At 61.0% G+C, this 455101-nt stretch carries 424 protein-coding genes, 3 tRNA genes, 2 other RNA genes and 4 pseudogenes (2 of these 433 only partly in view); 230 read left to right on the forward strand and 203 right to left on the reverse strand.

From position 1 onward, the window contains the following. The 3 genes from ACQY1J_RS09305 to ACQY1J_RS09315 all read right to left on the reverse strand — a co-directional run. Positions 1-847: the 5' portion of a site-specific integrase gene (locus ACQY1J_RS09305; protein ID WP_430251269.1), read on the reverse strand. It extends 116 nt beyond the left edge of the window; the window shows 847 of its 963 coding nt (coding positions 1-847); it begins with the start codon at positions 845-847; the stop codon falls past the left edge of the window. A 91-nt stretch (positions 848-938) separates the two neighbouring features. Continuing rightward, positions 939-1454 carry a hypothetical protein gene (locus tag ACQY1J_RS09310; protein WP_430251270.1) on the reverse strand — a complete coding sequence of 172 codons (516 nt, stop codon included), beginning with the start codon at positions 1452-1454 and terminating at the stop codon, positions 939-941. Continuing rightward, on the reverse strand, positions 1451-1693 hold the full coding sequence (locus ACQY1J_RS09315; protein ID WP_430251271.1) for a helix-turn-helix domain-containing protein: 243 nt from the start codon (positions 1691-1693) through the stop codon (positions 1451-1453). Before ACQY1J_RS09315 ends, ACQY1J_RS09310 begins: the two co-directional genes overlap by 4 nt. A gap of 112 nt (positions 1694-1805) precedes the next feature. On the opposite strand from ACQY1J_RS09315, the gene ACQY1J_RS09320 reads away from it, so the two are divergent. Genes ACQY1J_RS09320 through ACQY1J_RS09350 form a run of 7 tightly spaced genes read left to right on the forward strand, consistent with a single transcriptional unit; the run spans position 1806 to position 3761 of the window. Then, positions 1806-1991, forward strand: coding sequence for a hypothetical protein (locus ACQY1J_RS09320; protein WP_430251272.1), 186 nt, complete (start codon positions 1806-1808; stop codon positions 1989-1991). Positions 1992-2039: 48 nt separating this feature from the next. Further along, a complete protein-coding gene (locus ACQY1J_RS09325) occupies positions 2040-2309 on the forward strand; it encodes a hypothetical protein (protein ID WP_430251273.1) in 270 nt (89 codons plus the stop codon). Beyond that, complete coding sequence (locus ACQY1J_RS09330) at positions 2306-2971, forward strand: hypothetical protein (RefSeq protein WP_430251274.1); 666 nt, start codon at positions 2306-2308, stop codon at positions 2969-2971. Before ACQY1J_RS09325 ends, ACQY1J_RS09330 begins: the two co-directional genes overlap by 4 nt. Further along, on the forward strand, positions 2968-3201 hold the full coding sequence (locus ACQY1J_RS09335) for a hypothetical protein (protein ID WP_430251275.1): 234 nt from the start codon (positions 2968-2970) through the stop codon (positions 3199-3201). The genes ACQY1J_RS09330 and ACQY1J_RS09335 overlap by 4 nt, the downstream gene beginning before the upstream one ends. Continuing rightward, complete coding sequence (locus tag ACQY1J_RS09340) at positions 3198-3422, forward strand: hypothetical protein (RefSeq protein WP_430251276.1); 225 nt, start codon at positions 3198-3200, stop codon at positions 3420-3422. Before ACQY1J_RS09335 ends, ACQY1J_RS09340 begins: the two co-directional genes overlap by 4 nt. Then, complete coding sequence (locus ACQY1J_RS09345; RefSeq protein WP_430251277.1) at positions 3412-3591, forward strand: hypothetical protein; 180 nt, start codon at positions 3412-3414, stop codon at positions 3589-3591. The genes ACQY1J_RS09340 and ACQY1J_RS09345 overlap by 11 nt, the downstream gene beginning before the upstream one ends. Beyond that, positions 3579-3761, forward strand: a complete 183-nt coding sequence (locus tag ACQY1J_RS09350; RefSeq protein ID WP_430252034.1) for a hypothetical protein — start codon at positions 3579-3581, stop codon at positions 3759-3761. The genes ACQY1J_RS09345 and ACQY1J_RS09350 overlap by 13 nt, the downstream gene beginning before the upstream one ends. A 212-nt stretch (positions 3762-3973) precedes the next feature. Here the strand turns inward: ACQY1J_RS09350 and ACQY1J_RS09355 are convergent. After that, positions 3974-4050: transfer RNA gene (locus ACQY1J_RS09355), tRNA-Arg, on the reverse strand. A 234-nt stretch (positions 4051-4284) separates the two neighbouring features. Here ACQY1J_RS09355 and ACQY1J_RS09360 point away from each other — a divergent pair. Beyond that, positions 4285-4572 (forward strand): DUF3329 domain-containing protein, encoded by a 288-nt coding sequence (locus ACQY1J_RS09360; protein WP_430251278.1) that lies wholly within the window; start codon positions 4285-4287, stop codon positions 4570-4572. Between the two features lie 9 nt (positions 4573-4581). On the opposite strand, the gene ACQY1J_RS09365 is transcribed toward ACQY1J_RS09360, so the two are convergent. From ACQY1J_RS09365 to ACQY1J_RS09380, 4 genes and pseudogenes are all read right to left on the reverse strand, one after another. Further along, positions 4582-5139 (reverse strand): hypothetical protein, encoded by a 558-nt coding sequence (locus ACQY1J_RS09365; RefSeq protein WP_430251279.1) that lies wholly within the window; start codon positions 5137-5139, stop codon positions 4582-4584. Between the two features lie 232 nt (positions 5140-5371). Beyond that, positions 5372-6196, reverse strand: a pseudogene (locus ACQY1J_RS09370) (transglutaminase family protein); the annotation flags it as partial. Positions 6197-6232: 36 nt separating this feature from the next. After that, a complete protein-coding gene (locus ACQY1J_RS09375; protein ID WP_062455418.1) occupies positions 6233-7174 on the reverse strand; it encodes an alpha-E domain-containing protein in 942 nt (313 codons plus the stop codon). An 11-nt stretch (positions 7175-7185) separates the two neighbouring features. Beyond that, the gene (locus tag ACQY1J_RS09380) at positions 7186-8595 is read right to left on the reverse strand and encodes a circularly permuted type 2 ATP-grasp protein (RefSeq protein WP_062582734.1); all 1410 of its coding nucleotides are present in this window, start codon (positions 8593-8595) and stop codon (positions 7186-7188) included. Positions 8596-8965: 370 nt separating this feature from the next. Between ACQY1J_RS09380 and ACQY1J_RS09385 the strand changes: the two genes are divergently transcribed. Together ACQY1J_RS09385 and ACQY1J_RS09390 are read left to right on the forward strand one after the other, a co-directional pair. After that, a complete protein-coding gene (locus tag ACQY1J_RS09385; RefSeq protein ID WP_430251280.1) occupies positions 8966-9847 on the forward strand; it encodes a DMT family transporter in 882 nt (293 codons plus the stop codon). 385 nt (positions 9848-10232) lie between these two features. Further along, on the forward strand, positions 10233-10700 hold the full coding sequence (locus tag ACQY1J_RS09390; RefSeq protein WP_430251281.1) for an N-acetyltransferase family protein: 468 nt from the start codon (positions 10233-10235) through the stop codon (positions 10698-10700). Between the two features lie 66 nt (positions 10701-10766). Here ACQY1J_RS09390 and ACQY1J_RS09395 read toward each other — a convergent pair whose 3' ends face one another. The 7 genes and pseudogenes from ACQY1J_RS09395 to ACQY1J_RS09425 all read right to left on the reverse strand — a co-directional run bounded on the left by ACQY1J_RS09395 (position 10767) and on the right by ACQY1J_RS09425 (position 16925). Next, the gene (locus ACQY1J_RS09395) at positions 10767-11195 is read right to left on the reverse strand and encodes a hypothetical protein (protein ID WP_430251282.1); all 429 of its coding nucleotides are present in this window, start codon (positions 11193-11195) and stop codon (positions 10767-10769) included. A gap of 153 nt (positions 11196-11348) precedes the next feature. Continuing rightward, positions 11349-12098 (reverse strand): hypothetical protein, encoded by a 750-nt coding sequence (locus tag ACQY1J_RS09400; protein ID WP_430251283.1) that lies wholly within the window; start codon positions 12096-12098, stop codon positions 11349-11351. A 278-nt stretch (positions 12099-12376) separates the two neighbouring features. After that, entirely contained in the window at positions 12377-12862 is a 486-nt protein-coding gene (locus tag ACQY1J_RS09405) for a hypothetical protein (RefSeq protein ID WP_430251284.1), read from the reverse strand. 113 nt (positions 12863-12975) lie between these two features. After that, a complete protein-coding gene (locus ACQY1J_RS09410) occupies positions 12976-13446 on the reverse strand; it encodes a hypothetical protein (protein WP_092660199.1) in 471 nt (156 codons plus the stop codon). Positions 13447-13695: 249 nt separating this feature from the next. Continuing rightward, positions 13696-15509: pseudogene (locus ACQY1J_RS09415) on the reverse strand (DEAD/DEAH box helicase). A 426-nt stretch (positions 15510-15935) separates the two neighbouring features. Continuing rightward, the gene (locus ACQY1J_RS09420) at positions 15936-16289 is read right to left on the reverse strand and encodes a hypothetical protein (protein ID WP_430251285.1); all 354 of its coding nucleotides are present in this window, start codon (positions 16287-16289) and stop codon (positions 15936-15938) included. 276 nt (positions 16290-16565) lie between these two features. Further along, positions 16566-16925, reverse strand: a complete 360-nt coding sequence (locus ACQY1J_RS09425; RefSeq protein WP_430251286.1) for a hypothetical protein — start codon at positions 16923-16925, stop codon at positions 16566-16568. A gap of 238 nt (positions 16926-17163) precedes the next feature. On the opposite strand from ACQY1J_RS09425, the gene ACQY1J_RS09430 reads away from it, so the two are divergent. After that, a complete protein-coding gene (locus tag ACQY1J_RS09430) occupies positions 17164-20874 on the forward strand; it encodes a response regulator (RefSeq protein ID WP_430251287.1) in 3711 nt (1236 codons plus the stop codon). Between the two features lie 12 nt (positions 20875-20886). On the opposite strand, the gene mnmD is transcribed toward ACQY1J_RS09430, so the two are convergent. Then, the gene (mnmD, locus tag ACQY1J_RS09435) at positions 20887-21627 is read right to left on the reverse strand and encodes a tRNA (5-methylaminomethyl-2-thiouridine)(34)-methyltransferase MnmD (RefSeq protein WP_430251288.1); all 741 of its coding nucleotides are present in this window, start codon (positions 21625-21627) and stop codon (positions 20887-20889) included. On the opposite strand from mnmD, the gene ACQY1J_RS09440 reads away from it, so the two are divergent. From ACQY1J_RS09440 to ACQY1J_RS09485, 10 genes are all read left to right on the forward strand, one after another. Further along, a complete protein-coding gene (locus ACQY1J_RS09440; RefSeq protein ID WP_430251289.1) occupies positions 21626-22828 on the forward strand; it encodes an NAD(P)/FAD-dependent oxidoreductase in 1203 nt (400 codons plus the stop codon). The two genes, mnmD and ACQY1J_RS09440, sit on opposite strands and share 2 nt — an antisense overlap. A 112-nt stretch (positions 22829-22940) precedes the next feature. Continuing rightward, entirely contained in the window at positions 22941-23648 is a 708-nt protein-coding gene (locus ACQY1J_RS09445; RefSeq protein ID WP_430251290.1) for a DUF1045 domain-containing protein, read from the forward strand. 71 nt (positions 23649-23719) lie between these two features. Beyond that, positions 23720-24676 carry an allantoinase PuuE gene (gene puuE / locus ACQY1J_RS09450; RefSeq protein WP_430251291.1) on the forward strand — a complete coding sequence of 319 codons (957 nt, stop codon included), beginning with the start codon at positions 23720-23722 and terminating at the stop codon, positions 24674-24676. Beyond that, the gene (uraD, locus tag ACQY1J_RS09455) at positions 24673-25170 is read left to right on the forward strand and encodes a 2-oxo-4-hydroxy-4-carboxy-5-ureidoimidazoline decarboxylase (RefSeq protein ID WP_430251292.1); all 498 of its coding nucleotides are present in this window, start codon (positions 24673-24675) and stop codon (positions 25168-25170) included. The genes puuE and uraD overlap by 4 nt, the downstream gene beginning before the upstream one ends. 62 nt (positions 25171-25232) lie before the next feature. Continuing rightward, on the forward strand, positions 25233-25523 hold the full coding sequence (locus ACQY1J_RS09460; RefSeq protein ID WP_192086197.1) for a nucleotidyltransferase family protein: 291 nt from the start codon (positions 25233-25235) through the stop codon (positions 25521-25523). Further along, positions 25520-25882, forward strand: coding sequence for a HepT-like ribonuclease domain-containing protein (locus ACQY1J_RS09465; RefSeq protein ID WP_430251293.1), 363 nt, complete (start codon positions 25520-25522; stop codon positions 25880-25882). Before ACQY1J_RS09460 ends, ACQY1J_RS09465 begins: the two co-directional genes overlap by 4 nt. A 1-nt stretch (position 25883) precedes the next feature. Then, a complete protein-coding gene (locus ACQY1J_RS09470; protein WP_245341532.1) occupies positions 25884-26390 on the forward strand; it encodes an ureidoglycolate lyase in 507 nt (168 codons plus the stop codon). Further along, positions 26387-26743, forward strand: coding sequence for a hydroxyisourate hydrolase (gene uraH / locus ACQY1J_RS09475; protein ID WP_430251294.1), 357 nt, complete (start codon positions 26387-26389; stop codon positions 26741-26743). The genes ACQY1J_RS09470 and uraH overlap by 4 nt, the downstream gene beginning before the upstream one ends. Continuing rightward, positions 26743-27489: a metallophosphoesterase family protein gene (locus tag ACQY1J_RS09480; RefSeq protein WP_430251295.1), complete on the forward strand. Its 747-nt coding sequence runs from the start codon at positions 26743-26745 to the stop codon at positions 27487-27489. Before uraH ends, ACQY1J_RS09480 begins: the two co-directional genes overlap by 1 nt. A gap of 120 nt (positions 27490-27609) precedes the next feature. Next, positions 27610-28395: a hypothetical protein gene (locus tag ACQY1J_RS09485; protein WP_430251296.1), complete on the forward strand. Its 786-nt coding sequence runs from the start codon at positions 27610-27612 to the stop codon at positions 28393-28395. A gap of 30 nt (positions 28396-28425) precedes the next feature. On the opposite strand, the gene ACQY1J_RS09490 is transcribed toward ACQY1J_RS09485, so the two are convergent. Beyond that, a complete protein-coding gene (locus tag ACQY1J_RS09490; protein WP_430251297.1) occupies positions 28426-29187 on the reverse strand; it encodes an SDR family NAD(P)-dependent oxidoreductase in 762 nt (253 codons plus the stop codon). 200 nt (positions 29188-29387) lie between these two features. On the opposite strand from ACQY1J_RS09490, the gene ACQY1J_RS09495 reads away from it, so the two are divergent. Beyond that, entirely contained in the window at positions 29388-29804 is a 417-nt protein-coding gene (locus ACQY1J_RS09495) for a response regulator (RefSeq protein WP_062455479.1), read from the forward strand. A 15-nt stretch (positions 29805-29819) separates the two neighbouring features. On the opposite strand, the gene ACQY1J_RS09500 is transcribed toward ACQY1J_RS09495, so the two are convergent. From ACQY1J_RS09500 to puuD, 4 genes are all read right to left on the reverse strand, one after another. Beyond that, the gene (locus ACQY1J_RS09500) at positions 29820-30965 is read right to left on the reverse strand and encodes an alpha-hydroxy acid oxidase (RefSeq protein WP_430251298.1); all 1146 of its coding nucleotides are present in this window, start codon (positions 30963-30965) and stop codon (positions 29820-29822) included. 188 nt (positions 30966-31153) lie between these two features. Continuing rightward, a complete protein-coding gene (locus ACQY1J_RS09505) occupies positions 31154-33124 on the reverse strand; it encodes a methyl-accepting chemotaxis protein (protein WP_430251299.1) in 1971 nt (656 codons plus the stop codon). Positions 33125-33439: 315 nt separating this feature from the next. Next, positions 33440-34783 (reverse strand): guanine deaminase, encoded by a 1344-nt coding sequence (guaD, locus tag ACQY1J_RS09510; RefSeq protein WP_430251300.1) that lies wholly within the window; start codon positions 34781-34783, stop codon positions 33440-33442. Between the two features lie 8 nt (positions 34784-34791). Then, on the reverse strand, positions 34792-36033 hold the full coding sequence (gene puuD, locus ACQY1J_RS09515; protein ID WP_113110798.1) for a urate hydroxylase PuuD: 1242 nt from the start codon (positions 36031-36033) through the stop codon (positions 34792-34794). A gap of 183 nt (positions 36034-36216) precedes the next feature. Here puuD and ACQY1J_RS09520 point away from each other — a divergent pair, with 183 nt between their 5' ends. After that, the gene (locus ACQY1J_RS09520; RefSeq protein WP_113166803.1) at positions 36217-36645 is read left to right on the forward strand and encodes a GFA family protein; all 429 of its coding nucleotides are present in this window, start codon (positions 36217-36219) and stop codon (positions 36643-36645) included. 5 nt (positions 36646-36650) lie between these two features. On the opposite strand, the gene ACQY1J_RS09525 is transcribed toward ACQY1J_RS09520, so the two are convergent. After that, positions 36651-37604: a GGDEF domain-containing protein gene (locus ACQY1J_RS09525; RefSeq protein WP_371816154.1), complete on the reverse strand. Its 954-nt coding sequence runs from the start codon at positions 37602-37604 to the stop codon at positions 36651-36653. Positions 37605-37783: 179 nt separating this feature from the next. On the opposite strand from ACQY1J_RS09525, the gene ACQY1J_RS09530 reads away from it, so the two are divergent. The 3 genes from ACQY1J_RS09530 to ACQY1J_RS09540 all read left to right on the forward strand — a co-directional run bounded on the left by ACQY1J_RS09530 (position 37784) and on the right by ACQY1J_RS09540 (position 40740). Beyond that, entirely contained in the window at positions 37784-39790 is a 2007-nt protein-coding gene (locus tag ACQY1J_RS09530; RefSeq protein WP_430251301.1) for a GAF domain-containing protein, read from the forward strand. Continuing rightward, positions 39791-40174 (forward strand): response regulator, encoded by a 384-nt coding sequence (locus ACQY1J_RS09535; RefSeq protein WP_092660231.1) that lies wholly within the window; start codon positions 39791-39793, stop codon positions 40172-40174. It abuts the gene before it with no gap. 179 nt (positions 40175-40353) lie between these two features. Then, a complete protein-coding gene (locus ACQY1J_RS09540; protein ID WP_244508742.1) occupies positions 40354-40740 on the forward strand; it encodes a hypothetical protein in 387 nt (128 codons plus the stop codon). Between the two features lie 13 nt (positions 40741-40753). Here ACQY1J_RS09540 and ACQY1J_RS09545 read toward each other — a convergent pair whose 3' ends face one another. Beyond that, a complete protein-coding gene (locus ACQY1J_RS09545) occupies positions 40754-41650 on the reverse strand; it encodes a LysR substrate-binding domain-containing protein (protein WP_244476133.1) in 897 nt (298 codons plus the stop codon). A gap of 161 nt (positions 41651-41811) precedes the next feature. On the opposite strand from ACQY1J_RS09545, the gene ACQY1J_RS09550 reads away from it, so the two are divergent. Further along, on the forward strand, positions 41812-41991 hold the full coding sequence (locus ACQY1J_RS09550; RefSeq protein WP_174196375.1) for a hypothetical protein: 180 nt from the start codon (positions 41812-41814) through the stop codon (positions 41989-41991). 8 nt (positions 41992-41999) lie between these two features. Here ACQY1J_RS09550 and xdhC read toward each other — a convergent pair whose 3' ends face one another. From xdhC to ACQY1J_RS09575, 5 genes are all read right to left on the reverse strand, one after another. After that, positions 42000-42854, reverse strand: a complete 855-nt coding sequence (gene xdhC, locus ACQY1J_RS09555) for a xanthine dehydrogenase accessory protein XdhC (protein ID WP_430251302.1) — start codon at positions 42852-42854, stop codon at positions 42000-42002. 32 nt (positions 42855-42886) lie between these two features. Next, positions 42887-45226: a xanthine dehydrogenase molybdopterin binding subunit gene (gene xdhB, locus ACQY1J_RS09560; RefSeq protein ID WP_430251897.1), complete on the reverse strand. Its 2340-nt coding sequence runs from the start codon at positions 45224-45226 to the stop codon at positions 42887-42889. Next, positions 45226-46698 carry a xanthine dehydrogenase small subunit gene (gene xdhA, locus ACQY1J_RS09565; protein WP_430251303.1) on the reverse strand — a complete coding sequence of 491 codons (1473 nt, stop codon included), beginning with the start codon at positions 46696-46698 and terminating at the stop codon, positions 45226-45228. Before xdhA ends, xdhB begins: the two co-directional genes overlap by 1 nt. 662 nt (positions 46699-47360) lie before the next feature. Beyond that, entirely contained in the window at positions 47361-48137 is a 777-nt protein-coding gene (locus tag ACQY1J_RS09570) for a 3-hydroxybutyrate dehydrogenase (protein WP_113167739.1), read from the reverse strand. Between the two features lie 156 nt (positions 48138-48293). Then, on the reverse strand, positions 48294-49244 hold the full coding sequence (locus ACQY1J_RS09575; protein WP_082472015.1) for a GGDEF domain-containing protein: 951 nt from the start codon (positions 49242-49244) through the stop codon (positions 48294-48296). A gap of 247 nt (positions 49245-49491) precedes the next feature. Between ACQY1J_RS09575 and glpK the strand changes: the two are divergent. Next, positions 49492-50984 (forward strand): annotated as a pseudogene (gene glpK, locus ACQY1J_RS09580) (glycerol kinase GlpK). Between the two features lie 42 nt (positions 50985-51026). Here glpK and ACQY1J_RS09585 read toward each other — a convergent pair. Next, positions 51027-52118 carry a hypothetical protein gene (locus ACQY1J_RS09585; RefSeq protein WP_192086213.1) on the reverse strand — a complete coding sequence of 364 codons (1092 nt, stop codon included), beginning with the start codon at positions 52116-52118 and terminating at the stop codon, positions 51027-51029. Between the two features lie 512 nt (positions 52119-52630). Here ACQY1J_RS09585 and ACQY1J_RS09590 point away from each other — a divergent pair. Continuing rightward, a complete protein-coding gene (locus ACQY1J_RS09590) occupies positions 52631-53965 on the forward strand; it encodes a D-alanyl-D-alanine carboxypeptidase (protein WP_062455530.1) in 1335 nt (444 codons plus the stop codon). A gap of 4 nt (positions 53966-53969) precedes the next feature. On the opposite strand, the gene ACQY1J_RS09595 is transcribed toward ACQY1J_RS09590, so the two are convergent. From ACQY1J_RS09595 to mqo, 4 genes are all read right to left on the reverse strand, one after another. Beyond that, positions 53970-54506, reverse strand: coding sequence for an SH3 domain-containing protein (locus ACQY1J_RS09595; protein WP_430251304.1), 537 nt, complete (start codon positions 54504-54506; stop codon positions 53970-53972). Between the two features lie 157 nt (positions 54507-54663). Further along, a complete protein-coding gene (locus ACQY1J_RS09600) occupies positions 54664-55134 on the reverse strand; it encodes a GFA family protein (protein ID WP_430251305.1) in 471 nt (156 codons plus the stop codon). A 44-nt stretch (positions 55135-55178) separates the two neighbouring features. Continuing rightward, positions 55179-55886: a glutathione S-transferase N-terminal domain-containing protein gene (locus ACQY1J_RS09605; RefSeq protein ID WP_430242950.1), complete on the reverse strand. Its 708-nt coding sequence runs from the start codon at positions 55884-55886 to the stop codon at positions 55179-55181. A gap of 159 nt (positions 55887-56045) precedes the next feature. After that, positions 56046-57710, reverse strand: coding sequence for a malate dehydrogenase (quinone) (mqo, locus tag ACQY1J_RS09610; RefSeq protein ID WP_430251899.1), 1665 nt, complete (start codon positions 57708-57710; stop codon positions 56046-56048). A gap of 255 nt (positions 57711-57965) precedes the next feature. Here mqo and ACQY1J_RS09615 point away from each other — a divergent pair, with 255 nt between their 5' ends. The 6 genes from ACQY1J_RS09615 (at position 57966) to map (ending at position 63456) form a co-directional block, all read left to right on the forward strand. Continuing rightward, positions 57966-58991: an ABC transporter substrate-binding protein gene (locus tag ACQY1J_RS09615; RefSeq protein ID WP_062582824.1), complete on the forward strand. Its 1026-nt coding sequence runs from the start codon at positions 57966-57968 to the stop codon at positions 58989-58991. A 44-nt stretch (positions 58992-59035) separates the two neighbouring features. After that, the gene (locus ACQY1J_RS09620; protein ID WP_430251901.1) at positions 59036-60064 is read left to right on the forward strand and encodes a FecCD family ABC transporter permease; all 1029 of its coding nucleotides are present in this window, start codon (positions 59036-59038) and stop codon (positions 60062-60064) included. Next, positions 60061-60822 (forward strand): ABC transporter ATP-binding protein, encoded by a 762-nt coding sequence (locus ACQY1J_RS09625; protein WP_430251306.1) that lies wholly within the window; start codon positions 60061-60063, stop codon positions 60820-60822. Before ACQY1J_RS09620 ends, ACQY1J_RS09625 begins: the two co-directional genes overlap by 4 nt. Positions 60823-60908: 86 nt before the next feature. Further along, complete coding sequence (locus ACQY1J_RS09630; protein WP_430251307.1) at positions 60909-61373, forward strand: SRPBCC family protein; 465 nt, start codon at positions 60909-60911, stop codon at positions 61371-61373. 222 nt (positions 61374-61595) lie between these two features. After that, the gene (locus tag ACQY1J_RS09635) at positions 61596-62639 is read left to right on the forward strand and encodes an LLM class flavin-dependent oxidoreductase (RefSeq protein ID WP_430251308.1); all 1044 of its coding nucleotides are present in this window, start codon (positions 61596-61598) and stop codon (positions 62637-62639) included. A gap of 58 nt (positions 62640-62697) precedes the next feature. Beyond that, positions 62698-63456 carry a type I methionyl aminopeptidase gene (gene map / locus ACQY1J_RS09640; RefSeq protein ID WP_430251309.1) on the forward strand — a complete coding sequence of 253 codons (759 nt, stop codon included), beginning with the start codon at positions 62698-62700 and terminating at the stop codon, positions 63454-63456. Between the two features lie 53 nt (positions 63457-63509). Here map and ACQY1J_RS09645 read toward each other — a convergent pair whose 3' ends face one another. Further along, positions 63510-63725 (reverse strand): hypothetical protein, encoded by a 216-nt coding sequence (locus ACQY1J_RS09645; RefSeq protein ID WP_062455558.1) that lies wholly within the window; start codon positions 63723-63725, stop codon positions 63510-63512. Positions 63726-64031: 306 nt separating this feature from the next. Here ACQY1J_RS09645 and ACQY1J_RS09650 point away from each other — a divergent pair, with 306 nt between their 5' ends. Together ACQY1J_RS09650 and sbmA are read left to right on the forward strand one after the other, a co-directional pair. Further along, positions 64032-65219: a YbfB/YjiJ family MFS transporter gene (locus ACQY1J_RS09650; RefSeq protein ID WP_430251310.1), complete on the forward strand. Its 1188-nt coding sequence runs from the start codon at positions 64032-64034 to the stop codon at positions 65217-65219. Between the two features lie 129 nt (positions 65220-65348). Then, positions 65349-66626: a peptide antibiotic transporter SbmA gene (gene sbmA / locus ACQY1J_RS09655; protein ID WP_430251311.1), complete on the forward strand. Its 1278-nt coding sequence runs from the start codon at positions 65349-65351 to the stop codon at positions 66624-66626. A 352-nt stretch (positions 66627-66978) separates the two neighbouring features. Here sbmA and ACQY1J_RS09660 read toward each other — a convergent pair whose 3' ends face one another. Then, complete coding sequence (locus tag ACQY1J_RS09660; RefSeq protein WP_092660271.1) at positions 66979-67344, reverse strand: VanZ family protein; 366 nt, start codon at positions 67342-67344, stop codon at positions 66979-66981. A gap of 75 nt (positions 67345-67419) precedes the next feature. Next, positions 67420-68406, reverse strand: coding sequence for a polysaccharide deacetylase (locus ACQY1J_RS09665; protein ID WP_430251312.1), 987 nt, complete (start codon positions 68404-68406; stop codon positions 67420-67422). Positions 68407-68621: 215 nt separating this feature from the next. Here ACQY1J_RS09665 and ACQY1J_RS09670 point away from each other — a divergent pair, with 215 nt between their 5' ends. Together ACQY1J_RS09670 and der are read left to right on the forward strand one after the other, a co-directional pair. Continuing rightward, positions 68622-69293, forward strand: a complete 672-nt coding sequence (locus tag ACQY1J_RS09670) for a tetratricopeptide repeat protein (protein ID WP_192077243.1) — start codon at positions 68622-68624, stop codon at positions 69291-69293. 30 nt (positions 69294-69323) lie between these two features. Next, the gene (gene der, locus ACQY1J_RS09675) at positions 69324-70754 is read left to right on the forward strand and encodes a ribosome biogenesis GTPase Der (protein ID WP_062455575.1); all 1431 of its coding nucleotides are present in this window, start codon (positions 69324-69326) and stop codon (positions 70752-70754) included. Positions 70755-71115: 361 nt separating this feature from the next. On the opposite strand, the gene ACQY1J_RS09680 is transcribed toward der, so the two are convergent. After that, positions 71116-72150 carry a glycosyltransferase family 4 protein gene (locus ACQY1J_RS09680; RefSeq protein WP_113167225.1) on the reverse strand — a complete coding sequence of 345 codons (1035 nt, stop codon included), beginning with the start codon at positions 72148-72150 and terminating at the stop codon, positions 71116-71118. Between the two features lie 191 nt (positions 72151-72341). Here ACQY1J_RS09680 and ACQY1J_RS09685 point away from each other — a divergent pair, with 191 nt between their 5' ends. Beyond that, positions 72342-74387 (forward strand): acyltransferase family protein, encoded by a 2046-nt coding sequence (locus tag ACQY1J_RS09685; RefSeq protein ID WP_430251313.1) that lies wholly within the window; start codon positions 72342-72344, stop codon positions 74385-74387. On the opposite strand, the gene ACQY1J_RS09690 is transcribed toward ACQY1J_RS09685, so the two are convergent. After that, complete coding sequence (locus ACQY1J_RS09690) at positions 74348-75259, reverse strand: sugar kinase (RefSeq protein ID WP_430251314.1); 912 nt, start codon at positions 75257-75259, stop codon at positions 74348-74350. The genes ACQY1J_RS09685 and ACQY1J_RS09690 overlap by 40 nt on opposite strands. A 156-nt stretch (positions 75260-75415) precedes the next feature. Here ACQY1J_RS09690 and ACQY1J_RS09695 point away from each other — a divergent pair, with 156 nt between their 5' ends. Beyond that, the gene (locus ACQY1J_RS09695; RefSeq protein WP_430251315.1) at positions 75416-77077 is read left to right on the forward strand and encodes an alpha-glucosidase family protein; all 1662 of its coding nucleotides are present in this window, start codon (positions 75416-75418) and stop codon (positions 77075-77077) included. A 268-nt stretch (positions 77078-77345) separates the two neighbouring features. Here ACQY1J_RS09695 and ACQY1J_RS09700 read toward each other — a convergent pair whose 3' ends face one another. Beyond that, entirely contained in the window at positions 77346-78887 is a 1542-nt protein-coding gene (locus ACQY1J_RS09700; RefSeq protein ID WP_430251316.1) for a cation:proton antiporter, read from the reverse strand. Positions 78888-79112: 225 nt separating this feature from the next. Between ACQY1J_RS09700 and ACQY1J_RS09705 the strand changes: the two genes are divergently transcribed. The 3 genes from ACQY1J_RS09705 to ACQY1J_RS09715 all read left to right on the forward strand — a co-directional run bounded on the left by ACQY1J_RS09705 (position 79113) and on the right by ACQY1J_RS09715 (position 80557). Beyond that, on the forward strand, positions 79113-79523 hold the full coding sequence (locus ACQY1J_RS09705) for an HNH endonuclease (RefSeq protein ID WP_430251317.1): 411 nt from the start codon (positions 79113-79115) through the stop codon (positions 79521-79523). Between the two features lie 154 nt (positions 79524-79677). Further along, complete coding sequence (locus tag ACQY1J_RS09710) at positions 79678-80187, forward strand: DUF3291 domain-containing protein (RefSeq protein WP_430251318.1); 510 nt, start codon at positions 79678-79680, stop codon at positions 80185-80187. Between the two features lie 130 nt (positions 80188-80317). Next, positions 80318-80557 carry a hypothetical protein gene (locus ACQY1J_RS09715; protein WP_113110776.1) on the forward strand — a complete coding sequence of 80 codons (240 nt, stop codon included), beginning with the start codon at positions 80318-80320 and terminating at the stop codon, positions 80555-80557. Between the two features lie 120 nt (positions 80558-80677). On the opposite strand, the gene ACQY1J_RS09720 is transcribed toward ACQY1J_RS09715, so the two are convergent. The 5 genes from ACQY1J_RS09720 to ACQY1J_RS09740 all read right to left on the reverse strand — a co-directional run bounded on the left by ACQY1J_RS09720 (position 80678) and on the right by ACQY1J_RS09740 (position 84693). Further along, on the reverse strand, positions 80678-81919 hold the full coding sequence (locus ACQY1J_RS09720) for a saccharopine dehydrogenase family protein (RefSeq protein WP_113110775.1): 1242 nt from the start codon (positions 81917-81919) through the stop codon (positions 80678-80680). Between the two features lie 53 nt (positions 81920-81972). After that, positions 81973-83070, reverse strand: a complete 1098-nt coding sequence (locus ACQY1J_RS09725; RefSeq protein ID WP_113110774.1) for a carboxynorspermidine decarboxylase — start codon at positions 83068-83070, stop codon at positions 81973-81975. A gap of 155 nt (positions 83071-83225) precedes the next feature. Next, positions 83226-83642 (reverse strand): GFA family protein, encoded by a 417-nt coding sequence (locus ACQY1J_RS09730; protein ID WP_430251319.1) that lies wholly within the window; start codon positions 83640-83642, stop codon positions 83226-83228. A 71-nt stretch (positions 83643-83713) separates the two neighbouring features. Further along, positions 83714-84247: an SRPBCC family protein gene (locus tag ACQY1J_RS09735; RefSeq protein ID WP_430251320.1), complete on the reverse strand. Its 534-nt coding sequence runs from the start codon at positions 84245-84247 to the stop codon at positions 83714-83716. Continuing rightward, the gene (locus ACQY1J_RS09740) at positions 84244-84693 is read right to left on the reverse strand and encodes an ArsR/SmtB family transcription factor (protein WP_430251321.1); all 450 of its coding nucleotides are present in this window, start codon (positions 84691-84693) and stop codon (positions 84244-84246) included. The genes ACQY1J_RS09735 and ACQY1J_RS09740 overlap by 4 nt, the downstream gene beginning before the upstream one ends. 140 nt (positions 84694-84833) lie before the next feature. On the opposite strand from ACQY1J_RS09740, the gene ACQY1J_RS09745 reads away from it, so the two are divergent. Further along, entirely contained in the window at positions 84834-85676 is an 843-nt protein-coding gene (locus tag ACQY1J_RS09745; protein ID WP_430251322.1) for an alpha/beta fold hydrolase, read from the forward strand. 163 nt (positions 85677-85839) lie between these two features. On the opposite strand, the gene ACQY1J_RS09750 is transcribed toward ACQY1J_RS09745, so the two are convergent. The 5 genes from ACQY1J_RS09750 to ACQY1J_RS09770 form a co-directional block, all read right to left on the reverse strand. Next, positions 85840-86160: an ArsR/SmtB family transcription factor gene (locus ACQY1J_RS09750; RefSeq protein ID WP_062457893.1), complete on the reverse strand. Its 321-nt coding sequence runs from the start codon at positions 86158-86160 to the stop codon at positions 85840-85842. A 114-nt stretch (positions 86161-86274) separates the two neighbouring features. Next, positions 86275-87051 (reverse strand): HugZ family protein, encoded by a 777-nt coding sequence (locus tag ACQY1J_RS09755; protein WP_430251903.1) that lies wholly within the window; start codon positions 87049-87051, stop codon positions 86275-86277. 103 nt (positions 87052-87154) lie between these two features. Continuing rightward, entirely contained in the window at positions 87155-88228 is a 1074-nt protein-coding gene (gene choV / locus ACQY1J_RS09760) for a choline ABC transporter ATP-binding protein (RefSeq protein ID WP_062582860.1), read from the reverse strand. Further along, positions 88225-89100, reverse strand: a complete 876-nt coding sequence (gene choW / locus ACQY1J_RS09765; protein WP_062455618.1) for a choline ABC transporter permease subunit — start codon at positions 89098-89100, stop codon at positions 88225-88227. The genes choV and choW overlap by 4 nt, the downstream gene beginning before the upstream one ends. 146 nt (positions 89101-89246) lie before the next feature. Then, on the reverse strand, positions 89247-90194 hold the full coding sequence (locus ACQY1J_RS09770; protein WP_430251904.1) for a choline ABC transporter substrate-binding protein: 948 nt from the start codon (positions 90192-90194) through the stop codon (positions 89247-89249). Positions 90195-90387: 193 nt separating this feature from the next. Between ACQY1J_RS09770 and ACQY1J_RS09775 the strand changes: the two genes are divergently transcribed. The 3 genes from ACQY1J_RS09775 to ACQY1J_RS09785 all read left to right on the forward strand — a co-directional run bounded on the left by ACQY1J_RS09775 (position 90388) and on the right by ACQY1J_RS09785 (position 93339). Continuing rightward, positions 90388-90969, forward strand: coding sequence for a thymidine kinase (locus ACQY1J_RS09775; RefSeq protein WP_062582867.1), 582 nt, complete (start codon positions 90388-90390; stop codon positions 90967-90969). Positions 90970-91098: 129 nt separating this feature from the next. Continuing rightward, positions 91099-92037: a hypothetical protein gene (locus ACQY1J_RS09780; RefSeq protein ID WP_430251323.1), complete on the forward strand. Its 939-nt coding sequence runs from the start codon at positions 91099-91101 to the stop codon at positions 92035-92037. Between the two features lie 111 nt (positions 92038-92148). Continuing rightward, positions 92149-93339 carry a DUF2333 family protein gene (locus tag ACQY1J_RS09785; protein WP_062455628.1) on the forward strand — a complete coding sequence of 397 codons (1191 nt, stop codon included), beginning with the start codon at positions 92149-92151 and terminating at the stop codon, positions 93337-93339. A gap of 21 nt (positions 93340-93360) precedes the next feature. Here ACQY1J_RS09785 and ACQY1J_RS09790 read toward each other — a convergent pair whose 3' ends face one another. The 4 genes from ACQY1J_RS09790 to ACQY1J_RS09805 form a co-directional block, all read right to left on the reverse strand. Next, a complete protein-coding gene (locus ACQY1J_RS09790; protein WP_062455631.1) occupies positions 93361-94080 on the reverse strand; it encodes a helix-turn-helix transcriptional regulator in 720 nt (239 codons plus the stop codon). Positions 94081-94306: 226 nt separating this feature from the next. After that, entirely contained in the window at positions 94307-94828 is a 522-nt protein-coding gene (locus tag ACQY1J_RS09795; protein ID WP_082472017.1) for a TIGR00645 family protein, read from the reverse strand. A gap of 142 nt (positions 94829-94970) precedes the next feature. Continuing rightward, entirely contained in the window at positions 94971-97319 is a 2349-nt protein-coding gene (locus ACQY1J_RS09800) for a TonB-dependent hemoglobin/transferrin/lactoferrin family receptor (RefSeq protein ID WP_430251324.1), read from the reverse strand. A gap of 228 nt (positions 97320-97547) precedes the next feature. Next, positions 97548-99143, reverse strand: coding sequence for a DUF2235 domain-containing protein (locus tag ACQY1J_RS09805; RefSeq protein WP_430251325.1), 1596 nt, complete (start codon positions 99141-99143; stop codon positions 97548-97550). A gap of 186 nt (positions 99144-99329) precedes the next feature. Between ACQY1J_RS09805 and ACQY1J_RS09810 the strand changes: the two genes are divergently transcribed. Further along, positions 99330-101009, forward strand: coding sequence for a formate--tetrahydrofolate ligase (locus tag ACQY1J_RS09810; protein ID WP_430251326.1), 1680 nt, complete (start codon positions 99330-99332; stop codon positions 101007-101009). Positions 101010-101175: 166 nt separating this feature from the next. Then, positions 101176-102324, forward strand: coding sequence for a ceramide glucosyltransferase (locus ACQY1J_RS09815; protein WP_430251327.1), 1149 nt, complete (start codon positions 101176-101178; stop codon positions 102322-102324). 16 nt (positions 102325-102340) lie between these two features. Here the strand turns inward: ACQY1J_RS09815 and ACQY1J_RS09820 are convergent, their stop codons facing one another. Beyond that, positions 102341-103585 carry an extensin family protein gene (locus tag ACQY1J_RS09820; protein WP_430251328.1) on the reverse strand — a complete coding sequence of 415 codons (1245 nt, stop codon included), beginning with the start codon at positions 103583-103585 and terminating at the stop codon, positions 102341-102343. Between the two features lie 334 nt (positions 103586-103919). On the opposite strand from ACQY1J_RS09820, the gene ACQY1J_RS09825 reads away from it, so the two are divergent. The 4 genes from ACQY1J_RS09825 (at position 103920) to queF (ending at position 108292) form a co-directional block, all read left to right on the forward strand. After that, entirely contained in the window at positions 103920-106109 is a 2190-nt protein-coding gene (locus tag ACQY1J_RS09825; protein ID WP_430251329.1) for an anthranilate synthase, read from the forward strand. Next, on the forward strand, positions 106109-106633 hold the full coding sequence (locus ACQY1J_RS09830) for an N-acetyltransferase family protein (protein WP_430251330.1): 525 nt from the start codon (positions 106109-106111) through the stop codon (positions 106631-106633). Before ACQY1J_RS09825 ends, ACQY1J_RS09830 begins: the two co-directional genes overlap by 1 nt. A gap of 257 nt (positions 106634-106890) precedes the next feature. After that, positions 106891-107826: a cation diffusion facilitator family transporter gene (locus tag ACQY1J_RS09835; protein WP_062457901.1), complete on the forward strand. Its 936-nt coding sequence runs from the start codon at positions 106891-106893 to the stop codon at positions 107824-107826. Position 107827: 1 nt separating this feature from the next. After that, positions 107828-108292 carry a preQ(1) synthase gene (gene queF / locus ACQY1J_RS09840; protein ID WP_062455655.1) on the forward strand — a complete coding sequence of 155 codons (465 nt, stop codon included), beginning with the start codon at positions 107828-107830 and terminating at the stop codon, positions 108290-108292. An 88-nt stretch (positions 108293-108380) separates the two neighbouring features. Here queF and ACQY1J_RS09845 read toward each other — a convergent pair whose 3' ends face one another. From ACQY1J_RS09845 to ACQY1J_RS09855, 3 genes are all read right to left on the reverse strand, one after another. Continuing rightward, positions 108381-109130 carry a hypothetical protein gene (locus tag ACQY1J_RS09845; protein ID WP_430251331.1) on the reverse strand — a complete coding sequence of 250 codons (750 nt, stop codon included), beginning with the start codon at positions 109128-109130 and terminating at the stop codon, positions 108381-108383. 148 nt (positions 109131-109278) lie between these two features. After that, complete coding sequence (locus ACQY1J_RS09850; RefSeq protein ID WP_430251332.1) at positions 109279-110136, reverse strand: DUF2076 domain-containing protein; 858 nt, start codon at positions 110134-110136, stop codon at positions 109279-109281. Positions 110137-110296: 160 nt separating this feature from the next. Continuing rightward, entirely contained in the window at positions 110297-110893 is a 597-nt protein-coding gene (locus tag ACQY1J_RS09855; protein WP_430251333.1) for a HupE/UreJ family protein, read from the reverse strand. Positions 110894-111109: 216 nt separating this feature from the next. Between ACQY1J_RS09855 and ACQY1J_RS09860 the strand changes: the two genes are divergently transcribed. Further along, positions 111110-111697: an ATP-dependent Clp protease proteolytic subunit gene (locus ACQY1J_RS09860; protein ID WP_062457904.1), complete on the forward strand. Its 588-nt coding sequence runs from the start codon at positions 111110-111112 to the stop codon at positions 111695-111697. A 142-nt stretch (positions 111698-111839) separates the two neighbouring features. On the opposite strand, the gene ACQY1J_RS09865 is transcribed toward ACQY1J_RS09860, so the two are convergent. Further along, positions 111840-114539, reverse strand: coding sequence for a bifunctional diguanylate cyclase/phosphodiesterase (locus tag ACQY1J_RS09865; RefSeq protein WP_430251334.1), 2700 nt, complete (start codon positions 114537-114539; stop codon positions 111840-111842). 240 nt (positions 114540-114779) lie between these two features. Between ACQY1J_RS09865 and ACQY1J_RS09870 the strand changes: the two genes are divergently transcribed. Together ACQY1J_RS09870 and leuA are read left to right on the forward strand one after the other, a co-directional pair. Then, the gene (locus ACQY1J_RS09870) at positions 114780-115967 is read left to right on the forward strand and encodes a benzoate/H(+) symporter BenE family transporter (protein ID WP_062457907.1); all 1188 of its coding nucleotides are present in this window, start codon (positions 114780-114782) and stop codon (positions 115965-115967) included. Positions 115968-116332: 365 nt separating this feature from the next. After that, entirely contained in the window at positions 116333-118060 is a 1728-nt protein-coding gene (gene leuA / locus ACQY1J_RS09875; RefSeq protein WP_174196808.1) for a 2-isopropylmalate synthase, read from the forward strand. 356 nt (positions 118061-118416) lie between these two features. On the opposite strand, the gene ACQY1J_RS09880 is transcribed toward leuA, so the two are convergent. The 3 genes from ACQY1J_RS09880 to ACQY1J_RS09890 all read right to left on the reverse strand — a co-directional run bounded on the left by ACQY1J_RS09880 (position 118417) and on the right by ACQY1J_RS09890 (position 120811). Continuing rightward, positions 118417-119256 (reverse strand): anti-sigma factor family protein, encoded by an 840-nt coding sequence (locus tag ACQY1J_RS09880; protein WP_430251335.1) that lies wholly within the window; start codon positions 119254-119256, stop codon positions 118417-118419. After that, positions 119253-119753 carry an RNA polymerase sigma factor gene (locus ACQY1J_RS09885; RefSeq protein ID WP_430251336.1) on the reverse strand — a complete coding sequence of 167 codons (501 nt, stop codon included), beginning with the start codon at positions 119751-119753 and terminating at the stop codon, positions 119253-119255. Before ACQY1J_RS09885 ends, ACQY1J_RS09880 begins: the two co-directional genes overlap by 4 nt. Positions 119754-119851: 98 nt before the next feature. Continuing rightward, complete coding sequence (locus tag ACQY1J_RS09890; RefSeq protein ID WP_062583179.1) at positions 119852-120811, reverse strand: metallophosphoesterase family protein; 960 nt, start codon at positions 120809-120811, stop codon at positions 119852-119854. A 78-nt stretch (positions 120812-120889) separates the two neighbouring features. Here ACQY1J_RS09890 and ACQY1J_RS09895 point away from each other — a divergent pair, with 78 nt between their 5' ends. Further along, positions 120890-121378, forward strand: coding sequence for an NUDIX domain-containing protein (locus ACQY1J_RS09895; protein WP_092660318.1), 489 nt, complete (start codon positions 120890-120892; stop codon positions 121376-121378). Between the two features lie 15 nt (positions 121379-121393). On the opposite strand, the gene ACQY1J_RS09900 is transcribed toward ACQY1J_RS09895, so the two are convergent. After that, the gene (locus ACQY1J_RS09900) at positions 121394-122365 is read right to left on the reverse strand and encodes a glutathione S-transferase family protein (protein WP_430251337.1); all 972 of its coding nucleotides are present in this window, start codon (positions 122363-122365) and stop codon (positions 121394-121396) included. A gap of 330 nt (positions 122366-122695) precedes the next feature. On the opposite strand from ACQY1J_RS09900, the gene ACQY1J_RS09905 reads away from it, so the two are divergent. Next, entirely contained in the window at positions 122696-123199 is a 504-nt protein-coding gene (locus ACQY1J_RS09905) for a GNAT family N-acetyltransferase (RefSeq protein ID WP_430251338.1), read from the forward strand. A gap of 30 nt (positions 123200-123229) precedes the next feature. Here the strand turns inward: ACQY1J_RS09905 and ACQY1J_RS09910 are convergent, their stop codons facing one another. Genes ACQY1J_RS09910 through ACQY1J_RS09935 form a run of 6 tightly spaced genes read right to left on the reverse strand, consistent with a single transcriptional unit; the run spans position 123230 to position 131072 of the window. Beyond that, positions 123230-123649, reverse strand: coding sequence for a GNAT family N-acetyltransferase (locus ACQY1J_RS09910; protein WP_430251339.1), 420 nt, complete (start codon positions 123647-123649; stop codon positions 123230-123232). A gap of 28 nt (positions 123650-123677) precedes the next feature. After that, positions 123678-124097: a GNAT family N-acetyltransferase gene (locus tag ACQY1J_RS09915; protein WP_430251340.1), complete on the reverse strand. Its 420-nt coding sequence runs from the start codon at positions 124095-124097 to the stop codon at positions 123678-123680. Continuing rightward, complete coding sequence (locus tag ACQY1J_RS09920) at positions 124097-126163, reverse strand: hypothetical protein (RefSeq protein ID WP_430251341.1); 2067 nt, start codon at positions 126161-126163, stop codon at positions 124097-124099. Before ACQY1J_RS09920 ends, ACQY1J_RS09915 begins: the two co-directional genes overlap by 1 nt. Positions 126164-126166: 3 nt before the next feature. Further along, the gene (locus ACQY1J_RS09925; RefSeq protein WP_430251342.1) at positions 126167-129094 is read right to left on the reverse strand and encodes a DUF4159 domain-containing protein; all 2928 of its coding nucleotides are present in this window, start codon (positions 129092-129094) and stop codon (positions 126167-126169) included. Next, positions 129091-130026, reverse strand: coding sequence for a DUF58 domain-containing protein (locus tag ACQY1J_RS09930; RefSeq protein WP_430251343.1), 936 nt, complete (start codon positions 130024-130026; stop codon positions 129091-129093). The genes ACQY1J_RS09925 and ACQY1J_RS09930 overlap by 4 nt, the downstream gene beginning before the upstream one ends. A gap of 32 nt (positions 130027-130058) precedes the next feature. Continuing rightward, the gene (locus ACQY1J_RS09935) at positions 130059-131072 is read right to left on the reverse strand and encodes an AAA family ATPase (protein ID WP_430251344.1); all 1014 of its coding nucleotides are present in this window, start codon (positions 131070-131072) and stop codon (positions 130059-130061) included. Between the two features lie 205 nt (positions 131073-131277). Between ACQY1J_RS09935 and ACQY1J_RS09940 the strand changes: the two genes are divergently transcribed. Genes ACQY1J_RS09940 through ACQY1J_RS09950 form a run of 3 tightly spaced genes read left to right on the forward strand, consistent with a single transcriptional unit; the run spans position 131278 to position 133819 of the window. Next, positions 131278-131913 carry a DUF1285 domain-containing protein gene (locus ACQY1J_RS09940; RefSeq protein WP_062455701.1) on the forward strand — a complete coding sequence of 212 codons (636 nt, stop codon included), beginning with the start codon at positions 131278-131280 and terminating at the stop codon, positions 131911-131913. Further along, on the forward strand, positions 131910-132545 hold the full coding sequence (locus ACQY1J_RS09945; protein WP_430251345.1) for a CoA pyrophosphatase: 636 nt from the start codon (positions 131910-131912) through the stop codon (positions 132543-132545). The genes ACQY1J_RS09940 and ACQY1J_RS09945 overlap by 4 nt, the downstream gene beginning before the upstream one ends. Then, positions 132542-133819, forward strand: coding sequence for a CCA tRNA nucleotidyltransferase (locus ACQY1J_RS09950; RefSeq protein ID WP_430251346.1), 1278 nt, complete (start codon positions 132542-132544; stop codon positions 133817-133819). The genes ACQY1J_RS09945 and ACQY1J_RS09950 overlap by 4 nt, the downstream gene beginning before the upstream one ends. 9 nt (positions 133820-133828) lie before the next feature. On the opposite strand, the gene ACQY1J_RS09955 is transcribed toward ACQY1J_RS09950, so the two are convergent. Both ACQY1J_RS09955 and hemF read right to left on the reverse strand, forming a co-directional pair. Further along, complete coding sequence (locus ACQY1J_RS09955; protein WP_192086255.1) at positions 133829-134086, reverse strand: hypothetical protein; 258 nt, start codon at positions 134084-134086, stop codon at positions 133829-133831. Positions 134087-134225: 139 nt separating this feature from the next. After that, on the reverse strand, positions 134226-135137 hold the full coding sequence (hemF, locus tag ACQY1J_RS09960) for an oxygen-dependent coproporphyrinogen oxidase (protein WP_430251347.1): 912 nt from the start codon (positions 135135-135137) through the stop codon (positions 134226-134228). A 187-nt stretch (positions 135138-135324) separates the two neighbouring features. Between hemF and ACQY1J_RS09965 the strand changes: the two genes are divergently transcribed. Continuing rightward, entirely contained in the window at positions 135325-135582 is a 258-nt protein-coding gene (locus ACQY1J_RS09965; protein ID WP_062455715.1) for a hypothetical protein, read from the forward strand. A gap of 9 nt (positions 135583-135591) precedes the next feature. Here the strand turns inward: ACQY1J_RS09965 and ACQY1J_RS09970 are convergent, their stop codons facing one another. The 3 genes from ACQY1J_RS09970 to ACQY1J_RS09980 all read right to left on the reverse strand — a co-directional run bounded on the left by ACQY1J_RS09970 (position 135592) and on the right by ACQY1J_RS09980 (position 138375). After that, a complete protein-coding gene (locus tag ACQY1J_RS09970; protein WP_325262234.1) occupies positions 135592-137244 on the reverse strand; it encodes a Na/Pi cotransporter family protein in 1653 nt (550 codons plus the stop codon). A 148-nt stretch (positions 137245-137392) separates the two neighbouring features. Continuing rightward, complete coding sequence (locus ACQY1J_RS09975; RefSeq protein WP_430251348.1) at positions 137393-137704, reverse strand: addiction module antidote protein; 312 nt, start codon at positions 137702-137704, stop codon at positions 137393-137395. Between the two features lie 206 nt (positions 137705-137910). Beyond that, the gene (locus tag ACQY1J_RS09980) at positions 137911-138375 is read right to left on the reverse strand and encodes a tRNA (cytidine(34)-2'-O)-methyltransferase (RefSeq protein ID WP_062582928.1); all 465 of its coding nucleotides are present in this window, start codon (positions 138373-138375) and stop codon (positions 137911-137913) included. Positions 138376-138712: 337 nt separating this feature from the next. Here ACQY1J_RS09980 and ACQY1J_RS09985 point away from each other — a divergent pair, with 337 nt between their 5' ends. The 3 genes from ACQY1J_RS09985 to ACQY1J_RS09995 all read left to right on the forward strand — a co-directional run bounded on the left by ACQY1J_RS09985 (position 138713) and on the right by ACQY1J_RS09995 (position 144849). Beyond that, positions 138713-140563 (forward strand): ABC transporter ATP-binding protein, encoded by a 1851-nt coding sequence (locus ACQY1J_RS09985; RefSeq protein ID WP_430251349.1) that lies wholly within the window; start codon positions 138713-138715, stop codon positions 140561-140563. A gap of 337 nt (positions 140564-140900) precedes the next feature. Beyond that, positions 140901-142814 (forward strand): HAMP domain-containing methyl-accepting chemotaxis protein, encoded by a 1914-nt coding sequence (locus ACQY1J_RS09990; protein ID WP_430251350.1) that lies wholly within the window; start codon positions 140901-140903, stop codon positions 142812-142814. A gap of 154 nt (positions 142815-142968) precedes the next feature. Continuing rightward, positions 142969-144849 (forward strand): ABC transporter ATP-binding protein, encoded by a 1881-nt coding sequence (locus ACQY1J_RS09995; RefSeq protein ID WP_192077212.1) that lies wholly within the window; start codon positions 142969-142971, stop codon positions 144847-144849. Here ACQY1J_RS09995 and ACQY1J_RS10000 read toward each other — a convergent pair. Next, positions 144836-145774 (reverse strand): endonuclease/exonuclease/phosphatase family protein, encoded by a 939-nt coding sequence (locus ACQY1J_RS10000; protein WP_430251351.1) that lies wholly within the window; start codon positions 145772-145774, stop codon positions 144836-144838. The two genes, ACQY1J_RS09995 and ACQY1J_RS10000, sit on opposite strands and share 14 nt — an antisense overlap. 368 nt (positions 145775-146142) lie before the next feature. Here ACQY1J_RS10000 and petA point away from each other — a divergent pair, with 368 nt between their 5' ends. From petA to ACQY1J_RS10015, 3 genes are read left to right on the forward strand one after another with little or no spacing between them, the layout of a single operon-like run. Next, positions 146143-146733, forward strand: a complete 591-nt coding sequence (gene petA, locus ACQY1J_RS10005) for a ubiquinol-cytochrome c reductase iron-sulfur subunit (RefSeq protein WP_062582935.1) — start codon at positions 146143-146145, stop codon at positions 146731-146733. A gap of 13 nt (positions 146734-146746) precedes the next feature. After that, entirely contained in the window at positions 146747-148036 is a 1290-nt protein-coding gene (locus ACQY1J_RS10010; protein WP_430251352.1) for a cytochrome b, read from the forward strand. Between the two features lie 22 nt (positions 148037-148058). After that, positions 148059-148958: a cytochrome c1 gene (locus tag ACQY1J_RS10015; RefSeq protein WP_430251353.1), complete on the forward strand. Its 900-nt coding sequence runs from the start codon at positions 148059-148061 to the stop codon at positions 148956-148958. Between the two features lie 99 nt (positions 148959-149057). Here the strand turns inward: ACQY1J_RS10015 and ACQY1J_RS10020 are convergent, their stop codons facing one another. From ACQY1J_RS10020 to ACQY1J_RS10035, 4 genes are all read right to left on the reverse strand, one after another. Then, a complete protein-coding gene (locus ACQY1J_RS10020) occupies positions 149058-150038 on the reverse strand; it encodes a Csu type fimbrial protein (protein ID WP_430251354.1) in 981 nt (326 codons plus the stop codon). Continuing rightward, positions 150019-152472 carry a fimbria/pilus outer membrane usher protein gene (locus ACQY1J_RS10025; protein WP_430251355.1) on the reverse strand — a complete coding sequence of 818 codons (2454 nt, stop codon included), beginning with the start codon at positions 152470-152472 and terminating at the stop codon, positions 150019-150021. Before ACQY1J_RS10025 ends, ACQY1J_RS10020 begins: the two co-directional genes overlap by 20 nt. Before the next feature lie 8 nt (positions 152473-152480). Then, a complete protein-coding gene (locus ACQY1J_RS10030) occupies positions 152481-152909 on the reverse strand; it encodes a fimbrial biogenesis chaperone (RefSeq protein ID WP_062455754.1) in 429 nt (142 codons plus the stop codon). A gap of 63 nt (positions 152910-152972) precedes the next feature. Beyond that, positions 152973-153470 carry a Csu type fimbrial protein gene (locus ACQY1J_RS10035; protein WP_092660363.1) on the reverse strand — a complete coding sequence of 166 codons (498 nt, stop codon included), beginning with the start codon at positions 153468-153470 and terminating at the stop codon, positions 152973-152975. Between the two features lie 437 nt (positions 153471-153907). On the opposite strand from ACQY1J_RS10035, the gene ACQY1J_RS10040 reads away from it, so the two are divergent. Continuing rightward, positions 153908-154450 carry an adenine phosphoribosyltransferase gene (locus ACQY1J_RS10040; protein ID WP_062455760.1) on the forward strand — a complete coding sequence of 181 codons (543 nt, stop codon included), beginning with the start codon at positions 153908-153910 and terminating at the stop codon, positions 154448-154450. Positions 154451-154551: 101 nt separating this feature from the next. Further along, on the forward strand, positions 154552-155166 hold the full coding sequence (locus tag ACQY1J_RS10045) for a LysE family translocator (RefSeq protein WP_430251356.1): 615 nt from the start codon (positions 154552-154554) through the stop codon (positions 155164-155166). A gap of 5 nt (positions 155167-155171) precedes the next feature. On the opposite strand, the gene ACQY1J_RS10050 is transcribed toward ACQY1J_RS10045, so the two are convergent. Genes ACQY1J_RS10050 through ychF form a run of 3 tightly spaced genes read right to left on the reverse strand, consistent with a single transcriptional unit; the run spans position 155172 to position 157237 of the window. Then, the gene (locus ACQY1J_RS10050) at positions 155172-155639 is read right to left on the reverse strand and encodes a MaoC family dehydratase (RefSeq protein ID WP_430251357.1); all 468 of its coding nucleotides are present in this window, start codon (positions 155637-155639) and stop codon (positions 155172-155174) included. Then, a complete protein-coding gene (locus ACQY1J_RS10055) occupies positions 155636-156106 on the reverse strand; it encodes a MaoC family dehydratase (protein ID WP_430251358.1) in 471 nt (156 codons plus the stop codon). The genes ACQY1J_RS10050 and ACQY1J_RS10055 overlap by 4 nt, the downstream gene beginning before the upstream one ends. A 27-nt stretch (positions 156107-156133) precedes the next feature. After that, complete coding sequence (ychF, locus tag ACQY1J_RS10060) at positions 156134-157237, reverse strand: redox-regulated ATPase YchF (protein WP_430251359.1); 1104 nt, start codon at positions 157235-157237, stop codon at positions 156134-156136. Positions 157238-157521: 284 nt separating this feature from the next. Here ychF and clpS point away from each other — a divergent pair, with 284 nt between their 5' ends. Then, positions 157522-157830: an ATP-dependent Clp protease adapter ClpS gene (gene clpS / locus ACQY1J_RS10065; RefSeq protein WP_062455774.1), complete on the forward strand. Its 309-nt coding sequence runs from the start codon at positions 157522-157524 to the stop codon at positions 157828-157830. Positions 157831-157842: 12 nt separating this feature from the next. Here the strand turns inward: clpS and prmB are convergent, their stop codons facing one another. From prmB to ACQY1J_RS10090, 5 genes are all read right to left on the reverse strand, one after another. Beyond that, positions 157843-158772 carry a 50S ribosomal protein L3 N(5)-glutamine methyltransferase gene (prmB, locus tag ACQY1J_RS10070; protein WP_430251360.1) on the reverse strand — a complete coding sequence of 310 codons (930 nt, stop codon included), beginning with the start codon at positions 158770-158772 and terminating at the stop codon, positions 157843-157845. A 1-nt stretch (position 158773) separates the two neighbouring features. Next, positions 158774-159502, reverse strand: a complete 729-nt coding sequence (gene pth / locus ACQY1J_RS10075; RefSeq protein WP_062455780.1) for an aminoacyl-tRNA hydrolase — start codon at positions 159500-159502, stop codon at positions 158774-158776. 107 nt (positions 159503-159609) lie between these two features. Next, entirely contained in the window at positions 159610-160374 is a 765-nt protein-coding gene (locus ACQY1J_RS10080) for a substrate-binding periplasmic protein (RefSeq protein ID WP_249406393.1), read from the reverse strand. Between the two features lie 28 nt (positions 160375-160402). Beyond that, on the reverse strand, positions 160403-162787 hold the full coding sequence (locus ACQY1J_RS10085; protein ID WP_092660378.1) for a putative bifunctional diguanylate cyclase/phosphodiesterase: 2385 nt from the start codon (positions 162785-162787) through the stop codon (positions 160403-160405). 219 nt (positions 162788-163006) lie between these two features. Then, positions 163007-163624 (reverse strand): 50S ribosomal protein L25/general stress protein Ctc, encoded by a 618-nt coding sequence (locus tag ACQY1J_RS10090; protein ID WP_062455789.1) that lies wholly within the window; start codon positions 163622-163624, stop codon positions 163007-163009. Positions 163625-163993: 369 nt separating this feature from the next. Here ACQY1J_RS10090 and ACQY1J_RS10095 point away from each other — a divergent pair, with 369 nt between their 5' ends. Beyond that, a complete protein-coding gene (locus ACQY1J_RS10095) occupies positions 163994-166804 on the forward strand; it encodes a bifunctional diguanylate cyclase/phosphodiesterase (RefSeq protein WP_430251361.1) in 2811 nt (936 codons plus the stop codon). Positions 166805-166824: 20 nt separating this feature from the next. Here ACQY1J_RS10095 and ACQY1J_RS10100 read toward each other — a convergent pair whose 3' ends face one another. The 8 genes from ACQY1J_RS10100 to lgt all read right to left on the reverse strand — a co-directional run bounded on the left by ACQY1J_RS10100 (position 166825) and on the right by lgt (position 173624). Then, positions 166825-167082: a hypothetical protein gene (locus ACQY1J_RS10100; RefSeq protein WP_062455795.1), complete on the reverse strand. Its 258-nt coding sequence runs from the start codon at positions 167080-167082 to the stop codon at positions 166825-166827. Positions 167083-167192: 110 nt separating this feature from the next. Beyond that, a complete protein-coding gene (locus ACQY1J_RS10105; RefSeq protein WP_430251362.1) occupies positions 167193-167597 on the reverse strand; it encodes a peptidase in 405 nt (134 codons plus the stop codon). 116 nt (positions 167598-167713) lie between these two features. Beyond that, positions 167714-168646 (reverse strand): ribose-phosphate pyrophosphokinase, encoded by a 933-nt coding sequence (locus ACQY1J_RS10110; protein ID WP_062455798.1) that lies wholly within the window; start codon positions 168644-168646, stop codon positions 167714-167716. A 125-nt stretch (positions 168647-168771) separates the two neighbouring features. Further along, positions 168772-169515 carry a hypothetical protein gene (locus tag ACQY1J_RS10115; RefSeq protein ID WP_062582962.1) on the reverse strand — a complete coding sequence of 248 codons (744 nt, stop codon included), beginning with the start codon at positions 169513-169515 and terminating at the stop codon, positions 168772-168774. Between the two features lie 78 nt (positions 169516-169593). Then, positions 169594-170745, reverse strand: coding sequence for a M24 family metallopeptidase (locus ACQY1J_RS10120; protein ID WP_430251363.1), 1152 nt, complete (start codon positions 170743-170745; stop codon positions 169594-169596). Positions 170746-170763: 18 nt separating this feature from the next. Next, entirely contained in the window at positions 170764-171555 is a 792-nt protein-coding gene (gene pgeF, locus ACQY1J_RS10125) for a peptidoglycan editing factor PgeF (protein ID WP_192077198.1), read from the reverse strand. Between the two features lie 127 nt (positions 171556-171682). Continuing rightward, positions 171683-172798: a class I SAM-dependent methyltransferase gene (locus tag ACQY1J_RS10130; RefSeq protein ID WP_113166406.1), complete on the reverse strand. Its 1116-nt coding sequence runs from the start codon at positions 172796-172798 to the stop codon at positions 171683-171685. A gap of 7 nt (positions 172799-172805) precedes the next feature. Then, complete coding sequence (gene lgt / locus ACQY1J_RS10135) at positions 172806-173624, reverse strand: prolipoprotein diacylglyceryl transferase (RefSeq protein WP_062457920.1); 819 nt, start codon at positions 173622-173624, stop codon at positions 172806-172808. 234 nt (positions 173625-173858) lie between these two features. Here lgt and ACQY1J_RS10140 point away from each other — a divergent pair, with 234 nt between their 5' ends. The 4 genes from ACQY1J_RS10140 (at position 173859) to ACQY1J_RS10155 (ending at position 176345) form a co-directional block, all read left to right on the forward strand. Next, positions 173859-174143, forward strand: coding sequence for an accessory factor UbiK family protein (locus ACQY1J_RS10140; protein WP_062455813.1), 285 nt, complete (start codon positions 173859-173861; stop codon positions 174141-174143). Between the two features lie 538 nt (positions 174144-174681). After that, positions 174682-175182 (forward strand): YbjN domain-containing protein, encoded by a 501-nt coding sequence (locus ACQY1J_RS10145; protein WP_062455815.1) that lies wholly within the window; start codon positions 174682-174684, stop codon positions 175180-175182. Then, entirely contained in the window at positions 175182-175997 is an 816-nt protein-coding gene (gene proC / locus ACQY1J_RS10150) for a pyrroline-5-carboxylate reductase (protein ID WP_430251364.1), read from the forward strand. Before ACQY1J_RS10145 ends, proC begins: the two co-directional genes overlap by 1 nt. A gap of 6 nt (positions 175998-176003) precedes the next feature. Continuing rightward, a complete protein-coding gene (locus ACQY1J_RS10155) occupies positions 176004-176345 on the forward strand; it encodes a tRNA-binding protein (protein ID WP_062455821.1) in 342 nt (113 codons plus the stop codon). A gap of 71 nt (positions 176346-176416) precedes the next feature. On the opposite strand, the gene ACQY1J_RS10160 is transcribed toward ACQY1J_RS10155, so the two are convergent. The 3 genes from ACQY1J_RS10160 to ACQY1J_RS10170 are packed head-to-tail and all read right to left on the reverse strand — an operon-like array spanning position 176417 to position 179072. After that, a complete protein-coding gene (locus ACQY1J_RS10160; protein WP_092660390.1) occupies positions 176417-177796 on the reverse strand; it encodes an ATP-binding protein in 1380 nt (459 codons plus the stop codon). A 39-nt stretch (positions 177797-177835) separates the two neighbouring features. Then, positions 177836-178534, reverse strand: a complete 699-nt coding sequence (locus ACQY1J_RS10165; protein WP_062455827.1) for a response regulator — start codon at positions 178532-178534, stop codon at positions 177836-177838. A 13-nt stretch (positions 178535-178547) separates the two neighbouring features. Next, positions 178548-179072, reverse strand: a complete 525-nt coding sequence (locus ACQY1J_RS10170; RefSeq protein WP_062582974.1) for a MarR family winged helix-turn-helix transcriptional regulator — start codon at positions 179070-179072, stop codon at positions 178548-178550. A 216-nt stretch (positions 179073-179288) separates the two neighbouring features. On the opposite strand from ACQY1J_RS10170, the gene ACQY1J_RS10175 reads away from it, so the two are divergent. Together ACQY1J_RS10175 and ACQY1J_RS10180 are read left to right on the forward strand one after the other, a co-directional pair. Continuing rightward, positions 179289-179483, forward strand: a complete 195-nt coding sequence (locus ACQY1J_RS10175; protein WP_062455833.1) for a hypothetical protein — start codon at positions 179289-179291, stop codon at positions 179481-179483. Positions 179484-179551: 68 nt separating this feature from the next. Next, positions 179552-180199 carry an MBL fold metallo-hydrolase gene (locus ACQY1J_RS10180; RefSeq protein ID WP_430251365.1) on the forward strand — a complete coding sequence of 216 codons (648 nt, stop codon included), beginning with the start codon at positions 179552-179554 and terminating at the stop codon, positions 180197-180199. A 78-nt stretch (positions 180200-180277) separates the two neighbouring features. Here the strand turns inward: ACQY1J_RS10180 and ACQY1J_RS10185 are convergent, their stop codons facing one another. Continuing rightward, a complete protein-coding gene (locus ACQY1J_RS10185) occupies positions 180278-180493 on the reverse strand; it encodes a cold-shock protein (protein ID WP_006725577.1) in 216 nt (71 codons plus the stop codon). 478 nt (positions 180494-180971) lie between these two features. After that, positions 180972-181913 carry an EAL domain-containing protein gene (locus ACQY1J_RS10190; RefSeq protein ID WP_430251366.1) on the reverse strand — a complete coding sequence of 314 codons (942 nt, stop codon included), beginning with the start codon at positions 181911-181913 and terminating at the stop codon, positions 180972-180974. 220 nt (positions 181914-182133) lie between these two features. Between ACQY1J_RS10190 and ACQY1J_RS10195 the strand changes: the two genes are divergently transcribed. Further along, positions 182134-183336 carry a pyridoxal phosphate-dependent aminotransferase gene (locus tag ACQY1J_RS10195; RefSeq protein ID WP_062455840.1) on the forward strand — a complete coding sequence of 401 codons (1203 nt, stop codon included), beginning with the start codon at positions 182134-182136 and terminating at the stop codon, positions 183334-183336. Between the two features lie 134 nt (positions 183337-183470). Here the strand turns inward: ACQY1J_RS10195 and ACQY1J_RS10200 are convergent, their stop codons facing one another. Both ACQY1J_RS10200 and ACQY1J_RS10205 read right to left on the reverse strand, forming a co-directional pair. Further along, entirely contained in the window at positions 183471-184691 is a 1221-nt protein-coding gene (locus tag ACQY1J_RS10200; RefSeq protein ID WP_430251367.1) for a PQQ-dependent sugar dehydrogenase, read from the reverse strand. 124 nt (positions 184692-184815) lie between these two features. Further along, complete coding sequence (locus ACQY1J_RS10205; RefSeq protein WP_062455845.1) at positions 184816-185928, reverse strand: calcium:proton antiporter; 1113 nt, start codon at positions 185926-185928, stop codon at positions 184816-184818. A 199-nt stretch (positions 185929-186127) separates the two neighbouring features. Here ACQY1J_RS10205 and ACQY1J_RS10210 point away from each other — a divergent pair, with 199 nt between their 5' ends. Continuing rightward, on the forward strand, positions 186128-186388 hold the full coding sequence (locus ACQY1J_RS10210; RefSeq protein WP_062455848.1) for a DUF2188 domain-containing protein: 261 nt from the start codon (positions 186128-186130) through the stop codon (positions 186386-186388). 79 nt (positions 186389-186467) lie between these two features. Here ACQY1J_RS10210 and ACQY1J_RS10215 read toward each other — a convergent pair whose 3' ends face one another. From ACQY1J_RS10215 to trxB, 4 genes are all read right to left on the reverse strand, one after another. Continuing rightward, positions 186468-187592, reverse strand: coding sequence for an alkene reductase (locus tag ACQY1J_RS10215; protein ID WP_430251368.1), 1125 nt, complete (start codon positions 187590-187592; stop codon positions 186468-186470). Positions 187593-187643: 51 nt separating this feature from the next. Next, positions 187644-187940: an ArsR/SmtB family transcription factor gene (locus tag ACQY1J_RS10220; RefSeq protein WP_062455854.1), complete on the reverse strand. Its 297-nt coding sequence runs from the start codon at positions 187938-187940 to the stop codon at positions 187644-187646. Positions 187941-188530: 590 nt separating this feature from the next. Next, the gene (locus ACQY1J_RS10225; protein ID WP_062455858.1) at positions 188531-189433 is read right to left on the reverse strand and encodes a LysR family transcriptional regulator VtlR; all 903 of its coding nucleotides are present in this window, start codon (positions 189431-189433) and stop codon (positions 188531-188533) included. 2 nt (positions 189434-189435) lie between these two features. Continuing rightward, complete coding sequence (gene trxB, locus ACQY1J_RS10230; protein ID WP_062455861.1) at positions 189436-190410, reverse strand: thioredoxin-disulfide reductase; 975 nt, start codon at positions 190408-190410, stop codon at positions 189436-189438. A gap of 341 nt (positions 190411-190751) precedes the next feature. On the opposite strand from trxB, the gene ACQY1J_RS10235 reads away from it, so the two are divergent. Genes ACQY1J_RS10235 through ACQY1J_RS10245 form a run of 3 tightly spaced genes read left to right on the forward strand, consistent with a single transcriptional unit; the run spans position 190752 to position 193077 of the window. Then, positions 190752-191222, forward strand: coding sequence for an Lrp/AsnC family transcriptional regulator (locus ACQY1J_RS10235; RefSeq protein ID WP_062455864.1), 471 nt, complete (start codon positions 190752-190754; stop codon positions 191220-191222). Between the two features lie 49 nt (positions 191223-191271). Then, complete coding sequence (locus ACQY1J_RS10240) at positions 191272-192285, forward strand: Stealth CR1 domain-containing protein (protein WP_430251369.1); 1014 nt, start codon at positions 191272-191274, stop codon at positions 192283-192285. Positions 192286-192345: 60 nt separating this feature from the next. After that, complete coding sequence (locus tag ACQY1J_RS10245; protein ID WP_430251370.1) at positions 192346-193077, forward strand: hypothetical protein; 732 nt, start codon at positions 192346-192348, stop codon at positions 193075-193077. Between the two features lie 23 nt (positions 193078-193100). Here ACQY1J_RS10245 and ACQY1J_RS10250 read toward each other — a convergent pair whose 3' ends face one another. The 3 genes from ACQY1J_RS10250 to greA all read right to left on the reverse strand — a co-directional run bounded on the left by ACQY1J_RS10250 (position 193101) and on the right by greA (position 195654). Continuing rightward, entirely contained in the window at positions 193101-193991 is an 891-nt protein-coding gene (locus ACQY1J_RS10250; protein WP_430251371.1) for a 3-deoxy-manno-octulosonate cytidylyltransferase, read from the reverse strand. A 70-nt stretch (positions 193992-194061) separates the two neighbouring features. Next, positions 194062-195114 carry a glycosyltransferase family 4 protein gene (locus ACQY1J_RS10255; RefSeq protein WP_430251905.1) on the reverse strand — a complete coding sequence of 351 codons (1053 nt, stop codon included), beginning with the start codon at positions 195112-195114 and terminating at the stop codon, positions 194062-194064. Between the two features lie 63 nt (positions 195115-195177). After that, positions 195178-195654, reverse strand: coding sequence for a transcription elongation factor GreA (gene greA, locus ACQY1J_RS10260; protein ID WP_430251372.1), 477 nt, complete (start codon positions 195652-195654; stop codon positions 195178-195180). Positions 195655-195896: 242 nt separating this feature from the next. Here greA and ACQY1J_RS10265 point away from each other — a divergent pair, with 242 nt between their 5' ends. From ACQY1J_RS10265 to ACQY1J_RS10275, 3 genes are all read left to right on the forward strand, one after another. Next, positions 195897-197129, forward strand: coding sequence for a putative DNA modification/repair radical SAM protein (locus ACQY1J_RS10265; protein WP_062455876.1), 1233 nt, complete (start codon positions 195897-195899; stop codon positions 197127-197129). Continuing rightward, positions 197129-198580, forward strand: coding sequence for a UdgX family uracil-DNA binding protein (locus ACQY1J_RS10270; RefSeq protein ID WP_430251907.1), 1452 nt, complete (start codon positions 197129-197131; stop codon positions 198578-198580). The genes ACQY1J_RS10265 and ACQY1J_RS10270 overlap by 1 nt, the downstream gene beginning before the upstream one ends. A 100-nt stretch (positions 198581-198680) precedes the next feature. Beyond that, a complete protein-coding gene (locus ACQY1J_RS10275) occupies positions 198681-199058 on the forward strand; it encodes a DUF6693 family protein (protein WP_062455881.1) in 378 nt (125 codons plus the stop codon). A gap of 4 nt (positions 199059-199062) precedes the next feature. Here the strand turns inward: ACQY1J_RS10275 and ACQY1J_RS10280 are convergent, their stop codons facing one another. Both ACQY1J_RS10280 and carB read right to left on the reverse strand, forming a co-directional pair. Further along, positions 199063-200631: an MFS transporter gene (locus ACQY1J_RS10280; RefSeq protein ID WP_430251373.1), complete on the reverse strand. Its 1569-nt coding sequence runs from the start codon at positions 200629-200631 to the stop codon at positions 199063-199065. 106 nt (positions 200632-200737) lie between these two features. After that, complete coding sequence (gene carB, locus ACQY1J_RS10285) at positions 200738-204226, reverse strand: carbamoyl-phosphate synthase large subunit (RefSeq protein WP_062576875.1); 3489 nt, start codon at positions 204224-204226, stop codon at positions 200738-200740. A 308-nt stretch (positions 204227-204534) separates the two neighbouring features. Between carB and ACQY1J_RS10290 the strand changes: the two genes are divergently transcribed. The 3 genes from ACQY1J_RS10290 to ACQY1J_RS10300 all read left to right on the forward strand — a co-directional run bounded on the left by ACQY1J_RS10290 (position 204535) and on the right by ACQY1J_RS10300 (position 208560). Further along, positions 204535-205764, forward strand: coding sequence for an MFS transporter (locus ACQY1J_RS10290; RefSeq protein ID WP_430251374.1), 1230 nt, complete (start codon positions 204535-204537; stop codon positions 205762-205764). A gap of 100 nt (positions 205765-205864) precedes the next feature. After that, entirely contained in the window at positions 205865-206761 is an 897-nt protein-coding gene (ypfJ, locus tag ACQY1J_RS10295; RefSeq protein ID WP_430251375.1) for a KPN_02809 family neutral zinc metallopeptidase, read from the forward strand. 383 nt (positions 206762-207144) lie between these two features. Next, positions 207145-208560, forward strand: a complete 1416-nt coding sequence (locus ACQY1J_RS10300) for an MATE family efflux transporter (RefSeq protein WP_082476280.1) — start codon at positions 207145-207147, stop codon at positions 208558-208560. Between the two features lie 42 nt (positions 208561-208602). On the opposite strand, the gene carA is transcribed toward ACQY1J_RS10300, so the two are convergent. Next, positions 208603-209808: a glutamine-hydrolyzing carbamoyl-phosphate synthase small subunit gene (gene carA / locus ACQY1J_RS10305; protein WP_430251376.1), complete on the reverse strand. Its 1206-nt coding sequence runs from the start codon at positions 209806-209808 to the stop codon at positions 208603-208605. Between the two features lie 307 nt (positions 209809-210115). Between carA and ACQY1J_RS10310 the strand changes: the two genes are divergently transcribed. From ACQY1J_RS10310 to ACQY1J_RS10335, 6 genes are all read left to right on the forward strand, one after another. Then, positions 210116-210568 carry a GatB/YqeY domain-containing protein gene (locus ACQY1J_RS10310; RefSeq protein WP_062455897.1) on the forward strand — a complete coding sequence of 151 codons (453 nt, stop codon included), beginning with the start codon at positions 210116-210118 and terminating at the stop codon, positions 210566-210568. Positions 210569-210952: 384 nt separating this feature from the next. Continuing rightward, positions 210953-212968, forward strand: a complete 2016-nt coding sequence (gene dnaG, locus ACQY1J_RS10315; RefSeq protein ID WP_430251377.1) for a DNA primase — start codon at positions 210953-210955, stop codon at positions 212966-212968. A gap of 537 nt (positions 212969-213505) precedes the next feature. After that, the gene (rpoD, locus tag ACQY1J_RS10320) at positions 213506-215557 is read left to right on the forward strand and encodes an RNA polymerase sigma factor RpoD (RefSeq protein ID WP_062455900.1); all 2052 of its coding nucleotides are present in this window, start codon (positions 213506-213508) and stop codon (positions 215555-215557) included. A gap of 113 nt (positions 215558-215670) precedes the next feature. Next, a complete protein-coding gene (locus tag ACQY1J_RS10325; RefSeq protein ID WP_430251378.1) occupies positions 215671-216993 on the forward strand; it encodes a DUF930 domain-containing protein in 1323 nt (440 codons plus the stop codon). Between the two features lie 25 nt (positions 216994-217018). Next, positions 217019-217441 carry a secondary thiamine-phosphate synthase enzyme YjbQ gene (locus tag ACQY1J_RS10330; RefSeq protein ID WP_430251379.1) on the forward strand — a complete coding sequence of 141 codons (423 nt, stop codon included), beginning with the start codon at positions 217019-217021 and terminating at the stop codon, positions 217439-217441. Positions 217442-217596: 155 nt separating this feature from the next. Next, positions 217597-217938, forward strand: coding sequence for a hypothetical protein (locus ACQY1J_RS10335; RefSeq protein WP_092661070.1), 342 nt, complete (start codon positions 217597-217599; stop codon positions 217936-217938). Positions 217939-218016: 78 nt separating this feature from the next. Here the strand turns inward: ACQY1J_RS10335 and ACQY1J_RS10340 are convergent, their stop codons facing one another. After that, on the reverse strand, positions 218017-218784 hold the full coding sequence (locus ACQY1J_RS10340; RefSeq protein WP_062455912.1) for an SIMPL domain-containing protein: 768 nt from the start codon (positions 218782-218784) through the stop codon (positions 218017-218019). A gap of 194 nt (positions 218785-218978) precedes the next feature. On the opposite strand from ACQY1J_RS10340, the gene ACQY1J_RS10345 reads away from it, so the two are divergent. Next, a tRNA-Ile gene (locus ACQY1J_RS10345) sits at positions 218979-219054 on the forward strand. A 12-nt stretch (positions 219055-219066) separates the two neighbouring features. Here ACQY1J_RS10345 and ACQY1J_RS10350 read toward each other — a convergent pair. The 4 genes from ACQY1J_RS10350 to ACQY1J_RS10365 form a co-directional block, all read right to left on the reverse strand. Continuing rightward, complete coding sequence (locus ACQY1J_RS10350) at positions 219067-219435, reverse strand: hypothetical protein (RefSeq protein ID WP_430251380.1); 369 nt, start codon at positions 219433-219435, stop codon at positions 219067-219069. Beyond that, positions 219432-220664 (reverse strand): hypothetical protein, encoded by a 1233-nt coding sequence (locus ACQY1J_RS10355; protein WP_430251381.1) that lies wholly within the window; start codon positions 220662-220664, stop codon positions 219432-219434. The genes ACQY1J_RS10350 and ACQY1J_RS10355 overlap by 4 nt, the downstream gene beginning before the upstream one ends. Before the next feature lie 9 nt (positions 220665-220673). Continuing rightward, positions 220674-221303 (reverse strand): S1/P1 nuclease, encoded by a 630-nt coding sequence (locus ACQY1J_RS10360; protein ID WP_430251382.1) that lies wholly within the window; start codon positions 221301-221303, stop codon positions 220674-220676. Positions 221304-221644: 341 nt separating this feature from the next. Then, on the reverse strand, positions 221645-221962 hold the full coding sequence (locus ACQY1J_RS10365; protein WP_062455952.1) for a hypothetical protein: 318 nt from the start codon (positions 221960-221962) through the stop codon (positions 221645-221647). 372 nt (positions 221963-222334) lie between these two features. On the opposite strand from ACQY1J_RS10365, the gene ACQY1J_RS10370 reads away from it, so the two are divergent. From ACQY1J_RS10370 to ACQY1J_RS10405, 8 genes are all read left to right on the forward strand, one after another. Next, the gene (locus ACQY1J_RS10370) at positions 222335-223198 is read left to right on the forward strand and encodes a branched-chain amino acid ABC transporter permease (protein WP_062581219.1); all 864 of its coding nucleotides are present in this window, start codon (positions 222335-222337) and stop codon (positions 223196-223198) included. Between the two features lies 1 nt (position 223199). After that, the gene (locus ACQY1J_RS10375) at positions 223200-224204 is read left to right on the forward strand and encodes a branched-chain amino acid ABC transporter permease (RefSeq protein WP_430251383.1); all 1005 of its coding nucleotides are present in this window, start codon (positions 223200-223202) and stop codon (positions 224202-224204) included. Continuing rightward, complete coding sequence (locus ACQY1J_RS10380; RefSeq protein ID WP_430251384.1) at positions 224201-224980, forward strand: ABC transporter ATP-binding protein; 780 nt, start codon at positions 224201-224203, stop codon at positions 224978-224980. Before ACQY1J_RS10375 ends, ACQY1J_RS10380 begins: the two co-directional genes overlap by 4 nt. Next, a complete protein-coding gene (locus ACQY1J_RS10385) occupies positions 224961-225677 on the forward strand; it encodes an ABC transporter ATP-binding protein (RefSeq protein WP_430251385.1) in 717 nt (238 codons plus the stop codon). The genes ACQY1J_RS10380 and ACQY1J_RS10385 overlap by 20 nt, the downstream gene beginning before the upstream one ends. Positions 225678-225709: 32 nt before the next feature. Continuing rightward, entirely contained in the window at positions 225710-226498 is a 789-nt protein-coding gene (locus ACQY1J_RS10390; protein ID WP_430251909.1) for a phosphate/phosphite/phosphonate ABC transporter substrate-binding protein, read from the forward strand. A gap of 92 nt (positions 226499-226590) precedes the next feature. After that, positions 226591-228081: an HAL/PAL/TAL family ammonia-lyase gene (locus ACQY1J_RS10395; protein ID WP_430251386.1), complete on the forward strand. Its 1491-nt coding sequence runs from the start codon at positions 226591-226593 to the stop codon at positions 228079-228081. Between the two features lie 81 nt (positions 228082-228162). Beyond that, entirely contained in the window at positions 228163-228960 is a 798-nt protein-coding gene (locus ACQY1J_RS10400; protein ID WP_430251387.1) for an NAD-dependent epimerase/dehydratase family protein, read from the forward strand. Positions 228961-228975: 15 nt separating this feature from the next. Continuing rightward, entirely contained in the window at positions 228976-230409 is a 1434-nt protein-coding gene (locus ACQY1J_RS10405) for an aldehyde dehydrogenase family protein (RefSeq protein WP_430251388.1), read from the forward strand. Between the two features lie 45 nt (positions 230410-230454). Here the strand turns inward: ACQY1J_RS10405 and ACQY1J_RS10410 are convergent, their stop codons facing one another. Next, positions 230455-231228, reverse strand: coding sequence for a siderophore-interacting protein (locus ACQY1J_RS10410; protein WP_062455974.1), 774 nt, complete (start codon positions 231226-231228; stop codon positions 230455-230457). Positions 231229-231360: 132 nt separating this feature from the next. On the opposite strand from ACQY1J_RS10410, the gene ACQY1J_RS10415 reads away from it, so the two are divergent. The 5 genes from ACQY1J_RS10415 to ACQY1J_RS10435 all read left to right on the forward strand — a co-directional run bounded on the left by ACQY1J_RS10415 (position 231361) and on the right by ACQY1J_RS10435 (position 236339). Further along, positions 231361-232248, forward strand: coding sequence for a helix-turn-helix domain-containing protein (locus ACQY1J_RS10415; protein WP_430251389.1), 888 nt, complete (start codon positions 231361-231363; stop codon positions 232246-232248). A 140-nt stretch (positions 232249-232388) separates the two neighbouring features. Continuing rightward, positions 232389-234563, forward strand: a complete 2175-nt coding sequence (locus ACQY1J_RS10420) for a TonB-dependent siderophore receptor (RefSeq protein ID WP_430251390.1) — start codon at positions 232389-232391, stop codon at positions 234561-234563. A gap of 113 nt (positions 234564-234676) precedes the next feature. Continuing rightward, positions 234677-235732, forward strand: a complete 1056-nt coding sequence (locus tag ACQY1J_RS10425; RefSeq protein ID WP_430251391.1) for a DUF2218 domain-containing protein — start codon at positions 234677-234679, stop codon at positions 235730-235732. Positions 235733-235844: 112 nt separating this feature from the next. Next, a tRNA-Ser gene (locus ACQY1J_RS10430) sits at positions 235845-235934 on the forward strand. 126 nt (positions 235935-236060) lie between these two features. After that, complete coding sequence (locus ACQY1J_RS10435) at positions 236061-236339, forward strand: hypothetical protein (protein WP_062581198.1); 279 nt, start codon at positions 236061-236063, stop codon at positions 236337-236339. 65 nt (positions 236340-236404) lie between these two features. On the opposite strand, the gene ACQY1J_RS10440 is transcribed toward ACQY1J_RS10435, so the two are convergent. Both ACQY1J_RS10440 and ACQY1J_RS10445 read right to left on the reverse strand, forming a co-directional pair. Further along, complete coding sequence (locus ACQY1J_RS10440; protein ID WP_092660551.1) at positions 236405-237064, reverse strand: peroxiredoxin; 660 nt, start codon at positions 237062-237064, stop codon at positions 236405-236407. A 281-nt stretch (positions 237065-237345) separates the two neighbouring features. Continuing rightward, complete coding sequence (locus ACQY1J_RS10445) at positions 237346-237744, reverse strand: DUF1236 domain-containing protein (RefSeq protein WP_062455989.1); 399 nt, start codon at positions 237742-237744, stop codon at positions 237346-237348. Between the two features lie 391 nt (positions 237745-238135). On the opposite strand from ACQY1J_RS10445, the gene ACQY1J_RS10450 reads away from it, so the two are divergent. Then, entirely contained in the window at positions 238136-238837 is a 702-nt protein-coding gene (locus ACQY1J_RS10450; protein WP_430251392.1) for a hypothetical protein, read from the forward strand. Positions 238838-238848: 11 nt separating this feature from the next. Here ACQY1J_RS10450 and ACQY1J_RS10455 read toward each other — a convergent pair whose 3' ends face one another. Together ACQY1J_RS10455 and ACQY1J_RS10460 are read right to left on the reverse strand one after the other, a co-directional pair. After that, on the reverse strand, positions 238849-239514 hold the full coding sequence (locus ACQY1J_RS10455) for a response regulator (RefSeq protein ID WP_062455995.1): 666 nt from the start codon (positions 239512-239514) through the stop codon (positions 238849-238851). Beyond that, positions 239511-240893 (reverse strand): sensor histidine kinase, encoded by a 1383-nt coding sequence (locus tag ACQY1J_RS10460; protein WP_325262364.1) that lies wholly within the window; start codon positions 240891-240893, stop codon positions 239511-239513. Before ACQY1J_RS10460 ends, ACQY1J_RS10455 begins: the two co-directional genes overlap by 4 nt. A gap of 271 nt (positions 240894-241164) precedes the next feature. Between ACQY1J_RS10460 and ACQY1J_RS10465 the strand changes: the two genes are divergently transcribed. The 3 genes from ACQY1J_RS10465 to ACQY1J_RS10475 all read left to right on the forward strand — a co-directional run bounded on the left by ACQY1J_RS10465 (position 241165) and on the right by ACQY1J_RS10475 (position 243309). After that, positions 241165-241827 (forward strand): phosphatase PAP2 family protein, encoded by a 663-nt coding sequence (locus tag ACQY1J_RS10465; RefSeq protein WP_062457946.1) that lies wholly within the window; start codon positions 241165-241167, stop codon positions 241825-241827. Positions 241828-241876: 49 nt separating this feature from the next. Next, complete coding sequence (locus tag ACQY1J_RS10470; RefSeq protein WP_430251393.1) at positions 241877-242524, forward strand: nucleoside triphosphate hydrolase; 648 nt, start codon at positions 241877-241879, stop codon at positions 242522-242524. Positions 242525-242604: 80 nt separating this feature from the next. Next, positions 242605-243309, forward strand: coding sequence for a Crp/Fnr family transcriptional regulator (locus ACQY1J_RS10475; protein WP_062455998.1), 705 nt, complete (start codon positions 242605-242607; stop codon positions 243307-243309). Here the strand turns inward: ACQY1J_RS10475 and ACQY1J_RS10480 are convergent. Then, the gene (locus tag ACQY1J_RS10480) at positions 243306-243668 is read right to left on the reverse strand and encodes a response regulator (RefSeq protein WP_092660557.1); all 363 of its coding nucleotides are present in this window, start codon (positions 243666-243668) and stop codon (positions 243306-243308) included. The genes ACQY1J_RS10475 and ACQY1J_RS10480 overlap by 4 nt on opposite strands. A gap of 215 nt (positions 243669-243883) precedes the next feature. Here ACQY1J_RS10480 and ACQY1J_RS10485 point away from each other — a divergent pair, with 215 nt between their 5' ends. Beyond that, on the forward strand, positions 243884-244597 hold the full coding sequence (locus tag ACQY1J_RS10485) for a Crp/Fnr family transcriptional regulator (protein WP_062456004.1): 714 nt from the start codon (positions 243884-243886) through the stop codon (positions 244595-244597). A 9-nt stretch (positions 244598-244606) separates the two neighbouring features. Here ACQY1J_RS10485 and ACQY1J_RS10490 read toward each other — a convergent pair whose 3' ends face one another. From ACQY1J_RS10490 to ACQY1J_RS10530, 9 genes are all read right to left on the reverse strand, one after another. Beyond that, positions 244607-244837: a DUF6894 family protein gene (locus ACQY1J_RS10490; RefSeq protein WP_062456007.1), complete on the reverse strand. Its 231-nt coding sequence runs from the start codon at positions 244835-244837 to the stop codon at positions 244607-244609. Positions 244838-244936: 99 nt separating this feature from the next. Beyond that, the gene (gene pepT, locus ACQY1J_RS10495) at positions 244937-246172 is read right to left on the reverse strand and encodes a peptidase T (protein WP_430251394.1); all 1236 of its coding nucleotides are present in this window, start codon (positions 246170-246172) and stop codon (positions 244937-244939) included. A gap of 125 nt (positions 246173-246297) precedes the next feature. Continuing rightward, the gene (locus ACQY1J_RS10500) at positions 246298-247578 is read right to left on the reverse strand and encodes a TRAP transporter large permease (protein ID WP_062456012.1); all 1281 of its coding nucleotides are present in this window, start codon (positions 247576-247578) and stop codon (positions 246298-246300) included. Continuing rightward, a complete protein-coding gene (locus tag ACQY1J_RS10505; RefSeq protein ID WP_062456015.1) occupies positions 247578-248099 on the reverse strand; it encodes a TRAP transporter small permease in 522 nt (173 codons plus the stop codon). Before ACQY1J_RS10505 ends, ACQY1J_RS10500 begins: the two co-directional genes overlap by 1 nt. Before the next feature lie 87 nt (positions 248100-248186). After that, on the reverse strand, positions 248187-249173 hold the full coding sequence (locus tag ACQY1J_RS10510) for a TRAP transporter substrate-binding protein (RefSeq protein WP_062456018.1): 987 nt from the start codon (positions 249171-249173) through the stop codon (positions 248187-248189). A gap of 51 nt (positions 249174-249224) precedes the next feature. Further along, positions 249225-250106 (reverse strand): amidohydrolase family protein, encoded by an 882-nt coding sequence (locus ACQY1J_RS10515; RefSeq protein WP_430251395.1) that lies wholly within the window; start codon positions 250104-250106, stop codon positions 249225-249227. After that, complete coding sequence (locus tag ACQY1J_RS10520) at positions 250106-251257, reverse strand: mandelate racemase/muconate lactonizing enzyme family protein (RefSeq protein ID WP_430251396.1); 1152 nt, start codon at positions 251255-251257, stop codon at positions 250106-250108. The genes ACQY1J_RS10515 and ACQY1J_RS10520 overlap by 1 nt, the downstream gene beginning before the upstream one ends. Positions 251258-251261: 4 nt before the next feature. Further along, positions 251262-252167, reverse strand: coding sequence for a 5-dehydro-4-deoxyglucarate dehydratase (gene kdgD, locus ACQY1J_RS10525; protein WP_062581182.1), 906 nt, complete (start codon positions 252165-252167; stop codon positions 251262-251264). A gap of 71 nt (positions 252168-252238) precedes the next feature. After that, entirely contained in the window at positions 252239-252991 is a 753-nt protein-coding gene (locus ACQY1J_RS10530) for a FadR/GntR family transcriptional regulator (RefSeq protein WP_092660568.1), read from the reverse strand. A 185-nt stretch (positions 252992-253176) separates the two neighbouring features. Between ACQY1J_RS10530 and ACQY1J_RS10535 the strand changes: the two genes are divergently transcribed. From ACQY1J_RS10535 to ACQY1J_RS10555, 5 genes are all read left to right on the forward strand, one after another. Beyond that, entirely contained in the window at positions 253177-253749 is a 573-nt protein-coding gene (locus tag ACQY1J_RS10535) for a DUF922 domain-containing Zn-dependent protease (RefSeq protein ID WP_430251397.1), read from the forward strand. 31 nt (positions 253750-253780) lie between these two features. Next, positions 253781-254932: a M20 family metallopeptidase gene (locus ACQY1J_RS10540; RefSeq protein WP_209901303.1), complete on the forward strand. Its 1152-nt coding sequence runs from the start codon at positions 253781-253783 to the stop codon at positions 254930-254932. Between the two features lie 113 nt (positions 254933-255045). Then, positions 255046-256602, forward strand: coding sequence for a VOC family protein (locus ACQY1J_RS10545; RefSeq protein WP_430251398.1), 1557 nt, complete (start codon positions 255046-255048; stop codon positions 256600-256602). Next, a complete protein-coding gene (locus ACQY1J_RS10550) occupies positions 256599-257561 on the forward strand; it encodes an ROK family protein (RefSeq protein WP_430251399.1) in 963 nt (320 codons plus the stop codon). The genes ACQY1J_RS10545 and ACQY1J_RS10550 overlap by 4 nt, the downstream gene beginning before the upstream one ends. Before the next feature lie 5 nt (positions 257562-257566). Beyond that, positions 257567-258295 carry a copper homeostasis protein CutC gene (locus tag ACQY1J_RS10555; protein ID WP_430251910.1) on the forward strand — a complete coding sequence of 243 codons (729 nt, stop codon included), beginning with the start codon at positions 257567-257569 and terminating at the stop codon, positions 258293-258295. Positions 258296-258309: 14 nt separating this feature from the next. Here ACQY1J_RS10555 and ACQY1J_RS10560 read toward each other — a convergent pair whose 3' ends face one another. The 4 genes from ACQY1J_RS10560 to ACQY1J_RS10575 form a co-directional block, all read right to left on the reverse strand. Continuing rightward, complete coding sequence (locus tag ACQY1J_RS10560) at positions 258310-258951, reverse strand: helix-turn-helix domain-containing protein (RefSeq protein ID WP_244508750.1); 642 nt, start codon at positions 258949-258951, stop codon at positions 258310-258312. A 78-nt stretch (positions 258952-259029) separates the two neighbouring features. Beyond that, positions 259030-259401: a transcriptional regulator gene (locus tag ACQY1J_RS10565; protein WP_162734909.1), complete on the reverse strand. Its 372-nt coding sequence runs from the start codon at positions 259399-259401 to the stop codon at positions 259030-259032. 140 nt (positions 259402-259541) lie between these two features. Continuing rightward, the gene (fixJ, locus tag ACQY1J_RS10570; protein ID WP_062456050.1) at positions 259542-260162 is read right to left on the reverse strand and encodes a response regulator FixJ; all 621 of its coding nucleotides are present in this window, start codon (positions 260160-260162) and stop codon (positions 259542-259544) included. Continuing rightward, positions 260149-261666 carry a PAS domain S-box protein gene (locus ACQY1J_RS10575; RefSeq protein ID WP_430251400.1) on the reverse strand — a complete coding sequence of 506 codons (1518 nt, stop codon included), beginning with the start codon at positions 261664-261666 and terminating at the stop codon, positions 260149-260151. Before ACQY1J_RS10575 ends, fixJ begins: the two co-directional genes overlap by 14 nt. Before the next feature lie 306 nt (positions 261667-261972). On the opposite strand from ACQY1J_RS10575, the gene ACQY1J_RS10580 reads away from it, so the two are divergent. Then, positions 261973-262368 (forward strand): response regulator, encoded by a 396-nt coding sequence (locus ACQY1J_RS10580; RefSeq protein ID WP_062456056.1) that lies wholly within the window; start codon positions 261973-261975, stop codon positions 262366-262368. Between the two features lie 16 nt (positions 262369-262384). On the opposite strand, the gene ACQY1J_RS10585 is transcribed toward ACQY1J_RS10580, so the two are convergent. Then, on the reverse strand, positions 262385-263641 hold the full coding sequence (locus ACQY1J_RS10585; RefSeq protein WP_430251401.1) for an AGE family epimerase/isomerase: 1257 nt from the start codon (positions 263639-263641) through the stop codon (positions 262385-262387). Between the two features lie 160 nt (positions 263642-263801). Between ACQY1J_RS10585 and metH the strand changes: the two genes are divergently transcribed. Continuing rightward, positions 263802-267572 (forward strand): methionine synthase, encoded by a 3771-nt coding sequence (gene metH, locus ACQY1J_RS10590; protein WP_430251402.1) that lies wholly within the window; start codon positions 263802-263804, stop codon positions 267570-267572. A 124-nt stretch (positions 267573-267696) separates the two neighbouring features. Here the strand turns inward: metH and ACQY1J_RS10595 are convergent, their stop codons facing one another. From ACQY1J_RS10595 to ACQY1J_RS10610, 4 genes are all read right to left on the reverse strand, one after another. Continuing rightward, positions 267697-268758 (reverse strand): ABC transporter ATP-binding protein, encoded by a 1062-nt coding sequence (locus ACQY1J_RS10595; RefSeq protein WP_430251403.1) that lies wholly within the window; start codon positions 268756-268758, stop codon positions 267697-267699. Positions 268759-268785: 27 nt separating this feature from the next. Then, a complete protein-coding gene (locus tag ACQY1J_RS10600; RefSeq protein ID WP_113167065.1) occupies positions 268786-269574 on the reverse strand; it encodes an ABC transporter permease in 789 nt (262 codons plus the stop codon). Between the two features lie 11 nt (positions 269575-269585). Beyond that, entirely contained in the window at positions 269586-270461 is an 876-nt protein-coding gene (locus ACQY1J_RS10605; protein WP_430251404.1) for an ABC transporter permease, read from the reverse strand. A gap of 80 nt (positions 270462-270541) precedes the next feature. Beyond that, positions 270542-271645 (reverse strand): ABC transporter substrate-binding protein, encoded by a 1104-nt coding sequence (locus ACQY1J_RS10610; RefSeq protein ID WP_062581155.1) that lies wholly within the window; start codon positions 271643-271645, stop codon positions 270542-270544. 666 nt (positions 271646-272311) lie between these two features. On the opposite strand from ACQY1J_RS10610, the gene ACQY1J_RS10615 reads away from it, so the two are divergent. Further along, positions 272312-273811, forward strand: coding sequence for an amino acid permease (locus ACQY1J_RS10615; protein WP_430251405.1), 1500 nt, complete (start codon positions 272312-272314; stop codon positions 273809-273811). 215 nt (positions 273812-274026) lie between these two features. Beyond that, positions 274027-274743 carry an AAA family ATPase gene (locus tag ACQY1J_RS10620; protein ID WP_430251406.1) on the forward strand — a complete coding sequence of 239 codons (717 nt, stop codon included), beginning with the start codon at positions 274027-274029 and terminating at the stop codon, positions 274741-274743. A 79-nt stretch (positions 274744-274822) separates the two neighbouring features. On the opposite strand, the gene ACQY1J_RS10625 is transcribed toward ACQY1J_RS10620, so the two are convergent. Next, on the reverse strand, positions 274823-276241 hold the full coding sequence (locus ACQY1J_RS10625) for a L,D-transpeptidase (RefSeq protein WP_430251407.1): 1419 nt from the start codon (positions 276239-276241) through the stop codon (positions 274823-274825). Positions 276242-276423: 182 nt separating this feature from the next. On the opposite strand from ACQY1J_RS10625, the gene ACQY1J_RS10630 reads away from it, so the two are divergent. The 3 genes from ACQY1J_RS10630 (at position 276424) to ACQY1J_RS10640 (ending at position 278091) form a co-directional block, all read left to right on the forward strand. Continuing rightward, a complete protein-coding gene (locus ACQY1J_RS10630) occupies positions 276424-277257 on the forward strand; it encodes a DUF4432 family protein (RefSeq protein ID WP_113167048.1) in 834 nt (277 codons plus the stop codon). Positions 277258-277331: 74 nt separating this feature from the next. Beyond that, complete coding sequence (locus tag ACQY1J_RS10635; RefSeq protein WP_430251408.1) at positions 277332-277670, forward strand: TIGR01244 family sulfur transferase; 339 nt, start codon at positions 277332-277334, stop codon at positions 277668-277670. Between the two features lie 79 nt (positions 277671-277749). Further along, positions 277750-278091 (forward strand): RidA family protein, encoded by a 342-nt coding sequence (locus ACQY1J_RS10640; protein ID WP_062456089.1) that lies wholly within the window; start codon positions 277750-277752, stop codon positions 278089-278091. Between the two features lie 76 nt (positions 278092-278167). Here the strand turns inward: ACQY1J_RS10640 and ACQY1J_RS10645 are convergent, their stop codons facing one another. The 5 genes from ACQY1J_RS10645 to ACQY1J_RS10665 form a co-directional block, all read right to left on the reverse strand. After that, positions 278168-278290, reverse strand: coding sequence for a hypothetical protein (locus ACQY1J_RS10645; RefSeq protein ID WP_256413794.1), 123 nt, complete (start codon positions 278288-278290; stop codon positions 278168-278170). A gap of 61 nt (positions 278291-278351) precedes the next feature. Continuing rightward, positions 278352-280001: a thiamine pyrophosphate-binding protein gene (locus ACQY1J_RS10650; protein ID WP_430251409.1), complete on the reverse strand. Its 1650-nt coding sequence runs from the start codon at positions 279999-280001 to the stop codon at positions 278352-278354. Further along, positions 279998-281197, reverse strand: coding sequence for a CaiB/BaiF CoA transferase family protein (locus ACQY1J_RS10655; protein WP_430251410.1), 1200 nt, complete (start codon positions 281195-281197; stop codon positions 279998-280000). Before ACQY1J_RS10655 ends, ACQY1J_RS10650 begins: the two co-directional genes overlap by 4 nt. A 2-nt stretch (positions 281198-281199) precedes the next feature. Next, positions 281200-282165, reverse strand: a complete 966-nt coding sequence (locus tag ACQY1J_RS10660; protein ID WP_430251411.1) for a DMT family transporter — start codon at positions 282163-282165, stop codon at positions 281200-281202. Positions 282166-282219: 54 nt separating this feature from the next. After that, a complete protein-coding gene (locus ACQY1J_RS10665) occupies positions 282220-283182 on the reverse strand; it encodes an alpha/beta fold hydrolase (protein ID WP_430251412.1) in 963 nt (320 codons plus the stop codon). Between the two features lie 149 nt (positions 283183-283331). Here ACQY1J_RS10665 and ACQY1J_RS10670 point away from each other — a divergent pair, with 149 nt between their 5' ends. The 4 genes from ACQY1J_RS10670 to metF all read left to right on the forward strand — a co-directional run bounded on the left by ACQY1J_RS10670 (position 283332) and on the right by metF (position 288959). After that, complete coding sequence (locus tag ACQY1J_RS10670) at positions 283332-285134, forward strand: hypothetical protein (RefSeq protein WP_430251413.1); 1803 nt, start codon at positions 283332-283334, stop codon at positions 285132-285134. 120 nt (positions 285135-285254) lie between these two features. Beyond that, positions 285255-286904: an energy-dependent translational throttle protein EttA gene (gene ettA / locus ACQY1J_RS10675; protein WP_062456108.1), complete on the forward strand. Its 1650-nt coding sequence runs from the start codon at positions 285255-285257 to the stop codon at positions 286902-286904. Between the two features lie 149 nt (positions 286905-287053). Then, on the forward strand, positions 287054-288052 hold the full coding sequence (locus ACQY1J_RS10680; protein WP_062581130.1) for an ArsR/SmtB family transcription factor: 999 nt from the start codon (positions 287054-287056) through the stop codon (positions 288050-288052). Positions 288053-288062: 10 nt separating this feature from the next. Next, positions 288063-288959, forward strand: coding sequence for a methylenetetrahydrofolate reductase [NAD(P)H] (metF, locus tag ACQY1J_RS10685; RefSeq protein WP_062456114.1), 897 nt, complete (start codon positions 288063-288065; stop codon positions 288957-288959). A 411-nt stretch (positions 288960-289370) separates the two neighbouring features. Here metF and ACQY1J_RS10690 read toward each other — a convergent pair whose 3' ends face one another. The 5 genes from ACQY1J_RS10690 to ACQY1J_RS10710 all read right to left on the reverse strand — a co-directional run bounded on the left by ACQY1J_RS10690 (position 289371) and on the right by ACQY1J_RS10710 (position 294605). Then, positions 289371-290285: a DMT family transporter gene (locus ACQY1J_RS10690; RefSeq protein WP_430251414.1), complete on the reverse strand. Its 915-nt coding sequence runs from the start codon at positions 290283-290285 to the stop codon at positions 289371-289373. A gap of 89 nt (positions 290286-290374) precedes the next feature. Next, a complete protein-coding gene (locus ACQY1J_RS10695) occupies positions 290375-291604 on the reverse strand; it encodes a lytic murein transglycosylase (protein WP_192086331.1) in 1230 nt (409 codons plus the stop codon). 130 nt (positions 291605-291734) lie between these two features. Continuing rightward, complete coding sequence (locus ACQY1J_RS10700; protein ID WP_113167058.1) at positions 291735-292529, reverse strand: glycoside hydrolase family 25 protein; 795 nt, start codon at positions 292527-292529, stop codon at positions 291735-291737. A 133-nt stretch (positions 292530-292662) separates the two neighbouring features. Continuing rightward, positions 292663-293346 (reverse strand): class I SAM-dependent methyltransferase, encoded by a 684-nt coding sequence (locus tag ACQY1J_RS10705; protein WP_430251415.1) that lies wholly within the window; start codon positions 293344-293346, stop codon positions 292663-292665. Further along, positions 293346-294605, reverse strand: a complete 1260-nt coding sequence (locus tag ACQY1J_RS10710; protein ID WP_430251416.1) for a DUF3419 family protein — start codon at positions 294603-294605, stop codon at positions 293346-293348. Before ACQY1J_RS10710 ends, ACQY1J_RS10705 begins: the two co-directional genes overlap by 1 nt. Positions 294606-294713: 108 nt before the next feature. On the opposite strand from ACQY1J_RS10710, the gene ACQY1J_RS10715 reads away from it, so the two are divergent. Beyond that, positions 294714-296072 (forward strand): serine hydrolase domain-containing protein, encoded by a 1359-nt coding sequence (locus ACQY1J_RS10715; protein ID WP_430251417.1) that lies wholly within the window; start codon positions 294714-294716, stop codon positions 296070-296072. Here the strand turns inward: ACQY1J_RS10715 and ACQY1J_RS10720 are convergent. The 3 genes from ACQY1J_RS10720 to ACQY1J_RS10730 form a co-directional block, all read right to left on the reverse strand. Beyond that, positions 296012-297154 carry a transglycosylase SLT domain-containing protein gene (locus ACQY1J_RS10720; RefSeq protein WP_430251418.1) on the reverse strand — a complete coding sequence of 381 codons (1143 nt, stop codon included), beginning with the start codon at positions 297152-297154 and terminating at the stop codon, positions 296012-296014. The genes ACQY1J_RS10715 and ACQY1J_RS10720 overlap by 61 nt on opposite strands. Positions 297155-297266: 112 nt before the next feature. Next, the gene (locus tag ACQY1J_RS10725) at positions 297267-297902 is read right to left on the reverse strand and encodes a hypothetical protein (protein ID WP_062456138.1); all 636 of its coding nucleotides are present in this window, start codon (positions 297900-297902) and stop codon (positions 297267-297269) included. 49 nt (positions 297903-297951) lie between these two features. Next, positions 297952-299163, reverse strand: a complete 1212-nt coding sequence (locus tag ACQY1J_RS10730) for a pyrophosphate--fructose-6-phosphate 1-phosphotransferase (protein ID WP_430251419.1) — start codon at positions 299161-299163, stop codon at positions 297952-297954. Positions 299164-299519: 356 nt separating this feature from the next. Here ACQY1J_RS10730 and ACQY1J_RS10735 point away from each other — a divergent pair, with 356 nt between their 5' ends. The 19 genes from ACQY1J_RS10735 to ACQY1J_RS10825 all read left to right on the forward strand — a co-directional run bounded on the left by ACQY1J_RS10735 (position 299520) and on the right by ACQY1J_RS10825 (position 318349). After that, entirely contained in the window at positions 299520-300263 is a 744-nt protein-coding gene (locus tag ACQY1J_RS10735) for a J domain-containing protein (RefSeq protein WP_062456142.1), read from the forward strand. Then, positions 300260-301030 (forward strand): N-acetylmuramoyl-L-alanine amidase, encoded by a 771-nt coding sequence (locus tag ACQY1J_RS10740; protein ID WP_092660608.1) that lies wholly within the window; start codon positions 300260-300262, stop codon positions 301028-301030. Before ACQY1J_RS10735 ends, ACQY1J_RS10740 begins: the two co-directional genes overlap by 4 nt. Positions 301031-301272: 242 nt before the next feature. After that, complete coding sequence (locus ACQY1J_RS10745) at positions 301273-301899, forward strand: lytic transglycosylase domain-containing protein (protein WP_062581112.1); 627 nt, start codon at positions 301273-301275, stop codon at positions 301897-301899. A gap of 67 nt (positions 301900-301966) precedes the next feature. Then, positions 301967-303157, forward strand: coding sequence for an NAD(P)/FAD-dependent oxidoreductase (locus ACQY1J_RS10750; protein ID WP_430251420.1), 1191 nt, complete (start codon positions 301967-301969; stop codon positions 303155-303157). Between the two features lie 42 nt (positions 303158-303199). Continuing rightward, positions 303200-303646: RNase P RNA component class A (gene rnpB, locus ACQY1J_RS10755), an RNA gene on the forward strand. A gap of 443 nt (positions 303647-304089) precedes the next feature. After that, positions 304090-304524, forward strand: coding sequence for a division/cell wall cluster transcriptional repressor MraZ (gene mraZ / locus ACQY1J_RS10760; protein WP_062457964.1), 435 nt, complete (start codon positions 304090-304092; stop codon positions 304522-304524). A 14-nt stretch (positions 304525-304538) separates the two neighbouring features. Then, complete coding sequence (rsmH, locus tag ACQY1J_RS10765) at positions 304539-305564, forward strand: 16S rRNA (cytosine(1402)-N(4))-methyltransferase RsmH (RefSeq protein WP_062456153.1); 1026 nt, start codon at positions 304539-304541, stop codon at positions 305562-305564. Positions 305565-305567: 3 nt separating this feature from the next. After that, entirely contained in the window at positions 305568-306035 is a 468-nt protein-coding gene (gene ftsL, locus ACQY1J_RS10770) for a cell division protein FtsL (RefSeq protein ID WP_062581108.1), read from the forward strand. Next, positions 306035-307783, forward strand: a complete 1749-nt coding sequence (locus ACQY1J_RS10775; RefSeq protein WP_062456158.1) for a peptidoglycan D,D-transpeptidase FtsI family protein — start codon at positions 306035-306037, stop codon at positions 307781-307783. Before ftsL ends, ACQY1J_RS10775 begins: the two co-directional genes overlap by 1 nt. Before the next feature lie 59 nt (positions 307784-307842). Then, a complete protein-coding gene (locus ACQY1J_RS10780; RefSeq protein ID WP_430251421.1) occupies positions 307843-309315 on the forward strand; it encodes a UDP-N-acetylmuramoyl-L-alanyl-D-glutamate--2,6-diaminopimelate ligase in 1473 nt (490 codons plus the stop codon). Next, positions 309312-310745, forward strand: a complete 1434-nt coding sequence (locus tag ACQY1J_RS10785) for a UDP-N-acetylmuramoylalanyl-D-glutamyl-2,6-diaminopimelate--D-alanyl-D-alanine ligase (protein WP_430251422.1) — start codon at positions 309312-309314, stop codon at positions 310743-310745. The genes ACQY1J_RS10780 and ACQY1J_RS10785 overlap by 4 nt, the downstream gene beginning before the upstream one ends. Positions 310746-310775: 30 nt before the next feature. Then, complete coding sequence (gene mraY, locus ACQY1J_RS10790; RefSeq protein ID WP_062456167.1) at positions 310776-311879, forward strand: phospho-N-acetylmuramoyl-pentapeptide-transferase; 1104 nt, start codon at positions 310776-310778, stop codon at positions 311877-311879. Positions 311880-311883: 4 nt separating this feature from the next. Then, the gene (gene murD / locus ACQY1J_RS10795) at positions 311884-313290 is read left to right on the forward strand and encodes a UDP-N-acetylmuramoyl-L-alanine--D-glutamate ligase (protein WP_092660614.1); all 1407 of its coding nucleotides are present in this window, start codon (positions 311884-311886) and stop codon (positions 313288-313290) included. Between the two features lie 2 nt (positions 313291-313292). After that, positions 313293-314447 carry a putative lipid II flippase FtsW gene (gene ftsW / locus ACQY1J_RS10800; RefSeq protein WP_062456173.1) on the forward strand — a complete coding sequence of 385 codons (1155 nt, stop codon included), beginning with the start codon at positions 313293-313295 and terminating at the stop codon, positions 314445-314447. 4 nt (positions 314448-314451) lie between these two features. Beyond that, the gene (murG, locus tag ACQY1J_RS10805; protein ID WP_192077030.1) at positions 314452-315576 is read left to right on the forward strand and encodes an undecaprenyldiphospho-muramoylpentapeptide beta-N-acetylglucosaminyltransferase; all 1125 of its coding nucleotides are present in this window, start codon (positions 314452-314454) and stop codon (positions 315574-315576) included. After that, a complete protein-coding gene (gene murC / locus ACQY1J_RS10810; protein ID WP_430251423.1) occupies positions 315573-316982 on the forward strand; it encodes a UDP-N-acetylmuramate--L-alanine ligase in 1410 nt (469 codons plus the stop codon). Before murG ends, murC begins: the two co-directional genes overlap by 4 nt. Before the next feature lies 1 nt (position 316983). After that, the gene (murB, locus tag ACQY1J_RS10815; RefSeq protein WP_113110663.1) at positions 316984-317958 is read left to right on the forward strand and encodes a UDP-N-acetylmuramate dehydrogenase; all 975 of its coding nucleotides are present in this window, start codon (positions 316984-316986) and stop codon (positions 317956-317958) included. A 5-nt stretch (positions 317959-317963) separates the two neighbouring features. Next, positions 317964-318230 (forward strand): hypothetical protein, encoded by a 267-nt coding sequence (locus tag ACQY1J_RS10820; RefSeq protein WP_092660619.1) that lies wholly within the window; start codon positions 317964-317966, stop codon positions 318228-318230. Continuing rightward, complete coding sequence (locus ACQY1J_RS10825; RefSeq protein ID WP_280141282.1) at positions 318227-318349, forward strand: hypothetical protein; 123 nt, start codon at positions 318227-318229, stop codon at positions 318347-318349. The genes ACQY1J_RS10820 and ACQY1J_RS10825 overlap by 4 nt, the downstream gene beginning before the upstream one ends. A 79-nt stretch (positions 318350-318428) precedes the next feature. Here ACQY1J_RS10825 and ACQY1J_RS10830 read toward each other — a convergent pair whose 3' ends face one another. Continuing rightward, the gene (locus ACQY1J_RS10830; RefSeq protein WP_062456185.1) at positions 318429-319733 is read right to left on the reverse strand and encodes an MFS transporter; all 1305 of its coding nucleotides are present in this window, start codon (positions 319731-319733) and stop codon (positions 318429-318431) included. A gap of 392 nt (positions 319734-320125) precedes the next feature. Between ACQY1J_RS10830 and ACQY1J_RS10835 the strand changes: the two genes are divergently transcribed. The 8 genes from ACQY1J_RS10835 (at position 320126) to ligA (ending at position 331584) form a co-directional block, all read left to right on the forward strand. Further along, positions 320126-321052, forward strand: coding sequence for a D-alanine--D-alanine ligase (locus tag ACQY1J_RS10835; RefSeq protein ID WP_062456188.1), 927 nt, complete (start codon positions 320126-320128; stop codon positions 321050-321052). Further along, positions 321040-321960 (forward strand): cell division protein FtsQ/DivIB, encoded by a 921-nt coding sequence (locus tag ACQY1J_RS10840; protein ID WP_062456190.1) that lies wholly within the window; start codon positions 321040-321042, stop codon positions 321958-321960. The genes ACQY1J_RS10835 and ACQY1J_RS10840 overlap by 13 nt, the downstream gene beginning before the upstream one ends. Further along, the gene (gene ftsA / locus ACQY1J_RS10845; RefSeq protein WP_062581091.1) at positions 321957-323288 is read left to right on the forward strand and encodes a cell division protein FtsA; all 1332 of its coding nucleotides are present in this window, start codon (positions 321957-321959) and stop codon (positions 323286-323288) included. Before ACQY1J_RS10840 ends, ftsA begins: the two co-directional genes overlap by 4 nt. 82 nt (positions 323289-323370) lie before the next feature. Further along, complete coding sequence (gene ftsZ, locus ACQY1J_RS10850; protein ID WP_113110661.1) at positions 323371-325131, forward strand: cell division protein FtsZ; 1761 nt, start codon at positions 323371-323373, stop codon at positions 325129-325131. A 366-nt stretch (positions 325132-325497) separates the two neighbouring features. Then, a complete protein-coding gene (lpxC, locus tag ACQY1J_RS10855) occupies positions 325498-326454 on the forward strand; it encodes a UDP-3-O-acyl-N-acetylglucosamine deacetylase (RefSeq protein ID WP_092660624.1) in 957 nt (318 codons plus the stop codon). A 192-nt stretch (positions 326455-326646) separates the two neighbouring features. After that, on the forward strand, positions 326647-327513 hold the full coding sequence (locus ACQY1J_RS10860; RefSeq protein WP_062456202.1) for an outer membrane protein assembly factor BamD: 867 nt from the start codon (positions 326647-326649) through the stop codon (positions 327511-327513). 40 nt (positions 327514-327553) lie between these two features. After that, a complete protein-coding gene (gene recN / locus ACQY1J_RS10865; RefSeq protein ID WP_430251424.1) occupies positions 327554-329227 on the forward strand; it encodes a DNA repair protein RecN in 1674 nt (557 codons plus the stop codon). 179 nt (positions 329228-329406) lie between these two features. Next, positions 329407-331584, forward strand: a complete 2178-nt coding sequence (gene ligA, locus ACQY1J_RS10870) for an NAD-dependent DNA ligase LigA (protein ID WP_430251425.1) — start codon at positions 329407-329409, stop codon at positions 331582-331584. 3 nt (positions 331585-331587) lie between these two features. Here ligA and ACQY1J_RS10875 read toward each other — a convergent pair whose 3' ends face one another. Beyond that, positions 331588-332127, reverse strand: a complete 540-nt coding sequence (locus ACQY1J_RS10875) for a GNAT family N-acetyltransferase (RefSeq protein ID WP_430251426.1) — start codon at positions 332125-332127, stop codon at positions 331588-331590. Between the two features lie 275 nt (positions 332128-332402). On the opposite strand from ACQY1J_RS10875, the gene ACQY1J_RS10880 reads away from it, so the two are divergent. After that, positions 332403-332993, forward strand: coding sequence for a 3'-5' exonuclease (locus ACQY1J_RS10880; RefSeq protein ID WP_062456214.1), 591 nt, complete (start codon positions 332403-332405; stop codon positions 332991-332993). 66 nt (positions 332994-333059) lie between these two features. Beyond that, positions 333060-333557: a CreA family protein gene (locus ACQY1J_RS10885; RefSeq protein ID WP_430251427.1), complete on the forward strand. Its 498-nt coding sequence runs from the start codon at positions 333060-333062 to the stop codon at positions 333555-333557. Between the two features lie 79 nt (positions 333558-333636). Here the strand turns inward: ACQY1J_RS10885 and ACQY1J_RS10890 are convergent, their stop codons facing one another. Next, a complete protein-coding gene (locus ACQY1J_RS10890) occupies positions 333637-334104 on the reverse strand; it encodes a chemotaxis protein CheW (RefSeq protein ID WP_062457968.1) in 468 nt (155 codons plus the stop codon). 123 nt (positions 334105-334227) lie between these two features. Here ACQY1J_RS10890 and ACQY1J_RS10895 point away from each other — a divergent pair, with 123 nt between their 5' ends. The 3 genes from ACQY1J_RS10895 (at position 334228) to ACQY1J_RS10905 (ending at position 336030) form a co-directional block, all read left to right on the forward strand. Then, complete coding sequence (locus tag ACQY1J_RS10895) at positions 334228-334383, forward strand: hypothetical protein (RefSeq protein WP_430243192.1); 156 nt, start codon at positions 334228-334230, stop codon at positions 334381-334383. Between the two features lie 99 nt (positions 334384-334482). Next, positions 334483-335082: an SCO family protein gene (locus ACQY1J_RS10900; protein WP_430251428.1), complete on the forward strand. Its 600-nt coding sequence runs from the start codon at positions 334483-334485 to the stop codon at positions 335080-335082. 66 nt (positions 335083-335148) lie between these two features. Then, on the forward strand, positions 335149-336030 hold the full coding sequence (locus tag ACQY1J_RS10905; RefSeq protein WP_062456224.1) for a 50S ribosomal protein L11 methyltransferase: 882 nt from the start codon (positions 335149-335151) through the stop codon (positions 336028-336030). An 80-nt stretch (positions 336031-336110) separates the two neighbouring features. On the opposite strand, the gene ACQY1J_RS10910 is transcribed toward ACQY1J_RS10905, so the two are convergent. Further along, positions 336111-336284: a hypothetical protein gene (locus ACQY1J_RS10910; RefSeq protein WP_062456227.1), complete on the reverse strand. Its 174-nt coding sequence runs from the start codon at positions 336282-336284 to the stop codon at positions 336111-336113. 238 nt (positions 336285-336522) lie between these two features. Here ACQY1J_RS10910 and ACQY1J_RS10915 point away from each other — a divergent pair, with 238 nt between their 5' ends. Further along, complete coding sequence (locus tag ACQY1J_RS10915) at positions 336523-338358, forward strand: aminopeptidase P family protein (protein WP_430251429.1); 1836 nt, start codon at positions 336523-336525, stop codon at positions 338356-338358. 6 nt (positions 338359-338364) lie between these two features. Here the strand turns inward: ACQY1J_RS10915 and ACQY1J_RS10920 are convergent, their stop codons facing one another. From ACQY1J_RS10920 to pncA, 3 genes are all read right to left on the reverse strand, one after another. Continuing rightward, complete coding sequence (locus tag ACQY1J_RS10920) at positions 338365-338688, reverse strand: AzlD family protein (RefSeq protein ID WP_062581458.1); 324 nt, start codon at positions 338686-338688, stop codon at positions 338365-338367. Positions 338689-338699: 11 nt separating this feature from the next. Then, positions 338700-339446, reverse strand: coding sequence for an AzlC family ABC transporter permease (locus tag ACQY1J_RS10925; protein ID WP_062456234.1), 747 nt, complete (start codon positions 339444-339446; stop codon positions 338700-338702). Between the two features lie 117 nt (positions 339447-339563). After that, on the reverse strand, positions 339564-340190 hold the full coding sequence (gene pncA, locus ACQY1J_RS10930) for a bifunctional nicotinamidase/pyrazinamidase (RefSeq protein ID WP_430251430.1): 627 nt from the start codon (positions 340188-340190) through the stop codon (positions 339564-339566). Between the two features lie 304 nt (positions 340191-340494). Between pncA and ACQY1J_RS10935 the strand changes: the two genes are divergently transcribed. Continuing rightward, positions 340495-341718 (forward strand): YeeE/YedE family protein, encoded by a 1224-nt coding sequence (locus ACQY1J_RS10935; RefSeq protein WP_430251431.1) that lies wholly within the window; start codon positions 340495-340497, stop codon positions 341716-341718. A gap of 495 nt (positions 341719-342213) precedes the next feature. Next, entirely contained in the window at positions 342214-343674 is a 1461-nt protein-coding gene (locus tag ACQY1J_RS10940; RefSeq protein WP_430251432.1) for a DUF2778 domain-containing protein, read from the forward strand. Between the two features lie 45 nt (positions 343675-343719). Here ACQY1J_RS10940 and ACQY1J_RS10945 read toward each other — a convergent pair whose 3' ends face one another. Further along, positions 343720-344865, reverse strand: a complete 1146-nt coding sequence (locus ACQY1J_RS10945; RefSeq protein WP_430251912.1) for an amidohydrolase — start codon at positions 344863-344865, stop codon at positions 343720-343722. Positions 344866-344933: 68 nt separating this feature from the next. Then, complete coding sequence (locus tag ACQY1J_RS10950) at positions 344934-347510, reverse strand: ATP-dependent helicase (RefSeq protein ID WP_430251433.1); 2577 nt, start codon at positions 347508-347510, stop codon at positions 344934-344936. Between the two features lie 218 nt (positions 347511-347728). Between ACQY1J_RS10950 and ACQY1J_RS10955 the strand changes: the two genes are divergently transcribed. Both ACQY1J_RS10955 and ACQY1J_RS10960 read left to right on the forward strand, forming a co-directional pair. After that, positions 347729-348907 (forward strand): efflux RND transporter periplasmic adaptor subunit, encoded by a 1179-nt coding sequence (locus ACQY1J_RS10955; RefSeq protein ID WP_430251434.1) that lies wholly within the window; start codon positions 347729-347731, stop codon positions 348905-348907. Beyond that, a complete protein-coding gene (locus tag ACQY1J_RS10960; protein WP_430251435.1) occupies positions 348904-352089 on the forward strand; it encodes an efflux RND transporter permease subunit in 3186 nt (1061 codons plus the stop codon). The genes ACQY1J_RS10955 and ACQY1J_RS10960 overlap by 4 nt, the downstream gene beginning before the upstream one ends. 10 nt (positions 352090-352099) lie before the next feature. On the opposite strand, the gene ACQY1J_RS10965 is transcribed toward ACQY1J_RS10960, so the two are convergent. Continuing rightward, positions 352100-353536, reverse strand: a complete 1437-nt coding sequence (locus ACQY1J_RS10965; protein WP_430251436.1) for a PLP-dependent aminotransferase family protein — start codon at positions 353534-353536, stop codon at positions 352100-352102. 95 nt (positions 353537-353631) lie between these two features. Between ACQY1J_RS10965 and ACQY1J_RS10970 the strand changes: the two genes are divergently transcribed. The 3 genes from ACQY1J_RS10970 to ACQY1J_RS10980 all read left to right on the forward strand — a co-directional run bounded on the left by ACQY1J_RS10970 (position 353632) and on the right by ACQY1J_RS10980 (position 359814). Next, positions 353632-354495, forward strand: coding sequence for a DMT family transporter (locus ACQY1J_RS10970; protein ID WP_113167508.1), 864 nt, complete (start codon positions 353632-353634; stop codon positions 354493-354495). 87 nt (positions 354496-354582) lie between these two features. After that, the gene (locus tag ACQY1J_RS10975; RefSeq protein WP_113110650.1) at positions 354583-355998 is read left to right on the forward strand and encodes an FAD-binding oxidoreductase; all 1416 of its coding nucleotides are present in this window, start codon (positions 354583-354585) and stop codon (positions 355996-355998) included. An 87-nt stretch (positions 355999-356085) separates the two neighbouring features. Then, positions 356086-359814, forward strand: a complete 3729-nt coding sequence (locus ACQY1J_RS10980; protein WP_430251437.1) for an AsmA-like C-terminal region-containing protein — start codon at positions 356086-356088, stop codon at positions 359812-359814. A 53-nt stretch (positions 359815-359867) separates the two neighbouring features. On the opposite strand, the gene ACQY1J_RS10985 is transcribed toward ACQY1J_RS10980, so the two are convergent. From ACQY1J_RS10985 to ssrA, 4 genes are all read right to left on the reverse strand, one after another. Then, entirely contained in the window at positions 359868-360113 is a 246-nt protein-coding gene (locus tag ACQY1J_RS10985; RefSeq protein WP_062456265.1) for a ribbon-helix-helix domain-containing protein, read from the reverse strand. Between the two features lie 98 nt (positions 360114-360211). Beyond that, entirely contained in the window at positions 360212-360418 is a 207-nt protein-coding gene (locus tag ACQY1J_RS10990) for a DUF4169 family protein (protein ID WP_062581052.1), read from the reverse strand. A 9-nt stretch (positions 360419-360427) separates the two neighbouring features. Continuing rightward, positions 360428-360931, reverse strand: coding sequence for an SspB family protein (locus ACQY1J_RS10995; protein ID WP_430251438.1), 504 nt, complete (start codon positions 360929-360931; stop codon positions 360428-360430). Between the two features lie 111 nt (positions 360932-361042). Further along, positions 361043-361411: a transfer-messenger RNA gene (gene ssrA / locus ACQY1J_RS11000) on the reverse strand. Between the two features lie 124 nt (positions 361412-361535). Between ssrA and ACQY1J_RS11005 the strand changes: the two genes are divergently transcribed. The 5 genes from ACQY1J_RS11005 to ACQY1J_RS11025 all read left to right on the forward strand — a co-directional run bounded on the left by ACQY1J_RS11005 (position 361536) and on the right by ACQY1J_RS11025 (position 367106). After that, entirely contained in the window at positions 361536-362330 is a 795-nt protein-coding gene (locus ACQY1J_RS11005) for a thymidylate synthase (protein WP_430251439.1), read from the forward strand. Beyond that, the gene (locus ACQY1J_RS11010) at positions 362330-362857 is read left to right on the forward strand and encodes a dihydrofolate reductase (RefSeq protein ID WP_430251440.1); all 528 of its coding nucleotides are present in this window, start codon (positions 362330-362332) and stop codon (positions 362855-362857) included. The genes ACQY1J_RS11005 and ACQY1J_RS11010 overlap by 1 nt, the downstream gene beginning before the upstream one ends. A gap of 162 nt (positions 362858-363019) precedes the next feature. Next, positions 363020-364132 carry an FtsH protease activity modulator HflK gene (hflK, locus tag ACQY1J_RS11015; protein ID WP_062581043.1) on the forward strand — a complete coding sequence of 371 codons (1113 nt, stop codon included), beginning with the start codon at positions 363020-363022 and terminating at the stop codon, positions 364130-364132. Beyond that, complete coding sequence (gene hflC, locus ACQY1J_RS11020; RefSeq protein ID WP_430251441.1) at positions 364132-365094, forward strand: protease modulator HflC; 963 nt, start codon at positions 364132-364134, stop codon at positions 365092-365094. Before hflK ends, hflC begins: the two co-directional genes overlap by 1 nt. 236 nt (positions 365095-365330) lie before the next feature. Further along, complete coding sequence (locus ACQY1J_RS11025; protein ID WP_430251442.1) at positions 365331-367106, forward strand: Do family serine endopeptidase; 1776 nt, start codon at positions 365331-365333, stop codon at positions 367104-367106. Positions 367107-367115: 9 nt separating this feature from the next. Here the strand turns inward: ACQY1J_RS11025 and ACQY1J_RS11030 are convergent, their stop codons facing one another. Beyond that, positions 367116-367718, reverse strand: a complete 603-nt coding sequence (locus tag ACQY1J_RS11030) for a GNAT family N-acetyltransferase (RefSeq protein WP_430251443.1) — start codon at positions 367716-367718, stop codon at positions 367116-367118. A gap of 26 nt (positions 367719-367744) precedes the next feature. Then, positions 367745-368638, reverse strand: coding sequence for a phosphoserine phosphatase SerB (gene serB / locus ACQY1J_RS11035; RefSeq protein WP_430251444.1), 894 nt, complete (start codon positions 368636-368638; stop codon positions 367745-367747). Between serB and miaA the strand changes: the two genes are divergently transcribed. After that, positions 368639-369532, forward strand: a complete 894-nt coding sequence (gene miaA / locus ACQY1J_RS11040) for a tRNA (adenosine(37)-N6)-dimethylallyltransferase MiaA (RefSeq protein ID WP_430251445.1) — start codon at positions 368639-368641, stop codon at positions 369530-369532. Positions 369533-369548: 16 nt separating this feature from the next. On the opposite strand, the gene ACQY1J_RS11045 is transcribed toward miaA, so the two are convergent. Next, on the reverse strand, positions 369549-371738 hold the full coding sequence (locus ACQY1J_RS11045; protein WP_092660659.1) for a helicase HerA domain-containing protein: 2190 nt from the start codon (positions 371736-371738) through the stop codon (positions 369549-369551). A gap of 382 nt (positions 371739-372120) precedes the next feature. On the opposite strand from ACQY1J_RS11045, the gene ACQY1J_RS11050 reads away from it, so the two are divergent. The 3 genes from ACQY1J_RS11050 to ACQY1J_RS11060 all read left to right on the forward strand — a co-directional run bounded on the left by ACQY1J_RS11050 (position 372121) and on the right by ACQY1J_RS11060 (position 375583). After that, entirely contained in the window at positions 372121-373899 is a 1779-nt protein-coding gene (locus tag ACQY1J_RS11050) for an acetolactate synthase 3 large subunit (protein ID WP_082471955.1), read from the forward strand. A gap of 70 nt (positions 373900-373969) precedes the next feature. Continuing rightward, complete coding sequence (gene ilvN, locus ACQY1J_RS11055; protein ID WP_062456299.1) at positions 373970-374542, forward strand: acetolactate synthase small subunit; 573 nt, start codon at positions 373970-373972, stop codon at positions 374540-374542. A 30-nt stretch (positions 374543-374572) separates the two neighbouring features. Next, entirely contained in the window at positions 374573-375583 is a 1011-nt protein-coding gene (locus tag ACQY1J_RS11060; RefSeq protein ID WP_430251446.1) for a capsular biosynthesis protein, read from the forward strand. Here ACQY1J_RS11060 and ACQY1J_RS11065 read toward each other — a convergent pair. After that, positions 375580-376422 (reverse strand): aldo/keto reductase, encoded by an 843-nt coding sequence (locus tag ACQY1J_RS11065; RefSeq protein WP_430251447.1) that lies wholly within the window; start codon positions 376420-376422, stop codon positions 375580-375582. The genes ACQY1J_RS11060 and ACQY1J_RS11065 overlap by 4 nt on opposite strands. A gap of 196 nt (positions 376423-376618) precedes the next feature. On the opposite strand from ACQY1J_RS11065, the gene nthA reads away from it, so the two are divergent. From nthA to ACQY1J_RS11095, 6 genes are all read left to right on the forward strand, one after another. Continuing rightward, on the forward strand, positions 376619-377254 hold the full coding sequence (gene nthA / locus ACQY1J_RS11070; protein ID WP_430251448.1) for a nitrile hydratase subunit alpha: 636 nt from the start codon (positions 376619-376621) through the stop codon (positions 377252-377254). Beyond that, positions 377251-377910 (forward strand): nitrile hydratase subunit beta, encoded by a 660-nt coding sequence (nthB, locus tag ACQY1J_RS11075; protein WP_430251449.1) that lies wholly within the window; start codon positions 377251-377253, stop codon positions 377908-377910. The genes nthA and nthB overlap by 4 nt, the downstream gene beginning before the upstream one ends. Further along, positions 377897-378286: a nitrile hydratase accessory protein gene (locus ACQY1J_RS11080; protein ID WP_430251450.1), complete on the forward strand. Its 390-nt coding sequence runs from the start codon at positions 377897-377899 to the stop codon at positions 378284-378286. The genes nthB and ACQY1J_RS11080 overlap by 14 nt, the downstream gene beginning before the upstream one ends. A 45-nt stretch (positions 378287-378331) precedes the next feature. Beyond that, positions 378332-378520, forward strand: coding sequence for a type II toxin-antitoxin system HicA family toxin (locus ACQY1J_RS11085; RefSeq protein ID WP_430251451.1), 189 nt, complete (start codon positions 378332-378334; stop codon positions 378518-378520). A gap of 3 nt (positions 378521-378523) precedes the next feature. Next, the gene (locus ACQY1J_RS11090) at positions 378524-378955 is read left to right on the forward strand and encodes a type II toxin-antitoxin system HicB family antitoxin (protein WP_430251452.1); all 432 of its coding nucleotides are present in this window, start codon (positions 378524-378526) and stop codon (positions 378953-378955) included. Positions 378956-379039: 84 nt separating this feature from the next. Next, positions 379040-380164 (forward strand): ATP-dependent DNA helicase, encoded by a 1125-nt coding sequence (locus tag ACQY1J_RS11095; protein ID WP_092660677.1) that lies wholly within the window; start codon positions 379040-379042, stop codon positions 380162-380164. Positions 380165-380170: 6 nt separating this feature from the next. On the opposite strand, the gene ACQY1J_RS11100 is transcribed toward ACQY1J_RS11095, so the two are convergent. Next, positions 380171-380887, reverse strand: a complete 717-nt coding sequence (locus ACQY1J_RS11100; RefSeq protein WP_430251453.1) for a MerR family transcriptional regulator — start codon at positions 380885-380887, stop codon at positions 380171-380173. Between the two features lie 340 nt (positions 380888-381227). Here ACQY1J_RS11100 and ACQY1J_RS11105 point away from each other — a divergent pair, with 340 nt between their 5' ends. Then, positions 381228-381980: a pyridoxine 5'-phosphate synthase gene (locus tag ACQY1J_RS11105; protein WP_430251454.1), complete on the forward strand. Its 753-nt coding sequence runs from the start codon at positions 381228-381230 to the stop codon at positions 381978-381980. Between the two features lie 277 nt (positions 381981-382257). After that, on the forward strand, positions 382258-383523 hold the full coding sequence (locus tag ACQY1J_RS11110; protein ID WP_430251455.1) for an NAD(P)/FAD-dependent oxidoreductase: 1266 nt from the start codon (positions 382258-382260) through the stop codon (positions 383521-383523). A gap of 53 nt (positions 383524-383576) precedes the next feature. Here ACQY1J_RS11110 and ACQY1J_RS11115 read toward each other — a convergent pair whose 3' ends face one another. Both ACQY1J_RS11115 and ACQY1J_RS11120 read right to left on the reverse strand, forming a co-directional pair. Then, positions 383577-384521: a bifunctional helix-turn-helix transcriptional regulator/GNAT family N-acetyltransferase gene (locus ACQY1J_RS11115; protein WP_430251456.1), complete on the reverse strand. Its 945-nt coding sequence runs from the start codon at positions 384519-384521 to the stop codon at positions 383577-383579. An 85-nt stretch (positions 384522-384606) separates the two neighbouring features. After that, entirely contained in the window at positions 384607-385500 is an 894-nt protein-coding gene (locus ACQY1J_RS11120) for an SDR family oxidoreductase (RefSeq protein ID WP_430251457.1), read from the reverse strand. A gap of 117 nt (positions 385501-385617) precedes the next feature. Between ACQY1J_RS11120 and ACQY1J_RS11125 the strand changes: the two genes are divergently transcribed. After that, positions 385618-386025 carry a winged helix-turn-helix transcriptional regulator gene (locus ACQY1J_RS11125; protein WP_430251458.1) on the forward strand — a complete coding sequence of 136 codons (408 nt, stop codon included), beginning with the start codon at positions 385618-385620 and terminating at the stop codon, positions 386023-386025. Between the two features lie 51 nt (positions 386026-386076). Here ACQY1J_RS11125 and ACQY1J_RS11130 read toward each other — a convergent pair whose 3' ends face one another. Next, a complete protein-coding gene (locus ACQY1J_RS11130) occupies positions 386077-387126 on the reverse strand; it encodes an NAD(P)-dependent alcohol dehydrogenase (protein ID WP_430251459.1) in 1050 nt (349 codons plus the stop codon). A 189-nt stretch (positions 387127-387315) separates the two neighbouring features. On the opposite strand from ACQY1J_RS11130, the pseudogene ACQY1J_RS11135 reads away from it, so the two are divergent. The 13 genes and pseudogenes from ACQY1J_RS11135 (at position 387316) to lipA (ending at position 398961) form a co-directional block, all read left to right on the forward strand. Then, a pseudogene (locus tag ACQY1J_RS11135) lies at positions 387316-388222 on the forward strand (AraC family transcriptional regulator N-terminal domain-containing protein). A 175-nt stretch (positions 388223-388397) separates the two neighbouring features. Beyond that, positions 388398-389048 carry a TetR/AcrR family transcriptional regulator gene (locus ACQY1J_RS11140; protein WP_062581008.1) on the forward strand — a complete coding sequence of 217 codons (651 nt, stop codon included), beginning with the start codon at positions 388398-388400 and terminating at the stop codon, positions 389046-389048. 39 nt (positions 389049-389087) lie between these two features. After that, the gene (ilvC, locus tag ACQY1J_RS11145) at positions 389088-390107 is read left to right on the forward strand and encodes a ketol-acid reductoisomerase (protein ID WP_062456348.1); all 1020 of its coding nucleotides are present in this window, start codon (positions 389088-389090) and stop codon (positions 390105-390107) included. Between the two features lie 195 nt (positions 390108-390302). Next, positions 390303-390620 carry an FtsB family cell division protein gene (locus ACQY1J_RS11150; protein ID WP_062581006.1) on the forward strand — a complete coding sequence of 106 codons (318 nt, stop codon included), beginning with the start codon at positions 390303-390305 and terminating at the stop codon, positions 390618-390620. 183 nt (positions 390621-390803) lie between these two features. After that, positions 390804-391862 carry a pyruvate dehydrogenase (acetyl-transferring) E1 component subunit alpha gene (pdhA, locus tag ACQY1J_RS11155; protein ID WP_062456352.1) on the forward strand — a complete coding sequence of 353 codons (1059 nt, stop codon included), beginning with the start codon at positions 390804-390806 and terminating at the stop codon, positions 391860-391862. A 19-nt stretch (positions 391863-391881) separates the two neighbouring features. Continuing rightward, entirely contained in the window at positions 391882-393321 is a 1440-nt protein-coding gene (locus ACQY1J_RS11160) for a pyruvate dehydrogenase complex E1 component subunit beta (RefSeq protein WP_430251460.1), read from the forward strand. A gap of 10 nt (positions 393322-393331) precedes the next feature. Continuing rightward, positions 393332-393625: a hypothetical protein gene (locus ACQY1J_RS11165; protein WP_092660695.1), complete on the forward strand. Its 294-nt coding sequence runs from the start codon at positions 393332-393334 to the stop codon at positions 393623-393625. Between the two features lies 1 nt (position 393626). Continuing rightward, positions 393627-395024: a pyruvate dehydrogenase complex dihydrolipoamide acetyltransferase gene (locus ACQY1J_RS11170; RefSeq protein WP_430251461.1), complete on the forward strand. Its 1398-nt coding sequence runs from the start codon at positions 393627-393629 to the stop codon at positions 395022-395024. 124 nt (positions 395025-395148) lie between these two features. Next, on the forward strand, positions 395149-395337 hold the full coding sequence (locus ACQY1J_RS11175) for a hypothetical protein (RefSeq protein WP_430251462.1): 189 nt from the start codon (positions 395149-395151) through the stop codon (positions 395335-395337). A gap of 101 nt (positions 395338-395438) precedes the next feature. After that, positions 395439-396077: an SGNH/GDSL hydrolase family protein gene (locus tag ACQY1J_RS11180; protein WP_430251914.1), complete on the forward strand. Its 639-nt coding sequence runs from the start codon at positions 395439-395441 to the stop codon at positions 396075-396077. A gap of 77 nt (positions 396078-396154) precedes the next feature. Beyond that, positions 396155-397618 (forward strand): dihydrolipoyl dehydrogenase, encoded by a 1464-nt coding sequence (gene lpdA, locus ACQY1J_RS11185; protein ID WP_430251463.1) that lies wholly within the window; start codon positions 396155-396157, stop codon positions 397616-397618. 70 nt (positions 397619-397688) lie between these two features. Next, positions 397689-397934 carry a GlsB/YeaQ/YmgE family stress response membrane protein gene (locus ACQY1J_RS11190; protein ID WP_062456372.1) on the forward strand — a complete coding sequence of 82 codons (246 nt, stop codon included), beginning with the start codon at positions 397689-397691 and terminating at the stop codon, positions 397932-397934. A 37-nt stretch (positions 397935-397971) separates the two neighbouring features. Then, positions 397972-398961, forward strand: a complete 990-nt coding sequence (gene lipA / locus ACQY1J_RS11195) for a lipoyl synthase (protein WP_062580989.1) — start codon at positions 397972-397974, stop codon at positions 398959-398961. A gap of 27 nt (positions 398962-398988) precedes the next feature. On the opposite strand, the gene ACQY1J_RS11200 is transcribed toward lipA, so the two are convergent. After that, the gene (locus tag ACQY1J_RS11200; RefSeq protein ID WP_249406346.1) at positions 398989-399168 is read right to left on the reverse strand and encodes a hypothetical protein; all 180 of its coding nucleotides are present in this window, start codon (positions 399166-399168) and stop codon (positions 398989-398991) included. Between the two features lie 323 nt (positions 399169-399491). Here ACQY1J_RS11200 and ACQY1J_RS11205 point away from each other — a divergent pair, with 323 nt between their 5' ends. Continuing rightward, a complete protein-coding gene (locus tag ACQY1J_RS11205) occupies positions 399492-399944 on the forward strand; it encodes a type II toxin-antitoxin system RatA family toxin (protein WP_062456381.1) in 453 nt (150 codons plus the stop codon). Between the two features lie 12 nt (positions 399945-399956). Here the strand turns inward: ACQY1J_RS11205 and ACQY1J_RS11210 are convergent, their stop codons facing one another. Further along, a complete protein-coding gene (locus ACQY1J_RS11210) occupies positions 399957-400454 on the reverse strand; it encodes a CinA family protein (protein ID WP_184653352.1) in 498 nt (165 codons plus the stop codon). Next, the gene (locus ACQY1J_RS11215) at positions 400451-401674 is read right to left on the reverse strand and encodes a bifunctional 2-C-methyl-D-erythritol 4-phosphate cytidylyltransferase/2-C-methyl-D-erythritol 2,4-cyclodiphosphate synthase (protein WP_430251464.1); all 1224 of its coding nucleotides are present in this window, start codon (positions 401672-401674) and stop codon (positions 400451-400453) included. The genes ACQY1J_RS11210 and ACQY1J_RS11215 overlap by 4 nt, the downstream gene beginning before the upstream one ends. Positions 401675-401821: 147 nt before the next feature. On the opposite strand from ACQY1J_RS11215, the gene dusB reads away from it, so the two are divergent. The 9 genes from dusB to ACQY1J_RS11260 all read left to right on the forward strand — a co-directional run bounded on the left by dusB (position 401822) and on the right by ACQY1J_RS11260 (position 413483). Next, complete coding sequence (gene dusB / locus ACQY1J_RS11220) at positions 401822-402844, forward strand: tRNA dihydrouridine synthase DusB (RefSeq protein ID WP_430251916.1); 1023 nt, start codon at positions 401822-401824, stop codon at positions 402842-402844. Beyond that, positions 402841-403986: a two-component system sensor histidine kinase NtrB gene (locus tag ACQY1J_RS11225; RefSeq protein WP_430251465.1), complete on the forward strand. Its 1146-nt coding sequence runs from the start codon at positions 402841-402843 to the stop codon at positions 403984-403986. The genes dusB and ACQY1J_RS11225 overlap by 4 nt, the downstream gene beginning before the upstream one ends. Then, positions 403986-405437 carry a nitrogen regulation protein NR(I) gene (gene ntrC, locus ACQY1J_RS11230; protein WP_062456396.1) on the forward strand — a complete coding sequence of 484 codons (1452 nt, stop codon included), beginning with the start codon at positions 403986-403988 and terminating at the stop codon, positions 405435-405437. The genes ACQY1J_RS11225 and ntrC overlap by 1 nt, the downstream gene beginning before the upstream one ends. Positions 405438-405655: 218 nt before the next feature. Then, positions 405656-407932 (forward strand): sensor histidine kinase NtrY-like, encoded by a 2277-nt coding sequence (locus ACQY1J_RS11235; RefSeq protein WP_062580977.1) that lies wholly within the window; start codon positions 405656-405658, stop codon positions 407930-407932. Next, a complete protein-coding gene (locus ACQY1J_RS11240) occupies positions 407922-409286 on the forward strand; it encodes a sigma-54-dependent transcriptional regulator (RefSeq protein ID WP_113110622.1) in 1365 nt (454 codons plus the stop codon). Before ACQY1J_RS11235 ends, ACQY1J_RS11240 begins: the two co-directional genes overlap by 11 nt. 9 nt (positions 409287-409295) lie before the next feature. Next, on the forward strand, positions 409296-410156 hold the full coding sequence (locus ACQY1J_RS11245) for a D-amino-acid transaminase (protein ID WP_430251466.1): 861 nt from the start codon (positions 409296-409298) through the stop codon (positions 410154-410156). 106 nt (positions 410157-410262) lie between these two features. Beyond that, complete coding sequence (gene hfq, locus ACQY1J_RS11250; protein WP_007757453.1) at positions 410263-410505, forward strand: RNA chaperone Hfq; 243 nt, start codon at positions 410263-410265, stop codon at positions 410503-410505. 74 nt (positions 410506-410579) lie between these two features. Next, positions 410580-411938 (forward strand): GTPase HflX, encoded by a 1359-nt coding sequence (hflX, locus tag ACQY1J_RS11255; RefSeq protein WP_430251467.1) that lies wholly within the window; start codon positions 410580-410582, stop codon positions 411936-411938. A gap of 273 nt (positions 411939-412211) precedes the next feature. After that, the gene (locus tag ACQY1J_RS11260) at positions 412212-413483 is read left to right on the forward strand and encodes an MFS transporter (protein WP_430251468.1); all 1272 of its coding nucleotides are present in this window, start codon (positions 412212-412214) and stop codon (positions 413481-413483) included. A gap of 92 nt (positions 413484-413575) precedes the next feature. Here ACQY1J_RS11260 and ACQY1J_RS11265 read toward each other — a convergent pair whose 3' ends face one another. From ACQY1J_RS11265 to cysG, 5 genes are all read right to left on the reverse strand, one after another. After that, entirely contained in the window at positions 413576-414391 is an 816-nt protein-coding gene (locus ACQY1J_RS11265) for a ferredoxin--NADP reductase (protein ID WP_092660723.1), read from the reverse strand. A 128-nt stretch (positions 414392-414519) separates the two neighbouring features. Next, positions 414520-415029, reverse strand: coding sequence for a DUF934 domain-containing protein (locus ACQY1J_RS11270; protein WP_430251469.1), 510 nt, complete (start codon positions 415027-415029; stop codon positions 414520-414522). Continuing rightward, the gene (locus tag ACQY1J_RS11275; RefSeq protein WP_430251470.1) at positions 415029-416702 is read right to left on the reverse strand and encodes a nitrite/sulfite reductase; all 1674 of its coding nucleotides are present in this window, start codon (positions 416700-416702) and stop codon (positions 415029-415031) included. Before ACQY1J_RS11275 ends, ACQY1J_RS11270 begins: the two co-directional genes overlap by 1 nt. 21 nt (positions 416703-416723) lie before the next feature. After that, positions 416724-417038 carry a DUF2849 domain-containing protein gene (locus ACQY1J_RS11280; protein ID WP_209901054.1) on the reverse strand — a complete coding sequence of 105 codons (315 nt, stop codon included), beginning with the start codon at positions 417036-417038 and terminating at the stop codon, positions 416724-416726. After that, positions 417038-418480 (reverse strand): siroheme synthase CysG, encoded by a 1443-nt coding sequence (gene cysG / locus ACQY1J_RS11285; RefSeq protein WP_430251471.1) that lies wholly within the window; start codon positions 418478-418480, stop codon positions 417038-417040. Before cysG ends, ACQY1J_RS11280 begins: the two co-directional genes overlap by 1 nt. A 224-nt stretch (positions 418481-418704) precedes the next feature. On the opposite strand from cysG, the gene ACQY1J_RS11290 reads away from it, so the two are divergent. Next, on the forward strand, positions 418705-419286 hold the full coding sequence (locus ACQY1J_RS11290; RefSeq protein WP_430251472.1) for a nucleoside deaminase: 582 nt from the start codon (positions 418705-418707) through the stop codon (positions 419284-419286). A gap of 17 nt (positions 419287-419303) precedes the next feature. Then, positions 419304-420134, forward strand: a complete 831-nt coding sequence (mazG, locus tag ACQY1J_RS11295) for a nucleoside triphosphate pyrophosphohydrolase (protein ID WP_430251473.1) — start codon at positions 419304-419306, stop codon at positions 420132-420134. A gap of 62 nt (positions 420135-420196) precedes the next feature. On the opposite strand, the gene ACQY1J_RS11300 is transcribed toward mazG, so the two are convergent. The 6 genes from ACQY1J_RS11300 to ACQY1J_RS11325 all read right to left on the reverse strand — a co-directional run bounded on the left by ACQY1J_RS11300 (position 420197) and on the right by ACQY1J_RS11325 (position 424335). After that, the gene (locus ACQY1J_RS11300; RefSeq protein WP_430251474.1) at positions 420197-420583 is read right to left on the reverse strand and encodes a hypothetical protein; all 387 of its coding nucleotides are present in this window, start codon (positions 420581-420583) and stop codon (positions 420197-420199) included. A 639-nt stretch (positions 420584-421222) separates the two neighbouring features. Beyond that, positions 421223-421420: a hypothetical protein gene (locus tag ACQY1J_RS11305; protein ID WP_062456430.1), complete on the reverse strand. Its 198-nt coding sequence runs from the start codon at positions 421418-421420 to the stop codon at positions 421223-421225. 238 nt (positions 421421-421658) lie between these two features. Continuing rightward, positions 421659-422090 carry a hypothetical protein gene (locus tag ACQY1J_RS11310; protein WP_430251475.1) on the reverse strand — a complete coding sequence of 144 codons (432 nt, stop codon included), beginning with the start codon at positions 422088-422090 and terminating at the stop codon, positions 421659-421661. A gap of 1 nt (position 422091) precedes the next feature. Beyond that, positions 422092-422676 (reverse strand): 7-cyano-7-deazaguanine synthase, encoded by a 585-nt coding sequence (locus tag ACQY1J_RS11315; protein ID WP_430251476.1) that lies wholly within the window; start codon positions 422674-422676, stop codon positions 422092-422094. Next, positions 422640-423341 carry a hypothetical protein gene (locus ACQY1J_RS11320; protein ID WP_430251477.1) on the reverse strand — a complete coding sequence of 234 codons (702 nt, stop codon included), beginning with the start codon at positions 423339-423341 and terminating at the stop codon, positions 422640-422642. Before ACQY1J_RS11320 ends, ACQY1J_RS11315 begins: the two co-directional genes overlap by 37 nt. A 4-nt stretch (positions 423342-423345) precedes the next feature. Further along, positions 423346-424335: a hypothetical protein gene (locus ACQY1J_RS11325; protein ID WP_430251478.1), complete on the reverse strand. Its 990-nt coding sequence runs from the start codon at positions 424333-424335 to the stop codon at positions 423346-423348. A gap of 325 nt (positions 424336-424660) precedes the next feature. Here ACQY1J_RS11325 and ACQY1J_RS11330 point away from each other — a divergent pair, with 325 nt between their 5' ends. Beyond that, positions 424661-424825 carry a hypothetical protein gene (locus ACQY1J_RS11330; RefSeq protein WP_430251479.1) on the forward strand — a complete coding sequence of 55 codons (165 nt, stop codon included), beginning with the start codon at positions 424661-424663 and terminating at the stop codon, positions 424823-424825. 139 nt (positions 424826-424964) lie between these two features. Here the strand turns inward: ACQY1J_RS11330 and uvrB are convergent, their stop codons facing one another. Then, positions 424965-427943 carry an excinuclease ABC subunit UvrB gene (gene uvrB, locus ACQY1J_RS11335; protein WP_430251480.1) on the reverse strand — a complete coding sequence of 993 codons (2979 nt, stop codon included), beginning with the start codon at positions 427941-427943 and terminating at the stop codon, positions 424965-424967. Between the two features lie 430 nt (positions 427944-428373). On the opposite strand from uvrB, the gene ACQY1J_RS11340 reads away from it, so the two are divergent. After that, positions 428374-429852 carry a DUF1800 domain-containing protein gene (locus tag ACQY1J_RS11340; protein ID WP_430251481.1) on the forward strand — a complete coding sequence of 493 codons (1479 nt, stop codon included), beginning with the start codon at positions 428374-428376 and terminating at the stop codon, positions 429850-429852. 2 nt (positions 429853-429854) lie between these two features. Beyond that, a complete protein-coding gene (locus ACQY1J_RS11345; protein ID WP_430251482.1) occupies positions 429855-431027 on the forward strand; it encodes a DUF1501 domain-containing protein in 1173 nt (390 codons plus the stop codon). A gap of 65 nt (positions 431028-431092) precedes the next feature. Here the strand turns inward: ACQY1J_RS11345 and ACQY1J_RS11350 are convergent, their stop codons facing one another. Next, entirely contained in the window at positions 431093-431488 is a 396-nt protein-coding gene (locus ACQY1J_RS11350; RefSeq protein ID WP_062456448.1) for an acyl-CoA thioesterase, read from the reverse strand. A 231-nt stretch (positions 431489-431719) separates the two neighbouring features. Between ACQY1J_RS11350 and ACQY1J_RS11355 the strand changes: the two genes are divergently transcribed. From ACQY1J_RS11355 to ACQY1J_RS11375, 5 genes are all read left to right on the forward strand, one after another. Beyond that, complete coding sequence (locus ACQY1J_RS11355) at positions 431720-433549, forward strand: methyl-accepting chemotaxis protein (protein WP_430251483.1); 1830 nt, start codon at positions 431720-431722, stop codon at positions 433547-433549. Between the two features lie 256 nt (positions 433550-433805). After that, positions 433806-435155, forward strand: a complete 1350-nt coding sequence (locus ACQY1J_RS11360; protein WP_430251484.1) for an extensin family protein — start codon at positions 433806-433808, stop codon at positions 435153-435155. Positions 435156-435505: 350 nt separating this feature from the next. Then, positions 435506-436333 (forward strand): sulfite exporter TauE/SafE family protein, encoded by an 828-nt coding sequence (locus ACQY1J_RS11365; protein ID WP_430251918.1) that lies wholly within the window; start codon positions 435506-435508, stop codon positions 436331-436333. A gap of 125 nt (positions 436334-436458) precedes the next feature. After that, positions 436459-437397 carry an ABC transporter ATP-binding protein gene (locus ACQY1J_RS11370; protein ID WP_430251486.1) on the forward strand — a complete coding sequence of 313 codons (939 nt, stop codon included), beginning with the start codon at positions 436459-436461 and terminating at the stop codon, positions 437395-437397. Continuing rightward, positions 437394-438155 carry an ABC transporter permease gene (locus tag ACQY1J_RS11375; RefSeq protein ID WP_113167036.1) on the forward strand — a complete coding sequence of 254 codons (762 nt, stop codon included), beginning with the start codon at positions 437394-437396 and terminating at the stop codon, positions 438153-438155. Before ACQY1J_RS11370 ends, ACQY1J_RS11375 begins: the two co-directional genes overlap by 4 nt. A gap of 109 nt (positions 438156-438264) precedes the next feature. On the opposite strand, the gene ACQY1J_RS11380 is transcribed toward ACQY1J_RS11375, so the two are convergent. Continuing rightward, entirely contained in the window at positions 438265-439467 is a 1203-nt protein-coding gene (locus ACQY1J_RS11380) for an MFS transporter (RefSeq protein WP_092660756.1), read from the reverse strand. 76 nt (positions 439468-439543) lie between these two features. On the opposite strand from ACQY1J_RS11380, the gene ACQY1J_RS11385 reads away from it, so the two are divergent. Further along, the gene (locus ACQY1J_RS11385) at positions 439544-440554 is read left to right on the forward strand and encodes an AraC family transcriptional regulator (RefSeq protein ID WP_430251488.1); all 1011 of its coding nucleotides are present in this window, start codon (positions 439544-439546) and stop codon (positions 440552-440554) included. A gap of 18 nt (positions 440555-440572) precedes the next feature. Here the strand turns inward: ACQY1J_RS11385 and ACQY1J_RS11390 are convergent, their stop codons facing one another. Genes ACQY1J_RS11390 through cobS form a run of 3 tightly spaced genes read right to left on the reverse strand, consistent with a single transcriptional unit; the run spans position 440573 to position 442320 of the window. Next, positions 440573-441277, reverse strand: a complete 705-nt coding sequence (locus ACQY1J_RS11390; RefSeq protein WP_430251490.1) for a TIGR02281 family clan AA aspartic protease — start codon at positions 441275-441277, stop codon at positions 440573-440575. After that, positions 441274-441474 (reverse strand): DUF1289 domain-containing protein, encoded by a 201-nt coding sequence (locus tag ACQY1J_RS11395; RefSeq protein ID WP_430251492.1) that lies wholly within the window; start codon positions 441472-441474, stop codon positions 441274-441276. The genes ACQY1J_RS11390 and ACQY1J_RS11395 overlap by 4 nt, the downstream gene beginning before the upstream one ends. Positions 441475-441528: 54 nt before the next feature. Beyond that, positions 441529-442320 (reverse strand): adenosylcobinamide-GDP ribazoletransferase, encoded by a 792-nt coding sequence (gene cobS / locus ACQY1J_RS11400; RefSeq protein WP_430251920.1) that lies wholly within the window; start codon positions 442318-442320, stop codon positions 441529-441531. Between the two features lie 209 nt (positions 442321-442529). On the opposite strand from cobS, the gene cobT reads away from it, so the two are divergent. Continuing rightward, entirely contained in the window at positions 442530-443546 is a 1017-nt protein-coding gene (gene cobT / locus ACQY1J_RS11405) for a nicotinate-nucleotide--dimethylbenzimidazole phosphoribosyltransferase (protein ID WP_430251494.1), read from the forward strand. 7 nt (positions 443547-443553) lie between these two features. Further along, positions 443554-443946 (forward strand): diacylglycerol kinase, encoded by a 393-nt coding sequence (locus ACQY1J_RS11410; protein ID WP_430251496.1) that lies wholly within the window; start codon positions 443554-443556, stop codon positions 443944-443946. A gap of 19 nt (positions 443947-443965) precedes the next feature. Here ACQY1J_RS11410 and ACQY1J_RS11415 read toward each other — a convergent pair whose 3' ends face one another. Both ACQY1J_RS11415 and ACQY1J_RS11420 read right to left on the reverse strand, forming a co-directional pair. Then, positions 443966-445486 carry an endo alpha-1,4 polygalactosaminidase gene (locus ACQY1J_RS11415; RefSeq protein ID WP_430251498.1) on the reverse strand — a complete coding sequence of 507 codons (1521 nt, stop codon included), beginning with the start codon at positions 445484-445486 and terminating at the stop codon, positions 443966-443968. Positions 445487-445524: 38 nt separating this feature from the next. Continuing rightward, entirely contained in the window at positions 445525-447060 is a 1536-nt protein-coding gene (locus ACQY1J_RS11420; RefSeq protein ID WP_192076976.1) for a sensor histidine kinase, read from the reverse strand. A 136-nt stretch (positions 447061-447196) separates the two neighbouring features. On the opposite strand from ACQY1J_RS11420, the gene ACQY1J_RS11425 reads away from it, so the two are divergent. From ACQY1J_RS11425 to ACQY1J_RS11440, 4 genes are all read left to right on the forward strand, one after another. Beyond that, positions 447197-447781, forward strand: a complete 585-nt coding sequence (locus ACQY1J_RS11425) for a thermonuclease family protein (RefSeq protein WP_082471929.1) — start codon at positions 447197-447199, stop codon at positions 447779-447781. After that, positions 447778-448428: a uracil-DNA glycosylase family protein gene (locus tag ACQY1J_RS11430; RefSeq protein WP_430251922.1), complete on the forward strand. Its 651-nt coding sequence runs from the start codon at positions 447778-447780 to the stop codon at positions 448426-448428. Before ACQY1J_RS11425 ends, ACQY1J_RS11430 begins: the two co-directional genes overlap by 4 nt. Positions 448429-448478: 50 nt before the next feature. Next, a complete protein-coding gene (locus ACQY1J_RS11435) occupies positions 448479-448970 on the forward strand; it encodes an Lrp/AsnC family transcriptional regulator (protein ID WP_062456489.1) in 492 nt (163 codons plus the stop codon). A 116-nt stretch (positions 448971-449086) separates the two neighbouring features. Continuing rightward, positions 449087-450142 (forward strand): alpha/beta fold hydrolase, encoded by a 1056-nt coding sequence (locus tag ACQY1J_RS11440; RefSeq protein WP_192086403.1) that lies wholly within the window; start codon positions 449087-449089, stop codon positions 450140-450142. Between the two features lie 40 nt (positions 450143-450182). Here the strand turns inward: ACQY1J_RS11440 and ACQY1J_RS11445 are convergent, their stop codons facing one another. From ACQY1J_RS11445 to ACQY1J_RS11465, 5 genes are all read right to left on the reverse strand, one after another. Beyond that, entirely contained in the window at positions 450183-451370 is a 1188-nt protein-coding gene (locus ACQY1J_RS11445) for a sensor histidine kinase (protein WP_113110600.1), read from the reverse strand. Positions 451371-451580: 210 nt separating this feature from the next. After that, complete coding sequence (locus tag ACQY1J_RS11450) at positions 451581-452453, reverse strand: NAD(P)-dependent oxidoreductase (protein ID WP_430251501.1); 873 nt, start codon at positions 452451-452453, stop codon at positions 451581-451583. A gap of 176 nt (positions 452454-452629) precedes the next feature. Further along, on the reverse strand, positions 452630-453040 hold the full coding sequence (locus ACQY1J_RS11455; RefSeq protein ID WP_430251503.1) for a CopD family protein: 411 nt from the start codon (positions 453038-453040) through the stop codon (positions 452630-452632). 3 nt (positions 453041-453043) lie between these two features. Then, positions 453044-453607 carry a DinB family protein gene (locus ACQY1J_RS11460; protein WP_430251505.1) on the reverse strand — a complete coding sequence of 188 codons (564 nt, stop codon included), beginning with the start codon at positions 453605-453607 and terminating at the stop codon, positions 453044-453046. Positions 453608-453707: 100 nt separating this feature from the next. Beyond that, positions 453708-455101: the 3' portion of a hypothetical protein gene (locus ACQY1J_RS11465; protein WP_430251507.1), read on the reverse strand. 145 nt of this gene lie beyond the right edge of the window; 1394 of the gene's 1539 nt are visible here — the last part of the coding sequence; its start codon lies beyond the right edge, outside the window; it ends in the stop codon at positions 453708-453710.

Consider the following 455101-nt stretch of genomic DNA (forward strand, 5'->3'; position numbering starts at 1 on the left):
GGTTCTCCGCGGCCGAAGTCACAAAGCCCGCCCGCAGGGAGTGGCCCGATAGCTTATCGAAGTCGAGGCCGGCCGCCTCAGCATACTTCTTCACGAGCAGAGCTACGGACTGGGGAGACAGCGGTTCGTCCGTCAGGTGATCGCCACGGTTGATCCGGCGGAAGACTGGCCCTGAGGTGACGCTGGCAGCCTGAAGCCACTCAGCGAGCCTGTCAGCGGGTTTCAGCGCCTTGCCATTGAAGACGGCCACGGACTGCCCCTTGGCCTCCTGGTCGGTCTTGGACTTCGGCAGGAAGACGTCGACGCCCTCCTGCGAGAACGTCAGATCTTCGACGGTGATCGCGACGAGCTCCGACCGACGGAAGGCGCCCGCAAAGCCGAGCAGCAGCAACGCCCGATCTCGCTTCCCCTGAAGTGTGCCGACATCAATCCGAGCCATGAGCGCATGGATGACGTCCACGGTCGCTGGCGCCTTCTGAAGCGCCTTGGTGCCGACTGTGCGACGAATGCCTTTCAGGATCGCAGCAACGCCCGCGTTGTCGGTCGGATTGTCCACACCGGCGCCGCGGTGGAAGAACCTGATCGCGGCAAGCTTGCGCGAGATCGTCGGTACTTTCTTTCCAGCACAAGCCAGCGCCGAGGCATAGTTCGCCACGGTGGCTGGAAGGGCCGGCAGGTGAGGGCGCTGCCTATCGGCGCACCATACCTGGAACTCGTGCCAGTCGCCCCGGTAGGCCCGCATGGTGTTCTCCGACAGGGCAGCACGGCCATAGTCGAGCGCATCAGCGCTGAGATCAGAAACACCGTCTAAGCCAGGCTGCAGGCTCACCAATGTCAATGCGGACATGCGCGGATCCTCGGTTGGATGTTTTGATTGTTAATCATGGCGTGAAATCAAATCCAGGCGCCACGACTGGTAGCGATAAAGGGTGTTCTCGTTAGGGAAGCCGTAAGGTCTGAATGACTGTCGTTGCACTGGTTAAGAATGCGAAAGCGCTCATCAGGCCGGCTGCTGCAGCGAAAAATAGCGTGGCTGTAATTGGATCCGTCTTCCGATCGTCGTCGCTCGGGAAACTGTCACTCCTGTAAAGCATTGCGGGGTCAGACCATCGATTGTATGTCGCTTCAGCAGCCTGGAAGTTGAGCCATGCGGCGAACCCAGCCACGAGCGTCATGAAGACGCCACCTAGGTTCCAAGCGGCGGCGTCGATTAACCCGTTGATCTGCGCGGGTCTCACCGAATCTTTTAGCGTCGAAATCGCATAGATGGCGCCTCCGTGGACAGCTAGTAGCGATGCGATAAGCCACTTGCCGTATTCGACGTGGCCGGACCAGCTAGCGGCTTGGTAGGCTTTATAGTGGTCATAGATCTCCCGAGAGTGCAGCCTGAAGCGCTCAGCTTCGTCCTTGTCTTCCCATGCATGGTAGAACGGAGACTTTGAAACTTCCCTCATTTCCCCATCCTCACGCCGGGTCCGCCGAGCTTGTCTTCGCCGTCGTCAAGAAAGGCGATGCCAGCTTCTTCCATCGCGCGCCGAATAGCTGCCAGGTTGTTCACTGATGGAACGCGCCGACCCTTCTCGAAATCTCTAATCGTACTCTCACTTAAGTTGGAAGCCTGCGCCAGCTTGGTCTGAGACCAGTCCAGAAGCCCGCGCGCACCGCGGGACTGAGCCGCATCAATCGTCATCATCAATCTCCATTCAACAAATATCGTCTATCATAAACGAAATCCGTTGACAAAGGGAATAATCAACGCAATATGAGGACAGTTAACGAAAACCGTTAATCGTAGGAGAACGCAAATGACCAACGCTATTCGCCTGTCCAGCCTGTTCACTAACCCCGCTCTCAAGGCCGCGTTCGAGCGTGCTGAACGGGACAACGGTGCCGCACTTACGGTTCCAGGCCCACGCGAGCCAAAACTTGTCGGCGGAGCTGCTGCCTCGCTGCAGTGGCGCCGCAACCTCGAAGCTCTCGAACTCGCATAACCCGCGCCCCGGCGCAGACCTTCATTTCCTACAATCTGGAGACCTATCATGCCGAACAAACCAGTTCCGGCCGGCGGCGAAGCCGTGTCTGCACCGCCAGATGTGAGCGATATCCTGGCTGAATACAGCAAGCTCCTGACCTTGATCGACATAGCATTCGAGATGGTTGACCATCTTTCGGTCAACGACCCTTCACCAGCCCAAAGGGGCATGCTGTGCAACGCCCAAAACATGATGCACGTCATCTGGGACGTGGCGCATCGGTTTGACAAAGACCTCGACGCTTGCGCCTCCCAATGCGGGGAGGGCGCGCGATGAACAGGAGAACCATCCTCAAGGGCGCGATCGTCGCCAGCGCCACGCCGGCTGCCGCCTGGGCGCCGCCGCACGCCGATGTGCTTGACGCTCTGCTGCGGGAATACGAGGCCGCAACGCGGCTTGACTACGAGAGCTGGGAAATCGTCTGCGATCTTGAAGACGTCGCTCACGATAGGGGCGCGCGTGACCCTCGCGTTCAGATTTGCAGCACCTGGGATGGCAAGACGGAAGATGGCAAGAACATAACCAAGCCTGTCTATGCCTACTCGGTGGCGGAGATCCGCGATTGGTATGAAAAAAACAACGATACCCAGTTGTTGTTCGTCAGCAACGACGAGGGCCGAGCGCGCGTAAGGGCAGAAACTGACAAGCGGATGACCGAGAAAGTTGCGCGGTTTGAAGCGCTGCAAAGCGAATGTCGCCGGATCGAGGATGCATGCGGATATAGCGCCGCAATGGAACGGGCGAAAGCCTGCTCGGAAGCGGTTCGCTCGATCGAGGGCGCAATCCTTGCCTTGGTTCCTACGACACTCGACGAAGCTGCCAAGAAAGCGCGCTGGATCATTGCTGAGCTCGACAGCGGGCGCGGATATCTCAATGACCGTGAATGGGCAGATCTCATGCTCGATGCGATGGCGCCACTCGGGAGGGCTGCAGCATGAACATGCGAAATCACATCTACGACATCCAAGCGCAAGTTTCGGAAATGCTGTCACTGACTGTCATCACGGATGACATAGCCAGCGAGATCTCATTCGAGCACCTCAGTTCGGCAGAGCAGGCAACTACAACGCATATGCAGAACCTCATGCGGTTGGCGGTACGGCAAGCGCGCGAACTCGAAAAGATGGTCAATGCGCTGTCGGCAGAGGTGCACGGAGACCAGTCGTGATGGTCGGCACAAGCAGCGACATTGATCGGATTGTTTTCCTTGCTGGCGCCGGCATCTTCGCAGTCATCACAATCCAATTTCTGAAGACGCTGCGGCGCGTCATGACGACGGCAAAAAAGCTTGAGGCGGCGGACAAGTTGTCAGTCGCATCAGCGCACGAGCTCGAGGCCGACGAGGCTCATAGCAAAATTAGTGAAATGGAGACGCACAATGAACGATAAGGCACTAATCGTGGCGGCGCAGAAGCTTGTCCAGTCGGTAGAGAAAGACGTCAACGGGATCCACGGCAAGGGCGGTAACGGCGGGCTCACGTCCGACGATACGATCCGCGCGGCCGGCGAGGTCCGGGTACTGCTCTCCAAGTTGGAGGATGGCAGATGCCCTCGATAGCCAGCCCAGCAATCTACCGGTTCCGCCGCGCAGAGCTAGAGCGCTGGATTGAGGAGGCCATCGAGACGCTGAACGCCATAGACGGGGATCCAGACCTGGAAGACGATGAACTTGAGGCGGTCGAAGAGCGCGAAAATGAGCGGGCGACGTGGCCGAGAGCATTCGCATGAGGATTGGCGTGGTCAAGCTTCGAATCGCTCGCGTCATGCTCGGGCTATCTCGCTGGTTGCTTTCCTCGGCCGAGGCGATTTATGAGCAGGAATTTCTCAAGAGTTCAAGCAAGCGCCGATAGCTTCCAAGCTGCATTGGGGGAAAGAGTGGCGGATGCTAATCCCTGTATGGCATTAAAACGCAGCGTTTACATAGGGTTAGAAAGGAAAGGTGGCGCACCCGACAGGATTCGAACCTGTGACCTTTGGAATCGGAATCCAACACTCTATCCAGCTGAGCTACGGGTGCATGCCGACAAGCGATGACTCGCTTCGTCCGATGAGACGGTTCTTAACCCAGGATGCTTGCGGCATCAATTGGCAAAATCGGGAAATCGCAGCCTGTGGGCAAGATAGCGGCCGTGGCGTCCCGCGGGGCTGGGTCGGGGAGAGGGAAATTGGGAGTGATCCCTTGCAATTTTCGCTGGGGACAGGGATATCGTCGGGGAAGGGCCGTATCCGGCCGCGAGGGGAGCAGGCACGCATGATCGATCCGAACCACCCGTTTTATGGGCCGCTCTGGCGGCGGATCCTCATTCCGGCGATCTGCTTCGGCTGGGCTGTGTTCGAGCTTTATGCCGGTTCGGTCACCTGGGCGGTCATTTCCGGGGGGCTGGGCCTTTATGCGGCCTACAAGCTGTTCCTCGAAAAGCGGCCGGCTGCACCGGTTACGATGGCCGACCCTGTACAGGACCAGGATGCGCCGGCCGACGATGCGCAGGTGCGCAATGCGCCTGAACAGCCTGCCGACAGGACGTTCGACAAGACCTGAACTTTAAAATCAGCCGAACATCCGCGCGTGGATTTCCCGCGCCCTGATCGCCTGGTCGATCAGCAGGTTGGCGATCTGCATCCGCGTGGTCGCCGCCGGACGGAACCGCTCGGCCACGCCGTCCGGATGGTTGGTCTTGGCAAACCGTCTTCGCTTGTCGTTAAGCGTGGCTTCCGTGTCGACGTCGACAATAGCAAGTTCGCCGGCAATCTCATCCGTCGTCAACCGGGTCAGGTGTACAGGTATGGACGGTTCTACCGGATCGACCGGCTGCGGCTGCGGGGTTTCGGATGTGAAATCACCTGGCGAAGGCGGAGCTTGCGCCTCCATCTCTTGCTGCGTGCCGGCTCCTGGTTCCAGTTCCGAGATGTCGGCGAGGTCTGCGAAATAGGCGTTGGTGTCGCCAGTCGCACCTGTCTCGGGTTCCTCGTCGGTCGTCGAGACGACGAAACCCGTTCCAAGGCCGCGGACGCGGAAATCCGCTGCCGCCTCGACAGGTTGTTCGTCGTCGCGCTCGCGCTTCAGCCGTGTCAGCACCGACTGGAAGATCGATTGTCCCAGCAGCATTTCCGCTCCCTTGCTATCGGCGCAGACAATCATGCCTGGATGGTGCCGGGCTTGCGGGAGAGTCGGTTAAATTTACGTAAACAACGACGGCTGTCTCAGGCAGCCGATCCCGATGTCACGACTGGCTTTGTCCTTGGGTGGTCTGGCTTTGCCCGCCCTGAACCTGGCTCTGTCCACCTTGGCTTTGGCTCTGTCCACCGCTCTGGCTTTGCGAACCCTGGGTCTGTGAGCCTTGAGCTTGAGTCTGGCCCTCATCCTCCACCGTCAGCGACACCTTGAGGTTTTCGCCGAACGTCTCGGAGACCCGGCCGATGCGCATGCCGGAGATCGGGGCTGCGTCGCGGTAGTCGAGGCCGGTGGCGAGCCGCACATAGCGCTCGTCCGGGCAGACGTCGTTGGCCGCATCGAAGCCCACCCAGCCGAGGCCCGGAATATGCGCCTCCGCCCAGGCGTGCGTCGCCACCTGTTCGGTCGTGCCCTCCATCAGAAGATAGCCGGAAACATAGCGGGCGGGGATATCGCGCAGCCGCGCGGCGGCCAGGAAGATGTGGGTGTGGTCCTGGCAGACGCCGGTCTTTGCGGCAAGCGCCTCTTCGGCGGTGGTCTCCGTCGTCGTGGTGCCCGGCGTATAGGCTACGGTCTCGTGGATCGTTTCCATCAGCGCATGCATGCGGGCAAGTTCGCTGTCGCCGGTCAGGCCTTCTGCCAGCGCCTTTACCAGCGGGCCGGCTGCCGTGCGCGGGGTTTCGCGGAGAAACAGCCAGAGCGGGCAGAACCCCTGATGGGTGCCGAAAACGCCGGCCTTGTCCACGGTTTCCACCTCGCCGGATGCGACGATGCGGATCGTGTTCTCGCCGCCTTCCGACGACACCAGTTCGACGCGGTTGCCGTATTGGTCGGCATAGCCTGCCTCAACCGTGGCGCCGTCCACGCTCACCGTCCAGTTGATGATCTTCTGGGTGGATCCTGCGGTCGGCGTCAGGCGAAGCCGCTGCAGCGAATAGGGCAGCGGTTCGTCATAGGTATATTCCGTCGTATGGGAAATCTTCAGGCGCATTGTTTCAAATCCTCAAGGGACGCCACTCGGCCCGTCCTACTGGTAAAAGCGATAGCCTTGCGAAATCTCGGCGCTCAACTGGTTGTTGCGCGATACGAATTCCTCGAGAAACTCATGCAGGCCGTGATCCATGATCTCGGTGATCGATCCCCGCGTCAGCGTCGCGCGGATCGCGTCGGCCGTGTCGTGGGCCGTGTGCCGCTCTGCGTATTCCCGCTGCAGGTAGCCGAGATTGCTGACGATCTTTTCGTAGCAATAGGCAAGCGAGCGCGGCATCTGAACTTTCAGGATCAGGAAGTCGGCGATATTGCCGGCCTGATAGTCGCCGTCGTAGACCCAGCCATAGGAGCGGTGAGCGGAAACCGAGCGAAGGATCGATTCCCACTGGAAATTATCAAGCGCGCCGCCGACCTGGCTGACGGAGGGCAGAAGCACGTAATATTTCACGTCGAGAATGCGGCTCGTGTTGTCGGCCCGTTCGATAAAGGTGCCGATGCGCGAAAAATTGTAGAGATCGTTGCGCAGCATGGAGCCGTGAAAGGCACCGCGGATGAGGGCGCAGCGGTGCTTGATGACGTCAATCAGTTCCGGCAGTTCGGTGGCCTTGAGGTTGCGCGCAAGCCGTGCCTTGAGATCGAGCCAGGCTTCGTTGGTGGCCTCCCAGGTTTCGCGCGTCAGGGCAGTTCTGACCATGCGGGCATTGTTGCGGCCCGATTCGATGCACGACAGGACGCTCGACGAATTGGCCGTGTCGCGCAGGAGGTAATCCACAGCGTCGGCTGCCGTCAGCTTGGCATGTACCTGCTTATAGGCATCGCGCACGCCCGCACTTTCCAGAACGCCGTGCCAGTCCTCGTCGGAGGATCCGGCTCGCGTCAGCGAGACGCGCAGGCCGGCATCGACGAGGCGGGCGATGTTTTCGGCACGCTCGATGTAGCGGAACATCCAGTAGAGGCCGTTTGCAGTTCTTCCCAGCATGTTTTACGCCCTCAATCTTCCAGTACCCATGTGTCCTTGGTGCCGCCGCCCTGGCTGGAATTGACCACAAGCGAACCCTGTTTCAGGGCCACGCGTGTCAATCCGCCGGGAATGATCTTCACCTTGTCGGACACGAGGACATAAGGGCGCAGATCGACGTGGCGGGGGGCAACGCCCTTGTTGACGAAGATCGGCACGGTGGACAGAGCCAGCGTCGGCTGGGCGATGTAGTTGGTTGGTCGCGCCTTCAGCTTTGCGGCAAACTCGGCGCGCTCGGCTTTCGTCGCGGTCGGGCCGACCAGCATGCCGTAGCCGCCCGATCCATGCACTTCCTTGACTACCAGTTCCTCGAGATGCTCGAGCACGTATTTGAGGCTGTCGGCTTCCGAGCAGCGCCAGGTCGGCACGTTTTCCAGAAGCGCCTTGCGGCCGGTATAGAACTCGACGATCTCAGGCATGTAGGAATAGATCGCCTTGTCGTCGCAGATGCCGGTGCCCGGCGCATTGGCGATGGTGATGTTACCGGAGCGGTAGACGTCCATGATGCCAGGAACGCCAAGCGCCGAATCCGGCCGGAATGTCAGCGGATCGAGGTAATCGTCGTCGACGCGGCGGTAGAGCACGTCGATCGCCTCATAGCCGCGCGTCGTGCGCATCTTCACCTTGCCATCGATGACACGAAGGTCCGATCCCTCGACCAGTTCGACGCCCATCTGGTCGGCCAGGAACGAGTGCTCGTAATAGGCGGAATTGTAGATGCCGGGGGTCAGCACCGCGACACGCGGCCGTCCCTTGCAGCCGGGGGGTGCGAGCGAGGCCAGCGACTGGCGCAGCTGGCGCGGATAATCCTCCACGCGCTGCACCTTGTTCAGGGTGAACAGCTCGGGGAACATCTGCATCATCGTTTCGCGGTTCTCCAGCATGTAGGAGACGCCGGACGGGGTTCGGGCATTATCCTCCAGCACGTAGAACTGGTCCTCGCCGGTGCGCACGATATCGGTGCCGACAATGTGCGTATAGACGCCGCCCGGCGGCTTGAAGCCGATCATTTCGGGCAGGAAGGCCACGTTCTTCTCGATCAGCTCGCGCGGAATGCGGCCGGCCTTGATGATTTCCTGCTTGTGGTAGATGTCGTCGAGAAAGGCATTGAGCGCCACGACGCGCTGCTCGATGCCTTGCGCGAGCTTGCGCCATTCGCGGGCGGCAATGATGCGGGGAATGATGTCGAAGGGGATGAGTTTTTCGGAACTGTCGGCATGACCATAGACCGCGAAGGTGATGCCGGTCTTGCGGAAGATGTTTTCGGCATCCTGCGTCTTGCGGATCAGATGCGCCGTATCCTGGCTGGCATACCAATCGTGGTAGGTCTTATAGGGCAGACGCGGCTGGTCGTCCGCGGTTAACATTTCATCAAATGCCAAAGGTATGTTCCCCATTTTTGGTCATAAGAATACAACGGCATTGGCAATGCAAGAACCATGCTCAGTTGCGTATGACAAATATACGACCCGTCCCGATGCGGTGAGATAGGGCCTGAACGACGATCAAAAAGGGCAACTGCCGATGGAATTAGCGACGGCTCATCTTCGGTCGTAGAAAGACCGCTCGTCAAAGCAGCAACTGCCTCATCGCTGATCACACCGGAGACCGGATCTTAGTCGCACACCGTCAGATGCGCTGATGGGAACGGTGAGTATTTCTACTTTGACCGCGTCGCCGCCACAGCCTAATCAGACGCCGGATCATTTCCCGCCCACCGGCCTTGTCAAAGCCACTCTCCGGAACCTTCTAATGCTCGACCGCCTGGCTCCGGCCGTTTTTGTTTTCCTGTGGTCGACCGGGTGGATCGTCGCCAAATATGCGTCCGCCCATGCGGACCCCGTCACTTTTCTGGCCGCCCGGCATGCACTGGCGGCCGTCGTCTTCCTTTGTCTCGGGCTTGCCCTGCGGGTCACGTGGCCAAAGACCGGACGCGAGATCGGCCATGCGGTGCTTTCAGGCATTTTTCTGCACGGGCTTTATCTCGCCGGCGTCTGGTATGCGATCGGGCAGGGCGTGCCCTCGGGGTTGTCGGGCATCATTGCCGGGCTGCAGCCGCTGATGACGGCGGCGGTCGCGCCGTTCCTGCTTAGCGAAACGCTCAGCCGCCGGCAGAAGCTCGGCCTCGCGCTCGGCTTTGCCGGTATCTTCATCGCCATCTCGCCTCAGCTGTTTGCAAGCCTGTCGGCCGGCATGCCCGGACTCGGCCTGCCGCTTCTCCTCAATCTCATGGCAATGGGGTCGGTCACCTACGGCACGATCTACCAGAAGCGCTACCTGCAGCAGGGCAACCTCGTTGCCATCGGCACGCTGCAATATGTCGGAGCGTTCATCGTGACGCTGCCGGTCGCCTATCTGAACGAGCCCATGCGCTTCGACTGGACCACCCAGGCGATCGCCGCCATGGCCTGGTCCGTCATCGGCATCTCGCTCGGCGCCGTCGCCCTGCTCCTCTACCTCATCCGCCGCGGACAGGTTTCACGCGCAGCCTCGCTGATCTATCTCGTGCCCCCCGTTGTTGCCATCGAAGCGGCAATCCTGTTTGGCGAACCCCTGACCCTCCCCATGGTCACCGGCACCGCGATCGTGGTTCTCGGCGTGTATCTGGTGAACCGCAAGGCGAAGGCGGGGTGAGGGCCATTTGGGGCTGAACCTCTCTCGCTCCGACCTCCTCTGCGTCAACATGGCGGATGTTGTACGCAGCCGTTCTCATGTACTGCTCCGCCACGCCCGTTAATGCACTCAAAAGCCTGGATATCACCGACATGTGGGATTGGTTCCCGATCGTCTTCTTCCCGCTCAAGATCATCGTGCTCGGCACAGGCATGTTCTTCGCCATCAAGTGGCATCGGGATCAAGAGAAGAAGAAGTAGTGGAATAGGAAGCTGGCTTCTGTGCAAGCAGCCCGATCGCTGGCGGGTATGGGGAGTGAGCCCGGGGGCAGCTTTGCGCCAGAGGCGGTCATTGCAATGGTTCGGCAATTCCTTAGTCTTCTGGCGACAAGCGAATGGAGTAGCAATTGATTATCCGCCCCTTCCGAGACGCTGATTCCAAGAACCTCTCTGTCTTGATGACTGAGATGACGGACTTTTATGGGGCCTCGGTCGCGGCGGGTTTGGATATCGAGAGGAGCATCATCGCCAACTCGAAACTCGTTGATATTGTTCTTGCGGAGCAGGAAACGAAGCTTTTAGGCTTCGCAACTTTTGGCACGATGTATCCTGTGGCGGGACTCGTCCCGCTCACTTACATTCAGCAAATCTACGTCTCTGAAAGCGGACGCCGGTTGGGTGTCGCCCGGCGCTTGATGCAACAGATCGCCAAGACCTCCCTAGAGCGGGGGATCATCCGCGTAGAATGGTCGACAAGCCAGGAGAATTTGGCCGCTCAAGCTCTGTATAATGGCCTCGGTGCTGCCGGCGAGAATAAGGTGCACTTTGTCCTGAAAGGCTCCGCATTGCATGCTTTAGCCGCGGCATCAGTTTAAAAAGCCCTTCCCAGAACTGACAGGTTAGTGCCGATACGTTCAATGGCGCAACTGCGCCAGAAACGGTCATGATCGTTTGGACCGAACTCTTCCCATATGATCCAATTCTTTGACCCGCTTGCCGGGAATTCCACGGAATTGGTCGATGGAAGTTCGGCCTTGATTGTCTTCCGTCGTAACGCTGAAGCCGCGCAGATCGCCTTGCCCCGAAAACCGAGCCGAGAGTCTGCGGAAGTCTTGCGCCGTAATCCCATGCCGGTCACGAAGATGCGGTAGTTCTTTTTGGTATTCCTTGACGGCATTTGCAAAGGATTGACTGACCAATCCGCCAGACGTTCCTCCGGATAAGAAGTCTACGTCAATATAACCCTCAGGGGCGGACGCAACTTCGGCGTAAACATCCGTCATATAAACGCCGATCATAAGGCCCATCCCAGACGCCAATGAGTCCGCGATGTTATGACCTACGGCTTTAAGCTTATTGAATTTCGACATCCTTATTTTCCTAATATCACACGCATTGGGTGGCCATGGGCGATCTTACTACCCGCAGTGATGACCGCTATGGGCCAGAAGGAGAGTTAGGGAGCTATGTGCTCGAAGTGGACTGGAGGCGTCGAGCTTGGCCGCTAGAACGACGGCAGCGTTTCAATTTACCCCTGTGAAGAAATAGACGCCGCCGAATGGGTTGTATTTGAAGTCGTCTTCTTCATATTCGTTGATGGCCTTCAACTCCGCGCCGTAGCGCACGACTACTGCTTCTACGCCGTCCGCTGCCATCTCGTCTGCAACGCTGTCGATCATCGCACTGAGTGCCAGCTCATCTAAGGATGAGTTGCTCGGTACGAACACGTCCGGTAGACCTACAAGATGAAAGCCCACGCTAGACAAGTAGTATCCATCGGTAAGCGGCCTCTTTGCAAAGGCTAGACGGCACGCTCTAGTAGCCGCGCCAGGTTCCGCGCCTTCCGCTTCCTGCGCCAGCTGCCGCCACCGGGCGGCTCCATGCGCGACGCCAGCGCTTTCCCCCTTCGCAGCGGTCGCGCCAGCCGCAAGCAATCGCTCCACCAGCCTAAGAGCTGTCAGCGAAACGGCAGGAGCTTCCGCAGCCTCCATGTGCGGACCGACGACATAAACGACGCATCCATGGCTGATAACCGCCTCGACGTCATGTTGATGCCACGCGTCTTCGTGTACCTGGTCCCAAAAAACCGCGAAGCTCTTGCTCATACGGACGTCCGGAGCGTCCTGAGAGAATTCCATGTCGATTTCGAAATCCGTAGCAAAGTCTTTGATGGCGTCTTTTGCAGCCTGCAGTAAATCCTGGAACCCGTCTACGGATCCAAGGAAGCAAAGTACATTCCGCGGCCTGTATTCGGAGAAAGGCGTATGGTGCATTGTATTTTTCGCAAACAATTGAGAATTAGGTAGATGATGCGAAACCCACCGCACCGTTTACGTGCAAATGCGCTCACAATCATGATAGGTCGATGTCAGCTTAGGGCCGGAAGGCGAGCTTGGCAGCTTTGCTCCGTGATGAGACCGTTTCGTTGCAGCAGCTAGGAGAGTGCGTAACAATTTTAATTCCGATCGGCGACTCTGTCGATGCAATAGTTCGAGGAGTAAGCCATCGAAAATGCTAAATACTGATGCTCACTCATGTCTAAAATTATTGCTTACTTTATTCGTATGCGAAGAAATCCCTCAAGCAATGCCCAAGCAAACGCCGCTGCTAAAAACATGATGATACCAACATTGCCGTGTGCGAAACCACCAGGTGAGACAACCGCCTTAAAGCTTTGACCTACGATAAATATTATTGGGAAAATTACAATTGCCCATCTTATTTCTTTAAGCCTGATGTCAGGATCGTTTTTATCTGAAAACGGGGTGTAAGTATAACGTGCGTGCCTTATTCGAAGAGTGACAACAGCTGCTATACTCGCCAATCCACTAAGGTATATGATATTCGTGTACTGCTTGAAAAACGATAATACCATTATCGCTTCTACCAAAACGATAGTGTAAGTGATCGTGTCTTTAACACCAGGTATAAGCATGGTTTCTCGTTCCATTAGCAGTGGTAGATCGCGGCGATGATGCGGTCTGATCAGAAACTTTGTCTCCGGTTTGCGACCCATCGTGCTTGTTTGTAGCGGCATTTGCCTTACCTGCAGCGTGGGTCTTCTCCATACTCTATGGAGAAAGTAAGGAATGCACAAATTTCAGCAACCCCAATGACTGCTTGTGGCCGTCACCGCACCAGCCGACCACATCAATCCGGGACGCCGTTTGGAAACAACGTCCGCACGTCGGAAGAGCGGTACGTTTTGGAGCCGCAGTCATCGGCAAAGGCAAGATATTCCGCAAAGAAGTTGGCTCGTAGCCGCAAGAATTCGCGTGTGTTTTTTGTCAAATCGTTCTGTTCGGCAACCGATTTCTCGATCTCGTCCAGTTGCATGTCCAAACTGTCTTTCGGAGCACTCTTTTGACGCTGCTTGTTGACGACACCGTGTGATTCGTCGACAGCTAGCGCCAAGCGCTTGATGCTCAGCTGGAGCCGCTCCTTTTCGACAGCAGCATATCTGATGATGCAGGCTCGCAGCTCTTCCGGGGCGAGAATCGCTGACCGACCGTCGGCAAACTCAGCAGGAACGCCAAACGGAAGCAAATCTCTCGAAATCGAAAAACGGTCCGAGCTCATGTCCGTTGAAAACAGTGCGAAAATCAAAAGCGGGCCAAGCAAGATTTCATCCCGATTGTCTATGCGGCAGTCATTTGCGGGATACTATTGTACATGAAATCCATTTGAAAGACGCCGTTGCGTCATATCCGCTGGACGAGGATTGAAGTCGATCGGCACCGAAATGCATCTGTCGCTTCGTGGCAGGACGCTGAGAAGAGACGGCTCGCGCCACCCCCAATACCAATACCCCACAAACAAAACGGCCAGGATCTCTCCCGGCCGTCTGAACTCTCTCAACCGCTTCTCGCGTTAAGCGCGCGTGGTGCGCTTGCGGCCCTGATGGCCGGCGGCGCGGTGGTCGGTGGGGGCCTGGCCGCGGTTGTCGTTGCCGAAGCGGACCGGGCCGCGACCGTCGCCCTTGGGGGCTGCGGCCGGTGTGTGGCGGTTTGGCTTGGCTTCGCCGGATGCGGCGGCCGCATTGGCATTGCCCTGATGGGCCTTGCGCTGGCTGCCGGCTTCATGCGCGCCGTGGCTCGCATGATCGCGGTTGCCGGAACCGGCTGGCTTGGCTGAGCCACGGTTGTCAGGACGACCGCCAGGCTTTGCGCCCTGGTTGCCGAACTGCTTCTTGACCGGACGGAAATCCGAAGTCGAGGACAGATCGTTGTCGGGCGCTACGCTTGCCGCTGCCGGCCGTGCAGCCTGCGAACGGGGAGCCTGGCTTCTTGGCGCTTCTGCACCGTCACCAGCGAAGAACGGCTTGCGCGCCGGACGTTCGCGGCGCGGGCCACGGGCTTCGCCGGCAGCACCGGCACCGCGGCCTTCGCCGCCGCCACCATTGCCACGAGGCTGGCCGCCACGGCCACCCTTGTTGCCGCCGCGGGCATTGGCGCCGCCACCCTTGTTGCCGCCGTTGGCGCGTACCGGACGGTTCATCGTCTCAGGGCGCTCGCCGGTCAGCGTCTTGATCTCGATGTTCATCAGCTTTTCGATGTCGCGCAGCAGCATCGTTTCGTCCGGTGCGCAAAAAGCGATCGCGATGCCTTCGCGGCCGGCACGGGCCGTGCGGCCGATGCGGTGAATATAGGCTTCCGCGACATCAGGCAGATCGTAGTTGTAGACGTGGCTGACGGCCGGGATATCGATGCCGCGGGCCGCGACGTCGGTCGCGATCAGCGTCTTGATCTCGCCATCACGGAAACCCTTGAGTGCCCGTTCGCGCTGGCCCTGGCTTTTGTTGCCGTGGATCGAGGCGACCGAGAAACCGATGTTTTCAAAGTGCTTCATCAGCTTTTCAGCGGTGTGCTTGGTGCGCATGAAGACGATCGAGCGGCCATCCGGGTTGTCCATCAGCGACTTGCGAAGAAGGTCGGTCTTGTCGCCCTTGCCGGCAACGAAGTGGACGAACTGGTCCACCTTGTCGGCTGCCTTGCCCGCAGGCGTCACTTCCACCTTGACCGGATCGGTCAGGAAGTCGGCGGCCAGATCGGCGATCGCCTTCGGCATGGTGGCCGAAAACAGCATGGTCTGGCGCTTCTTCGGCACCATTTTGGAGATCTTGCGCAGGTCATGCACAAAGCCGAGGTCGAGCATCTGGTCGGCTTCGTCGAGCACGAGGAAGCGAACCGTCGTCAGACCGATCGCACGGCGCGAGATCAGGTCGAGCAGGCGGCCAGGGGTGGCGACGAGGATGTCGGTGCCCTTTTCCAGCTGCAGCTGCTGCTTGTTGATCGAGACACCGCCGACGACGAGATTGATCTTGAGCGGGCGGCCCTTGATGAAGGTCTTCAGGTTGGCGGCGATCTGGTTGACCAGTTCGCGGGTCGGCGCAAGGATCAGCGCGCGGGTGGTACGGTTGTCGGGGCGGGTCGCGTCGGCCATCAGGCGCTCGATCAGCGGCAGGCCGAAAGCTGCGGTCTTGCCGGTGCCGGTCTGCGCAAGGCCGATCAGGTCGCGGCCTTCGAGGAGAAGCGGAATTGCCTGGGCCTGGATCGGCGTCGGCGTTTCAAAACCAAGCTCGGTGAGCGTGGCGACGATCTGCTTGGACACGCCAAGAGATTCAAAATTCGTCAAGTCGAATACCTTTCGGGGCGCCAAAAGCGGACGCTCCGAAATGGCACCATGCCATCCGGGCTGCTTGTGGCGTCAAGAACCCCGCGTGATTTGGGAACTTGTGTGTTGGAAATTACTTTCCAGCGCTTGAACCCTCATCCCGAGGGCGATCTATCTGTGCGCCTTGTTCCTTCTTCGCGCTGTCAGTATGGACGCGGGGCAGCTCACGCGGCTGCCGGAAGGTGAAAGCTGGCATGCATTTGGTTGATTTGCCGCCGAAAGTCAAGGTTCTTCTGCAAAACGACGCAGGCTGTCCGCTAGCGGCGACCCGGTAGGCACTCACGTCACAGGGATTTTTTCGCGTCGTCAGCCCTCCGAGCGGCAGCCACACGGACGGCGATCCCCAAGGTAATGGTCGCGCAGAGTGGCGGCGCAAAACGAAAAACGGCGGTGCATCGCACCGCCATATCGCAAATCTTGATGGACGCCTGGACGCTCTAGTAGCAGACCCGTGCGCGGTAGGCTTCGCCATACTCGTTTTCCACCCATTCGTGGTGGCACCGCGGTGGTGGTGGCGGTGCGGCATAATAGGCGCGACGATAGACGACCGGCGGCGGTGGCGGCGGAGCATATTCGTATTGCGGCTCCACATAGACCGGACGCTGTGATCCGGACACGATCGCGCCGCCGATCAGGCCGCCGGCAATCCCTGCTGCCGCACCCAGCAGCACATCGTCGCCGTGGTGACGGTAGTGATCGCGGGCCTGCGCTGCCGCTGCCGTCGCAGCAAGTGCGCCGGCGACTGAGAGAGCCGCAATGCCAGCAGTAATGGTCTTCTTCATGATCGACATGCCTGGTTCCTTTCCCCGTGGTGTTTCGAGGTACGATCAAAGCGTCGCTCTCAATCACGGCGGATTGATGGAAGTTTTATCGCCGTAGTCTGAACGCCTATTCAGACTCCACCGTGGAAAAATTGCTTTTCGAAAGGTGTCGGCAACCCAGGGTCTGCCCGGAGATTGAATTGCGGCGAAAACCCGGCAATTTTCGGGAGGAATTGTGGCTTGATCTATCTGGCGGTTTTGGCGGGCAAGAAAAAGCGCCGGGTCTAAACCCGGCGCTGGAGCTGATCAGCAGTTGTTCGTCGTGGTGCCGGAACCGTCGGTCGAACCGCTGGTTGCCGAAGGTGCGCCACCGACACCCGTCGTGTCGCAGCCGCCTTTGCTCGTGCCGTTTCCGGTCGTCATGCTCTTGGAGTCCGTGCTGCCCGTGGTCGTCCCATCGTTGGCGCTATTGGACGGCGTTTTGGACGGTGTGTTGGACGGCGTCTGGCCGGTTGTGCCGCTGCTCGTTCCGGATGCAGCGCCTGCGCCAGACGCGCCAGACGCGCCAGACGCGCCGGAACCTGCGGATCCACCGGATGCACCTTGAGCGAATGCCGATGTTGCAAGGCCAAGCGTCAGCGTGGCAATCGTCACAAGTTTCATCATCGAAGAATTTCCTTTGTTCGCTTCACGTCAGGGTTAACCGGCGTCGGCGTTCAAGGTTGCCTGATGCTGCCGATTTAGTGTCATTGCGTTGATCCTCGATGCGTGAGACGCCCCCGGCCGCACTCCATTCGAACTTGCGAAAACGCAAATATTAAACAACCCTGTGTTCCGGGCAACGTGTTGTTAATACTCGCTATGGTGTTATCGGGTCGGTTTCCGAAAAATGGTGGGATCCCGCATGCGCGGGAGTGAGCGGGGCAGGGTGCACACGAAGAGCGAACGCCTGGAAAGCAAGTTTCTGGAGCGGGCCTGCGCCCGCATCGTGGATCTCCCCGAACCCGCCTATATCAAGAACTGCCGGCTCGCATACGTCGCCGTCAACCCCGCCTATGCGGCCATGGTCGGCGCTCGCCCGGAGGAGCTCGTCGGCCAGACAAGCCGCAGCCTCGGCAGCGATGGCGAAAAGGACGAGCGCAAGGAAAAGGAATGCCGCGCCCTGGTGTTCGGTGCCGAAGAAAAGGCGTTGGCGTTCAACGCCGACGGGATTTTCTCCCATGAGATCCATATCGAACGGTTTCTGACGGAAGACGATCATTCCTACGTCTTCGGCCATTTCCTGCCGGTCGGCGCTGCATCGCGCCCAACGGGTAATGGCGTCCCCGCGCCGCTCGAGACGGCAGCGAAGCCGTTTTCGCTGTTTGAGAACGGTCTTCTCGACGACGCGATCGACATGCTCGAAATGGGCATCGGCATCTACGACCGCGACAATGTGCTCGTTTACTGCAATTCGCAGCTTGTCGACCATTTCGATGCCTGCGGCATCGTCATCAAGCCGGGCATAGCGCTGGAGGACATCATCCACCGCGCCTATGATCAGCGGGAACGTGCGGCAAGCGGCAATGCGTCCGTAACGCTTGCGCCGCGCGAGAACTGGGTGGAACAGCGTCTCCGTGCCTTCCTCGTTCCCTATCACGAGCGGATCGACAAGCTGCCGGATGGGCGCTGGATGCGCAGTCTCAACAAACGGCTGGAAAACGGCCTGCTGATCGCCATCCGCCACGACGTCACCGACTTCAAGGACCAGGAGATGTTGCTGCGCAGCCAGGTGGCGGAAACCGGGCTTTTCCGCGCCATCCTGGAAGACCTGCCGGCCCCCGTGTTCGTTCGCAACGAAAAGCACGAGCTGACCTATGCCAACCACGCCTACGAGCAAATGCTGGGCAGCGAACGGGAAAACTATCTCGGCAAGACGGAAGCCCAGATGTTTCCCTGGGCGGCTGAGCGGTTCTGGAATGAAAACGCCCGCGTGCTGGACGGTGAGGCGATCGACAAGTCGGAGGATATGACCTTCCCCGACGGTTCGGTCATTCCGGTTCTTACACGCCTGCGCTCGATCGAGGTCGACGACGGCAGCCGCTATCTGGTTTGCTCGCGCACGGACGTGTCGCTGATCAAGGAAGCGCAGCAAAAGGCGGAAAAGGTCAGCCAGGATCTGCAGACGATCCTGTCGGCCCAGCCGGTCGGCATCGGTATTCTCGATGCGGATCTGGTGTTCGAATACGCCAACCCCGCCTTCTATACATCCTGGGATACGGACAAGCGCTTCGATCTGGCCGGCCGTTCCTACCGGGATTTCATGAAGGTCAATTACGACAACGGTATCTATGCCGGCTCGGACCTGGATTTCGATGCGATCTACAATGCCCGCATCGCCGCACTGACAGCCAGCAACGATCATCCGCCGATCGAGATCCGCACCCATGGCGGCCATTACCTGCTGATTTCCGGCACGCAGCTGACCGATGGCAAGATCCTCATCAGCCATACCGATATCACTGCTATGCGCCAGCGCGATGCGGACATCCGGCAAGCGCAGGAAGCGCTGCAGAAACACGGCGCGCTGATGCGCGACGCAACCAGCGCAATGTCTCAGGGGCTGCTTATCCTGCATGACGGCGCAATTATCTTTTCGAACGATGCGCTTGCCGCCATGCTGGAGATGCCGGCAGACATGCTGTCGATCGGGAAAAGCTGGCGCAACGTCTTTGGCTATTGCGCAAAACGCGGCGATCTTGGCGATGCGCGCACCTCGACCGCGGCGCTGCGCGAATGGGAAGCAAGCGTTGCCTCTGGAGAGCCGGTATTTACCTCGTTCCGCGTCGAGGACCGCCGCTGGATCCAGCTCGAGGCCCGCCCGACCGGGGACGACCACTGGCTTGCCGTCTTCACGGATGTCACCGAGAGCAAGGAACGCGAGGCGGACCTGACGCGCCTGCTCAACCGGGCGGAAGCGGCCGACCGGGCGAAGTCGGAATTCCTTGCCAACATGAGCCACGAGATCCGCACGCCGATGAACGGCGTGCTCGGCATGGCCGAACTGCTCGCCAAGTCCAGCCTCGATACCCGCCAGAAGACATTCGTCGACATCATCGTCAAATCCGGCAACGCGCTTTTGACGATCATCAACGACATTCTCGATTTCTCCAAGATCGATGCCGGCCAGATGAAGCTGCGCAAGGCGCCGTTCGATCCGGTCGAGGCAATCGAGGACGTGGCGACGCTTCTGTCGTCGGCCGCTGCCGACAAGGATATCGAACTGATCGTCCGCGGCGAGGTGTCTGTGCGCGAAACGGTCCTCGGCGATGCCGGCCGCTTCCGCCAGATCGTCACCAATCTGGTCGGCAATGCCGTCAAGTTTACCGAAAAGGGCCATGTCTTCATCGACTTGAAGTCGCGGCCGATCGATGGTGACCAGCTGATGCTGTCGATCCGCATCGAGGATACCGGCCTTGGCATTCCCGAAGAAAAGCTTCGGTCGGTGTTTGAAAAGTTCAGCCAGGTGGATACGTCGTCCACCCGCCGTCATGAAGGCACCGGGCTTGGTCTTGCGATCACGTCCGGTCTGGTCGAGCTGTTCGGCGGTTCCGTCGAGGTCGAGAGCGAGCTTGGCCGCGGTTCGGTCTTTACCGTCAACCTGCCGTTTGCCGTGGTTGCCGAACGCAAGATGGAAGTGACGCTGCCGGTCAGCACCAGCGGTGCCCGGGTGCTCGTGATCGACGACAACGCTGTGAACCGCCGCATCCTCACCGAGCAGCTGAGCATGTGGGGCTTCGAGACCGTTGCCGCTGAAAACGGGGCGGAGGGTCTTGCTTTCCTGCACGAAGCAACCAGGCTCGGCATCGTCATCGATGTGGTCGTGCTGGATTATCACATGCCGGAGATGAACGGGTTCGACTGCGCCAAGGCGATCCGGCGCGACAGGCGCTTCGATTTCACCGGCATCGTCTTCCTGACGTCGATGGACATGGCAAACGACGAGACGATGTTTGCCGAGCTCAATGTTCAGGCGCATCTGATGAAGCCCGCCCGCGCAGCCCTTTTGCGCAGCACGATCATCGACGTCGTCCGCGTCATCCGCACCCGGCGCCGCGCATCCGGGCAGGCGGTGCCGCTCATTGCGTCGTCTACTCCAGCCGTCGACACAGCTGGCTCAAAGCCTGCAGAACCGGTGGCGCAGGAAAATACCGTCGCTCCTGTGATCAAACCAACGCTCGATGTTCTCGTCGCTGAGGACAACGAGGTCAACCAGATCGTCTTTACCCAGATCCTGCAGATGACCGGCTGGCTGTTCCAGATCGTCAAGAACGGCGCGGAAGCGGTCGAGGCCTGGCAGAAGTATGATCCGGCGGTGATCATCATGGACGTGTCGATGCCGGTGATGAACGGGCACCAGGCGACCCGCAAGATCCGCGAACTCGAAAACGCGACCGGCACGCATGTCCCGATCATCGGCGTCACCGCCCATGCGCTCGAAAGCGACCGCGAACTCTGCTTCCAGGTCGGCATGGACGATTATCTATCCAAGCCGATCAGTCCCGAAGCGCTGGAAAACAAGATCCGCCACTGGCTGGATGGGGCAGTCGTCGTTTCGGCGCTGGATGGCAACTGAGGTCTTAGAGCCTCAGTCCTTGCGTCCGCGCAGCATCTCGCGTTTGCCCGCAAAGCCGGGCTGGCGCTCCACGGTGAAACCCGCGGCCGCCAGATTGCGGCGGACGAAGCCTGCCGCCGCATACGTTCCGAACGTGCCGCCGGTGCGGGTCTTCTTGAACAGCGCCTGCATCAGCTCCGGCGACCACATGTCGGGATTGCGCGACGGCGCGAAGCCATCGAGGAACCAGGCGTCGAAGTCTGCCTCTTCAGCCGTGACGCCGTCGAGCGCTGGACCGCAGACAACCATCAGCGTCGTCTGGTCGTCGAGGTCGATGGTGATCCGTCCGCCTGGTTGATCCGGCCATGCTTGCGTCAGTGCCTGCCGCTGCGGATCGATTTCCGGCCACCGCGCCAGTGCCCGCTCGATCTCGTCGCGCTGCATCGGATAGAGTTCAAACGATGTGAAATGCAGCCGTGTGCCGGGTTTGCGGAAAAGCGCCCACTGGCGCCAGGTCTCGCAGGCATTGAGGCCGGTGCCGAAACCGAGCTCACCGATGCGGAACGTGTCTTCGGTCGGCGACATCTCGTTCCAGCGCTCCGGCAGGCCGTTTCCGGCCAGAAACACATGGCCGCATTCCAGGCGGCCATCGGTGCGGCAATAAAAGTGGTCGCCAAATTCCGTCGAATACGGCATATCGCCGTCATGCCAGTCGAGCGCCGGGGCTTCAGGCGTGGCGTCGTCTTTTACAATTTCGGGATCGTGATTGCTCATGGAAGATGCGGATAATCCTCGAGGTCCCCGGGGTCAATCGCCAGCGATGCCGCATCTCCCCGGCGATCATGTCGATCTCCTGATCATCGGCGGCGGCATCATGGGCCTCTGGGCCGCGGTCAAGGCGGAACGGCTCGGCATCCGAACCCTTTTGGTCGAAGCCGGACGGTTGGGGCAGGGTGCCAGCGGCGGCATTCTGGGCGCGCTGATGTCGCATGTGCCCGACCGCTGGAACGACAAGAAACAGGCGCAATTCGACGCACTCGTCGCCCTCGAAGACGAAGTGGCGAGGCTCGAAGCCGAGGCCGGGCTGTCCTGCGGTTATCGCCGCTCCGGTCGGCTGATCCCGCTGCCGAAGCCGCATCTCAGACCCATCGCCCTACGCCATCAGCAGGAGGCGGAGGTCAACTGGCGGCACGACGGCGATCCGTTCCACTGGCATGTGCTCGATGCGTCGCCTTTCGACGGATGGCCGGACCCGGCCTTTACCGAAGCCGGCATCGTGCACGACACGTTTGCCGCCCGCGTTTCCCCCCGTCATCTGATGGCTGCGCTCGCCGCCTTCCTTGGCAACGCCCGGCATGTGAGCCTGATCGAAGGACTGCCGGCGGAGCGGATCGACCCGGTGGCAAACCGCGTCGAATTTGCCGATGGACGCTCGATCGGTTTTGGCCATTGCATGATTGCGGCCGGCCCGCAGTCGTTTCCGCTGCTTGGTCCCCTGTCTCCATCCATCTCGGTTCCGCTGGGACAGCCGGTGAAGGGGCAGGCGGCGCTGTTGAAGGCCGATATCGATCCGTCGCTGCCGATCCTCTTCCTCAACGGCCTCTATGTCATCGCCCATGACGATGGCCACGTGGCGGTCGGCAGCACCAGCGAGGAGGAGTTCGACGCGCCGTTTGCCACCGATGCCAAGCTCGACGATCTGTTGGTTCGCGCCCGCGCGCTCGTGCCGGCACTTTCCGGTGCGGAAGTGGTGGAGCGCTGGGCCGGCTTGAGGCCCAAGGCGATCGGCCGTGAGCCGATGGTGGGGCCGCATCCCGACCATCCAAGCGTCATCGCTCTCACCGGCGGCTTCAAGGTCAGCTTCGGGCTTGCCCACAGGCTTGCGAATGCCGCGCTCGGTTTCGTCATCGGTCAAGAGCACTCGCTTCCCGAGAGTTTTATACTTTGGGATCATCTTTCGGTTGCTACGCGTTAAACGCGCGTTTCGGCCCTTTCTCGTCGTTAATCTGTCACGCAAATCGCGTAACCCAATTCGTGGGATTGATGAGCATGCGTGAATAAACGAACAGGGGCAGAAAAGGTGACGCATGCGCTACGCACTCTATTTTACGCCACCTGCGCATGATCCGCTGACGCTTGCCGCGGCGCAATGGCTCGGCCGCAGTGCCTATTCCGGCGAGGCGATGGAGCCGCCCGAGATCTGCAACCTTGGTTTGCATGAGATCGCCTATCATACCGCGCTGCCGCGTCGCTGCGGTTTTCACGCCACGCTGAAGGCGCCGTTCCGGCTGGCGCCTGAGATCACCGAACAGATGCTGCTGCGCCATCTGATGCACTTTGCGGGATCGCATGATCCTTTCGAACTGCCGCTTCTCGAAGTGGCGCGTCTCGGCAATTATTTCGGGCTCGTTCCGGCTGTGCCTTGCGAGCGGATGCGGTTTCTCGCCTGCGCCGTCATGCAGGAATTCGACGTGTTCCGGGCGCCGCTTTCGGAAGGCGAGCTGGAACGCGCCGATCCCGGCGATCTTTCAGCGCCGCAGTTTTCCAACCTCCACCGCTGGGGCAACCCTCACGTGATGGAGGAATACCGCTTTCACATGACGTTGACGGGCCCGATGACACCGGCCGAAATGCCGCGTTTCGAAACGGCCTTGCGCGCCCATTTCAATCCGTATCTGCTGCGTCCCCTGGAAATCGCCAACATCGCGCTGTTCGTCGAAAATGAGCCCGGTGCGCCGTTCCATGTCCATTCTCTGCATCCGATGGGGCGCGTTTCCGCCCGCAAGATCGCCTGAGCGATCACGTTCCGTCTCGACATCGGCGGAAAGGCTGGGCTACCTTCCACAAGAGATAATCGAGGTGGACCATGCCCATAACCATAAAAGACTACCCCCGCGATCTCGTCGGCTACGGCCGCCACACGCCTGATCCGAAATGGCCCGGCGGCGCCAATATCGCCGTGCAGTTCGTGATCAACTACGAAGAGGGCGGCGAAAGCTCGATCCTCGACGATGATCCGGCGTCGGAAAACCTGCTGTCCGAAATCGTCGGTGCCGCCGCCTGGCCGGGCCAGCGCAATCTCAACATGGAATCGATCTACGAATACGGTTCGCGCGCGGGCTTCTGGCGGCTGCACCGGCTGTTTACCGAACTCAACGTCCAGACCACCGTCTACGGCGTGACGCTTGCCATGGCCCGCAATCCCGAAGCTGTCTCAGCCATGAAGGAAGCCGGCTGGGAGATCGCCAGCCACGGTTACCGCTGGCTTGAATACAAGGACTTCGACGAAGCGCGGGAACGCGAACACATCCTTGAGGCGGTGCGCCTGCATACGGAGCTTACCGGCGAGCGTCCCTATGGCATGTATCAGGGCAAGCCTTCCGACAACACGCTGAAGCTCGTCATGGAAGAGGGCGGTTTCCTCTATTCGTCCGACAGCTATGCCGACGATCTGCCCTATTGGGTGCCAGGGCTGGATGGCAAGCCGTTCCTGATCATCCCCTATACGCTGGAAACCAACGACATGCGCTTTGCCACGCCGCAGGGTTTCAACACCGGCGACCAGTTCTACACCTATCTCAAGGATGCGTTCGACACGCTTTACCGGGAAGGCGAGGAGGGGGCGGCGAAAATGCTGTCGGTCGGCCTCCATTGCCGCCTCGTCGGGCGTCCGGGTCGCGTGGCGGCGCTGCGGCGGTTCATGGAATACGTGCTCTCGCACGACAAGGTCTGGCTGCCGCAACGCATCGAGATCGCCCGCCACTGGCATGCCCATCACAAGCCGTCAGATGTGTCGGCATCAAGCACGGTGACCGGCCGATGACCGCCCGCAACGATTTCGTCGCGACCTTCGGTGGCGTGTTCGAACATTCGCCCTTTATCGCCGAGCGCGCCTATGACGGCGGCATGATCTTCGTGCCGCTGACCGCCAAGGGCGTGCATGAGGCTATGGTGGCGGTTTTTCGCGCCGCGGACCCGCAGGAGAAGCTCGGCATCCTCAACGCCCATCCGGACCTTGCCGGCAAGCTCGCCATCGCCGGCGGACTGACCGAAGAGAGCAAGAACGAGCAGGCCGGCGCCGGGCTCGATCGTCTGAGCCCAGATGAGCACGCACGTTTCACCGAACTCAACGCCGCCTATGTCGCAAAATTCGGCTTCCCCTTCATCATCGCCGTGAAAGGCCTGACAAGGGACGACATTCTGGCCGCCTTCGAGACCCGCGTCGGCAACGACGCTGATCAGGAATTTGCGACCGCCTGCGCCCAGGTGGAAAGGATCGCGCATCTGCGGTTGCTGGCCCTTTTGCCGGAGACGTGAGGGGGTTGCTTTCTTCGCCGTCGCTTGTGGCCTATATTGGATGGATAACGAGTGGTGGCCACATGAGACCGTCGGAAGCGCTGGAGAAGAACAGGGGAGTGATCCGGGAGATTGTCGCCCGTCGGCAGGTCTTCAACGCGCGCGTCTACGGTTCCGTCCTGCGGGGCGAGGATCATGCCGGAAGCGATCTGGATATTCTGGTCGACCCGTCGCCGGATACATCGCTTTTCACCCTTGGCGGGCTGCAATGGGAGCTCGAAGAAGCACTCGGCGTTCCCGTCGATATCAAGGTGCCCGGAGACTTTCCGCCCAATTTACGCGAGCGGATCGTTTCTGAAGCGCTTGCCATATGACGGGCGGTCGGCTGGAGGTCTACCTAGAGCGGATGTCTGTCGCGGGATCACGCGCTATTGCTTATGTCGACGGTGCGGACCGCGTATCATTCGGAGCGGACCAGCGGACGCAGGATGCGGTAATCGCCAACATCGCGGCGATCGGCGAATGCGTGACGAAAATCATGGACAGGTTTCCCGAATTCGCCGCCGCTCACCCGGAGGTGCCGTGGCAGGATATCAGGGCAATGCGCAATCGGGTAGCGCATCAGTATTTCGATATCGACGTCGATACGGTGTGGCGCACGGTGACGATCGATCTTCCCGACCTTCTCGACCAACTCCAATCTCTGCGCAACTTCCATGCCCAAGGCGAATGATTTGACCGACCATGAAACCCTCCGCATCCTCCCGCTCACCAAAGCCGCTTTCGCAGCCTATGGCGATGTGATCGAGGCCGATCCGGCGACGATGCGGCTGATCAACAACGGCACGACGGAGCGCTATCACGGGCTTGCCTCACCAGTTGTGGTCGGGCCGGCCGAGCGGCTGATCTTCAACATTTTTCGCGGCCAGCCGCGGAGTTTTCCCCACGAAGTGGGGATGATGGAGCGGCATCCGTTCGGCAGCCAGAGTTTCATGCCGCTCTCGGGGCGGCCGTTTCTGGTGGGCGTTTCCGATGACGAGGACGGTCGGCCGGGGCGCCCAAAAATCTTTCTGGCGCAGCCGCATCAGGGCGTGAACTATTTCGCCAACACCTGGCATCATCCGCTGATGGCGCTGGGTGAGATCAGCGATTTTCTCGTCGTCGATCGCGACAACACGGCCGCCAATCTCGAAGAATTCTTCTTCGAAACACCCTATCGCATCACGGAGCCCAGCCTATGACCGGCCTCACCACCCATGTGCTCGATACCGCGAGCGGTGCGCCTGCCTCGGGGCTCGTCATCGACCTCTACCGCATCGACGGCGACGTTCGCGAAAAACTGTTGACGGTCACGACCAATACCGATGGACGCATTGATGGCGGACCGATCCTGTCCGGCGAAACCTTCGTCATCGGCGTATTCGAGCTTGTCTTCCATGCCGGCGATTATCTGCGTGCCCGCGGTGTCTCGCTGACCGAGCCGGCATTTCTCGACGTCATCCCGATCCGCTTCGGCATGTCCGATGTCTCGGCCCATTACCATGTGCCGCTGCTGATCTCCCCCTATGGCTACTCCACCTACAGGGGGAGTTGATGCGGTTTGCCGCGATCGCCGATATCCACGGAAACTGCGCCGCACTCCAGGCGGTGCTCGACGATATCGCAGAGCTCGGCATCCGCGACATCGTCAACCTCGGCGACTGCTTCAGCGGCCCGCTGGAGGCGGACCGGACCGGTGACCTGCTGCTGCTTCTCGATGAAGCCGCAACGCAAACCGTGCGCGGCAACCACGATCGCTACCTCCTGGAAACGCCACCCGACGCCTTGGCGGCCTCGGATCGGCACGCGCACGGGCAGCTGGCATCGCGGCATTTCGAATGGCTGCGCAAACTGCCTTTCACCAAGGTCTGGCGCGACGACGTTTACCTGTGCCATGCGACGCCGGAGAACGACAATCTCTACTGGCTCGAAACGGTGTCCTCGGACGGCCACGTTACGCTACGGCCGCAAGCCGAGATCGAAGCGCTGGCCGAAGGCATCGCGCAATCGCTGATCCTCTGCGGTCACAGCCATGTCGCTCGCGTCGTCCAGCTCTCCGATGGCCGGCTGATCGTCAATCCCGGCAGCGTCGGCCAGCCCGCCTATGACGACGATGCGCCGGTCTATCACAAGGTCGAAACGGCCCATGCTCTCGCCTCCTACGCGGTGATCGAAAAGACCAACAAAGGCTGGGCGCCGACACTGCACACCGTCGCCTACGATCACATGGCAATGTCGCGGCTCGCCGCTAAAAACGACCGTCCCGACTGGGCAAGTGCACTCGCGACCGGCAGGGTGTGAGGGGCGGACGGGCCGCGCCCATGCCCCTTCAATTCTCTATCCACGGCTAAAATTCCGACGGAAACCATTCCGCAAGGCTTCTTCCAGATACTCCCCTGCGACGAGACAGGGGATGATTCGATGGCTCAATCACGCGCAAAACCGGCTGCGAAACGCAAGCGCAGCGCCGGGACCAAACGCTCTTCCTCGCGTTCGGGCGGTTCGCTCTGGCTCTGGGGGGCAGCCCTTGTCGTGGTCGGCGGCTCGATCGCGCTCTATGATCATTCGACTGCCGCGCGCCGGTTCGTGACCGGTCTCACCACTTCAAAGCCCGTTCAGACGGCCTCGAAGCCGGTGCAGCGCGATGACAATCCGGTGCCGCCGAAACCGGTCGTTGCTGCTGCGCCCCTGCCGCGCCCGGTCACGCCGCGGCCGGCCGCTGCGATAGACCAGAGCCAGACGGCCGCGATCATTCCGCCGGCGCCGATCGGCAAGCCGGGGCTCGACGCGGTTGCCGCACAGTCGGCGGCTCAGCCGGGGGCGCCGAGAGTGGGCGAAAAGCTCGCCGGCGCCTATGAGGCAAAATTCTTTCTCTGCGGCACCGCCAAGCAGGACGACTGCGTCGTGTCCGCCGACCGCTTCGTCCTCCATGGTCAGAAGATCCGGCTGGTCGGCGTCGAAGTCCCCAATATCGCCAAACCCCGCTGCGAGGCCGAGCGGATCAAGGCGAGCGATGCCAAGCTCCGGGTCCGCGCGTTCCTCGATTCCGGTCCGTTCGACCTGATGAGCTGGCGCGGCAATGATGCGGCGGTGGACGGTCACCAGTTGCGCGAAGTCACCCGCAACGGCCGCTCGCTTGCCGATATCCTCGTCAAAGAGGGACTGGCGAAGCGCCCGGGCGCCGGCAAGTCCGGCTGGTGCTCCTGAGCCTCAGCCGCTTTTCGCCGGGCCTCCACCTTACTTCGAAGGCTGGCCGTTGGACGCAGAGATCCCGCCATCGACCGGCAGGTTGACGCCCGTCACGAAGCGCGCATCGTCGCTCGCCAGAAACGCGATCACGGCGGCGACATCGGCCGGCTCGCAGGGGCCTTCCAGCGCAAAGCGCGCGTTGAACTGGGCCAGCCGTTTCTGATTGTCCATGATGCTGTCCGTCATGCCGCTGCGGGTCAGGCTCGGGCAGACCGCGTTGACGCGAATGCCGTCCTTGCCGTGATCCAGCGCCATCGCACGTGTGAGATTGACGACACCACCCTTGGCGGCATTGTAGGCCGCCATGCCCCAGTCGCCACCGGTGCCGGAAACAGACGCGACGTTCACGATCGAGCCTCTGGTCGTCTTCAAATGCGGGATTGCCGCCCGGCTGGCAAAGAACACGCCGTCGAGATCGGTCGCCATCACCTTGCGCCAGTCGCTGGTCGAGAGCGATGACACATCGCCCTGCACCGCTACACCTGCATTGTTGACGAGAGTGTCCACGCGACCGAACGTCTTGACCGCGGCCTCGACCAGATCGTTCACTTGGTCCTCGTCCGCCATGTCGCAGGCCTGCACGAGAACGCGGTCCTCGGGGTAGGGCGCGGCAACCGCCTCGAGCTTTTCGGGGGTGCGGCCGGCGATCACGACGAAGGCGCCCTCATCCAGAAACCGTTCTGCGGTCGCCTTGCCGATGCCCGATCCCGCGCCCGTGACGATGACGACTTTTTCGCTGAAGCGCTGCATGAAATTCTCCTTGTAAGCGATGCTGTTAGGTCCATCCTCCAAGGCTTCGAACGGGCAGGAACGGGGCGCGGTTCCACCGGCAGACGCGGCGAATATGCGATTGTTCGCATTTTATTAATATTGTTAGCAAAGACTGACGGACGGGACACATCGAAATCAGATGGCAGGCGTTGAGGGAGCGAACTACATCGGAGGCGAACATGGCTTTGTATCAGCGTACCGTGCTTGTCGTAGAAGATGAGCCCCTAATCCGGCTGCATCTGGCAGACACTTTGGAGGATGCCGGCTATACGGTTCTCGAGGCATCGAACGTGCTCGAGGCGGTGGCCGTCCTTGGGCAGTCCCGAACCGTTGACGCGGTCATTACCGATATCGACATGCCCGGCGCCCTCGACGGTTTCGACCTGATGAAGCTGATCTGCAGCTGCTACCGGGATACCGCCGTCATCGTCACGTCAGGCGGTCATGTCCTGTGCGAAGCCGAGCTTCAACCCGGCTGCGCGTTCATTCCCAAACCCTATGACCTGCCGAAAATGCTCGACATGCTCGCGGCACGGATTGCCCAGGCATCGACCCGGTCGTCCCAGGCCTGGCCCTGCGGCAGACTGTGGGCCTAGGCTCAGAAGAAGAAATCAGAACCTCACGTCGGCAATGATGTCGCGGCCGCAGGTTTCGATATCGCGCTTTCCGCACAAGGCCATCGAGATGTCCATTTCCTTGCGGATGATGTCGAGCGCTGCAGTCACGCCCGGCTTGCCCATTGCGCCGAGGCCATAGAGGAAGGGCCGGCCGATATAGGTGCCCTTGGCTCCGAGCGCCACGGCTTTGAGCACATCCTGACCGGAGCGGATCCCGCCGTCGAAATGCACCTCGATACGGTCGCCGACGGCATCGACAATCTTCGGCAGCATGCTGATCGAAGAGGGGGCGCCATCCAGCTGGCGGCCGCCGTGGTTGGAGACAATGATCGCATCGGCGCCGGTATCGGCTGCGGCGCGTGCGTCTTCCTCGTCGAGAATGCCCTTGATGATCAGCTTGCCGCCCCACAGATCCTTGATCCAGCGGATATCGTCCCAGGACAGGCGCGGGTCGAACTGTTCGGCGGTCCAGGCACCGAGCGACGACAGGTCCGAAACGTTGCTCGCATGCCCCACGATATTGCCAAAACCGCGACGCTTGGTGCGCAGCATTTCCAGGCACCATTGCGGCCTGGTCGCCAGCTGCAGGGCACTGTTCAGCGTCCATTTGGGCGGTGCCGACAGGCCGTTGCGGATGTCCTTGTGGCGCTGGCCGAGGATCTGCAGATCGGCGGTCACGACCAGCGCCGAGCAGCCGGCCTGCTTGGCGCGGCCGATCAGCCGTTCGATAAAGCCACGGTCTTTGAGCACGTAGAGCTGGAACCAGAACGGCTTGGTGGTGACCGAGCGCACATCCTCGATCGAGCAGATGCTCATGGTGGACAGCGTGAAGGGAACGCCAAATTCTTCGGCCGCCTGGGCTGCCAGCATCTCGCCATCGGCATGCTGCATGCCGGTCATTCCGGTCGGCGCGAGCGCCACGGGCATCGCCGCCGCCTGTCCCACCATCGTCGTTGCCAGCGATCGGTTGGTCATGTCGACCAGCACCCGCTGGCGCAGCTTGATCTTGGAAAAGTCATCCTCGTTGGCACGGTAGGTGCCTTCGGTCCAGGCGCCACTATCGGCATAATCGAAGAACATCTTGGGCACACGACGGCGAGCCATGGTCTTCAGATCGGCAATGGTCAGCGGCTTGGACATGCGCAAAACTTCCTCCTCGATGGTTGTCCGACAACTACCATATCCGGGCGACCTTGCCAGCGGAAACGTCGGTTTGGGGGAGCAGTTTTCTCAACCGCACCGCAGGTGCCGCGCCGCAACGGAAAACGGGCGGCCAAGGCCGCCCGTCGTAGTTTACTCAATCTGTGGCCGGGTTTTGTGGCTGAGCCTCAGAATTCTTCCCAGGACTGGGCCTGTGCCGCGGCCGATGACGAACCGCCGCCGAAGGCTGAAGCGATGCGGTTGCCGAGTGCTCGTGCCGGCGATGGTGTCTGGCGCGAGGCCGGCGATACGGCCATCGGAGCCGACGGAGCATGGCCGCGACGACCGTTCGATGCGGAGCGGTTTTCGCCCTGGCCGAGGTTGAAGCGCGACAGGAGGTCGTTCAGCGAGGCTGCTTCCTTGGCAAGGGAGTGGCTGGCCGCTGTCGATTCTTCCACCATGGCGGCGTTCTGCTGGGTGCCCTGGTCCATCGTGTTGACCGCCGTGTTGATCTCCTGCAGCCCGACCGCCTGTTCGCGCGCGGAGTCGACGATCGCGTTGACGTGGCGGTTGATCTCCTGAACTTCGGCGACGATGACTTCCAGCGCCTTGCCGGTCTCGCCGACCAGGTGGACGCCGGAGCGGACATGCTCGCTTGATGCGGTGATCAGTTCCTTGATCTCCTTGGCGGCCTTGGCAGAGCGCTGTGCGAGTTCGCGGACTTCCTGTGCGACGACGGCGAAACCCTTGCCCGCTTCACCGGCGCGCGCGGCTTCGACACCGGCGTTCAGGGCCAAAAGGTTGGTCTGGAAGGCGATTTCGTCGATGACGCCGATGATGCTGGAGATCTCGCCCGAGGACTTTTCGATCCCCTGCATGGCGGTGACCGCATCGCGCACGACTGCGCCGGAACGCTCGGCGCCGGCACGGGCCTTGGTGACGAGGTTGCCGACTTCTTCGGCGCGCTTGCTGGAATCCTTCACCGTTGTGGTGATCTGCTCCAGCGCTGCGGCGGTTTCTTCGACCGAAGCAGCCTGCTGTTCGGTGCGCTTGGACAGATCGTCGGCGGCCGCACGGATCTCATTGGCGCCGCCGTCGATGCCGCGGGCATTGTTGCCGACGGCCTGCAGGGTTTCCTGAAGGTTGGCAACCGAATCGTTGAAGTTGTTGCGCAGTGCATCAAGATGCGCGACGAACGGCGTGTCGAGGCGGTAGGCGACATCACCCTGCGCAAGCTTTGCCAGTCCGCCGGCAAGCTGGTCCACCGCGAACTGTGTGTCAGCTGCGTCCTTTGCCTTCTGCGCGTCGCGTTCGATGCGTTCGCGATCGGACAGGCTGCGGTTGGCATCGGCTTCGCGTTCGAGACGGATGCGCTCCAGCGCGTTGTCGCGGAACACGGCAACGGCTGCCGCCATGGCGCCAAGCTCGTCGCGGCGATCCTGACCTTCGATCGGTGCCTCTGTTTCACCCCGTGCCAATGACGCCATGCGTTCGCGCAGGTTGGCAATCGGCTTGGTGATGCCCTTGGCGGAGACGAGGAGCGCTCCGACGATACCGGCCGAAAACACGACTGCGAGAACGAGCAGTGCGTTGAAGATCGTCGAGTTCGTTTCGTCGGTGATCGCGTTGCTCTTGGTATTCACATCTGCGCTCAACCGCTCGAGGAATGCCGCGAGGTCCTTCGCCAGCGGCAGAACCTGCTGATCGACCTTCACAAGAGCTGCCTTGGCGATTTCGTCCTGGTCGTTTTCACCGAGGGCAACAGCCTCGTCAGTCAGCGTGAGGACTGCCTTGACGCGGGTCACGAGCGGGTCGAGGTCTGCCGCTCTGGTTGGCACGAGTGTACGGATATGCTCGAGACGCACCATCAGGTTGGTTTTGCTTTCCTTGTAGAAAGCAGTGGCAGCCGTCATCCCCTCGCTGCCCTTGGGATAGGCAAGGGTCTGGTAGGCGGCATAGCCCGTCGCCGCAAGATTGCGGTTGGCGCGGGCCATTTCCACAGCCGCAACGGTGTCTGTCGAAATAAAATCGGAGTAGCTGGTATCGGCAGTCTTGTAGCGGCTTGCAACGAAGCTTGTAGCGCCCAGGCCAACGACGCAGAGCGGGATAAGGACAGACAGTATTTTGGTGCGAATACTCGCATTTTTCAAAAACGACATAGAACCCCTCGTGGAGTAGCGGAGAAGCCTCCATTCCATCAGCGTTGCTGGCGCCAGCCGGGATCGCTGGAGCGCATGCAAACTGATCGATTGGTCAGGCAAACTTGTGTGGCATGACAGCTGCGCTCTGCCTTCATGGCTGCCAGGGGATATTCTGTCGCAGACAGGCGTAATAAGTTATAGTTTAAATATAATTAAGCGCTGATATTACAGTGAAAATGCATCACGACTGGATTCTAGACTTGGTGTTTCGTTCGCCGGTTGCGCCCGGAGGGATGGGGTATCCTGTCCCGACAGCCCGGCTACTTCGAGACGTCAGGCCTCCACGGCACCAGTCTGCATTTCATCGCCGCCCAGCCCCGTCTTCATCGCCTTGCCCGCAACATAGGTTTCCACCACCGCGCGGTCGTCGCCCATGGTCTGCAGCAGGAACAGCTCTTCGGGCAGGGTCTTCACCGTCTCCATCCGAAGCCGCATTGCGGGTGTCGATCCGGCGTCGAGGATGACGAGGTCGGCCATCGATCCGATGTCGAGCGTGCCGATGTCGGCCTCCATGCCCAGCGCCTCGGCATTGCCGCGGGTCATCAGGTAGTAGCTTTCGAGCGGATTGAGACGTTCGCCCAGCAGTTGCTGTATCTTGTAGGCCTCGTCCATGGTCTTCAGCATCGAATAGCTGGAACCGCCGCCGATATCGGTCGCGACGGAAACACGGACGGGCTTTTCGCGCCTCCTCAAGGCTTTCAGCGGAAACAGGCCGGAACCGAGGAACAGGTTGGAGGTCGGGCAATGCACGGCAATGCTGCCGGCTTCCGACAGCGCATCTGCCTCACGCTCGGAGAGATGGATGGCGTGGCCGAGCAGCGTCTTTTTCCCCAGCAGGCCGTAACGGGCATAGATGTCGGTATAGTCCGTCGCTTCCGGATAGAGCTCGGCGGTGTATTTGATTTCGTCGTGGTTTTCCGAAAGGTGGGTCTGGATGAACAGGTCGGGGAATTCCTGCGCCAAAGCCTCCGCCGCCTTCATCTGGCCCGGCGTCGAGGTGATCGCAAAGCGCGGCGTGATGGCGACGTGGTTGCGGCCCTTGCCATGCCATTCGGCAATCACGGCTCTGGTTTCGTCATAGCCCATCTCGGCGGTATCGAGCAGGCCCTGCGGCGCATTGCGATCCATCATCACCTTGCCGCCGACCATGCACATGTTGCGCTTCATCGCCTCGGCGAAAAAGGCGTCGGCGGAAGTCTTGTGGACGGAGCAATAGGCAACCGCCGTCGTCGTGCCGTGGCGCAGGAACTCGTCGTAGAAATGCGTGGCGATGCGCGTCGCGTGATCGCTCTCGACGAAGCGGCATTCCTCGGGGAATGTGTAGGTGTTGAGCCATTCCAGAAGGTTGCCGGCATAGGACGCAATCACCTGCATCTGCGGAAAATGCACATGGGTGTCGATCATCCCCGGCAGGATGAGGTGCGGCCGGTGATCGATCTCCTCGATATCGGCTGGCGCCTGCGCCTTGACCTGCGCGTAGTCGCCGGTTGCGGTGATCCGGCCGCCGGACACGAGGAGGGCGCCGTCGTGCTCGTGCGAATAGCTGTCGGTATCGGTCATCGCGAGGGGCGCACGCTTGAATGAAAGAAGGCGGCCGCGGATCAGGGAATTGGTCATCTAAAACTCTATTTCGACGCTATTGCACTTTCATACCACGCAACGAGAAGACGGCGCTCCTCGGGGGTGATGGCGGACACGTTGCCTGGCGGCATGGCGTGGCTCCGGCCGGCCTGGATATAGATCTCGCGGGCGTGGGCAGCAATCTCCGCATCGGTTTCCAGCTTCACCGATTTTGGCGTGAAGGTGATGCCCTCCCAGACCGGCTCTGCTGCATGGCACATCGAACAGCGCCCCTGAACGACGTTGCGCGCCGCGACGAAATGCGTGTCGGATGCGAATGTCTGCTGGATCGGCGTCATGGCCGATGCGCTCGATATCTCGGTCTCGCCGGTCAGCACTTTCGGCACCGTCGAAAGCCACATGATGGTGATGAACAGGAGCACCGTCACCAGCCAGGTCCAGGTCGGCTTGCCCTTGCGCGCATGTGTTGTGTTGAACCAGTGCCGGATCGTCACGCCCATCAGGAAGATCAGCGCCGCGATCACCCAGTTGAAATGGGTGGCAAACGCCAGCGGATAATGGTTCGACAGCATGAAGAAGATGACGGGCAGGGTCAGGTAGTTGTTGTGCAGCGAACGCTGCTTGGCAATCGCGCCGTATTTCGGATCGGGCGTGCGCCCGGCGATCAGGTCGGCGACGACGATGCGCTGGTTGGGCATGATGATCATGAAGACGTTGGCAGACATGATCGTGGCGGTGAAGGCGCCGAGATGCAGGAAGGCCGCCCGGCCGGAAAAGATCTGCGTGTAGCCCCAGGCCATCGCGACCAGAACCACATAGAGAATGCCCATCAGCGCCCAGGTATTCTTGCCGACAGGCGATTTGCACAGCTGGTCATAGATGACCCAGCCGATACCGAGTGACGCCAGCGAAAGGCCGATCGCCTGCAGGGATGACAGGTCCATCACCGTGCGGTCGATCAGGAACAGGTCTGCGCCGCCATAATAGACGATACACAGCATCAGGAAGCCGGAGAGCCAGGTGGCGTAGCTTTCCCACTTGAACCAGGTCAGGTGTTCCGGCATCTGCGCCGGCGCCACCAGATATTTCTGGATGTGATAGAAGCCGCCGCCATGCACCTGCCATTCCTCGCCATAGGCACCGACGGGAAGATGCGCCCGCTTCACCAGCCCGAGATCAAGCGCAATGAAGTAGAAGGACGAGCCGATCCAGGCGATCGCAGTGATGACGTGAAACCAGCGCGCTGCAAAGCTCAGCCATTCCCAGGCGATCGCGTATTCGTACATTCCGTGTGTTCCCGATTCAGTTCCCCTGCAGCGCACTTTGGGCAAAAAAGGATCGCGAGGGAAGAGGGGCGGACGCCGCCGTCATTCCGATACAGATCATATGGCAATGAGGGTAGCGGGCGAGGTTGCCGTGCCCGTCCATCCGGACTAGCTTTCGGGCGTATCAGGATCGAGGAGCTACCCATGAGCGAAACCGCAGAACCCCATCATGCCTCGTGCCACTGCGGCGCGGTGCGCTTGCGGGTCAAGTTGTCGGATGGGTTCAACACGATCCGGCGCTGTGACTGCTCGTTTTGCCGCATGCGGGGAGCCGTCGTTGCCTCTGCGCTGCTGAGCGATCTCACCATCCTTGAGGGCGAGGACAGCCTGACGCTCTATCAGTTCAATACGGGGACTGCGAAACACTATTTCTGCAAGACCTGCGGCATCTATACCCATCACCAGCGACGCTCAAATCCGGAGCAGTTCGGCATCAATGTCGCCTGCATCGAAGGTGTCAGTCCGTTCGATTTCCCCGAAGTGACGGTCATGGACGGCGTCCGTCATCCGGCCGATACGGGTGCCGATCCAAATTCGGGGATTGCAGGTGTCCTCAGATACTCGACATCCTGAGGCTGTCAGACAGCGGCAGTAATCCGTCCCAGGCGTGTTTCCGGATCGAGGCAGACCTGGTTGCGGCCCCGCATCTTGGCGGCATAAAGGGCCAAGTCGGCGCGCCGGTAGAGGTCTGCGGCGCTATCGCCGCTGTCGCCGGACGCGATGCCTGCAGAAAACGTGTAGCGGAAGCTCTGCTGTTCCGCGACGGGCCGCGAGTGACGCACCGCCTCCAGCATCTTGCCGACGATCGTCAGCGCGTTTTCCGGTGATGCATTGGGCAGGATCAGCACGAATTCCTCGCCGCCGACACGGCCGAGTACGTCGGTCTTTCGCACATGGCTGTGCAGTGTCTTGGCAAAGTCCTTCAGCACCGCATCGCCGACCGAATGGCCGAAACGGTCGTTGATATATTTGAAATTGTCGATGTCGAGCACGGCCAGGCATCCGGCCGGCTGCGATGGCGCCCCACCTTGCGAGCGCAACAGATCGTCGATCTTTGCCATCGCGAACCGCCGGCTTGGAATGCCGGTCAGTTCGTCGATCTGGGAGACCCTGATCGCGTCGTCGCGGTCCTGCCGGAGCGTTCTTTCGTCGGGGCGCATCGAGGTGATGTCACTTGCAACGCACAGCATCCAGCCGTTCGGCTGCATGGTTTCCGTCATCCAGAGCCAGCGGCCGTCGTGAAGGTCGGTTTCGTAGGCGCGAAAGCCGGTCTTGCCGCGCCGCGAAAGGGTGGAGCGCAGCCATGTCTCGAAATCCGTCGCCTTGATGACCGTGCCGCGCGCTGACAGGAAATTGCGGCGCATCATCTCCGACCAGAGCGGATTTTCGGTCTCGTCGAGGCACCAGGCGTCCCGGAACGCACGATTGGCGAAACGTAGCCTGTCGTCCTGATCGAACACTGCGATCAGGACGCCTGCAACTTCCATCAGCCCGGCCATCTGCCGCAGCGTCGCGTCGTCGTTCAAGGCCATGATGTCCCAGAATGTGAGTCTCTGTCTGCGTATTTCTTAGCTGTTACTTATGAATGATCAGTTAGGCAATTTGTTTCAACCCGCGGTATACGCGGTTGAGCAGCAGCAGTGACCGTGCAGTGGTGACAAATCATTTTTGCGCCCTATCTTAGCGTCAATTGCAATTTTCAGAGTTTCCCTTGCTCATCGCCGATCTCGACGAACACGCCGCCCTTCTCGATCGTCTCGAGGCCCTCGAAGCCTACGACATCATGGATTCTCCGTCTGAACCGGAGTTCGACGGGATCGTCCAGATCGCCACCGCGCTTTGCAAGGCGCCGGTGGCGCTGATCAGTCTTGTCGATGCGGAACGCCAGTGGTTCAAGGCGCGTGTCGGGTTCAGCCCGTCTGAAACGCCGCTCTCCCAGTCGGTCTGCCGCCATGCGCTCGCCAGTTCCGATCTTCTGATCATTCCCGATCTCAAGGACGATCCGCGCACGTGCTACAACACGCTGGTGACCGGCGAGCCATTCATCCGCTTTTACGCGGGCGCACCGCTGATCACACCCGACAATATCACCATCGGCAGCCTCTGCGTCATCGACAGTGTGCCGCGGCCGCACGGTCTCGACAACGAACAACGCGAAGGACTGCGCGCGCTTGCAGGCCAGGTGATTGCGCTGTTTGAAGCGCGCCGGCTGTCGCAGCGCAAGGACGATCTGTTTCGCCGGCAGAAGAGCCTGACATCGCATATGCGGGCCGCTGCAAACGAGACGCTGGCTGCCCAGGAGGCTGGCGGCGTCGGCACGTTCGAAGTGGATATCGAGACCGGTCAGGCCAAGACGTCGCCGGCCTTTTGCCGCATCTTCCATCTGCCCGTCGCACCGATCTATCCGTCCTCCCTGTTTGAGGGAATGGTCGTGGAGAGCGACCGGGGCTTGCAGTCGAGTGACCTCGGCCGGCGGGAGGCCACGGATTCGCTCGACGTCGAGTATCGCATCAACACGGATGTCGGAATCCGCTGGATTTCGCGCACCGCCAGTTTCGTTCACGACGAGAGCGGACGGCCGATCAAGATGATCGGTGCGGTGAAGGACGTCACAGTCATCAAGCGGGCGGCCGCCCGCGTCCAGGCTCTGCTCGATCTCGGCGACCGTCTCAATCATCTGACCGACACAGAGTCCATGGCGATGGCGGCGGCCGACCTGATGGCCAAGGCACTGGATGCCACCCGCGCCGGTTTCGGCATCGTCAACCTTGCTGACGAGACGGTGCTGATGCAGCCGGAATGGACGGCGCCCGGTGTCGTGTCTCTTTCCGGCCGGCATCACTTCCGTGATTACGGCTCGTTCATCAACGATCTGAGGCTTGGCAACCCCGTCGTCATCCCCGATGTCACGCAGGACCCGAGAACCCGCGACAATGCGCAGGCACTGCTGGATCTCGATATCCGCGTCCTCGTCAATGTGCCGATCATGGATCAGGGGCGTTTCAATCTGGTCGTGTTCGCCCATCACACGCATCCCTATGCGTGGAGCACCGAAGAACTGGCCTTCCTGCGCAGCTTTGGCGATCGCATCCAGGCAGCGATTGCCCGCGTGCATGCCGAGGCCGAACAGATGGTCCTGCAGCGTGAGCTCGGGCACCGTCTGAAAAACACGCTTGCCATGGTGCAGGCCATCGCCTCCCAGACCCTGCGTCCGGTTAAGGAACGCAACCACGTGGACGCTTTCGAGCGTCGCCTGCATGCGCTGAGCACCGCACACGAAATCCTTCTCGAGCGCAACTGGAGCAGTGCCCCGGTTTCCAACGTCGTTGAAAAGACGCTCGACCGTCTCTCCGTGCGCGAGCGGATCGACATTGTCGGCGACCCTATCATGCTTGGACCCAAGGGTACGCTGTCGCTGTCGCTCGTGCTGCACGAGCTTGCCACCAACGCGATCAAGTATGGCAGTCTCTCCAACACGACAGGCCGCGTTGCCATCAACTGGCACGTGGAAGGCGAGGACGATCTCTCTTCGTTCAACTTCAGCTGGCAGGAAAGCGGCGGGCCCCAGGTTGCCGAACCGCAGGCCAATGGGTTTGGATCGAAACTTATTCGTATGGGACTGGCCGGAACAGGCGGCGTTAACGTTCGTTATGAACCATCGGGCTTCGTCGCCCAGATGCACGCGTCTCTCCCTCAGCTCCAGCAGGCAGATATCTGAATGGGATCACATACCCCGCCTTCCAGGCACGTCGTACTCGTAGTTGAGGACGAACCGCTGCTCTTGATGATGGCGACGGACCTCGTAGAAGAAGCCGGTTTCGAAGCCGTCGAGGCTCGAAGTGCCGATCAGGCAGTCGAAATTCTCCAGGAACGTAAGGATATCCGCATCGTCTTTACCGACATCGATATGCCGGGCAGCATGAACGGAATGCGGCTGGCCGCCATGGTGCGCGACCGCTGGCCGCCGATCGAGATCATCATCGTGTCCGGCCATGTGAAGCTCGGCAAGGACGATATGCCGGCCCGCAGCGTGTTCTACAGCAAGCCCTACGATGCCGCCAAGATCGCCGCCCAGCTGCACCGGATGGTCTCGCACCTCTGAATACCGGCCTGAGTGTCGTTTCCTTGAGAAAAATCTAATACGCAAGTTGTGCGCCGCACTATTTAGTTTAGCGGCACCAGCCGACTCGCGTATTGTAAGCTTTGCAAGTCCTCCGGCGGTGCCGGGTATTGCGTTGAGCACGTCGCCGGAGATGACATTCATCAACGGAGAACAGGCTTATGCGTAGCGACATGACGCCGAGCAGGCGGTGCCTTCCAACGGGCGCGGTGATTGCGTTTGTATCCGGTGTATCCACGTTCGGCATTCCCATCCCACAGGGGCGGGCGCACGAGGCCGTGAGCGGCTTCGAATACGAGTCCTACTGCTGCAACGGCAACAATCATACCGGCGACTGCCAGAGGATCCCGACCAGGAATGTCAGGATCACAAGCGGCGGTTACGAAATCATCCTGAAGCCCGGTGACCACCGTCTGGTCACCCGCACCCATGATTTCCAGCTGCCGCAGAGCGAGGCCCGTCGCAGCACCGATTCCGAATATCACATCTGTCTCTATCCGACGGAAGACACGCTGCGCTGTTTCTACGCGCCCGACATGGGCTTTTGAACGAGCAGCATGATCAGTCTCTGAAACTCGGCATCATAAGGCGCATGAAATCACGGAAGGCGCGGATCTTCTTCGAATGCCGCCGCGTCTCCTGATAGGCGAACCAATAGTCGTTGCCGTCCGAGGCCCTCAGTTCGAACGGCTGGATCAGTCGTCCGAGTGCAACGTCGTCGGCGTAGAATTCAGGCTTCAGAATCGCTACGCCCTGTCCGGCGATCGCGGCCGCCGCCTCGAAAGCCTGTGCCCCGAAACGGCTGTTCGGTCGTCCCCCGAGATCCGCATCGGGAATGCCGGCCGCGGCAAGCCACAGCCGCCACCAGACATCGCCCGCGTCGATGATCCGCAGCTTCAGGATGTCGGCCGGCTCGCGAACGCCGCCGATCGTTTCGGCCAGCACCGGGCTCAGCATCGGCGTAAAATCGCTCTTCATCAGGAAATGCGAGGTCAGTCCCGGCCAATGGCCGGTGCCGCTGCGGATCGCCACGTCGGCTTCGGTCCGGGTGAAGTCCACCACGGTCTGGGAGGTTTCGAGCCGCACCGCGATGTCGGGGTTCTGCATCTGGAATGTGCCGAGATGAGGGGCGAGCCACCGGTATGCGAATGTCGCGGTCGTGTGGATGACCAGCGTGCTCTCTGACAGTTCCTTCGTTCCCGCCACAGCCTCGTCCATGATGCCGAACGCTTCCGATATTTTTGGTGCCAGCCGCTCGCCTGCCGCCGTCAATGTCACCTGTCGCGGCCGGCGGAGGAACAGCTGGTCGCCCAAAGTCTCCTCAAGAAGCTTGATCTGATAGCTCACCGCCGTCTGCGTCATGCCCAGCTCTTCGCCGGCCCTGGTGAAACTCAGGTGCCGCGCTGCCGCTTCGAAGACGCGAAGAGCGTTCAGCGGAAAGTTCGTCGACATTTTCATGGATAAGCCCTCTTCATCCATACAGACGGATGTTCCATTGGAAACGGAGCATTTTTGCGCGCATCTTCCAAGCACAAACATCAAATCAGTGATGACTCAACAAGGGAGAAGCGGCCATGTTCAGTGGTTTGCGCGCTGCATTTCTGCGCCTGAAAACAAGCGTGGGTTTTTTGACATCGATGATCTCGGGCTCCCGCCAGCGGTGCGACGTGGAGAATGTCAGCGAGGACGAACTGCGGGCCTTCGGTCTGCTCGACGAGAGGATCACGCCCAGCACCGTCAAGCGTCGCTTCCGTTCGGAGGCGTGGGCCGAGGTGGATCGCTACCAGCGCTTTCCGTGAGGCGCGTGTCAGACCGAAGAACGCGCCGAGACACTTTCGACCGGATGCCGGGCCGGGACGCGGTGCAACAGTTCGGCGGCCACGAGCGCTGCGATCACGGCCGGGCGCTTGTCCTTGACGCTGCCATCAGCCGACACACTGCCCACCGGCAGCGTCAGCCTGGACATCATCGCCGAACTCATGTCGCGGTTCTCCGTCTGCCGCTGCAGCCAGTTCGAGAATGTGGCGCGCTTGGTGGCCGAGCCGATCATGCCGACATAGGCGAGGTCTGCCCGCAAAAGCGCCCGTTCGGCGATGAGGAAATCCAGCGCATGGTCGTGGGTGAGGATGACAGCCGCGCCACCCGGCCCAATCTCTGCCACATGCGCTTCCGGCATGGCGGTCAGCTTTGTGGAAACTTCTGGCGGCAAACCCTCCAGCGCCTCGGCCCGGGTCTCGATGACGGTCACGGCAAAGGGCAGGGGCACGAGGGCGCGTGCCAGCGCCAGACCCACATGGCCGCAGCCGAACAGGTAGATTTCGGGACGCGCGCCCTCTTCGTGGCGGATGCGGGTTTGCAGATCTGAGGCGACTTCAGGCGTCACGACAGTAAACACGAGTTTTGTGCGCCCGCCGCAGCACTGGCCGATCTCGGGCCCGAGCGGAATATCCATCACCACCGCCCCTGAGCCTGCAAGGATAGAGCGGGCATTGTCGATCGCCATATATTCGAACTGGCCGCCACCGATCGTGCCCCAGATCGCAGTGCTGCTGACCAGCATGAACGCACCTCGCTCACGCGGAGTCGAGCCCTTCGCCTCAGCGATCGCGACGAGGACCGATGCGGGGTTGGCGGCGAGAAACGCGGCAAGCGGCAGGGTCATGGTTGGGGCTCATGCGGCTGCAGCATCGCTCTTCACCCCAAAGCCTTCATCCGCTCGACCGCCATCAGCACCCTTTCCGGCGTCGCGGGCGCATCGAGCCTCGGGCAGGCGGTGTAGTCGGCAACGCTTGCCACCGCCATCGAGATCGCTTCGAGAACCGAGATCGCCAGCATGAAAGGCGGTTCGCCGACGGCTTTCGAGCGGCCGATGGTCGGTTCGGCATTTTCCGACCATTCCGCCAGCTGCACGTTGAAGATCTTCGGCCGGTCGGAGGCGAGCGGGATCTTGTAGGTGGAGGGCGCGTGCGTTCTGAGGCGACCCTTGGCGTCCCACCACAGTTCTTCGGTTGTCAGCCACCCCATGCCCTGCACGAAGGCGCCTTCGATCTGGCCGATATCGATCGCTGGATTGAGCGATTTGCCGACATCGTGGAGAATGTCGGTGCGATCCATCATGTATTCGCCGGTCAGCGTGTCGATCGAGACTTCCGACACGCAGGCGCCATAAGCGAAATAATAGAACGGATGGCCTTTTCCGGCCGCTCTGTCCCAATGGATCTTCGGTGTCTTGTAGAAACCTGCGGCGGAAAGCTGCACACGGTCGTAATAGGCGGCCTTCACGAATGTATCGAAGGGCACGGTGTCGCCGCCGATGCGGATGCGGTTGGGCAGGAATTCCACTTCCGACTGGTCCACCTTCCACTGCCGGCAGGCGAAATCCACCAGCCGCTCCTTGATCTGGCGGCAGGCATCGTAAGCGGCCATGCCGTTGAGATCGGAGCCGGACGAGGCGGCCGTTGCGGATGTGTTGGGCACCTTGCCGGTGGTGGTCGCGGTAATCTTCACCCGGTCGATATCGACCTGGAAAGCATCGGCCACCACCTGCGCCACCTTGGTATAGAGACCCTGGCCCATCTCGGTGCCGCCGTGGTTCAGGTGGATCGAACCATCGTTATAGACATGCACCAGCGCGCCGGCCTGATTGTAGGCGGTGAGCGTGAACGAGATGCCGAACTTGACCGGCGTCAGCGCGATGCCCTTGCGAATGACGGGGCTTTGCTCGTTGAACTCAAGGATCGCCTGGCGCCGCGCCTGATAGTCGCTCGACTGTTCCAGTTCCTCGACAATGCGGGCGATGACGCAGTCCTCGACCTCCTGATGATAGGGTGTCGTGGTGCGGCCGGAGCCGGGCTTTCCGTAGAAATTGAGTTTCCTTACCTCGAGCGGATCTTTGCCGACCGCGTAGGCGATTTCCTCGATCATCCGTTCGGCGCCGAGCATGCCCTGTGGCCCGCCGAACCCGCGAAAGGCGGTGTTGGAAACCGTGTGGGTCTTTAGCGGTTGCGAGGTCAGGTGCACATGCGGATAGAAATAGCTCGAATCCGCATGAAACAGCGCCCGGTCGGTGACGGGACCGGAGAGATCCGCGGAAAAGCCGCAACGCGCCGCGTAGGTCGCGTCGACCGCATGGATGCGGCCGTCCTCGTCGAAGGCGATATCGTAATCGACGCGGAAATCATGACGCTTTCCGGTCATCGACATGTCCTCGTCGCGGTCCGGCCGGAATTTGACCGCCCGGTTGAGCTTCTTTGCCGCGACGGCCGCAAGGGCTGCGAACTGGTTGCCCTGGGTCTCCTTGCCCCCGAAACCGCCGCCCATGCGTCGTGTGCGGACCTCAATCGCATGGTTCGGCACGCCCAGCACATGCGCCACCATATGCTGCACCTCGCTCGGATGCTGGGTGGAGGACCAGACGATCACGTCGTCATCCTCGCCCGGAATGGCAAAGGCGATGTGGCTTTCGAGGTAGAAATGCTCCTGGCCGCCGATCTCCATCGAGGCCTGGACCCGAAGCGGCGGCTTGCCGATCTCTGCCTCCGGCTCACCGCGTTTCAGCGTCATCGGCTCGGTCACGAACGGCGCGCCGTTGTCGCGGGCGCCTGCGATGTCGCTCCAGTGCGGAAGGTCGCGGTACTCGATCTTCGCCAGAAGTGCTGCCCGCCGCGCATGGTCGCGCGTTTCCGCAAACACCGCAAAGATCGGCTGGCCATGGAACTGCACGAGATCGGTCGCCAGCAGCGGCTCGTCATGGCGGCCGGTGGAGCCGACGTCGTTGGCACCCGGAATATCGTCCGCCGTCATCACCCAGACGACACCGGGGGCTGCTTTGACAGCGTCGAGGTCGATCGAGACGATCTGCGCATGGGCGCGATCGGCAAGGCCAAGACCGCCATGCAGCGTGCCTGCGGGTTCTGGAATGTCGTCGATATACTCGGCCTGTCCGGTCACATGCTTGTGTGCCGAATCATGCTTCAGCGACACATGCATCGGGCCGTCGATCACGGGCTTCATCGGAAAGCTTGTGTTGTCCATCATGCTTCCTCCAGCTCGAACCGGTGCAGCTCGCTCGGTGCTCCGGCGGTCTCCAGGAAGAACCGCGTCAGCAGGTTCTTGGCGGTCAGGCTGCGGTATTCAGCGGTCGCCCGCCAGTCGGTCAGGGGCTGGAAATCCGCATCGAACGCGTCGCGCACGGCCGAGACCACGCCCCAGCTCCAGGGCTGTCCTATCAGCATATCTTCCACATGGGTCGCCCGTTTCGGGATTGCCGCCATGCCGCCGAAGGCGATGCGGATCTCCTCGACCAGCCCTTCCGCATCGAGCATCAGGTAAAACGCGCCGCACAGCGCCGAAATATCCTCGTCACGACGCTTGGAAATCTTGTAGACGGCGAAATGGCTGTCTTCTGCCGGGCGCGGCACGACGATCTTTTCGACGAACTCGCCGGGCTGCCGGTCCTGCTTGCCATAGGCGATGAAGTAATTGTCGAGCGGCATCGTGCGGCGACCGGAATGGGAACGCAGCGTCAGTTCGGCACCCAGCGCGATCAGGGGCGGCGGCGTGTCGCCGATCGGCGATCCGTTGGCGATATTGCCGCCGATCGTGCCCATGTTGCGCACCTGGCTGCCGCCGATCCGGTCGATCAGCCGGCCGAAGGCGGGAACCACCGCATCCATCACGCCTTGCGCATCCGCATAACTGACGCCGGCGCCGATCGAGACGCCTCCATCCTCGATGGTGATCGATTTCAACTCGCTGAGGTGGTTGATGAAAATGACAGGGTCGAGCAGCCGCAGCTGCTTCGTCACCCACAGCCCGACGTCAGTGGCGCCGGCCACGACGGTTGCATCAGGGTTTTGGGAAAAGACTTCGGCAAAGGCCTCGACCGAGGCCGGTACGATGGAGCGTGCGCCGTCTTTCTCCACGACGATCGTGTCGGTCGCCGACTGCATGGAGAAAAGCTTGCCCATGATTTCGGTGCGGTCGCGTTCCAGCGGATCAAACAGCGCGCTCGGGCGGCTTTCCGCCACCTGTTCGGCCGCCTTGACGATCGGCTCGTAACCGGTGCAGCGACAGAGATTGCCCTGCAAGGCGCTTTCGATGTCCTGGCGCGACGGCTGTTCGTTGGAAAGCCAGAGCCCATAAAGCGACATCACGAAGCCCGGCGTGCAGAAGCCGCATTGCGAGCCATGACAGTCGACCATCGCCTGCTGCACCGGATGCAGAATGCCATCCTTTGCGGCCAGATGTTCCACCGTGACGATATGGGTTCCGTGCAGCGATCCGAGCAGACGGATACAGGCATTGACGCTTTCATAGATCAGGCCGCGTTCGCTCAACCTCCCCACCAGCACCGTGCAGGCACCACAATCGCCCTCGGCGCACCCTTCCTTCGTCCCCGTCAGCCGCCGCTTCAGGCGCAGATAATCGAGAAGCGTTTCCGTGGGGCCGAAATCTCCAAGGCTCAACTCTTCCGTGTTGAGAATGAAGCGGATCGCTGAACTCATCTGTCTCCTTCGTCCGCCGTTCCCGGCTTCTGCTGTCAATTTCATTGCGGCGGATGCCGAGGCATCCGCTCAAAGTCTCTGCCGCGACGCGACGCCCCGACGTCTCCGCCGCGACACCCACCCAACTCTCCTCATTCCTGTGCTCGTCACAGGAATCCAGCAGCGTCGCGTCCGCGACGCGGAAGGGCTTTTCCACGCGAAAGACTTCGCGTGACTGGATTCCTGTGACGAGCACAGGAATGAGGGAAACGGGGGTGGCGCCGTCACCACATCGCTTGCTTCGTGCAAGTCTACTGCGCAGTGCGGTCGACGTCGATGGAGATATTTTTGGCTGGGACGCGGAAGGCAACCTTTCAGCCGAGAGCGTTGTCCGGATCTTTCCGCCGCAGCGACCACCTAGCGTCTCCGTCGCAACACACGCCCAACTCTCCTCATTCCTGTGCTTGTCACAGGAACCCAGCAGCGTCGTGTCCGCGACGCGGAAGAGCCTCTCCACGCGAAAGACTTCGCGTGACTGGATCCCTGTGACAAGCACAGGGATGAGGGTCGTGGGGAGGACAACGCGCGGCCACGGAGAGCACGCGCAGGGAGACGGAATGAGGGAAGCGGAGACGTGCCGTTTCCTCAGTTGCACTCGCTCCCAATCGCCTCCCACGCCCAAACTACTGCGCCGTCCATCCGCCATCGATGGAGAGATGCGTCCCCGTGATACTTCTTGCCGCATCGCTCGCGAGGTACAGCGCCGCGGCGGCCACGTCCTCGACCGCGACAAATTCCTTCGTGGCCTGCAGCCGCAGCAGCACTTCGTCTCGCACCTGCGCTTCGCTGATGCCCTTTTCGCGGGCCTGGGCGGGGATCTGTTTTTCGACCAGCGGCGTCAGCACGAAGCCGGGGCAGATGGCATTGACGGTGATGCCGGATTGCGCCACTTCGAGCGCCACGCTTTTGGTGAGGCCCATGATGCCGTGCTTGGCGGCCACATAGGCGGATTTGAACGGCGAGGCGACGAGGCCGTGGGCGGAGGCGACGTTGATGATGCGGCCCTTGCCTTGCGTTTTCATCAGCGGGATCGCGTGGCGCATCGTGTGGAAGGCGGATGACAGGAGGATGGCGATCAGCTGGTCCCATTTTTCCGGCGGAAAATCCTCGATCTTTGCCACATGCTGGATGCCGGCATTGTTGACGAGGACGTCGACCGTTCCGAATGTCTTCGCCGTGCTCCGGATCAGATCCTCGATCTCGCCGGGCCTGGTCATGTCGGCCGGGTGGTAGAGGACGGTTGCGGCACCCGCCTCGTCGAGCATCCGGCAGGCGGCCTCGATTGCGTCCTTTTCTCCAAAGCCGTTGATCACGACCGTATCGCCCGCGGCTGCAAAACCCTTTGCGATGCCGAGACCGATGCCGGACGTTGAGCCGGTGACGACGACGGTTCTTGCCATTTTTATAAAACCCTCCCTAGGCCAAAGCGCCCGCGCTTGAGCGGTGCCTCGACCGGAAAGGTACGCTCAAACCTTGCGCCCTGGCAATTGCCAAGGAGTGCCGAAAGAAGGGGAGCGAGCAAGGGCCAGGCGCCAGCCTTGCCCGTGCAGCAAGCTTCAGTTTGCCGGCTTGCCCGCACCGGTTGCGGCATGGGTCGCCTGCGCGTGAGACGGGGATCGCGCCGGGTTGCCGGCCGTGTTTCTGGCGGCCTGACGCACGCGGTTGCGCCCGCCTTGCTTGGCGTCGTAGAGCAGCGTATCGGCCACCCGCAGCATCTGTGCGAAGCTCTCGCCGGCCTCCCCCTGGTAGACGCCGAAGCTTGCGGTGAGACGTCCTTGCGCGAGCGGCGTGACGGTGGTCTTTGCGAGTGCTGCGCGCAACCGCTCGGCGATATCGGCGGCCTCCGTCTCGGTTGTCTTCGGCAAGACGATGCAGAATTCCTCGCCGCCGATCCGCGCCGCGAGATCGTAGGGGCGGACATAATTGGTGGCGATTTCGCCGGCTGCCACCAGAACCTGGTCGCCGACATCGTGTCCGTGACTGTCGTTGATGGTCTTGAACTTGTCGAGGTCGAACAGGATGACCGAGATCGGTTCCGCCTGGCGCTCGGCGCGTGCCAGTTCCTGCGCAACGCGTTCGCTCAGCCAGCGGCGGTTGCCAAGCCCGGTCAAAGGGTCGGTCATCGCCTGGTGGCGCAGCTTCTGCATCAGCGTTTCGACTTCGGCGACCATCGAGGTCACAGCCGTCGCGAGCACGCCGATCTCATCATCGGCTTTGGAAAACATCCGCACCGGCTGACCTTCGTCGCGATAGGTTTTGACCGCGCGCGTCAGGCTGCGGAGCGGCCGCAGCAGCAGCCAAAGGCCCGAAAGGCAGGCCACGGTGCCGATCAGCGTGGCGCCGAGCAGCAACAGAAGAAGCGTGAGCGGCTGGGTTTCGAAACCGATCGCGAGATAGGCGATCACGGCGATCAAGGGCACGTGGATGGACAAAAAGCAGATCATGAAGATCTTGGCCGTCAGTGATTTCCTGAAAGGCTGCAGCGCCATCGGGGGGGTCGGATTCATCCCGGCTCCTTTTGAAGATACAAGTCCCCTGCGGGGTCCAAAGACCGCATAAAGCTATGGGTGCGTCCAAAAGAGGGCGCTCGCTCAAAAAGGCAAATGCGAAATTTAGCAGTTTCGCCGCTGATCCTGTGGATAACGGTGCGGCACCCGCTCGATTCCAGCCTCCATGGCGGGGAGTTGCTGTTTGACGGCGACGGCGGCATCTGCTCAAACCGTGATCAACGCGCAAATGGTGAGGGAGGGCAGCATGGCGGGTTACATCCTGGCGATCGATCAGGGAACCACGTCGACACGGTCAATCGTGTTTGACGAAACAATGCAGATCGCCGGTGTCGGCCAGACCGAGTTTCCGCAGATCTTTCCGAAATCGGGCTGGGTGGAGCACGATCCGGAGGCGATCTGGGAGAGCGTTCTCGTGACGGTCAAGCAGGCGCTAAGGGCCGCAGGCCTTGAGGCATCGCAGATCGCCGCAATCGGCATCACCAACCAGCGCGAGACCGTCGTCGTGTGGGACCGCCAGACCGGCAAGCCGATCCACAACGCCATCGTCTGGCAGGATCGCCGCACCGCATCCTATTGCGAAAAGCTCAAACGCGAGGGTCTCGAAAAGACATTCTCGAAGCGCACCGGCCTGCTGCTCGACCCGTATTTTTCCGGCACCAAGCTTTCCTGGCTGCTGTCCAATGTGAAGGGGGCGAGGGCGCGCGCCGCAAAGGGCGAACTCTGCTTCGGCACGATCGATACGTTTCTGATCTGGCGGCTGACGGGGGAAAAAGCTTCGTCACCGACGCCACCAATGCCTCGCGCACATTGATCTACAATATCGCCGACAATGCCTGGGACCAGTCGCTGCTTGATATCCTCAAGATCCCGGCCGCCATGCTGCCCGAGGTGAAGGACTGCGCCGACGATTTCGGCGTGACGGAAAAATCCCTGTTCGGCGCCGAGATCCCGATCCTCGGCGTTGCGGGCGATCAGCAGGCGGCAACGATCGGCCAGGCCTGTTTCGAACCCGGCATGATGAAATCCACCTATGGCACCGGTTGTTTTGCCGTTCTCAACACGGGACGCGACATGGTGCCTTCGAAGAACCGGCTGCTCACCACCATCGCCTACCGGCTGGACGGCGAGACGACCTATGCGCTGGAAGGCTCGATCTTTATCGCGGGCGCTGCCGTGCAATGGCTGCGCGACGGAATCGGCGTCATCGACAAGGCGTCAAAATCGGGAGATCTCGCCGCAAAGGCGGATCCGCAGCAGGACGTCTATCTGGTGCCCGCCTTTACCGGCATGGGCGCGCCGCACTGGGATGCGGAGGCGCGCGGCGCCATGTTCGGCCTCACACGAGCGACGGGACCGGCGGAAATTGCCCGCGCGGCGCTCGAAGCCGTCTGCTACCAGACCCGCGACCTCTTGGATGCCATGTGCCGCGACTGGAAGAACCGCAGCGGCGACACGGTGCTGAGGGTCGATGGCGGCATGGTTGCTTCCGACTGGACGATGCAGCGCCTCTCCGACCTCCTTGACGCGCCGGTCGATCGCCCCAAGATCCTCGAAACCACCGCCCTTGGCGCCGCCTGGCTCGCCGGCTCCAAGGCCGGCGTCTGGCCAGACCGCAAGGCTTTTGCCAAAAGCTGGGCGCGAGAACGCCGGTTTGAGCCGGAGATGGACCCGAAGACACGGGTTGCCAAGATCAAGGGCTGGAAGGACGCGGTAAGGCGGACGTTGACGAAGGGGTGAGGGGGAATTTTGGCCTCAGCCCTCTTGCTTATCTAGCACCAGTCAATTTGTCGCTTGTTGACCGACCGCTCCCAGGTCGGGCTTGTAGCCGGGTTGACTGAATGGAGCCGGCTGTTTCCGCATCGATCGTGCTTTCAACTTGGAACGAACTGCGCCGACCGATGCTGCTCCGAGCATGATTCCCAAAAGTGCGGACGTCTTGATCGAGAGAAACGCGCCGCCGAACAGCGCCGTCGTGGTGATGTAGATCGATGCCATCAGTGGCAGGATCGGCGGCGTCAGGCGGGTCGAACTCAGGACGCCTGAAAAGAGGTAGAGGCAGAGCAACATGCCTGGCAGTGTGGCACCGTAGACGAGATAGAGGATGCCGCTGTCGCCGAACCGGCTCACGTTCAAGGCGCCCGAGAACAACTCGAAGATGTTGGTACTGGTGACGACATCGAATGTGATGGCGATGCGTCGAGGGGTTTCGGACTCGGCAAGCCGGCCATCACTCATCATGTAGAAGAAAAATGCCGCGACCAGCACGATGGCCGGACCCCAAGCCGACCATGCCATTCTGATATGCGACTGAAGACATGACAGACCGAAAAAGAGGATGATCATGGCGGACGGCACACGCGAGTCGGCCAGCAGTGCCAGGACCAGGCAGGCGGCAAATGCGCCCGCGCGTTGCCAGGGGTAGTGCCGGAACCAGACGGCGAAGAACATGCAGGCGACGACTGCGAAATATCCGAGCGACAGAGGTTCCAGAAACGGTCCACCGATCCGGTGATCGGTCAGGAAGCCGAAGAAACTTCCGCCGCCGCGGTTGGCGCCGAGATAAAGCCCCATCTCGTCCGAGCCGCTGGCGAGCTGGTCGGAGACCCAGACGCGGGTGTTGCGGAAGAACGAGAGGGGATTGAACAGCGTGGTATAGAGGCCGACCAGGAACGCATCCAGAAAGCAGATGACACCGACCGCAGCGATGATCAGCTTGAAGGCCTTGAACGGAAATTGCCTGATGACACTTCCGAAGATGATGAAGATCGGGATGACCATCAGGTCGTAGTAATGTTTCGAATTGAGCTCGTTCCAGATCGACGCCAAGAGTGCAAAAACAGCAAGGCAGGCGCAGGCGATCCAGAAGCTCAACGGAAGCTGCGGCCGCCGCAGGACAGCAAAAGCAATCGCTGCTGCAGTAATCGCTAATTGAGCGACGGACGCGATAGTCGAATTGACCGGAAACAGTAGGCTGTTGGAGAAAGCAAGGGCCGTATTCAAAAGCGTTGCGGCAAACAAGACTATGCTTGCCGGCCTGTCGGCGTCGTTGTTTTTTCTATAGGTCTGCAATGGCTGCCCCAATTCCGTCAACCGCCTCCGGTTTGTGTAACTGTTCTTAGCAGATCGATGTATTCATCGACAATCGCTCAGGATTTATTTCTCGCGCTTTCGTCTGCCCGCAGTTTGAGCCGTATCTTACGGAGAGGTTGCTTATTTATCATCTTGGCACGACGATCCGTTCCGATTGGATCAGCGCAGGCCGCGGTCGCCGTCCGACCGGTGTCCCATAAAAAGACACATCATACCGGGTAAAATTCGGCAGCGCCATTTTCATGCCGGTATCGCTCGCCTATGGTCGCACCGCAAATTCGAGAAGGTGTAGAATGGTTCGGCTGCTGCGTGTTCTGTCGTTTTTTCTGGTGTCATGCTTGGCGGTCGCTGCCGGCCGGACCGAGGCGCAGGCAGGTTACGCGCATTTCATCTATGATGTGAGCGCGGGCAAGATTCTTGCGTCCGAAAATGGCGACGTGCTCAACCACCCGGCGTCGCTCACCAAGATGATGACGCTTTATCTCACCTTCGAGGCGATCAAGAGCGGCCGGATGACCTGGGACGAGCAGATCGTCATGACGCCGAACGCGGCGTCGAAGATCCCGTTCAAGCTGGGGCTGAAGCCCGGCGAGACGCTGTCCGTGCGCGAGGCGGTGCTTGCCACCGGCATCCGATCCGCCAACGACTCGGCGGCGGCGCTCGGCGATCGTCTTGGCGGTTCGGAAGAACGGTTCGCGACGATGATGACGGCAAAAGCCCGGGCGCTCGGCATGTCGAAGACGGTGTTCCGCAATGCGTCGGGCCTGCCGGATCCGGCCCAGATCACCACCGCCCGCGACATGGCGATCCTGGCTTTGTCGCTGATCCGCGACTATCCGAGCGAGTACCAGCTGTTTTCGATGCGGTCGTTCGTGTTCCGCGGCCGGACCATCCGCGGCCACAACAATCTCATGTACCGCTATCCCGGCATGGACGGGATCAAGACCGGTTTCGTCAACGCCTCCGGCTACAATCTGGCAAGCGCCGTTGTCGTCAACGGCAAGCGCTATATCGGCGTGGTGATGGGCGGCAAGTCCGCCCGCAAGCGCGATGACCAGATGGCGGCGCTGCTCGATCAGTATACCAACCCGATGCGGCCGGCAGGCGGTGCGCTTGTGGCGACGGCGGAGCCGCAAAAGCGTCCCGGCGTCCAGCCTGGGGGCCAGGCGGGAGCTCCGGCGGCGGGCCAGGTCCTCTCCTACGCCGAACAGCCGCGCCGTCAGATTTCTCCCGGCATGGCATCGTCGAGCCAGAGGACTGTCGCTGCCAGTGCTGGCGGCAGAACCCAGTCGCGCACCGGCATCGAACCGCCGGTTCCCTTGCCCTCCGCGCGGGTCGCCGATGCGTCGAGCGCTGCATCGCAGGTGGATGCCGCGTCGAACGCCGCAGGCTGGAGCATCCAGGTTGCCGCCGCCGGCAGCCGCAGGGCCGCGACCGCGATGCTGGAGCGGGCACTGCCGGTTCTCGCAGGCGGGTTCGGCCCGGCGGCACCAAGCGTCGAGGGTTACAAGGATGGCGCCCGCGAGTATTTTCGCGCACGTTTTGTTGGATTTGCCAGCCGGGAGGTTGCCGCCAGCGCCTGCGCCTCGCTGCAGGCGAAATCGATGACCTGTTTCGTGGTGCGCTGAGGCCTTACTCGATCGTTTCGCCGGGATAGACGCCCCACAGATCCGCCTGTCTGACGAAGCCGGCAAGCCGCCGGTTCTGCAATTGCGCGCGGCACCAGCGGCCGTCGCACCTGACGATATCGAGTTTCACCTCCGCTTGCAGCTGCGCCACCGGCCGCCCGTCGGATGCGGGCGCGATGCGCAACGGCACCGTCTCCTTGATCCAGGGGCCGACCACGGCGGTGCGGTTGCCGGAGAGAAGCGCTGCAAACATCCAGCCGCTCGCGCCTTGCTGGTCACGCACGCGCCGCCAGTTTCCGTATTCCTCGATGATTTCAAGCGGCAGGCCACGGGCGGAATAGACAAAGGATGTCGGGTGATCCAGCGAGGGCCCGACCCGCATATGCGCCGTTCGTGATTTCAGCGACACAAAGCGGGGGATCGGAAACCCGGTCGAGCGGCCTTTCTTCCAGCCGTCGTTGAACGCGGCTTGCGCCTGCGGCACGCTGCCCCCCGTTTCGACCGGTGACAGGATGGCGATCAGGACCAGGAGAGCGGGCAAGGCTCCTCTGGCGCGCGTTCCGATTTTTCCGTTTGTTTTCATTAACCCGCCATCGTTGCTGCAGCCAGCTAAGGCCGGCTGCGGCATTCAAGTCGGTCGTGGTTAGCAGGGCGTTAATCAACGCCGGCTCCGGGGACACGATGCACTCACGATGGGGTTATCGGTCGTCGCTCCCGGCCTGCGCCCGGTAGTCCCTGACGAGCCCTTCGTAAGCGTCCATCGGCGGAAATTCCGCGAAGCTGTGGGTGGCGCCCGTGTTTGCCCAGGGGAATTTCGTCGAGGTGAAGGTTTCGATGAACGGCGCAAACCAGTCGGCATCGTCCAGCATGGTCGGCCGGATGTTGACGAACCCGTCCATCCCTGTCGCCTTCGTGTAGAGCCAGCTCTTGCAGCGCGAGCAGTGGTAGTGATGGACATCGTCGCCATGCATGCCGCCGATGACAGGCTTTCCCGCTGTGACCTCGAAACCATCGGCAGGAATGGCGGCCGAGCAGGAGAAGGCGCTGGCGCTCATCTTCTGGCAACCCTTGCAGTGGCAGGCCATCGTGACCAGCGGCGCTGCGCTGATCCGGAAGCGGATTTCGCCGCAGCGGCAGGACCCATCGAGCGGCAGTTTCGGCATCGGCATCTCCTCAGGTGACCCCGAGGAGATAGCGCATCATGCTGACAATGTCAGGCGGGGCGTTTCGGGATGTCCAGTCCGCGCTGCACGGCGGGACGGGCTAGGCCGCGTTCCAGCCATTCCGGCACATGGACAAGCTCTTCATATCCAACGAGGTCGCCGGCACCGTAAAAGCCGATCAGGTTGCGAACCCATCCGAGCATGGAAATGTCGGCGATCGTGTATTCATCGCCCATCACCCAGTCGCGACCGGCGAGCCTTGTTTCCAGCACTCGGATCAGCCGTGCGCTCTCCTTGGCGTAGCGGTCGCGCGGGCGCTTGTCCTCGAAATCCTTGCCGGCGAATTTGTGGAAGAATCCGAGCTGGCCGAACATCGGACCGAGCCCGCCCATCTGGAACATCACCCATTGGATCGCCTCGTAACGGCCGGCCGGGTCGGCGGGCAGAAACTGTCCCGTCTTTTCGGCAAGATAGATCAGGATCGCACCCGATTCGAACAGCGCCAGAGGCTTGCCGCCGGGACCATCCGGATCGAGGATTGCCGGGATCTTGCCGTTCGGGTTGAGCGACAGGTACTCCGGCTCCCAGGTCTCGTTCGCGCCGATATTGATGAAATGCGGCTCGTAAGCCAGGCCCGTCTCCTCCAGCATGATCGAAACCTTCACGCCATTCGGCGTGGGCGTCGAATAGAGCTGAAGGACTTGAGGGTTTTGGGCGGGCCAGCGGGTGGTGATCGGATAAGCGGAAAGATCGGCCATGGGGGATCCTCGGGTTGAACTATCCAGAACACCCTAGTTCGGTGACTGTCCGTGGAAAAGAGGAAACGTTTCCGTGGCTGTCAGCCCGAATTGCACCACAAAAAAGCCGGGCGTCCTTGCGGACACCCGGCTCCATTCATTCCGTCCAGGCCGCCGCGATTACAAAGCGATGTCCGGGACTTTCTTGACGTCGCCAGCGGGAGTTACCGTTGCGCTGGCGGCGGCTGCTGCGTTGACCGCCGGGGAGGCGATGGCCAGCTGCAGACGGGCTTCCGTGGCGGCCCATGCCTTGGCAAGCATGTCCGGGTTCTCGTTCAGCTTCTGGCCGTAGCTCGGAACGATCGTGTGGACGCGTTCCTGCCATTCCGGTGTCTTCAGCTTTTCGGCGAACACCTTCTTCAGAACGTCGAGCATGATCGGGGCTGCGGTCGAGGCGCCAGGCGAAGCGCCGAGAAGGGCTGCGATCGAGCCGTCCTTGGCTGCGACGATCTCGGTGCCGAGCTTCAGCACGCCGCCCTTGACGGGATCGCGCTTGATGATCTGCACGCGCTGGCCGGCCTGCCACAGGCGCCAGTCCTCGGCCTTGGCATTGGGGAAGTAGACCTTGAGCGCTTCGAAGCGGTCGTTGTCGGACATGATCAGCTGGCCGGCGAGATACTGGACGAGCGCGAACTCGTCGGTGCCGACCTTGACCATCGGCCAGATGTTGTCGAGCGTGACCGAAGCCGGCAGATCGAACAGCGAGCCTTCCTTCAGGTACTTCGTCGAGAAGGTGGCGAAGGGGCCGAACAGGATGTGGCGCTTGCCTTCGAGCACGCGCGTGTCGAGATGCGGGACCGACATGGGCGGAGCGCCGGTCTCGGCCTGGCCATAGGCCTTGGCGAGGTGACGTTCGACGATCTCAGGCTTGTCGCAGACGAGGAACGAACCACCGACCGGGAAGCCGGCATAGTCGTCGCCTTCCGGAATGCCGGACATCTGCAGAAGCGGCAATGCACCGCCGCCGGCACCGATAAAGACGAATTTCGCGCGGACCGTTTCGGATGCGCCGGTGTCACGGTTGGAATAGCTGACCGTCCAGGTGCCGTCGTCGTTCTTCTGCATGTCGTCGACTTCCGACGAGGTGCGCAGGGTGAACGTCTGCTGGGCCTTCAGGTGCGCCACGTACTGGCGGGTGATTTCGCCCCACTCGACGTCGGTGCCGAGCGGGCTCCAGGTGACGGCGAGCTTCTGGTTCGCGTCACGGCCTTCCATCATCAGCGGAACCCATTCGGCGATCTTGGCGTGATCGTTGGAGAATTCCATGCCGGAGAAGAGCGGGCTCGCCTTCAGCGCTTCGAAGCGCTTGGCCAGGAACGCGGTGTTGTCTTCGCCCCAGACGAAGCTCATGTGCGGCGTCGAGTTGATGAACGAGCGCGGATCCTTCAGAACGCCGACATCGACCTGGTGTGCCAGGAACTGACGGGTGACCTGGAACGCTTCGTTGATTTCGATGGCGCGGTTGATCTGGACATTGCCGTTGCTGTCCATCGGCGAATAATTGAGTTCGGCGAGCGCCGAGTGGCCGGTGCCGGCGTTGTTCCAGCCGTTGGAGCTTTCCATCGCGACCTTGTCGAGGCGCTCGATCATTTCGATCGTCCAGGTCGGCTCGAGCTGCGAGATGAGAACGCCGAGCGTGGCGCTCATGATGCCGCCGCCGACGAGGAGAACGTCGACCGTCTTTTCGGGAGAGGTGGTTTGCGCCCAGCTCGGAAGCGTCGTTGCGCCAAGTGCAGCAGCGCCGCCCGCAGCGGAGCCGAGAAGCTGGCGACGGCTGACCGCCATGCCGCTTGTGGAGGACGAAATGTTATTGTTCTTGGAAGGCATCGCCACCTCGGAATTGTTGGTGTTTCGCTCCTCCCGCGGCGGTCTCTAAGGGATTTATCATAGACCGACAAGCCCCCGTTGCGGCATTTTGTCGGTAGGACAGCGTGACGCGGCGGCTGTTCTTCAAAAGATGATTGAATTCATCTTGTTTTGATCCGGCGGCGTGGATATAGGGCCCGTGCGCCCATCGTCCTTCAATAGGGAACCACTCTCGTGACAGCGATTAAGTCTCTTCTGGCCGTCTCCGGCCTTTGCGCCGCTCTTGGTCTCGCGACTGCCGATCTTGCCGAGGCGGCAACCCAGTACCCGCTGACGATCGACAATTGCGGCGCTTCCGTCACCTTCCATAAGGCCCCGGAACGGGCCGTCGGACTTGGCCAGAACAGCGCGGAAATCCTGCTGATGCTCGGGCTCGAGGACAGGATGGTCGGAACCGCTTTCTGGCCGAGCAAGGTTCTGCCGCAACTGGAAGAAGCCAATGCCAAGGTGAAGCTGCTGACTGTCGAATTCCCGACATTCGAGAGCATTCTGGCGCAGAACCCGGATTTTGCCGCCGCCGCGCTGCCGAGCCTGATCGGCCCGACCAGCAAGGTTGCCAAGCGCGAGGATTTCGAGAAAGTCGGCGTCCCCACCTATATCTCGCCCAGCACCTGCCTTTCCACCGAAAAGGTGAAGAACGAATACGGCAGCCGCGACCAGCTTTGGAATATGGACCTGCTCTATAAGGAGATCGCCGAGCTTTCGCAGATCTTCGACGTTTCCGAGCGTGGCGAAGCGGTCATCGCCGATTTCAAGGCGCGTGAGGCAGCCCTTCGTTCGAGCGTTGCCAAGGACGGCAAGACACTCTCCTACCTGTTCTGGTTCTCCAGCCAGTCGCCGACCGCCGATGCCTATCTCGGCGGCAAGAACGCGGCCTCCGGCTTTATCGCCGATCTCTTGGGCGGCAAGAATGCTGTGACTGCGGAAGCCGAATGGCCGACGCTTGGATGGGAAAGCATCATCGCTGCCAATCCCGATGTGATCGTGGTCGCCAATCTCGACCGCAACCGTTGGGAGCTCGACAAGCCGGACGCCAAGATCAAGTTCCTGACCACCGATCCGGCCGTCAGCCAGATCGCGGCCGTCAAGAACAAGGCGATGGTGGTGATGGACGGTCAGGCGATGAACCCGACGATCCGCACGATCTACGGCGCCGAACAGGTGGCCTCGCAGCTCAAGGCGCTTGGTCTCCTGAAGTGAGCGAAACGCAGCGACCGATCCCGCAGCAGAGCCGGCAGCCGGGGCTGCAGACTGGGCGGCAGCTTGCCGTCCTGTTCGGCCTACTGCTGGCGTCACTGGCCGCCATCGGTCTCGTGGTCGGAGTGAGCGTCGGGATCGGCGATCTGCCGATCCCGCTTTCGACGACCTATGCCGCGATCACCAACCGGCTGGGCTGGACGGCGATCGCGCTCAACCGCATCCACGAGACTGTGATCTGGGACTACCGCCTTAGCCGGGCGCTGGTCGCGTCGTTTTGCGGTGCGGGTCTCGCGCTGTCGGGCGCCATCATGCAGTCGCTGCTGCGCAATCCCCTGGCCGAACCCTATGTGCTGGGCATTTCCGCCGGCGCCTCCACCGGGGCTGTGGCAATCGTCATTCTCGGCCTCGGTGCCGGAACGGTGTCGCTTTCGGCCGGTGCCTTTGCCGGCGCATTCGCGGCCTTCTTCTTCGTGGCGCTTTTGTCGAACGGCGCGCGCGGCGGGGCGGACCGCACCATTCTTGCAGGCGTTGCGGCATCGCAGCTGTTCAACGCGGCAACCTCCTATATCGTCACCACATCCGGCAACGCGCAGCAGGCGCGCGACGTGATGTTCTGGCTGCTCGGCAGTTTCGGCGGCGTGCGCTGGCCGGAATTCATGCTCGTCTCGGTCATCGTCGGCGTGTGCCTGATCGTCTGCCTGTTCTATGCGCGGGTGCTCGACGCGTTTGCCTTCGGAGACGAGGCGGCCGCCTCGCTCGGCGTCAATGTCGGTCGGGCCCGCATCGTGCTGTTTGCGCTGACGGCGATCATGACGGCGACGATCGTCTCGATGGTTGGAACGATCGGCTTTGTCGGTCTCGTCGTGCCGCATGCGGCGAGGTTCATCGTCGGGCCTTTGCATATCCGGCTGCTGCCGGCCTGCGCCATCGTCGGTGCAATCTTCATGGTGCTGGCCGATATCGCCTCGCGGGCGCTGATCCCGCAGCAGGTTCTGCCGATCGGCGTCGTCACGGCTTTGGTCGGCGTGCCGTTCTTCTCCGTCATTCTCTACCGGTTCCAGAAGTCGTCATGAGCATCGAAGCGGAAAATCTCAGCTGGAAGATCGGCCGCAAGACCATTCTCGATGGCGTGTCCTTCGCGGCCGAACCGGGTAAGATCGTTGGGCTGCTCGGGCCGAACGGATCGGGCAAGACCTCGCTTTTGCGCCTGATCGCGGGATTGAAGACCCCGCATGCGGGCAAAGTGACGCTTGATGGCCGGGATATCGGCACGATCGGGCGCCGCGCGATCGCGCAGAGGGTGGCGTTCGTGGAGCAGCATGCGACGACCAATTCCAGTCTGCGCGTGATCGATGTGGTCAAGCTCGGGCGGTTTCCGCACCGGTCGATGTTTTCGGGCTGGTCGCTGGACGACGACGAGGCGGTGAGTGAGGCGCTGGAACGCTCCGGCATGGTGGAAAAGCGCAACGACCGCTGGCAGAGCCTGTCGGGCGGCGAGCGGCAGCGCGTGCATATAGCCAGGGCGCTCGCGCAATCGCCGAAGGAACTGATCCTCGACGAGCCGACCAACCATCTCGACGTCCAGCACCAGATCAGCCTCATGCGGCTGGTTGCCGGTCTGCCGGTCACAAGCGTGATCGCGCTGCACGATCTCAACCACGCCGCGATGTTCTGCGACAGCCTGATCATCCTGCAGCAGGGCAAGATCGTTGCATCAGGGACACCGGAGGAGATCATCACGCAGGAACTTCTGAGGGACGTGTTTTCGGTCGATGCGCGGGTGGAAACCTCGTCGCATCACGGGCGGCCGCATATCCACTATCTGCGATAGAAAATCCTGGATTCACACTTCCCTCGCGACGCATTCGTTGTAGGCTCATGTCCTCAGCACGTTGAACACGCACGGGAGAGAGACGGATGACACACGCCGCTTACGCACTGCAGATCGTCCGCGAGTTCGATGTGCCGGCCGAGAAACTCTACAAGGTCTGGACGACGCCTGAGCGGTTCGGCGAGTGGTTCTGCCCGCTGCCCTGGAAGGTGACGCAGGCGCGCGCCGACCTTCGCCCCGGCGGCGAGAGTTTTGTGCTGATGCAGGGGCCGGAAGGCGAAACGGTGCCGAATGCCGGAGTCTATCTGGAAGTGGTGCCGAACAAGAAGATCGTCTTCACCGACGCCTATACCGCCGGGTGGGTGCCCTCGGCCAAGCCGTTCATGACCGGCATTATCGAGTTCGAGGATATCGGCGGCGGACGCTCCCGCTACACGGCAACTGCCGTCCACTGGGCCGAGGAAGACATGATCGCCCACCGGGACATGGGGTTCGAGCAAGGCTGGGGCGTGGTTGCGGACCAGATGGCCGAGATTGCCAAGAAGATGTAGGTTTCACCGAGTCCTTTCAAGCTGTTGGGTCCTATTGCTCGTGTCCTTAATCCGCCAACGGTGCGGCTGACGACGTGAATCCGGGTTTGCCTTCAACTGTCTGAAAACGGATTCCTTTTTGCCTATCCACTCAATCGAACGAACCGTTCGAGAAAATCCGGTTTGCGGGATGTCTGTCCGGTGACTATGTAACTGGCATCAGCAACCGGATATCTTCTGACGATGGAACTCGGCCTTTACACTTTCGGTGATCTCGACCCGACCACGCTCAACAAGGGTGGGGAGGCGGCACGGCGGGTGACGAACCTTCTGGAGGAGATCGAGCTTGCCGACCAGGTGGGACTCGACGTGTTCGGGCTCGGCGAACATCACCGGGCCGACTATGTGATATCGTCGCCGGCGACGGTGCTTGCGGCGGCGGCTGTGCGGACGAAAAACATCCGGCTGACGAGCGCCGTCACGGTTCTGTCGTCGGAAGACCCGGTGCGGGTGTTTCAGGAATTCGCGACGGTCGACCTCATCTCCGGCGGCCGGGCCGAGATCATGGCCGGGCGAGGCTCGTTCATCGAATCCTTCCCGCTGTTCGGCTACGACCTTGGCGATTACGACGACCTGTTTTCGGAAAAGCTCGATCTGCTGCTCGCGCTGCGCGACAACGAGATCGTGACCTGGCAGGGCGAGAAGCGTGCGCCGATCAATGGCCGTGGCGTCTATCCGCGGCCGTTGCAGAACCAGATGCCGGTGTGGATCGCGGTCGGCGGTACGCCGCAGTCTGTGGCGCGGGCAGGGGCCATGGGCCTGCCGCTTGCGGTCGCCATCATCGGCGGGGAATATCCGCGCTTTGCGCCGTTCTTCAAGCTTTACCGCGAGGCGGCGACGCGGGCCGGGCACGATGCCGCCGCTCTGCCAACCAGCATCGCTGTCCATGGTTTCATCGCCGACACGACCGATATGGCTGCCCAGCAGTTCTACGGGCCGCAGGCTTCTGTGATGGACCGGATCGGTCGCGAGCGCGGCTGGGGGCCGACCAACCGGGCGCATTTCGACCAGGCCCGTGGTCCGATCGGCAATCTCTTTGTCGGCGAGCCGGAGCTGGTGGCGGAAAAGATCATCGCTGCCCACACGGTGTTCGGCATGAGCCGTTTCATGCTGCAGATGGCGATCGGCCTGATGCCGCATGATCAGATCATGCGCGGCATTGAACTCTACGGCACGAAAGTGGCGCCGATCGTCAGAAAAGAGATCGGGAGCCCAAAAAGCATTTGACGGGCCGGGTCGTTGGCGCGAAACCGGCGACCTTACAGAGAGTGGACGTGCGGGACGGATGATCATTTCGAACGAAGACGAGCTTGCAAAGCTCAAGGAGATCGGCAGGCTCTGCGCCCGTGCGGTGGATCTGATGGGCAAGGCGCTCGAGCCCGGGATCACCACCCGCGAACTGGATGCGATCGGCCGCAAGCTTCTGGAAGACAGTGGCGCGCAGTCGGCCCCGGAGCATGACTACCAGTTTCCCGGCGCGACCTGCATTTCCGTCAACGAGGAAGTGGCGCACGGTATTCCCGGCGACCGGGCGATTGCGGCTGGCGATCTCGTCAATATCGACGTTTCGGCGCTCAAGGATGGATTTTACGGCGATACCGGCGCGTCATTCTGCGTGCCGCCGGTCAAGCGCGAGGTCGAAAAGCTGTGCCGCGACGGCAAGCGGGCGCTGTGGACCGGGTTGCAGCAGGTGAAGACGGGAAAGCCGATTGCCGGCATCGGCAACGCGATCGGGGCGTTTGCCAAGAAGAACCGCTATACGCTGATCACCAATCTTTCCAGCCACGGCATCGGCCGCTCGCTGCACGAGGAGCCGGGTGAAGTGCCGACATGGCCGGATCCGCAGGAAAGCCGTATCATGGAGGAGGGGCTGGTGTTTACCATCGAGCCGTTCCTGTCTCTCGGCGGCGAATGGGCCGAAGACGGCGACGACAAGAGCGATCCGTGGACGCTCTACAGTCAACCCAAGGCGCCGACCGTGCAGTTCGAACACACGATCGTGGTGACGCGCAACGGGCCGCTGATCCTGACGCTGGCAGACTAGGCTATCCTAGCTCTGTCAGCAGACCGGCCGAAGAGTCGGCCGGGTCGATCCGATCAGCTTTTCTTGTGTTTGCTGCAGACGATATCCAGCCTGCGATAGAAAGCGTCGGCGCGCTCCTGATTGAGCTTGTCCATCATCAGGCTGGTCTGGCGACGGGCAGCGCTTTCGAGCAACTGGGCAAACGCCGCGTTGCCGATCTGGTCGGCCTCGCGCAGCTGCGAGATCAAAGGGTCGGACATCACGTCCGAACGGGTAAGATCCTGGTTCATCAATATAAACTCCATCATCCCTACAAAATCGATCCGAACACCTGAAACGGCATTCGAAGGGTACGATGCGTAGATTTCCTAAAATGAACGCCGGCCGGGACATCCGAATCACCGGAGCCCCTGTCGACCTTCATATAATGCCCGTCATTCGTGTCAGCAAAGCGACAGAAGTCGTGATTTGTGGTGTCGGGAATGGGATTGCAGGTGACCCGAATTTGCGGCTGCTCGACCACCCATCAGCGCTCGTCATCGCAGCGATGACAATTTCTGCATTGTGCAGCGCAACCGCCGCTGGGATAAGGCGGCATGTTGCAGATCTCTACGCCTCAGGTTCGAAACCCCCTTATGATCGGCGTGTCCGGCGGCGTTGCGATGGCGGCGGCGATGGGGTTCGGGCGGTTCTTCTATACACCGGTGCTGCCGGGGATGATTGCGGGCATTCCGATCTCGGCTGCCGATGCGGGCACGATTGCAGCCGGTAACTTTGCGGGTTATCTGGCCGGTGCCGTGCTTTCGGCCTATGGCTGGGCGTCAGGTCGCGAGCGGCAGGTGGCGCTCGGAGGATTGCTGGCGACTGCAGTTCTTCTGGCGGCCATGGGTCTTTCGACATCGGTCCCGGTGTTTGTGGTGATCCGCTTTCTCGCCGGGCTCGCCAGTGCGTTTTCGATGATCTTTACCTCCGCCGTCGTGCTGCCGCATGCGGTGGGGCGACCGGCAGTGGGCATGCTGCATTACGGCGGCGTCGGCGCCGGCATCGCGCTGTCGTCGGCGCTCGCATTCATAGTCAACACGGTGGCGGGTGATGCGGCGCACGGGTGGCGGATCAACTGGTTTGCGGGTGCGGCGATCGCGCTCCTTGTCTTCCTTCTCGTGTCGCGCGGATTGCCGCGGCCGGCCGGAGAGACGCGGGCACCCGTCGAGCCCAAGCTCGTGTGGAACCGGCCGCTGGTGCTGATAACGCTGTCCTATGGCCTGTTTGGCTTCGGTTACGTGATAACAGCCACCTTTCTTGTCGCGATTGCGCGGATGGGCAATGCCGGGTCGGTGGTCGAGTTTCTGGCATGGTTCGTCACCGGCTGTGCGGCCGCGGTTTCGCTGTTTGCCTGGCAGCCCTTCGTCAGGCGGCTCGGGCTCGGGGCGGCCTATTGCGCCGCCATCGCGCTGCTGTGGCTCGGCGTGCTCGGCTCTGTGATGCTGCCGGCGGTTTCCGGTGCGCTGTTCGGCGGGTTGCTGCTCGGGGCGACGTTCATGGTCGTTACCGCTTACGGGCTGCAGCTCGGGCGCCAGCTTGCGCCGCAAAGTCCACGCCGCGCCTTTGCCTTCATGACCGCCGCCTTCGGCACAGGGCAGATCGTCGGGCCGCTCGTGGCGGGGTTTATAGCGGAGCGGAGCGGCAGTTTCACGCTACCGTCGCTGATTGCAGCCGGCGCCCTTGTCGTGTGCGTCGGGCTGGCATTGCCGCTGATCCGGTATGTGCCTCGACGGGACGCCTGAGGGCTGATGCTTACATTTATGTAACAATGGTGGGGAGCCATTGCCGCTCCCTTGGAACTGCCTTAGTTTCCGGCCACATCGTCCACCCCGACATCATCCTAGAATCGAACTCAGGAAAGCGCGCGCTCCGTGTTCCACTCCTTCTTTCCCCGACCAAAACTGTTTTTCCTTTCGGCGATCGCATTTGCGTTTGTCGCTGTCCTCGCCTGGTATTTTGTTTTTGCCGGTATCGGCGACAGTCTTGGCTTCGGCGCGCCGGAGGGGGCGGTGGAACCATATGACCTCACCTTCTTCCTGATGCCGTCCAATGTCTTTTTCTATGCCTATTTTGCAATCTGCATGCTGTCGTTCGGCGCCGCATGGAGTTTCATCGATCGCTACAATCCGTGGATCGGCTGGTCGGTGTGGGGATCCCTGTTGATCGTCGCCGTCACCTATTTCGGCGTGCAGGTGACCGTCGTCATCAACAACTGGCGCCGTCCTTTCGGTGATACGCTGATGAACGCCCTGCAGGGCAAGCCGGGGACGACGGCATGGGACTTCTACAGTCTGATGCTGATCTTCGCGCAGGTGGCTTTCCTCAGCATGGCCGTATCGATCCTCACGGACTTCTTCACCAGCCACTACATCTTTCGCTGGCGCACGGCGATGAACGACTTCTACATGTCGAAATGGGAGCAGTTGCGCCATATCGAAGGCGCATCGCAGCGTGTCCAGGAAGATACGATGCGGTTCTCCGCGACGCTGGAAGGCCTTGGCATCACGCTGATCAATTCCGTGATGACCCTGATCGTCTTCCTGCCGATCCTGTTCGGACTGTCGAGCTACGTGACGGAACTGCCGATTATCGGGCAGATACCGCATGCGCTGTTCTGGTTGGCGATCTTCTGGGCAACCTTTGGTACCGTTCTTCTGGCAACTGTCGGCGTCAAGCTTCCGGGGTTGAATTTCCGCAATCAGCGCGTTGAAGCCGCCTACCGCAAGGAACTTGTCTACGGCGAGGACCATGCCGATCGCGCCCAGCCTGCGACGGTCAGAGAACTCTACGGGAATGTGCGGAAGAACTATTTCCGCATGTACTGGCATTACCTCTATTTCAACGTCGCCCGCTATTTCTACATCCAGGCGGACGGGCTTTTCCTGCTGTTCATGCTGGTTCCAACCATCGTCGCCGGCAAGATTACCTATGGTATCTACCAGCAGATCGCCACGGCCTTCGGGCAGGTGTCGAACTCGTTCCAGTATCTGGTCAATTCCTGGACCACGATCATCGAGCTTCTATCGATCCATAAGCGCCTGAAGGCCTTCGAGGCGGCGATCGATGGCGAGCCGCTGCCGGAGATCGACCGGAATTACTTGGTGCGTGAAGCGGAAGGCGGGGAGATGGCGGCGAACAAGCCGACCTGATCGTCGTTTCCAGATAGCAGACAGCAGTTTTGGCCGCGCCGGGTGACTAGTCCGGCGCGGTTTCTCGTTCAGGGGAAGGGCAGGCGGCGCAATAAGGGTATTTTGGAGTTCAGGCTTTCCGCCTGCCGGGACCGTTTCTGATGATTTTCGGGATGCCGAAAACCGTCACGGCCATCATCGGAACCGGTTCTTTCGAACCTGTTGGTGATGCCGGTTCGCGAACCCGGTTCCCCGCCGATGACGCAAGCATTATCGCCCGGCACGATTGCGTGAGGACGAGCGGTTCTCAGAAAAATGATAATCCGTTGGTTTCAAACGGAGATAACGTGCATTAGCGAATTTTTCGGACGCCTCAGGCGACAGCTTTGCGGCGGAACCGCATCTGGTTCAGCGCCCAGCCGGCAAGGCAGCCGATGGCGGCGCCTGCGGCCTTGACCAGTGCATCATCCATATGGGCATGGCGCGAGGGCGACAGGAGCTGCAGCATCTCGATGCCGCCAGCCCCGATCAAGAGGAGAACTGCGCAAAAAATCCACTGGCGCGGATAGGCGGCGACGAAGAGGAAGGCCATCACGGCGAAGGCCGCCGCCCGGTCGACATCCACGGGCAGGAGGTCGTGCGGCCGCAGGTCGATCGGCGAGATCGTCACGAAGACGATCGCGGCGAGCGCCAGCCAGGCCAGGGTCCTGGCCGGATTTGCGAGAAGGCGGTTTGTCATCAGGGTGTCATACCGAACTATGCTGCATTGCGAAAATCGAATCGTCGCCCGCGGTTAACGGCGTCCAGCAGACGGCTACAGGCCGGACGTTGCCTTGGCCTTGCGACGTTCTCCGATCATGGGGATGGCCTGCTTGTAGCTGACGCAGGCGACATCGTCCCTATTGCAGACTTCCGAGACCAGCCGTTCCATCGCCCGCCAATAGGCGCCGCCGTTCATCTCGACGAAATGAAAGCCGAGCTGAACAGGAATGCGGTCGCCGTCGTATTCGCGGTCGAAGGCGGCGCGGAATGCGGAATAGGCGCGCTCCTCGAACGTGGACGACTGGCTGGGATTGTCGATGCCGCCGGAATGGCGGATGAACAGGTTGTAGTCCATGGCGATGATCGGTCGCTGCGACGGGCCTTCGGGAATGAGCGGCAGGCCGAAGCGGATCAGCCCGTCCTCCTCTTCCGGCATCATCGGCCCCTTGGTGACAAGGCTTGCATCATAGGTAAAGCCCGCTTTTTTCTCGGCGACAGTCATGCCGGCACTGGTGGCGAAATAGGGGGCGCGGAAACCATGGATGTCGTTCGCCACGAAATCCTTCCAGCCACCGGGTTCGCTGTCGCCAGCACCGATCGCCGTCCAGGCATTGCCGAGCACGCGCGAGAAGGTCGTCATCTCGGCGCTCCAGTCTGCCGCGGACCAGTCCTTGCCGTCGAAGTGGCCGCAGGTGTGGCTGGAAATGTCGTGGCCTTCCTGATGCGCCTGCCAGATATGGGAAAGCCGTTCGCGCGCTTCGTCTTTCGTCTGGGCAAAGCCGATATTGGAGCGGCCGGGCTTGTGGCCCGGTCCCTGATAGGTCGACCGCTCGGCGCGGGGGATCAGCAGCGTGCAGGACAGGAAGTAGGTGAAGTGGGCGTTGTTGGCCCTCGCGAAATCGCGGCTGCGCTGCCACAGGTGGTTGGGACCGGCGCCATCGAAGGAGACGATCAGCAACTGTTTCGGCCGCTCGTCTGCGCTCAGCGCCGGGGAGGCGAGGCAGAGGCAAAGGGCGATGGAGGAAAAGAGCAAACGCATGGCAACCCGGTACTGTGTCCAAAGGGGAGAATCGAGGCGAATTTCCCTGCGCCCGGATTAAGGCGAAGCTTTGAATTGGGATATGATAGAAGGGACCAAGGCTCCTTGCATCAACAAGCTTGTTTGAGAATTGCGTGAGGGGCCTTACATCCTTAGCAAAATAAGCTATTAGGCGCTCTTTAGATGGATGGGGCCCCAGCAAGGCCGGAGTGATCATGGCGCAGAACGACGACAGCTTTTTCCGTGAGGTCAACGAAGAACTTCGTTCCGACCAGTTGCAGTATGTGTGGAAGCGCTACAGCCGTATCCTGATCGGCATTGCCGTTCTCGTCGTCGTCGGCACGGCCGCCTGGCGCGGGTACGAATACTGGGAAAACCACGGTTCGTCGCAGTCGGGTGACCGGTTCATCGCGGCGCTTGATCTTGCCTCGAAGGGCAAGAACGACGAAGCGCTGGCGGCACTCTCCGCGATCGAAAAGGATGGCTCCGGCGCCTATCCGGTTCTCGCCAAGATGCGTGCAGGCTCGGTTCAGGCCGCCAAGGGCGATACCGGGGCAGCCATCTCCACCTTTACAGCGATCGGCGGCGACACTTCAGCGCCGGCCGCAATCCGCGATCTCGCAAAACTGCGCGCCGCATGGCTGCTGATCGACGCCGGCACCTACGATCAGGTGTCTGCACAGGCGCAGGCCATGGCCAACCAGGGCCAGACGCTTGCCAATTCCGCCCGCGAAGCATTGGGTCTTGCCGCCTACAAGGCCGGCAACATGGCGGAAGCCAAGACCTGGTTCCAGCGGATCGCCGAGGATGCCAGTGCGCCGCGCAACGTTGCCAACCGCGCCCAGATCATGCTCGACAACATCGCCGCATCCGGCAAGGCGCCCTGATTTTTCGCCACAGGGCAGCAAGGAACGACTATGAGCTTCACCGTCGCCATCGTAGGACGCCCGAATGTCGGCAAGTCCACGCTCTTCAACCGGCTGGTCGGCAAGAAGCTCGCGCTCGTCGACGATACGCCGGGCGTTACCCGTGACCGCCGCCCGGGCGATGCCAAGCTGATCGACCTCAGGTTCATCATCATCGATACGGCCGGTCTCGAAGAGGTCGGTCCCGATACGCTCGAGGGCCGCATGCGGGCCCAGACCGAGCTCGCCATCGAGGATGCCGACCTGACGCTGTTCGTGGTCGATGCGAAATTCGGCCTGACGCCGCTCGACAAGACGTTCGGCGAGCTTTTGCGCCGCAGCGGCAAGCCGGTCGTGCTGGTGGCCAACAAATCCGAAGCCAAGGGTTCCGACGGCGGCTTCTACGATGCCTATACGCTGGGTCTCGGCGAGCCGGTGCCGATTTCTGCCGAACACGGCCAGGGCATGATCGACCTGCGCGACGCGATCGTCGAGGCGATCGGCGAAGACCGGGCGTTTCCGGAAGGCGACGACGACGAGGCCGAGACGGATATCGACGTGCGCGACAGCGTGCTGGGCGAAGAGGCCGACGACGAGTTCGAGCCGGCCTATGACGATACCAAGCCGCTGCGGGTTGCCATTATCGGCCGTCCGAATGCCGGCAAGTCGACGCTGATCAATCGCTTTCTGGGTGAAGACAGGCTGCTGACCGGCCCGGAAGCGGGCATTACCCGCGACAGCATTTCCGTCGACTGGGAGTGGCGCGGCCGCACGATCAAGATGTTCGACACGGCCGGCATGCGCAAAAAGGCCCGCGTCCAGGAGAAGCTCGAAAAGCTGTCCGTCGCCGACGCGCTGCGGTCGATCCGCTTTGCCGAGACGGTCGTGATCGTTTTCGATGCGACCATTCCGTTTGAAAAGCAGGACCTGCAGCTGGTCGATCTGGTGCTGCGCGAAGGACGCGCCGCCGTGCTCGCCTTCAACAAGTGGGACCTCGTCGAAGAACCGCAGGCGGTGCTGGCCGAGCTGCGCGAAAAGACCGAGCGGCTGCTGCCGCAGGCGCGCGGCATCCGCGCCGTGCCGATTTCCGGCCAGACCGGTTATTCGCTCGACAAGCTGATGCAGAGCATCATCGACACCGACATGGTGTGGAACAAGCGCATCTCGACCGCCAAGCTCAATCGCTGGCTGGAAGGCACGCAGGTTCAGCATCCGCCACCGGCCGTTTCGGGCCGTCGCCTGAAGCTCAAGTACATGACGCAGGTCAAGGCTCGCCCGCCGGCCTTCATGATTTCCTGCACGCGTCCCGATGCCCTGCCGGAAAGCTACATCCGCTATCTGACCAACGGCCTGCGCGCCGATTTCCAGATCCCGGGCGTGCCGATCCGCATTCACTTCAAGGCGGGCGAGAACCCGTTCGAAAACCGCCGCAAGAAGCGATAAACCTGCTCGATGATCGCGTTTAGTGCAGAACGTCGATCATCAGCAGCACGAGCGATTTCGCCAAATGGTTGAAATATAAGCCTGAACGTGGGCTGAACGCAGCAACCGCTCGGGTGTTTCGCGCTTTGCTTGCATTCGGTTCGTCTTTATGATCCACTCCTTCTTGTCGACCCGGTGCTGTGGAGGGCGTTGGGCGGCCTTTTGGGAGGTTTTTCATGATCGTACTCGGTCTGCTGACTGCCGTGGGTCTTGGTGCTGGTGGTATCGGCTATTTCATCTGGCGCGGATAGGCATCAGCGGGACGTGCCGGTTCGACACGCAGGCTAGTGCATAGAACCCCGGCCACAGCAGCAATATTCGGTTATCGCGCAGTCAGCGCCTTGACACCCTGTACCTTGAGCACGTTGCCGAGAAACTGTTTCGAGGCCGCTTCCCAGGTGTAGCGGCGGGCAAGGCGACTTGCGTCCTCGCGGCGACACGTCAGTGCTTCCAGGCAGGCAAGACGCAGGTCTTCGTTGAGGGCACCGGCGCCTGAGCCCTGTTCGATGATATCGATCGGACCCATGACCGGATAGGCCGCGACCGGGACGCCGCTTGCCAGCGCCTCGAGAATGGTGTTGCCGAACGTATCGGTTCTGGACGGGAAGACGAACACGTCGGCCTGGGCGTAGGCGCGTGCCAGGTCTTCTCCCGTTTTCATTCCCGTGAAAAGCACATGTGGGTAGCGCCGTTGAAGGTCGGCGCGGGCGGGGCCGTCGCCGATCACCACCTTGGAGCCCGGCAGATCGAGATCGAGAAAGGCGGGCAGGTTTTTCTCCACGGCGACTCGGCCGACCGTCATGAAGATCGGGCGCGGCAGGTCGAAGGGCTTGGCCTCGAGTGCCACCGGGTGAAACACCGTCTGATCGATTCCGCGGCTCCAGCGCAGAAGATTTTTCACGCCGAGCTTGTGCAGTTCCCGCTCAAGGCTCGCGGTTGCCACCATGCAGCCGTTGCCGGCATTGTGGAACCAGCGGACGAAGCCGTTGAGCAGCCGGATCGGCACCGGAAAGCGGGCGGCCACATATTCCGGAAAACGCGTGTGATAACTGGTGGAGAACGGCATGCCGTTCTTCAGGCACCAGCGGCGGGCAGCAAGTCCGAGCGGTCCTTCCGTTGCAATATGCACGGCGGATGGCTGAGTTCCTTCGATGGTCGCGGCGACGCTGCGGAAGCTTGCGACCGAAAGGCGGATTTCCGGATAGGTCGGGCAGGGGATGCTCGAAAAATCCAGCGGCGTCACCATCGAGACATTGATGCCCATGCCTGCCAGTTCGCGGTTGGTATTTTCGATCGAACGTACGACGCCATTGACCTGCGGATACCAGGCGTCGGTTACAATGGTAATCCTTGTCATGGTTTGACCCGGCCCCGTTGCCATGCCGGAACCGACTCGCGGCTGCCGACCATGTTTTCCGTTCCTTCATCGGAAAATATTGTAACAGGGCGATGAAGACGCGCTCTCAACGTTTGATTGTCAAAGCCGAACGCTGCTCGCAGCATCCCTCAGCAATGGACTTCCGCGGCCGGGATTGGTAGAGCCCCGGCATGCAGTACAGACCAGAAATCGATGGGCTGCGCGCGATCGCCGTCGTTCCCGTCATCCTCTTCCACACCGGTCTCGGGTTAATGCCGGGTGGCTTTGTCGGCGTCGACGTGTTCTTCGTCATCAGCGGCTACCTGATCACCGCGATCATTCTCAACGACCTGGCGAGAGACCGTTTCAGCATCGTCAATTTCTACGAGCGGCGGGTGCGGCGCATCGCGCCGGCGCTGCTTGTGGTGTGCATTGCCTGTCTGCCCTTTGCGGCACTGTGGATGCTGCCATCGGAACTGGACGATTTCGGCAAGGACCTGTTCCACTCGCTGCTGATGGTTTCCAACTTCGAGCTCTGGGACAATACGGGATATTTTTCGCCCAGTACCGAACTGAAGCCGCTGCTGCATACGTGGTCTCTATCGGTGGAAGAGCAGTTCTATCTGGTGTTTCCGGTGCTTCTGTGGATGGTGCGCAAGCAGACGCGGCGGGTGATCTTCCGCATCGTGGCGATTTTGGCGCTGATCAGCCTGTTTCTGGCATGGCCGGTTTCAAGGGTCGATCCGGTCGCGAATTTCTATCTCCCCTTTACCCGTTTCTGGGAACTTGCCGCAGGCGCGCTTTTGGCGATCGGCGGCATACCGACACGTTACTCTGAGCGGACCCGATCGGCCCTGGGGCTTGCTGGCCTTATCCTGATCGTCGGCAGTTGCCTGTTCCTGACATCCGAGCTGAAATGGCCGGGACCGGTGACGCTGGCGCCGGTCGTCGGCACGCTTCTGGTGATCGCCTTTGCCGGTCCGGGCAATCTTGCCGGACGGCTGCTTTCGCTTCGGCCGCTGGTGGCGATCGGGCTGATCAGCTACAGCCTCTATCTCTGGCATCAGCCGGTGTTCGCCTTTGCCCGTCTGCGCTCTATGGACATGCTGCCGGGCTGGTCGTACGGGCTGCTGATCGCGCTCGTGTTTGCGCTGGCGATCGCAAGCTATTTTCTGGTGGAACAGCCGTTCCGGAAGCCGCAGGTCGGCCGTCGCTTGTTGTTTTCCATCAGCGGGTCCTTGGCGGCGGTGCTGGTGATGCTCGGCATCGTGACCACCAACGCGCAGGGCTTTCCGGGCCGCGATCCTGTGCTCACAGCCATGGGAGAGCCGAGCCTCGGCATCGGCAAGATCTGCAACGGCGAAGTGCGGCCGGATGTCTGCACGATCGGTCAGGGCCCGGAAATGGCGGTCTGGGGCGATTCGCTGGCGATGCATCTGGTCGACGGGCTGGCGGCGTCCATGCACGATACGCCGTCCGATCAGGGCGAGGGACTGGTGCAGCTTCACAAGAACAGCTGCGCGTTTCCAACCGGAATCGCGCCCATTCCGCTCAACGATTCCGCGTCATGGCCGCTCGACTGCATTCGTCACAACGAGGCGGTAAAGACTTATCTTGCAAAGACGCCCTCGCTGCGCACCGTCGTGCTCGGATCGCAGTACCTGACCTATCTCAGATCTGACCGCCGGGTGATGACGGCGCAAGGCCAGGCGATGCGGACGGATTACGGCCGGATGCTTGCCGAGGTCGAGGCGACTGCCGACTGGCTGCGCTCGATCGGTCTGCGGCCAGTGTTCATGGCGCCGCCGCCGCGCGATGGTCGCGATATCGGCCGCTGTGTCGTGCGAAGCGCCATGCTGGATGTTGCAGACACGCCCTGCATGATGGAGCGGGACGAACAGCGCGCCCATGATGCCCTCGTGGAGCGGCTGATGGCGGACGTTTCGAAGCGGTTCCCGGTCGTGTCGCTCGAAGATTATCTCTGCGACGAGAAAAGCTGCCGGGTTGTGGATGACGGCGTTTCGCTGTTCCTCGACGACGAGCATTTTTCGCATCTGGGGTCGATCCATCTCGGTAAGACGCTCGATCTCTACGACGCGCTGACGGATGCCGCGCAACACGGTTGCGAGGCTGGCGTGAAGGTGGGCGAGCCGAAAGGGATCTGCCAGCTCAAGCCGACACATCCGGTCGCGGTGGTTCAGCCCGGCAGAAGCTCCGGACTGATCAGCGCGCCGTGATGGCCGATGACGGTGGCGGCGACTGCGGCGCCGTAGGCTGCGGCTTCGTGCGGTGTGGCGCCGCTTAAGTACTTCGACAGGAAGCCGGCGTTGAAACTGTCGCCGGCGCTGGTCGTGTCGACCACCTTGCCGGTGGTGACGGCCGGTGCATGACCGGTCACGCCCGACAGGCTGAAGGTTGCGCCTTCTGCGCCGTTCTTGACCACGACATCCGTGACGCCGAGACCATGGTAGCGGGCGATCGTATCGGCCACCGTGGCATCGCCGAAATAGGTCGCTTCATCGTCGAAGCTTGGGAGAACGATGGTGGCGGCTCTTGCGCCATCCTCGATCGTCTTCAGCATGATGTCCCGGCTCACCCACAGGCGCGGGCGAAGGTTCGGATCGAAGGCGACCGTCTTGCCGGCGGCCTTGGCGCGGCGCAGTTCCGACAGAAGCGTCTCGACCGCTTCCGGTGCCAGGATGCCGAGCGTGATGCCGGAGAAATAGATGATGTCGGCGGTTTCGATGGCCGAGCGCAGGTGCTCGGCGTCGTCTGCGAGCTTGCGCGCGGCAGCGCTGTCGCGCCAGTAGCTGAAGGTGCGCTCGCCATTCTTGAGGGTGATCAGGTAGAGGCCGGGCGTCTTGCCGGGGATGCGGCGGATGAGGCTGGTGCCGATGCCGGCTTTCTCCATCATCCCAAGCATATCCGACGACATGGGATCGTCGCCGACTGCGGTCAGATAGTCCACCGACCAGTCTTTGGAGAGGCAGGCGCGGGCATACCAGGCCGTATTGAACGTATCGCCGGCAAAGCCCTTGCGCAGCAGGCCTTCACCCGCCTGCGACAGTTCCACCATGCATTCGCCGATCGAAAGAAGCTTTCCGCCCAAGTGTCATCCCTCCCATGGGTTTGACGCTCGAATAAGCTGAAGCGTCCGCCATGACAAGAGCGTGTCGCGCTTCGTTTCCGCGTTGTCTTTTGGTGGCATGGCTCTAGTTTGGGACCAAGGTTGGGATGAGCGATTTTCAAGAAGGAGCATTGTGGAATGGTATTGGAGACCACGAGGGACACCACTCGCAAGGTTGACGGCAACTGGTGGCGCGGTGCGGTGATCTACCAGATCTATCCGCGATCCTTCCAGGACACGACCGGCGACGGACTGGGCGATATCAAGGGGATTACCCAGCGCCTGCCGCATGTGGCTTCGCTCGGCGTCGATGCGATCTGGCTGTCGCCGTTTTTCACCTCGCCGATGGCCGACATGGGCTATGACGTTTCCGATTACTGCAATGTCGACCCGATGTTCGGAACGCTTGCCGATTTCGACGAGATGATGACAGAGGCGCATCGCCTCGGCCTCAAGGTGATCATCGACCAGGTCATCTCGCATACATCCGACCGGCATCCGTGGTTTATCGAAAGCCGCTCCAGCCGCACCAATCCCAAGGCCGACTGGTATGTCTGGGCCGACCCCAAGCCCGACGGCACGGCTCCGACCAACTGGCTGTCGATCTTCGGCGGACCGGGCTGGGAATGGGACGGTGTGCGCAAGCAGTACTACATGCACAACTTCCTGATCTCGCAGCCGGACCTCAACTTCCACAATCCCGATGTGCAGGATGCGATGCTGGATACGGTGCGCTTCTGGCTCGACCGCGGCGTCGACGGCTTCAGGCTCGATACCGTCAACTACTATTTCCACGACAAGCAACTGCGCAGCAACCCGCCGATGGTCTACGACACCGACGGCGCCGGCATGGAGACGGATACCAATCCGTATTCGATGCAGAACCATCTCTACGACAAGACGCAGCCGGAAAATATCGGCTTTCTGAAGCGGTTGCGGGCGCTGCTCGACAGCTACGACAACCGCGCCTCGGTGGGCGAAGTGGGCGACGGGCCGCGTTCGCTGAACACGTTGGCGCTCTATACGACCGGCGACGACAAGCTGCATATGTGCTACACGTTCGACCTGCTGGGCCCGGCGTTTTCTGCCGCCTATATCCGCAAGGTGATGCAGACCGTGCTTGATACGGTGGTGAACGGCTGGGTGTGCTGGGCGTTTTCCAACCACGACGTGGTGCGTCACGTGACCCGCTTTACCGAGGATCCGTCCGAGCAGGACCGCGTCGCCAAATTGTCGGCAACGCTGATCTCTGTCTTGCGCGGTTCGATCTGCCTCTACCAGGGCGAGGAGCTGGGCCTGAGCGAAGCGGAACTGACATACGAGGATCTGCGCGACCCCTACGGCATCCGCTTCTGGCCGGCCTTCAAGGGCCGCGACGGATGCCGCACGCCGATGGTGTGGGAAGCGGACGAGACCCATGCGGGCTTCAGCGAGGGCGCCAAGACCTGGCTGCCCATTCCGGCCGATCACGCCAACCGTTCGGTGGATGCGCAGGAGGCAATGCCGGATTCGGTGCTGCAGCACTACCGCGAAACCTTCGCCTTCCGCAAAAACCACCATGCGCTCATCGACGGCGACATGACGTTTATCGAGACCAACCAGGACCTGCTCGCCTTCGTCCGCGAAAAGGGCGGTGAGAAGCTGCTGTTCGTGTTCAACCTGACCCGCGAGGCGCAAAACTTCGTGCTGCCCAAGCGGATGGGCGACGTGATGCCGGTCGATCTTCCGGGGTTTGTGTCGAAGCTGGAAGCGGGTGCCGTGAAGCTCGATGCGCTGGATGTGTTCTGCGCGCGGGTGTGATGGCGTAGGTGTGAGTGGGATGGGAGGGGGAGGCAATCTTCCCCTCTTTCCTGGATTGCCACAGGAATTTTGCCGACGCGTCGGTAGGGCGACGACGGTTCTTTCAGCCCAAGGACTTGGGCTGACTGAGTTCCTGTGACGAGCACAGGAAGGCGGGAGTGTGGGGGAATGCGGGCGCCAAACTATCGGCGCCGGTGCCTGTGGATTGGTGCGGGAGCAAGACATTGTGGTGGTTCAACGCCCGTTGATCCCGCACCGCTTTCCCTGATCAGATCTCCTCGATCCGTCGGTCGTCTTCGGGGAGGATCGAGAGTTCGCGCCAGTCGATTTCCTCGAGCAGGAGATTGTATTCGTCGACGTTCAACTCGTAGGAAGCGCGGAGGTTTTCGAGTTCGGTGCGTTGTCCGGCGATGAAGAGAAGCACCAGCCGGCGGTAGGTGTCCATCGAGGCAGCACGGTCCGGGTCGTCGAAGGCCTGGTGTTCCATCGTGAGCTTTGCGCGCAGTTTTTCGGCTTCTGTTCCCGTCTCGCCGTCGAGGCGGCCGATGCCTGCCTTGACGACGCGGCGGCGCATCTCAGACAGTTCCTGCGCGCTGGTATGGCGCCGGTCGAGGCCGAGCCAGCGGATGAGCGGTGACAGCGTCAGGCCCTGCAGGACGAGCGTGGCGATGACGACGGCGAAGGCGGTCAGCACGACCATGTCGCGTTCCGGGAAATCGGCGGGAAGCGCGTAGGCCGTGGCAAGCGAGAGGAGGCCGCGCATGCCGCACCAGGAGGCGAGAATCGCCTGCCTGGTCGATGCCGGTTCCTCGCGTCCGTCGCGACGGGCTCGCCAGGCTTCGATGCGGTTATAGGCAAGGCAGAGCGCGAAGCGGGTGGCGATGACGATGGCGACGATCACGGCGGAAAACAACAGAGCTTCGGCGAAATGGCCGACCTCCATGTCCGCATAGATGTCGCGCACCTGCATGCCCATCAGCAGAAAGGCGACGACGTTGAGGACGAACACGACGACCGTCCAGACCGCATAGGACTGCACCCGCATGCGCGCCGACGACAGGCTTTCGCTGGTGCTGGCGATCGTCATGGCGAAGGTGACGATGGCGAGCACCGCAGACAGTTCCAGATGTTCGGCGAGGATCCACAGAAGGAAGGTCTGGACGAATTGCAGGAGATTGCCGCCAAGCGTGCCTGCGACGAAGGCCGACAGGCGGCGGATTACCAGCGCCGCGACCCAGCCGAGCAGGATGCCGCCGGGAACGGCAAGAACGAGATGGGTCGTTACCTCGCGATCAAGCCCGCCGGCCGACTGGACCGCAAGGGCTGCCCCGAAGATCAGAAGTGCTGCCGCATCGTTGAACAGGCTTTCGCCGCGCAGGATGGCATCGGTGGTGCGCGGCACCGACATGGTGGAGAGGACGGCGGTGGAGGCGGCGGCATCCGGCGGCGCGACGATGGCGCCGAGCACGATGGCAGCCGCAATCGGCAGGCCGGCCATCACATAGCCGGCGACCGCGACCGTCGCCGTGGTGACGACGACGCCGCCCAGCGCAAAGACCACAAGCGGCAACCAGAAGCGCCTGGCGGTATTCAACGGAAAATCGAAGGCGGCATCGAGCAAAGCCGGCGCGATGAACAGCGCCAGCGCGATCTCCGGATCGAGCGCGAAGTAAGGCGCGCCCGGAACCAGCGCCACCGCGACGCCCGCCAGAGCCAGCATCGACGGATAGGGCACGGAGAGCCGCCGCGACACCTGCAACAGCACGATCGCGACCAGCATCAGGATGAGCAGGCTTTCGAAAAAGGTCATGGGGGTGGCGTCATTCGCTGCAGGGGTGATCAACCGGGTGCGTCACAGCGCATCCGTCGAGCATCATGTAGGGCGGGAGGTTGAAAGGGAAAACGGTTTTCGGGCGGGGTGAGGATGATGGCGGGTCCGCGTGGGAAGCGTGATTTGGGCGATGCCAGGTCCAAGGTCTGTTTCGAACGGCATTGCTCGCGGTTGCGGGACGCGATATCTGCTGGAGGCAGGGCTTTGCATCGATCCAGCCAGATGGAGATGCAGGGCTGGCAGCGCTCAACAGGTGATGGACCGATGGCCCGCAAGAACAGAGACGAACCGGCTTCATGGGACGAGGCTGCGCCGGAGCCCGTGTATTGTCCGATGTGCGAGCGGGTGATCCCGGAGGATCAGCAGGAAAAGCATTATCTTGTCCCCAAGAGCAAAGGCGGCAAGGAAACGGTTTGCCTGCACCGGATCTGTCACGACCAGATCCATGTGAATTTGACGGATGCCCAGCTCGCCAAGAAGTTCTCGACGATCGAGGCGATCCTTGAAGACCCGGCGATACGGACATTCGTTGCCTGGGTGAAAACAAAACCTCCGGGGTATGCGGCTCCGCCGAAGGAGCCGCGACAGGGCCGGGGACGCGGGCCGAAAGCATAGAGACGCACGACCGCCTCGCGGTGGCTCTGACCGTTGTCTTGGCTGAGGCCTCTGATGTCTCGAGAACTGCGATTTCAGGCCACTTGTTGCCTGGCGATGGCTCCCGTAGCTTGAAAAGAGACAAGCCATCAAAGGGGAAGCAGACGAGGATCGCATGCATCACCTGGCCGTCTACAATTTCAACAATTTTCGGGTTCGCGCGGACGAGCCGATAAACCAGGGTTTTCACGACAGGAACGACCTCAATTTTCGTGCGGCGGAAACGAGCGAGGGGTTTGTCGCTCGGTCGGGTTACGAGGGCGAGGAGAGGCCTGAGAGTTGGGGCCCTCAAGTGTTTCCGCGTTTCCATATAGACAATGGAGACGGCTGGGCTCCGGCGACCCTCTCCCTGTGGCGCGACCTGACAGCGCTCTACGCGTTTACCTACTCGGCCATCCATATCGAGGCGATGCGGAATGCGCGGCAGTGGTTCGACCGGCATACATGGCCACCTTACGTTTTGTGGTGGGTCTCTGAAGGTCATGTTCCCACCTGGCAGGACGGCTGCGAACGTCTGGAGTACCTGCACGACCACGGGTCCTCTGCCGTCGCCTTCGACTTCAAGGCGCCGTTCGATCCGGATGGCCATCGCACCGCATTCGACCGGGCCGCGGTTCAGCGCTGAGCAGGAACCACTGAAGCCACCCTTCGCTTTTCCCGCCGCTGGTCACACTTTCCTTAGAAAAGACAAGCGCTTACCCTTGCGGTGGCAGGCCTGACTATTTACGGAGGGGGTTCAAAAGTAAGGGATTTTCATGAGCAGAATTATTTTGGTTGTTTTGGTTGTTCTCATCGCAGCGACCGGGTTTATCGGGCAGCGCTGGTATAGCTACGTGTCGAACACGAGTTCGGCGTATGACGAGGTCGGTATCGAGATCAACAGCCGTCTGCCGGGACCGTTGAACAAATGGGGCTGCGACAAGCTGCATGCGACGTTCGGCGAGGTGCCGCCGCCCTATGGCTGCGCGAGCGCCGACGGGACGTCCTGGCGCTGAGTGGACGGGCCTGACTTTGCCTGGATGGTGAGGGCAGCCTCGTTTTCACATCGTTACAAAGAAAAAAGCCCGCGATTGCTCGCGGGCTTTTTTGATGCTTGAAGGGCTGATGTTTCGATCTCAGTCGAAATGCAGCTCGCGTTCGCCGTTTTCGTCGCGGATGCAGGTCTGCAGGCCGATCTTGTTGAGGATGTTGAGGAAAGGCTTTGGCGCCAGTTCTTCGACGTTTGCCATCTTCTTCACATCCCATTCACCTGATGCCACCAGCATGGCGGCGGCGACCGGGGGAACGCCCGCGGTATAGCTGATGCCCTGGGAGCCCACTTCGTTATAGGCTTCCTTGTGGTCGGCGACGTTGTAGATGAACACCGTGCGTTCCTTGCCGTCCTTGATGCCCTTCACGAAATCGCCGATGCAGGTCTTGCCTTCGTATTCCGGCGCGAGCGACGACGGGTCGGGCAGGCAGGCCTTGACGACCTTGAGCGGCACGACTTCGGAACCGTCGGCAAGCTTGACCGGCTGCTCCGAGAGAAGGCCGATCGACTTCAGGACGGTGAAGACGTTGATGTAGTGATCGCCAAAGCCCATCCAGAAGCGCACGTCGGCGCCATCCATGTTCTTTGCCAGCGAATGCACTTCGTCATGGCCGCAGAGATAGGCGCGGCGGGTGCCGACGACCGGCAGGTCGTAGTCCTTGCCGATTTCGAACATCTTGTTGACGGTCCATTCGCCGCCCTGCCAGGCGTAGACGACACCGGTGAATTCGCGGAAGTTGATTTCCGGATCGAAGTTGGTGGCGAAATACTTGCCGTGGCTGCCGGCATTGATGTCGACGATGTCGACGTCGGTGACCTTGTCGAGATAGTCGTCCTTGGCAAGGCGGGCATAGGCGTTGACGACGCCCGGATCAAAGCCGGCGCCGAGGATGGCGGTGATGCCCTTTTCCTCGCATTCCTGCGCACGCTTCCACTCGTAGTTTCCGTACCACGGCGGGGTTTCGCAGATCTTGTTCGGCTCTTCGTGGATGGCGGTGTCGATATAGGCGACGCCGGTATCCATGCAGGCGCGCAGCACCGACATGTTGAGGAAGGCGGTGCCGACGTTGATGACGATCTGGCTGCCGGTCGCCTTGATGAGGGCTTTGGTGGCTTCGATGTCGAGGGCGTCGAGCGCGTGGGCTTCGAGCTTGCCTTCTACCTTCATCGCCTTCTTGTCGTGGACCGAGGCGATGATGGCGTCACATTTCGACTTGGTGCGGGAGGCGATATGGATATCGCCGAGCACGTCGTTGTTCTGGGCGCATTTGTGCGCCACGACCTGGGCGACGCCACCGGCGCCGATGATGAGTACGTTCTTTTTCATGGTGGGGACGAGTTCCTTCAAGTCCAATCGTCAGAAGCCGCTGAGCTTTGTGCTCAGGATAGGCTTTGTTCGTAGTCCGCGTAGCCGAACTCGCGGACCGTCCTGAGGCTGCCATCCAGTTCACGGATGGCGATTGCCGGCATTTGCACGCCGTTAAACCAGTTTTTCTTGACCATCGTGTAGCCGGCGGCATCCTGGAAGGAAATGCGGTCGCCAACTTTCAGTTCATTCGGAAAATCGAACTCGCCGAAAATATCCCCGGCAAGACAGGACTTGCCGCAGACCATGGCACGATACGGTCCCTGGTTTGGATGAACCTTTGCGTTTTCACGGTAGATCAGAAGATCCAGCAGGTGCGCTTCGATGGAGCTATCCACCACGACAAGGTTCTTGCCGTTGTAAAGTGTATCGAGGACGGTGGTTTCCAGCGTCGTCGAGCGGGTGATCGAGGCTTCGCCGGGTTCGAGATAGACCTGGACACCGTATTCGCCCGAAAAGCGCTTGAGGCGCTCGGCAAACAGGTCGACCGGGTAGTCGTCGCCGGTGAAATGGATGCCGCCGCCGAGGCTGACCCATTCGGCCTTCTTCAGGAGGGGGCCGAACTTCTGCTCGATTTCGCCGAGCATGCGATCAAACAGCGAGAAGTCGCCGTTTTCGCAGTTGTTGTGGATCATGAAGCCGGAGATCAGGTCCATGACCGGCTCGACCTGCTTCTGGTCCCATTCGCCCAGTCGCGAGAAGGGGCGGGCGGGATCGGCGAGATCGAAGGTGGACGAGGAGACGCCGGGGTTGAGGCGCAGGCCGCGGGTGATGCCCGACGACTGGTTTTCGAAACGCTGCAACTGGCCGATCGAGTTGAAGATGATCTTGTCGGCGTGCGAAACGACCTCGTCGATCTCGTAATCGGCGTACGCCACGGAATAGGCGTGGGTTTCCTTGCCGAAGCGCTCATGGCCGAGGCGGACTTCGTTGAGCGACGAGGAGGTGGTGCCGTCCATATAGTCGCGCATGAAATCGAACACCGACCATGTGGCAAAGCATTTCAGCGCCAGCAATGCTTTGGCGCCCGACGTCTCGCGAACAGCGGCGATCCTCTCCATGTTGCGGAGAAGTTTCGACTTGTCGATGAGGTAGTAGGGTGTCTGGAGCATATCGTGCGGTCGGCCTCGTGACGGTCTAGGGAAAGCGTATGGCGCCTATTGCCTCAGGCGGCTGTCATCTTCAAGACCCGAGGGCCAAGATTGTCGAAAGGGCCGCGGTTTGGCAGCCCTTTGACAGAGACAGAGACGGTTCCGTTTGCCTCGCGTCAGGCTGCAGGCGGCATCTTCGCAAAGCGCGCGAGGGCCGGGTCGAGGTGGTCCCACGGCTGGGCCGCGTCGGTCCACGTGATCATCTGCGGCCGATATTGGTCCGGTGCGTCGAGGCTTGCTGCGCGGATGACAAACATGTCCGGCATGGCCGGAAAGGTCATGGAGACGGGCGCGCCGCAGGTTGGGCAAAAGGCGCGTCTTTTCACGGCGCCGCCATCGCCTGTTGCTTCCCAGTGACTCGGCTGGCCCTCGATCGTCACCGTCGCTCCGGCAAAGACGAGATTGGACGTGTGGCCGGTGCCGCTTTCGCGCTGGCACTGACGGCACTGACAATCGACCATGGCGACGGGTTCGCCGGTGACGGTGTAACGGACGGCGCCGCAGGTGCAGCCGCCGGTAAAGGGTTCATGCATGGACGCTGCTCCATTTCTGGTTGCCGGTGCCTGAGGCTCGCGCCGGGGCGGGGTGTGGTCGCTAGAGGATCTCAGGCGGGAACGATGGCTTCGTATTCCTCGCGCAGGCGAAGCCATGCGGGCCAGAAGGCGGCAGGATTTTTGCCCGCTGCCTTGACCTCGAGGATGTCGAGGTGGGCATGCCAGCCGGCGCCGACCATGACCATGTTACGACGGTCGGAAATGCGGCGGTGGGTGAGGGTCAGAAGAACATCCTTGCCGACGGCCTGCAGTTCGATCGAGACCTCGCCTGAAGGTGGCCAGGAGAAGACCACCCGGTGGGGCGCTTCAAAGGCGATCATCTCGCTCTGCATGCGCTGTTCTTCGGGAAAGCCTTCCGGGCGGCCGGCGGAATCATCGCTGAGTTCATCATTGCGCCAGACGAGCTCGAACGTGCTGCCCGGCTGGCTCGGCATCGTGCCGGACGCAAGCCACTGGCGGCGCAGATCGCTGTCGGTGACATAGTCCCAGATGCGTTCGATCGGCCCTGGTAGCTTGCGCTGGATCGTCAGGGCGAGGGGTTCTGTCATGAAGGCGTGCCTGCTCAACGATGTCATGTCGGTCATTGATCGTCTCCCGGTTTGCTGTGCGGTTTTCCTTCGGCTTTGGTGGTGGCCTCGCCTTGCGGGCCGGTGGTCTTGATCGCATCGTCCTCGCGCAACAGCCGGTCGAGCGTGTCGAGGCGGGCGGTCCAGAAGCGTTCGTAGAAGGCCAGCCATTCGTGGGCGGCGGCGAGCGGGCCTGGCGATAGGCGGCAGAGATGCGTACGGCCTTGAATTTCCCGACGGACCAGCCCGGCTGCCTCCAAGACCTTGATGTGTTTCGACGCGGCTGCCAGCGACATGTCGTAGGGGGCTGCCAGTTGTCCGACAGTCTGCCCACCGCTTCCAAGAGCCGTCAGCATCTGCCGGCGCGTGGTGTCGCTCAGAGCCTGAAAAACCGCATCGATCTGATGTTCCGTTAATTCAACCATAAGGTTTAATTTAGAGCCTTCGCCGCAATTGTCAACCATATTGTTGAATGTCCGGTTCTGGCTTTTATCAAGAGTTGCAAAAGCGAGAGGGAATCATAATCTGCAGGCGCTGCCCGATGTACCGGTCAGCCAAATGCAGACGTTCACCTCTCACCTGTCAGATCAATCGAGGGTAAGCCATGAGCAGCAGCTACATCACCACCAGCGACGGCACGCAGATCTACTTCAAGGACTGGGGCAGCAAGGACGCCCAGCCGATTGTCTTCCATCATGGATGGCCGCTTTCGTCCGATGATTGGGACGCCCAGATGCTGTTCTTCCTCGACCAGGGTTACCGCGTGATCGCGCATGACCGTCGCGGGCACGGCCGTTCCAGCCAGACCGATACCGGCAACGAGATGGACACATACGCGGCAGACGTTGCCGAACTGGCGGCGCATCTGGACCTCAAGGAAGCCATCCATGTCGGTCACTCGACGGGTGGCGGCGAGGTCACGCGCTATGTCGCGAAATTCGGCCAGCCGCAGGGCCGCGTTGCCAAGGCCGTGCTGATCGGTGCGGTGCCGCCTGTCATGGTACAGAGCGACAGCAATCCCGGCGGCCTGCCGCTGTCTGTGTTCGACGGTTTCCGTACCGCACAGGCGGCCAACCGGGCGCAGTTCTTCCTCGATATCCCGACCGGACCGTTCTACGGCTACAACCGCGACGATGCGAAGGTTTCCGAGGGCGTCATCCGCAACTGGTGGCGTCAGGGCATGATGGGCGGCACCAAGGCCCACTATGACTGCATCAAGGCATTTTCGGAAACCGACTTCACGGAAGACCTCAAGGCGATCGACCTGCCGGTTCTCGTCATGCATGGCGACGACGACCAGATCGTGCCGATCGCCGATTCGGCGATGCTGTCATCCAAGCTTTTGAAGAACGGCACGCTCAAGGTCTACGAAGGTCTGCCGCATGGCATGGCGACGACGCATGCCGATCTCATCAACGCGGATCTGCTGGCGTTCTTCAAGGCATAGTCAAAACAGAAATGGCTCGTCGCGAGACGAGCCATTTCCAGAGATTTCATCGGTTTCAAAAAATCTTACAAAGCAAATTTCAAAAAGAAAAAATGCTACCAGCCATGCCGGCAACGCTGTGTGGATGCGTTCTGACCCGCCGCGTCATGCAGCGGACAAGATTTCAGGCGGCTGCAGATTTCGTCTCAGCCGGGATGCAGTAGATGTTTTCAAGCGTCGACAGGACCTTGAGAACCGAGTCCGCGGAACTCGAATAATAGATCGTCTGCGCATCGCGGCGCGTCTTCACCAGTTTCTGCGCGCGCAGCTTGGACAAGTGCTGTGACAGTGCAGACTGGCTCAGGCCAACTTGAGTAGCCAGTGCCCCCACAGCTACTTCGCCCTTGACCAGGCAGCACAAAATCATCAGCCGCTTTGGATTTGCCATCGCAGACAGCAAATTCGCTGCTGCATTCGAGTGGTCTGAAAGTGGCATCGTTTCCATCATATCTCTATCCCCTCTTCCTGAGCATGCCGTGCTCCGGTAATGCCGTAGTCCCTGGAACTGACTAAACCAGCAGACATCAAAGTTGTATATCCCTAGATTTTGGGTAGTCGACTACACTGTTTTAGACATATTGAAAATATACTGGGACGCGTGCTCGGGGGACGATTGCAACGTCCTGAACTCATGTCTCAGCAATGTGTCGCCGGCGATCAGATCTAGCCCAGCGCTATCTGCACCGACGAACCGCCATTGACCAGCATTCTTTGCGCCGAGCCGTGCGGCAAGGCTGTTCGCTTCGTCCGTCAACTCCCTGATATCGCGCGAGAAATTACTCCATTCCTCGCCGCTTCCAGGGTTCGCGATGACAAGGTCGCTGCCATTCAAGGCATAGGCCCTGCCAAAGCCGCCGTTGAGCGAGGCCGACTGCGGAACAAGGCGAAAAAAGTAGAAATCCGGAAAGTCGATATAGAGTTTTGCTTTCGGATGACGGTCCAGGAACCGCTGGCGGATGCGCAGATGGACGGGACTATCCCTTTCCACTTTTTCCGCAATGCACTGAACGGTGATTCGCGGATGGGCGAGCGGATCGCCCTTGCCGGTCTCGCCGGCGAGTAGAGAACAGCGGGGATCGCCTGCCAATCCCTTCGTATGACCCGACAGCGCCGATACGAGAATCACCGGCACGCCATCGAGATCGGTTCCGGTCAGCACGCGGCTCGCGGAGGGAAAACCGCTTGCGGGATCAAGCACCGCAAGCGCCATGTGACGGGCGCCGCGCACCAGCATCCGCGCAAGGTTGCGTGCTTCCTCATCCGTGTCGCGCAACACGCTTTTATCTTTCGAAGGTTCCTGCGCAGAGGTCGGTGGAAGAGCCTGTCTCACCGTCATTGCGCCCTGCAGCTCGTCGGTCAAAATATTCACCAGTTCTAAATTTCAAATCTCTATAACAGCAGATCATTAACAAACGAGTGTCAGTCCGCCTTGATTTGCATCAAGTCCGGCGTCGGTGGCGTGTCAGACCTGCAATCACGTCGTCAGCCGTAATCGCGCCGACGACGGCGCCGTTATCGACGACCGCGATCGATCCCCTCTGGCGGGCCAGCGCATCCATGATGTCGACCAGCGGCGTGGTGCTCTTCGCTGTTGCCGACACCGGCGGCGCCCCGGCATCGGCGGTTACGCCTTGCCGCATCACGTCGCCGGCGGTCAGCAGGCTGATCGGGTTCATGTGCTGGACGAAATCGGCGACATACTGGTTTGCAGGTGCCTGGACGATCTGCTGCGGGGTGCCGCACTGGACGATACGGCCGCCTTCCATGATGGCGATGCGGTTGCCGATGCGGAAAGCCTCGTCGAGATCGTGGCTGACGAACAGGATGGTCTTTTTCAGGCGGCGCTGGAATTCCAGCAGCTCGTCCTGAAGGCGTGTGCGGATCAACGGATCGAGCGCCGAAAACGGTTCGTCCATCAGCAGAATCGGCGCGCCGGTGGCAAAGGCGCGGGCAAGGCCGACACGCTGCTGCATGCCGCCGGAGAGTTCACCCACCTTGCGATCCGCCCACTGGCTGAGGTTGACGAGTTCCAGCTGTTCGTCGACGCGCTTGCGCCGCTCCGGTTCGGCGACGCCGGCGAGTTCAAGCCCGAAGCCGACATTGTCGGCGACGGTACGCCACGGCAGCAGCGCGAACTGCTGGAAGACCATCGAAACCGTGTGCATCCGAAGATCGCGCAGGGTGCGGGTGCCGGCTTTGTAGGGATCGACCGGTCCGGACGGGGTGGCAACGCTGACCGCGCCGCGCACGACCGGCGCCAGACCGTTGACGGCGCGCAGGAGCGTCGACTTGCCCGAGCCGGACAGGCCCATCAGCACCAGGATTTCGCCTTCGCGAACCGACAGCGTGGCATCGGCGACACCGAGCACGATCCCGGTTTCTTCCGAGATCTGGTCGCGCGTCATGCCCTGGTCGAGCAGTTTGACAGCCCGTTCCGGGTTGTTGCCGAAGATGATATCGACATTCGAGAAGGTGACGGCGGCAGGCGCTGTCCGGTTCATCGCGTCGGTCATGACTTGCCTCCCGGTTCTGCCGTTCTGAACATGCGGTCGAGAATGATCGCCAGGATGACGATGCAGAAGCCGGCATCGAAGCCGCGGGCGATGTTGACGGTGTTGAGCGCGCGCACGACCGGTACGCCGAGACCGGGGGCACCGACAAGCGCTGCGATTACCACCATCGACAAAGACAGCATGATTGTCTGGGTAAGGCCTGCCATGATCTGCGGCATTGCGTAAGGGAGCTCGATCTTGCGCAGGACCTGCGACGGCGTCGCGCCGAAGGCGACGGCTGCTTCGGTCAGAGATCCGGGCGTCGAGATGATGCCGAGGCGGGTGAGGCGGACCGGGGCGGGGATGGCGAAGATGACGGTTGCGATAAGGCCCGGCACCATGCCGAGGCCGAACAGAATGAGCGCCGGGATGAGATAGACGAAGGTGGGAATGGTCTGCATCAGGTCGAGGATCGGCCGCAGGATTTCGTAGAGCCAGGGGCGACGGGCGGCAGCGATTCCGATCGGAATGCCGACCGCCATGCAGACGGCGGTGGCTGCAAGCACTAGCGCCAGCGTCTCCGTCGTCTCCTTCCAGTAGCCCTGGTTATAGATCAGCAACAGACCGATTGCGGTGAAGGCTGATATCGAGACGGATCGTCTCAGCCAGAAGGCGAGCGCCGTGACGATGGCGATCAGCACGAAGGGGTTCGGCCCCTGCAGCACGTACAGGATCGCATCGATGACCGCCGACAGCACGGTGGCGAGCCAGTTGAAGAACCAGTCGGCATTGGTGGTCAGCCAGTCGACCGCATCTTTCGCCCAGTTTCCAAGGCGGATCTTGCCGGTGGAATCCACAAGCCAGTTCGGGAGCGAGTTGGTTAGCCAGTTCACGTCGCGTGCCTGCCTCGTCTGGAAGGGTGATTCAAGGAGCGAAAGCGTTACCCTCGAGGGCGCCCCCAATGGTCTACCAACGTCAGCGGATCCTCGGGACGGGCCCGAGGATCACACCGCCGGCATTCGCCGGTTTGCGACGCGTCTTACAGGCCGAGTTCGGCCTTGACCGCGGCCTCGGCTGGCTTGCCGTCCTTGGTGGTGACGCCGGCAAGCCACGGGGTGATCGCAGCGCCATTGGCCTTCAGCCACGTGGTCGCCGCTGCTTCCGGCTCTTCACCGTCGTTGAGGATGCCGCCCATGATCTGGTTTTCCATCGGCAGCGAGAACTTCAGGTTCTTGATGAAGGTGCCGACATTGGGGCATTCCTGCGTGTAGCCGGCGCGGACGTTGGTATAGACTTCGGCGCCGCCGAAATTCGCGCCGAACACGTCATCACCGCCGGTGAGGTAGGTCAGCTTGAAGTTGGCGTTCATCGGATGCGGTTCCCAGCCGAGGAAGACGACGGGTTCGCCGGCCTTGTCGGCGCGGGCGACCTGGGCCAGCATGCCCTGTTCAGAAGATTCCACCACTTCCAGCTTCTTGAGGCCGAATGTGTCCTTCTCGATCATGCCGAGGATCAGGCGGTTGCCGTCATTGCCGGGTTCGATGCCATAGATCTTGCCGCCCAAAGCATCGGCCTTGGCTGCGATATCCTTGAAGTCCTTGATTCCGAGTTCGGCGCCTTTGGCATTGGTTGCCAGCGTGTACTTGGCGCCGACGAGGTTGGGGCCGATGGATTCGACCGACTTGTCGGTGAGGAAGGGCCGGACGTCGGCTTCCTGGGTCGGCATCCAGTTGCCGAGAAAGACGTCAATATCCTTGTTTTTCAGCGACGAATAGGTGACCGGCACCGAAAGCACCTTCACATCCGTCTCATAGCCGAGCGCCTTCAAAAGGACGGAGGCGGTGGCGGTCGTGGCGGTGATGTCGGTCCAGCCGACATCGGAGAAACGGACGGTGCCGCAGCTTGCCGGCTCGGCGGCCGAAGCAGCTCCGCTCAGCGCCATCATGGAGACGGCGGCGGCCAGAATGGTCTTGGTCGAAACGGTCATGGTCATTTTTATGCTCCCCATTAAAATCATGCCCAACCTTATCAATATCTCTCCGAAACAGGCAAGCTTGTGCATCACGGCGTCTGAAGCCACCATTTGCGACAAGGCGCCGATTGATGGGTCGTTCGCGTATTTTTTGTGGGTTTTGCGTGGCGGCGCTTTTCTTCGATGCCGATCGGCATCACAAAGCCGCATGGCCAAGCTTTACTTCCATTACGCGACGATGAATGCCGGCAAATCGACCATGCTGCTGCAGGCATCCTACAACTACCGCGAACGCGGCATGCGCACGGCAATCTTCATCGCCGACTTCGACCACCGGGGCGGCCAGGGGCGCGTTGCATCGCGAATCGGCCTGTCATCCGATGCGATCCCGTTCAGCCCAGAGGACGATCTCTATGCGGAGATCTCAAAGCTGCATGGGCAAGAGCCGCTGACCTGCGTCTTTATCGACGAGGCGCAGTTCCTGACCTCCGAGCAGGTGTGGCAGCTTGCCCGCATCACCGACCGCGTCGGCATTCCGGTCATGGCCTATGGTCTGCGGACCGATTTCCGCGGAAAGCTGTTTCCGGGGTCGCAGGAGTTGCTGGCGATTGCCGACGAACTGCGTGAAGTCCGCACGATCTGCCATTGCGGGCGCAAGGCAACGATGGTCGTGCGTGTGGATGCCGATGGCGAGGCGCTTCGCGAAGGCGCACAGGTTGAGGTGGGCGGTAACGACCGCTACGTCTCGCTTTGCCGTCGGCACTGGGAAGAAAAGATGCGCTGCTGGTAAGCGGCGACGCGAAGACTGTCACTGTTCCCGTTTGCGTTGAAACGCCGTAGCGATTTTTCCAGCCTGTGATACCTTGAAATTCTCCCGGACGGTGGCATGGCCCCGGGAGTGCTTTGGGGAGGGCAGGACATGGGAGATTACCGGCGATTTCACGAGGAAATATCCCGGATCGCGACGGCGTTTCAGGCAATGTGGGACGAGCTCGCCACATCCGAAGCGATGCTTTCGCGAGGGGTGAAGGACAGACACGTTCCAGATGTCGCAGACCTCGAAGCCGAGGCCGAGCGGCAGGCACGGGTGGCGATGATGGGCGACGGCCTGCAGGCGGATCTCGCCAAAGCGGTCGGCGCGTTCGGCGATGCGGTGACGAGGCTGCGGCAGACCTTCGACGATCCTGTCGAGCCCACCAGTTTGAAGCGCATACTCGGCTGGACCACGAAATGGTCCGGTCAACGTTCGGGGCAAAACAGGACGGGCATCGAGCCCGTGAAGCAGCTCCTCGATGTCGGAAATGCTTTCTACACGCTGCTCGACAAGGAACGTGTCGCGCTGATGATGGGACGCTACCGGTTCGAGAGGGGGCTTCTCGACCTTGCCGACCACCGCAGGGAGCTGGTGCGCGGGTTGATGGGCGAGGATCTGTCCAAACCCGACGCGGTGGGCCGGACGGAAGGCCTTTTCCGGCTGATGAACGGTATAACCGACCGGATGAACGCCAGCGTGATGACGCTCAATATCTTGCGCCACAAGGTGCTTTTCGACACCGGCGACCTGCTGGCGGTTCATCAGGCGCTCTGGCAGCGCGATCCACCGCTGCAGGGTCTTCTCCCCTACAGTGTTCCGGTAGCAGGGGTATTTGCCGAGAGTGCCTGGCGGGCCTCCGGTGCCGGGCAAGCAAAGCGGGCGGCGCAACAGGCCTTTGCCGACCGGTTCCTGCCGAAGGCGGAGACCGATCCGGTGTCCGTGACCGATGGGAGCGAGCCTGGAGAGGTGACGGCTGTGAAGAGCGCCAGGGACGGGCGTTGGAGGATGCCGCACTGGCCGTTTGGCGGCTATCTGCGATCGTAAACCCGTGCTCCGCTGCCGATTTTTGTGCAGCGCGGTTGTTTGCCTGCTTGCGGAACCATATCTGTTGGAACAACCGGGCGGACCTATCGGCCCCACAGACAGGAGAACAGGATGCTCGATCGGCTCAAGGCCTCACTTCAGACCCTGGGCAAGGCGATCGCAAGGGGCATCGGACTGCTCGTCGCCGGGATCGTCTGGCCGTTTCGCGCCGCTCACGGCTGGTATGGCGAGCGGCACCTGATGGTGAAGGCGCCGATCCTGGCATTCCTCGTTATCCTGTTTGGTCTTTACGGCTATTTCTTCGTGCAGACCCAGATCTGGACCGGGTTCAACCCGAGCTTTGTCGATGCCTATCGCTGGAATGAGCGCACCGTGCCGGCCGGCCAGGACCTTCCTGCGACGGCGCCCGTGGCGGCTGCTGCTGCCGAAACTTCGAACGGGACGGCCGCGTCTTCTCCGGTGCCCGCCGCGCCTGTTGTGGCTGCCCGCCAGTGCCAGTCGTCGGCGATCGTCGATGCGGCGGCGGATCTGACCGACGCCAACGTGAACCAGAATGCGTGGATCTCGTCCATGCTGCTCTACCGGCTCGGCTTCTTCGGCATCAGCTGGGACAACACGCCATTTCTCGACAACAAGGCTTCGTTCCAGCGCGGCGTGAACCAGGCGGTGCGACGCACGTCCAGCGAACTTGTCGATACGCTCGGCCGCGTGCGTGGCACGTCGGGTGTCAACACCAACCTACAGGATGCCCGCGGCAACCTGCAGTTTGATGAGTATTCCTGGTATTTCGGTGTCGATCCGTTTGGCTTCAAAACGCCGACGCCGAGCTACTATCGCACCGCGATCGAAAAGCTGCGCGCCTTCAACGCCGATCTCACCGCCTGCAACGCGACCTTCGACAGCCGCTCCGACAATCTCGTGCAGTTCGTCGACCGGATCGCCAATGATCTTGGTGCTACAGCGGCGATCCTGCGCGACCGGTCGGAAAACCATGCGGCCGGCTGGTTCGATACCCGTGCCGACGACCGTTTCTGGTTCGCCTATGGCCAGCTCTATGGCTATTACGCGGTGCTTTCCGCCGCCGGTGCCGACTTCTCGCAGGTCATCCGCGAGCGCAACCTGACGCAGCTTTGGAACGAGACGCTGTCGCGTTTCCGCGCAGCACTTCGCATCCAGCCGTCGATCGTGTCCAATGGGGCGGAAGACGGGATGATCATGCCGAGCCATCTGTCGGTGATGGGCTTCCATACGCTGATGGTGCGCTCCAACCTCGTTGAAGTGCGCGGCGTACTGGATCGGTAAGACGGTGCGGCTGCAGCAGCGCTAGCTGATGAGCCGCAGTCTCAGCGCTTTTGCCACAAGCTGGGTGCGGTTGACGCAATCGAGCTTCTTGATGGCGTTGGTCATGTAGGCGTTGACCGTGTGATCGGAGAGGGAGAGGATCTTGCCGATTTCGGACGAGGTCTTGCCCTGTGCCGTCCAGCGTACGACTTCAAGTTCCCGCGTGGTCAGCGGCCCGAAGGTCGATGCCTGCTCCGATCGGCGGATGCGATCGAACACCGCGAAGGCGTGCAAAATAACCATGCCGATTTCGTTCAGTTCCGCCTGGGTCAGGCGCGGACGATCTCCCGACATGCGGATGCGGAAGCCGGTACCATCGACCGAATGAAGCGCCATGGCCACGCTGGTGATCATGCCGTACTGACGGCGCAGGGCGATCAGGTCCGGCGGGAGCTGGCCAGGCGAGTTGCGATCATCGAGACAGCAACAGTCCGGGAGCGACCAGCCGCTCGTGGCATCCGCCATCCGGGTGCGTGGCAGCAGCCGCAGTCGATCGAATTCGCGGATATAGTCCTTGGGAAGATTGGTCTCGACGATGATGCGGGACAGAAGCGTCTCGCTTGCAGGCGGAAGCTTGACCAGAGCGAAATGGCGCAAGCCAAATTCGCGTGTGGCCCGTTCAAAGACCGTCGAAATCTCCGCACGGGAGTAGGCTGCAGAAATTTCGCCGTTGAGGATCGATTGCCGCTCCAGCGTGATCATATTAGCTTCGAAAAAAGTGAATGGTTATTATGTTAAGCGCAACAAATATACTAATCGCTTTGTAAATCCAGCGGAAAAGTGAGCAAAAGCCCCCGTGTGGAGTAATTTTCCGAGATACTGTTATATTTGTCTCATGTATCGCCGAGATGGGCTCATTCGCAAGCACTTTTGCGGTTCGTCAATCACCGGTCCGGCCTGATCCGGGGTGATTTAGACGCTGAGTCGGTCAAAGCTTGGTTTCGTGTTTGTGGGCCTTTGTCGTCGCCATGATCTTCTCCAGCCAGCCGAGCATGACGGCCGAGACCACAAAGGTGAGGTGGATGATCGTGTACCACATCAGCGTGGTATCCGAGTACTGGTTGGCGTTGAGGAAGATCTGCAGGAGATGGATCGACGAGATGGCAACGATGGAGGAGGCGACCTTGATCTTGAGGCTTCCGGCATCCAGTTTGCCGAGGAACGAAACGTCGGCTTCCGTTTCGTCGAAGCGGCTAACGAAGTTCTCGTAACCAGAGATCATCACCATCACGATCAGGCTCGCAACGAGTGCCGCATCAATGAGACCCAGCATGGCGAGGATCATTTCGGCTTCACTCAGCGTGAAGACTTCCTTGGCGACTTTCCAGAACTTGAACATGAAAGACAGCGCGTAGACGGCGAGTGCGGCAACCAGGCCCAGATAGAAGACGACGAGGAGCCAGCGACTGGAGAGGATGATCTTCTCGACAAGCAGTTCCAGCGATTTCATGGGGGCCGTTCTCCGTTGCAGGCGCTGGAGATTCCCATAAGCTGGGCCGAAAACCGGTGCAAGATGCCTATCCTGACGAAAACGCCGCACCCCCTACGGGGAATGCGGCGTCCAGGATCAAAGGGCGATCGTCGGGGAGGGATCAGAACTTCTTGGTCACCGACAGTTTGAAGCTGCGGCCGGGCTCGCTGTAGAAGTCCTGCGCCGAAGCCGAAACGCCGTCCGGGACGCTGACCGCGTCAAAGTACTTCTTGTCGAACACGTTGAAGACGCCGGCCTGAACCTTGAGGCCGGTCAGATCAATGCTTCCGACCTTTTCGGGTGCCCACCAGACGGTTGTGTCGACGAGGCCGTAACCGGGTGCCTCGAAGCCGGTGCCGCTGACCTTGTGGCGGGAGGCGGCAAGCGTCAGCGAGACGTCCGAGCCCCAGGTCTCGGATGAATAGCCAAGGCCGATGATGGCGCGCAGCGGCGCGACCGAGTTCAGGTAGTCGCCGGTATCGGTATCCTTGCCGTGCGAATAGGCAAACGAGCCCCAAGTGCGCCAGCGTGGATCGAAGCGCCATTCGCCACCCAGCTCGATGCCGTAGATGCGGACGTGGTTGAGGTTTTCGTAGCCGGTGATGCCGCCGACCGGGTACTCACCGCCTGGAGGCGCGATGGTGACCGTGTCGATGAAGTTCTTGTAGTAGTTGTTGAAGGCGGTCGCCTTGAACGAATAGTCGGCCGCGTCGTATTTGGCGCCGATTTCAAAGCCGTTGCTGGTTTCGGTTTCGAGATCAGGATTGCCGATGCGGGCATAGGAGCCCGGAGCCCCGTAATTCTGGTAAAGCTCGGTCGCGGTCGGCGCGCGGAAGCCGCGGGCATACTGGGCAAACAGTTCCAGTTCCTGGGTCGCCTTCCAGCCGAAACGGAGTTTTGGCGAGATGCCGAAATCATTGTTGCTTTCGAGATAGGCCGGATCGTAGTTCGGGCTGTCCTCGAAGCTTGCGGTCGATTTCGGATCGTAATCGTACCAGTCGAAGCGCACACCGGGCGTCACCGTCAGGCGGTCCTCGAAGAACTTGATGTCGTCTTCGGCATACATGCCGAGGATCATCCCGTCGACGTCAGGCATATCGGACGAATTGGAATGGAGCATGCGGCAGGACTGGGGACCGAAGGGTTGCGGGATGGTCGTCCAGTCGACATCAGGGCAATTGTCGACGCCGGAGGAGTATTGATAGGTCTTCTGCCAGGAGAGCTCGCCGCCGAACCGGAATTCGTGGCTGACGCCGCCGATGGTCAGTTCCTTCGAGGCGCTGCCGGAGATGCCGTAGCTATCCTGTGTCAGCTGGTTGTCGCGGCTGTAGATACCGCTTGGGGAGCCGTAGAAGAAGGGGTCGCCGGGAATGATTGAGCCGCGTGGGTCGGTAAGGCGGAACCCGTCCGTCGTGTTGTTCAGTCGCTGCTTTTGCCAGTAGGTGATGATGCTCGCCTGATCGACGATGTCGCCGCCGCTGGGGGAGGTAAAGTCGTAGGATGCCGACAGCCGCTTGCGATCGACCTCTTCGCCGCTCTTCAGCGTGCCCTGCTGGTAGCTCGTTGTCGTGCCGCGCATGTTGTCGCTGTCGATCTCCTTGTTGAAGAGTTCGCCGGTCAGGCCGAAACGATGGCCGCCCTCGATATACTGGTGGAACTTGGCGAGCAGGTTGCGCTGCCAGTAATCGCCTGGATTGGCCTCCGTGCGGGTGGTGCCGTAACCACCGATGTCGCCCTCGTTATCGGTCTCGTTGCCGCGCTTGTAGCCGCCCTGGAGCATGAACCAGCTGTCATTGTGTCGTGCGGCGATGGCGGCATTGTTGCCAAGGCTGCGGTCGGCGCTGTCATAGGTGCTCTTGGTCAGGGCGCCGAAATTACGGCCGTCCTCGATCAGGTCTTCCGGATTGATCGTGTAGAGCTGGACTGCGCCGCCGAGGGCGCCGGATCCGACGCGGCTCGAATCGGCACCCTTGGTGATATCGATCGTCGAAAGCGTGTCGAAATCGAAGGCGTTGTTGCCGCCACGGGCGCTATCGCGCGGGTCGCTCAGCCAGGGCTGGCGGATCCCGTCGATCGTCGTCAGGACGCGCTCGTTTTGCAGACCGCGAATGTTGATGCTCTGGCTCTGCCGGTTGAAGGTGACGCCGGCATCGACGCGACGGGAGAAATCCTTGAAATCGGTGACCATCCGGTCCTGGATGACCTGACGATCTGTCGTTTCGGTCAGCGGCGAGTCGGACTTGCCGACGTAAGTCCCGTCGCGCAACACGATCGGCTTCAGGGCGGTCGTATCCTGGCCATCGGCAACCTGGGTCGCGGCGGTCGCTCCAGCGGCGGTCGTTCCAGCGGCGGTCGTTCCAGCGGCGGTCTGGGCAGTCTCTTGCGCCCATGCCGGCGGCGCGGCCGTGATCAGCAGAAGTGCGGCAGTTCCGGCGTAGAGATGGCGATGCCGCGACGAACGGGTAGGCATGGTGGTTCCCCTCAAAAAGACATGCAGAGACATCGGGCGCGGCGATAGCCTGCGTCCGGGTAACGTTCGGATTGTTTGATTTCCGCCGAAGCAGAAGCCCCGCAAAAAGCCTTAGAAATCTAAACTAAATGAGTCAAGTTTGAATCTGAGTGTAATACTCATGTTTCTGCGCGGCGTGTGGTGAGAGCACGCCGTGACGAGTGTTGGTCGTCGTCACGGCGTGGTTGGTCAGTGGCTCGGTGGTGGGTTTGCGGAAGACGGGGAAGGGGCGACTGTCAGCCTGACGCTGCCGCGGTTGTTGCCGTAGGCGCCCCAGGCATCGTTGGCGAAGCAGTAAAGATAGCCGTCGCCCTTCGGTGTGAATTTCGCCTTGCTGCGGATGAGAAACACCTCGTGGGGCAGTTTGAGAATGCCGTTCTTGGGCGTCTGCTGCTGAGCGGGCGGCGGCACGTCGTTGGCGATCACGCCGATCAGGCTGAACCAGGGGAGCTCCTCCTCGCGACGGGTCCACCAGAAATCCACCTGCTGGTTTCCGGTCGACCATTTCCACGCCTTCTCGAGCTGACCAAGGCCGCTTGAGGCAATATGGGCAATCTCACCGGCCTGGAAGTTTCCTCCATCTTTCGGGCCATCGGCGTTGCACAGGACCGTGCCATCGGTCCACTCGCCTTTCGCGACGAACGTGTAGGTGATGCCCTTTTGCAGAAAGATGCCGGTGTCGTTCCAGTGGTCGCGTGCGAAGACATCGACCTCTGCGGGCAGGTTTGCGTTGGCGTGCCGGTAGCGCCCCTGCGACAAGGGCGGGGTGCGGTGCCGCTCAGAAGCGGAGCTGTGCAAATCTTCCGAGGGCGTTGCGGTCACGTGCGGTACGGCGCGCGGTCTCGTTTTCAGCTTGGCGAAGATGCCACTGGCGGAATCATGCAGCACGCCGCGCGGATCCGGCCTCAGCTGGTTTTCAGCCCCTTCGCGGAATACGAGGCCGCAGCTTTTTGCCTCGTTCATCATCCACAGGAGAGCGCCGTCCGAAAGGCCCGTTGCGGCATAGCCACCGCCGACATCACCATGCACGCCTGGGAACCAGACCTGTTTCAGCGTTCCGGTCCAGCCATCCGGCTTGACCCAGAGCGTCGGCATGAAGCTTTGGCGGAACTCGTCGAGCGCGACCGCATGGCGGGCGTTGAGGACGGCGGAACCGAGTGTCGTATCGTGAAACTCATGGTTCTCCGGATTGTCGAGAAGGTTGAGAAAGCCCATGTCATCGGGAATGCCGAGCGCGCCGACCGTATCCCAGACGCCGATGAACTGGATGAGTGTCGAGACATTGCGGATGCCGCCCTCGGTGACGTTGTGGAAGTGGATCTTGCCGGACTGTTTGCGCTTGGCGCCGGTGTCGCTCTTGGCGCGGTACTCCGTGAAGATCGCCTCGATCGCCTTCCAGGTTCCCTCTTCGTCGAGCTTAGAGGCTTTGATATCCAGAAGGCCGCATTTGGAGATCATGCCGCCGAGGCTGCGGACCGTGTAGGCGCCACGGCTGAAGCCGAACAGATAGATTTGATCTCCGGATTTGTAGGTGCTGGCAAGCCATTTGTAAGCGCCCTTGATGTTGTCAGCGAGACCCTTGCCGGTACCGCCTTCCACCGCGCGTCGCCACCACGTTCCGTCCGTGCCGACACCGGGATGATAGTAGGGTTTTTGTTTGATGCCATCGGCATCCTTGTCGGCGACCGCATTGTAAATCTTGCGAACATTGGTCGGGCTGGGCTGGCCGCCATCCATATCGTCGGGCGTGTTCCAGGTGCCGTCGCAGCAGAGAATAAGGTTCATTGGTCGTTCCCCCTCGATCCGTCATGGATCAGGGATATATAAGATTGTATCAAATTAATTTGCAACTTTGGTGTGTGGATGATGTTGTTGCTTTGTGCATAATCGGACTTCGGTTCCCGATGCGGGCTTGTCGCGGCGGGGCGGCTGTGGCCATGGTTCAGGCAAACCAACAAGCGAGAGACAAGCATGGCCCCCGTTCCATCCGATATCGAGATCGCCCGCGCGGCAGTGAAGAAACCGATCGCGGAAATTGGCGCGGCGCTCGGCATTTCGGCGGAAGCTCTGGTGCCCTACGGCCATGACAAGGCGAAGATCGGGGCCGACTTCATTGCCTCGCTTGACGGCCGCAGCGATGGCAAGCTGATCCTTGTGACGGCGATCAATCCGACGCCGGCGGGCGAGGGCAAGACGACGACCACGGTCGGTCTCGGCGACGGGCTGAACCGGATCGGCAAGAAGGCGGTGATCTGCGTGCGCGAGCCTTCGCTAGGGCCCTGCTTTGGCGTCAAAGGAGGGGCTGCCGGCGGCGGTTATGCGCAGGTCGTGCCGATGGAAGACATCAACCTCCATTTCACCGGCGACTTCCACGCCATTACCTCTGCGCACAATCTCCTGTCGGCGATGATCGACAACCATGTCTATTGGGGCAATGCGCTCGACATCGATACGCGCCGCATCACCTGGCGGCGGGTGATGGACATGAACGACCGGGCGCTGCGCCAGACCGTGACCTCGCTCGGCGGCGTGTCGAATGGCTTCGCCCGCGAAAGCGGCTTCGATATTACCGTCGCATCCGAAGTGATGGCGATCCTGTGTCTGGCGCAGGATCTGGCAGACCTCGAGAAGCGGCTCGGCGATATCGTCATCGGCTACCGGTTCGACCGCTCGCCGGTCTATGCCCGCGACATCAAGGCCGACAAAGCGATGGCGGTGCTTTTGAAAGACGCGATGCAGCCGAACCTGGTGCAGACGCTGGAAAACAATCCGGCGCTGGTGCATGGCGGGCCGTTCGCCAATATCGCCCATGGCTGCAATTCCGTCATCGCCACCAAGACGGCGCTGAAGCTTGGCGACTATGTGGTGACCGAAGCGGGTTTCGGGGCGGATCTGGGTGCCGAAAAGTTCTTCGACATCAAGTGCCGCAAGGCAGGGCTAAAGCCCGATGCAGCCGTGATCGTTGCGACCATCCGGGCGCTGAAGATGAATGGCGGCGTGAAGAAGGATGATCTCGGGAGCGAAAATGTCGAGGCGCTGACGCGCGGCTGCTCGAACCTTGGGCGTCACATCGCAAACGTGCGCAAGTTCGGCGTGCCGGTCGTGGTCGCGATCAACCACTTCATCTCGGATACGGATGCGGAAGTGGCGGCGATCAAGGAATACGTCTCGCATCACGGCGCCGAGGCGATCCTCTGCCGTCACTGGGCGGAAGGTTCCGCCGGCATCGAGGAACTGTCCTACAAGGTGGTGGAACTGGCGACAAGCGGTGCCGCCAACTTCAAGCCGATCTATCCTGACGACATGCCGCTGATGGAAAAGATCGAGGCGGTCGCCACCAAGATCTATCATGCCGGCGAGGTGACGGCGGAAAAGCCGGTGCGCGATCAGCTGAAGGCCTGGGAAACTGCCGGTTACGGCCATCTGCCGGTCTGCATCGCCAAGACGCAATATTCCTTCTCCACCGATCCGAACCTGCGCGGTGCTCCGGAAGGGCATGTGGTGCATGTGCGTGAAGTGCGGCTGTCGGCCGGCGCCGGTTTTATCGTGGCGATCACCGGCGAGATCATGACCATGCCGGGTCTTCCGAGCGCGCCGTCGGCCGAGCGGATCCATCTGAACGCGGATGGGCTGATCGAGGGGTTGTTCTAAGCATAGAGGCTGCCCAGCGGGTTTTCTCCGGATCGTCCTCGCCTCTCGCCTTCGTGGGTGAGGGGCAACGTCATGCGTCTGTCACACCGAAATGGTCTGCTTGCCCTTACTCTTGCGGCACTGGCGGTGACCCGACGATTCGGGGCCGGCCATCGGGAACATCAGGATGGATCTTGTTCTTGCGACACTCGCCATGGCCCTTCTGGCGATCAATCTCTTCAGCATCGCCGTTGCCGGCCTGCGGCTTTCGCATCGGGACAAGGCGAGCGACAAGCCGGCGGTGATCAAGCCGGACGGCGTCTCGATCGTCATTCCGGTGCGGGGCATCGAGGCCTATTCCAGCCTGACGCTTGCGCATGCATTCAAGCTTGAGTGGCCGGATTACGAGCTGATCTTCTGTGTGCAGGACGAGGGTGATCCGATCATCGCCGAGATCCGCTCGGCGATTGCCGCGCATCCGGCGGTGCCGGCACGGCTGCTGATCGGCGATGACCGGATCAGCGCCAATCCGAAACTCAACAACTGCGCCAAGGGCTGGCATGCGGCGCGCCACGAATGGGTGGTGCTTGCCGATTCCAACGTGCTGATGCCCAAGGACTATATCCAGAACCTCGTCTCCGGATGGCGGGCCGATACCGGGCTTGTCTGTTCGACGCCGATCGGATCTCGGCCGGACGGGTTCTGGGCGGAAGTGGAATGCGCTTTCCTGAATACGCTACAGGCGCGCTGGCAATATGTGGGCGAGGCACTGGGGCTGGGGTTTGCGCAGGGCAAGAGCATGCTCTGGCACAAGCCGTTTCTGGACGCTGCCGGCGGCATCCAGGCGCTGGCGGCCGAGATTGCCGAGGATGCGGCCTCGACCAAGCTCGTCAACCGACATGGCAAGAAAGTGCATCTGGTGTCTGCGCCGTTCGAGCAGCCGCTCGGGCGCCGGGGGCTGGAGGAAATCTGGTCGCGGCAGACGCGCTGGGCTCGGCTGCGGCGGGTGACATTTCCGCTGTTCTTCACGCCGGAGATCCTGCTCGGAGCTCTGCCGCCTCTGGCGCTTGGGCTGATCGCAGCCGTCCTGCTGGATCTCAATTCGGCGCTCGTCGCCGCAACCGTGTTCGCCGCAACCTACCTGCCGGAACTCGCCCTTGCGCGGGCGAAGGGCTGGCGGCTGTCGATCCTGTCGCTGCCGGCGATGATGGTGCGCGACGTGATGCTGCCGGCCATCTGGATCAGAAGCTGGCTTTCCGGATCGTTCGAATGGCGCGGCAATGCCATGACGATCGGCACCCAGGAAAGCCGGCTGACCGGCTCCTCGCCGGCCTGACCCTGGCCCTCAACGGCTACTCGCAAATGCGGTAGCCGCCATCCCTGTCGATGATGTCGAGATGAAGGTGATCCTCGTGGGCGGCATCGCTGCCCGGTGCGAGGACCGTGGTGAAATGCAGGCAGGCGCCGGCAGTTGCGGTCTTCTGGAACGCACCCTCCAGCGTGTGATCGTCCTCGCGGCGCTTCATCACGACCTTTTCGCCATTGTCGAGCTTGAAGGCGGCGACATCGAATGCGTTGCCGCGACCGTGCTCGGAGATCTTGCCGGTCGAGGCGCTGTTTCTGAGGCGGCACTGGTAGGTGGAGCCGGGGACAAGGCCGGTGATCTTGCGGCCCGGCATGGCGATGTTGAGCGCTGGCTGCACCGTATCCTTCAGCCAGTGGGCCATGGTCAGCGCCGTCTTGCAGCGCATGGTGGCGCCGCCGAGATCGACGCCAGGCAGAACCTGCGCCACCTCGATCGGCTGCTTGATGCCGCAGCCATTGCCTTCGTCGATCGGTTTGATGGACTCGAACTTGGCGCCGATGGCACCGAGGTCTGCAAGGCAGGCTTTCAGTTCTGCGGCGTCTTCCTCGACGAGAGGCGGAGGAGGCGGCGGGGTCTCGGCCTCTTCCTGCTTTTCGTCCGCAGGCTTGTCGGCCGGAGTTTTGTCATCAGCAGCCTTGTCCTGCGGTGCCTTGTCATCGGGCTTGGCGGCGTCCGGTTTGGCAGAATCAGCTTTGCCGTCGTTGCTCGCTGCAGCGGGCTTTTGTTCTGCGGGTTCTTCCGGCTTGGGAGTGGGCGTGGGTATGGTTTCTTCCGGCGCTTTACCGGTCTGTTCCGGGCTCTGGGTCTGTTCGGGAGCCGGGGCTGGCGGCTCTGCGGGGCGCTCTGCCGGCTTCTCCGCAGGGGTTTCGGGCGGGTTCTCGGGCTTTGCTTCGGCGGGCTTTGCGGCGACCTCAGGTGTGGCTGCGGCTGCGGCCGTTGCCGCCGTTGCCTCGGGCACGGGTTCACCACCCGGCTTTGCCATGGGAAGCGGAACGATAGCGAGGGCGGGGGCGGCGGGGATCGCGGCTCGGCTCTGGTTCTGGGCACCCTGTGCGGGGCGGGTCGACTGGTTTTTGCCGGACGAGGATTTGCGCGTCGACTGTTTGCGGGTGCGCCCGGCATCGCGCATGAACTGGTCGATGATGTTGATTTCGACAACGTTCGGCGTCGAGCCTTGCGGTGCTGGGCGGGCGGGCAGAGGCGCTGCACCCAGTGTCAGCGGTGCGCTCATTGCCAGCGAAGTGCTTAAAGCGAGAAGGCATAGAGTATGCTTCATCCTTCGGTCGTCCTTTCCCATGTTTCGGAGACGCAACGCGGATGACCCTGTTTTGGTCGCATTGTGGCCAAATAAATCCACTTGCGCGTTTGCCGGAGCCGCGCTAACAATTCGCTCCATGATGATTTCGATGAACAACAACGGTAACTGGTGGTGGGCACGCTGACGCGGCCTTGACCAGTCATGTCCATCGACAAGACTATGACCAAGCCGCCCGATTACCGAGGCGGCTTTTTTATTGGCCGCTTCTGAGACCCGGGCAGATCAACAGGGATTTCAAGAGGCAGACATGGCGACGATCATTCACGACGACGGGTCCGAGACCTACGAGACCAAGGGCGGAATCAGCGTCAGCCGCGCCCGCAGGCCGGCCGAATATGCAACCGCGATCTCGTCTTATGTCGACCGGCTCGACGAGCGCCGCGGCGCGGTGTTTTCGTCGAACTACGAATATCCCGGACGCTATACCCGCTGGGATACGGCGATCGCCGATCCGCCGCTCGGCATTACCTGCAACGGCCGGGCGATGTGGATCGAGGCCTATAACGGTCGCGGCGAAGTGCTTTTGTCGTTTATCGCCGACAAGCTTGCGACGATTTCCGACCTGACGCTCGGCGAACGCACCGACCGCCGTCTGGATCTGACCGTCAACCAGCCGTCCCGCGTCTTTACAGAGGAAGAGCGCTCGAAGATGCCGACGGTGTTTACCGCGCTTCGGGCCATTGTCGATCTCTTCCATTCGGATGCGGATTCGGCGATCGGTCTGTTCGGGGCTTTCGGCTACGATCTTGCGTTCCAGTTCGATGCGATCAAGCTTTCCATGCAGCGGCCGGAAGACCAGCGCGACATGGTTCTCTACCTGCCCGACGAAATTCTGGTCGTCGATCACCATGCTGCAAAGGCCTGGGTCGATCGCTACGACTTTGCCAAGGACGGCGTGACGACGGAAGGCAAGGCGCAGGATATCGCGCCCGAGCCGTTCCTGCGCACCACGGTGACGCCGCCGAAGGGCGACCACAAGCCGGGGGAATACGCGAGCCTCGTTACCCGCGCCAAGGAAAGCTTTCGCCGCGGCGATCTGTTCGAAGTGGTTCCGGGCCAGAAGTTCATGGAGCGCTGCGACAGCAATCCGTCGCAGATTTCCAACCGTCTGAAGGCGATCAACCCGTCGCCCTATTCGTTCTTCATCAATCTCGGCAACCAGGAATACCTGATCGGCGCATCACCGGAAATGTTTGTGCGGGTGTCTGGCCGTCGTATCGAGACCTGCCCGATTTCGGGCACGATCAAGCGTGGCGAGGATGCGATTTCCGACTCCGAACAGATCCTGAAGCTGCTCAATTCCAAGAAGGACGAGTCGGAGCTTACCATGTGCTCCGACGTCGACCGCAACGACAAATCTCGCGTTTGCGAGCCGGGTTCGGTCAAGGTGATCGGCCGCCGGCAGATCGAGATGTATTCGCGTCTTATCCACACGGTCGACCATATCGAGGGACGGCTGCGTCCGGATATGGATGCGTTCGACGGCTTCCTGAGCCACGCCTGGGCAGTGACCGTGACCGGTGCGCCAAAGCTGTGGGCGATGCGGTTTGTCGAGGCCAACGAAAAGAGCCCGCGCGCCTGGTATGGCGGCGCGATCGGCATGGTCGGCTTCAACGGCGACATGAACACGGGGCTGACGCTGCGCACCATCCGCGTCAAGGACGGCATTGCCGAAGTGCGTGCCGGTGCGACGCTGCTCAACGATTCGGATCCGCATGAGGAAGAGGCCGAGACCGAGCTGAAGGCATCGGCGATGATTTCGGCGATCCGCGATGCGCGCGCCGGCAACACGGCCAAGGCTTCGCGTGACGTCGCCAAGGTGGGCCAGGGGGTGAAGATCCTGCTGGTCGACCACGAAGACAGTTTCGTCCACACGCTTGCCAACTACTTCCGCCAGACGGGAGCGACGGTCTCGACCGTTCGCTCACCGGTGCCGGAAGAGGTGTTTACCCGGATCGATCCGGATCTCGTCGTCCTGTCGCCGGGGCCGGGCAATCCGAAGGATTTCGACTGCAAGGCGACGATCAAGGCGGCGCGGGCAAAGGACCTGCCGATCTTCGGCGTGTGCCTTGGCCTGCAGGCGCTGGCCGAAGCCTATGGCGGCGAGTTGCGGCAGCTGGCGCTGCCGATGCACGGCAAGCCGTCGCGCATCCGGGTTCTGGAGCCCGGCATCGTGTTCTCGGGGCTGGCGAAGGATGTCACCGTCGGGCGCTATCACTCGATCTTTGCCGATCCGTCGACGCTGCCCTCCGATTTCATCATCACCGCCGAAAGTGAGGATGGCACGATCATGGGGATCGAACACGCCAGCGAGCCGATCGCCGCGGTGCAGTTCCACCCGGAATTGATCATGACGCTGGGCGGCGATGCCGGCATGCGGATGATCGAGAACGTGGTGGCAAACCTTTCGAGAAAGCGCGCGACAAAGGCGGCCTGATGGATGATGCCGACGCGATAGGTGGCGCTGACGGCGTCACCATCGAACCGCTCCGGGACGAGCATATCGAGGGCTTTCACAAGGCGCTCGATATCGTCTGCCGGGAGCGGCGCTACATGGTGTTTCTGCGTGCCCCGCCGATCGACGAAATGCGGGATTTCGTGCGCGAGAGCGTGGCTGCTGGCAATCCGCACATCGTCGCGGTCGCTGACGGTGAGGTCGTCGGCTGGTGCGATATCCGAAGGCTGGAGCGCGATGTGCATGCTCATCGCGGCCTGCTCGGCATGGGCATCATTCCCGGGTTTCGCGATAGAGGCCTAGGCCGTCGGCTGATCGTTAACGCGGTCGAGGCCGCCAACCGGTCCGGCATTCACCGCGTCGAACTCGACGTGCATGCGGACAATCACCGGGCGATCGCGCTTTACCGGAAGGTGGGATTTCAGGTGGAGGGCGTGGCGCGCGATGCGTTGAAGATCGACGGATGCTACCTGGACAGCGTGCGGATGGCGCTGATCTTTACCTGACGCCTGGTCTCTGACGCCCGATGCCCGCCTGCGACGATGCCCCGTTGTTGATAACGTCTGACGACGAGCATACCCGGCGACTGGACGCGCAAGACCGGCTTTGACAAACCGCGAGGCTTGCGCCATACAGCCGGCCATTATTCGAAACCGCCGCTGCGAGACGCTCTCGCCGCGGCGGTTTCGTCGTTTTGGGCATAGCTTCCTGCAAATCGCTTGCAGATGCAGGAGGACGATTAGTGAAGACGGGTATGGGCGATATGGACAGAGTGGCAAAGGACGACAAAAAGGTCGAGAGACTGGCGATGTGGGGCATCCCGATCTCGATCGGCGTGCTGTTCCTCAAACTTGCTGCGTGGTGGGTAACCGGCTCGGTGGCGCTGCTGTCGGACGGTCTGGAATCACTGGTCAACGTGGCGGCGGCATTTATTGCCTATTTCGTCATCCGCTATGCGCAACGGCCGGCAGACGATGACCACCACTTCGGCCATCACAAGGCGGAATACATATCCGCCGTGGCGGAAGGCGCGCTGATCGTGCTGGCGGCGATCCTGATCATTCAGGAAGCCTGGGGCGCTCTGGGCGCCCCGAGCATGCCGGAAACGCCATGGCTCGGGCTTGCCATCAACGCTACGGCAGGCGGAATCAATGCGGTCTGGGCGACCGTGCTGATCAGGGTCGGACGGTCGCACCGGTCTCCGGCGCTTCTGGCAGACGGCCAGCACATCATGTCGGATGTGGTGACGTCGGCCGGCGTATTCGTCGGTCTGGTGCTCGCGGTTCTGACGGGTTACCTCATCCTTGATCCGCTGCTTGCGATCTTCGTCGCCTTCAACATTCTCTGGCAGGGCTACAAGGTCATCACCCACTCGCTGGGCGGGCTGATGGACAAGGCGCTGCAGCCGGAGGAGGAAGCGGCGGTGCGTGCGGCGATCACCGCCCATTGCGACGGGGTTCTCGATGTGCACGATCTGAAGACGCGACGGGCGGGATCGGCTGCGTTTATCGATTTCCACCTGGTGGTGCCATCGCGAATGTCGGTCGGCGAAGCTCACGAAATCTGCGACCGCTTGGAAGATGCGATCAAGGAGGCTATTCCCGGTGCCACCCTGGCCATCCATGTGGAGCCGGAAAGCGAACACGCGCATGGCAAGCGTGTTGCCATTGAAAGCCATGCGAATCTGAAGGGAATTTAAAATGACGATGACGGATGTCAGCGGACTGTCGCAGCTCGGCAATCAGGTCGAGGCCCCAACGAGCCCCGAGACGGCGGTTCTGGAAAAGGTGCCGAACGGCAACCAGGGCACGGATTACGTGGTGCGCTTTACCGCACCCGAATTCACCTCACTTTGCCCGATGACCGGCCAGCCGGATTTTGCCCATATCGTGATCGACTATATTCCCGACGGGTTTCTGGTCGAATCAAAGTCGCTGAAGCTGTTCCTGCATGCGTTCCGCAACCACGGCGCCTTTCATGAGGACTGCTCGGTCTATATCGGCAAGCGGATCGTCGACCTGCTCAATCCGAAATGGTTGCGGATCGGCGCTTATTGGTATCCGCGCGGCGGCATTCCGATCGACGTGTTCTGGCAGACCGGCGAAGCGCCAAAGGGTGTGTGGTTGCCGGACCAGGGCGTGGCGACCTATCGGGGACGTGGGTAACATCGGCTGTGTTGGTTTATTCTGATGAGGGTGCGCCAAGGCGTGCGCCCTAGCGCTCTGCTAGGAACTGGCTGGAAAATGGTTTGATTCACGGCGGTGGGGGAAGCTCCCACCCCAGTCGAGTGACATAGTTGAAAGCCACAAGGGTGAGTACGCAGCACATGATGAGCTTCAGCCGCCAGACAAAAGCCTTTGGCGGCGCTATCGCTACCACCAGTAGCCCGCAAGCGACAGCGCTGAGAAGTGATATAGAAGCTGAAACGGCGGCTGATACGTTCGGCTCATTGGCGCGGTGTAACGGGCTGTTCCCAAACAAATAGCTCAGAGCCACCATACAGACAGCCACAAAAAGCGCTGAAGATGCGGGCCATTTCCTCAACCCTACGACGATAGCGGTGACATAGAGGAAATGCCCTATTGCAATCGTTGATGTTGGGTACTCCAAAACAAGCCAGCTTAACCACGAGATCCTCGTCCCAACCACGATGATCGCTGGATAAACCAGGTAGAGCGCAACAGCACCAAGAAGCCTCAAGTTGAGAATGTTCGATATCCGGGGAGGCCAAGCTTCCTCCGACGAGATGCGATTTTGAAGCCATGCTCCGATCGCGATCGCTGAAACGAAGATGGCCATTGCTACCATCATTCCGGCGAAGTTCTCAATCCTGAGGCCGAAACTGTCCAAAATCTTTACGACGGTCGCATCAACTGCTTCCGCCCAGACCTGCGCTATCCAAGCGCCCCACTTTGCGAAGCCGATCAAGTCTTCGAGGTTCGAAAAGACTGTAAATGCGCCTCCAACGATACCAACCCAGGTAAATACTGCTCCCTTGTGCATCGGTAACGCGCCCAGCCCCAGCTAGGTCTATCAACGCCACCCGAACAAGGTCGTCAAGGGATGATCACGGCCAACCAAGTGACGGACAGTCCTCATTTCAAGGAGCGTCCGTCTGATCGTTAGACGAGGCGAGGGGACTGGGTCGCACTCAGACATTCATGTTGTCGTCGCCGCCGAAGTCGCCGCCGCCGAAGTCGGACTGATCGTCGTTGCCGAAATCGGCCTGTTGCCAGCCGCCGTCATTGCCACCGGGATTGGGTGTTGCGTCGTTGCCGTTATCTGCGTCCGTATTGGAGGCCTCACGGATTGCGTCGTCGCCGATATAGGTGTTGTTGATGACGGTTTCCTCGGTTGGGCCGCCTGTGAACGGATTGGCTTCGGCTGCGGGATTGCCCAAGCCGAGGCCTGACATGTGGTTGCCGAACAGGCCCGAAAGCGAGTTGGCAAGCAGCATGCCGCCCGCCACGCCGGCGGCCGTGCCAAGTGCGCCGCGCAGAAAACCGCCGCCAGCAGATGGTGCCTGGCCCTGCTGATAGCCTTGTGCCCCCTGCATCTGTGATGACCAGGGACCTGATGGGGCCGGTGCAGCGCGATAACCGTCGTCGTTGCCGCGGTATGGCTGCTGATATCCCGGTCGCGCACCCCAGGGGCCGGATGGCTGCTGGCCGGCCTGTTGGGACGGCATTTGCGGTGCCGGAGGGCGAGGCGCCTGGCCGGAGCCGAAGATCGAGCTCAGGAAACCGCCGCCCTGTTCGTCGCGCCTGATGTCGCTTTCGCCGGCCTGAAGCTGCTTGACCTGTTCTTCGAGCTCGCGGATGCGGGCGGATGCGGCCTCAAGGCCCTTCTCCTGAACGATCACCGCCTGGGCGAGGTAATAGGCGGAATAGGGCTGCTGGCGGGTCGCGTCATCGATCAATGCCTCCGCATCACGGTCGCGCGGGGTGGTCGAGGCTGTTTTCACGCGATCGAACAATGCGGTCAGAAGCTGGCGTTCTTCCGGTGACATGGTCTCACTCCTTGTGGACGTCCCAAGCGGCCGTCATCTGACAAGGAGTTAGTCGGCATTTTCGGGATTTCAAACCCGCTGCCGGGTTAAATCTTGTTCATGTAGAACATGCGCCGCCTGACACTATGATTCAGGCGGCGCAGCCTATCTTGTTGTAATATCAGCCGAATGCGAGCGTCAGGCCGAGCACTGCGGTTGCTGCGCCGAGGATGCGGGTTACAGCTGGCGCAAAGCGCGCGATACCGAGGCCGAGCGCGATGCCGGCTGCGTGAAGAAGAGCTGTCGCGATGACAAAGCCGAGGCCGAACTGAAGCGCACCGGCACTGCCGAGTTCGCCGCCATGGGCATGGCCGTGGAACAGCGCAAAAACGCCGACGATTCCAGCGCTGGCGGCTGTCGGAAGCTTGGCGGCGGTGGCGACCAGAAGACCGAGTGCGATGACCGAGGCGAGGATCGCCGGTTCAACGAAAGGCAGATCGAGACCGGAGACCGCGAGCACGAAGCCGAGCGCCATGGTGCCGACGAATGCGGCAGGCACGGACCAGATGGCCTTGCCGCCGATCTGTGCTGCCCAGAGGCCGACGGCGAGCATGGCAAGCACGTGGTCGAGGCCGAAGATCGGATGCGAAATGCCGGCCATGAACGAGCCATGCGCTTCAGGATCGAGATGGGCAAAGGCGGGAGCGGCAGCAACGACGACTGCGCCCGTTGCGAGCGAAATATGCTTCAGGGTGGTTTGGAAAGGTCTGGTCAACATTTTGATCCCCGATGAAATACATGATGCGTGAAGCGTAAAACGATAGGCAAGAGCAGTCACCGCGTCCATTGCCAATTGTAACGATCCGGCGATGCGGACTACGTCATTCACCTTAGTCGCTGGAAGCTTGCCATGTTCAGGCCGGGGTGCATTGTTTTGTGACCGCGAACACATTATGTCCCGTATATGAATTTCATGCAGGAGACTTTGACCGTGCTGAACGACGAAGACGACACAGAAGACAAGACGAAGGAACTGCCGCTCGGTAAGGAAACGGAGGCGAATCTTTTCAAGTCGCGTTCGATCTTCATCTACGGAGCGATCACCCAGGAACTGGCGCAGAAGGTCAACACGCAGCTCGTGGCACTTGCCGCAGCCAGCGACGAAGACATCCGCATCTACGTGAATTCCCCGGGCGGCCATGTCGAGTCGGGCGATTCGATTCATGATATGGTCAAGTTCATCAAGCCGAAGGTCTGGATGATCGGCACGGGCTGGGTCGCTTCTGCAGGCGCCCTAATCTACGTGTCGGTTCCGAAGGAACGCCGCATCGCGCTGCCGAACACCCGCTTCCTGCTTCACCAACCATCTGGCGGTACGCGCGGCATGGTCTCCGACATCGAGATCCAGGCCCGTGAAATCATCAAGATGAACGAACGCCTGAACAAGATCATGGCAGAAGCAACCGGCCAGCCGATCGAAAAGATCGCAGCCGATACGGACCGCGACTACTGGCTGTCGGCACAGGAAGCCGTCGCCTATGGTCTCGCATCCAAGATCGTGACGTCGCAGAGCGAAATCTGATCCAGACGTCGTTCTTACAAATCAAAATCCCTCGTCGGCTGCAGGCCGGCGGGGGATTTTTGCGTTTGAGGGCAACCGTTTCAGGCGCGGGTAGGGGCCGACAGGTCCGGATGACCGGAACCCTTTCGACCACCGCGCGATATCAGGCGAGCTTGCGGGTGGGTACGGCGGTTGCCGGGACGCGGCCCTGCTGCCAGTGGGCGGCAAAATCCATGAACGCGTCGGGCGACATCGGCTCCGCGAAGGCATAACCCTGCAGCACCTGGCAACCGAGGCCACGCAGGATATCCATATGGGCTTCCGTTTCGACGCCCTCGGCGACGATTTCGATCCCTTGCGAACGGCCGATCTCGATGATCGAAGCCACAAGCCGGTGCTGGGGACCCGACGCCTGAAGCGGCGAAATCAGCTGCCGGTCGATCTTCAGCCGCTTGGGGCCGAGTTCCAGCAGACTGACGATAGAAGCGTGTCCGGAGCCGAAATCATCCAGCTCGATATCGATACCCAAATCCTTCAGCGTGCCGATGATCTTGCGCAGGCCGCGGTCGTTTCCTTCAAACGAGATCGATTCCAGAAGTTCGAATGCAATGCTGCCCGGCGCAAACGACAGGTGCGACAGCTGCTCCAAGAGGTTTTCGTCCTTCAGGCGCTGGGCTGAGACATTGACAGAGACCCTTGGGACGGCAAGCCCGCGGGCACGCCAGCGGGTGGCCTGGAACAGCGCTTTTTCGAGGATGAGCGCGTCGATTTCACCGGAGCGATGAAGACCTTCGGCGATATCGAGAAACGCTTCGGGCGCGAGCAGGCCGCGGGTCGGGTGGACCCAGCGGGCCAGCGCCTCGACACCGACGATATCGAGGGTGACGGCATCGAACTGCGGCTGGAAGAAGGGAACGATCTGGTCGTTCTCGATTGCCGCGAGAAGCTCGTCGGACGTGCGTTTTACCTGGATCGCCGTCAGAAGCAGGGACTCGGAAAACACCTCGGCGCGGTTACGGCCGCGCTTCTTGGCCTCGTACAGTGCGACGTCGGCATTGATCAGCAACTGGCGCGGTTCTTCGCACGCAAGCGTCTGCATGGCGATGCCGGCGCTGCAGCCGACATGGCATTCCTGGCCGTCGATCGTCATCGGTTTGGCGATCGCCTTGACGATCGAGCGGCCGAGATGTTTTGCGCGCTCTTCCGGGGCTGGGCCGCTGGTGACGACCACGAATTCGTCGCCGCCGATCCGCGAGACGAATTCGTCATGGCCGATCAGTTCCAGGAGCCGGGCCGTCGTCTGGCGCAGGACCTCGTCGCCGGCCGCGTGGCCGAGCGTGTCGTTGACTTCCTTGAAGCGGTCGAGATCGAAATGGATAAAAGCCAGGCGGTGACTGTGCGTCGTCGCGTTCGAGGCTTCCATGAACTGGTCGAGAAAGCGCCGGTTGGGAAGGCCGGTCAGGGCGTCGTGCAAAGACTGGTGCTGCAACGTGCGGCGTGTTGCGCGCAACCGCTCGTTCTGTTCTTCCGCGCGGGCGCGCTCTTCCCGCAGTTCGATCTGCAGATTGACGTCATCAGTGACATCCCAATTGGCGCCAACGACGCGTTCGACGCCTCCCGATGTTTTGTAGGCCTTCCCGTGCGCGCGGATGTGACGGATCTCGCCCGAAGGTCGGACAATCCGGAACTGGGTAATATAGGGCTCGGTGGCACCGATGACCTCGTTCAGCCGATTTTCAGCCGTCTCGATATCGTCGGGATGGACGGTCGAACGCCAGTCCTCGTAGGTGAAGATGTCCTTGCCCGGAGGCGCAGAATACAGGTCCTTGAGCCGCTCGTCCCAGAAAAGGCGGTCTGTGGCGCCCTCGTATTCCCAGACGCCTATCTGCGACGCTTCGAGCGCCAGCGTCAACCGGTGGTGAATGGTCTCGAACTGCTCCTCCCGGTGTTGCAGATCGACGATGTGGCGATTGCGCTGCCTCATCAAGATCCCCACCCAGATCATGGGGGCGACGATGCAGAGTGCGATCAGCGTCGCGTAGGCATAAAGCCAACCGATATCCGGCGGGGTCGTCTTCCAGCCGGCTTTCGGGACCGCTGCGAGATACCAGGTGTCGTATCCGAGCTCGATGCGGGCACGAACCGCATCGGCGGAGAAGATCGCCGGGTCACCGGTAAAGACGTCCTTCGCAACCGGTGCCGGCCGCCTGGAGATCGCGATGCTGAGGGGTTGCCGTTCGGTATCGAGGTCGATGTCGCGGAACAGGCGCTCCACGTCGATCACGCTCGAGACGATGCCCCAGAAATGTCCGTTGGCTTGCGAAAAAACCGGGTAGCGGGCCAGCAGTCCCAGTCCGCCCTGAGCGAGTTCGACAGGTCCGGCGATCGTGGTGGACCGGCGCTTGATCGCCTCCATGACGGACACTGACCGTTTGGGGTCGGCCGTGTAGTCTCGTCCAACAAGCTGCTTGTTCTGGTCGTAAGGGTAGACGTACCGGATCACAAGATCGGGCGCCACGGCGACGTTCTTCAGCTGCGAGGGAACAGCGAAAACTCGCTCGGAGAGCGCCGCAAATTGCGTTTGCGTGATGGATGGGTTTGAAGCGATCGCGGCAACGAGACCCTGGACCAGATTGACGTTGCCGCGAATATTGGTTTCGAGGCTTGAGGACACGCGCGCCAGTTGTTCCGACGCGACGAGCCGCTGCTGCGCCATGTATTGGGCGCGCTCTTCCAGATCGGCCCGGACAATTCCGAAAATGACCGCAGTGACCATAATGAAGGCGGGCAAATACCAGCCGAACCGGTAGAATCGCCGTTCCCGGCTTCGGCCGGGCTTTATCATGGAGGAAGAGAAGAGCATGCAATGTTCCAACAGGTCTCCCGCCAACATTTCAGACAAGGCTTAATTTAGTCTGAGATGGAACGGCGCCGGACGGGTCGTCGAGCCGAAATACTGGTCTCCACTCCAATATTTTTGAGAAATCCGGCCCTTTATACATGACTGAAAATCGGAAAAATCAGTCGGCCTGGTCATCTCTTGGGCTTGTCTCGCGGCGGCGGGTCGTGCTCCATGCACCCTTCACCGCGTCGGGTTCTCATCATGTTCAAAGACTTCTCTTTTTCCGCCCTGACGATGGGGATGCTGACCGCGTTTGTCGGTTTCGTCAGTTCGTTTGCCGTGATCATCCAGGGTTTGCAGGCAATGGGCGCCAATAGCGATCAGGTCGCCTCCGCGCTCCTGGCGCTTTCCCTGGCGCTCGGCATTCTTGCCGTGAGTTTCTCGGCCGCTCTCAAGATGCCGATCAGCATTGCATGGTCGACGCCTGGTGCCGCTCTTCTCTCGGGGATCGGGATGATCGAGGGCGGATTTCCCGCAGCCGTCGGCGCCTTCGTCATCTGTGGCGGGCTGATCATGCTGTCGGGCCTGTTCCAGCCGCTCGGGCGCGCGATCCGGATGATCCCGGGGCCGCTTGCCAATGCGATGCTGGCCGGTATCCTGCTCGGCCTGTGTCTTGCTCCCGTGAAGGCGGTGGCGTTCGACCCGATGCTGGGACTGCCGATCGTGCTGACCTGGGCGGTCGTCGTGTCGCGCTGGCGGCTTCTGGCCGTGCCGGCCTCGCTTGCGGCGATGATGCTGGTGCTGATCTTCGGCGTCGACCTGCCGGCAGATACGCTGAGCCAGATCGGCGCTGCGATCCATCCGCAATTCGTGTTCGTCGAGCCGGTCTTCACCTGGCACGGCGCGATTTCCGTGGCGGTGCCACTGTTTATCGTCACCATGGCGTCGCAGAACATTCCCGGCATCGCGATCCTTAAGGCGCACGGATACGAGCCGCATCCCGGTCCGATGTTCGTGGCAACCGGCGCCCTGTCCTCGCTTGTCGGCGTTTTTGGCGGCGTGCCGGTCAACATGGCGGCGATCACGGCGGCGATGTGTGCCAGTACCGACGCTCATCCGGATCCCGCCCGGCGTTACGTAGCGGCGATCATCGGCGGCTTCAGCTACGCGGCGCTGGGGCTGGTGGCCGGCGGCATTATCGCCTTCGTATCGCTCGCGCCGCCGATCCTGTTGCAGGCCGTCGCCGGGCTCGGGCTGATCGGCGCGTTCTCGAACGCGGCATACGCCGCCTACCACAATCCCGCTACCCGCGAGGCTGCGGCCATCACCTTTATGGTCACCGCTTCCGGAATCGCCTTCGCCGGGATCTCGGGGGCGTTCTGGGGTCTGCTGGCCGGTGGCGTCATGATGGGTTTGCAGAAGGCTCTCAGACGCGAAAGATTGCCTTGAGAGGGAACCGCGGCCGTCGTTGCAACATCAAATGCCGTTCGAAAGTGCACTTGCACGTTCTCTGCCCGCCCGCTATAGATTCTTCCATGACCATGACAGGTGCGATCATGTCCGACCGTTTGCCGACCCGCAGCTTCGCTGCCGGGGCGACGGTTTTCGCGCCTCTCTCGCTTCTTAGCCTCGACCTTACACTCGGTTGCCGGGTCCGTTGAGGAGCGCCCGGCGGCCGAAAGCCCGCCGGCGTAAGAGCTCCTCGCAAGATTTACCGATATAGCTGAGACAGACCTTAAGAGGTCGCCATCCTCACCAAGCAGGCCCCAAAAGTGCGGCGCGCGGCGGATGGATAGGACGAGGACTTGAAGACCATGGACGCCAAGAATTCCAACGTGACTACTGCAAACAAGGCTAAGGGTATGGCCGACGCGGCGGTGAAATACCGTGCCTATCCCGCCATCAACATTCCCGACCGGACCTGGCCGTCGAAGGTGATCGACAAGGCGCCGATCTGGTGCTCGGTGGACCTGCGTGACGGCAACCAGTCGCTGGTCAACCCGATGGGCCACGACCGCAAGGCCCGCATGTTCAAGCTGCTCTTGGATATGGGCTTCAAGGAAATCGAGATCGGTTTCCCGTCGGCTTCGCAGACCGATTTCGACTTTGCCCGCTGGTGCATCGAAGAGGGTGGCGTTCCCGACGATGTGTCGATGCAGGTGCTGGTTCAGTGCCGGCCGGAACTGATCACCCGCACGTTCGAATCGCTGGAAGGCGCCAAGCATCCGATCATCCACTTCTACAACTCGACATCGGAACTGCAGCGCCGCGTGGTGTTCGGCAAGGATGTCCGCGGTATCAAGCAGATCGCCGTCGACGCGGCGAAGATGATCACCGACATGGCCGCCAAGGCCGGCGGCGATTACCGGTTCGAATATTCGCCGGAAAGCTTCACCGGCACCGAGCTGGAAGTGGCGTTGGAGATCTGCAACGCTGTCATCGAGGTGGTGAAGCCGACCGCTGACAACAAGCTGATCCTGAACCTGCCGTCGACCGTCGAGATGGCGACGCCGAACATCTATGCCGACCAGATCGAATGGATGTGCCGCAATATCGACAATCGCGAGAACGTCATCATCTCGCTGCACCCGCACAACGACCGTGGCACCGGGATTGCCGCGACCGAGCTGGCGCTGATGGCTGGCGCCGACCGCGTCGAAGGCACGCTGTTTGGCAATGGCGAGCGCACCGGCAATGTCGACGTGGTGACGCTGGCGCTCAACATGTACACGCAAGGGGTCGATCCGGGGCTGGACTGCACGGATATCGAGCGCATCAAGGACGTCTACGAATATTCGAACGAAATGGTCATTCCCGAGCGCCATCCTTACGTCGGCGAACTGGTCTATACGGCGTTTTCCGGCTCGCACCAGGATGCGATCAACAAGGGCATGAAGGCGATCAAGACGGCCAACCATCCGGTGTGGGAAGTGCCTTACCTGCCGATCGACCCGCGCGACGTCGGCCGGTCCTACGAGGCTATCATCCGCATCAACTCGCAATCGGGCAAGGGCGGCATCGCCTATATCCTGCAGCAGGATTACGGCATCAACCTGCCGCGCAATCTGCAGGTGGAGTTCCGCGAGGACATCCAGCGGATTACCGACGAGGAAGGCAAGGAAGTCGCTTCCAAGCGCATCCATGAGCGCTTTATCGAGCGATATGTCGACCAGCCTTCAGCACGGCTGAAATTCGTCGATCACCAGACCTTCCCGGCCGGGATGGAGCACAAGGGCATCCGCGTCGTTTCCGCCGAGATCACCGATGGTGGTGAGACGAAGACGATCGAAGGTCGCGGCACGGGCCCGATCGACGGGTTCATCAACGCGCTGTCGGCCTATCTCGGGATCGAGTTGTCGGTGAACGAGTATTCGGAACACTCGCTGCAGCATGGCTCGAACGCCTCGGCGATCGCCTATGTCGAGGTTGAGCATCCCGGTGGAAAGCTGTTCGGCGCCGGCATCAACAACAACATCGTGACGGCCTCGCTCGACGCGATCGTATCGGCGGCGAACCGGGTGTTGGAAGAACGCGGCCGGTAGCCGGTTTAGTAGTACGTGAGAAATTAAAGCCGCATCGCTAGCCGATGCGGCTTAGGCTGCTGACAAGGGGGTTATCTAACAACTCTGCAGGTCCTTCGGGAACTTGAGCCGTTCGGCAAACTCCCCTCATCCTCGCCCTTGTGGCGAGGATCCAGTCAGCTCAAGTCCTTGAGCTGAGAGAGTCTTTTGACCCGGCAGACGTCGGGTCGCTGGATCCCCGCCACAAGGGCTAGGATGACGGAGGGTGGGTTATCGCTCTCGCCAAACAAGCTTCTTCAGTTTCTGTCAGCACCCTGAGCCGCATCGCAGCCGATGCGGCTTTTTGCTGGGATCAGGTGGGCTTGATCGCTCGTCGCTCAGATGAGCCCCGCGGCCTTGGCGGCGATCTCGTCGAGATCGGCGGCGGAGGAGGGGCCGACGACGACATAGGTCGCGAGCGGCGTGCTCCAGGACACAAGGCCCGTATCGGTGCGGATGTCCTCGACCGGTTTGTTGGTGTCCGGGCGCGTCTTGGAGAAGGTGATCGCGATGATCTCTCCCTCATCGCCGCGGCGATAGAGGAGGAGGCCCGAGGGGCGGTTGTCGGCGGTGAAAAGCCGTGCGCCGGCAAAGGTCAGCCCGCTTTGCGACAGGTCCGGAATGCGAAAGGCGATGCCGGTGCCTGTTGTCAGCCAGGCGAGAATATCGCCCGGCCTGTCGGCACCGATTTCCACCAGGCGATCGGGCAAGCGGGTATAGAGCCGGTAATGGGCGACGACGTCGTCAAGCCAGTCCCGCGAATCGAGCTGCACTTCCGAGCCGCCGAGACGGGTCGATCCCGGCTGCGTGCCGAGCGCATAGCCGATGCCGCCGCCGAGGCAGAGACTGAGAATGCATGCGACAAGCGCCTGCGTTCTGCTTGGCTTGAACGAGAGTGACTGGCGTTTTTTGTCATCAGGCAGCCTGATCGCGCGGCGCGGCAGCGGTGCGTTCTTGATGGTGCGGACGAGTTCGAGCGGCAATGGTTCCTTCATGGCATCGTCGAAGACGCGCCGACCGAAATCCGTGCCGCGCTTCAGACTGTCATGCAGGGCCCGCGCCTGAGGCTCGTTGACCAGAAGAGCTTCGATCTCCTGCCGTTCGTGTTCGTTGGCTTCGCCATCCAGGAAGGCGGAAATGCGCCGTTCGAGCGCGGGCGAGGAAGCACTGGCGTTCATGCGCGGCGCTCCGATGCTTCCGGCGCGATTTCCGACAGTCTGAGCCGTGCAGAACACAGGCGTTCGGCGAAGGCCTGTTCCGGAATGCCGAGGATCGCCGCCGCTTCGCCATAGGCAAACGATTCGACATCGACGAGAAGGAAGACACTGGCGAGGCCTGAGGGCAGGGACAGAAGGATCTGGTCCGATGTGGCCATCGTGGAAATTTCGGTAGCCGATACGACGCCCTGTGCCTTCGGGGTGGAGTACGGCTGGGTCTTGCGGCGCTTCTTGATCTCGTCGGACCAGGCGGTGCGCATCAGGCTGAACAGCCAGCTTTCGATGCGGCCTTCGCCCTTCCAGTGATGGCTTTTCTGGATCGCACGCGAACAGACTTCGCGCACCAGCCTGTCGGCATCCTCGGCGGTGCCTGCAAGCGTCAACGCGAAACGACGAAGCCTCGGCAGCAAGGCTACGAGGTCACGGCGAATGTCCATGGTCTGGGTCGGATTGTTCATGCGGAAACAAGCTTAACGGGGCTATGCGTTATGATTACGGCCATCTCGTTAAGCTATGAATCGAATGTGATGCATTTGCAACAGGCGACGCAATTAATCTACAAGATTTCGACGGTCTCGGGCTGGATCGCCGGCATAGGCAGTGGTTGATCGCCATAAAAGACGTGGCTGCTGTCCAGCGCAATGCCGTCACCTGCCTGCGTCAGCCCGTAGCGTTCACAAACCAGGTTCCAGTTGCCGGGTTCGCCCGACAGCGAAAACAGGTTGTAGGAAGCAGGTGGCTTGTGGCCGCCCGGACCCTGCGAAGCGGACGCTATACCGACGACCGGCACGGGCCGGTTATGGGTCTTGAGTTCGTAGACGGTGTTAAGGTGCGTATGGCCGTGCAACACCAGTTCGGCGCCGCCGGTCGAGATGGCCGCAGCAAATCGACGGATGCCGATCATACGCTTGTGCGATGACGCCGCGCCGTGGATCGGCGGGTGGTGAATCATTACCACGCGGAACAGGCCACGTTCGCCGGCTTTCTTCAGCAGGTTCACGGTTTCGCGCGCCTGGCGCGGGCTGAAATAGCCGGATGCGGAAAACGGCGGCGTGGCATTGGATGTGGAGCAGCCGATGATGGCGATCGGGCCACGCTCCCGGTAGGTCGGGAAGATGTGATCGTCCTTCGGCCATTCGCCCGGATCGTCGTCGCTTTTCACGAAGGGATACCAAGCGGCAACCGACTTGTCGTGAGCGCCCGGCACATAGGCATCGTGATTGCCCGGCACGACGGTCGTATCGGCGGGTTCGCCGATCGTATCGAGCCATTCGCGGGCCAGCCGGGTTTCGATCTTGGTCGCCAAATTGACCAGATCGCCTGTGATGAGCAACTGGTCCGGCTCTCGGTCCTTCATGTCGCTCAACAGCAGATCCAGCGTGTTGACGAGAAGATGCTTTCGGCGGGTGCGGTGCCAGTTGACGAAACCGGTGATGCGTTTTGACAGAAGCTCGCGCATCGTCAGCCGCGGAAGGGGCCCCAGGTGGATATCGGAAATATGCGCGAACTTGAACATGGCGAAGACATAACGCATGAGAGAGCAATTGGTACCGAATTTATCGCCGCTCCCGAAGTTATGAAGTGGAACGCCTGAATGGTTGAGCAGGGCATTCCCGAAGTTACCGGCGGCCGGGCCCGCATTCTCGTCTGGCTGATGCACAAGGCGTTCATCGTCACACGAGGCATGACGATGGGTGTGCGGGCCGCCTGTTTCGACGAGGAGGGCCGGATTTTCCTGGTGCGCCACACCTATGTGCCGGGATGGTATATGCCCGGCGGCGGCATGGAACGCGGCGAAACCGCGCTTCAGGCGCTGCACAAGGAACTGCGGGAAGAGGGCAATCTGGAAGTCCTGGGAGTGCCGGAGCTGTTCCACGTCTACCTGAACCGCAACGCCTCGAAGCGCGACCACGTGCTGTTCTACAAGGTCAACGTCAACCAGACGGCGCCGCGCGCCGCGGATTACGAAATTGCGGAAAGCGGCTTCTTTGCCCTCGACGCGCTACCGCCTGAGGTCACCCAGGCAACAGCGCGCCGATTGCAGGAGCTTTCGGGAAAGATCGAGAAGGGGGAGTACTGGTGAGAGTTACCCGCTTTCCTACCCCCGCCCATGCGGTGCGTCGAGATCGAGCTCTGGTCCTGTCGGGACGATGCCGGTCGGGTTTATGGTTTTGTGGCTCTCGTAGTAGTGGTGCTTGATGTGGAGGAGATTGCAGGTCTTGGCCACGCCCTCGTGCTGGTAGAGATCGCGCAGATAGGCTGACAGGTTCGGGTAGTCGGCGATGCGGCGGATGTTGCATTTGAAGTGGCCGACATAGACCGGATCGAAGCGGATAAGTGTCGTGAACAGCCGCCAGTCGGCTTCGGTCAGCTTGTCTCCGAGCAGGTAGCGGCTTTTCGAGAGACGGATCTCGAGACTGTCGAGCGTTTCGAACAGCTTTGAGACGGCCTCTTCATAGGCGTCTTGCGTGGTGGCGAAGCCGGCCTTGTAGACGCCGTTGTTGACGGTGTCGTAGATGACCGCGTTGATCGCGTCGATCTCAGTGCGCAGATCTTCCGGGTAGAAATCGACATCGGAGCCGGTGATGCCGTCGAAGGCGCTGTTCATCATGCGGATGATTTCAGCGCTTTCGTTCGAGACAATCGTGTTCTGCTGCTTGTCCCAAAGGACCGGAACCGTGACGCGGCCGGAATAGGCGGGATCGGCTTTGAGATAGACCTGGTAGAGATAGTCGGAGCCGAACAGGGCGTCGCCGGTTGCGCCGTCGCGTTTGCGGAATTCCCAGCCGTTTTCCAGCATCAGGTAGTCGACGACGGAGACCGAGATCAGATCCTGCAGTTTCTTGAGGTTGCGGAAGATCAGGGTGCGGTGCGCCCAGGGGCAGGCGAGCGACACATAGAGATGGTAGCGTCCGGCCTCGGCCTTGAAGCCGGATTCGCCCGACGGTCCGGGGGACCCGTCAGCTGTCACCCAATTGCGGAACTGTGATTCGGAGCGCTTGAAATGACCCTTGCTGGCCTTGGTGTCGTACCAGACGTCGTGCCACTTGCCGTCTACCAACATGCCCATTGCAATCTCCTTGTTTGTCTCAGCAGTTAGATACGGCAAAGCCAGACAATGACGAGGTGCGATTTTGTAAACGCTGCGTATTTGGATTGGACGGGCGGAAAAAATTCTGATAGCTCGCTTGTCACGATTGTTCGAAAACCATCAGGGAATGACCGAAGTGCGGATACTGCGACGACGCTGAAGATCGACCACGACGCCAGTTGAGCGTCGCCGATATCGCTCGTCCTGTCTGCTCTCTCCTTACGGCTTCGGTTCTCCATGTCCCTGCATCTTGTCGCCTCGCAATCCTCCGCATCCCAGAATTCTGCTTCCAAAAACACCGCCAGGTCCATGGCGAAACACGACCTCGTCTATCTGACCGAGGATTCGTCTCACGACGACATCATAGAGGTGATCAACGAGGAAGCGTTCGGTCCTGGACGGCATGTGCGCGCCGCATCGCGCATTCGCGAGCAGGGGCCGCATGACCGCTCGATATCTTTTGTCTGCGCCGACGATGGCGAGACGATCGCTTCGGTGCGGATGACCCCGGTTCTGGCCGGGAGCGTGAAGGGTCATATGCTGGGCCCGCTGGCAGTGCGGCCGTCGCACAAGAACCTCGGCATCGGCCGAGAACTGGTGCGGATCGCCATCGATGCTGCGCGCCGGCATGGGTCGGAAGCCGTGATCCTGATCGGTGACCCGCCTTACTACATGCCACTCGGCTTCGAGAAGGTGGCCTATGATGCGCTCGATTTTCCGGGACCGGTCGATCCGGGCCGGGTGCTGGTCGTGCCGCTGAAGGACGATGTGCATGACGGGCTGAAGGGCGTGATCGGCTGGCGGGAGCTGTGATCCGTCAGGACTTCGCTCCAAGCGTCTGATCTAGAATCGTTTTTCCAGCCACGTTACATCATGTCCGCCGGCTAGGCCTTCGAGCTTGCCGATCGGGCGATAGCCGAGCTTCAGATAGAGCGCGAGCGCTGCCGGGTTCATCGTATCGATATAGGCGCCGATACAGCCGCGCTTCGCCGCCTCCGCTTCCGCCATGGTGAGCAGGCGGGTGGCGAGGCCCTTGGCGCGCATCCATTCGGGGATGAACAGCATCGAGACGTAAAGCCAGCCGCGGCCGGTATAACCGACAAGGCCGCCGGCGATATCGCCGGCCGTATCATGCAACGGGATTGCCAGTTCGCGACGGTCGCTCTCGCCGAAGCATTCGATATTGAAGGCTTTCAGTCTGTCGAGAATGACCTCTTCATCCTGCTGCGGCATTCCTTCGACGATTTTCAGACCCATATCCATGCTCCCAAATTGCGCCAGGATGGATAGACTAAAGCGCTTTTTGAAGGAAGGTGCGGGTTCTGGTTTCGACGAAATTCGGAATCTCGCCAAACACTTGGTAGCCGTGACTCTTGTAGGCCTTGAGGGCGAGTGGGTTGAACGTATCGATCCAGGCGCCCTTGCAGCCGCGGGTGCGGGCTTCATTTTCGGCCTCGGTCAGGAGCTTTGCGGCCATGCCCCTGCCGCGAAGGGTTTCCGGAATGAACAGCAACTGGGTGAAGAGCCAGCCCCAGGACGTGTAGCCCGAGAGGCCGCCGATGACCGTGCCGCTCTCGTCGCGGATCAGCACGGCGAGCGGTTTTCTGTCGGAAAGTCCGACTTCGCCTTCGTTGAAGACGGTGAGGCCGCTGCTGACGATTGCTAGATCGTCTGAGGTCGGCGCGTCGGTTAGATAAAGCTCGTGGCCCATCAGCGACCCTCGCGCCACCACATCGCAGCCATTGCGAACAACAGCACCGACAGGCCGGCAAAACCGGCAAACAGCGGCAGCGTGTTGATGCCGCGCAGCACCGTCTCGTCGGTCATGCGGATGACCATGCGGTTGGGATCGCTAACGCGCACCTCGCCGCGAACGGGCAGAATGTCGGGGATGGTGATGCTATCGCCCGATGCGACGCGGGTGACGAGGCCGCGAGTCTTGTCGGCATAGGGCTGCAAGGTCGCCTCGGTGGAGATCATCGCCTTGAACTCGGGCGAGTCGACGGCGCCGACATGGACGAGCGTCTGGAAGTCGCCGTTCCTCACTTCGAACAGGCCGGTTTCGTCCATGCGGCTCTCATACCGGTATTCGCCGGGGCCGGCGGGCGTCATTTGCACGGTCTCTGAGCGGCCGGACGGATAGCGGATCGTCGCGGGGCCGGGGTCGTTGCCGATCGTCTGGCGGGTGGCGGCGAGCGTACGGCCGACGGAGCGGGCGGTCAGCGCCTCTTCCTCGAGTTCCGGCTCCTTCATCAACCAGTGAGCGATGCGGCGATAGAGCGCCACATGCGGGCCGCCGCCTTCGAAGCCACGGGCCCAGAGCCAGCCCTGATCCGACAGGAGCATGGCGACGCGGCCTTCGCCCTGACGGTTGAGGACGAGGAGAGGGCGGTCGCCATCGCCTTCCATCACCGTCTGGCCCTGCGGCGGATCGACATCGATGGTGCGGAACCAGCGTCCCCAGGCGGGCGGCGTCTGGTTGGAGCCTTCGAGACCGCGGGTGACCGGGTGCTTGGTGCCGACTTCCGATAGATGCGGGAAGAAGCCGGCATTGTGGACTTCGCCCGTCGGTGCGGCCGGCAGGACCTGTTCGAGCGGTGTCGCGGCGATCGAATCTTCGCCAGCGTGTTCGGGGCCTGCCGCGATCAGCAGCGCGCCGCCGTTTTGCACATATTGGGAGATGTAGTCGTAATAGAGGATCGGCAGCACGCCGCGATGCTTGTAGCGATCGAAGATGATCAGATCGAAATCCTTGATCTTCTCGACGAACAGCTCGCGGGTGGGGAAGGCGATCAGCGACAACTCGTTGATCGGCGTGCCATCCTGCTTTTCCGGCGGACGCAGGATGGTGAAATGCACGAGGTCGACGGAGGCGTCGGACTTTAGAAGGTTACGCCAAGCGCGCTCACCGGCATGGGGTTCGCCGGACACCAGCAGCACGCGCAGGTTCTGCCTGATGCCATCGATGACATGGACGGCGCGGTTGTTGGCGGTGGTCACTTCGCCAGGGAGCTCGGCAACCGAGAACTCCATGACATTGTTGCCGCCGCGCTGGACGTTGAACGAGAACGGGGTGGTGACGCCGGGCGTTGCCTGCAGCGTGGCGATCTGCTGGCCGTTCATGCGCACGATGACTTCGGCGGGGCCGCCGCCCTGGCGACCGTCGTCGAACACGCGCAGTGTCAGTTCCTGCTCTTCGCCGACAATGCCGAAGCGGGGCGCGCGCAGCACTTCGATGCGGCGGTCGAATTCGTTTGGCTGGCCGGTGATCAGCCCGTGGACGGGTGCGTTGAAGCCGAGATCCTGATTGATGCCGGGGAGATCATGGATCTGGCCGTCTGTGAGGAACACGGCGCCGCCGACACGGGCCGGCGGAACGTCCGACATCGCGGAGCGCAGCGCAGTGAACAGCTTCGTCGAAGGTGTGTCGCTGTCTACATCGTCTCCGGCCTCGACGATGCGCGTCTCGATGCGGGGATAGCGGGAGAAGCGGTCGCGCAGTTCCGCCAGCGCCTGATCGGTCTGCTGCTCGCGGCCGGCCGTCTCCTGGCTCTGAGAGCGGTCTACGACGATTGGCACGATGGTGGAGAGCTGTTCGCGATCTTCCTGGTTGAGCGTCGGGTTGGCGAGCGCCATCAGCAGGGCGGCAAGCGCCAGCGTCCGAAGGACCGCACCACGGACGCCGCGCAATAGGGCGGTCACAGCAAGGACGAGGGCCAGTGCACCGAGGGCTGCAAGGATCGGCCACGAGAAGAAGGGGGCGAATTCGATGGTCATCGGTTACTGCCCCAGCCGTTCGAGGAGCGCGGGGACGTGGACCTGATCGGCTTTGTAGTTGCCGGTCAGCATGTACATCATGATGTTGACGCCGGCGCGGTAGGCGTATTCGCGCTGCATGTCGTCAGGCGGTACGGTCGGGAGCATGGAATTCCCCTGTTGATCGACTGCCCAGGCGCCGGCAAAATCATTGCCCGTGATCAGAAGCGGCGTCACGCCGTCGCCGCCCGAGGAGAGCTGCGAGGTGGAGTTGCGCGCATCCTGACGGGCTTCGACCCAGAGCGGACCGCCGCGATAGCGACCGGGAAAATCCTTCAGCAGATAGAACGTGCGGGTGAGGACGTGGTTTTCCGGTGTCGGCTCAAGCGGCGGGATATCGATGCTGGCGAGAATTTCCTGCAGCCGCAGGCCGTTGGGGCTGGAGCTGCCATCGAGTGCTGAGACCTGGTCGCGGGTGTCGAACAGAACCGTGCCGCCGTTGCGCATATAGGCGTCAATGCGCGAGATCGAGACCTGCGACGGCATCGGCGCGGTCGCGGAAATCGGCCAGTAGATGATCGGGTAGAAGGAGAGATCGTCCTTGGCGATGTCGAGGCCGACAGGGGCGCCGGGTTCCAGCGTCGTGCGGTAGCTCATGTATTGGGTGAGACCGTCGAGCCCGCGCTCGGAGATGCTGTCGACATCGCTTTCGCCGGTCTGGACGTAGGCAAGGTGGGTCGTGTCGAGGCGGTCAAGGATCTGGTCGTCGCCAGGCTTTACGCCTTCGCCGGGCTGCATTTCGCGAAACGGCTGCGGCTGGGCCGATTGCTGTTGTGCCGCGGCAGGCGGTTGGGCCGGTGGCTGCTGGGCGAGCGACGGGTTCGGGTTGAGCAGCGCCAAAGCCAGCGCGAAGCCGAGGATCAAGGAGGCGGCTGTACCGGAGGATCGGGTCGAGGTCGGCTTGGAACGCCCGGGGCGGCGGGAAAAGGCACCGTTCATGAAGAGCATTACCAGGCTATCGAGGACGAGGAGCGCGAAGGCGAGAGCAAACAGGGTCGGACGCAGGGAGAGAGCCTCGCCGCCAGCCAGTTGCTCGCGCGCCACCTGCGTTCCGCCGACCGATGGATCGAAGGGGGCAAGCACGGTCGCTGGCGCAAGGAGATTGACGGCCGAGTAGCCGTCCTCGGTGCCGTAGAGGCCCGGCGGGTGATCGAAGCTTGCGACAGGCCTTGCGTTGGCCGGGATGATGATCGGACGGGCAGCGCCGGTCTCGGTCGTCATCACGCCGTCGGCGGTGAGAAGGCGGTAGGGCGGCAGGGCTGCGGCAGCACCTTCGGTTCCCGGTGCGCCGGACGCGCTGCCACCGGCAGCACCGCCGACCCGGGCCATCTGCACCAGACGGCGCAGCATCTCGACGAAATTGCCCGATAGCGGCAGGTTCGACCAGGTCGCCTCGGCGCTGGTGTGGAACAGCACGATGCGGCCGGCCTCGACTTCCTTTTCGGTCACCAGCGGCGTGCCATCGGCAAGGCTTGCCCAGGTGCGCTCGGCAAGGTCCGGCGTCGGTTCGGCGAGAACCTGGCGGGTCACGGTGATATCCGCTGCGCGCGGCAGGCCGGCGAAGGGGCCGAAATTCGGGAAATCGGCGAGTGCCTGCGGCTCAGACCAGGACATGGCGCCGCCGAGCGCGCGTTCGCCCTGGCGCAGGGTGACCGGCACCAGCGGATCGTCGGCAGGTGCCGCGGCAAGCCGCGGGCCGGCGAAGCGGACCAGGGTGCCGCCGCGCGCGATCCAGCGTTGCAGCGGCTGCGAGATTTCCGGCGGCAGGCGGCCGACATCGGCCATGATGATCGCCGAGGGATTGTCTTCGAGGATCTGCGGGATCGACACCGAGAGATCGGCGGTGTTGGGCTGGATCACATCGGCATAGGGCTGGAGCGCCCGGCTGATATAGTAGAGCGGCTGCAGCAGCGGCTGGAAATCGCTGCCGCTCTCGCCGGCGATGAGCGCCACGCGGCGGCGGCGGAAACCGTCGTCTAGAAGGTGGGCGGCCCCGGCGGTTGCGATGCCTTCGACGGAGAGGCGGGCAAAATCGTTGCGCAGTTCGAACGGTGCGGAAATTTCCGTCGTTGCCGTGTTGGCGCCGTCGGCAAATTCCAGCGTGCCGGCAGCAAGCGAGCGACCCTGCGGATCAAGCGCGTTGACGGTGAACTGCTGGGTGCCAGCCGTGGAAAGGCGTGTGGCGCTGACATTCATCGCCGTGGAATTGTTGGTGGCACCGGTGATCGCGACGGCCGATTGTCCATCGCCTTCGAGGACGCGCATGTCGCCTGCCGAGAGGCCGGCAAGGGCGGTCATCGTTTCGGCGTCGGTCGTGGCGGCGATGCCGTCGGAGACGAGCGCCAGCGTGCCGGGGCGGGTGCCGTTAAGGGCTTCCCGGAGTGCGGTGACGGCGCGCGTGCGGTCGGGCACCAGCGGCCTCGGGCTTGCGGCGGCGAGCTTGTCGCGCGCTGCGGCGGCACTGCCGGGTGTTGCTTCCTGGTTTTGATCGGCGGTGAAGGCGATCGCGACCGGGAGATCTGCGCTTTCGGCATCGTCGATCAGGAGATTGGCGGTCTCGACGCGGCGTTCCCAGTCGGTCGATGTTGCCCAGCCGTTGTCGATGACCAGCACCAGCGGGCCATCTGTGTTGAGCGAACTCGTGCGCGGGTTGATGACCGGATCGGCGATGGCGAGAATGATCGCGGCGGCGAGAAGCATCCGCAGCAGCGTCAGCCACCACGGGCTCTGAGACGGCGTTTCCTCGCGCTTCAGCACGCTTGCAAGAATGCGCAGAGGCGGAAAAACTTCCGACTTCGGCCGTGGCGGGGTCAGCCGCAGCAGCCACCAGATGGCGGGCAAGGCGATCAGGCCGAACAGGATGGCGGGATAGGCAAAGGCGAGCGCGCTCATGACCTCTCCTCCATGCGTCCGGTCTCAACACGTCGAGGTGCCGGTATGCCGGACAGGTAGCCGTGGACCGCAACCAGAGCTTCGGAGGCGAGACGGTCGGTGCGGTGGAACACGAAACTCCAGCCGAGACGGCGAAGGCCTTCTCCGAGCGCATCGCGGCGGGCGAGATAGGCGCGCTGATAGTCCTCGCGGATATTTTCGGCACGGCCGGAGACGAGCTTTTCGCCGGTTTCGGGATCGGTGAATTCGGTGCGGCCGGTATAGGGGAAGGTCTCTTCGGCGGGATCGGCAACCTCGATCACATGGCCGCGCAGGCCGCGGCGTCCGAGTGGCGTGATGCGGTCCATGACCTTGTCGGCATCATCGAGGAAATCGCCGATCAGGACGATATCGCTCTGGCCGCGGATCATGCCCGTGTCCGGCAGGCCGGTCGCCTGCGGGGCGTGCATGATGGCGGTCGCCAGTCGTTCGGCGGCGTTGCGGGCAGAGACGGGTTCCATGATGCCGGGGCATCCGATCCGCTCGCCGGAGCGGGCAAGGATTTCGGCGAGCGCCAGCATGATGACCAGCGCACGGCTTTCCTTCGATACCGAGCCGAATGTCGACTTGTACATCATCGACGGCGACATGTCGGCCCAGAGCCAGATCGTGTGGGCGGCTTCCCATTCGCGGTCGCGGACATAGGTATGGTCGTCGCGGGCCGAGCGGCGCCAGTCGATGCGCGACAGGCTTTCGCCCTCGGCATAGGGCCGGAACTGCCAGAAATTCTCGCCCATGCCGCGCTTGCGGCGGCCGTGCCAGCCGGCAATCACCGTATTGGCGATGCGCTTGGCCTCGACCATGCAATCGGGCACCAGCATGGCGCGCTGCTGGGCGCGATGAAGCACATCGCTGCTGGCGGTTTGATCGACGATCTGGCCGATGGATGCCACTGAGGTTCCTTTCTAGCCTGAACCGGCGATCTTCAGCCGCGGGCCTGTTTGATCAGGCCGGCAATGACATCGCGCACCGACATGCCTTCGGCGCGGGCGGCGAATGTCAGCGCCATGCGATGCTGCAGGACCGGTTCGGCAAGCGCGTGGATATCGTCCAGCGAGGGAGCGAGGCGGCCTTCGTAAAGTGCGCGGGCGCGGGCCGTCAGCATCAGCGACTGGCCGGCACGTGGGCCTGGACCCCAGGCGACATGCTTGTCGGTCGAAGCGTTGCCGTGGCCCGGGCGGGCCGAGCGGACGAGCGACAGGATCGCATCGACCACCTTGTCGGAGACCGGCATCTGGCGGATCAGCGCCTGGATATCCTTCAGCCGCGTCGCGTCGATGACGCTGCGCGCCTTGGCTTCGGTGCTGCCTGTCGTGTCGAGCAGGATCTGGCGCTCGGCGGCAAGCTCCGGGTAGAGAACGTCCACCTGCAGCAGGAAACGGTCGAGCTGCGCTTCGGGAAGCGGATAGGTGCCTTCCTGTTCCAGCGGGTTCTGGGTGGCAAGGACGTGGAATGGTGCCGGCAGGTCATAGCGCTGGCCGGCGACGGTGATGTGATATTCCTGCATGGCCTGCAGCAGCGCCGACTGGGTGCGCGGCGAGGCGCGGTTGATTTCGTCGGCCATCAGCAGCTGTCCGAACACCGGTCCCTTGACGAAGCGGAAGGAGCGGCGGCCGGTCTCATCGGTATCCATCACTTCGGAGCCGAGAATATCCGACGGCATCAGGTCGGGTGTGAACTGGATGCGGTTGGAATCCAGACCGAGGACGGTGCCGAGCGTCGAGACGAGTTTGGTCTTGGCTAGACCGGGAACACCGACCAGCAGCGCATGACCGCCGGAGAGGACCGCGAGCATGGTGTTTTCGACGACACGTTCCTGGCCGAAGATGACCTTGGCGACTTCCTCGCGGATGGCGGCGATATCGGAAAGCGCCTTTTCGGCCGAGTCGATGATGGCTTTCTCGTCGAGGACTGTTTGCGTAGAATTCATCATGCCCATGTCGTTCACCATCACCCTTGATTGGTATCCAGATCCAGCAGGCTTCGCCGAACCTATCCGTCCGACCGTGAATCGCTGCGTCGCAGCAGTCACCTTAGACGTTGAAACTTATTCCGCCAAATAAGGCTGACAAGCACGCGATGAATGACTATCTCGTGAGAACATTCACCTTGGCTGATGCTTAAGGTCGAACCGGGACTGAAAAATGGCAGTAGAACCAATTAATAAGGCGGCCGATGCCGCTGGTCTCGCGGCGATGATTGCCCATGCGTCCGAGCAGGCAAGTGGTGGCCCGAGAGGCGAAATTCCCGGCCTGCCGCCGGTCGAGAGGTGGAACCCGCCGTTCTGCGGCGATCTCGACATGGAAATTCGTGCCGACGGGACATGGTTCTATCTGGGCACGCCGATCGGCCGGGCGCCGCTGGTCAGGCTGTTTTCGACCGTGTTGCGCAAGGACGAGGACGGCCGAACCTATCTCGTCACGCCTGTGGAAAAGGTTGCGATCCGTGTCGTCGATGCGCCGTTTGTGGCGGTGGAGATGCAAACGAGCCTCCGCGACGGCCAGCAGGTGCTGACGTTTCGTACCGGTGTCGGCGATGTGGTGGAGGCAGGGAGCGATCATGCGATACGTTTTGCGATCGCTGGCGAAGGGCAGGAGCTGAAGCCCTACCTGCATGTCCGCGGGCGGCTCGAGGCACTGGTATCGCGGGCGGTGATGTATGATCTCGTCGCGCTTGGCGAGACGGTAGAGATCGATGGCGTCGCGATGTTTGCGGTCCGCTCCGGCGATGCGGTGTTCCCGGTGATGCCGGTGGCCGAGCTGGAAGTGTTGTCTCGATGAGCGGTCTTGGTTTTTATTCCGCTGATGAGTTTCGCCGCCGTGCGCGGTCCCAGAAGGGCGGGCCGATCGAGGAAGCGTGGCGCGATCACGGCGATCATCTGCTCAACCCGGCCTGGGTGAACGCGACCGTTCAATCCAAGCTGAAGGATGCGGCCGTGCTGGTGCCCGTCATCGACGATGCCGATGGCGCCAAGGTTATCCTGACGCAGCGGACGGTAAAGCTGCGCAAGCATTCCGGACAGATCGCCTTTCCGGGCGGTGCGATCGATCCTGAAGACGGATCGCCTGAAGTGGCGGCGCTGCGCGAGGCCGAGGAAGAGATCGGTCTCGACCGACGCTTCGTCGAGCCGCTGGCCAGGCTTCCCGATTATTACGCGGCTACCGGCTTTCGCATCACGCCGGTGCTGGCTGTTGTGAGCCGCGGTTTCGAGCTGACGCTCAATCCGGACGAGGTGGATGTGGCTTTCGAAGTGCCGCTGTCCTTTCTGATGGACGAGGCGAACCACCAGCGCGGCACCCGCGACTGGAATGGCGCGACCCGGCACTTCTACGTCATGCCCTATGAGGACCGGGAAATCTGGGGCATTACCGCCGGAATTTTACGCACGCTGTATGAAAGGCTTTACGCATGACCTCCATTGCTACCCCCTCGGTTGCCGATGAGGCATGGTTCAACGATGCCGCTCTGCAGCGGCTTCTTCTCCTTCTGAACGCCGATGGCGGCGAGGCGCGGGTGGCTGGTGGCGCGGTGCGCAACGCGCTGATGGGGCTTGCCGTCGCCGATATCGACGTGGCGACGACGCTTCTGCCGCAGGACGTGGTGGAGCGGGCAGAAGCTGCCGGCATGAAGGCCGTGCCGACCGGGATCGAGCATGGGACGGTAACGCTGGTGATCGACGGCACGCCGTTTGAGGTGACGACGCTTCGGCGCGATATCGAGACCGATGGCCGCCATGCCAAGGTTTCGTTTGGCACCGACTGGCAGGCTGACGCGGAACGGCGCGACCTCACCATCAATGCACTCTATGCGGATGCATCGGGCGCCGTGGTCGATCTGGTCGGAGGTCTGCCCGACATCGAGAGCCGGACGATCCGGTTTATCGGCGACGCTTCGCAGCGGATTGCCGAGGATCATCTGCGCATTCTCAGGTTCTTCCGGTTTTTCGCCTATTACGGATCCGGCCGGCCGGATGCCGACGGATTGCGGGCATCGGCACGCGCCAAGGACAGGCTTTCGACGCTGTCTGGCGAGCGGGTCTGGGGCGAGACTAAGAAACTGCTCGCCGCCCCCGATCCGTCTCGCGCACTTTTGTGGATGCGGCAGGCTGGCGTGCTGACGGAAATCCTGCCGGAAACCGAAAAATGGGGCATCGACGGCATTCATCCGCTGGTCGCTGCGGAAGCAGCACTCGGCTGGGCGCCGGATCCGCTGCTGCGGCTTGCGGCGATCGTGCCGCCCGATGCGGAACGGCTGACGGCGATGGCAAAGCGGCTGCGGTTTTCGAATGCCGATGCGGCGAAGCTGGCCGTCTGGGCGTCCGCACCCGCCATTCCCGACGAGGTGACGGATGTCGGCTTCGATCGTCTGCTCTACCGAAATGGCGTGGCCGGCATGGTTGCACGCGTCAAGCTGGCGCTGTCGTCGGCCAGAGCAGCGGCCGAGGGCGATCCAATGGCGATGCGCAAGTCGGCAAGGCTGTCGGTTCTTCTGAAGCGGGCCGAGGGCTACGTCAAGCCGGTCTTTCCGATCGCGGGCGCCGACGTTCTCTCGGCAGGTGTGCCTGCCGGCAAGAGGGTCGGTGAGATCCTGAAGCAGATCGAGGACTTCTGGGTGGAGCGTAACTTCAACCCCGACCGGGCAGCGCTGGCCGCCCGGCTGGACGAGATCGTGAAGCAGAGCTCCTGATCAATCCTCCTATTCGGAGATCGCCCAGGAGTGGAATACGGATGCCCGCTCCGTGGGAATCATCATGTGAGCGGCATTGGCCGCGCCGGATTCCGCCGACTTACCGGCAAGCTGCCGCTTCACTTGCTCGACACAGAAAGCGTGGGGCAGTTCGCCACCGCTTCTGGCTCGCATTTCGACGGCCAGACGCTCGACCAATTCGGGCGTCTTCATCAACTTCGAAACGGGGTATGGACTTGGTTTTGTCAGGCTGTTTGATGGGGTCATGGCTGTTCTCCCGTGCAACCAGACCGCACGCTAGCACCGAACACACCGATTCGAACATCGAATTTTTCGCAGATGACAACTACCAGTGGCCTTACAGTCATCAATTTCTTGAGAGCAGACTGCCTGGGCGTGCCAATGATCAGGGCCAGCGGACTGCCGGTGGCATCGAGGACAAGATCGATTCCACATTGCCGCCAGTCTTCAGGCCGAAAATGGTACCGCGGTCGTAGAGAAGGTTGAACTCCACGTAGCGGCCGCGACGGATCAGTTGCTCGTCGCGGTTCTCTTCGGTCCAGGGCCGGTTGAAATTGCCGCGGACGATCTTCGGGTAGAGGAGGTTGAAGGCGCGGCCGACATCCTGCGTGAAGGCGAAATCGGCATCCCAGCCGCCTTTTTCCGCGTCCGAATGGAGCCAGTCGAAAAAGATGCCGCCGACGCCGCGGGGCTCGTTGCGGTGCTTCAGGAAGAAATAGTCTTCGCACCATGCCTTGTAGCGGGGGTAATCGGCGACCGCGTGCCGATTACATGTGATTTCCATGACCCGGTGGAAAAGCTGGGTATCGGGGTCTTCCTGGCTGCGGCGGATGTCGAGGACCGGCGTCAGGTCGGCGCCGCCACCGAACCACTGGCTGGTGGTGACGACCATGCGGGTGTTCATGTGCACTGCCGGCACATTGGGATTGACCGGATGGGCGATGAGCGAAATGCCCGACGCCCAGAATGCGGGGTCTTCGTCGGCGCCGGGGATCTGCTTGCGGAATTCTTCGGAAAACTCGCCGTGGACGGTGGACGTGTGGACGCCGACCTTCTCGAAGACGCGGCCTTCCATCATCGACATCGTACCGCCGCCGCCTTCGCCCTCGTTGCGAAGCCAGTTCTTCCGGGTAAAGCGGCCGGGCGGCTGATCGGAGAGCGGGCCGGTCAGCTCGTCTTCCAAAGCCTCGAAGGAAGCACAGATCGTGTCGCGGAGGCTCTCGAACCAGGCTCTCGCGGCTGCCTTCTTCTCTTCGAGATTTTCGGGCAGTTCCTTGAGCAATGCCGGCCGTTCCATGGTCTTTTCCTTTTCCGCTATGCCTTTGATCTGATTCCGTATCCTCGCCGGCGGCACTTAGCATCTCAGACTTGCGCCGGCCATTCCCAAGCGCGTGAGACCGCCCGTTTTAAGACAGGAAAACAGACTCGCAATGCGTGTGAGACCATATTATCTTGATGTCACCAGGTGCCGATAAGAGGGTTTGATGGCGAAATTCACACCCCCGCCACTCGACGGGCTGAAGCGCAGAATTCACCGCCACCGGCAGGAACAGGCCGGCGGACCGGGCAGTATGTTCGTGCGCGAGACATTTCTGATGACCCGCGAGGATGCCCGCGAAAAAGCGCGGCAATGGTTCGACGAATTTCCGAAGGCTGCCTACTGGACCGAAGTGGAAAGCTGGCGCCAGCTGGAGGGCGACCGCATCGAGTTCACCATGCGGAGACTTCCGACGGCGGACTAAGGAAGTCCCTCAGGCGCCGGGTTCGGCGAGGCGAAGGCGGCTTTCGATCAGTGCGCCGCTGTCATCGAGGATCGGATGCGCAACCGACACGATGTGCGCGTTGATGCGTTTGAGGTCACGCAGCATGTCGAGATGCAGCGAGCTGGTCTGCAGGCTTTCCAGTCGTCCGTCACGCAACCGCTCCAGATGCTTTTCGGCGGACCGCTTTTCGAGCCGACGGACTTCCACCTTGATTTCCATCAACTGCCGCGCCAGCGCCAGATCGCCGGTCTGGAAGATCGTCTGGGCGGTTCTCAGGTTGTCGACGGTCAGGCTGAGCAGCACCTGCAATTCATCGAAGCCGTCGTCCGAGAACTTGAGGCCGTGCGCGATCTTCTTGCGAACCTGTTCGGCGATGCCCTTTTCGATGATGTCGCCGATATGTTCGAGGTTGATCGCGTAATCGATGATGGCGATGGAGCGGCGGGCGTTCTCCGCATCGAGACCGGTGCGGCCCAGTTCCGACAGGTAGAGCTTCACATCCTGATGAAGGTGATCGACCCGTGACTCGAGCCCGGCGATGTCTGCAAGTGGGGCGATATCGTTACGTTTGAAGGCATTTTCGGTGCGGATCAGCATGCGCTCGATGGTGTCGCCGACGCCCAGCACTTCGCGCGTCGCGTTGGCGAGCGCCATCACCGGGTTGTCGAGCGCGTCCTGATCGAGGAAGCGGGGGCCGTCGTCTCGCTGCGGATCATCAGGGACGAGGCGAGCTGCAAGGCGGGAGACTTGGGCTGAGAACGGGAATACGACCAGCGCAAGCAGGATATTGAAGGCGAGGTGCGCATCGACCGGGAGCTTTTCCGGCGACAGCGGCAGGGCTTGAACGGCATCGGCGACAGGGCCCGCGAGCGGCAACGCGATGGCGCAACCGATGCCGCGGGTGACAAGGTTGCCGAGCGTGATGCGTCTTGCGGCAGCGGGCGCAGAGAGAGTGGCGACGACGGGCGGAATGGCGCCACCGAGATTGGCGCCGAGGATCAGCACAATTACCAGGCCGGCGGAGACATTTCCGGTCGAGGCGAGCGAGAGGATCAGCACCACGACCGCCAGGCTGGACGACGAAACGAAAGCCAGAACCGCCGACAGGATCAGCGCCACCGGCCACGCGTCATCGAGCAGGCCGATAAAGGCCGCGAGCGCCGGCGACTGGCGCATCGGTTCGGTGGCGAGCCCAAGCAGATGCAGCGACAGCAGCATCAGGCCGACGCCTATCATGGCCGTGCCGCCGCCTTTGCGGGCTGGCGATGCACCGCGAAGCATGACCAGACCGATGAGGATGAGAAGCGGCGACAGCCACTCGATGCCGGTCGCGACCAGCCAGGCGGTAACGGCGGTGCCGACATTGGCGCCGAGGAGCACGATCTGCGCCATGCGTGGACGCACCATGCCGCGTTCGGCAAACGAGGCGAGCGTCAGTGCGGTCGCGGTCGAACTTTGCAAGGCGATCGTGGCGACAAGGCCGGAGACGAAGGAGCGCAGGGTGCTGCTGGTGCCGCGGGCTAGACCCGTCTTGAGGCGTGTCCCGAAGGCGCGGGTGACGCCATCCTTGACCTGCGCAAGGCCAAACAGAAGCAGGGCCACGGCGCCGAAAAGATTGATGATCACGATGGTGGATTGCATATCGGATTGTCTTCGCCCGGGGACGGTTCCTATCGAATGAAGTGCGATAATGAATTGCCGGCTAACGAATATAGGCCGATTACGCCGATGTGCAAATCACTGTTCGCGACAGTTTTTTACGCGTTTTGGCGCGGGGTCGGAGCGCGGATCAGGCGGCGTCTTCGATGGCTTGCTCTTTCACCATGACCGGCATGAGTTTGAGACCCAAAGCCTTCATCACCTTCAGGATGGTGGTAAATTCCGGGTTGCCTTCGCCCCTCAAGGCCTTGTAGAGCGCCGCGCGGCTCATGCCTGTCTTGCGGGCAAGCTTGCTCATGTTGCGGGCCTTGGCAACCGTGCCAAGGCATTTGGCGATGAAGGCCGGATCGCCTTCCTCGAAGGCTGCGACCATGAATTCGTGGATTCCTTCTTCGGTATCCAGATATTCAGAAGGATCGAATAGACGGGTCTCGAGGGGCATCGCTAATCTCTCCACGCACTTGCCAGTCGCTTTGCCTCGGCGATATCGCGCTGCTGACTGCTTCTGTCGCCACCGCACAGAAGGACGACAACGGTGTCTCAGCGCTTTATGAAATAGAGTCGGTAGCCAGGGGCATGATCGACACGCATTTCTCCGCATCATAGAGTAAACTCAGGCGTGTAAAATATGCGAAATGCGCGTGAGGTTTATGCGGTGAAACCCGTCTGCCGCAGCGCTTCTCCTGATATCATTGCGGCCGACATGGCGACGTTGATGGAGCGCTGTCCTTCGCGCATCGGGATCAGTATGCGGGCATCCGCCGTTTCGTGGACGAGGTCCGGAACGCCGGCGCTCTCGCGGCCGAACAGCAGGATGTCGCCGGGCTGAAACTGGAAGTCCACGTAGGGTTGGGCGGCCTTTGTGGAGGCGAGGACCAGCCGCCGGTTTTCGGATCTCCGCCAATCGTCGAACTGCTGCCAGTTGACGTGGCGGGTAAGTTCGACGTTTGCCAGGTAATCCATTCCTGAGCGTTTCAGGTTGCGATCGGAAATATCGAAGCCCGCCGGTTCGATGATATCGACGCCGAGGCCGAGGCAGGCGGCGAGCCTCAGGATCGTGCCGGTATTGCCGGGAATGTCAGGCTGGTAGAGGGCGATGCGCAGCTTTGTCATGGTTTTCCTTAAGCCGAGCCGGCCTGTGAGCTCAAGCGTTTGAGGGCGGTTTCGATCGGATTGCCGCAGATTTGGGACTTTTCAAAATGGCAATGAACGGGTAAAAGGGCATCGATCTTTAACGCCAGCCTATGGAGGCCTTCATGGATATGACCGTGCTTATGCGCCTCCGCCCCCCGGTATTTGTCCGACAGGCTTAGGCGTCCGCGGTTTCACGCAGTCTTTTCACCATTGTATTTTGCACGGCCGATATCCGGCAGCGCTCACCACATAACTGACCGGTTCGCCGTCGGCGCGTTTGCGTTGCGTGAAGCGGGTCCGATTGACGGAGCTATCAATGTTTTCCTGGTTCGAACGGCGGGTTCACCCTTATCCCGAGGAGACCCCAGGCCTGCCGCCTGCCGGCCTGATCGCCTTCCTCTGGCACTATACCAAGCCGGTCTGGCCCTGGGTGCTGATCATGTCGGTCTGCACGATGTTCATCGCGCTCGGCGAAGTGATGCTGTTCCAGTTTCTGGGCAATATCGTCGACTGGCTGACGCATGCGGAGCGTTCGACTTTCCTTGCGAACGAGGGAATGACGCTGGTTGCCATGGCGTTGATGGTGCTGGTCGGGCTGCCGCTGGTCGCCGGCCTCAATTCTCTCATCATGCACCAGATCCTGATGGGCAATTTTCCGATGATCGCCCGCTGGCAGATGCACCGGTTCCTGCTCAACCACTCGATGACCTTCTTTGCCAACGAGTTTGCGGGTCGCGTCTCGACCAAGGTCATGCAGACGTCGCTGGCGATCCGCGAAGTGGTGATGAAGGTGCTCGACGTCTTCGTCTATGTGGCAACCTACTTCATCTCGATGGTGGCGGTGGTTGCGGTCGCGGATATCCGTCTGGCGGTCCCGTTGGTGGTATGGATCGCCTTCTATTCGTCGACGGTTGCCTACTACGTGCCGAAGCTCCGGAAGATTTCGGCGGCGCAGGCGGATGCGCGCTCGATGATGACCGGGCGTGTCGTCGACAGCTACACCAACATCGCGACGGTGAAGCTGTTTTCGCATTCCGGCCGTGAGGAAGACTACGCCAAGGATGCGATGGACGTGTTCCTGAAGACCGTGCATGGGCAGATGCGCAAGGTGACCGCGTTCCAGGTGCTGGTCTATTTCTACAACTGTGCAGCCCTGTTTGCCGTCGCGACGCTGTCGATCTGGTTCTGGCTGGACAGCGCGATCTCGATCGGCGCCATTGCCATCGCGATCGGCCTTGCAATGCGCATCAACGGCATGTCGCAGTGGATCATGTGGGAAGTCTCGGCGCTGTTTGAGAATATCGGCACGGTCTATGACGGCATGTCGATGATGACCAAGCCGCATGACGTCACCGACGTCGAGGACGCGTCGAAGCTTTCGGCAGCAAAGGGCCATATCGTCTATGACGACGTGCGCTTCCATTACGGCAAGGCAGCGGGTGTCATCGACGGGCTGACGCTGGATATCAAGGCCGGCGAGAAGGTTGGTCTGGTCGGGCGCTCCGGGGCCGGGAAGACGACTCTGATGAACCTGCTCTTGCGGTTCTACGATCTGGAAAGCGGGCGGATCACCATCGACGGGCAGGACATTGCCGGTGTGACGCAGGACAGTTTGCGGTCCTTGGTCGGCGTGGTGACGCAGGACACGTCGCTGCTGCATCGCTCGATCCGCGACAATATCGCCTATGGCCGGCCGGACGCGACCGATGCCGAGATCATCGAGGCGACCAAGCGGGCCAATGCCTGGGACTTCGTGGAAAGCCTCGTCGATCTTCAGGGGCGCAAGGGGCTCGACGCGCATGTGGGCGAGCGCGGCGTCAAGCTTTCGGGTGGCCAGCGTCAGCGGATCGCGATCGCCCGCGTGTTCCTGAAAGATGCGCCGATCCTGGTGCTGGACGAGGCGACCTCTGCGCTGGATTCGGAAGTCGAAGCGGCAATCCAGGAAAACCTGTTTGCCCTGATGCAGGGCAAGACGGTCATCGCCATCGCGCATCGGCTGTCGACGCTCACGGAGATGGACCGGGTGATCGTGCTCGACCGGGGCGCCATCGTCGAGACCGGCACGCATCGCGAACTGGCGGATCAGGGCGGCATCTATGCGGACCTCTGGAACCGTCAGTCCGGCGGCTTCATCGGGCATGAGGACGAGGGCCAGGCTGCCGAGTAAACCGTTGACGGAAGAGGCTTGCGGTCGCCGGGGAAACCGGCGGCCGACAACGGTCGTCACGCGTCCGATGGGCGCTGGACGCTTCCGATCGGCGGGATGGCGCGACGGCAACGATTTATCACTTGTTGCGCATGTTCCGAGCCACCCCGGGATGGTCGCTCACGCTCTCGGCGGCTCCCTAGGGAGCGACGCCGCGGTTAGCGAAACATTCAACGATGTCAGGTATTTGCGACGACGCTAATATTTTTTTATGGCCGAGACGCAGTAAGTTTTTCTTTATCTAAAGCTGTCAAGTCTCGAGGGATTAAACTCCCTCTCATTTCGGCTCCGGTCCCAGATGTTCAGCAAGATAAAGATCAAGTTTCTTCTGCCCGCTCTCTTCGGCATCACCGTTCTGCTGGTGATCCTTCAGGGCGCACTCGCCATGCGCTCCGTCAACCAGCTCGATGCTCAGACGTCCAATATCAGCCGTCGCATGGAACGCTCGGTGATGACCTCCAATATGGACAGGATCCTGTCCGATATCCGGCGTCTTTATTTGATGGCGCTTTCGGCCAGCAATGCCGCTGACCAGAAGCAGTGGCTCGATCAGATCCGCGCCAAGACGCAAGAGCGTGCCGAGGCTTTCAAGACATTCGCCGACACGGCCAGCCTCGATGTGACCAAGGACAAGATCGAAAAGCTCGAGGCGATCGTTGCCGATTACGACAAGCTGGGAGCTCAGTTCGTCAGCCTGCTGGGGGCCTCGCGGGTCTATGAGGCCAAGGCCGTCATCGCGCAGATGGTGCCCAAAGGCGGCGAGGCCGGCGATGTGATGCTGGACATGATCAACGACAACCGGCTGCACAGCCTCGAATACGGCAAGGTCGCAGATAGCGCCGCACGGTTTGCAGCCATCTCGACGATTGTCGTCGTCGTCTTCGCAACACTTCTCGCGCTTGCTGCAGGGCTTTTGTCCTACTTCCGCGTTGCGCGCCCGATTGCCGACATTACCGGTTCGATGAACACGCTTGCCTCCGGTAATGCGCAGGTTGCGATCCCTTACGCGGGGCGGAAGGATGAAATCGGCGAGATGGCAGCAGCCGTTTCCGTGTTTCGCAACAACGCCCTGGAGCGCGAGCGCCTGGAGCGGGAAACCGAAGCCAGCCGTTCGATGAGCGAGAGCGAGCGGATTGCTCGCGAGGAGCAGAAGGCGCATGAGGCTGCCGAGGTTTCGTTTGCCGTCGATAGTCTTGCCAACGGTCTGAACAGCCTGTCGCACGGCGATATGACCTTCCGCATCGGTCAGCCGTTCGCCGGACAGCTCGATCAGCTGCGCGTCAACTTCAACGCCTCGATGGACAATCTGCAGACTGTCCTTCGGTCGGTCGGCGACAATGCCCGGATGATCGATGCCGGTGCCAACGAGATCCGCTCTGCCGCAGACGATCTGTCGAAGCGTACCGAGCAGCAGGCGGCATCGGTCGAAGAGACCGCTGCGGCGCTCGAGGAAGTAACGACGGCCGTGAAGGATTCGGCAGCCCGTGCCGGAGAAGCCGGCAAGCTCGTCGAGCACACCCGCAACGGTGCCGAAAAGTCCGGCGATATCGTTCGCCAGGCCGTCGTTGCGATGGAAGCGATCGAAAAGTCGTCCGGCGAGATCGGCAACATCATCGGTGTGATTGACGACATCGCTTTCCAGACCAATCTTCTGGCGCTGAACGCCGGTGTCGAGGCAGCCAGGGCCGGCGAGGCCGGCAAAGGCTTTGCGGTCGTTGCCCAGGAAGTCCGCGAACTTGCCCAGCGGTCCGCGAAAGCGGCGCGTGAGATCAAGGTTCTGATCGGTGCTTCGGGCGAAAAGGTGCGTGACGGCGTTGCGCTGGTCGGCCAGACAGGGGCTGCCTTGCAATCGATCGTGACCGAAGTGCAGCAGATTAACACGAACGTCGCCTCGATCGTCGTGTCTTCGCGTGAGCAGTCGACGGGTCTGTCGGAGATCAGCACCTCGGTCAATCATATGGACCAGGGCACCCAGCAGAACGCGGCCATGGTAGAGCAGACGACGGCTGCCAGCCACAGCCTTGCCGCGCAGGCCGCATCGCTGATCGAGCTTTTGGCACAGTTCAAGCTGGAAGAGGGACGTAGTGCCGTCCGCTCGGCCACGCCTGCATCGCGACCGGCACAGTCACCCGTGCGTGCAATGGGCAACCGGATTGCCTCGGCATTCGGCGGCGGTCAGGCTGCGGCCAAGCAGGAATGGTCGGAGTTCTGATCCTCTGCCAAAATGATGAGTTCTGGAAACGGCTGCTTCGGCGGCCGTTTTCGTTTTGAAGCCCGCCTTATGAAAAGCGGGCGATTGCGGAATTATCCGGCGACAGCCGCATCCCAGCCTTTGCCCCTTTCGAAATCCGCCTATATCCTGCGGCATGATCATTCGTCTCTTCCGCGCCTTCGAAAATTATGTTCAGCCGTTTGCGCGCAAGGACGATCTGCGTCCGCCCGAAGACGTGTTCGCCTTTATCTGGTTCTACATCTCGCAGGCCAAGGCGCCGTTCTTCGGGATGCTCATTCTGGGTGGTCTGACGGCGGCGATCGAGGCGGCGCTGTTCTGGTTCGTCGGGCGGCTCGTGGATATCCTGTCGACGATCAAGCCGGGTGACGGCTGGACGGTGCTGCTCGACCAGCATGGCGGCGAGCTGTTGGGCATGCTGGTGCTGATCGGTGTCGTGCGCTTCCTGGTGACGATGTCGACCGCGCTGATCGACCAGCAGATCATTACGCCCGGGTTCTACAACCTGATGCGCTGGCAGTCCTACATGCATGTTGCGCGCCAATCGCTGTCGTTTTTCCAGAACGACTTTTCCGGCCGGATCGTCACCAAGGTCTGGTCGGGCGGGCAGGCGGCGGGCGATCTCGTGACCTCGCTGATGGAAAGCGTCTGGTTCGTCACGATCTATTCCGTCTCCATGCTGGTCCTGGTCGGCGGGCTCGACTTGCGGCTCGGCGTACTGGTTTGCGTCTGGGTGCTGGTGTTCGGATTTCTGGCCCGTTATTTCGTGCCGCGCATTCGGTACCACTCGCGCGAGACGGCGGAGGCTGCCTCCATGCTCAACGGCCGCATGGTCGACGCCTACAGCAATATCCAGACGCTGAAACTGTTCGGGCGCGACGAGGCCAATGACCGCTACATGCGGCAGGGCTTTGAGACCTATCAGACCACGCTCATCCACTTTACCCGTTTCATCACCGGCGTCCGGGCGTCGATGGCGCTTCTGTCGGGCATCATGATCAGCAGCATGGCGGCGCTGTCGATCCATCTGTGGCTGTCCGGGCTGATCAGTTCCGGCGCGGTCGCCTTTACCTTGGCGCTGGTGCTGCGGCTCAATTTCCTGCTCGGCCGTCTGATGACCCAGTTCAACGGCATCATGCGCAATTTCGGCACCGTCCAGAATGCGGCCGAGCTGATCTCAAAGCCGATCGGGTTGGTGGATGTGCCCGGCGCGACGGAGCTGAAGGTGGAGCAGCCGGAGATTCGGTTTGAGAACATCCGGTTTCACTACGGCAAGGGCGAGGGCGTGATCGACAACCTGTCGCTCTCCATCCGGGCGGGAGAGAAGATCGGGATCGTCGGACGATCCGGTGCGGGCAAGTCGACGCTCGTCAACCTGCTGCTGCGCTTCTACGATCTGGAGGGCGGGCGCATCCTGATCGACGGGCAGGACATTGCGACGGTGAGCCAGGAGTCGCTGCGTGCCAATCTCGGCATGGTGACGCAGGACACGTCGCTGCTGCATCGCTCGCTTCGCGACAACATCCTGTTCGGGAGACCCGATGCGACCGACGCACAGCTTCTCGATGCGGCCAAGAAGGCCGAGGCAGACGGGTTTATCCAGACGCTGACCGACCAGCGCGGCCGGCGCGGCTTCGATGCGCATGTGGGCGAGCGCGGCGTGAAACTGTCGGGCGGACAGCGACAGCGGGTGGCGATTGCCCGGGTGATGCTGAAGGACGCGCCAATCCTGGTGCTGGACGAGGCAACATCGGCGCTCGATTCGGAAGTGGAAGCTGCGATCCAGTCCAATCTGGAGCGGCTGATGCAGGGCAAGACTGTGCTTGCCATCGCGCACCGGCTTTCGACGATCGCGACGCTCGACCGGCTGATCGTGATGGACAAGGGCGCCATCATCGAGCAGGGGACCCATAACGAGCTGATTGCGGCGGGCGGTCTCTACGCGGATCTCTGGTCGCGCCAGTCTGGCGGGTTTCTGGGGATCGAAGACGAAGGCGACGTGGTCAAGGTCCGGTAATCGCGATGTCGGCGATCAGCCCGGCGTGGTTGGAGCCGTAGGTGTTCGGCATGCGGGTGAGCGACTTTATCTTGAGCGGGGCACGCACATAGACGTGGTCGATCGCCAGACCCAGCATCCGCGCCCGGACTGGCCAGGTGGGCGGCTCGAAGGCGGCGGTCTTCAGACCCGTCGAGTTCAGAAACATCCGCATGTTGGGTGGCAGGCTTGAGGCGTTGAAATCGCCTGACAGAACCAGCGGGCCATCGGTGGCGGTGATGGCGAGCGCTGCATTCATGAGTTCCATCGTGTGGAAGTTGTCGAAATACGGCTTCGTCGTATGGATGCCGACGACATGGACCTTGCGCCCGGAAACCGTGACCTCGCCCATGATAAAGCGATTGTCGAAGATATTGCTCAGGCTTCGAACCGAAGCGTTTTCGATCGGGTTTTTTGAAAACATGATCTGGTCGCACTCTTCCATAAGCACGCCGCAACCGACGCGGTAGGGATAGACCGTGGCGATCTGCGTCAGGTGTTCGTAAAGCGATTCGCCTTCCATGATGTTCACCACATCGGCGCCCGACGACAGGATGGCGCGGGTGATGCCCTCGGCATTTTCGTAGTTTTCGGAGAGGATGTTGAAGGACATCAGCCGGAAGGTCGGTGCGCTCTGATCGGCAGCCGTGACTTCCGCCGAAATTTCGCGCGCCATCCACAGCGGGTGCGCGGTCAAAAGCAGCGCGACGAGAAGCAGGGCATAGCTGGCGAGGTTGCGGTGGATGAGAAGCGCGACCGCCATGGCGACGACGCAGGCCGCGGCCGCATGAAATTGCAGGCTGTGGAGCGTTGCGAGGATCCAGTGAGGCCGCAGATAGCGTGTCAAGATCGCGAGAAGGACCAGCGACACGATGACGCAGATGGCGACCGATAACGTCTTTCTCATTCAGGATTTCCGAGCCGGCTGCCATGAAGCTTTCTGCCGCCTAGCATGCCGTTCCGCCACTGGCAACGCAACAGGCCCGGCCGGGGGCAAGGAAGGGCAGGCGATCTGGGGTTGTGGCCGCTTCGCCACGCCCGCGCGTCCCGGGGTGGGGCAGTTCGATCCAATGCGGCGCATATCCGGCAATACAGGGGGACGGTCCGCATCCTGGCCAGAATGTGGCGGGCAGGCACTTGCCAAGTTGGGACTTTATCTGCGATCAAGCACATGAGGCGCTATTTGCTGGGATTCCCAAGGCATGAGTGTGTCGGGGGAGCCGCGCGGAGGAGCGATGCGGATTTATCCGCTGGAGCGTGAGAGGATGACTGACCGTGAGCGAGCACGATACGCATAGTGCACGCGTGGAGCCCCATTCGGGTGAACCCACGCGGCGCGATTTCCTATATTTGACTACCGGCATGGCTGGCGCCGTGGGCGTCGCGGCCGTTGCCTGGCCGTTCATCGACCAGATGCGGCCTGATGCATCGACGCTTGCGCTCGCATCGATCGAAGTGAATGTCGCAGCTCTTGAGCCGGGTATGTCGCTCACCGTCAAATGGCGGGGCAAGCCGGTGTTCATCCGCAACCGGACGCCGAAGGAACTCGAAGAGGCCAACAAGGTCGAGCTTGCCGCGCTCAAGGATCCGGTGGCACGCAATGCCAACCTGCCGGCCGATGCGGAAGCGTCGGGCGTCGATCGTTCTGCCGGCGCCGGCAAGGAAAACTGGATCGTGATGATCGGCTCCTGCACCCATCTGGGTTGCGTGCCGCTCGGTCAGTCCGGGGACTTCGGCGGGTGGTTCTGTCCGTGTCATGGGTCGCACTACGATACGGCAGGCCGTATCCGTAAGGGACCTGCTCCGCAAAACCTGGCCATCCCGACGTTCGCATTTGCGTCGGATACCGTGATCCGGATCGGGTGAGGGGAGCATTCTCATGAGCGATCATTCGTCCTACCAGCCATCCACCGGCATTGAAAAATGGGTCGACCAGCGGCTGCCGCTGCCGCGTCTGATCCATGACAGTTTCATCTCGTTTCCGGTGCCGAGAAACCTCAACTACGCCTATACGTTCGGCGCCATGCTTGCGGTCATGCTGATCGTACAGATCCTGACCGGCGTCGTGCTGGCCATGCATTACACCGCATCGACAGTCGACGCGTTCGACTCGGTCGAGAAGATCATGCGCGACGTCAACCATGGTTGGCTGCTGCGCTACATGCACGCCAACGGCGCGTCGTTCTTCTTTATCGCCGTCTACCTGCATATCGGACGCGGTCTCTACTACGGTTCCTACAAGGCGCCGCGCGAAATCCTTTGGATCCTCGGCGTCGTCGTCTATCTCCTGATGATGGCGACCGGCTTCATGGGCTACGTTCTGCCCTGGGGACAGATGTCGTTCTGGGGTGCCACCGTCATCACCGGCTTCTTCTCGGCCTTCCCGCTGGTGGGTGAATGGATACAGCAGTTCCTGCTCGGCGGCTTTGCCGTCGACCAGCCGACGCTCAACCGCTTCTTCTCGCTGCATTACCTGCTGCCGTTCATGATAACGGGCGTCGTCATCCTGCACATCTGGGCACTGCATGTGACCGGCCAGACCAATCCGACCGGCGTCGAGATCAAGACGAAGACCGATACGGTGCCGTTTACGCCTTATGCGACGCTCAAGGATGCGCTCGGCGTTTCGGTGTTCCTGATCGTCTACGCCTGGTTCATCTTCTACATGCCGAACTATCTCGGCCATCCTGATAACTACATCCCGGCCGATGCATTGAAGACCCCGGCACATATCGTGCCCGAATGGTACTACCTGCCATTCTACGCGATGCTGCGGGCGATCACCTTCAACTTCCTGTTTATCGACTCGAAGCTCGGCGGCGTGCTGGTGATGTTCGGTGCGATCATCATCCTGTTCTTCGTGCCATGGCTCGATACGTCGAAGGTGCGCTCGGCCGTGTACCGGCCCTGGTACAAGACGTTCTACTGGATCTTCGTCGTCAACGCGATCCTGCTCGGCTGGCTCGGATCACAGCCGGCGGAAGGCATTTTCGTCGTGCTGTCGCAGATCGGGACGGCCTACTATTTCGGCTTCTTCCTCGTGATCATGCCGCTGCTCGGCCTGTTCGAGACACCACGCCGCATTCCGAATTCGATCACGGAAGCGGTGCTGGAGAAACAGGGCAGAACAGCCAATGCCGGCGTCGCGGCCGCTCAGGCAAATGCCTGAGCGCAGGCGGGAGGAGACATACATGAAGAAGATCACACTCGGCCTCGCTTCGCTCACACTGGCACTTGGCCTCACCATGGGATCGTTGAGCGCGCAGGAAAAGCATGACGTCGGCGCCGGCACAGCCGGTGGCGGCGGCGGTGACCATGCGGAAGGCGGCACGCCGCATTATCCGCTGCGTCATCCGGAACCTGTGGACTGGACCTTTGCCGGTCCCTTCGGCCACTACGACAAGGGCCAGCTGCAGCGCGGCCTCAAGGTCTATACGGAAGTCTGTTCCGCCTGCCATTCGATGCGGCTCGTGTCGTTCCGCACGCTCGAGGATCTCGGCTATTCGGACGGTCAGGTGAAGGCGCTTGCGGCCAATTACGAGGTGCAGGACGGTCCAAACGACGACGGCGAGATGTTTACCCGCAAGGCGGTACCATCGGACCACTTTCCGTCGCCCTATCCGAACGCCCAGGCGGCGGCGGCGGCCAACAACGGTGCTGCACCGCCGGATATGTCGTTGCTTGCCAAGGCGCGCGGCATCACCCGCGGCTTCCCGCAGTTCGTGTTCGACATCTTTACCCAGTACCAGGAAGGCGGCCCGGACTATATCCACGCGCTGCTGACCGGCTACCAGGATCCGCCTCCGGGCGTGGAAGTCGCACCGGGGACGCACTACAATCCGTACTTTGCCAATGCCTCAGCGCTCGCCATGGCCCCGCCGATCAGCAACGATCAGGTGAGCTATGACGACGGTACGCCGCAGACGGTGGATCAGTATTCGAAGGACGTCGCCGCGTTCCTGATGTTTACTGCCGAGCCGCATCTGGAAGAGCGCAAGCGCACCGGTTTCATGGTGATGATCTTCCTGGTGATCTTTACCGGGCTGATCTATCTGACCAAGAAATCGGTCTATGCCCGCAAGCCGGACTGAGCTTCAAAGTTTTGACCAAAAAGGCGGCTTCGGCCGCCTTTTTTCATGTCTTGCGATTAGCCGATCAGAGGTCCGGGCAGCCCCGTCCTTCGGCAGAGGTCAAAAATAGGTAACGGTGACGATCACCGTGTCGGTGTAGTTGCCGGCGGCAGCCGGTTGCGGAGCGACGCGGCCAAAGACAGGTATCGACTGCACGGCGCCGGCCCCTGTGCCGGAGACCAGTGCGCTACCTGTCGCACCCCAGGGTCGAGAATGGGCCTGATCGGCGTAAAGGCCGTAAGCGATCGTGTTGGTACCGGAGCGCATCAACCGTTGTTCCGGGTTGGTGGCCGCAGCCAGGCCGCCATCCATGGCGATGCTATAGGTCGAGTTCGGCGTGCAGGTGACGTCGACCCCACCGCTCGCAGTCACTTCGGAATCGATCAGGCCGTGAAGACCGAAATCGAGGTTCGAAACGGCGATCAGGCAGTTTGCCTGAACGGTTGCCTGGACGGTAAAGCTTGCCTGCGCCAGTGTCGCCGAGGTCGGTGCCGCGCAGTCGAGGGTACTTCCCTCTTCGTAGTAGAACCGCACCTCGCCGGTGGTGAACGAGGAGAGGTAGGTGCCGGTGCTAGCGCTCGTCTGGCCAGCAGACAACGCGCCGTATAGCGTCACGACGCCATTGGCCTCGCCATCAGATGCGGCGATGCGGATCGTCCGTGGCTGGCCGAGTGTCGTATCGTCATACGAACCCCAGCGGGTCGCGCGTCCGGCGTCGGCGTAGAGCTGGTAGCCGAGCTCGTTCGTGCCCGATCGCATGGTGCGGCTTCCGCCGGATGTGCCACCGCTACCGCTGCCGAGATTGCCGCAGAGCGTGACCGCCGTTGCATTGTCGCTGACGCCGCTGCAACTGATCGAAACCTGCGCCGTCGCATCGGCGGATGCGCCCGAGAGCGTATCGACATTGCCGAAATTGGCGGAGTCGATGTCGACGGTGCAGCTTGCGGCCGCGGCGTCGCCGGCGCCGGCTCCATAGAGCAGCAGGCCGATCGCGGCCTGGAGAAGAAGCGTTCTGAGGCGCTTAAGGCTGGCATATCGCATCGGTAATACTCACCTGTTTGCCCCGCTGGGGCTTGTATTGGAAGGTTGCAACGCAGGTGGTCTCATCCGGCAGCGTCAGGGTGAGGCGGTTGCTGGCTTTCAGATTTTCCACGAGCGTCTGGCCGTCATAGCCGACGACGAAAGGCTCCGATCCGGTCTTCGTCGTGCCACTGGCGCCGACTGCGATGGGTTTTCCGTCCGGTCCGGAGAAGGTCACCAGTGCGGCGTTCGCATCGACGTCCACCTCGAAGTTGACGACGATCCCCGACCGGTCGGCCGGCACCACGACGGTGCGGGTGGTGTTGACGACGGCGTCGAGCGGCAGATCCTCGGGGTCGATCGCAATGTGGTTTTCCTGATAGGAGCGCAGGTTCGGAAGGAGCAGCTTGCCGCCGCTGTTGGTGCGGCCGGCTGGTCTGTTCTCATGCTGGACCTCGACGCCGGGCGCGCCCGCATCGACGATGGCGAACGCGTCGTTGATGCGGTTCGAGGCGAAGACGCCGCCGCCGGCCGCGACCAGTGCTCCGTCAACGGTCAAACTCGCCCTTGTCTTGCTGCCCCGTTGGTCGACACGCGCCGCCACTTTCGCCGCCGAAGCGCGATAGCTGACCGCTGCCGAGTTGATCGCGTCATCCGACTGCGTCCGGCCAACGCTCCAGCCGTAGTCGCCGATCTGCTGACCCATCGTGCGGCTGACCGTCTGCGTCACGCTGGTTTCGTCTGACTGCGATGCTACCGACGTGCTGGCCGAGATGCGCTTGCCGATCGGGACGAAGAGGCTCGCATAGATGCCGATATTGCCGTCGGTCAGGCTTTTGATGGCGGAGACGGAAAAGGTGCTGTCGGTGAACACCGGGCGGCTGTAGGAAACGCCGAGGATACGCTGCCGGTCACCTTCTGCGGTCTCGGAATTGGTAAAGCTGAAGTTCAGGTTCGATCGGTCGAAAGGCATTGGGACCGAGACGGATACCTGGTCGAGCGCCTTGGGCGGCGCCGCCGATCCCAGCAAGATCCCGTCGGTTGAGCTGCGCTTGTCGGCTGTGACCGAGGCAATGTCCTGAAAACTGCCGAAGCTGCGCTGCATGCGGGCTCTGAGGTGAAAGCCCCGCATCTGTCTCTCCCAGGTCATGCCAACCTGCTCGCCTATTGCACCGTCGTGATAGCTGCCAGCGCCCGAGAGCGAGATGACGCCACTCCAAGGCGCGGCGAACACGGCGCCGACGCCGCCGTGGACGAGATCCTCGCCGCCCTCGGCATGGCTTTCCATCGTCAGCCAGTTGGTCACGCCGGTGCGCAGGGTCAGCGATCCGTAAGGGCGGGAATCGTAGTCGTTCGAGTCGATCCCGTAGCCGTGTCGCGCAAAGCCCAGCTCGGCGGAGAAATCGTAAAGCCCGCGGGCGAGCATCTGACTGGAGGCGATGAAGCTGCTTTCGGTCGACACCTGCTGCCCTTGAGCGTCGGTGACGACGACCCGGGCATTGCCGCTGCCGTCGACGAAGGGCAGGTTGGTGATGTCGAACGGACCTGCTCCGACCGAACTGGAAAAGCGCTTGGCATCATTGAGATAGACATCGACGGTGGAAGGCACGGCAGCGCTTGCCGACAGTTCCGGCACGGGAAAGGTGACCAGGTCGGATCGCAGCGAGAAGCTGCGCTGCACCTGCAGGCCTCCAAGACGGGTCGGGCGCGTCCAGTTCAGGCCGCCGGTGATGACGTCACCGGCGCTGTAGGTGATCATCGAGTCCTGGTCCGAATAGCGCCAGGTCGTGTCCAGGCGCGTCGAGCCGTAGTAGGTATCGTCAGAGGTGCTGGCGATAAATGTATTGCTGAGGACGCCCAGCGGGCTGAAATACAGGGCTTCGAAAGCGCCGCTCACGCCGGTGAAGCCGAACCGCGAATCCTTTTCGGAATTGTCGGAAGACGCGACGATATTGTAGTTGAGGAGTGCACCGGACGAGGATTGCGCCTTCAGTCTCGGTCTCTTCGGCGCACCGCCGCGCGGCGCCTTGGCGTCGATGATTTTTGCAGCGCGTTCGCTGTTCGATGCGGTAAAATCGATCGTTTGCTGCAGATCGTCGTAGACGAAAGTGACTGATGGTAGCTGATCGATGGTTACGCGGCCATCTTCGCCGATTGCCGTCTTGGCGGGCTTGATGCCGATATTGCGCAGCTGCTCGATCTCGATCGAGAGGGATCCGTCCGGTGCCTGCCGGAAGGCGGCAACGAGATCGGTCTTTACGCCGTTGATCGATACGTACAGATAGAGGTCGCTCGGCCCGCCCGTATCGGTGGCCGCAGGGACGTCAAAAGGATCCGCGTCGGCCGCCAGATCGGCATCCGGAGACGTATCCCCGGATGCCGCATGACCTGCGGTCGGCAGGACGAGGACGGCGAGGCACAAGTGCGCCAGGAGCAGGGCTGTCTGACGCGCCATGCGATCCCCTAATCGGTAAACCGAACGGGGATCGAATGCCGGATCATCACGCTGACCTGACCGGGGGTCTTTCGCCCGGCCTCGGGCAGCTGATCGATCAGAAGCCGGTAGGACTCTGTTCCGACAATCGGCTTCTTGCTGACACGGACAACTCTGATCGAGTTCTCAGTACCAGGCTTCAGCGTGGTGACCGGGGGGCTGGCAACCACGTCCGTGGTGGGATCGAGGCGATCCTTCCCATTGACTTTCGTCCAGCGAAAAACCCGCACCTGCACCTTGACCGGCCGCAACCCGTCTTCCCACACCCGAACCGTTCCCGTGGGGGAAGAGGCTTTCAGATCCAAAGTGATCGGAGAAACCCTCAACGCAGCTGCTCCGGCACCGCCGGCTATCAGGCACGCGAATAGGCTCGCTGCCATGAAGCGCATGGAGATCATCTTGTCATCCTTATTTTAGGTTAGCGACACGCCGCGCCGCCGAGCTTGCCGAAAGGTTCGTGCTTAGTAGTTGATCGTTGCGATCAAGACGTCGGCGTAGGTATCAGCCTGGACGCTCTGGTTCGCTGCAAGCACTGCCGTGAACGGAATGACGTCTGCTGCGCCAGTCGCGGTGCCGTCAAGCGTGTTCGTACCGAGGGTGGCGCCCCAGATCGGGCCGGTCGCCAAGCCCTGGTGAACCGTATAGGTCGCCAGACCACCGTTGGCTACGCCTGTCATAAAGCGGGTTTCAACGGTTGCCAGGGCGCCATTGCCGACACCAAGCTGTATCTGATAGGGCGCATTCGCCGTGCATTGCACGGTCATGTTTCCGGGGACCTCGACGGCTACATCGATCAGGGCCTGATTGCCGAAGGCTACCGGATCAGTGGCCAGCGTGCATTCGGCAGCCACGGTCATGGAGACATCCATGTTGGCATCCAGTGTCTGGGCAAATGCGGCGCTGGACGTCAGGGAAAGGGCTGTAGCGGCGAAAATCGTCGCGAGTATTGTCTTCGTCATGAAGGACCTCAATGGGCGCGATCATTCGCGCTTTGATAGAAATTGGCAATGTTGCCAACCCTAGACTGCGGTCCAATTTGTTAACGAAACATTAATGCCGTTTCTTTCACAAGTAACTAATTTACTCTAAATCAAATAAAGTGATGATGAATCGGAAAATCGATCTTCCGCATTCAAACGAGCCAGCGCGTTATGCGAGGGCCAGGCGACAGTTTGCTTATTCGTGATTTCTAATGGATGGCGGAATGTCGAGAGTGCAGGTATCAATTGCGGTTAATACTCAGATCGGTTTTGGTTGAAGAGACGGCGGACGAGAATGCGTCGCTGGGGGGCACTGTTGGGTCGGCGGGTAGTGCGCGGTTTGATCTGGACAATGTCGACCGCAGCTGCCTATTGCTTTCCTTTAGCAACGAACAACAAACAAGGCTCCCGCCCCAATGTCCTCCCGTGACGACACACTCGCCGCCTCCATCCGTGCCATCCGTGATTACCCGAAACCAGGTATCATCTTTCGCGACATCACGACGCTGCTTGGCGATGCCAAGGCGTTCCGTCAGGCGGTGGACGATCTGGTGAAACCTTATGCCGACATGTCCATCGCCCAAGTGGCCGGTATCGAGGCGCGTGGCTTTATTCTCGGTGGTGCACTGGCGCACCAGCTCTCGGCAGGGTTCGTGCCGATCCGCAAGAAGGGCAAGCTGCCGCACGAGACCGTTCGCGTGGCCTACAGCCTCGAATACGGCGTCGACGAGATGGAAATGCATGTCGATGCGGTCAAGCCCGGTGAGAAAGTCATCCTGACCGACGACCTGATCGCGACCGGCGGCACGGCCGAAGGAGCGGTAAAGCTGCTGCGCCAGATGGGTGCGGAGATCGTATCGGCCTGTTTCGTCATCGACCTGCCGGAACTCGGCGGCCGCAAGAAGCTCGAAGCCCTTGGCGTCGAAGTGCGTACGCTGATCGAGTTCGAAGGGCACTGAAGAAAATTCCCAAATGCCGCCGGTTTTGAGGATTGCTACCGGCGGCGGAGGCGATATCGTTCACCCGTTCCGGACTTGACCGGAGCCTCGGGGAGACGGACATGGATATCGCAAGCCTTTCTGCCTTTGCCGCCGCGTTTCTGGTTTTCGCGGCAAGCCCCGGACCCGACAATGTGACGATCATGGCCCGTACGGTGTCGCACGGTGCGGCCGCCGGTATCGCCTACGGAGCCGGAACGGTCACCGGCATCCTGATCTTTCTGTTCCTCGCCGTGTTCGGCCTGTCGCTGGTGGCGGAGGAGCTGGGCATGGCAATGACGGTGCTGCGCTATGCCGGGGCTGCCTATCTGGTCTGGATGGGCGTGCGGTTGTGGTTTGCCGAGCCGGTTCCGGCCGATCATGCCGTGGTAACGGGCCGGTCGGGGCTGGTGGCGACATTTGCGACCGGTGTCCTTCTCAATCTCGGCAATCCGAAAATGCCGCTCTTTTACATAGCGCTCCTGCCCAACGTCGTTGGACCCAATCTCACGATGGAGCAGGCCGGCGTTTTGGCGCTTGTCATCGTCGCCGTCGAGGTTCTGGTGATCGGCGGCCACGTGGTTCTTGCCGGGCGGGCGAGGGCAGCACTGAAGCGCCCAGCGGTTCTGCGGCGCGTCAACCGGGGCTGCGGAGCGGTGATGGTGGGGGCGGGCGTTGCTGCTGTTGCCGTGCGATAGTGGTGTCAGGTGAATTCGAGAACGGTGCCTTCGTAGCGCATCACCGTCTCGCCGTGTTGGTTGACGCCGTCATTTTCCGTCAGGTTGATGAAGGTGCCGGGGCGGCTTCCGAGCGGGCGCGATTCGATCAGGGTCACGGAATAGGTGATGCTGTCGCCGGCATAGACGGGTTTCAGCCACTGCAGCGACTTGAAGCCGGCGGAAGGGCCGAGTTTCGGGGCGGCGAGGCCGGCGGCTTCGAGGCGTGCGACTTCCGCTGTCCAATAAGCCATGAACGTCTTCATCCAGCCCGCGCATGTGTGCCAGCCGGAGGCGCAGAGCCCGCCGAAGACGTAGTGTTTTGCGGCTTCCGCATCCACATGGAAGGGTTGCGGATCGAATTTCCGGGCGAACCGGATGATGTCTTCAGGGGTGAAGAGCAGCGTGCCGGTTTCGATCCGCGTGCCGGGGGGAGAGAGTTCGATCAGCCTCATGGCGTGACCTCGGCCGCGTTTCGGAGCCGGATCATGATCGGGTTTTCACCGCGCATGACGATCTGGCCTCGCTGATTGGTGACTTCGTGCAGGAAGTTGACGAGGCCGATGCCCGGGCGGGAGCGGAGCAGGCGGGTCGAGGCCACGGTGGAGCGGCCGGACAGCGTGTCGCCGGCGAGGACCGGCTTTTTCCATTCCATCAGCTCGATGCCGGGCGAGCCTTCCGACGCTGCGCGCGACAGCCAGCCGTCATACATCATCCGCATGAACATCGACGATGTATGCCAGCCGGACGCCGAGAGACCGCCGAGAATGCTGGCACGTCCGGCGGCTTCATCGAGATGCATGGGCTGAGGGTCGAATTCGGTGGCGAACTCGACGATTTCCTCGGCCGTCACCTGCTTATCCGCAAGCGGGAAGGTGCGATCCGGGGTGAAGTCCTCGAAGTGATATTCGATTTCCGTCATCGCGTTCGCGCCTCCGCGGTGTCCCGATCAGGTGTTGAAGCGGAAGTGGATCACGTCGCCGTCGTTTACGACATAATCCTTGCCTTCGTCGCGGCCCTTGCCGGCTTCCTTGGCGCCGACTTCGCCCTTGAAGGCGACGTAGTCATCAAAGCCGATGGTGAAGGCGCGGATGAAGCCGCGTTCGAAATCCGTGTGGATGACGCCGGCAGCGGCCGGGGCCTTGGTGCCGCGGACGATCGTCCAGGCGCGGGTTTCCTTGGGGCCGACCGTGAAATAGGTGATCAGGTGAAGGAGGTTGTAACCGGCGCGGATGAGGCGATCGAGACCTGCTTCTTCAAGGCCGAGCGCCGAGAGGAATTCCTTGGCTTCGTCTTCCGGCAGCTGCGCGACTTCAGATTCGATGGCGGCCGAGATGATGACGCATTCGGCACCCTGTTCCTTGGCCATCTCTGCCACGGCCTTGGTGTGCTCGTTGCCGTCGACGGCATCGCTTTCGGCGACGTTGCAGACGTAGAGGACGGGATGCGAGGTCAGGAGGTTTAGAGCCTTCAAGATCTCGATGTCGTCGGCTGCCAGCGTCTTCAGAAGAATGCGGGCAGGCTTTCCGTCGTTGAGAAGCTTGATGACGGCTTCCATGACCGGCAGCTGGGCGACGGATTCCTTGTCGTTGGTCTTGGCGCGCTTGCGGGTCTGCTCGACGCGGCGTTCCAGGCTTTCGAGGTCGGCAAGCATCAGCTCGGTCTCGATCGTCTCGGCATCGCCGACCGGATTGATACGGCCTTCGACATGGGTAATGTCGTCGTCTTCGAAGCAGCGCAGCACGTGCACGACAGCATCGACTTCGCGGATATTGGCGAGGAACTTGTTGCCGAGACCTTCACCCTTCGAGGCGCCGCGCACGAGGCCGGCGATATCGACGAAGGAGATACGGGTCGGAATGATTTCCTTGGAGCCGGCGATGGTGGCCAGCTGCTGCATGCGCGGATCCGGAACCGCGACTTCGCCGGTGTTCGGCTCGATCGTGCAGAACGGATAGTTGGCAGCCTGCGCCGCCGCAGTCTTGGTGAGAGCGTTAAAGAGCGTGGACTTGCCGACATTCGGCAGGCCGACGATACCGCATTTGAAACCCATGGGACGGACCCCGTCTGACTAGAATTGTTCGTTGCCGTGGCTATGGGGGAAACAGGCCGGGCGGTCAAGGGTTGGCGGGGTGAGGGAGGTCGTCGGAACGCTGGTAACGACGCAAAACAGAATTCGGAAACGAGACGTCGGCTTGCGATGCAAACACAAATCAGACCCACCGGTCCCAATCGGGCAAATCACCGCAGTTGCTTGAATTTCGGACCCGTCGGTGCGATATAGCCAGCATACAATCATTGCTGTTTGAGCATGGCGAACGTCATCAGGAGATGCGGATGGCCGGAGACACCACCCTCACGCCGAAGACGACGACAAAGCCCAAGCTGGAGCGGCCGAAGCTCTACAAGGTTATGCTCGTCAACGACGATTATACGCCGCGCGAATTCGTGACCATGGTTCTGAAAGCCGTGTTCCGGATGAGCGAGGATACGGGCCGGCGGGTGATGATGACCGCCCACCAGATGGGTGTGGCGGTCGTGGTTGTCTGCACCAAGGATATTGCCGAGACCAAGGCCACCGAGGCGATCGATCTCGCCAAGGAAGCCGGTTTCCCGCTGATGTTCACGACCGAGCCGGAAGAATAGGCGGTCGTCGGCTCAGTCCGCGGTGACGCCGAGCGCTTCGGCGGAGATCCAGAACACCGCGTCCTGCGATTCCTCGGTTTCCAGCCAGACGAAGTCGAGACCCGGAAATTCCTCCTCGAGGATTTCGCGCCCGGAGCCGATCTCGCAGATCATCCCGCCTTCTGGATTGAGGTGGTTTGCGGCGTCTGCCAGCAATGTCCGCACCAGATCGAGACCATCAACACCGCCATCGAACGCCATCGAAGGCTCGGCACGGAATTCCGCCGGGAAACCATCCATCGCGTCGTGATCGACATAGGGCGGGTTGGTGATGATGAGGTCGTATTTCCGGCCTGCGAGCGGCTGGAAGAGATCGCCCTGATGCAGGCTCACCTGCTGTTCGACCTCGTGTTCCCTAAGGTTCAGCTTTGCCACTTCCAGCGCGTCGGCCGACAGATCGACCGCATCGACGGCGGCGTTGGGGAAGAATTTGGCGGCGAGCACCGCGAGGCAGCCGGAGCCCGTGCAGATGTCCACGGCGCTCTCGACCATCATCTGGTCGGGCAGGAAGGACGATCCGTTCGGACCGAGATATTCGCGAAACAGGATCTCGCCGATATGCGAGCGTGGCACGATGACCCGCTCGTCAACCAGAAACCGGACGCCCTGGATATAGGCGCGGCCGGTGAGATATGCGGAGGGTTTGCGGGTCGTGACGCGGGCCTCGATACGCTCTGCCAGAAGCCTGCGCTCGGCCGGCAGGAGGCGGGCGTCGAGGAAGGGATCGAGCGCGTCGATCGGCAGGTCGAGCGTATCGAGCAGCAGAAAGGCCGCGTCGTCGCCGGCAGTCGTGGTGCCGTGGCCAAAGGAAAGATTGGCGGCGTTGAAGCGCGAGATTGCATAGCGCCAGTAATCGCGCAGCGTGACGAGTTCGGTCGTGAGAGCGGTCATATCTGGTGTCATCTTACTTGTCCTTGTCGCCGAACAGTTTCTTCAGCATGTCGGCCATCGGGCCGGTGGCCGGGATGTTCGGTTTCATGCCGCCGCGCGCCTGATGGATATGGCTCTTGCCCGCAGGTTTCGGCGCCTTCGGGGTGGGCTTCGGCTTTTCGTCCTCGTCCGGCTGGCTGCCGACGGCAAGGGCGAGCTTGTTCATCAGCTGCGAATCCTCGCCCTTCACCAGCATTTCGGCATTGTCGGCGAGCGCATCGAGAAGCTGCGGCAACCAGGCCTGATCCAGTTTGTCGAAATCTCCGAGCACGTGGTTGTTGACGAATTCCTTAGCGCCGGGATGGCCGATGCCGAGCCGCAAGCGGCGGTAATCCTTGCCACAATGGGCGTCGAGCGACTTGATGCCGTTGTGGCCGCCATGTCCACCGGCCGTCTTGATGCGCGCCTTGCCGGGCGCCAGATCAAGTTCATCATAGATCGCGATGATGTTTTCGGGGCCGAGCTTGTAGAAGCGCATGGCCTCGCCGACCGCTTCGCCCGACAGGTTCATGTAGGTCTGCGGCTTGATCAGCAGAACCTTGTCGCCAGCGAGCTCGCCTTCGGAAATGAGGGCCTTGAACTTCTTTGCCCATGGCGAAAAGCCCGGCCGCCGCTGGATGGCGTCGAGCGCCATGAAGCCGATATTGTGGCGATTGCCGGAGTACTTGCTGCCGGGATTGCCGAGACCCGCAATGATCAACATGAAGTGCGTCCGAATTTTCGTACAGGATGTGGTCTCACCACCCCGAAACGGAACGGAAGTCAACCCGGTTTCGTCCCTGCCGACTGATTGCACCGCTGATCACTTGCTCAGTGTTCGGCCTTGAGGCCGTAGCGCCGGTAGATCGTGTCCTGGCGGCCATCACGGATCATGCTGTCGAGTGCGGCCTGCATTTTTGCGATCAAGGCGTCCGGGACTGTTTTCTGACAGGCAATGCCGAGCTTCTCCTCGGAGAGGGGAACCACCCTCTCGACGTCTGTGCCATTGTTCTTCAGCCTTTGGTAGACGCCTTCCGACATGGGCATCATGTCGATCCGGCCCCGGACGAGCTTGCGCAGCGACGTGTCGAAATCGGCGCTGAGATCGAGGTTCGCAAATCCCATCGATTTCAGAAGGTCTTCGGTGAAATCGAGCCGATGGGTTCCGATCAGAAAGCTCTTCGCCTCATCGAGCGTCGTGGCGTGGATCGACGAGCCCGCCCGCTTGACCAGGATCGTATGGTTTACTGAGATCGTCATGACCCATTTGAACCGCGGCTTGCGGTCCGCTGTCTGCGCTGCCGAGAAGGCGCAGGTCATTGGCTCGGTCTCGGCGAGCGCGATGGCGCGGGCCCAAGGGATCATTTCAACGTCATAGGGTATCTGCGCTTGCCGCATGATGACATCGATCTGGTCTATGCCCGCGCCGCCATAGCGCCCGTTCTGATCACGGTAGCTGAAGGGTGCATAGGGCTCTGTCTTGAGCTGGAGCCTGTCTGCGGCGTGCGCCTGCAGGCAAGACCACGGTCCGATTGTTGCAGCGAGAGCAAGCACGACGAGTGCTGCGCTTGTCATGCCACACCTGATCGAGGACATCTGCTGCTCCACATCGAGGGCCGGGATTTCAGCTTGCAATAGAATCAATTCGGTCGCCGCTTCGGTCGGCGTTCAACATCGTAAGGACATCGCCGATCGCTTGCGGTCGTGCGAAGTAGTAACCCTGAGCGTATTCGATGCCCATGTCGATGAGTGTCGAACGCTGATATTCGGTTTCGACGCCTTCGGCGACGACATGGCAGTTCATCTTGTGCGAGATCGCGGCAATGCCTTCGATCAGCATCTTGTTTCGACGATCGATATCATCGTCGCCATTGTTGAGAGACCGGATAAAGGATTGGTCGATCTTAACGATATCGACCGGGAAACGGCTGAGATAGCTGAGCGAGGAATAGCCGGTTCCGAAGTCGTCAAGCGCGATGCGGCAACCGATGTTGCGGATCTCGTCGAGCAGCCTGCGGATTTCCGGATTGTCATGCATCAGCACGGCCTCCGTGATCTCGATGACCAGTCGGGACGGGCGGATTGCGTAGCGGCCGAGCAAGGTTGACAGCTTGACGGGAAGGCTGGCATCGAATTGCAGCGGCGATACGTTGACGGCGACATAGGTGTCAGACATGCCCGGTATCCGGGAGATGCGGGCAAGATTGGCGACGGCGTCCTCAAGGATGAGATTGCCGATCTGGCCAATCGTACCGGTTTCCTCGGCGACGCTGACGATTGCGCCCGGAGGAACAAGCCCCTTGCGCGGATGGCGCATGCGCATGAGCGCTTCAAAGCCGTTGCAGGCGCCGGTCCTGATATCCACGATCGGCTGGAGATGCGCCTCGAACCAGTTGGCGGCAAGTGCTGCTTCGATGTCGGTCTCGATTTCGGCACGTTCCCGCGTCTTGTCGAGGATGGCCGAATTATAGACCTGCGCACCGTTCTTGCCGTCGCGCTTGCGGGCATACATGGCCAGATCCGACTTCTGCAAAAGCTCGGCGCCGCTTGCGGCATGGGCAGGGTAGAAGGCAAGGCCGATACTGGCGCTAAGGCGCACACTGTTGGTCTCGATGCGGAATGGAACGTCAAAAAACTCGACGATTCTCTGGCACAGCTCGGTGCCGCGCCGTTCCGACCCCTCGCCACAGAGAAGAATGGCAAACTCGTCGCCGCCCAGGCGCGATGCCGCGTCGTGGTCGCCCAAAAGCGGCAGCATCCGCTCGACGAATTGGCCGAGCACGAGATCGCCGGCCGCATGACCGAGATTGTCGTTGATCGATTTGAACCGATCGAGATCGACGAACAGACAGGCGATGTCGGTTCCGTTGCGATCCGCCTCGATGATTTTCTGCTCAAGCGCCGCCTCGAACCCCTGACGGTTGAGAAGACCGGTCAGGTGATCGGAAATGGCCTGCTGATAGTTGCGGATTTCTGACTGCTTGAGCTCGGTGACGTCGGTCATCACGCTCAGCGAGCCGGTCTCGCCGTCGCCCGCGGAACCGAGTTCGGTCTCGGCGATAAGGACGTTCATCGTCTTGCCGGACTGACAGATGAAGCGCACGGTGACTTCGAACGCCGGTCCGCGCGATCGCACCTGCGATTTCCTGTTGTGGTAGAGGCTGCGGTCTTCCGGCATCACCAGTTCGCAGAAGGGCAGGTTCAATATGTCAGATCGGCTGTACCCGGTCGCAACGAGCCAGTAGTCGCTGACGGCGGCGATCCTGTCGTCGGCGTCGAGCGAAAACAGCATGGCCGGCGTGAGATTGTAGGTCTGCGTCGTCTTGCGATGTGCCAGTTTCAGCTCGCGCTCCTCGTGTTCGAGAAGGGTCTGCATCTCGTTGAAGCTCTTGGCCAGGCGTCCCATTTCATCGGTGGAGCGCCAGTCGACATGGTGACGAGAACCGAGGCGACGGGTCGCTTCGATTGCGGCGGTCAAACGCAGAAGAGGTTTGATCACCATCACGCGGTTGCCGAGAATGGCGGCGCCGAACACGGTCAGGATGGCGATGATGAAGATCGAGATGAAGGCGAACTCGAATTCGTGAAGCTTCGAGAACCAGCCGATTGTCGGGATGCTGACGCTGACCTTACCGACAACGCGAGCGCCGTAGTTCGACATGTAGGTGATGGGCTGCGAGCGGATCGTCAGGTCGCTCAGGGATATCTCTTGCGGCGTGACTTCCGATATATTCAGTTTGCCCGTCGTGTCGGTGACGCGAACCGCGTAGATGGTCGGATCTTTCACCATGGCGACGGCGATCTGGTGAACGCTTTCGGTATCGAGATCCCAGAGGGGCTTGGCAAGCGCTTGCGAGTTCGTCGCCAGAACGATGTCGACATGCTCTTCGAGCGCCCGAACCGCCTGCTGCGATGACAACGCCAAAAGCAGCGTGAACAACGGCACGACGACGGCCAGAAGCGCGCCCGAAATAATGGCTATGAACCGACTCTCAACGGAATGAGCCACCCGTATTCCCCGCCTGCTTGTAGTCGGTGTTAGCCGCCGACTGCGTGTTCCCCAACACAGTAATTGGCCGGATAATTCCAGCCATTGATTAAGCTTTACTGAAGCCGGGAAGAGTAAAGCGAAGCGGATCTTAAAGAGGGTTACGTAATCCTGACCGGAAAACGTAAAAGCCCGCCTTCGGTGGAAGGCGGGCTCTCAGAAAGACAAGACGAAAATGTCTTATTCGGCTTCAGGAGCCGCAGTCTCAGTCGCTTCTTCTTCTTCGACGCCTGCAGCAGGTGCAACGATCGTCGCGATGGTGAAGTCGCGGTCGGTGATGACAGGTGTCACGCCCTTCGGCAGCTTAACGGCCGAGATGTGGAGGCTGTCGCCGATCTTGGCGTCGGTCAGATCAACCGTGATGAATTCCGGGATCTGGTCGGCCGGGCAATGGAACTCGACCGTGTGACGGACGATGTTCAGAACGGCGCCCTGCTTGATGGCCGACTTGTCTTCGTTTTCGAAGTGTACCGGTACTTCGACGTTGACTTCAGTCTTGGCCGAAACGCGCAGGAAGTCGACATGCATGGTGAAGTCGCGGACCGGATCCAGCTGGTAGTCTTTCGGGAGGACCTGGATCTTCTTGCCGTCGAATTCGATCGTCGCGATGGTGGTCATGAAACCGCCAGCGTGAATGCGCTTCGTGACTTCGTTCGTGTTGAGCACGATCGACAGAGGAGCCTGCTTGTCACCATAGATGACTGCAGGGATAAAACCGTTGCGGCGAAGTTCACGGGAGGACCCCTTACCGACCCGTTCGCGCGCCTCGGCCTTGAGCACGTAAGTTTCCTTGCTCATGGCAATTCCTTTCGAGGTTGTTTGGAGAGTTCTTCGCGGACAGTGCCGCGTCAAACCGGAGGGCATCGTCCGACGCTCTCCATCCGCGTTGCCTCCAAGGGTGTCTACGCGGACGGGGTCCCTATAGTCCATCAGGGCAGGAGACGCAAGGGATCTGCGGCGTGGTTGGCTCTGCAAACCGGTCGTCGTCGTTACCTACCGCCAGATACCTGCGTGGCCAATATGAAACTTCCGGTATGTGCCGTTTTGCCATCCATTAATGACGTTCATTCGAAATTAGCGAGATTCGATAAATGCGAGGTCCGGGCGACCGAATTTGTTAAATTGTGAGGGTCAAGACGGTGTTAACTCCGGAGACCAAGATCTAACATGTACGCCGTTCTGTCCTGTCTGGCCTATGAGCACAATCTCTTCCTCGTCGTCGTGGCGGGGGCGCTCTGCTTCATTGCGAATGCGGGAACCGTGGTTTTTGCCGCCCGGGCACGACAGGCAAACGACCGCAGCCGCTACGGCTGGGTGATCGTCTCCGGCGGAGCAGGGGGCTTCGGGATCTGGGCAACACATTTCGTGGCCATGCTCGCCTACGATCCGGGCCAGCTCATCACATTCAATCTGTCGCTGACGCTGCTGTCGCTTGGTATTGCATTTCTCGCGACATTTGCGGCGGGACTGCTTGCCGTGCTGTTTACCGGCAAATCCGGCGCTGTGGCCGCTGGCCTGGTATTCGGTACCGGCGTTTCCTGCATGCATTTTACCGGCATGGCGGCGATCGAGTTCGGCGGCCTGATCGTCTGGTCGCAGCCGCTGGTCATCGCTGCCATCGTCACCGCGATCGTCATGTCGACGACAGCCTTCCTCATGATCCTGAAGGGAGGCCTTGCAAACAACATTCTTGCTGCAGGTCTCCTGTCGCTCGGTATCGTCTTTATGCATTTCATCGCGATGGGCGCGGCAACGCTTGTTCCGGGTTTCGGGATCCTGCCTGAAGACGGGATGCTGTCGAAGCCGCTGATGCTGGCAACGATCATTGCCGTCTCGCTGTCGCTGATCGGGTCGGGCCTGGCCGTTGCCACCATCACCGGGCGTGCGGCGCGGTCCTCGAAGGCCAGCGAAGCCAATTTCCAGATGCTCGTGCGCGGGGTGACCGACTACGCGATCTACATGCTTTCACCCGAGGGCGCCGTCTCCAGCTGGAATGCAGGGGCAGAGCGTGCCAAGGGGTACAGGGCCGACGAGATCATTGGCCAGCATTTTGCACGTTTCTATTCGGATGAAGAACAAGCCCGGGGTCTGCCGGAACAGGCGCTCGCAACAGCGCGCACAACCGGTCTGTTCGAGGCGGAAGGCCGGCGCTACCGCAAGGATGGGAGCTGGTTCTGGGCACATGTGGTGATCCAGCCCGTCCTCGACGACGATGGCGTGCTTGCCGGCTACGCCAAGATCACGCGCGACATCACCCGTCAGAGACAGGACACCGACCGGATCGCCTCCGTGACGCAGAACCTGGATCTGGCGCTTGAGAACATGGCGCAGGGGATCTGCCTGTTCGATCGCGAGCAGCGGTTGGTGCTGACGAACCGGCGCTATGGCCAGATTTTTCGGTTTGAGGAAGGCGCTCTGAAGCCGGGTATGACATACCGCGAGATCGTGGCTCTTGGCTACAGGACCTCGTTTGCCGACGCGGCGGAGGCGGAAGCACGGGCAGAACAGCATTACCAGCGCAACATCGCAGCCATCAATTCCAGGCAGGAAGCCCTTCTACACCGACTGAGCGACGATCGGACGATCCGGATCGATTTCAGCTATCTCGATCAGGGCGGCTGGGTCTCGACATTCGAGGATATCAGCGAGCGGATACGGTCGGAGGAAAAGATCGCCTTCATGGCGAAGCATGACAGCCTGACACAGCTTCCGAACCGTCCGGCCCTGATGGAATATCTCGAAGCCGAGGTGCGTAACGCCGAGAGCGAGGGCGGGCATGTTGCGGTCGTCGGTATCGATCTCAACAAGTTCAAACAGATCAACGATCAGTTCGGGCACGCGGCCGGCGATGCCGTGCTCAAGGAAATTGCCGAGCGGATGAATTCGATCGTGCGGCCGCACGAGATGTTTGCCCGGTTCGGCGGCGACGAATTCGTGGCCGTGAAGCGCTACGGGGATTTGGCCGAAGTGTCCGAGTTCCTCGACCGATTGTCGGATGCGTTCGGGCAGCCGATCCAGATCGAGGTGCATCGTCTCAGTCCCGGCGCAAGCATGGGTGTTGCGCTCTACCCGCATGACGGTGCATCCCCCGATGCGCTGATCGCGAACGCGGACCTGGCCATGTACCGCGCCAAGGGATCGCTCTCGCGCGACATCTGCTTCTACGACATCGAGATGGACGAGGCCGCCCGCGACCGCACCAAGATGGCCGAGGATCTGTGGACGGCGATCGAGCAGGATCAGCTCAGGCTGCACTACCAGGTGCAGAAATCGGTCGCGACCGATGAGATCACCGGTTACGAGGTCCTGCTGCGCTGGAGCCATCCGGAGCGGGGCAATGTCTCGCCGGCCGATTTCATCGGGGTTGCCGAGGAGTGTGGCGCCATCCTGCCGATCGGCGCGTGGGTTCTGCGCGAAGCATGCCGGGAGGCGGCGAACTGGCCGAATGACTACAAGGTTGCGGTCAATCTGTCGCCGGTGCAGATCGCCCATGCCGACATGCCGGCGCTGGTTCATACCGTGCTTCTGGAAACCGGTCTGAAACCAAGCCGTCTCGAGCTTGAAATCACCGAAAGCTCGATCATCAGCGACAAGCAGCGGGCGATGAATGCGCTTCGCTCCATCAAGGCGCTGGGCGTATCGATTGCGATCGACGATTTCGGGACCGGCTATTCGTCGCTGGAGACGCTGCGCTCCTTCCCGTTCGACAAGATCAAGCTCGACCGGAGCTTCCTGACCGAAGTGGACCGCAGCGAGCAGGCAACGGCCATGGTGCGAGCAATTCTGGCTTTGGGGCAGGGCCTGCAGATCCCGGTTCTCGCGGAGGGTGTCGAGACGGTGAACCAGCTCGACATTCTGCGGCGGGAAGGATGCCACGAAGTGCAGGGCTATCTTCTCGGTCGGCCGATGCCGATGGAAGATCAGCCGAACCCGCAGTCTGGGTCAGAAATGGGCTCGGCCAACCAGAACGCTGCCTGAAGATCGCGGAAACGTTTGACCTAGCGTCGAGGTTCGCCGCCGGGGGCGTAGGCCGTTTTCTGCTCGAACCGGAATTTGTGGCCGCAGTCGCTACAGCGCAGCATGTATTTGCGCGGATCTTTCGAGGCGAACTCGGTCTGAAAACCTTTCGGGAGTTCGTCGATGCGAAAATCGCGATTGCTGGCGCGCTTGTCGTCGGACTCGGAGACTTCGGCATAACCGGCATGTCCGCACTGCGAGCATTCGAGTTTTCGGGAATAGCGGTCGCGGGCGGCCATGCGGAACTCCTTGGGTACCGCGCCTACATAGTCAACAGACGCCGCGAATGCAAAACGCCGGGATGAAAAATCCCGGCGTTTATATTCTTGGCGTTCAACTCACGTCGCGATCAGCGGCGGCATTCGCCCGGAGAGACCGCGCCGAAGCCGGCATTGCGGGCTTCGCAGGCATTCGGGAATGTCTGGAGCCGACCGCCACGCTGGCCGCAGACCGGGCGATATTCGCGGGTGCACATGCCGCCGCCATTTTCAGGACGGTCAGGTCTACCGGGACGATCCGGCCTCGAGGGGCGATCCCAATCCGGGCGGTCAGGCCGTGATGGACGATCCGGGCGATCGGGTCTGGATGGGCGATCCCAATCTGGACGGGGATCGGGGCGATCGGGCAGGCTCCAGCCGGGGGCGGGACGTTCCGGCGGATAGCCGGGGCCCGGACCTGCGTCGACGCAGGCGGAAAGCATTGGAGCCAGGATGAAAAGTGCAAGCCATTTCGGCTTGTTTCGTAGGATCGACATCGCGATAGGTCCTCCCTCTGCAGATGGATGGCAGACCTCTATCAGACTTACATAGCCGTGGGACAGGGGCCGCAGCATTTTTGCTGCCGAGCCCGTCCCACGGTCATGCGTCAATCCTAGTCGAACAGGCTCGAGACGGACTCTTCCATGGCGGTACGGTTGATCGCCTCGCCGAGAAGGTTTGCCGTGGTGATGACGCGGATATTGTGCGCCGACTGAACGGATGTCGTCGGCTGGATCGAATCCGTGATCACCAGTTCCTTGAGCTTGGACGCCGCGATGCGGGCAACGGCACCGCCCGACAGCACGCCGTGGGTGATGTAGGCGGTCACGCTGGTGGCGCCATTCTTCAAGAGCGCTTCGGCCGCGTTGCAGAGTGTGCCGCCGGAATCAACGATATCGTCGATCAGCAGACAGTCCTTGCCGGTCACGTCACCGATGACGTTCATGACTTCCGACTCGCCTGCGCGTTCACGCCGCTTGTCGACGATGGCGAGCTGGCAGCCGAGGCGCTTGGCAAGCGCACGGGCGCGAACCACGCCGCCGACATCCGGCGAGACCACCATGACGTTGTTGAGGTCGTAGTGTTCCTTCACGTCGCGCGCAAGAATCGGCACGGCGTAGAGGTTGTCGGTCGGGATATCGAAGAAGCCCTGGATCTGGTCTGCGTGCAGATCGAGCGTCATGACACGGTTGGCGCCGGCCTCGGTGATGAGGTTGGCGACGAGCTTGGCCGAGATCGGCGTGCGCGGCCCGGCCTTGCGGTCCTGACGGGCATAGCCGAAATAGGGAAGCACAGCCGTGATGCGCTTGGCGGAAGACCGCCGGAACGCATCGATCATGATCAGCAGTTCCATCAGGTGATCGTTGGTCGGAAACGACGTGGACTGGATGACGAACACGTCTTCCCCACGGACATTCTCCTGTATTTCAACGAAGATTTCCTGGTCTGCAAATCGCCTTACCGAGGCTTTTCCGACTGGTACATTAAGATAGCTGCAGATCGCGTCGGCCAGATGCCGGTTCGAATTGCCTGCGAAAACCTTCATTGCGGTCCGCCTGTATTGAAGCTGGATGGCGGCCTTTTACCGGCGCCACCTTCGAATGCAATAGCGTTTTCCCTCAGGCCACCGTTTTTTGCGAAGAAACAGTGACCGTGTCACATCATGGTTACCTAACCGCCATGCGATTGCCGCCAGCTCATATAGTCCTGGATCGTCTTTGCGGCGATGAGTTCCATGGTTGAGGAGGGCACTGCGGCCCATGGATCCTGGCCGCTGCCGGGCACATTTTCCTGCCCCTGCATGCGGTGAAGTCTGGAGCCGGTATTGTCGAGAACATCCCAGACGTAGACGATGGTGATCTTTTCGCCATCGCTGAAGGCCGAGAAATAGCCCTTGAGGATCTGCTCGGTACCCGTATCGCTGGACGGACGGATCGTCAGCCCGGCGGCGCGCGCCTCGGCGCCAAGCCGTCGCGACAGCGGCGTCACGGCCTGTACGGGGGCACCGATGATCGGCAGGAAGCGGATGGTGTTGCCTGCGGCGGCGGGCAGGGAAGCCTCCTGCTGGGGCGCTGCAGCGGTAGACTGGGCTTCAGCCTGGCTTTGGCCCTGCCAGTCGGGCGGTGGGCCTGAAGAGGCGGGCGAGGTCTGGTTGCCAGACTGCATCGCCTGGGCCTGCGCCTCGAGCGTATTTTGCGGGCGCGGCTGGTAGGTGTCGTTTCTGTAGGTCTGGTTCTGGTAGGTCTCGGGCCTTGGGGATCGTGCCATGCGTTCCGTATCGGCCTGGGTGACCGGTGTCGATGCGCGACTGCCGCCGCCGATCTCGGCGCGCGGCGTCAGCGCCTCGCTGGTGTTGCAGCCGGAGACGGACAGCGCAACGATGCAGGCGGAAAGCAGTTTTCCGATAAGCCGCATGCGTTCGCCCCTTTGCCGGTTCCCATCCCGCGACAAGCTAAGGTCGGATTTTCCGGCCTGTCAATGATCGCGGGCTTCTCAGTCCTGGATAAGGTCGAGACCATGGCGTGAAAGCGGCCGGGGAGCGCCTTCCGTCGTCAGATAGGTCTGGCCGAGCGTCATGGCCGCGCCGCTGTCGCTGTCCATGATGATCATGTGCACGAACAGCGTCATGCCGGGCAGGATCTCCTGCGGATTGCCGAAGTGGAACATCTGGTGCTCCATCCACGACGGCGAGAAGCGGGCGCCCAGCGAATAGCCGCAGGCATTCAGCCGGTGACGGGAGAGGCCGCGTTCGTCGAGGATCCTGGCATGGGTATCGAACACGTCCCCGAATGTATGACCTGGAGACAGAACCTCCTCGATCGCCCGGATCGTCTCGAGGCAGGCCTTGTAGAGTTCCTTGTGGCGCGGCGATGGCTCGCCGACGAGCGCGGTGCGCATCATCGCGACGTGATAGTGGGCGGCGGTGCCGGCCCATTCGAGCGTCAGCTGGTCGGTGGCATCGAGCTTGCGGCGACCGGCCTTGTAACGGCACAGAAGCGCATCCTCGCCGGAACCGATGATGAATTCGTTGGCGGGGTAATCGCCGCCGCCGGAAAATACGGCACCCTGCATCGCCGCAAGGATATCGGCCTCGTCGCCGCCGGCCTTGATCAGCGGCAGAGCGGCGTCGAGCGCATCATCGGCCAGTTCGGCGGCGCGTTGCACATGAGCGATCTCGGCCGCGCTTTTGACGAGGCGCAGCCGGCTGACCAGATAGGATGCGTCACTGAGCTGGCCGAAATTGGTGAGCTGGTTGTCGAGCAGGCGCGCGATGCGGCCGGTCATGCCATGCGTGTCGTATTCGACGCCGATCTTTGCGCCGAGAAGATCGAGTTCGCTCAAGAGGTTCTTGAGATCCAGCGTCGGATCGGCATTCACCCGGTCGACCCAGACGACGATGTTTTCGATAATCGAGGTCTGGCGGGCCTGGCGAAGGTCGGCAGAGCGCGTGAGCAGCGTCATCGAGCCATCCGCCTTCACGACGAGCGTCTGGAAGAAGCAGTAGCCGAACGTGTCGTAGCCGGTCAGCCAGTACATGCTTTCCTGCGCAAACAGCAGGATGGCATCGAGCTTTTCCTCGGCCATCTTCGTCGTCAGGCGGGCGAGGCGATCGGCATATTCCGATCTGTCGAAGTGCAGAGCCATGGTAGTCCTCCCGAACTTTTATTGCTGAAGCGCGATGGCTGAAATCTGGCGGCCGTAATCCGGCTCTTGGTCATGCGTCGTGCGGCGATAGGAAAAGAAGCGTTCCCGATCCGGGTAGGTGTCGAGGCCGAGGTTCTCAGCGGTGACGCCTGCCGCCTTCAGCCGCGACATGGTGAGAGCGGGCAGATCGAACATGGAATGCTGCGGCTTTGGAGACGGTGTGAAGAAGGCTGCGTATTCGGGGTTCACGCCGAGGAAGCGTTCCACGAATTCCGGGCCGACCTCGTAGCTGTCAGGCCCGATCGAGGGTCCGAGAACGGCCACGATCTTTTCCCTTTCAGCGCCGAGCGACACCATCGCGTCGATCGTGTTTTCGAGCACGCCTGTCAGCGCGCCCTTCCAGCCGGCGTGAGCCGCGCCGATCACGCCATTGTCGCCATCGGCAAACAGGATGGGGCCGCAATCGGCAGACAGGACGCCGATCACGACGCCCGGCGTGGCCGCGACCATCGCATCGACCTGCGGGCGCTCGCCGGAATAGGCAGCATCGACCACGACCACATCAGGCGAATGGACCTGATGGACGGTTGCGAGCTTTTCGAGCGGCAGATCGAACCAGGCCGCAACCCGCCGGCGGTTTTCGAGAACGAGCGTCTGATCGTCTTTCGACCCGACACCGACATTGAGGCCGGCGTAGATTCCGTCCGACACGCCGCCCTTTCGCGTGAAGAAGCCGTGGCGGATTTTGGCGCCGGCTGTCGCGTTCAATAGGGCGCTTTCGATCGGCGTCGGCGAGGCGTTCTCCGGCATCGGCTTATCCACCCTGCTGATTTTGTTGATTTTTGCATGATGCCTCAGAAGGCACTCGCTGCTTCGATTGCGCGGGAGATTGGCGCAAGCCGATAGCGCATGTCAATCCGCTCCGAGCGGTCCTCTCTCAATCAACCGGACGGAAGGGCATCAGATTGACCGCGGAGCCCGAGACGGCGATGACCTTGAAGAGTTCGCCCATCTTGCCCGCACCTTCGCCGGCAAGGCGATCGACGGCAGCTGCTATCAGCCGCTGTTCGGACGGTTCCTTGTCGCGCGCAAGGGCTGAAGCCCGTTCGGCAAGGCCGAGGCCGTAGAGGAATTCGCCCTGATGGAGGCCGCCGTTCAGATGAATGCCGGACGCCAAGGCGACCTTGGCGAGATCTTCGAAATCGACGTGGCTGGTGAGATCCGCCTCGCCGGGGCTGGCAAGCGGCGGGTCGTAGTCGTGGTTCTTCACGGCCTGCAGCGTATCGCCGAAACTGGTGACCATATGGCCGTAGTCGATGACGAGCGCACTGCCGCCGAAATGCCGGAGCCTTTCGCAAAGCGTCTGCATGACGGCCTGGCGGGCAGGGGCAAATTCGAAGATTGTGCCTTCCGGGATGGAGGCGACGGGGGCGGGCAGGATGACCGGATCGAGCGTGGCGATGCCGGCGACGAAGGACAGCTCGTCCTCCGGGCCAAGGCCCACCAGCCTTTCGCGAAAACCGGTCGGGGTCCGCACGAACTGGCGGATTGGGATCGCGTCGAACAGTTCGTTGGCGGCGATCAGGGTGAACCCTTCCGGCACGTCTTCGAAACTGTCGTGCCAGGAAATTTTTGTCGAATAGGCCTCGAGCGTCACGCGTTGAACGCCGCGAAGGCGTTCGCTGGTTTCCACCAGATGGACACGCAGGCCGTCCATCAGGGATGGTGCGATGCGCTGGATGACGCGCAGCATGTCGGACATCATCGTGCCGCGGCCGGGACCGATCTCGACCAGGCGCACATCGCCCGGGCTACCCTGGCGCTGCCAGGCGTGGACCATGAAAATGCCGACCATTTCGCCGAACAGCTGGCTGATCTCCGGCGCGGTGACGAAATCGCCATGCCGGCCGAAAGGTTCGCGGGTGCGGTAGTAGCCGAATTCCGGATCGGCGAGGCAGAGCGCGAAATAGTCGGTGACGCTGATCGGTCCGCTGGCGCGGATCAGCGTCTTGATCTTTTCGGCAAGGGGCGTGGTTACTTCTGGGCTGTTCACGGGTGCCTCACACTTTCGCCGCGGAGGCGACGCGAGCCCGCGTGATCGCCCAGATGCCAACAGCAACCATCGGTAGTGATAGCACCATGCCCATCGTTAGCCAATTGGTGCCGAGCAAATAGCCGAGCTGCACATCCGGTTCGCGGAAGAACTCGACAAAAATTCGGCAGAGCCCGTAGCCGAGGACGAACGCGCCGCAGATGGTGCCGGGTACACGAAGGGCTTTGAAACGATAGATCAGGAGTGCCAGCACCAGAAGCAGGATGATGCCTTCCAGGCCTGCTTCATAGAGTTGGCTCGGATGGCGAGCGAACGGGCCACCGGTCGGGAAGACGACAGCCCATGGTGCATCGCTCAACCGTCCCCAGAGTTCGCCGTTGACGAAGTTCGCAATGCGGCCGAACAGCAGGCCGAACGGCACGACGGCGGCGACGATGTCGAACATGCTCCAGACGGGAATGGCATGGCGGCGGGCAAACACGATCATCGCGATCGTCGCGCCGAGGAAACCGCCGTGGAAGGACATGCCGCCGTTCCAGATCTCGATCGCGCGGATCGGGTTTTCCAGGATTGGGCCGAGATCGTAAAACAGGATGTAGCCGATGCGGCCGCCGAGCACGACGCCTGCCGCGATCCAGACGAGGAAGTCGTCGAGATGGACCGCGGTCATCGGGGCCTGACCGTTGGGCCATAGTGACGCGTTTGCGGTCAGCTTGCGGGCATAAAGCCAGCCCAGCATGATACCGGCAACATAGGCAAGGCCATACCAGTGTACCGCAAGCGGCCCCAAGGAGAACGCGACCGGATTTATCTCGGGAAATGGCATGAGAGCAAAAAAATGAAGCGCTTCGTACAAATTACAGGTGTCTCGCTTACTCACAGTCGTGTGAAAAGATGGACTTGGGGACATCGCCGGTCAAGATGAATCTCATTCCGGGACGCGCGCAACAGTGGATGACGCTTGCAACGCGGCGACCCAAGCCCTACTTCATCTCTCATCGTGCAAACACAGGCCGATATCGGGCCGATATCGCTGCCGCTGGCAAGGAGACGGAACCTTATGTCGACCGGAACGAACCGCATATTCGACGATTTCGCACGGCTGATGACGGACGCTGCCGGCGCTGCACAGGGTGTGCGCAAGGAAGTGGAGACGGCTTTCCATGCCCAGGCGGAACGGTTCCTTAACAACATGGATCTGGTCAAGCGGGAAGAATTCGAAGCCGTTCGCGAGATGGCTGCCCGCGCTCGCGACGAGAATGTTGCGCTAAAGGCCCGTCTCGATGCGCTTGAGGCAAAATTCGGCCAGAGCCAGAGCCACGACCAGGGCCAGTCAGGTCAGTAAGCCACTTCAGATCCGGCCATAAACTGTGGCCCCTCAGGGGATTCGCAATCCCCGTTTGAGATCGCCGTCAAAGTCCAGCGCCAAAAGCCTGCGCGGCGATCTTTCCCAGCCTATTCGCGATTGAGCGTCATCGCGTCTAATCGGCATAGTCAGGCGTCTGTTTTGCCTCGCCAAATCCCCAAGAATTTACAAAAAATTAAGCCCTGTGGACACTCTTAAAAAAGCCAGCGTCCAGAGTCATTTAACCATCCGTTCTGATCTCATGCGCGAACCGGTTTCGGGGTTCAATCCACGGAAATCGGCATTCAGGGGATGGCAGCCGGACTCCGTCTAGCTACACTGATTTTACACGATGATTCGAAACGAGCCGGTGAGCTTCCGGTGGTGACCGATAGGTTACCGACGAGGCTGAAGGTAAGCTCCAGACAGGGTAACTCAGTTATTCTGGCGGCGACGAGCGATCATCGAAATGTAGTTCCGGTTAAGTGTTGGCGCGTTCCGCTCGAATTCGCAATCATTCCGGTCAAAAAGGTGCCGCATGAGCCTCATGGAATTAAACGTTGAGCGTCAGTCGAACCCGGTGGACATGATCGAGTTCGTCGCAGCTTCCAACGATTGGACATTCGAACGGTCCGGCGAAGACGAGATCGCCATGACCGTGGAGGGTCGGTGGACGGACTACCACGTATCCTTCTCCTGGATGGAGGAGTTCGAGGCGCTGCATCTCGCCTGCGCCTTCGATCTGAAGATCCCCGATATCCGCGTGAACGAGGTCATCCGGCTTCTGTCCTACGTGAACGGCCAGACGCTGATGGGACATTTCGACCTGTGGCGTCAGGAAGACGTGGTGATTTTCCGCCAGTCGCTTCTGCTGGCCGGCGGTGCCGAACCCACGAACCAGCAGGTCGAGGTTCTGTTTTCCAGCGCGCTTGATGCCTGCGAGGCCTATTATCAGGCGTTCCAGTTCGTCGTCTGGTCCGGCATGGAAGCCAAGGCTGCCATGGATTGCGTCCTGTTCGAGACGGTCGGCGAGGCTTGATGGCGTTGCAGCTGGGTTCGATCGTTCTCGTCGGTGCCGGCAATATGGGCGGCGCCATGCTTTCCGGCTGGTTGAAGAATGGCGTTCCCGGCGCTTCCGTCACCGTCGTTGACCCATCGCCGTCCGAGGCGATGAGAGCGATGATGTCCGACGCCGGCGCGACGCATGTTACGGCACTTCCAAACGGTGCGTCGGCAGATATCCTGTTTCTCGCGGTCAAGCCGCAGCTGATGGATGCCGTTCTGCCGCCGCTGAAGCCTGTGGTCGGCGCTTCGACAGTCGTCGTCTCGGTCGCAGCCGGCAAGACGCTGTCCTCCATGCAGATCCATCTCGGGGACGGTGCAATGGTGCGCGCCATGCCGAACACGCCGGCCATGATCGGCCGTGGCGTGACCGGTGCCTATGCCAACGACAAGGTGTCGGCCGCCCAGCGCGATGCGGTGCATGCGCTCTTGAAGGTCAGCGGCCCGGTCGAGTGGGTTTCGAGCGAGGCGGATATCGATGCCGTCACCGCCGTTTCCGGTAGCGGGCCGGCCTATGTCTTCTATCTGGTCGAATGCATGGCGGAGGCCGGGCGCAAAGCCGGTCTTCCTGCCGATCTTGCGATGCGGCTTGCGCGCGAAACCGTGTCGGGTGCGGGAGAACTTCTGCATCAATCGACGGAGGATGCCTCGCGGCTTCGCCAGAACGTGACGTCTCCGGGCGGCACCACGGCTGCTGCCCTCTCCGTGCTAGTGGCAGACGATGGGATGCAGCCGCTGTTCGACAAGGCAATCGAGGCAGCGCGGAGCCGCGCGGAAGAACTGGGACGCTGAGCAGCCATGTCTGACGAGATAAGCTTTGCCGACTTCGAGAAGGTCGATATCCGGGTTGGCACGATCGTCGAGGTCGAGCCGTTTCCGGAAGCCCGCAAGCCGGCCTTCAAGCTGAAGATCGATTTCGGGCCTGAGATCGGCGTCAAGAAATCGTCGGCGCAGATTACCGTCCACTATACGCCTGAAACGCTGCTCGGACGCCAGGTGCTGGGCGTCGTCAATTTTCCGCCGCGCCAGATCGGGCCGGTCCGTTCCGAAGTGCTGACGCTTGGCTTTGAAGACGAGAACGGCGCGATCGTTCTGGCTGCCGTCGAGCAGGGCGTTCCAAACGGCAAGAAGATGATGTGATCAGGCAACCCCGTCTTCACTAAACGTCTTAGTTTTCTCCCCAGTCCAGCATGTTGCCGATAGCGGTCCGCTCAGGCCGGAACGCGAACGATTGCCCTCAAGCCACCGCTCGGACTGTCGTCCAGCGTGACATTGCCGCCATGCGAGCGGGCGATGTCGCGGGCGATCGCGAGGCCGAGGCCGGTTCCGGATGCATCGAGATTGCGGGCCTCGTCGAGCCTGTGGAATGGCTTGAACACGTCCTCGCGGGATTGCGCAGGAACGCCCGGGCCGTCGTCATCGAGGGTCAATGTCAGCCACTTGGCGCTGTGGCGCGCATCGATATGCAGGTTGTCTGCGTAGCGCTGGCTGTTCGAGACGAGGTTTCCAAGCAGGCGGTTGAAGGCGTTGGGCCTCACAGCGATCTCGTCGTCGCCCTCGATGTGGTAGGTGAGGATCTGCCCGTGCAGGCTGAAGCTCGCGCGGAATTTCTCGAGAAGCTCGCTCAGATACAGCGTACCGAAATCCTCCTCGGCCTCGCCCTTGGCAAACGCCAGGTAGCCTTCCAGCATGGACTGCATGTCTTCGACATCCTGTTCCATGCCGGCGAGTTCCGGCTTGTTGCCGGCAAGCGCCAGCTGCAGTTTGAAGCGGGTGAGGATGGTGCGAAGGTCGTGGCTGATGCCCGCCAGCATCGCGGTGCGCTGCTCCATCTGCCGTTCGAGCCGTTCGCGCATCTGGATGAAGGCAAGGCCTGCGCGCCTTACCTCGTCTGCGCCGCGCGGCGAAAAGCCTTCGGTCTTTTGTCCCTTGCCGAAACTTTCCGCCGCCTGGGCAAGTCTCAGGATCGGGCGGATCTGGCCGCGCAGGAACAGGATCGAAATCACCACCAGCACGAAGGCGGTGCCGATCATCCAGATCAGGAAGATGTGGGTGTTGGACGCGTAGGTAGAGCCGCGTCTGGCAAACACCCGCAGCACCCGTTCGTCCATTTTTACGCGGATCTCGACGAGCCGACTGTCGCCTACCGTATCGATCCAGAACGGCATGCGGATCTGACTGCTCAACTGTTCGGCAAGAATGTTGTCGAGGATCGCGAAGAAGGGGCGCTGGCGGGGCGGCGGCAGCTGGCCGTTCTCCTCGATTGCAATCGTCAGGCCGAGAGAGCTGTCGGCGATACGGCTGACTTCGTTGTAGTTGCTGTCCTGCGGATAACTGCGGATGATCTCGATAATGGCGGCGATGTCGCGAACGGTGCCTTCAGACAGGCGCTCCGTCACCATGCGCCAGTGGCGTTCCATGAACACCGCGGCGACGACTGTCTGCAGCAGGAGCATGGGGAGAATGACGATCAGCAGCGAACGGGTGTAGAGGCCCGTCGGCAGCCAGCGACGCAGCCAGCGCGTGAACGGACGCCAACCGGGGAGGGTCAACCGGCTGGTCTCTCGCTTCAGCGTGTTGAAAATTGCCATTCGCTGCCCGTTATCGTCCTGTCGTCAGTCTCTTATTCATCAGTCGATACTCAGCCTGTACCCGATGCCACGCACGGTCTGGAGATAGACCGGGTTGGCGGGGTCTTCTTCGATCTTACGACGCAGCCGGTTGATCTGCACGTCGATTGTGCGCTCGCCGACATCCGTATCGTCCCCGATCAGTTCGTGGCGGGGGATCGTTTCGCCGGCGCGCAAGGCAAACAGCATCATGATTTCCTGTTCGCGGTCGGTCAGGCGGATCGTCTCGGCAGCCTTGCGCAGTTCCTTGCGCGGGATCGAGAAGGTGAACGGACCAAACATGATCTGCTCGATCTTGGGTGCATCGGCCGAGCTGCTGCGGCGCAGGATGTTGTTGATGCGCAGGACCAGTTCGCGCGGATCGAAGGGTTTGGATAGGTAATCGTCGGCACCTGCCTCGAGACCGGCGATGCGCGATTCTGCCTCGACCCGTGCCGTCAGCAGGATGACCGGGGTGGTCTTCTTTTCATAAAGCGACTGGGTGAGCGACAGGCCCGTTTCGCCCGGCATCATCACGTCGAGAATGATGAGGTCGAAATGCAGTCCTTCCAGCTTGCGCCGCGCTTCGGCGGCATCTCCCGCCACGGTAATGCGGAAACCCTGCTCCACCAGATAGCGGTTGAGGAGATCGCGGATGCGGGTGTCGTCGTCGACAACGAGAAGGTGAGGGGCGTCGTCCAAAAGCGGTGTATTGGTCATCTGTCTGTCCCGGTCAGATATCCTGACTGATGTCGATATCAGAAATCACGAGGTTCGGGTCACGTCCACGCATCCGTTGAAGGAAAAGGGTTACGCTTTCCCGCATCCCGGGGGTGAAGTCTTCCATGGCGCGTGCGATACGCTTGGATTGCGGCTCGCACAGGGCCAGCGCCAGTTCGCGGCCGGCAAGGGTCGGATAGAGGCGGCGCTGTCTGCGATCCTTGGCCCCGGCCATCTGCCGGATATAGCCAGTCTCGATCAACTGCTTCAGGACGCGGGCGAGGCTCTGCTTGGTAATCTGCAACAGATCGAGAAGATCGGTCACCATCATCCCCGGCTGGCGGCAGACGAAATAGACAACCCGATGGTGGGCGCGCCCCATGCCGATCTTCGCCAGGATAGCGTCCGGATCGGACACGAAGTCGCGATAGGCAAAGAAGAACAGCTCGATCGCTTCGAAATCGATCTGGCCCTCGTCGACCACGGGCATCTGTGGCGGGACTTTCTTGACGGCTTTTCCCGTCGCTGCAGGCGGCACGCCGTTTCCTTTCGCTCGCTACGTCTTCATCGTGTGAAGCTGTTTAACGTAATCCTTTTGCGCTGTCGCCCGTGATAAATCGCTCTGGCGGTCAAAATTCGACCGGTTGTGTTGCTTTCAGGGAGAACACGCACTTTCTTTTGCGCGCATGACTTGTCCGGCGGAACCTTTATCCCCAAGCGCCATTATTCCCAGCGAACGACTGGAGATTATTCAATGAACGCGCACACTTATTCCGCAATGCCGCCGATCGAGCTGAACCAGACCAAGGCCGAAGCTCATCCGCTGCGCCCGGTCTTTATCACGGTGATTGCGCTGAAAGTCGTCGTCTCGGCATTTCTGCTGGCGACTGTTTCGCTGGCCCCGCCGGTTGCTGCCGAAGGCACGTATCTGGCTGCCGCTATCAACTGATTTTGAGGCTGTCATCGGCAAGCCTTCCGGCTATGAAGAACGACAACGTTCAGGGCAGGACAGGCATAATGGGTCGATTGCAGGCAAGCGTCATTCCGGTGACGCCATTTCAACAAAACTGTACCGTCTTCTTTGACGACAATACAAAAACAGGCGTCATTGTCGACCCAGGCGGTGACATCGGGGTTATTCTAGACCTCGTGCGCAAAAGTGGCATTACCCTTTCCGAGATCTGGCTGACCCACGGGCATATCGATCATGCCGGAGGCGCCGACGAACTTCGCGAGGTGCTCGGCATTCCTGTCGTCGGACCCCACCGCGACGATCTTCCCCTTCTCGAAAATCTTGAAAAGCAGGCTCAGATGTTCGGTGTCGACGGCGACGTCCGCAACGTCGTGCCTGGTCGGTTTCTTGACGAAGGCGAAACAGTCTCGTTCGGCGAGCATGTGTTCGAGGTTTTTCATTGTCCGGGACATTCGCCCGGTCACATCATATTCTACAACAGAGACCATGCCTTCGCACATCTTGGTGACGTCCTGTTTGCCGGGTCGGTCGGACGGACTGATCTACCCGGAGGCGATCACGCGACGCTGATGGACTCGATCCGCACCAAGGTTCTGCCGCTGGGAGACGAGGTAGGTTTTATCTGCGGTCACGGACCGGGAAGCCGGATCGGCGACGAGCGCCGCAGCAATCCATTCCTGAAGGGCCTGTAACCGGCAACCGGTATCACGGGCATAAAAAAACCCGGCATCACTGCCGGGCTCCAACTGGAATGAGCGAGCTTTTGAAGCTCAACCGGAGATCTGCAGATTGACGGCCTTGGGGCCTTTTCCGCGACGATCCGGTTCCGTGTCGAAGCTTACTTTCTGGTTTTCAGTCAGCCCGGACAGGCCGGAAGCCTGTACGGCGGAGATATGAACGAAGATATCGGCGCCACCGTTGTCTGGTTTGATAAAGCCGAATCCCTTGTCCGTATTGAAGAATTTCACAGTGCCAGTCTCGGCCATGCAGCAGGTCCTTTTCCTTCTGTCCGTGTTCAGCGGCGGACAGCATCAGAGTGTGCCCTCACGGGCGGCGGCAGGCAGCTTTAAGAAAGGGTCCCTGTGTTTACCGCGGCGACTGGCAGATAAGGTATAAAACCAAGCCCCCAGTTCCCGCCCGAAGTCTTGGCGCCTTCGGAGCGCGTCATTATAGGTCTTCCCATGCTCGTAAATTGCCCGAACATGGACAGAGTGCTGTGTTTATCAAAAATTGGCAAGAAAAAGTTTTTTGAAAGGCAGGCCCGTTCCAGCCTGCCTCATTTGGCCAAAAGCGCTGGAAATGCGGGCTTTGCGCATGGTCCGAAGGAAGTTGGATTAGCAACGGATCGCTGGCGATGCTTCGCCCGATCGGCTCTATGCCTGTTCGCGTCATGTTTGTAGCCGTTTCCAAACGTCTACACTCTCTGCGGGAAGTTCCGCTGCGAGGCGGTGAAGGTGCGGACGGCTAGCTGCCCTGGTGTCTGCGGCCGAAGGTTTTCATCCGCTTGAGAGGGGTGGCCGACGGAAACGGGGCGGCGGCAGAGACGCGAATGGCGGATGCAGGCGAGGGGCTCATGTCGAGGTCGCCGCCGATCCGCGGCAGGCCGTGTTCCGGGAATGTCCTGTCGAACGTGGTCGGGGCGAGCTCAGGCCGTGCGAGTGCATATCCCTGCACGAGAGACGCGCCGAATTCCTCGCACACCTCCACCTGCCACATTTCCTCCAGTCCTTCGATGATCGGCTCTATCCCGTCATCCAGCATCTGCTGCAGGACGACGCGCAGGAGCGCTGCTCCTGCCGGATTGTCGAGGAAATCGCGGACCCAGCCGGGTTCGAATTTGACGTAGTCAGGCTTCACCCGCTTGAGAAGCGCCAGATCGGACTCGCCCGCACCGTAATCATCGATCGCCACCTGGAAGCCGATGGCGCGCATGTGGCTGGTGAAGTCGGCGATGACGGCGGCGTTGGTCTCGGCGGTCTGGCGGATTTCGCAGACGATCCGGTTGACGGCAAGTCCGGCTTCGTGGCTCGCAAGTTTGATGCGTTCGACTTCGTGGCGCATGTCTTCGGGCGTGCGCACCAGACCCGGCTGGAACTTGACGAAGATCTTCGCCTGGCGTCTGTCGAGCCGGCCGGTGTTGAGAATATGTATCGTCCGGACCATGCTGTCGATATCGGCAACTTCGGCGGGATCAACGAGGCTGAAGAATTCGTGCGGGGGAACGGGCTCTTCGCCACGATAGGCGCGCACGAGCCCGACAAAGGCTTCGATGGTCAGCCGATTGCCGGGTTTCGACGTTCTGAAAATGGGCTGAAGCGCGGATCTGAGAATGAAAGGCCCGTACGCGGTCGACCATGCCCCGTCGTCGCCGCGAACCAGGTTGGCGAAAATGCTTCTCGATGCCATACCCGTACCGTCTCCTGCGCAATTTTGCAGATTGTAGGCGAGACGGGTTACGCGGTCGTAAATACGCGCCCGAAGGTTTTAATCAGCGACATTGATCGCATTCATTCATGCTTTTTTCTTGAAAGGCGCCGGTTCATTCTCCATACAGCTTGAGGCGGCCGCTCGGCGGCGAATGAGCGCACCCCGCCGTAGTGTTCAATCAGCCCAGGACCGAAACGACATGGCCTTTCTTGCCGACGCCCTTTCCCGTGTAAAGCCTTCAGCGACAATCGCTGTTTCCCAGAAAGCTCGCGAACTGAAGGCGAAAGGTCGTGATATTATCGGTCTCGGTGCCGGTGAGCCTGACTTCGACACGCCTGACAATGTCAAGCAGGCGGCGATCGACGCGATCAACCGCGGTGAAACAAAGTACACGCCGGTTTCGGGTATTCCAGAGCTGCGCAAGGCGATCGTCGACAAGTTCAAGCGCGAAAACAACCTCGACTACAAGGTCGAGCAGACGATCGTTGGAACCGGCGGAAAGCAGATTCTGTTCAACGCCTTCATGGCGACGATGAATGCAGGGGATGAAGTGATCATCCCAGCACCCTACTGGGTTTCCTACCCGGAAATGGTCTCGATCTGCGGCGGCACGCCGGTAACGATTTCGACCAAGCAGGAAAACAACTTCAAGCTGACGGCCGAAGAGCTGGAAAGCGTGATCACGCCGAAGACCAAGTGGTTCATCTTCAACTCGCCGTCGAACCCGACGGGCGCTGCCTACAGCGCGGATGAACTTAAGTCGCTGACCGACGTGCTGCTGAAGCATCCGCATGTGTGGATCCTGACCGACGACATGTACGAGCACCTGACCTTCGGCGACTTCAAGTTCGCGACGCCGGTCGAAGTGGAGCCGAAGCTCTACGACCGGACGCTGACGATGAACGGCGTTTCCAAAGCCTATGCGATGACCGGCTGGCGCATCGGCTATGCGGCCGGTCCGATCGAACTGATCAAGGCGATGGACATGATCCAGGGCCAGCAGACCTCGGGCGCATCGTCGATCGCACAGTGGGCGGCTGTCGAGGCACTCAACGGTCCGCAGGATTTCGTGACCAAGAACAAGGCGATCTTCGAAGGCCGCCGCGATCTCGTCGTGTCGATGCTCAACCAGGCGTCCGGCATTGTTTGCCCGAAGCCTGAAGGCGCATTCTACGTCTATCCGTCCTGCGCCGGCCTGATCGGCAAGACGGCTCCGACCGGCAAAGTGATCGAAACGGACGAGGATTTCGTGTCCGAGCTCCTGGAATCGGAAGGTGTCGCCGTGGTTCACGGATCGGCCTTCGGTCTTGGCCCGAACTTCCGCATTTCCTACGCGACGTCGGAAGACATTCTCGAAGAAGCCTGCAAGCGCATCCAGCGCTTCTGCGCAGCCTGCAAGTAAGTTTCGAGACACGAGTTTGATGGGAGAGCCCGGCCAAGCGCCGGGCTTTTTCGTGAGTGGTGGTCCAGTGGAGGGAAGGTCGGGGCGGGCCACGGCTATAGCCCCGACCGAGCCCCTTTTCGAGGATCCTGCGTTTAAGCCTTGGTTAGCTTGACGATCGTCGAGGAGCCGGAACGGGTTTCGGTGACGGCGTAGACGGCGCCATCGGGGCCGACCTTGACGTCGCGGATGCGGGCCTTGAGCGGAACGTGTTCTTCGTGGCTCACCTTGTCGCCATCCATATGCAGGACCACCACGCCCTGGGTTACCAGGCCGCCGACCAGGAATGCGCCCTTCCATTCGGGGATCGCATCGCCATCGTAGAAGGCCATGCCGGAGGGGCCGATGACCGGATCCCAGTAATAGACGGGCTGTTCGGTCTGAGCCTTCTCGGTGATGCCGTCGCCTACCTTGCCGCCGCTATATTCGACGCCGTAGGTGACCTCCGGCCAGCCGTAGTTCTTGCCGGCTTCCGGTCGGTTCAACTCGTCGCCGCCCTTGGGGCCATGTTCGACCGTCCAGAGGCGGCCGTTGCCATCGAGTGCTGCTGACTGGAGATTGCGGTGGCCGTAGGACCAGATTTCCGGCCGCGCTTCGGCCTGATCAACGAATGGATTGTCGGGCAGGGCCTTGCCGTCCATGTCGATGCGGAAGACTTTTCCAAGACCGCTTTTGAGATCCTGTGCCTGGACACGCGGCTCCGGATCGGACCGCTCGCCGACCGTGACATAGAGCTCGTTGTTGGGGCCAAAGGTGAGGCGCGAGCCGAAATGCTTGTTGCCGTCATAGCTTGGCATCTGCTGGAAGATCACCTTGACGTTTTCCAGCTTGCCGCCGCCATCGTCGTTGGCGACGAGCTTGGCGGAGGCGACGGATGTGCCGTTGCCGTCTTCACGCTCTTCTGAGAAGGAGAAGAAGATCATTCCGGATGTTTCGTAGTCCGGTGCGAGCGCCACGTCGAGAAGACCGCCCTGGCCAGCGGACAGGACTTTCGGAACGCCTTCGATCGCAGGGCCGGGCTTGCCGTCCTTGATGATATGCATCGCGCCTTCCTTGGCGGTCACCAGCATGCGGCCATCGGGGAGAAATTCCATAGACCAGATGTGCGGAAGCCCTTCGGCAACGACTTCGGTGGTGATCTTAGGCATTTCCGCCGGCTGCGCTGCGCGGGTCTGACCGGTGAAGGCAGGTTTTTGATCCTTCGCATTTGGAGCGCTTGTTTCAACCGGTTTGCCACTGGTCTGCGCCATCGCGGGAGCGCCGACCAGTGCGAGAGCCAGGGCCGTGCCTGCAAGGAAGATGTTCGTGCGTTTCATGGGTCACCTCCGGACTTTGTCTTGATGCCTTTCAGTGGCGATCGCTCGCCAGACATTGTCCCATCTAGGGCGGCCAGTCCCGAAGACCGAACACAGGGTGTTCAACTCTTCTTTATTGCAGATGTCACAATCCGATCATCGTCAGCATGATGAAGGTCGCAAACAGCACAAAATGGGTCATGCCCTCGATTGCGTTGGTCTGGCCGTCGTTGAGGTTGATCGCCGCAACCACGAGCGTGATCGCCACCATCACCGTCTGGACCGGCGTCATCGCCATGATGAAGGGCTGGCCGGTATAGAGCGCGATGCCTTCCATGACCGGGACGGTGAGAATGACCGTCGAGAGCGACGCGCCCATGGCGATGTTGACGACCGACTGCATCCTGTTCTTGAGCGCCGCCCGCATGGCGGTCAGGATTTCCGGCGCGGCGGAGATGGCGGCGACAACCACGGCGGTCAGCGCGATCGGCGCGCCGGAGCCTTCCAGGCCTTCGCCCATGAAGACCGACATGAATTCCGCCAGGAAGCCGATGATCAGAACGCCCAGAAGAATGATGCCGATCGATACGGCCGCGGAATCCTCGGCGGCCTCTTCCTGAGGCGCGGACGCTGTCCCGGCGGCTGCCGCCTTCTGGGTCCGCGGATAGGTGTAGCTGAAGAAGTAGCTGTGCGGCCCGACCTGCATCTTGAGAAAGACGCCGTAGAGCGCGATCATCGCGCAGATGGTAAAGGCGGAATAGTAGTGCCAGCTTTCACGGGGTACGAATTCCGGCACGATCATCGAAATGCCTACCGCCGTCATGATCATGACAGTGTAGGTGCGGCTTGAATCGTCGTTATAGGGTTGCTCGCCATGGCGTAGGCCACCGAGCAGGGCCGCGAGGCCCAGAATGCCGTTGATATCCAGCATCACGGCCGAATAGATCGTGTCGCGCACCAGCGTCGGTGAGGAATTCGAACCCATCATGATGGCGAGGATCAGGACCTCGACCGCCACCGCGGACAGGGTGAGGATCATCGTGCCATAGGGGTCGCCAACCTTGTGCGCCAAAACCTCCGCATGATGGGCGACACGTGTCGATGCAAGCACGATCACGCCGACGAAGAGCGCTGCTGCGATCAGCGACACCGTCTTTCCGGCCTCCAGAATTGAGTGTTCAATGAAGAAGCCGAGAATGGCGACAACGAGGGCGATCAGCAGGAATTTCTCCTGCCGGAGGTGGGTCGCGATTTGCACTGGAAGCTCCTGGAAACGATCTCGGAGAAACTAGGGTTGTCGGTCGACCTGCACAGAGGACGGTTTGCGATAATCGGTCTTTGGTGCCATTATCCTCGCCAGTGGAAGGAACTTCGCGGCGTATTCCGGCTTTTTTGCTCTACGCGGCCTTCTGGACCGAGACCGGTCGGGCAGCCACGAAAAACATACAGGAGGATCTATGACCAAGGTCGTTTACACAATCGTGCCACATGATGGCGGCTGGGCCTATCGACTGGGCGACGTTTATTCCGAAACATTCCCGAACCACAACGACGCGCTGCAGGCGGCCCGGATTGTGGCTGCCGAACAGCAGGTGGGTGGTGAGCCCGAAGAGATCAGCTGGCAGGACGCAAAGGGCGTCTGGCACACCGAGCACAGCGACGGCGGTGACCGTCCCGAAGCCGAAGTTGTGGATGGCGATCAGGCGGACGCGCGCTAGCATTCGCTGCGACCAAAAAGAAGGCCATGCCCGGGGTTTGTGCCAGGCATGGCCGATTTCAGGAAGTAGAGCCTAAAGCTTAGGCTTCTGCTGATTCAAGCGACGGGTAGTCGGTATAACCCTTTGCGCCGCCGCCGTAGAATGTGTTCTTGTCCGGCTCGTTGAGCGGCGCGTTTGTCTTGAAACGCTCGACCAGATCCGGGTTGGCAATGAACAGCTTGCCGAAAGCGACGCCATCCGCATAGCCGCTAGCTACAGCCTTTTCAGCCGTATCCTTTTCATAGCCATTGTTGACCACCCAGGCGCCGGTGCCGCCGGCGTTGCGGTAGGTATCCTTCAGTTCCTGGTAATCGAACGGCTTGCCGCCCTGGACATAGTCGCGGTCACCACCGGTCGCACCCTCGATGACGTGGATGAAGGACAGGTTGCGGGTCGCCAGTTCCTTGACCAGATAGTCGAAGACCGTCTGCGGCGCATCTTCGGTGATGTTGTTGGCAGGCGTAACAGGCGACAGGCGAATGCCGACGCGACCGCTGCCGATGGCTGCAGCGACGGCGTCAACGACTTCGAGCGCGAACCGGGCGCGGTTCTCGACGGAGCCACCGTATTCGTCTTCGCGGAGGTTGGCGCCAGTCTTCAGGAACTGGTCGATGAGGTAGCCGTTGGCGCCGTGGATTTCGACGCCGTCAAAGCCGGCCTCTATCGCAGCCTTTGCACCGGCAGCAAAATCGGCAACGACGCCCGGGATCTCGGAAAGTTCGAGAGCGCGCGGCTCCGATGTATCGGCAAACGCGCCGCTGCCATCCGGGTTGATGATGTAGGTCTTGCCCTTGGCGCCCAGTGCGGAAGGCGCGACGGGTGCGCCTTCATTCGGCTGCAGCGAGGTATGCGAAACGCGACCGACGTGCCAGATCTGGGTAACGATCTTGCCGCCCTTCTTGTGAACGGCTTCCGTCACCTTCTTCCAGCCGTCGATGGCCGGAGCGAGGTAAAGGCCCGGAACGTCGGCATAGCCCTGTCCCTGCTGACTGACCGGGGTGCCCTCGGTGATGATGAGGCCCGCCGAGGCGCGCTGTTCGTAATAGGCGATGTTGAGATCGTTGGGGATCGCCTTCGGCGAACGGTTGCGGGTGAGCGGCGCCATGACGATGCGGTTCTTCAGTTCGATGTCGCCGAACTTTACCGGTTCAAAGAGTGAGGTCACAGGAATATCCTTCCATGCTGCTTTGGGAGTGATTGAGTTAAGGGGTGGCATTCAGAGAGCGGAGCGAAGATTGGTCACGAAGTCTGCGATCTTCTCCTCGTCGCGGCTGTAGAACGCCCATTGACCAACCCGGCTCGTTTTCACGAGGCCGGCTTTTTCGAGGGTCGAAAGGTGCGCAGAGACGGTCGATTGCGACAGACCACATCGTCTTTCGAACTGCTTGGCACAGATGCCCATTTCGAGCGGATGATCCTGATCGGAAAAATGCTGCTCGGGCTGCTTCATCCATTCGAGGAACTCAATCCTCGTCGGATGGGACAGTGCTTTCAGTATCTCGGTGCGATCCATCGTCTTTCCATATCGTCTCTAACCGATATATAGATCGTCTGAAGACGATTTAAAGGAATGACGTTCCCATTTTTTTGAGGAAGGCAAAAAAAAGGGCCTCCAGATTGCTCCGAGGCCCGTCAGGTGTGAAGGTCTAAAACCTCCAGAGGGGAACAGCCGGCGCTGATAACGGGGACGTCATCAATTGCTCCGGCTGATGCCTATATGGGCGCAGCGATTTGTTAGAGCAAGGGGGGTGGCCGAAATATTGACCGTTTCGGTCCAATTACTCTGACAGGCAGCCGAGGATTGCGGCGGGCCGGCAAACCGCAGGGCAAAAAAAGAGGGCCACCGGATCACTCCAGGGCCCTTATAATTATGAAGGTTAAAAACAACCTCCAGAGGGGAACAGCTGCTGCGGTGGAACTGGGAGGAAAGCCACCATATGCATCAGCTGAGTGCGATATGATGGTTTTTTGGGCAAGCGGCAACGCTTTTTTGCGCAGGACTGCCATGCACGTTCTGCACAGCTTACTCTAGTCACTGAGTCGTGTATGAAATCGCTGCGAGAATCCCGGTGCCCATTCTGAGCGAAACGTCTTCGACAGCGATCAGAAATTCCAGTTACGCGCCTTGGCGACGATAAAATCGCGGAAGACCTTCAGCTTGGCAGCGTTCTTCATTTCATCCGGGTAGCAGAAGTAAGTGTCGAATGAAGGGATGTCGGCGCTCAGCGTCAGCTGGATCAACCCAGGGTCGCGGCCGACGATATAGTCGGGCAGGCAAGCGATGCCGATACCAAGCAGGCAGGCTCGTTTGATCGAGGTCTGGCTGTTGATCTGCAGGTGGGGCGTGCGGGTATTGTCCGAAGAACGGCCGGCGGATTCAAGCCAGTTGACGTCGAGAAGGTAATTCGGGGCAGGCTCGCCGAAGGAAATGATGCGGTGGGTGTCGAGGTCCTCGACCGACTGCGGTTCGCCATAGCGGTTGATATAGGACGGGGCTGCATAGACGTGCATGTGCACGGTGAACAGCTTGCGCTGGATCAGGTCCGACTGCTGCGGCTGGCGAAGGCGGATGGCGCAGTCCGCATGGCGCATGTTGACGTCGACTTCCTCGTTATCGAGGATGAGCTGGATCGACATTTCCGGATAAAGCTGCAGGAACTCCTGCACCTTGTCGGTGAGCCAGCCCTGGCCAAGGCCGACCGTCGTCGTGACGCGCAGCTTGCCCGACGGCTTTTCCGTCGTCTCGGTCAGCTGCATCTTCACGGTTTCGAGCTTCAGAAGCACGTCATGCGCGGTGCGATAAAGAAGCTCGCCCTGTTCGGTAAGGATGAGGCCGCGGGCGTGGCGGTGGAACAGTTTGACGCCGACGTCCTGTTCCAGCGCGCTGACCTGCCGGCTGATTGCCGACTGGGACAGATGCAGCTTGTCTGCCGCATGGGTGAAGGATCCCGCCTCCGCCGCAGCGTGGAAGATGCGCAACTTGTCCCAGTCGAGAGGTACGCCCATGCTTACTCCGCAGCAATGGCAACCGGCTGAATGCCGGCGAGGTAACGTTCGGCTTCGAGCGCTGCCATGCAGCCCATGCCGGCGGCGGTGATCGCCTGTCGGAAGGTGTCGTCGGTGACGTCGCCCGCGGCAAACACGCCGGGAACGTCGGTCATTGTTGAATCAGGCGCCGTCCAGAGATAGCCGCCGTTCTTCATCTTCAGCTTGTCCCTGAAGAGTTCGGTCGCCGGCGCATGGCCGATCGCCACGAACACGCCGTCGATCGGCTGATCGGAGATCGTGCCGGTCCTGGTGTCACGCAGGCGCACACCCTCGACCGATGGCGGCAGTGGTGCGCGGGCCGGCTTGCCGGTGACCTCGGCGATTTCGGTGTTCCACATCACCTTGACGTTGGGGCGCTGGAACAGGCGCTCGGACAGGATCTTTTCCGAACGGAACGAGTCACGCCGGTGGACGACCGTCACGGTCTTGGCGATATTGGAAAGATAGAGTGCTTCCTCGACTGCGGAGTTGCCGCCACCGACCACGATCACATCCTTGTTGCGATAGAAGAAGCCGTCGCATGTGGCGCAGGCGGAGACGCCAAAACCCTGGAACTGCTGCTCGCTTTCGATGCCAAGCCATTTGGCCTTAGCGCCGGTCGCGATGATGATCGTATCGGCAGTCCAGACGGTGCCGGAATCGGTGCGGACCGTGAAGGGGCGATGATTCATCTCGACCTCGGTCACGAGATCGTTGACGATCTCGGTGCCCACATGGACCGCCTGCTGCAGCATCTGCTCCATCAGCCAGGGACCCTGGATCGGATCGGCAAAGCCCGGATAGTTTTCAACGTCCGTGGTGATCATCAGCTGACCACCCTGTTCCATGCCTGCAATCAAGACCGGCTTCAGCATCGCACGCGCTGCGTACACCGCAGCTGTATAGCCGGCGGGGCCGGAACCGATGATCAGAACCTCTGTATGACGGGCGGACATGATGACGTTTCCTTTCCAAGACCGTGTCGGGCGCCTGGCGCCGCTTCCTCATATAGGAAGCCATTATTCGGTCTGCCGCTTTTGACACGTCATGTAAGGGCCATCCATGCAACATTGCAAGGGCAGCCTTGCGATAACAACAAGACAGTTGGAACCGCCCGGCAGAAACGGCAGGTCAACTGCGATTGGATGTGTCTCCACGTGCACCTCGGTTGACAACAACTGGACCGGCGCGCGAAATTTTCTTGCGTCGGAACGATGTTATTGTATGTCTTCGCGACACCGAGATGGATACCCGGGAGCCTGCGTGCTCCCGTCAATTTTGAAGGCAGGCACTACACATGGTCGTGAAAGTCGAACTCGATACCATCGACCTGAAGATCCTTCGCGAATTGCAGAAGGACGGACGCATGACCAATGTCGAGCTGTCCGAACGGGTCGGCATATCGGCGCCGCCCTGTCTGCGGCGCGTTCGCAAGCTGGAAGAGAACGGCATCATCAAGGGTTATCGCGCCATGCTGCAGGCGTCGCTGCTCGGATACGATCTTGTCGCCTTCTGCATGGTGGGACTGAAGCAGCAGTCGGACAGCAAGCTGAAGGCCTTCGCGGCGGATATGGAAACGCGGACCTTGGTGCGTCAGGCCTGGATGGTCTCCGGCGAGACCGATTTCCTGCTGCAATGCGTGGCCGAGAACCTCACCGTCTTCCAGGATTTCGTCATCGAGGATCTGACCGCGGTCGACAATGTCGATACGGTTCGCACCATGCTGACGATCCGGCAGGTCAAGGATGCGCCGGTCGTGCAGATCTAGGGTCGTCTCGATCGAAGTCGTCGGAGCGGCAGGGAGCAGGAACCAGAGCATGTCCAGCCACGACATCGAGCTTGTGATCACCTGGGTGGATGGATCGGACCCGGAGCATCGCGCGAAGCGCCTGCGATACGATGACGTTGCGTCGAGCTCGCACGCGGTGGCATCCAGCCCGACGCGGTTTGCCGATAACGGCGAGATTTACTATCTCATCGCCTCCGTGCTGAAATACGCGCCGTTCATCACCAAAATTCACATCGTCACGGACGGGCAGAAGCCGGAATTCGTCGACAGTTTTGCGCAGGCGGGTTTCTGCACGGAAGATTTCATCGCCATCGTTGATCACAAGGTGGTTTTCGACGGGCTTCCGGCCGTGCTGCCGACGTTCAATTCGCTGTCGATCGAGACTGCGGTCTGGAATATTCCGGGACTTTGCGAGAATTTCGTCTACAGCAATGACGACTTCTTTCTGAACGCTCCGACATCTGCCTCCGCGTTCTTTCGCGACGGCAAGCCGATGATTTACGGGCGCGTGAAAAGCGGATTGCGATCCCGCCTCAAGCAGTGCCTGCGGTGGTTCAAGCGGCAGCGGGCGGAAGCGTCCAACGCTGTTCCGAGCTTTACCGTCGCGCAGGAGAAGGGGGCAGAGCTGGCGGGTGCGAAGAACCGGTTTCTGCAGGTCGGCCATTACTTTCACGCGGTCAGACGCTCAACGCTTGCCGATTACTATGCAGCGCATCCCGACGTGCTCCGCCAGCAGCTCTCCCATCGCTTTCGCAACATCGCCCAGCATTCGCCGGTTGCGCTTGCCAATCATCTCGAGATGGAGCGCTTTGGCGCGACCCCGTTACCCGAACACCGCACGGCCTATATCAAGCCGCGGCAGAAGCGGGCGACCGCACCTGTACTCGCCATGATCGAACAGGGCAGCGCCCCGTTCGGATGTATCCAGAGCCAGGACGAACTCAGCATCGAGCTTCGCCAGGCGCTGACTGACGTGATGATAACGAAATTTCACACCCATCTGCCGCACCGGCTTATCGAACACCTGCGGGCGACAGACTGACGAGGTTACCGGTGTAGACAGGACTGCCGAGGCTACGGCAGCAAGACTTGGAGAACGTGCGTGGTACGCAAGAAGAGTAAGCTCGAGGCACTGCTGTCCTTCAACCGCTACCGCAAGCGCTGGGGAGCAGCAAAATACGCCAAGCTCGACCAGGATTACGCGGGCATGAAGCAGCGGCTGATCGAGGATTCGGATCGCGAGCACCGGTCGGGCAAGCAGAAGTCGCTCGACGATCACATGGCGAACCTGAGACTGGAGTTCAAAGGCCAGCCGGAACTGCTGTTCTATCATGCACAGCTTATCGTCCTGATGCGGCGCGAATATAATGTCCGGGAGACGTACCAGCAGTTCAAGACCCTGTGGGAGAATGAAGCGCCGTTCCTCACCGCCCATCTCGATCTGCGATGGCTGATCTCCGCGAGCGACAGCATCGCCGATCTCGACGAGGACATGACGGCAAGGGCGATCGCCATGATCGGCTCCTCGCTTGCCAACACGATCAAGGTTTACGAGACCGACCGCTTTATCCATGGCGGCGACGAGCGTCCTGTCTCGCAAGATGCGATCGAACAGACGCAAGGTGCGCCGATGCACAGGTTCAACGGGATGTATCTGTTCAAGGTGGGGACCGACGACACGCTGCGAAACATGCGCTGGCGGCTCGATCCGTTTTTCAAACAGGGGATTGCCGGCGCGATCGCGAAGGCGATCTACGACCGCCTGCAGGAGAACGACACGGCATTCAGCCGTTTACGAGCGCTCCACCACCGCGATCGCAGCGGATGGTGGTAGCAGCAGCGTGAGTTGTCCCGGGTTCAGGATGGCTCGCCATTCTTTGCGCGCTGCTTTTTGCGCTGCTTCACCAGCCTGTCCTTCTTGGACCTGATCCGCATACCTCTTGCGAGATTGTAGATGACGCGAAGCGGCATGGTGATCGTGATCAGCTTGCCGAGGTTGCGGTTGCTGTTTTCCAGCCGTTCGGAAAGGACCTGGATCGCCGCGAACACGAAGTTGCTGTTGTCGATATCGGGGAAGTGGCGCGACAGCGCCTTGTAGGGATTGAAAGCTGTTCTTCCTGCCATTTCGAGCTTGTCGCTGTTGGCGAGCAGTTGCAGCACCGACTGTTCGAACGTCCAGTCGTGGATGTGGAACATCTGCCACTTGCGGCTGCGGCGTCCCGAAAAACCGCACAGCACGACCTTCGCCTGCGGGACCTTCTCGCAGAGCCAGACCGAAAGCGCGAAGCCCGAGCTGGCGGTATGGTCGCGCGGGTAGAAATCTTCGAGGTAACCGCACAGGTCGATGGCACCTGCTGCGACGCCGCCGAACTCGGCCGGTTCCGTCACCTGTTCCATCGTGGCAGCACGCATGCTCATGATACCGGTAAACCCGGGGCCCGGCAGCAGGGCCAGCACCTTGTCGAGAGCGTTGTCGTAGATCAGTTCGGACCCGACACGGCTGGTGCGTGCCACGAGCAGCGAATTGCGCGTGAACGGCGCTTTCAGCACCTTGCTGACGTAGTTGAAAAAGACGAACAGCGTCGTTTCCGGATAGGCGGCGTGGATCTCGTTGAAGTTCTGCTCGTCACTGTTGGCGACAAGGACGATGTTGGTATAGCCGGCGAAAAACTGCTGCCAGTCTTCCTCGTTCATAAGGCCGCTCGTCGTCGGTCTGTGCTGCGCCATCCCGGCAGAAAGTTCCGTCATTTGAAGCGTCCTCCATGCAGATGCGGGCAGAGCCGGACCGGTTGCGTGGCACCGAATACCTCTGAAGTTTTCATGGTCTGGTCTCTAAAAGCGTTTCGTAGATTTCCGCCAGACTGTTGGCTTCCTTTTCGATGGCGAAGGCGACGCGCACATGCTCGCGACCGCTCCAGCCCTGCTGGCCGGCCAGTGCAGGGTTTTCGAAATAGGTGCGAAGTGCATCGCGAAGCGCCGTGTAATCGCCGGCCGGAACAACCGATCCCGTCTCACCTTCGACGATCATTTCGGAATAGGCGCCGGCATCGCTTGCAACGACTGCGGTTCCCGATGCCATCGCCTCGAGCGGCGTCAGTCCGAAGCCTTCATTACGGGACGGCGCCACATACAGAGACAGGCGACGGTACCAAGGTTTGATGTCGTCCACTTCGCCCATGAACAGGATGCGATCTGTCAGACCGCTCATGGCGACATCGGCTTTCAACGCATCGCCGAAAACCTTGTTGTCCGGCGTGACACGCCCGCAGACGACGCCCGTCCATTCGGGATAGGACGGCAACAGTTCGATCAGGGCGCGCACGAAAAGGTCTGTGCCCTTCTGATGCCGAACGCGCCCGAAGCAGCCGATCAGATGCTTGCCGAAACCATCTGCCGGGGAGGAAGGGTCGGATGGGCCGGAGGGACGGAAGAGATCGAGATCGACGCCGTGGTGCACCACCTTATAGGGCATTTTCAGGTATGAACCCGATCGTGCAGACGTCGCGACGACCGCATCCATCTTGCTGATCAGAAAACGCGTCCAGGCGGAATGGGTTCGTTGCGCGGCGGAGGTAAACAAGAGCTTCAGCGGCATCCGCAGCACATCGCGCATGAAGAGGCCGGGCAGCATTTCGATATTGCGGCGGGCATGCCAGACACGGGCGCGCCGCCCTGATGGCGGTGACCACAGCGCGGGAAGGTCGGCGTAGCGGATGTGGGGGAGGTGGGAGGGCAGGCCGGGCCCGAGGACCGCGATCTTCTGACCCTTTGCCCTTTGCACCGGAATCAGCTGGACGATCGTGGACGTCACTCCGGAGAGCCGCTTCTTGAAGTTCGGCGCAATCACTTCGATATCGGATATATCGACCACGGAGCCGGGAGCGATACCGCTGCCCATCTCCGTGGCGACTTCGCCAGACGTTTCCACGAGCGATCAGCCCCAGGTAATGGCGAGAATCTCGTAGGCTTTTGAGCCGCCAGGGGCGACGACTTCGATACTGTCACCCTTTTCCTTGCCGATCATGGCACGGGCGATGGGTGAGGAGATCGAGATGCGGCCAGCCTTCACATCGGCTTCCTGATCGCCGACGATCTGATAGGTTTTTTCCTCTTCGGTATCCTCATCGATCAGCTTGACGGTTGCGCCGAACTTGATCGTGGAACCGGACATCTTGGAGAGGTCGATCACTTCGGCGCGGGCCGTGAAATCTTCCAGCTCGCCGATGCGGCCTTCATTGTGGCTCTGGGCTTCCTTGGCCGCGTGGTATTCGGCGTTTTCCGAAAGGTCACCATGAGCGCGCGCTTCCGCAATCGCTTCGATGATGCGGGGACGCTCCTCCTGCTGGCGCCAGCGCAGTTCTTCCTGCAACTGGGTAAACCCCTTCGGCGTCATCGGTACCTTTTCAACCATTTTCTTGTCCTTAAGGCGCATGTCCGCGGATGCCGCGGACACAAAAAGAAACAGGTTCCGGAGCGGTAACTTCGGAACCATCTGCAGCATCTGAATTTAGGGCATCATAACAGAATTTCGACTGCTCCCGCTAGGAAAATCGAAATGGTGTCAGATGCGCCAGCTGGAGTTGAATGAATCAAACGTCCCTCGATTTGTCAACGGGTTGACGCAGTCATAAAGAACATATAGAGAACGCACTAATGAAGAAGTCGCTGAAAGAACGGTTGGCGATCCTGTCGGACGCTGCCAAGTACGACGCCTCCTGCGCCTCCAGCGGGACATCGAAGAGAGATTCGTCGGTATCCGGCGGATTGGGTTCGACCGAGGGGTCCGGCATCTGCCATGCCTATGCCCCGGATGGTCGCTGCATCTCCCTTCTGAAAATCCTTATGACGAATTTCTGCATCTACGATTGTGCCTATTGCATCAATCGTTCCTCCAGCAATGTCGAGCGCGCCCGGTTCACGCCTGAAGAGGTTATCTGGCTGACGCTGGAATTCTATCGGCGCAATTATATCGAGGGTCTGTTCCTGTCGTCGGGCATTATCCGCTCGTCCGATCACACGATGGGCGACATGGTACGGATCGCGCGGGAATTGCGGACCGTTCATAATTTTCGCGGCTACATCCATTTGAAGACGATCCCGGAAGCGTCGCAGCAGCTGATCGAGGAGGCGGGGCTTTATGCCGACCGTCTGTCGATCAACATCGAACTGCCGACCGATGCCGGGATCAGCCAGTTTGCGCCGGAAAAGCGGCCCGCCAATATTCGTCGCTCGATGGGCGATCTGCGCCTGAAGATCGAGGAAATGCGCGATCCGACGCTGCAGACCAAGCGTCGCAAGCGGTTCGCGCCTGCCGGCCAGAGCACGCAGATGATCGTCGGGGCAGACGGCGCCAACGACGCGACCATTCTTGGGACGAGCGCCAGACTTTATGGCAGCTACAGCCTGAAACGCGTCTATTACTCTGCCTTCAGTCCGATCCCGGACTCGTCGAAGACACTGCCGCTGATCAAGCCGCCGTTGATGCGCGAGCATCGGCTCTATCAGGCGGACTGGCTTTACCGGTTCTACGGGTTCGAGATCGGCGAGATTACGGCGTCCACGGAAAACGGCATGCTGGATCTAGACCTTGATCCGAAGCTTGCCTGGGCGCTCGGCAACCGCGACAAGTTTCCGGTCGATGTGAACAGGGCGGACAAGGAGACGCTGCTGAGGGTGCCGGGTTTCGGGACCAAGACCGTCGGAGCGATCCTGTCGTCGCGCAGGTTTCGCAAGCTGCGGCTGGAGGATTTAAAGCGGCTGAGCGTGTCTCTGAAGAAGGTACAGCCCTTTATCACCTGCGAAGGGTGGACACCGCGCAAGCTTGCCGACCGGGCCGATCTGCGATCCATGTTCCAGCCAAAGCCGGAGCAGCTGTCGCTTCTATGATGTACCGAGTCTTGTTGCGGGGGAGAGGCGATCTGACCGAGTGGCGCGATGCTGCGCGTGCCTATCTGGCGGCCGGCATCGCACCTGATCGTGTCGAGTGGCGCACGATGGACGACACGGACGGATTGTTCGGGCTGGACGGCAATCAGTTGCCTGAGCCTGTCGACAAGCCGGTGACGCAGGGTGTTCCTCCAGCCTTTCTGAAGCTTGCCGCCTCGGTCATCTGCCATTCCGATCCGACGCGGTTCTCGCTTCTCTACCGGATGCTGTTTCGCATGGCGCACGGGCGCAATTTTCTGGGTATGGCGACCGACCCGGATGTGGTTGCGGCAAACCGGATGTCGAAGTCGATCGGCCGCGACTATCACAAGATGACCGCCTTCGTCCGTTTCAAGGAAATCCCACTGCCGGAGGGTGTTGCCGGACGCCGGCGCTTTGTGTCCTGGTTCGAGCCTGATCATTTTATCATCGACCGTGTGGCCCCGTTTTTTCAGCGTCGTTTCAACGACATGGACTGGCTGATCGTGACGCCCAAGGGTTCGGCGTCCTGGGATGGCGAGACCCTGCGGACCAGCGATGAGCCCGCCGAAAAGCCCGACCTTCGCGACGACACGGACGATCTGTGGCGGACTTACTATGCCAATATCTTCAACCCCGCGCGGCTGAAGGTGAAGATGATGATGTCGGAAATGCCGAAGAAGTACTGGAAGAACCTGCCCGAGGCCGAGCTTATTCCGGGCATGATCGCCAGCGCCGAGGCAAATGTGATCGAGATGGGACGCAAGGCGGCGAGCGAACCCCTGGCGTTCCACCATCGCATCCAGGAAGCCGCAGCACGGGTGCCCACGCCAGAAGGGCCGACCGCCGGTACAATCGAGGCCTTGCGGGAGGAAGCACGTCGCTGCACCCGCTGTGACCTCCATTGCATGGCGACCCAGACGGTTTTCGGCGAGGGGCCCGTCAATGCCAAGGTGATGATCGTCGGCGAGCAGCCGGGCGATCAGGAGGATCTGGCCGGGCGTCCCTTCGTCGGGCCGGCGGGCAAAGTGTTCAACGAGGCGGTGAGCGCGGCCGGGATCGACCGGACGCAATTCTACATCACCAATGCGGTGAAGCATTTCAAATACGAGCCACGCGGCAAGCGGCGCATTCACCAGAAGCCAAATATGGGCGAGGTGCAGCAGTGTCGCTGGTGGCTCGTCCAAGAACTCGATCTGGTGCAGCCCAAGCTGGTCGTCGCGATGGGTGCGACCGCGCTGTTTTCACTGACCGAGATGCGCCACAAGCTGGAGGACGTCCGGGGCAGGCCGATTGCCATGCAGAACGGTCGGATGCTGTTTGTCACCGTGCATCCGTCCTACCTGCTTCGCATCCCCGATCTGGGGCGAAAGGCGGAGGAGGTGGCGCGGTTCAAAGAGGATATCGTGGCAATCGGACGGTTGGCTTCGTAAGCGAAGCATCAGGTTCATTGGCGGGCCCAGGTTTCAATTGACTTCGTCTTGAAATGAAAGCTGTATTCGGCGGGGTCTCTCAAGACTATAGCTGGGGAATATGTCGAATACAGACGTTGCGGTCACGCCGCCATTCAAGACGCAACCTTTCGGATCCACGCTTCGGTGCGAATATTCGCTAATGGAGGCGGTCGGGTATATCATACTCTGGGTGATCATCAGTGTGTTGACACTTGGGATCGGTGCGTTCTTCGCGGTTTACTACTTCTACAAGAGCATCATCAACAAGACCTACCTGATCGGCCGGGACGGCCAGCGGATCGCCCGGCTCGAATGTGAACTCAACCTGGCGGAGATGATAGGTCACATCCTGATCTGGATCCTGATCTCCATCGTGACGCTCGGGATCGGTCTTGTGTTCTACGTCTTCCGCACCTTGCGGCTCTGCTTCAACAGGACAAGGCTCGTTTATATCTGACAGCTCAGTGTCCCGAGCCGATCGCGCTTTCGTCGATATGGGCGCGGGCGTAGATCGTGCGAGCAGTCGCTGCGAGGATAAGCAGGACCAGTGAGGCGAGGAGGCAGCAGCTGGCAAAACCCGTCGAGAAGGATTGCCGGGCGGCCTCCAGCCAGACCGGGCCTTCGCCTGCCTGAAGAGCGCTTCCGCCGAGCCCGCGGGCCGTCTCGACGGCGCCGCCGATGGTCGCCCTGACCGTCGCTGCCTGGGCAGGGTCGAGGCCGGTAACATCCGCGCCATCCATTAGAATGCGATAGACCAGTGTGCCGAAGCTGCCGAGAAGGGCGACACCGAGGGCGCCGCCGAATTCGGCGCTGGTTTCGGAAATCGCCGAGGCCGAGCCGGAGCGTTCCGGTGGCGCCGTGCCAACGATCAGGCCAGTCGTCGTCAAAACGACGGGCACAAAGCCGATGGCGATGATCATGGTCGAGCCGAGGACGCCGTAAAGGCTCTCGGAATAGGCAGCGATGGACATGGAGAACATGCCGGCCGCGTTGATGATGAGACCGATCAGGACGGTGTTGACCGGACCGAACCGGTTGGTGAAACGGTAGGCCTGTAGTGACATGACGGTAAAGACGATCGATGACGGGATCGACCAGAGGGCGGCTTCGAGCGGCGACAGGCCGAGCACGAACTGCAGGAAGAGGTTCTGGTAGAGAAACACCCCGAAGACGAAGAACATGCCCGCGAGATTGACGAGAAGCGAGGCGGTGAAGGCGGGGATGGCGAAAAGCTTGAGGTCGATCAGAGGCTGCGTCAGGCGCTTCTGACGGCGGATGAACAGGTAGCCGAACGCAACGCCGACCGCGATCGGGATCAGATGCTGGCTCTGGAACCCATCTGCCGCCATGTGCTTGAAGCCGTAGATCACCGGCAGCACGGTCGCGAGCGACAGGACGACGCTGACGAGATCGAGCTTGGCACTTTCCGGGCTCTTGTATTCCGGCAATAGGAACGGGGCGACGACCAGAAGCACCAGCATGATCGGAATGTTGATGAGAAACACCGAGCCCCAGTGAAAATACTGCAGGAGAAAGCCGCCGAGGAGCGGGCCAATTAGTCCGCCCAGTGCGAAAGCTGTTCCCCAGATGCCGATCGCCCGGTTTCGCTCGGCTTCGTTCTTGAAGAGGTTGACGATCAGCGACAGGGTCGAGGGCGCGATCGTCGCGCCGGCAATGCCGAGAAGCGCACGGGCGGCGATGAGTTGCTGCGCTGTCGATGAGAAGGCGGCAAGTGCCGAGGCGATCCCGAAGGCGAATGCGCCGATCAGCAGCACGCGGCGGCGGCCGATCCGGTCTCCGAGCGTGCCCATGGTGACGAGAAAACCGGCGACCATGAAGCCGTAGATGTCGTTGATCCAGAGCAGTTCGGACGCGGACGGATCGAGATCCACGACGATCGCGGGGACGGCGAGAAACAGGATGGACAAGTCCATCGAGTAGATCAGGCAGGCGATCGACAGGACGCAGGCACCGATCCATTCCCGGCGACCGGCAGGCTCGTGGCCCGGATGTTGCGACGGCGTCTGCATCGTTCCTCTCCCAGATATCGGCTTGCGGATTTACCGCACGTCTCAGGATCGGGCAACCGCGGGGCCAGCAAAGAAAACGGGCGCCAGAGGCGCCCGTTGGAGAGTGTTACGCGAAGTAGCTTTGCAGCGTCCGCACTTCGAGATTGCCGGCCTTCAGCGCCTTGATCGCCATCGCAGCGGATTCGGCACCTGATATCGTCGTGTAATACGGCACCTTCTGCATCAACGTTGCACGGCGCAGCGATTTCGAGTCCGAGATCGCCTTGTTACTATCCGTCGTGTTGATGACGAGCTGGACCTGGCGGTTGCGGATGGCATCCTCGATATGCGGGCGTCCTTCCAGGACCTTGTTGATCTTGGTCGACTCGATGCCGTTTTCGGCGAGGAAGCGGGCGGTACCGCCGGTGGCGATGACCTTGAAGCCTATTTCCTTCAGCATGCGGATGGCCGGCAGCACGCGTGGCTTGTCGTCGTCGCGGACCGACACGAAGACCGCACCGTCGCGGGGCAGTTCGACGCTTGCACCGAGCTGGCTCTTGGCGAAGGCGAGCGCGAAGTCCGTATCGAGACCCATCACTTCGCCGGTCGAACGCATTTCCGGTCCGAGCAGGATGTCGACGCCGGGGAAGCGGGCAAACGGGAAGACCGCTTCCTTGACCGCGATATGCTTCAGGTTGCGCGGATCGGGCTTGGTGCCGTAGGCCGCAAAGATAGCGTCGAGCTTTTCGCCGGCCATGGCACGGGCGGCGATCTTTGCGATCGGGGCGCCGATAGTCTTGGCCACGAAGGGCACGGTGCGCGAGGCACGCGGATTGACTTCGAGCACGTAGACGGTGCCGTCCTTGATGGCGAACTGGACGTTCATCAGGCCGACGACGTTAAGCGCCTTGGCCATCGACGTTGCCTGGCGTTCCAGCTCGTCGATCATCTCGTTGGACAGCGTGCGCGGTGGCAGCGAGCAGGCGCTGTCGCCCGAGTGAATGCCGGCTTCCTCGATATGCTCCATGATACCGGCGACATAGACGTCGGTGCCGTCGCAGAGGCAGTCGACATCGACTTCGATGGCGTTGGAGAGGTAGCTGTCGAACAGAAGCGGGTTCTTGCCGAGCAGCGTGTTGATCTGGCCGGTCTTGTCGTTCGGGTAGCGCTGCTTGATATCCTCAGGCACCAGTTCCGGCACCGTATCGAGCAGGTAGCTCTGCAGCTGGCTTTCCGAATGCAGGATCTGCATGGCGCGGCCGCCGAGAACGTAGGATGGGCGAACGACCAGCGGGAAGCCGATTTCCGACGCTACTAGGCGGGCCTGTTCGACCGAGTAGGCAATGCCGTTGTTCGGCTGCGTCAGGTCAAGCTTCATAAGAAGCTTCTGGAAGCGGTCGCGGTCTTCGGCCAAGTCGATCATGTCGGGCGCCGTTCCGAGGATCGGTATGCCGTTCTTTTCGAGCGCTTCTGCGAGTTTCAGCGGTGTCTGGCCGCCGAACTGCACGATGACGCCGACCACTTCACCCTTTTCCTGTTCCGCACGGAGGATCTCGATCACGTCTTCGGCCGTCAGCGGCTCGAAATAGAGGCGGTCGGACGTGTCGTAGTCGGTCGATACGGTCTCGGGGTTGCAGTTGATCATGATCGCTTCGTAGCCGGCATCCTTCAGGGCGAAGGCGGCGTGGCAGCAGCAATAGTCGAACTCGATGCCCTGGCCGATGCGGTTCGGACCGCCGCCGAGGATGACGACCTTCTTGGCGGTCGAGACTTCGGCTTCCGAGCGCAGTTCGCCGACGAACGGTGTCTCGTAGGTCGAGTACATGTAGGCGGTCGGCGAGGCGAATTCGGCAGCGCAGGTATCGATGCGCTTGAAGACGGGCCGCACGTTGAGCGCGTTGCGCAGTTCCGCGACTTCCTTCGGGCGCTTCTTGGTCAGGCTGGCAAGGCGGGCGTCGGAGAAGCCCATGGCCTTTAGCATGCGCAGGTTCTCGGCGTCAGCCGGCAGGCCGTGTTCGCGAACGCGCGCTTCCATGTCGACGATCGCCTTGAACTGGGCGATGAACCACGGGTCGATCTTGCAGGCTTCATGCACTTCGGCTTCGGAGAGACCGAGACGCAGAGCCTGGGCGACCTGGCGCAGACGGTCCGGCGTCGGCGTGCCGATGGCCGCGCGAATGGCGTTCTTGGAGCCTTCGCCCTCTTCCATGCCGGGGATCTCGATCTCGTCGAGACCGGTCAGGCCGGTTTCAAGGCCGCGGAGAGCCTTCTGCAGCGATTCGGCAAAGGTACGGCCGATCGCCATGACTTCACCGACCGACTTCATGGCGGTGGTGAGGACCGGCGAGGCGCCCGGGAATTTCTCGAAGGCAAAGCGCGGGATCTTGGTGACGACGTAATCGATCGACGGTTCGAACGAGGCAGGGGTTGCACCACCGGTGATGTCGTTGTCGAGTTCGTCGAGCGTGTAGCCGACGGCAAGCTTTGCCGCGACCTTGGCGATCGGGAAGCCGGTGGCCTTCGAAGCGAGCGCCGACGAACGCGATACGCGCGGGTTCATTTCGATGACGACAAGACGGCCATCGGCCGGATTGACCGCGAACTGGACGTTGGAGCCGCCGGTCTCGACACCGATCTCGCGCAGGACCGCGATCGATGCGTTGCGCATGATCTGGTATTCTTTGTCGGTCAGCGTGAGGGCCGGCGCGACGGTGATCGAGTCACCGGTGTGGACGCCCATCGGGTCGATGTTCTCGATCGAGCAGATGATGATGCAGTTATCCGCGGTGTCGCGGACCACTTCCATCTCGTATTCCTTCCAGCCGAGAACCGATTCCTCGATCAGCACTTCGGTGGTCGGCGAGGCATCGAGGCCGCCGCCGATGATTTCGAAGAATTCCGAGCGGTTATAGGCAATGCCGCCGCCGGTGCCGCCCATGGTAAAGGACGGGCGGATGATGGCGGGTAGGCCGACGACGTCGATAGCCTGTGCCGCAATCGCCATGGCATGGCTGATATAGCGCTGCTTGCGGTCGGTTTCGCCGAGGTTCCACTGGTTTTCGAGCGCGTCGAGCGCCTTGTCGAGCTCGGCGCCGGACAGCTCGGCCTTCACCTTGTTGCGCTCGGCTTCGTGGGTCTTGCGGTCGGCATCCTTGATGTCGGTGGCATTGGCCAGCATCGACTTCGGGGTTTCGAGGCCGATGCGGCTCATGGCTTCGCGGAAGAGGGCGCGGTCCTCGGCCATGTCGATGGCGGCGGGCTTGGCGCCGATCATCTCGACATTGTAGCGGTCGAGCACGCCCATTCTCTTCAGCGAAAGCGCGGTGTTCAAAGCTGTCTGGCCGCCCATGGTCGGCAAAAGCGCGTCAGGGCGTTCCTTGGCGATGATCTTGGCCACCACTTCCGGGGTGATCGGCTCGATATAGGTGGCGTCGGCCAGGCCCGGATCGGTCATGATCGTTGCCGGGTTGGAGTTGACCAGGATGACCCGGTAACCTTCTTCGCGCAGCGCCTTGCACGCCTGGGTGCCGGAATAGTCGAATTCGCATGCCTGGCCGATGACGATCGGGCCCGCCCCGATGATGAGGATCGATTTGATGTCTTGGCGCTTCGGCATGATCTCTATCCACTTTTTTCTGCGCGAAAAACCGGCACGGGGCGTGAAGCTCCGGTCGGGTGGCGTGCGCATGTTTTTTCTGGCTAGACGCGGCTTATAGGGAAATGTGCCGGGGAACGGAACCCCATAATTGAGCATATCGACAGGAATCGACATGGCTGCCAGGTAGATTTGCCCGCGCGTTTCGAGGCGTACCGCAACGGGGTTTAGTGACATGGACAGGTTGCAACCGCACCAGTAGATTGCGCAAACAATAATATAAGCAGCAACGGCCTTCCGTGACGACGACCGCTTGCGCGGAGGAAACCATGGCCGATGCTACTTCAAATGCCGCGATTGAACCCGCGGCCGCCGCACCCGCTCCCGCCGACAAAACGGTGATGCCGATCATTTTTGCGGTCAGCTTCTGCCATATGCTCAACGACATCATGCAGTCGATGATCTCGGCGATCTATCCGATGCTCAAGGCCGACTACAATCTCGACTTCTGGCAGATCGGCATTCTGACGCTGGCCTTCCAATGCACCGCATCGCTGCTGCAGCCGGTGATCGGCATTATTACCGACAAGAAGCCGTTTCCCTATTCCCTGCCGATCGGCATGGGGGCGACATTTGTCGGTCTGTTCCTGCTCGCCGGTTCGCATGTCTATGTGATGCTCGTGGTGGCGGCTGCGCTAATCGGCATCGGGTCGGCGGTGTTTCACCCGGAGTCGTCGCGGGTGGCGCGGCTGGCGTCCGGCGGGCGCTATGGGTTTGCGCAGGCGACCTTTCAGGTGGGCGGCAATTTCGGCCAGGCGATCGGGCCATTGCTGGCGGCCTTCATCATCGTGCCGATGGGGCAGGGCAGCGTCGCCTGGTTTTCGGCAATCGCGCTGCTCGGCATCGTGATCCTCTCCTGGGTCGCGCGCTGGTACAAGGCGCATATGCTGGCCAACAAGGGGCGCAAGAAGAGCCTTGGCATCCACAGCCTGCCGCGGCGCACGGTGATGGTTGCGCTGGTCGTGCTGGCGATCCTCACCTTTTCGAAGAACATCTACATGGCGGCGATCGGCAGCTATTACACGTTCTTCGTTATCGAGCGCTTTGGCGTCACCGTGCAGTCGTCGCAGATCATGCTGTTCGTGTTTCTGGGCGCGACGGCGCTGGGCACGTTGATCGGCGGTCCGATCGGCGACCGGTTCGGCTCCAAGGTGGTGATCTGGATCTCCATCCTCGGCGTGCTGCCGTTCACGCTGGCGATGCCGTTTGCGAATTTGCCGATGACGATCGTGCTGTCGGGTATCGTTGGGCTGCTGATGGCGTCGTCGTTTCCGGCCATTATCGTCATGGCGCAGGAGCTGGTGCCTGGCCGGGTCGGGATGATCGCCGGCATCTTCTTCGGGCTCGCATTCGGCATGGGTGGCATTGCCGCCGCCGTGCTCGGGATCATCGCCGACCACAGGGGCATCAGTTTTGTCTATTCCATCTGCGCCTTCCTGCCGGCGCTTGGCCTTCTCACCGTGTTCCTGCCCAGCAAGACGCAGCTGAGGGTCGCCTGAGCCAACAGCCTGACATCCCGACATGGATATTTGGCGGGCCTGTTCTATATCGTCGTCAAGGATCATTTCCGACCGAACTTATTAGAACCTGGGGTGCGATATGGAATGGAAAGGGCGTCGGCAATCCGACAATGTCGAGGATCAACGGGGTGCCTCGATGGGTGGCCGCGGTGGCGGTTTCCGCATCCCGATCGGTGGCGGCGGACGTGGCGGTGGTGGATTGAGCATCGGCGGCATCGTCGTCGTGCTGATCATCTGCTGGGTCACGGGCATCAATCCGCTGACGCTTCTGTCGGGCGGCGATACCGGCATGGATACGGGCACCAGCACTACACAGCAGGCGCCGCGTACGCCGGCTGAAGACGAGATGACCGGTTTCGTCCGCACCGTCCTTGCTGATACCGAAGACACCTGGAACGAAATTTTCCAGAGCAACGGCGCTCGCTACGAAGAGCCGACGCTGGTTCTCTTCGGCGGTCAGGTCCGGTCTGCCTGCGGTTTTGCGTCGTCGGCAAGCGGCCCGTTCTACTGCCCGGGTGACCGCAAGGTTTATCTGGATACGGAGTTCTTCAAGGAACTCAGCCAGCGGCTTGGGGCCGGAGGCGATTTTGCCGAGGCCTATGTGGTCGCGCATGAAGTCGGGCATCACGTGCAGAACCTGCTCGGCGTATTGCCGAAATTCAACCAGGCGCGGCAGAATATGAGCGAGACCGAGGCCAACCGCATGTCGGTTCGCGTCGAGCTTCAGGCGGACTGCTTTGCCGGCGTTTGGGGCAAGCGGACCCAGCAGAGGGGCTTTCTCGAAAGCGGCGATCTGGAGGAGGCTTTGAACGCCGCCCAGCAGATCGGTGACGACACGCTGCAGAAGCGCAGTCAGGGTTATGTCGTCCCGGAAAGCTTCAACCACGGCACCTCGCAGCAGCGTATGCGCTGGTTCAAGCAGGGCTTCGACACCGGCGACATGAAGGCCTGCGACACGTTCTCGGGCAATGTCTGAGCAGTGATCTTTGCTGCTCCGGCGAGCAGCAGAGCCGTGACTTAGAGATCGATCTTAGAAAAAATCGTGTGGGCGGCGAGACCGATCGCCCGCACCTTCCCGGTTTTGGCGTGCTCGACTCCGCAAAGCCGGGACCTATGCCGGGCTGCATTCGGCACCAGCCCGCACCGATGGACAAGGCCGAAAATGCAGGCCGCACCATCCTCCTATCGATCTGTCCGTCAGACCTGTCATGTCAATCCATCAACGTTGGTGAACTTCGCCCTACAATTTCTGCTGGATCGGTGCCGAGCCTTGATGAACCCCGATGCCTTCTTTATAGGCAGGGTACCGTGCCGCTGACCGTTTCTGGAAGCGGCTTTTTCCATTTGTAGGATTTATCGATGTCGGGCTTGCCGAACACTGCCGGTGCATCTGCGCCGCATGACGCCGTCATTACGGATCGTTCCTGGTCGTCGCATCTGCGCGGCACGTTTGCGCTCGGCATCCCGCTGGTGGGAGCCCAGCTTGCGCAGATGGCGATCCATACGACCGACGTCATTCTGGTCGGCTGGCTTGGGACGACCGAACTGGCCTCCGTCGTCATCGCGACGCAGCTGTTTTTCGTCGTGTTCATCTTTGGCACCGGGTTCACCAGCGCCGTCGTGCCGCTGGTTGCGCAGGCGCTCGGCCACGGCGACCGGATCGGCGTGCGCCGGTCGGTGCGCATGGGGCTGTGGGTGGTGATTGCCTATTGCACGGTTGTCGCGCCGCTGCTCTGGTTTAGCGAACCGATGCTGCTCGGCCTTGGTCAGGCGCCCGATGTCGCGGCCAATGCGCAGAGCTATCTGCGCATTGCGCAATGGGGCATGTTCCCGGCGCTCGGCCTGATGGCATTGCGCAGCTTCGTGACCGGGCTGGAGAAGGGCGGGATCGTTCTCTACATCACGATCGGCATGTTCATCATGAACGCGATCGTCGCCTATCTGCTGATCTTCGGTCATTACGGAGCGCCGCAGCTGGGTCTTCATGGCGCGGCGATCGCAGCCGTGTCCGCCAACCTGGTCGGCTTCCTGATCGCGATTGCCTATGTGCAGGCGCAGCCCGCCATGCGCGCTTATGAACTCTTCGTGCGCTTCTGGAAGCCTGACTGGTCGATGGTTCGGGAAGTCTTCCTGCTCGGACTGCCGATCAGCTTCACGATCCTTGCCGAAACGAGCCTGTTTGCGGCGGCTTCGCTGATGATGGGCAGTATCGGCAAGCTCGAGCTTGCCGCCCACGGCATCGCGCTGCAGCTTGCCTCGATCGCCTTCATGGTGCCGCTGGGTCTGGCGCAGGTCGCAACGGTTCGGGTCGGTCTTGCCAACGGTCGTGGCGACATGGTCGGTGTTCGAAGGGCCGGTGGGGCCGTGCTGATCGTCAGCATCATCTTCACGGCGATCGGCGGTGTCCTTTACGCCGTGATGCCGGGCGCGCTGGCGGGGCTTTTCCTCGACACCAGCCAGCCGGACGCCGCTGCGGTGCTCGCGCTCGCCACACCGCTGATTGTCATTGCCGGCATCTTCCAGCTGGTGGACGGGCTGCAGGCCGTGGGGGCCGGGCTTCTGCGCGGATTGAAGGATACGAAAGTGCCGATGCTGCTGGCGCTGATCGCCTACTGGCCGATCGGCTTCGTCTGCGCCTGGGTGTTCGCATTTCCGCTCGGCTATCGCGGCGAGGGTGTCTGGTTCGGTTTCGTGATCGGCCTTGCCGCCGCAGCTCTCTTCCTGTGCGGACGGTTCTGGATTCTTTTGCAGCGCCATAAGCAAATGGCCCGCTGAGAGCAGCGAGCCATCTGATTGAAACCGTGACTTGAGAAGGTTTTAGCGCTCTGCGAGCGCTGCCTCTCCCTTGTTCTCGCGCACCATGTTGATGAAGCGGCGGAACAGGTAGTGGCTGTCCTGCGGACCGGGCGATGCTTCCGGGTGATGCTGGACGGAGAAGACCGGCTTGCCGGAAAGACGCAGGCCGCAATTGGTGCCGTCAAACAGCGAAATGTGAGTCTCCTCAACACCCTGCGGCAGCGACTTCGAGTCGACCGCGAAGCCGTGGTTCATCGACACGATCTCCACCTTGCCGGTCGTGTGATCCTTGACCGGGTGGTTGGCGCCGTGATGACCCTGGTGCATTTTTTCGGTCGTGGCACCGAGTGCCAGGCCGAGGATCTGGTGACCGAGGCAGATGCCGAAGGTCGGGATGTCGGTCTTGACGATGTCCTGGATGACTGGGACAGCATAAGCGCCGGTGGCTGCCGGATCGCCCGGGCCGTTCGACAGGAAGATGCCATCAGGGTTGAGCGCCAGAATGTCTTCCGACGATGTCTGGGCCGGCACGACCGTGACCTTGCAGTCGAGGCCGGTGAACAGGCGCAGGATGTTGCGCTTCACGCCGTAGTCGATGCAGACGATGTGATACTTGGCATCCTCGGCCTTCAGCTCTTCTGAACCTTCGTTCCAGACCCATGGCTTTTCGGTCCACTGCGACGACTGGCCGGAGGTTGCTTCCTTGGCGAGGTCGAGGCCTTCGAGGCCGCTCCAGGCCTTGGCTTCGGCCTTTAGCGCTTCGATGTCGAAATTGCCGTTCGGATCATGGGCGATCACGGCGTTCGGGGCACCGTTCTGGCGGATCCAGGCGGTGAGCGCGCGCGTGTCGATGCCCGACAGGCCGATGACGCCGCGGCTCTTCAGCCAGGAGTCCAGATCCTTTGCCGAGCGGTAGTTCGAGGGTTCGGTGATATCGGCCTTGAAGATCGTGCCGACGGCGCCGCGGCGTGCAGCGGGCGTCAGGTCTTCGATGTCCTCGTCATTGGTGCCGATATTGCCGATATGCGGGAAGGTGAAGGTGACGATCTGGCTGAGATAGGACGGATCGGTCAGAATTTCCTGGTAGCCGGTAAGCGCAGTGTTGAACACCACTTCGGCGGTGACCTTGCCGGTCGCGCCGATGCCTGTTCCTTCAATCACGGTTCCGTCGGCAAGCACGAGAACGGCGGTGGGTTTTTTCGTGGTCCAAGGGGTGGTCGCGGTCATATCCATCCTTCTGCCCCAGCGGCCCGTTTCCCGAAACGGAAAACAGGGTGTCGAGGTCATCTCTCGTCGCAGAAAAGGGCGCGCGGAAACCCGCTTGCGGCCCACTATCCAAATGTTGTGCAGGTCCTCGACATAAACAAGGCCGAACAGCGGGTCAATTGCCGTTTGTGAGAAAGCTGCGCGCAAAGCCCGGCAATCGGTGAGTTTTGCTGTGTCGGCAAAACGTTTGATCGGCGTTCACGCTTGTTCTATGACGTCGCAAAAGATCGATCCGCTGCGGATCGAGTGACGTTCAAGGAGACAGGCCATGTTGCGCGAGAAGCTTTCCGAAGCGATGAAGGAAGCGATGAAGGCGAAGGAAACCCGCAGGCTTTCGACCGTGCGGCTGATCCAGACCGCCATCAAGGACCGCGACATCGCCAATCGCGGCACCGGCAAGGACGCCGCCACCGACGACGAAATCCTGCAGATCCTCCAGAAGATGGTGAAGCAGCGCGAAGAGTCGGCGAAGATCTACGAAGACAACGCCCGCCCGGAACTTGCAGCACAGGAACGCGAAGAGATTGCCGTCATCAAATCCTTCATGCCGGAACAGATTTCCGACGAAAAGGCGAGCGAGATCGTCGCTTCCGTCATCGCCGAAATCGGTGCTGCTGGAATGAAGGACATGGGCAAGGTGATGGCCATCCTGCGCGAACGCTATGCCGGTCAGATGGACTTCGCCAAGGCGTCCGGCACGATCAAGGCGCAGCTGAGCTGAGGTCTAGCCGTTACGCATAAAACGAGAAAGGCGGGAAGTCCCTCATGGAGTTCCCGCCTTTTGCTCTCCTACGCCTCCCATCGGCCGACCGCGGACATGCCACCGGTAGGAGAGGACGATCGACCGCAGTCATTGCAGGCAGCCGTCCTGAAGAGCAATCTCTGATCCCGTACCCGCCTGTCGAGGCGACTGACGGCACGTCTTGTCGGATTCAACGCTATGCAGGGAACCTGTGTATCGCAAGTTACAATTCGTTAATTTCTGTGGGTTGATCGGGTCGGTGGTCACGGGAGCGGCGGCCTGTGAATAGCGGGCATGATTTGCGGCCGGGCTGGCATTCCTGCGCACTGAGCCTTAATATGGTCTCTGGCCCGCGAGGTAGACATGCGCTTTTCAAACAGTTTTCTTGATGAGATCCGGGATCGGGTGCCGATTTCGACGGTGATCGGCCGTCGTGTCACCTGGGATCGCAGGAAGACCAATGCTGCGCGCGGCGATTTCTGGGCCTGCTGCCCGTTCCATGGCGAGAAAAGCCCGAGCTTTCACTGCGAGGACCGCAAGGGCCGCTATCACTGCTTCGGCTGTGGCGTGTCGGGCGATCATTTCCGCTTCATGACCGATCTGGAAGGGCTGAACTTTCCAGAAGCCGTCCAGCAGGTCGCCGATATGGCTGGTATCGCCATGCCGCAACCCGATCCGCAGGCGGAAAAGCGTGAACGGGAGCGGATGTCGCTTCTCGACGTCATGGAAATGGCGACGCGCTTCTTTCAGGACCAGTTGCAGAGCCCAACCGGCGCCAAGGCACGCGCCTATCTTCGCGACCGCGGACTGACGGCTCGCACGATCGAGAATTTCCGGCTCGGCTATGCGCTGGACAGCCGCAATGCGCTCAAGGAGTTCCTGGCCGGCAAGGGTGTGGCCAAGGAGCAGATCGAGGCCTGCGGCCTGGTGCGTCACGGCGAGGGGATTGCCGTTTCCTACGACTATTTCCGCGACCGCATCATGTTCCCGATCCTGTCGTCGCGCGACAAGGTGATTGCCTTTGGTGGACGCGCGATGGCGCCGGATGCGCCGGCCAAATACATGAACTCGCCGGATACTGAACTCTTCCACAAGGGTCAGGTGCTCTACAATTTCACCCGCGCCAGGCGGGCGGCACAGCCGGGGCCGGGATCGAAGGAACCGGGCACGATCATTGCCGTGGAAGGCTATATGGATGTGATCGCGCTCAGCCAGGTGGGCGTCGAAAATGCAGTTGCGCCGCTCGGTACGGCATTGACCGAAAACCAGCTGGAGCTGCTCTGGCGGATGACGCCGGAACCGGTCCTGTGCTTTGATGGCGATGGTGCCGGTATCCGTGCCGCGAACCGTGCTGCGGATCTGGCGCTTCCCTCCATCAAGCCCGGCCGCTCGGTCCGGTTCGCGTTGCTTCCAGACGGCAAGGATCCGGACGATCTCGTCAAGCACGAGGGAAGAGCGCCGTTCGATGGCGTGATCGCGCAGGCGCGTCCGCTGGCGGAGATGGTCTGGCAGCGGGAAACCAATGGTGCCGCCTTCGAGACCCCGGAAAAGCGGGCGGAGCTCGAGGCGCGCCTCAAGCAGATCGTTTCCGTGATTGCCGACGAAAGCGTGCGCCGGCACTACCAGCAGAATGTGCGCGATCGTCTCAACGGCTTGTTCCAGCCGCAGCGCAATGGCGGCGGTGGCGATCGTCGTCAAAGCTACCAGCAGCGCGAAGGCGGCGGGGCCGGCAGAGGCGGTGCAGCCGGCGGAAGGGGTGGATCGTCTTTCCAGCAGCAGGGTCGCGGAATGGGCATTTCCGACCGCCTGACGCGATCGGGGCTAGTGCGGGGACATCTCGACCTTCCGGCCCTGCGCGAAAGCGTGCTGGCGCTGACCATCGTCCATCATCCGCAGCTTCTGCTCAACGAGTATGACGAGATCGCCTCCATCGAATTCGAGAACCGCGATCTGAAGCGGATGTGGTCTTGCGTGCTGACCATTGTCGGGCAGGCCGGTGCCGGTTTGACGGTGCAGGACCTGAAACGGGAACTCGGCGAGAATGGCTTTGAGGAACTGTTGAAGTCGATGAACCAGCAGATCCGCAATGCGCGACTGTGGACGGCGACGGAAGAGGCCGATCCGCAGGATTCGCTGCAAGCCTACCGTCAGACCCGGGCACTGCATTCCAGAAACAAGGAGCTCCGCTGGCAGAAGATCGAGCTGGAGCGTGAACTCGCGGAGATGACCGAGGACGAGGCCGAGCGTGCCGAGATCCTGCTGCGTGCACTTCTGGAGGTACAGAATGAAATTTCCAGGCTTGAAAACCAGGAAGCGATCATCGACGGCTTCGGTGTTCTGTCAGGACGCGTCAAGGGCGCTGCCGTCAGTCACGGATAAAGGAGAGCTGCGCAGATACTAAACCGTGTTGAATTGGTCGCCTGATGGATTAACAGCGCGAGTGGAGTGGTCTATACAGCTCTTGATTGATCACTGTATTGTTGCAACGCATCGGAAAATCGCGTCAATCCCGCGCATTTCGGGTAGAGCCAAGGGTTTTTACCGGGCGGCGGGCTCTTGTCTTTCATTGTGCACCGCTTACATATGGCTTCAATATGACGGGAGTACCGCCAACGGGGACATGGTCGTAAGGTAATTTCCACTTTTCCTGGGCACAAGCTTTGGAAGAACTTGACGAAGCGTTATTTTGTGGGAATCACCATTTCGGGCAATATTGGTGGAGTGGGTCTAGCGCCGCGGCGATGTTCGGCATCTTCGTTCTGGCGGTCCCCGCGAGTAGCGGTCGCCGATGGTAATCGGGAGTTAAAGGTCATTCCGTTACGAGTTGGATATTGATTCGCGGCTGGTGTGGCTTTTGCCCTCCGCCGCAGGCCACGAAGCGCTGCGCAGTGGCGTTCAGGGAAAGCGACGACATACATGGCAACTAAAGTCAAAGAAAACGAAGAAGCCGATACCGAGCGCGAAGGCTCGGTCGACGGTCCGCTTCTCGATCTTTCTGACGACGCGGTCAAGAAGATGATCAAAGCCGCGAAGAAGCGCGGCTACGTGACGATGGACGAGCTTAACTCGGTTCTTCCGTCCGAAGAGGTCACTTCCGAACAGATCGAAGACACGATGGCGATGTTGTCCGACATGGGCATCAACGTCGTTGAAGATGAAGAAGCCGAGGAGGCCACCACCGAGGAGGAGGACTCCAACGAGAGCGAAGAGAGCGAAGGCGGCGAACTTGCCCCGACGTCCAGCACAGCTCTTGCCACGGCGAAGAAGAAAGAACCCACCGATCGTACCGACGATCCGGTGCGCATGTATCTGCGCGAAATGGGCTCGGTCGAGCTTCTGTCGCGTGAAGGCGAAATCGCGATCGCCAAGCGCATCGAGGCTGGCCGCGAGACGATGATCGCCGGTCTGTGCGAAAGCCCGCTGACGTTCCAGGCGCTGATCATCTGGCGCGACGAACTGAACGAAGGCACGACGCTGCTGCGCGAGATCATCGATCTCGAGACGACCTATTCGGGTCCCGAGGCGAAGGCTGCGCCACAGTTCCAGAGCCCGGAAAAGATCGAGGCGGACCGCAAGGCTGCCGAGGAAAAGGAAAAGACCCGCAAGGCCCGTTTTTCTGCTGCCAACGATGACGACATCACCGCTGTCGGCGGTGACCAGGGCTTGGAAGAAGAGGAAGAGGACGACGACGAGTCGAACCTTTCGCTTGCCGCCATGGAAGCGGAACTGCGCCCGCAGGTCATGGAAACGCTCGACACGATTGCGGATACCTACAAGAAGCTGCGCAAGCTTCAGGACCAGCAGGTCGAGCAGCGGCTTGCCGCCTCCGGCACGCTGTCTTCCGCTCAGGAGCGCCGCTACAAGGAACTGAAGGACGAGCTGATCACGGCAGTGAAGTCGCTGTCACTGAACCAGAACCGCGTCGAAAGCCTTGTCGAACAGCTCTATGACATCTCCAAGCGCCTGATGCAGAACGAAGGTCGTCTTCTGCGTCTGGCTGAATCCTACGGCGTCAAGCGCGACTCGTTCCTGGAACAGTATCAGGGTGCCGAGCTTGATCCGAACTGGATGAAGTCGATCGCCAATCTGTCGGCACGCGGCTGGAAGGATTTCGCCAAGGCGGAGTTCAACGCCATTCGCGATATCCGTCAGGAGATCCAGAGTCTCGCGACCGAAACCGGTATTTCGATCACCGAATTCCGCCGGATCGTGTCGATGGTGCAGAAGGGCGAGCGCGAGGCGCGGATCGCCAAGAAGGAAATGGTCGAGGCGAACCTTCGTCTCGTCATCTCCATCGCCAAGAAATACACCAACCGCGGCCTGCAGTTCCTGGACCTTATCCAGGAAGGCAATATCGGCCTGATGAAGGCCGTCGACAAGTTCGAATACCGTCGCGGTTACAAGTTCTCGACCTATGCGACCTGGTGGATCAGGCAGGCGATCACCCGCTCGATCGCCGACCAGGCCCGCACGATCCGTATTCCGGTGCACATGATCGAGACGATCAACAAGATCGTCCGGACATCGCGCCAGATGCTGCACGAGATCGGCCGCGAGCCGACCCCGGAAGAGCTGGCCGAAAAGCTGGCCATGCCGCTCGAAAAGGTCCGCAAGGTCCTGAAGATCGCCAAGGAGCCGATCTCGCTCGAAACCCCTGTGGGTGACGAAGAGGATTCGCATCTGGGTGACTTCATCGAGGACAAGAATGCGCTGCTGCCGATCGATGCCGCCATTCAGGCGAACCTTCGTGAAACGACGACGCGGGTTCTCGCATCGCTGACGCCGCGTGAAGAACGTGTTCTTCGCATGCGCTTCGGCATCGGCATGAACACCGACCACACGCTCGAAGAAGTCGGCCAGCAGTTCTCGGTCACCCGCGAACGTATCCGCCAAATTGAAGCGAAGGCGCTGCGCAAGCTGAAGCACCCGAGCCGGAGCCGCAAGCTTCGCTCGTTCCTCGACAGCTGATCGCTGGACCAGACCCATTAAAAGCCCGGCCGTTATGACGTGCCGGGCTTTTTTATTGATGTTGTGATCGGGCCGGACTCGATCATGCCCGCGAACCATCCTACATGGGAGCCATGCCGGATATGTCTCCCGCCCCGCATAAGAAGGTGATCGCAACGGCGCTGGGTGCGTCCGTCGCTCTGCATCTGATCATCGCGGGCGCGCTCCTCGTCAAATTGCCGCTGCCGACAAATGCGGTTCCCGAGGAGGAAACCGTCCAGGTGGAGATTGTGCCGCCGCCGGAAGAGGAAAAGCAGGAGCCGGTCGAAGAGGCGAAGAAGCCTGACGAGCTGAACCTCAAGGAAGAGGCGAAGGCCGAAGAGCCGCCGCCGGAAAAGCCGCCCGAGCAGAAGCCTCAGGAAGATCCGCTCGAGGACCCCGTGATTTCGGCGAGCAAGGCTTCGGCACCCGAGGCTGCTCCGCCGCCTTCCCCTGCGCAGGACGAAAAGCCGGAGGAGACGAAGCCGCCGGAACCTCAACCTACCAAGCCGGAAGAACCAAAGCCCGAAGAGCCCCAGCCTCAAGAAAAGCCACCCGAAGAAAAGGCGCCGGAAGAAGCGAAAGAGCCCGAGGCACCGCAGAAGGCCGAGCAGTCGACGCCACCGCCACCGCCTGCAAGCCCGACACCGGCCGAGGAGGAGAACCAGGCGTCAGCGCCGCCGATGTCCGCACTGCGGCCGGTGTTCCAGTTTGGTGAAAAGGATAGCGGTCCGCGCCGGGCGCTTGACGGCAATGCTGCGGAGGATACGCCAGCGCCCGCTACGACCGATGCCGATCCGCCCGCGCCGGAGGAGCCTGCACAGACGGCGGGTCCCGACGGACAGGGCGAGGGCGCGCCACAAGAGACACCGGTACCGAGCAATATGACGCCACCGCAGCTCAGTGTTCCAGGCTCCGATCCGTCGGGAATGCCCGGACCTGCCGCTGGCCTGTCTCCAGACGCTATGTCGGCCGGGCTCTTTACAGGGCCGCCTTCCTCCGCACCCGTGCCGACGCAAAAGCCGGCGCCGCCGAAACCATCCACTGCCGCCGGCGATCTCAAGCCTGTCAGAACGCTGTTTTCCGCGCGCGATACCGGTGATGCGCTGGCGATCGTCGCGATGGCCGGCATTCCGCGCGGCGTTCGGGCAGGGCAGCTCTGCTCGTCGGAACTCAGCGCGCAATTGCAGAACGGCTCGCCCGCCTACAATCCCGATGTCTTGCCCGCACCGAAGCTGCCCAATGGGACGGTTCTCGAGGCGCGCAATATCGGCTTTCGCGCCAAAGGCCAGTGGCATGACGTCAGCTTCCGCTGCGAAGTCGATGCCGATGCCACGAAAATCGTTTCGTTTTCGATGAATCTGGGTGGCCTCGTGCCGCGCTCGGAATGGCGCAAGCGCGGTTTTCCCGAGTTTTGATCTTCAAGCAGACAAGAGAATTTCGATGCCGCAGACCGCGATCCAGATTTCGACCAGAGGCCAAGGGCTATACGAGTTCACGGATGAAGCCGAACGCTTCGTGCGCCAGGCCGGGCGCGACGAGGGCCTGCTGACCGTCTTCGTTCGCCACACGTCCTGTTCGCTGATCATTCAGGAAAATGCCGATCCGGACGTGAAGCGCGATCTGAATGCGTTCTTTTCCCGCCTCGTTCCCCCCTCGGACGATCCTTCGATGGGCTGGGTCAGCCATACGATGGAAGGGCCAGATGATATGCCGGCACATATCAAGGCGGCACTGACGGCAGTCTCGATCGGCATTCCCGTATCCGGCGGCAGGCTGGTGCTTGGCACGTGGCAGGGGCTTTATCTCTTCGAGCACCGCGACAGCCGGCACCGTCGAGAGATCGTGCTGCATCTATCGTCGTGATGATCGTTGTTTTCCAAATGAACACATACTGAATGATCGGTTTTGCAGGCATTCAGCTGGGTTGGATAGAGTTGCATCGACCGTTGGCCCGAAAGGCCGGCGCGAGACAGCCGGACAACCGGTGACAGGTTCAGGAGAAGCAAAAGATGACTACAATCACACGCCTGATGGCGAAGGCCGGCCTTGCAGCCTTGATCGCCCTGACAGGGATTTCGGCGTCCGCGCCAATCGCCGCCGCCGCCGGCCCGGAATTCGTACAGTACCGTGAGCGCGACTGGCGTCCGCACCACCCGCCGCGCTATGAGCGCCCGCGCCACATGCGTCCCGTCGGCTGCTCGCCGCGCTTGGCTGAACGTCGCGCCGAAGCGATGGGTCTGCGCCGTACCCGCGTCGTCGACATCTCCCGCCGCAGCGTGACCGTCGTCGGCGTCGATCGCCGCGGACGCGACCGGGTCGTGTTTGCCAACGTGCGCGGCTGCCCGCTCATCCGTCGCTAACGGATCTCAAGCGTCCCAGTCTATCTTCAGCCCCGTCCAGCATTCGCCGGGCGGGGTTTTGTCGTTGAAGCGATCCGATCAGGGATCGATGGAGAACACGACGTTGACGTTGACCGTGTAGCTGGTCTCGCCGGCCGCCACCGGGACGCCGTTGCCGGAATCCTTTGCCATTGTCATGCGCATCATCGGCGGGGCCATGGGCGGTGCCGAATTCTCGCTGATCTCCATGATGCGGCCGAGCTTGACGCCGGCAGCTTCCGTCAGCGTCTTTGCCTTGGCGAGCGCTTCGGCAACGGCTGCCTTGCGCGCCTGCGTCATCACTTCGTCGGTATTGGTATTGGTGAACTCGATCTGTCCGCCCTGGTTGACACCGAGCTTGACCGTCTTGTCGATCAGACCGCCGAGCTTTTCGAGATCGCGCACCTTAAGCGTCAGCGTGTTGGACACTTCGTAGCCGATGATTTCCTGCGGCGGCTCGATGCCGTCCTTCGGGGCTACCTGGCGATATTGCGGGTAGATCGCAAAGCTGCTGGTCTGGACGTCGCGATCGGCAATGCCTTCAGCCTTGATGGCGGCGAGCACTTCGCTCATTGCCGTGTTGTTGGCGGAGACGGCCGCATCGGCGGTCTTTGCCTGCCTCACGACGGCAAGCGACAGGATCGCCATATCGGGCGCGACCGCGGCCTTGCCCTCACCGGACACGCTGATGATCGGTTCGCGCGGCGTGCGGGCTTCCTGCGCAGAGGCGACCGTTGCCGAAAACGGCGACAGCGGGAGGAAGGCCGTGCCGAGGGCAAGGGCTAGGAAAGCCGGCGCGAGAGAAGGGGCGGTGGGCAAACGGCGCATTGTGTCTCCTTTGATACTGATTGTCCGACCTCGACGATCCCGGCCAAATGCCTGAGTTGAAAGCCGAACACCCTCTAGGTGACGTGTGATTGTGAACCTATTGCGGCGAGGCCTTGTGAGCGTTCACAATTTGAGCTAGACGGACCCTTGCGACCGGCGAACCATTGCGCCAGTCGTCATGCCTTCAAAGGGCAGGGCCTGTAGCTCAATGGTTAGAGCCGGCGGCTCATAACCGCTTGGTTGGGAGTTCGAGTCTCTCCGGGCCCACCATTGTTTTTTACCTCATTGTAGCCGGACGCGAATCTCCGGAATTTTGTCACGAGTATCCGGATGTAGCCGGCCGCCGCGATTTGCAATTTTGTCAGCGCATTTTGCAGAAAAAACTGCTGTATTAACGTGATCCTGATGATTATGCTCTGGTTTGCCATCCGCCGCGCCTATGGGTGGCTCTGGTACTGGTTTCTTCCGAAACAGGGAGAGCATTTGAGAGCCTGACCAGACCAACAGATACGAGACTGCTATCGACAATACAAAGATCAGCGCCATTCCACCCCAACCATCGGGGCCGATCCAGGCGATCAGGAGGGCTGCAATTATTACGCCCAGAGCTGCGGGCACGCCTGGTTTAATGATTTCGACAATCCAGGTCATTGCTTCGCCTTAAACGCTGCCTCGATTTTCCCGCCATATTTGTCTACGAGTGCCTTTAGCTTTCGTTGCAGCCGGTCCCACGTGAACCCATCGTTCCATAGGTCCAGGTCAGACTCGATCTCTTTGATCCAAATTCTGAAAATGTCGCGTGCGGCGAAAAAGTTGTCAGTTTCTGACAGGTCGGCCATCAAGATGATCGCCTTGTCTGTGCCGATCTTGTCCGTCGGCGACCAGGCTAAAAGAAATGGGCCTCGGCCGTCCACATCTTTGCTCTGAAGCCTTGCCATGCGAATGGCTTCCCGGCCCACCTGAAAATCGTAGTTGTTCAGTACGCTCTCACATTGTGAGATCATGTCGAAAGTCTGAAAGCTTGAACCTGACATCAGACCTTTCGCGGCGGTGCCGCTCGTGACAGGCCAGACGGTGACCATCTGCTTTTCCGCGGCCATGCCCGCGGGCGCCAGATCAAGCGAGCGCAGATAGGCCAGGCAGATTGCCGTGTAGCGATCCCGTTCTGCCGGATCAATACGATCCCAGAATGCGACGATGCCGTAGGCTGCGTATATTTTGGGAGGATATTCACCAAGGCCCGCGAAGAGACGCGTTGCCCGATTTCCTGTTGCCCCGAAAGGGCTAATTTCGGTGTTGCTGACCGATGGGTCCTGGCTGGACCCGGCCAGCCCGAGGTGTCCAGGCGGAACGGCCGGTGTTGCCAATGGTGAGGGTCTGGGCATAGGAATGGGATGCGCGAAAGTTTTGAAAGCCGGTGCCGTAGTCTGTAGCCGCTCATACGTTGAAGAGACTGAGACCTCTCCTCCTCCTAGTTGTCCCGGGCCGGGAAATTTGAAGCCGGAGATTCTTCCGTTGTGACCTTCTGCGCCGTTGAATGATAGGGTCTTAGACCAGGCTAGCAGTGCGGGGTCGTATCGATTTTTTTCGATGTCGATCGGTGCAGTTGAGAGCCACGCGTTGAGTATCGCCGCTAACCGTTCACCCGCCAAGGCCGCCTGCGATCTCGCCACAGTCACGGCTTGGGCTTCATAGTCAGTTGTCAAGCCATAAGGGCCAGCGGCGTCGCCGATCAACGGCGTGTAGACCTCGTTCTGGGCCAAGACGAAACTCTCGATCATCCAGAGTGCCGGATCGTCTAGTTTTGCTTTCGCGGCGTCCGATGCGGGCAAGGCTGCTGCGGCCGCCGCGGCCGCGGCGGGCAAACCGTTTTCGCCCAAAAGGCCATCCTAATAGGCATGCAGATTGATTGTCTTGCCCGAGGTTGTCGTCACCGACACGTCATCGCCACCACGGTCGTCGTAGAGTGTTTTCGAAAAACGGGTAGTCGCATTTAGCGGCTGGTGCAGGTCGCCGACGATGTGAAGGATCCAAGTCAGGTTGTGGGATTTCACGCCGTCGTTCTGGCCGGTAGAGAGTGTCGTGGTGAACCTGCGCAACTGGGTCAAAGCGTTCGGCACATCCGGATCGCGCAGTCGCGTCTCGTCGGTGGTGAAGGGGATGTCTATATAGTCACAGTAGTCATGTAACAGCATATCGCTGTAACCTATATTCCGCCCCGCCGTGGCGTCGGTGACCTTGTCGCGTGTATAGGCCGCATCGCGCTTGATGTCGTCGGGCCAGACCGCGGCGCCGGTAAACGCAGCTAACCCTTTGTCAGCCTCTGCGACCCCGTCGGTCCATCGCCCATAGTACGGGTTTGATTTTAGAAGATGATCGACCCTTGCCCGAATGGACGGTTCCAGCCTGCTATAGGCATACGCAGCGATCGTCATATGGCCAAAATTCCACCACGCGAGAGCGGGTGTCGCCGACGACAAAGCAACAACGAGAAAAAATACGCTGAAAGTACCCTTCATGGGCCCAACCTGAATATCTTCGCAGTTGAGCCCAGTTAACTTCAAGTTGCAGCTGCTGTCCATAGTCTACCGTGAAGGGCGCCGTCTCTGGGCGACGGCACGTAGACACCTCACACTTCGTGCAGCTGCAGAAGAGTACGATAGAGTTACACGGATGCGACCAGCGCTTCTGCTTAGCAGAACTCACCGCGCGAGGAATTCACATCGTGATGCCGCAGTTCCCGCGTGATACCCTCCAGCGATCGCCTTCCTCGTGAACCCGTTCCCAGCCCCCACCACTAGCCCAAAAAAAAGCGCCCCCCGCGGTATCGCGAAGAGCGCTTTTGGGGAAAAACTGCTGATTAGCAGTTGGTGCCCTGGACGGTTGTGCCGGTGTTGTTCGGGAGGTTGCCCGAGTTGGCTGCGTCACCTGGCTGGCCGCCGTTGTTGCACTTCTTGCTGCCTTCGCCCATCGTGCTGCTGCTCGGCATGGTGCTGTTGGTAGCTGTCGAATCGACGGTGCCGGAAGCTGCTGGCTTCGGCGGGATGTTGCCACCTTCGCCTGCGGTGTTCTGCTGTACATTGCTGCGGTCTGCGGCGGTGCCGGACGTTGCCGTCTGGGCCATAGCCGACGTTGCGAGACCAGCGGAAAGGATCGTTACTGCGAGAAGCTTCATCATTATGGTGTTTCCTTGTATTCCCTACGGTGACTTAACCCGATGGCGGGCAAAAGGTTTCCTCACATTAGCAAAAGATCTTCATGCGGGCGGGCCGTGGGTTTTTGATGATTGGCAGCTTCGTCGGTTCGGTTGCGTCATTCGGGAGCACGGTTGCCGGCAACTTCTAGGCCACTCGCTGGCGACTGGTCGGCCACGAGGCAGCTGGTGGCGTTCGTGCATGGTCGGTTCGCTTCGTTCGCCATGCCGTAGCCCCGCTCTGTGGATAACCCCATGTCGGGTGAATTCCGGCTTTTGTCACCCCAGCAATTTTCTTGACCTTCGGCTTCAATTATAAGCAGCCTGCAGTTCAGGACCGCATGGGAGGCGAGACGGTTGCAGACGATTTTGAGCATCGGTATCGATGCGCTCGCCTATGGCATGATCCTGTTCGTGATTTCGATCGGGCTTTCGGTGACGATGGGGCTGATGCGGGTGGTCAATCTCGCCCATGGTGCCTTCGCGATGATCGGCGGCTATGTCGCCTCCTATATTTCGCGGGACCTCGGCCTAGGCTATGCGCCGGCCATCCTTGCCGCCGTGGTCGCCACGATCGTGATTGCGGTGCCGATCGAGCGGTTTCTCTATCGTCGCATCTATGGCGCGCCTGAATTGACGCAGGTGCTGATGACGATCGGCATCACGTTTTGCATCATCGGGCTTGCCAATTACCTGATGGGGCCGACGCTAAAGACCATTCCGCTTTCGGATGTGCTGCAGCAACCGGTCGATCTCGGTTTCCGCAGCATTTCCGCGCATCGTCTGTTTGCAATCTTCTGCGGTCTTGCCGTGGCGCTTTGCCTGTGGCTTGCGATCGAGAAGACCGGTTTCGGCATCAGGCTGCGGGCCTCGGTCGATAATGCGGCGATGGCGTCAGCGCTCGGGGTTCGCACCGAAATCATCTATGCGGTCAGCTTTGCGGTCGCGGTCGGGCTTGCGGCCTTCGGCGGCGTGGTCGGGGCCGAATTGCTGCCGGTCGAACCCTATTATGCGCTGCGCTATCTCGTGACATTCCTGGTCGTCGTTTCCGTCGGCGGGGCAGGCTCGATCGGGGGCACGTTGCTCGCCTGCCTGCTGCTCGGCGCGGTCGATACGACGGGGCGCTATCTGCTGCCCGAGTTCGGCGAGTTCTTCTTCTACCTTGCGGTGATCGCCATCATCTGCGTGTTTCCGAACGGCCTCATGAAGGGGGCGAAGTAGAATGGCGGTTGATGTGAGTTCAAGGGATATGGGCGCGATTCGCCGTCGCCGTTCGCTGATGCGCGATGTCGTGGGGTTCAGCGTGATCGTCCTTGCCGCGGCGATCGGCTATTTTGCCTTTCCGGATAATCTGGCGCTTCTGACGCGGATCATCGCGGTGGCGCTGCTCGTGCTTTCGCTTGATCTCGTCACCGGCTATTGCGGCGTGGCGACGCTTGGTCATGCGGCGCTGTTTGGCAGCGGCGCCTATGCGGCGGGTATTCTGTCTGCCCATTACGGCATCAACGATCCGCTGCTGATGACGCTTGCGGGGCTCGTCGGCGGAGCGCTTGCCGGGCTGTTGTCGGGGCTCGTCATGCTGCGTGCCCATGGCCTGCCGCAACTGGTTCTGTCGATCGCGCTCATTCATCTGTTTCACGAGCTTGCCAACAAGATGTCGTCCTTTACCGGCGGCAGCGACGGCCTTTCGGGGATCGCGCCGGATCCGATCTTCGGCCGTTTCGAATTCGATCTGTTCGGCAATACGGCCTATGTGTTCGCGGTCGTGATGCTGCTCGTCGTGTTCGTTCTCCTGCGCATTCTCGTGCGGTCGCCATTCGGCATGCTGTGTCGCGGGCTGAAGGAGGATCCGCTGCGGATCCGGGCGATGGGCGCCTCGCCGAAGCGCGCGATCGTCAAGATGTATGGAATTTCCGGGGCGGTCGCGGGGCTGGGCGGCGCGCTCAACGCCATCTCCACGCAGGTGGTCGGGCTCGATACGCTGTCGTTTACCCAGTCTGCGGAAGCGCTTGTGATGTTGGCACTCGGCGGCACGGGTTCGCTGTTCGGGGCCCTTGCCGGCACCGTCGCCTTCATGATGTTTCAGGACTATGTGTCCTCGGTCAATCCTTTCCACTGGCTGACCATGGTCGGCGCGCTTCTGATTGCCGTGGTGCTGTTTGCGCCGAAGGGCATCTATGGAACGGTGGCGGCGTTTCTTGAAAAACGGCGGGAGGGACGGCCATGACCGCAGTTGTCGGAAGTCCCGTGTTCGAAGTCGTCTCCCTCAAAAAGTCGTTTGGCGGGCTGGTGGTCACGAACGATGTTTCGCTGTCCATGGCGGCGGGCGATCGGGTGGCGTTGATCGGCCCGAACGGTGCCGGCAAGACGACCTTCGTCAATCTGGTGACGGGAACGCTGGCCCCCAGTTCTGGCGAGGTGCGGCTGGGTGGCGAGGTGATCACGGGGCTCGACGCGAGTGCTCGCGTCAAACGCGGGCTGGTGCGGTCCTTCCAGGTGACACGGCTGTTTCAGGACATGACGGCGGCCGAACATCTGGGCCTTGCGGTCCTGCAGCGGGAAGGGCGGTCCGGCCGCATCTTCGGCAATTTCCTGACCATGGCTGACGTGATGCAGGAGGTGGAGCACCGTCTCGAGACATTGCGGCTGACCGCGCTCATGCACCGCAAGGTCCGCGAGATCGCCTATGGTCAGCAGCGTCTTTTAGAGATCGCCATCGCGCTCGCCTTGAAGCCGAAAGTGCTGCTGCTCGACGAACCGGCGGCCGGCGTGCCGCAGAGCGATGTGGGGTTGATCGAGCAGGCTCTCGACGAACTGCCGGCCGATCTGGCGGTGCTGATGATCGAGCACGACATGGATCTCGTCTTCCGGTTTGCCAAAAAGGTCGTGGTGCTTGCCGCCGGCGCTGTCATCTTCGACGGCGCGCCGGGCGACGCCACACGCGATCCCCGCGTCAGGGAAGCCTATCTGGGGAGCTATGCCGATGCCGGCCGCGTCGCTTGAGATCGAAAACCTGTCGGCGGGCTATGGCCCGACCAGGGTTCTGGAAGACATCACCATCACTGTTCCGGCCGGACGGCGGCTGGCCGTTCTCGGCCGCAACGGCATGGGCAAGACGACGCTGCTTGCGAGCCTTGCGGGACAGACCCGTCGTTACGGTGGCCGGATTTCCCTCGACGGTGCCGATATCAGCACTGCCGCGAGCGCCGACCGGGCCCGTGCGGGACTGGGTTACGTGCCGCAGGAACGCTGCGTCTTCCCGAGCCTGACAGTGGAGGAAAACTTGTTCGTCGGCCTCAAGGCGCGCCCGAAGGATGCGATCGAGGAGGCCTATGCCATGTTTCCGCGGCTGAAGGAGCGGCGCAGCAATCTGGGCAACCAGCTTTCCGGCGGCGAGCAGCAGATGCTGACGACGGCCCGCACTATTCTCGGCCGTCCCTCGGTGCTGCTTCTTGACGAACCGCTGGAGGGTCTCGCCCCCGTCATCTGCGAGGAATTGATGATTGCCTTCGCGGCACTTGCGACCTCAGGCGACATGACCATCCTACTGGTGGAGCAGCGGATCCAGAGCGCGCTCGATTTCGCGGAAGATGTCATCATTCTGGAGCGCGGGCGCATTGCCTGGAGCGGCACGCCGGATGCTCTCTCGAAGGATCAGCAGACCGTGGACCGACTGCTCGGTGTCGGCGGTCTGCATTGACGGAGAGCTCGGGGCGGATCGCAAGTCTCGCGATGTATCTCGCGCCGCCACCGGTTGCGGAGGCGACCGATGCGCTGTGGGCGTTTGTTGCCCGCAGGCTGACCGATGCCGGCATGGAAGGGGTTCCCGGTACGCTCGATCGTTCGATCTCCCATGACGATGCCTGGCTGCGGCCGGATCTGCTATTGTCGCAGACCTGCGGATACCCTTACGTCACCAGTCTGCGCGGAAACGTGCGGCTGGTGGCGACGCCCTGCTATGCCTATCCGGGTTGCTACGGCCCGGATATGCGCAGCTTCGTGATCGTCCGCAAGGATGCGGGGATAGTCTCGCTCGAGGATCTGCGCGGGCGGACGGCGGCGATCAACAGTCGCGACAGCAATTCGGGTGCCAATCTGTTTCGCGCCGCGATCGCGCCCGTTGCGCGCGGACCGCGCTTCTTTGGAAGCGTCATCGAAACCGGCGGGCATGCGGCCAGCATCGCGGCTGTCGCCGAGGGCAGGGCGGATTGCGCTGCGATAGACTGCATCACGTACGGTCATGTGGCGCGGTTCGCGCCTGAAGATCTGGCTGATCTCGCCGTGCTGGCAGAGACCCCATCCGGCCCCGGCCTGCCGCTTATCACCCGGGCGTCTGCATCCGATGACGAGGTGGCGCTTTTGCGATCCGCGCTTGAGGCAGCCCTCGTTGACCCGTCGCTTGCGGATGTGCGTGACGTGCTGGCGCTGACCGGTTTCGCGGCTCTCGACGATTCCCGTTACGAAAGCCTGCTCGAGCTTGAAAGGCAGGCCGCAGCGCTCGGCTATCCTGCCGTCGCCTGACACATCGACGCCGCTGCCGGGACTTTGCCTTATGCCTTGGGACGCCTATCGTGGCGCCTTCGCCGACCTCGGCCTTTCAAGGAACGCTGCCCGTGACCATCCTTCTCGACAAGGCACTGACGTGGCGTGATGTCGCTCAAGTTGCGGAAGGCGCGGATCTCGCGCTTTCACAAGGGGCTTGGGACCGAATTGCTTATGCCCGCCGCATCGTTGAAGCGTTGGTAGACAGCGGCGCGAGGGCGTATGGCATCACGACGGGTGTCGGCGCGCTGTCCGATACGGTCGTCGATCGCGACGCACAGAGCCGGCTTTCGCGCAATATCGTCATGAGCCATGCCTGCGGTGTCGGACCGCTGCTTGGCCGCCGCGACGTGAGGGCGGTGATCGCGGCGCAGATCGCCAATTTCGCGCATGGGCATTCCGGTGTGCGGCCTCAGATCGTCAGGCATCTCTGCCGGTTTCTCGAGGCCGACTGCATTCCGGATATGCCGTCGAAAGGCTCGGCCGGCTACCTCATTCACAACGCCCATACGGCGCTGGTGCTGATCGGCGAGGGACATGCCTGCGTGGCGGGGGAGCGGATGACCGGCCGCGCGGCGCTTGCCGCAATCGGGCTCGAACCGTTGGTGCTCGGCGCCAAGGAAGGGCTCAGCCTCGTCAACGGCACCGCCTGCTCGACCGGGCTTGCCTGCGTGGCACTCGCGCGTACCGAACGGTTACTCGACTGGGCCGATGCGATTGCCGCTGTGACGCTGGAGGCTGCCGGGTGCCAGATGGCCGCTTTCGACGAGGATGTGCTGGCGCTGAGGCCTTCGGCGGGTATTGCCAGCGTCGGGGCCGCATTGCGGTCGCGTCTTCAGGGAAGCGGCATCATCGCCGCCGCGGTCGGGCGGCGAACACAGGATGCGCTCAGTCTTCGCGCCATACCGCATGCGCATGGTGCGGCCCGCGACGTGTTTGCCCATGCCTGCGGGACCGTCGATCAGGAGCTTGCCTCCGTCACCGACAACCCTGCAATCGCGGGCACGCCGGATGCGCCGCTCGTCTGGTCCGAAGCGCATGCGGTGGCGCCGGCGCTTGGTCATGCCGCCGATGCGCTGGGAAGCGCGATTGCCCAGGTTGCGGCCATGAGCGAGCGTCGCATCGACCGGCTGGTCAATCCGCTGGTGAGCCGCCTGCTGCCGTTTCTCGCGACCGATGCCGGCAGCCATTCCGGTTTCATGATCGCGCAATACACGGCGGCCGCACTCGTTAACGAGAACAGGCGGCTGGCCGCGCCGGCGGCGACCGATGGTGGTCTGACATCGGGCCTTCAGGAGGATTTTCTGGCGCATCCGACGGCTGCGGCCAGCAAGTTGCTCGCCATACTCGACAATGCCGAACAGGTGCTTGCGATCGAACTGATGGCGGGCGTCCAGGCGCAGGACATTCTCGCCGAAACCAATTCGCCCGCGATCGGCACCCTGGACGTCCACGATATGGTGCGACAGCATGTGGCCATCTACGCAGACGATCGCCCGCTGGGTCACGATATGGAGGTGCTGCGCCAACTGATCGCCGGCAATCCGCCGCCGCCTGCTTGACCTCCCTCGCGCATCTTATAGTATGAGTTAGGTCATCATGTATGATGACATTGTGATAGGAAGCTGTCCTGGGGAGGATCAATGCTGAAGAGACTTTTGCTGACCGGCGCTGCCGGCGGGCTTGCGCGCGGAATTCGTCCGCTGCTGAGCGAGCTTGCAGAAGAAGTGGTGCTGTCGGATCTCACAGACATCGATGATCCCGGTGCGAACCAGAGTTTCGTGCGCTGCGATCTGTCCGATGCCGCAGCCGTCGCCAGACTGGTCGAAGGCGTTGACGGTATCATCCATCTCGGCGGTGTCTCGATCGAAAAGCCGTTCGACATGATTCTGCAGGCCAATATCGTTGGCCTCTACAATCTCTACGAGGCTGCCCGCCACAGCGGCAAGCCGCGCATCGTATTCGCCAGTTCCAACCATGTTGTCGGCTATTACAGACGCGACGAATTCATCGACAACAGCGTCGCGCCGAAGCCGGACTCGCTCTACGGTGTCTCCAAAGTGTTCGGCGAGGCCGTTGCCAGCATGTACTGGCAGAAGTTCGCCCAGGAGACGCTGTCGATGCGGATCGGGTCCTGCTTCGACAAGCCGCTAACCCGTCGTATGCTGGCAACATGGCTGAGCTACCAGGATTTCGTATCGCTGTGCGGACGGGCCTTCTCCGCTCCACGGCTTGGCCATACGGTGGTCTACGGCGCTTCTGCAAACGATGAGCAATGGTGGGACAACGGCAACGCGTCCTTCCTTGGCTGGAGACCGCAGGACACATCCGCCAAATGGCGCGTGGAAGTGGAGGCGGCGGCGGTCGACGATCCGGCCGATCCCGCAGTCATTTATCAAGGCGGTGCATTCACCACGGCCGGGCATCCGGACGATATCTGAGATAGGAATTTTGCAATGACGATCTACCAGAACCTGATTGCCGGCGAATGGGTCGGCACGGATGCGTCCGAGAATATCAGCCCGTCCGACACGAAAGATGTCGTGGGGCTTTATGCACGTGGAAGTGCCGAGGATACCAAGACCGCGATCGCGGCCGCCAAGGCTGCGTTTCCCGCATGGTCGCGTTCCGGCATTCTCGAGCGGCACGCGATCCTGAAAAAGACCGCGGACGAGATCCTTGCCCGCAAGGAAGAGCTCGGCAAGCTGCTGGCGCGCGAAGAAGGAAAGATCCTTCCCGAGGCGATCGGCGAAGTGACGCGCGCGGCGCAGATCTTCGATTTCTTCGCGGGCGAAGCGCTGCGCCTGACCGGCGAGATCGTGCCGTCGGCACGGCCGGGCATCACCGTCGAGATTACCCGCGAACCGCTCGGCGTCATCGGCATCATCACGCCGTGGAATTTCCCGATCGCCATTCCGGCCTGGAAGATCGCACCGGCACTTTGCTACGGCAACACGGTCGTGTTCAAGCCCGCCGAACTCGTGCCGGGCTGCGCCTGGGCCATCGTCGATATTCTACACCGCGCAGGCCTGCCGAAGGGTGTGCTCAATCTGGTGATGGGAAGCGGCTCGGTGGTCGGTCAGGCGATGCTCGACAGCCGGGATCTCGGCGGTATCACGTTCACAGGCTCGACCGGCACCGGCAAGCGGGTGGCGCTTGCCTCGATCGAGCATAACCGCAAGTTCCAGCTGGAAATGGGCGGCAAGAACCCGATGGTGGTGCTTGACGATGCAGACCTTAACGTCGCCGTTGAAGCCGCTGCCAATTCCGGCTTCTTCTCGACCGGCCAGCGCTGCACGGCCTCGTCGCGGCTGATCGTGACGGAAGGCATTCACGACAAGTTCGTGGCTGCCATGACCGACAAGCTGAAGTCACTGACCGTTGACAACGCCCTGAAGGCCGGCACGCATATCGGTCCCGTCGTCGACGAACGGCAGCTCAAGCAGGATACGGACTATATCGAGATCGGCAAAAGCGAGGGCGCCAAGCTTGCCTTCGGCGGCGAGGTGGTGTCCCGCGATACGCCCGGCTTCTATCTGCAGCCGACGCTGTTCACCGAAGCGACCAACCAGATGCGCATCAGTCAGGAAGAGATTTTCGGACCCGTCGTGTCGGTCATCCGCGTCAAGGATTATGACGAGGCGCTCTCCGTTGCCAACGATACGCCGTTCGGCCTTTCCGCCGGCATCGCGACGACCAGCCTGAAGCATGCGACGCATTTCAAGCGCAACTCCGAAGCCGGGATGGTGATGGTCAACCTGCCGACGGCCGGCGTCGATTTCCACGTGCCCTTCGGCGGCCGCAAGGCATCGTCCTTCGGTTCGCGTGAACAGGGTAAGTATGCAGCCGAATTCTTCACCGTGGTAAAGACGGCCTATACGCTGCCGTAAACAATATTCAGCCCGGCACGGCAGACGCTGTGCCGGGCGACATCCTCATTCGATTTTCTCATGGGCATCCGCCTTGCCCTTGACCCAGTAGCCCGCGGCCTTGAGCCACGGCAGCGCATGGCCGCGGCGTTCCACGAGATGGGCCCGGATCGCGCGCGCGACAGAGGCTTCGGCCGCGACCCAGACGAAAGTATCCGGCTCGATTTCGACGGTATCGAGCGCTGTAATCAGCGGCTGGGCATCGGTTGCGTGCGACAGCGGCCGGTGGACGTAGATCGTCCGGAGCGAGGCCTTGCTCTCGAAGGACTGTTCTTCGGCCTGTCCCTCGACCGCGGCGATTACCGTGATGGTGTCGCCGGGCCTTCCTTCCTCGACCCGCCGACCGATTGCCGGAAGCGCGGTCTCGTCGCCGATCAGGATCCAGCGCTTTACACCGGTAATGACCGCTGATCCGCGCGGGCCGCCGATCGACAGCGCGGTGCCGGGCTTCGCCTCAAGCGCCCAGCGTGTTGCCGGTCCCGCTTCGTGGACTGCGAAGTCGATTACCAGCCGTCGCGCATCGGCATCGTAGAAGCGTGGGGTATAGTCGCGGCGCTCTGGTTCTCCATCGGATGTGGGCAGCATGATCTTGACGTGGTCATCCGGCGCGCTGCTGACGAAGTCGGCGAGGTCCTCGCCCGTCAGCGTGATGCGCAGCATGTTCGGCGTGATGGCCGCGACGGTTTCGACAACCAGGTTGCGCCGTTTGAGCTCGTGCTTGAAGCGCTCGATCTTCGGGCCGGACGGCAGCGCGGGTGACGGGTTGGAGAGGTCGTTCATGTCTGTCCTTTCACCGCTTCAAAGCCCGAGAAGACGAGCGGTCCGAGAGAACCACCATGAAAATTCAAGGGGATTGATGCAAGCGCTTAAACTTGATAATCACAAACAAGTTTAATGTGCCACGGTGAATCGATGACCTTCCAGCCCCGGATGCGAAACCAGATCGAAGGTTTTTCGGTCATCGGCGGCATGCGTCGGCGGCACTGGAATGGGATCACTGCAGATCTGTGGGATGTGGAATGCGGTCCGCATGCGGGTGGCTACTATGTAGCGCAGGATCCGCGGCTTTTCATCCTGCTGGAGCACCGGGGTGGCGGACGGCCGTTGGTGAAATGCAGTCCGCGGGCGGGTGGCTCGCCGCAGGACAGCTGCGAGAGCCCGATCTCCTATATCCCGGCCGAAATGGATCTCTGGGTCGACATCGAAGACGTCCAGTATGTGCGGCACCTCGACATTCATTTCGATGCGGATGGTTTGCGGCGCAGGCTGATGGACGAACTCGATCCGCGGCGTCTGACGGAGCCGCATCTTCTGTTTGCCGATCCGCGCGTGATGTCGCTGGCGCAGCTGATCGCGATGGAAGTCGCCAATCCGGACCCGCTCCATGATCTCTACGGCGATGGACTGGCGGTCGCGCTGCTCGTCGATGTGCTGAAGATCGTCAAACTCTCGGACACCCGCAAGCGCAGCACACTTGCCCCGTGGCAGTTGCGGCGCGCTGTGGAATTCATCGAGGCCAATTGCCTTCGCAGCATTCGGCTACAGGAGATCGCGGCCCTGACAGGGCTGTCGCAATCGCATTTCAGCCACTCGTTCAAGGCGTCGACAGGGTTTGCGCCGCACGAGTGGCAGATGAATGCCCGGCTCGACCGTGCCAAGCAGATGCTGATTTCCGGCGCCCGGCCGCTGACCGAAATCGCGGTCGAGAGCGGCTTTGCCGATCACGCCCATTTCAGCCGCGTGTTCCGCAAGCATGTCGGCACCACGCCGTCGAAATGGAAAAAGTCACACTCGGTTTGAATCGGCTGCGATGGGGTTCAGTCCAGCAACTTTGCCCAAGATCGTTCAAATATCGCGGATGCGGGCAAGCGACGGCGTTTAATTTGAGTTAAACACTCATCTATTGTGCCAGGTAGTGTGGCGGCGTGAGTGGGGCGAATATGAGTGGAATGTTGGGGAAGAACAAGGTGAAGGCGGCGCTTGGGGCAGGGGTTGCCCTTATGGCGCTCAGCGCATCGTTTAGCGCGCGGGCGCAGGTGCAGAGCGAGGGGACAACGCTTGCACCTATCGTCATCGAGGGCCAAGGAACGGAAGGCGGCGGTACCGGCCCTGTTGAGGGTTACGTTGCCAAGCAGACGACCACGGGTTCCAAGACCGATACGCCGATCAATGAAATTCCGCAGTCCGTATCCGTCGTCGGACGGCAGGAGCTGGAGGATCGCGGCGTCGTCGACAAGGTCGATCAGGCGCTTCTATATACGCCCGGCGTCTTTGCGCAGCCTTACGGTTCGGATCCCGATACCGACTGGATTTATGTGCGCGGCTTCAACGCGTCGCAGACCGGTCTCTTCTACGACAATCTGGCTCTGACCAGCCACGCCTTCGGCAATTTCCAGATCGATCCGTTCCTGCTGGAGCGCGTGGAAGTTCTTAAAGGCCCGGCATCGGTTCTGCTCGGGGGCGCCAATGCCGGCGGTGTCGTGAACCTGGTGCGCAAGCGTCCGACGGACGAGCCCTATTTTTACACCGAGCTCGGAGTGGACAGCAACGGCAGCGGTTATGCCGGCTTCGACTTCTCGGACAAGGCGCTCGGCAGCGATGTCGTCAGCTACCGCTTCACGGGCAAGCTTTCCGGCGGCCAGGGCTATTCGGATGAGCAGGATGACATCCGCGGCGTGTTCATGCCGCAGATCACATTCCAGCCGACCGACACGACCAGCCTCAATGTCTGGGGCTCCGTCAGCAAGCTCGATCAGACCCATACGTCCAACGGTCTGCTGCCCTATACGGGCACCGTGGAAAGCAATCCCGTGTTCGGCAAACTTGACCGTGACGTGTTTGTCGGCGATCCGGATTTCGATATCGGTCGCTCGACCCAGGCAATGGTCGGCTACGAGTTCGAGCATGAATTCGATAGCGGCTGGAAGTTCACGCAGAACCTGCGCTACGCGCATCTCGACAAGCGCGAACGCCAGATCTACGCGTTCGACTTCCTCTCGCAGACCGATGGTCTGGTGCTGACCTACGCAGACGACGTGCGCTCTTCGGCCAACTCGTTCAATATCGACAACCGGCTGGAGAACGAGTTCGAGCTTGGCGGCGCGAGCCACAAGGTGATGGCTGGCGTGGATTATCGCTACTACCGTCTCGACAACGATCAGCTCGCGACACCCTTCGGTTCCTATCCGCCGCAATACGATCCGCTCAACCCGAGCAATGACCTGCCAACACCAACACTCGTGCCTTCGACGCATCAGATCTACACGATCAATCAGGTCGGTGCGTATGTTCAGGACCAGATCAAGTTCGGCGGAGGCTGGGTCGCCACCCTCAACGGTCGCTTCGATTATCTTGAAAGCGAGGTGGACGACCGCCTTGGCACCGGTGATGCCAAGCTGAACGATACCGCCTGGAGCGGCCGTGCGGGCATCGCCTACGAATTCGAAAACGGTGTGACGCCCTATGCCAGCGTCGCCACCTTCTTCAGCCCGCTGGTCGGCACCGGTGCGGATGGCGCGCTGAAGCCCGAAGAAGGCGAGCAGTACGAGGCCGGCGTCAAGTACGAGCCGACCTGGCTCGACGGAAGTCTGACGGCGTCTGTATTCCAGATCGACAAGCAGAACTACACGGTCAGTGTCCCGGCCATCGGTGACCGTCAGCTCGGCGAAGTCCGCTCACGCGGTGTTGAACTCGAAGGCAAGTTCAATCTGGATCGCAACTGGAAGCTGATCGCTGCCGCCTCCTATACGGATCTTGAGTTCACCGAAAACCCTGGCGATTCCTCGCTGGAGGGCAATACGCCGGCGGTGGTGCCGAACGCGCAGACTTCGCTCTGGCTGGACTACACGGTCACGGACGGACCGCTCGCAGGCCTGGGTCTCGGGGCCGGCGTGCGCTACCGCGGCGAGTCTTGGGCTGACGACGCCAATACGCTTCGCGTGAAGGATGCGACCGTGTTCGATGCGGGTATCCGCTATGAAAAGAACGACTGGAAAGCTGCTCTCAACGTGACCAACCTGTTCGACAAGGAATACGTTGCGGGCTGCAACACGATGTATTTCTGCGGCTACGGCGAAGCGCGTACGCTGACCTTGAAAGTCAGTAAGGTTTGGTAACTTGACAGCGCCGGTAAAGTTTAGCAGGAAGGCCCTACGGGGCCTTTCCATTCGACCGGCTCATGAGACTGTTGACGAACGGGTGAGCGCAGAGGAGCGCGACGGGAATGTTGATGGACAGGTTTACGCTTTCCGGCCAGGCAATTCCGGTCGATCCGGAGCGCATGCTGTGCGAGATCTGCGAACATTTCGTCGAGCATAGCGAAGTCAAGCGCGACGGCGACCACGTCAATCTCGCAAGCGAGGTTGGCGAAGCCAATATCCGCAAGCAGGGCGGCTGCCTTTCGATCGATATTTCCTGCCCGTCGGCGCAGTTGCTGCAACTGGTGCGCAGCTCGATTGCCGAGCATCTTTTCATGTTTGCCGGCGAAGAGCCGCTTGAGCTGAACTGGCATGACGAAGCGGCCCTGACGCCGATCCCGGGCCTTACCGAAATTCGCGTCGTTGCTGCGCGGCATGTAACGCCGCATATGCGCCGCCTGACGCTTGCCTGCGACGACATTGCCCGGTTCGTCGGCGCCGACTACCACATTCGCCTGCTGATCCCGAAGAAGGGCCGCAAGCCCGTCTGGCCGGTTACCCGTGCGGATGGTCGCCTCGGCTGGCTGAACGGCGAAGACGAAATGGTGATCCGCATCTACACGATCCGCAGTGTGGACGTTGCGCGCGGCGAGATGGATATCGACTTCGTGCTTCATGAAAGCGACGGCCGGCCCATGCCGGGCTCCGAGTTCGGCCGCAATGCCGAGCCGGGCGATGTCGCAGGTCTGCTGGGACCGGGCGGCGGCGGTTTGCCGGATGCCCGGCACATGATCCTTGCCGGCGACGATACGGCCTTGCCGGCGATTTCCCGCATCCTCGCCGAAGCGCCTGCCGATGCGCGGCTGCAGGTGTTTATCGAAGTCGACGACGTTGCCGATCAGTTGCCGCTTTGCTCCAGGGCGTCGGTCGAGATCACGTGGCTGCACCGCAAGGGCATTGCGCCTGGCAAAGCCGGGATCCTCGGTCCCGTCGTTCTTCCTGTTATCGAGCAGGCGGGGCCTGACACCTTTATCTGGATCGGATGCGAGAAGTCCGAAGCTCGGCCTCTCCGTAACCATCTCAAGTCCCGCGGCCACGACAAGAAGCGCATGTGCGTGATCGGATACTGGGGCGACAACAAGCACTGAGAGCGATTGCCGTGGGGCAAAGGCCCTAATCGTCGGGTGCGAGCGGCAACATGGTTGACGCCGGCATGGCGAAGCAGATAGGACGCCATCGTTCCCTTTTAGGGAACAGTGCGGAGAGGTGGCCGAGTGGTCGAAGGCGCTCCCCTGCTAAGGGAGTATACCCGGAAGGGTATCGTGGGTTCGAATCCCATCTTCTCCGCCATTATTTTCCCAGATCGTTTCGTCTCGACATCTTTTCTGGGAACTTTTGCACCTTCAGAAAGATAAGTCAGGAACCACCTCGCGACGTACCCGTTGATAGTCATTCACCTATCAAGAAGGATACCCCATGGCTCGCGATATTTCCTCCGACATCGATCGTCTGTCCGATCAGCTCGCCGACCTGCGTTCGGCTCTCATGAAACAGGCCAGCTCTTCGGCAAGCGAGGCATCCAGCTATCTCGCGCCGCGTGCCCGTCAGGTGGCGCGGCAGTTGCAGCACGGCAGCCATGACATTTCGGAGGTCGTACGCCGCAACCCAGGCACCGCAACCGGTGCACTCGTCGGCGCGCTCGCGATCGGAGCCGCAATCGGCTTCCTTCTATACAGTGCCGCTGAGCGCGACTAATAAGACCTGAAACAGGCGCATGGATTTCTTCCATGCGCCTGTTTTCACATTGTGGACCGTAGGGCTCAGGCCGACGGCTGCTTCGTCTTGCGCAGATACGGAAGAACCGTGTCGAACGATCCAAAACGCGCAAGCGCATCCTCATTCGAAACCCCTGCCGTAATGATCACATCGTCGCCCTGCTGCCAGTTGGCAGGCGTTGCGACCTGATGCTTTGACGTCAGCTGGATCGAATCGATCGCTCTCAAGATTTCATTGAAATTGCGACCTGTTGTCATCGGGTAAGTGAGGATCAGTTTGATCTTCTTGTCTGGACCAATGACGTAGACGGAACGCACCGTCGCGTTGTCTGCAGGTGTGCGGCCCTCAGACGATGACCCGGCGCTTGCCGGCAGCATGTCATAGAGTTTCGCGACGTTCAGATCCTTGTCGCCGATCAACGGATAATCGACATCGTAGCCAGTTGCCGTGCGAATATCGTCCTTCCACTTACCGTGGCTTTCGACAGGATCGACCGAGATGCCGACGATCTTGACGCCGCGCTTGGTGAATTCACCTTCGAGCCCCGCCATTGTGCCGAGTTCGGTGGTGCAGACGGGCGTGAAGTTCTTCGGGTGGGAAAAGAGAACCGCCCAGCCATCGCCGATCCAGTTGTGGAATTCAATCGTGCCTTGGGTTGTTTCGGCAGTAAAGTCCGGGGCGATGTCGTTGATACGCAGGCTCATGGTGAAGTCCTCCAGTGCTTTTCGCATTGTGATCGGTGACGGCGACATACCCGGTCGGGCGCCGCCTTTGGGTCACCTTAGATATTAGCGGTCGGCCCACTGAATACCACCACGTTTGTTCCAAATTGCGAGCGAGATGGGGCGAAAAGTTGCGCATAGAGTAACGATATCGAAGTCGCATTGCGCGGTCTCAGTTCGTCGCCGATGACCGGCATCTGAATGCAAATCAGCCCCGCATTCCTTTCGGAAGGCGAGGCTGACGGGAAATCCTTCGACCGCGGTTAGCGGATGATCTGGACGACCTTGCGGGTCTGCGGATCGACGATCACGCGTTCCTCGTTGACGACCGTGTAGGAATATTCCGGCGCTTCTGGGATCTGCGAGAGAACGACGGTTTCAGGAACCGCCTGGCCGACCACGATGCGCTCCTTGACGACGACGCGTTCGGTTGGCATCGGCTGCTGCTCGACATAGGTGACGACGCGCTGCGGCGGCGGATCGATTGCGCTGCCGACGATCGCGCCAGCGACGCCACCAACGGCTGCGCCGACAGGTCCGCCGACGATTGCGCCGGTAACCGCGCCGCCTGCTGCACCATTAACCGTGCCCTGCTGCGCCATAGCGACCGGCGCAATGCCGATGCTAAGAAGGGTAGAAAGAACGAGGATCTTCGTTTTCATAACGTTTACCTTTCGATGCCTGCGACGGGACCGGCCCGGCAGTTTTATGTTCCGCCAGATGCAACGGTCGTTTTCGACCCCGTTCTGGATGAGTATGGCGATGTCCTGATACCCAAAAGGATAATGTGTTCAGCGCCTTGATACGACCTGACAATGGCCGAACGGATGGTTCGTTCCAGCCATTGGGCTTCAGTCCTGTGCGGTATGGGACCAAAGGCTGAGACATGCCGGATCTTGCCGAAGAGACGGAAAAGACGGAACAATTCCGGCGGCCGGTGGATTTCAAATATTCAGTGCACCTGCGCAGGCGGGATGCTGACACCTCATGTGGCAAGAGGCCGATACGACGGGCATTGCGCCGGTTGTCACGGCATATTTGAAGAGCCAACAGATGATCACACGCCGAGACATACTCACCGCCGTCACCACCGCAGCATTCGTCACGGTGTTTCTGCCTGCGCAGCTTCGTTTCGATGTGGCGTCGGATGGAATGCTGATCGGGATCGCCCAGGCACAGGCGCAAGGCAATGGCGGTGCAGGGTCTGGTGGCGGAGCCGGCGGTAATGGTGGCAAGGGAGGCTCGGGTCAGGGTGGCTCGGGGCAAGGTGGTTCTGGCTCGGGTGGCTCTGGTCCCGGTGGCTCTGGCCCAGGTGGTTCAGGCCAAGGCGGGTCAGGGCAGGGCGGCGGCTCAGCGGGTGACGGCTCGGATGGCGGATCGAAGGGTGACGGGGGCAAAGGCGGCTCTGGTAGCGGTGCGCCGGGAGAGGGCAATCGCGGGGACGCGCAAAATGCCGGTACGTCGGGGACACCCTCGGATGCTCCGGCGAATGGAACCGTGACTGATGGACCGCAGAACACCGGCACCCAAAAGGACAATGCGATCGGGACGGAACCCGAGACACCGGACGTCTCGGCCGAAGGACGGAAGAAGACCTCTAAGAATTCGCGCTCGCTGTCTGTTCGTCATGCGAACGGAACCACAGAACGGATCTCAGGCGATCGGTACGAGATGCGGGATTCACGGCAAAGACCGATCGTGAACCGCGAGGCCACACGATCGGACCGAAAGAGACTTGAGACGCTAAGCCGCTAACGGATACCGCGCTAGGCTGCCCCGCCCGTCCGACTTTCGGTCGCATCCCGAAGGGCCAGCGCTGCTTCGGTGCGGTTGGAGACTTTGAGTTTCGACAGAATGCGCGTCATGTGGTGCTTGACCGTCTTCTCATGCAGATCGAGCAGCTGCGCTACCCGCTTGTTGCTGAGACCCGATGCCACGAGGTTGAGGACTTCCTGTTCGCGGTCCGTCAATTCCGCCATCAGATCCTGCTTTGCGGCATTTTCCCGTTCCTTTGCCATGCCGGCGAGAAGCCGGGCAGAGAGGCTCGGGGCCAGGTAGGGTTCTCCAGAGGCAACGGTGCGGACGACGTCGGCCAGTTCGCGGGATCCGATGCCTTTCAGAACATAGCCTTTGGCCCCAAGCTTCAGAGCACCTGCAATGTCCTCGTTGGCTTCCGATACGGTCAGCATGACGATCTTGATAGGGGGCCAGGCCTCGACGGCGCCGGCAACGGCCTGCAGTCCGTTTCCGGGCATCGAGATGTCCATCAGCATAACGTCGGGGCGGATATGCTCGACGATATGAAGCGCCTCGTCCTTTGAGCCACCTTCCGCCACGATCTCGAAACCCTCCATTTCAGATAGGCTGCGGATCACTCCCTCGCGAAACAGCGGGTGATCGTCGATGACGGCTATTCTGGTTGGGGCTTTCATACATGCTCCGATTCATGAACGTTCAGCGACATTCTGACCGTTGTTCCACGAGAAGACGTCGCGAGATCAAAGGTTCCCCCGAGGCTTTCAATCCGCTCCCTGAGACCAGCGATCCCTAATCCTTCCGGCCTCATAGTGGATTTGTCGAAGCCGGGTCCATCGTCGCTTACCTCGACAATGATCATGTTGCCTTCGTAGGTTTGGGTGACTGTCTGGTTTGCGCCAGCGGCGTGCCTGTATCCGTTGTTCAACGCTTCCTGGACAAACCGGTAGATACAGATCTTGGCGGAAGGAAGAAGCGGTCTGGCGGGCGATGCGACGTTGAGGTCAACGGTCGCCGCAGTCCGCTCGCGGTGAGCGCCAACGACCTTTTCGAGGATTTCCGGCACAGCTGCCGTTTCGATCTGCGGCAGGACAAGCCCGCTGCAGATGCTGCGGATCTCATCCATCGCTTCCTGCAAGCGCGCCTTGATTGCAGCAATCTCCGCTTCCCGGACATCGCGGGGAGCTTCCGGATCGACCAGGAGCGCGCTGTCGACGCGCAGCGCCGCGTAGGCGACAAGCTGGGCCGGGCCGTCGTGCAGGTCGGCACCCAGCCGCCGCAGGTAGCCTTCGTTCAACGCTGTTGCGCGTTGCGACGCGCGCTGTGCACGGCTGTGCAAGGTCCTGTTCTGGGTCAGCAGGCTCTGCAGGTCCACCACCCGCTCCGTGAGGCTGCGCTGCTGCGCCTCGATCATCCGGCTGCCCTTGAAGACGATCGCCGACAAAAGCAGGAAGAACGTCGTCGTGACCCCGGCGACGGCTAGCCAGCTCTGAAGGCGCGCCTGCGACAGGCTTTGCTGGAAATCATCGGCGATCTCGTAGAATTCCGTGACCGCGATCACCTCGCCGGACCAGGGCTGCAGGATCGGATTGTAGATTTCGAGAAGCGGCTTTCCGAAACTGCGCTGATCGAAACTTTCGGCATCATCGACATAGTCGAACTGTGCGACCATCTTGCCGGAAAAGGCTGCGGTCAGATCCTTGCCCGGCGGGAAACGTTTGCCCTGGATCGTTTTGTCCGTCGCATAGAGAACGGTGCCGTCTGCGCGCCATAGCCTGAAGGAGACGACCTGCTTCCCGAGAGCGCCCTGACCGAAGGTTTCGTCGAGAACGCGGTTGGTCACGTCGTCGAGCGTGTCCGTTGTCTTGAGATCCGGCAGGATCGGCGCAATGATGCTATCGACATAGAGTGCGGTGGTAGCCGCAGAATTGCGTGTGACCGCGTCTTCGATGAGGTTCGTCACGAAGGCGCCGACCAGCAGCATTGCAACGATGGACACGATGCCGCCGGCAAACAGAAATTGCCGCGCCAGCGTCTGTTGGTTCCAGCGTTCCAAAATTCCTGTCTTCAGCAATGCCCCGGGGCCTCGATTGATCGAGCCATACCTATGGCAGCCGAAAGCAGGATCAATTGTGGCCGTGTCGCGAAAGGAGCGGTGATGCCTCCACAACACATTCTTCATGCACCTTCTTTGCCTTCACGTCTCTCCTGCCTATCTGTTGCAGCAATGAAACCGACAACGACGTCGTCGCCATCGCGGCTGATGATGCAAACCCGGAGACGATGCCGTGCTGCAACGCCTGAGAACGATCATTGCCGAGCGGTTCATGACCTTTGAGCCTCTTGGCCTGATCATGTTCTCACTCCTGGCCGGTAGCCTCTTCCTGTTCATCAGCCTGACCGGTATCGTGATCGATGGCGAAACGCACGAATTCGACGAACGGATACTGCTTGCTCTGCGCCAGGCAGGCGATCCTTCGGTGCCGATCGGGCCCTACTGGCTGACCCATGCCGTCGGTGACATCACCGCGCTTGGCGGCATTACCGTGCTATCGCTTATGACGGTGCTTGCCACGATCTATCTTCTGCTCGCGGGCCGCCGCTCGATCGCCGTCTTCATGTTTCTATCCATTCTCGGCGGTTGGCTGCTCAGCAACCTTCTCAAGCTCGGCGTGGCGCGGCCTAGGCCGGACATCGTACCGCATCTCGTCAATGTCCACGACCTGAGCTTCCCGAGCGGGCATGCGATGCTTTCGGCGGTGACCTATCTCACCCTTGCGGCCCTGCTGTCACGTGCCGAACAATATCGCTCGACCCGCATCTTTTTCCTCGCGACCGGCATCCTGCTGACCCTGCTGGTCGGTCTCAGCCGCCTTTATCTCGGCGTTCACTATCCAACAGACGTGATGGCGGGGTGGTGTGCGGGTGCAGCCTGGGCTGCCGGCTGCTGGATTGTCGCGCGACGGTATATTTCGTCACGCGCATCTTGAATGAAACGACCGCGTCGGGAATGAGTGGGCAAACGAAAAGGCAATAGCGATGGCGGACATGCAACTCGACGAACTGTGCGACCTTATCCTGAAGACGGAGGAGGGAAAGTCTCGCTCGCTCGTCGCGGTCGCTGGACCACCCGGAGCGGGGAAGTCGACACTGGCCGACATTCTGGCATCCAAGCTCTCCGGACGCGGGGAGACAGCCGAAGTCCTGCCAATGGATGGTTTCCACATGGACAACGGCATTCTCAAGGAGCGCGAATTGCTCGCCCGCAAGGGCGCGCCCAATACGTTCGACCTGCGCGGTTTTATCGATGTCGTCCAGGCCGTGAAAGCGGCCGAAGATGAAGTGCTCGTGCCCGTGTTCGACAGGTCGCGCGAACTGGCGATCGCTGCGGCACGGGTCGTCTCGCCACGCCATCGGTTCATCGTGATCGAGGGCAACTATCTTCTGCTGGGCGAGGGTGGCTGGGAGCGTCTTGCACCGCTGTTCGACTACCGGATCCTGCTCGCCCCGCCGGTCGAGGAGCTGCAACGGCGTCTGGAGGCGCGATGGACGTTCTACGGTCTGTCCGGCCAGGCCTTCGAAGACAAGATCCACGGAAACGACATGCCGAATGTTCGGTTGGTGCTGGAAAAATCGAAGGGCGCCGATCTGGTTCTCGAAAGACTGGATCTCGAAGCCGCACGATAAGTGCTCCCGGGGGGCTACACAGATCGACTTCGTGATCCAAATATAACAGGGTAACGATCACAGAGGACGGGTGAAAACCAATGCGATCACCCAACACGCTGCTATCCCTGTTGTCCGAGGACGACTACTCGCACGCGGAACGCTGCATGGAGGAGCTCGAATTGCCGCAGGGCATGCTCCTTTCCGGACCGGACGAAGTCGACCGATACTGCTATTTCCCCTATTCCGGGATCGGGTCGACCGTCGCGATCTCTGCGCGCGGCAAGCAGTCCGAGATCGGACTGTTCGGGCGGGAAGGCATGTCTCCCGCGTCGGCGATACTGGGATCCGATCGTAACCCGTACAAGGTCATCATGCAGGTTCCGGGGCACGGCGCACGCATCGAGGTCGGGCAGATGGTTGACCTCATCTGGAGCAGGCCGGAGATACGCCGGGTGTTTTTCCGGTGGGCGCATGTTTCTTCGGTGCAGGTTGCTCTGACTGCGCTGACCAATGCCACCCAGACGATCGAGCAGCGTCTGGCCCGATGGATCCTGATGTGTCACGACCGCACGGGCAGCGACGAAGTCAACCTCACACACGAATTCCTGGCAATCATGCTTGCCGTCCGGCGTCCGAGTGTAACGACCTCGCTGCATGTGCTCGAAGGTCGGCAAATGATCCATTCGTATCGGGGAACGATTGTCGTGCGAGACCGTCCGGCGCTGGAGAAACTCGCAGCCGACTGCTATGGCGGAGGTGAGGTTGAATATCAGCGCGTGATGGAGATGTCAGCGTCAGTCTAAGCTCTGGCTGAAACCGCGGCGAGCTTCTGCTCGACGACGGAAACGATGAACGCTGGATCGGCCGGCTTGTCAATCCAGACGCCATCGCTGAAGAGCTCGTTTTCCCAGTCCTGCGGCTTTTCACTGCCCGAGTAGACCACGAATGGGATGCGAGCGTCATGCAACACCTGGATGACCCCGTAGCAATCACCGTCGGTCAGATGAAGATCGAGAATGACAATGCTCGGAACATTCTTCTGCAGCCATTCCAGCGCAGCTTGTTTCGAGCGTAGATTGATGACGTTATTCAGCCCAGCAGCCCCGAGCGCGTCCTCGATATCCAACGAAATGAGCGGCTGATCTTCAAGCAATAAAATCATATGTTTCGACAAACCAGTTCCAAAGGGTCACTGTGTTGAAAGCGCGGATTCGTTCTAATCAATTTGCTTCGGACTTTGTCCGTTGGTCTGATAGCGTACCGACGTTGGGAAGCGGGTTGTCTCGCTTATTTTATGGACATAGATGGAATCATTCTATTCAGGCGGAGATATCTCCATAGGCCGAGCAGGCTGGTCTCTGCCTTCAAGGGTTGGCGATGGGTGACATTCAGAAAGATACGGTCCGGAATTCGCTTCTCCGGCTGATGCCCCGAGAAAGCTTCGAAGCAATTGCGCCGCATCTCGAACATGTCGATCTTCCGCGTGGAACCGAGCTATCGGCTCCGAACGAAACGCCCCTGCACGCCTATTTCCCGGAATCCGGTATCGCCTCGATTGTGGCGAGGTCTCCGCAAGGGCAGCATGCTGAGATCGGAATTTTTGGTCGCGACGGAATGACCCCCACGGCGATGGTCCTTGACGCGGAATCGGACCCCTATTCGATCTTTATGCAAGTGGAGGGCCGTGGTTACCGTCTGGCCTCAGATCAGTTGAAGCTGGCTTTGAAGGATCGCGCCTGTCTCAACCTTCTGACGCGCTACAGCCAGGCCCTGTCGGTCCAGGGGGCCTACACGTCACTGTCCAACGCCGTCCATCACATCGACGAACGTCTGGCCCGGTGGATCCTGATGTGTCACGATCGGACCGACGGCGACGAGATCAGCCTTACCCACGAATTCCTCTCGATCATGTTGGCTGTCCGCCGACCGAGCGTGACGACGGCACTGCATCTGCTCGAAGGTCGCAAGCTGATCTACTCCGAGCGTGGCATGATCATCGTCAGAGACCGTAGCGCACTCGAGGATTTCGCCAAAGATGCCTACGGGGAATGCGAGCGGGAATACGAGCGTCTGATCGGACCCTTGAGGTAGAAGTCGACCTCAGTTTGTCGCCGCGGGCAGGGAGAACTCCCCAACCTTCGTTCCCTTGTAGTCGCGAACTTCAATCATTGGTGAGACGGAAGGACGACCCTGTCGCAACCGGTCGGCCATGATTTCGCGCGCAGACGCCTCGGCCTCGGCCAGGGCGCTTGGAAGATCCGGAAGATCGTTGCCTTCTTCGTCTTCGATCAAATCTTTGCCGTCACGAACGTGGAAATAAAATCGGGGCATGTGGGTACCTAGCGAGCTTTTTATTCATACCCGCGAGGCTCGCTTAGGTTCCAGATCCGTGTTCATGTCGGCAAAGACTGTACGGTTGCGTACATAGGCTCAGGCGCGCTCTTCCCAGAGCTTGGCCAGTTCAACGATCGTGTCGACCGCCTTTTCCATATCCTGGCTGCTGACCCATTCCAGCGGGGAGTGGAATGCATGGCCGCCGGCAAAGATGTTGGGGCAGGGCAGGCCCATGAAGGATAGCCTTGAACCGTCAGTGCCGCCGCGGATGCTGCCGCGCTTCGGCGTCAGACCGGCCCGCTTGATCGCTTCGATCGCATTCTCGACGATCTCAGGATGACGGTCGAGCACCAGCTTCATGTTGCGATACTGCTCGATGACGGTGAACGTGTAGGTCGAACCGGGATAGTCGTGCATGACGTCCTTGACGATATCCTCGAGCAACGTCTCCTTGGTTTTCAAACCCTCGTCGGCGAAGTCCCTGATGATCAGGCTGATCTTTGCCTTTTCCATGCTGCCGCTCAGATCCGTCGGATGGATGAAGCCGTCCCGGCCTTTCGTCGTTTCCGGCGCCATGTGTTTTGGCAGGCGATCGACGATGGCGCCGGCGATGCGGATCGCGTTTTCCATCTTTCCGTAGGCGAAACCGGGGTGGATCGCGACGCCGGTGATGGCGATCTCGACCGCGTCGGCAGAAAACGTCTCATCTTCGATCGTGCCGACTGTTTCGCCATCCAGCGTATAGCCAAAATCGGCGCCGAGCTTTTGAATATCCACCTTTTCCACGCCGCGGGCGATCTCTTCGTCCGGCGTGAACAGGAGGCGGATGGCGCCATGCTTGATGTCGGGGTTGTCGATCAGGTATTTCGCGGCCGTGACGATTTCGGCAAGGCCCGCCTTGTCGTCGGCGCCGAGAAGCGTCGTGCCGTCGGAGGTGATGATGTCGTGGCCGATCTGGTTCTTCAGTTCCCTGTGCTCGCTCTCGCGGATCACGCGACCCGCATGGCCGGGAAGTGCGATATCGCCGCCCTGGTAGTTACGGATTACCTGCGGCTTGACATCGGTGCCGCTGAAGTCTGGTGCCGTATCCATATGCGCGCAGAAGCAGACGACGGGCACGTTGTTCTTGCCCGTATTGGACGGCACCGTTGCATAGACATAGCCGTGTTCGTCGAGATGCGCGTCTGAGAGGCCGATCTCCAGCAGTTCTTCGACCAGAACACGGCCGAGCGTCAGCTGTTTCGAGGTCGATGGCTGGGTGGGTGAGGAGGCATCCGACTGGGTATCGATGACGACATATCGGAGGAAGCGGTCGGTAACGGTATCGGTCATGAGCAAATATCCGGATCAAATCAAAGCCGGACTGTAGCCTGACATCTCCAAAATGCAAAAGGTCCCGTGCTGGACGGGACCTTTGATTTCAGGAGCGATGACTATCCGACTTGAACAGCCTCGGCCTACTTGAACAGAGCCGGCAGCCAGAGCGACAGGCCGGGGATATAGGTGACCAGCAGCAGCACGAAGATGCTGGCGCCAAAGAACGGCCAGATGGTCTTCATAGCTTCGCGGATGGTGATGCCGCCCACCGCGCAGCTGACGAAGAGCACGGTTCCGACCGGAGGCGTGTTCAGTCCGATACCGGCGTTGAGGATCATTACCACGCCGAAATGGACGGGATCGATGCCGAACGCCTTGACGACCGGCAGCAGGATCGGCGTTGCGATGATCACCATCGGCGCCATGTCCATGAACGTGCCAAGCACCAGCAGGATGATATTGATCATCAAGAGCACGATGATCGGATTGTCAGAGATGGCCGAGATCGCGGCGATGATCAGCGTCTGCACCTGCAGGAAAGCCATCAGCCAGCCGAACGAGGCAGCCATGCCGATCACCAGCAAGACCATTGCCGTGGTGCGGACAGCACCCATAACCGCTTCGACGAAACCATCCCAGTTCAGTTCGCGATAGACGATCATCGCGACAAGGAAGGCGTAGAGGACCGCGATGCAGGAGCTTTCCGTTGCCGTGAACACGCCCGAGCGGACACCGCCGAAAATGATTGCGATCAGGAGGATGCCCGGGAGCGACGCCAGGAAGTAGTAACCCACACGCCTGAAGCCGGGGAACGGGTCCGCCGGGTAACCGCGCTTGACGGCAACCCACCAGGCCGTGACCATCAAGGCGGCGGCGAGAAGCAGTCCGGGAATGATGCCCGCGGTGAAGAGATCGGCGACGGAGACATTGCCGCCGGCTGCGATCGAATAAAGGATCATGTTGTGCGACGGCGGGATCATCAGCGCGATGATCGCAGCATTTGCCGTCACGTTGACAGCATAATCCCGGTCGTAGCCGCGAGCTGCCATCTGCGGGATCATCAGGCCGCCGACCGCCGAAGCGTCGGCCACCGCAGAACCGGAAATGCCACCGAACAGGGTCGAAGCGACCACGTTGACCTGGCCGAGGCCACCCCGCATGTGGCCGACCAGGCCGGCCGCAAAGCGGATCAGCCGAGTGGCGATACCGCCGCGTACCATCAGGTCGCCAGCGAAGATGAAGAACGGGATCGCCATCATGGCAAACACGTTCATGCCGGAATTCATCTGCTGGAAGACGACGATCGGGGGCAGGCCGATATAGAGCACCGTCGCGAAGGATGCGATGCCGAGGCAAAATGCGATCGGCATGCCGATGATCATCAGAAAGGTGAAGGCGCCGAAAAGAATGGTATAGGCCATTATGCGGCCTCCTGCACAAGTACGTCCGCTGCGATTTCCTCGCCGATCGCGACGTCGATGAAACGTTCGAGTGAAAAGATCGATATCATTGCGCCACCGACGATCATCGGAAAGAAATCCGTACCGCCGGGCCATCCGAGTACGGGGATGCGCGCCGTCCAGGTCCCGATCGCCAGAAGCGATGAGTAATAGGCCATGCCGATGCCAAACAGCACGATCAGTCCGAGGCTGAGCAGGTCCATGGCCCGCTGGATGGCCGGCGGCATGATGTAGCGAACAACGTCGAGCCCGAGATGGACGCTTTCGCGCACACCGACCGCAGCGCCAAGCATGATGAACCAGGACATCAGATAGAGCGACAACGGCTCCGACCAGCTGGGACTATCGTTGAGAATATAACGGCTGAAAACCTGCCAGCCGACGATCAGGGTCATCGAGACCATGCCGATACCGGCGATCCACAATGATGATCGGCTGATCATGCTAAGAACAGGTCTTATCGCCTGCATGAAATTTCGCATTGTCCCGTCCTCCAAAGCCCGACAGGTTCCCCGATGTCGGAAAAGCACAGCCGACCCCGGTGTGGCGGGGCCGGCCGATCAGGGCTGTCAGTTGACGGCCTGGATTTCTTCCAACAGGCTCTTCATCTTCGCGTCGGTCACGAACTTGTCGTAGACTGGCTTCATCGCGGCCGAGAACTCGTCCTTGTTGACGGTAATGACCTTTACGCCGCCGGCGCGGACCTTTTCTTCCGAAGACTTTTCGCGGGCAGCCCACAGTTCGCGCATCTTGACGACGCTGTCCTTCGCGGCCTGGCGGATGACCTTCTGGTCATCGGGCGTCAGCTTGTCCCAGGAGACTTTCGACATGACCAGAATTTCCGGGTTCATCGAATGCTGGGTCAGCGAATAGTTCTTGGCGACCTCGTAATGACGGGCCGATTCGTAGGACGGCCAGTTGTTTTCAGCACCGTCGACAACGCCGGTTTCCAGCGACGAGTAGACTTCGCCCATCGGCATCGGCGTCGGGTTTGCACCGAAGGCCTGCATCATCGCGATCCAGAGGTCGGACTGCTGGACACGGATCTTCATGCCCTTGAGGTCGGCCAGTTTTTCGACCGGCTTCTTGGTGGTGTAGAAGGAGCGCGCGCCGCTGTCGTAGTAGGCCAGACCGATCAGGCCGTGTGGTTCGAAGGCGGCAAGGATCTTGTCGCCGATCGGGCCGTCGACGACCTTATGCATGTGGTCGGTCGAGCGGAACAGGAAGGGCAGGCCAAGAACGACCGTCTCGGGGATGAGGTTGTTGAACGGCGCGGCATTGACGCGGTTCATGTCGATGACGCCGAAACGGGTCTGCTCGATCGTGTCCTTCTCGCCGCCGAGAACCGAGTTGTTCATCACCTGCACGCCGATGCGGCCGCTGGTGCGTTCCTTGACGAGGTCGCCCATGTATTTGACTGCTTCGACAGTCGGATAGCCATCAGGATGGATATCGGCAGAGCGCAGGGTGATCTCCTGCGCGCGGACGCTGGTATGGGCCGTGGTGGTGGCCAGCGCCAGGCAAAATGCGAGCCCGAGGGCTTTCGTCAGTTTCATGTCTTCCTCCTCCAAAAAGCCGTCGCCTCCACGCGCCGGCGGTGATTAAATTTATTTGGTCGATGCACTCCAGTCCGGAAGGCCAAACAGCTGTTCCGGGTTCTTCACGAGCGCCAGCTCAAGCGCTCCTTCGTCCGCCAGCCAGCTTAGAACCGTGTCGGTCAACGCGACGTCGTCCGGATAGTCCTTCTGCTCGCGTGCAAGGTTGTGCGGCCAGTTGCTGCCCCAGACGATGCGTTCAGGCGCATAGGCTGCGATGTCGCGCGAGAAGGCCGCGACATCGGCATAATCAGGTGCGCCGGACTTCGAGGACTCGTAGACGCCTGCAAACTTGAACCAGCATCTGCCGATATCCATCAGTCGCTTCAGCGCTGCGATCTCCGGGCCCTCTGGCGTTGCGCCGGAGAAGAACTTGCCGTGATGGTCGAACACCCAGCGGCTTTTGAGTTTGGCAAGGCGTGGCTCATGCTCGAGGATATTGCTGCCGTCGAACTGGACTGCGAGCATCCAGCCGCGGGCGGCAGCCTTGGCGTCGAGTGCTTCGAGCGCCGAAAGGTCCACGGCACCGCCGGGCAGATCCATGATGCGCAGGCCGACGATACCGGCTTCGGCGAGCTGATCAAGTTCGCTCTCGGAGACATCACCCGCGACCGCCGCAACGCCGCGGGCGACTTCGCCCATTTCCTTCAGGCAGGCGACGAGGTTGGTGTTGTCGCGCTGGTGGGCGTTGCCCTGCGTGATCACGACCCGGTCGATGCCGAGCCACGCCATGAACTGGCGATACTGGTCCGCATCGGGGAGAGTGCCGACTGGCAGGCCCGGGCCGCCGGGCTGCGATGGGAAACCCGGCAGATACATATGCATCTGCGAGTTGACCGCGCCTTTTGGCAGTTTCGTCTTGGGCGCGTCTCCGGAGAGCGGACGAACAAGCATCAGACCTCTCCCGACTTCGGTTCAGGCATTTTGAATTCCTTCAGCGCGTCGCGGTTGATCTCGATCCCGAGGCCTGGGCCATCGGGGATCTGCACCACGCCTTGCCGATGTTCGATCGGCGTTTTGATCACCGCCTGGCGGAAAGGGTTGTCGGTGCGATCGAATTCGAGAATGGGTTCGATCGGATTGACACGAACCGGGCTCGGGATCATCGCGGCCATGAACTGCAGGGCGGCGGCGATATGGACGGCCGTGCCCCAGACATGGGGCACAACGCGGATACCATGAAGCGCCGCGAGATCGGCGACGCGCTTGGCCTCGGTAAACCCGCCGACGCCGGCGAGATCCGGCTGGAGAATGTCGACGGCGCGGGTTTCCACCGGCTCGCGCATGCCCCATCGGCTGTGCCAGGTTTCGCCGCCGGCAACCGGTATCGGCTGGCGGGCACGGACTTCGCGATAGGCGGCCAGCTGTTCCGGCACGACAGGCTCCTCGAACCAGTCGATGTCGTATTGTGCCGCCGCGTTGCCGAGTTTGACGGCTTCCACCGTGTCATAGCCGTGGTTGGCGTCGATCATCAGGCGCATGTCGGGACCGGCTGCTTCCCGCACGGCGCGGATGACGCGAAGGTCTTCCTCGACGCCGAAGCCGATCTTGATCTTCGTCGCGTGGAAACCTTCGTCGCGGTAGCGGGCGACATCGCGGGCATTGTCTTCGACGCGGTCGACGCCATCGCGCTTGAAGCTGCCGGTGGCATAGGCCTTGACGCTCTCGCGAAACCGGCCGCCGAGCAGGATCGAGACCGGCACGCCGAAATGCTTGCCCTTGATGTCCCAGAGCGCGATGTCGATGCCTGAGAGAGCCGTGACCGCAAGGCCGCGCTGGCCCTGGTCACGCAGGGCGTTATAGAGCTTCGCCCAGATCTTTTCGGTTTCCAGCGGATTTTCGCCGATCAGCCAGTTCGCATAGGCCGCCACCACGGCCGCGTTGGGTCGGGCCGGGCCGAGGCATTCTCCCCAGCCGATGGTTCCGTCGTCGCACTCGATCTCGACCAGGATATGGGCGCGGCGGTCGAAGCGCATCGAGGCGCTTTCGAAGGCGACATCCAGCCGGTGTTCGAGAAGGTGAGTGCGGACCGCAGCGATCTTCATGGGTTCACCGCTTCTGATCGCCGATGAGCTTCAGCAGGATCTGCTCTTCTTCTTCCGTCAGGTCATCGAGCGGCGGGCGGACCTTGCCTGCATCAAAGCCCTGCAGGCGCACGCCGGCCTTGATGGCCGAGACGGCATAACCCTTGCGGCGGCCGCGAAGCGCCATGAAGGGGTAGAAGAATTCGGTGAGGATCTGTTCGCAGCGGGTGCGATTGCCGGCACGCAGTGCCTTGTAGAACTCGACAGCAAGACCCGGCACGAAGTTGAAGACGGCCGACGAATAGGTGGTGAAGCCGGCGCCGAGATAGGCTTCGGCAAACAATTCGGCCGTCGGCATGCCGCCGAGATACATCAGCCGGTCGCCCATCGTGGCCGTGATCTGGCGTACGAGGCCGATATCGCCGGTGCCGTCCTTGAAGCCGATCAGGTTGGGGCATTCGTCGCAGAGCCGCTGCAGCGTGTCGACCTGAAGCACGGAGTTGTCGCGGTTATAGACCATGACGCCGATGCCGACCGACTGGCAGATCGCCTTCACATGCTTGTACAGGCCTTCCTGCGGCGCATCGATCATGTAGTGGGGCAGAAGCAGAATGCCGTCCGCGCCTGCTTTCTCGACCTTCTTTGCAAGATCGACGCCCACATGCGTGCCGAAGCCGCAGCCCGACACGATCGCGGTCTTGCCGGACGCTTCCTTGGCGGATTTCACGATGGCGGGAATTTCGTCGGGTGCCAGCGAGAAGAATTCTCCGGTGCCGCCGGCGGCAAAGAGAACGGGCGCCTCGAAGCCGGAAAGCCACTCGATATGACGCTGATAACTTTCAGGCTGAAACTGGCCCTCGGCATCGAAATGGGTCACAGGGAACGACAGCAGGCCGGCGCCAAGCGCTGCCTTGATCTCTTCAGGCGTCATGTAGTGTTATCCTCTCAGTGTCTCCTCCAGACAATGTTGTCGTACATGTATGATGAATTTGTGTCAACACGTCATCTGACAGATTGGCGGACTTCGCGCAGCAACGTCCGGTAGCGCAGTTGCGCGCCGCGCAGATGGCTGCGCATGGCCTGCCTTGCGCCTTCTTCGTCGCCTTCCGAAATTGCCACGACGATCGCGTCATGCTCCTTGTCGAGAAGGGCGATATAGGCCGCCTGATCGGATTCGGAATCGTCCGGACGCAGGGCCGCACGGGGGATCAGCCGCTTGCCGATCATGGTGAGGAACTCGCGGAAACGTGGGTTGTTCGTCGCTTCGGCAATGGCGAGATGGAGAGCAAAATCCGCCTCGCTGGTCGGCTTGTCTGCCTCGAGACAGGCGCGGACGGCATGGTGGTGCTCGAAAATGCTTTCTTCCTGTGCCGGCGAGCGACGCACCGCTGCAAGGCCTGCAGCCTCCACTTCGACGGCGGTTCTGAGCTCCAGGAGCTCGATCATCGAGGACACCTGAGCAAGATCGATATTGTTGAGCGAGAGCATCGTGGGCTGGGTGTTTTGCCGTGGTTCCAGCACGAAGACGCCGGCACCCTGGCGCGCTTCCACAAGACGGTCGGCGCGGAGTGCGGCGATCGCCTCGCGCACAACGGTGCGGCTGACGCCGTGGGTCTCCGTCAGCTGCGCTTCGCTTGGCAACCGCGCACCGGCCGTGAACTGACCGGCGGCGATCGCCTGGCGCAATGTATCCGTCAGCTGAGACACCAGCGTTCCTGCACCCTTTGCCGGCTCCAGCCTCGTCTCTCCAGCCATGCGTCTCTCCTTGCGCTCTCGTTATCTGCTCCCGTTAACCTGTATGATAAGTCGGCTTCGTTGTCACGGCTTTTGCTTATGGAGCCTTTGCGGCAGTTGAAAGCGGCCGCACTTGTCTCTAGGTTGCGGCATTGATTTCAGATGTCGGGTGATGAGTGCGCGAGAGAGTTCGGTGTATCGGTCTGTTGTGTGCTCTTAGTCTCTGGCCGGCGGCGACGCAGGCGCAGTGGAAGCCGGTGGAGCAGGTGCAGACCTATCCGGTCAAAGGCACGTCCGGCATCGAGCTCTACTCCTCGATCGGCGAAAACGGCCCCAAGGTCGGCAGCCAGGTTCGGGCGATTGCTCATACGGATTTCAAGCTGACCTGGTCGCGCAAATACGAACCGCAGCCCGACGGCGCCTGCACGCTGGTTTCGGCACGCCCCAACATCATCATCATCTACACACTGCCAAAGCTTGTCTCGAAGCTGTCGCCCGCGCTTCAACAGAAATGGGACGCGTTTACTGACGGCGTGCGCCGGCATGAGCGGGTCCACGGCGCGATGATCGAGGATCTCGTGCGCCAGATCGAGGCGGCCAGTATCGGGCTTTCGGTGCCTAACGATCCGAAATGCACCAAGGTACGGGCTGAACTCCAGAGCAAGATCGCCGTCATCTTTCCCGCCCATCAGCAACGCAACCGGGATTTCGACAAGGTAGAACTCGGCGATGGCGGCAATGTGCAGCAGCTGATCCTCCAGCTCGTCAACGAGCGCTAGAGACAGGCGAATTTTTCAAAGGAAGCTTTCAATGACGCAGGTTATTTCCGCTGGTGATGTCGATGCCGAGGCTCTGATCGAAGAGCTGAAAGAGTGGGTGCGGATCGAGACGCCCTCCGGCAATGCGGCGGCGGTAAACTTCCTGGCCGATCGGGTGGAGGCCAGTGCGGCTAAGGCCGGGCTTTCCGTCGAACGGCTGCCGGGCACGCTCGGGTTCGGCGATATCCTCGCGGTCCGATCGCCACGGCAGGCGGGGAGCAACGAGAAATCGGTTCTGGTGCTTGCGCATCTCGATACGGTGCATGCGATCGGCGTGATCGATAACCAGCTTCCGCTCCGCCAGGAGGGCGACAAGCTTTACGGTCCCGGCATCTACGACATGAAGTCCGGTGCACTGATGGCGCTGGAGGCGTTGAAGATCGCGGTTGCAAAGGGCAGCAGAATGCCGGTCGATCTCGTTTTCGTGCCGGACGAAGAGGTCGGAAGCTTTTCGTCGCGGGCCTTCATGGAGGAATGCGCGCGCAGCGCCGGTTATACGCTGGTGGTGGAACCGGCGCGCGACGGCGGCAAGATCGTCATCGCTCGCAAGGGTGTGGCGATGTACGATATCGTCGTGCGTGGCCGGGCCTCGCATGCGGGCACACGGCCACAGGACGGACGAAGCGCCGTGCGGGCGGCAGCAAGGCTTGTGCTCGATCTGGAGGCGCTGAACGACGCAGGGCGCGGCATCACCGTCACGGTCGGAACGATCAGCGGCGGCACCGGCCGCAATACGGTGCCGGCGGAATGCCGCATGCAGGTGGATGTGCGCGTCCCCGACGATGCGGCAGCCACGGAAGTCACGGCGAAGATCGCCGCCATGCAGCCGGTCGATCCGGATATCAGTTTCGAGATCAAGGGACAGATGAACCGGCCACCGTTTGCGCAGTCGGATGCGGGCCGGAGATTGTTCGATACGGCGGCGAAAATCGCTGTAGATCTCGGCATTGCGCTGGAGGGCGTCACGACCGGCGGCGGTTCCGACGGCAATTTCACCGCAGCGCTTGGCGTGCCCACGCTCGATGGTCTCGGCGCTGATGGCGCAGGCGCGCATACGTTCGAAGAGTATATCTTGCTGTCGAGCGTTGCGCCGCGGACGGCCCTCTTGGCCAACCTGATGATGTCGCTCGAGCCCGAAGCCTGACGGGTGCCGCTTTGTGAACGGTGCGGCACCGGCCGCACCCATCACGGCATCTTTTCATCGTCCAGAAATTGCGTCCATATGGCTGATATCGAAGACCAATCGGGAATTCCGACATGACCAGCGGCCTGCACCACATCACCGCCATCACCCGCAAGATACAGGCGAATGTCGACTTCTATGTCGGCTTCCTCGGATTGCGGCTGGTGAAACGCACCGCCGGTTTCGAGGATGCGCAGCAGTTGCATCTGTTTTACGGCGACGGTGCCGCATCGCCCGGATCGATCGTGACGTTTCTCGCCTGGGAAGATGGATCGCTCGGTCGGGTCGGGCATGGGGCGCCGAGCGAGATCAGCCTGGAGATTTCGCCGGAAGCGATCGGCTTCTGGCTGACGAGGGCCCTCCAATATAACATCAAGCTATCCGGGCCTGCGCAGGAATTCGGCCAGCCCGTGCTGCGCCTAACGGATCCGGACGGGATCATCGTCAAGCTCGTCGGCGTCGAGGAAACAGGGCCTTGGGTTTGGTGGAAGGATGGTGGCATTGCCGAAGAAAACGCAGTCCGCAGACTTTACGGCGCGACGATCCTTTCCGAGAAGCCTCAGGAGACCGCTGAATTCCTTGTGAGGCATATGGGGTTGGCTGTTGGAGGCCGGGAAGGCAACATCCAGCGTCTGGTCTCGGATGCGCATGATATCGTCGATGTCCGCGATGCATCGGGTTTCTGGACGTCGGCGCCAGGCACGGGCGCGATCGATCATATCGCTTTCCGGGCTGCGGATCGCGCGGCGGTCGAAGCGGTGTATGCAGACCTTGCCGCTGCCGATGCGGGCGAAATGAATATCCACGACCGGCAGTATTTCCATTCGCTCTACGTGCGCGAGCCGGGCGGCACGCTGATTGAACTCGCCTCGGACGGGCCGGGTTTTGCCACCGATGAACCGGTCGAGACGCTCGGAAGCCAGCTGTTCATTCCGAAGCATTTCAAGGCGGATCACGAGGCGCTGAAGGTGATGCTGCCGCAGTTCGGTCTCCCCGGCGAAGAGCGCGTCATCTACCGCGATCTGCCGTTTGTTCATCGTGTTCACATGCCTGATGACTGGGATGGCACGACGCTGGTGCTGATGCACGGCACCGGCGCCAATGAAACGTCACTGCTGCCGCTTGGCCGCAAAGTGGCGCCCAATGCCATGCTGATCGGTCTGCGCGGCCGTTCCGTGGACGAGGGCTATCCGCGGTTTTTCCGCAGGCTCAGTCAGACGACGTTCGACCAGGAGGAGATAGCCTCGGAAGTGGAGGCTTTCGTCGGGTTCATCGAGGATATCGCTCCGGCCTATGGCGCGGATCCGGCGCGCACCGCGTTCCTCGGTTATTCCAACGGCGGCAACATGATCGGCGCGACGATGCAGCTTTACCCGGAGGTCATCCGCAGAGCAGTGCTTCTGCGCTCGATGAACGTGCTCGAAGAGCGCCCCGTCGTTGATCTTTCCGGGGCAGAGTTCCTGTCACTCAGCGCCACCAACGATTTTTACGGCCCACTTGCCGGCGAGATCGAGGACAGGCTACGGACGGCCGGGGCGGACGTGACGGTCCGGGTACTCGACGCGGATCACGGCCTCGGCGCGGAAGACGAGGTCATCGTGCATGCATGGCTCAAGGAGCGGATTGGTTGACAGGTAACGCGTTCACGACCGGAAACGACAAGCCGGTATTCTGTGCCGATATCGGCGGTTCGTTCATCAAGTTCGCGGTGTCGCCGGCGCCTGGCATCGTCGAGCCTCTGGAACGGGTCGCTACGCCCGCTTCCGACTGGGATGCGTTCGTGCGCGCGCTGTCTGACCTGATCGCGCGGCATGCCCATCTGGTCGAAGACAATGACTCGACGCCGCTGGCGTTGTCGATCACCGGGATCGTCGATCCCAAGACCGGCGTTTCGATTGCCGCCAACATTCCCTGCATCACAGGACGTCCCGTGGCGGCGGAACTTTCCGCGCGGCTCGGGAGGCCGGTCGTTGCGGCCAACGACGCCGATTGCCTGACGCTTGCCGAAGCCAGTGAAGGTGCCGGCAAGGGCCATGACGTCGTGTTCTGCGCCATCATCGGCACCGGGATCGGCGGTGGTCTGGCGATTGGTGGCAAGCTGGTGCGCGGTGCGGGCGGCGTGACCGGCGAATGGGGCCACGGGCCGATCGTCAATACGACCGTCGAGATCGCCGGCGAGACGATCCACATTCCGCGCCTGGCCTGCGGTTGCGGCCAGTCCGGCTGTGCCGATACGGTCGGCGGCGCACGCGGGATAGAGCGTATCGACGGCCTGCTCCATGAGAGAGCCGAGACCAGTCACACGATCATTGAAGACTGGCAGGCCGGCGATGCGTTGGCGGAAAAGACGATCGCCGTCTGGCTGGAACTGATTGCCGATCCCCTGGCGCTTGCGGTCAACACGACAGGGGCGTCGGTCGTGCCCGTCGGAGGGGGACTGGCCTCCGTTCCGGCACTGATCGACCTGCTGGACGGAGCAGTGCGCAAACGCATCCTCAACCGGATAAGTCACCCATTGGTGATCCCGGCGCTTCGGCAGGCGGATGGTGGGCTGGTCGGGGCAGCGGTGCTCGGCCGGCAGGAGGGCTGATGGCGATGCGGATGACGCTCGAAGTCTGTGTCGATACGCCTGAGGGGTTCGAGGCGGCTGTGGCAGGCGGGGCCGACCGGATCGAACTCTGCGCGGCGCTCGATCTGGGCGGACTGACGCCGTCGCCGGGGCTGATGGCACTGGCGGCGAAAGCGTCGACCCCGGTCTATGCGATGATCCGACCGAGGGCAGGGGATTTCGTGTTCGGTCTCGGTGACGAGGCGGCCATGCTCGGCGATATCGACGCTGTGCGGTCCGCCGGGTTGGCGGGTGTGGTGATCGGTGCGAATCTGGCCGACGGCCGTCTCGATGTGGCGCTGCTCGAACGCCTGATGCGACATGCTGACGGTCTCGGTGTGACGCTGCACCGTGCCTTCGATCTGGTGCCGGATCCGGTTGAGGCCCTCGACGTGGCGATGACGCTCGGCGTTGAGCGCATCCTGACGTCCGGGCTGGTTCCGCGCGCCATAGACGGCGTGAACCTGTTGAAGCAACTGGTCGATCAAGCCGGGACACGGTTGTCGATCATGCCGGGCAGCGGGGTCACGCCGGCAAACGTTGTCGAATTGTTGAACTGCACCGGTGCCCGCGAGGTCCACGGCTCCTGCCGCGCTGTTCTCAAGCGCGGTGACGGCAGAGCTGTCGAGTTCGGTTTTAAAGCTAACCAATCATACCGGACAAGCGAAGTCATCGTGCGCGAGATGCGGACGATCTTGGATGGTGTCGGCGGCTGAGGGTTCGCTCAGCCTCAGGCGCAGAGGCTGGCGAGGGCCTTGAAGTCCTGGATCTGCACGCAGCGGACGCTTTGCAGTTTGATCAGGTTGGATGCGCGCAGCTTTGCGAACACACGCGAAACGGTTTCAATCGTCAGGCCGAGATAATCCGCGATGTCGAGTCTCGACATCGGCAGGTCGAAATGGTCGAGATTGCCCTGGCGGTTGGCCATGTCCAGCAGGAAGCCGGCGATGCGCTCCACCGCGGTCTGGCGACCGATGACCGCCAGGTGCTCCTGGGCGCGCAGCATGCCGCGCAAGGCGAGCTTCAGAATGTCGTCGCCACTGCCGGGCTGGGAAAAGCTGCGCAGTCCCGTCGGAACGATCGCTTCCGCAAAAAAGGCATGCGTGCGGTCGGCTTCAAACCCAAAGGTCTCGCCGGCAAGGTAGAAGCCGATGACCTGACGGCGGCCATCGGACAGCAGCCGATGGAGGCGGACGGCGCCGAATTCGACCTCGTAGAACGTGCCGGATTTCTCGCCGGGCGTGTAGATTTCCTTGCCGCCGGCATAGGTCTGGACCTGGGTAACCCGGGTGACTGGTGCGGAGGAACACGGAAACGCGATCGGCGTTGCGTTTAGCATCTTTGCCTGGGCGTTCGCGACCGGAGCGTTCACGGCTCTTCCTCCAAGTGATCAGAGCTAGGATGCCGCAAGCCACTCGTCGGCGATATTGAGGTGTCTCCCTACGGAGTTCTACGTAGCAACCGGTGCCGGCGTGGTGTGGCTCAGATGGGCGAAATCCCTCACCATCCGCAGGAGTTCGGCACCATCGAACGGCTTTATCAGGATGCGCGCCGTGTTTTTGGATGGGATCGGCGTCATTCCGTCTGCCAGCATGATGAAACGGCTGGGAGAGTCGAGAAGCTTGTGCTGGGCGTCGAGGTTGCCGTGGACTTCGTGGGAGTCGATGATCGTGCACGCTGACGAGGCTGCCGAAGCGTGGCCCGCGCACCAGCTTTCATAGGAGAGGACCTGAAAACCTTCGACCTCCAGCGCGAACGCCAGCGACTGTCTAAGCCCGGCATCCGGAGCGATCACTGCAATAGTGGTCGAGGGTGACAACACGTGGACTATCCAGGATCCGGGGGGCGCTAGGGCGACATTGGACGCCGATTGTAATATGCGCGCCACGCCCCAAGCGGACTTTGCGTTAGATCAAGAAATTGCAATTAAATCGCGGATTGTCCGTTTGTTCCGGTTCGGCGTCACTCCTGGTCGAAGCCGGCCGCCATGGTCATCCGAACCAGTTGCGGCAGGCTGCGCGCCCGCATCTTGGCCATCACGTTGGCGCGGTGGACTTCAACCGTCCGGGGGCTGATGTCGAGATCGTAGGCGATCGACTTGTTCGGCAAGCCGGCAACGACTGCCAAAAGGACCTGGCGCTCGCGATCGCTGAGCGACTGGAGGCGGCTCAACACTTCCTGCACCTCGGTCACTTCCGTCGGCTTTTCGACGAGAAGCTTGGCAGCCCGCTCGATTGCTTCGATGATGGTCGTATCGTCGAACGGTTTTTCGATGAAATCGACAGCGCCGGCCTTCATTGCTTCCACTGCCATTGCCACGTCGCCGTGGCCGGTTATGAAGATCACAGGCATCCGGATCTTCTGGGCGGCGAGTGACCTGATCAGCTCGAGACCCCCTATATCGGGCATCCTGAGGTCACTGATGAGCAGTGCGTTGCGAGTTCCGGGCGCAAATTTCAGGAAGGCCGTCGCGCTTTCATGCACGCGCACGGCAAATCCGTTCATCGTCAGCATGAAGGCGAGCGACTTACGCACCGGCTCCTCATCGTCGACGATATGCACCACGTAGTCAGCGGTCGGCATTCTCTTCGTCCTCCTTGTACAACGGCAGCGTGAACCGGAACGTGGCACCTCCGGCGACATTTCGGGTGACCACCATCTCACCGTCATGGGCTTCGATGATACGTTTGCATATCGAAAGTCCGATTCCCATACCACCCGCCTTGGTCGTCACGAATGGCTTGAACAATTGGGCCTCGATCTCCTCCGCAATCCCGGGGCCTGTGTCTTCGACGACCACGGCCACGTGCTCGTCGTCCTGGACCAGCGTGCGGATCGTGAGCTCTCTCCGCTCACTGTCGCGCATCGCTTCGATTGCGTTGCGCATCAGATTGGTCAGGACCTGCTGGATCTGGATCTTGTCAGCGACGACGATTTCCGGGCCGTCGTTGAATTCGAACATCGTCCGCACGCCGTTTTCCCGAGAGCCGACCAAGGCCAGAGCCGCGGCTTCTTCAATCAGCCGGCGTATGTTGTGGGGCGCTTTTTCCGTTTCACCCTTCGTCACGAATTCGCGCAGGTGCTTGATGATCTGCCCGGCGCGGAGCGATTGGTTGCCGGCTTCCTTCAGCGCGTCTCGCAATCGCGACGCCATGTCGTCGTCCATGTCCCGCAGGAGTCTTGCGCAGCCGTGGACATAGTTCGCGATGGCCGAAAGCGGTTGGTTCAATTCATGGGCAAGGGTCGAGGCCATTTCACCCATCTCGTTCAGTCGCGCGAGACGGGCGACTTCACCCTGCATTTCCTGCAATCGTGCTGCCGATTCGGCGCGTTCGGTAAGATCTCGCACGAAGCCGGTATAGAAGGTCTCGCCACCCGACCGGGTTTCGCCAACGGCAAGCTTCATCGGGAAAGTGGAGCCATCCTTGCGACGGCCGACCACGACGCGATCCCGGCCGATAATCCGCTTCTCGCCGGTGCGCGCGTAGCGCTCGAGATAGCCGTCATGCTCCCTGTGGTAGGGCTCCGGCATGAGGATGCGCAGGTTGCGTCCGACGACCTCGTCTTCCGTATATCCGAACTGGCGAACGGCCGCGGAATTGAAGGAGACGATGATGCCTTCCTTGGTAATGACGATGGTGGCATCGAGCACGGTGTCGAGGATCGATCGCAGATGCGCCTCGCGAACCTCGGCCTTGGCCTGGGTCTTTGCGATGATGATCCGGGCGATATGCAGGACCTTGCCGGTGACGGCGATTGCCAGGCTGGTCAGAGCGACCACTCTCAGTTCCGCCGAGGTCGCGCTGACGGGTGACAGTTCCTTCAACGCCCAGACACCGATTACGGAGAGGATTGCGGCGACCACGCCCGGTCTCAAGCCTCCGATGACGGAGGCGAAGATGATCGACGGCACGAAAAAGAAGTAGATTCCCTTGCCGTTCATGGGAACGGACAGAGCCAGACGAATTGCAAAGCCGACCAAGAAGCCGACCACAGCGAGAAGATAGACCTCACCACGGGTGAAATCACGTTTCTGAATGAACTGTACGAAGCGTTCGGTGCGCCCGGTCATTTCGCTTAGGATCATCGCTCATCCTACTGAAAAGGCGATCGACAGGCGCGCGGAGAGACGGGCGCGGATGTCTTGAACGCGTTGTAGCACAGGCTTAAATGCAGCGTCCAACGGGCAAATCAGGGAGGGGTCTTCATACACATGCTTTTCACCATATGTCAGAGAAACCGCGCATTCGCTCCGGAACCCTGTTCATCCCGGCGTGCAATTGGTCGGCAAACCCGATAAGGCTGGGCCTTGGCCTAAACATTCCGCTAGGTTATCAACCAGAATCAGACTGGTAACACACACGCAGCCATGGCTGCTGCCGGAGAATTCGATATGTCGACCGTAGCCGCCGAAGCAAATGAAGGGCGCGCCGCACCGATCAAGGTTTTGTTCGTAGAAGACGAAGCCCTGATCCGCATCTCTACAGCCGATTTCCTGCAGGACGCCGGCATGGGCGTCGTCGAAGCCGGCACGGCCGGTGAGGCGCTGGGCCTTGCCTCCGAGCAGCCGGTCGATATCCTTGTTACCGACGTGCATCTGCCCGACATGACAGGCTTGCAACTGACCATCAAACTCCGCGCGCAATTTCCGGATCTCCCAGTCATCTTCGCGACGGGCGATCGCAATGTCGAAGGCGCCGAAGGCCTGTCGCGTTCGGGCCTGGTGACCAAGCCCTATGACTACGACAGCCTTGTCTCGCTAATCCGCTCCATGGTCTCGGCCGGCTGACCGGCGGAACCGGCCGTCAGATTCGGCCGTCCGCCTCCACGATCATCTTCGTCAGGCTGCCATCCGCGGGAAACAGCGGGATGAGGCATGCCTGCAGCGCGTGATAGATGTCGCCCTTGCCGGGAAACAGGGTGTGAGCCGGGACCAGATCTTCCGTGAGTTCCTCGTGCCAGCCGCCGTTCTTGTGGTCGATGAATTTGTTGGCAATGGTGCCCCAGATCAGCCTGTAGCTGTCTTCGTAGAAGCTGTCGGCCGGCAGATGCTGGTTGATGAAGTGGGCAGCGCCAGCGCCCTCGCACATCGGCCACCAGAGCTTGTTGGTCTTGGCGGGCTTGTCTTCCCAGTCGAGTGTGTAGAAAAAGCCGCCTTTTTCCTTGTCCCAGCCGAGTGACATGGCCTGCACGAACAGGTTCTTGGCCGCATCCGGCATCCAGGCGTGCTTCTTGTCGCCAAGCGTCCACAGTTGCAGCGTCAGGCGGGCCCATTCAAGCCAGTGGCCAGGTGTCGTGCCGGCCGGGCGGAACATCTCGTCTTTGTGGTAGTAATCCTTGTCGATCTGCCAGTCGGTATCGAAATGCTCGGCGACGCGGAAGCCGACGCTACCGGCAAGGCGCCGGATCACGAGGTCCGCAATGCTTTCGGCCTTGTCCAGATAATGCCGTTCGCCGGTTGCCTCAAAGGCCGCCATCAGCGCTTCGGTCAGGTGCATGTTCGAGTTCTGGCCACGATAGCTGCCACCGTCGATCGGCGACCAGTCGGCCGCGAATTCTTCGGCGATGGCGCCGTGTTCGCGATCCCAGAACCGCGTTTCCAGCACGTCGGTAACGTCGGCGAGCATCGCGTCGGCCAGCGGATGGCCGACGACCTTGGCGGAGGAGGCGGCGAGAAGCACGAAAGCGTGGCCGTAACCCTGCTTGTTGCTGTCGGCCGGGCCATCGTCGTTCATCGACCAGGCATAGCCACCGTTTTGTTGGTCGCGGTGACCGTTCCAGAGAAAATTCATGCCGTGGTCGACCAGGTCGCCCGTACCCGGACGTCCCAAGAGATAGCCGATAGAATAGCAGTGCACCATGCGGGCGGACGCGTGAATGCCGCGAACGGGATTGTCGCCGGGGAGCGGGTTGCCGGTAGGATCGAGATCGAAGAAGCCGCCCTTGGGGTTGATGGCCCTGTGCTGGAAGAAATCGAACAGGCCGTCAGCCTGTTGCAGCAGCCAGCGCCGGTGGTAGGGCAGATCGCTCCAGAATTTCGATACCTGGCCCGCGTCGCTCATGCTTCTCTCCCTTTTGCATTCTGCTTCAAGGCTATACCGTCAGGAGTATGGCCTGTCATCGACAATTCGTTTATTACTCACGGCACGACGGCTGGACATCATATAAACGCATCTTTATATGGTTATGAATACCGGTTGATGCTGTTCAGGAGTGTGTCCCTTGTTTGATGAACTCTTCGGTCCCGAAGGCGATCGCCGCGACGGTGCGGAAATCCTTGCAGCTCTAAAGGCGGCCGCACGCGAACGAATTCTCGTGATAGATGGCGCCATGGGCACCCAGATCCAGGGGCTCGGCTTCAACGAAGAGCATTTTCGTGGCGAACGCTTCATCGGTTGCGCCTGTCACCAGCAGGGCAACAACGACCTTCTGATTCTCTCGCAGCCCCAGGCGATCGAGGATATCCACTATCGTTACGCCAAGGCCGGCGCCGATATTCTCGAGACCAACACGTTTTCCTCCACCCGTATCGCCCAGGCGGATTACGAGATGGAAGGCGCTGTCTACGATCTCAACCGCGACGGGGCACGCCTTGCCCGCCGGGCCGCGATCCGCGCCGAAAAGGAAGACGGCCGCCGCCGTTTCGTGGCCGGCGCCATCGGGCCGACCAACCGGACGGCCTCGATTTCTCCCGATGTCAACAATCCGGGCTACCGCGCCGTCTCCTTCGACGACCTGCGGATTGCCTATGGCGAGCAGATCGACGGTCTTATCGACGGCGGTGCAGATATCATTCTGATCGAAACGATCTTCGACACGCTCAACGCCAAGGCTGCGATCTTTGCCTGCGAGGAGCGCTTCGAGGCGAAGGGTATTCGCCTGCCGGTGATGATATCGGGCACGATCACCGACCTTTCCGGACGCACGCTGTCCGGCCAGACGCCGTCTGCGTTCTGGAACTCTGTGCGCCATTCGAACCCGTTCACAATCGGTCTCAACTGCGCGCTCGGTGCAGACGCGATGCGTCCGCACCTGCAGGAATTGTCGGGCGTTTCCGACACGTTCATCTGCGCCTATCCGAATGCCGGCCTGCCCAACGAGTTTGGCCAGTATGACGAGACGCCTGAGATGATGGCGAAGCAGGTCGAGGAATTCGCCCGCGAAGGTTTGGTCAACGTCGTCGGCGGCTGCTGTGGCTCGACGCCGGAGCATATCCGCGCGATCGCCGATGCCGTCTCCAAGCACAAGCCGCGCGAGATCCCGGAGCATTCGCCGTTCATGTCGCTGTCGGGCCTCGAGCCCTTCACGCTGACCAAGGACATTCCGTTCGTGAATGTCGGCGAACGCACCAACGTCACCGGTTCGGCCAAATTCCGCAAGCTGATCACCGCCGGCGACTATGCGGCAGCGCTCGTCGTTGCCCGTGACCAGGTCGAGAACGGCGCGCAGGTCATCGACATCAACATGGACGAGGGCCTGATCGATTCGGGCCAGGCGATGATCGAGTTTCTCAACCTGATCGCCGCCGAGCCGGATATCGCCCGCGTTCCCGTCATGATCGACAGCTCGAAGTTCGAGATCATCGAAGGCGGACTGAAATGCGTTCAGGGCAAGCCGATCGTCAACTCGATCTCTCTCAAGGAAGGCGAGGAAAAGTTTCTGGCGCAGGCCAAGCTGATCCGCAATTACGGCGCAGCCGTCGTGGTGATGGCGTTCGACGAGACGGGGCAGGCGGATACCTATGACCGCAAGGTCGAGATCTGCAGCCGCGCCTACAAGATCCTGACCGAGCAGGCAGGCTTTCCGCCCGAGGATATCATCTTCGATCCGAACGTGTTTGCGGTGGCGACCGGGATCGAGGAACACAACAATTACGGCGTCGATTTCATCGAGGCGACGCGGACGATCCGCGAGCGCATGCCGCTGGTGCATATTTCCGGCGGCGTTTCGAACCTCTCCTTCTCGTTCCGCGGCAACGAGCCGGTGCGCGAGGCGATGCATGCCGTGTTCCTGTACCACGCCATCCAGGCGGGTATGGACATGGGCATCGTCAATGCCGGTCAGCTGGCGATCTACGAAAACATCGATCTGGAACTGCGCGAGGCCTGCGAGGACGTGGTGCTGAACCGCCGCGCCGACGGGACCGAGCGGCTTCTTGAAGTGGCCGAAAAATATCGTGGCGGCCCCGGCAAGGAAGCCAGGGTGCAGGATCTGGCATGGCGCGAGCGCTCTGTCGAAGAGCGGCTGTCGCACGCGCTGGTCAATGGCATTACCGAATTCATCGACGCCGATACGGAGGAAGCACGGCTGCAAGCCGCGCGTCCGCTGCACGTCATCGAAGGGCCGCTGATGGCCGGCATGAATGTGGTCGGCGATCTGTTCGGTTCGGGCAAGATGTTCTTGCCGCAGGTGGTGAAATCCGCCCGCGTGATGAAACAGGCGGTTGCGGTGCTGCTGCCTTACATGGAAGAGGAAAAGCGCCTCAACGGCGGCGACCAGCGCAAGACCGCCGGCAAGATCCTGATGGCGACCGTCAAGGGCGACGTCCACGATATCGGCAAGAACATCGTCGGCGTCGTGCTTGCCTGCAACAATTACGAGATCGTCGATCTCGGCGTGATGGTACCGGCGACGAAGATCCTCGAAACGGCAATTGCCGAGCAGGTCGATATCATTGGTCTGTCGGGCCTGATCACGCCATCGCTCGATGAGATGGTGCATGTGGCGGCCGAAATGGAGCGGCAGGGCTTTAACGTGCCGCTGCTGATCGGCGGCGCGACCACCAGCCGGGTGCACACGGCCGTCAAGATCCATCCGCGCTATGAGAGCGGCCAGGCCGTCTATGTCACGGACGCCTCGCGCGCCGTCGGCGTCGTCTCGGCGCTTTTGTCGCCGGATGCCAAGGATGGCTATGTCGAGACGATCCGCGGCGAATATGCCAAGGTCGCAGCCGCGCATGCCCGTTCGGAAGCGGACAAGAAGCGGCTTCCAATCGAGCGTGCCCGCGCCAATGCCGAGAAGGTCGACTGGACATCCTACGATCCGAAGCCACCGCAGTTCTTCGGCACGAAAGTGTTCGAAGGCTATGATCTGGCGGAACTCGCGACCTATATCGACTGGACGCCGTTTTTCCAGACCTGGGAACTGAAGGGCCGCTATCCGGCCATTCTCGAAGACGAGAAGCAGGGCGAGGCCGCGCGTCATCTGTTTGCGGATGCGCAGGCGATGCTGGAGAAGATCATCGCGGAGAAGTGGTTCCGTCCCCAGGCGGTGATCGGCTTCTGGCCGGCCAACGCTGTTGGCGACGACATCAAGCTGTATACCGACGAGACGCGCAGCACGGAGCTCGAGACGCTGTTCACGCTGCGTCAGCAGCTGTCCAAGCGCGACGGCCGGCCAAACGTGGCGCTGTCGGATTTCGTCGCGCCGGTTTCGAGCGGCAAGGCCGATTATGTCGGCGGCTTCGTGGTGACAGCCGGTATCGAGGAAGTGGCGATTGCCGAACGGTTCGAGCGGGCGAACGACGATTACTCGTCGATCCTGGTCAAGGCGCTCGCCGACCGGTTTGCGGAAGCGTTTGCCGAACGCATGCACCAGCGCGTGCGCCAGGAGTACTGGGGCTATGCGCCGGATGAGACGCTCACGAGTGACGAGTTGATCCACGAGCAGTATGCCGGCATTCGTCCGGCGCCCGGCTATCCGGCGCAACCCGACCATACGGAAAAGGAAACGCTGTTCAGGTTGCTCGATGCCACCAAGGCGACAGGCGTGACGCTGACCGAAAGCTACGCGATGTGGCCGGGATCATCCGTCTCGGGCTTCTATATCGGCCATCCCGCCAGCTACTATTTCGGCGTTGCCAAGGTGGAGCGGGACCAGGTCGAGGATTATGCATCCCGCAAGGGCATGGCCATCGAGGAGGTCGAACGCTGGCTCGGGCCTGTGCTCAACTATATCCCGACCAATGTGGCAGCGGTCGAGGATGCCGCCTAGGCGGTCTGCCGCCATGTTCACAGATTGAATCAAGAAGCCGGCAAGTTGAATCACTTGCCGGCTTCTTCCGTTTGATATTGCTGCATTGTTAGCGATCAAGCATTTGCCAGTCGCGTCGCTCCGCCTATTCTTTGACGACGAGCAGGTCGCTTGCGGCAAAGCGCAGGGTCACGGTTTCGCCGGGCTGCGGCAGGACCTTGTCGGGTGCGTTGAACATGTCGAACGAGATCTGGTTGGCGCCCACAGTGAACCGGGTGCGCACGACAGACCCTAAGAAATGCGTCGAAACAACGGTGCCGGTCAAAGCCGTATCGCCCGTGGCGCTCTCCGACAGCGAACCGGCTTCGGGGCGTAGCGCGATCGAAACGGTGTCGCCCTGGTTCAAGGCGCCGATTGGTTCGCGCAGCGTGATGAGGTTGTCGCCGATGCGGATGGTGTTGGCGGCCGGATCGGCGACGATCGCATCGATGATGTTGAGCGTGCCGACGAACGAGGCGACGAAGCGGGTGGCCGGGCGGTTGTAGATCTCCGAGGGCGTGCCGATCTGGTCGGCGCGACCGGCGTTCATGACGACGATCCGATCGGAGATGGATAGCGCCTCTTCCTGATCGTGGGTCACGAACACGGTGGTGATGCCGAGCTTCATCTGGATCTGGCGGATCTCCTCGCGCAAGGATACGCGGATCTTTGCGTCGAGCGCCGACAGCGGTTCATCCAGCAGCAGGACCTGCGGTTTTGGGGCGAGCGCGCGCGCCAGCGCGACGCGCTGCTGCTGGCCGCCGGACATCTGGTACGGGTAGCGGTCGGCCAGGTGTTCGAGGCCGATCAGCTTCAGCATTTCCTTGACGCGGGTTTCGATATCCGGCTTCGACATGCCGGCCACCTTGAGGCCGAAGGCGACGTTGTCGAACACGCTCATGTTGGGGAACAGCGCATAGGCCTGGAACACCATGCCGATATTGCGCTGGCTGGTTTTCAGGCCCGACTGGTTGCGGCCGTTGATGAAGATCGTGCCGTCGCTCGGGTTCTCGAACCCGGCGATCATCCTCAGAACCGTGGTCTTGCCGCAACCGGACGGTCCGAGAAAGGAGACAAATTCCCCTTTCTCGATCGCCATATGGAAGTCCTTGACGACCTGCGTCTGGCCGAAGCTTTTCTTGATACCGTCGAGAACGAGAAACGACATGAGGTGAAAATCCTTGAGGCGCAGTCCCTAAGCCCGGGAGGGTGCCATCTTGCTGAAACGGGAAACGAGCTGGAGCAGGCCCATCGAAAGCCAGGTGATTGCAAAGGCGATCACGGCGAGCGCCGAAGGCTCATAGGCCTTATTGGCGCCCACGAGCTGGAGATAGGGACCGAATGCGGGTCGGTTGAGGAGGGCGGCCATGGTGAACTCGCCCATCACGATCGCGAAGGTGATGAAGGCGCCCGACAGCACGCCCGACATCACGTTCGGGAAGATGCAGCGAAACAGGATCGTCGGCCATTTGGCGCCAAGGATTTCCGCCGCTTCCGTGAGGGTTCGAACGTCGATGGTGCGCATCGCCGTATCGACCGAGCGATACATGTAGGGCAGCGACAGGGTGATGTAGGACATGACCAGAAGCACGTTGGTGCCGAAGGTCGAACCGGTGAACGGGATGTAGGACGACGAATTGTAGAGCCTGAGATATCCGAAGACGATGACGATCGCCGGGATGACCAGCGGCATCAACGTGATGAACTCCATCACCGGTCGCATCTGTGGAACGCGCAGCCTGACCCAGTAGGCCGTCGGCACGATGAGCAGCATGCCGAAGATGATGGTGAGCAGCGCCATCAGCATGGAGAAGCCGAAGGTCGCCCGGAAGGCGGCATCCGAAAAGACCGAGTCGTAGGCATCGAATGAGTATTCGCCGCGCCGCATGCGCAACGAGAATTCAAACGTGCCGATCAGCGGCACGAAAAAGTAGATGACGCCGATGGCGATGGCGAGCCAGGCGAAGAATTTTGTCATCTTCATCTCGCGCATCCTCACTTCTGCCAGCGTTCGGCGCGCATGCGCAGCCAGATGTACAAGACGTTGGACACGCCGGTGATGACGATCATGCCGAGTGCCAGCGCATAGCCGAGGTTCGGATTGTGCAGCACGTCGCCGCGGATCTGCGCATAAAGCAGGATCGGCACGATGTTGAGCGAGGAGCCGGTCAGCGCATAGGCCGTGGCGATCGCGCCGAAGGCGTTGGCGAAGAGAAGCAGGCTGGTGCCGAGGAGGCTTGGCCACAGGATCGGCATCGCCACCATGCGCCAATATTGCCAGGTGGATGCGCCGAGGATCTCGGAGGCTTCACGCCACTCCTTCTTCAGACCGTCGAGTGCCGGGGTCAGGATCAGCACCATCAGCGGGATCTGGAAGAACATGTAGGTGAGGGTCAAGCCCACGAAGGAGAGGAGATTGAAGCCTGTCGAATAGAGGTTGAAGCCGAACCAGTCGCGCATGAAGACGGTGACAAGGCCTGTGCGGCCAAGCGTGGCGATAAAGGCGAAGGCGAGGGGCACGCCAGCAAAATTCGAGGCGACGCCGGAGAAGGTCAGGAGGCTGGAGCGGATCCAGGACGGCAGGCCGCCGAGGACGATCGCCCAGGCAAGTGCAAAGCCGATGATCGCGCCACCGAGCGAGGAGGCGAACGACACCTTGATCGAGATCCAGTAGGCCGAAAGAATGGTCGGCGTGAACAGGTCTGCAATATTCTTGAAGGTGAATGCCCCGTCCGGCGTGAAGAAGGCGCCGACGACGAGATAGAAGGTCGGGACGATCAGAAACATCAACGCGAAGATCATGAACGGCGCAATGCCGAGCCAATCGACGACGGTACGGCGGTCGATGAAGGACGATGATGCGGTGGACATGAATCCGGTGTTTCTGTCGGAGGAGGAAAAAGGCCTCCCCGCGCCCATAAAAGCGGAGCGGGAAGGCCGTCTAGGCTAGATTACTTGACGTTGGCGCCGACCACGGAATCCCACTTCGTGGTGATCGCGGTCTTGCCGGCAGCCTGCTCTTCGAGTGTCGGGAATACGGCCTTCTCATAGGACGCGGCCGGCGGCAGGGCGTCGAGCAGTGCCTTCGGGATCTTGTTGTTCTTGGCAAGATCGTTGAACCGGATCGGGTGGCAATAGCCCTTCAGCCAACCGAGCTGACCTTCGTCGGAATAGAGGTATTCCATCCACAGCTTGGCAGCGTTCGGATGCGGTGCGAAAGCGGAGATCGCCTGCACATAGACGCCCGCGACGACGCCCGACTGCGGAACGACGACTTCGTAAGGCGGGTTGCCCTTCAGGCTTTCGCCCCAGGACAGAGCGTTGTAGTCCCAGGCGATGATGATCGGGGTGGAGCCCTGTGCGAACGGGGCAGCCTTGCCGATGACCGGAACGAAGTTGCCGGCCTTGTTGAGTTCTGCGAAGAACTTCAGGCCTTCTTCGCCAGCCTTGGCGGCATCGCCCTTAGCGGCGGAGAGACCGGCAGCATAGACGCCCTGGACAGCCTGGTTGGCAGAGCGCGGGTCGCCGGCGAGTGCGACGGCGTTCGCGTAGTCGGACTTCAGAAGATCCTTCCAGTCCTTCGGCGATTCCTTGACGAGATCCTTGTTCACCATGAACGCGAGAACGCCGTAATAGTCGCCGTACCAGTAGCCTTCAGCATCCTTGGCTTCGGCCGGGATCGAGTCCCAGGTGGAAACCTTGTAAGGCTGGATCAGGCCTTCGGCCTTGGCGGACGGGCCGAAGGACAGACCAACGTCGATCACGTCAGGAGCCTGCGGGCCCTTGTTGCCCTTGTTGGCCTTGATGGCTTCGATTTCGTCGCCCGAGCTCGCGTCCGGGTTCAGTTCGTTGACTTCGATTCCGTACTTTGCCTTGAAGCCGGCGATCACGTCGCCGTAGCCGCACCAGCTGTGGGGCAGGGCGATGGTGGTCAGCGCGCCTTCCTTCTTGGCGGCGGCGATCAGTTCCGCGCTCGGCTCGGCTGCTGCAAGGCTGGTGGAAGCGATGAGGACTGCTGTCGTCAGAGACAGCAGACGATGGGCGTTCTTGAGCACGGGTGTCCTCCTGGGGTTGAGCGTCTCGGCGCGACTCGTAGAGCCATTGTGTGTATCGTATGTGACAGCGCGCATTCCAAGCGCATGCTAGAAATCAGGCCTGTATTTCAGGAATTTAGAAGATATCCCTCACCAATTGAATCCGTTTGTCCGGAGGGAACTGCGCTCGGACACGGCAATCGTGTTTGCCCTGTCATCACTGGGCAATCCTGCCGGTCATACGAAAGCCGTTCCCTCCGGTCTGCGCCGGTTTGTGACAGGATTAACATTCGTTTCCAGGACCGAGTCAACGGGGCCTATGGAGGAGATTTGAGATTACCGTTGACGACGCGGCGGAAGTGAAGAATTCTCGTCGTGGTTAATGCGTGTTCATACTTCACGAAATCGCTTCAAGACCGATGTCGGCGGGATCAAAGGACAGTCATCGCGTCCGGCACTGACTTCACGACCTAGACTATGAACGAGTTTATTCGAAACGAAGCCGCCTACGGTCGAGGCAGGCTTTCGACGGGCCGGTGTGGGAACTCTCCAGCCGGTTTACTGAGAGACCAGGGGAACAGCCAGAGCTGCGGGATACCGACACCGACAAAAGCGGGCGGATCCGAATGGACGGGGACGGCGGGCCGGACGGCCTCGCTGCCTATTTCTTTGATCAGGAGAGAAGGCATGGAAAGTTCATCAGCGGGCGTCAGCTACAAGAAGGCGGATGCTGCCTATTTCGAAAAGCGCGGGCTTTCGCGCTATGCAGGGGTCTGGTCGCTTTGGGCGCTCGGCGTCGGCGCCGTTATCTCAGGGCATTTCTCGGGCTGGAATTTCGGTTTCGCGACCGGCGGATGGGGAGGGATGCTGGTTGCAGGCATCATCATCGCCGTCATGTATCTCGGCCTGACGTTCTCGATCGCCGAGATGAGCCCGGCGCTGCCGCACACGGGTGCTGCCTATTCCTTTGCGCGAACGGCGATGGGACCCTGGGGCGGCTTCATTACAGGGCTCTGCGAGAACGTCGAATACGTGCTCACGCCCGCCGTCATCGTTACCTTCATTACGGCCTATGTGAATTCGATCCTCGGCCTCGATCCCGTCTACTCGCCGATCCTGTGGATCCTGTTCTACATCATCTTCCTAGCGCTCAACGTGTTCGGCCTCGAACTGTCGTTCAAGGTGACGCTGGTCATAACGATCGTTTCGCTGGCGGTGCTGGTGTTCTTCTGGGTCAGCGCCATCCCCAACATGGACTTTTCCCGCTGGGCGCTGAACATCGGCGTCGGACCTGATGGTGCAGCGATCGAACTGCCTGAAGGCAATGGCGACTGGTTCCCGTTCGGGATCACAGGCGTGCTTGCAACGCTTCCCTTCGCGGTCTGGCTGTTCCTTGCCATCGAACAGTTGCCGCTGGCGGCAGAAGAATTGGTCGATCCGAAGCGTGACATGCCGAAGGGCATCATCCTCGGCATGATGACGCTGATGCTGTCTGCCTTCATGATTGTGCTCCTCAATCCCTCTCTGCCGGGTGTCGGCGCCTTTCATCTAAGTACGGCGCTGGAGCCGCTTCTCGACGGGTTCAAGTCCGTTTATGGCGACGGAGGCGTCGTTATCCTCGGTCTGGTGGCGCTGACGGGTCTGATCGCCAGCTTCCATACGATCCTCTATGCACAGGGTCGCCAGATCTACTCGCTCTCACGGGCCGGCTATTTCCCGACGGCGCTCTCGGTCACGCATCCGACCTACAAGACGCCCTACGTCGCGATGCTGGCGGGAGCGCTGGTCGGTCTTGCCGTGATGCTGGTCATCTGGTTCTCGCTCGGTGCGGAAGCAGGCGGCAGCGCCATCGGCAGCGTGTTGCTCAACATGGCGGTGTTCGGCGCGATGTTCTCCTACATTATGCAGGCGATCTCGTTCATCATCCTGCGCAAAAAACTGCCCAATATCGAGCGGCCGTTCCGGTCTCCACTGGGCATTCCGGGTGCCGTCCTGACGATCGTCATCGCAGTGGTGACGCTTCTCTATCAGGTTCAGGATCCCAACTTCTTCAAGGGCGTCGTCTGGGTGGTGATCTGGTTTGCTGTCGCGATCGCCTATTTCGCGCTTGTTGGCCGCCATCGTCTGATCCTTTCGCCGGAAGAAGAGTTCGCGATGGAGCACAAGCAGGCGGCAGCGCTGGTCTGATCCCCAGACATCCGTGATCAACATGTGGCCCGCGATCGCTTCGCGGGCCACATTTGCATTCTCAGCCTTTTTAGGTCGGCATGCTGAAATGTGACAGGCAATATGCGTTAACCCTTAATTTACGTCTCGTTAACCAAGTTCATGAAGAATACGTTAACTGCGCATGAAGCGGCGTGGTGGTGAGCGATGCGGCTCTATTTCATCAAGGACCGAGAATGCCCGTAATTTCATTTGCCAATGCCAAGGGCGGTGCCGGCAAGACGACTGCAGCCCTGCTGCTTGCCACGGAACTCGCCCACCAGGGATTTCGCATCACGATCATCGATGCCGATCCGCAGAAGTGGATCAGCCAGTGGTGCGAGATCTCTGGCCCCGTGCCCAACCTCTCGGTGATTTCAGAAGTCACGACGGCGTCGCTTCCTTGCCACCTGCGCGAGATGGCATCTTCGACCGACTACTTCATCATCGATCTTGCCGGCGCGCGAGACGCGCTGGTAACCACTGCAATCGGGCTTTCCAACCACGTCATCATCCCGGTCCAGGGCTCTGCGATGGATGCGAAGGGCGCAGCACAGATTCTCGATCTGCTCGCGCAGATGAAGGACAAGGCCAAGCTCGACATTCCGCATTCCGTCGTGCTTACCCGTGTCACCTCGATGGTGACGACGCGCGCCATGCTGGCGATCAAGGGGCTGCTGGCGGCCAAGGGCGTCAACGTGCTGGAGACGTCGATCGGCGAGCGGGTTGCGTTCAAGGAACTGTTCGAGACCGGCGGGACGCTGCACACGCTCGATGCGACAAAGGTCAGCAATGTCGACAAGGCAAAAGACAATGCGCGCATTTTCGCTCAGGAAGTGATGCGCATGATGCCTGTCCGCGTCGTACGCTCGATGGGATCGAAACTGTTTCCGTTTCGCCGCAACGCGGCCTGAAGCCAATTCAACGTAGCCATAAAAAAAAGCCTCTCCGGTTTGCCGGAGAGGCTTTTTGCGTTGTTAAGTCTGGCAAAACCTACTCAAGGAATTCGACGGTCGTGCCGGGCTTGACCATCTTGGCAAGTTCCGTCGCATCCCAATTGGTGAGGCGCACGCAGCCGTGGCTGTTGGTCTTGCCGATCTTGGAAGGCTCCGGCGTGCCGTGAATGCCGTAGGTGGGTTTCGACAAGGCGATCCAGACCGTGCCCACCGGGCCGTTCGGACCCGGAGGGATCTGCAGGATCTGGGTGTTGTTGCCCTGTGTGAAGTTGATCTTCGGATTGTAGGTGTAGCCCGGATCGAGCGCGATGCGCTGGACCGTATGGTTGCCCGACGGCGATGGCGTATCGCTCGAACCGATCGTGGCCGGATAAGCCGAAATCAGCACACCGTCTTCACCGTAGGCGAAGACCTGCTTGCGATACTTGTCGGCAACGATCCGCGTCACCTGTCCGGTCTTCGGCGTGCCGGGGTTGATCACCTTGATGGTCATGCCGGGAATGGTGAAGTCGACGTTCGGATTGAGCGACTTCAGGTAGTTCTCATCCATGTGGAACTGCTCGGCGAGCTTTTCGGTCACGGATGTGTAGGACATCGCCGGCAGAGTGGCCTTGTGAGCGTAGTCTTCCGGGATAGACGCAACATATGGTCCGGCAGCGTCCGCGGCCGTGATCGTATAATCGATGATCGGCAGGCCGCCCGAATAGGTCAGGCGCTGCATGATGTCTTCGGAATTGTTCGGATCAAGCGTCTCGCCGGTCATTTCCTGCCAGGCGGCGATCGCCTTGTTGACGTTGTCGCCAAGATGGCCGTCGATCACACCGGGCGAAATGCCCTCGCGGTCAAGAAACACCTGGAGTGCGGCGATCTCGGCCTGCGGCTTCTTGGTGACGGTGATCACCGGTTTGGCATCATGCTGCGGTGCTGGAAGCTGCGAGCCCGCATTCGGGTCGATCGAGGCTTCTTCGGGCTCGGAATAGTTCTCGTCGATGCCGGGAAGTGCATCGTTGGTAAGAGGCTCGCGGGTAATCGAACCGGGGCCGGCAATCGACCCGGTCACCGCACCCGGTTCTTCACCGGGACGATACTGGCGGTAATCCTGATATCCGCCCTGGTCTTGCGGATACTGATCCTGCGGCTGATAGACGGTGTCGCGACGGTTGCGGTAGCCACTCGGCGCCGGCGGATATTCCGCCTGCTGGGGGCGGTAGGCATCCTGGCGCGTTTCGGTCGCAACGATGTTTCCGCGGCGATCGAGATAGACGCGGCGGCCCATACCGTCGCGGCTGATCACCACGTCGCGCGGATCCGGCATGTAGTCGAGTATGGCGCCGTCAGGTGCCACGAGGGTCGTCTGCTGCTGATAGCGATATCCGCTCTGAGCCTGCGCCGACGATGGCCCGAAGGCTGCTGATATTGCCATTAGGCCGATACTTGCGAGAATGAGACGCTTCACGTTTCCACCGAAAGAAATTATTCCGTCTACGGTAAGCGGGGAAATGCGCATATGGTTCCCGACTCCGTATCTGGTGCCATAGACAACGTAATTTCGACTTTACCGTGAGAAAAGTGAATTCGTTATGAACCGATGGTTAAATTCGATCACGATCCGGCGAGAGGCGCCGTGAGGGAGGTTTTATGAAAGCGTTTTCAGCAGGAAACGGGCCGAAGCTCACTCTGGACGAGGGATCGGTGCTGGATATCGGCGCCTGTTTCGTCGGCGGCATCGACATCGCGCCCGGCCGGGCCATTCCTGACGATGGCGATCCGCGAATCGACCATTCGCTGGAAGGGTTTTTGTTTACCTGCGGTCCCGACCACATCCGTCATCCCGAACCCATACCCGGTCGTCCCGATGGCGCGAAGTTTCCGCTGCACGGCTCCTACTCGTCGCACCCGGCCGAGATCGTGTTCTGGGATATGCAGGAGGATGCCGAATGCCGGGCGCGCGTTCCGGTCACGACAGCCGAGGGGGGATCCGCGCTTCTGGAACGCCACTGGCGGATTGATGGAGTGACCGGAGAAGTCTGCCTGTCCGACAGGGTGACGAACACTGGAACGAAAGCCATCGCCCGGGTGCATATGTACCATATGAATATCGGGGCCTGGCTGCTGGACGACAACGTCCGTCTTTCGAGCGCGATGTTAGAGCAAAAAGAGATGCCCTGGAATTTCGGGCCCGAGCCAGGGAGCGTGTTCTGCGTGCCGGCAGCGGGCGGCGATCCCTGGGCGGAACTGGCCTTGGGACCGATCGCGGCGCTCGGTGGTCTCACGCTCAAAGTGCGTTTCAAGACCGACACGCTTCCATACCTGCAGATGTGGCGCAACCAGAAGCAGCCGGCGCATGTGCTGGGGATCGAGCCGGTCTCGCACCGGCTGGCCACCCGCGGCGAACTGGAGGCGTCAGGCGAGCTGAAATGGCTTCAACCCGGCGAAAGCGTCGACTACGGCCTGCGCTTCGTGTTTGCGTAAAAGGCCGCTTGGCGATTGACGCTCCCCGGGGTGCATCGTAAAGCTTGCCCCCTATCGAGAATGGAGGCTCTGCCATGGATATCCGCGAGATCAACGACGAATACTCGGTCTCAGGCCAGATCACGGTCGAAGACCTCGACCAGATCAAGGCGCTTGGCTTCAAGTCCATCGTCTGCAACCGCCCCGACGAGGAAGAGCCCGGCCAGCCGGATTTCGCCGCGATCGAGGCACGCGCCAAGGAGCTCGGTCTCGACATCCGCCATATCCCGGTCGGCCGCATGGGCCTGACACCGGAAGGCGTGACCGAGATGGTCGACGTGCTCGAAGATTTCCCCAAGCCGATGCTCGGCTATTGCCGCTCGGGCGCACGCTCCACGGCAATCTACGAACAGAGCTCGCGCCTGCGCGGCTGATCGGTTTCAAACCTTTCCCACGTAGGGTCGCGGCGTGCCGCGTCCTGCATATCCGAAGCTCAGCATTCAGGAGCATTTTATGAGCATTCAGCGTATCGAGCCCGGCGCCCGCATGAGCGGCGCCGTCGTCCACGGCAACACCGTCTATCTGGCCGGCCAGGTTGGTGAAGGCGACAGCGTTACCGACCAGTGCAAGGACGCGCTCGCCGAAGTCGATCGTCTGCTGGCCGCTGCCGGCTCCGACAAGTCGAAGATCCTGCAGACCCTGATCTATCTCTCCGACATTGCTGATTTCGCCGAAATGAACGCAGCCTGGGAAGCATGGGTCGATCCGGCCAATACACCGGCCCGCGCCACCAGCGAAGCCAAGCTCGCTGCGCCAAAGTACAAGGTAGAGTTCATCGTGACTGCGGCGATCTGATCGCTCGGCTCATACGGACATGAAAAAGGGGGCCGGTGAAAACCGGCCCCCTTTTTGTATCGACGATCCCTTGGGATCACGGCTCGCCCGGCGTCATGCCGATGAAGTAGTAAGCCGCGAGTGCGAGACCGATAAAAAAGATGACGGCGACGAAGGTCGTCATGCCACCCAGTGCTTTGCGTTTTGTGTCATTTGCCATGCGCCATCAACGGCATGGCCGGCGGAATGTTCCGCCGGGTGATTGCGCAGATGCCGCCGTTTCAGTTCCTGTTGCGGATCTGCGTCAGCGTTTTGGCCGGCGTGATCGCTTCCGGATCGAGCCTGACTTCGATGATGGCCGGCTTTCCGCTTTCGCGGGCCCGAAGGTAAGCGGGACCGAAATCCTCCGTATTCTCTACCAGTTCGCCATGCCCGCCGAAGGCTTGCGCATAGGCGACGAAATCCGGATTGACGAGATCCGTTGCCGAGACGCGGCCGGGGTATTCGCGCTCCTGATGCATGCGGATCGTGCCGTAGATGCCGTTGTTGACGAGGACGGTAATGATCGGCAATCCGTAGCGGACGGCGGTGATGAATTCCTGTCCATGCATCATGAAGCAGCCATCGCCGGCAAAGCAGACGACTTCGCGTTCCGGAAACAGCTGCTTTGCCGCGACTGCTGCCGGAAGGCCGTAGCCCATCGATCCTGATGTCGGTGCCGACTGCGTGTTGTATTTCCGGAACCGGTGGTACCGGTGCACCCAGGTGGCATAGTTGCCGGCGCCATTGGTGAAGATCGCGTCGGTCGGAACGTTTTCCTCGATCCAGGCCATGATCGGTCCCATTTGGACGTCGCCGGGGCCGCTTTTCGGGGGCGTCGACCACTTCAGATAGGAATCGTGCATCGACGATTTGCGCTCGGTCCAGAGCGGCAGTGCCGGCGGTTGCAGATCCTTGATGGCCGCAACGAATTCCGCCGGTGCCGCGCAGATCGCCAGATCCGGGCGGTACATCCGGCCAAGCTCTTCCGGATCCGGATAGACGTGGATCAGTGTCTGCTTGGGGTAGGGAATGTCGAGCAGGGTATAGGAGGAGGACGGCATTTCCGACATGCGGGCGCCGATGAGGATCAGGAGATCGCTATCCTTGATCTCATAGGCAAGGGCCGGGTTGATGCCGATGCCGACATCGCCGGCATAGGATGGGTGGAGGTGATCAAACAGCATCTGGCGACGGAAGGAGCAGCCGACCGGCAGCTTGAAGCGGCTGGCGAAATCCTGGAAGTCTGAGACCGTCTTCTCGTCCCAGCGGGTGCCGCCGAGGATTACCATCGGCCGCCTTGCATTGCGCAGCATCTCGTCGAAGGTCGCGATCTGGCTCTTGCCGGGATGGCTTTCGACGGGGGTATAGGGGCGGGCCTGAACCGCCTCGACTACTTCCGTCAGCATGTCCTCTGGCAGCGTCAGCACGACCGGGCCGGGGCGGCCGGAGGTGGCGACGGCAAAGGCGCGAGTGACGAATTCCGGAATGCGGCGGGCATCGTCGATTTCGCCGACCCATTTGGCGAATTCGGTAAAGGCGCGGCGGTATTCGACTTCCTGGAAGGCTTCGCGTTCCTTCATGTCGCGGCCGATCTGGCCGATGAACAGGATCATTGGGATCGAATCCTGCTTGGCGATGTGAAGGCCCGCAGACGCGTTGGTGGCGCCCGGACCGCGGGTGACCATGCAGATGCCGGGTTCGCCGGTCAGCCGTCCCCAACTGTCGGCCATCATCGCGGCGCCGCCTTCCTGGCGGCAAACGAGAACCTCTATACCGCTTTCATAGAGCGCGTCGAGCACGGCAAGATAGCTCTCGCCCGGAACGCAGGACACTCTGCTCACCCCGTTTGCCTTCAGTGCCTCGACGATCAGTTCTCCACCCGTCTTCATCGATTGCGTTCCTTTTCGATCATGTTCAGTTCGGCAAGAATTTCGGCCGTATGCTCGCCCACGTTCGGGCTCGGGCGGTGATAGGCAAGAGGAGTCTCCGATAGCACGATCGGGCTGCGGACGCCGGGAATGACAGTGCCGTCGGCTGCCTCGAGATCGACCCGCAGACCGCGCGCCTTGACCTGGGGATCCTCGAACATTTCGCCGATCGAGTTGATCGGTCCGACCGGCACGGCATTTTCGCCGCAGGCGGACAGAAGTTCAGCCTTGGTCCACTTGATCGTCTCGGCGATCAGCAGACCGCGAACCTCGATCCGGTGCGCGACGCGCGCCTTGTTGGTGGAAAACCGCTCGTCGTCCGCGACATGCTCGATCCCGAGAATTCGGCAGAAGCGGCGGAACTGGCCGTCATTGCCGACGGCGAGAATGATGTAGCCGTCCTGGACGTTGATCACCTCATAAGGAGAGATGTTCGGATGGGCGTTGCCGAGGCGGACCGGCGAGATGCCTGATATCAGGTAGTTCATGTTCTGGTTGGCAAGGACCGCCGACATGACATCGAGCAGCGCCATGTCGATATGCTGGCCTTCGCCTGTCTTCATGACGTGGATGAGCGCGCTCTGGATGGCGGTGACGGAATAGATGCCGGTGAAGATGTCGGCGATGGCGACGCCCGACTTCATCGGCTGGCCGTCCGGTTCGCCTGTGATCGACATGAAGCCGGACATGCCCTGGACGATATAGTCGTAGCCGGCAAGGGTCGCATAGGGCCCGTCCTGGCCGAAACCGGTAATCGAGCAATAGACCAGCTTCGGATTGATCGCCTTCAGGCTCTCGTAGTCGAGCCCGTATTTGTTGAGACCGCCGACCTTGAAGTTCTCGATCAGGACGTCCGATTGCGCGGCGAGGCGGCGGACGATGTCCTGGCCTTCTTCCGTTTTCAGATCGACTGCGATCGATCGCTTTCCCCGGTTCGTCGAATGGTAATAGGCGGCCGAGAGATTTTCACCGTCGATGCTTTCGACGAAGGGAGGGCCCCAGGCGCGGGTATCATCGCCGCCATCAGGGTTTTCGACCTTGACCACATCGGCACCCATATCGGCCAGCATCTGGCCGGCCCAGGGGCCTGCGAGCACGCGGGCCAGTTCGAGAACGCGGATGCCGGCGAGCGGCGGCTTTTTCTTCGGCTCATCCATGATCAGGGGCTTACCACTGTGTTTTCGCTGTTGGTGACGGGCTTGAGCGAGGCGGCGCGGCGTTCGCGCCAGATGATGTAGAGGCCTGACCCGATGATGATGGAGATTCCGAGCCATTTGACCGGATCCGGGAAGTCGCCGAACACCAGCCAGCCCAGCAAAGTGACCGAGACGATCTCGAAATACTGAAGCGGCGCAATGACCGAGGCGGGCGCGGCGCGATAGGCATAGACGGCAAGCAGGCCGGAGAGGGCAGCGACGGTGCCGACGCCGACCATCCATGTGGTCGTCGTCAAATCGGGGACCGAGGGGGCCATAAATTCGATGCCGCTGACATGACCGATCAGGAGGAGGGCACCTGATATCGGAATGCCCCAGAGCGACATCTGAAACTGCATCGACCATGGGTTTTCGCGATGGGCGAGCGCCCGCGTCATCAGGGCGAAGACGGCGACGCCGAAAGCTGTGACCACGGGCAATACCGCGATATAGCCAATTTCCTGGAAGCTCGGGCGGATGACGATCATCGCGCCCAGGAAGCCGACGCCGCAGGCCGTGTAGCGCCGCCAGCCGATGACTTCCTTGAGGAAGATCGACGACATGACGGTGAGGATGATCGGCTCGACGAAGAAGATGGCGACGGCATCGGCGACTTCCATCACGGCAAGCGTTGCGACGAAGCAGATCATCGACAGCGTGATCACCGCCGCGCGGATGGCGTGATAGAAACTGAGTTCCCAGGAGAAATTGCGCCACGACCCGGTCCACAGCACGATCGGCAGCATGCAGAGGCCCTGTACGATGAAGCGCACCATCGTGATGAGGGTCGGGGAGGCACCGTCGGTCGCGAGCTTCGAAAACACGTCGATCAGCGGCGTGATCAGCATGGCAAGCAGCATCAGGCCCATGCCGGCGGAAATGCCGGATGCTTGCAAGGCAGGTCTCGTGTGCGCATGCGGTGACGTCATGTCAAAGCTATACCTTCGGCATTCTCCGAGCGCACTTGAGGAAATATCATGAACTCATTCCGTTTGCGTGCGGGTATCGCGCGACGGATCTGAGCGACGCGAGGTGAGCGTTCCCGCCCATGCGGCGAAGGCGTTGGTCGCGCGGTCCCGGACGCGATCGTTCAGGGTCTCGTGGCGGGTTTGCGGGTAGATGATCGTCTCGACATTGTGCATGCCGCGTTTCTGGAACCTGTCCGCGAGCCAGCGGATGGCGCGCCCTCCATCCGTCGCCGGATCGTCCGTGCCACCGACCAGATTGACCGGCAAGTCGGCGGGCAGGCGGTCCAGAAGCGCGGGTCCCCGGTAGGACATCTCGAAGATGTCGAGCCAGAGCGAGACGCTGGCATCGAAACCGCAGAGCGGGTCGGCAACATAGGCATCGACTTCGGTTTGGTCGTGGCTCAGCCAGTCGAAATCCGTGCGATGGCCGGGGATCGATTTTCCCCATGCCCCGAAAGTGAGTTTCGGCAGATGCGTGCTTGGAACATCAGACCCTTTCAGCGCGCGCTCGACAAGCAGAATTGCCTGGGCACCGCGCCCGGCAAGGCCTGGATCGAAGTTGGAGTTCCAGACGGCAATCCCGTCGAAGGCCTGCGGATAATCGATCGCGGCATTGAGGGCGATGAGGCCGCCCATCGAATGCCCGACGAGAATGATCGGCAGGTCCGGATGGGCATCAGCCGCGAGATCGCGAACCGCTTTCACATCCGCAGTTACATGCCTTGCACCGTTGCGCAAAGCAAAGCGGCCGAGCGGTATGCCGGGTGCCGTGGTCTCGCCATGGCCGCGGTGGTCGGGCGCATAGACATGAAAACCGTGCGTCGCCATCGCTTCGGCAAACCGCCGGTAACGGCGGGAATGGTCGGCGAGACCGTGCAAGACGAGGATGACGCCACGGCCGTCCGATGTCGCGGGTTGATGATGAAATGCTATGCGCGCGCCCGTCGAACTATCGAGCCAGTTGGTTGTGTCAAACATCGCTATTCCTGCGGCACCGACGCTGTCAGTCGCTTGTCCTGCCCGGCCGCTTCTCCCGTTCGATCTTTCGCAGAGGCAATCCGGTAGCGCAATGTTAATTCAAGCTAGGTAAGCCGGTGCTGAAGGGCAAAACGCAGGTGGCTTCGAGGATGGCTGGCGCGAGGAGAGGCGAGGCAGGCGCGTCATCGACGCGGCAGGAAAGATCGCTTCTGCGGATCTTTTTCGTTGTCTACCTGACGGCAATCCTTTTGCTGCTACTCGACCTTTCCGATGGACGGCTGTTCTTCGCGGATGTGGATGATGTTCTCCGGGGCGTTCAGATTCGCCATCTGTTATCCGCATCCGGGTCCTTCTGGGACCTGACATTGCCGATGATCGACAGCCCAGGGATCTACGTCTCGCCCTGGTCTCGTCTCGTCGATCTTCCCTATGCCGGCCTTTCGCTTCTGCTGACGCCGTTGCTTGGCCGCGACGAAGCCATCTCCGCGTCCCTGTTGATCTGGCCTCCGATGCTGCTTTCGGTCTATGGGCTGTTTGTTGCCATGATCTGGAAACGCATTGCTCCGATCACTGAGGGGATTCACCATCTCCGGCTGGCGGCTGGGACGTTCGCGATGCTGTATGCGGTCTTCGAATTTTCACCCGGTCGGATCGATCATCACAATTTTCAGATCGTTGCACTGATGGCTGTCGCTTACGGTCTTGTCCGCTTCGATCGTATCGGCGGTATCGTTGTCGGGGTAGGCACCGTCATGTCGGTCGCCATCGCACTCGAAGGTCTGCCGTTCCTGGTCATCATGTTGGGCGGACTTGTTGTGGCATTCGTCTCAGGGGCGACCAGGGCGGCCGAAACGCTCTCGGCGGCGTCGGCCACAATATGTATCGCCACTGTTCCAACAGCTTTGGTACTGCTTGGCGCCTCAGGTACGATGTCGACGCAGTGCGATGCGTTTTCTGCGCCCTATATCGGTCTTCTTGTCGGTCTGTCCGGCACATCCTGGATTGCCTGCAGATGTTTCGCGGATGCATCCGGCTGGGTAAAACTCGCCGTTCTTGCCGCTGCCTCGATCGGCGTCATCGTTGCAACCGGAATCTCTTTTCCTGAATGCCTTGCGGGCCCCTATGTCGGGATGGATCCGCTCGCCAAGCAGCTATGGTTCGACCGGGTGCCGCAGGAGCAGGGACTGCTCCATTATGCAGGCGGCTCGCCGTTGCCGGGCATCATGTTGATCGGCATTTTCGTCACCATATTGGTGCTCGCGGCGCCACGGGTTTTGAACGAGGTTCGCGCCGGTAACCCGGGCGTCGCGATTGTGTTCGTCACCGCGATCGTCAGTGTGGTGCTGGCGATCTGCCTGCTTCGCTACATCCGTTTTCCATTCGTCTTTGCTGCACTTTTCGTGCCGCTGGCGCTCCGCCATATCGACGAGGAATCCAGGCAACCCGGCCGGGCAGCAAGGACCGTGTTGGGCGTCGGGGGCGGCGTCGTCATGCTGATTCTCGGTCTGTGGATGCTCTCGCGGCCACAAGCGATACACGGCGATGCCGTCCAGGCGATGACCGTTGGCGACTGCAAGACCAGTGACCTGTCGGCGATCTCAAAGGTCGGAGGGGGACACATTCTAGCGCCGCCGGCCCTTGCAATGTCGGTGCTGAGGAACCCGATGCCATCAGGGCTGACGGTCGGGCCGATCCCGTTTCACCGGGCCTCACGCGGGATGGCGAACGCCTATACAGCCTTCATCACAACCGACCCAGAGACGCGTCGCGAAGCGCTTGCACCGTTCGATTATGTGGCGGTCTGCCGTTTCCCTGCGCAGGCTGAGCCTGGATCGGCGCCGCTTTACGATGCATTGTCCGCGAGCAAGGACTGGCCCGGTCTCGCACGGCTCGAGACCGGTCGCGCAAATCCGTTTCAGCTTTTCCGGATCGACCACGCAAACCTGCGCTAGAAAGCCTCCGATCCCACGATTCCGTTCGGAAAGCGCATGGTTTGCGCCTCGTATGCGTTGCTCCCAGGCCCGTCTTCGCCTACATAGCGGGCAAACAAATTCCCCGGAGCACATTTATCCATGGCACGTCAGTTCATCTATCACATGTCGGGGCTGAACAAGTCCTACGGCGCCAAGAAGATCCTCGAGAACGTCAACCTGTCCTTCTATCCGGATGCCAAGATCGGTATCCTCGGTCCGAACGGTGCGGGTAAGTCGACGGTTCTGCGCATCATCGCCGGACAGGACAAGGAATTCACCGGTGAGGCCTGGCTCGCTGAAGGTGCGACCGTCGGCTATCTCGAGCAGGAACCGCATCTCGACCCAACGAAGACTGCTTTCGAGAACGTCATGGTCGGCGTCGCTGCCAAGACCGCGGTGCTCGAGCGCTACAACGAACTGATGATGAACTATTCCGACGAGACCGCCGACGAAGGCGCCAAGCTCCAGGACGTCATCGACGCACAGAACCTCTGGGATCTCGACAAGCAGGTCGAAATGGCGATGGAAGCCCTGCGCTGCCCGCCGAAGGATTCGGACGTCACGCTGCTTTCGGGTGGTGAGCGTCGCCGTATCGCGCTCTGCCGCCTGCTTCTGTCGCAGCCGGACCTGCTGCTGCTCGACGAACCGACCAACCACCTTGACGCCGAGACCATCGCCTGGCTCGAAAAGCACCTGCGCGATTATCCCGGCGCCGTGATGATGATCACCCACGATCGCTACTTCCTCGACAACGTCACCGGCTGGATCCTCGAGCTCGACCGTGGCCGCGGCATTCCGTATGAAGGCAACTACTCGGCTTACCTGCTGGCGAAGGCCAAGCGCATGCAGCAGGAATCCCGCGAAGATGCCGGTCGCCAGAAGGCGATCAGCCGCGAACAGGAATGGATCGCCTCCAGCCCGAAGGCCCGTCAGGCCAAGTCGAAGGCTCGTATCAAGGCCTACGAACAGCTGGTCGATGCCGCTGACGGCATCCGTCCCGGCGATGCGCAGATCATTATCCCTGTGTCCGAACGTCTCGGCCAGGTGGTGATCGAGATGGAAGGCATCAACAAGGGCTTTGAAGGCCGCACGCTGATCAACGACCTGTCGATCAAGCTCCCGCCAGGCGGCATCGTCGGCATTATCGGCCCGAACGGCGCCGGCAAGACGACCCTGTTCAAGATGATCACCGGACAGGAAAAGCCGGATGCCGGTTCTGTCCGCATCGGTGAAACCGTGCATCTCGGCTATGTTGACCAGAGCCGCGATGCTCTCGACGGCAACAAGACGGTGTGGGAAGAAATCTCGGGCGGTGCCGAAGTCATCAAGCTCGGCAAGTTCGACATGAACTCCCGCGCCTATTGCGGCGCCTTCAACTTCAAGGGCGGCGATCAGCAGCAAAAGGTCGGCAACCTGTCGGGTGGTCAGCGTAACCGCGTTCACCTTGCCAAGATGCTGAAGGCTGGCGGCAACGTTCTGCTGCTCGACGAACCGACCAACGACCTTGATACGGAAACGCTGGGCGCTCTCGAAAGCGCGCTCGAAGCGTTTGCGGGCTGCGCGATCATCATCAGCCATGATCGCATGTTCCTCGACCGGTTGGCGACGCATATCCTCGCGTTCGAAGGCGATGGCCATGTGGAATGGTTCGAAGGCAACTTCGAGGATTACGAAGAGGACAAGATCCGTCGTCTCGGCCCTGATGCTCTCAATCCCGGCAGCCAGGCCCACAAGCGCCTGACGCGCTAACTGCGACCGACGCAGTTTTGAAGCTTACAAAACCCGGGGTCGTCCCCGGGTTTTTTGTAGGAATGCAGGCTGAAATCCCGTTGCGTCTTGCATGACAATTTGAAATCACATAAACATATCTTTATATGTTGATTGTGAAGGCGTGTTGTATGGGGTTGGTCCTCGATGAACTGGTAGATGTGTTGAAGACGGCAGGGGAGCCCACACGGTTTCGCCTGCTTGTGCTACTGGCCGCGGGCGATTTGACCGTCACGGATCTGACCGAAATTCTAGGTCAGTCCCAGCCTCGGATCTCGCGTCATCTCAAGCTGTTGACCGAAGAAGCGCTGATCGAGCGATACCAGGAAGGCGCCTGGGCTTACTTTCGGCTGCGCCAGGAAGGGAACGGCGCTGCACTGGTCCAGACCTTGCTCGCCTCCGCTTCGCAGGATGATCCGGTGCTTGTGCGCGACCGCGAGCGTCTGACAACTGTGAAAAACCAGCGCTCGGCGAAGGCGCAGGAATATTTCAGCCGCAACGCTTCGCAGTGGGACGAGCTTCGTCGCCTGCATGCGAGCGACGAGACGGTCGAAGAGGCGCTGCTGCGGCTGATCGGCCCATCGCCAGTTGATTCGCTGCTCGATCTCGGCACGGGAACGGGCTGGATCCTGCAGTTGCTGGCAAGCCGCTATCGCCGCGCGATCGGTGTCGATGCCAGCCGCGACATGCTGTCTGTCGCCCGGTCCAATCTCGACGATGCAGGCATCGTCAAGGCATCGGTCCGGCACGGCGACATTCTCAATCCGCCTGTCGAAGGCCAGGATTTCGATCTCATCACCATTCACCAGGTGCTGCATTTCCTCGACCGGCCGGATCTTGCGATCGCCGAAGCCGCCCGCATGCTGCGGCCCGGCGGGCGATTGCTGATCGTCGATTTTGCGCCGCATGCGCTGGAGCATCTGCGTGACGAGCACGCGCATCTGCGCCTCGGTTTCTCCCATCAGGCGATGAACGAGTGGCTGAACAGAGTGGGCCTGGACGTCCAGAAGGTGATCGACCTCAGCCCGGGCCGCGAAGGCGCCCTCACAGTGACAGTGTGGCTTGCCGGCGACCGTCGCCTGCTGATGGCGAAAGCCGACACACCCGCTCTCGCCGAAACCGTTATCTAGGAGCCTGATCATGGATACACCCGCAGCCAAGGCCCCGTTCAAGCTCTCCTACGAGTTCTTTCCGCCGAAGTCCGATGAGATGCAGACGCAGCTCTGGGAAACGGTCGATGCGCTTGCAGCCTTCAAGCCGGAATTCGTCACGATGACCTATGGCGCCGGAGGCTCCACGCGCGAGCCGACGCTCGCAGCGGTTCAGCGTATGATCAACGATGCCAAACTCCAGACCGCTGCGCATCTGACCTGCGTCGATGCCGCGCGCGAGGAGGTCAAGTCTGTTGTCGAGGAGTACCGGGCAGCGGGCGTTCGTCGCATCGTTGCGCTGCGTGGGGATTCGAGCGCAGGCGTCGGCGCGGCCTATACGCCGCATCCCGACGGTTTCTCGGACACGGCCGATCTGGTGCGCATGCTGGTCGAGTATGGCGACATGGATATTTCCGTCTCCGCCTATCCGGAAATGCATCCGGAAAGCCCGAGCATGGCCGCCGATATCGATACGCTGAAGCGCAAGGCAGATGCAGGTGCCAACCGCGCGCTGACGCAGTTCTTCTTCGACAACGAAGTGTTCGAGCGCTATCTCGAGGCCGTTCATGCGGCGGGCATCACCATCCCGATCGTGCCGGGTATCATGCCGATCCAGAACTTGACGCAGTTGAAGCGTTTTGCGGGCCGCTGCGGCGCCACCGTTCCGGCGTTTCTCGATGCCCGTTTCGAAGGGTTGGACGACAAGCCTGATGATCGTGCCAAGGTTGCGGCCGATGTTGCAGCCGAGCAGATCGCAGACCTGATGCGCCGCGGTCACGATCACTTCCATCTCTACACGATGAACCGCGTCCCGCTGGTCTCAGGTGTGCTGGAACGGCTTGGCCGGCACCCTGACAAGGATGCAAACGTCGGTAACGCTGCGTAGCTCCGACAATGAAAAAGCGCATGTTCCATGCGGGAACATGCGCTTTTGTAATGCTGCCGATTATCAAACGGTCAGTCCGAGGTATCACCGGTCACCGGTTCCATGCGTTGTTTTGGAATGCGTCTAGATGAACAACATCGAAGCGACGAACACAAACGCAATACCAACCACCAGGACATTGAGAGGGTAGGTTCTTCCCATGTCTGCCTCCTTGCGTTGACTGACAGAGTTTATGTCTGTTTCATGGCAAATGGGAAGAGGGAAACCGTGCTGCAGCGCATCAAGACGCGGCCGAAACCGACCGATGATTTGCCATCTCATTGATTTGACAACGGAAAGTCCCGTTAACGGAAGTTTTCAAAGTGTTAAATATCGCGATCAGACGGTTAACAGTACCGTTTCCAGCGAGGACTACGTTGCCGTTGTGCGGGTGCGAAGGATTCGCCCATCCAGCAGAAGGAGCCCTGCACAGATGACCGCCATGCCGGCAATATCAGTCCATTCCAGTCGTTCGCCGAGGAAGAATACTCCCAGAAGAATGGCGCTCGGAGGGATGAGCAGCGTGACGAGGGAAGCGTTGGTTGCGCCGGCAAGTGCCAGGACCCTGAAGAAGATCAGGTAGGCGAGCGCGGTCGAGAGTAACGCCAACGCCACGATAGCCATGACGACGTGAGGAGACGGTGCAGCAAGCGTCCAGGGTTGGTCCGCGACCAGCGAGACCGGCAGTATCATCAGGCTCGACGCCGTGAGCTGTCCCGTGGCTGTCACCGGGGCCGGAATGCCGCGGAAGCGTTTTCCGTAGGTGCCGGCGATACCATAGGAGATCGCGGCGCCGATCGGCAGGAGCAGCGCCCAGAGCGGTGCTGCCGTATCTGTAATCGTGCTCGGGCCGATCAGGATGCAGGTGCCGACAAGGCCTGCAGCGCATCCTGCGAGCTTTGCCCCGGTCAGCTTTTCGTCCGACGTCCACTGGTTGGCGATGATGACGGTCCAGATCGGCGTCGTCGCGTTGAGGATCGAGGCAAGGCCTGCGCCGATCTCCGTCTGGCCGAAGAAGATCAGCGTGTGCGGCAGAGCGTTGTTGAGGAAGCCCATGACGAGAAAGGCGCGCCAGTGGGTGGCCAGAATGGCGTAGGTTCCGTTGCGGCCGTGCAGGTAGATGTGGAGAGCGAGAGCTGCAAGGCCGAGGCGCAGGAAGACCAGCGTGAACGGCGGTATTTCCTGGACGGCGATGCGGGCGAAGAAGAACGAGCCGCCCCACAGAAGGCCGAGCACGAACAGCAATGCCCAGGCGACGGGGGTCAGTCTGGCTGCGGCGGATGACATGGAATGCCTTTGTTGATGCTGCTCGAAGGTAAAACGGGCGGCGGTTATCCCGCCACCCGTTTTATGTCATGTGATGCAAGGTCTGCTGCTTAGAGAGCAGACAGGAGCGCCTGGGTCGGCCAGCCGTCGGCCGGCATGCCGAGGCGTGCCTGTTCCTTCTGGACGGCAACGCGCGTGCCGGAGCCCAGAATGCCATCGATCTTGCCGACGTCATAGCCATGCGCCTGAAGCTTGGTCTGCAGTGCCTTCATGCCCGTATCGTCGAGACCCGGTTCCGGGTTGCCCTTCAGGTAAGGCGGGGCGCCGGAGAGGCGGGTGGCGAAATAGGCGGCAGACGTCGTGTAGATGAACGACTGGTTCCACTGCAGGTAGATACCGAAGTTCGGATAGGTCAGGAACGCGGGTCCCTTGCGGCCCTGCGGCAGAACGAGTGCTGCCGGCAGGTTGCCAAAGGACGTGACACCATCGCGCGGCGTGACGCCATAAGAAAACCATTCGCTGGCCGGGATCTCGTTGCCGAGGCCGCTCTTTTCGAAGGGCAGGCTTTCCGGCAACGTCACTTCCTGGATCCAGGGCTGGCCGGGCGTGAAGCCCATGCTCTGAATGAATTTGGCCGCCGTCAGGATGGCGTCGGGACCGCTCGTCTTGACGTTGATGTGGCCGCTGTTGTCGCCATCGACGCCGTGGGCGATGATGTCTTCCGGCAGCATCTGCACCTGGCCGATTTCGCCGGCCCAGGCGCCGGTGTTGGTGGCCGGGTCGAGATCGCCGTGCTGGACCATTTCGATCAGCGCGATCAGCTGCGGCCGGAACAGGCCCGGACGGCGGCAATCATGCGACAGCGTGACAAGCGCGTTGCGGGTGTTGAAATCGCCCTGAACGGCACCGAAATCGGTTTCCATCGCCCAGAATGCGGTGATGACTCCCGGCGCAACACCGAATTCGCTCTGGGCACGGCCGAACACGTCCGAAAGCTGCTTCATCTTCTGACGACCGATATCGAGGCGGCCCTGGCTGACGGTGCGCTGCGAGAATTCGAGGAAGGTCTGGCGGAAGACGCCCTGCGCGCGGTCGCGTGACAGAACCTTCTGGTCGATCTCGGCGCCTGCAAATGCCTGATCCGCGGCGGCAGCGGTAGCGCCGGCTTTGATCGCGTCAGCCTTGACGCCGTCGAGGAAGGTCGCAAGATCGCCGCCGCAAGGTGCTGCCGGAATTGGCGGAGCGGTCGGCTGAGTGGCTGTCTGGGCAAGGGCGGTGGAAGAGAGGCAGGCGGCGAGAGCACAAGCCAAAGCTGCGCGGCGGACAAGTGTCGAAGACATCAGCGGTTTCCTAAAATCGATTTCTTCCGCGCGACATGGTCACTGGTGGACATGGGCGCAGACCCTCAGGTCGCGCCGGTTTTAGCGTAACGTCAGATACATTGCCAGAGAGCTTGTGCGGGTTAGCACATCAGTCGGCCGACGCAATAAACGTCTTCCACGCTTTGCTGTTTCCGGCAAAGACATTGATATCGGTTGCGCCCTTGACGCCCGGGACAACGCCGGTTGCCGTGTATTGCCAGAACGCCCACTTGCGGTCCGTATAGATCTTGGTCGGATGGGCGGCGACCGAGCGAACCCAGAAATGGTAGTTGGGGAAGGCGCCGACGAGGTTGTCGCGGTGGAAATCGACCGACGTGTAGATGATCGGGCGCTTCCCGTAGTGGGCCTCGATCCTGTCCATGAAGCGTTTCATGCTGGCGCGTACAGTCACCGGATCTGGCTTCAGCTTGCAGGTGGGCGAGGCGTGGTTCCATTCCATGTCCAGCACCGGCGGCAGCATGTTTGCTTCCTTGGGAACATTGGCGATGAACCAGTCTGCCTGATCTTCCGGTGTCGAGCAGAAATAGTAGAAATGATAGGCCGCGTGCGGAATGCCTGCATTGGCGGCGTTGCGCCAATGGGTGGTGAAGGCGGAATCGATGCGGTCCTTGCCCTCGGTGCCCTTGATGAAGACGAAGGCGACGCCGGATTTCTTCACCGTCTGCCAGTCGATGTCGGTGCCGTTCCATTTCGACAGGTCGATGCCGTGAACCTCGTGGCGGCCCGGATGGTTCGCGCCGAAATCCTGCGGATCCGTGTCCTTGAACTTCATCTGCCGGACAGAGCCAGTATCGACCAGATCGTAGCTCGTGGACGTACAACCGGACATCAGAAGCGCGGCAGACAGGACGGCAGCAGAAAGAACGGTTGGAAGCCGGGGCATGAAGGTTCCGTGTTAGGGCAGAGACAAAGAGCCTTGTCCGCGATCGAGTGGGCAAAAGGGAGGCGTAGCGTCCCGTTTACCATAAGCTCGTAAAAATTCAGTTAGAAAGCAAGATCTGGAATACGCTTAGTGATTATCCCCGGCGGCGAAGGATCGCCCGCCAGGCATAGCCGCTACCGATCACCTCGAACATCATGTCGGCCTTTGCCGGTGCGAGACGCTTTTCCAGCGCCTGTTCGAGGGTGGCGCGCGGGGTCACATGAAAGCGGGCGAGCCAGGACTTGAGCGCAGACCCCATGATGTTCGGCAGGTTTTCCTGCTGTCCGAAGTCGACGATATGCAGCGACCCTTGAGGCGAAAGCGCCGCAAGGGCGGCGTCGATCGCCTTCTCCCAGTCTGGGATCATCGACAGGGCATAGGAAATGAGGATCCGGTCGAAACCGTTGACGCCGAACTCCTCCGCCGTGAATGTCGTGGCATCTGCGACCTTCAGAATAAGCTTTATTTCCGTGCCGCGGAAATTCGCGTCTGCCGTCTGGAGCATCTGCGCGGAGATATCGAGGCCGTAAAGTTTCGCGTTCGGGAAAAGCTCGTGGGCGAGGAGAAGGTTGCGGCCGGTTCCGCAGCCGACTTCCAGCACGCTTCCTCCGACTGGCGGGGCAAGGCCTGCGATCGTGCCATCGCGTCCCAGGAGATAGTATTTGCGGGTGAGGTCGTAGATATGCCGCTGGTAGCGGTACATCCGGTCCATCCTGCCGGCATGGCCGATCTCTTCACGATTGGCCGGTCCGAGGTTGCCTGCGTCGGTCTCTGCCATCAGTCGGCCTTCGCGTAGACATGGAAGCCGCCGTAGATGGCGGAGCGGTCCTGCAGGTTGAGGGCCTGCGAGCGCTCGTCGAGATAGGTCCAGCGCGCGGCAAGCGAGGGCGAGAGGCGCCCTTCGATGACACTGCGCTCGGCGGCCGTCCGGAAGATCACCCTTGCGCCGACAGCGGCCGTCCGGTCGATCTCCGACCAGAGGTCGTTGATCTGCTGGTCGTTCATCCAGTCCTGCGCGTCCAGCAAGACGTAGCGATCGACGGAGCCCGCCGTCTTGCGCTTGAGGAGAGCGGTGAAACTCTCGTGGTGAACCGCGACCCGGTCTGTGGCGGCCCGGATCGCCTTGTAGTTGCCTGCCTTGAGATAGGTGGGCAGCGTGCCTTCGTGGGCGGCGGGATAGCGGCGGACAAACGCCTGCCAGGCGAAATAATTGTCCTTCAGAGGAAAATGACAGGCGAGCTTTTCGAGACGCTCCCGCAGCACGGTCGCGATTGAGCCGTTATCGCTGCCGCCGGTCGCCATGCCGGCCAGCTCGTCATATTGCTGCGGCGGAATGCCAAGTCCGAACAGCGAGCTCTTGTTCGAGGTAATCCAGCGGACCAGTTTTCTGTCGAACAGGGGCGCGATCTCTTCGTCGAAGAAGCGGCGCTGATCTCGGACCGATTTGGTCTGCGCCATCTTCGTCAGATCGACGCCATGCAGGCGCGCCAGAAGGTGTCCCGCGCCGATGAACCGGCCGAGAAGCCCGGTGCGGTAGATGTTGCGGTCGAACACGGAGACGCGGCGACGGCCGGTGATAGACCGCTTCTGCCAGTAACTGCGGGTTGCGCGATCCAGATGCGACGCGATCAGTCTGTCGAAGGTGACGCTGTTCGATCGTGTACCCTGCGCCGAGAGAAACCTGACGACATCCATATGGCTCGGCAGATGACGGAATGCCGCGAGCTTCAGCCGATTCAGCGCGACATGGTGGGGGTTAAGATCCACGACATCGATGCTGCGCGGATTGCGGGAGAGGTAGGCCAGCATGTTGCAGCCACCGGAGCCGATGGTGACGATCGCATGCTCCGATGAGAGCTTCATTGCTTCCATGTCGACGTCTGGATCTTCCCAGATCTGCGGATAGACGAGACCGGAAAACAGGAGCCCGAACAGCCGTTCCGACAGCCCTTCGCGCGAAAATAGTTTGTGCTGGAGCAGCGCATCCTTGAGCTTCTGATTGCTGGTGAAACCGGTTTCCCTGACGACGTCGGCCATTGCGTCTCTCGCTGCGTGAATTATTTCGCGATCTGTAGAACGCAGGCCTAAACCCGGCATGCTACAGCTGGATGACGAGGGCTGTTGGTGAACAAGGACATTTGACATATGCGCCTGATGAAGCGGATCGTGACGGGAACTGCCGCGGCATTGGTACTTGGAATCGTCGGGGGACTGGCGTGGATCACCATTGCGCCGCCGCAACTGCTTCGGGTAGGAAGCGGCTATGCGGCCAAGATCGTCTGCTCCAATGTGTTTCTGGCCGGACGCGATCCGCAAGAGGTGCTGGCGAGCGACGTGCAGGCGCCGGGCAACCCGCTGCTCCTGATGATGCGGGTGACCGTTGACCGCGATGCCGGTCGGGTCGATGCCGGGCTGCTTGGCTTCATCGGAACCAATCAGGCAACCAACAGGCCTGGCCTCGGCTGCACCGTTTCGCCGGATGGTTCGGCGTTGCCGCAAGTCGCGCTGCCGCCGCGATCATCACCTTCCGTCGATGAAGCTCCGGCCTGGCCGGTGGGGCAGGGGGTCGAACGCGATCCGCGCGTGATGGCGGTTCTAGAGGATAAGGCACTGACCGGGCCTGGCATGCGGGCGGTGGTGGTCGTCAAAAACGGGCGCATCGTCGGCGAGGCTTATGGAGAGGGCTTCTCGAAGGACACGCCGTTGCTGGGATGGTCGATGACGAAAACCGTCAATGCGGCGCTGATCGGCACATTGATGAACAGCGGCCGGATGTCGCTCGGAGATCGTGATCTTCTGCCCGCGTGGAGCAACGACAAACGACGCGAAATCACGCTTGCCAACCTTCTCGCCATGGAAAGCGGGCTTGGTTTCAACGAGAATTACGGTGCCGTCGCCGATGTCACACGGATGCTCTACCTCGAACCCGACATGGCCGCCTTCACGGAAACGATCCCGCTCGAGGCCGATCCCGGTTCGCGTTTCAGTTACTCGTCGGGCTCCAGCGTATTGCTGTCGAGGATCTGGATGGACAGGATCGGTGATCGCGCGACGGCTCTTGGCTATCCATCCAGGGCCTTGTTCGATCCGCTCGGCATGACAAGTGCTGTCATGGAGCCCGATGCGGCAGGGACGTTCGCCGGCAGTTCCTACCTCTATGCGACCGGGCGCGACTGGGCACGGTTCGGCCTGTTTCTGGCGCGCGACGGGGTGTGGAAAGGGATGCGACTGCTCCCCGAGGGCTTTGTGCACCTGATGCAGGAGCCGAATGCGCATTCGGGCGGACGGTTTTCGAAGTTGCAGACGTGGCTGCCGAAGGCCGATGGTATGCCGCTACCGGCAGATACTTTCTACCTGCAGGGCCACGACGGGCAGACAATTGCTGTCATGCCGTCGGCTGATCTCGTGGTGGTTCGGCTTGGGCTGACGCCCAGGTCGCTGGGTTACGAACCGGGCTTGCTGTTCGGCGCCGTTGCGAAGGCGACAGGTGTCGCAGGGCTCTGATCGGCCTTCAGCACATGCAGCATGTCGCGACGCTTGGCGTCGTAGTAATAACCGCGGGCATAGAGGCGGATGGCGTTGTCGTTCTTGTTGTCGGCAACGAGCCAGGCGCCGCGGAGATATCGGATCGCGTATTTAAGATTGGTCTCGGCGTCCAGCAGTCCTTCCGGCTTGCCCTGGTAGCCCATCGACTTCGCGGTCGAGTACTTGATCTGCATCAGGCCCCAGTAGCCGTTCTTGTGATAGGCCTTGGGATTGTATTTGCTTTCGCGATGGACGACGCGGTGCACCAGCGATTCCGGCACGCCGTAGAGACCAGCATAGCGCTTGATGAGCTTCTTGAGGTCTGCGGGCGCGTTCGACGCGGTATCCGGCATCGGCTCGCCGGGAGCCGGCGGAAAGTCCTTGATATTGCCCATGGCCGAGACCGCAGCCACAGCGCGGGGTGCGGCTGCATAGGCAAGCGTGGAGCTTGCGGCAGCCGGCGTTGCAGCACCAGCAATAGCGCTCGATGTAAGCGTGGCTGGACGCGGTGTCGGCACGACCGATTGCAGCGCCACCATATCCGGCGTCAGTTCTTCCTCGTCGAGCGCGATGGCCTGCGCTGCTGCCGGCTGGATCTGGCCAGACGCAACGGCGGTCGCTACCGGCGGCGACACGAGACGGCTCGACTTCTGGGTCATGACCGAAGCGGCTGCCGGCTTGAGCGGCTGCGCAGAGGCAAGGCTCACAGGCTGGACTGCGGTTGCGATCGGCGGCGGCGTGAAGGCAACGATCGGCGCCATGGTCGGAGACGCCATGGCGGCATTCTGAGCCGATACGGTTTCTACGGTCGGCGGAACCGGAACGGCAATGCGACCGCTCTTGGCGATCTGCGCCATTGTCTGGCCGGGCGCCATTTGTTGAGATTGATCGGCGGCGGAAGAATTGTACTGGATGACGAGCTGACCGTCAGCTGACGTGGTCTGAGACGGCTGACCGGAAGCGACTTTTGTATCGCGCTCAACGCTGGAGCATCCAGCCAGAACGGAAGACATCGCAAGCGCCACAGCAGCTCTACGGCTGACGAATCTGACCACCGTCATCAGGTTGCTCTCATTTGAAATGGTTACCGTACCCGCCAAAAAGTCACCGATTGTGGATTTCCATTAACGTATAAGGCGGCGCCCGGCAAGTCGAAGGACGCTTTCTGTTTCCTCAAGCAGCAATTCGCCGGAAACCAGCCGTCACGGCACGCCTGGCGATGAATACCGTGCCGGGCTTGTTCAAGGCTGGATTGCGCCTCGAAAATCGCTTTGTGCCCCGCAGCGCAAGGCTGGGGATGAGTGCCTGTGCCAACGCACTGCCAGCGATGGAGGCGAGAAAAATCGCCGTCAGCACTTCGGCCTGGAGCGAGAGCGACAGCGAAGGGCGCAGAAACTGTGCAGTCAGCGCGGCAAGAATGATCGCGTATCTGGGGGTGCGAACGCATCGAACGAAGACGTCTGCGAAGATCCGGTCAAACCGCCGCGTCGGCAGATTGTCATTGTCGGCGAGCGGCGCGCGGACCTGTGGGTCCTGGAAGCACCAGAGTACATAGACCATGGCGTAGGCGATGCCGACCCAGCCGATCGCGGTCATGGCCGATGGCGCGTAAAAACAGACAAGCAGTAGCGGCGCGAGGCCCGCGGTGAAGGCGAGACCCAGTCCCAAGGCCAATGCGGGGACCGTCACGACTGCGCTTAGACGGCCGCGCTGCTTGGAATAGAGCGCGACTGTCCTCGTCAGCGGGTTGGGAAGGATGACGAGGGCCACAGCGGTCGCGGCAAATGCGAACCATGTTTCGATCGTCATCACATTCCTCCGGAGCCCACGGCTCTCGTTTGTCGCTCAGCGCGACGCGTTATACGGTTTCGTAGGGCTGGCCGATATGGTCCATCACCTCGCCGAACCATTTTGCCGTCAGATCGAAATGTTTTCCACCCTTGATTCGGGGAAATTCGATGGTTCTCAGTTTTCCGCCTTGGTCTTCATCATGGCCGGTGACGCCGGACACCTTGTTGAGAGCGCTTTCGACCGCAAGATCGACCATGCCCTGGATGAGGCGAAGGTCATCACCATTGGCCGGGGCCGAGCGGGCGAAATAGCCTGACTTCTGGACCATCGAGCGTTCGGCACCGATCAGGCCCGCAAACTGGTTCTGGAACCAGCCGCCGACATTGATCGTGTCGAGCTTCACATGGCCGAACGCATCACGCTTGACGGTGTCGCCGGCAGCTTCGCGTTCCGCGATGATGGTGTTCATGCCGGCGCCTTCCGAGACGAAGATCGTCACGGTGCCGCGTTCTTCCATCACGCGCTTCAGGCGTGCAGACTCTTGTTCGAGGTCGAACTCCAGTTCCGGCAAATAGAGGCCATCGATGCTTTTCAGCTCGGCGTTCATCATGAGGCCGTCGACATACTCGTTGCCGCGGCTCTGCTCGATATAGGCGCGTGCCGTTGCGGCCGTCAGCCAGCCGCAGTGGCGACCCATGACTTCGTGGATCACGAAGGTGCGGGGGGCGGCGGTCTGCTCGTTGCTGACATTGTCGAAGAAACGAGCGCCGACTTCGGCCGCCGTCCAGGCGCCGAGCGACTGGCGGATTGGCACGACGTCGTTATCGACGGTCTTCGGAAGACCGACGACGGTGAGATCATAGCCATTGGCGCCGAGGTAGGCTGCGAGATCGGCTGCCGTCGTGTTGGTGTCGTCGCCGCCGATCGTGTGAAGGATCGTCACGCCGTCCCTGGCAAGCCGTTCGGCTGCGACCTGCAGTGGGTTGTCGCCTTCCTTGACGAGGCCGCGCTTGACGCAATCGGCGGCGTTGGTGAGCTTGACGCGACTGTTGCCGATCGGCGAGCCGCCGTAACGATGAAGGAGAGAAGCCTTTTCACGCATCTCGGATGTGATCGCGATGCTGTCGCCCAAGAGCACGCCCTGGTAGCCGGAGCGGTAGGCAATGATGTCGAGGTCGGGGGCAACATCCGAGTAGCGCTCGATCAATCCGCCGACGGCAGACGAGAGGCAGGGCGCAAGGCCGCCGGCGGTCAACAGTGCGACTTTCTGTTTGGACATCGATCCTCCTTGATGCGCTCAGGGCGCAAGAAACTGACAAAACGGGATGAATGGATGCGACACCAGCCGGAGCCTGTAAAGTGAATTTCTCAAGAAAATTCCGTCGCTTCGAGGTTTTTCCTGTCCGTTCCCCGATCTAATCGTTTCAAAGAAATCACCAGCCTCGTGGGCTGCCGTGGCACACGGCAGGACGGGTCGTTTTGGTCGACGTTTCGACCCATTGGCCGTCAACAACTTTGTGCCGTTGCCGGACAGACCGGGCTTCTGCATGATTGTTCGAAAAACATGAACAGAGTTTAATCTTCAGCGGACCGTCCTCAGCTTGCCAAAACGTCGGTTATCTGGTCATTTAAGGGATGATTTTCGATTTCAATTGCCTCCAATTGTCCTCCCTGTGGGAAAGGTTGCTCGGTGCCGTCGGCGATGCCGCGGGCGGTGTGCTCAACCGAGTCGTCGATGCGATCCGCACCATGTTCGAGGGCGATCCGGAAACCCGGCGCCAGGTTTCCTTCTCGGTGGCGATCATTGCCCTGTCTGCAAAGATGGCGAAGGCCGATGGCGTGGTCACCGAAGCCGAAGTGAGTGCCTTCCAGCAGATTTTCGATTTTCCGGCCGAGGAAGCGCGCAACGTTGCACGTCTCTATAACCTCGCACGCCAGGACATTGCCGGCTACGAGGCGTATGCCACGAAGCTTTCGGGGCTGTGCAGCAGCGGCGACATGGAAAACTGCCCGATGCTTGAGAGCGTCGTCGATGGTCTGTTTCATATCGCCAAGGCGGATGGTCTCGTGCATGAGAGCGAGCTGGCGTTTCTGGCGCGCATCGCCGAAATCTTCCGGATCGACGAGGAACATTTCCGCCGCATCATGGCCCGCCACGTGCATCTCGACGGTCGTGACCCGTATCTGGTGCTCGGCGTTTCGCGTGACGACGATTTCTCGGCGATTCGCAAACAGTACCGTCTGCTGGTTTCGGAGCATCATCCCGACCGGCTGATCGCACGCGGCGTGCCGGCAACACTGCATGCGGCTGCGACCGAACGGATGGCCGCGCTCAACGCGGCCTATGAAGCGATCGAGAAAGAGCGCCGCGCGGCATGACAATTCCGGCTTCCTTTGCCGCCGATCATGCCCGCGCCACGGTCGAGCCTTCGCCAAATCATGGGGAAAGGGCAGGCGGGCGCCAGCCGGACATGATCCTCCTGCATTATACCGGCATGCCTGATGCCGATCAGGCGCTGGCATGGCTTCGCAACGAGGCGAGCCAGGTCTCCAGTCACTATTTCATCCATGAAGACGGCCGGATCGTGCAGCTTGTTCCCGAGGCGCGGCGCGCTTGGCATGCGGGCAAAAGCAGCTGGGCCGGCGAAACGGACATCAATTCCTGCTCCATCGGGATAGAAATCGCCAATCCCGGACATCCCGGCGGACTTCCCCATTTTCCGGATATCCAGATCGATGCGGTCGTCGAATTGTGTCGAGACTGCGGCAATCGCTGGGGAATATCTCGGGAACGGGTCGTCGGACACTCGGATGTCGCCCCCATCCGCAAGCTCGACCCGGGCGAAAATTTCCCCTGGCAGAAATTGTATTTGGCGGGGATCGGTCACTGGGTCGAGCCAGGTCAGATCAGCGGCGGCCGGTTTTTCCAGCACGGCGAAAGTGGTCAGCCGATCGAGGCCCTGCAGTCGATGCTGTCGCTCTACGGATACGAGATTGAAATCACGGGCACATTCTGTGATCGCACGAAGGGCGTCGTCGAGGCTTTCCAACGGCATTTCAGGCCCGCGCTGGTCGATGGGATTGCCGATTTTTCGACGATCGACACGCTGCATCGGCTGCTCAAGGCACTGCCGAAATACAGCTAGGCGCAAGCTTCGCGAAACTGTCGGAAGCGTTTGCGGACAGGGCTTTTTTGCATTGCCACATGATCTCCTTATTGCGGCTTTCTAAAGAGTTGCTAACGCAGCGTCCCCAGACGGGGGCTGCCAAGATAAACCTACAGGTTCTGTAAACCTCGCGCCGTCGTCCGGCGTCGCGACGAGGGATGTTTGCGTATCACGATATCCCGCGAGCCTGTTGTTCCGGAGATACTTTAGAATTGACTAAGATGACTTGTGCGGTCGCGGCAGGCATTGCCATGCTTTTCGCGGGATGTGGATCTGTGCGTGCCGAAGACGGCGGAGACGTGGTTCGGGTTTATGTCAAACCGCTGACCATTCCCTGGGAGACACGCGAAACCGGGTTTGCTGCCCCGACGGCCACCGAGAGGCAGATGGTTCGCCGGATGCATTATACGACGCTGATCGCCAAATATGCCGATCAATACGATGTGCCATTCGACCTTGCTGAGGCTGTCGTGCAGATCGAAAGCAATTTTCGCCCGACTGTGAAGGGCAGTGCCGGCGAGATCGGCCTGATGCAGGTGAAGCCGGCGACCGCAAGGCTGATGGGCTACAAGGGCCCTGATTATGGCCTCTACGATCCGGAAACCAACATTCGCTACGGCATGAAGTATCTGGCGGGCGCCCATGATCTGGGTGGCGGCAAGATTTGCGGCACGATCCTCAAATACAATGCGGGCCACGCCGCCAAGCGTATGAACCCGACGTCCAAGCGCTACTGTCAGCGCGTCGAGGCGGTTCTTGAAGACAACAAGGACGATGTGATCGAAAAGACCTTCGCGTTCGATTTTCCACCGAAGGGGTATGCCGTTCTGGCGCCTCTGGTATTCTGATTCCGGAAACGGTTAGAACTGCCTGAAAAGAGCGGCAATTCGAGCTAGGGAATCGAAAGGACAGGGCATGGCGGCGCGGTTCAAATACATCATCATCGGAAGCGGCATGATGGGGGCGGCAGCGGCCCGGCATCTTTCCAAATGGACCGATGGTGTGGCGTTGATCGGGCCGGGCGAACCTGACGATTACCAGCGGCATGACGGCGTGTTCGCAAGCCATTACGACGAGGCGCGCATCACCCGGACGATCGATCAGGATCCAGTCTGGGCCCGCCTCGCCAATCGTTCGATCGAGCGCTACGGCGAGATCTCGTCCGAAAGCGGTATCGATTTCTACTCGGAAGTGGGTTGTCTGATGGTCGGGCCTGGGCGCGCCGGGCAGCCATCCTATGTCGGTCGCGTGCTCGATGCCGCCGGGCGGCTCGGGGTCGAGACCGAAACGCTGGGGCATGATGCGCTTTCGAAGCGGTTTTCGTATTTCGCCTTTCAGGATGGCGCCGAAGGCGTCTGGGAGGAGAAGCGGGCGGGGCACATCAATCCGCGCCGGCTGGTGAAGGCGCAATGCCTGCTTGCGGAGCGCCAGGGTGCCACGCTGATTGCCGAGACCGTTTCGGCCGTAAGCCAGGACGGAGCGATCGTGACCGTGACGACGGCGGAAGGGCGCAGTTACACGGCCGACAAGGTGCTTGTGGCGGCAGGCGGCTTTTCCATCAACGAGGCACTTGTCGGCGCTCGTCTCGATCTCTCAGTCTATGCAAGGACCATCGCGTTCTACGAGGTCGGCGAGGGGGCGATGGAGGAGCTGAAGGCCATGCCATCGCTGATCTGGAAATGGAACGAGGAGGATGACGGGATCTACCTTCTGCCTCCGGTCCGTTATCGTGATGGCAAAACCTATGTGAAGATCGGCGGCGATCCGGACGATCTTCTGCTGCCGTCAGAGCCCGAGATACGGGACTGGTTCAAGAGCGGCGGACGCGAGACGACCCGGCGCCACCTGACCGACGTGATGGAACGGCTGATGCCGAGGCTCGATCTGTCGCGATCTTCCATGGCAGCCTGCGTCACGTCTTTCACGCCGAACAACTATCCGGCCATCGCCATGACGGCGTCCGACCGGATCGGTGTTCTGACCGGCGGTTGTGGCGCTGCCGCCAAGAGTTCCGACGAGATAGGCCGGCTCGGCGCCGAACTGATTTTCCACGGGTCGATCATCGACGATGGCTATCCGGTCGATTTCCATGCGGAATACCGGTAGGCCTATGGCCTTATCCGCGCATCTCGGCTAAGAGCCGCGCGACCAGTTGGCCGGGCAGCCGCACTTTACCAATGCCGAAAGGCGGTAGGGTGAGGAAAGTCCGGGCTCCACGGAAACACGGTGCCGGATAACGTCCGGCGGGGGCGACCCTAGGGACAGTGCCACAGAAAGGAAACCGCCCCGCTTTCTGATCGACCGGATGACGCATTGCGGCAAGGGTCGATGAGATAGCGGGGTAAGGGTGAAAGGGTGGGGTAAGAGCCCACCGCGCGACCGGTAACGGAAGCGGCATGGTAAACCCCACCGGGAGCAAGACCGAATAGGGATGACGCGGGACGTGCGCAAGTACGTCTACAGCCTGTTTCCGGGCCAGTCATCCGGGTGGGTTGCGCGAGGCGACGTGTAAACGGCGTCCCAGATGAATGGCTGCCACGTTCCGGTGTTCGCACCGGGGCCATACAGAACCCGGCTTACAGGCCAACTGGTCACTACTCTCTTCTGATTCGTCAATTGTGCCCGTCCCCGACGGGGCAATCTGACATGCAAATTGCCCAATTTCGGTGCCGCTTTTTATATGAGCAGGCCGGAAAGCGCCTTGCGTTTCCGGCTCTTAGCAACTGTCAAAATATCACTTGCGAAGGGTCGCAAAGGCAGTTTCTCCAAAGCGCTCAATAACCCTTTGTTAAACTTAACAGCTTATAAATAAATCCGAACATGGAGGAGCTTGCAGGGCCTCTCCCATTGACGCCCATATGGTCCCATGGTATCCCAAATTCGCACTGCACAAGGGCTTTTTGCCCATCAAATCAAGAGTTTCGATCTCACAATCGGGCAAGCATCTGCTTATCCGCACGGATCTTTCTTGTTTGAATCCAAGCAGTCTGGCGGGAAGTTTCCCGTGTCTTTTGCGAACGGGGCGGGTGTTTGTTGCGATGAGCCGCTTCCTGTCGAATGCGACGAACAGGATCGATACGAAGGGGCGGGTCTCTGTGCCTGCCGGCTTTCGCGCGGTTCTTTCCGAGCGCGGAATTCAGGAGCTCTACTGCCTCCAGGATTTCATCTATCCGGCGATCAGCGTCGGCGGTCCGGATCTGCTCGATCGCTACGAGCGGCAGATTGCGTCCGTCGATCCGTTTTCACCGGACGCCAACAGGATGTCGCTGCTGATTCACGGCGGCGGTGTCTTCATGAGGCTCGATGCGGAAGGCCGGCTGATGGTCTCGGATTTCATCCGGGATTTCACGGGTATCAGCTCGGAAGTCACTTTCGTCGGGCGTTCGGATCATTTTCAGCTTTGGCAGCCGCAAGCATTTCACGAGGCGCAGGCGGCAGCACGGGAGGGACGTTTGAGTTCACGTCCCGCATAGTACAGGAGAGCGGGATGTCGGCGAATCCAGGCGAAGGTCAAACTGAGCCCGAAGGCGGACCGGTTCGCCATATTCCAGTTCTTCTGCATCAAGTGGTGGAGGCGCTTCAGCCTCTTCCTGGCAAGGTCATCCTTGATGGCACCTTCGGGGCGGGCGGTTATTCGTCCGCCCTGCTGGCAGCCGGTGCTGACGTCATTGGCCTTGATCGCGATCCTTCCGCAATCGCCAATGGACAGGCGCTCGTCGCCGCGCATGCCGGTCGCCTCTCTCTCATTCATTCACAGTTCTCGCAGCTTGCCGATCATGCGCCGGAAGGAGGGCTCGATGGCGTCGTGCTCGATATCGGCGTGTCCTCGATGCAGATCGATGAGGCCGAGCGCGGCTTCTCGTTCCAGCGCAACGGTCCCCTCGACATGCGCATGTCGAGCAATGGCGTATCGGCGGCTGATGTCGTCAATCGCGCGAAGGTCGGCGATCTCATCCGCATCTTCGGCTTTCTCGGCGAGGAAAAACATTCCGGTCGTATCGCACGTGCCATCGAAAAGCGCCGCGTGACCGAGCCCTTCCGCACGACGCGCGATCTCGTCAATCTCATCGAGAGCGTCAATCCGCGTAAAGCCAAGGACAAGATCCATCCGTCGACGCGTGTTTTTCAGGCGCTGCGCATTTTCGTCAACGACGAACTCGGCGAGCTGGCACAGGCGCTGTTTGCCGCCGAGCAGGCGTTGAAGCCCGGTGGCCGGCTTGTGGTCGTCACCTTCCATTCGCTGGAAGACCGGATCGTCAAGCAGTTCTTCGCCGATCGCTCGTCCAAGACCTCCGGCTCCAGGCATCTGCCGATGGTTGCGGTGAAGGAAGCGATCTTCGATCCGCTCGGCAAGGCGATGGTGGCGGCAAGCGAGGAGGAGGCGGAGATCAATCCGCGCGCCCGTTCCGCCAAGCTGCGCGCCGGTATCCGCACCGAAGCAAAATCGCGTGGCTCCGACATGTCGATCTTCGACCTGCCGAGCCTCGCAAGCCTTTCGACATTGGGGGTCTGACGGATGTTGAGAAGCTTCGATCTCGTGCTGATCGGCGTCATGACGGCAACGGCTGTTGTGACCTATTCGATCAAGCATCGCGCCGATGAGAAACTTGAAGAGGTCCGGCGTCTCGAAACCGAGATCAGGCTCGAGAAAGATACGATCGATCTCTTGAGGGCTGACTGGGCGCTTTTGACTCAGCCAAACCGTCTTCACCGGCTGATCGGCGTCTATGGCACCGAGCTCGGCCTTGGCGCGACCGATACGACGCAACTCGCCATGCCCAAGGAATTGCCGATGATGAAGTCGCGTCTGCCGCAGCCCGAGACCACCATCGAGGACATCATTTCCGGCAAGGACAGTGAAGTCGCAGCGGCGCTGAAGGGCGTCGAGGCTGCAAAGTCCAGGCCTCCGTCCAAAATACCGGTACCCAAAAACCGTGGTGCTTCTTCTCTTGATGTTCATTCAACCGGATCGGTGAGACGCTGATGTCCTTCCTGTCACGAATCATGGTTTTGAAGAGCAGGGCGCATTTTTCGGCCGGTGGCCGTGGCCGCCCAACGATGCGCGGCGCGTCCTTTGAAGGTACGCGCAAGCGCAAGTCCGCCCAGGCGAAAAACCGCGTCGGCCTCCTGATCGCCGGCTTTGTCGCGTTCTACGGCGTCATCGGCGGACGTCTCGTGCAATACGGCTTTGCGATGCCGGAGGTAACGTCGAGCATTCTGCCGGCAGACCGGTTCATGGCGTCGCGCCCGGATATTGTCGACCGCAACGGCGAGGTGCTGGCCACCGACATCCGCACCGTCTCGCTGTTTGCCGAGCCGCACAAGATCGTCGACGCCGACGAGGTGATCGAAAAGCTCGCGACCGTGCTGAACGATCTCGACGTGAAGGGCACCTATACGAAGCTTCGCTCCAATTCGCATTTCCAGTGGCTGCGCCGCCAGCTGACCCCGAAGCAGCAGAGCCAGATTCTGGCACTCGGCATCCCGGGTATCGGTTTCCGGCCTGAGAAGCGCCGTTTCTATCCCGGTGGCAGAACTGCTGCGCATCTCGTCGGTTACGTCAATATTGACAACCGCGGCGTCGCCGGAATGGAACGCTACATCGATTCCCAGGGTCTCGCGGACCTTGCGGCCGTCGGCATGACCTCCGATCAGCCGCTTGAGCCGGTCAAGTTGTCGATCGATCTGCGCGTGCAGGCAATCGTTCAGCAGGTCGTTGCCGAATCGATCGGCAAATACTCGGCGATCGGTGCAGGCGCCGTCGTCATCGACGTTCACACCGGTGAAATCCTCGGTATGGCATCCGCACCGGATTTCGATCCGAACGACCCGAACGGCGTGGACGCTGAAAAGGGCTGGATGAACCGCATGTCGAACAGCACGTTCGAAATGGGCTCCACCTTCAAATCCTTCACGCTCGCCATGGGTCTCGATGACGGCAAGATGAACCTGCAGAGCTCGTTCGATGCGCGCTTCCCGATCCGCATCGGCGGTTTCACCATCAAGGACTTCCATGGCAAGGGGCGCGTGTTGAGCGTTCCGGAAATCTTCCAGTATTCTTCGAACATCGGCACGGCGAAGATCGCCGACATGGTCGGCATTGCGGGACACAAGGACTTCCTGACGCGGCTTGGACTTCTCAGCCGGATGAAGACCGAACTGCCGGAAATCGCGATGCCAAGTCAGCCGCGTGAATGGAAGAAGATCAACTCCATCACCATCTCGTTCGGTCACGGCGTGTCGACGACGCCGCTACAGACGGCTGTTGCCGGTGCGGCACTGGTCAACGGCGGCAAGCTCGTTCCGCCGACATTCCTGCCCCGCACCCAGGCGCAGGCCGACGAGATCGCCACCCAGGTCATGAAGCCCACAACCAGCAAGGACATGCGCTTCCTGTTCGAATGGAACGGCATCAACGGATCGGGCCGCAATGCGCGCGTGGCCGGCTTCAATGTGGGCGGCAAGACCGGAACGGCGGACAAGGTCGTCAACGGCCGCTACGCCCACGACAAGAACTTCAACGCGTTTCTGTCTGCCTTCCCGATGGACAATCCGCGCTATGTCGTCCTGTCCTTCAGCGACGAGCCGAAGACCGACAAAGGCAATGGCGCCGCGCTTGCTGCGATGTCCGCAGCACCCATGGTCAAGGAGATCATCGCGCGGTCTGCTCCCATTCTCGGTGTAAAGCCAAAATTCGGCAATGACGGTTCTGCCCTGCTTGTGTCTTATTGAGGATCAAGAACGGGCCCTCGATTCGTGAGGGAGCCTGCTGTTAGATGGAAAGATTACCGATGAAACTGCGCGATCTTGCCGGAGACGATTTTCCGGAAGCGGCCGATATCCTGGCTGGACCAGCCGGTGATGTGGATATTCTCGGTCTTTCCTCGGACAGTCGGCAAATCGCCGAGGGCATGCTGTTTGCAGCTCTTGCTGGATCCAAGGCTGACGGGTCGCGCTTTGTCGACGATGCCGCCGCCAAGGGCGCGGTTGTCGCAATCGCTTCCCATCCGGCAGACTGCAGCATCCCGGTTGTTGTCGTCGAAAATCCGCGCCGATTTCTGGCGATCGCCGCCGCCCGGCTGTATGGCGCTCAGCCGGAGACGATGGTTGCGGTAACAGGCACTGCGGGCAAGACTTCGGTTGCCTCCTTCACCCGGCAGATCTGGGCCTATGCCGGCCATGCGGCTGCACAGATCGGCACGACGGGCGTCGTCTCGCCTGATCGCAACGATTACGGCTCGCTGACCACGCCTGATCCCGTCGAGCTTCAGAAGCTGCTGGCGGAACTCGCGTCCGAAGGCGTCACCCACGCGGCGATGGAAGCGTCCAGCCACGGTCTCGACCAGAGCCGTCTCGACGGCGTCAAGCTGTCAGCTGTCGGTTTCACCAATCTTGGCCGCGACCATATGGACTACCATCCGACTGTCGAGAGCTACATGGCCGCCAAGATGCGGCTGTTCGATACGCTGGCACCTGCGGGCGCTCCGGCCGTGATCTTTGCCGACGACCGCTGGACTGAAACTGCGATCGAGGTGGCACTTGCTTCAGGCCTCAGCATCCGGACCGTCGGGCGCAAGGGCGGTTATCTCTGCCTGAAGCGTGTCGAACACTTCCGTCACAAGCAGACCGCGGAGATCCACGCGGACGGCAAGATCTATGAGGTCGATATCCCGCTTGCGGGCGACTTCCAGGTCGCCAATGCGCTGGTTGCTGCAGGGCTTGCGATGTCGACCGGCGTTCCGGCCGCGGTCGCCATGGCAGCGCTCGAAAAGCTCGTCGGCGCATCTGGCCGGCTCGAGCTTGTCGGCCAGACGAAGGATGGCGCGCTTGCCTATGTGGATTACGCCCACAAGCCCGATGCGCTCGAGAACGTTCTGAGCTCCGTGCGTCCGTTCACTACCGGCCGCGTGGTCGTTGTGTTCGGCTGCGGCGGAGATCGCGACAAGGGCAAGCGTCCGATCATGGGAGAGATTGCCACCCGCCTTGCGGACGTGGTGATCGTCACCGACGACAATCCTCGCTCCGAAGAGCCAGCCACGATCCGCTCCGAGATCATGGCGGCAGCGCCGGGCGCGGAAGAGATCGCCGACAGGGCAAAGGCAATCCGTCACGCGGTCGGACTGCTCAAAACTGGCGATACGCTGATCGTTGCCGGCAAGGGGCATGAGGAAGGACAGACGGTTGGGGCAACGACATTGCCGTTCTCCGATCATGTCGAAGTGCGCAAGGCATTGCAGGACCTGGCGGAGGGCGTAGCATCGTGAGCTTTCTTTGGACCTCGCAGGAAATGGCCACCGTCATGGACGGCCGGCCGATCGGGCAGATGCCGGAAGGCGTCACCGGTCTTTCGATCGACAGCCGCGGCATCACCGAGGGTGAAGCCTTCTTCGCCATCAAGGGTGACCGGGTCGACGGGCATGACTATGCCAGCATGGCGATTGCCAACGGTGCATCGCTGATCGTCGTTTCAGAAGCGAAGCTGCCGGCAATGGGCCGTCTGACGATCCCGATGATCGTCGTCGAGGACGTGCTGGCCGCACTCGTCAAGCTCGGGATCGCGGCGCGTGACCGCAGCCGCGCCCGTATCGTTGCCGTGACCGGTTCGGTCGGCAAGACGACGACCAAGGAAATGCTGTGGCATGCGCTTGCCCGGTCCGGCAAGGTGCATGCGGCCGTCGCCTCGTTCAACAATCACTGGGGCGTCCCGCTGACGCTTGCGCGCATGCCGTCCGATACGGATTTCGGCGTGTTCGAGATCGGCATGAACCATGCCGACGAGATCCGGCCGCTGGTCAAGATGGTGCGCCCGCATGTGGCGATCATCACGACGATTGCGGCCGCCCATCTCGGGCATTTCAACAGTCTCGAAGAGATCGCGGCTGCCAAAGCCGAGATCCTTGAGGGTATCGAGCCCGGCGGGGCTGCCATCCTCAACCACGACAATGCACAGTTTGCGCTGCTGGAACAGAAAGCCCACGAGTTGGGCGTCAGCCATGTCATGACCTTCGGCCAGCATGCAAAGGCCGACTATCGCCTTGCCGATTTCGAGGGCAATGCCGAGAGCTCCGTTATCTGGGCCGTTCTCAATGGCGAGACGAAGGAGTTTGTGATCGGCGCACCTGGCCGCCACATCGCCGAAAATGCCATGGCAGTTTTAGGAGCGGCGCTTCTCCTCGGTGCCGATATGGGCTCGGTGGGGCAGGCGCTGGCCGAACTCAAGGCCGTCAAGGGCAGGGGACAGCGCCATCGTCTCGGTATTGGCGAAGGCCATCTGACGCTGATCGACGAGAGCTACAACGCTAATCCTGCCTCGGTTCGGGCCGCGATCTCCCTGCTCGCAGCGACAGCACCGGAACTCACCGGTCGCCGCATTGCCGTCCTCGGCGACATGCTGGAAATGGGCGAGTTCTCGGCCCAGGTGCACGAAGAGCTGGGCGGGCCATTGCTCGCCTCCGGGATCGAGCACGTCTGGCTCGCCGGCAAGGAAATGGCCGCTCTGCGGGATGCGCTGCCTGATAGTGTCGACGTACAGTATTTCGAAACGACGGACGCACTGACTGAATACGTCGTGCGCTCCGTCATTCCCGGCGACGTGCTGATGGTGAAGTCGTCACTTGGGCTTGGTTTCGGCAAGATCGTTGCCGCGCTGCTTGACAACTACCCGGCTTTTTCCGACACGGACCGCCAACCTTAAGACGACGCGGCTTTTTTGAAAGGGCCCTTTATGCTGATCTGGCTCGTGGAACTGGCAGACAAGATTCAGTTCTTCAACCTGTTCCGATACATCACGTTCAGGACGGGAGCGGCGCTCTTCACCTCGGCGTTCATCGTCTTCATGTTCGGGCCACGGATGATCAATTCACTCCGAATCCGTCAGGGCAAGGGTCAGCCGATCCGCGCCGACGGACCGCAGACCCATTTCAAGAAGGCTGGTACGCCGACCATGGGCGGGCTGATGATTCTCGCCGGCATCGTCGGCGGATCGTTGCTCTGGGCCGATCTTTCCAACATCTATGTGGTCGCCACGCTGCTCGTGACGCTTGGCTTCGGCGCAATCGGTTTTTACGACGACTATCTCAAGGTCACCAAGCAGACCGACAAGGGATTTTCCGGCAAGGCGCGTCTTGGCATCGAGTTCCTGATCGCCGGCATCGCCGTATTCTTCATGATGCGGCTTGCGATGGTGACGGAGCCGGCGGGAAACCCGCATCTGGCAACCTCGGTCGCCTTTCCCTTCGCCAAGGATTTCCTGATCAATATCGGCTATTTCTTCATCCTGTTCGGTGGCTTCGTCATCGTCGGCGCCGGCAATGCGGTCAACCTGACTGACGGTCTCGACGGGTTGGCGATTGTGCCGGTCATGATTGCCGCCGCGTCGTTCGGGGTGATTGCCTATCTCGTCGGTAACGCCGTCTTTGCAGGCTATCTGCAGATCAATTTTGTCCCCGGAACCGGTGAGCTCGCCGTCATCATGGGCGCGGTGATCGGGGCTGGCCTCGGCTTTCTCTGGTTCAACGCCCCGCCGGCTGCGATCTTCATGGGCGATACGGGTTCGCTGGCACTCGGCGGCCTGATCGGTTCGGTTGCCGTCGCCACCAAGCACGAGATCGTCATGGCGATCATCGGCGGCCTGTTCGTGATGGAAACGATGTCCGTGATCATTCAGGTCGGCTTCTTCAAGATGACCGGCCGGCGTGTGTTCCTGATGGCGCCGATCCATCACCATTTCGAAAAGCTTGGCTGGACCGAAAGCCAGGTCGTGATCCGGTTCTGGATCATCGCCGTCGGCCTCGCGATGCTCGGCCTCTCGACCCTCAAGCTGCGGTGATCCGATGATCCCGGTCACGACGTTCAGCGGAAAACGTGTCGCACTATTCGGTCTCGGTGGTTCGGGGCTGGCGACCGCGCAGGCGCTGGTTGCCGGCGGTGCCACGGTTCTGGCCTGGGACGACAATCCTGACAGCGTCGCCAAGGCAAACGTTGCCGGCATCGAGACGGCGGACCTGAGAACCATCGACTGGAGCGCGCAGGCGGCCTTCGTCCTGTCTCCGGGTGTTCCGCTGACCCATCCAAAGCCGCATTGGAGCGCAGATCTGGCGCGTGCTGCCGGCGTCGAGATCATCGGCGATGTGGAGCTTTTCGTGCGCGAGCGCCGGGCGCATGCGCCGGATTGCCCGTTCATCGCCATCACCGGCACCAACGGCAAGTCGACCACGACGGCGCTGATTGCGCATATCCTGCGCTCAAGCGGGCGCGACACGCAACTGGGCGGCAATATCGGGACGGCGATCCTGACGCTCGATCCGCCGAAGGCCGAACGGTATTACGTCGTCGAATGCTCGTCTTACCAGATCGATCTGGCCCCGACGCTCAATCCCACGGCCGGCATATTGCTTAACCTCACGCCCGATCATCTCGACCGTCACGGCACGATGCAGCATTATGCCGACATCAAGGAGCGATTGGTTGCTGGGGCGAAGACCGCCGTCATCGGCGTCGACGACAGCTATTCGACACTGATCGCCGACCGGGTCGAGCGCACAGGCGTCAAGGTTCGGCGCATTTCCAAGCGTAATGCGGTCGCCGATGGTATCTATGCCGAGACAACCCGCCTCATCGAGATGAATGGCGGCGTTTCGTCTGCGCTCGTCGACCTCGATGGCATCCCGACGTTGAAGGGCAGCCACAACGCTCAGAATGCGGCGGCGGCGATTGCTGCCTGCCTGGCGGTCGGCGTGTCTGCCGATGACATCCGCGCCGGTCTGCGGTCATTCCCGGGCCTCAAGCACCGCATGCAGCCGGTCGGGAGACGGGACCATGTTGTTTTCGTCAATGATTCGAAGGCAACGAACGCTGAAGCCGCGGCCCCTGCGCTTTCCAGCTATGAGCGGATCTACTGGATTGCGGGCGGTCTTCCCAAGGAAGGCGGCATCGCAAGCCTCGCACCACTCTTCCAGAATATAACAAAAGTCTATTTGATCGGAGAAGCAGCACCGGCATTCGCAGCAACTCTTGGAGACACGGTCCCTTACGAAATTTCGGGCACGCTCGAACGGGCCGTTACCCATGCAGCCGCAGATGCGGCAGCCGACACTGTTTCGTCGGCAGTGATGTTGTCGCCGGCATGCGCCAGCTTTGATCAGTTTAAGAATTTCGAAGTGCGCGGCGATGCGTTTGTCGCACTCGTCGCAGCTCTCGACAGTGTGGACATGCTGGTCGATACCGGAAAAGGAAACTGAATATGGTAAGCCGCGCAGACCGTGGACCGCTCGCAGACTGGTTCTGGACGATCGACCGTTTTTTCCTGGCGGCCTTTATCATGCTGATGGGCATCGGGTTCATGTTGTCGTTTGCGGCATCGCCAGCCGTTGCCCAGCGCATCGGCCTCTCAGACTTCCACTTCGTCGAACGCCATGCGGTTTTCCTCATTCCGTCACTCGCCATCATGATCGGCCTGTCGTTCCTGACCCCGCGTCAGGTACGAAGGACCGCAATCGTGCTTCTTGCTCTTTCGCTGGCCGCGATGGTTCTGGCGTTGTTCTTCGGCGTCGAGGTCAAGGGGGCGCGGCGCTGGATCGGTGTCGGCGCGCTGTCCATCCAGCCGTCCGAATTCATGAAGCCCGCCTTCGTGGTGGTCTGCGCCTGGCTGTTTTCGGAGCACGCACGGCAGCCTGAAATTCCGGGCAATCTCTTCGCCATCATCCTGTTCGGCATCGTCGCGGCCCTTCTTGTCGCGCAGCCCGACCTTGGGCAGACGATCCTGACCAGCATCGTGTGGGGCGGCATGTTCTTCATGGCCGGCATGCCGTGGCTCTGGATCGTTCTGCTCGGCGGTGTCGGTGTCGGCGGTCTTCTTGCGGCCTATTACATGCTGCCGCACGTGACGGCCCGTTTCGACAAGTTCCTCACCGGCGAAGGCGACCGCTTCCAGGTGGAAACCGCGCACGAGGCGATCGTGCGTGGCAACTGGTTTGGCCAGGGCCCGGGCGAGGGCATCGTCAAGCGGATCCTGCCCGACAGTCACACCGACTTCGTGTTCTCCGTCGCGGCCGAGGAATTCGGCATCATCTTCTGCATGGCGCTTGTTGCAATCTTCGCCTTCATCGTGCTGCGCGGCCTCAAGCATGCCTTCAACGAGCGCAACGACTTCAACCGCTTTGCCGTCGCCGGCCTGGTGCTGCAGATCGGCATACAGTCGATGATCAATATCGGCGTCAATCTCGAGTTGATGCCGGCCAAGGGAATGACGCTTCCGTTGATCTCCTATGGCGGATCGTCGATGATCGCCATATGTGTGACAGCTGGTTTTATTCTGGCACTCACACGTCACCGGCCGGAACGGCGCGCGCAGGAACGCAGCTTGTTCCGCGTCGCGTCCGGAGTTCCCGCGGAGTAGGTATATGAGCAAGGGCATTATTCTGTTAGCCGCCGGGGGAACCGGCGGTCATCTTTTTCCTGCGGAAGCATTGGGTCACGAGCTGAAAGCACGTGGCTTTTCCGTGCATCTGGTGACCGACAGCCGCGCCGAGCGTTTTGCGGGCAAGTTTCCGGCGGACGAGATTCATGTCGTACCATCGGCGACGTTCGGATCGAAAAATCCGATCGCGATGGCGCGGACTGCCTGGAAGCTCTGGACCGGTCTTCGCGCCGCGCGCAAGCTGATATCGCGTTTGCGGCCGATCGCGGTCGTCGGCTTCGGTGGCTATCCAACAGTCCCGCCATTGATGGCCTCGACCGGCATGGGTGTGCCGACGATCATCCATGAGCAGAATGCGGTGATGGGCCGCGCCAACAAGGCGCTGGCTTCGAGGGTGCAGGCGATCGCTGGCGGGTTTCTTCCCGAAACGACCGGCACATACGCGGCAAAGACCGTAACGACCGGCAATCCCGTGCGTCCCGCGGTTCTGGAAGCCGCAAACGTGCCCTACGTCGCGTCGCGGGGAACTGATCCGTTCCGGCTCGTCGTGTTCGGTGGTAGCCAGGGCGCTCAGTTCTTCTCGTCTGCCGTGCCCACAGCCTTGAGCCTTCTCGATCAATCCGAGCGGGACAGGCTGGTTGTGACACAGCAGGCACGCCCCGAGGATCAGGGCCGTGTGGGCTCGTGCTTCGGCAAGCTGAATTCAAAGGTCGAAATCTCGCCGTTCTTCCCCGATATGGCCGAGCGTCTTGCGGCGGCGCATCTCGTGGTGTGCCGCTCGGGTGCATCGACGGTATCGGAGATCTCGGTGATCGGCAGACCGTCCATTCTGGTGCCCTATCCCTATGCTCTGGATCACGACCAGGCGGCCAATGCGGCGGCACTTGTCGCGACCGGCGGAGCCGAGGTTGTGGCGCAGTCCGAGCTTTCGCCGGAACGCCTCTCGGCGATGATATCGTCTGCCATGAATGAGCCGGAGCGGCTGGAAAAGACGGCGGCAGCCGCCAAGCGGGCAGGTCGGCCCAATGCGGCGATCGCACTTGCAGACCTCGTCACCGCGGTTGCTGAACGTAAAAATATTGCAGAATTCAAGGGAGTACGGGCATGAAGATGCCGAAGGCTATTGGCCTCGTTCATTTCATCGGCATCGGCGGGATCGGCATGAGCGGTATCGCCGAAGTGCTGCACAATCTCGGCCACAACGTTCAGGGCTCCGACCAGGCCGATAGCGCCAACGTGCAGCGCCTGCGCGACAAGGGCATTCCGGTCTTCATCGGCCATACCGCTGAGAGCCTCGGCGATGCGGAAGTCGTGGTTGTTTCGACAGCGATCAAGAAGAACAATCCGGAGCTGGTCGCCGCGCGCGAAAAATCGCTGCCGATTGTTCGGCGTGCGGAAATGCTGGCGGAGCTGATGCGCTTCCGCAATGCGATCGCGATCGGCGGCACGCATGGCAAGACCACCACGACCTCGATGGTCGCGGCATTGCTCGAAGCCGGCAATCTCGATCCGACCGTCATCAACGGCGGCATCATCAACGCCTACGGCACCAACGCCCGCATGGGCGAGGGCGAGTGGATGGTGGTGGAAGCCGACGAATCGGACGGTACCTTCCTGAAGCTGCCGGCCGACGTCGCGGTTGTGACGAATATCGATCCCGAGCATCTGGACCACTACGGCAATTTTGACGCGGTGCGAGCGGCCTTCCGGCAATTCGTCGAGAACGTGCCCTTCTACGGCTTCGGCGTTCTCTGCCTCGATCACCCGGAAGTGCAGGCTCTGGTGGGCAAGATCGAGGACCGCAAGGTCGTGACCTACGGGGAGAACCCGCAGGCCGATGCGCGGTTTTCGAACATCCGCATGGAGGGTACCAAGTCGATCTTCGACGTGGAAATCCGTCGCCGTCGCACCGGTCGGATCTTCACCTTCAAGGATCTGGTGTTGCCGATGCCGGGCCGCCACAACATCTCCAACGCAACGGCTGCGATTGCCGTCGCAAACCGGCTCGGGATATCGGAAGAGAATATCCGCAAGGGTCTTGCGAATTTCTCCGGCGTCAAGCGCCGCTTCACCCTGACCGGCACTGTCGACGGCGTTTCCATCTTCGACGATTACGGTCACCATCCGGTCGAGATCAAGGCCGTGCTGAAGGCAGCGCGCGAGGCATGCCAGGGGCGTGTCATCGCCGTCCACCAGCCGCACCGTTTCTCCCGGTTGTCGAGCCTGTTTGACGATTTTGCGAATTGTTTTAACGATGCCGACAGTATCATCCTTGCGCCGGTGTATGCCGCGGGGGAAGATCCGATCGAAGGGGTCAATTCAGAATCGCTGGTGTCGCGGATCAAATCGAGCGGCCACCGCGACGCGCGTTACATGACCTCTCCGAGCGAACTGGCTTCGATCGTCTCCGGCATTGCGAAGCCGGGGGATTTCGTGGTGCTTCTGGGGGCAGGCAACATCACGCAATGGGCTGCGTCGTTGCCGAAGGAACTTGAGAGATTTTCGGGACAGTAGAATGAAACAAGTAAATGGGGAAAAGCTGCTGACGTCACTCGGGGACGGCGTCAAGAACTTGCGTGGTCGTCTGACGCCGAACGCACCGATGGACCGTGTCACGTGGTTCCAGGCGGGCGGACTTGCCGAGCTGATGTTCCAGCCGCATGACGCCGAGGATCTCGCGACTTTCCTCAAGATGCTGCCGCAAGAGGTCCCTTTGACCGTTGTCGGCGTCGGCTCCAATCTGTTGGTGCGTGATGGTGGTATTCCGGGCGTTGTGGTCCGTCTCTCTGCCAAGGGGTTCGGCCAGCTCGATCTCATGGGTGACAACCGGATCAAGGCCGGTGCGATCTGCCCGGACAAGCACCTCGCTGCGATGGCGATGGACAATGGTATCGGCGGGTTTGCCTTCTACTACGGCATACCGGGTTCGATTGGCGGGGCGCTGCGGATGAACGCCGGCGCCAATGGCGGGGAGACTGCCGAGCGGCTGGTCGAAGTCCATGCCGTCGATCGCGAGGGCAACGAGCATGTGCTTTCCAACGAGGACATGGGATACAGCTACCGCCATTCATCGGCTTCCAAGGACCTGATCTTCACCCATGCGGTGTTCGAAGGGTACCCGGAGGACCGTGCCAAGATCCGCGCCGACATGGACGCTGTTCGCCAGCACCGCGAGACCGTGCAGCCGGTCAAGGAAAAGACCGGCGGCTCTACCTTCAAGAACCCGGAAGGCCATTCCGCCTGGAGCCTTATCGACGAGGCCGGCGGCCGCGGTCTGATGAACGGTGGCGCCCAGATGTCGTCGCTGCATTGCAACTTCATGATCAATATTGGCCATGCCACCGGCTATGATCTCGAATATCTCGGCGAGATGGTGCGCCAGCGCGTGTTCGACAAATCGGGCATCAAGCTGGAGTGGGAGATCAAGCGCCTCGGTATCTTCATGCCGGGCCGGGAAGTGCGGCCCTTCCAGGGTGCGACGACGGAGTAGCTGACATGAGCGACCCGTTCGATTTTGGAAAGGAGGAGCGGAAGCTCCTTCTTGTCCACAACGAACGGACCAAGCTCCGGGCCAATGCGCTCGACAGGCTCTCCAGCGCGTCCGTTGCGGCCGGCTTCATTGCTCCGATCGCTTCGATGTCCAATAACGGCGTCACGTTTGGTATTTCGGTATCAATCGTTGCCTCGACCACGGCTTGGATTTTCACCGCATTGGTACTACATTTCGCTGCACAGCTTATGTTGGGAAAACTGAGGCCATGAATTTCGCTGCAGCTTTCTATCTTTACATCCTGCCTTTGAGCATTTCAGGCATTGCTTTGGTATGGATGGCTTATGAAAAGTGGAAAGAGCGGCGCAGGCCGCCGCATGCCGGCGAATAGGGCATGACAGGTCAACAACGAAAAGCCCGCGAAGTCAGAGACTTCGCGGGCTTTTTTGTCAGTTTGATTCCGCCGTGGCTCAGACTTCGTCTTTGCCCGACAGGAGGATGCAGACCAGCGTGATCACGGCCGCGATGCCGAGATAGTAGCCGACATAGGCCATGCCGTAATTGGCCTGCAGGTAGGTTGCGATATAGGGCGCGAGCGACGCGCCGAAGATGCCGGCGAGGTTGAAGGTGATCGACGAGCCCGTATAGCGGACCGCGGTCGGGAAGGGCGCGGCCAGTGCCGTTCCGATCAGGCCATAGGTCATGCCCATCAGCACCATCGCCAGTACGACGAACAGGAAGATCATGCCTTCGCCATTGGTCATCAGTGCTGGCAGGACAAACGAGAACAGCCCGATCAGCACCGTCGTCACGATCAGCATCTCGCGGCGTCCGTAGCGGTCACCCAGCTTGCCAACGATCGGAATGAAAATGCCGAACACGATCGAGCCGAGCAGCTGCACCTCAAGCGCATCGAGGAACGGCATCTTCAGGATCTTGACGTTGTAGGACAGAAGATAGGCCGAGCCGATGTAAAACAGCACGAAGGTTGCAAGCGCCACGAAAGTGCCAAGCGCCAGGCTGCGCTTGTGCGTGCGGAACAGTTCCACGACCGGGATCTCGACCCGCTCCTGCTTGTCGATCGTCTTCTGGAAGGCGGGCGTCTCGGTGATCGAGAGGCGTACCCAGAGGCCAACGGCAATCAACAGGATCGATGCAATGAACGGAATGCGCCAGCCCCAGGACAGAAGCGCTTCCTGCGACATGAAGTGCAGCAGGATCCAGAACACGCCCGAAGACAGGAACAGGCCGACAGGAGCGCCAAGCTGCGGGAACATGCCGTACCAGGTGCGCTTACCAGGAGGTGCGTTTTCGGTCGCGAGCAGAACAGCACCGCCCCATTCGCCGCCGAGGCCAAAGCCCTGGCCGAAACGGCAAAGCGCCAGAAGCAGCGGTGCTGCCACGCCGATCGTCTCATAGGTCGGCAGCAGGCCGATGATCACGGTGGAAATGCCCATGGTCAAAAGTGCGGCAACCAGCGTGGTCTTGCGTCCGATCCGGTCACCGAAATGGCCGAACACGACGGCTCCGAGCGGGCGGGCAAAAAATGCAATCGAGAAGGTTGCGAACGAGGCAAGCAGCGCCGTCGTCGGATCGCTGTTGGGGAAGAACAGCGCCGGGAAGACGAGGACCGCAGCCGTCGCGTAAACGTAGAAATCGAAGAACTCGATCGTCGTGCCGACCAGGCTGGCCGTCAGGACGCGTGCAGGAGAATTCATTGCAACATGCGCTAACGGCTCAGCTGACGGCGAAGCGGGAGGCGTCGCGTTTGTCATACTGATTCCAATTCAGGAGATTTAAATATGCGGCTCTCAAGGAGTACCGGCTGCGACATACAGCAGTTTTCTGACGAGTAAAACAAAAACGCGCAATAAACGGCACGTTTTCACCCCTGATCCATTGCGATCTTGCCGCGTTCGAGCAGCTGTTCGAGCTGCATGTCCCGTGCGGTACCCTGCGACCTCAAGTCCTGCATTAACCATTTCAAAATCTAATTTGTGCTTCAATTTCAGCCTGTTGGGTTCTTCCATTAAGGAAAGTAAACGATTTGTTAACCATTTTGGTGCACCAATAGCCTGGCGATCAGATCTGAGAAAGAATCGTTGGTCGTACAAGTTTGGCGCAAGCGATGTCGCTTAAGCCTAAAGCCCTTTTCCGGGAGTGGTTGATGAACGACATGCATGTGGCTGTATTGATGGGAGGGTTTTCCTCCGAGCGGCCGGTCAGCCTGTCTTCCGGCAACGCCTGTGCTGAGGCTTTGGAAGGCGAGGGTTACAAGGTGACGCGGGTTGATGTCGATCGTGATGTCGCAGCGGTTCTTGCCAGCCTGCGCCCGGATGTCGCCTTCAATGCGCTGCATGGTCCCTTCGGTGAAGATGGCACCATCCAGGGTGTGCTCGAATATCTTGAGATCCCTTATACGCATTCCGGCGTTCTTGCCTCCGCTCTCGCGATGGACAAGCAGCAGGCAAAGCACGTGGCCAAGGCTGCCGGTATTCCTGTTGCTGAAGCCAAGGTCATGGATCGCCATGAGTTTACCAACGAGCATCCGATCGCGACCCCTTACGTCGTCAAGCCGGTGCGCGAAGGTTCGTCCTTCGGCGTCGTCATCGTCAAGGAAGGTCAGTCTCACCCGCCGCAGATCATTACCTCGCCGGAATGGAAGTACGGCAGCCAGGTGATGGTCGAGCGTTATGTCTATGGCCGCGAGCTGACCTGCGGCGTCATGGGCGACGTGGCGCTGGGTGTGACGGAAGTCATCCCGAACGGCGATGCGTTCTATGACTACGATGCGAAATACGCCGTCGGTGGTTCGAGCCACGTCATTCCCGCACAAATTTCACCAAATATTTACCAAAAAATTCAATCCTTGGCGCTTGAGGCGCACCGGGCGATGGGGTGCCGTGGCGTCAGTCGCTCGGACTTTCGCTTCGACGACCGGTTTTCCGAAGACGGCGAAGTCATCTGGCTCGAAATCAACACTCAGCCCGGGATGACGCCGACCTCGCTTGTGCCTGAGATGGCTGTTCATGCTGGTCATACTTTTGGTGGTCTCGTCCGTTGGATGGTGGAGGACGCGTCGTGTTTGCGTTGAATAGCAAAAAAGCTGACGATCACGGCCGGGCAAACTATCTCGGCGCTGAAGAGCGTCGTGTACTGCCGCGTCCACTGCGCCGCGTCGTCCGCTTCGGCTTGAGCCTTGCGACGGGCCGTATCCATATCCCTGATCATACCGGCACGTTCGCGACTTTCGGTTTCTTCGCGGTTGTCGGCCTCTACGGAATGTCGCTCGGCGGCCATGCCCAGACGGTTGCTCAGGCGACGACAGCGGCCGTCGGTTTCGCCATCGAAGACGTTCGCGTCTCGGGCAATGACCAGACGTCGGAGATCGATATCCTTCAGCTTCTCGGTCTCGATGGCACGACCTCGCTGGTCGCTCTCGATGTCGATCAGGCGCGCCGCAAGCTGTCCGAGCTTCCCTGGGTTCGCTATGCCGAAGTCCGCAAAGTCTATCCGCGCACGATCGAAGTGATGCTCAAGGAGCGCGAGGCTTTTGGCATCTGGCAGAACGGGTCGGATCTCGCTCTGATCGAAAAGAACGGTTCCATCATCGCGCCGCTGCGGGACAGCAAGTTCGCTTCCCTGCCGCTGTTCGTGGGTCGTGAAGCAGACAAGGCCGCATCCGCTTTCGTCGATCAGATGGCTGCGTGGCCGGAGCTTCGCTCGCGGGTAAAGGCGTACGTCCGCGTCGCCGGTCGTCGCTGGGATTTGCACATCGACAACGGCGTTGTCCTGAAGCTGCCGGAAACCCAGGTCGAGACCGCGCTCAGCGTGCTGGCTCGTCTGGAAAAGGAAGAACGGATCCTGGAGCGTGACATCGCTGCCGTCGATCTTCGCCTGCACGACCGCACAACCGTTGAACTTACTTCTGCCGCCACCGAACGCCGCAACGAGGCAGTCGAGGCACGCACGAAGGCGTTGAAGAAGGCAGGAGAGACGTGAGTGTATTCGGTTCTTCCAATTACGGGCTTCCGCACATGAAGCCACTGTCTTCCAAGCGCAGCCACATCGTTTCGGTGCTCGACATCGGCTCGACCAAGGTCGTGTGCATGATTGCGCGGCTGACGCCAAAGCAGGAAAGCCAGATCCTGCCGGGTCGGACCCATCATGTCGAGATCATCGGGATCGGCCACCAGCGTTCGCGCGGCGTCAAGTCCGGCGTCATCGGCGATCTCGATGCGGCGGAAAGCGTCGTCCGTCTCGCGGTTGACGCTGCAGAGCGCATGGCCGGCCTCACGGTCGACAGCCTCATCGTCAATGTCTCGGCCGGTCGTCTGACCAGCGACGTCTATACGGCATCGATCGACCTCGGTGGACAGGAAGTCGAATCGGCCGATCTGAAGCGTGTACTCGTCGCCGCCAGCCAGAAGTCGGCTCGCCAGGACCGCGCAATCCTTCACTCGCTGCCGACCGGCTTCACGCTGGACGGCGAAGTCGGGATCCGCGATCCGCTGGCGATGTACGGCGATATGCTGGGCGTCGATATGCATGTCGTCACCGCCGAGCGCGTGATGCTGCGTAACCTCGAGCTCTGCATCAACCGTGCGCATCTGTCCGTCGAGGGCATGGTGGCAACGCCATATGCCAGCGGCCTTGCAGCCCTTGTCGACGACGAAGTCGAACTGGGTTGTGCGGCGATCGACATGGGCGGCGGTACGACAACAATTTCGGTGTTTGCCGAGGGCAAGCTCGTTCATACGGATGCGATCGGCCTCGGTGGCCATCACGTCACCACTGACCTTGCACGTGGTCTTTCGACCCGGATCGAGGATGCCGAGCGGATGAAGGTCGTGCATGGCTCGGCCGTCTCCAACGGCGCAGACGACCGCGACATGATTTCGGTTCCGCCGATCGGCGAGGACGACCGCGACCAGCCGACCCAGGTTCCGCGCTCGCTCGTCACCCGAATCGTCAAGGCCCGCATCGAAGAAACGCTGGAACTAATTCGTGACCGGATCCAGAAATCCGGTTTCAGCCCGATCGTTGGCAAGCGCGTGGTTCTGACGGGCGGTGCCAGCCAGTTGACCGGCCTGTCGGAGACAGCCCGTCACATTCTGGCCCGCAATGTTCGTATTGGTCGTCCGATGGGCATTTCCGGCTTGCCGGCTGCCGCCAAGGGCCCGGCCTTTTCGACGGCCGTCGGACTGATGATCTACCCGCAGGTCGCAGACCTCGAAACACATGCATCCCAGAGCGGCCTGATCGGCTCGCTCGGAAATGGAAACGGCCGTCTCGCCCGTGTCGGGCAATGGCTTAAGGAAAGTTTTTGACCCGGGCTCTGCTCCCGGATCAGAGAAGTTGCAATGAATTGGCCAGCTCGGCAATGCGGCCACGAGAAGAAGGACAGGTACAATGACGATCAAGCTTCAAAAGCCTGATATTACCGAGCTGAAGCCTCGGATCACCGTTTTCGGCGTCGGCGGCGGCGGCGGCAATGCCGTCAACAACATGATCACCGCAGGGCTGGAAGGCGTCGATTTCGTCGTTGCCAATACCGATGCCCAGGCGCTGACCATGACCAAGGCCGAGCGGATCATCCAGATGGGTGTGCAGGTCACAGAAGGTCTCGGCGCAGGTTCGCAGCCGGAAGTCGGTCGCGCTGCCGCTGAGGAATGCCTCGACGAGATCATCGATCATCTTAACGGCACGCATATGTGCTTCGTCACCGCCGGCATGGGCGGCGGCACCGGCACCGGTGCGGCTCCAGTCGTTGCACAGGCTGCCCGCAACAAGGGCATTCTCACGGTTGGCGTGGTCACCAAGCCGTTCCACTTTGAAGGCGGTCGCCGCATGCGGCTTGCCGAACAGGGCATCCAGGAACTGCAGAAGTCGGTCGACACGCTGATCGTCATTCCGAACCAGAACCTGTTCCGCATCGCCAACGACAAGACGACGTTTGCCGACGCCTTCGCCATGGCCGACCAGGTTCTCTATTCGGGCGTCGCCTGCATCACCGACCTGATGGTCAAGGAAGGCCTCATCAACCTCGACTTCGCGGACGTTCGTTCCGTGATGCGCGAAATGGGCCGTGCGATGATGGGCACCGGCGAAGCTTCGGGCTCGGGCCGTGCGATGCAGGCAGCGGAAGCTGCTATCGCCAACCCGCTGCTCGACGAGACCTCGATGAAGGGTGCACAGGGCCTGCTGATCTCCATCACCGGTGGTCGCGACCTCACACTGTTCGAAGTCGACGAAGCGGCAACCCGCATCCGCGAAGAAGTCGATCCGGACGCCAACATCATCCTCGGCGCAACCTTCGACGAAGCGCTGGAAGGCATCATCCGCGTTTCCGTGGTTGCCACCGGCATCGACCGCGCCCATGGCGAAATCGACCTGCGTGCCGCTGAAATGCGCGCAGCCCAGAAGCCGATTATCCGTCCTTCGGCGGCCGTTGCTCCGGCTCCGGCCGCACAGCAGCCTGTCATGATGCAGGCACCGGTTCAGGCCGCAGCGCCTGCGCCAATGGCTCCCAAGGCAGTCGATCCGATCGCCGAGACCATCCGCCAGGCCGAAGCCGACATGGAACGCGAACTGGCTATCCCGCAGCCGGTCATGCAGCAGCCTGCAGCGCCCGCGCCGCAGCCAGTCATGCAGCAGCAGCCGCCGGCCGAAGAGGCTTTCCGTCCGCAGAGCCGTCTGTTTGCACAGTCTGCACCGGTTGAAGCCGCTCCGCAGGTTTCGCGCCCGGCTCCGCAGATGACGCAGCAGCCAGCACCGCGCATGACACAGCCGGTTCAGCAGGAACCTGTCTACCGCGAGCCTGTCATGGAACCGGTCCGCATGCCGAAGGTCGAGGATTTCCCACCGGTTGTTAAGGCCGAGATGGATCACCGCACGCAGCCTGCCAGCCATGTTCAGGAAGAGCGCGGCCCGATGGGACTTCTGAAGCGAATCACCAATTCGCTGGGCCGTCGCGACGAAGAAGAGCATGTCGAACCAGCCGCCGCACCGGCTCCGGTTCAGCAGCAGCGCCGTCCGCTGTCGCCTGAGGCAAGCCTCTACGCACCGCGTCGTGGCAACCTCGACGATCACGGTCGTTCGGTTCCGCAGAGCTCGCAGCATGACGACGATCAGCTCGAAATTCCGGCATTCCTTCGCCGTCAGTCGAACTGATTTGTAGGAGCGTCGCAGCGTCAGCGCGCGGCGTTCAACAAATGTCTGCAGAGCCCGGGTCGTTGCACCCGGGCTTTGTGTATCCGGACGCCTGAGGCGTTAAGGATTTTGTCCTGGACCTCCGGAAAAGCTGCCTTAATTCAGCTTGTTACCGGTAGTCGTCCGCGTTTGTGCCTTGAGTCCTAACACCGCGTCATTCTGCGGGTTGGTGGCGTAACAATCCGATACGAACAGTGATTTGGAATGTTAAAGACGCCTGCGTATGTAAGACGATAAGTGATGCTGACATGAACGTTTGAGAGGCGTTGTCGCCGGTATCTAACCAAGCTCGATCCCAGACCAGGGGTCTTGAGAGAAGGCATTAGAATGACCATCGGATTGCTCGGTTTCCAGACCACCATCGCGGCCCCGGTTTCTTTGACCGGTATTGGCGTGCATTCGGGGTCTCCGGTCAGCATCACATTCCAGCCTGCTGAAGCCAATTCCGGTATCATCTTCGCGCGTCAGTTTGATGACGGGTCTTCTGCAGAATACCGCGCCGTTTCCTCTCAGGTTGGACCGACCGATCTCTGCACGATTCTCGGTTCATCGCCTGCCACTTGGGTTGCCACGATCGAACACGTGATGGCAGCACTCTACGCGCTCGGGATCGACAACGTGACTGTCGATGTCGATGGCGCCGAAATGCCGATTATGGACGGCAGCTCCTATCCTTTCATCGATGCGATCGAACAGGTCGGCATCGTCAATCTCAATGTGAAGCGTCGCTACATCCGTGTCATCAAGCCGGTCCGAATCGAATCGGGCGCGTCCTGGTCAGAGTTCCGGCCGCATGATGGTACCCGCTTTGAAGTCGAGATCGATTTCGCATCTCCGCTGATCGGCCGTCAGAGCTGGAACGGTGAACTGACCGCAGCGCGGTTCAAGCAGGATCTTTCACGGGCTCGTACATTCGGCTTCATGCGTGACGTCGAGCGCCTTTGGGCTGCTGGCTACGCTCTCGGTTCGTCGCTTGAGAATTCCGTCGTCATTTCCGATGACGAAACGGTCGTGAACGTCGAGGGTCTTCGTTACCAGGACGAGTTCGTACGCCACAAGACGCTGGACGCGGTTGGCGATCTTGCGCTTGCCGGCGCTCAGTTCATTGGCTGCTACCGCTCCTATCGCGGCGGCCACAAGATGAACGCCAATGCGCTGAAAGCTCTGCTCAACGATCCGACGGCCTATGAAATCGTCGAAGCGCCATCGTCGCGGGTTGCGCGCGTGAGGGCCGGAGATTTCGTTCCGGTCAGCGTCAGTGAACTGGCGCCGTCTTTTGCTTGAATAACAACTCCAGTCGACTTGGCCGCTTCCGTTGGAAGCGGCTTTTCTTTTGAATAGCCATGTGTGCTGCGGTCGGTGCCACAAAAATGCGTTAATGGGTGAGCATTGCGTTGCTCTGCCAATACTTTTATGGCTAGAACGACCTGCTTTCGGGCAGCAGGGCAAAACGGGCGGGACATCGGGAATTGTCGAATGGCGTATGCGAAGGCTGTAGAAATGCGTAGAGCGGCAAGGATCGCACTTGTATCGTTGGTGTTTGCGGGTGCCGGTCTCGGCCTTACCGCATGCCAGTCGGACAAAGACATCGACATCACCAAGCTCGGTTTCGAAAGCGAGTCGCCCGAGGCCCTCTACAATCAGGGCCTTGCCAACATGAAGGCGGGCAATATCGTCGAAGCGAGCCGTAAGTTCGACGCCATCGAGAAGCAGAACCCGTTCACCGAATGGGGCCGCAAGGCGCTCGTCATGAGCACGTTCAGCAAGTATCGCATGGGCCGCAACGACGAAGCCATCACCGTCGGTAACCGCTATCTCAACCAGTACCCGCGCTCCGCAGATTCGGCCTACGTGCAGTATCTGGTCGGCCTTGCCTATTCCAAGCAGGTCGCCGACGTCACGCAGGACCAGAAGGCCGCCAACAACACGATCGATGCGATGACCAAGGTCGTCCGTGATTATCCCGATTCGGAATATGTCGAGGATGCGCAGGCCAAGATCCGCTTTGCGCGTGACCAGCTTGCCGGCAAGGAAATGCAGGTCGGGCGATACTATCTCGAGCGCAAGGAATATCTTGCCGCCATCTCGCGCTTCCGCAGGGTCGTCGAGACCTTTTCCAATACCAACCAGGTTGAAGAAGCCCTCGCGCGTCTGACGGAAACCTATTACGCGATGGGCATCGTCGAAGAGGCGCAGACCGCCGCAGCCGTGCTTGGCCGCAACTATCCGGACAGCCAGTGGTACGCGGACTCCTACAAGCTGCTTCAATCTGGCGGCGTTCAGCCGCGCGAGAACAAGGGCTCGTGGATTGCGCGTGCCGGCGCAAAGCTCGTCGGCGCCTGAGACCTTTCAACCAAGTGCCTGACAGGATAGGCGAGGCCGCATGCTGATCCAGCTTTCGATCCGCGACATCGTTCTGATCGAGAAGCTGGACCTTGCCTTCGAAGCGGGCCTATCCGTGCTGACCGGCGAGACCGGTGCAGGCAAATCTATCCTTCTCGACAGTCTTTCTCTGGCGCTGGGCGGCCGCGGCGACGGCGGTCTTGTGCGCCATGGCGAGGATAAGGGGCAGGTGACGGCGGTCTTCGACGTGCCGATGAACCATTCCGCCCGCAAGCTTCTGCGCGACAACGGCATAGACGACGAAGGCGATCTGATCTTCCGGCGTATCCAGTCGGCCGACGGCCGCACCCGCGCTTCGATCAACGACCAGCCGGTCAGTGTGCAGATGATGCGCCAGGCGGGGCAGGTTCTGGTCGAGATCCACGGCCAGCACGACGATCGCGCGCTGATCGATACCGGCGCCCACCGCACGCTGGTCGATGCCTTTGCAGGCCTCAACGATGAAGTGCTCGCTGTTTCTCATCTCTACAAATCCTGGCGGGATGCCGACCGGAGCTTGAAGACGCATCGCGCCAAGGTGGAGGCCGCCGCACGCGAGGCCGATTACATCAGGGCCTCGGTCGAGGAACTGGAAGCTCTCTCTCCCCGCGACGGCGAGGAGGACGAACTGGCTGAGCAGCGCTCGAAGATGCAGAAGTCCGAGCGCATTGCCGGCGACATTTCGGAAGCATCGGAGTTTCTCAACGGCAACGGGTCGCCTGTGCCGTTGATCGCCTCCATGGTGCGCCGCCTCGAGCGCAAGAGCCACGAGGCGCCAGGCCTGCTGGAAGAGACCGTCGAACTGCTGGATCAGGCGCTCAACCATCTGTCGAACGCACAGATGGAAGTCGAAACGGCGCTTCGCCGGACCGAGTTTGATCCGCGTGAATTGGAACGGGTCGAGGAGCGACTGTTCGCCCTGCGCGCCGCCGGCCGCAAATATTCGGTCGCCGTCGTCGATCTTCCAGCGCTTGCCGAGAAGATGGTGGCTGACCTTGCCGATCTCGATGCGGGCGAGGAACGCCTCGGCGAGCTGGAAAAGCTCGCGGCCGCCGCGAAAGAGGAATTCGATCGGGCGGCACTCGTTCTCTCGGACAAACGTAAAGCGGGCGCGGAGACGCTGGCCGACGCGGTGATGCAGGAATTGCCGGCGCTGAAGCTGGAGCGGGCCCGCTTCATGGTCGACGTGACCGCAAATCCGGAGGCTGCGGCTGCCGAGGGTATCGATACGGTCGAATTCCACGTTCAGACCAATCCGGGCACGCGCCCCGGGCCGATCATGAAGGTCGCGTCCGGCGGCGAGCTGTCGCGCTTCCTTTTGGCGCTCAAGGTGGCGCTTGCCGATCGCGGCTCGGCACCGACGCTCGTCTTCGACGAAATCGACACAGGTGTCGGCGGCGCGGTGGCGGATGCGATCGGCCAGCGGCTGAAGCGTCTGTCGGGCACTGTGCAGGTGCTCTCGGTCACCCACGCGCCGCAGGTGGCGGCCCGTGCTGCGACGCATCTTCTGATCTCCAAGGGTCCGGCCGGCGACGGTTCCGACAAGATTGCCACACGGGTGGCGACTATGGCGCCGGAAAACCGCACCGAGGAAATTGCCCGCATGCTGGCCGGCGCCTCCGTGACGGACGAGGCGAGGGCGGCCGCCAGAAGCCTGCTTGCCGGCAACGGCTAAACGGTTATCCGGCAGTCGCGGGAGCGTGCGGGCAGGCTCACCCGGACAGGGCGTAACGCAATCCCGTATCCCGGAACGATGCTGCATCTCGTGGTGTCAAGTCACAGGCGAGATGGGCGCTGCTTCTTCCAATCTTCTCAAATTGCACTAGAAATGCCGTTGAAGATGGAGATTCCCGCATGGCCGCCGACCAGACCCCGACCGAGACCCCTGTTGATGACTTGACCGAACAGGCAGCGGCCGACGAGCTGGAGCGACTGGCGCGTGAACTTTCCCATCACGACGAGCTCTACCACGCCAAGGACGCGCCTGACATTTCCGATGCCGATTACGACGCGCTGAAGAAGCGCAATGCGGCGATCGAAGAGCGTTTCCCGCAGCTGATCCGGGCCGATTCGCCGTCCATCAGGGTTGGTGCAGCACCTCTGCCGACCTTTGCGCAGATCACCCATTCGCGACCCATGCTCTCGCTCGACAACGCCTTCGCCGATGACGACGTGCGCGACTTCGTGAACTCCGTCTACCGCTTCCTCGGTCAGTTGCCGGACGGCTCGATCGCCTTTACGGCGGAACCGAAGATTGACGGGTTGTCGATGTCGATCCGCTACGAGAACGGGATCCTCGTCAATGCCGCGACCCGCGGCGATGGCACGACGGGCGAAAACGTCACCGCCAATATCAAGACGATCAAGGAAATCCCGAACCGGCTTCCCAAAGGCGTTCCTGCCGTCGTCGAGGTTCGCGGCGAAGTCTATATGGGCAAGAGCGATTTCCTGGCTCTCAACGAGGAGATGGAAGCGAAGGGCAAGCAGCTCTACGTCAACCCGCGCAACACGGCAGCAGGATCACTGCGGCAGCTCGATGCCAAGGTGACGGCAAGCCGCAAGCTGAAGTTCTTTGCCTATGCCTGGGGCGAAATCTCTGAGCCGAACGATCTGCCGAGCTCGCAATACGAGATGGTGCAGACCTTCAAGGACTGGGGTTTTCCGGTCAATCCGCTGATGAAGCGGCTGAATTCCCTCGACGAGATCCTCGGTCATTACCGCGAGATCGGCCTCGAGCGTCCCGAACTCGACTACGATATCGACGGTGTCGTCTACAAGGTCGATCGGCTCGATCTGCAGGCGCGTCTCGGTTTCCGCTCGCGCTCGCCCCGCTGGGCGACGGCGCACAAATTTCCCGCCGAGCAGGCGTTCACGACGGTCGAGAACATCGACATCCAGGTCGGCCGCACCGGCGCGCTGACACCGGTCGCGCGCCTGACCCCGATCACCGTCGGCGGTGTCGTCGTCACCAATGCGACGCTGCATAACGAGGATTATATCAGGGGTATCGGCAATTCCGGCGAGCGGATCCGCGAGGACGATCACGACATCCGCATCGGCGACACCATCATCGTGCAGCGGGCCGGCGACGTCATCCCGCAGGTTCTCGACGTGGTCATGGAAAAGCGGCCGGCGGATGCCGAGCCTTATGTCTTCCCGAAGAAATGCCCGGTCTGCGGCAGTCATGCCGTGCGCGAGAAGAACGAGAAGACCGGCAAGCTCGATTCGGTCACCCGCTGCACCGGCGGCTTCGTCTGCCGTGCGCAGGCGACCGAACACCTGAAGCATTTCGTCTCACGCAATGCCTATGACATCGAAGGGCTTGGGGCAAAACAGGTCGACTTCTTCTTCGAGGCGGAAGATCCGGCGCTGCAGATCCGCACTGCGCCCGACATTTTCACGCTGAAGAAGCGTCAGGAAACATCGAAACTGCTGAAGCTCGAAAACATCGACGGGTTCGGCAGGATCAGCGTCCGGAAACTGTTCGACGCGATCGACGAGCGGCGCTCGATCGCGCTCAACCGCTTCATCTACGCGCTCGGCATCCGCCATGTCGGCGAGACGACGGCGAAGCTTCTGGCGCGCCACTACGGCACCTACGAGGCCTTTGCCGAGGCCATGAAGGACGCGGCCAGTCTCTCCGGGGATGCCTGGGCTGACCTCAACAATATCGAGGGCATCGGCGAGATCGTCGCCCGCGCCATCGTCGAGTTCTTCAAGGAGCCGCGTAACCTCGACGTCGTGACGCGCCTCCTCACCGAGGTGACACCGCAGGCGGCAGAACAGATCGCGGCCTCGAACAGCCCGGTTGCCGGAAAGACGGTCGTTTTCACCGGCTCGCTGGAGCGCTTCACCCGCGACGAGGCCAAGGCCCGTGCCGAAGGGCTTGGCGCCAAGGTGGCGGGATCGGTTTCCAAGAAGACCGACTATGTCGTTGCCGGCCCCGGCGCCGGTTCCAAGCTCGACAAGGCAAGGGAACTCGGCGTCGAGGTGATGACGGAAGACGAGTGGCTATCGTTTATCGGTGGCTGAGCATCAGGTCTTCAGCCGCGCCATCGCATAGGCGTCGACATAGTGCCCGTCGCGAAAGGCGTCGTCCCTGAGATGCCCTTCGATAACGAAGCCGTAGCGCTCGTAAAGCCTGATGGCGTCTTGGTTGTCAGTAAAGACGTCGAGTTCCAGGCGGTGCAGGTTCAGCCAGTTGTCGGCAAGGTCGATCGCGGCCTTCATCAAGGCCGAGCCGACGCCGCGGCCGACAAAGTCGTCGTGGACGCCCATGCCGATCGTCCCGACATGCCGGCGGCGGCCCTGTAGCGGACCGAGGAAGATGTCGCCGATGATGACGCCGTCCATGTCCGCCACGAGCTTCTTTGCGCCGGGCGCCGGGTTTTCCACATATTGGCGCGTCTCAGCCACGGCCTGATATGGCAGCCTCAGCGTGCCGTAGCGATATCCGGGAAGATTGGCGAGGGCCGTGATGGCCGCCGCATCGTCAGGTGTCGACGACCTGATGACGTAACCTCCTAGCCGTTCGGCTCGGGGTGGTTTTTCCTGGATTTCGTCGCTCGATGGCATGATGGCTCTCCTTCAGGTATTACCGAGGCAGAGCGGACCAGCCGATCCCTGCCAGTTTCGGCAGGGTGGTGGACGGATGATCGACTAACGCGCCAAACCCGCCACACGCCCTGCAAGGCGGATGGTCATGGTAAGACGGGTAAGGGCGATAGCGTTCATCATGGATCACATTGGGCCTGACAATGATGTGGAGGTCAAGATGCAGGCGGGGATGCGCTTTGCCGAATCGCTCCATCCGGCATAAAAGTCCGATGACCGAAGATTAGGACGCGACCTTGAAGACCATTGCGATCGATTTCGAAACCGCCAACGAACAGCGCGGCAGCGCCTGCTCGGTGGGCCTCGCGTGGATCGAGGACGGTCGTGTGGTGCGGGTCGAGGAACGGCTGATCCGGCCGCGGGACATGCGGTTTTCGTCCTTCAACATCGCCATTCATGGGATCCGGCCCGACCATGTCGAGGATGCCGGCGAGTTTCCCGAAGTGATGGACGAGTTCATCGACGATTTTCGCGGCGCGACGATGATCGCCCATAATGCCGCCTTCGATTTCAGCGTCTGGCGCGCCTGTCTCGACCAGTACCGGCAGTCCTATCCGGAACTGTCCTATCTCTGCAGCGTCAAGATGGCCCAGAAAGTCTGGCCGCATCTGATCTCGCACAAGCTCAATATCCTCGCGCAGCACCTGGGGCTGAGCTTCCTGCATCACAACGCAGCGGAAGATGCGGCGGTCTGTGCCGAAGCCTCGATCGCGATTGCACGGTCGCTTGAGGTCATGCATATCCACGATATTCCGACCGCGATCGGCATGCGGGCAGGGCGGTTGTTTTCCGGTGGCTATGATGCCTGCACATTGCGCAAGCAGTGATCACTTGTAACCCCGCTGCCGAAGCTTATCTCTGATCACGTATCGTTGACTGGAGATTTTGCCACTATGACTCGTTCGAGCCGCCGCCTTGCCATTCTTGCGACCGCCGCTATCCTCGGCGGTCTTGCCGTTCCCGCTCTTGCCCAGGTGGTCGGCAAGGTCGGCGTCGACTGGATCGGCAACGACATCATCATCGAGGCGGTGCAGGACCCGAAGGTGAAGGGTGTCACCTGCCACGTCACGTATTTCGATCGCAGCGTCATCGACAGGCTGAAGAACGGCAAGTGGTTCGAGGACCCGTCCAACAATTCCATCTCCTGCCGCCAGACCGGGCCGATCGAGATTGGTGACATCGAGCTCGACGACGGTGGCGAGGAAGTGTTTCGCCAGGGTCGGTCGCTGATCTGGAAAGACCTTCTGGTCAAGCGGATCTACGACAAGCCGAACGATACGCTGATCTACCTTGCCCATTCGCGACAGGTTGTCGAAGGATCGGCGAAGATGGCGATCTCCAGCGTGCCGCTGTTCAACCAGCCGGTGACCTGGGAAAAGGGCAAACCCTGATCCGCTTTACGTCCTGACGTAAGAAAACCGGGCTCCTTTCGGAACCCGGTTTTAACTAGGACAGCTCTAAGGCTTACGATCAGGCGGCTTCCCGCGACAGTTCGTCTGCAATGACGGTGTCGAGGTTCAGGAAGCAGACCATGGTCTTTTCCAGGGCAACGATGCCGCGGCAGAAATCGCGCTGGGCTTCCGGAATGATTTCCGGTGCCGGCTGCAGATCTTCGCTTCTGATCGTCATCATGTCGGAGACCTGTTCGACCAGAAGGCCGACCAGCTTGCCGGCGATGTCGGTGACGATGATCGCCGAACGCTCTGATGGTTCGGTCATCTTCATGCCGAGGCGGCAGGCCATGTCGATGACCGGGATCACCGCGCCGCGCAGGTTGATGAGGCCAAGCACGTAAGGCGGAGTATGCGGCATCGGAGTGACCGGTGCCCAACCGCGAATTTCGCGGATCGCCATGATGTCGATGCAGAATTCCTGGTCTCCCAGGTGGAAGGAGACGATTTCGAGATAGGCTCCCGACTGCTTGATGGCGTTACTCATGTCGATCATCCTGATGTCGTTTTTTTGAAAGTCTCACGTCCCCGTTAAACTTCCCCTAATCTTTGCCGCCTCAACGCGCTTTTTGTTCTATTTCCCGGCCGGTCGACGATGCTATAGTGGGTCATGCAACCGACCGCCCCATCGCTTCGACTTCCGGTTTTTCTGATCGCCGCGCTTGCCGCGATGCTGATCGGCGTCCTGGCTTTTGTTGGTTGGGCGCAGCACGGTTCGTCCATCTTCCTCGCGATGGCCGAGGGAACGCTCTCCTGGTGCATGTGACGGCCACGTCTGTGAAAACGCTGTGGTGATTTGCAACAATCGTCGTCTGCGGCTATCAGCGGTCACGATCTCAACTGATGATGCAGCAGGCAAACTACGATGAAGACTTTCCGAATTGTACTTTGGCTCGCCGTCGTCATTCTGGCCGGTGTTCTGGCCTGGCTGACCCTGGAGGTCACGCGTTCGAAGCAGCAGGTGGCCGAAGGGCCGTTCGGTGTCCCGTTCGAGCTTGTGGCGCAGGACGGCAGCCCGATCACCGAAGCAGCGTTCCGCGACAAACCGACGGCCGTGTTCTTCGGCTTTACCCATTGCCCAGAAGTCTGCCCGACAACGCTGTTCGAGCTGAACACCTGGCTGCATCAGGTCGATCCCGATGGCACCAAGCTCAACGCTTACTTTGTGAGCGTCGACCCGGAGCGCGATACGCCGGAGCTGATGGGACAGTATGTCTCGAATGTCTCCGACCGTATTCGCGGTATTTCAGGCCCGCCTGCCAAGGTGATGGAGATGGTCAAAGGGTTTCGCGTGCTTGCCCGCAAGGTGCCGGTGGATGAGAAAAACCCTGGCGGCGATTACACGATGGACCATACGGCATCGATTTTCCTCCTGAAGGACGGCGGCCGTTTTGCCGGGACGATCGCTTACGGCGAGGATCCTGCAGCGGCGGCGATGAAGCTCGAGAACCTGACCAAGGGATAAGTCGCTTGAGGCGGATGCCTTATCTGTGGCAAAGCTTGCCGCGAAGATTATGAGAGGCGACTTCCTTTGAGTGAAATCCGGCTTTACGTGACATCCACCGAAATCGGTTCGGCCGAGATCCTCGACCTCCTGTCGCTGGAGTTCGGCGAAGAGGACGTGGCGATTGCCACGACCGAGGTGGACGAGAAGAAGGATATCTGGGAAGCCTCCGTCTACATGATGGCGGACGACGAGGAGGTCTTCAGAGAACGGATTGCAAAGGCGATCAGCGAGGATTTTCCCGATCTTTCGATTGCGATGGAGGTTATCCCGGATGTCGACTGGATTGCCAAATCGCTCGAAGGGCTCAAGCCTGTCAGGGCAGGGCGGTTTCTGGTTCATGGCTCGCATGACCGCGACAAGGTCAAGATCAACGACATTGCCATAGAGATCGATGCTGGACAGGCATTCGGGACCGGCCATCATGGGACAACGGCGGGGTGCCTCGAGGTGATCGACACGGTCGTTCGAGCGACCGAGCCGAGAAATGCGCTCGATCTGGGAACGGGCAGCGGCGTTCTGGCGATTGCGGTGCGCAAGTTGCGCAACATCCCGGTTCTGGCAACGGATATCGATCCGGTCGCCGTTCGGGTTGCCAAGGAGAATGTTCGCCGCAACGGCATTGCCAGCGGACTGCGGCTGGAGACGGCACCGGGTTTCCACTCCTCGGCCTTTCGCCAGGACGGTCCGTTCGACCTCATCATCGCCAATATTCTGGCGCGGCCGTTGATCAAGATGGCGCCGCAGCTGGTGACGCATCTGACACCGGGCGGATCGGTGATCCTGTCCGGTATTCTAGCCGAGCAGCGCTGGAAGGTGATTTCCGCTTATGCAGGCGCCCGCTGCCGGCATGTGCGCACGATCTGGCGAAACGGCTGGGTGACCATGCATTTCGTGCGAGGCATGTGACGGGCCATGGGCTGGCCTGTCAGGTTCTGTAGGCTTGCCGGCACACCGAGTTGCGTGCCGGGTATCGCGTCGTCCTCAGATCAGAAGATGTAACGGGTCGCACCCTGGCGCTGAAGTTCTTCGCGCGTCGTGCCGAGGCTCTTCAGCGTCGCATCATCAAGGCCAAGCATTGCGCCGTTGACGTAACGGGAGACCTGACGCTGACGGGCTTCGACCACGCGGTTCATTGCATTGCGGAGAAATGAGTTGGCCATCGTGTTCGTCCTTTTCAAAGTGATGACCCCAGAGGTCATCGAACATTGACGACACCTTAGATGATAAAAAATGAGGCAGGCAGTGGGTCTGCATCATGTGTGGCATGCGTCGGCTGCATGGATAGGTTCCTGACACTGACTGCCCTGTCACGTATCTGCATAGGATACTGGCGGCGGCGCGGGGAAATGTTCTAACATGGCGGCCATCAGTCGGAATCAAACCAGCCGGAGTTCACTCATGTTTCAATCGTTCGAGACCAAGTCCGCCCCGCAGTTCGGCCGCGAAAGGGTGACTGCCCTGCGCGACGGCTTTGCCGAACTCGGCATTGACGGGTTTCTCGTGCCCCGCGCCGACGAGTATCAGGGCGAGTATGTGCCTGAGTTGGCCGAGCGCCTGTCATGGTTGACCGGCTTTACCGGATCTGCCGGCATGGCGCTCATCACGCAGCGTGAGGCGATCGTGTTCGTCGATGGACGTTACGTGACGCAACTGGCCGAACAGGTTGACGGAACTGTGTTTTCCGGCGGCGATCTGGTCGGCGAGCCGCCGCATGCCTGGATTGCGAAACATGCGCCGAAAGGGTTCCGCCTCGGCATCGACCCTTGGCTGCATGCCGGTGCGGAAGTGCGCAGGCTGGAAAAGGCGCTTGCGGAGATCGGCGGCACGCTGGTTTCGCTGGCCCACAATCCGCTCGATGCGATCTGGAGCGATCGCCCTGCGGAACCGGTTGGCGCGTTGACCATCCAGAAAGAAGAGTTCGCCGGAAAGCCGGCCGGCGACAAGCTGAGCGAGATCGCGCGCCAGACCGAAGCGAAGGGACTGTCTGCGGTACTGATCACGGATCCGTCCTCCGTCGCCTGGATCTTCAATGTTCGCGGGGCTGACGTGCCGCACACGCCACACCCGCTCGCGCGCGCGATCGTCTTTTCAAACGGCAAGGCAGAACTCTTCATCGATGCGGCGAAGCTCGGGAGCGAAGAGGCGGCCTACCTGGACGCTCTCGCCCTCCGGCGGGATCCCTCCGAGTTCCTCGGCCGTCTTGCCGAGGTCTCCAAAAACGGCGCCCGCATCCTGATCGATCCGGATTTGACACCGCTCGCGCTGACGGCTGCAATCGTCGCAGCCGGCGGCGAGGTGGTCGAGGGGATCGATCCGGCGAAGCTGCCGCGCGCCTGCAAGAATTCGGCGGAACTCGATGGATCTGCCAAGGCGCATCTGCAGGATGGCGCGGCTGTCGTCGAGTTTCTGTGCTGGTTGGATGGCCAGACGCCGGGCTCAATCACCGAGATCGATGCGGTAAAGACGCTGGAAGCGACCCGGGCCCGCGTCGGCCAGAGCATGCAGAACCCGCTGAAGGACGTTTCCTTCGATACGATTTCCGGTGCCGGAGAGCATGCTGCGATCATGCATTACCGGGTGACGTCCGAAAGCAACCGGCAGATCCTGCCCGGCGAACTGTTCCTGATCGATTCGGGCGCGCAGTATGTCAACGGAACGACGGATATCACCCGCACGGTTGCGGTCGGCTCGGTTTCCGAGGATCGCAAGCGCTTCTTCACGCTGGTTCTGAAGGGCATGATCGCCATCAGCATGGCGAAGTTTCCGAAGGGAACGCGCGGCTGCGATCTCGATCCGCTCGCTCGGATCGCGCTGTGGAAGGCGGGGGCGGATTTCGCGCATGGCACGGGCCATGGCGTCGGCTCCTATCTCTCGGTTCATGAGGGGCCGCAGCGCATTTCGCGGATGTCGACGCAGGAGCTTCTGCCCGGCATGATCCTTTCGAACGAGCCCGGCTATTATCGCCCCGGCGCCTTCGGGATCCGGATCGAAAACCTGATCTTCGTGAACGATGCCGCACCTGTCGAGGATGGGGACATGCCGGTTCTGTCGTTCGAGACGCTGACCTGGTGCCCGATCGATCGCCGCCTTGTGGTCCCCTCGCTGATGACCTCGGAAGAACTGCAGTGGCTGAACGACTATCACGCAGAGGTTCGTGAGAAGCTGATGCCGCTGATCGACAAAGATTCGGTCAAGACCTGGCTCACTGCAGCGACGGCGCCGATCTCCGGCTGAGCCGGATTACATCCCGATACCGAAACCGTGCCGGGCGGCCATGACTGCCGCCCAGCCGACGACGAGGACCATGAGGCCCGGAAAACGCAGTCCGAACACCAGCGCCGCGATCATCGCAATGCGCACATCCCAGCCGCTGTTGACGAAGGGTGGAGCGACGAGTGTCACCAGAACGGCGGCCGGCACGGCGTTGAGGGCCGATTCCACCCGTGGCGGTATGCGTTTCAAGCTGTTGACAAGGATGTAGCCGCCGAGCCGCGTGGCGTATGTCGCAATTGCCGCCATCAGGATCAGGGTGGCGGTCTGGCTATCGACGGAGAAGGCGCTCATGCCGGTTTCCATCACGCAGCCTCCGTTTCAAGGGCCGGGTCTTTCACGTCGTGATCCGAGGCTCCGGGAGGAGGCAGGATGGCCGCGACGACGATCCCGAGCGCTGCCCCCACACTGATATGCCAGGGTGACCCGACGACCCAGTAGGCGATAACCGATCCGACTGCTCCGGCGACGAGGACGGGTAGAAAATTGTGCCGCTTGCGAAAGCCCATCACCAGACCGAGAAAGTAGACGGGCAGGAGGACATCGATGCCGATCGCCTTCGGGTCGCCGATCAGGCTGCCGAACAGCGCGCCGACAATGGTATTGCCGACCCATCCAATCCAGACCACGCCGCCCATGGCGATGTACCAGGCGAAGGTGACCGGGGTCTGTTCTTCACGTTTCTCCGTCTCTGCAAATTGCGGATCGGTCAGCAGGAAAAACGAAAGACAGCGCTTGAGGAGCGGGAAGCGCCCGAGGATCGGCGATACTGCCGCGGAATAGAGGACGTGGCGGAAATTGACGGCGAGCACCGAGAGCACGATCATCCAGGCCGCGACATGGTGGCCGAACAGTTCGATCCCGACCAACTGGCTCGCACCGCCGAAAACAAACGCGCTCATCAGCGCCGCTTCCGCCATGCTGAAACCGTTGTCGATGGCGATCGCTCCGAACAGGATGCCGAACGGGGCTGAGGAGAGGACGATAACGAAGCCCTTCTTCAATCCGTTCCTGATCTGGCCGCTTGTGGTGATCGGTTCGCTGAAACTCATGAGTCTTCCGATGCGTGCGCGTGCAATGCTTCGTTTATGCACGTGAGCGACCGGTGACAATCGAATTGCGTTGATGCGTGTATCGATTTTGCTGAACGATCGGCGGCGCGGAGTGCGTTAGTCCGCGAGAATCTCGCTGCTCTTGATAATGCCGACGCCGTTGGCGCGCATCTCCTCGATGGCAGCCCTGACGCCCTCGGGTGTTATGCCGCGGCTCGCATCCTCGATGAAGCGCACTTTGACGTCCGGCAGCATTTCGACAGCGTCCAAGGCTGAAAACTTCACGCAGTAGTCCGTGGCGAGACCGCAAACGTCAAGCTCCGTAATCTGCTGCGCCCGGAGGTAACCGGCAAGGCCGGTAAGGGCGGCCTGGTCGTTGTCGCGAAAGGCGGAATAGCTGTCGACCGCAGGGTTTTCGCCCTTCTGCTGGATATAATCGACTGCGCCGATATCGAGATCCGGATGGAATTCCGCATCCGGTGTTTCCTGCACGCAGTGATCCGGCCACATGACCTGCGGCTGGCCCGAGAGCTCGCCCATGTCGAATGGTTTCTTGCCCGGATGCTGGGAGGCGAAGCTGCCGTGATTGGCGGGATGCCAGTCCTGCGAGGCGACGATCACATCGTAACCGCCGTCGGAAATGAGGCTGTTTGCGATCGGCACGATGTCGTCACCGTGGGCAACAGCGAGGTTGCCGCCAGAGCAGAAGCCATTCTGGATGTCGATCAGGAGCAGCGCTTTCATAGATCGTCCTCACGAGTGGTTCTTCCTTGTCACACGAAGATGCCAAGCATGGCGGCATCGATCAAGCCTCTTCTGCCCAACACGATCGTCGCTCCAAATCATTTGTGACGAAACGGTCGGCCTTGGTGGCAGGTTCTGCGGTCATCTGATCTCCGCGGTTTCTAGGATGTCTGAAGATGACTCGATCGCTTTTGCTGACGGATCTGAAATCTCAATCCGGTTTCGAGCCGAATGTTGAAACGTGATTCCTCGTCGGATGCGGACCACAACCCTATCTAGAGGTCATCTTCACGGAGTTTCTCCCATGTCACTGTCGTCTTCGCTAGAAACGCGGGCTGAAGGCCTGCCGCCGATCGGTTTTCCCGGTCTCGGCGCTCTCATCGTGCTTGTTGTCGGCACCGTTGCGCTCGGCCTCGCTTATGGTCCAGCCCAAGGTGCGCTCTTCCTCATCGGAGGCGGGCTTGGCATCGCGCTCTATCACGCGGCCTTTGGGTTCACGTCTGCCTGGCGTGTCTTCATTGCGGAGGGCCGGGGCCGGGGTCTTCGCGTTCAGATGATTCTTCTGGCGCTTGCCGTCATCCTGTTTTTCCCGGCTCTATCCAACGGCGTGCTGTTCGGCACCGAGGTGCGTGGCAATATCTCGCCGGCCGGTATCGGCGTGATCGTCGGCGCCTTCATGTTCGGCATCGGGATGCAGCTTGGCGGCGGTTGTGCATCCGGCACGCTGTTTACCGCCGGTGGCGGCAATGCGCGCATGCTGGTGACCCTGTTCTTCTTCATCGTCGGTTCGGTTCTCGCCACCATCCACTTCGACTGGTGGGTCAGTCTTCCTTCGCTGCCGCCGACGTCTCTGTTTCAGACGTTCGGTGCGTTTGGCGGCATTGCGGTATCGCTTGCCATATTCGCGGCGATCGCCGCGATCACTGTGGTCGTCGAGAAGCGGCGCAACGGCGCACTTGAACAGGCACCACTTTCGCCACGGCACGGTCTTGCCCGCTATCTGCGTGGTCCGTGGCCGCTGGTGGCTGGCGCGATTGCACTCGTCATCCTTAATTTCGCGACGCTCGCAATCGCCGGCCGTCCCTGGGGTATCACGTCCGCCTTCGCGCTCTGGGGTGCGAAGGGCGCGCAGGCGATCGGCTTTGATCCGACAGCCTGGGCCTACTGGCAGCAGCCGGGAAATGCCAAGGCTCTGGCCGGAAGCGTGTTTGCCGATGTCACATCCGTCATGGATTTCGGCCTCATCGCGGGCGCCATGCTGGCGGCGGCGCTGGCTGGAAAGTTTGCTCCCAGCCTCGACATCCCGCTGCGTTCGATCCTTGCGGCCGTCGTTGGCGGCCTGCTGCTCGGCTACGGTGCGCGAATTGCCTATGGCTGCAATATCGGAGCCTATTTCTCCGGCATCGCGTCCGGCAGCCTGCATGGTTATCTCTGGGCAGTCGCGGCGTTTGCCGGAAATGTGCTGGGTGTGAAATTGCGGCCCTTCTTCTTTATGGAAGGTCGGTCCATTCGCCGGGCCGACGGTTGAGCCGTTCACCGCATCCCTTCAAAACTCCACGATCCATGGGCGCCTCCACAGAGGCGCCCATTTTCGCATGTGGGTTCAGGCAGAGTGTCGCCACACTTTGGCTCGGGCTTGCCGCATCTTACCCCCTCAAAATTGCGGGTGCGATTTCGTACCTCAAATGTCGCAACAGTTAAAAACCGGTGTAAGCCTTGAGTTTGTTAACTTTTGTCGCTAAACAGCAACAGTCGACGAGCTAGACACCGGACTTGCGGGCAGGGTCGAACACCCCTTTGCCGCATTTCTGCTTAACTTCCGGCGGTATGCGCTTTTAAGTGCACCACCGAAACCAAATCGGGGCGGCGTAAAGACATTGGTTACCATAATCGTTCATTCTCATATGCAGTCGATTGGCGGCGATGAGCAGATCCTGTCTGCTTTCTCAGTCCGCTTTGATCTTGCGGGCAAGACTGCGAAAGCAGGCCTTGCCGGTGTGAGTAACGGTTCGGGTAACGAGTAATGGCGCGTCAGTTGGAATCCAAAGCTTCGAAGCAGAACGGTCGCAAAGCGGCATCGAAAGCATCCTCGGCGCAGGCGCGCCGCAAGAAGTCCCGCTCACTCATGACGAATATGGCGCTTGGCGTCGGCTTTACCGTGGCGGCGCTGGTTGGTGCCTCGATGGTCACGGTCGCGACCTCGGTCAAGTCTGCCCCCAGCATCAGGTTCGAAACGGCCCTGCTTGCGCCACCAACCGCGCGCGAGCATCTCGTGGCTACATCGGCGCGCACTGCGGACCGCAATCTCGATGTTTCGAAATTCTCCCGCCTTCCAGGCAGCGCGCCGGCCGAGCCGAAGCGCGGTCGTCTGGAAGGAGCGCAGCTTGCTGCTCTCTCTTCCCAGCGTCCGGATGACGCAAGCGTTCGTCAGTCGATGCATCTCGCGATGGCAAAGGCTGCCCGTCACGCCGAAACCGAACAGCAGTTTGCGGCTCTTGGCAAGCTGCGGCCCGGCTCCGACCAGATCAAGTCCGCCCTCGGTTCTGCCATGGAAAGTCTTGTGGTCGTAGCGCCACGCGGTAGCGAAGCTCTGGGCGCAATGCCCGACATTCTCCAGGAAGTTCAGCCGGCGACAGAGGTGGCGGAACTCAACACGATGAAGCCGGTGGAACTGGCGTCGCTCGAAAGCGATCTGCCGGAAAGCATGTCGGAGGATACGGTGGCGATTGCCGAACAGGCGACGCCGCTGCCTTCACCTGCGCCGACATCTCTCGCCCAGGCGCTGCCGAAAGCCGGACCACTGCCGGTCCTGCGTCCCGGTGCGGCCACCACCAGCGCTTCCATGGCCGTCGCTTCCGTCAAGCCTGAAAAGCCGAATGCACTTGCCGCAATCGCAGCCGTCGCACCGCAAAAGCCTGGCCGTGGCGACAACGATAACGACAAGCCAACCGTGCTTGCCTTTGCCAAGCCGAACAACCCGATGCGCGAAGAGCCTCTCGCGCCGTCGCAGGGTTCGCCGAAGTGGCCGGGCATTGGCACCAAGGTTGCGATCTATGACATCACCAACGGTGTTGTCATCATGCCGAACGGCAGCAAGCTCGAAGCCCATTCCGGCATCGGCAGCATGCGCGACAACCCGAAGTTCACGCATGTGAAGATGCGCGGCCCGACACCTCCGGGCACCTACAAGCTCTCGATGCGCGAATCGCTGTTCCACGGTGTTGCGGCAATCCGCCTGACGCCGACCGACGGCAAGGCGCCGCAGGGCCGCACGGGTCTTCTCGCCCACAGCTTCCTGCTTCGCGTTCGCGGCGACAGCCACGGTTGCGTAGCGTTCGCCGACTACGACAAGTTCCTCAAGGCCTTCCAGCGCGGCGAAATCACCCACATGATCATCGTGCCGAAGTGGGATGGCAAGCGCCCCGGCGCCGGCCCAAGCGGCGGCGGCATCATGGCAAAGCTGTTCGGCAACAAGGACGCCTGATCAAACTCAAAACAAACGGAGCCTTTTAGGCTCCGTTTTTCGTTGTCAGTCCAGCACCTGCCGCGTTGCGGCCAGGAAGATGCGGGCGCCGATCGCAATCAGATCGTCGGGATAATCATAAGTCGGGTTGTGCAGGGCAGGGTGGCTTTCGCCGGCGCCGAGAAACAGCATGGCCGATTTCGAGACCTTAGCGAAGCGACCGAAATCCTCCGAGGCGCGATAGGCTTGCCCAGCGACATGCGGCACGCTCTCGGCATCCATCGCGGCCCTCAGGATGTCGGCTGCAGCGGGGTGGTTGATGCAGTGGCCGAACACATCCTGATAGGACAAGGCCAGGGCCAGCCCATCCGCCGCAGCCGCGTCTCTCGCCATTGTCTCTGCATGTTCGACAAGAGCGGACATCTGATCATCCGTCGAGGTGCGCAGCGTCACCCAGATCTCGCCATGCGCCGGTGAAATGCCCGCCGCGAGTTCACCGATCGTCACGTGGGTCACGGTCGCTCGCACGAGGTCGTCGTTTTCGACAGAGCCTGCCGAAATACCGCTCAGGGCTGGCAGCAGCCTGGCCACGGCCGAAACCGGCGAGATCCCGGTCTCTGGCCATGCCGCGTGGGCAGTCTTGCCGGTCAGGATGATTTTCATGCCGCGCGACGCGCAATTGGTCGGGCCGTCCTTCAGATGAACGTGGCCGAGCGGGATGCCCGGCATGTTGTGCAGGGACAGGCTGATATCGGGCGTCAGGTCCCGAAACTTGTCGTCGGCAAGGACCGCTGCCGCCCCGGCGCCGGTTTCCTCCGCCGGCTGGAACAGGAGAACGACACGACCCTTCGCTGGCCGCCGATGTCCGAGCGCGCGGCCGACCGCCGCAAGCGTTGCCATATGCCCGTCATGGCCGCACATATGGCTTTTTCCCGATACCTTCGACTTGTGCTCGGGGTCGCCGAGTTCCTCGATCGGAAGAGCATCGAGTTCCGCGCGCAGCATCACCGTCATTCCGGGCACGCCACTGTCGTAGACGACCGCGACGCCGGTGCCGCCAATACCTTCGACCACCGCGTCCGGACCGGTCTCCGACAGGAACCGCATCACCTCGCGCGCCGTCTCCGCTTCCTCACCGGAGACATCAGGCATGGTATGAAGCCGGCGGCGCCATGCGGTGAGTTCGACGACGTCGCTGTTGCTGAGGGAGATGTCATTCATCGAATTCTAAAGCCCTCATCATGGTCACGACCCTCGTTTGCGAGTGAGTAGACGTCTCGTCAGCCCGCCTTCTCCACGAACCCGTCCAGCACCCGCTTTTGCCCTGCCTTGTCGAACTCGATCGTCAGCTTGTTGCCTTCGATCGCGGTGACGTTGCCGTTGCCGAACTTGATGTGGAAGACGCGGTCGCCGACTGTGAATTTTGAGGGCGTGTCGGTTGTCGACTTGGCGACCAGCTCGCCGTCGATCGTGCGGCCGCGGGGGCCGCTTTCGCCGTAGCCGATGCGTTCCACGGCGTGGCCGGAGCGGCTGCCCCAGTTGTCGCGGGTGGCATCTGTCTTGTTGGCCTGGGCGCGTTTCCAGCCGGGCGTCGAATAGGAGTTGCCGGCGAAGGCATCTGCCTTGTCGAAGCGCGACTGGCCATAGCCGCCGCGGCCGCCATAGCCACCGAAGCTTGAGGATTCCGATGCCGCGACATCGACGTGGCTCGGCGGCAGTTCATCAAGGAAGCGCGAGGGCATTGTGGATTGCCACAGGCCGTGAATACGCCGGTTGGAGACGAACCAGATGTGGCAGCGGCGTTTTGCGCGGGTGATGCCGACATAGGCGAGGCGACGTTCCTCCTCCAGCCCGGAACGGCCGCCTTCGTCCAGCGCGCGCTGGTGCGGGAACAGGCCTTCCTCCCAGCCGGGCAGGAACACGGTCTCGAATTCCAGACCCTTGGCCGAGTGGAGCGTCATGATCGAGACGGCATCGAGGTTCTCGTTGGTCTCGGCATCCATGACGAGCGAGACGTGCTCTAGGAAGCCGCGCATGCTCTCGAACTGCTCCATCGAGCGGATCAGTTCCTTGAGGTTTTCCAGCCGCCCCGGCGCTTCGGCGGTCTTGTCGTTCTTCCACATGTCGGTATAGCCCGACTCTTCGAGGATCTGCTCGGCCAGTTCCGTATGCGGCACGGTTTCGAGACGTGCCTGCCAGTTGCGGAAATTCTGCACGACGTCGAACAGGGCCTTGCGGGCCTTCGGCTTCAGCTCGTCGGTCTCGATCATTTCGCTTGCGGCCTGAAGCATGGGCACATCGCGGGCGCGGGCGCTGTCATGCAGGTAGCGGATCGTGGTGTCGCCGAGGCCGCGCTTCGGCGTGTTGACGATGCGCTCGAAGGCCAGGTCGTCAGCCGGCTGGCAGACCATGCGGAAATAGGCCATCGCATCGCGGATCTCGAGCCGCTCGTAAAAGCGCGGGCCACCGATGACGCGGTAGTTGAGACCGAGCGTCACGAACCGGTCTTCGAACTCGCGCATCTGGAACGAGGCGCGCACCAGGATCGCCATGTCGTTCAGCGCGTGTTTCTTGGAATCGCTGCGACCATCGCCGCGCTGCAGCCGCTCGATCTCCTCACCGACGGCACGGGCTTCCTCTTCGCTATCCCAGGCGGCGTGGACGATCACCTTTTCGTCCTCGGGATCGACCCGGTCGGTAAACAGCGTCTTGCCGAGGCGTCCTTCGTTATGGGCGATCAGATGGCCGGCAGCGCCGAGGATATGCTCTGTCGAGCGGTAGTTGCGCTCGAGCTTGATGACCTTGGCGCCCGGGAAATCCTTGTCGAAGCGAAGGATGTTTTCCACTTCGGCGCCGCGCCAGCCATAGATCGACTGGTCGTCGTCGCCGACGCAGCAGACGTTTTGCGGCACATCCTTCGGACGCTGAGCGAGCAGACGCAGCCACATATACTGGGCCGTATTGGTGTCCTGATACTCGTCGACGAGGATATAGCGGAACCGCTGATGGTATTCCTTTAAGAGATCCGGTGCCTTGCGGAACAGGGCGATCGGGTGCAGCAGAAGGTCGCCGAAATCGCAGGCGTTGAGCGTGCGCAGGCGGGCCTGATAGGCGGCATAGAGTTCGCGGCCCTTGCCGTTGGCAAAAGCTCGGGCGTCGCCTTCCGGAATGTCGGGCGGCAACAGGCCCTTGTTCTTCCAGCCATCGATCATGCCGGCGAACTGCTTGGCCGGCCAGCGCTTGTCGTCCAGACCTTCCGCCTGGATGAGCTGCTTGATCAGGCGCACGACGTCGTCGGTGTCTAAGATGGTGAAATCGGATCGCAGGCCGACCAGCTCCGAATGGCGCCGCAGCAGTTTGACGCCGATCGAGTGAAACGTGCCCAGCCACGGCATGCCTTCGACGGCGCCGCCGACGAGAACGCCGATGCGCTCCTTCATCTCGCGCGCCGCCTTGTTGGTAAAGGTCACGGCGAGAATCTGGCTCGGATAGGCGCGGCCAGTCTCCAGCAGGTGAGCGATACGGGTGGTCAACACGCGCGTCTTGCCGGTTCCGGCGCCCGCCAGAACCAGAACGGGACCATCCAAGGTCTCGACCGCTTCGCGCTGTTCCGGGTTAAGGCCGGTCATATAGTCGGGTGAGGGCCGGTTGCCACCGCGCGCCGCCATGGCCCGCGCCGCGATCCCCAGACCACCGGAGGCGCCGCCGGCACCACCAGCAGGAACGGCAGCCGAACCATGGTTACCAGCCGATGCCGGCACCGGGCGCTGGTCCGATTGGTCTTCGCCTCGCGCCTTGCGGGGGGCGGGCTTCGGCTCCTCATCGAAGAAAGGGATGTCGTCGTAACTGTTACTCATCCGGCCAATGTAGTGATTCGGGCTCGAAAGACCAGCCGATGTTCTCTTTTCATTCCTATGTTTCCCCTAGGAATTGTCCGGATCCGTGTCGTTGAAGCTCTGACACATCCGTGAAATCGCGTGATGTTACAAAACAGTAAGGTAGGTTCCTCGACCTTGCCAGTTGGGCGCGAAACGGGGATACTTGCACCACTTATCGATAGACTTGCGAGGAATGAATGCGGATCTGGAACCAGCTTCTGATGTCGGTTGCGGTACTGCTCGGAGGGCTCTGTCTCTGGGTCTACCTGTCGGCAGATGCCGGGCGGTCACTGATTTCGATGGGCGTTCCCGCAGGCATGGTGACTTCCATCAATCCTGATGTCGCCGAGCCGGCGGCCGCAACGGTTGCGGGCGCACCGGCTTCGTCATCGCGCGGCGGGCAGCGGGGCGGCGGTGAGAGCCAGGTGGTGTTGGTTGCAACCAGACCCGTCGGAACCGGTGTGGTCAACGACAGACTGTCGGCGATCGGTGACGGCGAGGCGATCCAGTCGGTTATCGTGATGCCGCAGGCGACGGGCACCGTAAACGAGATCCTCGTCAAATCCGGCGACATGGTCAAAAAGGGCCAGATTCTTGCGCAGCTCGATGACGACGAGCAGATCATCCTGCGCGATCAGGCGCAGGTCGTGCTGCGCAGTGCCCGCGAGAAATCCGATACCTACCGGAACCTCAAGAGCTTTTCCCGCCTCGACGTGCTCGACGCGCAGATCGCATCCGAAACGGCGCAGCTGACGGTCACCAACGCCGAACTGGCGCTGAAGCGTCGCTCGGTCGTTGCGCCAATCGATGGGATCGTCGGCATCGTCGCGGTCAATATCGGTGACAACGTCACGACCGCGAGCAATATCGTGACGATCGACAACCGTACCAAGCTGCTGGTGGATTTCTGGGCGCCGGAGCGTTTCGCGGTTCAGGTCAAGCCTGGCATGCCGGTCGAGGCCGCCTCCGTCTCGCGTCCAGGCCGCACCTTCGAGGGTTCGGTCGAGGCCGTCGACAACAGGGTCGATCCTGCAAGCCGTACGATCCGCATTCGTGCCAGAATTCCCAATGTTGATGACGAACTCCGCGCCGGCATGTCTTTCGGCGTGACGATGCGGTTTCCGGGCGAGACCTTTCCAAGCGTCGATCCGCTTGCAGTCCAGTGGGATGCGAAAGGCTCGTTCGTCTGGCATATCGTCGATCACAAATCGGTCAAGGAGCGGGTGAGGGTCATCCAGCGCAATCCCGATGCGATCCTCGTCTCGGCCAATCTGAAGGATGGCGATGTCGTGGCAACCGAAGGGTTGCAACGGGTCCGGGAAAATGGTGCCGTCCGCATCGCCGGTGAAAAGCCGCCGGAGGTCGCCAGCCGATGAGCAGCAGCCACAGCGGTAACGCCAATAACAACGGGTCGTCCGGCCAGTCTTCCGGAAAGCAGAACAGCTTTACCGCGCTTTTTGTGCGGCGGCCGGTCCTTGCCGCGGTTCTCAACACGCTTCTTGTCGTCGCAGGCCTTGCCGCTCTTGCCGGCGTCGAGGTGCGCGAGTTGCCGGATGTGGACCAGCCGGTCATCACCATCCGCACCACCTATGACGGCGCTTCTGCCCAGACGATGGACCAGGAGGTGACCGATATCATCGAGGGCGCGGTTGCCCGGGTCGCCGGCCTCAAGGCCGTTTCGTCGGAATCGCAGTTCGGCCAGAGCCGTGTCACGCTGGAATTCAACGACACCGCCGATCTTGCGGTGGCCGCCAACGACGTGCGCGATGCGCTTGGTCGTGTCACCGGCCAGTTGCCTGACGACGTGGACGAACCGCGCATCATCAAGGCCGATTCCGACAGCCAGCCGATCATGCGGCTTGCCGTTACGTCCAACTCGTTGTCGATGGAAGACCTGACGCTTCTCGTCGATAACGAGGTGTCCGACCGGCTTGCGTCGGTTGACGGCGTCGCTGACGTGGAACTCTACGGCGACCAGGAAAAGGTCTTCCGCGTCGACGTGAACCAGACGGCGCTTGCCAGTCGTGGGCTGACGATTGCAGACCTCTCCGAGGCGCTATCGACGGCTGCGCTCGACGTGCCCGCCGGGTCGCTGGAATCCTCGACGCAGGACATTGTCGTGCGCGCGACGGCGAGCCTGACCAAGCCCGAAGATTTCGAAAACGTCATGCTGGGCAACAATGTCCGGCTGCGCGATGTGGCAACCGTGATGCTGGGGCCGGACGACGGCACGACGGCGTTGCGATCGAACGGCGTTCCGGGCGTTGGTCTCGGCGTGCTGCGCCAGGCGCAATCGAACACGCTCAGCATTTCGGAAGGTGTACGGGCCGCCGTCGCCGATCTTCAGAAGACGCTGCCCGAGGGCACGCGCATTGCCATCACCAGTGACGATGCGGTCTTCATCGAAGGCGCGCTGCACGAGGTCGAGATCGCGCTGGCGCTCTCAGGCACGATCGTCATTGCCGTCATCTATCTCTTCCTGCGCGACTGGAAGGCGACGCTGATCCCGGCGCTGACCATGCCGGTGGCGCTGATCGGTACGCTGGTCGCAATCTATGCCGTCGGGTTCTCGATCAATATTCTGACGCTTCTTGCAATCGTTCTTGCGACCGGCCTTGTGGTGGATGACGCGATCGTCGTTCTCGAAAATATCGTGAGGCGACGATCCGAGGGGATGGGTCCGCGCGCGGCCGCCGTGATCGGCACGCAGGAGGTTTTCTTCGCGGTGCTGGCGACGACCGCCACGCTTGCCGCCGTGTTTATTCCGCTGTCCTTCCTGCCCGGCCAGATGGGTGGCCTGTTCCGCGAGTTCGGTTTCGTTCTGGCGTTTGCCGTCGCGCTGTCTTCGGTCACGGCGCTGACGCTTTGCCCGATGCTTGCGTCGCGCATGCTGACCAAGCCGATACAGGAAAAGAACGACGGCCTGCTTGGCCGGTTCGGAACGCTGTTTGCCAATTTCTACCGGGTGACGCTGCATGCCTGCCTTGGCGCGCCGGCGATCGTAATCGTCTTCGCGCTGCTGTTCGGCGGTGCCGGCTATATGGCCTTCAAGACGGTCAAGAGCGAACTTACCCCGCCGGAAGACCGGGCCATGGTCATGCTGCGGGCGACGGCGCCCGAAGGCATCAGCCTGCAATATATGCGCGACAAGCTGCAGCAGATCGAAGAGAAACTGCAGCCGCTCGTGGCGTCCGGCGAGATCCAGAACATCTATTCGATCTCGGGGCAGGGTGGCGCCACCAATAACGGCTTCATGGTTCTGACCCTCGCGCCTTGGTCCGAGCGGGAGCGCAGCCAGGCCGATATCGTCCGAGATATCAACGCGGCCACCGCGACCGTGCCCTCGCTTCGCGCCTTCGCGACGCAGCAGAACAGTCTGCGTATCCGCGGTGCCGGCAACGGGTTGCAGATGGCGATGGTCGGCACCAATCATGAAGAGCTGACGGCCGCCGCACTGAAACTGGTGGACCAGCTTCGCGCGAGCGGATTGTTCGATACGCCGCGCCTCAACAACGAGCCCACCCAAGCCCAGATCTTCGTGTCGGTGAACCGTGAGCGGGCATCGGATCTCGGAATCGACATCACCAATCTCGGCACGTCGCTGCAGTCTCTTCTCGAAGGCCGATCTGTGGTGGACGTGTTTGTCGACGGCGAGGCGACGCCGGTCAAGCTGACATCGACGACGCGTCCGATCGATGACCCGACGGATCTTGAGAACATTTTTCTGAAGGCCAAGGATGGCCGCATGGTGCCGCTCTCCACCGTCGCGACGCTCGAGGAACGGGCCGTGGCGCCGAGGCTCAACCGCGAACAGCGGCTTGCGGCAGTCTCCTTCTCGGCCAGCCTCAAGGACGGTGTCTCGCTCGGTCAGGCGGTCCAGGCGGCGACCGAGCTTGCGCAGCCGCTCCTGCCAGCTGGATCACGTCTGATACCGTTGGCAGAGGCTGCGACACTCAAGGAAAACTCGAGCGGCATGGCGCTGACATTCGGCTTTGCGATCGCCATCATCTTCCTGGTGCTTGCGGCGCAGTTCGAAAGCGTCCTGTCTTCGATCATCATCATGTCCACCGTGCCGCTGGGGCTTGCCTGCGCTGCCTTCGCCTTGGTGCTGACCGGCTCCAGTCTCAACGTCTACAGCCAGATCGGGCTTGTGCTGCTTGTCGGGGTCATGGCGAAAAACGGCATTCTGATTGTCGAGTTCGCCAACCATCTGCGCAACGAGGGCGCGTCTTGCCGCGAGGCGATCGAACGGGCGTGCGCGATCCGTCTTCGACCGGTGATGATGACGATGATCGCGACCGTGATCGGCGGCGTGCCTCTGGTTCTTGCCAAGGGCGCCGGTGCCGAAGCCCGTATCGCGCTCGGCTGGGTGATCGTCGGTGGCCTCGGCATGGCAACCATGGTGACGCTCTATATCACCCCTGTCGCATACTTGTTGATCGCCCGCTTCTCCAAGCCACAGGTGCACGAGGAACAGCGGCTGCAGGACGAGCTGGAAAGCGCCCACAAGGGACGCGCCAACGATACGAAAGAGCAGCAGTTGATGGCAGCCGAGTAAGGGCTTGCCTTCAGGCCGCGTTTTCGGGGTTTCGCATGTCGGCGAAAATCTGCTTCAGGACGTCGTAGATCCGGCCATCGAGCGATTGCGACACGTTGAAGCGCATGTAACCGGTCGCTGATTGCGACGGGCTGAAGACATTGCCCGGAGCAAGCACGATGTTGTGCTTCAGTGCCGCCCGCGCGACGTCGGCGGAATCGAGACCGTCCTGCAGCTGGCACCACAGAAACATGCCGGCCTGCGGCTCGATCCAAGGCACGATGCCGATGGCCTTCAGCCGTCCCGATACCTCGACCCTTGCGCCGGCGAGGCGGCCCCTTATCGTGTCCAGATGCTTTCGGTAGCTGGCATCGCTCAGCGCCTGATAGACCAGTTCGGACGCAAGCGATGGCCCGCCGAACGAGGTCGCGATCTTGAGGTCGGTCAGGCCCTCGATCCAGTCTCGCTTCGTGGCGATGAACCCGCAGCGGACCGAGGCGGATAGCGTTTTCGAAAAGCTGCCGATATGAATGACCCGGTCCAGACCGTCGAAGGCGGCGAGCCTCGGTGCCGGCGTATGCTCGAAATCGGCAAAGATATCGTCCTCGACGATCGTCAGCCCGAACTGTTCGGCAAGCTTCAGGACGCGATGCGCCGTGACGGGACTAAGCGTTGCCCCGGTCGGATTGTGGACCGCTGAATTGGTGATGTAGAGGCGAGGGCGGTGTTCCGCGAGGACACTTGCGAAAGCGTCGAGATCAGGCCCGTTCGGCGTATAGGGCACGCCGACGATCCGGGCGCGATGGGCGCGCAGGATCGCCTGGAAATTGAAGTAGCAGGGGTCGTCCACAAGCACGGTGTCTCCGGGCTCGATCAGGAACCGGCAGAGAAGGTCGATCGCCTGGGTGCCGGAATCGGTCAGCACGATCTGGTCGGGCGACGCCTCGATGCCGCGCTCTCCCATTCTGCGCGCGATCAGGCTTCGAAGCGGCATCAGGCCGAGCGGTGAACCATAGTCCGTAAGCGTTGCCGTATCGCCGCGGGACAGTGTGCGAAGCGACCGCCGCAAGGTCTCGTCCGGCAACCAGGATGGCGGTAGCCATCCGCAACCAGGCGTCAGGCCATCGCGCCGGACATCGAGCGATTGCCGTGACACCCACAGGGGATCAACGGCGCGGTCGAGTTTCGGACCGATCTGCGCGAGCGAAAGCGGCGCCGTCTGGTTGGCAACGTAGAAACCGGAGCCGGGGCGGGAGGTGATCACGCCCTCTGCCGCCAGCCGGTCATACGCATCGACGATCGTGGAGGTGGACACTTTCAGCGTCACCGCGAGGCTGCGCACGGAGGGAAGCTTTGCTCCGGGCACGAGGCTGCGCCCGGAAATCCGTTGCCGGATGGTCGAAACGACCATGGCGACCTTCTGCCCACCTTGCGTCCCCAGATCCATCCGTACTGCCTCATGCACCATTACAGTTTTGTCAAATCGTACCTGAGTGTAGCTGTCTCTGCCAGAGGCTTGCGCGCATAAGCGTCGAAGGATTTCGGCAGGGGGTTTAAAGGCTTATGGATCGTTCTCTTTCAGGTTGGATCAACGGCATGATCGGCGTGATCATCTTCAGCGGCTCGCTGCCGGCGACAAGGGTTGCCGTCACGCAGTTCGATCCGGTTTTTCTAACCGTTGCCCGTGCCGCGATTGCCGGCATCCTCGCGCTCTGCATTCTCCTTGTCTTCCGGGAGAAATGGCCGTCGCGCCGCGACCTCGTGTCTCTTGTGGTCATCGCGCTCGGCGTCGTGGTGGGTTTTCCGCTTCTCACTGCGCTGGCACTCCAGCACGTGACATCGGCCCATTCCATCGTCTTCATCGCTCTGTTGCCGCTCGCGACGGCATGCTTTGCGGTTCTGCGCGGTGGCGAGAGACCCAGGCGGGCGTTCTGGATCTTCGCGATTGCCGGGAGCGCTTGCGTTGCCGGTTTTGCGCTGTCGCAGGGTGTGATGGCGTCACCCTATGGCGACGGCATGATGCTTGCCGCGGTTCTCGTCTGCGGCCTCGGTTATGCGGAAGGTGGCCGCCTGTCGCGGACGCTCGGGGGATGGCAGGTGATCTGCTGGGCGCTTGTTCTATCTCTGCCGGTGATGGTCGTCATCACGCTTACGCAGCTGCCGCCGGATTTCTCAGCGATCCGGATGCCGGTATGGCTTGGCCTCGGCTATGTCTCACTCTTCAGCATGCTGATCGGTTTCATCTTCTGGTACCGCGGGCTGGCGCAGGGCGGCATTGCTGCGGTGGGCCAGCTGCAACTGACGCAGCCATTCTTCGGCCTCGTGCTTGCCGCCCTGCTGCTCGGTGAAAGCATCAGCCCGATGATGATCGTCGTGACGCTGGCCGTCATCCTCTGTGTGGCCGGGGCTCGCCGCTTCGCGCGATAAACCCAGCGTACCGATGCGGGGTTGTTCGTTCTGGACAAACCTTGCCGTGTCTCCTAACCAAGCCCTAGCATCTTGAGGAGACGTAGCATGGCAATTCGCGACGTGAAGGCAGGCCAACGGAACGAGGAGGGCATTGCCGCGGTCCTCGGGATCTTGAAACAGGCTTTCGGCGAACGGTTCCAGACCGGCCAGTCGTTCCGCGAACAGCATGCACACACGACCACCTATCTTCCGGGCCAGCTTCCTGATGGAGTCGTGTTCGTCGAGACGAGCGACGACGTGAAGACCGTGGTGAAGGCTTGCTCCGAACATCGGGTTCCGATGATCCCGTTTGGCGTCGGTTCCTCTCTGGAAGGTCAGGTGAATGCGCCGTCCGGCGGCATTTCGATCGATTTCAGCCGCATGAACAAGGTCCTTCGCATCAGCCCTGAAGATCTCGACGTCACCGTGGAGCCAGGGATCACGCGTGAGGAACTCAACCGCGAACTGCGCGATACCGGCCTGTTCTTTCCGATCGATCCCGGTGCCAACGCAACGATCGGCGGCATGGCGTCGACCCGTGCGTCCGGTACCAACGCGGTGCGTTACGGCACGATGAAGGACAATGTCCTGGCACTGACCGTGGTTACCGCCGATGGCGAAGAGATCCGCACCGCGCGTCGCGCCCGCAAATCCTCGGCCGGCTACGATCTGACCCGGCTATTCGTGGGCTCCGAAGGCACGCTCGGCGTGATTACCTCGGTGACGCTGAAGCTTCAGGGCATTCCGGAAAAGATCGGCGGTGGCGTTTGCGCCTTCCCAAGCGTCGAGGCCGCCTGCGATGCCGTCATCATGACCATTCAGATGGGCATTCCGGTTGCCCGTATCGAACTTTTGGACGACGTGCAGATCCGCGCCTGCAATGCCTATTCGGGCCTATCCTACCCGGAGAAGCCGACGTTGTTTCTCGAATTCCACGGCACCGAGGAAACGGTCCGCATCCAGTCGGAACAGTTTGCCGAGATTGCCTCCGACTGTGGCGGCGACGAGTTCCATTGGACTGCCAATGCCGAAGAGCGCACCAAGCTGTGGAACGCCCGCCACAATGCCTACTGGGCCGGCCGCGCGCTCGATCCGTCGCTGAATGGGCTCTCCACCGATGTCTGCGTGCCGATTTCGCGGCTGGCGGAATGCGTGGCCGAGACCCAGGCCGATATTCGCGATGCGGGGCTTCTGGCACCGATCGTCGGCCATGCGGGCGATGGCAATTTCCATGTTCTCGTGCTTTTCGACGACAAGGATCCGGCTTCCGTTGCCAATGTCGAGGCGTTTACGGGACGCCTGAGCCGCCGTGCTCTCGCGATGGATGGAACCTGCACCGGCGAACACGGCGTCGGGCAGGGCAAGATGTCCTATCTCGACGAGGAACTGGGCGGTGCCGTCGAGCTGATGCGGTCGATCAAGAAAGGCTTTGATCCGCAAAACCTCTTCAATCCGGGAAAGATCTTCCGCATCGCGGAATAACACTCCCCAATGATTGACTTGCCAGTCCGGCGCGTGGAACTACTCTTGCCGTAGAAACAGGGAGATAGGCCGGTGCTCGGACGCATCATGTTGGCTTTGGGCGGATTGGTCGTGGCAGCGCTGTTTGCGGCGCTGCTGGTGCCGTTCTTTGTCGACTGGTCGAGCTTCCGCGTCGCTTTCGAGGATCAGGCCAGCCGTCTGCTCGGCAAGAAGGTCGCCGTCCACGGCTCGGTCGATGCGCGGATCCTCCCATTTCCGTCGGTTACACTGCATGACGTGCGCGTCGGCCAGGACGTCGATGGCCAGCCGCTCGTGCAGGTGGCGCAATTCTCGATGGATATGGAACTCGCGCCGTTTCTCTCCGGCGAGGCCCGCATTTTCGATATGCGCATTGACAAGCCGAAGGTTCGCTTCCGCATCCTGAAGGACGGCACGTTCGAATGGCTGCGCGGCAGTCGCCCGACGATCGCGGCCCGCAGCGTCATTCTCGAAGACGTCCATATCATGGGTGGCGAAATCGAGATCATCGACGATCGCAACGGCCAGGTCCGCCACATGACCGGACTGTCCACCGACCTGTCGGCGGGGACGCTTGCCGGGCCATGGCGGGGCGAGGGCAATGCGGTGCTGGATGGCCAGGAGGCCCGCTTCAGCCTGACAAGCGGTGAAGCCGCTGCCGAGGGACGGCAGATTCCGTTGCGGCTTCGCGTCTGGCCGGATGCCCATCCGGTCGTGGTCGATTTCGATGGCGAACTTGCCGCGGTCGACAACAAGCCCAGCTACAATGGCAAGTTCAACCTTGCCTTCCTGCAGGAAGAAGACGAGTCCGAGCCGGTCAAGGCGCCGCCGCCCGGTCCGCGCGTGTCCGGCGATTTCGAGCTGACCGGCGAGCGCGCCCGCATTCCGCAATACCGGGTCGAAGTCGGTCCGAAGGAAAACCCTTACATCGTCACCGGCGAGGCAACGCTCGATACAGGGCCGAAGCCGGAATTCCTGCTGACGGCCGATGGCCAGCAGATCGACGTCAACCGCCTGAGCGAAGGGCCGCAGGCAAAGACGGGTCGCAATCCGGCCGCCTCCGCGCAGCGTCGCCTCAATGCCTTCGTGCAGATGGTTGCATCGATCCCGATCCCGCAGGTACCGGGGCGGGTCAACCTCAAGCTGCCGGCGATCGTCTTCAACGACACAACGATCCGCGACATCCATCTCGACGTTAGACCGGCCGGGCGCGGCTGGGCCGTCGACAACGTGACTGCCACCCTGCCGGGCCGCACCCAGCTGGAGGCCAAGGGAAATCTCAACCTTGCAAACCGAACCGCGTTTGTCGGCGACATGCTGGTCGCGTCGACACAGCCCTCCGGCCTTGCCGACTGGCTGTCCGGCAGCGTTGATCCTGCGATAAGGCAGCTGAAAAACGCCGGTTTCTCGGCCAAGGTGAACCTCACGCCGGAACTCCAGCGGTTCGAAGCCTTGGAACTTGGGATAGGGCCTGCAACGCTAAAAGGAAGGCTGGAGCGCCAGTCTCCGAACGGTCAGGCGCCAAGCCTCTCCATGGCGCTTGCCGGCAACGAGATCGATATCGACGCCATGCGCGCGCTCGCTTCGCTGGTCACCGGCGACGATGCCGGTCAGGATGTGCTCGACCACCGGGTCGCAGTAAGCCTCAAGGCCGACCGGCTGACGGCTCTAGGCGTCGTCGCAACCAAGGTCGATACCGCGTTCAGCGTGGCCGAGGGCGTGTTGTCGCTGGAGCGGCTGACTGTCGGAGATATCGAGGGCGCCACCCTGTCCGCCAAAGGCAGGGTCGAGGGCTCGCTGGTTTCCTACGCCGGGACCGGGTCGGTCAGTTTCCGTTCACCGGACCCCACGTCCTTCATCACCATGCTGCGGGACCGGCTGCCGCATCATCCGTTGCTCGACCGGTTGGCCCGCAACGGCAGCTGGTATGCGGATTCGGATCTGATCGCCGATATTTCACTCGGCGGTAGCGGTCTTGGCGGTGCGAATATCAAGCTGCGCGGCAAGGCGAATGGCAGCACTGTCGATGCAGATCTGAAGCTGCCCGGCATCTTCGATCTCACGGCCGGCAACGCGATGACGCTGTCTGCATCGCTTGCCAACCCGAAGGCGACGGTCCTGCTGGGTCAAGCCGGTCTCGATCCCTTGCCTTTCGATGGTGACGGCGCGGGACGGTTGGCGCTGACATTGCAGCAAAAGGAACAGCACGCGGCCACCACCGAACTGAGCTTCACGACGCCCAAGACGTCGCTGCTGATGGCCGGCGACGTGAATATCCAGAATGCCGGATTTGGCGAAGGGCGGGCGCGGGTGTCGCTCAAGAGCGCCGATATCGAGCCCTATCTGCTGGTCACCGGTGTCAGCCTGCCGCAGTTCGGCAGCGGACTGCCTGTCAATCTCGCGGCTGATGTCGAGCTTTCGGCAGATGCCGTGAAAGTCTCTGGCCTCAGTGGCGATCTTGCCGGAAACACTGTCGGTGGATCGCTATCCGCCGATCGCCGCGCTCCCGGCCTGCCTGTTACCGGCGACATGTCTGTCGACACGATCGATCTTGCCTGGATGGGCGAGGCGGTATTCGGGCCGATGGAGAATAGCGTGACAGGCGCCCCATCAAAGACGCCGTTCGCCACGCCGCTGATTGGATCGACGGATGTCGGCATCAATCTGTCGGCAAAAACGCTCCGGGCGGATGCGCTTGGAACAATTACCGGTTTTTCGGGCAGGGTGAACGGCAAAGCCGGCGGTCTGACGATCGACAACGCCTCCGGTACGTGGCAGGGCGGAAAGCTGTCCGGACGGCTGATGATGTCGAACGGCGATGCGACCGGCATCGTCCAGGCAAAGCTGCATGTCGAAAACGCCGATCTCGCGCCGCTCGTCTGGCAAAAGGGCGGCACACCTGTCGCGGCGGGCAAGCTGGACAGCACTGTCAGCATCGAGGCGACCGGCAAGACCATGGACGAACTCATGCATGGCGTCAGCGGCTCCGGCGAGATTCGCCTGAAGGATTTCGAGATTGCCGGGATCAATCCGGATGCGCTCTCGCCGATTCTTGCCGGTGCCGACAGGCTGCAGGGCGAGGTCAACGAGGCGGCGGTTCGCTCGATCGTGACAGCTGAGGTCCTGAAAGGGACAACCCGGCTCGGGTCCGTCACCATTCCGATGACGATTACCGGCGGCGCGGCACGGGTTCAGAATTTTACGGCAATGGCCAGCGCCTCACAGGTCTCGGCTGAGGGCGTGCTCGACTTTGTCGATGGCCGCATCGATGCCGGGCTGTCGGTCCGTTACGATGCGGGTGAAGAGGCTGTGGCGGGGGGAGAACCGACTGTCACGCTCGGTTATTCCGGATCGCTCGAGCAGCCGGAACAGCGCATCGATATGGCCGCAATGGCAAACTTCCTGTCACTGCGGGCATTCGAACAGGAACGCCGCCGCGTCGAAACGCTGCAGGCAAGCGTGCTTGAGAAACAGCGGCTCCGCCGCGAAGTCGCGCTCTACACGTTCCCTGGCGTGGAACGGGAGGCGGCACGCGTCAAGGCAGAGGCCGAGGAGCGGGCACGCCAGGAGGCGGCGGAGGCAGAACGCAGAAGCCAGGAAGCCGACCGGCAGGAGGCAGCAAGGCGCGCTGAAGCAGCCCGGCTCCAGCAGGAGCGGCAACGGGAAATCCAGAGGCAGAACCAGCAGCCATCGGCGCCGGCGCCGTTCACCATGCCGCCCGCCGGCGATCTTTTCCAGGAGCAGCCCTCGGGTACCGGCCGCCCTTCAAACCCCAGCCTGCCGGGCGTGCAGCCGTGATTGCGGCGGCACGCTGATCAGAGCAAAGGGGGGGGGCGGGAGGACGCTGACCGTCAGCGCCTGGCTGGCAGCCCGGCAAGACAGTCTGCCAGCGAGGTCTTGAACCAGCGCAGCACATGCAGGCGGAGTGCAGAGGAAAGATTGTTGTCTTCCGAACGACCGTCGTCGACCTCGGCGATCAAGGCGGCCAGGCTGATGCCCCGTTTGGCCGCAATGGATTTCAGTTCATGCCAGAATTCATCTTCCAGCGAAAAACTCGTTCGATGACCGTGCAGGGTCGCAGAATGTTTTCGGATCAAGTGTAGGCCCCGTCACCCTCATGGTGATTGATGGAGCGCAATTGAGGATGTCGTATGCGCACGGTCAAGCCGTTGCCATGAGTCAGCCTAACGAACCCTTAACGCCGTTCGTCCGTTTCCGGAGAAGGCTTTTCGAGCTTGCCCTGATCGAGGGTTTTCCCCGCTTTTTCGTTGAGGGCCGTCGTCAGCTGCTTTTCACTCTTGGTGCGGCCAAAGCTGATGCGGTTCTGTTCGGCAGCAGCGTCCTTTTGCGAACGCGCCTTGCCTTTGCGAAACTGCCGAAGGTTGACGATCTCGGCGCTCATCGGGTCTGCCTACTGCTTCTTGCGAAACGAATCGAGGGAGACGACGGAGCCTTCCTTCTTGTCCTCGCCGGTGGCGGCATCCGCATCCACAACCTTTGGCGTGGTATCAACCGGGATCGCGGTGATCTCGGCGTAGACTTCGCCTTCCTCGACCATCGGCACTTCGAACTCGAGCTCGAAATTCACGGACGGGTCGTAGAAGCCGCGGATCGTGTTGAACGGGATGACCAGGCGTTCCGGCGTATCGTTAAACGACAGGCCGATTTCAAACAGCGTATCGGTGATCTTGAGGTCCCAGAACTGGTGCTGGACGACGATCGTCATCTGTTCCGGATACTTCGACTTCAGCGCCGGAGAGATTCGTACCCCGGGTGCGCCGGTCAGGAATGTGATGAAGAAGTGGTGGTCACCCGGCAGTCTGCCGGTTGCCGCGACCTCGGACAAAACCTTGCGGATAACGCCGCGGAGGGCGTCCTGTGCCAGAATATCGTAGCGGATGTGATCCTGCCCCATGCGATCCTGTCTTTCTATTGCTCTTCAAACGCCGCTTATGTCACGAGACGCGCCCGCGGGGAAGTCCGCTTCGGCGTCGAGTCATGTCATGATATTCCACCGGGGAGCGAAGGTGAAGGCTTCTGTTGCCAGGTGCCTCCGGACCCCGCCTTACGGGGCTAACCGTAAGGACTTAGTTCGGGTTTCCCGCACCGCCATTAGGCAGCGAGAGCGTAACCCTTAGCGTTGTTGTCATTTGCAACTACACTTGTGACCCGATAACGGCGGTATCATGCCGAGCAAAAGTTCGATCTTTACACCCTTGTCGATCCTATTTCGCCCCCATCACAAGCCGGTCCAGATTGACCGACCGGTTTGTGGTGGAGGCGCCGGGTACCGCCCCCGGGTCCAATAGGCTTATTTCATCGACCGTTTATCGCCATATCCGAACCGAAGTCCGGCACGAGTGATATAGGGGTTTGCGAACCGGATGAAAAGAGGTCTCGTCATATTCCTATCATCAACGTGAAAAGCTTGGAAAAGCCGCGCCGGTGACGGGGAGGTGATTGGTGAGTAGGCTTCGTGCTATTATGTAGGACGATCTCGACCAATCGGCGGAAGACCTATGAAGCAGTATCTCGACCTTCTCCGGCACGTGATGGAGACTGGCGCCGACCGCGGCGACCGCACCGGGACCGGTACCCGCTCGGTCTTCGGCTATCAGATGCGATTCGATCTGAACGAGGGTTTTCCGGTCCTCACCACCAAGAAGCTGCATCTGCGCTCGATCATCCATGAGCTCTTGTGGTTTCTGAAGGGCGAGACGAACATTGCCTATCTCAAGGAGAATGGTGTCTCCATCTGGGATGAATGGGCGGACGAAAAAGGCGATCTCGGTCCGGTTTACGGATATCAGTGGCGCTCATGGCCGACGCCTGATGGCGGTCATGTGGATCAGATCGCCAACCTGATCGAGAACCTGAAGGTCAACCCGAACTCGCGCCGGCACATCGTCACAGCCTGGAATCCTGCACAGGTGGACGACATGGCGCTGCCGCCCTGCCATTGCCTGTTCCAGTTCTACGTGTCGGAGGGGCGGCTGTCGTGCCAGCTCTACCAGCGGTCGGCGGACATATTTTTGGGGGTTCCGTTCAACATCGCCTCTTACGCGCTCCTGACCATGATGGTGGCGCAGGTGACCGGGCTGAAGCTTGGCGATTTCGTGCATACGCTTGGCGACGCGCATATCTATTCGGATCATTTCGAACAGGCGCAGCTGCAGATGACGCGCGAGCCGAAGCCGCTGCCGACACTGCGCATCAATCCTGATGTGAAGGACATCTTCTCCTTCCGCTTTGAGGATTTTGCGCTGGAGAATTACGTCGCTGATCCCAGCATCAAAGCACCGATTGCAGTCTGATGGCGGTTCCGGTCGCAATCTTCGTCGCGGTGTCGCGCAACAATGTCATCGGCAGAGATGGCGACATGCCCTGGCGGTTGTCGACCGACCTCAAGCGTTTCAAGGCGATGACGCTCGGCAAGCCGATGGTGGTGGGGCGAAAGACGCTCGACAGCTTCGGCGGCAAGCCGCTACCCGGCCGCCCGCATGTCGTGGTCACCCGCAATCGCGATCTCTCGGTCGAGGGTGTGGAGACGGCGGCGTCCCTCGAGCAGGCGATATCTAGGGCGAGGGAGATCGCTGCAGCGACCGGTGCCGGAGAGGTCGGCATTCTCGGAGGCGGCGAAATCTACGCGAAAGCAATCGATCTGGCAGACCGACTTTACGTGACCCATGTGGAAGCGGATATTGCAGACGGTGATACGATGTTTCCAGCAATCGATCCAACCGTGTACGAAAAGATCGAGGAGATCTTCGTCCCGGCCGGCGAGCGCGACAGCTTTGCCACCCGTTTTGCTGTCTACAGCCGCCGATCGATGCCAAAGTGACATAATTCGTTACCGAACACCGGGAAGTTATTGAAGCTGCGTTGAAAGCGGCTCTTCCGATACTTATAACGGCATGACCGGGGGCACGGACCGCGAGCTGCTGCATTTCAGGCGGCTCGGACAGGCGACCGGTTAGGGAGTAGCACTAACAAAGAGGTTTTGATGCCCTGGAGCAATCAGAATGGCGGCGGCGGCCCATGGGGCGGCGGCGGCGGCGGCGGTAACAATCAAGGACCTTGGGGACAAGGCCCGAACCGTCCGCGCGGCGGCGGTGGTGGCGGAGGGGGAAATGGCGGACCGCCTGACCTCGAAGACATCCTGCGGCGCAGCCAAGACCGGCTGAAGGGTTTTATGCCTGGTGGTTTCAACGGCGGAGCAGTCGCGGTCGTCTTTCTGGCCGTTCTCGCATTCCTGGCATTCGAATCGATCTATACGGTCCAGCCGGACGAGCGGGGCGTCGAACTTCGGTTTGGAAAGCCCAAGGAAGAACTGTCGATGCCGGGCCTTCACTTCCATCTCTGGCCGTTCGAAACGGTGGAGATCGTCAAGGTCACCGAGCAGCAGCAGAATATCGGTGCGCGCAGCAGTGCCACCAATTCGAATGCCGGATGGATGCTGACCGGCGACCAGAATATCGTCAACGTCCAGTTTTCGGTCCTCTTCACCGTCACCGATCCGCGCGCCTATCTCTTCAACGTCGAGGCCCCGGCCCAGACGCTGCAGCAGGTTGCAGACAGCGCCATGCGCGAAGTCGTCGGACGCCGTCCGGCTCAGGATATTTTCCGCGACGCTCGTGAAGGCATGTCGACGCAGGTGCGCGACATCATTCAGGGCACGATGGACCGTTACGGCGCAGGCATTGCCATCAACGCCGTGCCGATCGAAGATGCCGCGCCGCCGCGCGAAGTGGCAGACGCGTTCGAAGAGGTTCAGCGCGCCGAGCAGGACGAAGACCGTATCGTCGAGGAAGCCAATCGCTACGCCAACCAGAAACTTGGTGGCGCCCGTGGTCAGGCCGCGCAGGTCCGCGAAGAGGCGTCCGCCTATCGTGACCAGACGGTCAACGAGGCTCAGGGTGAAGCGCAGCGCTTCGTGTCGATCTACGACCAGTATGTGAACGCACCGGACGTGACGCGCGAACGCATCTTCATCGAGACCATGGAGAACGTTCTGAAGAACTCCAACAAGGTCATCATCGAGCAGGGTCAGAACGTCGTCCCTTATCTGCCGCTCAATGAAATCAACCGGCCGGCAGCCGCACAGGGGGGCAACTGATGATCTCGAACAAATTGCCCGCTTTCCTGATCGGTCTCGCCGTTCTCCTGTTCCTCGTCTACTCGTCCGTCTTCGTCGTCAACGAACGGCAGCAGGCGCTCGTGCTTCGCTTCGGTGAAATCCAGAGCGTGAAGAACGAGCCGGGGATCTATTTCAAGCTTCCCTTCGCCTTTGCCGATGCGGATCGCGTTCAGTATATCGAGGACCGCGCACTTCGCCTGGATCTCGACAATATCCGCGTTCAGGTCCGCGGCGGTGCCTTCTATGAAGTCGACGCGTTCGTGATCTACCGGATCGAAAATCCGCAGCGTTTCCGGGAAGCGGTTTCGGGCGATCGCGTGTCTGCCGAATCGCGTATCAGCACGCGTCTCGACGCCGGTCTGCGCCGCGTCTACGGTCTGCGCAGCTTTACCGAGGCGCTGTCCGAAGAGCGTGCGTCGATGATGACCGAGGTCAAGCGTGATCTCGACGTTGCCGCCGAAACGCTTGGCGTCAAGATCCAGGATGTCCGCATCCGTCGCACCGATCTGACGCAGGAAGTCTCGCAGCAGACGTTTGCGCGCATGCGGGCAGAGCGTCTGGCGGAAGCGGAACTCATCCGCGCCCGTGGTAGCGAAGAAGGCCAGCGTCGCCGTGCTATCGCCGACCGCCAGGTTGTCGAGTTCGTCTCGGAAGCGCAGCGCGATTCGGAGATCATCCGAGGTCAGGGCGATGCCGAGCGTAACCGCATCTTCGGTGAAGCGTTCCAGCGTGATCCGTCGTTCTTCCAGTTCTACCGGTCGATGCGCGCCTATGTCGCCTCGATGGCCGGGAAGGATACGACCCTGGTGCTTTCGCCTGATTCACAGTTCTTCCGGTTCTTCAACTCGTCGGACGGCGTGGTAACGTCGCCTGCAGCGGGACGGCCTGCACCGGCCCAGCCGACGCCAGCCCAGCCGGCACCGGCGCAACCGACGAACTAAGCACTCAAGAAAAGGGCGGCCTGTCATGGCCGCCCTTTTCGCAACTGCCCTTTTCACCCGTCATCCACATCCATGTTCGCTGATGGTCGCGGTTTCACGAAAAGGTAATTTTCCCGGCCGTTATTCCGCCCTATGCTTTCTTCAGAACGGGGCGCGAGTTATCAATGCGTAACGTTGTGGGTTGCACGGATGCTTTTCTGCCGCGGCAGACACCGTGACAGAAAACGAGGATGCCAATGGGCCATTCGAAACTATCGTCCTTGAAGGGTTCCGTGAGCCTCGGTCTAGTGGTTGCCGTCATGGTCAGTCCGCTTCAGGCACTGGCGCAAGGCCCGGCCCAGCCGCAGCAGGTCCAGGCCCCGGCCCCTCGTCCACAGGCGCCAGCGCCTCAGGGACAGGCGCCCGCTCCGCAGGGGGAAGCCCCGGCACTTCCGGGACAAGCGCCGGCTCCACAGGCTAATAGCCAGCCGGCCACTCAGCCCGGCGGCATGCTGCCCGCGCCACCAGCGCCAGTCGGCAACAAGTTCAATCCGCCACCTCCGGTCAGCCCGTCCGCGGTGCCCGCAGGTCCAGCGCCTATCTCCGATCTGGCGGAAGGCCTGCTCGACGCCGTCGTCAACATCTCGACGTCGCAGAGCGTCAAGGACCAGGGTGCCGGCCCGCAGCCGCAGATCCAGGAGGGCTCACCCTTCCAGGAATTCTTCGACGACTTTTTCGACGACAAGGACAATCAGGGCGGAAACCAGAAGGTGTCTTCGCTCGGCTCCGGCTTCGTGATTGATTCCTCCGGCTATGTGGTGACGAACAACCACGTTATCGAAGGCGCCGACGATATCGAGGTGATTTTCCCGGATGGCCGTAAGCTGAAGGCTCGCCTGGTCGGCACCGACACAAAAACCGACCTCTCCGTGCTGAAGGTCGAGTCCAAGACGCCGCTCAAGGCCGTTCCCTTCGGTGATTCCAAAAAGATCCGGATCGGCGACTGGGTCATGGCGATCGGCAATCCGTTTGGTCTTGGCGGGTCGGTGACGCTCGGCATCGTGTCCGCACGCGGCAGAAACATCAATGCAGGGCCCTACGACAACTTCATCCAGACGGATGCGGCGATCAACAAGGGCAATTCCGGCGGACCGCTGTTCAACATGCGCGGCGAGGTAATAGGGATCAACACGGCGATCATTTCGCCATCCGGCGGCTCGATCGGTATCGGCTTTGCCGTCCCGACAGAACTTGCGGAAAACATCGTCCATCAGCTGATCGAGTTCGGCGAAACGCGCCGCGGTTGGCTCGGTGTTCGCATTCAGCCCGTGACTGACGATATCGCGGCGAGCCTGGGGCTCGACAAGGCCCGTGGAGCACTGGTTTCCGGTGTCGTTGAAAACGGTCCGATCAAGAACGGTGAAATCAAGTCGGGAGATGTCGTGCTCGCCTTCGACGGACAGTCGGTCAGTTCGATGCGCGATCTGCCGCGGATTGTTGCCGAAAGCCCTGTGGGCAAGGATGTCGAGGTGCGGTTGCTGCGCGACGGCAAGGAACAGACCGTCCGCATCACGCTCGGGCAACTCGATGATACGGCCGATGCCGCAGATGGCGATGAGCCGGCAGCACCCGAGGGACAGTCGCCAGACGCACAAAGCCCTGACGATCAGTCCCCGGATGACCAGGGCAAGAATGACAGCGGCTCCCCGGACGCCGGCGAGAAAAGCAGCGAGCCCGTCACGGTTTACGGCATGACGCTGAGCGTGCTGGATGAGGCGCACCGCAAGACGTTCGGGATCGCGGAAAGCGTCGAGGGCGTGGTGGTGTCCGAGGTGAAGGCTGGTTCGGTTGCCGCTGCCAAGGGCTTCAAGGCCGGCGACGTGGTGGTCGAAATCGCCCAGGACTTCGTCGAGAACCCGGGTGAGGTCGCCAAGCGCTTCGACGTGCTGAAGAAGGAAGGCCGCCGCAACGCGCATGTCATGGTGGCCGACAAGACCGGAAACCTGCGGTTCGTGGCACTTCCGCTGGAATAGCCTGAGAGTTCAGGCTTTCCCGACAAGGCGGGCGCTCCGCCTTGTCCATTCCTCCGGTGTCATTGCATAGACGACATGGCGCTTGAGGTGAGGATGGGTCTCCGGCACGCGCGGATGGTCGAAATCCATGCCGGCCGCCCGATGCATTCCAAGGCGCTTCATGACAGCCGTCGAGCGGTTATTGTCCGCTACGGCGAACGAGACGACAGCCTTGATGTCCTTCTCCACGAAGGCGAAATCAAGCAGCGCTTCTGCCGCTTCCGTCACATAGCCATTGCCCCAGTAACGGGCAGCCAGACGCCAGCCGATCTCCACCGTTTCGGCCGGAAAAATCCCCTGCATATTGGCATAGGTCAGCCCGCAAAACCCGAGTGGCTCGCCGGTTTCCCTGAGTTCGAGCGCGTAAAAGCCAAGCCCGTTTTCGGAAAACATGTCGTTCAGTTTCCCGAGGAACGCATCCGATTCGTCGTGGCTGCGACGGAACGGGAAGAACGCCATCACGTCAGGGTCCGCGTTGATTTCGCGGAACAGGTCCCGGTCCGTGGGGAGCCAGCGGCGCAGGACGAGGCGTGAAGTTTCGAGGAGCGTGGTTGCGATAGGCTGCGGCTGCATGGTGTTGCTCATCCCTCTGTGGAGCCTCAGCCGGGAATGACGAAATCCGTCTTCCGGTAGCCCTGGATATAGAGGAGCGCGGTCAGGTCGCCGTGGTCGATTCGGATCTTGGCCTGGGCCGCAACAGTGGGCTTGGCGTGGAGCGCAACGCCGGAGCCTGCGATGCCGAGCATGCCAAGGTCGTTTGCGCCATCGCCGACAGCAATCGTATCATCAGGGGTGATGCCGAGTTCGCGGGCGATCTCTTCCAACGCATCCACCTTGGCCTGTTTGCCGAGGATTGGTTCGGCGACGTCGCCGGTAAGGATACCATCCTGTTCGAGGAGCATGTTGGCGCGGTTGACGTCGAAGTCGAGCATTGCGGCGATGCGGCTGGTAAAGACGGTAAAGCCACCGGACACGAGTGCCGTGTACCCACCCTTCGCCTTCATCGTCGCGATCAGTTCCGGTCCACCCGATGTCAGCGTGATCCGCTTCTCGATGACCTCGTCGACGACGCCGATCGGCAGGCCTTTCAAGAGCGCCACCCGTTCTCTCAACGCCGGCTCGAATGCGATCTCGCCGTTCATGGCACGTGCCGTTATCGTCGCCACCTTGTCCTTCAAACCGACGACGTCGGCGAGTTCATCGATGCATTCCTGGCCGATCATGGTGGAATCCATGTCTGCGATGAGGAACGACTTGCGGCGGGTTTCCGCCTCCTGCACCACAACATCGATCCGCTCCTCGCCGATCAAGCCGCGGAGTGTTTCTTCGGCAGCCGACGGATCGGTGCCGTCGCGAAGGGCGATATCGCAGGCGATCCCGTCTGCCAGCCAGTAGAGACCGGAGGCATTGACCGCCTCGGCGGTCCGTTCGGCGATGGCCGGAGTGAGAACGGGGTTTGACGGATGGGCAATGAGCGTGGCAACGAAAGCCATATGACCGACCTTATGCAAAATACTGATGCGATCCTGATAACCGGGCCGACTGCCAGCGGCAAGTCGGCGCTTGCCGTTCGCATGGCACGCGAATGCGGCGGCGTCGTCGTCAACGCCGATAGCATGCAGGTTTACGACACGCTCAGGATCATCACCGCGCGTCCGTCAGAGGAAGAGACCGCGGACATCACCCATTACCTCTATGGGCATGTGCCGGCGACGCACGCCTATTCGACGGGCGAATGGCAGCGGGACGTATCCGCAGTCCTGCCGGTCTTGAAAGAACAGGGGCGGATTCCGGTCTTCGTCGGCGGCACGGGGCTGTACTTCAAGGCGCTCACGGGCGGTCTTTCGGACATGCCGGAGATTTCCCAGGATATTCGGTGCCGTGTGCGCTTGCGGCTCAAGGAGGAGGGACCGCAGGCACTTCACTCGGAGTTATCGGCACGTGACGCGGCGGTTGCCGCCAATCTGAAGCCGATGGACGGACAGCGGATCCTGCGGGCCCTGGAGGTGCTGGAAGAAACAGGCCGATCCATCACCGAGTTTCAGGGCAAGGCAGGCCCGGTCATCATCGATCCGTTGCGAGCGCGCAAAATCGTCGTTCTGCCGGATCGAAAGATCCTGCACGATCGTATCAATGCCCGCTTCGTCAAGATGCTGGATGGGGGCGCAGTCGAGGAGGTCGAATCGCTTCTCGCCTGCGATCCGGCCCCGGACCTGCCGATCATGAAGGCGATCGGCGTGCGGGAGATCGGCGAAATGCTCGCGGGACGGACGACCCGCGACGCGGTCATCGAGCGTGGCTCCGCGCTGACGCGGCAATACGCCAAGCGTCAGATGACCTGGTTCCGCAACCAGATGGACGAAAGCTGGGAGCGCCTCGCGACGTGAGGGCGCTCGCTCGCGATCAGTCCTTGTCGTAGAGACTGCTCAGCGGCTTCTTGAGAAGGCCATCGCGCAACGAACCTTCCCTTGGCGGAGCTTCGCGCCGCAGGAATGCGTTCGGACGCGGTTCCAGTGACGGCGAGCCTGGTCGCGGAGTCTCGGACGAAACCTGCCGACGAAGATCGGCGAAACGGTCGTGAATGGGGGGCGGGCGATCCGTGAGCCGGTCGGTCTGACGCTCCACGGGACGCTCGGCAAAGCGCTCAACCGGCCTGTCGCGTTCAGGGAAGCGCGGTGCAAGCCGCTCCGCTGCACGCGGGGTCGGCAGCATGTCGGATCTGTAGGGTGCCAACGAGGGCGGCTCCGGCGAGCGCGGGGCAGGCGCATCGAGCGGCGGTATACCGCTGCCGATTTCACGCCGCCAGTCATTCAGTTCCGCGTCATCGGCGGCCGGCACAGCCTGCCTGTCTTCGGGGGGGATCGGCAGACCTGCCTCCGGGGCGGGTGGATTGGCGGAATAGCTCTGCTGGAACGATGAGATTTCCGGCGCTGTGACCGAGCGCATGCGGGACACGATCGAACGCAAATCAACCGTGTCGGGCGTTTCTTCGCTGCCCTTGTTTGCAAGACTGTTGGTCTTTGGAAGATAGCGTTTCTCGACGCGTGAGAAGCGCATGCGCATGGGAACCGAGATGGCCTCGCCGAACGCGATTGCCTCGCCATTGCCGATCGACGACAAGAAGCTCGTCGTTGAGATCGACGAATTTGGGATCGCCGACTTGATGATGACCTGATCCCGCTCATTCGACAGGCGCATGGCAAACAGCGTCGAACACTGGGACAGGATCGTCTGGTCAAGCTCGCCGGGGCGCTGCGTGATGATGCCAAGCGAAACGCCGTATTTCCGGCCTTCCTTGGCGATGCGGGAGATGGCCTGCACGGTCGGCGCAAAACCGAGCTCCCGGTCGGCCGGTACGTAGCGGTGCGCTTCCTCGCAGACAACGAGCATGTGAATTGCGCCATTGCTCCAGAGCGCAAGCTCGAACGCCATGCGGCAGAGGATAGAGGCGACAGAGTTCACGACTTCCGATGGGATGCCGGCAAGCTGGAACGTCGAGATCGGCCGGTCGTCGCCGGGAATGCGGAAGATATGCGCGATCGTCTCCATGATCGTGTCTTGGATCGTGTTGTTGGAGAACATGAAATGGTAGCGCGGATCGTTGATCGCCGACGTGATGCGCATTTTCAGAGCGCGCAGGAACGGCTTGTCGGAGCGACCCTCCAGCCTGCCGAGCCGTTCGTCGATCAGGGCCAGCAGATCGGCCATGCGGTAAGGGACGGGCGTATCGGCGGTCAGTGAACTTTTTTCCGAAGCCGAGCGGCGCATCAGACCCGAATCGCTTCCCTTGAAAGCGCGTTTTGCTTCCGGGATGAGGTCGCGCATGATGTCGAGCTCTTCGGGGATAGCCGGGCGGCCACGGAAAATGACTTCCGAGAATTCCTCAAGGCGCATCAGCCAGAAAGGCAGGTCGAGCGTGTCGGTATCGATAACGACCGCATGATCGGGAAAGGCTGCCGCAAATTCGTTGTGCGGATCGAGGATCAGAACGCGGAGCCGATGGTCAGCTTCGATCGCCTTGTGCAGGAGAAGCGAAACGGCTGTCGACTTGCCGACGCCGGTGGAGCCGACGATGGCGAAATGCTTCGACAGCATTGAAGGCACATGGATTGCCGCATCGATGCTTTCATCCTGGCTGAGCTTGCCGATCGTGCACGTATCGTTCTTGCCGGCATCGTAGATGCGCAGAAGGTCGGCCGAGCGGATACGATGGGCAATGGCGCCGAGATAGGGGTAGGCGGAAATGCCGCTCGAAAACTCTTCGCGGCCATCATGCCCGACACGGACCTCGCCGAGCAGCTCGACTTCGATGTGGAATTTCGTGTCCTCGCCTTCCGCCCACTGGCGTTCGCCAGATTGCATCGAATAGGCAAGCGCTACGACGCGGTTGCTGCCGACGGAAATGGAGATCAGCCGGCCGACGGACCAGAGTTCGGTGAGATCGGTGTCGCCATGCTCGGCGACAGCTGCGATCGTCGCATGCGAGCCGTTGCAGGCGACGACACGGCCCAGCATCCGGTTACCGATTTTCTGGGCATCGCGACGCTCTTGCTCCCCGGCAGAGATCGAACGGTGAAGGTCGTTGTTCAACAACAGTAACGGCCCTGCAAATGGGGTGGCAATCGAAAGGTGATATGGAGATCAGGTTCCTCCAATCTCGCGACTGTAGCCTTGCCGGCTTAACAACTTGTGTAGGACCTCGTCACTTTCGGCGTGAACTGCGAGCGATCTCAATGAGATGACGTTTTTGCTGACGGTCTGCGTTGACGAATGGGGCATATCCGGCTAACACTCACGTCCATGAAGATTTCGAACGCACTTATCGTGGTGGGAACGCGCATGGGCAGGACGGTGTAACCGTCCGGCGATAGCCACCCATGCGCGGAAAGACAGGCTCCTTAAGGGGCCTTTTTTTATGTCTTCAAACCGGCTCGGAGGAGCCGCCGGTAAATCCAGAAGTGAACGGATGACGATGATGACGGATACGAATAACAGGATGACGGGCGCAGAGATCGTCCTGAAGGCGCTGAAGGATAACGGCGTCGAGCATATTTTCGGCTATCCCGGCGGCGCGATCCTGCCGATCTATGACGAAATCTTCCAGCAGGATGACATCAAGCACATCCTCGTCCGCCACGAACAGGGCGCCGGCCATGCTGCCGAAGGCTATGCCCGCTCGACCGGTAAGGTCGGTGTCATGCTCGTCACGTCAGGTCCAGGCGCCACCAACGCGGTTACCCCGCTGCAGGACGCGCTGATGGATTCGATCCCGCTCGTGTGTCTGACCGGCCAGGTTCCGACCAACCTGATCGGCTCGGATGCCTTCCAGGAAGCCGATACGGTCGGCATCACGCGCCCCTGCACCAAGCACAACTGGCTCGTCAAGGACGTCGACCAGCTGGCCGGTGTCATCCACGAGGCGTTCCGTATCGCCCAGTCGGGCCGTCCGGGACCTGTTGTCGTCGATATCCCGAAGGATATCCAGTTTGCGACCGGCACCTACACGCCACCGGGCGCGACGCCTGCCAACAAGAGTTACGCGCCCAAGCTTGCCGGCGATATGCAGGCAATCGAGGCAGCCGTACAGCTCATGGCCTCGGCCCGTCGGCCGATCCTCTATACCGGCGGTGGCGTCATCAATTCCGGTCCGGAAGCGTCGCGTTTGCTGCGCGAGTTGATCGAGCTCACGGATTTCCCGATCACCTCGACGCTGATGGGGCTCGGCGCCTATCCGGCATCTGGCAAGAACTGGCTCGGCATGCTGGGCATGCATGGTTCCTATGAAGCCAACATGGCGATGCATGACTGCGACGTCATGGTTTGCGTCGGTGCGCGTTTCGACGACCGCATCACCGGTCGCCTGAACGCGTTCGCGCCGAACTCGCGCAAGATCCACATCGATATCGACCCGTCGTCGATCAACAAGAACGTTCGTGTCGAGATCCCGATCATCGGTGATGTCGGCCATGTTCTGGAGGAGATGGTCCGCCTGTGGCGCGCCCTGCCGCAAAAGCAGGACAAGGCGCAGATCTCCGACTGGTGGAGCGAAATCCAGAGCTGGCGGGGTCGCAAGTCGTTTTCCTACAAGAACTCGACTGACGTCATCATGCCGCAATACGCGGTCGAGCGTCTCTACGAGGCGACGAAGGGTCACAAGACCTTCATCACGACCGAGGTCGGCCAGCACCAGATGTGGGCGGCACAGTTCTTCGGTTTCGAAGAGCCGAACCGCTGGATGACATCGGGTGGGCTCGGTACGATGGGTTACGGCCTGCCGGCAGCTCTCGGCGTTCAGGTCGCGCATCCCGATGCGCTCGTCATCGACATTGCCGGCGACGCGTCGATCCAGATGTGCATCCAGGAAATGTCCTGCGCGATCCAGCACGATCTGCCGGTCAAGATCTTTATCCTGAACAACCAGTATATGGGCATGGTGCGCCAGTGGCAGCAGCTGCTTCACGGCAACCGCCTGTCGAACTCCTATACGGAAGCGATGCCTGACTTCGTCAAACTCGCGGAAGCCTATGGCGCGGTCGGCATGTATTGCGACGATCCGAAGGAGCTGGACGACAAGATCGCCGAGATGATCGCAATCCGGCAGCCAGTCATCTTCGACTGCCGTGTCGCAAACCTTGCTAACTGCTTCCCGATGATCCCGTCAGGCAAAGCCCATAACGAAATGCTGTTGCCGGACGAGGCGACAGACGAAGTTGTTGCAACCGCGATCGACGCCAAGGGCCGTCAGCTGGTTTGATCGGCGCATCCGGGGCGTCAGCGGAGGGCTGGCGTCCTGAACCTATCTCTGAGGAAACGGACCTGAGACCATGAATGCACATCAGCAGCCGACCGGTTCTGCCTACTTCTTCCAGCCGGAAACGGCCAAGGTCGAGAGCCACACGCTTTCGGTTCTCGTCAGCAACGAGCCGGGGGTTCTTGCCCGCGTCATCGGGCTTTTCTCCGGCCGCGGCTACAATATCGAAAGCCTGACGGTTTCGGAGACCGAGCATGAAGCGCACCTATCGCGCATCACGATCGTCACCAACGGAACGCCGACCGTGCTCGAGCAGATCAAAGCGCAGCTCGAGCGCATCGTGCCTGTCCACCGGGTTCTCGACCTGACGGTCCGAGCGCGCGATCTCGGCCAGGACCGGCCCATCGAACGGGAAGTGGCATTGCTCAAGGTCGTCGGCCACGGCGACCAGCGGGCCGAGGCCTTGCGTCTCGCCGACGCGTTCCAGGCGAAGGTCGTGGACGCGACGATCGAGCACTTCATCTTCGAAATCACCGGCAAGTCGTCGAAGATCGATCAGTTCGTGGCGGTCATCAGACCTCTCGGCCTGATCGAGATCTGCCGCACGGGCATCGCCGCGATGAACCGCGGCTCGCAGGGCATGTAAGTGTCGGGCCGTGGCGCCGGGGATATTCCATTGCAAAAGGACTGGCTGCCGAAACCTGGAATGCGCATCGGTGCGACCTTCTATGTCCGGCAGTCGCAGCCCTTTTTGCGGCATTACTTCGGCGTAGAGGCGCTTGAGCCTACGCTTCGGCCGGGGATCGGTGGGATCGTTCTGTGGGGCGGTCGCGCTCCGGCAAAGGCGGCGAAGTTGATTGCCGCGCTGCGTGGGCTGCCGAGCTGGTATCTGGAAGACGGGTTTTTACGCTCGGTGGGCCTCGGCAAGCAGAACGCGCTGCCGATTTCGATCCAGATCGACGATCTCGGCATGCCGGTGAGGGCCGCCGTTCCCTCGCGCCTGGAAAAGGTGATCGCGGCATCTGCCGACGATTGGGATGCTGCATCTCTGGGCAGTGATATCCGCACTGCGCTGGTGTCTGAAAAGCTGTCGAAATACAACAACCTGCCGCATCGGGAGCTGAAACTCGAGAGATCGCGGCGAAAGCGCATCCTTCTGGTTGACCAGGTGTTCGGCGATGTTTCGGTGCCGATGGCGGGCGGCTCGCCGGACAGCTTTTTGCGTATGCTCAAGGATGCGATCGCGAGCGGTGCTCAATGCGTGGTGCGCACCCATCCGGATGTGATGGCCGGCTTCCGCAAGGGCTATCTGACCGAACTGGCAGCGAAAGCGTCCGGCGTGATTCTCCTGTCGGATGCAGTCTCGGTTGCCTCCATTCTCGATGTGGTGGATGAAGTCTGGACGGTCTCCAGCCAGTTCGGGCTGGACGCGCTCCTGCGCGAAAAGCCGGTGCGGTGTTATGCCGGTCCGTTCTATGCGGGCTGGGACCTGACCGAAGATCACCTCGGTGGGGGCGCGCAGGCCACTCTGTCTCGTCGGACCGCCCGTCCCACCATCGATCAGCTGGCAGCGGCAGCCTTCGGCCTCTACCCGGTCTATCGCGACACGAAGAGCTTTGCCGAAATCGACGTGTTTACCGCGATCGAGACGCTCGTCGCCGAGCGTCGTCAGCTAGACCTCGACTAGAGCATTTCCAGCGGCTGCTTGCGTTCCGGCGGCGGGAAGGCGGCGTCGAGCGCTTCCCAGTCCTCGTCGCTGATCTCAAGGTCCGCAGCACCGGCATTTTCCTCGACGCGCGACGCCGTCGAGGATTTTGGAATCGCGATCACCTTATCCCGCTCCAGCAGGAAAGCGAGCGCCACCTGTGCCGGCGTTGCCTGGTAGGCTTTGGCGATGCGGATCAGTTCCGCATTGCGCAGGATCCGACCCTGTTCGATCGGGGAATAGGCCATGACCGGAATCTCGTGCTCCTGGCACCAGGGCAAGAGATCGTATTCGATGCCGCGGCGCGACAGATTGTAGAGAACCTGGTTGGTCGCGCAGTTGCGTCCATCCGGCACCTCCATCAGTTCCTCCATGTCGGCGATGTCGAAATTGGAGACACCCCAGGCGCCGATCTTGCCGTCGCGGCGCAGAGCCTCGAACCCGGCGACGGTTTCTTCGAGCGGATGCTCGCCGCGCCAGTGCAGGAGGTAGAGGTCGAGCCGATCCGTTTTCAGGCGTTCGAGACTGGCCTCGCAGGCCTCGATCACACCGCGGCGGTTGGCATTCCAGGGATAGACCTTGCTGACCAGAAACACCTCGTCGCGTCGGCCGTCGATGGCTTTTCCTGTGAGCTCTTCCGAAGCGCCTTCTCCATACATTTCCGCCGTGTCGATCAGTGTCATGCCAAGGTCGAGCCCGCGGCGCAGACTTTCGATCTCGGCCTTCGCGTCGTTCGGGGCCTCGCCCATCTTCCACGTTCCGAGGCCAAGGGCTGGAACCGAGATGCCCGAGGGCAGGGTGACGGTTGGAATATCGGGCATCTTCGACCTCGCTGATGAGTGATCTGATGTCAGATAAGGCGCTCTGCCGTGATGCCAAGCCTCCGGTTCGTCCGGTGGCGGCAGAGGCTTGCCGGGGATGTTGAAGGCGCATACGCTGAACCGACGACGACAACGTTTGCATCTCCTTGATGCGGACGTTGGCCAAGGTATCCCGCAGCGATCATGAGGTCCGGCCATGCACGACGACCACGAACACCACCAGGGCCACTCTCATGACCACGGGCACGACAACCGCTACACCGACATGCAGGCGCGGGTGAGGGCGCTTGAGACGGTGCTGGTCGAAAAAGGCCTGATTGATCCGAAAGCGGTCGATGCAATCGTCGAGACCTACGAGACGAAGATCGGGCCGAAGAACGGCGCCCGCGTGGTAGCGAAAGCATGGAGCGATCCGGTGTTTGCGGACTGGCTGAAGGCAGATGCCACGGCGGCGATCGCCAGCCTCGGCTATGCCGGTCGTCAGGGCGAGCATATGCGCGCCGTGTTCAACACCGTGGATACCCATAACCTCATCGTCTGCACGCTCTGCTCCTGTTACCCGTGGGCCGTGCTTGGCCTGCCGCCGACCTGGTACAAGGCGCCGGCCTATCGCTCCCGTGCGGTGATCGATCCGCGCGGCGTGCTGGCCGAATTCGGCTTGGCTCTTCCCCAGGAGACGAAGATCCGCGTCTGGGATTCGACGGCGGAACTGCGCTACCTCGTCATTCCTGAACGACCTGACGGGACGGACGGGCTGGACGAGCAAGCGCTTGCCGCACTGGTCAGCCGTGACGCGATGATCGGTACCGCGATCGCAGGGGTGCCGTCATGAACGGCCCGCACGACCTTGGCGGCCAGATGGGTTTCGGCCCGGTGGCGCCTCAAAGCAGCGAACCCTATTTCCATGCGGACTGGGAGCGCCGCGCGCTGGGCCTGACGCTGTCCTGCGGAGCATTCGGTGCGTGGACTATCGATGAAAGCCGGCATGCGCGCGAGAATATCCCGCCGGCGAGCTATCTCTCGGCCAGCTATTACGAGATCTGGACCCGGGCACTGGAAGTGCTTCTGGAACGACATGGTTTTGCGACCGGCGCGGAAATCGCCTCGGGTACAAAACAGGTTGAGCCGGCGGTGCCCAAACGCATCTTGAAAGCCGAGATGGTAGCGGGCGTGCTTTCCAAAGGAGGTCCGTGCGACCGGCCTTTGGAGACAAGGCCTGCCTTTGCCGCGGGCGATCGTGTCCGCACGAAAAACTTCAACCCGGAGACCCACACGCGATTGCCGCGTTACGCACGCGCCAAGACCGGCGTGGTCGAGGCGGTGCAGGGCGCTTTCGTGTTCCCGGATGACAATGCCCATGGCAAGGGCGAAAACCCGCAATGGGTCTATACCGTCGTTTTCGATGCGGCTGAAATCTGGGGCGAGGGCGCCGATCCGACGCTGACGGTTTCCATCGACGCCTGGGAGAGCTATCTTGAGCGCCTCTGAACACCGATGCGATATCAAACCGGACATCGTGCAATCGCCGGGCTTGCCGGTGTCACCGGAGGGTGATCCGGTATTTCCCGAGCCCTGGGCGGCCGAAGCCTTCGCGATGACCGTGCATCTGCACGAGCGCGGCGTGTTTACGTGGCCGGAATGGGCGCAAGCGCTCTCGGGCCAGGTCCATCAGCCCGGCAGGGCAGATGATGGAAGCGACTATTTCGACTGCTGGGTTGCAGCGCTCTGCGACCTTCTCGCAGAAAAACAGGTCGCCGACGAAGCGACGATCCTTGGCCTGCAGCAGAGTTGGCAGCGCGCGGCGGAAGCCACGCCGCATGGCATGCCGATCGAGCTGAGGAACGATCCGCACCGACAGAGTTGACAACAGGCACCTTGAAAATACACATTAAGTGTGTATAGATAGGCCATGAAGAGTGGCGACATCATCTCCGCGTTGAAGGCTGATGGCTGGTACGAGGTCGCCAGGAAGGGCAGTTATGTCCAGTTCAAGCATCCAAGGAAGCTTGGTCGGGTAACTGTTCCTCACCCGAAGCGAGATATTCCAGTCGGAACGCTTAAGAGCATCGAGAAGCAAGCCGGACTAAATTTGAGGTAAGCCATGCGCAATTATATCGCACTGATTCATAAGGATGCCGACAGCGATTTCGGCGTTTCCTTCCCGGATTTCCCCGGCGTCGTTACCGCTGGTCGGGATCTGGATGAGGCGCGGCGGATGGCTGAGGAAGCGCTGGCGCTGCATGTCGAAGGATTGCTGGAAGATGGCGACGCTATTCCGGAACCGGCGTCACTTGATGCCGTGATGGAAAACCAGGACAACAGGGATGGTGTTGCCATCCTTGTTTCTCTCAAGACCGAAGGCAAAAAGGCCGTTCGCATCAACATCACGCTTCCCGAAGACATGCTCGCGTCGATCGACGCTTTCGCCGAGGCGAATGGATTTACCCGATCCGGTTTTCTGGCCCGTGCGGCCAAGCATGAGATGGAGTCCGCCGAGTCGAGCAATGGCCGGAAGCGAGCGCTGGCCGTCTGAACCAGCTTCCTTCATCCCCGGCTTCCATTCATCTTTCGTTCTTTTCAGTTGCGCTGGCAGGCAGAATCCTGCCAAGTCGCGGCCATGCAATTTGCGCCGCAACAAGACGAGGCCTTGAAGGCCGTTTCGAAATGGCTGAAGGAAGGCCGTAGCCAGGTTTTCCGTTTGTTCGGGTATGCGGGCACCGGCAAAACGACGCTCGCCAAGCATTTCGCCGAGCATGTGGATGGCGACGTGCTGTTTGCCGCGTTTACCGGCAAGGCGGCGCAGGTGCTGCGGTCGCGCGGCGCGCGCAATGCCAAGACTATTCACTCGCTGATCTATCGCCCCCGTGGCGAGGAAGAGGTTGAAAACGAGGAAACCGGCAAGACCTCCGTGTCGCCGATGTTCTCGATCAACCGCCAGAGCCCACTCACCAAGGCCGCACTGATCGTCATCGACGAATGCTCGATGGTGGACGAGCAGCTCGGCCGTGACCTCTTGAGCTTCGGTACGCCTGTTCTGGTTCTGGGTGATCCCGGCCAGCTGCCGCCGGTCACAGGCGGCGGGTTCTTTACCGAACAGGAACCGGATTATCTGCTGACCGATATCCATCGCCAGGCACAGGACAACCCGATCATCCAGCTCGCCATGACCGTGCGTGAAGGCAAGGAGATTATGCGTGGCGACTACGGCAAAGCGAAGGTCATTTCCCGCAGCGAGGTGACGCAGGAACTGGTGATGGAGGCCGATCAGGTTCTGGTCGGAACAAACCGGACCCGCAAGCGGTATAACCAGCGTCTTCGCGAGTTGAAGGGCTTTACCGCCGATTATCCTCAGTCCGGCGACAAGCTGGTCTGCCTTCGCAACGATCAGGTCAAGGGCCTTTTGAACGGGTCTCTGTGGCAGGTGATGAGTTCGTCGCGAGAAACCGTCAAGCCCGGTATCAACCTGATGATCCGCCCGGAAGACGACGACATGGATCGCGGTGCAGCCAAGATCAAGCTGCTGAAGACCGCGTTCGAGAGCGACGAGGAAATTCCGTGGTCGACACGCAAACGCTATGACGAGTTCGATTACGGCTATGCGCTGACCGTCCACAAGGCGCAGGGTTCACAGTGGCAGAACGTCGTTCTGTTCGACGAGAGTTTTGCCTTTCGCGATACGCGGGAGCGCTGGCTCTACACGGCTATCACCCGCGCTGCCGAAACGCTGACGATCGTCCGCTAGAGCGGTTCAGTTGAGGACGACACCGGCCACCAGTGCCTTGGCGATTGCCTGAAAACGGTTGCTCGCCTCGAACTTGTCGATCAGCGCGATCTCGATTCGGCGCATTTCGTCGAGATCAATCTCAAGCTCGCGGGCTATCCTTGATGCGGAATATCCATCGCTCATCAACGACAGGCATCGGCGTTCGATATCGGCAAGCGGCGGACAGGCTGCACGCCGGCTGGTCTCGGCACGGTCGTCGGTCTCCTGCGACACCAGGGTCTCGATCTGCTGCATCTGCCGCCGGATCTGGGAGATCTCTGCGGTCATCTCCCGTTTGCGTTGTTGAAGTGCGGTACTGAAGATGTCGTCGGCCTTGGCCTGGCTGGCAGCTCCTGCCAGCTCCGACAGGAGGTCCTGGATCATCACGATGCCGATGCCGACCTCGCGGCAGGCCGTGATAACTGCCATGCGACGGATCTGATCTGATGCGTAAACCCGCATCGGGGCCGTTCCGCGTCCCGTTGCACGGCCTGCGACCAGCAGCCCTTTTTCCTCGTAGAAATGCAGTGTCCGGTGCGTTACGCCGAACAGGTCCGCCACGTCGGCAATCGGCACAGGCTGATCCGGCAGCTCGAACGGCAACTGGATTTGCGGGAAAAATCTGATCGCCAGGAATTCCGGCGACAACAGGCAGGAGGGCTGGGAAGTCTGGCTCGTTGCATCAAACAGGTCGCTTCGCATCGGATCCTTCGGTCGCTAGCTGGTCCTGCTCGATTGCATCCACAGGCCGCTTTATGCGTCATGATGAGCGGATGATCTTCGGTAAAAGGAATGCGGACCCGATTGATCGTGACAGCAGAATTCGCCTCGCCGGCCTCATGTGCCGCATCTTGCCGACTTGGCGAATTCTGCATGAAGACACCGTACGTAAAGTTTTAACGATTACTACTCCGGATTTTTGTAGATTATAATATGCTTACGTATCGGAAAGATCTATTTTCTACGTAATGTTCCCAAACGGTGGTCAACACGCTGCGCATGTCCTAAAAGCAGGCTGACATTTCTCGCTTCGGACGCTGCCATGACCACTACGCTCTCCGTCAATCTCAATGCTGTCGCCATGCTCCGCAATCGCCGCGATCTTCCGTGGCCGAGCGTTGAAGCTTTGGGGCGGATTGCGTTGCAGGCCGGGGCATCCGGACTGACGGTTCATCCGCGTCCCGACCAGCGCCACATCCGCTTTTCCGACCTGCCGGTTCTCCGAGCCCTGATCGACGACGAATTCCCGAACGCAGAATTCAACATCGAAGGCTATCCGAGCGAGGATTTCCTGGCGCTGTGCGAACGCATCCAGCCGGAGCAGGTGACATTGGTGCCTGACGATCCGGCCCAGGCGACGTCCGACCACGGTTTCGATTTCCGTGCAACAGGCGAAATGTTGAAGCCGATTGTGGCGCGCTTGAAAAAGGGCGGCATGCGGGTTTCGCTGTTTGCCGATGGTGACGGTGATGTCGAAGCGGTGGCGCTTGCCAAGGCGACCGGCGCCGACCGGATCGAACTTTACACCGGTCCCTATGGCGGCTGTTTCGACAATCCGGAACGCGGCATCGAATTTCTCGAGCTGTTGGGAAGGACTGCGGATGCTGCATTGGCGCACGGCCTTGGCGTCAATGCCGGGCACGACCTGACGGTCGACAATCTCCCCGCGCTGGTGAAGCGCATTCCGGCGCTTGCCGAAGTCTCGATCGGCCACGGGCTGACGGCCGATGCGCTGGAATACGGAATGGCCGAGACGGTGCGTCGTTTCTGCCGCGCCTGCGGTCAGACGATCTAACTGAACCCGCAGCCGCGGTTCTCTCTTCGACCATGAGGCTGTCAGCGTCTGGTACCGTCACGGCAGGCTTGTCACCGCGTGAAGGCGACGGGTCGGATGCTGACCCCACGCGGCGCTATCGAGCGCCTGAATGCCTTGCATCAGGCGGCTCCCTGCCTTGCACAAAAGGCAGATGGACAAAGTGCCGCAGTTCCGTTGACTGAGAACTTGATTAAGACCTGCATCATATTGCGCTGCAGCATTTCATTGTCATTCGTCATTCGGGGAAGCATCCATCGTGAGCAAGCATAGAGTTGTCGTCGTCGGGGGAGGTTTCGGGGGATTGCAAACGGTGCATGGGCTGAAAGGTGCCGATGCCGACATCACGCTCATCGATCGTCGCAACCATCATCTGTTCCAGCCGCTCCTCTATCAGGTCGCGACGACGGTGCTCGCCACGTCGGAAATCGCATGGCCGATCCGCAGGCTGTTCCGCGATCGGCGCGATGTCACGACGGTGCTCGATGAGGTTCTCGGAATCGACAAGGGTGCGAAGACGGTGAAGCTCGCGTCCGGCCGTACGGTGCCCTATGATACGCTGGTTCTTGCAACCGGCGCACGCCACGCCTATTTCGGCCGCGACGAATGGGAAAGTGTCGCGCCCGGCCTGAAGACGTTGGAGGATGCGACGACATTGCGCCGCCGCATCCTGCTCGCATTCGAGCGGGCAGAGATGGCGGAAAAGACGTCGGAGCTGGATTCCGAGCTGACATTCGCGATCATCGGCGCCGGTCCAACAGGCGTGGAAATGGCCGGCATGATCGCGGAACTCGCGAACAAGGTGCTGCCGAAGGAATTCCGCAAGATCGACACGACCCGCACACGGGTGATGCTGATCGAGGCAGGTCCACGCGTGCTGCCGGCTTTCACCGAGGATCTTTCGGCTTACACGAAGACGGCGCTCGAAAAGCTCGGCGTCGAGGTTCATACCGGCAAGCCCGTCACCGCGATCACCGAGGAAGGCGTCACCGTTGGCGACGCGTTCATTCCCTGCAAGACGGTGATCTGGGCAGCCGGTGTTCAGGCATCGCCCGCAGCGCGCTGGATCGGCGCGTCGGCGGACCGGGCAGGGCGCGCCGTCGTCGGTCCGGATCTGTCAGTCCCCGAGCAGCCCGAGATCTTTGTCATCGGCGATACCGCGCTGGTCTCGCAGGACGACGGCAAGCCGGTGCCCGGCATCGCGCCGGCCGCCAAGCAGCAGGGTGAGTACGTCTCGAGTGTCATCAAGACCCGGCTCGCCGGCAAGCCTGCGCCGGCGGCGTTCCACTACCGTCACCAGGGCAGTCTCGCGACGATCGGCAAACGTGCGGCAGTGATCGATTTCGGCAAGTTCAAGCTGACGGGTGGACTTGCCTGGTGGATCTGGGGGCTTGCCCATATCTACTTCCTGATCGGCACGAGATCACGCGCCGCCGTTGCCTGGAGCTGGCTGTGGATTTATCTGTCCGGCCAGCATAGCGCGCGGCTGATCACCCAGAAGGAAACGCTGAAGGACGAGTCCTGATCGTCTGGCAGGGTATGGATCCTCGGGCGTGATCCAGGGATCCAAGCACGATCTCAGACATCGGCGCGTGGAACGTCCGTCAGATCGAGTTCCCAGGTCTGGCCGATGCATTCCGGGCCGAACATCGCATGTCTCTCCTCGGCGACAAGCGTGAAGCCGGTGGCCTCGTAGATGTGAAGGGCAGCCTTCAGCACGTCATTGGTCGACAGCGACAGCTTGGCATAGCCTGCCGCCTTCGCGAAGGCGATTGCTTGCTCGACAAGGGTCCTGCCAAGGCCGAGGCCACGGCCTGCGGGATCGACATAAAGGACGCGCAGCTTGGCGATGTTTTCGCCAGCGTCAGCGACCAGAACCGAGCCTATGCGCTGTCCGTCTCTTTCGGCAATCCAGCACCGCTCCCTGTCCGGATTGAAGTTCTGGATGAACCGTCCCGCCACCTCGGCAACGAGACCTTCGAACCGGTCGTTCCACCCGTATTCCCGCGTATAGGCAACCGCCTGCGCCTCAATCAGCCAGCCCATGTCGCCGGTTCGGTGTTCACGGATCACGACCGGTGCCGTGGAGCGCTCTGTGGTTGCCAGCATGCCGTGGATGGTAGCCATCGCGGTGACCAATCTGTCTCGATCACCGTCGCTGACGCCGGAAAGCTCGCGGGCGATCTGCGCTCTCGATCGCGTGCCTAGCATTTCGTATTCCGCTTTCCCCGGCGCGGTAATCGTCAGGATCTGGCTGCGCCGGTCCAACGGGTCGGGTTCGCTCTCGAGAAAGCCTGCTTCGCGGAATTTCTTCAGGATGCGGCTGAGATAGGCAGGATCGAGCCCGAGTTCACGGTTGAGCTCGGTGGCCGAAATTCTTTGGCTCGCGCCGATCTCGTAGAGGATACGCGCTTCCGTCAGCGTGTGGTCGGTATCGAGGTACCCCTTCGACAGCACGCCGAGCTTGTTGGTGTAGAAGCGGTTGAAGGCGCGGATTGCCTCGAAGGTCTCTGCTCCAGACATGATGATCCTCCCATTCAGGAGGGTAGATGTTCCGGTATTTAATTGACTGAGTCAACTAAATACCGGAACGAAGTCGTTCGTTATCTTATGCGGTGGCGCCGGTGAGGTCGGCCTTGCGGCTGTCGAAATAGGACGCAAGCGTCTGGGGCTTGCGGCCCGTCAGCGTCTCGAAATCGTCGGTGACGATGTCGAAATTGCCCGCCTTGATATTGGCATCGGCTGAGACAAGCATCTTCACCAGAAACTCGGGCAGCCCGGCATTGGTCATTCCGCCGGCAAGTTGCTCCTCGGTGACCTTGACGACCGCAAGCGGCTTGCCTGTGACCTTCGAAACCAGTGCTGCGATCTCGTCCGCGCCGAGGCTTTCCGAGCCCGTCAATGTCACCGTCCTGTTGCCGGCCGCTGGATTGGCGAGCGCTGCTGCGGCGGCGCGGGCGCAGTCATCGCGCGAGATGTTGGAAAGCTTGCCGTCGCCCATGGCCGTGTACCAGGTGCCGGTCGCGAGGTTATGCGGCATCGACATCAGATAATTGTCGCCGTACCAGGCGTTGCGCAGGATCGTGTAGGACAGCCCCGTCGCCTTGATGGCCTCCTCGGTGCCGAGATGATCCGGCGCGAAGCTCACCAGCGATCTGTCCGGGTTCGGCATAGATGTGTAGAGGATGTGCTTGACGCCGGCCTTTTCAGCGGCGGCAACGGCGGTCTTGTGCTGCTTGAGGCGGCCGCCCGGCGTTGCCAGGTCGTCGGTCGAGATGATCAGCACGCGATCGATGCCGGCGAAGGCTTCTGCTAGGCCGGCCTCGTCGGTGAAGTCCGCCTTGCGGGTTTCGATGCCCTTGGCGGAAAGCTCCGACAGTTTGGATGGATCGCGGCTGGCGGCAACGATGTCGCCGGCGGAAACCTTCGATGTCTCCAGGAGGTGATGAAGAACGGCACGGCCGAGCTGACCGGTGGCACCGGTGACGAGAAGTTTGGTCATCCTGCGTTTCCTATATGATTAAGTCTCAAAAAGAGACCAGCACTAGAATAGGAATTGACGGTGCCCTGTAAAGGAGGCAGTTTTGGGGGAGATCGTTACCAAAAGGGAACTACCTCAATGGCCGTCACCGCACGAAAGCCGATGCCGGACGTGCAGTCCTGCGACACGTCCACGTGGGATGCCGGAAACTGTCCGGTCCGGGACGTGATGAACCAGATTGCCGGAAAATGGTCGACACTGCTTTTGCAGGCGCTCGCAGAAAAGCCGTACCGGTTCGGCGAGCTGCGGCGGCTTGTGCCCGATATTTCCCAGCGGATGCTGACGCAGACGCTGCGGGATCTGCAGCGCGACGGTTACATCGATCGGCAGGTGTTTCCGACCAAGCCGCCAAGCGTCGAATACCGGATGACGCCGCTAGGCTACTCGCTGTTTGAACCACTCTCGGCAGTGCTTGCGTGGGCAGAAAGCAACCACGCTCATGTCAGGGCGGCGCGGTCGAAGTTCGACGAGGGCGATCTCCGCTAAAACAAAGGGCGGCCCGAAGACCGCCCTTGTCATTCCACTATGTCACACGGATCAGGCGTCGAGCGACGCCATGTCGATGACGAAGCGGTAGCGCACGTCGCTCTTCAGCACGCGCTCATAGGCTTCGTTGACGTCCTGGATCTTGACCATCTCGATTTCCGAAACGATGTCGTGCTTGCCGCAGAAATCCAGCATGTCCTGGGTTTCCTTGATCGAGCCGATCATCGAACCCGACAGGCTCTTGCGGCCCGGGATCAGCGAGAAGGCATGAACCGGGATCGCATGCTCCGGTGCGCCGACTATGACCATCGAGCCGTTCACCTTGAGCAGGCCGAGATAGGCGTTCCAGTCGATCGCCACGCCGGCCGTGCAGATGATCAGATCGAAGGTGCCGGCAAGCTTGGTGAAGGTTTCCGCGTCGCTCGTCGCGTAATATTCCTTGGCACCGAGCTTCAGGCCATCTTCCCTCTTGGACAGGCCCTGCGAGAGGACGGTGATGTCAGCGCCCATGGCGGAACCGATCTTGACGCCCATATGGCCGAGACCGCCCATGCCGACGATCGCGACCTTCTTGCCAGGGCCAGCCTGCCAGTGGTGGAGCGGCGAATAGAGCGTGATACCGGCGCACAGCAGCGGAGCGGCAGCGTCGAGCGGAAGATTGTCCGGGATGGACAGGACATAGCCTTCCTTGACGACGATGTGATCGGAATAGCCGCCCTGGGTGGCCGCATTGCCGTTCAGCGTATCCACGTCGTTATAGGTCTGGACAAGGCCCGGCATGTACTGCTCGTTGTCGACATCGCGCGCTGCGCAGCCGACGCAGCTATCGACGAAGCAGCCGACGCCGACGCGGTCGCCGACCTTGAATTTGGTGACGGCCGAACCGACAGCGGTGACGATGCCGGCAATCTCGTGACCGGGAACGATCGGATAGACGGCGTTCTTCCACTCGTTGCGGACGGTATGGATGTCGGAATGGCAGATGCCGGCGAATTTGATATCGATCACCACGTCATCTTCGTTCGGCTCGCGGCGCTCGAAGGTAAACGGTGTGAGCGGCTTGGTGGCGTCGGTCGCGGCATAGCCTCGTGCAATAGCCATGGAAAACTCCATTCATTTTCAGTTGAAATCAACTGCCGGACTATGCCGATCCGTCGTCATAAGCGTTAGATCGATCCTGCAAGCTTCTTGCACGATCCTACAAATTCCGTTTTCGGATACTACCTCTGTCTTGTGCCTGATATGGATTTGCCATGTCAGTGCCCGAACGCGCGACGGTGGTGAGACTTCATGACAATTTCCTTCATGCCTTATCAGGAACTGACGGCACTCGCTGCCCGGCATGCGGTCGAAGGCAATGACGGCACGACTGCGATCGAAGGGTTGCGGCTGCACCGATGTTCGGCTCCAACAGCGCCGCTTCATACGGCCTATTCTCCCAGTTACACGCTGGTCCTACAGGGCTCCAAGAGCCTGACGCTTGGCCGTGAGACGTATCGCTACGGCGTTGGTCAGTATCTTCTGACATCACTCGATCTGCCCGTCGCGTCCTGGGTGGTGGAGGCCAGCGGCGATATTCCCTACTACTGCCTCTGCCTCGATCTGAAGATGGAGCGGCTGCACGAATTGTTCGACCGTATCAACTTCCAGCCAGAACTCTCTGGCAAGCGAGGGATACCGCGGGCTGACGGTCAACCATGCGTCGCCTGATCTGATCGATGCGACAACCAGACTGGTGCGGTTGCTTGATACGCCATCCGATATCGCTGCGATGGTGCCGCTTATCGAACAGGAGATCTTCTACCGCCTGCTGACCTCGCCCGATGGGCCAAGGCTTGTCCATATGGCCATGTCGGAAACGCAGAGTTCCAGAATCGCACGCGCCGTCAGCTGGTTGCGATCAAATTTCCATCGTCCGCTCAAGATCGAGGATCTGTCGGATCATGTGGGAATGAGCCCGTCCTCGTTCCACCATCACTTTAAGGCCGTGACGGCTCTCACGCCTGTCCAGTTCCAGAAGCATCTCCGCCTTCATGAGGCGCGCCGGTTGATGCTGGTCGACGGGCTGGATGCAGGCAATGCCGGCCACCGCGTCGGTTACCAGAGCCCGTCCCAGTTCAGCCGCGAATATGGCCGTCTCTACGGCATGTCGCCGAGCCGTGACATCAGCGCAGTGCGTGAGCCGTCTGCCGGCTGATCGCGGTTGAGGCGGGTGAGCGCGACTTCTCTCTTGCTTTGCAAAGCCAGTTCCTTCCGCATCTTATTCACAGGACCCGCCAGAAGCACTTGACGGACATGTGAAATCATTTATACCGGCAGAACCGTACCGTACGGTACTTCAGAGGTGAGCCGTGAGAACCGAAACCGCAGACATGCCCGACTTTTCGCCGCGCCAGAACGAGGTTCTGGAGCAGGCGCTGCGTCTGCTCGTCGAAGGCGGTGAGAAAGCACTCACCACATCCGGGCTTGCACGCGCTGCAAGCTGCTCGAAGGAAAGCCTCTACAAGTGGTTCGGTGACCGCGAAGGCCTGCTGGCGGCGATGATCGCCCATCAGGCCGCCAAGGTCCGCACGTTCGAGCGGTCCGGCGAGCGGTTGAGTGCCGAGCTTCTGCGGGATCATCTCGAACTTTTTGCACGCGATCTGCTGGAGGTTTTATCCGGCGATGTGTCGCTGGCGCTCAACCGGCTGGCGATCGGCCAGTCGGGACCGGGTGCCGGACCGAACGGATCCAAGCTCGGCAAGCTGCTGGTCGAGCATGGCCGCCGCCAGATCGACCGTCGCGCAATGGCGCTGATCGATGCGGGCAAACGGGTAGGGCTCCTGCGGTTCGACAACGCGGATGCCGCCTATCATACGCTTTACGGCCTGATCGTCTCCGACCTGCATGTCCGCATGCTGCTCGGCGAACCCGGGTTGAAGGATACTGCACGCCAGGCGGAAAGAGCCATCGATGCCTTTCTGTCGCTGTATCGCACCGAGAAACAGCCGCTGGAGGTGTCACGCACCTCCGCGGCCCGCTAATCATCAACAACAGTTACGTTCATAGGGAAGGAACATATGATGCGCGTTTATTACGATCGGGATGCTGATCTCAATCTCATCAAGTCCAAGAAGGTTGCCATCATCGGTTACGGTTCGCAGGGTCGCGCCCACGCGCTGAACCTGAAGGACAGTGGTGCCAGCAATGTCGTCATCGCCCTGCGTGCCGATTCGCCGACCGTCAAGAAGGCCGAAGCAGATGGCTTTAAGGTCATGACCGTTGCCGAAGCTGCCGCCTGGGCAGATCTGATGATGATGGCGGCTCCCGACGAGCTGCAGGCAGACATCTACAAGGCCGACATCGCCGGCAACATTCGCGACGGCGCTGCGATTGCTTTCGCCCACGGTCTCAACGTCCATTTCGGCCTGATCGAGCCGAAGGCTTCCGTCGACGTCGTCATGATCGCACCAAAGGGCCCAGGCCATACGGTTCGCGGCGAATATCAGAAGGGCGGCGGCGTTCCTTGCCTCGTTGCCATCGACCAGAACGCGTCCGGCAATGCGCTTGAGATCGCTCTCTCCTACGCTTGTGGCGTTGGCGGCGGCCGGTCCGGCATTATCGAGACCACGTTCAAGGAAGAGTGCGAAACCGATCTGTTCGGCGAACAGGCCGTTCTCTGCGGCGGTCTCGTCGAACTCATCCGCGCCGGTTTCGAAACGCTGGTCGAAGGCGGTTATGCGCCTGAGATGGCCTATTTCGAATGCCTGCACGAAGTGAAGCTGATCGTCGACCTGATCTATGAAGGCGGTATCGCCAACATGAACTACTCGATCTCCAACACGGCCGAGTGGGGCGAATACGTCACCGGTCCGCGCATCATTACCGCCGAGACAAAGGCCGAGATGAAGCGGGTTCTGACCGATATCCAGACCGGCAAGTTCACGTCCGACTGGATGCAGGAATATCGTGCCGGTGGCGCTCGCTTCAAGGGCATCCGCCGCATGAACGACAAGCACCAGATCGAGGAAGTCGGCACCAAGCTTCGCGCCATGATGCCATGGATCGGCAAGAACAAGCTGGTCGACAAGGCCGTCAACTAAGCGAATTCGACAGCGATCAAGAGGAAGGCCGGAGCCCAAAAGCTCCGGCCTTTCGCATTTCCGGAGGCGGTCGAGCGGGGAGATCGCCATTCGGGGCTCCCGGTCAACCTTTGCTTAAGCAAGTTCTGCAATTCTTTCCCGCAGTTCGGATCGATCCTGATCCAGTTCAGCGTATTGGGTGGGCGTCTCGTGAGCATGTGGACCAAGCATCACAAGAAGAGAAAATTCGGCCGTTTCGTCCTGCCGGCAATCACGATCGCTTTCGTTTCCTATTTCGGATATCATTCCGTGCATGGCGAACTCGGGCTGATCGCGACGGAGAAATTCGAGAAGCGGCGGATCGAGCGCGTTGCCGAGCTTACAAGGCTGACCGACGGTCGCAAGGCGCTGGAGCGTCAGGTCCAGCTGATGAGCGACGGTTCGCTCGAGAAAGACATGCTCGACGAGATCGCCCGTTATCAGCTCAACGTCTCCAAGCGCGACGAGATCGTCATCTTCAACAACTACTTCTAAATTAACCGCATTCCAGTTAATTTCACAATTCAGCAACGATATCAGTGATTTAATTTGGATGTGAGCCATGCAATTATGGCATTGCTGGTCCGTGCTTTCTTCCCTATGTTACGCTCCGAAACCAGGGTGCGTCATTTTGACATGATGTCCCCTTTATAAAGAGCAGCACACAGGGAGGGATCGATGGCGCAAGCTAAAACCGCGTCTACGTCCGGCCGCAAAACGGCGGCAAAGTCTGCAACCCAGAACGTTTCAAAGGATTTTACCGGCAAGAATATGTCGGACTTCGGCAAGGATGACGAGCTGCACGCGTATCGCGAAATGCTGCTCATCCGCCGCTTCGAGGAAAAGGCCGGCCAGCTTTACGGCATGGGTTTCATCGGTGGTTTCTGTCACCTCTATATCGGCCAGGAAGCTGTCGTCGTCGGCATGCAGATGGCGCAGAAAGAGGGCGATCAGGTCATTACCGCCTATCGTGACCACGGCCATATGCTGGCAACCGGCATGAGTGCCCGTGGTGTGATGGCGGAACTGACGGGGCGTCGCGGCGGCTATTCCAAGGGGAAGGGCGGCTCGATGCACATGTTCTCCAAGGAAAAGCAGTTCTACGGCGGCCACGGCATCGTCGGCGCACAGGTGTCTCTCGGCACCGGTCTTGCCTTCGCCAATGCCTATCGCGGCAATGACAGCGTATCGGTCGCCTATTTCGGCGATGGCGCTGCCAACCAGGGCCAGGTGTACGAGAGCTTCAACATGGCTGCTCTCTGGAAGCTCCCGATCGTCTACATCGTCGAGAACAACCGTTATGCGATGGGCACATCGACCGCCCGCGCGACGGCGCAGTCGAACTATTCGTTGCGTGGCTCCGGCTTCGGCATTCCCGGCATCCAGGTGGATGGTATGGATGTTCGCGCCGTTAAGGCCGCCGGCGACGAGGCGCTCGCGCACTGCCGTTCCGGCAAGGGTCCGATCATTCTCGAAATGCTGACCTACCGCTACCGTGGTCACTCGATGTCCGACCCGGCCAAGTATCGCTCCAAGGAAGAAGTGCAGAAGATGCGCTCCGAGCAGGATCCGATCGAACAGGTGCGTCTGCGCATCCTCGACGGTGGCTGGGCGACCGAGGACGAACTGAAGGCGATCGACAAGGATATCCGTGACGTGGTCTCGGATTCTGCAGATTTTGCCCAGAACGATCCGGAGCCGGATGTATCCGAGCTCTACACCGACATTCTGCTCTGATCGCGGGGAGGGAACCTCAATGCCAATCGATATCCTGATGCCCGCGCTTTCTCCCACGATGGAAGAAGGCACGCTCAGCAAGTGGCTGAAAAAAGAGGGTGACAAGGTCACCTCCGGCGACGTGATCGCCGAAATCGAGACCGACAAGGCGACCATGGAAGTGGAAGCTGTCGATGAAGGCGTGATCGGCAAGCTGCTGATCGAGGCCGGCACCGAAAACGTCAAGGTCAATACCAAGATCGCAATCCTGCTTGCCGAAGGCGAAACCGCCGACGACATGAAGGCTGACAAGCCTGCACAGGAAAGTGCGCCCCAGGCAGACGCTCCGAAGGCCGATGCCGACACTCCGGCTGCGACCTCCGATGCGGCCGGCGGCAAGGCCCGCGAAGCCAAGGACGAGACACCTGCTGACGCCAAGGTACCGGCCCAGCCGAAGATCGACATTGCTGCCGATCCGGACATTCCAGCTGGCACCGAAATGGTGATGACCACGGTTCGCGAAGCGCTTCGCGATGCCATGGCCGAAGAAATGCGTCGCGATGGCGATGTGTTCGTGATGGGTGAGGAAGTCGCCGAATACCAGGGCGCCTACAAGATCACGCAAGGCCTGCTGCAGGAATTCGGCGCGCGTCGCGTTGTCGATACGCCGATCACCGAACACGGCTTTGCCGGCGTCGGCGTCGGCGCTGCCATGGCGGGCCTGAAGCCGATCGTCGAGTTCATGACGTTCAACTTCGCCATGCAGGCGATCGACCACATCATCAACTCGGCTGCCAAGACGCTCTACATGTCCGGCGGCCAGATGGGTGCGCCGATCGTGTTCCGTGGTCCGAACGGCGCCGCTGCCCGCGTTGGCGCACAGCACAGCCAGGACTATGCCGCTTGGTACAGCCAGATCCCGGGCCTCAAGGTCGTCATGCCCTATACGGCTGCCGATGCGAAGGGTCTTCTGAAGGCTGCGATCCGCGATCCGAACCCGGTCATCTTCCTGGAAAACGAGATCCTCTACGGGCAGCAGTTCGAAGTGCCGAAGCTGGACGATTTCGTCCTGCCGATCGGCAAGGCGCGTATCCACAAGACCGGCAAGGACGTGACGGTCGTGTCCTTCGGCATCGGCATGGCCTATGCCACGAAGGCGGTTGCCGAACTCGAGAAGGACGGCATCGATGTCGAACTGATCGATCTTCGCACCATCCGTCCGATGGACCTGCCGACCGTGATCGAATTGGTGAAGAAGACCGGTCGTCTTGTGACCGTCGAGGAAGGCTATCCGCAGTCGTCGGTTGGTACCGAAATTGCCACCCGCGTGATGCAGCAGGCCTTCGACTATCTCGATGCGCCGATCCTGACGATCGCCGGCAAGGACGTGCCCATGCCTTACGCCGCCAACCTTGAAAAGCTGGCGCTGCCGAATGTCGGTGAAGTCGTTCAGGCGGTGAAGACCGTCTGCTACAAGTAAGGGACCGGTCATGCCGAAATCTTCTGTGAAGCAGATTCTGCCGGTTTCCGGTTCTTGGTTCCGAGTAATCGGCACCAAGAACAACCCGGTCTTTGAAAGAATTGTGTTCTGGGCCTTGGTCAAGACTGAAGACACCGAGGTGATCGTCGGTGTCCCGCGCGAAGAGATTGGCGTGATTGGTGCCGTAGACGGCTGGCTTGAAGACGTTGCCGGTTACATCGAAGTGACGCCTGAAGACGTCGCCCGGCTGACGGAACATCCTGACGAACTTGCCCAGTTTGAACTTGTGTGGGCGGAGGATTAACATGCCTATCAACATCACCATGCCTGCCCTGTCGCCGACCATGGAAGAGGGCAACCTCGCGAAATGGCTGGTCAAGGAAGGCGATACGGTCAAGTCCGGCGACGTGATCGCCGAAATCGAGACCGACAAGGCGACGATGGAAGTCGAAGCCGTCGATGAAGGCGTCGTCGCCAAGCTGGTGGTTCCGGCCGGCACCGAAGGCGTCAAGGTCAACGCCCTGATCGCCATCCTTGCGGTCGACGGCGAAGATGTTTCGGCTGCCGCTTCCGGCGGCGAGGCTCCGAAGGCTGAAGCCCCGAAGGCAGATGCTCCGAAGGCTGAAGCAGCTCCTGCGGAGAAGGCGTCCGAAGCGCCGAAGTCCGAAGCCAGTTCCGACAAGCCGCTGACGGATGCCGCTCCGGCACCGTCGACGCCTGCTCCGAAGGCAGAAGACGGCAAGCGTGTGTTTTCGTCGCCGCTCGCCCGTCGTATGGCCAAGGAAGCCGGTCTCGATCTCACCGGCGTTACCGGCACCGGCCCACATGGCCGTGTCGTCAAGGCCGATATAGAGAAGGCAGCCGCTTCCGGCGGTGCAAAGTCTGCTCCGTCCGCGACGACGCCGGCAACCGCCGGTGCCGCTCCGGCTGCAGCTGCGCCGATGGCAAAGGGTCCGTCGGACGACAACATCATGAAGCTGTTTGCGGAAGGCTCCTACGAGCTTCTGCCGCATGACGGCATGCGCAAGACGATCGCCTCGCGCCTGACCGAGTTGACCCAGACGGTTCCGTCGTATTTCGTTTCGATGGACTGCGAACTCGATGCGATGCTGAAGCTGCGCGCCGAGATCAATGCGTCCGCACCGGTGAAGAAGACGGAGAAGGGCGAGGTTCCGGCATTCAAGCTTTCCGTCAACGACTTCATCATCAAGGCGATGGCGCTGGCCCTGCGGGATGTTCCAATGGCGAACGCGTCCTGGACGTCTTCTGCCCGCGTCCTGCACAAGCATGCGGATGTTGGTGTCGCCGTATCGATCCCGGATGGTCTGATCACTCCGATCGTCCGCAAGGCCGAGACGAAGACGCTGTCGGTCATCTCCAACGAGGTCAAGGATCTTGCCAAGCGGGCCCGCGACAAGAAGCTGAAGCCGGAAGAATACCAGGGTGGCACCACGTCGGTGTCCAACCTCGGCATGTTCGGCGTGTCCAACTTCACGTCGATCATCAACCTGCCGCAGGCCTCGATCGTTTCCATTGGCGCCGGTGTCGAAAAGCCGGTCGTTCGTGGCGGCAAGCTCGAAGTCGGCACGGTGATGACGGCAACCTTCGCCTTCGACCACCGCGTCATCGACGGCGCGCTCGGCGCAGAGCTTGCCTCGGCCTTCAAGCGCTACATCGAAAGCCCGATGGGCATGCTGGTTTAAAAAACTCTCGGCCGCGGCCTATATCGCGGCCGTTCCCATCCGCGAATGCGCTTGATGCGTGACATTTGTAAGCTGCTCCACCATATTTGATGGAGCGGAATACGGTCCGCTCAGGAGCACGTCGATGGCGAATGAACCGGTAGATATGATCATGCCCATGCTGCGTGAAATACGCGGCGAAATGCATGAAATACGCGGTGAACTCGGTGCCGTAAAACAGCAATTGCACAAGCTTGAGATCGGCCAGAAGAGTATTCGCAATGCGCTGACCGCGGATACAATGCTCTCGAAGTTCATGACCGGTGATTTCTAGGAGCGGATATCCGAGCTTGAAAGCAAGGTCGAGACGCTGATGAAAGGGACCTGACCTCGACAGAGACAGGTCGGCAGGGAATGACTGGGCGTATGGACACTATGAAAACCGTTCTCTGCTTCGGCGACAGTCTCACCTGGGGGTATGACCCCGTTGGTCCCGGTCGTCACGCGTTCGAGGATCGCTGGACGAGCGTGCTCGGCGCGGCACTCGGAGACGAGGTCACGGTGATTGCCGAGGGCCTGAACGGGCGCACTACCGGCTACGACGACCATCTCGCCGATTGCGATCGCAACGGCGTCAAGAATTTCCCGACCGTCCTGCATACCCACATGCCGCTTGATCTGGTCGTGATCATGCTTGGCACCAACGACATGAAGCCTGTCATCGCCGGGACGGCACATGCGGCGCGGGCCGGGATCCAGCGGCTGGTCGCGCTGATCCGACATCACGAATGGTCGTTCGACTATGATGCACCTGACGTGCTGATCGTTTCGCCGCCGCCGCTTTGCGAGACCGGGGATCCGATCTTTTCGGCGATGTTCCAAGGTGGGATCGAACAGTCGTCGATGCTGGCCTCGCTTTACCGCGATCTCGCCGACGAGCTCGGGTGCGGCTTCTTCGATGCAGGATCGGTCGCAAAGACCAGCCCGCTCGATGGTGTGCACCTGACGGCGGAAGACACCCGCGCCATCGGTCGCGGGCTTGAGCCGATCGTCCGGATGATGCTCGGCATCTGACCCAAGAATTCACATCGGCAGGCCGCGTATGGATGGTCGCCGCAGACACAGACTTTAAAAGACAAAGGCAGGAAACAATGGCTCAGTCCTACGATCTCATCGTTATCGGCGCCGGTCCGGGCGGTTATATCGCCGCGATCCGTGCATCCCAGCTGGGCATGAAGGTTGCCGTCGTAGAGCGCGAACATCTTGCCGGCATCTGCTCCAACTGGGGCTGCATCCCGACCAAGGCGCTGCTTCGGACCGCCGACGTGCTGCATACAGCCCAGCATGCCAAGGATTACGGCCTGACGCTGGAAGGCACGATCACGCCCGACGTCAAGGCGGTCGTTGCGCGTTCGCGCGGCATTGCCAACCGCATGAACAGCGGCGTCGGCTTCCTGTTCAAGAAGAACAAGATCGATATCATCTGGGGTGAAGCCAAGGTCACCAAGCCGGCATCCGGTTCGCAGATGGCCGAGATCGTCGTCGGCAAGATCACCAAGGAGATCGTGCAGCCGCAGGGTCCGGTTCCCAAGAACACGCTGGGCGAGGGCACATACAACGCCAAGCACGTCATCGTCGCCACCGGCGCCCGTCCGCGTGCGCTGCCGGGCATCGAGCCGGATGGCAAGCTGATCTGGACCTACTTCGAAGCGATGAAGCCTGAGGAGTTGCCGAAGTCGCTGCTCGTCATGGGATCTGGCGCGATCGGCATCGAGTTCGCGTCCTTCTATCGCACGATGGGAGTCGACGTGACCGTGGTGGAGATCATGAGCCAGGTCATGCCGGTCGAGGATGCCGAGATTTCGGCCTTCGCCAAGAAGCAGTTCGACAAGCAGGGCATCAAGATCCATCTCGAAGCCAAGGTCGCGAAGGTCGAGAAGGGTGCAAACTCGATCACGGCCACGATCGAGAAGAAGGACGGCACGTCGGAGAAGATTACCGCAGACCGGATGATCTCGGCTGTCGGTGTGCAGGCCAATATCGAGAATATCGGCCTTGAGGCTGTCGGCGTGAAGACCGACCGCGGCTTCATCGTCATCGACGGTTACGGCAAGACCAATGTCGAGGGTATCTATGCGATCGGCGATGTCGCAGGCGGTCCGCTGCTGGCGCACAAGGCCGAGCATGAAGCCGTCGTCTGCATCGAGAAGATCGCCGGTCTGCCGAACGTCCACGCCATGGACAAGAGCAAGATCCCGGGCTGCACCTATTGCAACCCGCAGGTCGCCTCGGTTGGTCTGACCGAAGCGAAAGCCAAGGAGCAGGGCCGCGAGATCCGCGTCGGCCGCTTCTCATTTGCGGCGAACGGCAAGGCCGTTGCGCTCGGCGAGGACCAGGGCATGGTCAAGACGATCTTCGACAAGAAGACCGGCGAACTTATCGGTGCGCATATGGTCGGGGCGGAAGTGACCGAACTGATCCAGGGCTTCGTCGTCGCCATGAACCTCGAGACGACGGAAGAAGACCTGATGCACACCATCTTCCCGCATCCGACGATTTCGGAATCGATGAAGGAAAGCGTTCTCGATGCCTATGGCCGCGTCCTGAACGCTTAGGTCTCAGCCCGGATTGCATATGGGCGGCTCGCCGCCCATATCTGCTGAAGAGGTTTGAACGGAGTAAGACATGGGCGTCGGCTGGTTTGCAGCAATCATCATCGGAGGCCTGGCAGGCTGGCTTGCCGGCAAGCTGATGGATATGCGCTTCGGCATCTTCATGAATATCGTGATCGGCATCGTCGGCGCGGTGATTGCCAACGCGATCTTCAATGCGGCCAACATCCATGTCGCCAGCGGTTGGCTGGGTTACCTCGTGCAGGGTTTCGTCGGCTCGTGCATTTTGCTATTTGTCGCAAAACTCGTCAGGCGTTGACGGTACCCGCATTCAAGGCGGTTGAGGACAGTAATTTATGGTCACCATTCTCGACAGGATAAACCTCATCACCCCGGCAACGGGCGATGAGAAGCGTGTCCGCCATCCGGAAAAGGCGCATCGGCCAGATACCGAGGTGCTGCGCAAGCCCGAATGGATCCGTGTCAAGGCGCCGGTTTCCAAGGGCTATCAGGAAACCCGCTCGATCGTGAAGGAGCACAAGCTCGTCACTGTTTGTGAAGAAGCGGGTTGCCCCAACATCGGCGAGTGCTGGGACAAGAAGCACGCCACGTTCATGATCATGGGCGAGATCTGCACGCGCGCCTGCGCCTTCTGCAACGTCTCGACAGGAAAGCCGAACGCGCTCGACCTGTCAGAGCCTGAAAACGTCGCAAAGGCCGTCAAGGAGATGGGCCTCAGCCACGTCGTCATCACCTCGGTCGATCGTGACGATCTGGCCGATGGCGGTGCGGAGCATTTCGAAAAGGTGATCTGGGCAATCCGTGCAGCGTCACCGTTGACGACGATCGAGATCCTGACGCCGGACTTCCTCAAGAAGCCGGGCGCTCTCGAGCGCGTCGTTGCGGCAAAGCCCGACGTCTTCAACCACAATATGGAGACGGTTCCTGGCAACTACCTGACGGTTCGCCCCGGTGCGCGGTATTTCCACTCGGTTCGTCTGCTGCAGCGGGTGAAGGAACTGGATCCGACGATGTTTACCAAGTCGGGCATCATGGTCGGCCTCGGCGAAGAGCGCAACGAAGTGCTGCAGCTGATGGACGACCTGCGGACCGCCGACGTCGACTTCCTGACGATCGGCCAGTATTTGCAGCCGACCCGCAAGCATCATGCGGTGATGAGTTTCGTGACGCCGGAAGAGTTCAAGTCCTACGAGACTGTGGCCTATACGAAGGGCTTCCTGATGGTGGCGTCCAGCCCGCTGACGCGATCGTCGCATCACGCAGGCGATGATTTCGCCCGTCTGCGCGCCAATCGCGCCCGCAAGCTGCTCGCAGCAGCGGTGTAATCCGCACTTCTGCGGTCTGGCGGCCGATCACTCGGCCGCTTGAACCTTCTCGATCTTATCCTGGTTCTTGTCCTGCCCGCGGCGGCGCTCGCGCAGCGTCGTACGATGTCCGCGTGTCTCGGCTTTCGCCATTTCCACAAAATAGGCGAGCATGGGGAGCTGGTTCATATCGGCCAGTTGCTTGGCGGATTCGAGCAGCTTGATCATTTGTGTGAAGTCATCCATGGAATGCGTCTTTCCGACAGGTAAAAGCCAGTCATCTCCCGTGAAGCGTTATACGCAGGATTGATCCCGCGGATCATTACAACTTCATTGCTGAGACATTAAAATTATTTAATCTTTCGGCGTCCCGTTATCGAGCCGAGCGGCGACGTCCCAGATATGCCTTGAAGCAACAACCCGCCAGAGGGCAGGGCCATTTTTTTGGACGACAGCGAGAGCGCAGGATTTGGGCGCGCCTGATGTTGAAATCGCACCGACACATGCGTCAGCTTCTTGATCTTCTGCCTGTGCGCGATTAACTCCACGACATGCCCAAGTTCGAAATACGCCGCCCCGTCAAGCATAGTCCCGAGAAGATGTACGCGCTGGTCGCCGACATCGAGAAATATCCGGAATTCCTGCCGCTTTGTGAAGCGCTGTCGATCCGTTCCCGCAAGGAACGTGATGGCAAGGAGTTGCTGCTTGCCGACATGACCGTCGGCTACAAGGCGATTCGTGAGACTTTTACGACCCAGGTCCTGCTGCATCCGGCGGAGCAGGCGATCGATGTCAAATATATCGAAGGTCCGTTCAAGTATCTCGATAACCGCTGGCGGTTCGAGCCGGCGACGGACGGTTCCGACGGTTGCACCGTTGCCTTCTTCATCGACTATGAATTCAAGAGCATGATTCTCGGCGCGCTGATGGGTTCGATGTTCGACCGCGCTTTCCGCATGTTTGCTGAAGCGTTCGAAGCGCGCGCGGACAAGATCTACGCCTGATTAGGGTCAGGTTCAGGCCGCCGCCTCGAGCAGCATGTCCAACGCTGTCATGATGGTCGCAATCCGGATCTCGGTTCGGCCGATGTCGCCATAGCGCATCTCCCGGTGCAGGATCTTTCCGTTCCGGCCGCGCGCTGCGAGATGGACCAGCCCGACTGGCTTTTCGGACGAGCCGCCGCCGGGGCCTGCTATGCCTGTTACGGCAACCGCGAGACCGGCGCGAGAGCGGAACAGGGCGCCAGTTGCCATCAGCAGGGCAGTTTCCCTTGAGACGGCGCCGTGTGTTGCAAGCACCGACGAGGGCACTCCCAGCATGTCTGTCTTCGCGTCATTGGTATAAGTGACAAAGCCGCGATCGACGACCGCCGACGACCCGGCGATTTCGGTCAGCGCGCCTGCGATCAGGCCGCCGGTGCAGGACTCCGCCGTCGAGACCATCAGCTTGCGCGCCGAAAACGTCTCGATGATGCGCCGGGCCTGTGCCTCGATATCATCAGGAAAGAGGCTCATGCCCGCACCGATCCGAACACCACGGTGGCTGTGGCAATCGCTGCGATCCCCTCGCCACGGCCGACAAAGCCGATCTTCTCGTTGGTTGTCGCCTTGACCGAACAGCGGTCGAGCGAGATGCCGAGGATTTCGGCGAGCTTTTCGCGCATTTCCTGACGATGCGGTCCGACTTTGGGGGCTTCCGCGATTAGCGAGACATCGGCATTCATGATGGTGCCGCCGTGTTCGCGCACGATCTTCGCAGCGTGCTCAAGAAAGATCCTCGAGGCCGCGCCCTTCCACTGCATGTCGGACGGCGGAAAGTGGTCGCCGATGTCGCCGGCGCCGCAGGTGGCGAGCAGCGCGTCGGTGAGGGCATGCAGCGCCACGTCGGCATCCGAATGGCCGCTCAGCTTCTGATCGTGCGGAATGAAGATCCCGCACAGCGTCACGCCGTCGCCGGACACGAGCTGGTGGACGTCGTAGCCATTGCCGGTGCGAACATCCGGCAGATAGTGTGGGGCAGGGTTGCCCTGCGTGAGTTTTTCGTCAGCCATATCGATATCCCGCTTCAGCGTCAGTTTGATATTGTCGACGGAGCCTTCCACAATCGTCACGGCAAGGCCCGCCCATTCGGCGATCGAGGCATCGTCGGTGAAGTCGTCGTGGCGAAGGGCTGCGGCCTTTTCATGCGCGGTGCGGATTTCCGAGAGACGGAAGCTCTGCGGTGTCTGGGCCGCATAGAGCCCCGCCCGCGAAACCGTTTCGTGCACCAGCCCGTCCGATCCGCCACGCTTCAGCGTATCGGTCACCGCCATCGCCGGCAAGATTCCGTCATTGCCCGCGGCAAAGCCCTCTGCAATGCGATCCAGCAGTGCGTGGTCGACGAAAGGGCGGGCCGCGTCATGGATCATCACGTGGGTCGCCTCCGTTGCCGCAATCGCCCGCAGGCCCTCGTAGACGGAGCGCTGCCTTGTATCGCCGCCGAAGGTGACAATGATGTTCTCGGCTCCGCCAAGTCCGTCCGTCGAGGCGGCGTAGAGCGCCTCGTCTTCCGGGTGGATGACCACGACGATCGGGCCGCTCTTTGGCCAGGTCAGAAATTTCTGCAGCGTATGATGAATGACTGGCAAGCCACCGATACGGCGATATTGTTTTGGCCCGTCTCCCGGCGCACCCGCACGCTCTCCGCGGCCAGCAGCCACGATGACGATGCCTATCTTGAAGATCTCGCCGTCCATGAGCCCTCGGAAATTGGTGGGAGGTTGACAGCCGCAGAACTATAGGACCAAAAGCCTTAATTCCAGCACGTCGCTTAAAAATAACGCAGCTCGTGAATTGCCCTTGGCAAACGCATGACTCCTGAATAAAAATAGTGCAGAAGAATTATCTGCCCGAAAGATCATCATTTGTCGCTCCCTGATCTATCCTCATCTTTTCATATCGGGCCAGTCGCCATCCGTAATCGGGTCGTCCTGGCGCCGATGTCCGGCGTCACCGATCTCCCGTTCCGCACGCTTGCCTGGCGTCACGGTGCGGGTCTGGTCGTGACCGAGATGGTGGCGAGCCGCGAATTGGTGATGAACCGGGAGGAATCCTGGTCGCGTCTGCAGGGAACGGGGATCACGCCGCATATGGTGCAGCTCGCCGGTCGCGAAGCGCACTGGATGGCGGAGGCGGCAAAGATCGCCGAAGCCAATGGTGCCGATATCATCGACATCAACATGGGCTGTCCGGCCAAAAAGGTGACGGGTGGCTATTCCGGTTCGGCGCTGATGCGCGATCCCGATCACGCGCTGTCGATGATCGAGGCGACCGTCAAGGCGGTCAACGTGCCTGTCACCGTCAAGATGCGGCTCGGCTGGGACGAGAATACCATCAACGCGCCAGACATCTCGCGCCGTGCCGAACAGGCCGGTGCCCGGATGATCACCATTCATGGCCGCACCCGCATGCAGTTCTACGAGGGCAAGGCGGACTGGGATGCCATTCGTGCCGTGCGCGATGAGATCAAGATCCCGCTGATCGCCAACGGCGATGTCGAGACGCCGGAAGATGCAGCCGAGATCATCCGGCGCTCGGGCGCTGATGCGGTCATGGTCGGACGCGGTGCGCAGGGTCGTCCCTGGCATATCGGATGGCTTGCCGGCGCTTCTGCACCTGGGCGCGAGGAGATGGCTGTCATCGTCGTTGAACATTACGAAGCGATGCTGGAGCTTTATGGCCGCGAGGCCGGGCTTCGACACGCAAGGAAACATCTCGGCTGGTATCTCGACCGGTTCGCGCCGAACCTGCCAGCAGATCAGAAGGGCGCAATCATGATCTCGAAGGACGCGACCGACGTTTCGAAAAGAATGTCGTCGGCACTGCTCGACGGTGCGTTCGATGAGTCGCGAAGGAAGGCAGCATGACCAAGTCTCCCGCACCCGATGCCGCGCAGGGACAAGCGCTGGCCATGGCGGTTCTCAATTCCGTTCAGAACCCGGTCATTCTTGTCGATGCCGATGGCAGGGTCGCATTCGCCAACTGGGAAGCCGAATCGTTCTTCGGCTCCAGCGCCTCGCATCTGGCCAAGAACACGATCTCGAGTTTCATTCCGTTCGGAAGCCCCCTTCTTGCGCTGATCGATCAGGTGCGCGAGCGCCGGGCGCCGGTCAACGAGTACCGCGTCGACCTGTCGTCACCGCGCCTCGGCCAGGAAAAGCTGGTCGATCTCTATGTGGCTCCTGTCGTCAGCGAACCTGGGTCTGTCGTCGTGGTGTTCCAGGAACGCTCGATGGCCGACAAGATCGACCGCCAGCTGACCCACCGGGCCGCAGCGCGCTCCGTGACCGGTCTTGCGTCGATGCTGGCGCATGAGATCAAGAACCCGCTCTCCGGCATCCGCGGAGCAGCCCAGCTGCTTGAGTCGGTCGTGCCGGACGAGGACCGCTCGCTGACCCGGCTGATCTGCGACGAGACCGACCGGATCGTCTCGCTGGTCGACCGTATGGAGGTGTTTTCCGACGAGCGTCCGATCGACCGTATGGCGCTCAACATCCATTCCGTGCTCGATCACGTGAAGGCCATCGCCAAGGCCGGGTTCGGACGCGACATCAGAATCGCGGAAATGTACGATCCGTCGCTGCCGCCGGTCTATGCCAACCGCGACCAGCTGGTGCAGGTGTTTTTGAACCTCATCAAGAATGCTGCCGAAGCGGTGGGTGATCAGCCGGATGCGGAGATCATGCTGACCACCGCCTACCGTCCGGGCATCCGCCTGTCGGTTGCCGGCACGCGGGAGAAAATCTCGCTGCCACTGGAATTTTGCGTCATCGACAACGGTCCGGGCGTGCCGGCCGATATCCTGCCGCATCTGTTTGACCCTTTCATCACCACCAAGACGAACGGTTCCGGCCTTGGTCTGGCGCTGGTTGCTAAAATCATCGGTGCCCATGGCGGCATCATCGAATGCGACAGCCAGCCGCGCCGGACGATATTCCGCGTTCTTATGCCCATGCACAAGGAAGAAGGCGGCGATGGCCGCGCCTTGAACTTCACAGGAAGCGATTAATGACTGCCACGATCCTTGTCGCAGACGACGACGCAGCCATCCGCACGGTTCTCAACCAGGCGCTGACCCGCGCCGGTTATGACGTCCGCATCACATCGAATGCCGCAACGCTATGGCGCTGGATTTCCGCCGGCGAGGGCGATCTTGTCGTCACCGACGTGATCATGCCGGATGAGAACGCGTTCGATCTTCTGCCGCGCATCAAGAAGGCGAGACCGGATCTTCCGGTACTCGTCATGAGCGCCCAGAACACGTTCATGACCGCCATCAAGGCCTCAGAGAAGGGCGCCTACGACTATCTGCCGAAGCCGTTCGACCTTACCGAGCTGATCGCGATCATCGGGCGGGCGCTGGCTGAACCGAAGCGCAAGCCGGCTCGCCTCGACGACGATACGCAGGACGGCATGCCGCTGGTGGGCCGTTCGACGGCGATGCAGGAAATCTACCGCGTTCTGGCGCGTCTGATGCAGACCGACCTGACGCTGATGATTACCGGCGAGTCGGGCACCGGCAAGGAGCTTGTCGCCCGCGCGCTGCATGACTACGGCAAGCGCCGCAACGGCCCCTTCGTCGCCATCAACATGGCGGCAATCCCGCGGGATCTGATCGAGTCGGAACTGTTCGGCCACGAAAAGGGTGCCTTCACCGGCGCCCAGAACCGCTCGACCGGCCGCTTCGAACAGGCAGAAGGCGGCACGCTGTTTCTCGACGAAATCGGCGACATGCCGATGGATGCCCAGACGCGGCTTCTTCGTGTCCTCCAGCAGGGCGAATACACGACGGTTGGCGGTCGCACGCCGATCCGCACCGACGTGCGCATCGTTGCCGCGACCAACAAGGACCTGAAGCAACTCATCAACCAGGGTCTGTTCCGCGAGGACCTTTACTATCGCCTCAACGTCGTTCCCTTGCGCCTTCCGCCGCTCAGGGATCGCGCCGAGGATATTCCCGATCTCGTCCGCCATTTCATGCAGATGGCGGAGAAGGAAGGGCTCGACGGCAAGCGTTTCGAAACGGAAGCGCTGGATGCGATGAAGGCCTATGCCTGGCCGGGCAACGTCCGCGAGCTGGAAAACCTCGTGCGCCGCCTGATGGCGCTTTATCCACAGGATGTGATCACCCGCGAGATCATCGAAACGGAGCTTCGCTCCGATGTGCCGGATAGCCCGATCGACAAGATGACGGCCCGTTCAGGGTCTCTCACCATTGCCCAGGCGGTCGAAGAGAACATGCGGTCATACTTTGCCGGTTTCGGCGAAAACCTGCCGCCGCCGGGACTCTACGACCGGGTTCTGACGGAAATGGAATATCCGCTGATCCTCGCTGCTCTGACGGCCACCCGTGGCAACCAGATCAAGGCGGCGGATCTTCTCGGCCTCAACCGCAATACGCTGCGCAAGAAGATCCGCGAACTGGGCGTTTCGGTCTATCGCAGCTCGCGCGGCGCATAGTCCTGTCATTTCCCTTCGCCACAATCGCTTGACACTTCTGCTTCATCGTTGCATTTTCGCCACAAAGCGTTGCTTAAACATCACGCAGATTTACGCTTCAGGCTGAGCCTCCAGGCTCGGCCCGAGCAGCGCGAGTTTTCGTTGCAAATGAATGACTGGCGTCTGCGTCCGGATGAGATATCCGCACCGGCCACGCCACGAAGGCCGGGGTTTTAACGATGACGGATGGCGCTGCAACGCAGTCGGCCGAAACGGAGCCGGCAGCTGTAGTCCACGATCGGCGTGCATCCTTCGCGCTGCCGGGCCTGCTTCTTGCCGGTGGTGCACTGATCTGCGCCACACTGACGCTGTTCGTGCTGCTGGGCGTGACGCCGGTCGCGCCGACGACCAATGTCGTGATCGCGTCCGCCGCGATCAACTCGCTGTTCATTCTCGGCCTTGTCTACCTGATCGGCAGAGAGGTCGGACGACTGGTAAAGGCCAGACGTCGTGGGCGTGCGGCGGCCCGTCTGCATGTGCGCATCGTCGTGCTGTTCTCGTTCGTGGCGATCACGCCCGCCGTGCTGGTTGCGATTTTCGCCAGCCTGACGCTGAGCGTCGGCTTGGACCGTTGGTTTTCGCTTCGCACCCAGTCGATCGTGCAGTCGTCTCAGGACGTTGCGCGGGCCTATATGATGGAGAACGCAAGTTACCTTCAGGGCCAGACCGTCTCGATGTCGAACGACCTCGAGCGGAACCGGGCGATGTATTACCTCGACCGCACCGGTTTCATCGATCTTCTGACCCGTCAGGCGCGGGGCCGCGGTCTGCTCGGCGCCTTCCTGGTGCAGGAGGATGGCCAGGCGGTCGCGCAGGCCGACATCAAGACGGAAAAGCCGCTTCCGGCCATTCCGCAGGATGCTCTGAAAAGTGCTGCGTCCGGTCAGCCGACGCTGATCCCGCCCGGCATCACCAACCTGGTCGGCGCCGTCATCAAGATCGACACGATCCCGGGCGCCTTTCTTTACACGATCCGGGCCGTCGATCCGCGCGTGATGAACGCGATGCGGCTGATGGAGGAGAACACCGCCGAATACAAGGCGATGGAAGCCGGGCGGATGTCACTGCAGGTCGCCTTCGCCGTGCTCTATCTCGGCTTTGCGCTGATCGTGCTTCTGGCCGCCATCTGGGCCGCCATCGCGGTCGCCGACCGTATCGTGCGGCCGATCCGGCTGCTGATCAGTGCGGCAGACAGCGTCGCGACCGGCAATCTCAACGTGGTCGTCCCGGTTCGCACCGTCGACGGCGACGTGGGCAGCCTGTCGCGCACCTTCAACAAGATGATTTCCGAGATCCGCAGCCAGCGCGATGAAATTCTCGAGGCCAAGGACGAGGTCGACGACCGCCGCCGGTTTATCGAGGCCGTGCTGTCGGGCGTGACCGCTGCGGTCATCGGCGTCGAGGCCGACCGCCGCATCACCATCGTCAATCCGACGGCGGAAGACTTTCTCGGTGCGCCTGCCGAGGAGCTGATGGGCAAGACGCTTGATGACGTGGCGCCTGAAATCGACCATGTGCTGACCGAGGCGACCGCCCGCTCGCGTGGGGATTTCCGCAAGCAGGTCAACCTGATGCGCAACGGCACCGAGCGGACGCTGTCCGTGCAGGTCACCCGTGAAGAGCAGCGTTCGCCGCAGGATGCCTATGTCATCACGCTGGATGACATTACCGACCTCGTCATTGCCCAGCGTTCCACCGCCTGGGCGGATGTGGCGCGGCGGATCGCGCACGAGATCAAGAACCCGCTCACTCCGATCCAGCTTTCCGCCGAGCGCCTGAAGCGCCGCTACGGCAAGCAGATCGACGCCAGCGACCGGGCTGTGTTCGACCAGTGCACCGATACGATCGTGCGCCAGGTGGGCGATATCGGCCGCATGGTCGACGAATTCTCCTCGTTTGCCCGGATGCCGAAGCCGGCCAAGGAAGATGCGGACCTGCGCGATATCCTGCGCGATGCCATCTTCCTGCGCGAAATGGGTGAGACACATGTGGACTTCATTCGCGAGCTCGGAGATCAACCGCTGAAAGGTCTGTTCGATGCCCGCATGCTGGGCCAGGCTTTCGGAAACCTCGTCAAGAATGCTGTCGAGGCGATCGAGGCGGTGCCGAGCGATCAAGAGCGCGACGGCCGCAAGATCATGGTTCGTGCTGCTCTCGAAAAAGGCCGGGACACGTTCGTCGTCGATATCATCGACAACGGCAACGGACTGCCGACCGAGAACCGGCACCGCATTCTGGAGCCTTACATGACGATGCGCGAGAAGGGCACGGGCCTTGGCCTCGCGATCGTCAAGAAGATCATCGAGGAGCACGGCGGACAGCTGGAGCTTCACGATGCTCCCAACGATTTCGATCATGGCAAGGGCGCCATGATCCGGGTGCTGCTGCCGCATGTCGAGCGGGTGGCAAAGCCCAACACAGATAATAACGATAAGGAACTGGCATATGGCATCTGATATTCTTGTCGTCGATGACGAGGCCGACATTCGTGACATCGTTTCGGGGATCCTGTCCGACGAAGGCCATGAAACGCGAACGGCCCACGATGCGGACAGCGCGCTTGCGACGATATCCGACCGTGTGCCACGGCTCGTCTTTCTCGATATCTGGATGCAGGGATCACGGCTCGATGGGCTCGCGCTCCTCGAGGAGATCAAGTCCCGTCATCCGGATCTCCCCGTCGTCATGATTTCCGGTCACGGCAATGTCGAGACGGCAGTTTCAGCCATCAAGCGCGGTGCCTTCGACTTTATCGAAAAGCCGTTCAAGGCCGATCGGCTGATCCTGATTGCGGAGCGGGCGCTCGAAAACTCCAAGCTGAAGCGCGAAGTGACAGAGCTGAAGCGCCGCACCGGTGACGCCGCCGAACTGGTTGGCACGTCGGTTGCCGTGTCGCAGCTTCGCCAGACGATCGAGAAGGTCTCGCCCACCAACAGCCGCATCATGATCCTTGGCCCTTCCGGTTCCGGCAAGGAGCTGGTGGCACGGATGATCCACAAGAAGTCCTCGCGGGTAACGGGGCCGTTCGTTGCACTGAATGCCGCAACGATCACGCCTGACCGCATGGAGATCGCGCTGTTCGGGACCGAGGGCGGCCCCGGCCAGCCGCGCAAGATCGGTGCGTTGGAAGAGGCGCATCGCGGCATTCTCTATCTCGACGAGATCGGTGAAATGCCGCGCGAGACGCAGAACAAGATCCTGCGCGTGCTTGTTGATCAGCAGTTCGAGCGCGTCGGCGGCTCCAAGCGGGTCAAGGTGGATGTGCGCATCATCTCGTCGACCGCTCTCAATCTCGAGAGCCTGATTGCCGAAGGGGCGTTTCGCGAGGATCTTTACCACCGCCTCGCGGTCGTGCCGGTCAAGGTGCCGGCGCTTGCCGAACGGCGGGAGGATATTCCGTTTCTCGTCGACATGTTCATGCGCCAGATTTCCGAGCAGGCGGGCATCCGCGCTCGCAAGATCGGTGACGATGCCATGGCGGTTCTGCAGGCGCATGACTGGCCGGGCAATATCCGCCAGCTGCGCAACAATATCGAACGGCTGATGATCCTTGCCCGCACCGACGGTCCTGATACGGCGATATCAGCAGACATGCTGCCGCCGGATCTTGGCGACATGCTGCCGAAAGTCTCGGCGAAGGGCGATGTGCATATCATGACGCTGCCCCTGCGTGAGGCACGCGAAATGTTCGAACGCGACTATCTCGTCGCGCAGATCAACCGCTTCGGCGGCAACATTTCGCGCACTGCGGAATTCGTCGGCATGGAGCGCTCGGCGCTTCATCGCAAACTGAAGTCGCTGGGCGTTTGAGGGATCACCATGCGTATCGCTTACGTCAACGGCCAGTATGTCAGGCACTCCGAGGCTGCTATCCATATCGAGGATCGGGGTTTCCAGTTCGCCGATGGTGTCTACGAAGTCTGCGAGGTCCGGGACGGATTGATCGTTGATCTGACGCGGCATCTGAACCGGCTCGACCGGTCGCTGAGTGAGCTGCGTATCACCCAGCCGATGAGCCGCGCGGCACTCACCCTCGTCATCCGTGAGGTGCTGCGCCGCAACCGGGTTCGCAACGGCATCTTCTACATGCAGGTGACACGCGGGGCGGCAAAGCGCGACCATTTCTTCCCGCCGGAGGGGACGGCTCCGACCATCACGATCACTGCCAAAAGCACCGATCCGTCGCTGCTTGCCAAGAAGTACGCGACCGGCATCAAGGTGATCACGCTTCTCGAAAACCGCTGGGATCGCGTCGACATCAAGACCGTCGGTCTGTTGCCCAACGTTCTCGCCAAGCAGCAGGCCCGTGATGCGGGTGCGCATGACGCGATCTTCGTTACGCGGGACGGCATGGTGCTGGAAGGTGCGTCCGCCAATGCCTGGATCGTCACGCCGGATGGCGAGCTCGTCACGCGGCCGGCCGAGCGCGGCATCCTGAAGGGCATTACCCGCACGACGGCGATCGATGTTGCGGCGAAGCTCGGCCTGGTTTTTGTCGAGCGGGAGTTCTCCGTGGACGAAATGCATGGCGCCCGCGAGGCCTTCATGACATCCGCAACCGGCATTTGCGTTCCGGTCGTCGAGGTCGATGGTAAGCCCGTCGCGAACGGCCATCCAGGCACCGTCTCAAGCGATATAAGGGACGCTTTTTTCGCGATTGCGGAGAAGACGGCGATTTGATAACCACACTGTCAGGGGAAGGGAAACACGAGGGCGTTTCCCGCTCAACTCTAGAAATTTTGATCAGCTTCCGGCAATGACCGGCAAGAAAGAAAGAAGCGACGCTATGGCGGAACGTTCTCAGAACCTGCAGGATTTGTTTCTCAACACAGTCCGCAAACAGAAGATTTCCCTGACGATATTTTTGATCAACGGGGTGAAGCTCACGGGCGTCGTGACCTCGTTCGACAATTTCTGTGTGCTTCTACGCCGTGACGGACACTCGCAGCTCGTGTATAAGCACGCTATCTCCACCATCATGCCGGGCCAGCCGATGCAGATGTTCGAGACCGAAGAAAACGCTGCTTAAGGATCGATAGAATCTCCAATCGTGATACCTCGAACGAATCAATAGTCCCGGAAGCCGAAAAGCACCGGGACGACATGCGCGCTGTCGTCATCGTGCCGGTACTGAAACAGAGCCGGGCACGCAGCGGGCAGGGTGAGGCGACAGCCACGCCTGCGCCCTCAAGACCTGCCGCGCCGCAGCGATCCAACGAAGCCCGTCTTGAAGAAGCGACCGGCCTTGCCCGTGCGATCGATCTCGAGATCGCCGAAGGCATGATCGTAACCGTCGGTCAGCCGCGGCCCGCCACGCTGATGGGCACCGGCAAGATCGAAGAGATCAAGGCACTTCTCGACGAGAAGGATGCCGGGCTCGTCATCGTCGACCATCCGCTGACTCCTGTGCAGCAACGCAATCTCGAAAAGGAATGGGGCGCCAAGGTCATTGACCGCACCGGCCTGATCCTGGAAATTTTCGGCCGCCGTGCGTCCACCAAGGAAGGCACGCTGCAGGTCGATCTTGCTCACCTGAATTACCAGAAGGGCCGCCTCGTTCGGTCCTGGACCCACCTTGAACGCCAGCGCGGCGGTGCAGGCTTTATGGGCGGTCCCGGTGAAACCCAGATCGAAGCCGACAGACGGCAGTTGCAGGACAAGATCATCAAGCTCGAGAGGGAGCTTGAACAGGTCGTCCGGACCCGCCAGCTGCACCGCGCCAAACGCCGCAAGGTGCCGCACCCGATCGTGGCGCTTGTCGGCTATACCAATGCCGGCAAGTCGACGCTGTTCAACCGCATTACCGGCGCCGGCGTTCTGGCCGAGGACATGCTGTTTGCGACGCTCGACCCGACGCTGCGCCGGATGAAGCTGCCGCACGGCCGCACGGTCATCATGTCCGATACGGTGGGTTTCATCTCCGATCTTCCAACCCACCTTGTGGCCGCCTTCCGTGCGACGCTGGAAGAGGTGCTGGAAGCCGATCTCGTGCTGCATGTGCGCGACATGTCGGACCCGGACAACGCCGCCCAGTCGGCCGATGTGCTGCGCATCCTCGCCGATCTCGGGATCGATGAGAAGGAGAGCGAAAAGCGTATCATCGAGGTCTGGAACAAGATCGACCGGCTCGACCCGGAAAGCCACGACGCGCTGTTTGAGCGTGCCCAGGGTCGCGCCAATATCATGGCCGTTTCCGCGATCACAGGCGAAGGCGTTGACGCGCTGCTGGATGAGGTCTCGAACAGGCTTTCCGGCGTGCTGACCGAGGCCGAGATCGTGATCCCGGCCGACAAGCTGGCACTCGTCTCCTGGGTCTACGGCAATGCCGTGGTGGGCGAACGTGAGGATAACGAGGACGGTTCGGTGACGCTGGTCGTCAAACTCACGGATCGGCAGGCTTCTGAACTGGAGCGCAGGCTCGGGAACGGCGCGAAGGCTGACAAGGAAGACTGGGAGCGCTAAGGCGCTCCTTCTTCATTCCCCGTAGCTGCTGCGAAGGTTCGCGGGAGCGTATTTCCATCCATACGGATGGTATTCCGCTTTGTGAGCATAAGTCGGAAAACACCCGTCCAGTAACGCTTCATTGTGATACGTATTCATCTTCGCGTCGTTAAGCTAACGCACTGACAATATTTGAGTATTAAATCCGGTTTACCGGCAATTCACGGGCGGCGGAAGCAACCAAAGCCTGGCGGATGCATTTAGGCTGCGCTCTCCAGCTAAGGTTCGCTCCTGATGACATCATCCGTTACTCCCAGATCTGCGGGTGGCAATCCACCACGCATCTTCTCCGACCGATCTCTGGCGGCGCTCTGCCTCCTCAATTTCTTTCTAGCCGATGCGCGTGATGGGCTCGGGCCGTTTCTTGATGCTTTCCTGGCGACGCAAGGCTGGTCATCGATGTCACTCGGCCTGATCGCCACGGTCGGTGGTTTGATCGGGCTTGCCGCAACGCCGCTTTGTGGGGCGCTGGTCGATGGAACGTCGTGGAAACGGGCGCTGGTCGCCATACCGGTCGTGGTCGTCACTGCCGCAGCGCTAGTGACGCTTCTTTCGCCCAATCCGGCGATCGTCTGGATCGGTCAGATCGGGACCGCCGTCGTCGGCGCCGTGATCGGTCCGGCACTGGCCGGCCTGACGCTGGGCCTCGTCGGCGAGAAGCTGTTTTCGCAACAGATCGCTCGCAACGAGTTCTGGAACCACACAGGCAATTTCGCCTCGCTGTTTGCCGTCTACGTCATCATCTCGCTGTTCGGCCAGGGTGGCATGATCTGGCTGATGATCGCGACGGCGTTTGGTGCTCTTGCGGCTGTCGCAATGATCGATCCTGATCGCATCGATCACAAGGTCGCCCGCGGCCTTGCGGCGGACGACGGCAGCGGAGCAGACGCTAGCGCGGCGGAGGCTCCATCCGGTTTCAGTGTGCTTCTAAAAAGCCGGGGACTTATTCCGCTTGCACTGATCCTGATGATCTTCCACTTCGGCAACGCGCCGATGAGCCGGTTGATCGCCCAGCAGTTTGCCATCGAACTCGGAACACCATTCCGGACCACGGCGATCATCACAGGCATCGCCCAGCTTTCGATGGTGGCTGTCGCGGTTGTGACGCCGTTCCTGATCCGAAGGCTTGGCCTTGCCGCGACGCTTGCGATCGGGCTTGCAGCGCTGCCGATCCGCGGGTTGATCGCCGGCAGCTTTGACGGTTTCTGGGTGGTATGGCCCGTCCAGATCCTCGACGGAGTCGGTGCCGGGCTGCTTGGCATCGTCACACCGGTTGCGGTGGAACGCATCCTGAAGGGTACAGGCCGTTTCAATGTCGGCTTTGCGAGCTTGATGACGGTCCAGGGCCTTGGCGCATCGCTCAGCAACGTCGTTGCCGGCTATGTGGTCAGCCAGGGAGGCTATGCGGTCTCTCATCTCGTCGGGTGCGGCGTCGCGCTGATCGCCGTGGCCGTCTTCGCGATCTACCACAAGGAAATCGCGCCATCGCAAAAGTCGATCGGCTGAAAAAGGAATGCCGCGATCCCGGCTCAGTTCGGGGATCGCGGCATTTATAATCAGATCATTAGACCGGTCTTTTAAATCGATACCTCAGAAGCTTACCCAACAAATGCGCGTTCGATAACGAACTCGCTCGGCTTGTTGTTGGCACCTTCGGTCAAGCCGGCATTTTCCAGCCGTTCCTTGGTGTCTTTCAGCATCGCAGCCGAGCCGCAGATCATGCCGCGGTCGACAGCGGGGTCGAGCGGCGGCACGCCGAGATCGGTGAACAGCTTGCCGTTGTCGATCAGGTCGGTGATGCGGCCCTGATAGGGGAACGCCGCGTCGCGGGTGACGGTCGGATAGTGCTTCAGCTTGGTGCCGACGACTTCGGAGAGGAACTCGTGATTGCGGATCTCTTCCATGAGGTCGAAACCGTATTTCAGCTCCGCCACTTCGCGGCAGGTATGGGTGAGGATGACCTCGTCGAACTTCTCGTAGGTTTCCGGATCGCGGATCAGGCTTGCGAATGGCGCGATGCCTGTGCCGGTCGAGAACATGTAGAGACGCTTGCCGGGCGTCAGCGCGTCGAGCACAAGCGTGCCTGTCGGCTTCTTGCGCATCAGAACCGTATCGCCCGGCTTGATTGCCTGCAGATGCGATGTCAGCGGGCCATCCGGAACCTTGATCGAGAAGATCTCGATCTCTTCGTCCCAGGAGGGGCTGGCAATCGAATAGGCGCGGTAGATCGGCTTGTCGCCGACCATCAGGCCGATCATGGCGAACTCGCCTGACCGGAAGCGGAAGCCTGCCGGACGTGTCATGCGGAAGCGGAACAGATGATCCGTGAAATGCTCCACCGAAAGCACGGTTTCGGCGTAGACTCCATCCGGGATCTTCACGGCAAACTCTTCGGTCTTGGCAGGTGCGTTCATAGTCTCGTCCGTTACTCGGTCAGATTGGTCTCGCAGCAGCGAAATACACTATCGAGCCGCGCTTATGAAGCAATCGGCCGCGCTTTCTGGCCGATCGCTTAGAAAATATGTCTTCTGAGGTCAGCTTTTCAAGCCGGCACAGAGCGGCGGCGCCAGCTATAGCCTTCGCCTGGCTCCGCAGGACGCGCCGTCGGCTGATAGTGAACGTCAATGCCGGGCAGGCGGCCTTCCTCCAGACGCTGCAATGCCGTCGCGTTGGTGACCGCGAAGCTGTCGATGCCACAACGCAGCATCAGCGAGACCTGGTCGATCAGCACATCGCCCACGGCGCGCAACTCGTTCTTGTAGGCCAGCCGATCGCGCAGAAGCGAAGCGTGGCTGAAGGCGCGGCCGTCGCTGAAGGCTGGAAACTCCACTGCCAAAAGCTCGATGCGGTAGAGATAGGGCTCAAGCTTCCTGACGTCGTCGGCGGGCTTGATCAGCACACCGAGACCCACATCGTTGCTGGCTTCCGCCTTCTCGATGAACTCGGCAAGCGGAAGCAGCGGCTTCTGCTCGCCCTCGGCCTTTACCTCTTCCGTCTCGATCACCCAGGGGTCGTTGGCGACGAAGCCGGTTTCTCTCCAGATCTTCGCCATCACGCAGCCTCCGCCTTCGCATCACCGTAGAGCGCATCCTTGAAGGGCTGCGGCCCAACCCGGCGATAGGCGGCGAGGAAGGTTTCCTCCTGGCCCTGGCGGAGACCGAGATAGGTGTTGACGATGGTTTCGATCGCGTCCGTCACCTTCGACGGCTCGAAGCCGCGACCGATGATTTCGCCGATCGAGGTGTTCTCGTCGGCCGAACCGCCAAGCGTGATCTGGTAGAGCTCGGTGCCCTTCTTCTCGACGCCCAGAAGGCCGATATGGCCGACATGGTGGTGGCCGCAGGCGTTGATGCAGCCGGAGATCTTGATCTTCAGCTCGCCGATTTCCGCCTGCCGCTCCGGGGAGCCGAAGCGTGTTGAGATTTCCTGCGCGACCGGGATCGAACGGGCGTTCGCCAGAGCACAATAGTCCAAGCCGGGACAGACGATCATGTCCGTGATCAGGTTGGAGTTTGCCGTTGCCAGATTGTGGGCGGCGAGGGCGCGATAAAGCGGCTCGAGATCGGCCAGCGCCACGTGCGGCAGGATGACGTTCTGCTCGTGGCTGATGCGGATTTCGTCATGGCCGAATTCTTCGGCCAGATCGGCCATCGCATCCATCTGCACGTCGGACGCGTCGCCCGGAATGCCGCCGATGGGCTTCAGCGAGATGGTGACCATGCCATAGTCCGGATGCTTGTGCGGCTGGACGTTCTGATCCACCCAGCGCGCAAAGTTTTCGTCCTGCCGCTTCCAGCTCGCGAGTTCCTTCCAGCCCTCGGCGCGGTTCGCCAAGGCGGGCGGTGCGAAATAGGCGGTGATCGCCTCGATATCCCGTTCCGGCAGTTTCAGCTCGGTACCCTGCAGATGCTGGAACTCTTCCTCCACCTGACGGGTCAATTCCTCGACGCCGGTTTCGTGCACGAGGATCTTGATGCGGGCCTTGTACTTGTTGTCGCGGCGACCGTTGAGATTGTAAACGCGCATGATCGCGGTCGTGTAGGAGAGGAGATCCTCTTCCGGCAGGAAGTCGCGGATCTTCTTGGCGATCAGCGGTGTGCGGCCCTGTCCGCCGCCGACATAGACGGCAAAGCCGATCTCGCCCTTGTCGTTCTTTTTCAGATGCAGGCCGATGTCATGCACCTGGATCGCGGCGCGGTCGCGCTCGGCGCCGGTCACGGCGATCTTGAACTTGCGGGGCAGGAACGAGAATTCCGGATGGACCGACGACCACTGACGCAGGATTTCAGCGTAAGGGCGCGGGTCGGCCACTTCATCGGCTGCAGCGCCGGCGAAATGATCGGCCGTGACGTTGCGAATGCAGTTGCCGGACGTCTGCAGCGCGTGCATTTCGACGGTTGCAAGCTCGGAGAGGATATCCGGCGTGTCCGACAGTTTCGGCCAGTTGTACTGGATGTTCTGCCTGGTGGTGAAATGGCCGTAGCCGCGGTCATACTTGCGGGCGATATGCGCCAGCATCCGCATCTGATTTGCATTCAGCGTGCCATAGGGGATGGCGACGCGCAGCATATAGGCATGCAGCTGGAGATAGACGCCGTTCATCAGGCGCAGCGGCTTGAACGCATCCTCGGCAAGCGCGCCGGACAGGCGACGCTCCACCTGATCGCGGAACTGCTCCACGCGGCCTTCAACAAATGCGTGGTCGAATTCGTCGTAACGATACATGATCTCTGTGAACTCTCGGTATCAGACTGCGATGAATGCCGGATCGGCGTGGCTGTAGCCGGCAGCATAATCCATTGTCGGGCCCTGTGCACGAATGCGTTCGCGAAGACGCGTGGGCCACAACTTGCCTTCGGTTTCCTCGACATCGATGACATTGACGTCGACAACCTTGTTTTCGGCAAAGTCACGCTTGCCGATCGCTTCCAGAGAGGAAACGGCTTCCGCATGGCGCGCCACGAGCGCTTCCTGCAGGTTTTCCGTCCAGCGGCCGGCGGCATCGAGCCATACGGCGATGCCATCGGACAGGCGGTTGGCAGTCAGAACCTTGTCGGCCATTATTCCACTCCAATGCTTGCCCGCTCAACCGTCCTTGCAAAGGCGGAAAGCGGTTCGGACTTCTCAAAATTCGCACCAGCGACGGCTTCGCCGATGATCACCATGACCGGGCCATCGAGATCGTCGCGGGCCTCAAGCGCCGGCAGTTCCTGGAGGACCCCGTGGAACAGCTTACGGTCGGTGCGGCTGGCGTTCTCGATCACGGCAACGGTGGTGAGCGGTGAGACGCCCGCCTGCATCAGTCGTTCGGCGACCGATGCTGCAACCGTGCGGCCCATATAGACGGCGATGGTGGCGCCAGAGATGGCAAGGCTTGCCCAATCGGGCAAGGCTTTGCCAGCAAGGTCATGGCCGGTGGTGAAGATCAGCGACGAGGCGACACCACGCAGCGTCAGCGGCAGTTCGAAATCGGCAGCAGCGGCAAAGGCCGAGGTGATGCCCGGCACGATCTCATAGGCGATGCCGGCTTCGCGCAAGGCTGCCATTTCTTCGCCGGCGCGGCCATAGACCAGCGGATCGCCGCTTTTCAGGCGCACGACGCGCTTGCCCTGGCGACCGAGATCGACCAGCAGGCGATTGATTTCGTCCTGGCTCTTGGAATGGCAGTTCTTGCGCTTGCCGACCGAAAGGCGTTCCGCATCGCGGCGGCCCATATCGACGATCGCCTGGGGAACAAGCGCGTCGTAGACGATCGCATCCGCTTCCATCAGCACGCGCTGGGCACGCAGTGTCAGGAGATCCTCGGCGCCCGGACCGGCGCCGACCAGCCAGATCTTGCCGTCGGCCTTGCCGGTGACGGACAGAAGAGCGTCTGCAGCGCGGCGGGCGGCGCTATGATCATTGGCGTCGACGGCATCGGCGACGTCGCCGGAGAAGAACCGGTGCCAGAAGATGCGACGCGAGACGCCGCGCGGGACCATGCGTTCGACGGCATCGCGGTAATCGGTCGCAAGCGAGGCAAGTTTGCCGAGCGATGGCGACAGCATCTGAGCGATGCGGGCACGGATCATCTGGGCGAGAACAGGACCCGCACCCTCGGTGCCGATGGCAATGGCGAGCGGGGCGCGGTTGACCAGTGCCGGCGTGAAGAAATCGCAGTGATCGGGCTGGTCGACGGCATTGGAGGGAATTCCATGCGCGCGGGCAGCGGTGACGATGGCCTGGTCGAGCGCCTGATCGCCGGTTGCGGCAAACACGAGAGTTGCGCCTTCGACCTGATCGGCGGCAAAAGTCTCGCGGATCGTCTCGATCTTGTGCTCAGTGAGCCAAGCCGCATAATCGGCCTGCGGATCATCTGCATATGCGATGATCTGCGCGTCCGTATTGGCAATCAGCCGCGCCTTGGCATAGGCCTCGTCGCCGTTGCCGAACACGGCAACGTTTTTTCCGCGCACGCGAAAAAACGCCGGGAAGACCGACAGGCGTTGAAGGCTCTGAGACATGCGATTATCCTGCATCATATGAACCTGAATATCCACAATGCGGTGGCATAATTGAAGAAATGGATGTGCAAAAGGCCGGGGCCCCCGGTATTTCTGTTTCCCGTTCGCTCGCTTCTTGAGCAAAAGCTACCGCCAACCTTCCGTTCACTGTGTGCAGCCCTGCACGGCCATAACCCTACAACCGTCCTATTTCGCTCAGCGGTAGACCTGGAGATGAGTGCACCATGACCATTGCTTCCCGACTTCTCGATGTCATCGAGCACGATATCCTGCCGCTGACCCAAACGGGCGTTGCCGCCGGCAACAAGGTGTTCGGGGCGGCGATCCTGCGCAAGTCCGATCTGTCGCTGGTGATTGCCGAAACCAATAACGAGCTGGAAAATCCGCTGTGGCATGGCGAGGTGCACACGCTGAAGCGCTTCTACGAGATTGATTCCGGACTTTCCGCCAAGGACCTGATTTTCCTCTCGACTCACGAACCGTGCACGATGTGCATGTCGGCGATTACCTGGGCAGGGTTCGACAATTTCTACTCGTTCTTCAGCCACGAGGACAGCCGCGACGCGTTTGCCATTCCGCATGACCTGAAGATCCTGAAGGAGGTGTTCGGGCTGGAGCCGGGCGGCTACCGGCGGTCCAACGCCTTCTGGAACTCCTACTTCATCAGCGACCTTGTCGAGGCCGAGGAGGACGACGTCGTGCGGGACGACCTGAAGGCCCGGGCGGAGCGGATCAGGCAGCGCTACCAGTTGCTGTCGCAAAGCTATCAGGCCGGCAAGGCTGACAACACGATACCGCTGAATTGAAGGCCAAGGATTTCGGCATGCATGCTTCGAAGGATATTTCCCGCTTGATCGAGATCATGGCGGCGCTGCGGACGCCAGTGACCGGTTGCCCGTGGGATCTCGAACAGAGTTTCGAGACGATCATTCCCTATACGATCGAGGAGGCCTACGAGGTGGCCGATGCGGTCGAGCGGCATGACATGGACGATCTGCGCGAGGAACTGGGCGACCTGCTGCTGCAGGTCGTGTTTCATGCGCGGATGGCTGAGGAGGCCGGTGCGTTTGCATTCGGCGACGTGGTCGAGGCCGTCACCACCAAAATGATCCGCCGGCATCCGCATGTGTTTGCGCGCTCCGATGCGGATACGCCGGGCGCCGTGAAGCTGCAGTGGGATGCGATCAAGGCCGAGGAGAAGCGCGAGCGGGCCGAGCGGCGGGCGCTACGCGGCACGACCGAGCCATCCAAATCCGGCTTTCTCGGCGGTGTGCACCGGGCTCAGCCGGCGCTGAGCGAGGCGGTGAAGCTGCAACAGCAGGCCGCACGCGTTGGGTTCGACTGGTCGGAACCCGGCCCGATCCTCGACAAGATCGAGGAGGAGGTTGCCGAACTGCGCGAGGCCCTGGCGGCCGGGCAGCCCGAAAAAGTATCCGACGAACTCGGCGACCTTATCTTCGCCCTCGTCAACATCGGCCGCCATGTGGACGCCGATCCGGAGACTGCGCTGCGCGGCACCAATGCGAAATTCCGCAGACGTTTCAGCCATATCGAGACGGAACTTGAGAGATCAGGCGAGACGCTGGAGGCAGCAACGCTGGAGCGGATGGAGGGGCTTTGGCAGGCGGCGAAGGCGATTGAGCGGGCGCTGTAAGTCCGCTTGCTTCGTGCCGCCTATCTCGGGCCCGACGGGGCTGGTTCTATCCGCGGTCCGCGTTATGGCAGGGATGGCGGGGGCAGTTTTTCGCGGGCCCGGTAGGCCGCCATCCATCGCCTGGCATCTTCGTCCGGTAGCGCGTTTCGGGCGACCTCGACACAGGCATCCTGCAATTCACGCTCGCTGGCGGAGGGCGATGCGAACATCATGCCCTGCCGGCCGAGATCGGCGCGGGCGGCAAGCGCGAGGAGGTAGATCAGGGTAAAGCTTTCGGGGTAGTCGGGGCCGAAATTGATCAGACAGGCAGGGGCGCCGGTGTCTACATCGACATGCAAGCATCGGTTGGCGCGACGGCATTCGCGCCGGAGGCAGGCCTGCGGAAAGGCCAGTATCTCTGCCGTGCAGCATGCCAGATGGGTCTCGATTTCCGTGATTTCGACAGACATGGTGCTTCTCCTGTCCGGTTTCGGATGATCCGCCTGCGCAGGGCAGAAGTGTGCCTTGGCGATCGAGGGATGGAAAATTCGGACGGGGCGCCGGAAGCTGCCTCGATATAGAAAGTAGTGGGTGACACCTTTCGGCACCCCGTTCGGCGGTTTTTGCCCGCGACTCCGGTCTCTCTGCAATGACCCGGCCGGGCGGTTGTTCGCCGCCGGCTTCCCGGTGCTTCCGACGGATCAGGAATCCGGCGAAACCACCCGGCGGGCCACCTTGTGTGCCGCACAGGCACATCCGGCGCGCTCTTTCGGGCATCGGAAACCGGCGGTCGGTCCGTGACCCGCCTGTTTCCCCCGTGTCGCCGGAGGGAGACCATTTTCCGCGGACCCGGAGCATGGGGTTTTGCGTCCTTTCCCCATGACCCGCGCCGGTTCCGCCTCGCCGGGACGCCTCCCGGTGTATCCGCGACGGAACGCAGCATTATAGGCACGGAAAAAATCCGTGAGGATGTAACATGCGTTAAGTCATTGAAATTTAGTGGGTCGGTGCGTCAAAATCCGTTGCAGCGCAAACAGAAACGCTGTTATCGAGGCGCATCTAAGGACCGGAAATGCGGGCGTTGCGCCCTCGGCGCGAAAAGCTGCCGCTCAGCGCGGCGCGGTGCCGGCCAGTTTCGACTGCACGAGATCGACGCTGCCGCGAACATGGATCGTCACCGGTTTGCCACCGGCACCCGTGACCGCCAGCGCAATCACCGAGACGTCTTCCTCATAGGTGGTGACGTAAAGGACCTGAGCCTGATTGACGTAAACGGGCTGATTGTGGGTGTTCTTGAAGCCAATCATCGTGGCCGTGCTCCATCTTCGTTGTGAAGAAGGTATCGCATGGAAGGGGTTGATGGAGGGTGAATGAGGGTGGTGATGGTGTTGTGTGCTTGGAAGGTTGTGGAGACGCACATAGGCGAAGCAACCAAAAGTGGATTACGCTGCAGTCTGAATAGGGGCACCAGTTTCCGCCACCTTGGCTCCCAGTCATTGGCGTGATGCTAACTGCGTGTAGTACCCCTCTGACAGTCAGCGCCTTTTAACTCCTCACAAACTCGATGAAATCATGCCAGCTAAATGTGCGAATACGGTATTGTAATACATACTGTGGGACCGAAGACATATCGCCATGTCTGACAAAAAGGCAGGTCTTCTTTTGTGCTACAGCAATCTGAACCACTGAATTGATCAATGCATGGTCGGTGCTGGAATGCACAAAACTCACCACAATGTTGAAATCAGAGATCTTGGCGTCAATCGCATCGCTAGGATCGCACAAGACCTCGAATTCAATTCCCCTGAGTGCAGCAGTCTTAGATATTAAATCACCGAGAGTTTCGGTGTCGGAGGAACCGCAAACGAATAGGAGCTTGCGTTCACGCGAGAAAGCTTGCTGAATTCTTTCATTTGCGGCAGACGTGATTTTCGTAAGATCTAATGTTGATATGCTACCACCTGAACTTCCGCCCATCTCACTCTCCATATTCGCTGCAGGCAATGCATTTGCCGCAAGGGATTTCAGTACCAGCGTGACAGGAATAATAGTCTGTAACGCCAAGTTGCTGTGCAAGTTTAAGGACTTCGGCCTTGACGAAGTCCCGGAGCGGTAGAATGATCGTGAACCTCACACCAAGCGCTGATGCCACTGCACTTTCTGCGTCACGAATAAAATCGTCGGACTGGTCTGGGAATATTGCGCTTTTTTCACTCAACAAACCTAAGACTATCTTATCTATTCCATATTTGTAACCGATTGCGGCGGCCGAGACTATGAAAAGCAAGTTTCGACATGGAGTGAAAGCATCAGCTACGACGTCCTTTGTAGCGTCGGTCAAGCCGGTGGAGAGGGTTCGGCCGAAGTCGCTGAGGTTCAGTTCCATCGGCGACTGTATTCCTAAGGACGTGCAGTTATGCCGAAGTGATGCTAGTTCGCGAGAGTAATTTAGCTGTCCATAATTGATAAATAAGGGCAAGGGGCTTAGCCCTTGATTTTGCATGAGGCGAAGGCAGACGGACGAATCTAGGCCACCAGAGGCAAGACATATTGCGTCCCGCATGCTTTCATCCTTTCATTCTTTTTGAACTCACGCACCAACACCCACAGGATCACGTCAAATGAGTTCAGGTCTATATCAAATTTTGACACCGCATTATGTACAATGTTTTCAAGGTCTATATAGCGCTTTGGCGTAATCGTTCCTGCCTCGATATTAAAGCACGTCTTAAGATACCAGATAATGTGTGAGTCAATCACGGCCAAGCTGTTAGCAGCTCCGATATTTCTCATGAACATGCTGGTCTGCTTGTACCCAAAGCCGGAAAACCTGCGTTGGATTATCGCCCTTACAATTCTTTCACTCTTTATATCGGATCCTTTGAACATCATGTCGAATGGAAATGTCGCTAGTTCACTAAGAGACGAATGAAGTTGCTTTGCTTTAATCTTTGGAAATCTGTGGCGTACTCGCGGTTGGCAAAGAAAATCCTCGAGATCAGCAAGGTTAGGCGTCTCATCGATGGTCGGAAACGTTTCTACAAACAACTCGGATGCAGCGAGAGATTTTTCGTACTTCCAGCCGCTCGAAAGCAGGCATGATATAAGTGTTTGCCTGACTTCGACCTTTGTCGCGCGACGTTGCGATGATGTTTGGCCGTGTGAAAAGATGCCAGCCCGGAAGTCCTGGATTAGGCCACTCAGCGCATCTTCAACTATTAATTGCATATCATCACCTTTTTACTAGTTGGGCGGCTTTTACCCCAAAATTCTCCTCGATAAAATCCGGCAGATGTCCGACTAATAATAAATTTGCCACTTCAGTATTGAATTGCTGCAAAGCATAAAGGTTACGGGTCAGTGTCCTTATTTTGTAGTCCACGCTAGCGTTTCTGATGACGTCGACGGTGGGATTGTATATCTTACTTTCCGGCTCATCAAACAATTCGGCTTGCTGGAAATGGTGTAGCTTGAAATCGGGCCCCACCAAAGTTCTGCACCATTCGAGCCCATCTGCCATCGAAGCTCCGGCAGCGCAAAGCAACGCGAAGGACAGTGGATTGCCGCAACCTAAAATATGAAGTTTTGTTGATCGTCGCGAGGCGGTAAGAGCGTCGCAAATAGCAGTGACGGTATTTATTTTCTGCTTCATGCCTTCGCCAAGTTCTCGTTCAGGTATGGCAATGAACAGAGGCGAAAATTCGGAGGCAATTCTATTGCATATCGCGACAATTTCGTCTTGCGAGAACAAGTAAGTACCATCGTAGTCTAAAAGGTGAATAACAGGAATCAGGCTGTCGCTATCTATGAAGTCATGGTCTTGAATGAAAGATAAAAATTCCATCTCGTAGTCAGTAAAGGACTGGTTTGCGCGCATAAAGAAGTCGAAGCTTGCAACGAGTTCTGTTTCGCAGCTTTGCACGCAGTCTTTAAATTTTGAGAAGTTCCAGCGGTCGTCATTCTTAGCATAGCGGCGGATCCGAGAGGCCTCATAACCGCCACTGTCCATGAAGACGATTTTGCCTTCGCTACGAAACTGAGCTACCTTTGCAATCAACGAAGGTTCTAGGTGAATATCATACGCTGATACGAGAGTGATGGGCTCAGAGAGTGCCGCTTGAAGATCAAAAGCCGATTCTGGAATAATTTGTGTTTCAAACGATGATATGGATGGGATAAGGGCCGGAAGAAGAAGGCTTTTTCCTCTTATAACTAAGTCCATTTTCTCCCCGCTAAGCTAGTATTTACATGAAGCTTAATGCAGAGAGAGAATACGTCAATCTGTGATTGTTTAAACTAATACTTGTGTCTAAGTAAAATTGAAATCACCGGCATTTTTCCCCTTCGTCCGCCGCTTCTGCTGCTTGGCGTCTCCAGCATACCCGTAGCTCCCGGCGCCGGCCTTCCTTACCCGCCCCTTGAGGGGGAGGGTCGGGCCGTAGGTCCGGGGTGGGGTGATGGTTTGAGGGTTTGGCGGGTCACCCCCACCCGCCGCGTTGCGGCGACCTCCCCCCTCAAGGGGGAGGTGTTTTCCGGGATGCCTGAGGGTGAGTGACCGCTGCCTCTTCGCAGCCGTGATGTCGATGCCTACCGGCCCGGCCGTCCGTCTTCCCATTCGTCCGCCGCTTCTGCTGCTTGGCGTCACCAGCATCCTCGTAACGCCCGGCGCCGACCTTCCTTACCCGGCCCTTGAAGGGGAGGGTCGGACCTGAGGTTCGGGGTGGGGTGGTGGTTTGAGGTTCTGGCGGGCCCCGCCGCGTTGCGGCGACCTCCCCCCCTCAAGGGGGAGGTGTTTTCTGGGATTCCTGAGGGCGAGTGACTGGTGCCTATTCGGAGCGGTCATGTCGGTCCCTACCGCCCCGGCCGCCCCGTCTTGCCCTTTGTTCTGCGCTTCTGCTGTTTGGCGTCGGTCGCATCCTCGTAACTGCCGGCGCCGACCTTGCCGCGTACGATGGGGCGGGGGTCGTCCTTGCCTTCGCCTCGTTCGGGCTGGCCTTCCAAGAGCGGCGAGAAGCGTTTCTTGGTGCTGATCGTTTCCGGCGGGCGTTCCGGCAGGGAGCCGGGGGCGGGTTTTTCGGTGCGGCCGACGGTCATTTCGTCGAGGGAGTTGCGGCGGAACAGCGGGGTGGCCGTGTCGGTGCCCGGGCCCATGTCGTCGAGCGAGGGTTTGGCGAAGTAGGAGGGAGAGGCGTCGTCTCCGGCCTTGGCGGCTTTGCCTTTGCCACCGCCCAGCGAGGTGCGGGTGGCTTCGGCGCTGCGGCGGACGCCTTCCTGGGCTTTGGATTCCTCGCGGGCGATCGGGTCGTCCATGGTGGCGAGTTCGGAGGCCTTGAGGCGTTTGATCTCGTCGCGCAGGCGGGCGGCCTTTTCGAAGTCGAGGTCGGCTGCGGCGTCGCGCATGGATTTCTCCATGGCGTTGAGATGGCTCTGCAGGTTGTTGCCGACGAGGTGGCCGCCGTCTGCAAAACCCTTGCCCGAGGCGCCGGAGATATCGGCGCGGACGTGGTCGCGCTCATAGACGCTGTCGAGAATGTCGGAGATGCGGGCCTTGACCGATTCAGGCGTGATGCCGTGTTCGGTGTTGTAGGCGACCTGCTTTTCGCGGCGGCGGGCGGTTTCGTCCATGGCGCGCTGCATCGAGCCGGTGATCTTGTCGGCGTAGAGGATGACCTTGCCGTCGACGTTACGCGCGGCGCGGCCGATGGTCTGGACGAGCGAGGTTTCCGAGCGCAGAAAACCTTCCTTGTCGGCATCGAGAATGGCGACGAAGCCGCATTCGGGAATGTCGAGACCTTCGCGAAGCAAGTTGATGCCGATCAGCACGTCGAAGGCGCCGAGGCGCAGATCGCGGATGATCTCGATGCGTTCCAGCGTGTCGATATCCGAGTGCATGTAGCGGACGCGCACGCCCTGTTCGTGCAGGTATTCGGTGAGGTCTTCGGCCATGCGCTTGGTGAGCACGGTGACCAGGGTGCGGTAGCCCTTTTCGGCGGTCTCGCGGATCTCGCCGAGCACGTCGTCGACCTGGCTGCGGGCGGAGCGGACTTCGACCGGCGGATCGATGAGGCCGGTCGGGCGGATGACCTGTTCGGCAAACACGCCGCCGGCCTGTTCCATTTCCCAGTTGCCGGGCGTGGCCGACACCGCGACGGTGAGGGGGCGCATGGCATCCCATTCCTCGAAGCGCAGCGGCCGGTTGTCCATGCACGACGGCAGGCGGAAACCGTATTCGGCGAGCGTCGCTTTTCGGCGGAAGTCGCCCCGGTACATGCCGCCGATCTGGCTGACGGAGACGTGGCTCTCATCGATGAACAGAAGGGCGTTGTCAGGGATATATTCGAACAGGGTCGGTGGCGGCTCGCCGGGCGTGCGGCCGGTGAGATAGCGGGAATAGTTCTCGATGCCGGCGCAGGAGCCGGTCGCCTCGAGCATTTCGATATCGTAGCGGGTGCGCTGTTCGAGACGCTGCGCTTCCAGCAGGCGGCCGCCCTTTTCGAGCTCGTTGAGGCGGAGCTTCAGCTCTTCCTTGATCGACTTGATGGCGCCGTTGAGCGTGGGGCGCGGCGTCACATAGTGGGAGTTGGCGTAGATCTTGACCGACTTCAGGTCGCCGGTCTTGTGGCCCGTCAGCGGGTCGAATTCGGTGATGCTGTCGATCTCGTCGCCGAACATGGAGATGCGCCAGGCGGCATCTTCAAGGTGGGCGGGGAAGATCTCGATCGTATCGCCGCGCACGCGAAACGATCCGCGGATGAAATTGATGTCCTGGCGCTTGTATTGCTGGGCCACGAGATCGGCCAGAAGCTGGCGCTGGTCGAGCTTGTCGCCCACGGCCATCTGGAAGGTCATGGCGGTGTAGGTTTCGACGGAGCCGATACCATAGATGCAGGAGACCGAGGCGACGATGATGCAGTCGTCGCGTTCCAGCAGCGAGCGGGTGGCGGAGTGGCGCATGCGGTCGATCTGTTCGTTGATCGAGGATTCCTTCTCGATGAACGTGTCGGAGCGCGGCACATAGGCTTCCGGCTGGTAATAGTCGTAGTAGGAGACGAAATATTCCACCGCGTTATCGGGGAAGAAGTTCTTGAATTCGGAATAGAGCTGCGCCGCCAGCGTCTTGTTGGGCGCGAGGATGACGGCGGGGCGCTGGGTGGCCTCGATGACTTTGGCCATCGTGAACGTCTTGCCGGAGCCAGTCACGCCGAGCAGGACCTGCGAGCGTTCGTTGTTGTTGATGCCCTCGACGAGGTCCTTGATGGCGGTCGGCTGGTCGCCGGCGGGCTGATAGTCCGAGGCCATGCGGATGGTGACGCCGCCTTCGGATTTCTCGGGACGGTGGGGACGGTGCGGCGTCCACATCTTGCCGTCCTTGAACAGCGGGTTGCCGCTTTCGATCAGCGCCGACAGGGCCTCCACCGTGGCGGTGACGGCGCCGGTGGCGAGGTGTTCGGCCTCTTCCAGCGAGACGTCCATGCCGGCGACCGGATTGAGGCCGGCGGCGGCGCGGGTTTTGGGATCGGACGAGCCGCCCATCGACGTGCCGCGAGACGATTTCGACGAGGTCGTGTGCTTGGCGGTTTTCGGCGTGTCTTTCGCGGCGGCCTTGATGGCCTCCTCGCGGGCGGCGATCTCGATCTTCTTGCGGTGCTTGCCGGCCTTGGAGGCGATCTCGCGCTGGGTCTCGACGCCGGACATTTCCGCCTCGGCTTCCAGCTGCCTCACCCAGTCCGAGACATTCCCCTCCAGCGGCGCGCCTTCAAACGACGATTGCGGAGATTCCTCGAAACCGCGGGGCTTGGAGGAGGGGGATTTTTTCGGAGATCTGGCCATGGCGCGAATATGGAGGCGGGATGGTGGAAAGTGAAGAGGGGGATGGTGGGAAAATGAGTACAAAAGGGCAACGGGGTAGTTTGTGCTTTTGGCGCGGTCTCCAGCAGATCCCGAAGGCTACCATTGTCCACAGTTCTACGATGCATAGCGTGGGCTGCGTCTCTCACATCCCCACGCCGTAAAGTAACCGGATGACAGAATGTTGTACCGACCGTGGCTGGACAGGCGAGCCGTCGTTGGCGATATCGCAGCTGATGGCATTCTTGCCGAGGCATATGGCAATCGTTTAGAGGGGCCACTTCCGAGGTTCTTCGGTCCCATACCGCGGTTGGCTGGCGGCAAATCGTCCGGGTCGCGAAATGGCCGTAATTGTCTTTCGTTTCGGACACATTCGTCTCCGACTCTGGGGGACTGAAACAGGAGTGGCCGGATGGCGATTTCGAGACCGACATTGGCAGCGATTCGCTACGGGTACGGATTGCGTCCCGGAGAAGAGCCGCCCCGCGATGCCGAGGCTCTGCTGGCCCAGCTTGATCAGGCCGCCAAGCGGAAACTGCGTTTTCCCCGCGAGGGAGCGGGTGGCCGCCGCGAGACGGCCTCTCGGGTGATGTCGTTGCGGGCGGCCGAAGCGAAGGCGGCGAAGGACGGCAAGCCGAACGAAAGCATTCGCAAGGAAACCCAGAAGGAAGCGCTGCAGATCTATCGGCAGGATGCGATGGCGCGGCTGGCGCAGGCGATCCTGTCGCCCTTCGGGTTTCACGAACGGTTGGCATCGTTCTGGACGGACCATTTTTCCATCAGCGCGCTCAAGTCGCTGCCGATGCGGATGGTCGTGCCTTTGTACGAGGCGGAGGCGATCCGTCCCAATCTGGCCGGGTCGTTCGCGAACCTGCTGAAAGCCGCCATGCTGCATCCCGCGATGCTGATCTATCTCGACCAGAGTGATGGTGCCGGCATGGACGCCCCCGCGGGGCGGCCGGGCGGGCGTGCCGTGAACGAAAGCCTTGGCCGCGAACTGCTGGAACTGCACACGCTGGGAGCTGGGAGCGGGTATACCCAGGAGGATGTCCGGGCCGCCGCGCTGATCCTGACGGGACTGTCGGTCGATCGCCGCGCTCTCGAAGTCGTCTACCGGCCACGCATTTCCGAAGGCGGCTCGATCAGCCTGCTCGGAGAGGTTTATGAGGACGACGAGGCGGGGAGCCAGGACCATCTACGGATGCTTGAGGATCTGGCGCTGAACCCGATGACGGCGGAACATGTCTGCCGAAAACTGGTGATCCACTTCGTTGCCGACGAACCCCCGGCGGATGTGGTTGCCGCGATGACGGCAGCCTGGGCTGAAACCGAGGGCGATCTGAAGGCCGTCTATCGTGCCATGCTGGATCATCCCCGTGCCTGGAGCGATCCTGGACAGAAGATCAAGCGTCCGTTCGAATTCGTCGTGTCCGGATTCCGAGCCGTCGACATTTCCGATAAGGACCTCTCCCGGTTGCTGGACGAGATGGACGACGATGAGCAGGAAGACGACGGACCGATGCGAAAGGCGCTGAAGATGGCCAGCAGCACGGCTGCCCGCGCGGATGCCAAGCAGCGTGCCGCGCGCGCCAACGACCTGACGCTTGCCGCGCTCCAGCGGATGGACCAGCCGATTTGGCAGCCACCGAGCCCGGCCGGCTATGCCGACCTGGCGAGTGTCTGGCTGTCGCCGGGCCAGCTGAGCGAGCGGATCGCCTGGGCGCGGCTGATGGCCGGCCGTTTCGGCCAGAGGCGCGATCCCGGCATGTTTCTCGATGCGGCGCTCGGGGACGCGGCGGGCCAGAATACCAGGGACGTGATTGCTCAGGCACCCAACACCAACCACGCCATCGCGATGGTTCTGGCGTCGCCCGAGTTCAACAGGAGATAGCGATGACGATCAAGCCAAGCTTTTCGCTCTCCCGCCGCGGCTTTCTGGCCGGCGCATGCTGCGCCGCTGCCGCACCCGTGCTGACACCGTTCAGCGTTGCGGCTGCTCCTGGCGAAAGCCGGTTCGTGACGATCATATTGCGCGGAGGGATGGACGGCCTGGATCTGGTGCAGCCCTATGGCGATGCGGCTTTCGCCGGATTGCGACCGACGCTCGGTCTGACGCCCGGGACCGGACTTGTTGATCTCGACGGATTTTTCGGTCTCAACCCGGCGGCGTCGGCATTGATGCCGCTCTGGCAGGAGAATGCGCTGTCCTTCGTGCACGCGGTCGCGACGCCCTACCGCGACGGGCGCAGTCATTTCGACGGCCAGACAATGCTGGAAAACGGTGGTACCGACGCATCGCAGAAGAGTGGCTGGCTCAACCGGACGCTGGCGGTCATTCCGCGCACCGACGGCCGCAAGGCGCTCGACATCCATACGTCGATGGAACTGATCCTGAGCGGGCCGAACAAGGCCGACAACCGTGCGGGAACGGGCGACGTGGAGATGGCGCAGGACGAGATCGGCTTTCTGGAGCGGCTCTACGCAGCCGATGCGCCGTTTGCCGCGGCGATGGAGGAGGTCAAGCGGACGGGGTTTTCGGCTGACGGGTACCGCCAGAAGCGGAACCGCAGCGTCGTCGACATGGCGCGGCTTGCCGGTGGCATGCTGCGGGAAGACTACCGGATTGCCAGCTTTTCAATCAACGGCTGGGATACGCATCGCGAACAGGCTAGCCAGTTCGGATCGGTGGCTGGCGAGCTTGCCGCTGCCATCGTGGCGCTCAAGGACGCATTGGGTGCCGACGCGTGGGCCCGCACGGTGGTGCTGGCAGTCACGGAATTCGGACGTTCCGTGCGCGAGAACGGCACCGGCGGAACCGATCACGGCACCGGCGGCGTTGCCGTTCTCGCCGGCGGTGCGGTGTCGGGTGGGAAGGTGATGGGGACGTGGCCCGGTCTTGCCGAGGACAGGCTTCTGGATGGCCAGGATCTGATGCCGACCGGCGATGTGCGCGAGATCGCCGCGGCCATGCTGCACAAGCAGTTCGGCATTGCACCGGACAAGCTGACGTCGCGCGTCTTTCCCGGGCTGTCCTTCGACAGGTCCTCCATCTATCTTCAGGGGTAACTGGCTATCTACAGCGATAGACCGGCTATCTGCAGGGATCGACTAGGGCCGGTCCGACCTGGCCACTATTCTGCGGGAACGGGTCTTGGCTTGCCGTCGTCTCCCAGCGCCACCATGACGAAGGTCCCGGCCGTTACCTTTTCCAGCATCCGGTAGCGCGCGCGCTGGGCCCAGGCTTCGACATTCAGCGTGATCGAACTCGTGCCGACGCGGGTGATCTCGGTATAGACGTTCAACGTGTCGCCGATCTTGACGGGGAGCTGGAATGCCATTTCCTTCACGGCTGCGGTCACCGTGCGGCCATGCGCCCGCTCGGTGGCGCGGATGCCGCTGGCAAGGTCCATCTGGGCCATCACCCAGCCGCCGAAGATATCACCGGCTGGATTGGCGTCGGCCGGCATCGCAAGTGTGCGCAGTGTCAGTTCGCCGGTCGGAGAGGCAGGTTGCGGCTGTTCGGTCATTCGTCACGTCCTTGCTGAGTCTCGTATCTGTTGAGACCAGACTAGAGCGAAAGACGGGTCCGGCCCACCCTTGTTTTGGATTGGAGCAATGCTCCAGCAACATGGCTTGGATACATGCCGCTTTGGTGCGTGCGCACCCAATCCGAGTAAGTGTTTCCGCCGCTTACATGCTTTACGACCTGCTAACCCTCTTCACCTAAGCTCCGCGCAGTTTTACTGGAGGGGGAAACTATGCAGCGTATCGCTATTTCTTGGCGTCTCTACAGCCTTGTCGTCCTGTCGCTCGTCATTCTCGGTGGCGCGATGGTGTTCAGCCTGTTTCAAAGCTATCGTTCGTCGGAGCAGGAGCGCAAGGCGGGTCTTGCCCAGATGAACGACAACGCTGTTGCCATCCTGAAGAAGTACCAGGGTTTCGAAGCTGCCGGTACGATGAGCCGTGACGAGGCGCAGGCAGCCGCCAAGGCCATCATCAGCGCCATGCGCTATGGCGGCGGATCGGGGTATTTCTGGATCAACGACATGCACCCGACCATGGTGATGCATCCGATCAAGCCGGAACTGAACGGATCGGACCTGACCCAGAACAAGGACCCCAACGGGAAATTCCTGTTTGTGGAATTCACCAATGTGGTGAAGGCAGGCGGTCAGGGCTTTGTCGACTATTACTGGCCAAAGCCCGGTGCCGCCGAACCGGTCGAGAAATACTCGCATGTTATCGGCTTTTCGCCCTGGGGCTGGATCGTCGGTACCGGTGTCTATACCGATGACCTAAAGGCGATGTTCCGCCAGGACGCGATGAAGTTTGCCGCCATGTTTGCGGGTGGTGCGGTGCTGCTGCTTGCCGGCGCCTGGTTTGTGGTCAGAAGCGTGACCCGACCGATCCGTCAGGTAAAGGGCGTGCTGACCGCGATTGCGGCCGGCGAGACCGGCATGGCTGTTCCGTGCACGGCTTATCCGAACGAGGTGGGCGAGATGGCACGTGCCGTCGAAGTGCTGCGTAACAGCGTCGAAGAAAGTGCGGCACTTCGGGCACGCGAGGCCGATCAGCAGCGTGCCATGGCGACGGAACGTTTTGAAAGCGAGCGCAGCAGCGGTGCTGCGGCCGAGAGACAGGCGCGGGCGATCGGCGAGCTGGGATGGGCGCTGGAGGCACTTGCCGCCGGCAATCTCTCCGTTTCGCTCGGTGATATTGGTGCTGATTATGCGAAGCTGCGGCGCGATTTTAATGCGGCGGTCGAAGCGCTTCACAATGCCATCGCTGCGATTTCGGAAACCGGCCATGTGGTGCGCGACAGCGCTTCCGACATTTCCGGCGCTACCGGCAACCTTGCCAAGCGGACCGAGCAGCAGGCTGCGGCACTGGAAGAGACGGCAGCCGCACTCGACGAGATCACCGCGACAGTCGGAACTGCGGCGGAGCGGGCTCGCGAGGCACGCGTCATGGTCGCCGAGACCAAGGCAAGTGCCGGCCGTTCCGGCGAGATCGTCCGCAGCGCGGTGGATGCGATGGGCCGTATCGAGGCGTCGTCCAGCCGCATCAGCCAGATCATCGGGGTCATCGACGAGATCGCCTTCCAGACCAATCTTCTGGCGCTCAATGCCGGCGTCGAGGCGGCACGGGCAGGTGAGGCGGGTCGCGGCTTTGCAGTCGTTGCGCAGGAAGTGCGCGAACTGGCGCAGCGCTCGGCCAACGCCGCCAAGGAGATCAAGACGCTGATCAGCACCTCGGTGCACGAAGTCGAGACCGGCGTCGCGCTGGTGCGGTCAACCGGTGATGCGCTGGTGGAGATTGCCGTGCTGGTCGAAAAGGTCAACGCCCATGTCGAGACGATCGCAACGACCGCGCACGAACAGTCGGGTGGGCTTCGGGAGATCAACGCGTCCGTCAACCACATGGACCAGATGACCCAGCAGAATGCCGCCATGGTCGAGGAGACGACGGCTGCCAGCCAGACCCTGGCCGAACAGAGCCATCATCTGCAGCATCTGCTTTCGACCTTCCGACTGAATGGCGAGGCCGTAAGGGACACTCGTCAACCGGACCGGGTTCGCGCGGCCTGAGTGACTGACGTCGATGCGCCCGTCCGCAGCTTGCGGGCGGGCGTTTTTACGCGCGGCGGACATGCGGTGGTCTTCACAAAGGTGCAGTTGTAGTGTGTGGCCGCTCGCGCTGCCTGCATGAAATGACCATGAAACGGCCTCGATTGGGCAAGGCTTCGTTTACCGAATCTTCCTACAATTTGCGCTTGTGTGATTTCGGCACCAGAGGGTGGCAACTGGTATGGCGTATGCGCTTCTCGAGAAGCAGGCCCAACGGATGGCCCCGAAGACTTTTATGCGCAAAGCTTTGGCGCTGCTGATGGTCTCCACCATGCTTGCCGCCTGTTCTTCCAGCGACCTTGTTCCGCCTGCGTCGATCGATAGCGGGACGCGCGTCGGCGCGATCCAGCCTGTCGCGCCGCTGCCGCCCGACACGATAGCCCAGTCGCCCTACCAGACAAACGCCGGTTATCAGGCTGGTCCTTCGCCAGCCGCTTCGGTTGGCATGATGAACGCTCCGGTCGCCCCGAACAGCCCTCCCGGTGACGGGGGACATTATCTGCGCGCGCCGCAACCGATGCAGTCAGCCTCGCTGGCGCCACCCCTATCCTCCTCGCCGCTCGGGCAGGGCGGAATGCCCACCGCCTCGCCTGAAGAGGGCGTCAACATGGATAGCGAGCTCGGCTTCGATCCGGACGAGAGCGGTGTGACGGGCCTTGCGGAAGAGCAGGACAGCGATATTGCCGAAGGCGTCGGCGACCAGCCGGTGGTCGACGGTATCGGCACGGACAATCCGCGTGCACTGAGTGCAAGACGCCAGCCGATTTCCCAAGTCGAAGACGATCGCGTCATCGTGCCGCCGAAGCGTTCCGGCGCGGGCGCGCGCGATGAAATGACGAATGACGGATTGGCCGGCGGTAGCCAGGTCTGGGGCGACCGTTCGCCCGTGACGCCGCCGAGCCGTGCGCCGGTTCGCAGCCAGCAGGTGGCGATGCTGCGTCCGAACAATCCAACGATCCAGTCGGGTCCGATGAGCGAGCCGGACAAGCCGTTTCTGCGCAACGTCATGCCGCAATCGGAAGTGAGCTGCCGGGCGGAACTGCGCCGGATGGGCGTCGAGTTCCGGGATCAGCCGCGCATCTCCAACGGTCCGAGCTGCGGCGTCGACTACCCCGTGAAGCTTTCCGGTCTTTCCGGCGGCATCGATGTCAAGCCGGCGGTGACGCTGAACTGTCAGGTGACGCTTGCCTTCGCCAAGTGGGTGAAGAGCGAACTCGCACCATCGGCACGTCTGCGCTACCTCTCGGGCATCCAGAAGATCCAGCCGATGGGTGGCTATTCCTGCCGCCGCATGAACAATTCGCGGCAGCGCTACAACCCGATGTCGGAACATGCCAAGGGCAATGCGATCGATATCGGTGCCATCGTGCTGAAGAACGGTCACGATATCAACGTGCGCAAGAAGGGGCTGTTTTCCTTCCGCGAGGGCGCGCTGCTCAAATCCGTGCGGACCGACAGCTGCAAGTATTTCAACACGGTGCTCGGACCCGGTAGCAATGCCGAGCACTGGAACCACTTCCACTTCGACCTGCGCCCGCGCAAGGGCGGTCGGCGCTACTGTAGCTGACGTCCACGCTACGGTTGCCCAAGCTCACGCAGCACAAGAAAAAGCCGGCTCTGGGTTTTCACCCAAAGGCCGGCGAAAGTGGAGACGGCTCGCGGGGGGAGGCCTGTCTCCCGGTAGGAGACCCGCCTTTGGCTGAGGCGGGGTGATGCGGCAAGCGAAAGAAAATGCTGAAAAGGATCTGGTGATAACGGCCGACCGGTTTGGTGTTGCGGCACTCCAGAAACCTGGAACCGGGCGCCCATTGCTTGCCTCTGCGCAATCATGCTGTCAGAACGTCACGGGAAAATGACAGCGGCATGCAGAAACCAATTTTCTAGCGCTGCCTTCGGAGACGAACGATGCAGCCTCTCATGCCGCCGCTGGCAGACCTTTTGCCCTTCATCGCAGCACTTCTGGCAGCCGGTGTGCTGGCGGGCCTTCTCGCCGGGCTGTTCGGGATCGGTGGCGGGGCGATCCTTGTGCCGATCTTCTTTCACGTGTTCGGCCTGTTGGGCATTTCCGACGGAGTGCGCATGCATCTGGCGCTCGGCACCTCGCTTGCGATCATCGTGCCGACGTCGATCCGCTCCTTCATGGAGCATCGAAAGAAAAACGCCGATGCTGTCGACATCGATCTCCTGAAGGGTTGGATCATTGCTGTGCCGCTCGGCACGATGATTGCCGCCGTCGTCGCGGCATGGTCGTCCAGCACCGAGCTCAGGATCATCTTTGCCGTCATCTCGCTGCTTCTGGCGCTGCGGATGATTTTCAACCGGGCAAGCTGGCAGCTGGGCGACGATCTGCCCAAGAACCCGGTCAAATTCCTTGTCGGTACGGGGATCGGTATTCTCTCAGGCCTGATGGGCATTGGCGGCGGCGTCATGAACAACACCTTCATGACCCTCTATGGCCGCTCCATCCATCAGGCCGTCGCGACATCATCCGGCGTCGGCGTGCTGATTTCGCTGCCGGGCCTGATCGGCTACGTCTGGGGCGGATGGGGTGAGCCCGGTCTGCCGCCGTTTTCCACCGGCTACATCAACTGGATGGCGGTGGCTCTGCTGATCCCGGTGACGCTGCTGATGGCACCTTACGGCGCAAGGCTGGCGCACGCGCTTTCGAAGCGGCAGCTGGAATTCGGTTTCGCGCTGTTTCTGGTGGGAATTTCGATCCAGTTCTTCTTAAGCGTGTTTGCCTGACACCATTGGTCGCGAAATCCGAACGCAATATTCGACCACCGGGGGATGGTTGCACGACGCGTTGAACCTATATTCGTGGCAATCCAGAAAATACTTTCCCCATTCAAGTCTCCCAGCGAGTAACAATGACTTCTATCGTTTCCATCCGCCAGCTGACCAAGACCTACGGTAATGGTTTTCAGGCGCTGAAGGGCGTCGATCTCGATATCGAGGAGGGCGAAATCCTAGCGCTTCTCGGCCCCAACGGCGCCGGCAAGACGACGCTGATCTCGATCATCTGCGGGATCGTCAACCCGAGTTCCGGAACTGTCAAAGTCGGCGGCTACGACGTCGTGAAGGACTTCCGCAAGACCCGTTCGCTGATTGGACTGGTGCCGCAGGAACTCACCACGGACCAGTTCGAAACCGTGTGGAACACCGTCTGCTTTTCGCGCGCCGTCTACGGGTGCAAGCCGGACCCCGCGCTGATCGAGAGGATCCTGAAGGACCTCTCGCTCTGGACGAAAAAGGACAGCATGCTGCGCGAGCTTTCCGGCGGCATGAAGCGGCGCGTGCTGATTGCCAAGGCGCTGTCGCATGAGCCGAAAGTGCTGTTCCTCGATGAGCCGACCGCCGGCGTCGACGTCAACCTGCGCCGCGACATGTGGCTGGTGGTGGAAAAGCTGCGCGAAAGCGGTGTCACGATCATTCTCACCACCCACTATATCGAGGAGGCCGAAGAGATCGCCGACCGGGTCGGCGTTATCGATGGCGGCAGCCTTCTGCTCCTGGAGGAGAAGGCAAAGCTGATGACGAAGCTTGGCCGCAAGCAGTTGCGGCTGGAGCTTGCAGCACCACTTTCCGCGCTGCCGGACAGCTTAGCCTCTTACAATCTGACACTGTCCGACGATCGCACGACGCTGATCCACGACTATCAGGGCGAGGAAGCGCAGGACAGTATCGCCTCGCTTCTGGCGACGCTTGCGCGGGAAAACATCCATTTCCGCGATCTTTCCACGCGGCAAAGCTCGCTGGAGGATATTTTTGTGGCGCTGGTGGCTGAAAAAGCGGGAGAACAGGCATGAATTTCGAAGCCGTCAAATCGATCTACTATTTCGAGATGGCCCGCATGCGCCGCACCCTGCTGCAAAGCGTGCTGTCGCCGGTCATCACCACGTCGCTCTATTTCATCGTGTTCGGAACGGCGATCGGCTCGCGTATCCAGACCATCGAAGGCGTGTCCTACGGGTCGTTCATCACGCCGGGCCTGATCATGCTGACATTGCTGACGCAATGCGTTTCCAACGGCTCGATCGGCATCTACTTCCCGAAGTTCACGGGCACGATCTACGAGATCCTGTCCGCGCCGGTGGCGATGACGGAGGTGCTGCTCGGCTATGTGGGGGCAGCGGCGAGCAAAGGGCTGATCATCGGCCTGATCATTCTGGCGACCGCGTCCTTCTTCGTGGAGATCCGCATCGCCCATCCATTCATGATGATCCTCTTCCTGGTGCTGACGGCTGTGACCTTCAGCCTGTTCGGTTTCATCATCGGCATCTGGGCGAAGAATTTCGAGCAGTTGAACGTCGTGCCGATGCTGGTCGTCCCGCCTCTGACGTTTCTCGGCGGCAGCTTCTACTCGATCGACATGCTGCCGCCCTTCTGGCAGGCGGTCAGTCATCTCAACCCGGTGCTGTATCTGGTCAGCGGTTTCCGCTGGAGCTTCTACGAAATCGCCGACGTCAATCCGATGATCTCGGTCGGCATGATCGCGCTGTTTCTGGTGATCTGCCTGTCGGTGTTGGGCTGGATGTTCAAGACCGGGTATCGGTTGCGGAACTAACCGGCGGAGCCGGTCCTGCACCTGGCTGCCGGCACTCAAGAGACCCTCACAGAAACGCCCGCAACATTGCTGTTGCGGGCGTTTCTTTTGCGCGGTGGTTCGGGCCTGTCTAGCCCAGTGACAGTCGCCGACGTTCGCCGCGGGCGGCCATGACCGAGGTGCCGGCGAGGGCGGCGAGACCGAGGAAGGAGATCACCGCGATCGGTCCCTGTGTTTCGATCAGGATGCCGCCGAGGACCGCACCGCTGGAGATCGCGATCTGGAAGGCGGGGATCACGAGCGCACCGGCGCTTTCGGCCTCGTCAGGGGCGTGACGCACGACGAAACTCTGGATGCTGACCGGGAATGCACCGAAGGCGAGGCCCCAGAGGGCGATTGCGACAGCTGAGACGACAAGCGATGCGCCGCCGATCGCCAGTATCAGGGCCGATACGGCGACAAGGCTGCCGAAGATCGTCACCGACAGACGTGCACTGCGTTCCGAGACGATGCCGCCGAGGATGTTGCCGACGAAGCCTGCGATGCCGTAGCCGAGCAGAATCAGCGAGATCGTTTCGACGTCAAGCTTCGGCACGCGCTCGAGGAACGGGCGGATATAGGTGAAGCCGGCAAAATGGCCTGCGACGAAGAGGAGGATGGTGAAGAGTGCGGTGCGGATGGCCGGACGGCGCATCAGGGCCGCGAGCGTTCCAAGACCTGCATGGCCGGTCGGCGGCAGGGCGGGCAAGGTGAAGGCCTGCACGGCGAGCGCGACCACGCCAACGGCTGCGGAGAGGTAGAATGCCGAGCGCCAGCCAAGCGTCGAACCCAGCCAGGCGCCGAGCGGAGCAGCGCAGACGGTGGCGAGCGAGACGCCGGCCATGATGATGGCCATGGCGCGCGGCATGCGGGCCGGCGGCACGAGGCGCATGGCAAGTGCTGCCGACATGGCCCAGAACCCGCCAAGGCCGATGCCGAGCAGGACACGGGCGGCCAGCAGCATGACGATGTGGTTGGCGACCGCCGCCAGCAGGCTCGAAATGATCAGAAGCGTGGTCAGGGCGAGAACCGTCCAGCGCCGGTCGATATTGCGGGTGCCGATGATGACGCCGGGGCCGGCGATGGCTGCAATGACGGCGGTCGTGGTGATCGACTGGCCGGCAACGCCGGTGCCGACGCCAAGATCTGCCGACAGCGGCGTCAGCAGGCTGACGGGCAGGAATTCCGCGGTAACAAGGCCGAAGACGCCAAGCGTCAACGATATGACAGCTCCCCAGCGTGCGGGTGTGTCGTCGGCCTGCGGCGACGTGGCTCGTTGGACGCTCATATCCATTGGTGTAGACTCCTGACTGAATGATGCGCCCTGGATAGGCTTCACTCGCCGGATGTTCCATGCTAGATAATCCGATATGCTTGATCATTCGTCCAAACTGACATCTGACCTTACGTCCGATCCGCTGACCGAAATGTTGCGGGGGCTTCGCCTTGATGGGGTCGACTACGGTCGCTGCCGTCTGGCCGAGCCGTGGGGAACGGCGTTTCCGGCGCAGGATGCCGCGCGGTTTCATTTCATCAAATGCGGCTGGGCGATCATCAAGACCGAAACCGGCAACTGGCAGGAGTTGAAAACCGGCGATGCGGTGCTGATCCCGCGGGGAGAGGCGCATGTTCTGGCGAGCGCTGCCGATGCGCCGACCTTGCCGTTCGAACACTACGGCCGCAAGGAAGTCTGCACCGGGATTTATGATCTGAAATGCCGCAATACGGCCGAGAGTGGCGGCACGCTGGTGTTCAGCGGCTCCCTGCGCTTTAACGTCGACCGGCTGCATCCGCTTTTGCAGATGATGCCGGAGACGATGCTGACCAGTGATCTCGCCAAGGATGACCCGGCCATTCCGCATCTTCTCGAGGCGATGACGCGCGAAGTGGATATGGACCGTGTCGGCGCCGGAGGCATTCTGGCACGATTGGCTGACGTGCTGATGGCGACGATGATCCGCACCTGGGTGGAACACGGTTGCGGCGAGACGCGCGGTTGGATTGCAGCCGTCCGGAGCCCCGATGTCGGCCGGGTGCTCGCGGCCATCCATCTTCAGCCGGAACGCGACTGGAACAATGTGGAACTGGCGCGCCTGATGGGCATCTCCCGCTCCGGCTTCGCAGAACGGTTCGCACGCGTCGTCGGCGAGACGCCGGCGCGGTATGTGGCACGGGTGCGCATGCACCAGGCCCGGTTGTGGCTGAAGGACGGGATGCGCGTGGCGATGGTGGCCGAGCGTCTGGGCTATGACGCCGAGGCCTCGTTCAGCCGCGCCTTCAAACGCGTGATCGGCGATCCGCCGAGTCATTATCGCAACAAGGCCGATCCGGTCCGAGCGCTGGCGCCCCTTGCTGCGGTGTCCTTGGTCGCTGCCGAGTAGGTTTGGCAGCGGAAGCCGCTAATCCTTTAGCCTCAGCTCATCGGACTGCATCTGCATCGAGCTGAGTGTGGAGAGGAAGGTCATGCCGAGAAGGCTTTCGTCGAGCCTGCCTTCTTCCGCCACCATGGCGCGGACATCGCGCCGGACGATCGGGCCGATCGAGACTTCGCTCAAACGCACCGGCGCTGCCTGGGCGCGGCCGTTGGCGGTCATGACAGTTACCGAGTAGCTCAGCGCCGAAGGATCAAGGCCGATGCGGCGTGCATCTTCGTAGGTCAATACGATGCTGCTTGCACCGGTATCGACCAGCATCGGCAGGACCTTGCCGTCGACGCCGACATTGGCTTTGAAATGGTCGCCGAGCGTCTTGTGGATGACCACTTCGCTGCTGCCGTCGCTGGATGTGGTGACGACCGCGGTGCCCGGCATCAGTCCTGCCGTCATGCGGGCACCAAAGCTGCTGAAATCGTTTCGGTAGAGATACCCCGCGACCAGTGCCATGATGATGACGAGCCAGATGGCAAGTTGGTGGGCAACGGTTCCCAAGTTGCCGCGGCGGCCCTGCAGGACACCGGCGGATAAAAGTGCGGCGATCGGGATCAGATAGACGAGGCTGCCGAAATCCTCGTTCGCCATGCCGAATGTGCGGCCGCTGTCGTGGTTGTAGACGAGCAGCGCCAGACCGGCACCGAGGATGAGGAGGACAACGGTAAAGCCGTTCATGCGGTGGTTGTTTCCTTCCTGATCTTGGCGTCTGCGGTTCGCTTGGGACTGACTTCCAGGAGCTTGACGGGGTCGACGGTGTCGAGCCGTGTCGGCAGCAGGTCCATCAGATCGATGCGCTCTTCATCGGTGAAACCGGTCCATCCGGCTATCTCGTTGCCGGTGCGGCCGCAGCCAACGCAAAAGCCTGTTGTCATGTCGATCGAACATATGAGTGTGCAAGGCGAAATCATCGCGTCCATATCGTGGGTTCAGAGGCCGAGAGCAAGGGCCGATAACAGGGCGATCTCGCAGAGTTGTTGCGTGGCACCGATCGTATCGCCGGTATGTCCGCCGAGTTTCTTCGCCACGTAGCGGGTGAAGCCCCATGCGGCGGCGGCAGACAGGCCAAGCGCGATCAGCGCATGCGGCAGGCCGAAACCGGGGATGAGCATGACGAGGCCGGAGGCAGCGCCGATCAAAAGCGCGAGATTGCGTGCGTTGTCATCGGGCATGCCGGCACCGGCTGCGACACCGTTGCTTCGCGCAGGGGGCAGGGCGCGCCAGTGGGCGACCAGGAGTGCGCGGCTGACGGCGGCGCTGGCGAGAAGGGCGAGAGCGGCCGCTTCGGGCGAAAGGCGCGCAATGCCGGCCAGTGCTGCGGCACGCAGGCCGAAGGACAGGATCAGCGCGACGACGCCATAGGAGCCGATGCGGCTGTCCTTCATGATGAGAAGCGCATGATCCGCATCGCGTCCGCCGCCAAGACCGTCGGCGGCATCGGCAAGGCCATCTTCGTGCAGCGCGCCGGTCAAGAGGGTGATCAGTGCAAGAGCAATCAGAACCGGCAGGAGCGTATCTCCAGCGGTTGACTGGATGCTGCAGAGGCTCAGGAGAAGGAGAGCGGGAAGAAATGCGATCAGCAATCCGGCGACCGGAAAGGCGCGCACGGCACGTGAGACCGTGCCGTCATAGCCGGCAAAAAAGCGATCCGGTACGGGCAGGCGGCTGAGGAACCCTACCGAGCGGGCGAGATCTGCAACGAAGTGGTTTGCGTATAGCAGTTTTTCTCTCCTGGCTTTGCGAGGCCTGTTTTGAGAATGGCCTTTTCGGCAGCAGCCTTTTTGACCTTGTCCCGTTCGACCTGACCTTGTCGCGTCGCTGATAGCCGATTATGAGATGGCGCATAAAGTATGATTTGCTGAATGATCAATCCCTACCCGATCCAGCGTCAGAAGACGATACCGCCCGAAAAGACCGAAGAGAGTTTTCCATGAGCATGACCGGCCTGCCGTTCGACGATTTCCGCACTCTGATGCAGAACCTTCCCGGTCCCGATGCAAGGGCATTGGTGGCGGCCCGCGAACGCGACGCGCAATTGACCAAGCCTGCGGGCTCGCTCGGACGTCTGGAAGAGATTGCCTATTGGCTGGCGGCCTGGTCGGGGCGGGCGCCAAGCGTGACCCGGCCGCTGGTGGCGATCTTTGCCGGCAATCACGGTGTCACCAGACACGGGATTACGCCGTTTCCCTCGTCCGTGACGCAGCAGATGGTCGAGAATTTTGCGGCCGGCGGTGCGGCGATCAACCAGATCTGCGTCACGCATGATCTCGGCCTCAAGATCTTCGATCTGGCACTGGATTATCCGACCGGCGACATCGCCACCGAAGCGGCACTTTCCGAGCGCGACTGTGCGGCGACGATGGCCTTCGGCATGGAGGCGATTGCCGGCGGCACCGATCTTCTGTGCATCGGCGAAATGGGGATCGGCAACACGACGGTTGCGGCCGCGATCAACCTGGCGCTTTACGGTGGCGAAGCGGAAGACTGGGTCGGTCCCGGGACCGGTTCGCATGGCGAGCTTCTGGCCCGCAAGGTGGCCGTGGTGAAGCGGGCGGTGGAGTTCCACAAGGAGCATCTGTCGGACCCGCTGGAAGTGTTGCGTCGGCTTGGCGGACGCGAGCTTGCGGCGATCGCGGGTGCTATCCTCGCCGCGCGGATGGAGAAGATCCCGGTTCTGCTCGACGGTTATGTGGTGACGGCTGCCGCTGCTATTCTCAAAGCTGCCAATCCGTCGGCGATCGACCACTGCCTGATCGGCCATGTCTCCGGCGAGCCGGGGCATCTGAAAGCCATCGAGAAGCTCGGCAAGACGCCGCTTCTGGCGCTCGGCATGCGGCTGGGCGAGGGTACCGGTGCAGCACTCGCGGCCGGTATCGTCAAGGCGGCGGCTGCGTGTCACACCGGCATGGCGACCTTCGAGCAGGCCGGCGTCAGCAACAAGGACTAGTCCCTGCATGGAAAAGACGCCGCTGGACAGCAATATCGAGAAGGCGGCGACCTTTCGCAGGATCATCGCCTCGTTCCGGTATTCGATGCAGGGCCTTGCCAGGCTCTGGCGCGAGGCGGCGTTCCGCCAGGAAGTCTATGCCTTCCTGATCGGGATCGTCATCTTCGCGGTCGCCGGAGCCGGCTTTGGCGACTATTTCATTTTCATCATCCTGATGCTCGTGCTGTTTTGCGTGGAAGCGCTCAACACGGCAATCGAGGAACTTGTCGACCGGGTGTCACCGGAGATTTCGGTGGTCGGGCGGCACGCGAAGGATCTCGGATCCTTCGCCGTGTTCTGCCTTCTCTGCGCCAACGGCCTGTTTGCGCTCTACGTGGTGGTAAAGCCGATCTGGATCTGATCCGAACGGCGCTTGTGCCTCAGCCGATGATGTCGAAATCGCCGGCGGTGAGGCCGAGGTTCTTGTCGAGTTGGGCAAACTGCACGGCGGCGGTCTTGCCGGTGCCGTCGGCGTCGTAGAACAGCTTACCCGTCAGCTTGTCGTAGATGATCCGGTCGCTTGCATCATGCGCCTTGGTGCCGACGTGGAATGCGCTGGACAGGAGATCTCCGACCTTGCCGGCCTTGGCGAAGATATCGTCGTCCAGCCAGATGGTGTCGTCCTTCGCACTGAAAGCGCTGATCGTGTCGATATTCGACGCTCCGAGCTTCGTATCGAACACGAAGATATCGGCGCCGCTGCTTCCTGCGAGTGTGTCCTTGCCGGCCCCGCCGTAGAGTTTGTCGTTTCCGGCGCCGCCGGAAAGCTTGTCGTTGCCGGATCCGCCGATCAGGGTGTCGTTGCCTCTGCCGCCATCGAGGCGATCATTGCCGTTGCGTCCGTCGATCCGGTCGTTGCCGGCAAGACCGTCGATCGTATCGGCAAGCTGCGAGCCGCGCAGGCTATCGTTCTTGTCGGTGGGGCGGATGAAGGCCGGGTCGCCGTCATGGGGGGCGGCCAGGCGGTCGAGATCGCGATCTGGTGCGGCGTATGGGATGAACCCGTCTTTCAGAGCGAGCTTGTTGAACTCATCGATCCGCGCCGTGCCGTTGATATAATCGACGGCGAAGACCGGTTTGCCGTTCGCGAGGAAATCCTTTTTGAGGATGTCGATCGTCTCGCGGTCCGGGTTGAGCTTGTTGTTCTCATCCGCATCGCCGCCATAATAGACGTCCTCGACTGCGATGCCGCCGATTGCGCCGAGATAGGCCTTTTTGCGGGCGCTGTCGGAGCCGAGGTCCTCCATGATGAAGGCGCCGTTTTGCGGAATGACGAAAAAGTCGGGATTGGTTTTGCGGGCATGCTCGGTCAGCGCGACGATGAAATCCACCATGCGCTGTGCAGCCTGCTTGGTGTTGGCCGGATCGCCCGGCTGCCTGTCCTTGGCCGAGGCCTCGGCGCCCCAGAAATAATAGGCATCGACGATGTCGAGATAGGCGGCGTCGAAGCCTGCCTTGACGATGGCATCGAAGTCACCGGTCTTCTTGTCGTTGAAGATCAGATCCTGCCAGTCCTTGTCCCAATAGCGAACCTTGCGCGATTCCGGCCAGTCGGCGTTGACGGGACCGAGCCAGTCGGGGGCATTCGACGTCAGCTTGTCGCGGGCTTCGCCGCCCGATGTCCATGTCGTCTTCCAGTAGTCGCGAAACTCCGCGGCCTCGCCGATCGAGATATAGGACGCGACCACCGAGCGACCGCCCATGCCGTCCTTCATCCGGGTGACCTCGTCGGCGGTAAACCGCTCCGCATTGGTGCCGTCGCGTGTTGAATCGATGACGAGGAAATCGTGGGTCGCGGAGATAAGCAGACCGGCATCGAGCGGATTGCCGTTCGTGCCCTGTAGCTCATAGCCCCAGTTGTTGACTGTGACTTTGCCGGACGAGGTTGTGAAACTGACCATTTGGTGCCCCGGCTCGTGACTGATGTCGCAACGTGATGTTAAGCGAAGCTCTTGCGGCGGCGCTCGATGGCGGGGGCGTCGGCGATGGCGGGGACGCTTTGGAGGATGCGGGTCGAGGGCAGGATGGCGATGGCTTCGGTGCCTTCGCGCAGCTTCGAGCGCAGGATGAACTGGCCGTCGTGCTTGGCGAGGATCGCCTGGACGATCGGCAGGCCGAGGCCCGTTCCCTGTTCGGCGTTCTTGATGGCAATCGATCCTTGACCGAAGGCGGAGAGTACGATTGGGATTTCCTCTTCCGGAATGCCCGGTCCGTTATCCTTGATCGCCACATACTGGCCGCCGCCGGCGGTCCAGCCCACCTTGACAGTGATTTCGCCACCCTGGGGCGTGAACTTGACGGCGTTGGAGAGAAGATTGAGCATGACCTGGCGCATCGACTTCTCGTCGGCCCAGACCTGCGGCATGTGCTTTTCGAACTGGTCGCGAATGGTGATGCTTTTCGCCCGGGCGCGCAGCTGGACCATGCCGATGCAATCTTCCGCCACTTCGAGAAGCGACAGGGAATCCTCCGTCAGATCGTAGCGGCCCGCTTCGATGCGCGACAGGTCGAGGATCTCGTTGATGAGGTTCAGGAGGTGCTGGCCGGAGCGGTGGATGTCGCCGGAATATTCCCGGTATGTCGGGTTGGCGAGGGGGCCCAGGACCTCGGAACTCATCACCTCCGAGAAGCCGAGGATAGCGTTGAGCGGGGTGCGAAGCTCGTGCGACATCGAGGCAAGAAAGCGGGATTTTGCCAGATTGGCTTCTTCTGCACGGCGGCGAGCCTCGTCAGACATGGACTTCGCCACTTCGAGCTCGGCGATCAGATCGTCCTTTTCCGACTGATAGGACATCAGCGTCAGGTTGGAGCGGTAGAGGCGCTCGGCGACGTAATGGAAAAACACGACAGCCGTCGCGCACATGGCGGTAAGGCCGATATCGAGGACCTGACCCGACAGGATGGCGATGCTGAGAAGCGCCGCAATCATCGGCACGAAGCCGTAGAGAACGCTCTGGCGCAGCATGAACGTGCTCATGGCGGTGTAGGACACCGCAAACAGAAGCACCGCACCCTTGTAGAAATAGAAGCTGTCGCCAGCGCAGGTGGAGCAGCCCTGAAGCGCGAAGGCGCCCCAGCCGCAGCCGAGCAGGATATGTCCCGTCAGAAGGCGTCTACGCCATTTCCTGGTGTCGGCAGCCGTTATCTCCACCTTGCTCGCACGGCGTGCCAGAAGCACGTTGATCGCGTGCAGGCACAGCATCAGCAGCGCCCAGGCGAAGATGTGGATATCCGGATTGAGATAGAAGCCGATGGCGGTGACGACAGCAACAACGAGCGGCGTCATCAGTGCCGCCTGCAAACCGGAGCCGATATGGATGGAGAGCATATCGCGATCAAACGCAAAATTGCCATTGGACGACGACTGCAGTCGATCACGGGTCGCACGGACAGCCTTCGAGACAGCCTTGTTGCGGTGGCTGCGCGTGCGATCGACGATATTCTTGTCGGTTGATGTGCTGACGCCGCTACTCATAGGCTGTGTACTGGGCCTGTAAACTGATATCCCCGGGGTACTTGAGAGGCTAATCCGCAAACCTTAAGAAGATGCTGCCGGGAAAGGATTTGTTTGCCATTTCCGTGAAGCTTCCGTTTTGTTGTAAGGCTCAAATGTGACCCGTATCGTTAAAATAGGCCGCGACGCCGTGTTCCTGGCGGCGTTCATCTTCCTGGGCTCGCTGATCATCGCCAAGCTCGATATCGGCCAGGGAAGCGCGATCAACGGTCCGTTTTTTGCGATCGATGGCGACACGCTGGCCGCCGGTGCTGAGCGGCTTCGGCTTGTCGATATCGATGCGCCGGAGGCTGGCCAGACCTGTGGCGATGGCAAGGGCGCAGAGTGGGCCTGCGGCGATGCGGCTCGCGAAGCCTTGTCGAAGCTTGCAGCGAGTTCCATGACCGAGTGCCGCGGCGACGCGCGCGATCGCTACCGGCGTGTTCTGGTCTCCTGCCGCCGCGGCGACCTCGACATTAACGGCGAGATGGTGCGCCAGGGAATGGCTGTGGCATCCGGTGGTTACGGACGCGAGGAGGCGGCCGCGAAGGGTGCAGGCGAGGGGATCTGGGCCGGACCGTTCGAGAGGCCGAAAGCGTACCGGGCGGCGAAGGGGGCGATGGATGACGACGAGGGCACAACGGCGATTGTCGATCGCGTAGGCGAGCTGTTCGACCGGCTGAAGGCTGCGGTTTCGTGGTGAATGGCGATCCGGCTGGCATCGCGTCTCTCGCGGCCTCGATCGCGCAGTGTCGCATCTGTCGCGATCATCCACTGAAAGGTGAAGCGGACCGCCTGCCGCACGAGCCGCGGCCGGTTGCCGTGCTGTCTGCCACCGCCCGGTTGCTGATCGCCGGGCAGGCGCCAGGCTTGAGGGTTCACGAGAGCGGTCTGCCGTTCAACGATGCATCAGGCAACCGCCTGCGGGACTGGATGGACGTGACGCGCGAGGAGTTCTACGATGCGCGGCGACTTGCGATCGTGCCGATGGGGTTCTGTTTTCCGGGCTATGACGCGAAGGGCAGCGACCTGCCGCCGCGTAAGGAATGTGCGCCGGCCTGGCGCAGCCAGGTGATGGCGGCGATGCCGCAGATCGATACGATCCTCGTGATCGGGCAGTATGCGAGTGCATGGCATCTCGGGTCGCAGCGCAAGCCGAGCATGACGGAAACGGTCATGAACTGGCGGCAGTATTTCCTCGCCAATGAGGGCCCGCGCGTTCTTCCGCTTCCGCATCCGAGCTGGCGCAATAGCGGTTGGCTGCGCAAGAATCCGTGGTTCGAGGCAGAGGTTATTCCAGCGCTTCGGCATCATGTGGATAGCTTGGTGCGGGGAACAAATTTCGCTTAACTGTGCGATAATGGGGTATATAACGGAAAATCATTTCGAAAGGACGTTTGATGGACCGCCTGGACCGCAAGATTCTGCGCATACTGCAAGAAGACTCCACGCTCGCCGTTGCAGATCTCGCAAAGAAGGTCGGACTGTCGACGACTCCGTGCTGGCGGCGCATCCAGAAGATGGAAGAGGACGGCGTGATCCGCCGTCGCGTGGCGCTTCTCGATCCGGTCAAGGTCAATACCAAGGTCACGGTGTTTGTCTCCATCCGCACCGCAAGCCACTCGATCGAATGGCTAAAGCGGTTTTCCGAAGTGGTGGTGGATTTCCCCGAAGTGGTTGAATTCTACCGCATGAGCGGCGACGTCGATTATCTGCTGCGCGTGGTCGTGCCTGACATTGCTGCCTATGACGCGTTCTACAAGCGCCTGATCGCGAAGATCGAGATCCGTGACGTGTCGTCCGTGTTCGCGATGGAGCAGATCAAGTACACGACCGAACTGCCGCTCGACTATATGTTGCTCGACAATCAGAAGTCCGGCGACAGCGACTGATGGTCAAGGCGCTTCACAGGGCTGTTATTTTCGATTGCCCTTAATGAGGCCGGACCTACCTTGAGCGTGTGACCCGGTGCATGCCATGTGCCGGGCGCGAGCCTCAAGGAGACCTGATGCCCACGCCATTCCTACGTTCTATCGTTGTCGTTGCTGCTGCCTTAGCCCTGCCGGGCCTCGGTGCGGCGCAAGGCGTGTCCTCGGAGCACCCGACCTATGGTCCGAGGCTCGAAGGCTTCGGGTATCCGTTCAAGACTGAAGTCTTCAGCGTGGCGGGGCAGAGGCCGGATGCTGCGGCCGCAGGCGACAGTCAGCCGCTGGAAATGGTCTTCATGGATATCGCCCCTGAGACGCCGAACGGGCGCACCGTGGTGCTTCTGCACGGCAAGAATTTCTGTGCGGCAACCTGGGAAGCGACGATCGGTCGGCTGACCGGCGCCGGTTACAGGGTGATCGCACCCGACCAGATCGGTTTCTGCAAGTCGAGCAAGCCGGCCGCCTATCAGTTCAGCTTCCAGCAACTGGCGCAAAACACCAAGGCGCTGCTCGACGCGCGCGGTATCGACAAGGCGACGGTGGTTGGTCATTCGATGGGCGGCATGCTGGCGACGCGGTTTGCGCTGATGTATCCGGACTTTACCGAGCAGCTGGTTCTGGTGAACCCGATCGGTCTCGAAGACTGGAAGGCGAAGGGCGTGCCCTACCAGTCGATCTCGGCGGCCTTCGAAGGTGAGCAGAAGACCAGCTTCGAGAGCATCAAGGCCTACCAGCAGAAGTTCTATTATTCCGGCCAGTGGAAGCCGGACTATGACAAGTGGGTGGAGATGAGCGCCGGCATGTCTGCGGGCGAGGGAGGAGATCAGGTGGCCTGGAACCAGGCGCTGACTTCCGACATGGTCTTTACCCAGCCTGTTGTCCACGAGTTCGGGCAGGTGAAAACGCCGACCCTGCTCATCATCGGCACGACGGACAAGACGGCTCCGGGCGCTAACCGCGCCAGCAAGGCGATCGCCGCATCGCTCGGCGATTATACCAAGCTCGGCAAGCAGGCGGCGGAATCGATCCCCGGGGCGAAGCTGGTGGAGTTCGATGACCTCGGCCATTCGCCGCAGATCCAGGATCCGGACCGGTTCCACAAGGCGCTGCTCGACGGGCTGAATGATCGCTCGTGATACTGGGAACCGCGTTCGCTTCAGAGAACGCGGTTCCTGATCAGCTTTCCGGCACGATTGCCGGCATGCGGAAGGTGAACACCGTCTGGGTATCATCAGAGGTGACATCGATATGGCCGCCATGCGCCTTGGCGATCTGCGACGCGATGTAGAGGCCAAGGCCTAGACCCTGATCATGGGTGCCCGCATCGCTGCGGCTGAAGGGCTGAAACAGTTTTTCGATCGCCTTGCCGGTGATCGCGGTTCCGGCATTGGCGATTTCCAGTTTCAGTTCGTCCCCTTCGACCGTTCCCAGAATGCGGATCGGATGTTCTGTAGAGCCGTGGGTGATCGCGTTGCCCAGAAGGTTGGAGAACATCTGCGCAAGGCGGTCATGGTCGACATCGAACAGGCCCGGCAGCTCCATCTCGACGTCGATCTGCCGCTCTGGATGGGCAGAGCAGATTTCCGAGACGACCTGCATCAGTGTGGGGCCAAGCGGCCGATCTGCTTCCCGGCGCAGACCCAGACCGCCACCAAGCCTTCCGCGGGCGAAATCCATGACGTTATCGATCAGGCCGGACATGCGCAGGATACTGCCGCGCATCATGTTGAGAACCCTGGTGGACCGCTCGCTTTGCGCTTCGCGCTGCAGGATGTTGATGCCGCCGTCGAGCGACGCAAGGGGATTTCGAAGATCGTGGCCGAGGACTGCGATGAACTGTTCCCGCAACCGAGCCGTCGCTTCCGCATCGAGCAGGCTTGCATTGGCCCGATCGAGCTTCTCGTCGGCTTCCAGATGGTAGGCAATCAGTTCGGCAAACAGCTTGAATGTTCCAATCACCTGCGGATTGTTGAGCGCTGCCGGCTTGGGATCTATGGCGCACAGGGTTCCGAAATAACGGCCATCCGGCAGGATGATCGGCATGGAGATGTAGCTCTTCAATCCGTAGAGCTTCGGGGTTTGATGCTGGAAGTAGACAGGGTCTTCAGCGACGTTGTCGATGACGATAACGTCGCGCGATTGCCGGACTTCGTGGCAGAGCGTCGTTTCGACCGGCAGTTCGCCTCCGGCCGGGAGGCCGAAATGGATGTTGTCCAGAACCTGGCAGGCAACCCACCGATCCTCCGTGACGCGAACCACTGCCGCATATCCCATCCCGGTCGCGCGACAGACAACATCAAGGATCGTTGGTACGGCACCGATACGCTGGACTGCGTCTATGTCGTCCTGAAAGTCATGCGCCATCAATATTCACCAATCCGGCTGACCTTGGTCCTCCAAAATACCTTCTACCCATGGGGCGTCGCAAGGACATCCACCACGCGTCAGGCTCACCGTCGCCGCATAATGCCGATGTAGCCGCGCGTCCGGGTTTGCACCAGTCTGCTGTAGCTAAGGATAGAGCAACGGCCAATGTCAACGGGCCGTCGCCCCGACTGCTGTCGTATCGATGAATTACTTCCGCTCCAGCCGTGCCAGCAGCGAAGACGTGTCCCAACGCTTGCCGCCCATCGCCTGCACTTCAGCATAGAACTGGTCGACCAGCGCGGTCATTGGCAGGTTTGCGCCGTTGCGACGGGCTTCGGTGAGGACGATATCGAGATCTTTGCGCATCCAGTCGACGGCAAAGCCGAAGTCGTATTTGCCCTGGTCCATCGTCTTGTGGCGGTTTTCCATCTGCCAGGATCCGGCAGCTCCCTTGGAGATGACGCCGACGACGGTCTCGATGTCGAGGCCTGCCTGCTTGCCGAAATGCACGGCTTCCGCCAGGCCCTGGACGACGCCGGCAATGCAGATCTGGTTCATCATCTTGGTCAGCTGGCCGCTGCCGACCGGACCCATCAGGCCGACCATGCGGGCATAGGCCTCGATCACAGGCTTTGCCGTGTCGAAGGTTTTCTGATCGCCGCCGCACATGACAGTCAACACGCCGCCTTCGGCGCCCGCCTGGCCGCCGGAAACCGGTGCATCGATAAAGCCGATGCCTTTTTCGCCGGCGGCTGTCTCCAGTTCGCGGGCGACTTCGGCGCTGGCCGTCGTGTTGTCGATCAGGATCGCACCGGATTTCATGCCAGAGAGAACGCCGTTCTTACCTGTGGTCACCTGGCGCAGATCGTCGTCGTTGCCGACGCAGATGAAGACGAAATCGGCATCTTTTGCGGCTTCGGCTGGCGTTGCACCGGTGGCTCCGCCGAACTTCTTTGCCCACTCGGCAGCTTTGGACGCGGTGCGGTTATAGACCGTGACGTCATGGCCGCCCTTTTCCTTCAGGTGGCCTGCCATGGGGAAACCCATAACGCCAAGACCGATGAATGCCACTTTCGCCATGCCGGAACTCCCTGAATTGCTGTGATGCGAGGATTAGAACAAAGCAAGGCCGACGGGAAGGGCAAAGCGCTCGCAAGCCTAACTAGCTGACCTGTCACGACGCTCCACCCGCCGGCTGCGGCGCGTTGGAGATTGGTTCGGTGATACCGTCGTGCAGAGCAGGGTCTCTCTTCTGATCAGAACGGCTTGATCACGGCGAGCGCCACGATCAGCACGAGACAGATCATGATGAGGGGCATGCCGAGACGCACGAAGGCGTTCGGATCGCGTTTCGGATCGGCCGCCATCTTGCGCATGGCCGCCCCCTGCATGCCGTGCAGCGCGGAAAGCAGGATCACCAGCACGAACTTGGCGTGAAGCCAGCCACCCGAAAAGCCGACATAGCCGATCGCCAGCCAGAGGCCGAAGATCCACGCGCCGGCAAGGGCGGCGGTCGTGACGGTGCGGTCGTATTTGCGCAGCGACTGGATGACGCCGACCCGGATCGTCGGGGGCACCATGGAGATGACGAAGGCGTTCACCAGCATGCCGCCGATCAGCAGAAAGTCGGAGATGAGGTGCAGGGTCTTGAGAACGAAATACAGCATGGGTCAGTCACTCCAGATCATGGATTCGGTAAAGCCGAGTTCGGCGAAGTCTTTTGCGCGCAATGCCTGTTCCTGCGGATCGGACGGAAAGAACTCGTCGAGCTGCGGTGGGGAAACAGGGGTGGAAGACAGCATCGCGTGCACCTGGCCGCGATGATGGATCTGGTGCTGGAAGAGGTGCAGCAGAATTCGATCGGCACGCTCGACCTGGACATGGTTTTGGCGCGGGATCCGGATTTCCCCGGCGAGGTCGGCCTCGCTCATGCGGCGACAGTGATCGATCAGGCGACGGTCAACGGCCCGTTGTTCCCGATCGAGATCCGCGATCGCGGGGAAGGGTGTCTGCGGCTCGAAGGCCGAAGCGCCGGGACAGTGTCCTTCGAGCGCACCGACGTAAAGCCAGTCCACCGTGAGGATATGGTTGAGTGTGTGGATGATCGACGGGAAGAAGCTTTGCCGCAGCGCGCCGACGTCCTCAGCCGACAGCAGGGCACAGGCTTTGAGCAGCCGGTGATTGGCCCAGGCATTGTTATAGGCCTGAGTGAGAATATAGCGCTGCGGCCCCATCGCCACCTCCATTGCGAAGTTGGTTTAGCCGTTCGGCACGGAGATGAGAAGATGGAAGTTGATATGGCTGCTCCGATGATGAACGGGGGGAGATCAATGCCTAGACAGTATCCGATGCTGGACCTGACGTTTCCTGCTTTTTGTTCTGGGGATTGCGCTTGGAATCCCGGAAGTAGGAGGATCCTGGCTCGAGGCTGTCAGCAATGTCGTTCCACAACCGACGCAGGCGGCGGACGTGCAGATCGTCCGAAATCCATGTCATCAGATGTTCGGCGGCTTTCGTGATCAGTTTCGGCTCGCTGCTGACCCGCTCCCGGGCCCACTTGGCGTATTCGTCCACCGAGACCGGGCGGGCATTCGTACCGTCCATGATCATGAAGTTCATTTTCGCGATGTCAGCAAGCCTGCGCAGGTTGCTGGTCGGCGACATGAGGATGCTCATGTAGATGTCGTCGAATTCTTCCGGAGAATCGACGCTGTCGATGGCGCGTTCGAGGTCGAAGATCGTCCGGATGTTCAACTCCCGCAAAGCCAGGAACCGCTCGAGGCCGACGATATGACAGAGCTGCGCCTGGGCGACCCAGTCGATGCACTGATAGATCCCGAACGGCGTTTCGACGTGAAGGAGGATGGGGTTGTAGGTGGCAAGGTTCTGGATGTCGTAGATGCCGCAGTCTTCAAGCCGGAAGCGGATTTCGTAATCGATGCCGTTGATCACATCGAGCGACACGATCGGGGTGATGGACACGAAGCGGTCGTCGCTCACCTTGACCCAGGTGAAGATCTGCTGGAGCTTGACGAAGAGGAACTTGGTCGAGCTCTGCGGGAGCAGCCCGAGCATCGGCGCGAGTGCTATCCATGTGAGCGGCAAGGATTGGCCCGTGGTTTCGGCACTTGAGGTTGCCCCGCCAGTCAGAACACGTCCGATGCCGCCGAGCGGGTCCGGAAAGGCTGCAAACAGAATGGCCGCAAAGAGAACCGATGCCAGGCTTTCGATGGTGATTCTCAAGAATGTGGTCGACGAAAGATCGAACACAGCGAGGCGGGCAAGAAGGGTCCGGGCCGAAGAAATGTAGGCGCCGATAAAGGCGAGCGAACCGATCACGATAAGCTTCGAGGAGGTGTCACCGCCGACGAGACCGGGCACAGGGCACTGAACGGAGATTTGCAGCCCGCAGCAGATCGCGGAAATGAAGATGTGGAAGCCGATATAACTGAGAAGGACAAACCCCAGCGACGACAGGAACAGACGATACGCGAATGTCACGCGGCCCTTTGCCGCGAGACTGATAAACTGCCGCAGCTTGTCCGCTTCCGGGAGAGCATCGAATTTGTCCTTCTCCGGAAAAACCAGATCGGCCGTGTATTTCGAGCGGACGAATTCGAAGGATGGATTGGTCCCGAGTCGCGAAGCTACGGTGTTTGAGGCACTGCCTTTTTCACTGCTGAAGTTGACGTAGAAATCCTGGATCTGTCGCAGCCGGCGCAAGCGCA

Source organism: Neorhizobium sp. DAR64860/K0K1 (assembly GCF_050500205.1).
GTDB lineage: Bacteria > Pseudomonadota > Alphaproteobacteria > Rhizobiales > Rhizobiaceae > Neorhizobium > Neorhizobium soli.

What these genes read in the sequence shown, in the direction of transcription:
- ACQY1J_RS09310 (WP_430251270.1), bottom strand. Translation starts at nt 1,454, where the DNA reads ATGAGGGAAGTTTCAAAGTCTCCGTTCTACCATGCATGGGAAGACAAG.
- ACQY1J_RS09315 (WP_430251271.1), bottom strand. Translation starts at nt 1,693, where the DNA reads ATGATGACGATTGATGCGGCTCAGTCCCGCGGTGCGCGCGGGCTTCTG.
- ACQY1J_RS09320 (WP_430251272.1), top strand. Translation starts at nt 1,806, where the DNA reads ATGACCAACGCTATTCGCCTGTCCAGCCTGTTCACTAACCCCGCTCTC.
- ACQY1J_RS09325 (WP_430251273.1), top strand. Translation starts at nt 2,040, where the DNA reads ATGCCGAACAAACCAGTTCCGGCCGGCGGCGAAGCCGTGTCTGCACCG.
- ACQY1J_RS09330 (WP_430251274.1), top strand. Translation starts at nt 2,306, where the DNA reads ATGAACAGGAGAACCATCCTCAAGGGCGCGATCGTCGCCAGCGCCACG.
- ACQY1J_RS09335 (WP_430251275.1), top strand. Translation starts at nt 2,968, where the DNA reads ATGAACATGCGAAATCACATCTACGACATCCAAGCGCAAGTTTCGGAA.
- ACQY1J_RS09345 (WP_430251277.1), top strand. Translation starts at nt 3,412, where the DNA reads ATGAACGATAAGGCACTAATCGTGGCGGCGCAGAAGCTTGTCCAGTCG.
- ACQY1J_RS09350 (WP_430252034.1), top strand. Translation starts at nt 3,579, where the DNA reads ATGCCCTCGATAGCCAGCCCAGCAATCTACCGGTTCCGCCGCGCAGAG.
- ACQY1J_RS09360 (WP_430251278.1), top strand. Translation starts at nt 4,285, where the DNA reads ATGATCGATCCGAACCACCCGTTTTATGGGCCGCTCTGGCGGCGGATC.
- ACQY1J_RS09365 (WP_430251279.1), bottom strand. Translation starts at nt 5,139, where the DNA reads ATGCTGCTGGGACAATCGATCTTCCAGTCGGTGCTGACACGGCTGAAG.
- ACQY1J_RS09375 (WP_062455418.1), bottom strand. Translation starts at nt 7,174, where the DNA reads ATGCTGGGAAGAACTGCAAACGGCCTCTACTGGATGTTCCGCTACATC.
- ACQY1J_RS09385 (WP_430251280.1), top strand. Translation starts at nt 8,966, where the DNA reads ATGCTCGACCGCCTGGCTCCGGCCGTTTTTGTTTTCCTGTGGTCGACC.
- ACQY1J_RS09395 (WP_430251282.1), bottom strand. Translation starts at nt 11,195, where the DNA reads ATGTCGAAATTCAATAAGCTTAAAGCCGTAGGTCATAACATCGCGGAC.
- ACQY1J_RS09400 (WP_430251283.1), bottom strand. Translation starts at nt 12,098, where the DNA reads ATGCACCATACGCCTTTCTCCGAATACAGGCCGCGGAATGTACTTTGC.
- ACQY1J_RS09405 (WP_430251284.1), bottom strand. Translation starts at nt 12,862, where the DNA reads ATGCCGCTACAAACAAGCACGATGGGTCGCAAACCGGAGACAAAGTTT.
- ACQY1J_RS09420 (WP_430251285.1), bottom strand. Translation starts at nt 16,289, where the DNA reads ATGTCGATCATGAAGAAGACCATTACTGCTGGCATTGCGGCTCTCTCA.
- ACQY1J_RS09425 (WP_430251286.1), bottom strand. Translation starts at nt 16,925, where the DNA reads ATGATGAAACTTGTGACGATTGCCACGCTGACGCTTGGCCTTGCAACA.
- ACQY1J_RS09430 (WP_430251287.1), top strand. Translation starts at nt 17,164, where the DNA reads ATGCGCGGGAGTGAGCGGGGCAGGGTGCACACGAAGAGCGAACGCCTG.
- ACQY1J_RS09440 (WP_430251289.1), top strand. Translation starts at nt 21,626, where the DNA reads ATGGAAGATGCGGATAATCCTCGAGGTCCCCGGGGTCAATCGCCAGCG.
- mnmD (WP_430251288.1), bottom strand. Translation starts at nt 21,627, where the DNA reads ATGAGCAATCACGATCCCGAAATTGTAAAAGACGACGCCACGCCTGAA.
- ACQY1J_RS09445 (WP_430251290.1), top strand. Translation starts at nt 22,941, where the DNA reads ATGCGCTACGCACTCTATTTTACGCCACCTGCGCATGATCCGCTGACG.
- puuE (WP_430251291.1), top strand. Translation starts at nt 23,720, where the DNA reads ATGCCCATAACCATAAAAGACTACCCCCGCGATCTCGTCGGCTACGGC.
- uraD (WP_430251292.1), top strand. Translation starts at nt 24,673, where the DNA reads ATGACCGCCCGCAACGATTTCGTCGCGACCTTCGGTGGCGTGTTCGAA.
- ACQY1J_RS09460 (WP_192086197.1), top strand. Translation starts at nt 25,233, where the DNA reads ATGAGACCGTCGGAAGCGCTGGAGAAGAACAGGGGAGTGATCCGGGAG.
- ACQY1J_RS09465 (WP_430251293.1), top strand. Translation starts at nt 25,520, where the DNA reads ATGACGGGCGGTCGGCTGGAGGTCTACCTAGAGCGGATGTCTGTCGCG.
- uraH (WP_430251294.1), top strand. Translation starts at nt 26,387, where the DNA reads ATGACCGGCCTCACCACCCATGTGCTCGATACCGCGAGCGGTGCGCCT.
- ACQY1J_RS09480 (WP_430251295.1), top strand. Translation starts at nt 26,743, where the DNA reads ATGCGGTTTGCCGCGATCGCCGATATCCACGGAAACTGCGCCGCACTC.
- ACQY1J_RS09485 (WP_430251296.1), top strand. Translation starts at nt 27,610, where the DNA reads ATGGCTCAATCACGCGCAAAACCGGCTGCGAAACGCAAGCGCAGCGCC.
- ACQY1J_RS09490 (WP_430251297.1), bottom strand. Translation starts at nt 29,187, where the DNA reads ATGCAGCGCTTCAGCGAAAAAGTCGTCATCGTCACGGGCGCGGGATCG.
- ACQY1J_RS09495 (WP_062455479.1), top strand. Translation starts at nt 29,388, where the DNA reads ATGGCTTTGTATCAGCGTACCGTGCTTGTCGTAGAAGATGAGCCCCTA.
- ACQY1J_RS09500 (WP_430251298.1), bottom strand. Translation starts at nt 30,965, where the DNA reads ATGTCCAAGCCGCTGACCATTGCCGATCTGAAGACCATGGCTCGCCGT.
- ACQY1J_RS09505 (WP_430251299.1), bottom strand. Translation starts at nt 33,124, where the DNA reads ATGTCGTTTTTGAAAAATGCGAGTATTCGCACCAAAATACTGTCTGTC.
- guaD (WP_430251300.1), bottom strand. Translation starts at nt 34,783, where the DNA reads ATGACCAATTCCCTGATCCGCGGCCGCCTTCTTTCATTCAAGCGTGCG.
- puuD (WP_113110798.1), bottom strand. Translation starts at nt 36,033, where the DNA reads ATGTACGAATACGCGATCGCCTGGGAATGGCTGAGCTTTGCAGCGCGC.
- ACQY1J_RS09520 (WP_113166803.1), top strand. Translation starts at nt 36,217, where the DNA reads ATGAGCGAAACCGCAGAACCCCATCATGCCTCGTGCCACTGCGGCGCG.
- ACQY1J_RS09525 (WP_371816154.1), bottom strand. Translation starts at nt 37,604, where the DNA reads ATGGCCTTGAACGACGACGCGACGCTGCGGCAGATGGCCGGGCTGATG.
- ACQY1J_RS09535 (WP_092660231.1), top strand. Translation starts at nt 39,791, where the DNA reads ATGGGATCACATACCCCGCCTTCCAGGCACGTCGTACTCGTAGTTGAG.
- ACQY1J_RS09540 (WP_244508742.1), top strand. Translation starts at nt 40,354, where the DNA reads ATGCGTAGCGACATGACGCCGAGCAGGCGGTGCCTTCCAACGGGCGCG.
- ACQY1J_RS09545 (WP_244476133.1), bottom strand. Translation starts at nt 41,650, where the DNA reads ATGAAAATGTCGACGAACTTTCCGCTGAACGCTCTTCGCGTCTTCGAA.
- xdhC (WP_430251302.1), bottom strand. Translation starts at nt 42,854, where the DNA reads ATGACCCTGCCGCTTGCCGCGTTTCTCGCCGCCAACCCCGCATCGGTC.
- xdhB (WP_430251897.1), bottom strand. Translation starts at nt 45,226, where the DNA reads ATGGACAACACAAGCTTTCCGATGAAGCCCGTGATCGACGGCCCGATG.
- xdhA (WP_430251303.1), bottom strand. Translation starts at nt 46,698, where the DNA reads ATGAGTTCAGCGATCCGCTTCATTCTCAACACGGAAGAGTTGAGCCTT.
- ACQY1J_RS09570 (WP_113167739.1), bottom strand. Translation starts at nt 48,137, where the DNA reads ATGGCAAGAACCGTCGTCGTCACCGGCTCAACGTCCGGCATCGGTCTC.
- ACQY1J_RS09575 (WP_082472015.1), bottom strand. Translation starts at nt 49,244, where the DNA reads ATGAATCCGACCCCCCCGATGGCGCTGCAGCCTTTCAGGAAATCACTG.
- ACQY1J_RS09590 (WP_062455530.1), top strand. Translation starts at nt 52,631, where the DNA reads ATGGTTCGGCTGCTGCGTGTTCTGTCGTTTTTTCTGGTGTCATGCTTG.
- ACQY1J_RS09600 (WP_430251305.1), bottom strand. Translation starts at nt 55,134, where the DNA reads ATGCCGATGCCGAAACTGCCGCTCGATGGGTCCTGCCGCTGCGGCGAA.
- ACQY1J_RS09605 (WP_430242950.1), bottom strand. Translation starts at nt 55,886, where the DNA reads ATGGCCGATCTTTCCGCTTATCCGATCACCACCCGCTGGCCCGCCCAA.
- mqo (WP_430251899.1), bottom strand. Translation starts at nt 57,710, where the DNA reads ATGGCGGTCAGCCGTCGCCAGCTTCTCGGCTCCGCTGCGGGCGGCGCT.
- ACQY1J_RS09625 (WP_430251306.1), top strand. Translation starts at nt 60,061, where the DNA reads ATGAGCATCGAAGCGGAAAATCTCAGCTGGAAGATCGGCCGCAAGACC.
- ACQY1J_RS09630 (WP_430251307.1), top strand. Translation starts at nt 60,909, where the DNA reads ATGACACACGCCGCTTACGCACTGCAGATCGTCCGCGAGTTCGATGTG.
- ACQY1J_RS09635 (WP_430251308.1), top strand. Translation starts at nt 61,596, where the DNA reads ATGGAACTCGGCCTTTACACTTTCGGTGATCTCGACCCGACCACGCTC.
- map (WP_430251309.1), top strand. Translation starts at nt 62,698, where the DNA reads ATGATCATTTCGAACGAAGACGAGCTTGCAAAGCTCAAGGAGATCGGC.
- ACQY1J_RS09645 (WP_062455558.1), bottom strand. Translation starts at nt 63,725, where the DNA reads ATGAACCAGGATCTTACCCGTTCGGACGTGATGTCCGACCCTTTGATC.
- ACQY1J_RS09650 (WP_430251310.1), top strand. Translation starts at nt 64,032, where the DNA reads ATGTTGCAGATCTCTACGCCTCAGGTTCGAAACCCCCTTATGATCGGC.
- ACQY1J_RS09660 (WP_092660271.1), bottom strand. Translation starts at nt 67,344, where the DNA reads ATGACAAACCGCCTTCTCGCAAATCCGGCCAGGACCCTGGCCTGGCTG.
- ACQY1J_RS09665 (WP_430251312.1), bottom strand. Translation starts at nt 68,406, where the DNA reads ATGCGTTTGCTCTTTTCCTCCATCGCCCTTTGCCTCTGCCTCGCCTCC.
- ACQY1J_RS09670 (WP_192077243.1), top strand. Translation starts at nt 68,622, where the DNA reads ATGGCGCAGAACGACGACAGCTTTTTCCGTGAGGTCAACGAAGAACTT.
- der (WP_062455575.1), top strand. Translation starts at nt 69,324, where the DNA reads ATGAGCTTCACCGTCGCCATCGTAGGACGCCCGAATGTCGGCAAGTCC.
- ACQY1J_RS09680 (WP_113167225.1), bottom strand. Translation starts at nt 72,150, where the DNA reads ATGACAAGGATTACCATTGTAACCGACGCCTGGTATCCGCAGGTCAAT.
- ACQY1J_RS09685 (WP_430251313.1), top strand. Translation starts at nt 72,342, where the DNA reads ATGCAGTACAGACCAGAAATCGATGGGCTGCGCGCGATCGCCGTCGTT.
- ACQY1J_RS09695 (WP_430251315.1), top strand. Translation starts at nt 75,416, where the DNA reads ATGGTATTGGAGACCACGAGGGACACCACTCGCAAGGTTGACGGCAAC.
- ACQY1J_RS09700 (WP_430251316.1), bottom strand. Translation starts at nt 78,887, where the DNA reads ATGACCTTTTTCGAAAGCCTGCTCATCCTGATGCTGGTCGCGATCGTG.
- ACQY1J_RS09710 (WP_430251318.1), top strand. Translation starts at nt 79,678, where the DNA reads ATGCATCACCTGGCCGTCTACAATTTCAACAATTTTCGGGTTCGCGCG.
- ACQY1J_RS09715 (WP_113110776.1), top strand. Translation starts at nt 80,318, where the DNA reads ATGAGCAGAATTATTTTGGTTGTTTTGGTTGTTCTCATCGCAGCGACC.
- ACQY1J_RS09720 (WP_113110775.1), bottom strand. Translation starts at nt 81,919, where the DNA reads ATGAAAAAGAACGTACTCATCATCGGCGCCGGTGGCGTCGCCCAGGTC.
- ACQY1J_RS09725 (WP_113110774.1), bottom strand. Translation starts at nt 83,070, where the DNA reads ATGCTCCAGACACCCTACTACCTCATCGACAAGTCGAAACTTCTCCGC.
- ACQY1J_RS09730 (WP_430251319.1), bottom strand. Translation starts at nt 83,642, where the DNA reads ATGCATGAACCCTTTACCGGCGGCTGCACCTGCGGCGCCGTCCGTTAC.
- ACQY1J_RS09735 (WP_430251320.1), bottom strand. Translation starts at nt 84,247, where the DNA reads ATGACCGACATGACATCGTTGAGCAGGCACGCCTTCATGACAGAACCC.
- ACQY1J_RS09740 (WP_430251321.1), bottom strand. Translation starts at nt 84,693, where the DNA reads ATGGTTGACAATTGCGGCGAAGGCTCTAAATTAAACCTTATGGTTGAA.
- ACQY1J_RS09745 (WP_430251322.1), top strand. Translation starts at nt 84,834, where the DNA reads ATGAGCAGCAGCTACATCACCACCAGCGACGGCACGCAGATCTACTTC.
- ACQY1J_RS09750 (WP_062457893.1), bottom strand. Translation starts at nt 86,160, where the DNA reads ATGGAAACGATGCCACTTTCAGACCACTCGAATGCAGCAGCGAATTTG.
- ACQY1J_RS09755 (WP_430251903.1), bottom strand. Translation starts at nt 87,051, where the DNA reads ATGACGGTGAGACAGGCTCTTCCACCGACCTCTGCGCAGGAACCTTCG.
- choV (WP_062582860.1), bottom strand. Translation starts at nt 88,228, where the DNA reads ATGACCGACGCGATGAACCGGACAGCGCCTGCCGCCGTCACCTTCTCG.
- ACQY1J_RS09770 (WP_430251904.1), bottom strand. Translation starts at nt 90,194, where the DNA reads ATGACCGTTTCGACCAAGACCATTCTGGCCGCCGCCGTCTCCATGATG.
- ACQY1J_RS09775 (WP_062582867.1), top strand. Translation starts at nt 90,388, where the DNA reads ATGGCCAAGCTTTACTTCCATTACGCGACGATGAATGCCGGCAAATCG.
- ACQY1J_RS09780 (WP_430251323.1), top strand. Translation starts at nt 91,099, where the DNA reads ATGGGAGATTACCGGCGATTTCACGAGGAAATATCCCGGATCGCGACG.
- ACQY1J_RS09785 (WP_062455628.1), top strand. Translation starts at nt 92,149, where the DNA reads ATGCTCGATCGGCTCAAGGCCTCACTTCAGACCCTGGGCAAGGCGATC.
- ACQY1J_RS09790 (WP_062455631.1), bottom strand. Translation starts at nt 94,080, where the DNA reads ATGATCACGCTGGAGCGGCAATCGATCCTCAACGGCGAAATTTCTGCA.
- ACQY1J_RS09795 (WP_082472017.1), bottom strand. Translation starts at nt 94,828, where the DNA reads ATGAAATCGCTGGAACTGCTTGTCGAGAAGATCATCCTCTCCAGTCGC.
- ACQY1J_RS09800 (WP_430251324.1), bottom strand. Translation starts at nt 97,319, where the DNA reads ATGCCTACCCGTTCGTCGCGGCATCGCCATCTCTACGCCGGAACTGCC.
- ACQY1J_RS09805 (WP_430251325.1), bottom strand. Translation starts at nt 99,143, where the DNA reads ATGAACCTTATTCTCTGCTGCGACGGCACCTGGAACACGCCCGACGAT.
- ACQY1J_RS09810 (WP_430251326.1), top strand. Translation starts at nt 99,330, where the DNA reads ATGGCCCCCGTTCCATCCGATATCGAGATCGCCCGCGCGGCAGTGAAG.
- ACQY1J_RS09815 (WP_430251327.1), top strand. Translation starts at nt 101,176, where the DNA reads ATGGATCTTGTTCTTGCGACACTCGCCATGGCCCTTCTGGCGATCAAT.
- ACQY1J_RS09820 (WP_430251328.1), bottom strand. Translation starts at nt 103,585, where the DNA reads ATGAGCGCACCGCTGACACTGGGTGCAGCGCCTCTGCCCGCCCGCCCA.
- ACQY1J_RS09825 (WP_430251329.1), top strand. Translation starts at nt 103,920, where the DNA reads ATGGCGACGATCATTCACGACGACGGGTCCGAGACCTACGAGACCAAG.
- ACQY1J_RS09830 (WP_430251330.1), top strand. Translation starts at nt 106,109, where the DNA reads ATGGATGATGCCGACGCGATAGGTGGCGCTGACGGCGTCACCATCGAA.
- ACQY1J_RS09835 (WP_062457901.1), top strand. Translation starts at nt 106,891, where the DNA reads ATGGACAGAGTGGCAAAGGACGACAAAAAGGTCGAGAGACTGGCGATG.
- queF (WP_062455655.1), top strand. Translation starts at nt 107,828, where the DNA reads ATGACGATGACGGATGTCAGCGGACTGTCGCAGCTCGGCAATCAGGTC.
- ACQY1J_RS09845 (WP_430251331.1), bottom strand. Translation starts at nt 109,130, where the DNA reads ATGCACAAGGGAGCAGTATTTACCTGGGTTGGTATCGTTGGAGGCGCA.
- ACQY1J_RS09850 (WP_430251332.1), bottom strand. Translation starts at nt 110,136, where the DNA reads ATGTCACCGGAAGAACGCCAGCTTCTGACCGCATTGTTCGATCGCGTG.
- ACQY1J_RS09855 (WP_430251333.1), bottom strand. Translation starts at nt 110,893, where the DNA reads ATGTTGACCAGACCTTTCCAAACCACCCTGAAGCATATTTCGCTCGCA.
- ACQY1J_RS09865 (WP_430251334.1), bottom strand. Translation starts at nt 114,539, where the DNA reads ATGCTCTTCTCTTCCTCCATGATAAAGCCCGGCCGAAGCCGGGAACGG.
- ACQY1J_RS09870 (WP_062457907.1), top strand. Translation starts at nt 114,780, where the DNA reads ATGTTCAAAGACTTCTCTTTTTCCGCCCTGACGATGGGGATGCTGACC.
- leuA (WP_174196808.1), top strand. Translation starts at nt 116,333, where the DNA reads ATGGACGCCAAGAATTCCAACGTGACTACTGCAAACAAGGCTAAGGGT.
- ACQY1J_RS09880 (WP_430251335.1), bottom strand. Translation starts at nt 119,256, where the DNA reads ATGAACGCCAGTGCTTCCTCGCCCGCGCTCGAACGGCGCATTTCCGCC.
- ACQY1J_RS09885 (WP_430251336.1), bottom strand. Translation starts at nt 119,753, where the DNA reads ATGAACAATCCGACCCAGACCATGGACATTCGCCGTGACCTCGTAGCC.
- ACQY1J_RS09890 (WP_062583179.1), bottom strand. Translation starts at nt 120,811, where the DNA reads ATGTTCAAGTTCGCGCATATTTCCGATATCCACCTGGGGCCCCTTCCG.
- ACQY1J_RS09895 (WP_092660318.1), top strand. Translation starts at nt 120,890, where the DNA reads ATGGTTGAGCAGGGCATTCCCGAAGTTACCGGCGGCCGGGCCCGCATT.
- ACQY1J_RS09900 (WP_430251337.1), bottom strand. Translation starts at nt 122,365, where the DNA reads ATGGGCATGTTGGTAGACGGCAAGTGGCACGACGTCTGGTACGACACC.
- ACQY1J_RS09905 (WP_430251338.1), top strand. Translation starts at nt 122,696, where the DNA reads ATGGCGAAACACGACCTCGTCTATCTGACCGAGGATTCGTCTCACGAC.
- ACQY1J_RS09910 (WP_430251339.1), bottom strand. Translation starts at nt 123,649, where the DNA reads ATGGATATGGGTCTGAAAATCGTCGAAGGAATGCCGCAGCAGGATGAA.
- ACQY1J_RS09915 (WP_430251340.1), bottom strand. Translation starts at nt 124,097, where the DNA reads ATGGGCCACGAGCTTTATCTAACCGACGCGCCGACCTCAGACGATCTA.
- ACQY1J_RS09920 (WP_430251341.1), bottom strand. Translation starts at nt 126,163, where the DNA reads ATGACCATCGAATTCGCCCCCTTCTTCTCGTGGCCGATCCTTGCAGCC.
- ACQY1J_RS09925 (WP_430251342.1), bottom strand. Translation starts at nt 129,094, where the DNA reads ATGAGCGCGCTCGCCTTTGCCTATCCCGCCATCCTGTTCGGCCTGATC.
- ACQY1J_RS09935 (WP_430251344.1), bottom strand. Translation starts at nt 131,072, where the DNA reads ATGGGCATGATGAATTCTACGCAAACAGTCCTCGACGAGAAAGCCATC.
- ACQY1J_RS09940 (WP_062455701.1), top strand. Translation starts at nt 131,278, where the DNA reads ATGGCAGTAGAACCAATTAATAAGGCGGCCGATGCCGCTGGTCTCGCG.
- ACQY1J_RS09945 (WP_430251345.1), top strand. Translation starts at nt 131,910, where the DNA reads ATGAGCGGTCTTGGTTTTTATTCCGCTGATGAGTTTCGCCGCCGTGCG.
- ACQY1J_RS09950 (WP_430251346.1), top strand. Translation starts at nt 132,542, where the DNA reads ATGACCTCCATTGCTACCCCCTCGGTTGCCGATGAGGCATGGTTCAAC.
- ACQY1J_RS09955 (WP_192086255.1), bottom strand. Translation starts at nt 134,086, where the DNA reads ATGACCCCATCAAACAGCCTGACAAAACCAAGTCCATACCCCGTTTCG.
- hemF (WP_430251347.1), bottom strand. Translation starts at nt 135,137, where the DNA reads ATGGAACGGCCGGCATTGCTCAAGGAACTGCCCGAAAATCTCGAAGAG.
- ACQY1J_RS09965 (WP_062455715.1), top strand. Translation starts at nt 135,325, where the DNA reads ATGGCGAAATTCACACCCCCGCCACTCGACGGGCTGAAGCGCAGAATT.
- ACQY1J_RS09970 (WP_325262234.1), bottom strand. Translation starts at nt 137,244, where the DNA reads ATGCAATCCACCATCGTGATCATCAATCTTTTCGGCGCCGTGGCCCTG.
- ACQY1J_RS09975 (WP_430251348.1), bottom strand. Translation starts at nt 137,704, where the DNA reads ATGCCCCTCGAGACCCGTCTATTCGATCCTTCTGAATATCTGGATACC.
- ACQY1J_RS09980 (WP_062582928.1), bottom strand. Translation starts at nt 138,375, where the DNA reads ATGACAAAGCTGCGCATCGCCCTCTACCAGCCTGACATTCCCGGCAAT.
- ACQY1J_RS09985 (WP_430251349.1), top strand. Translation starts at nt 138,713, where the DNA reads ATGTTTTCCTGGTTCGAACGGCGGGTTCACCCTTATCCCGAGGAGACC.
- ACQY1J_RS09990 (WP_430251350.1), top strand. Translation starts at nt 140,901, where the DNA reads ATGTTCAGCAAGATAAAGATCAAGTTTCTTCTGCCCGCTCTCTTCGGC.
- ACQY1J_RS09995 (WP_192077212.1), top strand. Translation starts at nt 142,969, where the DNA reads ATGATCATTCGTCTCTTCCGCGCCTTCGAAAATTATGTTCAGCCGTTT.
- ACQY1J_RS10000 (WP_430251351.1), bottom strand. Translation starts at nt 145,774, where the DNA reads ATGAGAAAGACGTTATCGGTCGCCATCTGCGTCATCGTGTCGCTGGTC.
- ACQY1J_RS10010 (WP_430251352.1), top strand. Translation starts at nt 146,747, where the DNA reads ATGAGCGATCATTCGTCCTACCAGCCATCCACCGGCATTGAAAAATGG.
- ACQY1J_RS10015 (WP_430251353.1), top strand. Translation starts at nt 148,059, where the DNA reads ATGAAGAAGATCACACTCGGCCTCGCTTCGCTCACACTGGCACTTGGC.
- ACQY1J_RS10020 (WP_430251354.1), bottom strand. Translation starts at nt 150,038, where the DNA reads ATGCGATATGCCAGCCTTAAGCGCCTCAGAACGCTTCTTCTCCAGGCC.
- ACQY1J_RS10025 (WP_430251355.1), bottom strand. Translation starts at nt 152,472, where the DNA reads ATGGCGCGTCAGACAGCCCTGCTCCTGGCGCACTTGTGCCTCGCCGTC.
- ACQY1J_RS10030 (WP_062455754.1), bottom strand. Translation starts at nt 152,909, where the DNA reads ATGATCTCCATGCGCTTCATGGCAGCGAGCCTATTCGCGTGCCTGATA.
- ACQY1J_RS10035 (WP_092660363.1), bottom strand. Translation starts at nt 153,470, where the DNA reads ATGACGAAGACAATACTCGCGACGATTTTCGCCGCTACAGCCCTTTCC.
- ACQY1J_RS10040 (WP_062455760.1), top strand. Translation starts at nt 153,908, where the DNA reads ATGTCCTCCCGTGACGACACACTCGCCGCCTCCATCCGTGCCATCCGT.
- ACQY1J_RS10045 (WP_430251356.1), top strand. Translation starts at nt 154,552, where the DNA reads ATGGATATCGCAAGCCTTTCTGCCTTTGCCGCCGCGTTTCTGGTTTTC.
- ACQY1J_RS10050 (WP_430251357.1), bottom strand. Translation starts at nt 155,639, where the DNA reads ATGAGGCTGATCGAACTCTCTCCCCCCGGCACGCGGATCGAAACCGGC.
- ACQY1J_RS10055 (WP_430251358.1), bottom strand. Translation starts at nt 156,106, where the DNA reads ATGACGGAAATCGAATATCACTTCGAGGACTTCACCCCGGATCGCACC.
- ychF (WP_430251359.1), bottom strand. Translation starts at nt 157,237, where the DNA reads ATGGGTTTCAAATGCGGTATCGTCGGCCTGCCGAATGTCGGCAAGTCC.
- clpS (WP_062455774.1), top strand. Translation starts at nt 157,522, where the DNA reads ATGGCCGGAGACACCACCCTCACGCCGAAGACGACGACAAAGCCCAAG.
- prmB (WP_430251360.1), bottom strand. Translation starts at nt 158,772, where the DNA reads ATGACACCAGATATGACCGCTCTCACGACCGAACTCGTCACGCTGCGC.
- pth (WP_062455780.1), bottom strand. Translation starts at nt 159,502, where the DNA reads ATGTTGATCATTGCGGGTCTCGGCAATCCCGGCAGCAAGTACTCCGGC.
- ACQY1J_RS10080 (WP_249406393.1), bottom strand. Translation starts at nt 160,374, where the DNA reads ATGTCCTCGATCAGGTGTGGCATGACAAGCGCAGCACTCGTCGTGCTT.
- ACQY1J_RS10090 (WP_062455789.1), bottom strand. Translation starts at nt 163,624, where the DNA reads ATGAGCAAGGAAACTTACGTGCTCAAGGCCGAGGCGCGCGAACGGGTC.
- ACQY1J_RS10095 (WP_430251361.1), top strand. Translation starts at nt 163,994, where the DNA reads ATGTACGCCGTTCTGTCCTGTCTGGCCTATGAGCACAATCTCTTCCTC.
- ACQY1J_RS10100 (WP_062455795.1), bottom strand. Translation starts at nt 167,082, where the DNA reads ATGGCCGCCCGCGACCGCTATTCCCGAAAACTCGAATGCTCGCAGTGC.
- ACQY1J_RS10105 (WP_430251362.1), bottom strand. Translation starts at nt 167,597, where the DNA reads ATGTCGATCCTACGAAACAAGCCGAAATGGCTTGCACTTTTCATCCTG.
- ACQY1J_RS10110 (WP_062455798.1), bottom strand. Translation starts at nt 168,646, where the DNA reads ATGAAGGTTTTCGCAGGCAATTCGAACCGGCATCTGGCCGACGCGATC.
- ACQY1J_RS10115 (WP_062582962.1), bottom strand. Translation starts at nt 169,515, where the DNA reads ATGCGGCTTATCGGAAAACTGCTTTCCGCCTGCATCGTTGCGCTGTCC.
- ACQY1J_RS10120 (WP_430251363.1), bottom strand. Translation starts at nt 170,745, where the DNA reads ATGGCTCTGCACTTCGACAGATCGGAATATGCCGATCGCCTCGCCCGC.
- pgeF (WP_192077198.1), bottom strand. Translation starts at nt 171,555, where the DNA reads ATGCCGGAGAACGCCTCGCCGACGCCGATCGAAAGCGCCCTATTGAAC.
- lgt (WP_062457920.1), bottom strand. Translation starts at nt 173,624, where the DNA reads ATGCCATTTCCCGAGATAAATCCGGTCGCGTTCTCCTTGGGGCCGCTT.
- ACQY1J_RS10140 (WP_062455813.1), top strand. Translation starts at nt 173,859, where the DNA reads ATGTCGACCGGAACGAACCGCATATTCGACGATTTCGCACGGCTGATG.
- ACQY1J_RS10145 (WP_062455815.1), top strand. Translation starts at nt 174,682, where the DNA reads ATGAGCCTCATGGAATTAAACGTTGAGCGTCAGTCGAACCCGGTGGAC.
- proC (WP_430251364.1), top strand. Translation starts at nt 175,182, where the DNA reads ATGGCGTTGCAGCTGGGTTCGATCGTTCTCGTCGGTGCCGGCAATATG.
- ACQY1J_RS10155 (WP_062455821.1), top strand. Translation starts at nt 176,004, where the DNA reads ATGTCTGACGAGATAAGCTTTGCCGACTTCGAGAAGGTCGATATCCGG.
- ACQY1J_RS10160 (WP_092660390.1), bottom strand. Translation starts at nt 177,796, where the DNA reads ATGGCAATTTTCAACACGCTGAAGCGAGAGACCAGCCGGTTGACCCTC.
- ACQY1J_RS10165 (WP_062455827.1), bottom strand. Translation starts at nt 178,534, where the DNA reads ATGACCAATACACCGCTTTTGGACGACGCCCCTCACCTTCTCGTTGTC.
- ACQY1J_RS10175 (WP_062455833.1), top strand. Translation starts at nt 179,289, where the DNA reads ATGAACGCGCACACTTATTCCGCAATGCCGCCGATCGAGCTGAACCAG.
- ACQY1J_RS10180 (WP_430251365.1), top strand. Translation starts at nt 179,552, where the DNA reads ATGGGTCGATTGCAGGCAAGCGTCATTCCGGTGACGCCATTTCAACAA.
- ACQY1J_RS10185 (WP_006725577.1), bottom strand. Translation starts at nt 180,493, where the DNA reads ATGGCCGAGACTGGCACTGTGAAATTCTTCAATACGGACAAGGGATTC.
- ACQY1J_RS10190 (WP_430251366.1), bottom strand. Translation starts at nt 181,913, where the DNA reads ATGGCATCGAGAAGCATTTTCGCCAACCTGGTTCGCGGCGACGACGGG.
- ACQY1J_RS10195 (WP_062455840.1), top strand. Translation starts at nt 182,134, where the DNA reads ATGGCCTTTCTTGCCGACGCCCTTTCCCGTGTAAAGCCTTCAGCGACA.
- ACQY1J_RS10200 (WP_430251367.1), bottom strand. Translation starts at nt 184,691, where the DNA reads ATGAAACGCACGAACATCTTCCTTGCAGGCACGGCCCTGGCTCTCGCA.
- ACQY1J_RS10210 (WP_062455848.1), top strand. Translation starts at nt 186,128, where the DNA reads ATGACCAAGGTCGTTTACACAATCGTGCCACATGATGGCGGCTGGGCC.
- ACQY1J_RS10220 (WP_062455854.1), bottom strand. Translation starts at nt 187,940, where the DNA reads ATGGATCGCACCGAGATACTGAAAGCACTGTCCCATCCGACGAGGATT.
- ACQY1J_RS10225 (WP_062455858.1), bottom strand. Translation starts at nt 189,433, where the DNA reads ATGGGCGTACCTCTCGACTGGGACAAGTTGCGCATCTTCCACGCTGCG.
- trxB (WP_062455861.1), bottom strand. Translation starts at nt 190,410, where the DNA reads ATGTCCGCCCGTCATACAGAGGTTCTGATCATCGGTTCCGGCCCCGCC.
- ACQY1J_RS10235 (WP_062455864.1), top strand. Translation starts at nt 190,752, where the DNA reads ATGGTCGTGAAAGTCGAACTCGATACCATCGACCTGAAGATCCTTCGC.
- ACQY1J_RS10240 (WP_430251369.1), top strand. Translation starts at nt 191,272, where the DNA reads ATGTCCAGCCACGACATCGAGCTTGTGATCACCTGGGTGGATGGATCG.
- ACQY1J_RS10250 (WP_430251371.1), bottom strand. Translation starts at nt 193,991, where the DNA reads ATGACGGAACTTTCTGCCGGGATGGCGCAGCACAGACCGACGACGAGC.
- greA (WP_430251372.1), bottom strand. Translation starts at nt 195,654, where the DNA reads ATGGTTGAAAAGGTACCGATGACGCCGAAGGGGTTTACCCAGTTGCAG.
- ACQY1J_RS10265 (WP_062455876.1), top strand. Translation starts at nt 195,897, where the DNA reads ATGAAGAAGTCGCTGAAAGAACGGTTGGCGATCCTGTCGGACGCTGCC.
- ACQY1J_RS10270 (WP_430251907.1), top strand. Translation starts at nt 197,129, where the DNA reads ATGTACCGAGTCTTGTTGCGGGGGAGAGGCGATCTGACCGAGTGGCGC.
- ACQY1J_RS10275 (WP_062455881.1), top strand. Translation starts at nt 198,681, where the DNA reads ATGTCGAATACAGACGTTGCGGTCACGCCGCCATTCAAGACGCAACCT.
- ACQY1J_RS10280 (WP_430251373.1), bottom strand. Translation starts at nt 200,631, where the DNA reads ATGCAGACGCCGTCGCAACATCCGGGCCACGAGCCTGCCGGTCGCCGG.
- carB (WP_062576875.1), bottom strand. Translation starts at nt 204,226, where the DNA reads ATGCCGAAGCGCCAAGACATCAAATCGATCCTCATCATCGGGGCGGGC.
- ACQY1J_RS10290 (WP_430251374.1), top strand. Translation starts at nt 204,535, where the DNA reads ATGGCCGATGCTACTTCAAATGCCGCGATTGAACCCGCGGCCGCCGCA.
- ypfJ (WP_430251375.1), top strand. Translation starts at nt 205,865, where the DNA reads ATGGAATGGAAAGGGCGTCGGCAATCCGACAATGTCGAGGATCAACGG.
- ACQY1J_RS10300 (WP_082476280.1), top strand. Translation starts at nt 207,145, where the DNA reads ATGTCGGGCTTGCCGAACACTGCCGGTGCATCTGCGCCGCATGACGCC.
- carA (WP_430251376.1), bottom strand. Translation starts at nt 209,808, where the DNA reads ATGACCGCGACCACCCCTTGGACCACGAAAAAACCCACCGCCGTTCTC.
- ACQY1J_RS10310 (WP_062455897.1), top strand. Translation starts at nt 210,116, where the DNA reads ATGTTGCGCGAGAAGCTTTCCGAAGCGATGAAGGAAGCGATGAAGGCG.
- dnaG (WP_430251377.1), top strand. Translation starts at nt 210,953, where the DNA reads ATGCGCTTTTCAAACAGTTTTCTTGATGAGATCCGGGATCGGGTGCCG.
- rpoD (WP_062455900.1), top strand. Translation starts at nt 213,506, where the DNA reads ATGGCAACTAAAGTCAAAGAAAACGAAGAAGCCGATACCGAGCGCGAA.
- ACQY1J_RS10325 (WP_430251378.1), top strand. Translation starts at nt 215,671, where the DNA reads ATGCCGGATATGTCTCCCGCCCCGCATAAGAAGGTGATCGCAACGGCG.
- ACQY1J_RS10330 (WP_430251379.1), top strand. Translation starts at nt 217,019, where the DNA reads ATGCCGCAGACCGCGATCCAGATTTCGACCAGAGGCCAAGGGCTATAC.
- ACQY1J_RS10340 (WP_062455912.1), bottom strand. Translation starts at nt 218,784, where the DNA reads ATGCGCCGTTTGCCCACCGCCCCTTCTCTCGCGCCGGCTTTCCTAGCC.
- ACQY1J_RS10350 (WP_430251380.1), bottom strand. Translation starts at nt 219,435, where the DNA reads ATGACCTGGATTGTCGAAATCATTAAACCAGGCGTGCCCGCAGCTCTG.
- ACQY1J_RS10360 (WP_430251382.1), bottom strand. Translation starts at nt 221,303, where the DNA reads ATGAAGGGTACTTTCAGCGTATTTTTTCTCGTTGTTGCTTTGTCGTCG.
- ACQY1J_RS10365 (WP_062455952.1), bottom strand. Translation starts at nt 221,962, where the DNA reads ATGATGAAGCTTCTCGCAGTAACGATCCTTTCCGCTGGTCTCGCAACG.
- ACQY1J_RS10375 (WP_430251383.1), top strand. Translation starts at nt 223,200, where the DNA reads ATGGCGGTTGATGTGAGTTCAAGGGATATGGGCGCGATTCGCCGTCGC.
- ACQY1J_RS10380 (WP_430251384.1), top strand. Translation starts at nt 224,201, where the DNA reads ATGACCGCAGTTGTCGGAAGTCCCGTGTTCGAAGTCGTCTCCCTCAAA.
- ACQY1J_RS10385 (WP_430251385.1), top strand. Translation starts at nt 224,961, where the DNA reads ATGCCGGCCGCGTCGCTTGAGATCGAAAACCTGTCGGCGGGCTATGGC.
- ACQY1J_RS10390 (WP_430251909.1), top strand. Translation starts at nt 225,710, where the DNA reads ATGTATCTCGCGCCGCCACCGGTTGCGGAGGCGACCGATGCGCTGTGG.
- ACQY1J_RS10400 (WP_430251387.1), top strand. Translation starts at nt 228,163, where the DNA reads ATGCTGAAGAGACTTTTGCTGACCGGCGCTGCCGGCGGGCTTGCGCGC.
- ACQY1J_RS10405 (WP_430251388.1), top strand. Translation starts at nt 228,976, where the DNA reads ATGACGATCTACCAGAACCTGATTGCCGGCGAATGGGTCGGCACGGAT.
- ACQY1J_RS10410 (WP_062455974.1), bottom strand. Translation starts at nt 231,228, where the DNA reads ATGAACGACCTCTCCAACCCGTCACCCGCGCTGCCGTCCGGCCCGAAG.
- ACQY1J_RS10415 (WP_430251389.1), top strand. Translation starts at nt 231,361, where the DNA reads ATGACCTTCCAGCCCCGGATGCGAAACCAGATCGAAGGTTTTTCGGTC.
- ACQY1J_RS10420 (WP_430251390.1), top strand. Translation starts at nt 232,389, where the DNA reads ATGAGTGGAATGTTGGGGAAGAACAAGGTGAAGGCGGCGCTTGGGGCA.
- ACQY1J_RS10425 (WP_430251391.1), top strand. Translation starts at nt 234,677, where the DNA reads ATGGACAGGTTTACGCTTTCCGGCCAGGCAATTCCGGTCGATCCGGAG.
- ACQY1J_RS10435 (WP_062581198.1), top strand. Translation starts at nt 236,061, where the DNA reads ATGGCTCGCGATATTTCCTCCGACATCGATCGTCTGTCCGATCAGCTC.
- ACQY1J_RS10440 (WP_092660551.1), bottom strand. Translation starts at nt 237,064, where the DNA reads ATGAGCCTGCGTATCAACGACATCGCCCCGGACTTTACTGCCGAAACA.
- ACQY1J_RS10445 (WP_062455989.1), bottom strand. Translation starts at nt 237,744, where the DNA reads ATGAAAACGAAGATCCTCGTTCTTTCTACCCTTCTTAGCATCGGCATT.
- ACQY1J_RS10450 (WP_430251392.1), top strand. Translation starts at nt 238,136, where the DNA reads ATGATCACACGCCGAGACATACTCACCGCCGTCACCACCGCAGCATTC.
- ACQY1J_RS10455 (WP_062455995.1), bottom strand. Translation starts at nt 239,514, where the DNA reads ATGAAAGCCCCAACCAGAATAGCCGTCATCGACGATCACCCGCTGTTT.
- ACQY1J_RS10465 (WP_062457946.1), top strand. Translation starts at nt 241,165, where the DNA reads ATGACCTTTGAGCCTCTTGGCCTGATCATGTTCTCACTCCTGGCCGGT.
- ACQY1J_RS10470 (WP_430251393.1), top strand. Translation starts at nt 241,877, where the DNA reads ATGGCGGACATGCAACTCGACGAACTGTGCGACCTTATCCTGAAGACG.
- ACQY1J_RS10475 (WP_062455998.1), top strand. Translation starts at nt 242,605, where the DNA reads ATGCGATCACCCAACACGCTGCTATCCCTGTTGTCCGAGGACGACTAC.
- ACQY1J_RS10480 (WP_092660557.1), bottom strand. Translation starts at nt 243,668, where the DNA reads ATGATTTTATTGCTTGAAGATCAGCCGCTCATTTCGTTGGATATCGAG.
- ACQY1J_RS10485 (WP_062456004.1), top strand. Translation starts at nt 243,884, where the DNA reads ATGGGTGACATTCAGAAAGATACGGTCCGGAATTCGCTTCTCCGGCTG.
- ACQY1J_RS10490 (WP_062456007.1), bottom strand. Translation starts at nt 244,837, where the DNA reads ATGCCCCGATTTTATTTCCACGTTCGTGACGGCAAAGATTTGATCGAA.
- pepT (WP_430251394.1), bottom strand. Translation starts at nt 246,172, where the DNA reads ATGACCGATACCGTTACCGACCGCTTCCTCCGATATGTCGTCATCGAT.
- ACQY1J_RS10500 (WP_062456012.1), bottom strand. Translation starts at nt 247,578, where the DNA reads ATGGCCTATACCATTCTTTTCGGCGCCTTCACCTTTCTGATGATCATC.
- ACQY1J_RS10505 (WP_062456015.1), bottom strand. Translation starts at nt 248,099, where the DNA reads ATGCGAAATTTCATGCAGGCGATAAGACCTGTTCTTAGCATGATCAGC.
- ACQY1J_RS10510 (WP_062456018.1), bottom strand. Translation starts at nt 249,173, where the DNA reads ATGAAACTGACGAAAGCCCTCGGGCTCGCATTTTGCCTGGCGCTGGCC.
- ACQY1J_RS10515 (WP_430251395.1), bottom strand. Translation starts at nt 250,106, where the DNA reads ATGCTTGTTCGTCCGCTCTCCGGAGACGCGCCCAAGACGAAACTGCCA.
- ACQY1J_RS10520 (WP_430251396.1), bottom strand. Translation starts at nt 251,257, where the DNA reads ATGAAGATCGCTGCGGTCCGCACTCACCTTCTCGAACACCGGCTGGAT.
- kdgD (WP_062581182.1), bottom strand. Translation starts at nt 252,167, where the DNA reads ATGACGCCTGAAGAGATCAAGGCAGCGCTTGGCGCCGGCCTGCTGTCG.
- ACQY1J_RS10530 (WP_092660568.1), bottom strand. Translation starts at nt 252,991, where the DNA reads ATGGCTGGAGAGACGAGGCTGGAGCCGGCAAAGGGTGCAGGAACGCTG.
- ACQY1J_RS10540 (WP_209901303.1), top strand. Translation starts at nt 253,781, where the DNA reads ATGACGCAGGTTATTTCCGCTGGTGATGTCGATGCCGAGGCTCTGATC.
- ACQY1J_RS10545 (WP_430251398.1), top strand. Translation starts at nt 255,046, where the DNA reads ATGACCAGCGGCCTGCACCACATCACCGCCATCACCCGCAAGATACAG.
- ACQY1J_RS10555 (WP_430251910.1), top strand. Translation starts at nt 257,567, where the DNA reads ATGCGGATGACGCTCGAAGTCTGTGTCGATACGCCTGAGGGGTTCGAG.
- fixJ (WP_062456050.1), bottom strand. Translation starts at nt 260,162, where the DNA reads ATGCCGACCGCTGACTACGTGGTGCATATCGTCGACGATGAGGAGCCG.
- ACQY1J_RS10575 (WP_430251400.1), bottom strand. Translation starts at nt 261,666, where the DNA reads ATGATCCTAAGCGAAATGACCGGGCGCACCGAACGCTTCGTACAGTTC.
- ACQY1J_RS10580 (WP_062456056.1), top strand. Translation starts at nt 261,973, where the DNA reads ATGTCGACCGTAGCCGCCGAAGCAAATGAAGGGCGCGCCGCACCGATC.
- ACQY1J_RS10585 (WP_430251401.1), bottom strand. Translation starts at nt 263,641, where the DNA reads ATGAGCGACGCGGGCCAGGTATCGAAATTCTGGAGCGATCTGCCCTAC.
- ACQY1J_RS10595 (WP_430251403.1), bottom strand. Translation starts at nt 268,758, where the DNA reads ATGTCGTTTCTCGTTCTCGACGGTATCAAGAAAAGCTTCGGCCAGACG.
- ACQY1J_RS10600 (WP_113167065.1), bottom strand. Translation starts at nt 269,574, where the DNA reads ATGAAGATGACAAAATTCTTCGCCTGGCTCGCCATCGCCATCGGCGTC.
- ACQY1J_RS10605 (WP_430251404.1), bottom strand. Translation starts at nt 270,461, where the DNA reads ATGTCCACCGCATCATCGTCCTTCATCGACCGCCGTACCGTCGTCGAT.
- ACQY1J_RS10615 (WP_430251405.1), top strand. Translation starts at nt 272,312, where the DNA reads ATGGAAAGTTCATCAGCGGGCGTCAGCTACAAGAAGGCGGATGCTGCC.
- ACQY1J_RS10620 (WP_430251406.1), top strand. Translation starts at nt 274,027, where the DNA reads ATGCCCGTAATTTCATTTGCCAATGCCAAGGGCGGTGCCGGCAAGACG.
- ACQY1J_RS10630 (WP_113167048.1), top strand. Translation starts at nt 276,424, where the DNA reads ATGAAAGCGTTTTCAGCAGGAAACGGGCCGAAGCTCACTCTGGACGAG.
- ACQY1J_RS10635 (WP_430251408.1), top strand. Translation starts at nt 277,332, where the DNA reads ATGGATATCCGCGAGATCAACGACGAATACTCGGTCTCAGGCCAGATC.
- ACQY1J_RS10640 (WP_062456089.1), top strand. Translation starts at nt 277,750, where the DNA reads ATGAGCATTCAGCGTATCGAGCCCGGCGCCCGCATGAGCGGCGCCGTC.
- ACQY1J_RS10645 (WP_256413794.1), bottom strand. Translation starts at nt 278,290, where the DNA reads ATGGCAAATGACACAAAACGCAAAGCACTGGGTGGCATGACGACCTTC.
- ACQY1J_RS10650 (WP_430251409.1), bottom strand. Translation starts at nt 280,001, where the DNA reads ATGAAGACGGGTGGAGAACTGATCGTCGAGGCACTGAAGGCAAACGGG.
- ACQY1J_RS10655 (WP_430251410.1), bottom strand. Translation starts at nt 281,197, where the DNA reads ATGGATGAGCCGAAGAAAAAGCCGCCGCTCGCCGGCATCCGCGTTCTC.
- ACQY1J_RS10660 (WP_430251411.1), bottom strand. Translation starts at nt 282,165, where the DNA reads ATGACGTCACCGCATGCGCACACGAGACCTGCCTTGCAAGCATCCGGC.
- ACQY1J_RS10665 (WP_430251412.1), bottom strand. Translation starts at nt 283,182, where the DNA reads ATGTTTGACACAACCAACTGGCTCGATAGTTCGACGGGCGCGCGCATA.
- ACQY1J_RS10670 (WP_430251413.1), top strand. Translation starts at nt 283,332, where the DNA reads ATGGCTGGCGCGAGGAGAGGCGAGGCAGGCGCGTCATCGACGCGGCAG.
- ettA (WP_062456108.1), top strand. Translation starts at nt 285,255, where the DNA reads ATGGCACGTCAGTTCATCTATCACATGTCGGGGCTGAACAAGTCCTAC.
- ACQY1J_RS10680 (WP_062581130.1), top strand. Translation starts at nt 287,054, where the DNA reads ATGGGGTTGGTCCTCGATGAACTGGTAGATGTGTTGAAGACGGCAGGG.
- metF (WP_062456114.1), top strand. Translation starts at nt 288,063, where the DNA reads ATGGATACACCCGCAGCCAAGGCCCCGTTCAAGCTCTCCTACGAGTTC.
- ACQY1J_RS10690 (WP_430251414.1), bottom strand. Translation starts at nt 290,285, where the DNA reads ATGTCATCCGCCGCAGCCAGACTGACCCCCGTCGCCTGGGCATTGCTG.
- ACQY1J_RS10695 (WP_192086331.1), bottom strand. Translation starts at nt 291,604, where the DNA reads ATGTCTTCGACACTTGTCCGCCGCGCAGCTTTGGCTTGTGCTCTCGCC.
- ACQY1J_RS10700 (WP_113167058.1), bottom strand. Translation starts at nt 292,529, where the DNA reads ATGCCCCGGCTTCCAACCGTTCTTTCTGCTGCCGTCCTGTCTGCCGCG.
- ACQY1J_RS10705 (WP_430251415.1), bottom strand. Translation starts at nt 293,346, where the DNA reads ATGGCAGAGACCGACGCAGGCAACCTCGGACCGGCCAATCGTGAAGAG.
- ACQY1J_RS10710 (WP_430251416.1), bottom strand. Translation starts at nt 294,605, where the DNA reads ATGGCCGACGTCGTCAGGGAAACCGGTTTCACCAGCAATCAGAAGCTC.
- ACQY1J_RS10715 (WP_430251417.1), top strand. Translation starts at nt 294,714, where the DNA reads ATGCGCCTGATGAAGCGGATCGTGACGGGAACTGCCGCGGCATTGGTA.
- ACQY1J_RS10720 (WP_430251418.1), bottom strand. Translation starts at nt 297,154, where the DNA reads ATGACGGTGGTCAGATTCGTCAGCCGTAGAGCTGCTGTGGCGCTTGCG.
- ACQY1J_RS10725 (WP_062456138.1), bottom strand. Translation starts at nt 297,902, where the DNA reads ATGACGATCGAAACATGGTTCGCATTTGCCGCGACCGCTGTGGCCCTC.
- ACQY1J_RS10730 (WP_430251419.1), bottom strand. Translation starts at nt 299,163, where the DNA reads ATGTCCAAACAGAAAGTCGCACTGTTGACCGCCGGCGGCCTTGCGCCC.
- ACQY1J_RS10735 (WP_062456142.1), top strand. Translation starts at nt 299,520, where the DNA reads ATGATTTTCGATTTCAATTGCCTCCAATTGTCCTCCCTGTGGGAAAGG.
- ACQY1J_RS10740 (WP_092660608.1), top strand. Translation starts at nt 300,260, where the DNA reads ATGACAATTCCGGCTTCCTTTGCCGCCGATCATGCCCGCGCCACGGTC.
- ACQY1J_RS10745 (WP_062581112.1), top strand. Translation starts at nt 301,273, where the DNA reads ATGACTTGTGCGGTCGCGGCAGGCATTGCCATGCTTTTCGCGGGATGT.
- ACQY1J_RS10750 (WP_430251420.1), top strand. Translation starts at nt 301,967, where the DNA reads ATGGCGGCGCGGTTCAAATACATCATCATCGGAAGCGGCATGATGGGG.
- mraZ (WP_062457964.1), top strand. Translation starts at nt 304,090, where the DNA reads ATGAGCCGCTTCCTGTCGAATGCGACGAACAGGATCGATACGAAGGGG.
- rsmH (WP_062456153.1), top strand. Translation starts at nt 304,539, where the DNA reads ATGTCGGCGAATCCAGGCGAAGGTCAAACTGAGCCCGAAGGCGGACCG.
- ftsL (WP_062581108.1), top strand. Translation starts at nt 305,568, where the DNA reads ATGTTGAGAAGCTTCGATCTCGTGCTGATCGGCGTCATGACGGCAACG.
- ACQY1J_RS10775 (WP_062456158.1), top strand. Translation starts at nt 306,035, where the DNA reads ATGTCCTTCCTGTCACGAATCATGGTTTTGAAGAGCAGGGCGCATTTT.
- ACQY1J_RS10780 (WP_430251421.1), top strand. Translation starts at nt 307,843, where the DNA reads ATGAAACTGCGCGATCTTGCCGGAGACGATTTTCCGGAAGCGGCCGAT.
- mraY (WP_062456167.1), top strand. Translation starts at nt 310,776, where the DNA reads ATGCTGATCTGGCTCGTGGAACTGGCAGACAAGATTCAGTTCTTCAAC.
- murD (WP_092660614.1), top strand. Translation starts at nt 311,884, where the DNA reads ATGATCCCGGTCACGACGTTCAGCGGAAAACGTGTCGCACTATTCGGT.
- ftsW (WP_062456173.1), top strand. Translation starts at nt 313,293, where the DNA reads ATGGTAAGCCGCGCAGACCGTGGACCGCTCGCAGACTGGTTCTGGACG.
- murG (WP_192077030.1), top strand. Translation starts at nt 314,452, where the DNA reads ATGAGCAAGGGCATTATTCTGTTAGCCGCCGGGGGAACCGGCGGTCAT.
- murC (WP_430251423.1), top strand. Translation starts at nt 315,573, where the DNA reads ATGAAGATGCCGAAGGCTATTGGCCTCGTTCATTTCATCGGCATCGGC.
- murB (WP_113110663.1), top strand. Translation starts at nt 316,984, where the DNA reads ATGAAACAAGTAAATGGGGAAAAGCTGCTGACGTCACTCGGGGACGGC.
- ACQY1J_RS10820 (WP_092660619.1), top strand. Translation starts at nt 317,964, where the DNA reads ATGAGCGACCCGTTCGATTTTGGAAAGGAGGAGCGGAAGCTCCTTCTT.
- ACQY1J_RS10825 (WP_280141282.1), top strand. Translation starts at nt 318,227, where the DNA reads ATGAATTTCGCTGCAGCTTTCTATCTTTACATCCTGCCTTTGAGCATT.
- ACQY1J_RS10830 (WP_062456185.1), bottom strand. Translation starts at nt 319,733, where the DNA reads ATGACAAACGCGACGCCTCCCGCTTCGCCGTCAGCTGAGCCGTTAGCG.
- ACQY1J_RS10835 (WP_062456188.1), top strand. Translation starts at nt 320,126, where the DNA reads ATGAACGACATGCATGTGGCTGTATTGATGGGAGGGTTTTCCTCCGAG.
- ftsZ (WP_113110661.1), top strand. Translation starts at nt 323,371, where the DNA reads ATGACGATCAAGCTTCAAAAGCCTGATATTACCGAGCTGAAGCCTCGG.
- lpxC (WP_092660624.1), top strand. Translation starts at nt 325,498, where the DNA reads ATGACCATCGGATTGCTCGGTTTCCAGACCACCATCGCGGCCCCGGTT.
- ACQY1J_RS10860 (WP_062456202.1), top strand. Translation starts at nt 326,647, where the DNA reads ATGGCGTATGCGAAGGCTGTAGAAATGCGTAGAGCGGCAAGGATCGCA.
- recN (WP_430251424.1), top strand. Translation starts at nt 327,554, where the DNA reads ATGCTGATCCAGCTTTCGATCCGCGACATCGTTCTGATCGAGAAGCTG.
- ligA (WP_430251425.1), top strand. Translation starts at nt 329,407, where the DNA reads ATGGCCGCCGACCAGACCCCGACCGAGACCCCTGTTGATGACTTGACC.
- ACQY1J_RS10875 (WP_430251426.1), bottom strand. Translation starts at nt 332,127, where the DNA reads ATGCCATCGAGCGACGAAATCCAGGAAAAACCACCCCGAGCCGAACGG.
- ACQY1J_RS10885 (WP_430251427.1), top strand. Translation starts at nt 333,060, where the DNA reads ATGACTCGTTCGAGCCGCCGCCTTGCCATTCTTGCGACCGCCGCTATC.
- ACQY1J_RS10890 (WP_062457968.1), bottom strand. Translation starts at nt 334,104, where the DNA reads ATGAGTAACGCCATCAAGCAGTCGGGAGCCTATCTCGAAATCGTCTCC.
- ACQY1J_RS10895 (WP_430243192.1), top strand. Translation starts at nt 334,228, where the DNA reads ATGCAACCGACCGCCCCATCGCTTCGACTTCCGGTTTTTCTGATCGCC.
- ACQY1J_RS10900 (WP_430251428.1), top strand. Translation starts at nt 334,483, where the DNA reads ATGAAGACTTTCCGAATTGTACTTTGGCTCGCCGTCGTCATTCTGGCC.
- ACQY1J_RS10910 (WP_062456227.1), bottom strand. Translation starts at nt 336,284, where the DNA reads ATGGCCAACTCATTTCTCCGCAATGCAATGAACCGCGTGGTCGAAGCC.
- ACQY1J_RS10915 (WP_430251429.1), top strand. Translation starts at nt 336,523, where the DNA reads ATGTTTCAATCGTTCGAGACCAAGTCCGCCCCGCAGTTCGGCCGCGAA.
- ACQY1J_RS10920 (WP_062581458.1), bottom strand. Translation starts at nt 338,688, where the DNA reads ATGAGCGCCTTCTCCGTCGATAGCCAGACCGCCACCCTGATCCTGATG.
- ACQY1J_RS10925 (WP_062456234.1), bottom strand. Translation starts at nt 339,446, where the DNA reads ATGAGTTTCAGCGAACCGATCACCACAAGCGGCCAGATCAGGAACGGA.
- pncA (WP_430251430.1), bottom strand. Translation starts at nt 340,190, where the DNA reads ATGAAAGCGCTGCTCCTGATCGACATCCAGAATGGCTTCTGCTCTGGC.
- ACQY1J_RS10935 (WP_430251431.1), top strand. Translation starts at nt 340,495, where the DNA reads ATGTCACTGTCGTCTTCGCTAGAAACGCGGGCTGAAGGCCTGCCGCCG.
- ACQY1J_RS10940 (WP_430251432.1), top strand. Translation starts at nt 342,214, where the DNA reads ATGGCGCGTCAGTTGGAATCCAAAGCTTCGAAGCAGAACGGTCGCAAA.
- ACQY1J_RS10950 (WP_430251433.1), bottom strand. Translation starts at nt 347,510, where the DNA reads ATGAGTAACAGTTACGACGACATCCCTTTCTTCGATGAGGAGCCGAAG.
- ACQY1J_RS10955 (WP_430251434.1), top strand. Translation starts at nt 347,729, where the DNA reads ATGCGGATCTGGAACCAGCTTCTGATGTCGGTTGCGGTACTGCTCGGA.
- ACQY1J_RS10960 (WP_430251435.1), top strand. Translation starts at nt 348,904, where the DNA reads ATGAGCAGCAGCCACAGCGGTAACGCCAATAACAACGGGTCGTCCGGC.
- ACQY1J_RS10965 (WP_430251436.1), bottom strand. Translation starts at nt 353,536, where the DNA reads ATGGTGCATGAGGCAGTACGGATGGATCTGGGGACGCAAGGTGGGCAG.
- ACQY1J_RS10970 (WP_113167508.1), top strand. Translation starts at nt 353,632, where the DNA reads ATGGATCGTTCTCTTTCAGGTTGGATCAACGGCATGATCGGCGTGATC.
- ACQY1J_RS10975 (WP_113110650.1), top strand. Translation starts at nt 354,583, where the DNA reads ATGGCAATTCGCGACGTGAAGGCAGGCCAACGGAACGAGGAGGGCATT.
- ACQY1J_RS10980 (WP_430251437.1), top strand. Translation starts at nt 356,086, where the DNA reads ATGTTGGCTTTGGGCGGATTGGTCGTGGCAGCGCTGTTTGCGGCGCTG.
- ACQY1J_RS10990 (WP_062581052.1), bottom strand. Translation starts at nt 360,418, where the DNA reads ATGAGCGCCGAGATCGTCAACCTTCGGCAGTTTCGCAAAGGCAAGGCG.
- ACQY1J_RS10995 (WP_430251438.1), bottom strand. Translation starts at nt 360,931, where the DNA reads ATGGGGCAGGATCACATCCGCTACGATATTCTGGCACAGGACGCCCTC.
- ACQY1J_RS11005 (WP_430251439.1), top strand. Translation starts at nt 361,536, where the DNA reads ATGAAGCAGTATCTCGACCTTCTCCGGCACGTGATGGAGACTGGCGCC.
- ACQY1J_RS11010 (WP_430251440.1), top strand. Translation starts at nt 362,330, where the DNA reads ATGGCGGTTCCGGTCGCAATCTTCGTCGCGGTGTCGCGCAACAATGTC.
- hflK (WP_062581043.1), top strand. Translation starts at nt 363,020, where the DNA reads ATGCCCTGGAGCAATCAGAATGGCGGCGGCGGCCCATGGGGCGGCGGC.
- hflC (WP_430251441.1), top strand. Translation starts at nt 364,132, where the DNA reads ATGATCTCGAACAAATTGCCCGCTTTCCTGATCGGTCTCGCCGTTCTC.
- ACQY1J_RS11025 (WP_430251442.1), top strand. Translation starts at nt 365,331, where the DNA reads ATGGGCCATTCGAAACTATCGTCCTTGAAGGGTTCCGTGAGCCTCGGT.
- ACQY1J_RS11030 (WP_430251443.1), bottom strand. Translation starts at nt 367,718, where the DNA reads ATGCAGCCGCAGCCTATCGCAACCACGCTCCTCGAAACTTCACGCCTC.
- serB (WP_430251444.1), bottom strand. Translation starts at nt 368,638, where the DNA reads ATGGCTTTCGTTGCCACGCTCATTGCCCATCCGTCAAACCCCGTTCTC.
- miaA (WP_430251445.1), top strand. Translation starts at nt 368,639, where the DNA reads ATGACCGACCTTATGCAAAATACTGATGCGATCCTGATAACCGGGCCG.
- ACQY1J_RS11050 (WP_082471955.1), top strand. Translation starts at nt 372,121, where the DNA reads ATGACGGATACGAATAACAGGATGACGGGCGCAGAGATCGTCCTGAAG.
- ilvN (WP_062456299.1), top strand. Translation starts at nt 373,970, where the DNA reads ATGAATGCACATCAGCAGCCGACCGGTTCTGCCTACTTCTTCCAGCCG.
- ACQY1J_RS11065 (WP_430251447.1), bottom strand. Translation starts at nt 376,422, where the DNA reads ATGCCCGATATTCCAACCGTCACCCTGCCCTCGGGCATCTCGGTTCCA.
- nthA (WP_430251448.1), top strand. Translation starts at nt 376,619, where the DNA reads ATGCACGACGACCACGAACACCACCAGGGCCACTCTCATGACCACGGG.
- nthB (WP_430251449.1), top strand. Translation starts at nt 377,251, where the DNA reads ATGAACGGCCCGCACGACCTTGGCGGCCAGATGGGTTTCGGCCCGGTG.
- ACQY1J_RS11085 (WP_430251451.1), top strand. Translation starts at nt 378,332, where the DNA reads ATGAAGAGTGGCGACATCATCTCCGCGTTGAAGGCTGATGGCTGGTAC.
- ACQY1J_RS11090 (WP_430251452.1), top strand. Translation starts at nt 378,524, where the DNA reads ATGCGCAATTATATCGCACTGATTCATAAGGATGCCGACAGCGATTTC.
- ACQY1J_RS11095 (WP_092660677.1), top strand. Translation starts at nt 379,040, where the DNA reads ATGCAATTTGCGCCGCAACAAGACGAGGCCTTGAAGGCCGTTTCGAAA.
- ACQY1J_RS11100 (WP_430251453.1), bottom strand. Translation starts at nt 380,887, where the DNA reads ATGCGAAGCGACCTGTTTGATGCAACGAGCCAGACTTCCCAGCCCTCC.
- ACQY1J_RS11105 (WP_430251454.1), top strand. Translation starts at nt 381,228, where the DNA reads ATGACCACTACGCTCTCCGTCAATCTCAATGCTGTCGCCATGCTCCGC.
- ACQY1J_RS11115 (WP_430251456.1), bottom strand. Translation starts at nt 384,521, where the DNA reads ATGTCTGGAGCAGAGACCTTCGAGGCAATCCGCGCCTTCAACCGCTTC.
- ACQY1J_RS11120 (WP_430251457.1), bottom strand. Translation starts at nt 385,500, where the DNA reads ATGACCAAACTTCTCGTCACCGGTGCCACCGGTCAGCTCGGCCGTGCC.
- ACQY1J_RS11125 (WP_430251458.1), top strand. Translation starts at nt 385,618, where the DNA reads ATGGCCGTCACCGCACGAAAGCCGATGCCGGACGTGCAGTCCTGCGAC.
- ACQY1J_RS11130 (WP_430251459.1), bottom strand. Translation starts at nt 387,126, where the DNA reads ATGGCTATTGCACGAGGCTATGCCGCGACCGACGCCACCAAGCCGCTC.
- ACQY1J_RS11140 (WP_062581008.1), top strand. Translation starts at nt 388,398, where the DNA reads ATGCCCGACTTTTCGCCGCGCCAGAACGAGGTTCTGGAGCAGGCGCTG.
- ilvC (WP_062456348.1), top strand. Translation starts at nt 389,088, where the DNA reads ATGCGCGTTTATTACGATCGGGATGCTGATCTCAATCTCATCAAGTCC.
- ACQY1J_RS11150 (WP_062581006.1), top strand. Translation starts at nt 390,303, where the DNA reads ATGTGGACCAAGCATCACAAGAAGAGAAAATTCGGCCGTTTCGTCCTG.
- pdhA (WP_062456352.1), top strand. Translation starts at nt 390,804, where the DNA reads ATGGCGCAAGCTAAAACCGCGTCTACGTCCGGCCGCAAAACGGCGGCA.
- ACQY1J_RS11160 (WP_430251460.1), top strand. Translation starts at nt 391,882, where the DNA reads ATGCCAATCGATATCCTGATGCCCGCGCTTTCTCCCACGATGGAAGAA.
- ACQY1J_RS11165 (WP_092660695.1), top strand. Translation starts at nt 393,332, where the DNA reads ATGCCGAAATCTTCTGTGAAGCAGATTCTGCCGGTTTCCGGTTCTTGG.
- ACQY1J_RS11170 (WP_430251461.1), top strand. Translation starts at nt 393,627, where the DNA reads ATGCCTATCAACATCACCATGCCTGCCCTGTCGCCGACCATGGAAGAG.
- ACQY1J_RS11175 (WP_430251462.1), top strand. Translation starts at nt 395,149, where the DNA reads ATGGCGAATGAACCGGTAGATATGATCATGCCCATGCTGCGTGAAATA.
- ACQY1J_RS11180 (WP_430251914.1), top strand. Translation starts at nt 395,439, where the DNA reads ATGAAAACCGTTCTCTGCTTCGGCGACAGTCTCACCTGGGGGTATGAC.
- lpdA (WP_430251463.1), top strand. Translation starts at nt 396,155, where the DNA reads ATGGCTCAGTCCTACGATCTCATCGTTATCGGCGCCGGTCCGGGCGGT.
- ACQY1J_RS11190 (WP_062456372.1), top strand. Translation starts at nt 397,689, where the DNA reads ATGGGCGTCGGCTGGTTTGCAGCAATCATCATCGGAGGCCTGGCAGGC.
- lipA (WP_062580989.1), top strand. Translation starts at nt 397,972, where the DNA reads ATGGTCACCATTCTCGACAGGATAAACCTCATCACCCCGGCAACGGGC.
- ACQY1J_RS11200 (WP_249406346.1), bottom strand. Translation starts at nt 399,168, where the DNA reads ATGATCAAGCTGCTCGAATCCGCCAAGCAACTGGCCGATATGAACCAG.
- ACQY1J_RS11205 (WP_062456381.1), top strand. Translation starts at nt 399,492, where the DNA reads ATGCCCAAGTTCGAAATACGCCGCCCCGTCAAGCATAGTCCCGAGAAG.
- ACQY1J_RS11210 (WP_184653352.1), bottom strand. Translation starts at nt 400,454, where the DNA reads ATGAGCCTCTTTCCTGATGATATCGAGGCACAGGCCCGGCGCATCATC.
- ACQY1J_RS11215 (WP_430251464.1), bottom strand. Translation starts at nt 401,674, where the DNA reads ATGGACGGCGAGATCTTCAAGATAGGCATCGTCATCGTGGCTGCTGGC.
- ACQY1J_RS11225 (WP_430251465.1), top strand. Translation starts at nt 402,841, where the DNA reads ATGACCAAGTCTCCCGCACCCGATGCCGCGCAGGGACAAGCGCTGGCC.
- ntrC (WP_062456396.1), top strand. Translation starts at nt 403,986, where the DNA reads ATGACTGCCACGATCCTTGTCGCAGACGACGACGCAGCCATCCGCACG.
- ACQY1J_RS11235 (WP_062580977.1), top strand. Translation starts at nt 405,656, where the DNA reads ATGACGGATGGCGCTGCAACGCAGTCGGCCGAAACGGAGCCGGCAGCT.
- ACQY1J_RS11240 (WP_113110622.1), top strand. Translation starts at nt 407,922, where the DNA reads ATGGCATCTGATATTCTTGTCGTCGATGACGAGGCCGACATTCGTGAC.
- ACQY1J_RS11245 (WP_430251466.1), top strand. Translation starts at nt 409,296, where the DNA reads ATGCGTATCGCTTACGTCAACGGCCAGTATGTCAGGCACTCCGAGGCT.
- hfq (WP_007757453.1), top strand. Translation starts at nt 410,263, where the DNA reads ATGGCGGAACGTTCTCAGAACCTGCAGGATTTGTTTCTCAACACAGTC.
- hflX (WP_430251467.1), top strand. Translation starts at nt 410,580, where the DNA reads ATGCGCGCTGTCGTCATCGTGCCGGTACTGAAACAGAGCCGGGCACGC.
- ACQY1J_RS11260 (WP_430251468.1), top strand. Translation starts at nt 412,212, where the DNA reads ATGACATCATCCGTTACTCCCAGATCTGCGGGTGGCAATCCACCACGC.
- ACQY1J_RS11265 (WP_092660723.1), bottom strand. Translation starts at nt 414,391, where the DNA reads ATGAACGCACCTGCCAAGACCGAAGAGTTTGCCGTGAAGATCCCGGAT.
- ACQY1J_RS11270 (WP_430251469.1), bottom strand. Translation starts at nt 415,029, where the DNA reads ATGGCGAAGATCTGGAGAGAAACCGGCTTCGTCGCCAACGACCCCTGG.
- ACQY1J_RS11275 (WP_430251470.1), bottom strand. Translation starts at nt 416,702, where the DNA reads ATGTATCGTTACGACGAATTCGACCACGCATTTGTTGAAGGCCGCGTG.
- ACQY1J_RS11280 (WP_209901054.1), bottom strand. Translation starts at nt 417,038, where the DNA reads ATGGCCGACAAGGTTCTGACTGCCAACCGCCTGTCCGATGGCATCGCC.
- cysG (WP_430251471.1), bottom strand. Translation starts at nt 418,480, where the DNA reads ATGTCTCAGAGCCTTCAACGCCTGTCGGTCTTCCCGGCGTTTTTTCGC.
- ACQY1J_RS11290 (WP_430251472.1), top strand. Translation starts at nt 418,705, where the DNA reads ATGACCATTGCTTCCCGACTTCTCGATGTCATCGAGCACGATATCCTG.
- mazG (WP_430251473.1), top strand. Translation starts at nt 419,304, where the DNA reads ATGCATGCTTCGAAGGATATTTCCCGCTTGATCGAGATCATGGCGGCG.
- ACQY1J_RS11300 (WP_430251474.1), bottom strand. Translation starts at nt 420,583, where the DNA reads ATGTCTGTCGAAATCACGGAAATCGAGACCCATCTGGCATGCTGCACG.
- ACQY1J_RS11305 (WP_062456430.1), bottom strand. Translation starts at nt 421,420, where the DNA reads ATGATTGGCTTCAAGAACACCCACAATCAGCCCGTTTACGTCAATCAG.
- ACQY1J_RS11310 (WP_430251475.1), bottom strand. Translation starts at nt 422,090, where the DNA reads ATGGGCGGAAGTTCAGGTGGTAGCATATCAACATTAGATCTTACGAAA.
- ACQY1J_RS11315 (WP_430251476.1), bottom strand. Translation starts at nt 422,676, where the DNA reads ATGCGGGACGCAATATGTCTTGCCTCTGGTGGCCTAGATTCGTCCGTC.
- ACQY1J_RS11320 (WP_430251477.1), bottom strand. Translation starts at nt 423,341, where the DNA reads ATGCAATTAATAGTTGAAGATGCGCTGAGTGGCCTAATCCAGGACTTC.
- ACQY1J_RS11325 (WP_430251478.1), bottom strand. Translation starts at nt 424,335, where the DNA reads ATGGACTTAGTTATAAGAGGAAAAAGCCTTCTTCTTCCGGCCCTTATC.
- uvrB (WP_430251480.1), bottom strand. Translation starts at nt 427,943, where the DNA reads ATGGCCAGATCTCCGAAAAAATCCCCCTCCTCCAAGCCCCGCGGTTTC.
- ACQY1J_RS11340 (WP_430251481.1), top strand. Translation starts at nt 428,374, where the DNA reads ATGGCGATTTCGAGACCGACATTGGCAGCGATTCGCTACGGGTACGGA.
- ACQY1J_RS11345 (WP_430251482.1), top strand. Translation starts at nt 429,855, where the DNA reads ATGACGATCAAGCCAAGCTTTTCGCTCTCCCGCCGCGGCTTTCTGGCC.
- ACQY1J_RS11350 (WP_062456448.1), bottom strand. Translation starts at nt 431,488, where the DNA reads ATGACCGAACAGCCGCAACCTGCCTCTCCGACCGGCGAACTGACACTG.
- ACQY1J_RS11355 (WP_430251483.1), top strand. Translation starts at nt 431,720, where the DNA reads ATGCAGCGTATCGCTATTTCTTGGCGTCTCTACAGCCTTGTCGTCCTG.
- ACQY1J_RS11360 (WP_430251484.1), top strand. Translation starts at nt 433,806, where the DNA reads ATGGCCCCGAAGACTTTTATGCGCAAAGCTTTGGCGCTGCTGATGGTC.
- ACQY1J_RS11365 (WP_430251918.1), top strand. Translation starts at nt 435,506, where the DNA reads ATGCCGCCGCTGGCAGACCTTTTGCCCTTCATCGCAGCACTTCTGGCA.
- ACQY1J_RS11370 (WP_430251486.1), top strand. Translation starts at nt 436,459, where the DNA reads ATGACTTCTATCGTTTCCATCCGCCAGCTGACCAAGACCTACGGTAAT.
- ACQY1J_RS11375 (WP_113167036.1), top strand. Translation starts at nt 437,394, where the DNA reads ATGAATTTCGAAGCCGTCAAATCGATCTACTATTTCGAGATGGCCCGC.
- ACQY1J_RS11380 (WP_092660756.1), bottom strand. Translation starts at nt 439,467, where the DNA reads ATGGATATGAGCGTCCAACGAGCCACGTCGCCGCAGGCCGACGACACA.
- ACQY1J_RS11385 (WP_430251488.1), top strand. Translation starts at nt 439,544, where the DNA reads ATGCTTGATCATTCGTCCAAACTGACATCTGACCTTACGTCCGATCCG.
- ACQY1J_RS11390 (WP_430251490.1), bottom strand. Translation starts at nt 441,277, where the DNA reads ATGAACGGCTTTACCGTTGTCCTCCTCATCCTCGGTGCCGGTCTGGCG.
- ACQY1J_RS11395 (WP_430251492.1), bottom strand. Translation starts at nt 441,474, where the DNA reads ATGACAACAGGCTTTTGCGTTGGCTGCGGCCGCACCGGCAACGAGATA.
- cobT (WP_430251494.1), top strand. Translation starts at nt 442,530, where the DNA reads ATGAGCATGACCGGCCTGCCGTTCGACGATTTCCGCACTCTGATGCAG.
- ACQY1J_RS11410 (WP_430251496.1), top strand. Translation starts at nt 443,554, where the DNA reads ATGGAAAAGACGCCGCTGGACAGCAATATCGAGAAGGCGGCGACCTTT.
- ACQY1J_RS11415 (WP_430251498.1), bottom strand. Translation starts at nt 445,486, where the DNA reads ATGGTCAGTTTCACAACCTCGTCCGGCAAAGTCACAGTCAACAACTGG.
- ACQY1J_RS11420 (WP_192076976.1), bottom strand. Translation starts at nt 447,060, where the DNA reads ATGAGTAGCGGCGTCAGCACATCAACCGACAAGAATATCGTCGATCGC.
- ACQY1J_RS11435 (WP_062456489.1), top strand. Translation starts at nt 448,479, where the DNA reads ATGGACCGCCTGGACCGCAAGATTCTGCGCATACTGCAAGAAGACTCC.
- ACQY1J_RS11440 (WP_192086403.1), top strand. Translation starts at nt 449,087, where the DNA reads ATGCCCACGCCATTCCTACGTTCTATCGTTGTCGTTGCTGCTGCCTTA.
- ACQY1J_RS11445 (WP_113110600.1), bottom strand. Translation starts at nt 451,370, where the DNA reads ATGGCGCATGACTTTCAGGACGACATAGACGCAGTCCAGCGTATCGGT.
- ACQY1J_RS11450 (WP_430251501.1), bottom strand. Translation starts at nt 452,453, where the DNA reads ATGGCGAAAGTGGCATTCATCGGTCTTGGCGTTATGGGTTTCCCCATG.
- ACQY1J_RS11455 (WP_430251503.1), bottom strand. Translation starts at nt 453,040, where the DNA reads ATGCTGTATTTCGTTCTCAAGACCCTGCACCTCATCTCCGACTTTCTG.
- ACQY1J_RS11460 (WP_430251505.1), bottom strand. Translation starts at nt 453,607, where the DNA reads ATGGGGCCGCAGCGCTATATTCTCACTCAGGCCTATAACAATGCCTGG.